At 72.7% G+C, this 461373-nt stretch carries 369 protein-coding genes, 3 tRNA genes and 3 pseudogenes (2 of these 375 cut by a window edge); 170 read left to right on the plus strand and 205 right to left on the minus strand.

Features of this window, described 5'->3' with window-relative positions; all coding sequences use genetic code 11:
- Positions 1-2864, plus strand: the 3' portion of a protein-coding gene (locus FRAAL_RS26055) for a multifunctional oxoglutarate decarboxylase/oxoglutarate dehydrogenase thiamine pyrophosphate-binding subunit/dihydrolipoyllysine-residue succinyltransferase subunit (RefSeq protein ID WP_041939794.1). The gene continues 943 nt to the left of window position 1, outside the view; only the last 2864 of its 3807 coding nucleotides appear in the window; its start codon lies beyond the left edge, outside the window; it ends in the stop codon at positions 2862-2864.
- A gap of 200 nt (positions 2865-3064) precedes the next feature.
- A complete protein-coding gene (locus FRAAL_RS26060; protein WP_009742177.1) occupies positions 3065-3244 on the plus strand; it encodes a DUF6104 family protein in 180 nt (59 codons plus the stop codon).
- Positions 3245-3292: 48 nt separating this feature from the next.
- On the opposite strand, the gene FRAAL_RS26065 is transcribed toward FRAAL_RS26060, so the two are convergent.
- Entirely contained in the window at positions 3293-4267 is a 975-nt protein-coding gene (locus FRAAL_RS26065; RefSeq protein ID WP_011607038.1) for a zinc-binding dehydrogenase, read from the minus strand.
- Between the two features lie 182 nt (positions 4268-4449).
- Between FRAAL_RS26065 and FRAAL_RS26070 the strand changes: the two genes are divergently transcribed.
- Entirely contained in the window at positions 4450-4692 is a 243-nt protein-coding gene (locus FRAAL_RS26070; RefSeq protein ID WP_231861356.1) for a hypothetical protein, read from the plus strand.
- Positions 4693-4783: 91 nt separating this feature from the next.
- Here FRAAL_RS26070 and FRAAL_RS26075 read toward each other — a convergent pair whose 3' ends face one another.
- Positions 4784-6013 (minus strand): NAD(P)-dependent malic enzyme, encoded by a 1230-nt coding sequence (locus tag FRAAL_RS26075; protein ID WP_011607040.1) that lies wholly within the window; start codon positions 6011-6013, stop codon positions 4784-4786.
- Between the two features lie 440 nt (positions 6014-6453).
- On the opposite strand from FRAAL_RS26075, the gene FRAAL_RS26080 reads away from it, so the two are divergent.
- From FRAAL_RS26080 to FRAAL_RS26110, 7 genes are all read left to right on the plus strand, one after another.
- Positions 6454-7317, plus strand: coding sequence for an ABC transporter substrate-binding protein (locus tag FRAAL_RS26080; RefSeq protein WP_063822665.1), 864 nt, complete (start codon positions 6454-6456; stop codon positions 7315-7317).
- Positions 7314-8315 (plus strand): amino acid ABC transporter permease, encoded by a 1002-nt coding sequence (locus FRAAL_RS26085; RefSeq protein ID WP_011607042.1) that lies wholly within the window; start codon positions 7314-7316, stop codon positions 8313-8315. Before FRAAL_RS26080 ends, FRAAL_RS26085 begins: the two co-directional genes overlap by 4 nt.
- An 11-nt stretch (positions 8316-8326) precedes the next feature.
- Positions 8327-9085 (plus strand): amino acid ABC transporter ATP-binding protein, encoded by a 759-nt coding sequence (locus FRAAL_RS26090; protein ID WP_011607043.1) that lies wholly within the window; start codon positions 8327-8329, stop codon positions 9083-9085.
- A 133-nt stretch (positions 9086-9218) separates the two neighbouring features.
- Positions 9219-9845, plus strand: coding sequence for a dTDP-4-dehydrorhamnose 3,5-epimerase family protein (locus FRAAL_RS26095; RefSeq protein ID WP_011607044.1), 627 nt, complete (start codon positions 9219-9221; stop codon positions 9843-9845).
- Positions 9842-10525, plus strand: coding sequence for a GNAT family N-acetyltransferase (locus FRAAL_RS26100; RefSeq protein ID WP_041939796.1), 684 nt, complete (start codon positions 9842-9844; stop codon positions 10523-10525). Before FRAAL_RS26095 ends, FRAAL_RS26100 begins: the two co-directional genes overlap by 4 nt.
- Before the next feature lie 362 nt (positions 10526-10887).
- Positions 10888-11424, plus strand: a complete 537-nt coding sequence (locus tag FRAAL_RS26105; RefSeq protein ID WP_011607046.1) for an anti-sigma factor — start codon at positions 10888-10890, stop codon at positions 11422-11424.
- Positions 11421-12392, plus strand: a complete 972-nt coding sequence (locus tag FRAAL_RS26110; protein ID WP_083866925.1) for an RNA polymerase sigma factor SigF — start codon at positions 11421-11423, stop codon at positions 12390-12392. Before FRAAL_RS26105 ends, FRAAL_RS26110 begins: the two co-directional genes overlap by 4 nt.
- Positions 12393-12575: 183 nt before the next feature.
- Here the strand turns inward: FRAAL_RS26110 and FRAAL_RS26115 are convergent, their stop codons facing one another.
- The gene (locus tag FRAAL_RS26115) at positions 12576-13109 is read right to left on the minus strand and encodes a hypothetical protein (protein WP_041939797.1); all 534 of its coding nucleotides are present in this window, start codon (positions 13107-13109) and stop codon (positions 12576-12578) included.
- A 430-nt stretch (positions 13110-13539) separates the two neighbouring features.
- Here FRAAL_RS26115 and FRAAL_RS26120 point away from each other — a divergent pair, with 430 nt between their 5' ends.
- The gene (locus FRAAL_RS26120) at positions 13540-14652 is read left to right on the plus strand and encodes a diacylglycerol/lipid kinase family protein (protein ID WP_041939798.1); all 1113 of its coding nucleotides are present in this window, start codon (positions 13540-13542) and stop codon (positions 14650-14652) included.
- Positions 14653-14949: 297 nt separating this feature from the next.
- Here FRAAL_RS26120 and FRAAL_RS26125 read toward each other — a convergent pair whose 3' ends face one another.
- Positions 14950-15828 (minus strand): glycerophosphodiester phosphodiesterase, encoded by an 879-nt coding sequence (locus FRAAL_RS26125; protein WP_050997257.1) that lies wholly within the window; start codon positions 15826-15828, stop codon positions 14950-14952.
- A gap of 538 nt (positions 15829-16366) precedes the next feature.
- On the opposite strand from FRAAL_RS26125, the gene FRAAL_RS26130 reads away from it, so the two are divergent.
- Positions 16367-16615 carry a WhiB family transcriptional regulator gene (locus tag FRAAL_RS26130; RefSeq protein ID WP_009742166.1) on the plus strand — a complete coding sequence of 83 codons (249 nt, stop codon included), beginning with the start codon at positions 16367-16369 and terminating at the stop codon, positions 16613-16615.
- A 369-nt stretch (positions 16616-16984) separates the two neighbouring features.
- On the opposite strand, the gene FRAAL_RS26135 is transcribed toward FRAAL_RS26130, so the two are convergent.
- Positions 16985-18445: a sensor histidine kinase gene (locus tag FRAAL_RS26135; protein ID WP_011607053.1), complete on the minus strand. Its 1461-nt coding sequence runs from the start codon at positions 18443-18445 to the stop codon at positions 16985-16987.
- 100 nt (positions 18446-18545) lie between these two features.
- On the opposite strand from FRAAL_RS26135, the gene FRAAL_RS26140 reads away from it, so the two are divergent.
- From FRAAL_RS26140 to bioB, 3 genes are all read left to right on the plus strand, one after another.
- On the plus strand, positions 18546-19862 hold the full coding sequence (locus FRAAL_RS26140) for an 8-amino-7-oxononanoate synthase (protein ID WP_231861357.1): 1317 nt from the start codon (positions 18546-18548) through the stop codon (positions 19860-19862).
- Positions 19859-20575, plus strand: coding sequence for a dethiobiotin synthase (gene bioD / locus FRAAL_RS26145; protein WP_041939800.1), 717 nt, complete (start codon positions 19859-19861; stop codon positions 20573-20575). Before FRAAL_RS26140 ends, bioD begins: the two co-directional genes overlap by 4 nt.
- A gap of 538 nt (positions 20576-21113) precedes the next feature.
- Complete coding sequence (bioB, locus tag FRAAL_RS26150; RefSeq protein ID WP_083866927.1) at positions 21114-22181, plus strand: biotin synthase BioB; 1068 nt, start codon at positions 21114-21116, stop codon at positions 22179-22181.
- Between the two features lie 70 nt (positions 22182-22251).
- On the opposite strand, the gene bsaP is transcribed toward bioB, so the two are convergent.
- Together bsaP and FRAAL_RS26160 are read right to left on the minus strand one after the other, a co-directional pair.
- Positions 22252-22446, minus strand: a complete 195-nt coding sequence (bsaP, locus tag FRAAL_RS26155) for a biotin synthase auxiliary protein BsaP (protein ID WP_041939801.1) — start codon at positions 22444-22446, stop codon at positions 22252-22254.
- Between the two features lie 234 nt (positions 22447-22680).
- Positions 22681-22911: a biotin/lipoyl-binding carrier protein gene (locus FRAAL_RS26160; protein ID WP_011607058.1), complete on the minus strand. Its 231-nt coding sequence runs from the start codon at positions 22909-22911 to the stop codon at positions 22681-22683.
- A gap of 161 nt (positions 22912-23072) precedes the next feature.
- On the opposite strand from FRAAL_RS26160, the gene FRAAL_RS26165 reads away from it, so the two are divergent.
- Together FRAAL_RS26165 and FRAAL_RS36215 are read left to right on the plus strand one after the other, a co-directional pair.
- Positions 23073-24038, plus strand: coding sequence for a DUF5317 domain-containing protein (locus FRAAL_RS26165; RefSeq protein ID WP_231861358.1), 966 nt, complete (start codon positions 23073-23075; stop codon positions 24036-24038).
- Between the two features lie 32 nt (positions 24039-24070).
- The gene (locus tag FRAAL_RS36215) at positions 24071-24145 is read left to right on the plus strand and encodes a 50S ribosomal protein bL37 (protein WP_369299096.1); all 75 of its coding nucleotides are present in this window, start codon (positions 24071-24073) and stop codon (positions 24143-24145) included.
- 81 nt (positions 24146-24226) lie between these two features.
- Here FRAAL_RS36215 and FRAAL_RS26170 read toward each other — a convergent pair whose 3' ends face one another.
- The 4 genes from FRAAL_RS26170 to FRAAL_RS26185 form a co-directional block, all read right to left on the minus strand.
- Positions 24227-25180, minus strand: a complete 954-nt coding sequence (locus FRAAL_RS26170; protein WP_011607061.1) for an NAD-dependent epimerase/dehydratase family protein — start codon at positions 25178-25180, stop codon at positions 24227-24229.
- Positions 25181-25329: 149 nt separating this feature from the next.
- Positions 25330-25614 (minus strand): mycothiol system anti-sigma-R factor, encoded by a 285-nt coding sequence (rsrA, locus tag FRAAL_RS26175; RefSeq protein ID WP_041939802.1) that lies wholly within the window; start codon positions 25612-25614, stop codon positions 25330-25332.
- On the minus strand, positions 25611-26420 hold the full coding sequence (locus tag FRAAL_RS26180; protein WP_306281013.1) for a sigma-70 family RNA polymerase sigma factor: 810 nt from the start codon (positions 26418-26420) through the stop codon (positions 25611-25613). Before FRAAL_RS26180 ends, rsrA begins: the two co-directional genes overlap by 4 nt.
- Positions 26421-26461: 41 nt before the next feature.
- Positions 26462-27217: an alpha/beta hydrolase family protein gene (locus FRAAL_RS26185; RefSeq protein WP_011607064.1), complete on the minus strand. Its 756-nt coding sequence runs from the start codon at positions 27215-27217 to the stop codon at positions 26462-26464.
- 104 nt (positions 27218-27321) lie between these two features.
- Between FRAAL_RS26185 and FRAAL_RS26190 the strand changes: the two genes are divergently transcribed.
- Entirely contained in the window at positions 27322-28110 is a 789-nt protein-coding gene (locus tag FRAAL_RS26190) for a class I SAM-dependent methyltransferase (RefSeq protein WP_011607065.1), read from the plus strand.
- Here FRAAL_RS26190 and FRAAL_RS26195 read toward each other — a convergent pair.
- The gene (locus tag FRAAL_RS26195) at positions 28107-29546 is read right to left on the minus strand and encodes an amidase (protein ID WP_011607066.1); all 1440 of its coding nucleotides are present in this window, start codon (positions 29544-29546) and stop codon (positions 28107-28109) included. The genes FRAAL_RS26190 and FRAAL_RS26195 overlap by 4 nt on opposite strands.
- A 53-nt stretch (positions 29547-29599) precedes the next feature.
- Between FRAAL_RS26195 and aroA the strand changes: the two genes are divergently transcribed.
- The 4 genes from aroA to FRAAL_RS26215 all read left to right on the plus strand — a co-directional run bounded on the left by aroA (position 29600) and on the right by FRAAL_RS26215 (position 33717).
- On the plus strand, positions 29600-30922 hold the full coding sequence (gene aroA, locus FRAAL_RS26200; protein ID WP_041939804.1) for a 3-phosphoshikimate 1-carboxyvinyltransferase: 1323 nt from the start codon (positions 29600-29602) through the stop codon (positions 30920-30922).
- Positions 30923-30999: 77 nt separating this feature from the next.
- Positions 31000-31986 (plus strand): ribosome small subunit-dependent GTPase A, encoded by a 987-nt coding sequence (gene rsgA, locus FRAAL_RS26205; RefSeq protein ID WP_041939805.1) that lies wholly within the window; start codon positions 31000-31002, stop codon positions 31984-31986.
- Between the two features lie 98 nt (positions 31987-32084).
- The gene (gene hisN / locus FRAAL_RS26210; RefSeq protein ID WP_041939806.1) at positions 32085-32924 is read left to right on the plus strand and encodes a histidinol-phosphatase; all 840 of its coding nucleotides are present in this window, start codon (positions 32085-32087) and stop codon (positions 32922-32924) included.
- A gap of 55 nt (positions 32925-32979) precedes the next feature.
- Positions 32980-33717, plus strand: a complete 738-nt coding sequence (locus tag FRAAL_RS26215) for a glycerophosphodiester phosphodiesterase (RefSeq protein WP_011607071.1) — start codon at positions 32980-32982, stop codon at positions 33715-33717.
- 938 nt (positions 33718-34655) lie between these two features.
- Here the strand turns inward: FRAAL_RS26215 and FRAAL_RS26225 are convergent.
- Together FRAAL_RS26225 and FRAAL_RS26230 are read right to left on the minus strand one after the other, a co-directional pair.
- Positions 34656-36008, minus strand: coding sequence for an alpha/beta fold hydrolase (locus tag FRAAL_RS26225; protein WP_011607073.1), 1353 nt, complete (start codon positions 36006-36008; stop codon positions 34656-34658).
- A 12-nt stretch (positions 36009-36020) separates the two neighbouring features.
- Complete coding sequence (locus tag FRAAL_RS26230) at positions 36021-37451, minus strand: gamma-aminobutyraldehyde dehydrogenase (protein WP_011607074.1); 1431 nt, start codon at positions 37449-37451, stop codon at positions 36021-36023.
- 188 nt (positions 37452-37639) lie between these two features.
- On the opposite strand from FRAAL_RS26230, the gene FRAAL_RS26235 reads away from it, so the two are divergent.
- Positions 37640-39106 (plus strand): NAD(P)/FAD-dependent oxidoreductase, encoded by a 1467-nt coding sequence (locus tag FRAAL_RS26235; protein ID WP_011607075.1) that lies wholly within the window; start codon positions 37640-37642, stop codon positions 39104-39106.
- Positions 39107-39415: 309 nt separating this feature from the next.
- On the opposite strand, the gene FRAAL_RS26240 is transcribed toward FRAAL_RS26235, so the two are convergent.
- Complete coding sequence (locus FRAAL_RS26240) at positions 39416-40819, minus strand: aspartate aminotransferase family protein (protein WP_011607076.1); 1404 nt, start codon at positions 40817-40819, stop codon at positions 39416-39418.
- Between the two features lie 227 nt (positions 40820-41046).
- Between FRAAL_RS26240 and FRAAL_RS26245 the strand changes: the two genes are divergently transcribed.
- Together FRAAL_RS26245 and FRAAL_RS26250 are read left to right on the plus strand one after the other, a co-directional pair.
- Positions 41047-41535 carry an Lrp/AsnC family transcriptional regulator gene (locus FRAAL_RS26245; RefSeq protein WP_011607077.1) on the plus strand — a complete coding sequence of 163 codons (489 nt, stop codon included), beginning with the start codon at positions 41047-41049 and terminating at the stop codon, positions 41533-41535.
- Between the two features lie 293 nt (positions 41536-41828).
- Positions 41829-42089: a hypothetical protein gene (locus FRAAL_RS26250; protein ID WP_041941031.1), complete on the plus strand. Its 261-nt coding sequence runs from the start codon at positions 41829-41831 to the stop codon at positions 42087-42089.
- A 339-nt stretch (positions 42090-42428) separates the two neighbouring features.
- Here FRAAL_RS26250 and FRAAL_RS26255 read toward each other — a convergent pair.
- Both FRAAL_RS26255 and FRAAL_RS26260 read right to left on the minus strand, forming a co-directional pair.
- Positions 42429-42505: transfer RNA gene (locus tag FRAAL_RS26255), tRNA-Met, on the minus strand.
- 120 nt (positions 42506-42625) lie between these two features.
- Complete coding sequence (locus FRAAL_RS26260; RefSeq protein WP_011607079.1) at positions 42626-45706, minus strand: UPF0182 family membrane protein; 3081 nt, start codon at positions 45704-45706, stop codon at positions 42626-42628.
- 158 nt (positions 45707-45864) lie between these two features.
- Here FRAAL_RS26260 and FRAAL_RS26265 point away from each other — a divergent pair, with 158 nt between their 5' ends.
- The gene (locus FRAAL_RS26265) at positions 45865-46371 is read left to right on the plus strand and encodes a PPA1309 family protein (protein ID WP_041939808.1); all 507 of its coding nucleotides are present in this window, start codon (positions 45865-45867) and stop codon (positions 46369-46371) included.
- A gap of 179 nt (positions 46372-46550) precedes the next feature.
- Here the strand turns inward: FRAAL_RS26265 and FRAAL_RS26270 are convergent, their stop codons facing one another.
- From FRAAL_RS26270 to FRAAL_RS26280, 3 genes are all read right to left on the minus strand, one after another.
- On the minus strand, positions 46551-47591 hold the full coding sequence (locus FRAAL_RS26270) for a YlbL family protein (RefSeq protein ID WP_011607081.1): 1041 nt from the start codon (positions 47589-47591) through the stop codon (positions 46551-46553).
- A 90-nt stretch (positions 47592-47681) separates the two neighbouring features.
- Complete coding sequence (locus FRAAL_RS26275; protein WP_041939809.1) at positions 47682-48089, minus strand: hypothetical protein; 408 nt, start codon at positions 48087-48089, stop codon at positions 47682-47684.
- 59 nt (positions 48090-48148) lie between these two features.
- On the minus strand, positions 48149-48547 hold the full coding sequence (locus FRAAL_RS26280; RefSeq protein ID WP_231861751.1) for a molybdenum cofactor biosynthesis protein MoaE: 399 nt from the start codon (positions 48545-48547) through the stop codon (positions 48149-48151).
- A 304-nt stretch (positions 48548-48851) separates the two neighbouring features.
- Between FRAAL_RS26280 and FRAAL_RS26285 the strand changes: the two genes are divergently transcribed.
- From FRAAL_RS26285 to FRAAL_RS26295, 3 genes are all read left to right on the plus strand, one after another.
- Positions 48852-50282 (plus strand): zinc-dependent metalloprotease, encoded by a 1431-nt coding sequence (locus FRAAL_RS26285; protein ID WP_011607084.1) that lies wholly within the window; start codon positions 48852-48854, stop codon positions 50280-50282.
- A 271-nt stretch (positions 50283-50553) separates the two neighbouring features.
- Positions 50554-51792 (plus strand): ThiF family adenylyltransferase, encoded by a 1239-nt coding sequence (locus FRAAL_RS26290; protein WP_011607085.1) that lies wholly within the window; start codon positions 50554-50556, stop codon positions 51790-51792.
- Positions 51793-51913: 121 nt separating this feature from the next.
- On the plus strand, positions 51914-53842 hold the full coding sequence (locus FRAAL_RS26295; protein WP_041939810.1) for an AarF/UbiB family protein: 1929 nt from the start codon (positions 51914-51916) through the stop codon (positions 53840-53842).
- A gap of 112 nt (positions 53843-53954) precedes the next feature.
- Here FRAAL_RS26295 and FRAAL_RS26300 read toward each other — a convergent pair whose 3' ends face one another.
- The 4 genes from FRAAL_RS26300 to FRAAL_RS26315 form a co-directional block, all read right to left on the minus strand.
- Entirely contained in the window at positions 53955-55505 is a 1551-nt protein-coding gene (locus tag FRAAL_RS26300; RefSeq protein WP_157892227.1) for an alkaline phosphatase family protein, read from the minus strand.
- 127 nt (positions 55506-55632) lie between these two features.
- Positions 55633-55920 (minus strand): WhiB family transcriptional regulator, encoded by a 288-nt coding sequence (locus tag FRAAL_RS26305; protein WP_173402707.1) that lies wholly within the window; start codon positions 55918-55920, stop codon positions 55633-55635.
- 106 nt (positions 55921-56026) lie between these two features.
- The gene (locus tag FRAAL_RS26310) at positions 56027-56443 is read right to left on the minus strand and encodes a glycerate kinase (RefSeq protein ID WP_157892228.1); all 417 of its coding nucleotides are present in this window, start codon (positions 56441-56443) and stop codon (positions 56027-56029) included.
- A 135-nt stretch (positions 56444-56578) separates the two neighbouring features.
- Positions 56579-58825, minus strand: coding sequence for an ATP-dependent DNA helicase UvrD2 (locus tag FRAAL_RS26315; protein ID WP_041939811.1), 2247 nt, complete (start codon positions 58823-58825; stop codon positions 56579-56581).
- A 95-nt stretch (positions 58826-58920) separates the two neighbouring features.
- On the opposite strand from FRAAL_RS26315, the gene FRAAL_RS26320 reads away from it, so the two are divergent.
- Together FRAAL_RS26320 and FRAAL_RS35900 are read left to right on the plus strand one after the other, a co-directional pair.
- Positions 58921-59160, plus strand: coding sequence for a mycoredoxin (locus tag FRAAL_RS26320; protein ID WP_011607091.1), 240 nt, complete (start codon positions 58921-58923; stop codon positions 59158-59160).
- A gap of 242 nt (positions 59161-59402) precedes the next feature.
- Positions 59403-60983: a GAF and ANTAR domain-containing protein gene (locus FRAAL_RS35900; protein ID WP_308204196.1), complete on the plus strand. Its 1581-nt coding sequence runs from the start codon at positions 59403-59405 to the stop codon at positions 60981-60983.
- Between the two features lie 276 nt (positions 60984-61259).
- Here the strand turns inward: FRAAL_RS35900 and FRAAL_RS26330 are convergent, their stop codons facing one another.
- From FRAAL_RS26330 to FRAAL_RS26340, 3 genes are all read right to left on the minus strand, one after another.
- On the minus strand, positions 61260-62669 hold the full coding sequence (locus FRAAL_RS26330) for a M16 family metallopeptidase (protein WP_157892229.1): 1410 nt from the start codon (positions 62667-62669) through the stop codon (positions 61260-61262).
- Positions 62666-63967, minus strand: a complete 1302-nt coding sequence (locus FRAAL_RS26335; protein ID WP_041939813.1) for a M16 family metallopeptidase — start codon at positions 63965-63967, stop codon at positions 62666-62668. The genes FRAAL_RS26330 and FRAAL_RS26335 overlap by 4 nt, the downstream gene beginning before the upstream one ends.
- A 297-nt stretch (positions 63968-64264) precedes the next feature.
- Positions 64265-64636 carry a hypothetical protein gene (locus FRAAL_RS26340; RefSeq protein WP_011607095.1) on the minus strand — a complete coding sequence of 124 codons (372 nt, stop codon included), beginning with the start codon at positions 64634-64636 and terminating at the stop codon, positions 64265-64267.
- 100 nt (positions 64637-64736) lie between these two features.
- Here FRAAL_RS26340 and FRAAL_RS32160 point away from each other — a divergent pair, with 100 nt between their 5' ends.
- The 3 genes from FRAAL_RS32160 (at position 64737) to FRAAL_RS26355 (ending at position 68139) form a co-directional block, all read left to right on the plus strand.
- Positions 64737-66290, plus strand: a complete 1554-nt coding sequence (locus FRAAL_RS32160; RefSeq protein WP_050997455.1) for a helix-turn-helix domain-containing protein — start codon at positions 64737-64739, stop codon at positions 66288-66290.
- An 88-nt stretch (positions 66291-66378) separates the two neighbouring features.
- On the plus strand, positions 66379-67170 hold the full coding sequence (locus FRAAL_RS26350; protein WP_011607097.1) for an endonuclease/exonuclease/phosphatase family protein: 792 nt from the start codon (positions 66379-66381) through the stop codon (positions 67168-67170).
- 138 nt (positions 67171-67308) lie between these two features.
- Positions 67309-68139, plus strand: a complete 831-nt coding sequence (locus FRAAL_RS26355; protein ID WP_041941032.1) for a MerR family transcriptional regulator — start codon at positions 67309-67311, stop codon at positions 68137-68139.
- A 103-nt stretch (positions 68140-68242) separates the two neighbouring features.
- Here FRAAL_RS26355 and FRAAL_RS26360 read toward each other — a convergent pair whose 3' ends face one another.
- The gene (locus FRAAL_RS26360; RefSeq protein ID WP_011607099.1) at positions 68243-71869 is read right to left on the minus strand and encodes an ATP-dependent helicase; all 3627 of its coding nucleotides are present in this window, start codon (positions 71867-71869) and stop codon (positions 68243-68245) included.
- Entirely contained in the window at positions 71866-75378 is a 3513-nt protein-coding gene (locus FRAAL_RS26365) for an ATP-dependent helicase (RefSeq protein ID WP_011607100.1), read from the minus strand. The genes FRAAL_RS26360 and FRAAL_RS26365 overlap by 4 nt, the downstream gene beginning before the upstream one ends.
- Before the next feature lie 81 nt (positions 75379-75459).
- Here FRAAL_RS26365 and FRAAL_RS26370 point away from each other — a divergent pair, with 81 nt between their 5' ends.
- Positions 75460-76209, plus strand: coding sequence for an SDR family NAD(P)-dependent oxidoreductase (locus FRAAL_RS26370; RefSeq protein WP_173402708.1), 750 nt, complete (start codon positions 75460-75462; stop codon positions 76207-76209).
- On the opposite strand, the gene FRAAL_RS26375 is transcribed toward FRAAL_RS26370, so the two are convergent.
- Both FRAAL_RS26375 and moeZ read right to left on the minus strand, forming a co-directional pair.
- Positions 76176-76601, minus strand: a complete 426-nt coding sequence (locus FRAAL_RS26375; protein ID WP_041939816.1) for an MGMT family protein — start codon at positions 76599-76601, stop codon at positions 76176-76178. The two genes, FRAAL_RS26370 and FRAAL_RS26375, sit on opposite strands and share 34 nt — an antisense overlap.
- Positions 76602-76647: 46 nt before the next feature.
- Positions 76648-77820, minus strand: a complete 1173-nt coding sequence (gene moeZ, locus FRAAL_RS26380) for an adenylyltransferase/sulfurtransferase MoeZ (RefSeq protein ID WP_011607102.1) — start codon at positions 77818-77820, stop codon at positions 76648-76650.
- Positions 77821-78025: 205 nt separating this feature from the next.
- Between moeZ and FRAAL_RS26385 the strand changes: the two genes are divergently transcribed.
- Entirely contained in the window at positions 78026-78229 is a 204-nt protein-coding gene (locus tag FRAAL_RS26385; RefSeq protein ID WP_083866929.1) for a CsbD family protein, read from the plus strand.
- Positions 78230-78419: 190 nt separating this feature from the next.
- Here FRAAL_RS26385 and ku read toward each other — a convergent pair whose 3' ends face one another.
- On the minus strand, positions 78420-79532 hold the full coding sequence (gene ku / locus FRAAL_RS26390; protein WP_011607104.1) for a non-homologous end joining protein Ku: 1113 nt from the start codon (positions 79530-79532) through the stop codon (positions 78420-78422).
- A 240-nt stretch (positions 79533-79772) separates the two neighbouring features.
- On the opposite strand from ku, the gene ligD reads away from it, so the two are divergent.
- From ligD to FRAAL_RS26410, 4 genes are all read left to right on the plus strand, one after another.
- The gene (gene ligD, locus FRAAL_RS26395) at positions 79773-80708 is read left to right on the plus strand and encodes a non-homologous end-joining DNA ligase (protein WP_011607105.1); all 936 of its coding nucleotides are present in this window, start codon (positions 79773-79775) and stop codon (positions 80706-80708) included.
- Between the two features lie 110 nt (positions 80709-80818).
- Positions 80819-81019 carry an Rv3202a family protein gene (locus tag FRAAL_RS26400; RefSeq protein ID WP_011607106.1) on the plus strand — a complete coding sequence of 67 codons (201 nt, stop codon included), beginning with the start codon at positions 80819-80821 and terminating at the stop codon, positions 81017-81019.
- Positions 81020-81288: 269 nt separating this feature from the next.
- Positions 81289-81966: a TetR/AcrR family transcriptional regulator gene (locus FRAAL_RS26405; protein ID WP_011607107.1), complete on the plus strand. Its 678-nt coding sequence runs from the start codon at positions 81289-81291 to the stop codon at positions 81964-81966.
- A 135-nt stretch (positions 81967-82101) separates the two neighbouring features.
- Entirely contained in the window at positions 82102-82326 is a 225-nt protein-coding gene (locus FRAAL_RS26410; RefSeq protein ID WP_041939818.1) for a DUF3107 domain-containing protein, read from the plus strand.
- A 117-nt stretch (positions 82327-82443) separates the two neighbouring features.
- Here the strand turns inward: FRAAL_RS26410 and FRAAL_RS26415 are convergent, their stop codons facing one another.
- Complete coding sequence (locus FRAAL_RS26415) at positions 82444-83136, minus strand: ferritin-like fold-containing protein (protein ID WP_011607109.1); 693 nt, start codon at positions 83134-83136, stop codon at positions 82444-82446.
- Positions 83137-83549: 413 nt separating this feature from the next.
- Here FRAAL_RS26415 and FRAAL_RS26420 point away from each other — a divergent pair, with 413 nt between their 5' ends.
- Entirely contained in the window at positions 83550-85148 is a 1599-nt protein-coding gene (locus FRAAL_RS26420) for a DEAD/DEAH box helicase (RefSeq protein ID WP_011607111.1), read from the plus strand.
- A gap of 85 nt (positions 85149-85233) precedes the next feature.
- Here the strand turns inward: FRAAL_RS26420 and FRAAL_RS26425 are convergent, their stop codons facing one another.
- Together FRAAL_RS26425 and FRAAL_RS26430 are read right to left on the minus strand one after the other, a co-directional pair.
- Positions 85234-85491: a hypothetical protein gene (locus FRAAL_RS26425; RefSeq protein WP_011607112.1), complete on the minus strand. Its 258-nt coding sequence runs from the start codon at positions 85489-85491 to the stop codon at positions 85234-85236.
- A 125-nt stretch (positions 85492-85616) separates the two neighbouring features.
- Positions 85617-86576 carry a ParA family protein gene (locus tag FRAAL_RS26430; protein ID WP_011607113.1) on the minus strand — a complete coding sequence of 320 codons (960 nt, stop codon included), beginning with the start codon at positions 86574-86576 and terminating at the stop codon, positions 85617-85619.
- A 275-nt stretch (positions 86577-86851) separates the two neighbouring features.
- On the opposite strand from FRAAL_RS26430, the gene FRAAL_RS26435 reads away from it, so the two are divergent.
- Entirely contained in the window at positions 86852-88306 is a 1455-nt protein-coding gene (locus FRAAL_RS26435) for a hemolysin family protein (RefSeq protein ID WP_231861754.1), read from the plus strand.
- The gene (locus FRAAL_RS26440; protein WP_011607115.1) at positions 88303-89346 is read left to right on the plus strand and encodes a hemolysin family protein; all 1044 of its coding nucleotides are present in this window, start codon (positions 88303-88305) and stop codon (positions 89344-89346) included. The genes FRAAL_RS26435 and FRAAL_RS26440 overlap by 4 nt, the downstream gene beginning before the upstream one ends.
- 44 nt (positions 89347-89390) lie before the next feature.
- Here FRAAL_RS26440 and FRAAL_RS26445 read toward each other — a convergent pair whose 3' ends face one another.
- A complete protein-coding gene (locus FRAAL_RS26445) occupies positions 89391-89861 on the minus strand; it encodes an antibiotic biosynthesis monooxygenase family protein (protein ID WP_041939820.1) in 471 nt (156 codons plus the stop codon).
- Positions 89862-89913: 52 nt separating this feature from the next.
- On the opposite strand from FRAAL_RS26445, the gene FRAAL_RS26450 reads away from it, so the two are divergent.
- The gene (locus FRAAL_RS26450) at positions 89914-90654 is read left to right on the plus strand and encodes a hypothetical protein (RefSeq protein WP_011607117.1); all 741 of its coding nucleotides are present in this window, start codon (positions 89914-89916) and stop codon (positions 90652-90654) included.
- 99 nt (positions 90655-90753) lie between these two features.
- Here the strand turns inward: FRAAL_RS26450 and FRAAL_RS26455 are convergent, their stop codons facing one another.
- Together FRAAL_RS26455 and FRAAL_RS26460 are read right to left on the minus strand one after the other, a co-directional pair.
- Positions 90754-91962: a pyridoxal phosphate-dependent aminotransferase gene (locus FRAAL_RS26455; RefSeq protein ID WP_011607118.1), complete on the minus strand. Its 1209-nt coding sequence runs from the start codon at positions 91960-91962 to the stop codon at positions 90754-90756.
- Positions 91963-92054: 92 nt separating this feature from the next.
- Entirely contained in the window at positions 92055-92888 is an 834-nt protein-coding gene (locus tag FRAAL_RS26460) for a RecB family exonuclease (protein ID WP_041939821.1), read from the minus strand.
- A gap of 334 nt (positions 92889-93222) precedes the next feature.
- On the opposite strand from FRAAL_RS26460, the gene FRAAL_RS26465 reads away from it, so the two are divergent.
- Positions 93223-93579: a chorismate mutase gene (locus FRAAL_RS26465; protein ID WP_011607120.1), complete on the plus strand. Its 357-nt coding sequence runs from the start codon at positions 93223-93225 to the stop codon at positions 93577-93579.
- On the opposite strand, the gene FRAAL_RS35335 is transcribed toward FRAAL_RS26465, so the two are convergent.
- Positions 93576-94487, minus strand: a complete 912-nt coding sequence (locus tag FRAAL_RS35335; RefSeq protein ID WP_011607121.1) for a DUF1003 domain-containing protein — start codon at positions 94485-94487, stop codon at positions 93576-93578. The genes FRAAL_RS26465 and FRAAL_RS35335 overlap by 4 nt on opposite strands.
- Complete coding sequence (locus FRAAL_RS26475; RefSeq protein ID WP_041941035.1) at positions 94484-95827, minus strand: magnesium transporter MgtE N-terminal domain-containing protein; 1344 nt, start codon at positions 95825-95827, stop codon at positions 94484-94486. The genes FRAAL_RS35335 and FRAAL_RS26475 overlap by 4 nt, the downstream gene beginning before the upstream one ends.
- Positions 95828-96166: 339 nt before the next feature.
- Here FRAAL_RS26475 and FRAAL_RS26480 point away from each other — a divergent pair, with 339 nt between their 5' ends.
- The 3 genes from FRAAL_RS26480 (at position 96167) to FRAAL_RS26490 (ending at position 99479) form a co-directional block, all read left to right on the plus strand.
- On the plus strand, positions 96167-97126 hold the full coding sequence (locus FRAAL_RS26480) for an HpcH/HpaI aldolase/citrate lyase family protein (protein WP_011607123.1): 960 nt from the start codon (positions 96167-96169) through the stop codon (positions 97124-97126).
- 33 nt (positions 97127-97159) lie between these two features.
- Positions 97160-98401 (plus strand): acyl-CoA dehydrogenase family protein, encoded by a 1242-nt coding sequence (locus tag FRAAL_RS26485; RefSeq protein WP_011607124.1) that lies wholly within the window; start codon positions 97160-97162, stop codon positions 98399-98401.
- A 136-nt stretch (positions 98402-98537) separates the two neighbouring features.
- Positions 98538-99479, plus strand: a complete 942-nt coding sequence (locus FRAAL_RS26490; protein ID WP_011607125.1) for an NAD(P)-dependent oxidoreductase — start codon at positions 98538-98540, stop codon at positions 99477-99479.
- Positions 99480-99540: 61 nt separating this feature from the next.
- On the opposite strand, the gene FRAAL_RS26495 is transcribed toward FRAAL_RS26490, so the two are convergent.
- Positions 99541-101031, minus strand: a complete 1491-nt coding sequence (locus FRAAL_RS26495) for a TerD family protein (RefSeq protein ID WP_011607126.1) — start codon at positions 101029-101031, stop codon at positions 99541-99543.
- 133 nt (positions 101032-101164) lie between these two features.
- Between FRAAL_RS26495 and FRAAL_RS26500 the strand changes: the two genes are divergently transcribed.
- From FRAAL_RS26500 to ctaD, 4 genes and pseudogenes are all read left to right on the plus strand, one after another.
- Entirely contained in the window at positions 101165-101773 is a 609-nt protein-coding gene (locus FRAAL_RS26500) for a suppressor of fused domain protein (RefSeq protein WP_011607127.1), read from the plus strand.
- Between the two features lie 86 nt (positions 101774-101859).
- Positions 101860-102375: pseudogene (locus FRAAL_RS26505) on the plus strand (MaoC family dehydratase); the annotation flags it as partial.
- A gap of 64 nt (positions 102376-102439) precedes the next feature.
- Positions 102440-104173: an alkaline phosphatase D family protein gene (locus FRAAL_RS26510; protein WP_011607129.1), complete on the plus strand. Its 1734-nt coding sequence runs from the start codon at positions 102440-102442 to the stop codon at positions 104171-104173.
- A gap of 244 nt (positions 104174-104417) precedes the next feature.
- Entirely contained in the window at positions 104418-106160 is a 1743-nt protein-coding gene (ctaD, locus tag FRAAL_RS26515; RefSeq protein WP_011607130.1) for an aa3-type cytochrome oxidase subunit I, read from the plus strand.
- A gap of 132 nt (positions 106161-106292) precedes the next feature.
- Here the strand turns inward: ctaD and FRAAL_RS26520 are convergent, their stop codons facing one another.
- The 3 genes from FRAAL_RS26520 to gabT all read right to left on the minus strand — a co-directional run bounded on the left by FRAAL_RS26520 (position 106293) and on the right by gabT (position 109448).
- Positions 106293-107222, minus strand: a complete 930-nt coding sequence (locus FRAAL_RS26520; RefSeq protein ID WP_011607131.1) for a diacylglycerol/lipid kinase family protein — start codon at positions 107220-107222, stop codon at positions 106293-106295.
- Positions 107223-107284: 62 nt separating this feature from the next.
- Entirely contained in the window at positions 107285-107929 is a 645-nt protein-coding gene (locus FRAAL_RS26525; protein ID WP_041939822.1) for a DUF6758 family protein, read from the minus strand.
- A gap of 142 nt (positions 107930-108071) precedes the next feature.
- Positions 108072-109448, minus strand: coding sequence for a 4-aminobutyrate--2-oxoglutarate transaminase (gabT, locus tag FRAAL_RS26530; protein ID WP_050997458.1), 1377 nt, complete (start codon positions 109446-109448; stop codon positions 108072-108074).
- A 205-nt stretch (positions 109449-109653) separates the two neighbouring features.
- Between gabT and FRAAL_RS26535 the strand changes: the two genes are divergently transcribed.
- Both FRAAL_RS26535 and FRAAL_RS26540 read left to right on the plus strand, forming a co-directional pair.
- Positions 109654-111096, plus strand: coding sequence for an aldehyde dehydrogenase family protein (locus FRAAL_RS26535; RefSeq protein ID WP_011607134.1), 1443 nt, complete (start codon positions 109654-109656; stop codon positions 111094-111096).
- Between the two features lie 124 nt (positions 111097-111220).
- Entirely contained in the window at positions 111221-112087 is an 867-nt protein-coding gene (locus FRAAL_RS26540; RefSeq protein WP_041939823.1) for a PHP domain-containing protein, read from the plus strand.
- A gap of 15 nt (positions 112088-112102) precedes the next feature.
- On the opposite strand, the gene FRAAL_RS26545 is transcribed toward FRAAL_RS26540, so the two are convergent.
- Positions 112103-112624 (minus strand): MarR family winged helix-turn-helix transcriptional regulator, encoded by a 522-nt coding sequence (locus tag FRAAL_RS26545; RefSeq protein ID WP_011607136.1) that lies wholly within the window; start codon positions 112622-112624, stop codon positions 112103-112105.
- Positions 112625-112960: 336 nt separating this feature from the next.
- On the opposite strand from FRAAL_RS26545, the gene FRAAL_RS26550 reads away from it, so the two are divergent.
- Complete coding sequence (locus tag FRAAL_RS26550; protein ID WP_011607137.1) at positions 112961-114103, plus strand: Mrp/NBP35 family ATP-binding protein; 1143 nt, start codon at positions 112961-112963, stop codon at positions 114101-114103.
- Between the two features lie 1131 nt (positions 114104-115234).
- Here FRAAL_RS26550 and tatB read toward each other — a convergent pair.
- The 4 genes from tatB to sigE form a co-directional block, all read right to left on the minus strand.
- The gene (gene tatB, locus FRAAL_RS26555; RefSeq protein WP_011607140.1) at positions 115235-115753 is read right to left on the minus strand and encodes a Sec-independent protein translocase protein TatB; all 519 of its coding nucleotides are present in this window, start codon (positions 115751-115753) and stop codon (positions 115235-115237) included.
- Between the two features lie 66 nt (positions 115754-115819).
- On the minus strand, positions 115820-117139 hold the full coding sequence (locus FRAAL_RS26560; protein ID WP_231861359.1) for a S1C family serine protease: 1320 nt from the start codon (positions 117137-117139) through the stop codon (positions 115820-115822).
- 2250 nt (positions 117140-119389) lie between these two features.
- Positions 119390-120145 carry an anti-sigma factor family protein gene (locus FRAAL_RS26565; protein ID WP_011607142.1) on the minus strand — a complete coding sequence of 252 codons (756 nt, stop codon included), beginning with the start codon at positions 120143-120145 and terminating at the stop codon, positions 119390-119392.
- The gene (sigE, locus tag FRAAL_RS26570; RefSeq protein WP_011607143.1) at positions 120142-120951 is read right to left on the minus strand and encodes an RNA polymerase sigma factor SigE; all 810 of its coding nucleotides are present in this window, start codon (positions 120949-120951) and stop codon (positions 120142-120144) included. Before sigE ends, FRAAL_RS26565 begins: the two co-directional genes overlap by 4 nt.
- Before the next feature lie 165 nt (positions 120952-121116).
- Between sigE and FRAAL_RS26575 the strand changes: the two genes are divergently transcribed.
- The 3 genes from FRAAL_RS26575 (at position 121117) to FRAAL_RS26585 (ending at position 124115) form a co-directional block, all read left to right on the plus strand.
- Positions 121117-121779 carry an O-methyltransferase gene (locus FRAAL_RS26575; protein WP_009742078.1) on the plus strand — a complete coding sequence of 221 codons (663 nt, stop codon included), beginning with the start codon at positions 121117-121119 and terminating at the stop codon, positions 121777-121779.
- Between the two features lie 164 nt (positions 121780-121943).
- Positions 121944-123557, plus strand: a complete 1614-nt coding sequence (locus tag FRAAL_RS35340; protein ID WP_231861360.1) for a hypothetical protein — start codon at positions 121944-121946, stop codon at positions 123555-123557.
- Positions 123558-123746: 189 nt separating this feature from the next.
- Positions 123747-124115, plus strand: a complete 369-nt coding sequence (locus tag FRAAL_RS26585) for a hypothetical protein (RefSeq protein ID WP_011607145.1) — start codon at positions 123747-123749, stop codon at positions 124113-124115.
- Between the two features lie 102 nt (positions 124116-124217).
- Here the strand turns inward: FRAAL_RS26585 and FRAAL_RS26590 are convergent, their stop codons facing one another.
- The 3 genes from FRAAL_RS26590 to FRAAL_RS26595 all read right to left on the minus strand — a co-directional run bounded on the left by FRAAL_RS26590 (position 124218) and on the right by FRAAL_RS26595 (position 126906).
- Positions 124218-126062, minus strand: coding sequence for a leucyl aminopeptidase family protein (locus tag FRAAL_RS26590; protein ID WP_157892230.1), 1845 nt, complete (start codon positions 126060-126062; stop codon positions 124218-124220).
- A 92-nt stretch (positions 126063-126154) separates the two neighbouring features.
- Positions 126155-126322, minus strand: coding sequence for a DUF3117 domain-containing protein (locus FRAAL_RS32175; protein WP_011438211.1), 168 nt, complete (start codon positions 126320-126322; stop codon positions 126155-126157).
- A gap of 221 nt (positions 126323-126543) precedes the next feature.
- Positions 126544-126906 carry a DivIVA domain-containing protein gene (locus FRAAL_RS26595; RefSeq protein WP_041939824.1) on the minus strand — a complete coding sequence of 121 codons (363 nt, stop codon included), beginning with the start codon at positions 126904-126906 and terminating at the stop codon, positions 126544-126546.
- A gap of 62 nt (positions 126907-126968) precedes the next feature.
- Here FRAAL_RS26595 and folP point away from each other — a divergent pair, with 62 nt between their 5' ends.
- The gene (folP, locus tag FRAAL_RS26600; RefSeq protein WP_011607149.1) at positions 126969-127934 is read left to right on the plus strand and encodes a dihydropteroate synthase; all 966 of its coding nucleotides are present in this window, start codon (positions 126969-126971) and stop codon (positions 127932-127934) included.
- Positions 127935-128096: 162 nt separating this feature from the next.
- On the opposite strand, the gene FRAAL_RS26605 is transcribed toward folP, so the two are convergent.
- The 16 genes from FRAAL_RS26605 to FRAAL_RS26680 all read right to left on the minus strand — a co-directional run bounded on the left by FRAAL_RS26605 (position 128097) and on the right by FRAAL_RS26680 (position 153048).
- Entirely contained in the window at positions 128097-128732 is a 636-nt protein-coding gene (locus FRAAL_RS26605) for an LOG family protein (RefSeq protein ID WP_011607150.1), read from the minus strand.
- On the minus strand, positions 128729-129667 hold the full coding sequence (locus FRAAL_RS26610; RefSeq protein WP_231861756.1) for a TIGR00730 family Rossman fold protein: 939 nt from the start codon (positions 129665-129667) through the stop codon (positions 128729-128731). The genes FRAAL_RS26605 and FRAAL_RS26610 overlap by 4 nt, the downstream gene beginning before the upstream one ends.
- 100 nt (positions 129668-129767) lie before the next feature.
- Positions 129768-132404 carry a GDSL-type esterase/lipase family protein gene (locus FRAAL_RS30755; protein WP_011607152.1) on the minus strand — a complete coding sequence of 879 codons (2637 nt, stop codon included), beginning with the start codon at positions 132402-132404 and terminating at the stop codon, positions 129768-129770.
- Positions 132405-132416: 12 nt separating this feature from the next.
- Entirely contained in the window at positions 132417-133592 is a 1176-nt protein-coding gene (locus FRAAL_RS26620) for an acyltransferase family protein (RefSeq protein ID WP_011607153.1), read from the minus strand.
- Between the two features lie 137 nt (positions 133593-133729).
- Positions 133730-136252, minus strand: a complete 2523-nt coding sequence (locus FRAAL_RS30760; RefSeq protein ID WP_011607154.1) for a glycosyltransferase family 2 protein — start codon at positions 136250-136252, stop codon at positions 133730-133732.
- Positions 136253-137101: 849 nt separating this feature from the next.
- Positions 137102-138610 (minus strand): sugar transferase, encoded by a 1509-nt coding sequence (locus FRAAL_RS26630; RefSeq protein WP_050997460.1) that lies wholly within the window; start codon positions 138608-138610, stop codon positions 137102-137104.
- 747 nt (positions 138611-139357) lie between these two features.
- On the minus strand, positions 139358-140491 hold the full coding sequence (locus FRAAL_RS26635) for a Gfo/Idh/MocA family oxidoreductase (protein ID WP_083866934.1): 1134 nt from the start codon (positions 140489-140491) through the stop codon (positions 139358-139360).
- The gene (locus FRAAL_RS26640) at positions 140491-141357 is read right to left on the minus strand and encodes a phytanoyl-CoA dioxygenase family protein (RefSeq protein WP_011607160.1); all 867 of its coding nucleotides are present in this window, start codon (positions 141355-141357) and stop codon (positions 140491-140493) included. The genes FRAAL_RS26635 and FRAAL_RS26640 overlap by 1 nt, the downstream gene beginning before the upstream one ends.
- A gap of 134 nt (positions 141358-141491) precedes the next feature.
- Positions 141492-143156 (minus strand): FAD-dependent oxidoreductase, encoded by a 1665-nt coding sequence (locus tag FRAAL_RS26645; protein WP_011607161.1) that lies wholly within the window; start codon positions 143154-143156, stop codon positions 141492-141494.
- On the minus strand, positions 143149-143343 hold the full coding sequence (locus FRAAL_RS26650; RefSeq protein ID WP_041939826.1) for a hypothetical protein: 195 nt from the start codon (positions 143341-143343) through the stop codon (positions 143149-143151). The genes FRAAL_RS26645 and FRAAL_RS26650 overlap by 8 nt, the downstream gene beginning before the upstream one ends.
- A 10-nt stretch (positions 143344-143353) precedes the next feature.
- Complete coding sequence (locus tag FRAAL_RS26655; protein WP_041939827.1) at positions 143354-145390, minus strand: hypothetical protein; 2037 nt, start codon at positions 145388-145390, stop codon at positions 143354-143356.
- Positions 145391-145433: 43 nt separating this feature from the next.
- Positions 145434-145916 (minus strand): hypothetical protein, encoded by a 483-nt coding sequence (locus FRAAL_RS26660; protein ID WP_011607164.1) that lies wholly within the window; start codon positions 145914-145916, stop codon positions 145434-145436.
- On the minus strand, positions 145916-148405 hold the full coding sequence (locus tag FRAAL_RS26665) for a glycosyltransferase family protein (protein WP_041939829.1): 2490 nt from the start codon (positions 148403-148405) through the stop codon (positions 145916-145918). Before FRAAL_RS26665 ends, FRAAL_RS26660 begins: the two co-directional genes overlap by 1 nt.
- 118 nt (positions 148406-148523) lie before the next feature.
- Positions 148524-149579, minus strand: coding sequence for a polysaccharide pyruvyl transferase family protein (locus FRAAL_RS26670; protein WP_011607166.1), 1056 nt, complete (start codon positions 149577-149579; stop codon positions 148524-148526).
- Positions 149580-149581: 2 nt separating this feature from the next.
- Positions 149582-151498 (minus strand): lipopolysaccharide biosynthesis protein, encoded by a 1917-nt coding sequence (locus tag FRAAL_RS26675; protein ID WP_157892231.1) that lies wholly within the window; start codon positions 151496-151498, stop codon positions 149582-149584.
- Positions 151495-153048 carry a glycosyltransferase family 2 protein gene (locus tag FRAAL_RS26680; RefSeq protein ID WP_011607168.1) on the minus strand — a complete coding sequence of 518 codons (1554 nt, stop codon included), beginning with the start codon at positions 153046-153048 and terminating at the stop codon, positions 151495-151497. Before FRAAL_RS26680 ends, FRAAL_RS26675 begins: the two co-directional genes overlap by 4 nt.
- 943 nt (positions 153049-153991) lie before the next feature.
- On the opposite strand from FRAAL_RS26680, the gene FRAAL_RS26685 reads away from it, so the two are divergent.
- The gene (locus tag FRAAL_RS26685; protein WP_011607170.1) at positions 153992-154840 is read left to right on the plus strand and encodes a glycosyltransferase family 2 protein; all 849 of its coding nucleotides are present in this window, start codon (positions 153992-153994) and stop codon (positions 154838-154840) included.
- Positions 154837-155892 (plus strand): glycosyltransferase family 2 protein, encoded by a 1056-nt coding sequence (locus FRAAL_RS26690; protein ID WP_231861361.1) that lies wholly within the window; start codon positions 154837-154839, stop codon positions 155890-155892. The genes FRAAL_RS26685 and FRAAL_RS26690 overlap by 4 nt, the downstream gene beginning before the upstream one ends.
- A gap of 155 nt (positions 155893-156047) precedes the next feature.
- Here FRAAL_RS26690 and FRAAL_RS30765 read toward each other — a convergent pair whose 3' ends face one another.
- The 5 genes from FRAAL_RS30765 to fdxA form a co-directional block, all read right to left on the minus strand.
- The gene (locus tag FRAAL_RS30765; protein WP_231861757.1) at positions 156048-156959 is read right to left on the minus strand and encodes a glycoside hydrolase family 16 protein; all 912 of its coding nucleotides are present in this window, start codon (positions 156957-156959) and stop codon (positions 156048-156050) included.
- Between the two features lie 373 nt (positions 156960-157332).
- Positions 157333-158424: a succinyl-diaminopimelate desuccinylase gene (gene dapE, locus FRAAL_RS26700; protein WP_011607174.1), complete on the minus strand. Its 1092-nt coding sequence runs from the start codon at positions 158422-158424 to the stop codon at positions 157333-157335.
- 86 nt (positions 158425-158510) lie between these two features.
- Complete coding sequence (locus FRAAL_RS26705) at positions 158511-159353, minus strand: 2,3,4,5-tetrahydropyridine-2,6-dicarboxylate N-succinyltransferase (protein WP_011607175.1); 843 nt, start codon at positions 159351-159353, stop codon at positions 158511-158513.
- Positions 159354-159520: 167 nt separating this feature from the next.
- Positions 159521-161299 carry a succinyldiaminopimelate transaminase gene (gene dapC, locus FRAAL_RS35345; RefSeq protein ID WP_011607176.1) on the minus strand — a complete coding sequence of 593 codons (1779 nt, stop codon included), beginning with the start codon at positions 161297-161299 and terminating at the stop codon, positions 159521-159523.
- A 59-nt stretch (positions 161300-161358) separates the two neighbouring features.
- A complete protein-coding gene (fdxA, locus tag FRAAL_RS26715) occupies positions 161359-161682 on the minus strand; it encodes a ferredoxin (protein ID WP_009742053.1) in 324 nt (107 codons plus the stop codon).
- Between the two features lie 88 nt (positions 161683-161770).
- Here fdxA and FRAAL_RS36290 point away from each other — a divergent pair, with 88 nt between their 5' ends.
- On the plus strand, positions 161771-162241 hold the full coding sequence (locus FRAAL_RS36290; protein WP_443985217.1) for a putative acetyltransferase: 471 nt from the start codon (positions 161771-161773) through the stop codon (positions 162239-162241).
- A 10-nt stretch (positions 162242-162251) separates the two neighbouring features.
- On the plus strand, positions 162252-163208 hold the full coding sequence (locus tag FRAAL_RS26725; protein ID WP_011607178.1) for a transglutaminase family protein: 957 nt from the start codon (positions 162252-162254) through the stop codon (positions 163206-163208).
- Between the two features lie 48 nt (positions 163209-163256).
- Here FRAAL_RS26725 and FRAAL_RS26730 read toward each other — a convergent pair whose 3' ends face one another.
- The 6 genes from FRAAL_RS26730 to FRAAL_RS26755 form a co-directional block, all read right to left on the minus strand.
- Positions 163257-163847: a flavin reductase family protein gene (locus FRAAL_RS26730; RefSeq protein ID WP_011607179.1), complete on the minus strand. Its 591-nt coding sequence runs from the start codon at positions 163845-163847 to the stop codon at positions 163257-163259.
- 146 nt (positions 163848-163993) lie between these two features.
- Positions 163994-164458, minus strand: a complete 465-nt coding sequence (locus tag FRAAL_RS26735; protein ID WP_011607180.1) for a DUF6113 family protein — start codon at positions 164456-164458, stop codon at positions 163994-163996.
- A gap of 437 nt (positions 164459-164895) precedes the next feature.
- On the minus strand, positions 164896-165873 hold the full coding sequence (locus FRAAL_RS26740) for a S1C family serine protease (protein WP_083866936.1): 978 nt from the start codon (positions 165871-165873) through the stop codon (positions 164896-164898).
- A 187-nt stretch (positions 165874-166060) separates the two neighbouring features.
- Positions 166061-166942 (minus strand): N-acetyl-1-D-myo-inositol-2-amino-2-deoxy-alpha-D-glucopyranoside deacetylase, encoded by an 882-nt coding sequence (mshB, locus tag FRAAL_RS26745; RefSeq protein WP_011607182.1) that lies wholly within the window; start codon positions 166940-166942, stop codon positions 166061-166063.
- Positions 166943-167154: 212 nt separating this feature from the next.
- On the minus strand, positions 167155-168990 hold the full coding sequence (gene typA, locus FRAAL_RS26750; RefSeq protein ID WP_011607183.1) for a translational GTPase TypA: 1836 nt from the start codon (positions 168988-168990) through the stop codon (positions 167155-167157).
- Positions 168991-169470: 480 nt separating this feature from the next.
- Entirely contained in the window at positions 169471-170028 is a 558-nt protein-coding gene (locus FRAAL_RS26755; RefSeq protein ID WP_083867054.1) for a (deoxy)nucleoside triphosphate pyrophosphohydrolase, read from the minus strand.
- A 239-nt stretch (positions 170029-170267) separates the two neighbouring features.
- Between FRAAL_RS26755 and FRAAL_RS26760 the strand changes: the two genes are divergently transcribed.
- Together FRAAL_RS26760 and FRAAL_RS26765 are read left to right on the plus strand one after the other, a co-directional pair.
- Positions 170268-170567 (plus strand): 4a-hydroxytetrahydrobiopterin dehydratase, encoded by a 300-nt coding sequence (locus FRAAL_RS26760; protein WP_011607186.1) that lies wholly within the window; start codon positions 170268-170270, stop codon positions 170565-170567.
- A gap of 56 nt (positions 170568-170623) precedes the next feature.
- On the plus strand, positions 170624-171685 hold the full coding sequence (locus FRAAL_RS26765; RefSeq protein WP_011607187.1) for a DNA glycosylase family protein: 1062 nt from the start codon (positions 170624-170626) through the stop codon (positions 171683-171685).
- On the opposite strand, the gene FRAAL_RS26770 is transcribed toward FRAAL_RS26765, so the two are convergent.
- Together FRAAL_RS26770 and ychF are read right to left on the minus strand one after the other, a co-directional pair.
- Positions 171660-172043, minus strand: a complete 384-nt coding sequence (locus tag FRAAL_RS26770) for a DUF952 domain-containing protein (protein ID WP_041941050.1) — start codon at positions 172041-172043, stop codon at positions 171660-171662. The genes FRAAL_RS26765 and FRAAL_RS26770 overlap by 26 nt on opposite strands.
- 399 nt (positions 172044-172442) lie before the next feature.
- A complete protein-coding gene (gene ychF / locus FRAAL_RS26775; RefSeq protein WP_011607189.1) occupies positions 172443-173519 on the minus strand; it encodes a redox-regulated ATPase YchF in 1077 nt (358 codons plus the stop codon).
- Between the two features lie 269 nt (positions 173520-173788).
- On the opposite strand from ychF, the gene FRAAL_RS26780 reads away from it, so the two are divergent.
- From FRAAL_RS26780 to FRAAL_RS35350, 3 genes are all read left to right on the plus strand, one after another.
- A complete protein-coding gene (locus tag FRAAL_RS26780; protein ID WP_011607191.1) occupies positions 173789-175324 on the plus strand; it encodes a DNA recombination protein RmuC in 1536 nt (511 codons plus the stop codon).
- Positions 175324-175953, plus strand: coding sequence for a DUF6542 domain-containing protein (locus FRAAL_RS26785; RefSeq protein ID WP_173402709.1), 630 nt, complete (start codon positions 175324-175326; stop codon positions 175951-175953). The genes FRAAL_RS26780 and FRAAL_RS26785 overlap by 1 nt, the downstream gene beginning before the upstream one ends.
- A gap of 1161 nt (positions 175954-177114) precedes the next feature.
- Positions 177115-178392, plus strand: a complete 1278-nt coding sequence (locus FRAAL_RS35350; protein ID WP_011607193.1) for a polysaccharide deacetylase family protein — start codon at positions 177115-177117, stop codon at positions 178390-178392.
- Between the two features lie 88 nt (positions 178393-178480).
- Here FRAAL_RS35350 and FRAAL_RS26795 read toward each other — a convergent pair whose 3' ends face one another.
- Positions 178481-179179, minus strand: a complete 699-nt coding sequence (locus tag FRAAL_RS26795) for a sterol desaturase family protein (RefSeq protein WP_011607194.1) — start codon at positions 179177-179179, stop codon at positions 178481-178483.
- A gap of 23 nt (positions 179180-179202) precedes the next feature.
- Positions 179203-180258 (minus strand): class II fructose-bisphosphatase, encoded by a 1056-nt coding sequence (glpX, locus tag FRAAL_RS26800; RefSeq protein WP_173402710.1) that lies wholly within the window; start codon positions 180256-180258, stop codon positions 179203-179205.
- 381 nt (positions 180259-180639) lie between these two features.
- On the opposite strand from glpX, the gene FRAAL_RS26805 reads away from it, so the two are divergent.
- On the plus strand, positions 180640-181230 hold the full coding sequence (locus FRAAL_RS26805) for a DUF4245 domain-containing protein (RefSeq protein ID WP_083866937.1): 591 nt from the start codon (positions 180640-180642) through the stop codon (positions 181228-181230).
- Between the two features lie 1170 nt (positions 181231-182400).
- Entirely contained in the window at positions 182401-182808 is a 408-nt protein-coding gene (locus tag FRAAL_RS35905) for an exodeoxyribonuclease VII small subunit (RefSeq protein WP_231861363.1), read from the plus strand.
- 88 nt (positions 182809-182896) lie between these two features.
- Here the strand turns inward: FRAAL_RS35905 and xseA are convergent, their stop codons facing one another.
- Positions 182897-184111 carry an exodeoxyribonuclease VII large subunit gene (xseA, locus tag FRAAL_RS26815; protein ID WP_041939833.1) on the minus strand — a complete coding sequence of 405 codons (1215 nt, stop codon included), beginning with the start codon at positions 184109-184111 and terminating at the stop codon, positions 182897-182899.
- A gap of 142 nt (positions 184112-184253) precedes the next feature.
- Here xseA and FRAAL_RS26820 point away from each other — a divergent pair, with 142 nt between their 5' ends.
- From FRAAL_RS26820 to sthA, 3 genes are all read left to right on the plus strand, one after another.
- On the plus strand, positions 184254-185219 hold the full coding sequence (locus tag FRAAL_RS26820; RefSeq protein ID WP_041939834.1) for a 4-hydroxy-3-methylbut-2-enyl diphosphate reductase: 966 nt from the start codon (positions 184254-184256) through the stop codon (positions 185217-185219).
- Positions 185220-185700: 481 nt separating this feature from the next.
- The gene (locus tag FRAAL_RS26825) at positions 185701-187092 is read left to right on the plus strand and encodes a class II fumarate hydratase (protein ID WP_041939835.1); all 1392 of its coding nucleotides are present in this window, start codon (positions 185701-185703) and stop codon (positions 187090-187092) included.
- 619 nt (positions 187093-187711) lie between these two features.
- The gene (sthA, locus tag FRAAL_RS26830) at positions 187712-189121 is read left to right on the plus strand and encodes a Si-specific NAD(P)(+) transhydrogenase (protein WP_041941053.1); all 1410 of its coding nucleotides are present in this window, start codon (positions 187712-187714) and stop codon (positions 189119-189121) included.
- Between the two features lie 139 nt (positions 189122-189260).
- On the opposite strand, the gene FRAAL_RS26835 is transcribed toward sthA, so the two are convergent.
- A complete protein-coding gene (locus tag FRAAL_RS26835) occupies positions 189261-190319 on the minus strand; it encodes a serine hydrolase (protein WP_231861364.1) in 1059 nt (352 codons plus the stop codon).
- A gap of 328 nt (positions 190320-190647) precedes the next feature.
- Here FRAAL_RS26835 and FRAAL_RS26840 point away from each other — a divergent pair, with 328 nt between their 5' ends.
- Positions 190648-191751, plus strand: coding sequence for a PfkB family carbohydrate kinase (locus FRAAL_RS26840; protein ID WP_011607206.1), 1104 nt, complete (start codon positions 190648-190650; stop codon positions 191749-191751).
- Between the two features lie 75 nt (positions 191752-191826).
- Here the strand turns inward: FRAAL_RS26840 and FRAAL_RS26845 are convergent, their stop codons facing one another.
- The 15 genes from FRAAL_RS26845 to FRAAL_RS26915 form a co-directional block, all read right to left on the minus strand.
- A complete protein-coding gene (locus FRAAL_RS26845; protein WP_011607207.1) occupies positions 191827-192522 on the minus strand; it encodes a nucleoside/nucleotide kinase family protein in 696 nt (231 codons plus the stop codon).
- Between the two features lie 95 nt (positions 192523-192617).
- Entirely contained in the window at positions 192618-192857 is a 240-nt protein-coding gene (locus FRAAL_RS26850; protein ID WP_308203089.1) for an SDR family oxidoreductase, read from the minus strand.
- 7 nt (positions 192858-192864) lie between these two features.
- Complete coding sequence (locus tag FRAAL_RS26855; RefSeq protein WP_231861365.1) at positions 192865-195432, minus strand: xanthine dehydrogenase family protein molybdopterin-binding subunit; 2568 nt, start codon at positions 195430-195432, stop codon at positions 192865-192867.
- A complete protein-coding gene (locus tag FRAAL_RS26860; protein WP_011607210.1) occupies positions 195429-196043 on the minus strand; it encodes a (2Fe-2S)-binding protein in 615 nt (204 codons plus the stop codon). Before FRAAL_RS26860 ends, FRAAL_RS26855 begins: the two co-directional genes overlap by 4 nt.
- Positions 196040-198436 (minus strand): xanthine dehydrogenase family protein molybdopterin-binding subunit, encoded by a 2397-nt coding sequence (locus tag FRAAL_RS26865; protein WP_011607211.1) that lies wholly within the window; start codon positions 198434-198436, stop codon positions 196040-196042. Before FRAAL_RS26865 ends, FRAAL_RS26860 begins: the two co-directional genes overlap by 4 nt.
- Positions 198436-199458: an FAD binding domain-containing protein gene (locus FRAAL_RS26870; RefSeq protein ID WP_011607212.1), complete on the minus strand. Its 1023-nt coding sequence runs from the start codon at positions 199456-199458 to the stop codon at positions 198436-198438. Before FRAAL_RS26870 ends, FRAAL_RS26865 begins: the two co-directional genes overlap by 1 nt.
- Positions 199455-200255 (minus strand): class II aldolase/adducin family protein, encoded by an 801-nt coding sequence (locus tag FRAAL_RS26875; protein WP_011607213.1) that lies wholly within the window; start codon positions 200253-200255, stop codon positions 199455-199457. The genes FRAAL_RS26870 and FRAAL_RS26875 overlap by 4 nt, the downstream gene beginning before the upstream one ends.
- The gene (locus FRAAL_RS26880; protein WP_011607214.1) at positions 200252-200926 is read right to left on the minus strand and encodes an isochorismatase family protein; all 675 of its coding nucleotides are present in this window, start codon (positions 200924-200926) and stop codon (positions 200252-200254) included. The genes FRAAL_RS26875 and FRAAL_RS26880 overlap by 4 nt, the downstream gene beginning before the upstream one ends.
- The gene (locus FRAAL_RS26885) at positions 200919-201338 is read right to left on the minus strand and encodes a VOC family protein (protein ID WP_041939839.1); all 420 of its coding nucleotides are present in this window, start codon (positions 201336-201338) and stop codon (positions 200919-200921) included. The genes FRAAL_RS26880 and FRAAL_RS26885 overlap by 8 nt, the downstream gene beginning before the upstream one ends.
- A 96-nt stretch (positions 201339-201434) precedes the next feature.
- Positions 201435-202322 (minus strand): SDR family NAD(P)-dependent oxidoreductase, encoded by an 888-nt coding sequence (locus tag FRAAL_RS26890; RefSeq protein WP_011607216.1) that lies wholly within the window; start codon positions 202320-202322, stop codon positions 201435-201437.
- Complete coding sequence (locus tag FRAAL_RS26895) at positions 202319-203638, minus strand: Rieske 2Fe-2S domain-containing protein (protein WP_231861366.1); 1320 nt, start codon at positions 203636-203638, stop codon at positions 202319-202321. Before FRAAL_RS26895 ends, FRAAL_RS26890 begins: the two co-directional genes overlap by 4 nt.
- Before the next feature lie 183 nt (positions 203639-203821).
- The gene (locus tag FRAAL_RS26900; protein WP_011607218.1) at positions 203822-204232 is read right to left on the minus strand and encodes a VOC family protein; all 411 of its coding nucleotides are present in this window, start codon (positions 204230-204232) and stop codon (positions 203822-203824) included.
- Entirely contained in the window at positions 204229-205347 is a 1119-nt protein-coding gene (locus tag FRAAL_RS26905) for a 2,5-dihydroxypyridine 5,6-dioxygenase NicX family protein (protein ID WP_011607219.1), read from the minus strand. The genes FRAAL_RS26900 and FRAAL_RS26905 overlap by 4 nt, the downstream gene beginning before the upstream one ends.
- Positions 205348-205582: 235 nt before the next feature.
- The gene (locus FRAAL_RS26910) at positions 205583-206413 is read right to left on the minus strand and encodes a fumarylacetoacetate hydrolase family protein (protein WP_011607220.1); all 831 of its coding nucleotides are present in this window, start codon (positions 206411-206413) and stop codon (positions 205583-205585) included.
- 97 nt (positions 206414-206510) lie between these two features.
- Positions 206511-207581: an LLM class flavin-dependent oxidoreductase gene (locus FRAAL_RS26915; protein WP_041939840.1), complete on the minus strand. Its 1071-nt coding sequence runs from the start codon at positions 207579-207581 to the stop codon at positions 206511-206513.
- A gap of 185 nt (positions 207582-207766) precedes the next feature.
- Between FRAAL_RS26915 and FRAAL_RS26920 the strand changes: the two genes are divergently transcribed.
- Positions 207767-208447: a GntR family transcriptional regulator gene (locus FRAAL_RS26920; protein ID WP_050997463.1), complete on the plus strand. Its 681-nt coding sequence runs from the start codon at positions 207767-207769 to the stop codon at positions 208445-208447.
- 47 nt (positions 208448-208494) lie between these two features.
- On the opposite strand, the gene FRAAL_RS26925 is transcribed toward FRAAL_RS26920, so the two are convergent.
- Both FRAAL_RS26925 and FRAAL_RS26930 read right to left on the minus strand, forming a co-directional pair.
- Positions 208495-209865, minus strand: coding sequence for an amidase (locus tag FRAAL_RS26925; RefSeq protein WP_011607223.1), 1371 nt, complete (start codon positions 209863-209865; stop codon positions 208495-208497).
- A complete protein-coding gene (locus tag FRAAL_RS26930) occupies positions 209859-210311 on the minus strand; it encodes a VOC family protein (protein WP_011607224.1) in 453 nt (150 codons plus the stop codon). The genes FRAAL_RS26925 and FRAAL_RS26930 overlap by 7 nt, the downstream gene beginning before the upstream one ends.
- A gap of 391 nt (positions 210312-210702) precedes the next feature.
- Between FRAAL_RS26930 and FRAAL_RS26935 the strand changes: the two genes are divergently transcribed.
- Both FRAAL_RS26935 and FRAAL_RS26940 read left to right on the plus strand, forming a co-directional pair.
- Positions 210703-211593, plus strand: coding sequence for a GntR family transcriptional regulator (locus FRAAL_RS26935; RefSeq protein WP_011607226.1), 891 nt, complete (start codon positions 210703-210705; stop codon positions 211591-211593).
- Between the two features lie 137 nt (positions 211594-211730).
- On the plus strand, positions 211731-212900 hold the full coding sequence (locus FRAAL_RS26940; RefSeq protein WP_157892447.1) for a multidrug effflux MFS transporter: 1170 nt from the start codon (positions 211731-211733) through the stop codon (positions 212898-212900).
- Positions 212901-213389: 489 nt separating this feature from the next.
- Here the strand turns inward: FRAAL_RS26940 and FRAAL_RS26945 are convergent, their stop codons facing one another.
- Complete coding sequence (locus FRAAL_RS26945; protein ID WP_041939841.1) at positions 213390-213995, minus strand: TetR/AcrR family transcriptional regulator; 606 nt, start codon at positions 213993-213995, stop codon at positions 213390-213392.
- Between the two features lie 466 nt (positions 213996-214461).
- Here FRAAL_RS26945 and FRAAL_RS26950 point away from each other — a divergent pair, with 466 nt between their 5' ends.
- The 10 genes from FRAAL_RS26950 to FRAAL_RS30780 all read left to right on the plus strand — a co-directional run bounded on the left by FRAAL_RS26950 (position 214462) and on the right by FRAAL_RS30780 (position 226391).
- The gene (locus FRAAL_RS26950; protein WP_197537228.1) at positions 214462-215460 is read left to right on the plus strand and encodes an ABC transporter ATP-binding protein; all 999 of its coding nucleotides are present in this window, start codon (positions 214462-214464) and stop codon (positions 215458-215460) included.
- Positions 215460-216257 carry an ABC transporter ATP-binding protein gene (locus FRAAL_RS26955; protein WP_011607230.1) on the plus strand — a complete coding sequence of 266 codons (798 nt, stop codon included), beginning with the start codon at positions 215460-215462 and terminating at the stop codon, positions 216255-216257. The genes FRAAL_RS26950 and FRAAL_RS26955 overlap by 1 nt, the downstream gene beginning before the upstream one ends.
- A complete protein-coding gene (locus FRAAL_RS26960; RefSeq protein WP_011607231.1) occupies positions 216257-217300 on the plus strand; it encodes an ABC transporter permease in 1044 nt (347 codons plus the stop codon). Before FRAAL_RS26955 ends, FRAAL_RS26960 begins: the two co-directional genes overlap by 1 nt.
- Positions 217297-218244 (plus strand): ABC transporter permease, encoded by a 948-nt coding sequence (locus FRAAL_RS26965; RefSeq protein ID WP_011607232.1) that lies wholly within the window; start codon positions 217297-217299, stop codon positions 218242-218244. Before FRAAL_RS26960 ends, FRAAL_RS26965 begins: the two co-directional genes overlap by 4 nt.
- Before the next feature lie 122 nt (positions 218245-218366).
- The gene (locus FRAAL_RS26970) at positions 218367-220079 is read left to right on the plus strand and encodes an ABC transporter substrate-binding protein (protein WP_011607233.1); all 1713 of its coding nucleotides are present in this window, start codon (positions 218367-218369) and stop codon (positions 220077-220079) included.
- A 236-nt stretch (positions 220080-220315) separates the two neighbouring features.
- Complete coding sequence (locus FRAAL_RS26975; RefSeq protein ID WP_041939842.1) at positions 220316-221629, plus strand: NtaA/DmoA family FMN-dependent monooxygenase; 1314 nt, start codon at positions 220316-220318, stop codon at positions 221627-221629.
- 83 nt (positions 221630-221712) lie between these two features.
- Positions 221713-223002, plus strand: a complete 1290-nt coding sequence (locus FRAAL_RS26980) for an NtaA/DmoA family FMN-dependent monooxygenase (protein WP_011607235.1) — start codon at positions 221713-221715, stop codon at positions 223000-223002.
- A gap of 24 nt (positions 223003-223026) precedes the next feature.
- The gene (locus FRAAL_RS26985) at positions 223027-223533 is read left to right on the plus strand and encodes a flavin reductase family protein (protein ID WP_231861367.1); all 507 of its coding nucleotides are present in this window, start codon (positions 223027-223029) and stop codon (positions 223531-223533) included.
- Between the two features lie 87 nt (positions 223534-223620).
- Complete coding sequence (locus FRAAL_RS26990) at positions 223621-224466, plus strand: MBL fold metallo-hydrolase (protein WP_011607237.1); 846 nt, start codon at positions 223621-223623, stop codon at positions 224464-224466.
- 236 nt (positions 224467-224702) lie between these two features.
- The gene (locus tag FRAAL_RS30780) at positions 224703-226391 is read left to right on the plus strand and encodes a serine/threonine-protein kinase (RefSeq protein ID WP_157892235.1); all 1689 of its coding nucleotides are present in this window, start codon (positions 224703-224705) and stop codon (positions 226389-226391) included.
- On the opposite strand, the gene FRAAL_RS27000 is transcribed toward FRAAL_RS30780, so the two are convergent.
- Positions 226354-226890 carry an NUDIX hydrolase gene (locus tag FRAAL_RS27000; protein ID WP_011607239.1) on the minus strand — a complete coding sequence of 179 codons (537 nt, stop codon included), beginning with the start codon at positions 226888-226890 and terminating at the stop codon, positions 226354-226356. The two genes, FRAAL_RS30780 and FRAAL_RS27000, sit on opposite strands and share 38 nt — an antisense overlap.
- Positions 226891-227590: 700 nt before the next feature.
- Between FRAAL_RS27000 and FRAAL_RS27005 the strand changes: the two genes are divergently transcribed.
- The gene (locus FRAAL_RS27005) at positions 227591-228313 is read left to right on the plus strand and encodes a DUF3040 domain-containing protein (RefSeq protein WP_231861369.1); all 723 of its coding nucleotides are present in this window, start codon (positions 227591-227593) and stop codon (positions 228311-228313) included.
- 24 nt (positions 228314-228337) lie between these two features.
- Here the strand turns inward: FRAAL_RS27005 and FRAAL_RS27010 are convergent, their stop codons facing one another.
- A complete protein-coding gene (locus tag FRAAL_RS27010; protein ID WP_011607242.1) occupies positions 228338-228994 on the minus strand; it encodes an adenylate kinase family protein in 657 nt (218 codons plus the stop codon).
- A gap of 380 nt (positions 228995-229374) precedes the next feature.
- Entirely contained in the window at positions 229375-230343 is a 969-nt protein-coding gene (ppk2, locus tag FRAAL_RS27015; RefSeq protein ID WP_231861370.1) for a polyphosphate kinase 2, read from the minus strand.
- A 196-nt stretch (positions 230344-230539) separates the two neighbouring features.
- On the opposite strand from ppk2, the gene FRAAL_RS27020 reads away from it, so the two are divergent.
- Complete coding sequence (locus FRAAL_RS27020) at positions 230540-232030, plus strand: hypothetical protein (RefSeq protein ID WP_011607245.1); 1491 nt, start codon at positions 230540-230542, stop codon at positions 232028-232030.
- A gap of 193 nt (positions 232031-232223) precedes the next feature.
- Here the strand turns inward: FRAAL_RS27020 and FRAAL_RS27025 are convergent, their stop codons facing one another.
- Together FRAAL_RS27025 and FRAAL_RS27030 are read right to left on the minus strand one after the other, a co-directional pair.
- Complete coding sequence (locus tag FRAAL_RS27025) at positions 232224-232949, minus strand: maleylpyruvate isomerase family mycothiol-dependent enzyme (RefSeq protein ID WP_011607246.1); 726 nt, start codon at positions 232947-232949, stop codon at positions 232224-232226.
- Between the two features lie 113 nt (positions 232950-233062).
- A complete protein-coding gene (locus FRAAL_RS27030) occupies positions 233063-233623 on the minus strand; it encodes a hypothetical protein (RefSeq protein WP_011607247.1) in 561 nt (186 codons plus the stop codon).
- A 308-nt stretch (positions 233624-233931) separates the two neighbouring features.
- Between FRAAL_RS27030 and FRAAL_RS33345 the strand changes: the two genes are divergently transcribed.
- The 3 genes from FRAAL_RS33345 (at position 233932) to FRAAL_RS27040 (ending at position 235440) form a co-directional block, all read left to right on the plus strand.
- Positions 233932-234180 (plus strand): hypothetical protein, encoded by a 249-nt coding sequence (locus tag FRAAL_RS33345; RefSeq protein WP_011607248.1) that lies wholly within the window; start codon positions 233932-233934, stop codon positions 234178-234180.
- 62 nt (positions 234181-234242) lie between these two features.
- Positions 234243-234500 (plus strand): hypothetical protein, encoded by a 258-nt coding sequence (locus tag FRAAL_RS27035; RefSeq protein ID WP_157892236.1) that lies wholly within the window; start codon positions 234243-234245, stop codon positions 234498-234500.
- Between the two features lie 64 nt (positions 234501-234564).
- On the plus strand, positions 234565-235440 hold the full coding sequence (locus tag FRAAL_RS27040; RefSeq protein WP_041939844.1) for an HAD-IIA family hydrolase: 876 nt from the start codon (positions 234565-234567) through the stop codon (positions 235438-235440).
- 129 nt (positions 235441-235569) lie between these two features.
- On the opposite strand, the gene msrA is transcribed toward FRAAL_RS27040, so the two are convergent.
- The 3 genes from msrA to FRAAL_RS27055 all read right to left on the minus strand — a co-directional run bounded on the left by msrA (position 235570) and on the right by FRAAL_RS27055 (position 241404).
- Positions 235570-236262 (minus strand): peptide-methionine (S)-S-oxide reductase MsrA, encoded by a 693-nt coding sequence (gene msrA, locus FRAAL_RS27045; RefSeq protein ID WP_041939845.1) that lies wholly within the window; start codon positions 236260-236262, stop codon positions 235570-235572.
- 191 nt (positions 236263-236453) lie between these two features.
- The gene (phoH2, locus tag FRAAL_RS27050; protein WP_011607252.1) at positions 236454-237746 is read right to left on the minus strand and encodes an RNA 5'-3' helicase PhoH2; all 1293 of its coding nucleotides are present in this window, start codon (positions 237744-237746) and stop codon (positions 236454-236456) included.
- Positions 237747-239580: 1834 nt separating this feature from the next.
- Positions 239581-241404, minus strand: coding sequence for a phosphoenolpyruvate carboxykinase (GTP) (locus FRAAL_RS27055; protein WP_011607254.1), 1824 nt, complete (start codon positions 241402-241404; stop codon positions 239581-239583).
- 282 nt (positions 241405-241686) lie between these two features.
- Between FRAAL_RS27055 and trhA the strand changes: the two genes are divergently transcribed.
- Positions 241687-242382, plus strand: coding sequence for a PAQR family membrane homeostasis protein TrhA (gene trhA, locus FRAAL_RS27060; RefSeq protein WP_231861371.1), 696 nt, complete (start codon positions 241687-241689; stop codon positions 242380-242382).
- A gap of 132 nt (positions 242383-242514) precedes the next feature.
- Here trhA and abmR read toward each other — a convergent pair whose 3' ends face one another.
- Both abmR and FRAAL_RS27070 read right to left on the minus strand, forming a co-directional pair.
- Positions 242515-243123 carry an ATP-binding transcription factor AbmR gene (gene abmR / locus FRAAL_RS27065; protein WP_011607257.1) on the minus strand — a complete coding sequence of 203 codons (609 nt, stop codon included), beginning with the start codon at positions 243121-243123 and terminating at the stop codon, positions 242515-242517.
- 149 nt (positions 243124-243272) lie between these two features.
- A complete protein-coding gene (locus FRAAL_RS27070) occupies positions 243273-245303 on the minus strand; it encodes a thioredoxin domain-containing protein (protein ID WP_011607258.1) in 2031 nt (676 codons plus the stop codon).
- A gap of 893 nt (positions 245304-246196) precedes the next feature.
- On the opposite strand from FRAAL_RS27070, the gene FRAAL_RS27080 reads away from it, so the two are divergent.
- A complete protein-coding gene (locus FRAAL_RS27080; protein WP_050997261.1) occupies positions 246197-249361 on the plus strand; it encodes a leucine--tRNA ligase in 3165 nt (1054 codons plus the stop codon).
- Positions 249362-249457: 96 nt separating this feature from the next.
- Here the strand turns inward: FRAAL_RS27080 and FRAAL_RS27085 are convergent, their stop codons facing one another.
- Together FRAAL_RS27085 and mca are read right to left on the minus strand one after the other, a co-directional pair.
- Positions 249458-249817 carry a hypothetical protein gene (locus FRAAL_RS27085; protein ID WP_011607261.1) on the minus strand — a complete coding sequence of 120 codons (360 nt, stop codon included), beginning with the start codon at positions 249815-249817 and terminating at the stop codon, positions 249458-249460.
- A 201-nt stretch (positions 249818-250018) separates the two neighbouring features.
- Positions 250019-250912 carry a mycothiol conjugate amidase Mca gene (gene mca / locus FRAAL_RS27090; RefSeq protein WP_041939847.1) on the minus strand — a complete coding sequence of 298 codons (894 nt, stop codon included), beginning with the start codon at positions 250910-250912 and terminating at the stop codon, positions 250019-250021.
- 446 nt (positions 250913-251358) lie between these two features.
- On the opposite strand from mca, the gene greA reads away from it, so the two are divergent.
- From greA to FRAAL_RS27105, 3 genes are all read left to right on the plus strand, one after another.
- Positions 251359-251841 carry a transcription elongation factor GreA gene (greA, locus tag FRAAL_RS27095; RefSeq protein ID WP_041939848.1) on the plus strand — a complete coding sequence of 161 codons (483 nt, stop codon included), beginning with the start codon at positions 251359-251361 and terminating at the stop codon, positions 251839-251841.
- A gap of 251 nt (positions 251842-252092) precedes the next feature.
- Positions 252093-253544, plus strand: a complete 1452-nt coding sequence (locus FRAAL_RS27100) for a magnesium chelatase ATPase subunit I (protein ID WP_050997262.1) — start codon at positions 252093-252095, stop codon at positions 253542-253544.
- A gap of 58 nt (positions 253545-253602) precedes the next feature.
- The gene (locus FRAAL_RS27105) at positions 253603-255597 is read left to right on the plus strand and encodes a vWA domain-containing protein (RefSeq protein WP_011607265.1); all 1995 of its coding nucleotides are present in this window, start codon (positions 253603-253605) and stop codon (positions 255595-255597) included.
- Here FRAAL_RS27105 and FRAAL_RS27110 read toward each other — a convergent pair.
- On the minus strand, positions 255517-256224 hold the full coding sequence (locus FRAAL_RS27110; protein WP_011607266.1) for a PadR family transcriptional regulator: 708 nt from the start codon (positions 256222-256224) through the stop codon (positions 255517-255519). The two genes, FRAAL_RS27105 and FRAAL_RS27110, sit on opposite strands and share 81 nt — an antisense overlap.
- 94 nt (positions 256225-256318) lie before the next feature.
- Between FRAAL_RS27110 and FRAAL_RS27115 the strand changes: the two genes are divergently transcribed.
- The 3 genes from FRAAL_RS27115 to FRAAL_RS27125 all read left to right on the plus strand — a co-directional run bounded on the left by FRAAL_RS27115 (position 256319) and on the right by FRAAL_RS27125 (position 258695).
- On the plus strand, positions 256319-256795 hold the full coding sequence (locus tag FRAAL_RS27115) for an antibiotic biosynthesis monooxygenase (RefSeq protein WP_011607267.1): 477 nt from the start codon (positions 256319-256321) through the stop codon (positions 256793-256795).
- A gap of 129 nt (positions 256796-256924) precedes the next feature.
- Entirely contained in the window at positions 256925-258115 is a 1191-nt protein-coding gene (locus FRAAL_RS27120) for a trypsin-like serine peptidase (RefSeq protein ID WP_083866939.1), read from the plus strand.
- Positions 258116-258233: 118 nt separating this feature from the next.
- A complete protein-coding gene (locus FRAAL_RS27125; RefSeq protein ID WP_011607269.1) occupies positions 258234-258695 on the plus strand; it encodes a membrane protein in 462 nt (153 codons plus the stop codon).
- A gap of 66 nt (positions 258696-258761) precedes the next feature.
- Here the strand turns inward: FRAAL_RS27125 and FRAAL_RS27130 are convergent, their stop codons facing one another.
- Entirely contained in the window at positions 258762-259661 is a 900-nt protein-coding gene (locus tag FRAAL_RS27130) for an alpha/beta fold hydrolase (protein WP_011607270.1), read from the minus strand.
- Positions 259662-259910: 249 nt separating this feature from the next.
- Between FRAAL_RS27130 and FRAAL_RS27135 the strand changes: the two genes are divergently transcribed.
- Positions 259911-261497: an MBOAT family O-acyltransferase gene (locus FRAAL_RS27135; RefSeq protein ID WP_011607271.1), complete on the plus strand. Its 1587-nt coding sequence runs from the start codon at positions 259911-259913 to the stop codon at positions 261495-261497.
- A 515-nt stretch (positions 261498-262012) separates the two neighbouring features.
- The gene (locus FRAAL_RS27140; protein WP_011607272.1) at positions 262013-263089 is read left to right on the plus strand and encodes a DUF459 domain-containing protein; all 1077 of its coding nucleotides are present in this window, start codon (positions 262013-262015) and stop codon (positions 263087-263089) included.
- A gap of 46 nt (positions 263090-263135) precedes the next feature.
- Here the strand turns inward: FRAAL_RS27140 and FRAAL_RS27145 are convergent, their stop codons facing one another.
- Positions 263136-263516, minus strand: a complete 381-nt coding sequence (locus tag FRAAL_RS27145) for a hypothetical protein (protein ID WP_011607273.1) — start codon at positions 263514-263516, stop codon at positions 263136-263138.
- 109 nt (positions 263517-263625) lie between these two features.
- Between FRAAL_RS27145 and FRAAL_RS27150 the strand changes: the two genes are divergently transcribed.
- Together FRAAL_RS27150 and FRAAL_RS27155 are read left to right on the plus strand one after the other, a co-directional pair.
- On the plus strand, positions 263626-263853 hold the full coding sequence (locus FRAAL_RS27150; RefSeq protein WP_011607274.1) for a DUF4287 domain-containing protein: 228 nt from the start codon (positions 263626-263628) through the stop codon (positions 263851-263853).
- A gap of 157 nt (positions 263854-264010) precedes the next feature.
- Positions 264011-264421 carry a PPOX class F420-dependent oxidoreductase gene (locus tag FRAAL_RS27155; protein WP_011607275.1) on the plus strand — a complete coding sequence of 137 codons (411 nt, stop codon included), beginning with the start codon at positions 264011-264013 and terminating at the stop codon, positions 264419-264421.
- 47 nt (positions 264422-264468) lie between these two features.
- Here FRAAL_RS27155 and FRAAL_RS27160 read toward each other — a convergent pair whose 3' ends face one another.
- From FRAAL_RS27160 to mfd, 12 genes are all read right to left on the minus strand, one after another.
- Positions 264469-265227, minus strand: a complete 759-nt coding sequence (locus tag FRAAL_RS27160; RefSeq protein WP_041939850.1) for a Bax inhibitor-1/YccA family protein — start codon at positions 265225-265227, stop codon at positions 264469-264471.
- A 301-nt stretch (positions 265228-265528) separates the two neighbouring features.
- Positions 265529-265603 (minus strand) — tRNA-Leu (locus tag FRAAL_RS27165).
- Between the two features lie 368 nt (positions 265604-265971).
- The gene (locus FRAAL_RS27170; protein WP_011607277.1) at positions 265972-267501 is read right to left on the minus strand and encodes an NAD(P)/FAD-dependent oxidoreductase; all 1530 of its coding nucleotides are present in this window, start codon (positions 267499-267501) and stop codon (positions 265972-265974) included.
- A 166-nt stretch (positions 267502-267667) separates the two neighbouring features.
- Positions 267668-268492 carry a uracil-DNA glycosylase gene (locus tag FRAAL_RS27175; protein ID WP_011607279.1) on the minus strand — a complete coding sequence of 275 codons (825 nt, stop codon included), beginning with the start codon at positions 268490-268492 and terminating at the stop codon, positions 267668-267670.
- Complete coding sequence (locus tag FRAAL_RS27180) at positions 268489-269802, minus strand: Ppx/GppA phosphatase family protein (protein ID WP_011607280.1); 1314 nt, start codon at positions 269800-269802, stop codon at positions 268489-268491. Before FRAAL_RS27180 ends, FRAAL_RS27175 begins: the two co-directional genes overlap by 4 nt.
- Positions 269799-270401: a DUF501 domain-containing protein gene (locus FRAAL_RS27185; protein ID WP_050997464.1), complete on the minus strand. Its 603-nt coding sequence runs from the start codon at positions 270399-270401 to the stop codon at positions 269799-269801. The genes FRAAL_RS27180 and FRAAL_RS27185 overlap by 4 nt, the downstream gene beginning before the upstream one ends.
- Before the next feature lie 191 nt (positions 270402-270592).
- Positions 270593-270967, minus strand: coding sequence for an FtsB family cell division protein (locus FRAAL_RS27190; protein WP_011607282.1), 375 nt, complete (start codon positions 270965-270967; stop codon positions 270593-270595).
- A 5-nt stretch (positions 270968-270972) separates the two neighbouring features.
- The gene (eno, locus tag FRAAL_RS27195) at positions 270973-272256 is read right to left on the minus strand and encodes a phosphopyruvate hydratase (protein ID WP_041939851.1); all 1284 of its coding nucleotides are present in this window, start codon (positions 272254-272256) and stop codon (positions 270973-270975) included.
- Between the two features lie 918 nt (positions 272257-273174).
- Complete coding sequence (gene sppA / locus FRAAL_RS27200; protein ID WP_011607284.1) at positions 273175-275493, minus strand: signal peptide peptidase SppA; 2319 nt, start codon at positions 275491-275493, stop codon at positions 273175-273177.
- Between the two features lie 67 nt (positions 275494-275560).
- Positions 275561-276913 (minus strand): nucleoside triphosphate pyrophosphohydrolase, encoded by a 1353-nt coding sequence (locus tag FRAAL_RS27205; protein ID WP_041941065.1) that lies wholly within the window; start codon positions 276911-276913, stop codon positions 275561-275563.
- 59 nt (positions 276914-276972) lie between these two features.
- Positions 276973-277755 carry a SurA N-terminal domain-containing protein gene (locus tag FRAAL_RS27210; RefSeq protein ID WP_041939852.1) on the minus strand — a complete coding sequence of 261 codons (783 nt, stop codon included), beginning with the start codon at positions 277753-277755 and terminating at the stop codon, positions 276973-276975.
- A gap of 137 nt (positions 277756-277892) precedes the next feature.
- Complete coding sequence (gene mfd, locus FRAAL_RS27215) at positions 277893-281519, minus strand: transcription-repair coupling factor (protein ID WP_041939853.1); 3627 nt, start codon at positions 281517-281519, stop codon at positions 277893-277895.
- A 513-nt stretch (positions 281520-282032) separates the two neighbouring features.
- On the opposite strand from mfd, the gene FRAAL_RS27220 reads away from it, so the two are divergent.
- On the plus strand, positions 282033-282470 hold the full coding sequence (locus tag FRAAL_RS27220) for a MerR family transcriptional regulator (RefSeq protein ID WP_041941066.1): 438 nt from the start codon (positions 282033-282035) through the stop codon (positions 282468-282470).
- 64 nt (positions 282471-282534) lie between these two features.
- On the opposite strand, the gene FRAAL_RS35355 is transcribed toward FRAAL_RS27220, so the two are convergent.
- Entirely contained in the window at positions 282535-285423 is a 2889-nt protein-coding gene (locus tag FRAAL_RS35355; protein WP_231861372.1) for a glycosyl hydrolase, read from the minus strand.
- Between the two features lie 1128 nt (positions 285424-286551).
- Here FRAAL_RS35355 and FRAAL_RS27230 point away from each other — a divergent pair.
- From FRAAL_RS27230 to FRAAL_RS27250, 5 genes are read left to right on the plus strand one after another with little or no spacing between them, the layout of a single operon-like run.
- The gene (locus FRAAL_RS27230) at positions 286552-287382 is read left to right on the plus strand and encodes a sugar phosphate nucleotidyltransferase (RefSeq protein WP_011607290.1); all 831 of its coding nucleotides are present in this window, start codon (positions 286552-286554) and stop codon (positions 287380-287382) included.
- A 23-nt stretch (positions 287383-287405) separates the two neighbouring features.
- The gene (locus tag FRAAL_RS27235; protein ID WP_231861373.1) at positions 287406-288863 is read left to right on the plus strand and encodes a DUF4910 domain-containing protein; all 1458 of its coding nucleotides are present in this window, start codon (positions 287406-287408) and stop codon (positions 288861-288863) included.
- The gene (locus tag FRAAL_RS27240) at positions 288856-289710 is read left to right on the plus strand and encodes an IspD/TarI family cytidylyltransferase (RefSeq protein WP_011607292.1); all 855 of its coding nucleotides are present in this window, start codon (positions 288856-288858) and stop codon (positions 289708-289710) included. Before FRAAL_RS27235 ends, FRAAL_RS27240 begins: the two co-directional genes overlap by 8 nt.
- Entirely contained in the window at positions 289673-290599 is a 927-nt protein-coding gene (locus FRAAL_RS27245; RefSeq protein ID WP_011607293.1) for a phytanoyl-CoA dioxygenase family protein, read from the plus strand. The genes FRAAL_RS27240 and FRAAL_RS27245 overlap by 38 nt, the downstream gene beginning before the upstream one ends.
- The gene (locus FRAAL_RS27250; RefSeq protein WP_011607294.1) at positions 290596-291369 is read left to right on the plus strand and encodes an SDR family oxidoreductase; all 774 of its coding nucleotides are present in this window, start codon (positions 290596-290598) and stop codon (positions 291367-291369) included. The genes FRAAL_RS27245 and FRAAL_RS27250 overlap by 4 nt, the downstream gene beginning before the upstream one ends.
- 96 nt (positions 291370-291465) lie before the next feature.
- Here the strand turns inward: FRAAL_RS27250 and FRAAL_RS27255 are convergent, their stop codons facing one another.
- Positions 291466-292473 carry a glycoside hydrolase family 26 protein gene (locus FRAAL_RS27255; RefSeq protein ID WP_011607295.1) on the minus strand — a complete coding sequence of 336 codons (1008 nt, stop codon included), beginning with the start codon at positions 292471-292473 and terminating at the stop codon, positions 291466-291468.
- A gap of 877 nt (positions 292474-293350) precedes the next feature.
- Here FRAAL_RS27255 and FRAAL_RS27265 point away from each other — a divergent pair.
- Together FRAAL_RS27265 and FRAAL_RS27270 are read left to right on the plus strand one after the other, a co-directional pair.
- A complete protein-coding gene (locus FRAAL_RS27265; RefSeq protein WP_041939855.1) occupies positions 293351-294706 on the plus strand; it encodes a hypothetical protein in 1356 nt (451 codons plus the stop codon).
- Positions 294707-294773: 67 nt separating this feature from the next.
- On the plus strand, positions 294774-295457 hold the full coding sequence (locus FRAAL_RS27270; RefSeq protein WP_011607297.1) for an O-methyltransferase: 684 nt from the start codon (positions 294774-294776) through the stop codon (positions 295455-295457).
- A 270-nt stretch (positions 295458-295727) separates the two neighbouring features.
- Here FRAAL_RS27270 and FRAAL_RS27275 read toward each other — a convergent pair whose 3' ends face one another.
- The 8 genes from FRAAL_RS27275 to FRAAL_RS27315 form a co-directional block, all read right to left on the minus strand.
- Positions 295728-297299 (minus strand): Wzz/FepE/Etk N-terminal domain-containing protein, encoded by a 1572-nt coding sequence (locus tag FRAAL_RS27275; RefSeq protein WP_011607298.1) that lies wholly within the window; start codon positions 297297-297299, stop codon positions 295728-295730.
- A gap of 234 nt (positions 297300-297533) precedes the next feature.
- Positions 297534-299993 carry a hypothetical protein gene (locus tag FRAAL_RS27280; RefSeq protein WP_231861375.1) on the minus strand — a complete coding sequence of 820 codons (2460 nt, stop codon included), beginning with the start codon at positions 299991-299993 and terminating at the stop codon, positions 297534-297536.
- 1786 nt (positions 299994-301779) lie between these two features.
- The gene (locus FRAAL_RS27290; protein WP_011607303.1) at positions 301780-303099 is read right to left on the minus strand and encodes a class I SAM-dependent methyltransferase; all 1320 of its coding nucleotides are present in this window, start codon (positions 303097-303099) and stop codon (positions 301780-301782) included.
- A gap of 152 nt (positions 303100-303251) precedes the next feature.
- A complete protein-coding gene (locus tag FRAAL_RS27295) occupies positions 303252-303809 on the minus strand; it encodes a dTDP-4-dehydrorhamnose 3,5-epimerase family protein (RefSeq protein WP_041939856.1) in 558 nt (185 codons plus the stop codon).
- Positions 303806-304834, minus strand: a complete 1029-nt coding sequence (locus FRAAL_RS27300) for an NAD-dependent epimerase/dehydratase family protein (RefSeq protein WP_041939857.1) — start codon at positions 304832-304834, stop codon at positions 303806-303808. Before FRAAL_RS27300 ends, FRAAL_RS27295 begins: the two co-directional genes overlap by 4 nt.
- 598 nt (positions 304835-305432) lie before the next feature.
- Positions 305433-306101 (minus strand): serine O-acetyltransferase, encoded by a 669-nt coding sequence (locus FRAAL_RS27305; protein ID WP_157892238.1) that lies wholly within the window; start codon positions 306099-306101, stop codon positions 305433-305435.
- Positions 306091-306327 (minus strand): acyl carrier protein, encoded by a 237-nt coding sequence (locus FRAAL_RS27310; protein WP_041939858.1) that lies wholly within the window; start codon positions 306325-306327, stop codon positions 306091-306093. Before FRAAL_RS27310 ends, FRAAL_RS27305 begins: the two co-directional genes overlap by 11 nt.
- Positions 306327-308504 carry an HAD-IIIC family phosphatase gene (locus tag FRAAL_RS27315; RefSeq protein WP_011607309.1) on the minus strand — a complete coding sequence of 726 codons (2178 nt, stop codon included), beginning with the start codon at positions 308502-308504 and terminating at the stop codon, positions 306327-306329. Before FRAAL_RS27315 ends, FRAAL_RS27310 begins: the two co-directional genes overlap by 1 nt.
- Before the next feature lie 562 nt (positions 308505-309066).
- Here FRAAL_RS27315 and FRAAL_RS27320 point away from each other — a divergent pair.
- On the plus strand, positions 309067-310782 hold the full coding sequence (locus FRAAL_RS27320; RefSeq protein ID WP_231861376.1) for a S8 family serine peptidase: 1716 nt from the start codon (positions 309067-309069) through the stop codon (positions 310780-310782).
- A gap of 9 nt (positions 310783-310791) precedes the next feature.
- Entirely contained in the window at positions 310792-312081 is a 1290-nt protein-coding gene (tyrS, locus tag FRAAL_RS27325) for a tyrosine--tRNA ligase (protein WP_011607311.1), read from the plus strand.
- A gap of 58 nt (positions 312082-312139) precedes the next feature.
- On the opposite strand, the gene FRAAL_RS27330 is transcribed toward tyrS, so the two are convergent.
- Positions 312140-313051 (minus strand): glycosyltransferase, encoded by a 912-nt coding sequence (locus tag FRAAL_RS27330; protein WP_011607312.1) that lies wholly within the window; start codon positions 313049-313051, stop codon positions 312140-312142.
- Positions 313052-313136: 85 nt separating this feature from the next.
- Positions 313137-314384 (minus strand): glycosyltransferase family 2 protein, encoded by a 1248-nt coding sequence (locus FRAAL_RS27335; protein WP_011607313.1) that lies wholly within the window; start codon positions 314382-314384, stop codon positions 313137-313139.
- A 295-nt stretch (positions 314385-314679) separates the two neighbouring features.
- On the opposite strand from FRAAL_RS27335, the gene FRAAL_RS27340 reads away from it, so the two are divergent.
- A complete protein-coding gene (locus FRAAL_RS27340) occupies positions 314680-315894 on the plus strand; it encodes a glycosyltransferase (RefSeq protein ID WP_041939859.1) in 1215 nt (404 codons plus the stop codon).
- 45 nt (positions 315895-315939) lie between these two features.
- Here the strand turns inward: FRAAL_RS27340 and pth are convergent, their stop codons facing one another.
- The 9 genes from pth to FRAAL_RS27385 all read right to left on the minus strand — a co-directional run bounded on the left by pth (position 315940) and on the right by FRAAL_RS27385 (position 321261).
- Complete coding sequence (gene pth, locus FRAAL_RS27345; protein WP_011607316.1) at positions 315940-316533, minus strand: aminoacyl-tRNA hydrolase; 594 nt, start codon at positions 316531-316533, stop codon at positions 315940-315942.
- A 69-nt stretch (positions 316534-316602) separates the two neighbouring features.
- Positions 316603-317226: a 50S ribosomal protein L25/general stress protein Ctc gene (locus FRAAL_RS27350; protein ID WP_041939860.1), complete on the minus strand. Its 624-nt coding sequence runs from the start codon at positions 317224-317226 to the stop codon at positions 316603-316605.
- A 178-nt stretch (positions 317227-317404) separates the two neighbouring features.
- Positions 317405-317998 carry a hypothetical protein gene (locus FRAAL_RS27355; RefSeq protein WP_011607318.1) on the minus strand — a complete coding sequence of 198 codons (594 nt, stop codon included), beginning with the start codon at positions 317996-317998 and terminating at the stop codon, positions 317405-317407.
- Positions 317995-318738 carry a DUF6286 domain-containing protein gene (locus tag FRAAL_RS27360; RefSeq protein WP_011607319.1) on the minus strand — a complete coding sequence of 248 codons (744 nt, stop codon included), beginning with the start codon at positions 318736-318738 and terminating at the stop codon, positions 317995-317997. Before FRAAL_RS27360 ends, FRAAL_RS27355 begins: the two co-directional genes overlap by 4 nt.
- A 199-nt stretch (positions 318739-318937) precedes the next feature.
- Complete coding sequence (locus FRAAL_RS27365; RefSeq protein WP_011607320.1) at positions 318938-319369, minus strand: Asp23/Gls24 family envelope stress response protein; 432 nt, start codon at positions 319367-319369, stop codon at positions 318938-318940.
- Positions 319366-319554, minus strand: a complete 189-nt coding sequence (locus tag FRAAL_RS27370) for a DUF2273 domain-containing protein (protein ID WP_011607321.1) — start codon at positions 319552-319554, stop codon at positions 319366-319368. The genes FRAAL_RS27365 and FRAAL_RS27370 overlap by 4 nt, the downstream gene beginning before the upstream one ends.
- 137 nt (positions 319555-319691) lie before the next feature.
- Positions 319692-320111 (minus strand): hypothetical protein, encoded by a 420-nt coding sequence (locus FRAAL_RS33610; RefSeq protein WP_011607322.1) that lies wholly within the window; start codon positions 320109-320111, stop codon positions 319692-319694.
- The gene (locus FRAAL_RS27380) at positions 320093-320716 is read right to left on the minus strand and encodes a hypothetical protein (RefSeq protein ID WP_231861377.1); all 624 of its coding nucleotides are present in this window, start codon (positions 320714-320716) and stop codon (positions 320093-320095) included. Before FRAAL_RS27380 ends, FRAAL_RS33610 begins: the two co-directional genes overlap by 19 nt.
- 20 nt (positions 320717-320736) lie before the next feature.
- The gene (locus FRAAL_RS27385; RefSeq protein WP_050997263.1) at positions 320737-321261 is read right to left on the minus strand and encodes an Asp23/Gls24 family envelope stress response protein; all 525 of its coding nucleotides are present in this window, start codon (positions 321259-321261) and stop codon (positions 320737-320739) included.
- Between the two features lie 665 nt (positions 321262-321926).
- On the opposite strand from FRAAL_RS27385, the gene FRAAL_RS27390 reads away from it, so the two are divergent.
- Together FRAAL_RS27390 and FRAAL_RS27395 are read left to right on the plus strand one after the other, a co-directional pair.
- Entirely contained in the window at positions 321927-323003 is a 1077-nt protein-coding gene (locus FRAAL_RS27390) for a 4-(cytidine 5'-diphospho)-2-C-methyl-D-erythritol kinase (RefSeq protein WP_011607325.1), read from the plus strand.
- Positions 323000-324967: an ABC-F family ATP-binding cassette domain-containing protein gene (locus FRAAL_RS27395; protein WP_011607326.1), complete on the plus strand. Its 1968-nt coding sequence runs from the start codon at positions 323000-323002 to the stop codon at positions 324965-324967. The genes FRAAL_RS27390 and FRAAL_RS27395 overlap by 4 nt, the downstream gene beginning before the upstream one ends.
- Positions 324968-325018: 51 nt before the next feature.
- Here FRAAL_RS27395 and FRAAL_RS27400 read toward each other — a convergent pair whose 3' ends face one another.
- Positions 325019-326044, minus strand: a complete 1026-nt coding sequence (locus FRAAL_RS27400; RefSeq protein ID WP_041939861.1) for an acyl-CoA desaturase — start codon at positions 326042-326044, stop codon at positions 325019-325021.
- 858 nt (positions 326045-326902) lie between these two features.
- Here FRAAL_RS27400 and glmU point away from each other — a divergent pair.
- From glmU to FRAAL_RS27420, 3 genes are all read left to right on the plus strand, one after another.
- Positions 326903-328618, plus strand: a complete 1716-nt coding sequence (gene glmU / locus FRAAL_RS27410) for a bifunctional UDP-N-acetylglucosamine diphosphorylase/glucosamine-1-phosphate N-acetyltransferase GlmU (RefSeq protein WP_083866940.1) — start codon at positions 326903-326905, stop codon at positions 328616-328618.
- 156 nt (positions 328619-328774) lie between these two features.
- A complete protein-coding gene (locus tag FRAAL_RS27415; protein WP_011607331.1) occupies positions 328775-329749 on the plus strand; it encodes a ribose-phosphate diphosphokinase in 975 nt (324 codons plus the stop codon).
- Positions 329750-329878: 129 nt separating this feature from the next.
- Positions 329879-330904, plus strand: a complete 1026-nt coding sequence (locus tag FRAAL_RS27420; protein WP_011607332.1) for a tryptophan--tRNA ligase — start codon at positions 329879-329881, stop codon at positions 330902-330904.
- Between the two features lie 113 nt (positions 330905-331017).
- On the opposite strand, the gene rsmA is transcribed toward FRAAL_RS27420, so the two are convergent.
- Positions 331018-331842 carry a 16S rRNA (adenine(1518)-N(6)/adenine(1519)-N(6))-dimethyltransferase RsmA gene (gene rsmA, locus FRAAL_RS27425; protein WP_011607333.1) on the minus strand — a complete coding sequence of 275 codons (825 nt, stop codon included), beginning with the start codon at positions 331840-331842 and terminating at the stop codon, positions 331018-331020.
- A gap of 107 nt (positions 331843-331949) precedes the next feature.
- The gene (locus tag FRAAL_RS27430) at positions 331950-332774 is read right to left on the minus strand and encodes a TatD family hydrolase (protein ID WP_041939863.1); all 825 of its coding nucleotides are present in this window, start codon (positions 332772-332774) and stop codon (positions 331950-331952) included.
- 114 nt (positions 332775-332888) lie between these two features.
- On the opposite strand from FRAAL_RS27430, the gene FRAAL_RS27435 reads away from it, so the two are divergent.
- Positions 332889-334013: an ABC transporter substrate-binding protein gene (locus FRAAL_RS27435; RefSeq protein ID WP_041939864.1), complete on the plus strand. Its 1125-nt coding sequence runs from the start codon at positions 332889-332891 to the stop codon at positions 334011-334013.
- 168 nt (positions 334014-334181) lie between these two features.
- Entirely contained in the window at positions 334182-334736 is a 555-nt protein-coding gene (locus tag FRAAL_RS27440; RefSeq protein WP_011607336.1) for a YdcF family protein, read from the plus strand.
- 74 nt (positions 334737-334810) lie between these two features.
- Here the strand turns inward: FRAAL_RS27440 and rsmI are convergent, their stop codons facing one another.
- Positions 334811-335938 carry a 16S rRNA (cytidine(1402)-2'-O)-methyltransferase gene (gene rsmI / locus FRAAL_RS27445; RefSeq protein ID WP_011607337.1) on the minus strand — a complete coding sequence of 376 codons (1128 nt, stop codon included), beginning with the start codon at positions 335936-335938 and terminating at the stop codon, positions 334811-334813.
- A gap of 172 nt (positions 335939-336110) precedes the next feature.
- Between rsmI and FRAAL_RS27450 the strand changes: the two genes are divergently transcribed.
- Both FRAAL_RS27450 and FRAAL_RS27455 read left to right on the plus strand, forming a co-directional pair.
- Complete coding sequence (locus FRAAL_RS27450) at positions 336111-337781, plus strand: dolichyl-phosphate-mannose--protein mannosyltransferase (RefSeq protein WP_306282291.1); 1671 nt, start codon at positions 336111-336113, stop codon at positions 337779-337781.
- 379 nt (positions 337782-338160) lie between these two features.
- Positions 338161-338361 carry a hypothetical protein gene (locus FRAAL_RS27455; protein ID WP_009741926.1) on the plus strand — a complete coding sequence of 67 codons (201 nt, stop codon included), beginning with the start codon at positions 338161-338163 and terminating at the stop codon, positions 338359-338361.
- 18 nt (positions 338362-338379) lie between these two features.
- Here the strand turns inward: FRAAL_RS27455 and FRAAL_RS27460 are convergent, their stop codons facing one another.
- Positions 338380-338943, minus strand: coding sequence for a hypothetical protein (locus FRAAL_RS27460; protein ID WP_011607342.1), 564 nt, complete (start codon positions 338941-338943; stop codon positions 338380-338382).
- Positions 338944-339357: 414 nt separating this feature from the next.
- Between FRAAL_RS27460 and FRAAL_RS27465 the strand changes: the two genes are divergently transcribed.
- From FRAAL_RS27465 to FRAAL_RS27490, 6 genes are all read left to right on the plus strand, one after another.
- Entirely contained in the window at positions 339358-341142 is a 1785-nt protein-coding gene (locus tag FRAAL_RS27465; protein ID WP_011607343.1) for a glycoside hydrolase family 15 protein, read from the plus strand.
- 235 nt (positions 341143-341377) lie between these two features.
- Positions 341378-342916, plus strand: a complete 1539-nt coding sequence (locus FRAAL_RS27470) for an FHA domain-containing protein (RefSeq protein ID WP_041941070.1) — start codon at positions 341378-341380, stop codon at positions 342914-342916.
- Between the two features lie 93 nt (positions 342917-343009).
- Positions 343010-343909, plus strand: a complete 900-nt coding sequence (locus tag FRAAL_RS27475) for a DUF305 domain-containing protein (RefSeq protein ID WP_083866942.1) — start codon at positions 343010-343012, stop codon at positions 343907-343909.
- A gap of 362 nt (positions 343910-344271) precedes the next feature.
- On the plus strand, positions 344272-345885 hold the full coding sequence (locus FRAAL_RS27480; protein WP_011607346.1) for a SulP family inorganic anion transporter: 1614 nt from the start codon (positions 344272-344274) through the stop codon (positions 345883-345885).
- A 66-nt stretch (positions 345886-345951) separates the two neighbouring features.
- A complete protein-coding gene (locus FRAAL_RS27485; RefSeq protein ID WP_011607347.1) occupies positions 345952-347208 on the plus strand; it encodes a family 43 glycosylhydrolase in 1257 nt (418 codons plus the stop codon).
- A gap of 102 nt (positions 347209-347310) precedes the next feature.
- The gene (locus FRAAL_RS27490; protein WP_011607348.1) at positions 347311-348069 is read left to right on the plus strand and encodes a YceI family protein; all 759 of its coding nucleotides are present in this window, start codon (positions 347311-347313) and stop codon (positions 348067-348069) included.
- Between the two features lie 251 nt (positions 348070-348320).
- On the opposite strand, the gene FRAAL_RS27495 is transcribed toward FRAAL_RS27490, so the two are convergent.
- Together FRAAL_RS27495 and FRAAL_RS27500 are read right to left on the minus strand one after the other, a co-directional pair.
- A complete protein-coding gene (locus FRAAL_RS27495; protein WP_011607349.1) occupies positions 348321-350084 on the minus strand; it encodes a hypothetical protein in 1764 nt (587 codons plus the stop codon).
- 18 nt (positions 350085-350102) lie between these two features.
- Positions 350103-350861 (minus strand): cysteine hydrolase family protein, encoded by a 759-nt coding sequence (locus tag FRAAL_RS27500; protein WP_050997266.1) that lies wholly within the window; start codon positions 350859-350861, stop codon positions 350103-350105.
- Between the two features lie 589 nt (positions 350862-351450).
- Between FRAAL_RS27500 and FRAAL_RS27505 the strand changes: the two genes are divergently transcribed.
- The gene (locus FRAAL_RS27505) at positions 351451-352242 is read left to right on the plus strand and encodes an acyl-CoA thioesterase (protein WP_231861379.1); all 792 of its coding nucleotides are present in this window, start codon (positions 351451-351453) and stop codon (positions 352240-352242) included.
- 149 nt (positions 352243-352391) lie between these two features.
- Here FRAAL_RS27505 and FRAAL_RS27510 read toward each other — a convergent pair whose 3' ends face one another.
- Positions 352392-354065, minus strand: coding sequence for an MFS transporter (locus tag FRAAL_RS27510; RefSeq protein WP_011607352.1), 1674 nt, complete (start codon positions 354063-354065; stop codon positions 352392-352394).
- Between the two features lie 58 nt (positions 354066-354123).
- Between FRAAL_RS27510 and FRAAL_RS27515 the strand changes: the two genes are divergently transcribed.
- Both FRAAL_RS27515 and FRAAL_RS27520 read left to right on the plus strand, forming a co-directional pair.
- On the plus strand, positions 354124-355011 hold the full coding sequence (locus FRAAL_RS27515) for a TetR/AcrR family transcriptional regulator (protein WP_011607353.1): 888 nt from the start codon (positions 354124-354126) through the stop codon (positions 355009-355011).
- An 87-nt stretch (positions 355012-355098) separates the two neighbouring features.
- Positions 355099-357657, plus strand: a complete 2559-nt coding sequence (locus FRAAL_RS27520) for a hypothetical protein (protein ID WP_011607354.1) — start codon at positions 355099-355101, stop codon at positions 357655-357657.
- Positions 357658-357682: 25 nt separating this feature from the next.
- Here FRAAL_RS27520 and FRAAL_RS27525 read toward each other — a convergent pair whose 3' ends face one another.
- The 4 genes from FRAAL_RS27525 to FRAAL_RS27540 all read right to left on the minus strand — a co-directional run bounded on the left by FRAAL_RS27525 (position 357683) and on the right by FRAAL_RS27540 (position 361458).
- Positions 357683-358186, minus strand: coding sequence for a hypothetical protein (locus FRAAL_RS27525; protein WP_011607355.1), 504 nt, complete (start codon positions 358184-358186; stop codon positions 357683-357685).
- Between the two features lie 2 nt (positions 358187-358188).
- Positions 358189-359664: a winged helix-turn-helix domain-containing protein gene (locus FRAAL_RS27530; RefSeq protein WP_050997267.1), complete on the minus strand. Its 1476-nt coding sequence runs from the start codon at positions 359662-359664 to the stop codon at positions 358189-358191.
- 157 nt (positions 359665-359821) lie between these two features.
- Complete coding sequence (locus FRAAL_RS27535) at positions 359822-360802, minus strand: zinc-binding dehydrogenase (protein WP_011607357.1); 981 nt, start codon at positions 360800-360802, stop codon at positions 359822-359824.
- A 146-nt stretch (positions 360803-360948) separates the two neighbouring features.
- Entirely contained in the window at positions 360949-361458 is a 510-nt protein-coding gene (locus tag FRAAL_RS27540; protein ID WP_011607358.1) for an NUDIX hydrolase, read from the minus strand.
- 238 nt (positions 361459-361696) lie between these two features.
- Between FRAAL_RS27540 and FRAAL_RS27545 the strand changes: the two genes are divergently transcribed.
- From FRAAL_RS27545 to FRAAL_RS27555, 3 genes are all read left to right on the plus strand, one after another.
- Positions 361697-362104 (plus strand): TOBE domain-containing protein, encoded by a 408-nt coding sequence (locus tag FRAAL_RS27545; RefSeq protein WP_011607359.1) that lies wholly within the window; start codon positions 361697-361699, stop codon positions 362102-362104.
- Between the two features lie 72 nt (positions 362105-362176).
- Positions 362177-363130: an ABC transporter permease gene (locus FRAAL_RS27550; RefSeq protein ID WP_011607360.1), complete on the plus strand. Its 954-nt coding sequence runs from the start codon at positions 362177-362179 to the stop codon at positions 363128-363130.
- Positions 363127-363861 (plus strand): ABC transporter ATP-binding protein, encoded by a 735-nt coding sequence (locus tag FRAAL_RS27555; RefSeq protein WP_041939866.1) that lies wholly within the window; start codon positions 363127-363129, stop codon positions 363859-363861. The genes FRAAL_RS27550 and FRAAL_RS27555 overlap by 4 nt, the downstream gene beginning before the upstream one ends.
- 24 nt (positions 363862-363885) lie before the next feature.
- Here FRAAL_RS27555 and FRAAL_RS27560 read toward each other — a convergent pair whose 3' ends face one another.
- Entirely contained in the window at positions 363886-364872 is a 987-nt protein-coding gene (locus tag FRAAL_RS27560; protein WP_055749335.1) for a DUF1918 domain-containing protein, read from the minus strand.
- Between the two features lie 118 nt (positions 364873-364990).
- Positions 364991-366604 carry a phosphoribosyltransferase family protein gene (locus FRAAL_RS35360; RefSeq protein ID WP_041939867.1) on the minus strand — a complete coding sequence of 538 codons (1614 nt, stop codon included), beginning with the start codon at positions 366602-366604 and terminating at the stop codon, positions 364991-364993.
- A gap of 1181 nt (positions 366605-367785) precedes the next feature.
- Between FRAAL_RS35360 and FRAAL_RS27570 the strand changes: the two genes are divergently transcribed.
- From FRAAL_RS27570 to FRAAL_RS27580, 3 genes are all read left to right on the plus strand, one after another.
- Positions 367786-368532 carry a hypothetical protein gene (locus FRAAL_RS27570; RefSeq protein ID WP_041939868.1) on the plus strand — a complete coding sequence of 249 codons (747 nt, stop codon included), beginning with the start codon at positions 367786-367788 and terminating at the stop codon, positions 368530-368532.
- Between the two features lie 95 nt (positions 368533-368627).
- Positions 368628-368701: transfer RNA gene (locus FRAAL_RS27575), tRNA-Ala, on the plus strand.
- A 348-nt stretch (positions 368702-369049) separates the two neighbouring features.
- Positions 369050-371674, plus strand: coding sequence for a tetratricopeptide repeat protein (locus FRAAL_RS27580; protein ID WP_011607365.1), 2625 nt, complete (start codon positions 369050-369052; stop codon positions 371672-371674).
- 10 nt (positions 371675-371684) lie between these two features.
- On the opposite strand, the gene FRAAL_RS27585 is transcribed toward FRAAL_RS27580, so the two are convergent.
- Together FRAAL_RS27585 and FRAAL_RS27590 are read right to left on the minus strand one after the other, a co-directional pair.
- The gene (locus FRAAL_RS27585; protein WP_050997268.1) at positions 371685-372449 is read right to left on the minus strand and encodes an SDR family NAD(P)-dependent oxidoreductase; all 765 of its coding nucleotides are present in this window, start codon (positions 372447-372449) and stop codon (positions 371685-371687) included.
- Between the two features lie 64 nt (positions 372450-372513).
- Positions 372514-373737, minus strand: coding sequence for a helix-turn-helix domain-containing protein (locus tag FRAAL_RS27590; protein WP_231861381.1), 1224 nt, complete (start codon positions 373735-373737; stop codon positions 372514-372516).
- 177 nt (positions 373738-373914) lie between these two features.
- Here FRAAL_RS27590 and FRAAL_RS33615 point away from each other — a divergent pair, with 177 nt between their 5' ends.
- A complete protein-coding gene (locus tag FRAAL_RS33615) occupies positions 373915-374238 on the plus strand; it encodes a recombinase family protein (protein ID WP_011607369.1) in 324 nt (107 codons plus the stop codon).
- Positions 374235-374654, plus strand: coding sequence for a helix-turn-helix domain-containing protein (locus FRAAL_RS33620; RefSeq protein ID WP_011607370.1), 420 nt, complete (start codon positions 374235-374237; stop codon positions 374652-374654). The genes FRAAL_RS33615 and FRAAL_RS33620 overlap by 4 nt, the downstream gene beginning before the upstream one ends.
- A gap of 6 nt (positions 374655-374660) precedes the next feature.
- On the opposite strand, the pseudogene FRAAL_RS32195 reads toward FRAAL_RS33620, so the two are convergent.
- Positions 374661-375583, minus strand: a pseudogene (locus FRAAL_RS32195) (IS66 family transposase); the annotation flags it as partial.
- Positions 375584-375746: 163 nt separating this feature from the next.
- Between FRAAL_RS32195 and FRAAL_RS32200 the strand changes: the two are divergent.
- Positions 375747-377411, plus strand: coding sequence for a TIGR04141 family sporadically distributed protein (locus FRAAL_RS32200; RefSeq protein WP_157892241.1), 1665 nt, complete (start codon positions 375747-375749; stop codon positions 377409-377411).
- A gap of 23 nt (positions 377412-377434) precedes the next feature.
- Here FRAAL_RS32200 and FRAAL_RS33350 read toward each other — a convergent pair whose 3' ends face one another.
- The 7 genes from FRAAL_RS33350 to FRAAL_RS27640 all read right to left on the minus strand — a co-directional run bounded on the left by FRAAL_RS33350 (position 377435) and on the right by FRAAL_RS27640 (position 400273).
- Positions 377435-378700, minus strand: coding sequence for a hypothetical protein (locus tag FRAAL_RS33350; RefSeq protein WP_157892242.1), 1266 nt, complete (start codon positions 378698-378700; stop codon positions 377435-377437).
- A gap of 213 nt (positions 378701-378913) precedes the next feature.
- On the minus strand, positions 378914-381073 hold the full coding sequence (locus FRAAL_RS27615) for a UvrD-helicase domain-containing protein (RefSeq protein WP_011607377.1): 2160 nt from the start codon (positions 381071-381073) through the stop codon (positions 378914-378916).
- Complete coding sequence (locus tag FRAAL_RS27620) at positions 381070-387504, minus strand: DEAD/DEAH box helicase (protein ID WP_011607378.1); 6435 nt, start codon at positions 387502-387504, stop codon at positions 381070-381072. Before FRAAL_RS27620 ends, FRAAL_RS27615 begins: the two co-directional genes overlap by 4 nt.
- Complete coding sequence (locus FRAAL_RS27625) at positions 387501-392285, minus strand: Eco57I restriction-modification methylase domain-containing protein (protein WP_011607379.1); 4785 nt, start codon at positions 392283-392285, stop codon at positions 387501-387503. Before FRAAL_RS27625 ends, FRAAL_RS27620 begins: the two co-directional genes overlap by 4 nt.
- Before the next feature lie 4 nt (positions 392286-392289).
- A complete protein-coding gene (locus FRAAL_RS27630) occupies positions 392290-395115 on the minus strand; it encodes an SNF2-related protein (protein WP_041939873.1) in 2826 nt (941 codons plus the stop codon).
- Between the two features lie 370 nt (positions 395116-395485).
- Positions 395486-399829 carry a MobF family relaxase gene (gene mobF / locus FRAAL_RS27635; RefSeq protein WP_162137494.1) on the minus strand — a complete coding sequence of 1448 codons (4344 nt, stop codon included), beginning with the start codon at positions 399827-399829 and terminating at the stop codon, positions 395486-395488.
- 189 nt (positions 399830-400018) lie between these two features.
- Positions 400019-400273 carry a helix-turn-helix transcriptional regulator gene (locus FRAAL_RS27640; protein WP_050997270.1) on the minus strand — a complete coding sequence of 85 codons (255 nt, stop codon included), beginning with the start codon at positions 400271-400273 and terminating at the stop codon, positions 400019-400021.
- Positions 400274-401063: 790 nt separating this feature from the next.
- Between FRAAL_RS27640 and FRAAL_RS27645 the strand changes: the two genes are divergently transcribed.
- Positions 401064-401990, plus strand: coding sequence for a coiled-coil domain-containing protein (locus FRAAL_RS27645; RefSeq protein ID WP_041939874.1), 927 nt, complete (start codon positions 401064-401066; stop codon positions 401988-401990).
- 1184 nt (positions 401991-403174) lie between these two features.
- Positions 403175-406795, plus strand: coding sequence for an NACHT and WD repeat domain-containing protein (locus tag FRAAL_RS27655; protein ID WP_011607387.1), 3621 nt, complete (start codon positions 403175-403177; stop codon positions 406793-406795).
- 363 nt (positions 406796-407158) lie between these two features.
- On the opposite strand, the gene FRAAL_RS27660 is transcribed toward FRAAL_RS27655, so the two are convergent.
- The 11 genes from FRAAL_RS27660 to FRAAL_RS27710 form a co-directional block, all read right to left on the minus strand.
- Positions 407159-408433 (minus strand): hypothetical protein, encoded by a 1275-nt coding sequence (locus FRAAL_RS27660; RefSeq protein ID WP_011607388.1) that lies wholly within the window; start codon positions 408431-408433, stop codon positions 407159-407161.
- Between the two features lie 2 nt (positions 408434-408435).
- The gene (locus FRAAL_RS27665; RefSeq protein WP_011607389.1) at positions 408436-409404 is read right to left on the minus strand and encodes a thiopeptide-type bacteriocin biosynthesis protein; all 969 of its coding nucleotides are present in this window, start codon (positions 409402-409404) and stop codon (positions 408436-408438) included.
- Positions 409386-410570: a lanthionine synthetase C family protein gene (locus tag FRAAL_RS27670; RefSeq protein WP_197537229.1), complete on the minus strand. Its 1185-nt coding sequence runs from the start codon at positions 410568-410570 to the stop codon at positions 409386-409388. The genes FRAAL_RS27665 and FRAAL_RS27670 overlap by 19 nt, the downstream gene beginning before the upstream one ends.
- Positions 410567-413674 carry a lantibiotic dehydratase gene (locus FRAAL_RS27675; RefSeq protein WP_041939876.1) on the minus strand — a complete coding sequence of 1036 codons (3108 nt, stop codon included), beginning with the start codon at positions 413672-413674 and terminating at the stop codon, positions 410567-410569. The genes FRAAL_RS27670 and FRAAL_RS27675 overlap by 4 nt, the downstream gene beginning before the upstream one ends.
- Positions 413675-413752: 78 nt before the next feature.
- Entirely contained in the window at positions 413753-413944 is a 192-nt protein-coding gene (locus FRAAL_RS27680) for an FxLD family lanthipeptide (protein WP_011607392.1), read from the minus strand.
- 58 nt (positions 413945-414002) lie between these two features.
- Entirely contained in the window at positions 414003-415241 is a 1239-nt protein-coding gene (fxlM, locus tag FRAAL_RS27685; protein ID WP_231861382.1) for a methyltransferase, FxLD system, read from the minus strand.
- Positions 415242-415392: 151 nt separating this feature from the next.
- Positions 415393-416226: a helix-turn-helix domain-containing protein gene (locus FRAAL_RS27690; protein WP_011607394.1), complete on the minus strand. Its 834-nt coding sequence runs from the start codon at positions 416224-416226 to the stop codon at positions 415393-415395.
- Between the two features lie 29 nt (positions 416227-416255).
- Positions 416256-416819, minus strand: coding sequence for a DUF6879 family protein (locus FRAAL_RS27695; RefSeq protein WP_011607395.1), 564 nt, complete (start codon positions 416817-416819; stop codon positions 416256-416258).
- Entirely contained in the window at positions 416809-417015 is a 207-nt protein-coding gene (locus tag FRAAL_RS27700; protein ID WP_011607396.1) for a hypothetical protein, read from the minus strand. The genes FRAAL_RS27695 and FRAAL_RS27700 overlap by 11 nt, the downstream gene beginning before the upstream one ends.
- Positions 417016-417322: 307 nt before the next feature.
- On the minus strand, positions 417323-417517 hold the full coding sequence (locus FRAAL_RS27705; protein ID WP_011607398.1) for a DUF397 domain-containing protein: 195 nt from the start codon (positions 417515-417517) through the stop codon (positions 417323-417325).
- Positions 417518-417523: 6 nt separating this feature from the next.
- Positions 417524-418594 carry a helix-turn-helix domain-containing protein gene (locus FRAAL_RS27710; protein WP_231861383.1) on the minus strand — a complete coding sequence of 357 codons (1071 nt, stop codon included), beginning with the start codon at positions 418592-418594 and terminating at the stop codon, positions 417524-417526.
- A gap of 144 nt (positions 418595-418738) precedes the next feature.
- On the opposite strand from FRAAL_RS27710, the gene FRAAL_RS33355 reads away from it, so the two are divergent.
- From FRAAL_RS33355 to FRAAL_RS34030, 3 genes are all read left to right on the plus strand, one after another.
- Positions 418739-419485: an ATP-binding protein gene (locus tag FRAAL_RS33355; RefSeq protein ID WP_050997272.1), complete on the plus strand. Its 747-nt coding sequence runs from the start codon at positions 418739-418741 to the stop codon at positions 419483-419485.
- A gap of 23 nt (positions 419486-419508) precedes the next feature.
- Entirely contained in the window at positions 419509-419967 is a 459-nt protein-coding gene (locus FRAAL_RS27720; RefSeq protein WP_231861384.1) for an NUDIX hydrolase, read from the plus strand.
- Positions 419968-420046: 79 nt separating this feature from the next.
- Positions 420047-420421, plus strand: a complete 375-nt coding sequence (locus FRAAL_RS34030; RefSeq protein ID WP_011607402.1) for a hypothetical protein — start codon at positions 420047-420049, stop codon at positions 420419-420421.
- Between the two features lie 153 nt (positions 420422-420574).
- Here the strand turns inward: FRAAL_RS34030 and FRAAL_RS27730 are convergent, their stop codons facing one another.
- Positions 420575-421939, minus strand: coding sequence for a tyrosine-type recombinase/integrase (locus FRAAL_RS27730; RefSeq protein ID WP_197537230.1), 1365 nt, complete (start codon positions 421937-421939; stop codon positions 420575-420577).
- A gap of 355 nt (positions 421940-422294) precedes the next feature.
- Between FRAAL_RS27730 and FRAAL_RS35365 the strand changes: the two genes are divergently transcribed.
- A complete protein-coding gene (locus tag FRAAL_RS35365) occupies positions 422295-422468 on the plus strand; it encodes a hypothetical protein (RefSeq protein ID WP_011607404.1) in 174 nt (57 codons plus the stop codon).
- Positions 422469-422718: 250 nt separating this feature from the next.
- Here the strand turns inward: FRAAL_RS35365 and FRAAL_RS27740 are convergent, their stop codons facing one another.
- Positions 422719-423984 (minus strand): COG4705 family protein, encoded by a 1266-nt coding sequence (locus FRAAL_RS27740; RefSeq protein WP_231861385.1) that lies wholly within the window; start codon positions 423982-423984, stop codon positions 422719-422721.
- A gap of 690 nt (positions 423985-424674) precedes the next feature.
- On the opposite strand from FRAAL_RS27740, the gene FRAAL_RS27745 reads away from it, so the two are divergent.
- From FRAAL_RS27745 to FRAAL_RS27755, 3 genes are all read left to right on the plus strand, one after another.
- On the plus strand, positions 424675-425349 hold the full coding sequence (locus tag FRAAL_RS27745) for a response regulator transcription factor (protein WP_011607406.1): 675 nt from the start codon (positions 424675-424677) through the stop codon (positions 425347-425349).
- 7 nt (positions 425350-425356) lie between these two features.
- The gene (locus tag FRAAL_RS27750) at positions 425357-426739 is read left to right on the plus strand and encodes a sensor histidine kinase (RefSeq protein WP_231861386.1); all 1383 of its coding nucleotides are present in this window, start codon (positions 425357-425359) and stop codon (positions 426737-426739) included.
- Between the two features lie 998 nt (positions 426740-427737).
- On the plus strand, positions 427738-429162 hold the full coding sequence (locus FRAAL_RS27755; RefSeq protein WP_173402711.1) for an NAD-dependent succinate-semialdehyde dehydrogenase: 1425 nt from the start codon (positions 427738-427740) through the stop codon (positions 429160-429162).
- 66 nt (positions 429163-429228) lie between these two features.
- Here FRAAL_RS27755 and FRAAL_RS27760 read toward each other — a convergent pair whose 3' ends face one another.
- On the minus strand, positions 429229-430098 hold the full coding sequence (locus tag FRAAL_RS27760; protein WP_011607410.1) for an LLM class F420-dependent oxidoreductase: 870 nt from the start codon (positions 430096-430098) through the stop codon (positions 429229-429231).
- A gap of 427 nt (positions 430099-430525) precedes the next feature.
- Between FRAAL_RS27760 and FRAAL_RS33845 the strand changes: the two genes are divergently transcribed.
- The 3 genes from FRAAL_RS33845 to FRAAL_RS27775 all read left to right on the plus strand — a co-directional run bounded on the left by FRAAL_RS33845 (position 430526) and on the right by FRAAL_RS27775 (position 432476).
- Positions 430526-430699, plus strand: coding sequence for a hypothetical protein (locus tag FRAAL_RS33845; RefSeq protein WP_173402712.1), 174 nt, complete (start codon positions 430526-430528; stop codon positions 430697-430699).
- A gap of 240 nt (positions 430700-430939) precedes the next feature.
- Positions 430940-431824: a DUF2267 domain-containing protein gene (locus FRAAL_RS32220; RefSeq protein ID WP_011607412.1), complete on the plus strand. Its 885-nt coding sequence runs from the start codon at positions 430940-430942 to the stop codon at positions 431822-431824.
- A 70-nt stretch (positions 431825-431894) separates the two neighbouring features.
- Positions 431895-432476 (plus strand): hypothetical protein, encoded by a 582-nt coding sequence (locus FRAAL_RS27775; RefSeq protein WP_011607413.1) that lies wholly within the window; start codon positions 431895-431897, stop codon positions 432474-432476.
- A 21-nt stretch (positions 432477-432497) separates the two neighbouring features.
- Here the strand turns inward: FRAAL_RS27775 and FRAAL_RS27780 are convergent, their stop codons facing one another.
- The 3 genes from FRAAL_RS27780 to FRAAL_RS27790 all read right to left on the minus strand — a co-directional run bounded on the left by FRAAL_RS27780 (position 432498) and on the right by FRAAL_RS27790 (position 434921).
- A complete protein-coding gene (locus FRAAL_RS27780; RefSeq protein ID WP_011607414.1) occupies positions 432498-432791 on the minus strand; it encodes a putative quinol monooxygenase in 294 nt (97 codons plus the stop codon).
- 62 nt (positions 432792-432853) lie between these two features.
- Positions 432854-433423 carry a TetR/AcrR family transcriptional regulator gene (locus FRAAL_RS27785; protein ID WP_050997275.1) on the minus strand — a complete coding sequence of 190 codons (570 nt, stop codon included), beginning with the start codon at positions 433421-433423 and terminating at the stop codon, positions 432854-432856.
- Between the two features lie 283 nt (positions 433424-433706).
- Positions 433707-434921, minus strand: a complete 1215-nt coding sequence (locus FRAAL_RS27790) for a serine hydrolase domain-containing protein (protein ID WP_011607416.1) — start codon at positions 434919-434921, stop codon at positions 433707-433709.
- A gap of 298 nt (positions 434922-435219) precedes the next feature.
- On the opposite strand from FRAAL_RS27790, the gene panC reads away from it, so the two are divergent.
- The 9 genes from panC (at position 435220) to FRAAL_RS27835 (ending at position 445273) form a co-directional block, all read left to right on the plus strand.
- Positions 435220-436104 carry a pantoate--beta-alanine ligase gene (panC, locus tag FRAAL_RS27795; protein WP_011607417.1) on the plus strand — a complete coding sequence of 295 codons (885 nt, stop codon included), beginning with the start codon at positions 435220-435222 and terminating at the stop codon, positions 436102-436104.
- The gene (locus FRAAL_RS27800) at positions 436101-437510 is read left to right on the plus strand and encodes an aldehyde dehydrogenase family protein (protein ID WP_011607418.1); all 1410 of its coding nucleotides are present in this window, start codon (positions 436101-436103) and stop codon (positions 437508-437510) included. The genes panC and FRAAL_RS27800 overlap by 4 nt, the downstream gene beginning before the upstream one ends.
- Positions 437511-437642: 132 nt before the next feature.
- Complete coding sequence (locus FRAAL_RS27805; protein WP_157892243.1) at positions 437643-438416, plus strand: methyltransferase; 774 nt, start codon at positions 437643-437645, stop codon at positions 438414-438416.
- Positions 438413-439696 carry an MFS transporter gene (locus FRAAL_RS27810; protein WP_011607420.1) on the plus strand — a complete coding sequence of 428 codons (1284 nt, stop codon included), beginning with the start codon at positions 438413-438415 and terminating at the stop codon, positions 439694-439696. The genes FRAAL_RS27805 and FRAAL_RS27810 overlap by 4 nt, the downstream gene beginning before the upstream one ends.
- 50 nt (positions 439697-439746) lie before the next feature.
- Positions 439747-441087: a cupin domain-containing protein gene (locus FRAAL_RS27815; protein WP_231861387.1), complete on the plus strand. Its 1341-nt coding sequence runs from the start codon at positions 439747-439749 to the stop codon at positions 441085-441087.
- Positions 441087-442100 carry a C-terminal binding protein gene (locus FRAAL_RS27820; protein ID WP_083866947.1) on the plus strand — a complete coding sequence of 338 codons (1014 nt, stop codon included), beginning with the start codon at positions 441087-441089 and terminating at the stop codon, positions 442098-442100. Before FRAAL_RS27815 ends, FRAAL_RS27820 begins: the two co-directional genes overlap by 1 nt.
- Positions 442101-442197: 97 nt before the next feature.
- Positions 442198-443025: an isocitrate lyase/phosphoenolpyruvate mutase family protein gene (locus tag FRAAL_RS27825; protein WP_011607423.1), complete on the plus strand. Its 828-nt coding sequence runs from the start codon at positions 442198-442200 to the stop codon at positions 443023-443025.
- Entirely contained in the window at positions 443022-444179 is a 1158-nt protein-coding gene (gene aepY, locus FRAAL_RS27830) for a phosphonopyruvate decarboxylase (RefSeq protein ID WP_041939881.1), read from the plus strand. The genes FRAAL_RS27825 and aepY overlap by 4 nt, the downstream gene beginning before the upstream one ends.
- Positions 444161-445273, plus strand: a complete 1113-nt coding sequence (locus FRAAL_RS27835) for a phosphonoacetaldehyde reductase (RefSeq protein ID WP_050997278.1) — start codon at positions 444161-444163, stop codon at positions 445271-445273. The genes aepY and FRAAL_RS27835 overlap by 19 nt, the downstream gene beginning before the upstream one ends.
- A gap of 54 nt (positions 445274-445327) precedes the next feature.
- On the opposite strand, the gene FRAAL_RS27840 is transcribed toward FRAAL_RS27835, so the two are convergent.
- Positions 445328-446254, minus strand: coding sequence for a D-2-hydroxyacid dehydrogenase (locus tag FRAAL_RS27840; RefSeq protein ID WP_050997279.1), 927 nt, complete (start codon positions 446252-446254; stop codon positions 445328-445330).
- Between the two features lie 74 nt (positions 446255-446328).
- Positions 446329-447549: an aminotransferase class III-fold pyridoxal phosphate-dependent enzyme gene (locus FRAAL_RS27845; protein WP_011607427.1), complete on the minus strand. Its 1221-nt coding sequence runs from the start codon at positions 447547-447549 to the stop codon at positions 446329-446331.
- A 445-nt stretch (positions 447550-447994) separates the two neighbouring features.
- Here FRAAL_RS27845 and FRAAL_RS27850 point away from each other — a divergent pair, with 445 nt between their 5' ends.
- From FRAAL_RS27850 to FRAAL_RS27860, 3 genes are all read left to right on the plus strand, one after another.
- Complete coding sequence (locus FRAAL_RS27850; protein WP_157892244.1) at positions 447995-448318, plus strand: hypothetical protein; 324 nt, start codon at positions 447995-447997, stop codon at positions 448316-448318.
- 44 nt (positions 448319-448362) lie between these two features.
- The gene (locus tag FRAAL_RS27855; RefSeq protein WP_041939883.1) at positions 448363-449175 is read left to right on the plus strand and encodes a ferritin-like domain-containing protein; all 813 of its coding nucleotides are present in this window, start codon (positions 448363-448365) and stop codon (positions 449173-449175) included.
- A gap of 105 nt (positions 449176-449280) precedes the next feature.
- Positions 449281-449541, plus strand: a complete 261-nt coding sequence (locus tag FRAAL_RS27860; RefSeq protein WP_011607430.1) for an acyl carrier protein — start codon at positions 449281-449283, stop codon at positions 449539-449541.
- A 37-nt stretch (positions 449542-449578) separates the two neighbouring features.
- Here the strand turns inward: FRAAL_RS27860 and FRAAL_RS27865 are convergent, their stop codons facing one another.
- The 3 genes from FRAAL_RS27865 to macS form a co-directional block, all read right to left on the minus strand.
- Positions 449579-450127, minus strand: a complete 549-nt coding sequence (locus FRAAL_RS27865; protein WP_041939884.1) for a YbaK/EbsC family protein — start codon at positions 450125-450127, stop codon at positions 449579-449581.
- 123 nt (positions 450128-450250) lie between these two features.
- Positions 450251-450931, minus strand: a complete 681-nt coding sequence (locus FRAAL_RS27870) for a response regulator (RefSeq protein WP_041939885.1) — start codon at positions 450929-450931, stop codon at positions 450251-450253.
- The gene (macS, locus tag FRAAL_RS27875; protein WP_011607433.1) at positions 450918-452165 is read right to left on the minus strand and encodes a MacS family sensor histidine kinase; all 1248 of its coding nucleotides are present in this window, start codon (positions 452163-452165) and stop codon (positions 450918-450920) included. The genes FRAAL_RS27870 and macS overlap by 14 nt, the downstream gene beginning before the upstream one ends.
- Positions 452166-452252: 87 nt before the next feature.
- Here macS and FRAAL_RS27880 point away from each other — a divergent pair, with 87 nt between their 5' ends.
- Both FRAAL_RS27880 and FRAAL_RS27885 read left to right on the plus strand, forming a co-directional pair.
- On the plus strand, positions 452253-452549 hold the full coding sequence (locus tag FRAAL_RS27880; RefSeq protein ID WP_041939886.1) for a YiaA/YiaB family inner membrane protein: 297 nt from the start codon (positions 452253-452255) through the stop codon (positions 452547-452549).
- A 104-nt stretch (positions 452550-452653) separates the two neighbouring features.
- Positions 452654-453364, plus strand: coding sequence for a cyclase family protein (locus FRAAL_RS27885; protein WP_011607435.1), 711 nt, complete (start codon positions 452654-452656; stop codon positions 453362-453364).
- 84 nt (positions 453365-453448) lie between these two features.
- Here the strand turns inward: FRAAL_RS27885 and FRAAL_RS27890 are convergent, their stop codons facing one another.
- The 7 genes from FRAAL_RS27890 to galU form a co-directional block, all read right to left on the minus strand.
- Complete coding sequence (locus FRAAL_RS27890) at positions 453449-455050, minus strand: SepX/GlpR family protein (protein ID WP_011607436.1); 1602 nt, start codon at positions 455048-455050, stop codon at positions 453449-453451.
- On the minus strand, positions 455047-455187 hold the full coding sequence (locus FRAAL_RS33360) for a hypothetical protein (protein ID WP_157734409.1): 141 nt from the start codon (positions 455185-455187) through the stop codon (positions 455047-455049). The genes FRAAL_RS27890 and FRAAL_RS33360 overlap by 4 nt, the downstream gene beginning before the upstream one ends.
- 443 nt (positions 455188-455630) lie before the next feature.
- Complete coding sequence (locus tag FRAAL_RS27895) at positions 455631-456266, minus strand: GNAT family N-acetyltransferase (protein WP_011607438.1); 636 nt, start codon at positions 456264-456266, stop codon at positions 455631-455633.
- 6 nt (positions 456267-456272) lie between these two features.
- On the minus strand, positions 456273-456788 hold the full coding sequence (locus FRAAL_RS27900) for a MogA/MoaB family molybdenum cofactor biosynthesis protein (RefSeq protein ID WP_011607439.1): 516 nt from the start codon (positions 456786-456788) through the stop codon (positions 456273-456275).
- Positions 456789-456835: 47 nt separating this feature from the next.
- The gene (gene moaC / locus FRAAL_RS27905; protein ID WP_011607440.1) at positions 456836-457429 is read right to left on the minus strand and encodes a cyclic pyranopterin monophosphate synthase MoaC; all 594 of its coding nucleotides are present in this window, start codon (positions 457427-457429) and stop codon (positions 456836-456838) included.
- Entirely contained in the window at positions 457426-458772 is a 1347-nt protein-coding gene (glp, locus tag FRAAL_RS27910) for a molybdotransferase-like divisome protein Glp (RefSeq protein ID WP_011607441.1), read from the minus strand. The genes moaC and glp overlap by 4 nt, the downstream gene beginning before the upstream one ends.
- 277 nt (positions 458773-459049) lie before the next feature.
- Complete coding sequence (gene galU / locus FRAAL_RS27915; RefSeq protein ID WP_011607442.1) at positions 459050-459982, minus strand: UTP--glucose-1-phosphate uridylyltransferase GalU; 933 nt, start codon at positions 459980-459982, stop codon at positions 459050-459052.
- A 381-nt stretch (positions 459983-460363) separates the two neighbouring features.
- Here galU and FRAAL_RS27920 point away from each other — a divergent pair, with 381 nt between their 5' ends.
- Entirely contained in the window at positions 460364-461152 is a 789-nt protein-coding gene (locus FRAAL_RS27920) for a 5-formyltetrahydrofolate cyclo-ligase (RefSeq protein WP_011607443.1), read from the plus strand.
- Between the two features lie 44 nt (positions 461153-461196).
- Positions 461197-461337: pseudogene (locus FRAAL_RS35665) on the plus strand (FmdB family zinc ribbon protein); the annotation flags it as partial.
- Between the two features lie 14 nt (positions 461338-461351).
- Here the strand turns inward: FRAAL_RS35665 and FRAAL_RS35375 are convergent.
- Positions 461352-461373, minus strand: partial view of a hypothetical protein gene (locus FRAAL_RS35375; RefSeq protein ID WP_011607444.1) — the end only. Its footprint extends 209 nt past the window's final position; the window shows 22 of its 231 coding nt (coding positions 210-231); its start codon lies beyond the right edge, outside the window — the gene reads right to left on this strand; its stop codon occupies positions 461352-461354.

Below are 461373 nucleotides of genomic sequence, written 5' to 3' on the forward strand. Positions count from 1 at the left end.
GCCAGGGCACGATCATCGGCGTCGGCGCGATGGAGTACCCGGCCGAGTTCTCCGGCGCCGCGGCCAACACGCTGGCCCGGCTCGCGATCTCCAAGACGATCACGCTGACCAGCACGTACGACCACCGCATCATCCAGGGCGCCCAGTCCGGCGAGTACCTGCGCCGGATGCACCAGCTCCTGCTGGGCGAGGACGGCTTCTACGACGAGATCTTCCAGTCGCTGCGGGTGCCGTACGAGCCCATCCGCTGGGTCTCGGACATGCCCGTGGTGCACGAGGGCGACCTCGACCACAACGCCCGGGTGCTGGAACTGATCCACGCCTACCGGGTGCGCGGCCACCTGATGGCCGACACCAACCCGCTCGAGTTCGCCATCCGCAGCCACCCCGACCTGGACATCATCAGTCACGGGCTGACGCTGTGGGACCTCGACCGCGAGTACGCCGTCGGCGGGTTCGCGGGCCAGCGGACGATGTCGCTGCGCGACGTGCTCGGCGTCCTGCGCGACTCGTACTGCCGCCGGGTCGGCATCGAGTACATGCACATCCAGGAGCCCGACGAGCGGGCCTGGATCCAGGCTCGGGTCGAGCGCTCCGCGGAGCGCCCGGACCCGGCCGAGCAGCTGCACGTGCTGGAGCGCCTCGGCGCCGCGGAGGCGTTCGAGTCCTTCCTGCAGACGAAGTACGTCGGCCAGCGCCGGTTCTCCCTCGAGGGCGCCGAGTCGACCATCCCGACGCTCGACGAGGTGCTGGAGCGCTCCGCCGACGCCGGCATCGACGAGGTCGTCATCGGCATGGCCCACCGCGGCCGGCTGAACGTGCTCGCCAACATCGTCGGCAAGTCCTACCGGCAGATCTTCGCCGAGTTCGAGGGCCACCTCGACCCGCAGACGGCGCACGGCTCCGGCGACGTGAAGTACCACCTGGGCGCGGAGGGCGTGTACACCGGCCGCGAGGGGCGCAAGGTGCCCGTCTCGGTCGTGGCGAACCCGTCGCACCTGGAGGCCGTCGATCCGGTCACCGAGGGCGTCGTCCGCGCCAAGCAGGACATCCTGGACAAGGGCACGGCCGGCTTCACCGTCCTGCCGATCCTCGTCCACGGCGACGCCGCGTTCGCCGGGCAGGGGGTCGTCGCCGAGACGCTGAACCTCTCCCAGCTGCGCGGCTACCGCACCGGCGGCACCATCCACCTGGTCATCAACAACCAGGTCGGGTTCACCACCTCGCCGGAGTCGAGCCGGTCGTCGGTGTACGCCACCGACGTCGCCCGGATGGTCCAGGCCCCGATCTTCCACGTCAACGGGGACGACCCGGAGGCGTGCGTGCGGGTGGCGGCGCTGGCCTTCCAGTACCGCCAGGCGTTCAACAAGGACGTCGTCATCGACCTGCTCTGCTACCGCCGCCGCGGCCACAACGAGATGGACGAGCCGTCGTTCACCCAGCCGCTGATGTACGACACCATCGCCAGCAAGCGCTCGGTGCGCAAGCTCTACACCGAGGCGCTGATCGGCCGCGGGGACATCACCCGCGACGAGGCCGAGCAGGCGATGAAGTCCTACCGCGCGGAGCTGGAGAAGGCGTTCGCGCAGACCCGGGACACCACCCCGTCGGGCACCGCGCCGCAGCCGCGGATCGTCACCACCCCGGAGGAGGCGGCCGCCGCCGCCGCGGTCAGCACCGCGGTCTCCGCCGAGGCCGTGAAGAAGGTCGTCGAGACGCAGGTCAACCTGCCCGACGGCTTCACCGTCCACCCGCGGCTGCGCCCCCAGATCGAGCGGCGCGCCCAGATGGTCGAGACCGACGCGATCGACTGGGCGCTCGCCGAGACGCTGGCGTTCGGCACGCTCATGCTCGACGGCCGCTCGGTCCGCCTGACCGGGCAGGACAGCCGCCGCGGCACCTTCGGTCAGCGGCACGCCGTGCTGGTCGACCGGCACAGCGCCGAGGACCACACCCCGCTGCGGACGCTGCGCTACGGCGTCGACGGGACCGAGCACAACGACGGCGTCGGCACCTTCTACGTCTACGACTCGCTGCTCAGCGAGTTCGCGGCGATGGGGTTCGAGTACGGCTACGCCGTCGCCCGGCCGGACATGCTGGTCCTCTGGGAGGCGCAGTTCGGCGACTTCGCCAACGGCGCCCAGTCGATCATCGACGAGTTCATCAGCGCGGGCGAGGCGAAGTGGGGCCAGCGCTCGGCGCTGGCGCTGCTGCTCCCGCACGGCTACGAGGGCCAGGGGCCGGACCACTCCTCCGCCCGCATCGAGCGGTTCCTGTCGCTGTGCGCGGACAACAACATGACGGTCTCGGCGCCGTCGTCGCCCGCCAGCTACTTCCACCTGCTGCGCCGGCAGACCCTCTCGCCGGTGCGGCGCCCGCTGGTCGTCTTCACACCCAAGTCGATGCTGCGGCTGAAGGCCGCCACCTCGACGGTGGCGGAGCTGACCGAAGGTGGCTGGCAGCCGGTGATTCCCGACGACTTCGTCACCGACCCGTCGACGGTCCGCCGGGTGCTGCTCTCGGCCGGCAAGGTCTACTACGACCTGGCCGCCGCCCGGGGCCGGCACGACGACGCCGAGCGGTTCGCGCTGCTGCGGGTCGAACAGCTCTACCCGACTCCCGGGCCGGAGCTGGCGAAGGCGCTCGAGCGCTACCCGAACCTCACCGACGTCGTCTGGGTGCAGGAGGAGCCGGCGAACCAGGGCGCCTACCCGCACATGGCGCTCAACCTCGGCGAGTTCCTGCCCGGCGGGATCCGCCTGCGCCGGATCTCCCGGCGGGCGGCGGCGGCACCGGCGTCGGGTTCGTCGCGGGTGCACGAGCGCGAGCAGCAGGCCCTCGTCGAGGCCGCGTTCGAGGACTGAGCAGTCACCGCCTGAGCGACACCTGGCGGCTACGTTACGGACGGCCGCCAGGTACGGCATCGACGAGGAGGACGGACGGTACCGGCAGCACCGGTACCGTCCGTCCTCAATGCCGTCGGGCAGCAGGATGCCGTCGGGCAGCAGGGTGCGGCTGAACAGCGGGACGCGCGCGAGACGCCGCCGGGGACGACGGGAGCGGGATGTACTTCACCGACCGAGGCATCGAGGAGCTCGCCGACCGCCGCGGCGCGGAGACGGTGACCTACGAGGGGCTCGCCGACTCGCTGCGGGCGTTCGTCGACGTCCATCCGGAGTTCGAGGAGGCCGTCGAGCGCCTCGCCACCTGGCTCGCCCGCCCCGACGACGACGCCGACCTCTGAGCCCCGGCCGGGGCCGTCAGGGCGTCAGGGCGTCAGGGCGTCAGGGCGTCAGGGCGTCAGCACCAGCTTGCCGAAGACGTCCCCGCCGGCGAGCTGCTCGAACGCCGCGCGCGCCGCGGACAGCGGGCGCACCTGGTGCACGGGCGGGCGGACGCCGGTGCGCTCCAGGAAGGCGAGCAGATCGACGAGCTCGTCGCGGCTACCCATCGTGGAGCCCACGACGGACAGCTGCAGGAAGAAGATCCGGGTGAGCTCGGCCGGCGGGTTCGGGCCGCTGGTCGCGCCGGAGACGACGATGCGCCCGCCCGGCCGCAGGGACTTCACCGAATGGCTCCAGGTGGCGGCGCCGACGGTTTCGATGACGGCGTCGACCCGCTTCGGCAGCCGGGCGCCGGACTCGAACGCGCCGTCGGCGCCGAGAGCCGTGGCCCGCGCCCGCTTGCCCTCGTCCCGCGAGGTGACGAACACGGTGTGCCCCGCGGCCTTGCCGATCAGCAGGGCGGCGGTCGCCACCCCGCCGCCGGCGCCCTGGACGAGCAGAGTCCCGCCGCCGGCCGCCGGCAGGCCCGCTCGGGACACCACCATCCGGTAGGCCGTGAGCCAGGCGGTCGGCAGGCACGCAGCCTCCTCCCACGTCAGCCCGGCGGGCTTCGGCACGAGGTTGCGCCGGGGCACCGCGACCCGCTCGGCGAGGGTGCCCGGATGCAGTTCGGACAGTAGGGTTCGCCGCGGGTCCAGCGTCTCGTCGCCGGCCCCCGCAGCCGGATCACCGATCACCGCGTGCACGACGACCTCCTCCCCCTCGGCGGTCACCCCGGCGGCGTCACAGCCGAGGATCATCGGGAGGCGGTCGGCCGGCAGGCCCACTCCGCGCAGACTGAAGAGGTCGTGATGGTTCAGCGAGGCGGCCCGCACCGTGACGGTGGCCCACCCGTCCGGCGGCGCGGGCTCAGGCTGCTCGCCGAGGGACAGACCGTCGAGAGGGGCATCGGGATGCAGGGAAACCGCGGCGGCTGCGAGCACCCCACGAACCTACGACCGCCCGGTCGCGGGCGCGAGCGACGCGAGGCGGCCGCAAGGGGGATGCCGGGGTCAATTCCGACGAACAGGGATCATCCGCCCCGGTCCGCGCGTCCCCGGGTCCGTTGTGCTGAACTCATCGCCGTGGGTACGACAAGCGTGGACGGTGCGGTGAACAAACCGTGGTGACCCGGGATGACCCGTCGGAGACGCCCCCGCGGCGCGGCGCGCACCGGCGGCTGAGCTTCCGCCGCCGGCACGTCGTCCCGATCCCGGAGGCACCCGCCACGGTCATGGTCGACGGCACACCGGTCATCACCGTCATGTCGGCGGACTTCGTCTGCTGCTCCTACAAGGGCTGCGGGACGCTCCGCCCGCTCGACGACGCCGTCGAGCACCGGCCCTGCCAGGGGTGCGGCCGCGTCTGAGGACGCGCCCGCTCGGGCCCTGCTCCGCCGTGGACGACGGGGACCCCGCAGGCGGCTGCCCGCGGGGTCCCCGACCGTCCGGGATCTTCCGTCAGCGCCGGGCGACCCCGTCGGCCCGGGCGGCCGCGGCGACCGCCGCGGAGACGGCCGGAGCCACCCGGGGGTCGAACACGCTCGGGATGATGAGGTCGTCGGCCAGCTCGTCGGCGATCACATCGGCGAGCGCCGTGGCGGCGGCGAGCTTCATGCCCTCCGTCACCCGGCTGGCCCGCACGTCGAGCGCACCGCGGAACACCCCGGGGAACGCCAGCACGTTGTTGATCTGGTTGGGGTAGTCGCTGCGCCCGGTGGCGACGATGCGGGCGTACTTGTGGGCGATCGCGGGCTCCACCTCGGGGTCCGGGTTCGCCATCGCGAAGATGATCGCCTCGGGCGCCATGGTGGCGACCGCCTCCTCCGGCACCTGCCCGGAGGACAGACCGAGGAACACGTCCGCGCCGCGCAGCGCGTCGGTGATCGAACCGGTCAGGCCGGCGGAGTTGGTCTCGGCGGCGAGCGCGGCCTTCACCGAGGTGAGGGCCTCGCGGCCGGGGTAGATGATGCCGCGGCTGTCCCCCACCGCGATGTCGCCGATGCCGGCGGCCAGCAGGATGCGGGTCACCGCCACTCCGGCCGCCCCCGCGCCGGACACCACGGCACGCAGGTCGCCGAGGGTGCGACCGGTCAGCTTGGCGGCGTTCTCCAACGCGGCCAGGGCGACGATCGCGGTGCCGTGCTGGTCGTCGTGGAAGACCGGGATGTCGACGCGCTCCTGCAGGAGGCGCTCGATCGCGAAGCACCGCGGCGCCGAGATGTCCTCGAGGTTGATTCCACCGAAGCTCGGCGCGAGCCGGACGACGGTCTCGACGATCTCCTCGACGTCGGTGCAGGCGAGCGCGAGCGGGACGGCGTCGACGCCGCCGAAGTGCTTGAACAGGGCCGCCTTGCCCTCCATGACCGGCAGGGAACCCAGAGGGCCGATGTCACCGAGGCCGAGCACGGCGGTCCCGTCGGTGACGACTGCGACGGTGTTGGACCGCCAGGTGTAGTCGTCGGCAAGCGCCGGCGTCTCGGCGATCGCCGTGCACACCCGCGCGACCCCGGGAGTGTAGGCCAGCGAGAGGTCCTCGCGGTTCTCCAGGGGGACGGTGAGCGCGATGCCGATCTTACCGCCGCGGTGCAGGGCGAAGGCGGGATCGTCGTCGGACGGGCGCGGGCTGACCCCGGCCAGTTCCGACGCGGCGGTGGAGTCGAGGGTCGAGTGGTCAGTGGTTGCGGTCACGGAGATTGCTCCTCGGACATGCCGCCGGTGGCCCCGTGGGCGATCGTGGTACCACCTGGGCGGCGCTACAAGACGCCCGCCCTCCGTGCGTGCCGTGTCCGCAGGAGGGCGGGCCTGAGCGGCCCCACTCCACGATGTTTGGTGATCGTGCAGCGGGACGAGCGCCCGGGGGTTGCCCGGGGTTACATCCAATATCGCACGCCGACCCGCTCCAGCTCTCGCCGAAGGTTCGCCCACGGTGAACCTCGGACGAACCTCACCGCAACGCAAACGAAACATGTCGACACGGAGCGGGTGTGCGAGCGTAGCGAAGACGTCACATGATCAGGGTTTGGTGCACTCGGACACCGCCCACATCACGTAACGCTCCGCCCGAATCCTGGAGGTCATCAGTGCACAGCGGCGTTTTTCGTCATGGTGCGAGGATATCTGCCCTGGTCATGAGCCTCGCGTTGCTGACGATCGCGGCGGGCTGTGGCGATGATGACTCCGACTCCACGGTCACCCCGGCGACGGCCACCGCCGCTGACAGCGTCATCGCAGGTCAACTACCCCAAAGCAGTCGCGACAAGGGGACGCTCACGGTGGCCACCGACCCGTCCTACGCGCCGAACGAGTTCTTCGACACGGACGGAAAAACCATCATCGGAATGGATATCGACCTGGCCCGCGCACTCGGCGGTGTCCTGGGTCTCAAGGTCCAGCCCACGCAGGTGGTCTTCGACTCGATCCTGCCCGGTCTCGCCTCCGGCCGATATGACGTCGGCATGTCGTCGTTCACCGACACCAAAGAGCGGGAGAAGCAGGTCGACTTCGTGACCTACTACTCCGCGGGCACCTCCTTCATGACCCGCGGCGAGGACGGCGCGGAGATCGCCACGCTGGCCGACCTGTGCGGACACACGGTGGCGGTGGAGACCGGCACCACCCAGCAGACCGACGCCGGCGACCAGAGCGGCCGGTGCACGGCCGCGGGCAAGCCCAAGGTCACCGTCCAGAACTACGACGACCAGAACGGCGCCAACCTGGCCCTCACCTCGGGCCGCGCCGAGGTGTCGATGGCGGACTCCCCGGTCGCCGACTACCAGGCGAAGCTGTCCGGCGGAAAGATCCGGATCGTGGGGAAGCCCTACGGGACCGCGCCCTACGGCATCGCCGTGCCGAAGAACTCCGGCCTGGCCGCCCCGCTGCGCGCCGCCATGGCGAAGCTGATCGACGACGGCTCCTACGCGAAGATCCTCGACCGATGGGGGGTCCGTGACGGGGCCATCAGCGACCCGCGGCTCAACGGCGCGGCCGGATGACGGCCGCGGACGCCCCGCCGCCCGGCGCCCCGCCGCCCGGCGCCCCGCCGCCCCCGCCCGGCGCCGCGCCGACCGCCGAGCCCGCCCTCGCCGCCGAACCCGCCCTCGCCGCCGAAGCCGCGCCCGCCGCCGAAGCCGCGCCCCCCGTGGCCGGGGGGGACGTCGACGCCGTGCCGCTGCGCCATCCCGGCCGGTGGGCCGCGGGTGTGGTCATCCTGGTCCTCGCCGCGATGGGGGTGCACTCCCTCGTCACCAACCCGCATTTCCAGTGGGGCACCGTCGGCGACTACCTGTTCGCCGAGCCGGTGCTGCGCGGCCTGTGGGCCACCGTCTACCTGACGGTGATCGCGATGGCGATCGGGATCGTCGGCGGAATCGTGCTGGCCATCCTGCGGATGTCGCCGAACCCGGTCGTGGCCGGCGCCGCCTGGCTGTACATCTGGTTCTTCCGGGGCACCCCGCTGCTGGTACAGATCCTGTTCTGGAGCTTCGTCGGCGCGCTGTACCCCCGGCTTTCGCTCGGAATACCGTTCGGGCCGAGCTTCGTCTCCGGCGACGCCAACCACATCGTGCCGCTGTTCGCCGCGGCGGTGCTCGGGCTCGGCCTCAACGAGGCCGCCTACATGGCCGAGATCGTGCGCGCCGGCATCAACGGCGTCGACGCGGGCCAGACCGAGGCGGCGTCCGCGCTCGGCATGTCCCGGGCGCTGGCCCTGCGGCGCATCGTGCTGCCGCAGGCCATGCGGACGATCATCCCACCCACCGGCAACGAGACCATCTCGATGCTCAAGACGACCTCCCTGGTGAGCGTGATCTCCTACAACGAACTGCTCAACGCCACGCGCATCGTCTACGCCCGCACCTTCCAGACGATCCCGCTGTTGATCGTGGCGGCGCTGTGGTATCTCGCCCTGACCTCGGTGCTCACGCTCGGCCAGCACCAGCTCGAGCGCCGTTTCGCCCGCGGCACCCTGCCCGGCGCCGGGGACCGCCGGTGAGCGGCAGCGCGGTGCCGATGGTCCGCGCCGAGCGGGTGCGCAAGTCCTTCGGCCAGCACGCCGCCCTTCGGGAGGTCTCCCTGACCGTGGTCCCCGGCGAGGTGACCTGCCTGATCGGGCCATCCGGATCCGGGAAGACCACGTTCCTGCGCTGCATCAACCACCTGGAGCGGATCAGTGGCGGCCGGCTGGAGGTCGACGGGGAGCTCGTCGGTTACCGCGAGCACCGTGGGCGGATCCGGGAGCTGCGGCCCCGCGACATCGCCCGCAAGCGCCAGGAGATCGGGATGGTGTTCCAGCGGTTCAACCTCTTCCCGCACCTGACCGCCCTGGAGAACATCATCGAGGCCCCGGTCCGGGTGCGCGCCGAGCGGCGATCCGAGGCGGTCGACCGGGGCCGGGCGTTGCTGGCCCGGGTGGGCCTCGCCGATCGGGCCGGCGCCTATCCCGCGGAGCTCTCCGGCGGGCAGCAGCAGCGGGTCGCGATCGCCCGGGCGCTGGCGATGCGTCCCAAGCTGATGCTGTTCGACGAGCCGACCTCCGCGCTCGACCCCGAGCTGGTCGGCGAGGTGCTGGAGATCATGCGCCAGCTCGCCGCCGAGGGGATGACGATGATCGTGGTGACGCACGAGCTCGGGTTCGCCCGCCAGGCGGCCGACACCGTCGTCTTCATGGACGCCGGCACGGTCGTCGAGTCCGGGCCGCCGGCCACCCTGCTCACCGCGCCGGCGCACGAGCGCACCCGCGCCTTCCTGTCCAAGGTGCTCTAGCTTCACGACGGACTCCGGCCGCACCACCACCGGAGCCGGCGCTCCGCACGAGCCACACCTGAGCACCAACGCGCGCCGACCCGACGGTCCGGCCTGCTGGGAGGCAACCGGTCGAACCGGTACCTTCGCTGTCGTGGAGATCAGCGAACTATCGGTTCCGGACGCCTGGGTGTTCACCCCTCGTCAGCACTCCGACAGCCGCGGGACCTTCCTGGAGTGGTTCCGCTCCGACGCTCTTGCCGAGGTCGTGGGCCATCCGCTGACCCTGTCGCAGGCCAATCACAGCGTCAGCCGGGCCGGGACGCTTCGCGGCGTGCACTACGCTCAGGTGCCACCCAGTCAGGCGAAGTACGTGACCTGCGTACGCGGGCGGGTGCTCGACTGCGTCGTCGACATCCGCACCGGATCGCCAACGTTCGGCACCTTCGCCGCGGTCCTGCTCGACGACGTCGACCGGCGCGGCCTGTACGTCTCGGAAGGTCTGGGGCACGCCTTCATGGCGCTGACCGACGACGCGGCGATCTCCTACCTGTGCTCGACGCCCTACACCCCCGGCCGCGAACACGGCGTCGACCCGCTCGACCCCGATCTGGCCCTGCCCTGGCCCGACGACCTCACGCCGCTGCTGTCGGAGAAGGACGCCGCCGCCCCCTCCCTGAAGGAGGCCGAGTCGGCGGGCCTGCTGCCCACCTACCGCGACTGCCGGGCCTTCTACGACGAGCTACGCGCCGCCGGCGCCATGGCGGGCGGATCGCGATGATCCGGGTGGCCGGCCCCGGCGACGTCGAGGCCATCCTGGAACTCGTCCGGGCGCTGGCCGCCTACGAGCGCGAGGCGGACCAGGTCACCATGACCCCGGCCGAGCTGCAGGCCGCCCTGTTCGGCCCGATCCCGGCCGCCTACTGCCTCGTGGCCACGGCGGACCAGCCACCCGCGGGTGCTACCCCGACCGGGGGACCACCCCCGTCCGGGGGACCACCCGCAACCGATGGTGCGCCTCCGACCGGCGGCACGACGGCGACCGGCGGCACGACGGCGACCGGTGGTGCGCCTGCGACCGGCGGTGCGCCTGCGACGGGCGCGGACCGTCCGCCCCCGATCGTGGGCTTCGCGATCTGGCATCCCACCTTCTCCACCTGGACTGGCCAGTCCGGCATGTACCTGATCGACCTGTTCGTGCAACCGGGGCACCGCCGCAGCGGCCACGGCCGGGCGCTGCTCGCCGCGCTCGCCACGGTCTGCGCCACCCGCGGCTACCGGCGGCTCGAATGGGCCGTGCTCGACTGGAACACCCCGGCGCAGGCGTTCTACCGCTCGTTGGCGGCGCGGCCGCTGACCGGGTGGTCGACCTGGCGGGTGGACGGCGACGCCCTCACCGATCTCGCCGCTCTGGCCCGCCCGCGCCCGTGCACCGGGACCGGCACCGGCGATCCGTCCTGATCTCGCCGGGTTGGCCCGGATCGGGCCCGGCTCGGCGGTTCGTCTCCGTTCTCGGCCCCGCGCACCCGGCCGGGACCGGCACCGGCCAGGCACGGAAAGAGGCCGCCGGTGCGGGCTTACGATCACCCGACCTGCGGGACCCACCGGCGGCTGGGTACGGTGGAGGCGGTGGCCGTCGCCGGCCGCCGACGGAGCGGATCGCGAGCGGCCATGAGGGACGTCACGGCCGCCGCGCAGATGCATGATGCCGTCGGTGGACGGGAAGGCAGTCATTCACAACATCATCGTTCGGCCGGCTCCGGCCGGCGGACCACCCGCGAGGGTTCCTCCTCGCACTACGCAGGCTCTTTGGGGGTAGGAACGTGGATCCGACGCCTTCGACCGGCGGCGCGGAGAACTCCGACACCATCGACAGCCAAACCGCCCATTCCGGCGGACTGCGCGACGTCGTCGCGCTCACCCTGCCCGCGGCCAGTGCCTACCTGACCGTGCTGCGCACGGCCACGGCCTCCCTCGCGGCTCGGCTCGACTTCACCCTCGACGACATCGAGGACCTGCGGATCGCCGTGGACGAGGCGTGCGCGCTGCTGCTCGTCTCCGCGGTGCCCGGGTCGTCGCTCGACTGCACGTTCACGCTCTCGCCCGGAGTGATGCACGTGCTGGTGACGGTCGAGAGCCTCGACGGCGAGCCGCCGTCCGAGGACACCTTCGCCTGGACGGTCCTCAAGGCCCTCGCGGGCGATGTCGACACCTCCACCGGCCCGGGCAACAAGGTGAGCATCACGCTGCAGAAGCGCCGGGGCGTGCGGGCGGATCTCGGCGAGCCGCCGGCGGGGCACGTCCGCGGATCGGGTGCCGCCGACCAGACACCACTGGGTGACGCGGTAGGTACACCGTGACGTCAACCGGCAGAACCCCGACTCCGCCCCGCACGGCAGCCGGCCAGGACGCCCCCGCGGTGGACCCGGTGGCCGCCCTGAGCCAGCGGGGGGCGGCCCTGGACGAACATCCCGCCGAGCGAGGCCAGGAGGCGGACCTCGGTGCCGAGGTCGCGGCCCAGCCGGTGCCGACCGCCGAGCCCGAGCGCGAGAGCACCGAGCGCACCCACTCTCCCGACCGGGCGATGGCCCGGGCGCTGTTCGTGCGCCTGGCCGAGCTGCCCGAGGGTGACGCGGAGCGCGCCGCCATCCGTGACCAGCTGGTCCGGATGCATCTGCCGCTGGTGGAGTACCTCGCCCGTCGCTTTCGCAACCGTGGCGAGCCGCTCGACGACCTCGTCCAGGTCGCCACGATCGGCCTGATCAAGTCGGTGGACCGGTTCGACCCGGAGCGCGGGGTGGAGTTCTCCACCTACGCCACCCCGACGATCGTCGGCGAGATCAAGCGGCACTTCCGCGACAAGGGCTGGGCGATCCGGGTTCCCCGCCGTCTGCAGGAGCTCAAGCTCTCCCTGACGAAGGCGACGTCCGAGCTGTCCCAGACACTCGGCCGCTCCCCCACCGTCAGCGAGATCGCCCGGCACCTGCAGATGAGCGAGGAGGACGTCCTCGAGGGCCTCGAATCGGCCAACGCCTACTCGGCGGTCTCCCTCGACGCGCCGGACTCCGGTGACGACGAGGCTCCCGCCGTGGCGGACACCCTCGGCGTCCAGGACGAGTCCCTGGAGGGCGTCGAGTACCGCGAGTCGCTCAAGCCGCTGCTGGAGAAGCTCCCGCCGCGGGAAAAGCGCATCCTGCTCCTGCGCTTCTTCGGCAACATGACCCAGTCGCAGATCGCCACCGAGCTCGGAATATCCCAGATGCACGTGTCCCGGCTGCTGGCCCGAACCCTGGCCCAGCTACGCCGCGGCCTGCTCGAGGACGGCTGACCCTCCCGCCTCCGGCCACCTGGCCACCCCCGGCCGTCCGGCCGCCCCGCCGGGCCGTCCGGCCTTGCTCGGCGAACGTCCTGACCCGGCCACGCGCCGCCCCAGGACCGCCCTCATCACCCGAAGAACCCGCCACCCGCGCAAACCCGAACACCCGAACCCGAACACCCACCGGGCGCGGTCTCAGGGATGCCGCGGCCCGCGGGTGACCTGCCGGCCATCGCCGCGTCCGGCGTCCCCGCCCTCGTCCTGCCCCGCGTGGGTGGCGGGGCCGCGGGCGTCGGAGGCCGACGGACCGAACCCGACCGAGGCCAGCAGGGCCACGATGATCACGAGCGGGACGACGAACAGCGGAATGCCGTAGCCGTAGTCGCCGGCCTGCACCAGGCCCCAGGCGACCGGCAGGCAGAGGATCTGCACGACGAGCGTCGGCGACCGGTAGGACGCCCCTCGCCGCAGCACTCCGGCCGCGAGCACGGCCACGCCCACGGCGCCGAGGATCGCGAGCACCCCACCGGTCTCGGCGCGCCCCACGTCGTCGATGTCGGACCCGAACCCACGCAGCACCTGCAGGACGCCCAACGCCAGCAGGACGAGCGCCTCGGCGACGAGCAGGACGCTGGCCACCCAGGTCGTGACAGACGCGGTGCGCGCGGCCGCACGCAGTTCGTCGAACCGGCCGCCCGCCGGCTGCCCGGGACGGCTCGTGGATCCCATGCCTGCGACACTACGTCTCCAAGGCCTCAGACCGGTCCCCCAAGGGCCCCAGAACGTTCTCCCGGGGCCCCAGACCGTCCTCCCAGGGACCCTGCAGACCGATCCTCCGAGGGCCCCCGGCCCCCAGACCGGTCTCCCACGACCCCAGGCTGTTCTCCCCCGGGCCCCGCCGGACCAGACTCTCCCGGGGAGCCGGTCCAGTCCCGCGATCTCGAAGTGGCGCGCCCTCCGCCCAGCTGGGCGCGTATGGGGGTCGCCGTCACCGTCACACGACTCCCCCGGGCGCCCGTTGCGGGCGATTCCTACCGATTCGAGGCGGGCGCGAGATCCGCGGAGCGCGACGGCGCCGACACCCGGGCCCCCCGGTTTCACCGATGTGAGAGTTTTCCCAGCCGCCGCCCGGGATGGGCGGGCGGACTACGGTAGAGGCATGCGAGGGCTGCTGGTCGTCAACCCCGTCGCCACCACCACAACGGAGCGTGTTCGTGACGTCCTCGCCAGCGCGCTCGCGGCGGACGTCGCGATGGAGACCGTGCTGACCAAAGGCCGCGGTCACGGGGTCGAGCTGGGGGCGCGAGCGGTCGAGCTCGGGGTCGATGTGGTGATCGCCCTGGGCGGGGACGGCACCGTCAACGAGATCACCAACGGGCTTCTGCAGAACGGCCCGGGCGACGACGGGCCGGCGCTCGCGGTGGTGCCGGGTGGTAGCACCAACGTGTTCGCTCGAGCGCTGGGTTATTCGGCGTCGCCGGTGGAGGCGACCGGTGAGCTGCTGAACGCGTTGCGCGAGGGGCGCAGCCGCCGGATCAGCATCGGTCGGGCCGAGTACGGCGACGTGAGTCGCTGGTTCACGTTCTGCTTCGGCATCGGGCTGGACGCGCGGGTGGTCGCGCGGGCCGAGGAGAAGCGGCACAAGGGGCGCCGCAACAGCGCCGGCCTGTTCCTGCGGACGGCGGCGGGTCAGGTGACCCGCGGCGCGGACCGGGGCGCCCCACCCATCGCCCTGGAGACGACCGCCGCCCACAGCCTTCCTACCGGCGACGGGCCCCTCACCGACGCCGCTCTCCCCACCGGCGCCGCTCCGCCTGCCGACGCCGGCCCCTTGACCGACGCCGGCCCGCCGAGCGACGCCGGCCCGCCGACCGACGCCGGCCTGCCGACCGACGCCGGGCAGGCCGCGGATGCGGCGGCGGCCGGGAGCACCGAGGAGCGCATCGCCCTCGGCATCGTCTGCAACACCCGCCCGTGGACCTACCTGAACTCCCGTCCCGTGCTGGCCTGCCCCGAGGCGTCGTTCGACACCGGGCTGGATCTGCTGGCGCTGCGCCGGGTGCGGCTGTCCAGCGTGCTGCGCACTGCCTCGCAGATCCTGGGAGACGGGCGCGGTCCGCGCGGGCGCAACGTCGTGCGCCGCCACGACGCGGCTGTGATCCGGTTCCTCGCGGATCACCCGCTGCCGCTACAGATGGACGGCGAGTACCTCGGCGAGTACCTCGACGTCACGCTCACCCACCACCCGCGGGCCCTGCGCGTCATCGCCTGATCCGGCAGGTGCCGCGAGACCGGATGGTCGAGGCCAACCGGACGGGTACGGCCGAGGCCCGCACCTACGTCCGAGGCCCGCACCGCCGGACGGTCCGCTGCCCACGGCTCGGATTCCGGGCAGCCCGCGGCCGCCCGCCCGCCGCTGTGATCGATCGTGCACGGAATCGTGCCGAGGCTTCGGTACGGTCCGCGCCCGGAATGCCGTCCTTATCCCTCGGCGTGATGTGGCCGCATTCTGGCCTTGACTCCCGCCACGACGATCCAGGGTAGGGACGCGCGTCGTCGCCGTCTCGGCTCAGTGGTCCGGGGAGGCGCCCGAGGCCGGAGAGGCGCCCGAGGCCGGGGAGGCGCCCGAGGCCGGGGAGGCGCCCGAGGCCGGGGAGGCGCCCGAGGCCGGGGAGGCGCCGGGGGTGGGCGAGGTGTCCGGGGCAGGCGGGGCGGCCAGGGCTCGGCGGATCTCGACCGGGTCGTCGCAGATCGCCCCGTCGACCCCGGCGTCCCGCAACCGGCGCGCGGCGTCGACGGCGGTGACCGTCCACGTCACCAGGCGCACGCCGGCCTGCCGGGCGCGGGCGCCCGCGTCCGGCGAGCCGAGCACGGCGCTGATGTGGGCGTGCAGCTCGGCGTGGCCCGCGGACCGCGCGTAGGCGAGGCCGCCGCTGACGGACATCCGCGGCATCGTCAGGAACGCCGTCGTGACCGCCAGTTCCGCATCGCGCAGGGCCTCGATGGCGAACCAGTCGAACGACGACACCGTGATGCCGCCGGCTCCTGCGTCGAGGTCGGCCACGGTGGGCCGTGGCCCCGTCCAGCCCCGGGCGCGCAGCCGCTCGGCGAGGGCCCGCGCCGTGCGCTCCCGGGGGGCGTCGAAGTCCGGCTGGCCGGGCTGGTTCTTGATCTCACAGATCAGCCGGCCGCGGCCGGCCCAGACGTCGAGGATCTCGTCGAGCAGCGGGATCCCCCGGGCGCGCAGCGCCTCGGTGGGCTGCCGGACGATCGCCCGCCCGGCCGGCCTGGACAGCCGGGCGTCGTGCACGCACACCAGGTCCCCGTCGGCGCTGCGGCGGACGTCGATCTCGACGCCGTCCGCGCCTGCTCGCAGCGCCGCATCCACCGCCTCGACCGTGTTCTCCGGGCCGGGGACCCTGCTACCGCGATGACCGAGAACCTCCATGGGCCAACCCTGCCATCTCCGGCGGGCCGCGCGTGTCACGGCAGGCGGGGAGGACGCCGCCCAGCCGCGGCCGGAGTAACCCGGATGCGCGCAGACGAACATCGATGCCCAGATGGCATGACGCCGGCCACTTGATCGGGAAGAACCCGCCCTGCGCCGCGCGCACCGGCCCGTCGGCAGCCGGGTCGTGCCACCGCATCCCCTGTCAACCAGGACTTCTGTGGCGCTTCAGCAACCGTCGGAGACGGTCGCACCCCGTGGCCCATCTGTGTCCCTGCCGGACAAGTGCAGGCCAGGCAGGGTGTGAAGACGGTTGCAGGTTCTTGCGCCCCTGCCCGTTCCGGTGGGAGGGTGGCGAATGTCCGAGGTGGATGCACGTGCACCCGGGCTCACCGACAGCCAGGAACCCGCTCCACGGCCCGCCGACGGGGCCGAGCAGACAACCTGCTCATTTAATTTTCATCCGCGGCACAACCGTAGCGGCTCGCAAAGCGTCTCATGTGCAGTGTGGCCCGAGACGAGAGAGGGAGTTGGACGCATGGACTGGCGCCACAGAGCGCTCTGCCGTGACGAGGATCCCGAGCTCTTCTTCCCGATCGGTACTACCGGTCCGGCGGAACGCCAGGTCGAAGAGGCAAAGGCCGTTTGCGCGCGGTGCGCAGTCACCAGTGACTGCCTCAACTGGGCACTGGACACCGGGCAGGACTCCGGTGTCTGGGGCGGGTTGAGCGAGGACGAACGCCGGGCGCTCAAGCGCCAGGTCCGTCTGCGGGTGCGAACCGCCTGAGTGCACGACCCCCGGTGGCCCAGCGCCGAGGACCGGGGTGCTCCAAGGACGTGCCACGTCCGCATCACCACAACCACCCGCGGTAGATCCTGCCCGCCGTACCTCGCACCATCGGCGGACCACAGCGGTCCCCGCACGACGCCACGCCATGACCCGTGCTCAGGCACGGGGGTGGCTGGCAGCAGCATCGGCCGTTCTGTCCGCGCGTCCGCCGCAGCGATGCGGCGCGACGCGGACGGGGCGGCCGTAATGTTTTCGACCCCCGCCGCGGCCCCCGCGCGCCCCGCCTGCGGGCGCGGAACATCGCCGCACCGGCCGCGAGCGAGGGACACATGATGGGGGATACCCCCGCGCGCGCACCCTAAACACTCAACTTTCAGAAAGTGGGATGGACAGGAGCGCCTCGGTGCCCCGCTCCGGGCCGGCCTGCAGCCGGATGGTGCCGTGCATCTCGCCGAGCACGAGCTGACGGACGATCTGCAGCCCCAGCCGGGGCGAGTGCTCGAGCTGGAAGTCCTCCGGCAGGCCGGCCCCGTCGTCGGCGACCACGACGTCCAGCCGGTCCACCGCACGCTGCACGCGGATCTCGATCGAGCCCGCCGAACCATCGAACGCATGTTCTACAGCATTCTGCAGAAGCTCCGAAAGCACAAGGGCCAGCGGGGTGGCGAGTTCGCCGGGCAGCCGCCCGAAGGAACCCGACCTGCGGGTGTTCGCCCGCGCGCCGGTGGACGCCAGGTCGACGGTCACCGACGTGATCTGGTCGGCGATCTCGTCGAACGGCACGCTCTCGCCCAGGCTCTGCGAGAGCGTCTCGTGCACAACCGCGATCGAGGTCACCCGCCGCACCGACTCCCGCAGGGCCGATCGCGCCTCGTCGACCTTGGTCCGACGCATCTGCAGCCGCAGCAGGGCGGCCACCGTCTGAAGATTGTTCTTCACCCTGTGATGGATCTCACGGATGGTGGCGTCCTTGCTCAGCAGCAGCGCCTCGCGCCGGCGCAGATCCGAGACGTCCCGGACGAGGACGAGCACCTCCCGGGTGGCCCCGGGAAACAGCGGGATCGCCCGCAGCATCACCACCGTGCTGCCGACCCCGGCCTCGACCTCCACCGGCCGGCGCCGACCGATCGCGTGCCAGACGGCGGGCGTGGTCGCGGGCAGGTTCAGCGCCCGGTGCACCGTGCGCAGGTCCTCGCCGGTGACGTTGCCGGTGTAGCCGAGGCGGCGGTACGCCGACAGCGCGTTCGGGCTGGCGAAGATGACCTTGCCGGCGCCGTCGAGCCGCATCATCCCGTCGCCGACCCGAGGTGACTCCGGCAGCTCGGCCGAGCTCCCGCGGAACGGGAAGGCGCCCTCGGCGATCATCAGGGCCAGGTTGTTGGCGCCCTGCAGGTAGGAGGACTCCAGATCGCTGGGGGTGCGGGGGTTGACGAGGTTGGTGTCGCGGGCGAGCACGGCGATCACCTCGTCCCCGTGGCGGACGGGGATCGCCTCCGTCCGCACCGGCACCCCGCCGTCCCACTCCGGCTCGCCCTCCCGGGCGATGCGGTGCTCCCGCCAGGCGTTCTGGACCACCCACCGGTTGATGACGACGCTGCCGACCTCGTCGTTGTGGTACGCGGTCGGGCCCGTCGTGGGTCGGACCTGGGCCACGACGAGGAACTCGGTCCCGCTGGTATGGCCGCGGCCCGACCCCGAACCGGAACGGACGGGTACGAGGAGCAGCAGATCAGCGAAGGACAGGTCGGCGAGCAGAGCCCAGTCCGCGACGAGCGCGTGCAGGTGGTCGATGTCGTCGTCGCTGAGATCCGTGCTCGCGCGCAGCATGTCGGCGAGGGTTCCCACGGGTCGCAGACTGCCAGACGGACCGGGGCTGCGAGCTGGCGGGCACCCCCGCGGGACCGTCCGGGCCCGTACGCTCGCCGTCGTGACCGTCGACAACGCCACCGCGGCCGTGGTCCCCGCCACGCGCACGAAGCCGCAAACCGCCACGAGCGTAGCGAATACCGCCACGGAGCCCACCGGCGGCCCGCCCACGGCCGATCCGCTGGCCTGGCTCGCAGATCATGCCCGCGGCCGGGAGGCGGCCGGCCTGCGCCGCCGGCTGCACCCGCGCCCGCGGACGCCCGCCGCGGACGGTTCCCGGGTGCGCGTCGACCTCGCCGGCAACGACTACCTCGGCCTCGGCCGCCATCCCGCGGTCGTCGAGGGGGCGGCGCGCGCCCTGCGGGAGTGGGGCACCGGATCCACCGGCAGCCGGCTGGTGACCGGGACGACCGCCCTGCACGGCGAGCTGGAGGCGGCACTCGCCGACCACGTCGGCTTCGCCGGGGCGCTCGTGTTCTCCTCCGGCTACACGGCGAACCTGGGCTGCCTGACCGGGCTCGCCGGCCCCGGGGATCTGATCGTCTCCGACGCGCTCAACCACGCCTCGATCGTCGACGCCTGTCGGTTGTCCCGGGCTCGGGTGGCCATCACCCCGCACGGCGACGTCGCCGCCGTGACCGCCGCCCTCGCCGCCGGCGGCTGGCGCCGCGCGCTCGTGGTGACCGAGTCGGTGTTCTCCGCCGACGGCGACGCCGCCCCCCTCGCCGAGCTGCACGCCACGGCCCGCGCGCACGGGGCGGTCCTCGTCGTCGACGAGGCGCACGGGCTCGGCGTGGTCGGCCCGGCCGGACGCGGCGCGCTGGCCGCCGCCGGGCTCGCCGGCGAGCCGGACGTGGTGGCCACGGTCACCCTGTCGAAGGCGCTCGGCGGCCAGGGCGGCGCGGTCCTGGGCACGGCGGCCGTGCGCGACCACCTCATCGACACGGCCCGCGCCTTCATCTTCGACACCGGCCTCGCCCCGGCAAGCGCCGGTGGGGCGCTGGCGGCGCTGACGCACCTGCGGGCCCATCCGGAGCTGCCCGCGGCGGTCCGGCGCCGCGCCGACGAGCTCGCCGCGCTCACCGGGGCGCCGCGCCCGGCCGGCGCGGTCGTCTCGGTCCTCCTCGGCGAGCCGGAACCGGCGGTGGCCGCGGCGGCGACCTGCCTGGCACACGGGGTGGCGGTCGGCTGCTTCCGGCCGCCGACGGTGCCCGCGGGCACGAGCCGGCTGCGCCTTGCCGCCCGCGCCGACCTCACCGACGCCGACCTGGCGCTCGCGACCGAGGCGTTCGCCGCCGCCGGCGTCCTCGCTTCCGAGGTTCTCACTTCCGAGGTTCTCGCCGCCGGGGTGCCCGTCACCGAGGCGGTCACCCGGTGACGCTGCTGGTGGTCACCGGGACCGGCACCGAGGTCGGCAAGACGGTGGTGACCGCGGCGCTGGCCGCGCTCGCCCACGACCGCGGCCACGCCGTCGCGGTGGTCAAGCCGGCACAGACCGGGGTCCGGCCCGACGAGTTGGGCGACGTCGACCTGGTCGCCGGCCTCGCGGGCATCCGCGACGTCCACGAGCTGGCCCGTTATCCCGACCCGCTCGCACCGGCGGCCGCCGCCCGCCGAGCCGGACGACCCGCCGTCGACCTCGGCGACGTGGCGACCCGGATCGGCAAGCTCGCCACCGACCACGATCTCGTCCTCGTCGAGGGGGCCGGCGGGCTGCTGGTGCGCTACGACGACAACGGCGCCACCCTGGCCGATCTCGCCCGGCTGCTCGCAGCGCCGGTGCTCGTCGTGACGACGGCGGGTCTCGGTGCGTTGAACGCCACCGCGCTGACCCTGGAGGCGCTCGCCCACCGCGGCCTCGACCTCGCCGGCGTCGTGATCGGATCCTGGCCGCGCGAGCCGGATCTGGCCTGCCGCAGCAACCTGGCCGACCTGGCCGACCTGGCCGGCCGGCCGCTGGCCGGCGCTCTGCCTGCGGGCGCCGCCCTGTTGAGCCGGCCCGAGTTCCTGGCGGCCGCCCGGCAGTCGCTCGAACCCGCCCTCGGCGGTACCTTCCGTGCACAGCAGTTCCGTGCACGCCACCCCCTATAGGGCGATTCCCTTGTCTTTCCGCGGCTCCGCCCGTCCGCGTTGTCCCGGTAGAAAGGCAAGGGAGCGCGGGAGCGCGGGAGGGCGGGTGGCCGGCGACGGAGGCGGAGGCGGAACGCCGGCGGAGGCAGTGGGCCGGCGGCGGAGACAGTGGGCCGCGGCCAAGGCGGGTGGCCGGCGGGCGCGGTGACAGCGAAGGCGAGTGGCCGGCGGGCGCGGTGACGGTACACGCGGGTGGCCGACCGTCGGCCTGTGCTCCTGCGCCGGAGGCGGGCGGGTGACGAACGTGCCCGATGTCGCGTGGGAAAACCGGGCGGCCGGGCGGGCCCGGGTTCGACAATGGAGGGCGCACTCCGACCGATCTGACGACAAGTCAACCCGAGAAACCCGACAAAGTCTGCTTAACCGCATGAAACCGGACAAGCAGGATCGGGAAACCGATTCGATCAGACCATCCGACGACGACCCCAGACCATCCGACGACGACCCGACCCGACCACCGAGCGCATCTCCTCTGCCGACGTCCCGCCTGGAGGCCCCCGTGACCGCACCCGTGACCGCGCACATCGCCCCGGCGACGGTGCCACCGTCGGCGCCGGCCGCCGCCGGGCAGGACCCGGCCGCCCTGCTCGCCCACGCCCGGCGCGAGGTGCTCGAGGCCGGGCGGGGGCTCGACGAGGCCGGCGTGCTCGCCGTCCTGCGGCTGCCCGACGAGTACCTGGGCGACGCCCTCGCGCTCGCCCACGAGGTCCGAATGCGCTGGTGCGGGCCGGAGGTCGAGGTCGAGGGCATCATCAGCCTGAAGACGGGCGGCTGCCCGGAGGACTGCCACTTCTGCTCGCAGTCGGGCAAGTTCGACTCGCCGGTGCGCTCGGCGTGGCTCGACGTGCCCTCGCTGGTCGAGGCGGCCCGCCAGACCGCGGCCACCGGCGCCACCGAGTTCTGCATCGTCGCGGCCGTTCGCGGACCCGACGCCCGGCTCATGTCCCAGGTCCGCGAGGGGGTCGCGGCCATCCGCGCGGCCGTCGACATCAACGTCGCCTGCTCGCTGGGCATGCTGACCCAGGACCAGGTCGACGAGCTCACCGCGATCGGCGTGCACCGTTACAACCACAACCTCGAGACGTCCCGCTCGCACTTCCCCAAGGTCGTCACCACCCACAGCTGGGAGGAGCGCTGGGAGACCTGCGAGATGGTGCGCGCGGCCGGAATGGAACTGTGCTGCGGCGCGATCCTGGGAGTCGGGGAGTCGCTGGAGCAGCGGGCCGAACTCGCCGCCCAGCTCGCCGTGCTGGAGCCCGACGAGGTGCCGCTGAACTTCCTCAACCCGCGGCCGGGTACGCCCTTCGGCGACTACCCCCCGGTGCAGCCGCGCGACGCGCTGCGCGCCATCGCCGCGTTCCGGCTGGCACTGCCCCGGACGATCCTGCGCTACTCGGGCGGCCGGGAGATCACCCTGGGCGACCTGGAGGCGCAGGGGATGCTCGGCGGTATCAACGCCGTGATCGTGGGCAACTACCTGACGACGCTGGGCCGGCCGGCCGAGTCCGATCTGAAGATGCTCGCCGACCTGAGCATGCCGATCAAGTCGCTGCAGGCCACGCTGTAGCACCGCGCCCGTCTCCGGCCGGCTGGCTCGCGCGCGGCGCGGGCCCCGGCCGGAGGTGCGGCGGGCGGAATCAGGCGTTGGTGGCCGTCTTGAGGCCGTGCTCGGTGCAGCGCGCCGACCAGCCCGCGGGGGTCACCTGCACCACCAGCCGCCGCCGGCAGACCCGGCAGTAACGCGGGGGTTCGAGCTCACGGGCCCGCGCGCACGCCTCATGACTGCCCACACTGGCCAACTGACCGCAACGGTCGCAGAACGAAGCGTCCACGAACGTCAGCTTAGGGCATGACGCGACCCAGCCCACGGCCGACGGCGGGGACGGCCTGCAGGCGGCCCGCCGCGGATCCGAGCGGGCCCGACAGTCACGCCGGGCGCCGAGCGGAACGCCACCCGCGGAACGCGACCGGCGGAACGGACCGGAACGAGCCGCGCCCGGTGGACCGGCCCGGCTGTTGCCATCCCGGGTGGACCGGGCGGAGGCCCGGGTGGGGCCGGGTGGGGCTCAGCCCGCGGCGACCGGCTCGACCACGGCGATCAGGTCGCCGTCCTGGACGACGTCGCCCTCCTGGACCGCGATCCGGGCGACAGTGCCGCCGTCCTCGCTGATCACCGGGATCTCCATCTTCATGGAGTCGAGGATGACGAGGGCGTCGCCGGCGGCCACCGGATCACCCACACCGACGACGACCTTCCAGACGTTGGCCACCATCTCCGCGCGGACTTCCTCGGCCATCGGGCTCCCTTTCAGCGGCGGATCGAACCTGGCAAGAGCCTAGTGCCACCGGTCACCCGGACCAACTGCCCTCCGCCCACAGGTGTGTTCGCACCGCAGCACAGAGGCGACTCGACCGCCCGGTGTTGGGACTGTCCGCCATAACCACGCAGACTACGGATGTGCTCGTACTTCTCGTGCTGACCCTGGTGTGCGGGCTGGGCGTCGGCCTGGCCCGTGGCGGAACCCTCGGCGCCCTTGCCCGCGTCCACGTCCTGCGTCCGTGGTTGTTCGCCGCGGTGGTCCTGGTACTGGCGGTGGGCGGGCTCGTCCCGGCGCTGCACAGCCCCGCCTGGATCGTGGCGGCGGTGCTTGCCGCGTTGTTCGCCGGCATGAACAACCGGCTGCCCGGGCTCGGCCTGCTGGTGACCGGCATCATCGCCAACGCCGCCGTCATCACGGCGAACGGCGGGCAGATGCCGGTGTCGTTGTGGGGCGCGGACCGGGCCGGCGTCCCGATCGACGACATCCTCACCTCGGCCTTTCACACTCCCGCCGGGGACGGCACGAGCCTGCGCCTGCTCAGCGACATCATTCCGCTGCCCTTCCCGGGGGCGCCGGCGGTGGTGAGCATCGGCGACGTGGCGATGGCCGCGGCGCTCGGGCTGTTCGGCGCCGTGACTCCGGTGCGGGCCTGGCGCACACTGCGAGCCCGGCGTCAGGCGGCGCTGGCCGGCGCGACGCTGGCGGGGTACGGCGACGCGGCCGAGCTGATCGGCTCCGACGACCGCTTCGGTCCGGACGGCCGCTTCGGCCGCGACGAGCGCCTCGCCGACGACGACCAGCCAGGTCCCGATCGTCACAGCGACGAGCCCAGTCACCAGGGCGAGCCAGGTCGCCGTGGCCGACCCGGTGACGACGACCGCGCCGACTGGGAGGAGCCCGACGCTCGTCCCTACGCGGACGACGTGCTCGCCGACGACTCACCCAGCGGCGCCGCGGTGGTCTCCGGGGACGGTGCCGTCGGGAACGTCCGCCTGGTCGGGCAGGCCGGCGGCGGGCGTGGTACGGAGGGCGACGCGGGCGGCGAGAGTGAGGGCCCCGCGGGCAGGTCGGTCACCACCCGCCGGCCCGGGCTGGCACGATGACTCCACATCCGATTGACGGAGGGGAGGACGCCATGGCGAAGAAGAAGCGCAAGCGGCGCGCGCGGGCCAAGAGCAAGGCCAACCACGGCAAGCGCCCGAACACCTGAGCCGCCCAGAACTGCTGGGAAGCCCAGAACAGCTGAGCAGCCCGGCGGGCCGTGCGCGCACGGCCCGCCGCCAGGCTCCGCTCAGGCCGCGGCGACGGTCTGCCGGCGCAGCCAGGCGACGGTCCGCGCCAGACCCTCGTCGAGGTCGACCCTGGGTCGCCAGCCCACCAGCCGCTCGGCCAGGTGCACGGCCAGGGCGATGCGGGCCAGCTCGCCGGGACGCGCCGGAGCCCGCAGGGGGGTGTCGGGCACGCCGACGATCGCGGCGATCCGGCTGTGCAGGTCCCGGACGCTGGTCTCGACGCCGGTGCCGATGTTGAGCCGGGCGCCGGCGGCGGCGTCCACCGGCAGCACCCGGACGAACGCCTCGGCCACGTCGCCGACGAACACGTAGTCCCGGCTCGCGGTGCCGTCGCCGAAGATCTTCGCCTGCCGCCCGGCCAGCATGGCCGTCCCGAAGATGGCGACGACGCCCGCCTCTCCGTGCGGGTCCTGCCGCGGCCCGTAGACGTTGGCCAGCGCCAGGGCCGTCGAGGCCAGGCCGTGGGTGGCCCGGTAGACGTTCAGGTACAGCTCGCCGGCGGCCTTGCCGGCCGCGTACGGGGACTCGGGCGCCACCGGCGCGGTCTCGTCCACCGGCAGCCGCGCGGGCGAACCGTAGATCGACCCGCCGGACGAGGTGTGGATGACCTTGGACGCGCCGGCGAGCCGGCCGGCCTCGAGAACGTTGATCGTGCCGAGCACGTTCTGCCTGGCGTCGCGCAGCGGGTCGGCGACGCTGACCCGGACGTCGATCTGGGCCGCCAGGTGGGCGACCACGTCGGGCCGCACCCGGTCGGCGAGGGCGTGCAGCTCGGGCGAGGTGACGTCGAGCTGCTCGAAGGAAAAGCGCGGGTCGGCCGCCGCCGCGGTGAGGTTGGCCAGGCGGCCGGCGGACAGGTCGTCGACGCCGACGACGCTGTGACCGTCGGCCAGCAGCCGGTCGGTGACGGTGGAACCGATGAAGCCGGCCGCGCCGGTGACGAGGATGCGCACAACGCAGGACGGTAGCCCGCGATCCTGTGCAAGCCCTGTACGCCGCGTGGCCGTCAACGCCGTGACGGACAGGCGTTCGTCACGGTCGGTCTCGCAGGCGGCGGACGAGGTCAGGCGCAGGGCAGCCCGCGGTCGGGGCTGCCGGCGCCCTACTCGGCCCGGAACTCGGTGGCGTCCGCCTCCACCCGGGCCGACCGCAGCCGGGCCAGGACGCTGGTCCGCAGCGAGTCCGGCGCCCGTTCCCCGCCGCACTTGCGGGCGACGAGCATCTTCACCTCGTGTTCCACGCCGAACTCGCGCAGGCACGGGGAGCACTCGTCGAGATGGGACCGGATCAGGTTCTGCTGCCCGCCGTCGCACTCGCCGTCGAGATACAGGAAGACCGCGTCCAGCACCTTCCGGCAGTCGATCTCGTGCTCACCACCGCAGCTCACGACGCACCACCCTCGCCGTCCGCGGACCCCGCGCCCACCAGCCCACGACCCGCCGCGTACTGCTCCAGGGACTTGCGCAGACCGCGTCGGCCACGGTGCAGCCGGGACATCACGGTCCCGATCGGCGTTCCCATGATCTCCGCGATCTCCTTGTAGGCGAAGCCCTCGACGTCGGCGAGGTACACCGCCATCCGGAAGTCCTCCGGCAACGCCTGCAACGCGTCCTTGATGTCGCTGTCGGGCAGGTGCTCCAGCGCCTCGGTCTCGGCGCTCTTCAGGCCGCTGGACGTGTGCGACTCGGCCTCGGCGAGCTGCCAGTCCTCGACCTGCTCGGTCGGGCTCTGCAACGGCTGCCGCTGCCGCTTGCGGTAGGTGTTGATGAAGGTGTTGGTGAGGATCCGGTAGAGCCACGCCTTGAGGTTCGTGCCCTCCTGGAACTGGTGGAAGGCCGCAAACGCCTTGACGAAGGTCTCCTGGACGAGGTCCTCCGCGTCGGCCGGGTTGCGGGTCATCCGCAGGGCGGCGGCATACAGCTGGTCGAGGTACGGGAGGGCGTCGCGCTCGAACCGCGCGCCCCGCTCCTCGGTGGTCTCGTCGACCAGGATCACTCCCTCACCGCTACGCTGTGCAACGGCCCGCTCCATGTTTCGGGTTTCGGACCGGACGGAACCGGACCGTCTCTCCGGAGCGGACGATACCCCGACCACGGCTCCGGCGCGCATCGGCACGATGGCCACAGGGGGCCATTGTGGGACATGTCGCGGCTGCGCCGGCGGCTGCCGGTGGGTGGCGTTCGCAGGAGTCATGGGACCTCCGTGACCTCGTGAGACAACGACGTCAACGCCGATCACCCCACAGCTGATTCCCGCGCCGCAGCCAACGGGCCCAACCGGTCGAGCAGGAATGCGGCGCCGACCCGGGCGGCCTCCGCGACGGCGTCGCCGGCCGGCCGGCCGTCCCGCACCCGCGTCCGGAAGGAGTGGTCGCCGCCCGCGACGAGGTGCACCCGCCGGTCAAGCGCCGGATCCGGCTCCGGTCGGCCGAAGGCGTCCCGGTCACCCTGGACGACGAGGACGGGCACGCCGGCGCCGTCGAGCTCCCCCTGCCGCGACGGCTTCGGACCGCCCGCCGCGGTGGTGCCCGGCGGCCGCAGCGGGAAGCCGAGGGCGAGCACCCCGCGCGCGCCGGATCCGACGGCGACCCGCATGGCCACCCGCGAGCCCATCGACACCCCCGCCAGGACCAGCGGGCGCGGCGTCCCGAGCGCCTCGATCGCGGCGGTGGCCACCGCGTCGAGGCGGGCCGGCCGGTCCGGCGCACGGCGCCCGGCCACCCGGTAGGGCATCTCCAGCCGGGCGACCCGCACCCCGGCGGCGCCCAAACGGACGGCCAGCGCCTCGAACAGCGGCGTGTCGACGCCGCTGCCGGCCCCGTGCAGGAACACGACGGTCGACGCGCCGATCCCGGGAACCACCGACAGTCGCCCACCGTCCACAGCTAGGAAGGCACCGTCGGCCACGCCGACACCGTCGGCCTTGTCGACGCCGTCGGCCTTGTCGACGCCGTCGGGGGGTGGCGGAACCGGCGTGCATCGATCCGACACAGCAGGGAAGGACTCAGCGTGGTCGAGCGTGGAATCTGTCAGACTTCCACCTTGAGTGTGTGACTTGCCTCGCATCATCGCCTCCCGAAGGGTAGGAAAGCTTCATGCTGCCTGGCCCCGACGCCGATCCGGGCCCGCCTCGTGGACGAGCAAACACCCTGGTCTGCGAGGCTCCGGCCGACAGTGACGATCCGTACTGGGCCTTCTATGAGGAGGTCGCGTCGGCGCAGCTGCGGGAGTGGCTGCCGGCGCAGCCGGCGCGGGTACTTGACGTCTCCGGCCCACGGGCCCGCTTCGCCCGCCAGATGGTGACCGCGGGTCACCAGGTCGTGCGGGTCGTGGCCCAGGCCGAGTCGGCCGACCCGGCCGTCGGCCCGGGCGCGCTGCTGCCGGTGGTGGGCGACGCCCGCTCGCTGGACTGGTTCTCCCCCGCCTCGTTCGACGCGGTGCTCGCCGAGGCACGGGCACTGTCGTTCTGCCTGGCCACGGAGACGACCCTCGACGAGATCCACAGCATGCTGCGCCCGGGCGGGAGGCTGCTGCTCTGCGTCGACTCACTGCTGCTCGGCCTCGCCCGCCTCGCCGAGCAGCATCGCTGGGCGGAGCTGTCCGACGTCCCCCGCGCCGACGTCGTGCTCGTTCCCGCCGAGGACGGCACCATCACCCGCTGCTTCTGGCCGGAGGAGCTGCGGGCACTGCTGACCAGCGCCGGCTTCGTCGTCGACTGGATCCGGCCGCGCACGGTGCTGTCCGCCGAGGCGGTCAAGCGGGCCGTGGCCGAGGATGTCTCCTGCTTCCCCACCCTCGTGCGCACGGAGGTGGAGCTCTCCGCCGAGCGCGAGGGCGAGTCCATCGGCATCCACCTGATCGCCTCCGCTCGCCGACCCGCCTAACCCGCCTCACCGGTCCACCGGTCCGGCTCCGGCGACGGCCAAGGGGCGAGGCGTTCGAGGGCGGCGACGAGGCGTAGCAGTCGGTCCTCCTCGCCGTGACGGCCGACGATCTGCAACCCGACCGGGAAGCCGTCGGCGGTGAAACCCGCGGGCACACTCACCGCCGGCTGCCCACTGAGGTTGAAGGTCCAGGTCAGGCTCACGCTGCGGACCTCGCCCGGGCCCGCGTGCGGATGCGGCCGGTTGGGCGTGGTCGGCGTGAGCAGCACGTCCGCCTGAGCGAACACGCCGGCGAGGCAACGGTCGTTGTGCGCGCGCACCGCCGCGACGTTCGATGCGGCAGCGGTTCCAGCGGATGTCCACCCAGCGGACGCCGGCCCAGCGGACGCCGGCCCAGCGGACGTCGGCGCCGGGGCCGCCGGCGCCGCTCTCAGCGCGGTCCAGGCCGCCTCCGGGTCAAGCAGCTCGACGGGCATGTCCGTCCAGGTCAGCACACCCGCGGCGGCAAGCCGGTCGGCGGCGGCCCGGCTCACGGCGACCACCTCGGGCTCCGGGTCGGCAAAGCCGAGCGTCGCCGACCAGACTCCGGTCCCCAGCGAGCGGTCCGCGGGCGGGTCTGGCGGACTGCGGTGCGGTTCGTACGGATTCGGAGCGCCGACCGCACCCGATGCACCGCAATCCTCACCCGGCAGGCCGAGCGGCGCGTACAGGCCGGGAGTCGGCTCCCCGCCGACCGAGTGCCCGCGGGCCGGCGCATCGCGTTCGGGCGACAGCGTCGGCGGCTCGCGGGCTCCGGCGACGACCGCCCACCAGGCGGCCGCGTCGGCGGCGTGGCGGACGATCGGGCCGGGCACGGTCAGGCCGGCGGGGTCGGAGCCGGGGAATCGGCCGTTGGTCGGCTTGAGCCCGACCACGCCGCACCAGGCCGCCGGGATGCGGGTGGAGCCGGCGCCGTCGGCGGCGGTCGCGAGGGGGACGACCCCGCTGGCCACGGCGACCGCCGAACCCGCCGACGAGCCGCCGGGCACCCGATCGGGCCGCCACGGGTTCACCGTCGGGCCGCGGCTGGTGTGCCCCCAGGTCTGCCAGGGATGCGCGGCCCGGATCGGCACCGCCGTCGCCCCGATCACGATGGCCCCCGCGGCGATCAGCCGGCGAGTCGTGGGCGCCGTCACGCCGCCGCCCGCCTTGACCGCGATCGGCACACCGGCCAGCGGCAGCTCGGCGCCGCGGGCGAGCGCCCGGCCGACCAGGCCGGCCCGATGCGTGGCCAGGTCCGGCCAGCAGGCGGTGAAGGCCCGCAGCGCGCCGTCGGTCTCCCGCAGCCGGGCCAGGGCCGCCTCGACCGGGGCCTGTGGGGAGATCAGCCCGGTGCGGACCAGCGCGGCCAGCTCGATGGCGCCGAGCGCCGGGTAGTCACGGCGCACACGATTCACCGACTCGTACGGTACGGACGCGTCGGGGGCGGCCGACCATCCGGCATGCTGTCATGGTGAGCATCCTGACCGGCATCGAGGCCACGGGCACGCAGTCCGACCCGTGGCCGGCCCCGACCGCGCAGCGTCCCGTGACGGCCGTCGTCCCGGTGCCGGGGGCGAAGTCCGGCACGAACCGGGCGCTTGTTCTGGCCACCCTGGCGAACGGGACGTCCCGGCTGCGTGGGGCCCTGCGCTCGCGCGACACCCTGCTGATGGCGGGAGTGCTGCGCGCGCTGGGTGCCGAGATCAGCACCGACGGGCCGGACTGGATCGTGCGACCCGCGCCGACCACCCGCCTCGCCGCCGGGGCACGGGCCGAGTGCGGCAACGCAGGCACCGTCGCCCGGTTCACCCCGGCCCTGGCCACCCTGCGCGAGGGCGACGTCGCGTTCGACGGCGACGCCCGCATGCGTGACCGGCCGCTCACCCCGCTGCTCGGCGCGCTGCGCCGGCTCGGCGCCGACATCGACGGCGACCGGATGCCCTTCACCGTGCGCGGCCGCGGCCGGCTGCCCGGCGGCGAGGTCACCGTGGACGCCTCCGACTCCAGCCAGCTCGTCTCCGGCCTGCTGCTCGCCGCCCCCCGCTACGACGCCGGGGTCACGGTCGTGCACCGCGGGACGCGCCTGCCGTCGGGCCCCTATCTCGACATGACGGTCGCCGATCTGCGGGCGGCGGGCGCGGTGGTCGACGTCGCGCCGCCCGGCGCCGACGGCAGCCGGCGCTGGCGGGTCGAGCCGGGCGAGCTCACCGCCGCCGACCGGGCCATCGAGCCGGACATGAACAGCGCCGCGGCCTTCCTCGCGGCCGCGCTCGCCACCGGGGGGCGGGTGGTGGTGCCGGACTGGCCCGAGGCGACCGAGCAGCCCGGCCGGATGCTCCCCACACTGCTGGCGGCGATGGGCGCCACGACCGAGCGCACCGCGGCGGGCCTGGCGGTCAGCGGCGGCGGCGGGATCCACGGGATCGACGTCGACCTCGGCGACTTCGGGGAGGCCGCGCCCGTCCTGACCGCGCTCGCCGTCCTCGCCGACTCGCCGTCCCGGCTGCGCGGCATCGGGCACCTGCGCCTGCAGGAGACCGACCGGCTCGTCGCCCTCGCCCAGGAGCTCGGCAGTCTCGGCGCGCGGATCACGGTGACCGACGACGGGCTGGCCATCGAGCCGGCGCCCCTGCGCGGCGCGCGCCTCGACCCGCGGGCCGACCACCGGCTGGCGATGGCGTACGCGGTGGTCGGCCTGGTCGTGCCGGGGATCGTCATCGACGACATCGCGACGACCGGCAAGACGGTGCCCGACTTCCCCCGCATGTGGACGGCGATGCTGGCCGGATGAGCGCTGGCCGGATGAGCACCGAGCTGATCACCACCGAGCGGATGAGCGGCGCGGCGAACCGGGCCGTGGGCTAGCCGATGGCGCGCGAGCTGGACGAGGACGATGTCCGGGTGCGACCGGGGCGCAGCTCGCGTCCCCGAACCCGGGAGCGGCCCGACCACGCCGAGGCGGTGCCGGCGGTGGTGGTCGGGGTCGACCGCGGCCGCTACACCTGCCGGCCGGGCCCGACGCCGCAGCGGCTGGTCGCCGCGGTGCGCGGCGGCTCGATGCGCCGCACGTCGGTGGTCGTCGGGGACCGGGTCGCGCTCGTCGGCGACGTCTCGGGGACGTCCGGGGCGCTGGCCCGGCTGGTGCGCCGCGAGGAGCGCACGAGTGTCCTGCGGCGCACGCCCGACGACACCGACCCGGCGGAGCGGCCGATCGTCGCGAACGCCGACATCCTGGTCATCGTCTGCTCGGTGACGGATCCCGCGCCGCGGCCGGGCCTGATCGACCGCTGCCTGGTCGCCGCCTACGACGGCGGGCTGTCCCCGGTGCTGTGCCTGACCAAGACCGACCTGGCCGACCCCGCGCCGCTGATCGAGCTGTACCGGCCGCTGGGATTCCCGGTGCTGACGACCCGGCCGGACTGCGACCTCGACCCGCTGCTGGCGCTGCTGACCGACCGGGTCAGCGTGTTCTTCGGCCACAGCGGGGTCGGGAAGTCCAGCCTGGTCAACCGGCTGGTGCCGGCCGCGGACCGGGCGATCGGCGAGGTCAACGCCGTGACGGGCCGCGGGCGGCACACGTCGTCGGCGGCCGTGGCGCTGCTGCTCCCGGCGGGTGGCACAGTGATCGACACGCCTGGGGTGCGGTCGTTCGGCCTCGGTGCGGTGGCGCCGAACCGGGTGCTGCGGGCCTTCTCCGACCTCGCCGCCGCGGCCGAGCACTGCCAGCCCGGCTGCGAGCATCTCGCCCCGTCGCCCGACTGCGCGCTGGACTCGGCGGTCCGGGACGGGGCGGCCGACGCCGCGCGGCTCGCGAGCCTTCGCCGCCTGCTGGCGGCCCGCGGAACGCCCCTGTGAGAGTGCGGTCGCGAGATTCGTCACACTCTTCCCGCCACGCGGGGCCCGCCGTCCGCGTGACCGACGCGTGAGTGGGCTCGACTCGTAGTCTCGCAGGCGTGACCCCGCCTAACCCCACCTCCGTGGGCACCGCATCGACCGAGGACAGCGACGCCGTCGCCGTCGCCGACGATCTCGCGCTCGCGCTGAGTCTCGCGGACGCCGCCGATCGGATAACTCTCTCCCGCTTCCAAGCCGTTGATCTGCACGTCGAATCCAAGCCGGACAACACGCCGGTCTCCGATGCCGACACCGCCGTCGAATCCATGATCCGCGAGCGGCTCGCCGTCGCCCGGCCGGGGGACGCCGTCCTCGGTGAGGAGGAGGGGCTCGTCGGCGCGGGCGCCCGGCGACGCTGGATCCTCGACCCGGTCGACGGCACGAAGAACTTCGTGCGCGGCGTGCCGGTCTGGGGCACTCTGCTCGGCCTGGAGGTGGACGGCCAGATGGTCGTCGGCGTGGCGAGCGCACCCGCGATGAGCCGGCGCTGGTGGGGGGCCCGGGGCACCGGCGCGTTCACCCGGGACGCCACCGGCGACACCCGGGCGCTCAAGGTCTCCTCGGTCAGCCGGCTGGGGGATGCGTTCCTGTCCTTCGCCTCGGTGGAGGGCTGGCGGACCGCGGACCGCCTCGACCAGTTCCTGCACCTGGCCGACCAGGTCTGGCGGACCCGCGGCTACGGCGACTTCTGGTCGCACATGATGGTCGCCGAGGGCGCGGTGGACCTCGCCTGCGAGCCCGAGGTGTCCCTGTGGGACATGGCGGCGCTGCAGGTCATCGTCGAGGAGGCCGGCGGCCGGTTCACCGACCTGGCCGGTCGTCGCGGCCCGGGCCACGGCACCGTGCTGACGACCAACGGCTACCTGCACGACGTCGCGCTGCGTTCCTTCAACGACTGAGCCCCCAGCAGAACCACGGGCCCACACGCAACCCCCAGGAGATGAGTGGCGGCCGGTGATCGGCTTCGCGCACCGCGGGGCACCGGCCCCGCACCAACGGGAGAACACCCTGCCCGCGTTCCGGCGGGCGCTGGCCGGCGGGGCCAGCGGGCTGGAGTCGGACGCCTGGCTGACCGCCGACGGGGTGCCGGTGCTCCACCACGACGGGGTGCTCGGGCCGCCCGGCCGGCGGCGGCGGATCAGTGATCTGACCGCCGACCGGCTGCCCGCCTGGGTGCCGTCGCTGACCGCGTTCTACGCCGAACTCGGCACGTCGTTCGAGTTCAGCCTCGATCTGAAGGGTCCGCCCGATGGCTGGGCGCCCGCGGCGGACGCCGTGGTCGCCGTGGCCCGAAGCGCGGGCGGAAGCTCGGCGGTCCGGCGGCTGTGGCTGTGCGGGACCCTCCCGGAACTCGCCGCCTTCCGGGATCGTGACCCGGACGTGCGTCTGGTGAACTCCACCTCGATGCGCACCGTGATGGATGGTGGGGGGGTCGGCGCCTACGGCGGGCGACTGCGCGCCGCCGGTGTGGCCGCGCTGAACCTACGGACACGGGAATGGACACCACCACGGGCCGGGATCGTCGGCGTTCTGCGCGACCTCGGTATCGCCGCGTTCGGCTGGGATGCGCAGAGCACAGGCACCCTGACACGCCTGGCCGGATACGGGCTGGAGGCGGTCTACAGCGACCATCTCGCGCGGCTGGTGCGCGTCACCGGTTCCGCGCGGCATAGCGCCGGACCAGCGGCATAGGGCCGGGTCAGCGGCATAGCACCGGGCCAGCGGCATAGCACCGGGCCAGCGGATGAGTCGGAAGCGCGGGCGGCACACTGGACGAATTGGTTGACGAAGCCGACGAAGCCGCCCATTGCGTTGTGCGCAGCGTGACCCGGCTCCGGCGCACTGTCATATCGTCGACTGTTAGGTTAGCTTGAGGTAGCTATAGGGACCACCGACGGAGAGTGGCCACGAAAGATCCGCCGACCGGCCCGATGGATTGGCCCGCAGAAGCGATTACCGCGCGGCCGACGACGGTGGGCGACCATGGCTCACCGTGGCACTTTCCTGACACCGGGATGACGGGCGACTCCGCTCAGTCCTCCTCGGCGACTTTCAGCATCTGCTCCGGAAACCCGGTGCGTTCCGCCACATGCTCGACGGAGTAACCCTGTCGCACCAGGTCACGGGCCTGCTCCAGCGTCCAGCCCCGCCCGGGGTCAACCCGGCTGACAACCACTTCACTCGCCTGGTGCCGTTCCTGCGGCCAGCTGAGTCGTGCACGGCGTGCCAAGGGTGGACCTCCGAGATTTGAGGACTTTGGTGTTACGCCACCAAGGATAGGCCATATTGACGCCGGCCTGCCCGTTGAACTCCACGATAGCGGGTGGCGACCTGTTAATGCAGACCCGCGCCGAAGACTGTGCATCATCCGAACGCCGGGTGGCCCGAACAGGTGGGCCATGCACAAGGTACGAGTGGGCAGGATCTCCGTCGACCCCGGGAACTTCCCGGTCGCGAAGAGCGTCGAGGAGAGCGGTTCAAGCCGAGAAGGCATGACCGCATCTGTCCGGGGCCTTCCGGCCCACCCATCGCTTAGCCGTCCATCCGCGGCCGCGAGGGCATAGACCCGACCGCGGCGGGGGAGGCCGGCCAGGCCGAACCCGTTTCGGCCCGATACCGGCCCGCGGGCCTCAGCCGACGGCTGCGCCCGGATCGCGCGGCCCGCCCCGGCCGTTCCCCCCCGCCTGCCGCCTCCCCGATCCCGACCGCCCCACCCGCGCCTTCCCCGCCCCCGACATCCCCGAACGGGGGGACTCGGCGGTGGTGGCGTTCTCGACGCCGGTGCTCGTCTCGACGCCGGTGCTCCGCTCGCCGGCGGCTCCCGACCCGCCGGCGCCCGACCCGCCGGCGCCCGACCCGGCGGCTCCCGACCCGCCGGCGCCCGACCCGCCGGCGCCCGACCCGGCGGCGCCCGACCCGGCGGCGCCCGACCCGGCGGCGCCCGACCCGGCGGCGGCTCCCACCCCGGCGGCGGTGTGCTCGGCGACAGCCCTGGCAGCCGCCGCAGGTGGGGGCGCGGCGCCGAGGTCGCCCGCCGGCCGGGTGGTGCGCGGCTCCCGTCCGTGTTCGCGCAGCATCGTCCGCCACTGGCGCGGCGAGTGGCTCGCCGGCCTGGTCGTGGCCAGGAAATCCTCAAGAACCCGCCGGAAGCGCGCGGGATCGCTGTGATGCGGGAAATGCCCGGCACCGGGGAAGATCTCCAGTCGGCTTCCGGGCATGGCCGCATGCGCGATCCGAGCGTGCTCGACCGGGATCACCGCGTCCCGGTCCCCCCAGACGATCAGCGACGGCATCCCGGCGGCGAGATAGCAGCGGTCGAGCATCGTGATGGCCTGCCCGTGGGCGTCGACGACGCTTCGCAGTGTCCGCAGGAAGGCCGCCCGCGCCGTCGGCACCCCGAGCGAGTCGCAGACGTGCAGGATGTCCTCGGCATCGCGGCCCAGGGCGGTGTGCAGCAGCCGCAGCGCCCGCAGCCCGGCCCAGCCGACGAGCCGCACCGGCGGGACGCCCATCAGCGATATCACCGCGCCGGCGCCCGGCAGCGCCGCGGCCCGAAGAGCCGGGTGCAGATCGGGCCCGACCCCGCCGGTGGCCACCAGGACGAGCCGCTCGCAGCGCTCCGGGAACTGGTAGGCGAACTGCATCGCGACCCCGCCGCCCAGCGAATGCCCGACGACCGTCGCCCGCTCGATGCCGAGCACGGTGAGCAGGTCACGCATACCGCAGGCATAGCCGGCCACCGAGTAGTCGCCGCGCGGCTTGTCCGACTCCCCGTGCCCGAGCAGGTCGGGGGCTATCACCGTGTGGCGCCGCGCGAGCTCGCCGATGATCGGCGCCCAGGTGCGGGCGTTGTCCCCGATGCCGTGGATCAGCAGCAGCACCGGCCCGCGGCCGGCGCGCAGGTAGCAGCGCCGATACCCGTGGACCGTGACGAATCGCGAGGTCAGCTCCCCAGGCCCCACACTCGGCGCACCGACGGTCATGGCCACCCCAGATCAGAACTCGATGTTGCTCATCACGTGCTTGATCCTGGTGTAGTCCTCCAGGCCGTACACGGACAGATCCTTGCCGTAGCCGCTCTTCTTGAATCCGCCGTGCGGCATCTCCGCGACGATCGGGATGTGAGTGTTGATCCATACGCAGCCGAAGTCCAGGCGGCGCGCGACCCGCATGGCCCGGCCGTGATCGCGCGTCCAGACGCTGGAGGCCAGGCCGTACTCCACGCCGTTGGCCCACTCCACCGCCGTGTCCTCCGAGTCGAACCGCTGCACGGTGATGACCGGGCCGAAGACCTCCGACTGGATGAGTTCGTCGTCCTGGCGCAGGCCGGCGACGACCGTCGCGGGATAGAAGTAGCCGGGCCGGTCGAGGGCCGCACCGCCGGCGAGCACCGCGGCGTGTCCCGGCGCCCGCCGGACGAACCCGCCGACCCGGTCGAGTTGACCGGCGCTGTTCAGCGGGCCGTAGTCGACGTCGGTCTCGTCCGGTGAGCCCGTCGCGGTGCCCCGGGCCGCCTCGGCCAGCGCCGCGGCGAGATCGTCGTGGATCCCCGGCGCGGCCAGCACCCGGGTCGCCGCGGTGCAGTCCTGGCCGGCGTTGAAGTAGGCGGCGCCGGCGATCTCCGCGGCGACGGCGGCCGGGTCCACGTCGTCGAAGACGATGACCGGCGCCTTGCCGCCGAGCTCGAGATGAACCCGCTTGAGCGAGTCCGCCGCCGCCCGTGCCACCTCCATGCCGGCGCGCACGCTGCCGGTCACCGACACCATCGCCGGCCCCGGGTGCGCGACCAGCGCCCGCCCGGTGTCCCGGTCTCCGCAGACGACGTTGAGCACGCCCGGCGGAAGGAACTCGGCGGCGATCTCGGCGAGCAGCAGGCTGGACGCCGGGGTCGTGTCCGACGGCTTGAGGATGACCGTGTTGCCGGCCGCGATTGCCGGGGCGATCTTCCACACCGCCATCATCAACGGGTAGTTCCACGGCGTGACCTGCGCGCAGACCCCGACGGGCTCCCGGCGGACGTAGCTGGTGTGCCCGGCGAGGTACTCCCCGGCGGCCCGGCCCTCCAGCAGGCGCGCGGCCCCGGCGAAGAAGCGAATCTGGTCGGCGGACGGCCCGACCTCCTCGTCGACGGTGAGCTGCAGCGGCTTGCCGGTGTTGGCGCTCTCCACGGCGGCGACCTCGTCGGCACGCTCCTCCAGCGCGTCCGCGAGGCGCAGCAGCGCCCGGGCACGTTCGGACGGGGTGGTGTCGCGCCAGGTCTCGAACGCCGTGGACGCGGCGCGGACGGCGGCGTCGACGTCGGGGGGACCGGACCGCGGGGCCTCGGCGAACAGCTCGCCGGTCGACGGGTTCAGAATCGACATCGTCTCGCCGTCGGCGCTCTGACGGGAGACGCCGCCGACGAAGTTGGCGAGGATCGCGTCCATACGTTGCTCCTAACGCTGATGGTCCCCCGACCGTCCGGCCGCCCGACATGTCGACACAACGATTACGATGGTTACACGAACCTCGTGCCACGGATAGCGTGAACAAAGGACCGTGACGCCACGGAAACACGCTACCCGGGCCCGGTCCAGCGCAGGGCGCACGGCCCCGAGAAAGGCAGGTCGAAACGATGCCGGGCCGCCGACGTCCCGCCGCAACCCCAGCCGCCACAACCCCAGCCGCCACAACCTCAGCCGCCGCAGCCGCCGTCCCGTCCCTGTGGCACGACACCGCCGGCCCCGCCCCGGCACCCCGGCCGCGCCTGGTGGGCCGGCTCACCGCCGACGTCGCCATCGTGGGCGCCGGCTTCACCGGCCTGTGGACCGCCTACCACCTGCGCCGCGACGACCCGACGCTGCGGGTGGCCGTCGTCGAGCGGGAGACCGCCGGCTTCGGCGCGTCCGGGCGCAACGGCGGCTGGTGCTCGGCGCTGTTCCCCGTCCAGTCGATGGCGCCGGCGATGCGCGGCCCGCTCGCGGCCACCATCGACGACATCGACGCCGTCTGTCGCGCCGAGGGCATCGACTGCGACCTCGTCAAGGACGGCTTCCTCGAACTCGCCACCACCCCCGCCCAGCTCACCCGCCTGCGCGCGAGCCTGCTCGCAGCCTTGCCCGCCGTCGCGTCCTCCCCGCCCTCCCCGTCATTGCCGTCATCCCCGCCATCGCCGACCTCCCCGTCATTGCCGTCATCGCCGACCTGGCTGGACGCCGACCAGGCCGCGCGCCTCGTCCGGGTACCCGGCGCGCTCGGCGGGATCCTCGACCCACAGTGCGCCGCGCTGCATCCGCTCAAGCTGGTCCGGGGCCTCGCGGCGGCGGCGCAGCGCCACGGCGTCGAGCTGTTCGAACACTCCCCCGCCGAGAGCATCGACCCTGGCCGGGTCGTACTGGCCGACGGCGAGATCCAGGCGGGCGTCGTCGTGCGGGCCACCGAGGGCTACACCCCCGCCCTGCCCGGCCTACGCCGCGAGCTCGCCCCCGTCTACTCGCTCGTCATCGCCACCGAGCCACTACCGGAGTCGGTCTGGGCGGAGATCGGCTGGTACCGCCGGGTCACCCTGTCCGACGGGCGCCGGCTGCTCATCTACGCCCAGCGCAGCGCGGACGGCCGGATCGTCCTCGGCGGCCGCGGCGCGCCGTACCACTTCGGCTCGCGCACCAGCCCGGCCTTCGACTCCTCCCCCGCCGTCTTCGAGCATCTCCGCCGCGCCCTGGCCACCCTGTTCCCCGCCGCCGCGAACGCCCGGATCACCCACCGCTGGGGCGGCCCCCTCGGCGTCCCGCGCGACTGGACCCCCGGCGTCTGCTTCGATCCCGACACCGGCCTGGCGTGGGCCGGTGGCTACGTCGGCGACGGCGTCGCGGCGGCGGCCCTGGCCGGCCGCACCCTCGCCGACCTCATCCGCGGCCGGCACTCCCCCCGCACGAAGCTCCCCTGGGTCGTCGACCACCGCCGCCCCTGGGAACCCGAACCGGCCCGCTGGCTCGGCATCAACGCCGGCCGCCTGCTCGCCGCCGCCGCCGACACCCGCGAGAACCGCACCGGCCGCCCCTCCCGCCTCGGCCCCGCCCTCGACCACCTCACCGGTCACTGACCCCCCGCTCCGGCCCGCCGGTTCTCCTCCGCCCCGCTGGCTCTCCTCCGCCCCGCTGGCGCGGCCGGCTGTCCCGGGCCAGCCAAGCGATCAGGCAGCGGCGGAGCGCTCGCCTTACAAGCGAGTGGTCGCACGATCGCAATCTCGCGGACGATCATCGACTGCGCAGGAAAGCCCTGCTCACCTGGAGAGCAGACTCACCCTTCTTGCCAGGCGCGCCGGTGCGCGGCGTCCGGAGCAGGCGAAGGCTCGATCGGCGGAACGGCTGCGGGACTGACCTGGCAGGCCGGAAGTCCGGGCGGGCTCTCGTCAGGCGGTGAGGTCTCGGGCGAGGTAGTCGAGGCTGTCGAGGTAGCGGTCGACGTCGGCGTCGGTGTGCTGGACCGAGAGGGTCCACTCCTCCTCGCGGCCGGGGGCCATCAGGACGCCGCGATTGGCGTTGTAGAGCCAGGCCAGCTCGGGCAGGGCGGCGTTCTGGTGGGCCATGAAGGACGTGTAGTCGCGGATGGGGGCGTCGGTGAAGTGGACGCAGCCCTTGGAGCTGATCCCGACCGTGTAGCCGGGGATGCCGTGGCGGGCCAGGATCTCGTCGCAGCCGGCGATCAGGCGGTCGTTGAGGTGGTCGAGGTGGGCGTAGGCCTCGGGGGTGAGCACCTCCAGCAGGCTCGCGCGGGCGGCGGCCATGGTCAGCGGGTTGCCGTTGAACGTGCCGACCTGCTTGACCCGGTCCGAGGCGACGACCTCCATGATCTCCGCGGTCGCGCCGATGGCGCCCGACGGCAGGCCGCCGCCGAGGGCCTTGGCCAGGGTGATCATGTCGGGTCGCACGCCGAAGCGCTCGGTGGCGCCGCCGGCAGCCACGCACAGGCCGGTCTTGACCTCATCGAAGATCAGGATGATGCCGTGCCGGGCGGTGATCTCCCGGACCGCCTCGAGGTAGCCGGGCTCGGGCAGGACGACGCCCAGGTTCATCATCGCCGCCTCCATGATGACGCAGGCGGGCAGGCGGCCCTCGGCGGCGAGGGCCTCGATGCGGTGTTCCATCGCGGGGGCGTCGTTGAACGGGACGGGCACGGTGAGGTCGATGACGGCCTGCGGGATGCCCGCGCCGTAGCCGAGGGAGTTCATGTTGTCGGCCGGGCCGATGTCGTCGTAGGGCGCGCCGATCGACACCATCACGTAGTCGTGGTGGCCATGGTACGAGCCGAAGATCTTGATGATCGTGTCGCGGCCGGTGACGCCGCGGGCGATGCGGATGGCGTCCATGGTCGCCTCGGAGCCCGAGTTGACGTAGCGCCACTGCGGCAGGCCGAACCGGCGGGCGAGCTCCTCGCTGACGACGACCGAGTCCTCGGTCGGCATGGCGAAGTGGGTGCCGAGGGCGACCCGCTCGGTCACCGCCCGCACGATCGCGGGGTGGGCGTGGCCCTGGATCATCGAGCCGAAGCCGTTGTGGAAGTCGGCGTACTCGTTGCCGTCGACGTCCCAGACGAGCGAACCGCGCCCGTGGGTCAGGTAGATCGGCCACGGGTCACGGATCTGGTAGGACGAGGGCACCCCCGACGTCATCGACCGCGCCGCCCGCGCGTGCAGCTGTTCGGAACCACGGGTCCGGCTCTGCAGGCGGGCCTCCTCCCGATCGGTGAGTTCCGCCGCCCGGGCGTGAAGTGCGGCCTGGGTCACACTTGCCTCGGTAACGATCAGATTCGACACCGTCCACGCATCCCTTCAGCCGAGCGCCTACCGAAAGCGTAGCTCGACTGGCCACTCGGCGAGTGAATCCGCAGACAAAAGTGGATTCGGGTATCGCTTCCCCGTTCGTTCGCTCGTAGCCATACGATGACAGCGGGACGCCCTCCGAGCGGCCGGGCCGGTGCGGCCCGACGCCTCGGCCGGCGATCGGACCGGCGCAGCGCCGGGCGAGACGAGGAGGATGCCGGGTGCAGTCTCGACGGACGCCCGGCCAGCGCTCCGCCTCAGACGGGCTGCTGGACGACATCAACAAGGCCATCATCGAGCAGCTCCAGCAGGACGGCCGGCGCTCGTACGCGGCGATGGCGGCCGCGGTGGGGCTGTCCGAGGCCGCGGTGCGCCAGCGGGTCCAACGGCTGCTCGACGCCGGCGTCATGCAGATCGTCGCCGTCACCGATCCGCTGCGCGTCGGCTTCCATCGGGAGGCGATGATCGGCGTCCGAGTCACCGGCGACACCCGGGTGGTCGCCGCCACCATCGCCGATCTTCCCGAGGTCGACTACGTCGTGCTTACGGCCGGCTCGTTCGACCTCATCGTCGAGATCGTGGCGGAGGATGACGAGCACCTGCTGGAACTGATCAACGACCGGATCCGCGCCCTTCCCCAGGTTCTCGCGACGGAGACCTTCGTCTACCTGCGTCTGGTGAAGCAGACCTACGCCTGGGGAGCGCGCTGACGCACCACCGCGACGGGGACGGGCGGGCAGGGATGACGCGGGCTTCAGGGGCACGAACGGGACGGCGGCCGGTGGCGGCAAAGCGCGACGACGACGGCAAAAAGCCGTGGTCACGGGCGCACCCGAGCCGGAGTCGGCGGATGGGCGCCCGTCGCCGCGGGTGAGGCGCCTCGCGTGGGGAACGGACGCGGAGTCACGCCGCCGACACCGTTCCCCGAACAACCAAGCAGCACCAACAAGAGTCCAACACATGCAATGACACAACAACTCGGCCCAGACACGATGGGGTGAGCATGGCGCTTGTCCACCATGACCCGCAGGACGGCATACTCGTTACTCGCATTGGCCAGGCCGAGATCACCGTACGGCCCGAGCCGCCGGCGAGCGCCGGCAAGGCTCCGGTGATCCTTCTCCGCCTGGACGCGCCCATGCTGGATACGCTCGCCGCCGCCTATCTCGACCCCGACGAGGCCCGCAGCCTCGCCCAGTCCCTGCTCCGCGCCGCCGAGGCAGCGCGCCCCAGCAGCCCCTGGCGCACGCCCCGCCCCCGCTGACCCGCCCCAGGCAGGATCGAGGCCGGCAGGCGGTCCCGGCCTCCGGGCGGGCCGGGCCGGGGCGTCAGGGCGCCCATCTGCTCGCTCCGTGTCACCGGTCGGCTGCGGAGCCGAGCCGAGGTCCGGGTACGATTTTCCGGTCTGAAACCGTACCCAGACCTCGGCATGATGTGGTGGCGATCTGGCTGGGACGACGAGTGCTTGCCCGCCGGCGGAGGTGCTGAGCCGCAGCGCCCGGCGGTCTCGGTCTCGGTCTCGGTCGGCGAGGAAGGCTGCGGCCGGCGACGGCGCGACAGAATGCGAAAAGGCTCCCGGAGAATCTCCGGGAGCCTTTTCGTTTGGTAGCGGGGACAGGATTTGAACCTGTGACCTCTGGGTTATGAGCCCAGCGAGCTACCGAGCTGCTCCACCCCGCGTCGGTGTGCCTTTACTATACAGGGCCGCCACCGGCAGATGTCAAACCGATGGCGGCCCCAATTTTGGGCGCTTCCCGGCGAAGATCGCAAAGGGTGCGGATCGTCGCGATTCGCCCGGTGTCAGCCGGGCGGGGGTGCCGCCCGTGGCTGCTGCGGCGGACCGGCGGTGGCGCCCGCCGGGCTCGGGGGACCCGAGGGGCCCGCGGGAGCAGCGACGGCGGGCGTGGTTCCCGGCGGCGCCGAGCCGGCGGCGGTGCCGCGGGTCGTGGGCGCGGCCGAGCGGCTCGGCGTGGGACTCGCCGCAGGTGGGGTCGTCGGTGGGCTGGCGAGAGTCCGCAGCCGGCTCAGCGCGTCGGCCAGGTCGGTCTGCGCCTGACCGTAGGCGTTGAAGTCCGGCGGATTCTTACGCAGGGCGTCCTGGCCGGCCTTGTAGGCGCTGTCGGCGTCGTTGACGGCGTCCTGCAGCCCGGAGGTCCCGCCCGGTGGCGCGGCCCCGGTGCCACCGCCCTGTGTCGTGGCCTGACCGCCACCGCCGGTGGTCGTGGTTGCGCCGGTGCCGGCTCCGGCCGCCGCGGCCCCGGCTCCGGAACCGAAGACCTTGTCGAGCGCCTCCCCCAGGGAGGTGCCGAAGCCGATGCGCTCCCCGAAGGCGGTGGCGATGCCCTGCAGCGTGGGATAGCCCGAGCCGCCGCGGGCCTGGACGTAGTAGGGCTCGACGTAGAGCAGCCCACCCGCGACCGGCAGCGTCAGCAGGTTGCCCTCGATGGTCTGGGAGCCGGCGCCGCGCCACAGCGTCAGCTTGTTCGCGACGTCACCGTTGGACTCGATCGCGTTCTGCACCTGCACGGGGCCGTTGATCGTGCCCCCTGGCGGGAGTTTGAGCAGGGTGAACTGCCCGTAGTTCGACGGGTCGCTCGAGACCGCCATGTAGGCCGCGAGCTTCGACGACCGGGCCGAGATCAGCGGAGACGTCAGGTTGTACGACGGACCGGACCGGTCGGGCAGCTTGCTGTACACGTAGAACGGCGGCTGTGGCTGCCCGCTGCCGTCGGGCGACTCCGACACCTGCCAGAAGTCCTCCTGCGAGTAGAAGTCCCGCGGGTCGGACACGTGGTACTGGCCGATCAGGTCGCGCTGGACCTTGAACAGGTCCTCGGGGTAGCGCAGGTGCGCCATGAGCGACGGGGAGATGTCCTTCTTCGGCTTCACCGTGTCCGGGAAGGCCTTCATCCAGGTCCGCAGCACCGGGTCGGACTCGTCCCAGGCGTAGAGGGTCACCGTTCCGTCGTAGGCGTCGACGGTCGCCTTCACCGAGTTTCGGATGTAGTTGACCTGGTTCGCGGCCTGCCGGGCCCGGTTGCCGCTCTGCGCGGTGACCGAGTCGGCGGTGACGTCGCCCAGGGTCCGCCGGGCGGAGTAGGGGTAGCCGTCGGACGTGGTGTAGCCGTCGAGGATCCAGGTGATGCGGCCGTTCACGACCGCGGGGTACGGGTCGCCGTCGAGGGTGAGCCAGGGCGCGGCCTTGCTGACCCGGTCCCGCGGGTTGCGTTCGTAGAGGATCCGCGAGTTCTTGGTGATGTCGCCGGACAGCAGCAGGTTCTTCTCGCCGAAGCGCAGCGCGAACAGGGCCTGCCGGAAGGTGGAGCCGATCGAGACGCCGCCGTCGCCGGTGTAGGTGGTCGTGACCTGCGTGTCGGCACCGGGGCCGGGGCCGTCGATCTCCACCTGGCGGGTGCCGACGACGGAGTAGTTCGGCGACATCTCACCGAAGTAGACCCGGTTCTCCCTGACGTCGAAGTCACCCTTCTGCGGCAGGTTCTGCTCGCCCTCGTCGAACGCGGGCTGGCCCTCGTCGACGGTGTTCGACGGGGCGGCGACGAAACCCTTGCCGTGGGTGTAGGTGAGGTGCTCGTTGATCCAGTTGCGCTGGTCGGCGCCGAGCCCGGCCTGGTTGAGCTCCCGCACGGACACGACGTAGTCGCGGGTGGTCTGCTTCTTGTCGGCGCCCGTGACGGTGTACCGGTCGACGTCGAGGGTCTTCGGGAACGTGTAGTAGCCGCGGATCTGCTGGAGCTGCTGGAACGTGCGCGACAGCTTGCTCGGGTCGAGCAGGCGGGTGTTGGGCACCGTGCCGGTGTCCGCGGCGACCTGCGCGGCGGTGACGTCGGTGCGCGCGGCGTACGACTGCGGCTTGACGTTCTGGATGCCGTAGGCCGCACGGGTCGCCGCGATGTTGCGTTCGATGTACGGCTGCTCGCGGGTCGCCTCGTTCGGCCGCACCTGGAACTGCTGGATGAACGCCGGGTAGATGCCGCCGATGACCACCGACGACAACACCAGGATCCCGGCGCCGAGCAGCGGCAGCGTCCAGCCACGCTGGAAGATGTTGTAGATGAACAACACCGCACAGGCCAGCGAGATGAACAGCAGGATCAGCTTCGCGGGCAGCACGGCGTGAACGTCGGTGTAGGACGCGCCGGTGGCGACGCCGCGCGAGGAGAACACCGAGCCGAACCGGTCGAGGTAGTAGGCCCAGGCCTTCAGCAGCGCGAGCAGTCCGAGCAGCACGGAGATGTGCGCCTTCGCGGCGGGTGTCACCCGCTCCCCCGGCGTCTGCAGCCGGATGCCGCCGAACAGGTAGTGGGTCAGCACGGTGACCAGCAGGGACAGCAGCACGGCGGTCAGCAGGAAGCCGAGCAGGAAGCGCTGGAACGGGTACGTGAAGGCGTAGTAGCTGATGTCCCGGTGGAACTGGGGGTCCTTGGTCCCGAACGACTCGCCGTTCACCCACAGCAGCCAGGTCCGCCACCGGCCGGACGCCGACAGCCCCGCCGCCAGGCCGAACACCGCCGCGACGGCGACGAGGACCAGCTTCATGTACGGCTCGATGGCCGACCGGTAGCGTTCGAGGTTCTGCTGCTCGGTGGACAGCGGCCGCAACTGCGGGCGAAACCGGTAACCAAGTACGATGTTGGTCCCGATGACGACGGCCATCACCGCGCCGAAGATGAGGAACAACAGGATCCGGGTGTAGATGACGGTCGTGAAGACCTTGCTGAAATCGACCGAGCGGTAGAACAGCAGGTCCGTGTAGAGCCGCGTGAAGATGGCGACGAACGCGATCACGAGGGCGACGGCCAGCAGCACCGGGACGATCACCTTGGCGCGGGTCAGCACCGGGCGGCGACTGGTCGTTGCCACAGTTCCTCCGTGCGGTCAGGACGGTCGGGTGTTCATCGGAAGGGTGGATCCGGGGTTTCCGGATCCATCAGCCGGGTGGTGCCGACGCGAGGGGCGCGTACCGCCCCAGTACGGCAACCTACGCCAGGCACTCAGGGGAGATCGGAGAGGATGGGTCGGTGAGCAGCCCGAACATCACGGAGTTGACCTCCGTCGTACTCGAGGTCGAGCGGCACGTCGCGGACTCCGGCTGGGATCAGCCCAGCCAGGTCTACGCCCTCGCCGACACCGCCGACCTGCTGGCGCGGGAACCCGCGTTGGCCCCCCACATCGGGGATTCGCCGCCCGGTTCGCTGACCCCGGTCGAGCAGGAGCCGCTGCCGGTGGGCCGGCTCGACGAAGTGCTCGCCGGGATCGGGTGGCCCCCTGAGGTGCTGGGCTGCGTGCTGGTGACCGAGCTCGTCGTCCTCCCGCCGAGCGCGGAGGAGGAGGCGCCGTACTCCGACCACGAGATCGAGTACTGGGCCGCGAACCACCCGGAGCGCCAGGACGTCCGGCTCGCCGTCGGGGTCACCCGCAGCGGCCTGCACGCGTCCTGCCTGCGGGTCCGCGGGGACGACGAGCTCGTCGTCGATCCCGACCTGGCCGACAACCTCGTCGACGGGCTGCTCGCGACGTTCCAGTGACCTGGGCCGCCGGGTGGGGCGGCCGGCAACCCGCGTGGCCCGGGGGCCGTCCGCACGCCCCACCCGGCCGGCCCGGACCACCCGGCCGGCCCAGGCGACTCGGCCGGCCCGGGTCACTCGGCCGGCCCGGATCACTCGGCCGGCCCGGGCCAGCCGGCCGGCCCGGACGGCCGGAGCGCTCAGCAGGACGGCACGCTCGCCGCCGGATTCGTCCGCAGCGCGTCGACCGCCTTCAGGGCGTCGGTAAGGGTGTCGACCTTCACCAGGCGGGGGGCGCGGCCGGAGTCCACCGACGTGGCGTCGGCGCAGTTCGCCGCCGGCACGAGGAAGATCGACGCCCCGGACGCCTTCGCGCCGAGGATCTTCTGCTGGATGCCGCCGATCGGCCCGACCTCGCCGGCCGCCGTGATCGTCCCGGTACCGGCGATGGTCTTCCCCCCGGTGAGTGCCCCGGGCGTCAGCAGATCCACGATGCCCATCGCGAACATCAGGCCGGCGCTCGGCCCGCCGACGTCCGACAGCCGGATGCGGACGGTGAACGGGTAGGTCCGCTTCTCGGTCGTGGTGACGCCGATCATGGCCCGGGTCGGGTCGTCGGTTGCCGGGCGGGTGGTGATGGTGACGGTGGCCGGCTTGCCACCCCGCTTGTAGGCGATGGTGACAGCCGCGCCGGGGCGGACCTTGCCGACCTGGGCGCGTAGCTGGTCCTGGGTCGCCACGGCGACCCCGCCGACCTGGGTGATGACGTCGCCGGCCGCGAGTCTGCCCGCGGCGGGCGAGCCGTCCGGAATGGTGTAGACAGCGACCGATCGGCCCGTCGCCTTGATGCCGAGCTGGGCGAGCGCGGCCGCCGTGGCCTGGTCCTGCGAGTCCAGCATGGCCTGGGCGTTCTCCTGCTGGACCTGCTCCTGACTGGAGCCGCGGGGCCGGATGAGCTCGGTGGGGACGACCGCCCGGTCATCGTCGATCCAGTCCTGCAGGGCGCTGACCAGGTTGAGCTTCGGGGTCTCCTCGACCGTGGTCAGCTCGAGCCGACCGGAGGTCGGGTAGGTGCGGTGCCCCTCGATCGTGATCAGCCGGGTGCCGTCGACGGCGCCGAGCGTGTCGGTGACCGGCCCGGGGGCCAGAGTGACGAACGGTACCGGCATCCACAGGCCCACGACCAGGAGCACCAACGCCAGTACCGACGCCACCACGAGAGACTGGGTGCGCCGGGCCATGAACGCAGTCTATGTACCGGCCCTCACCCGGTCGGGCCGGCGTCCGGGGCAGTCGACCTCAGCCCCGGACGCCGGATGTCCGACGCACGGTCAGGGTGTCTCGGGCGGACGACCCCTGGCCTGGCGCCGCAGCGACGACACGTCGATGGGCACCGTGTCGGCGTAGGGCGACACCTGGGCACCGGTGGCGACGCCGAGGTCGTCCAACTCGCCCAGACCGACCATGTTGGCTAGGTCGTCCAGGTCGTTCGTGGAGAGCGGGCCGTTCGGGGAGAGCGGGTCATCGTCCGGTGGCGGTTCGGGGTAGCCGGATTCGTCGAGGTCGGCGCCGGTCCGCGTGGCGGACTGGGCGGGGATCGGGCGGGCCAGCGCGGCCATGCTGCGCCGGTAGCCCGCGATGGTGATCATGGCTTCGGAGGTGCGGTCCGGCCGGCCGCGCAGGGCGACCCACACGGCCGTCAGGAGCAGGGCGACAGGGGGGATCAACAGGAACCACATGGGAGCCTCGACGTCGAGACGAGTAAGAAGATGACTTATTTCTATCGTAGGTGCCCCGCTCAGCAGGCGCCTACCCATTCAGCCGCGCCGTCCTCAAAAACCTGGTGTTTCCAAATCGGAACCTGTGCCTTGATGTCATCGATCAGACGACGACAGGCGGCAAATGCCTCCGCACGGTGGGCCGCTCCCACGGCCACCACGACCGCGGTCTCACCCACCCGTAGGTGCCCCGTGCGGTGGGCCACCGCGATCGCCCGCACCGGCGCACCGGCCGCCACCTCGGCGGCGACGCGCTCGATCTCGGCGGCGGCCCGCGGATGCGCCTCGTAAGCGAGGTCCGTCACCGCCCGACCGCCGTCATGGTCGCGAACGGTGCCCACGAACAGCGCAATCCCGCCCACGTCCGGGAGCAGGACGGCGGCCATGCACTCGTCCACCGACAACGGGGTGTCACGAATGTCCGCGAGAACGACGCGGGCCGGAGCCGCGGTCCCGAGCTCGGCGCCGGCGCCGGAGCCGGGACCGGAGCCGGCGGCCGCGGCCGGCTCCCCCGACGCCGGGGACGGCCCACCCGCCCCGACGGTCGCGCGCGCCGGGGCATCGGCCGGTGGGACGGGTGCGGGAGAACGCGTCGAGTCCACGTCCACGACCGTAACCGGCCGTGGCGGCCTCCGTTTCGCCCGGCGGGCAGAAAACGCATTACCGTGGGTTCATGCCCCAACCGCGCGTGCGACGTCCCGCTCCCCGATCAGGCCACGTCCGATGAGTGGCGACTTCCCGTTCGGCTTCGCGTCCTCCGGAGGCGGCGGCGAGGAGCCCAGGTCCCCCTTCGGCGGCGGGGGTCCCTTCGGCGGCGGCGCCCCGTTCTTCGCCGAGCTGGAGCGGCTGCTGTCCTGGCAGGGCGGTCCGGTCAACTGGGAGCTGGCCCGGCAGGTGGCGGTGCGCTCCCTGGGCGACGGCGAGTCGAGCGTCCCCATGGGGCAGCAGCACATGGTCGCCGAGGCACTGCGGATCGCCGACGTCTGGCTCGACCCGCTGACGACCCTGCCCGCCGGCGCGACGACCGCCGGCGCCTGGTCGCGGGTCGAGTGGATCGAGAGGACGCTGCCGGTCTGGAAGACGCTGTGCGACCCGATCGCGGCCAAGGTCGTCGAGGCGATGCGCACGGGGATCTCCAGCGGGCTGAGCCAGCTCGGCGGGGGTGGCATCGAGCTGCCCAGCGAGCTGCGCGACGCCCTGCCGGCCGGAGTCGATCTCGGTGCCCTGATGGGCGCCGGTGGACCGATCATGCAGATGATGAACCAGGTCGGCGGCATGCTCTTCGGCGCCCAGGTGGGCCAGGCGATCGGCACCCTGGCCGCGGAGGTCGTCTCGTCGACCGAGGTCGGCCTGCCCCTGGGTCCGGCCGGGACGGCCGCGCTGGTCCCGGCAGGGGTCGCCGCGTTCGGGTCCGGTCTGGAGATCCCCGAGGACGAGGTGCGCATCTACCTCGCGCTGCGGGAGGCCGCCTCCACCCGGCTGTTCGCGCACGTGCCCTGGCTGCGCGCCCACGTGCTCGGCGCGGTCGAGGAGTACGCCCGGGGCATCGCGGTGGACACCGAGGCCGTCGGCCGGGTGATGCGGATGGTCGACCCGACCGCCCTGATGAACCCGGAGCGGCTGGCCGAGGCGCTCGGCGAGGACGTGTTCAACGACGCGACCACCCCCGAGCAGAAGGCGGCACTGGCCCGCCTCGAGCTGATCCTCGCCCTCATCGAGGGCTGGGTGGACCACGTGACCGACGCCGCGGCCACCGGTCATCTGCCCGCCGCCGGCCGGCTGCGCGAGATGGTCCGGCGCCGCCGTGCCGAGGGCGGGCCCGGTGAGCAGACCTTCGCCACGCTGGTCGGGCTCTCCCTGCGCCCGCGCAAGCTGCGCGAGGCCGCCGCGCTGTGGGCCGCGCTCGCCGAGGCCCGCGGGCGGGAGGGGCGCGACGCGGTCTGGGCTCATCCCGACCTGCTGCCCACGGCGGCCGACCTGGCCACCCCGGACGGCTTCGTCACCGGTGCGTCGGCCAGCGTCCTGGACGACCCGATCGGCGAGATCGAGAAGCTGCGCGACACGCCGCCCGCCGAGGGCGGCGGGAAGTCCCCCGGCGGCCCCACGGACAAGCCGGACACCCCCGGCGACTCGGACCCCGGCACCACGAGCTGACCGATCAGTACGCTCCGTCGCGGTACTGACGCACGCCGGTCCCGGCCGGGCCCCGCCGGCCTTGGCCAGGCACGCCCGGACCCGGCAGATCGGACCCGGCAGATCGGACCCGGCACGATCCACAGGGTGGTCCACAGCCTCTCCACAGCGGCCGGCGCGGTCTCGCGTTCTGTCGGACCCGCGTGACACGGTGGGGATCAACCGGCCGGCCGGCCGGTCGTCCTGATCCGCGTCCGGTGGCTTCGGCCGCCGGCGGACCTGCGGGGGATCCATGCGCCCGATCCTCAAGCCCGGCCTTCGTCGGCTCTGGCACAACAGCTCCACCCTGCAACTCGGCATCGACCCGGCTCGTGCCGTCCTCGTCACCGACCTCGGCCCGCCGCACGCGGCCCTGCTGGAGGCCCTCGACGGCCGGCGCACGCTGCAACAGCTCCGTCACGACGGCGGCGCGGCCGCCCGCGATCTGCTCGACCTGCTCGGTCGCGCCGGTCTACTCGACGACGCGGCACCGCCCCCGGGTGCGGCGCCGCTGCCTCCGGCCGAGCGCGACCGCCTGCTGCCCGACCTCGCGGCACTGTCGGTCCGCTCCGTCGATCCGGCCCGCCCCCGCCGGGTGCTCGCCGCGCGCCGCGCCGCCCGGGTGCTCGTGCGGGGCGCCGGGCGGGTCGGCGCACAGATCTCGACCCTGCTCGCCGCGGCCGGGATCGGCCGGGTCGTGGTCGACGACGCCGCGGTGACGACCGCCGCCGACGTCTCTCCCGGCGGGCTGCGCCTGGAGGACATCGGCCGGCCCCGGGCCCTCGCCGCGGGGACGGCGATGACCCGGGTGCGCCGGCAGGCCGATCGCCGCCCCGGTCTCGGCCCGGCCGGCTCGACGCCTCTGCCGCCCTCGGGGCACGCGGAGGGACCGGGGGTCGACGGCTTCGAGGCGGATCTGATCGTGCTGGCCCCGGTGGGCCCGCCGACCGTCGCGCCCGGCGCCTGCCTCGATCTCGAACGCCGCGGGACCGCTCATCTGCTGGCCGGGGTGCGCGAGACGACGGGGATCGTCGGTCCGCTCGTGGTGCCGGCCGCGACGGCCTGCCTGCACTGTCAGCACCTGCATCGGCACGCCCGCGACCCGGTGTGGCCGATGCTGGCGATGCAGCTTGTCCGTCCGCGCACGGCCGGCCACGACCCGTGCGAGATCACCCTCGCCAGTCTTGTCGCCGCCATCGCCGCGATGCAGGCGCTGGCCTTCCTGGACCTCGCCGTCCCACCGTCGCCCGACCCGGGCCCGAGGGTTCACCAGTCCGACAACCCGGACTTGCTCCACGCAATCGCAAGCACCAAAGATGAGATGTTCGACACACCGGACTCCTCTCTGAAGATCTTTCCGGTAACCGCGGACGGGGCGCTGGAGCTCGCCCTGCCGGACTGGCGCATCCGCCGGCGAAGCTGGCCGGTGCACCCCAACTGTCCCTGCCGCACCGCCCGATCCATGGTGGGGCGGGCCGACGGGGATGCCTGAGATCCGAGGGTCGCAGGCTCGCGCGCCGGCCGTGGCGCCCGGGCTCGGCGGCGGCAACATCGCCGCGACCGTTACCCACAGTCCGCGCCCCCCACGCCTCGGAACAGGGCACGATGGAGCGGTGTCCGACATCCCACGGCGGGCCGTCGTCCGCACTGCCAAACTGGCCACCCTCCCGATCGGAATCGCCGGCCGAGCCACGCTCGGTGTCGGCAAGCGGATCGGCGGCCGTCCCGCGGAAGTCGTCGCCTCCGAACTCCAGCAGCGCACCGCCGCCCAGATCTTCCGCGTCCTCGGGGAGCTCAAGGGCGGCGCGATGAAACTCGGCCAGGCCCTGTCCGTGTTCGAGGCGGCCCTGCCCGACGAGGTCGCCGCGCCCTACCGGGCCGCGCTGACCAAGCTCCAGGAGGCGGCGCCCCCGCTGCCGGCCTCCGTGGTCCACCGCGTCCTGGCCGAGGAGCTCGGGGCGGACTGGCGGTCGTTGTTCGTCGAGTTCGACGACGCGCCGGCCGCGGCGGCGAGCATCGGCCAGGTCCACCGGGCGGTCTGGTCGGACGGCCGGCCCGTCGCGGTCAAGGTCCAGTACCCGGGGGCCGGGCCAGCCCTGGTCGCCGACCTCACCCAACTCGGGCGGGCGGCCCGGCTGTTCAGCGCGGTGACCCCGGGGCTGGATATCAAGCCGTTGGTCGAGGAGCTCAAGGCCAGGATCACCGAGGAGCTCGACTACCGGCTGGAGGCGGCGTGGCAGTCGGCCTTCGCGCAGGCCTACGCCGACGACCCGGACATCGTCGTCCCGCGCCCGCTCGCCGGTTCGGACCGGGTGCTCGTCAGCGAGTGGATCGACGGGGTTCCCCTGTCCGCCATCATCGCCGACGGCTCCACCGAGCAGCGCGACGCCGCCGGCCTGCTGCTCGTGCGGTTCCTCTACTCGTGTCCCGGACGGGCCGGCCTGCTGCATGCCGATCCGCATCCGGGGAACTTCCGCCTGCTGCCCGACGGCCGGCTCGGCGTGTTGGACTTCGGTGCCGTGAACCGGCTGCCCGGCGGGCTGCCCGCGCCGATCGGCCGGCTGGCCCGCCAGACCCTGGCCGGCGACGCGCAGGCCGTCGCCGCCGGCCTGCGCGACGAGGGGTTCATCCCGCCGTCCGCCGAGATCGACGCCGACGACCTGCTCGACTACCTCGCGCCGATGCTCGAGCCGATCGCCGAGGAGGAGTTCACCTTCTCCCGCGCCTGGCTGCGCAAGGAGGCGGCGCGCCTGAGCGACTGGCGCTCCGCCGCGGCGCAGCTCGGCCGCCAGCTCAACCTCCCGCCGTCGTACCTGCTCATCCATCGGGTCACCCTCGGCGCGATCGGGATCCTCTGCCAGCTCGGCAGCACCGGCCACTTCCGCGCCGAGATGGAGCGCTGGCAGCCGGGATTCGCCGAGCCCGGTTCCGCGGCCGCCCTGGCCGCCGAGGAGGCCAACCGCCCGGATCGTCCGCTGCCCGTCCTGGCGGTCAGGGACGAGGCCGGGGTCATCCGGCCGATGCCCGGCCCGGTCGTGCTGCCCGGAGCCCCGACCGCCGGCCGTACCCGCCGGACCACCAAGGCCACCAGGACCTCGAAGCCGGCGCGAGCCGCCAAGCCCGCGCGGACGACCACGCCGGAGCCGAGCGCACAGCCGGAGCCGAGCGCACAGCCGGAGCGAGCCACAGGGGCACCGGCCGATCAACGACCTGACCGGTCGACCGGCGAGACGGCGACGAACCGCAGCGCGCCGCGACGCGCTCCGGCGGCCACGCGCGCCAGGAAGCCTGCCGGTGATCCGGCGCCCCAGCCCGCTCCCGCCACAGACGCGGTACCCACGCAGGCCGAACCCGCCGAGACGAGCCGGCCCGCGCGGTCATCACGGCGCACCGCCAGGACCGCCGTCACCCCCACGACCGACCCCCCAGCCGCACCCGCGGCCCCCGGCCCCCGACGCGCCGCGGGCCGGGCACGGGCGGCTCCCCCGCGCCAGACTTCCCGGGAGGACACGCCCTCCGACCCGATCACCGCCGAGGACTGACCGCGACTGCGACTCCTCCGACGCAGCCCTCGGCCACTACCACGGTCACCAGATCCCAGCCCGGTACCCGCCCGGAGGGGCCCAGGCATCGCGGTCCTGCGCGCGGGTCCCGTCAGGAGGAGGCGACCCCGACGGCCGAGTCGTCCAGGCTGAGACCGTCGAGGACGGACTCGCCGAGGTAGAGAAAGCCGTAGCCCTCGTCGCGGAACCGAACCCCGGCGGCGCGCAGGGCGTCACCCCAGTCGCCGCGGCAGGCCGGGTCCGCCGCCTCCGAGCCGTGGTCGGCGGTCAACAGGATCGCGGTCTCGGCCAGCAGGCCGCGCTCGGCGAGCAGATCGAGGAAGCTGCCGAGGCGGGCGTCCGCGTCCCGCAGCGCGGCGCGGGACTGGTCCGAGTAGGGGCCGCCGCCGTGATGGCCCGTGTCGGTGACCGTGGTGTTCCACCACATGACGTCGGGTGGGGTCGTGCCCGGCGCCCAGAGCTGGACGACCTGGGCGAGGCCCAGTGCGTCCACCCGGGTGGACCAGGCGTAGTCGGCGCTCTGCTGGACCCAGCGCGCGCTGGCGTGCGGGTCGCCCTCGGCCGCCGGCAGGTAGTCGCCCATGTCACCGGCGCCACCGGCGTTGCCGGCCGCCCGGACCAGGCCGAACGTCGAGTAGTGCGCGCCCCGGTCGACGGGCTCGTTCACGCAGGCACTGACCGCGCCGGGGCGCTGGCGGGCGACGGCCTCGAAGAGCGTCTCGACGCCGTCGCGGAGCTGCTCGCAGGCGGCGTGCCAGGTCTTCACGTCGTTGACGATCACCTGGCGGCCGGTGGCCCGGTCGAAGTAGACGTTGTGCAGGATCCCGTGGCGACCGGGCCCGACCCCGGTCAGCGCGGAGGTGTGGTTGGTCAGCGTCACGCTGGGAAACTCGGCGATCGCTCCGCCGGTCAGCGCGGTCCCCTCGGCCAGCAGGCGGGCGACGTTCGGCAGGGCACCGGTCTGGGCGAGGTGCAGCAGGTCGTTGCAGTTCGCGCCGTCCCACAGCAGGCCGACGACGTGGCGCGCGCCCGGACCGGCGAGCTCGGTCAGCGCCGTCCCCTCGGCGCCCGGCAGGGTGACGCCGGCCAGCGCGGCGAGGGTGGGCGCGACGTCGATGATCCGCGCCGCACCGGGCCGCAGCCCCCGGCCGCGCACGCCGGGGCCGGACAGCACCAGCGGGGCACGGGACTGGCCGGCGTTGAGCGAACCGTGCTCGCCGAGGTGCCCGCCGCGTTCGGGCCAGTAGTGCCGCGGGGTGTGCACGACGATCAGGTCGGGCGAGCGGGTGGCGTCCCCGAACGCGGACAGCAGCCGGCGGCCGGCGAAGGGGTAGGCGTCGCGTTCGTTCGGCGGTGACGGATCCGCCAGCGCCGCGGCCAGGGGCACCCCGTGCATCGGGTCCTGGCTGGCCAGCGGATGCCGCCCGAAGCGGACCTCCCAGGGGCCGTCCGGATCGCTCACCGGCAGCCGGGCCGAGCCGCCGGCGTTGGCCACGTAGAGCCAGCCGGCGTCCACCCAGGCGGTGAGATCCACGATCTCGGCCAGTGCGGGGCTGGTGAGGGCGGCGACGGCGAGGGACAGGTCGTCGGACCCGACCGGTTGCGGCGCCACGCCCGGCGCCGTTCCCGTTCCGGTCGACATCGGATAGACACGCTCGCTGCTGGGCACGCCGGAACAGTACCGGTGCCGACCGGAGCGCCGAAAGAAATCCACGGCCAACGGCGGCGGGCGGGACGCCGACGAACCGGTGTCCCGCCCGCCGCGGCCGTCAGGCCGCGACCTCCTCCGGGCGGACCTTGCGCGGCCGACCGCGGGGCCGCTTGCGGGGCACGACGGTGCCGGTCACGACCAGCTCGCCACCCCACACCCCCCACGGCTCGGCCCGGTCGAGGGCCGCGGCCAGGCACGCCACCCGGACCGGGCAGGTACGGCAGACCGCCTTGGCGGTCTCCACATCCGCCGGGGACTCAGCGAAGAACATCTCAGGATCGACGTCCCAGCAGGGCAGGACGAGCCGATCCCGCTCGATCCGGGAGACGATCGAGTGATCGAACACCGGTGTCACCTCCGACACGGGTAGGTCTTCGAGCGGATAGAAGGAGCGAAACGACAAAGGCCGCGATCCCCATGGGGATCGCGGCCTCGGCGTCGGCTCCGCGGAGCTAGTCCGGGAGCGGATCGCGAGCGGATCCCGAGATGAGGTGACGGTCTGCGTGCTGGGCCGCCTGGGCCACGGCGGAGCGCGGGTTCCCGGACACGGCGAACCGACGCGTCGGCTCGCCGGCCGGACCCTCGACGATCGCGGTGGACGTGACCAGGCCGAGCACCGTGCCCGAGACTCCGGCGGCGGGCGCACCCGTCCCCTGGGCCTCGGTGCGACGGCAAGCCGCCAGCACACGGACATCCGCCATCAAGGAAGCGCCAAGGGCAGGGCTGCCGAGGGCGGCTTTGCCGAGAACGACGGACGCCTCGACGGCGGCCGCCACGAGGACGACCGCACCCATGGCCGACGGGCCGGGCCGATATCCCCGGGGACGGGCGATCTCGGTGCCAGCTTGGTCCATCACAATGTTCAGCACGGCGAGATCACCTCCTTCTCGGGAAGCCCTGGGGCGCAGCCGATTCCGGGCCTGCGTCGGGCGTCGTGGGTAACGGTAGAAGGTCGGCCCGCGATCCTCAACGTATTTTCTGTGTCGCGTGTCGGACACCCGCAGTCACGAAGGCTCGCGGGCGGACGGCGCCGGCGGGGTGCGCCCGGCGACGAGGCCGAGCACCGCCTGGCCGTAGCGGTCGAGCTTGGCCTGGCCGATCCCGGGGATCCGGACAAGCTCCGCGACCGAGCTCGGCCGGCATTCGGCGATCGCCTGCAGAGTCGCGTCGGTAAGGACCACGAAGACGGGCATGTGCAGCTCGCGCGCGGTGGCCGCCCGCCAAGCCCGCAGCCGCTCGTACAGCCCGGCGTCGACGTCGCCGGGGCAGCCGTCGCAGCGCCCGATCCTGGCCTGGGCGCCGGTCAGGGCCCGCCCGCAGACCCGGCAGCGCACCGCCGATCGCCCCCGGCCCGACCCCCCGCCGTCGGCGCCGCTCTCCTCCCCCGCCCGCCGACGCCCCGCCGCACCGCCAGACCCCCCGGTGCCGCCAGACCCCGCTCCACCGCCGGGGCCGCCCCGCCCGCCCGCGGCCGGGCCGAGGCCGCGGCGCACCGGGCGCAGATCGTCGAGGAAGCGGGACGGCCGCCGCGAGCGCCGTCCGTCCGCGCGGGCCAACGCCCAGGACAGGACGAGGTGGGTCCGGGCCCGCGTCACGCCCACGTAGAGCAGGCGGCGTTCCTCGGCGATCTGCTCGGCGGTCTTCGCGTGAACGAGCGGCAGCGTGCCGTCGGTCAGCCCCACGAGGAACACCGCGTCCCATTCCAGGCCCTTCGCGGCGTGCAGCGTGGACAGCGTCACCCCCTCCACGGTGGGCTGGTGTTCGTGGGTGACGCGATCGCCGAGCTCGGCGACGAACTCGGCGAGGCCGGCCTGCGGGGCTCGGGCGGCGAGGTCGGCGGCGAGGCGGTGCAGGGCGGCGAGGTTCTCCCACTGCTCCCGCTCCGCGCCGGAGCCGGCCGACGGCCGGTCCGCCCGCCAGTGCAGTGCGCCGAGCACGTCCGCGACGGTGTCGGCGAGCCCGGCGGGCCGGTCGGTGTCGGCCGAGCGCAGGGCGGCCCGCAGCAGCCGCAGCGCCGCGACCACCTCGGTCCGGGCGAAGAACTTCTCGCCGCCGCGGACGAGGTAGGCGATGCCCGCCGCGCCGATCGCGGCCTCGTAGGCCTCGGACTGGGCGTTGATCCGGTACAGCACGGCGATGCGGCTGGCCGGCGTCCCGCGGGCGATCAGCGTGCGGATGCGACTGGCGACGGCGGCGGCCTCGTCCGCCTCGCTGTCGCACTCCAGCCAGACCGGCGGCGGGCCGTCGGGCGCCGCGGCGACGAGCCTCGTGCCGGGCGCGGCCTGGACGAGCCGGTTCGCCAGCCCGACGACCTGCGGGGTCGACCGGTAGTCGCGCACGAGTCGGACGACCGCCGCGTCCGGATGGCGGCGCGGGAAGTCGAGCAGGTAGCGGGGCGAGGCGCCGGCGAACGAGTAGATGGTCTGGTGCGGGTCACCGACGACGCAGAGGCTGTCGCGATCGCCGAGCCAGGCCTCGAGCACGCGCTGCTGCAACGCGTTGACGTCCTGGTACTCGTCGACGACGAGGTGGCGGTAGCGGGACCGGACCTCGGTGGCGACCCAGTCGTGTTCCTCGATCATGGCCGCGGTGAGCAGCAGCAGATCCTCCATGTCGACGACGCCGGCCTCCCGCTTGACCTCCTCGTACGCGGCGTAGAGCCGGGCGACGGTCGGCGCCGGGGTGGCGGTCTCCCGGCCGCCGGCCGCCGCCATCCGGGCGTAGTCGGCGGGCGCGACGAGGCTGGCCTTGGCCCACTCGACCTCGGCGGTCAGGTCCCGCAGCTCGGCGCGGTCCGGGCTCAGCCGCAGGCGCCCCGCGGCGCGCGCCATGTTGGGGATCTTGCTGGACTCGGGCCGGGGCAGCGGTCCGCCGGCCACGGCCGGCCAGAAGTGCTGCAACTGCCGCAGCGCCGCCGAATGGAACGTACGCGCCTGCACGCCGGGGACACCCATGGCCCGCAGCCGGCCGCGCAACTCCCCCGCCGCCCTGGTCGTGAAGCTCACGGCGAGGATCTGACCGGAGCCAACCCCCCGGTCCACGACCATGTGGGCGATTCTGTGCGTGATGGTGCGTGTCTTGCCCGTACCGGCACCGGCGAGGATGCAGACCGGTCCCAGGGGGGCGTCGGCCGCGGCCCGCTGCTCGGGATCGAGCCCGGCGAGCAGGTCCGCGGCGGCCGGGGCGGCCGGTGACGCCGGGGAGGCCCCGGTGGAGGCGGCCCGCGCGGCGGGGGCAGGCGATCCGGACATCCCCCGACACGGTAGTCCCCACCCGTGCCGGGAAGCGTCGCAGGCACGACGCTGTTGAACCAACCGTTGCGTCCCAGTGGCTTGGAGGCCCTTTCGTGCTCACGATCTACACGACTTCCTGGTGCGGCTACTGCGTTCGGCTGAAGAGCCAACTCGACCGCGCCGGGCTGGAGTACAAGACCGTTGATATCGAGAACGACCCGACAGCAGAGCAACTTGTCCGCGATGCGAACAACGGGAACGCGACCGTACCGACCGTGCTCTTTCCCGATGGCACTGTGATGACGAACCCGAGCGTCCGCCAGGTCACCGAGAAGGTCACTTCTGCCGCATAACGGATACGTAGAGCAACGACATCCCGGGAGTTCTTACCTTCCCACCGCACACGCGGCCGGCTCGTGGGACGGTGTCCGTCACTGCCCGTGAAGTTTGTGGGAGAGTTCGGCCTGTGTCGTCAGCACCTTCAGAACAGGCGTGGAGCACCGTCGATGCCGCGCTGCGGGCCGTTCGCGCCCTGGACCGGATGGAGACAGCCTGTTTCGTCGTGGTATCTGCGACGACTGCGAGCTATCTCCGTGTGACCGGAACCTTCGCCGATCTCGGCGAGGGAACCCACTATCCCCGGGCGGACAGCGTCATCGCCCGCATGATCGACGGTGCGCCCGCGGCGGCGGCCGGAGTCGGTCCGGGGCATCCCGCGGCCGACACGGCCGAGCATCGCCAACTGGGGGTGCACAGCTATCTCGCGATGCCGGTGATCCCCACGGACGGCCGACTACTCGGCTTCCTCGTCGGCCTGGACCACGGTGAGGTGAGCGTGTCCGCGGACACGCTGGCCCTGGTCCGGGCCATCGCGGACGCCCTCGCGGCCACGGGCGACATCCCCGCGCCGCCCCCGCCGGCCGTCTCGCCCAACGGCCCGCGGCCCGGCGATCGTTCACGGGAGGCCGGCGGCTCTGCCGGTCAGGCCTCGGTGGGCGGGGGTGGCGCGGTCGGCGAGGGTGGCGCGGTCGGCGCAACGGACGAGGAGCGCCCGGCCCCGGCGGCACGTGCGGCACGTGAGCAGACCGCGACTCGGGAGGAGACGCCGGCCCAGCCCGGCCCGACGCCGGGCGGCGAGCAGCGATCGACTCCCGCGGCCCTGTCGCCGGGCGCCGCCCCCATCCCGGGCGGGGGTGACTCACGGCACGGTGACGCGTCACCCGACTCTGACACCTCCCCGAGCACGGACACGCCACGCAGCAGCGACGAAGGGTCGCGAGGCGGCGAGGCGTCACCAGGCAACGGGGGACCGACCCGCGATGAGCGGCCGGCGGGCGGCGAGAGGCCGGCGAGCGGGCCGGTGGCACACGGTGCTGCCGCGGAGTCCCCGCCGCCGGCCGGCCCGTCCCGGCCGCCCAGGAGCGCCACGCCGGGCATCGGGGAAAGGGCGGAGCCGGCTGCGGCCCCCCCGACTCCCCCGCGGCCACCGGGCCGGGTGCCGACGCCCCAGGCCCTCGCGCGGGCGGTTCGCCCCGGACCACCCGGCCGGGCCGGGCCGCCGCGACCGACACCGCCGCCCGCGACCGGCACCGGCCCGGCGGGGACCGGCGCCCAGGTGACCGGCGCAGCCAGGCCGGCTCCGGCCGTCTCGCGACGTTCCACCGCGGACATGCGGCTGCGGCGGACGCCCGCCGGCTGGGTCGTGGAAGGTCCGGGAGCGGAGATCCGCCCGGTCGGTGACCTTCTCTCCGCGATGGTTCTCGCCGACCTGCTGGCCGAGGACCTCGCACCGCCCGGCCGCCCGCGCCGGGCAGAACGTGACCTTGGCGAGATCGAGCAGCTGCGGCTGTCCGTCGTCCAGCTCGAGCACGCCCTGGCGTCCCGGGTGATCGTCGAACAGGCCATCGGTGTGCTGGCGGAACGCCATCAGATCCGGCCGCGGGAGGCGTTCGAGCGGTTGCGCCGCACGGCGCGAGGGATGGGCCGTCGCGTCCATGACCTGGCCCGACAGGTCGTGGATTCGGTCGGGGACCCCCGAGCGGTTCTCCCGGGGGAGCTCGGTGGCCGGGGCGGCCCGGCCGGCGGCGGTCCCTCCGGCGCGACGCCGGGGCCCGGCCCGGGACCGGGTGGCGCGCCCCGCCCGGCACCACCGCGGTCCACCTCCGGCCGGCACTGACCCGCTGGCCTTAACCCGCTGGCCCCGACCCGCTGGTCCTGACCGGCCTGCACTGACCAGGCGGCACCGCTCGGCCGGGGCTGGAGCGCATGCAGGAGGTTGTCGGCGGTTTCCGACACCGAAGGCGCGGACGACCTCCTGCGCTCGGCCCGCCGAGCCCGAACGGTGCCAGCGGGGCGAGGCGACCTGGTCCTGGCGGGCGAAGGGGGTCGTTCCGGGCCGCGGGTTCCTCCGTGGATCTCGGCCGGAGCCCGGGTCACACCCCGGCGGGTGGCGTCAGGACTCGATCAGTCCGAGGGCCCCCACCGCCCGGACGATCTTGGATTTGTCGCCGACGAGGACCGTGATCAGCCCGGTGGGCGCCAGCAGGTCGGCCGCGACGGCCTGGACGTCGGCGGTCGTCACCTCGGCCAGCGCGCGCGGGTGGTCGCGCAGGTACTCCACGCCGACGCCGACGCCGGCCAGCGCGGACAGCGTCGAGGCGAGCCCCGCGGCGGTGGCGCTGCCGATGGCGAGCGTGCCGACGGCGTACTGGCGGGCCGCGTCGAGCTCGTCCTGGGTCGGCGGGAGTACCGCCAGTCGCCCGAGCTCGTAGAGGATCTCCAGCAGGGCCGGGCCGGTCACGTCGGTGGCGACGTCCGCGGCCACGGTGAAGCGCGAGCCGACCTGGTAGTGGTCGATCGAGCTGCGCGGCGAGTACGTGTAGCCCTTGTCCTCGCGGATGTTGTTGACCAGCCGGGAGCTGAAGTACCCGCCGAAGATCGTACTGGCCAGCCGCTGCGCCGGGTAGCCGGGAGCGGACCGGTCCAGGGCCGCCCCGCCGAGGCGGATGTTCGTCTGCACGGCGCCGGGGCGGTCCACGATGACGATCGGGCCCGTACGCAGCGCGGGCAGGGGCGGCGCGCTCGCCGCGGGCTGCCCCGACCAGTCCCCGAGCGCCGTGGAGACCGCCGCCAGCGCCCGTTCGGGCGACACGTCGCCGACGAGGGTGAGGATGGCCCCGGCCGGCGAGACGCGCTCAGCGTGCAGGCCGCGCACCTCCGCCGGGCCGACCTGCCCGACCACGTCCGGGTCGGGGATGGCGGTGGCGTAGGGGTGGTCGCCGAACAGCCGCTCGAGCAGGGCCTCGCGGGCGATCACGGCGGGCTGGCTACGGGCGACCGCGGTGTCCTCGACGATCCGCTCGCGCTCGCCGGCGACCTCGTCGTCGGGATAGGTGGCGCCGAGCAGCACGTCGGCCAGGATCTCCAGCAATGGTTCGAGGTTCGCCGCGAGCGCGGAGCCGCCGATGGAGAGCCGGTCGCTGTCGACTCCCGTCGACAGCGAGCCACCGAGGCGCTGCACCTCCGTGGCGAGCCCCACCCGGTCGAGCCGCCGGGATCCGGTGAACAGGGTCTCCGCCAGCACCTCGGCGCGGGCCTGGTACACGGGCCCGAGCCCGGCGAAGGGGATGCGCAGCCGCACCTCGACGATCGGCACGCTGCCCCGCTGCACCACCAGCACCCGCAGGCCGTTGGGGAGGGTGCGGTCGGTGACGGCTGGCAGCGCCGCCGGCTCGGTCGGCCGGACGGCGGGGATCACGCCCGCCGGGGCAGCCGCGGTGGCGGTGGCCGGGGTGGCGGTGGCCGCCGGCGGAGTCGAGCGCGCGGAGTTCGTCGAGGTCGAGGTCACAGCACTCCCGATCATGAGGCGGCGCCGGCATGCAGCTCCAGCACCGAACGGCCCTGGTCGAGCAGGGAACCGGCGGCGGCGGCGACCGCCTCGCCGGTGACGGCCGACAGCTCCGCCGGCAGTTCGTTCACCAGCTCGGGTCGGCCGCGGTGCAGCTCGTGCACGGCCATGGCCAGCCCGCGGCCGAGGGCGTCGTCGGCCTCCCGCAGCAGCGAGGAGGCCACCCGGGCCTGCACCCGCTCCAGCTCACCGGCGTCCAGGCCGTCCCCCGCGAGCCGGGCGAGCTCCTCGTCGACGGCCGCGAGGACCGCGTCGGCGCTGGACTCCTCGGACTGGCGGGCCTCCAGGGTGAGCAGCAGCGGGTCGCGCTGGTCGAACGGGTTGCCGAACGCGCCCAGGTAGGTGCTGACCCCGATGACCGAGCGGTCCTTCTGGACCAGGCGGCGCTCCAGGCGGCTGGCGTCGCCGTCGCTGAGCACCTCGGTCAGCAGGTAGTAGGCGAGGTAGGCGGGCAGGTCGGCGATCGGGTCGGGGACGCGGTAGCCGACCGCGAGCGCCGCGCGGGGGGCGAGCGGATCGGTGAGGACCGCCCGGCGCTCCGCCGCGGGCACCGGCTCCGCGAAACTCGCCCGCGGCGGCACCGCGCGGGCGGGGATGTCGCCGAAGTACCGGTGGACGAAGGTCAGCGCCTCGTCGGAGTCGAAGTCGCCGACGATGGTGAGCACGGCGTTACCGGGCGCGTAGTACTTGTCGAAGAAGTCCTCCGCGTCGTCGAGGCCGGCCGCCGCCAACTCCGAGAAATCCCCGTAGCCGTTGTGCGCGTTGGGAAAGGTGTCGAACGCCACCGGCGGCAGTTTGATCCAGGGAAATCCGCCGTACGGCCGGTTGAGGACGTTGACCCGGATCTCCTCCTGCACCACGGCGATCTGGTTGTCGAGGTTCTGCCGGGTGATCTTGGGCGCCCGCATCCGGTCCGCCTCGAGGAACAGGGCCAGTTCGAGCGCGCCGGCCGGCAGCAGCTCGAAATAGTCCGTGTAGTCGGGGTGCGTGGAGCCGTTGAAGATTCCACCGGCGGCCTGGACGTGCTTGGGATGTTCCGCCTTCCCCACGTTCGCGCTGCCCTGGAACATCAGGTGCTCGAACAGGTGGGCGAAACCGGTGCGGCCTTCGGGCTCGGACCGGAAGCCCACGTCGTAGTGCACGGAGACGGCCACCACCGGAGCCGTGCGGTCGGGAGCGAGCAGGACCCGCAGGCCGTTGTCGAGCCGGGTCCGCTCGATCGGATAGGAGGATGCCGGCAGGGCCGACCTCACCGCGGCGGTGCCGACCGGACCGGGTTCTCTAGGCGAGGACACAGTCGCCAACGCTACTGCCCGTCGGCCCGGCCCGGTGGCGAAGAAGGCCGCCGGCCGGTCCTGCGCCGTCCGACGCGGCGTTGCGGGGCGCCTGCTGCGGTGTGACGCAGTCGTCCGAGCCCTCGCCGGCCCGGGGTACGCCGCGGGTGCCGGGCGGTCCCACCCATGGACGCCCGCATCCGGGCACCCGGCCCGCGGCCCGGAATCACCACACAGCCGCGCCGGGCGCCGACCGGTACGCCCGCGACCCTGCGCTCACCATCCTCGCGCCGCACCCCGACGATCGCGCGCGCGGCGCCGACCGCCCGAGCGCGCGGCCCCCCGCTCGCGGCCCGGGGCGCCGCGGCGCCGCACTGCGGAGCCCGTCGCCCGGCCGGGCGCGCCAGCCGCGGAGACCAGAAAGACCAGCGTGGCGGCGATCGCGACCTGCAGAAGTAGGGTCACGGGGGCGCCTGCGTCGATCGCCGCGGCGACCACCAGCCCGAGGGCCGCGCCGAGCAGACCCAGCAGGATGGTCATCACGCAGCCGATGGGGGCTCGCCGGGACCGGGGAACGAGGGCCCGTCCCAGCAACCCTATGATCACGCCAGTAATCAGAGCGCTGATGATGCCGGTCAGAGCGTTCACGGGCCGATTCTGCCGGCTGGGGACGATCGACGACCACGAGCGACCCGGCTCGGGTGACGAGGTGCGGGAAATGGCGACCACCAATCGGCAAACTGTCCCCATGGGACAGTTTCCGGCCGGTCTACCCGAGAGCCTCGCCGTGGAAGTTGACTCGCTGGGCGAGGAGATCATCGCGGCGATCGCCCGCGAGGTGCCCGCCTACGCCCGCCCGTTGGAGGGCCGGTTCGGCCGCGGGGTGCGCCGCGGGGTCGCCGAGGCCCTGCACCGCTTCCTCACCGTGGTCGAGGCCGGCCCCCACTGCGCACCGGATCTTGCCGCCAGCCGTGAGGTGTACGTCCGGCTCGGCCGCGGCGAGGTCCACTCCGGCCGGTCGCTGGACAACCTTCTCAGCGCCTACCGGGTCGGCGCCCGCGTGTCCTGGCGGCGCTTCGGGGAGGCCGCGGTGCGCCACGGCGGCGTCGACGCCGCGGGCCTGGTCTCCCTGGCCGAGATGATGTTCGCCTACATCGACGGGATCTCCGCGGCCTCCGCCGAGGGCTACGCCGCCGAGCAGTTCGCGGCGGGCGGCGAGCGGGAGCGCCTGCTCGACCGCATCGGCGAGATGCTGCTCACCGGCGCCCCCGCGGACGCCGTCGCCCAGGTCGCCGACGCGGCCAGCGTGCGGCTGCCCCGCCGGCTGGCCGCGGTCCTCATCCCGGCCCGGCCCGATCCGCAGCCGGCGGCCGGACGCGAATCGGCCGCGTCCGTCCCCGCGGGGCTCCTCCTGACGGGTCCCGTCCCGGCGGAGTTCGTCCCGGCCGGATCCGCCCCGAGCGGACTCGTCGCGGGCGGATCCGTTCCGGGCGCGCCCGTCCCTGGCGGATCCGTGCCGGGCGGGCTCGTCCCCGGCGGATCCGTTCCTGGTGGATCTGGCCCGGGTGGCGTCGGCCCGGGTGGGTTCGGCCTCGCCGAGTCCGCGCCGGCAGCGCCCGGCCGCTTCGAGCCGTTCATGCTGCCAGCGGACTGCCCGCGGGCCGTGCAGGGCCAGGACACCTGGCTGTTCGTGGGCTCGGCGGAACGCGGCCCGGCGCGGGCGGCGCTGGCGAAGCGGCTGGCGGGCCTCGCCGCGGTGGTGGGACCGGCGGTGCCCTGGGGCCAGGCCAAGGCGAGCGCCGCCCGGGCCCGGTTCGCCCGCGACGCGCGCAGCGCCGGCCGGCTCGCCGCCGCGGGCGCCGCCGACCCGCTGTTCACCGACGAGCACCTCAGCGCGCTGGTGCTCGCCCGCGACCCGGGTCTCGTGACGGATCTGGCGACCCGGCTGCTCGCTCCCCTCGACGGCCTGCCGAGTCGCACCCGCGAACGGCTGGCCGAGACCCTGCTGCACTGGCTGTCGCTGCGGGGGCAGCGCGGCCTGATCGCCGAACGGCTGCACATCCACCCGCAGACCGTCCGGTACCGGGTCAACCAGCTCCGCGAGCTGTTCGGGCCGTGCCTGGAGGATCCCGACGTCCGCTTCGACCTCGAGCTGGTGCTGCGCGCCGGCGCCACCGCTCCCCGCGCCGAACCGGCGCTCGGCCCGAGTGGCGCGCTCGGTGCGGGCGGTGTGGCCAGTTCGGGCGGTGTGGCCGCGGCCAGCGGGTCTGACCCGACGGCGGGCGCCGCGACCAGGCGCTGACACCCGGGCAACGCGCAGCCGGCAGCGAGGCCCGGCGCCCCTGCGTCGCCGAGGAGTCCGGGACCGTCCGATCCGGTACGGTCCAGGCGTGCGGCTGGGCTCCTTCAACGTGATGCACGGCCTGTCCCTCGCCGACGGGCGGGTCGAGCCGCATCGTTTCGCCGCCGCCGTCGCCGGGCTGGGCGCGGATGTGCTCGGCCTGCAGGAGGTCGATCTCGACCAGCCACGATCCGGCGGAGTCGATCTGGCTGCCGAGTCCGCGGCGGCGCTCGGGGCCGCCGACGGGAACTGGCGGTTCGTCCCGACCGTGTTCGGCACGCCGGGGGCCGGCTGGCGGCCCGCCGAGGGCGCCCGCAGGCCCGGTGAGCCGGCGTACGGCATCGCGCTGATCAGCCTGCTGCCGGTCCGCGAGTGGCGGGTGATCGACCTCGGCCGGGCCCCGGTCCGCTCCCCCATCGCGATTCCGGGTGGTCCGAACGGACCGGGACGCCTGATCCTGCTGGACGACGAGCCGCGGGTCGCGGTCGCCGCCCGGATCGACACGCCCGGCGGGCCGCTCACCGTCGTCACGACGCACCTGTCGTTCGTCCCCGGGTGGAACGCGCTGCAGTTGCTGCGGCTGTCCCGTCGCCTCGCCGACGTCGACGGTCCGCTGATCGTGCTCGGGGACCTCAACCTGCCGGGCCGCCTGCCGGCGGCACTGACCCGCTGGCGACGGCTGGCGGTCACCCCGACCTATCCCGCGCACGCTCCCCGCGTCCAGCTGGATCACGTGCTGGCCCGCGGGCCGGTGGGCGACGTCACCGCCGTCCTGTGCCAGCGGTCCGAGATCTCCGACCACCGGGCCCTGCTCGTCGATCTGGCCAACCAGCCGATCTGACCGGGCCGACCCGCCCGAGCGCGCCGGCGGTTGACCTTGCCCCATGGGCAGGCCGAAGCATGGCCGCAGCCGGGCGCCGTGCCTGGCACGAGGAAGGCCCTGGGCCGAAGAAGGCCCCGGGCCGAGGAGGCGGTGGCGATGGCGATGGCGCTGCTGACGATCGGGGAGTTCGCCCGGTTGAGCCGGCTGTCCCCGAAGGCGCTTCGGCTCTACGACGAGCTCGGGTTGCTCCGTCCGCGGCAGGTCGACCCGCTGACGGGCTACCGCCGCTACGCGCCGGAGCAGCTCGAAGAGGCCCGGCTGGTGGCCTGGCTGCGCCGGCTGGGGATGCCGCTCGCGCGCATCCGGCGGATCCGCGAACTCGACGGGCCCGCCACGGCCCGCGAGGTAGCCGCGTTCCTCGCCGACGCGGTCGCGCGGGCGAACCGGGCCGTCCGGGACCTTGTCGACCTCGATCCCGATCCCGATCCCGGCGCCAACGCCGGCGCCGAGGTCGACCCTGCCGGCGCATCGCGGGCGGTCGGCACGACGCTGACCGCCCTGCTGTGGACCGGCTCCGCCCTGGCGCTCGTCCACATCGGCGATTCGCGGGCCTACCTGCTGCGCGGCGGCGAGCTGCGGCAGATCACCCACGACCACACGTTCGTCCGATCGATGGTCGAGGACGGGCGCCTTCGCCCGGAGGAGGCGGCGACCCACCCGCAGCGGCTGCTCCTGCTGCGCGCGCTGGACGGCGGCGCGGCGACCTTTCCCGACATCGGGCTGCGCGAGGTGCGCCGGGGCGACCGCTACCTGCTGTGCTCCGACGGGCTGTCCGGCGCGGTGCCGGCGGCGGAGCTGCACCGGGTACTGGTGACGACGACCGAACCGGAACAGGCGGTCCGCGCGCTCGTCGCCCTCGCGAACGGCTCCGGTGGCGCGGACAACGTCACGTGCGTGGTGGCCGACGTCGTCCCGGCCGTGACCTGACGGCGGGCGGCGGCGGGCGACTGCGGTGCGTTCTGCCCGGTCTGCCTGTCAGAACCGTGCAGAACGCGCACCGCAACAGGCCGAGCTTCGGGGCGCGGCGGTGTCAGTCTGCGGCGCGGGCAGCTGGCGGGGGCTGTGCGCGTGTTTCCGGGGCTGGCGGGTGGTCGGGGGCGGCGAGCAGCGCGGCGAGTTCGTCCTCGGTCACCAGGGGCGGGCGGACGACGGCCCCGGTGCGGACGTAGAGGAAGGCGGCGTCGACGGCGCTCGGGTCGACGCCGCGCAACCGGGCCCAGGCCAGCCGGTAGACGGCGAGCTGGAGCTCGTCCGCGGACGACTGGCCGGTCTTCCAGTCGATCACCTCCCACCGGCCGCCACCGAGGTCGTAGACGGCGTCGATGCGGCCGCGCACGATCCGCCCGGCGAGGGGGAGCTCGAAGGCCTCCTCGATCGCGGCGGGCCGGCGCGATCCGTACGGGGTCCGCAGGAACGCCTCCTGCAACGAACGCAGGTCGTCGTCGGTGAGCTCGGCGTCCTGGGCGCCGGGCAGGTCCTCGGCGTCGATCAGCGCCCGATGGTCGAACAGTTCCTCCACCCAGGCGTGGAAGCGGCTGCCGCGGCGGGCCGCCGCGACCGGCTGACGCGGCAGCGGGCGGACGAGCTCGCGGGCGAACGCCGCCGGATCGGCCTGCAGCCGGACGATCTCGGACGCGGTCAGGTTCGCCGGCATCGGCACGTCGAGCTGCGGGACGCGGGCGGCCCGCTCCTCGACGACAAGCAGCTCCGCCTCGCGGTCGAGCTCGGCCAGCAGCGCCCGCTCGGCCACGGTCAGCCCCGACGGGTCACCGCCGCCCAGAACCGCCGACGCACCCTCGCGAGAGGGCGTCGGCGTGGCGTGTGGCGTCGGCGATGTCGACGTTGTCGGTGGCGTCGGCGTGCCCGGTGGCGTCGGCGTGCCCGGTGGCGATGTCGATGTCGAGGTCGGTGGCGTCGGCGTGCCCGATGTCGATGGCGATGGCGTCGGGGGCGGTGGAGCGGTGGGGGACGGCGGGACGTCGGCGCCGAGCGGGGGCGGGGTGAGCGCCGCTTCGAGTCGGGCGAGGACGTCGCGGGCCGCCTCGACCCGGCGGGCGTACGGCTCGGGTTCGTAGGGGATCGGCCAGGCGAAACGGCGGGGGGTGGCCAGCGCCGGATTCGACTTCTCCGCGGGCCGCGGGGCCCAGAGGTCGACCCGTCCGCCGCCGCCGCGGGCGTGCTCGGCGAGTTCCGTCAGGAAGACCGACGCGCCTCGCGGGCGCTTCTGCGCCGGCCCCCACCAGTGCCCGCTGGCGAACAGCAGCGACTTCGCCCGGGTCACCGCGACGTAGGCGAGCCGGCGCTCCTCCCGCTCGGCGTAGGCGCGGACCTCGGCCGCGAACGCGTCGAGGTCCGCCTTCTGGTCGGAGACCTCGAAGGCGGGCAGGTCCGCGGCGTCGCCGCGCAGCGGCACCGGCAGCACGCCGGGCGAGGTCGTCCACTGGTCCCGGACGGTGACGTCGGGGAAGACCCGCTCGCTGAGGTTCGGCACGGCCACGACCTCCCATTCCAGCCCCTTGGAGCGGTGCATCGTCATCAGGGCGATCGCGTCCGCCCCGGAGGGGCCGCTGACGTCGAGGCCCCGCTCGTGCTCCCGGGCGGCGCGCAGGAAGCCGAGGAAAGCGTGCAGGGAGGTCGTCCCGTCCGGGTCGGTGAAGTCGGCGGCGACGTCGAGGAAGGCCGCGACGTTCTCCTGGCGGCGGGCGCGCACGGCCGCCTCGGTGGCGGTGAGCTCGACGTCCAGCCCGATCGTGGCGACGACGCGGTGCAGCAGGTCGAGCAGGCCCTCGCCGATATGGGCGCGCAGCTCGGCGATCTCGGCGGCGAGCCGTCGCACCCGCAGTCGGCCCTCGGCGGACATCTCGGGGCCGGGGTCGTCGAGGACGTCGGAGAGGGCGACGACGTCCGCCGGGTCGACGTCGGCCACCGCCGCGGCAAGCGGATCCGCACGCCCCGGCAGGTCGGGCTCCGCGTCGGCGACGGGCGGGGGGCTGCGGACGACCTCGCGGGCGTGGCGGCCCAGCGCGGCGAGGTCGCGGGCGCCCAGGCGCACCCGCGGGCCGGTGAGCAGGCGGACGAGCGCGGCGTTCGCCGTCGGCGCGTCGAGGACCTCCAACACCGCGACGATCTCGGCGACCTCCGGCACGGTGAGCAGGCCGGTCAGCCCGACGACCTCGACCGGCAGCCCGACCGCCTGCAACGCGGTCAGCAGCGGCGGGATGTCCCCGCGGGCCCGGACGAGGACGGCGATGTCGCCGGGGTCGGTGCCCGCGTCGACCACCGCGCGCAGCCGGTCGGCGATCCAGGCCACCTCGTCGGCCCAGCTCGCGTGCAGGGCCACGACCGTCTCGCCGCGGTCGGCGACGTCGGCCCGTGGGCGCAGCTCGACGACCCGGTGGCGCGCGCGCAGCTGGGCCGCCACGGCGTTGGCGAGATCGAGCAGCCGGCCACCGCTGCGCTGGTTCACCGACAGCTCGTAGACGTCGGCCGGGCGACCGTCGGCGCGCGCGAAGTGGGTCGGGAAGTGGTCGAGGTTCGCCACCGACGCCCCACGCCAGCCGTAGATCGCCTGACACGGGTCGCCGACGGCGGTGACCGGGTGGCCGCCGCCGAACAGGCCGGTGAGCATGCGGCGCTGGGCGACCGAGGTGTCCTGGTACTCGTCGAGCAGGACGACGGCGGCCCGGGCCCGCTCGGCGCGGCCGACCTCCGGCATCGTCTCGGCGAGACGGGCCGCGTAGGTGACCTGGTCGCCGAAGTCGAGCACGTCCCGCTCGCGGCGGGCGGCGCGGTAGTCGGCGACGAGCGCGGCGAGCTCCGAGCGCCCTCGGGCGGCGGCCGCGAACCGGCGCAGCCGCTCCTGCACACCCTTCGTGCCCCGCCGATCTCCGGCGGCGGCCAGGGCAGCCAGTACCTCCTCGCCGAAGGCGGTGTCGAAGGCGACGAGCGTCGCCGGGTCGACGAGGTGCTCGCTCATCTCCGCGTCGAGCGCGACCAGCTCGCCGACGACGGCCCCCAGCGAGCGGGTCAGCGCCTGCACCGGGCCGTCGTAGGCGCGGGCGACCCGCGCGGCGAGCTGGTAGCGCGCCGCCCCGGACAGCAGCTGGACGTCCGGTTCCAGGCCGAGGCGCAGCGCGTTGTCGACGACGAGCCGCCCGGCGAAGGCGTGGTAGGTGGCGACGGTGGGTTCGCCGTCCACCTCGGCATCCGCGGCCGATCCGGGCGCGCCCGGCCAGCCGCCGGCGTCGGCGGCGCCCGCCTTGCGCAGCGCGAGGCGCACCCGGCCGGCCAGCTCCCCGGCCGCCTTCGTGGTGAAGGTCAGCCCGAGCACCTGCTCCGCGCGCACCTGACGGGTCGCGACGAGCCAGACCACCCGGGCCGCCATCACCGAGGTCTTCCCGGAGCCGGCGCCGGCGACGATCACCCCCGGTTCCAACGGGGCGGTCGCGGCGGCGATCTGCTCGTCGGTGTAGGGGACCTCGAGCAGGTCGCGCAGGTCCTCCGGGTCGAGCCGCGGACCGGCGGGCGCGCCGTCGGCGTCGTCGCTCGGATCGCCGCCGAACCCGGGCAGGAACGGCTGGCGGGACGCCGACCCGCCGGCGCCCAGGTGGCCCCGGCCAGCCGGCGGACGAGGATGACCGGATCCGGCCGCGTTCACTCGATCACCTGCCGTCCCTCGGGGCGGGTGGGGCAGCTCGTCTGGAACGTGCACATCGTGCAGTGCTCGCCCGGCGTCGGCCGGAACGCCTCCGCATCGATGGTGCGCACCGCCTCGCCGAGGACATCGTCCATCCAGGTGGGTCCCTCGGCGGGCAGGGCCTCCTGCGCCTGGACCTCGGGCGGGCCGGGTGCCTCGCCGGGCAGGCGGGGCCCGGCGCCGGTGCCACCGGCATCGCGGCGAAGCTGGACGAGCTCGGCGCCGCCGGGCACCGCGGAAGTCGCCACGGCGGGACCGCCAGCAGCCGGGTCGCCAGCAGCCGGATCCACAGCGGCCGGGTCGACAGCGGCGGGGCGACCGGCGGCGGGAGTGGCCGCGGCGATCGCCGCGTCGAGGGCGCCGGTCCGCACGGCGAGCTGGTAGCTGCCGAGCTGGGGGTGGGTGGCGAGCTCGGCGCGGCCGGGCGCGCTGCGGCCGGTCTTGAAGTCGATGACATGCACCCGGCCGGCGTCGTCGAGCTCCAGCCGGTCGATGAACCCGCGCAGCATCACCTCCCGGCCCGCGACGTGGAGCCGGCAGGTGAACCGGACCTCCGCGTCGACGACCCGGCGCCCGCGCTCGCCGGCGTGCCAGGCCAGGAAGCGGGCCAGCGCCTCCCGGGCGGCGGCCCGCTCCTGGTCGCTGCGCCAGCGGGCCTCGTAGTCGAGATGCCGCCAGACGGTGTCGAGCCGGGCGTCGAGAGCGGCCAGATCCGCCGGGGTGCGCCCGGTGGTCACCTCGTCGGCGAGGGCGTGCACCACCTTGCCGAAACCCTGCGCGGTCGAGGCGACGGTGACCGCGTGCGCCTCGTGCTCCAGGAACCACCGCAGTGAGCAGGTGCCGATGCTCGACAACGACGAGCCGGACAGCCGCAGCGGCGCGCCCGGCGCGACGACCGGCACGTCGGAGTCGGTCACGTCGAGCAGCCCCCACCAGGTGGTCGGGTGCGCGGCGGGGACGAGCGGGCGGTGGGCGTCGTCGCGGGCGGCGGCGAGGGCGGCGAGGCGGCGGCGGGCGGCGGCGCGCAGGGCCGGACTCGACGTCGGCTCGGTCGCCAGCCGGCGCAGCGTCGCGACGAGGCCGACGAGGGTCAGCGGCCGGGCCGGGCGACCGGAGATGTTCTCGACGGCGACGCCGAGCTCGTCGAGCAGCCGGCTGGGCAGGCTGCCGTCGTCGTCCGGGCTGTTGACGGCGGTGACCAGCAGACGCCGCCGGGCCCGGGTGAGCGCGACGTAGAACAGCCGGCGCTCGTCGGCGAGCAGGTCCTGGCGGGTCAGCGGCGGGCGCAGGCCGCCGCGGGCGGGTGCGTCGAGCTGCTCGGCGCCGAGCAGCGAATGCCGCTCCCGCAGGTCCGGCCAGATCCCGTCCTGCACCCCGCAGACGGCGACGACGTCCCATTCCAGGCCCTTGGCGCGGTGCGCGGTCAGCAGCCGCACGCCGCGGCGGCGGGCGTCCTCCCCCACCGGCGCGATGGCGTCGGCGGCGATCTGCTGACGGCCCAGCTCGTCGACCAGCGACGCGGCGCCGGTGCCGGGCCCGCGCCGCTGGGCGAGGCGGGCGACGGCGTCGAACAGCGCCACCACCGCGTCGAGGTCGCGGTCGGCTGCGCGCCCCGCCGCCCCGCCGGCCGCCGACGCCGCCACCAGCGCCTGCTGCCATCCGCTGGCCGACCACAGCGCCCACAGCGCCTGCTCGGGCGAGCCGGCCGGCTCCCGCAGCGCCCGGCGGGCCACGACGAGCAGGTCGCCGACCCGGCGGGCGGGCCGGGCGACCGGATCGGCGACGCGCACCAGCCAGCGGTCCGGATCGGCGACAGCCTGGCGGACCAGCTCGGCCGACGCGGCGGGCTGCCGGGCACCGGCGTCACGATCGCCGCCACCCGCGTCACGATCGCCGGCACCCGCGTCGCGATCGCCGGCACCCGCGTCGCGATCGAAGGCACGCAGCGCGCGGCCCAACTCGCGCAGGCCCGCCGGGTCCGCCCCGCCGAGCGGGGAGGTGAGCAGGGTGCGGGCGGCATCGGCGGTGAGCGCGCCGGCGGGGTTGTCCGCGCAACGCAACGCCAGCAGCAGCAGCGCCGCGGCGGGTTCCTGCGCGACGGGCAGGTCGTCGCCGTCGACGCTGACCGGCACGCCCGCGGCGGTCAGCACCCGGCGCAGCCGGGCGATGCGGTCCGCGGTGCGGACGAGGACCGCCATCGCGGGCCAGGGGGTGGCGTTCTCCAGGTGCTCGCGGCGCAGCAGGTCGGCGACGGCCTCCGCCTCCGCCCCGGCACTCGGGTAGGTCCGGACCTGGACCCGGCCCGCGCCGAGGTCGGTGCGCCCGATCAGGTCGCGGTGCGCCCGGATCTCGGCCACCGGGAGCCCGGCCGCCGGGATTCGCCTGGCCACGTGCCGGCTCGCCAGCAGCGGGGCGGGCGCCATCCGTCGGCCGGTGCGCAGCGCGACGATCGGCGCCCCGCCACCGCGCCCCGGCGTGCCGAACCGCTGCGGGAAGTCGAGCAGGCCGGCGACCTCCGCCCCGCGGAAGGCGTAGATGGACTGGTCGGGATCGCCGAAGACGACCAGGTCGCGCCCGCCGCCGGCGACCGCGCGCAGCAGCCGCTCCTGAGCGGGGTCGGTGTCCTGGTACTCGTCGACGAAGACGTGGCGATAGCGGGCGCGCAGCGCCTCGCCCGCCTCGGCGCCCTCGGCGACGACGACGGCCCGGTGCACCAGGTCGGCGTAGTCGAGCGCGCCCTCAAAGCCGAACACGTCGAGGTACATCTCGTAGAACTCGGCGAGGGCGGCCCAGTCCGGCCGGTCGGTGCGCCGGGCCAGCTGGGCCAGGCCCACGGGCTCCAGGCCGACCTCGCGGGCCCGCGCCAGCAGCGCCCGCACCTCCTCGGTGAAGCCGCGGGTACCCAGGGCGCGGGCGAGCTGCGGGGGCCAGACGGGACGGCCGTCCTCGCGCGAGCCCTCGATGAGCTCCCGCAGCCGGCTGTCCCGCTCCGGGCCCGACAGCAGCCGGAACCCGCCGTGGGGCGCCGGCCGATCGTGCGCCCGCAGCAGCGCCAGGCACCAGGCGTGAAAGGTCCACGCCCCCGGCCCGCCCCCGCTACCGGGGCCGCCCCTGGAGGCGGAGCCGCCGGGACCCAACCGGGCGGTGATCCGCTCCCGCAGTTCGCCCGCGGCCCGGCGGCTGAAGGTGAGGACCAAGATCGACCGTGGGTCCGCTCCGGCCTCGATCCGGGCGGCGACCGCCTCGACCAGGGTCGCCGTCTTACCCGTGCCCGGGCCGGCGAGCACCAGCAGCGGGCCCCCCGGGTGCTCGATGACCCGGCGCTGCGCCGGGTCGGCGACGAACCGGCGCGGCGGCGTGAGCGGCGTCGGGACGAGCCGGTGGCCGGCGGGCGCGGCGGGGGCAGGTGCGGCAACCACCCCGACAGCACACCACGCGGGTCCGACAGCCTCGCGACGGCTCCCGACCATGCCGCGCCACGCGGGGATGCGCCGGGGTCGGGGTCGGGGTCGCGTGCACGCGCCGGCCGCGACATGGCACTGTCATGGCCCATGACCGAATGCAGCGGCAAAGTTGCGCTGGTGACCGGGGCGGGATCGGGCATAGGCGCCGCCTGCGCCCACCGCCTGGCGAGCGCTGGCGCCCAGGTTGTCGTCACGGATCGCCATCCGGACGGCGTCAAGGAGGTGGCGGCGCAGATCGAGCGGGACGGCGGGGCCGCGATCGCGCTGGAGGCCGACGTCACCGATCCCGACGCGCTCGAACGGGCGGTGCAGGCCGCGGTCGGCACCTTCGGGCGGCTCGATCTGGCGGTGAACAACGCCGGCGTCACGGCCGGGCGTGAGCCGGTCGGGACCACTCCCGCCGAGGACTGGCAGCGGGTGCTCGACGTGAACCTGTCCGGGGTCTTCTACAGCATGCGGGCCGAGATCACGGCGATGCTGCACGGCGGCGGCGGCGGCTCGATCGTCAACATGGCCTCGGTGTTCGGCACGGTCGGCTTCGCCGGGTCCGCGCCGTACGTCGCCGCCAAGCACGGCGTGATCGGGCTGACCAGGACCGCGGCCCTGGAGTACGCGACGCGGCGGATCCGGGTCAACGCGGTCGCGCCCGGCTTCGTCGACACCCCGCTGCTGCACGTCGACGGCCGCCGCCAGCGCGGCGCAGCGCTGCTGGCACCGATCCAGCGGCTCGGCACCGCCGAGGAGGTCGCCGAGGTGGCCGTGTTCCTGCTCTCCGACCGGGCGTCGCTGGTCACCGGCAGCGTCTACCTCGCCGACGGCGGCCTGTCCGCCCGTTGATCAGCAGCCGGGCGGCCGTCCCAGCGGGCGGCGGCGAGGTCTACTCGTTCGCCGTTCGCCGACAGCGGGGTGCGGTCGACGGCGAGCCGGCGCAGTGCCTCGGCCGGCGCGGCCGGGTTCGGCTCGCCGCTCGCCCGGATGACCCGGTGCCACGGCAGGTCGTCGTCCGCGTAGCGGGACAGCGCCGCACCGACGGTCCGGCCGGTGCCCGCGCCGACGTACTCGGCGACGTCGCCGTAGGTCATCACCTTGCCCGCCGGGATCCGGGCCACCGCGTCGAGCACCTCGGCCGCGTGCGGGCTCGGCTCGGCCCCGCCGAGGCGGATCCGGGTGCCGAGCCCGGCGGACACGCTCGCCGGCGGCGCGTCGCGCCGGCCGCGTGGCCGGCTCACCGCGACCCCGCGGACCGGCGCACGCCGGTGACGGACCCGCCCACGCTCAGTAGACCGGCAGGGACTTGTCGACCTGGGTGGCCCAGGCCGTCACGCCGCCCTGGACGTGCACGGCCGAGGAGAACCCCGCGCCCTTGAGCGTCGCGAGCGCCTCGGCGGAGCGCACCCCGGACTTGCAGTAGACGACCACCCGCCGGTCCTGGGGCAGCTCGGCCAGGTGGGCCGGCAGGTCGCCCTTCGGGATCAGCCGGGCGCCGGGGATCCGGACGATCTCCCACTCCGCCGGCTCGCGCACGTCGACCAGCTCGATCGGCTCGCCGGCGTCCAGCCAGCCCTTGAGCTCGCTCGCGGTGATCGTCGAACCGGCGGCCGCGAGCTGGGCCTCCTCGGAGACGACGCCGCAGAACGCCTCGTAGTCGATCAGCTCGGTGATCGTCGGGTTCTTCCCGCAGAGCGGGCACTCCGGGTCCTTGCGGACCTTGATCGCCCGGTAGGTCATCTCGAGGGCGTCGTAGACCATCAGCCGGCCGACCAGCGGGTCGCCGATCCCGGTCAGCAGCTTGATCGCCTCGGTGGTCTGGATGGACGCGATCGACGCGCACAGCACGCCGAGCACGCCGCCCTCGGCGCAGGACGGGACCATCCCGGGGGGCGGGGGCTCCGGGTAGAGGCAGCGGTAGCACGGACCGTGGTCCGCCCAGAAGACGCTGGCCTGGCCGTCGAACCGGTAGATCGAGCCCCAGACGTACGGCTTGCCGAGCAGGACGGCCGCGTCGTTGACCAGGTACCGGGTGGCGAAGTTGTCGGTCCCGTCGACGATGAGGTCGTACTGGCTGAAGATCTCCATCACGTTGGAGGTATCCAGCCGGGTCTCGTGCAGGACCACGTTGACGTACGGGTTGATGTTGAGGACCGAGTCCCGCGCCGATTCGGCCTTCGACCGGCCGACGTCGGACTGGCCATGGATGATCTGGCGCTGCAGGTTCGACTCGTCGACGGTGTCGAACTCGACGATGCCGAGCGTTCCGACGCCCGCGGCCGCCAGGTACATCAGGGTCGGTGAGCCGAGCCCGCCGGCGCCGACCGCCAGCACCCTGGCGTTCTTCAGCCGCTTCTGGCCGTCCATGGCGACATCCGGGATGATCAGATGCCTGGAGTACCGGCGAACCTCGTCGACGGTCAGGCCCTCGGCGGGGTCGACCAGGGGCGGAAGGGACACGCTTGCTCCTCGCGTTCGGTGTCGTTCTTCGACGATGCCACACCCGCGCGCGGCCTCGTCGGGAATGAGCCATCCCGCGCCCGATCCGCGTGCGTCCGCTGCCGCTTCGGCTCGCGGACCTCGCCCGGAACGACTCCCGTCGGTGCAGCGCCTGGCACCCCCGGCGTGTTCCCCGGACCCCGCTGGGTACACCGACGATGACCTGATGACCACACCCCGTGGGGAGTTGAGTGCGGTGTCCTTCGTTGACAAGGTCAGGAACAAGGTGGACGAGCTGCGAGGACGGGGCAAGGAGACGGCCGGGAAGGCCACCGGCAACCGGGACCTGCGGGCCGAGGGCCGGGGCGAACGCGGCGTCGCCGACCTGCGCGACGCCGGCGAGAAGGCCAAGGACGCCTTCCGCCGCTAGCTCCCTCCCGCGGCGGCCGGCCCCGGCCGGCCCCGCGGTCGCCCCCCGGCAGCCCCGGTTCTGGCCTGCGGGAAGCCGGTTGCGGTGCGGTGCGCACGGCCTGCGAACCAGGACCAGGCAAAACGTACCGCAACCGGCGTCGGGGGCAGGGCCGGCAACCTCGGCTGACAGCGCTACCGCTCCGGTGAGATCAGGCTGAGCGTCGGGTGGGCGCAGCGGTGTGTGCAGGCGCGGCCTTCGATTTCGCGGCTCCCCGGGCGGTCTCGCCTTTGGCGGCCGCGTCCTTGGCTGCAGTGCCCCTGGCGCCGGTGCCCTTGGCCGCCGTGGTTCTGGCAGGCGCGGACTTGGCCGCCGTCGTTCTGGCGGCCTTGGCCGCCGTCGTTCTGGCAGGCGCGGCCTTGGCAGGCGCGGCCTTGGCTGGGGCGGTCTTCGACGCCGTGCCTCTCACTTCTGGTGGGCTGGCCTTCTCGTCGGCGGGCTCGGCGGCAGCGACGGGTTCGGCGGGCTCGGCGGCGCCGGCACCGTCGGGGTGGTCCCGCCGGGCGGCGGCGATGCTCGCGCGCAGCGCGGCCATCAGGTCCCCGACCGGCTCCTGCTCCGGGCTGGCCGGCGGGCTGACCACCTCACGGCCGGCGATCTTGGCGTCGATGACCGACTGCAGAGCCTCCCGGTACTCGTCGGTGAACCGGGTGGGGTCGAAGTCGGCGGCGAGGGTGTCGATCAGCGAGGCGGCCATCGCCAGCTCCTGCGGACGCACCTCGACGTCCTCGTCCAGGAACGGGAAGTCCGGCTCGCGCACCTCGTCCGGCCAGATCATCGTCTCCAGGACGAAGACGCCGTCGCGCACCCGGAGCGTCGCGAGCTGCTCGCGCTGCCGCAGAGCTATCTTCACCAGCGCGACGCGGCCCGATTCGGCGAGCGCGTCGCGCAACAGGACGTAGGGCTTCGCGCCGGTGCGGTCCGGTTCGATGTAGTAGCTCTTGGCGAAGTAGATCGGGTCGACCTGCTCCAGCGGGACGAACTCGAGCACATCGATCGCCCGGGAGGTGGACAACGGCAGGTTCGCGAAGTCCTCGTCGGTGAGCACGACGGTCTGGCCGTCCGGCAGCTCGTAACCCTTGGCGATGTCGGCGTAGTTGACCTCGTCCCCGTCGGCCTCCGCCACTCGGCGATACCGCACGCGGGACCCATCCGAGCGCCTGACCTGGTGAAATGCGACATCCCGTTCCTGCGTCGCGGAGTAGAGCCGGACCGGGATCGACACCAGGCCGAAGGAGATCACACCCTTCCAGATCGAACGCATGTTCGCCCCTCACGTCGATTACCCACCATGGTGACCCACCGGACGCCCACGAGTAAGCCAGATGAGGGAAACGCCCAAAGTTATCAGCAGACGCGACCCTGGGCAGGGCGGTTCGCGAGCGGGACACCGCTCGGATGACGCCGGGTTGCCACCGTCGGCACCGGCCGGAAGGGGTGAGGACGTGCCCGGCACATCGGCGGGAGCGGCGGGCACGGCGGGCACGGCGGGAACGGGGCCGGGATGAGCGACGCGGCGCACCAGACGACGGTCGAGGTCGATGGCCGCCAGCTCCGGCTGTCCAACCTGGACAAGGTCCTCTATCCGGCCACCGGCTTCACGAAGGCCCAGGTCATCGACTACTACCACCGGATCAGCGAGGTCGCCGTGCCGCACCTGGCGGACCGGCCGCTGACCGTCGTCCGCTTCCCGAACGGCGTCGCGGAGTCGAGCTTCTTCACCAAGAACGCGCCCTCGCACCGGCCCGACTGGACCACCACCGCACGGCTGCCCTCGCCCGGGTCCACGAAGGACCGCTCGACGATCGACTACCTCGTCGCCACCGACCGCGCCACCCTGGTGTGGCTGGCCAACCTCGCGGCGCTCGAACTGCACACCCCGATGTGGCGGATCTCGACCGGGCTGCCCGACCTCGTCGTCGCCGATCTGGACCCGGGCGCGCCGGCCACGGTGGTCGACTGCGCCCGGGTGGCCCTGCTGCTGCGCGAGGTGCTGCCCGAGCCCCTGTGCGTGAAGACCAGCGGGTCCAAGGGCCTGCAGGTCTACGGACGGGTGTCCGACGGGCGAACCGCCATGCAGGTCCGGGCGGACATGCGCGCGGTGGCCACCCGGCTGGAACGTGACCATCCCGACCTCGTCGTCGCGAACATGCGCAAGGATCTGCGTGGCGGTCGGGTGCTGCTCGACTGGTCGCAGAACAACCCGGCCAAGACGACGGTGAGCGTCTACTCGCTGCGCGGGCGGGAACGCCCCACCGTCTCCACGCCGGTGACCTGGGCGGAGGTGCGCGGCTGCCGGCGCCCCGAGGATCTGGTCTTCACCGCGGACGAGGTGCTGCGGCGGGTCGACGACCACGGGGACCTGTTCGCCCCCCTGCGCACGGACCCGTCCACCGGCGGGCGATCGGCCCGACCGGGTGGGTCGGATGGTTCCGCGTGAGACGGCCCGATTCCGGGCACACCGCGATCCGGACCCGGCCCGGGCCCCGGACCGCATCCGGCACCCGCCGCGGCGGGCCGCCACCCCGACGAGCGCAGGAGGACGTCCCCATGGGAGTTCCCACCGATCTGCCAGTCTCCGGCCTTCCTCTGGAGACGCCGGACGCCGACGCGGCCGAGCAGGCCCGGGAGGTGCGCCCACCGGCGGGCGCCCCGCCGGTGCCCCCCGCGCGGCCGAGTGAGGCCGACGAGTTCGACGTCGTCGAGCAGAGCATCGTCGTCGAGACCGACGAGGACGACTACGACCGCTGACCCACCACCGCCGACGCCGCCCCACCGCCGACGCCGCCCCACCTTCGCCCTACCGCGGACGCCGCCCCGACCTTCGGCCCACCGCTGACGCCGCCCCGACCTTCGGCCTACGGATGATGCCGCCGCCCGACGTTCGCCACCCCCGGACGTCCGGCCGGCCCGCTGTGCGACAGTGAGCCGGCCGGCGGGGTCCGGTGATCGCGATCCGGTGCCCGCGCCCTGTCGGAGTCCGCGGGTAGTGTTGACCACATCGACCAGGAGGTGCGCCGGTGACCGCCGAGCCAGCCTCGCCCGGCACGCGCCCGGGGCGGACTCCCCGGCTCCCTCGCACCGCCCGCCGCTTTCAGCTCCTCGGAGCCGCGCGCGAGGTGTTCGTCGCCCAGGGCTACCACGCCGCCGCGATGGACGAGATCGCCGAGCGGGCGGGCGTCAGCAAGCCGGTCCTCTACCAGCACTTCCCGGGCAAGCTGGAGCTGTACCTCGCGCTGCTCGACGAGCACGCCACCCAGCTCGTCACGAGCGTGCAGGAGGCGCTCGCGTCGACCACCGACAACCACGCGCGCATCGCGCGCTCGGTGCGCGCCTACTTCGACTTCGTCAACGACCCGTCGGGCGCCCACCAGCTCGTGCTGGAGTCGGACCTGCGCAGCGTGCCCGCGGTGCGCCAGCGCATCGAGACCGCGTTCGCCCAGTGCGTGCGTTCCATCGCGGCGACCATCGTCGCCGACACCGGGCTGACCCAGGACGAGGCCGACCTGCTCGCCGTCGGGCTGGTGGGGCTCGCCGAGACGGCCTCCCGGTGGTGGCTGGTCCGCGGTGGCACCGTGGCGAAGGAGCGGGCCATCGAGTCGATGGTGGAGCTGGCCTGGCGCGGCATCGGCGGGTACCCCCGCACCGAAGCACCCGATCCCAGGCCCGCGCACGAGGAGCGCCGGTCCGACCGGTGAGCGCCGGGTGTGCCGGGAGCGAACACGCCGTTCCCGTCCCGGTGGAGAAGTCCCGGAAGCCATAGTGTGGGCGGTGATCCAACCTCGGCGGCGGGTGTCCGCCGGCGGTAGGTGCGACGAAGGCGGAGGTCATCGGTGGAGGTCAAGATCGGCGTGCGGCAGGTCAGCCGGGAGCTGGTGCTGGAGAGCGACCAGTCGGCGGAGGCCCTCGCCGCGTTGGTGGGAGAGGCGGTCAAGACCGACAACGGCGTGCTGAGCCTCACCGACGACAAGGGTCGGCAGGTGGTGGTTCCGGTCGCGTCCCTGGCCTACGTGGAGATCGCCGCCGGCGGGCCGCGGCGCGTCGGTTTCGGCGGCTGATCGAGGACTGATCGCGAGCTCGGCGTGCCGTGCGGCCTGTCCGCCCGGCACGCCCGGCGGGCGATCAGGCAGACAGACGGACAGGCGGACAGGCCCGATGCGGCGGCGGCGCGGCGATCAGGCGGACAGACCCAGCGCCGCCATCCGGCGGCCGTGCGCGGCCATGATGCGGTTGAAGATCGCCGCCAGCGCGTCCAGGTCGCCGACCCCGACCAGCAGGCCGGTCAGCGCGTCCCGGTCGACGCCCACCCGCTGCGCCTGGGTGAGCGCCTCGCCGACCAGTCGGCGGGCCCACAGCGCGAGGCGCCCGGCGACCGTCGGGTTGGCCTCGATCGCCGCCCGCACCCGGTCGACCGCGAATGCGGCGTGGCCGGTGTCGTCGAGGACCTTCAACACGAGTTCTCGCGACGGCGAGGGCAGGCGCGCGGCGATCTCGCGGTAGAAGTCGGCCGCGATGTTGTCGCCCACGTACGCCTTGACAAGGCTCTCCAACCAGTCGGCCGGGGCGGTCGAGTTGTGGAACGCGGTCAGCGGCCCGATGAACGGCGCCATCGCGTGCTCCCGGTCGACGCCGAGCCGATCCAGTTCCCCGCAGATGGCCTGAAAGTGGGAGAACTCGGCGGCGGCCATGGCCGCAAGGGCAATCTTGTCACCGAGGGTGGGGGACATCCGCGCGTCGGTGGCCATCCGCTCGAAGGCGGTCAGCTCGCCGTAGGCCAGCAGGCCCAGCAGGTCGACGGTCGCCTGGTCCGGCTGGCCGGCCAGGTCCGGTCCGGGCGCGTCGGTCGGCGGGAAGGATGTCTGTGTCACAGCCGCGATTCTGGCACCTGCCGCCGTCGCTGTCGGCAAACCTCGGCCGAGGAGCCCCCACTCGGCGCGCACACCAGCTATGCTAGGTCTTAGCCAGAGGTCATTATGTCACCTCGGCTGTCGCGTAGCAGGCGTCGCCTCGTCACCTGTGCACCCAGAGTAGCCATCTATGGCGCCGGGGCACACGGACTTCGGGTCGCGGGCGCCGCGCGGCTCACCGCGAGCGGGTTCAGCGTAGACACCGCTCAGAGAAGACCAGGAGCGTCCCGCTGTCCGTCACAGCCGCAGCACCCTCGGATGATCTACCCACTCCCCAACCCCTGACCGACACGCCCGCAACGCCGGCCGCGCCCACGTTCGCCGACCTCGGGGTTCGCTCCGAGACGGTCGAGGCGCTGACCGAAGCGGGCATTGTGCACGCTTTCCCCATCCAGGAGCTGACGCTTCCGCTCGCCCTGGCCCGCAACGACATCATCGGCCAGGCCCGCACCGGCACCGGCAAGACCCTCGCCTTCGGCATCCCCATCGTCCAGACGGTGCTGGCGGCGAGCGAGGGCGCCGACGGCCGGCCGCAGGCCCTCGTCGTCGTGCCGACCCGCGAACTGTGCGTTCAGGTGACGTCCGACGTCACCCGCGCCGGCGCGGGCCGCGGCCTGCGGGTGCTGTCCGTCTACGGCGGACGCGCCTACGAACCGCAGCTCACCGCGCTGCGCGCCGGGGTCGACATCGTCGTCGGCACGCCGGGGCGGCTGCTCGACCTCGCCCGGCAGCGGGTGCTCGACCTCGCCGCCGTGCGCACGCTGGTGCTCGACGAGGCCGACGAGATGCTCGACCTGGGCTTCCTGCCCGACGTCGAGCGCATCATGGCGCAGCTGCCGACCAGCAGGCAGACCATGCTGTTCTCCGCGACCATGCCCGGCCCGGTCATCTCGCTGGCCCGCCGCTTCATGCAGCGGCCGGTGCACGTCCGCGCCGAGCAGCCGGACGAGACGCGCACGGTGCCGACCACGCACCAGCACGTCTTCCGCGCCCACGCGCTGGACAAGATGGAGGTGCTCGCCCGCGTCCTGCAGGCGGGTGGCCGCGGGCTCGCGATGGTGTTCGTGCGCACCCGCCGCACCGCCGACAAGGTCGCCGAGGACCTGGACAAGCGCGGCTTCGCCGCCGCCGCCGTGCACGGCGACCTCGGGCAGGGCCAGCGCGAGCAGGCGCTGCGCGCGTTCCGGGCCGGCAAGGTCGACGTCCTCGTCGCGACCGACGTGGCCGCCCGCGGCATCGACATCAGCGGCGTGACCCATGTCGTGAACTACCAGTGCCCCGAGGACGAGAACGTCTACCTGCACCGGATCGGCCGCACCGGCCGCGCCGGCGAGAGCGGCGTCGCCGTCACGTTCGTCGACTGGGACGACCTGCCCCGGTGGACGCTGGTGAACAAGGCGCTCGCGCTGCCGTTCGACGGCCCGCTCGAGACCTACTCCACCTCGCCGCACCTGTACGAGGCGCTCGGCATCCCGCCGGAGGCCAAGGGCACCCTCCCGCACGCCGCGCGCACCCGCGCCGGGCTCGATGCGGAGGACCTCGAGGACCTCGGCGAGTCCCGTCGTGGTGGGCGCCGCGGGGCGCGTTCCGGGCGCGAGGCGCCCCAGGCGGACAACCCGCCGGTGCCGGCCCGCACCCGCACCCGTCGCCGCACCCGCGGTGGTGGCGCCGCGGCCGCCGCGACCGGCCTGACCATCGCCGCCGACGGCAGCGAGCAGGACGACCCGGCGCCGGATCTGGATCTGGACCTGGACCTGGACGTCGTCGCCTCCGACGGCACCGCCGACACCGCGCACGTCGTCTCGACGCTGTCCCCGGCCGGGGGCGGCGAGCCGGTCCGTCGCCGCCGTCGCCGCCGCGGCAACCGTGGGCGCGGCTCCGGTACGGCCGGCGACCTGACGGAGGCCGACGGCGACGCGATCAGCTCGATCGGCGCGCTCGACGACGAGTCTCCGCGGGCCGAGTCCGCCTGACCAGGCGGACCGCCCCCGCTCATCCCGTCCAACGCCGGCCCGCGTGGCCCCCTGGCCCGGCGTTGGTACCCAGCGCGGCAGCCGTTCAGCCCGCCGGGCGCAGGTGCAGTCCGAGCCGCACCCAGCTCATCCGGCGGCAGGTCGGGCAACGCAGCAGCGAGGGGTGCCGCGGGCGCACCAGCGGTAGGTGGACGCTGGGGGTGAGAACCCGCAGCGCCTGCCACGCGCTGAGCAGGCTGGTCTGCCCGCAGCGGGAGCACTCGACGCGCAGGCTCGTGTTCGGCGGGGTCGTCGGCCTCAGCCCGCTGTACAGCGCACGCTTGCCGTGCGCGTCCCGTCCCACCGATGGACCCGACGGGGTCGGCGTCGCCACCGGTGGTCGGGAACCGCGCGGGCGCAGCCGGTCGAACCCGGCGGACGCGCGCTGTTGGGCGCGCGGCGACCGTGACGGGTCACTCGGCCCCCCACTCACCCCCGGGCTCCATTGACCCCGACCGGCACCTGTCCGCCCCGAACCGCTTCGAGGGGCGCTGCTTCGAGGGGCACCGGCTCCAGGGGCTCGGCGCCGACCGGCTCGGCGTTGCGGGGCTCTGTGCTGCGCGGGTCGACGTTGTGGGGCTCGACGTCGTGGGGGTCGGCATAGTGGGGCTCGGCGTCGTGCGGCCCTGCTCCGACCGCCTCGGCGATGGCCCGGGCATGCGCCCGATAGGCCTCGGCGCCCTTCGATCGCCGCGCCGTCGACAGAATCGACCGGCCCGTGCCCGGCGCCTCGGCGAACCGCACGGAGCGGGCGATCGGCGGCGTGAGCACGGCGATGTCGTACCGCGCGGACACATCGGCGAGCACGGCCCGGCAGTGCGCCGTCCGCCCGTCGAACAGGGTCGGCAGGACGCCGCGGACCCCGAGGCCCGGATTCGTCAGTCGCTGCACGTCGTGCACCGTGTCGAGGAGCTGGCCGACACCGCGGTGCGACAGCGTCTCGCACTGCAGCGGCACGATCACCTCGGCGGCGGCGGTGAGCCCGTTGATGGTCAGCACGCCCAGCGACGGTGGGCAGTCGACGAGCACGAAGTCGTAGGCGTCGATCACCTCGGCGAGGGCGAGCCGCAGCGCGTGCTCGCGACCGGTTCGCGACAGCAGCACCGCCTCGCATCCGGCCAGCTCGATCGTCGCGGGCAGCAGGTCCATGCCGTCGGAGGTCCTGGTGATCACGATGCCCGCGGAGAGCCGTCCAAGGAGCACGTCGTGCACGGACAGCTCGAGGGTGTCGGGATCCAGGCCGAGGGAGAAGGTCAGGCACGCCTGGGGATCGAGATCCACCAGCAGGACGCGGCGCCCCAGCTCGCTCAGCGCGGCGCCGAGGCTGGCCACGGAGGTCGTCTTGGCGACGCCGCCCTTCTGGTTCGCAACCGCAAGTACGTGTGCCACACCGATCAGTGTGGATGCGTAATCGTGTGGTCACAACACTTGGCGTCCCGAAACCTCGACGCGCCTCGCCGCTCGCGTGCCAACCGCCACAGACCGGACACCCGCCCGCCGGGCGCCGCCCGGGCGAGACGCGGACGTACCGTGGCCCTGCCCCGGTGTGCGGGCCCGGGCCGCCGGGTAGCGCAGCACCAGCGGCCCCTGCCCGCGATTCCCTCTCTGGATGACGGACGTGATGCGACGGTGACCATGCCCGCCGGGATCGGCGGCGCCGGGTGATGCAGGCGATCGTCTACCTCGCGATCGTCGTGGTGCTGATCGCCGCCAACGCGGTGTTCGTGGCGGCGGAGTTCGCCCTCGTCGCGGTCGAGCCGCACCAGGCGGAGCAGGCCGCCCGCGCCGGCGATCGGCGATCCCAGGCCCTGTCGGCCGCCGTGCGCTCGCTGTCGTTCCAGCTCTCCGGCGCGCAGCTCGGCATCACGGTGACCTCGCTGGCCGTCGGCTACCTCGCCGAACCGGCGCTGGCCGCGCTGCTGCATCCGGCGTTGCACGCCGTCGGCCTGCCGGACACGCCGAGCTCGGTGCTCGCGCTGGTCCTCGCCCTGTTCGCCGCGACGGTGAGCCAGATGGTCTTCGGCGAGCTGGTGCCGAAGAACTGGGCGATCAGCGAGCCGCTGCGGGTGGGCCGGGCCGTCTCCTGGCCTCAGGTCGGGTTCTCCCGGGTGTGCGGTCCGCTCATCAGGCTGCTCAACGGGGTCGCGGGCGCGATCCTGCGCGCTCTGGGGGTGCAGCCGCAGGACGAGCTGCACGCCGGACGCTCCCCCGCCGAGCTCGGCTCGATCGTGCGGGCCTCCGCCCGCCAGGGCACCCTGCCGACCACGACGGCGACGCTGCTGCGGCGATCGCTGCGCTTCGGTGACCGCCACGCCGCCGACGTGATGACCCCGCGGGTCCGGACCACCTGGGCCGACGCCGACATGCACGTCGCCGACCTGCTCCAGGTGGCGCAGCAGTCCGGTCATTCCCGGTTCCCGGTCCGGGGACGGGCCGAGTCGGAGCGCGCCGGCGGGGATGGGGCCGCCGACGTCGACGGCGTGGTCGGGGTCGTGCACGTCAAGGACGTCTTCCGGATCCCGGCCGCGCGGCGCGCCGCGGTGAGCGTGCGCGAAATCATGGTCCCGCCGCTGCTGGTGCCCGCCTCGCTGGGCTGCGACGCGCTGCTGTCCCGGCTGCGCCGGCACGGGCTGCAGCTCGCCGCCGTCATCGACGAGTACGGCGGGACCGCCGGGATCGTCACCCTGGAGGACCTCGTCGAGGAGCTGGTCGGCGAGGTGTCGGACGAGCACGACCTGCCGAGCATCCCCGGCGTGGTACCCGACGGGCCGCGATCCTGGCTGCTGTCCGGGCTGCTGCGACCCGACGAGGCGGTCGAGGCCACCGGCGTCCGGCTGCCCGAGGGGCCGTATGAGACGGTCGCCGGGCTGGTCCTCGCCCGCCTGGGTCATCTCGGCGCGGTCGGGGAACACGTGGAGGTCGACGGCGTCACCCTGACGGTCGTGGCGGTCGATCGGCACCGCATCGACCGGGTGCGGCTGACCGACCCGCCGGCGCGGCCACCCGAGGCCCGTCAGACCGGGCACGGGCCGGCGCGGCAGACCGGGCACGGGCAGACCGGGCACGCGCAGACCGGGCACGGGCGGGCGCCGAAGGCCCGGACGGAGAGCGGACCGTGACCCTGCTCGCGATGCTCGCCGGGCTCGCGCTGACAGCCGGCAACGCGTTCTTCGTCGGCGCCGAGTTCGCCTTCGTCTCCGCGCGCCGCGACCGGCTGGAACCCATGGTCGAGGCGGGCGACAAGCGGGCCCGCTCGGTCATCGGCGCCCTGGAGCACCTCTCCCCGCTGCTCGCCGCGACCCAACTTGGCATCACGCTGTGCTCGCTGGCCCTCGGCGCCGTCGCCGAGCCGGCCGTCGCACGGCTGCTGACGGATCTGCTCCACGCGCTCGCCGTCCCCGGGGCGGCACGGCACGCGATCGCCTTCGCCGTCGCGCTGATCGTCGTGTCCGCGCTGCACATGGTGCTCGGCGAGATCGTGCCGAAGAACCTGTCGATCGCCGGCCCCGAACGGGCCCTGGTCTGGTTCGGGCCGCCCCTGATCGCCTTCGCCCGGGCCACCTCGCCGTTCGTGCTCCTGTTGAACGCCTTCGCCAACCGGGTGCTGCGGTTGCTGCGGGTCGAACCCCGCGACGAGCTCTCCTCCGCCTACACCCCGCAGGAACTCGCCGCCATCATCGCCGAGTCGAAGCAGGAGGGGCTGCTCGAACAGGCCGAGCACGAGCGACTCACCAGCGCCCTGGAGCTGTCCGACCGGGACGCGGGCGCCGTGATGATCCCGCTGTCGCAGGCCGTGACGATCGCCTGGACGACCACCGCCCGCGAGCTGGAGGACGTCGTCGCCCGCACCGGCTACTCCCGTTTCCCGGTGCGGGTACCCGACGCCGGGACCGAGATCGCGGGGTTCCTGCACGCCAAGGACGTCCTGGGAATCGCGCCCGAGGACCTCGACACCCCGCTGGCCCCAGCAAGGCTGCACCAGATGGTGGAGCTGGCCACGGACACGCCCCTGGACCAGGTGCTGCGCCGGATGCAGCGCGCCGGCAGCCACCTGGGCCGGGTCGTCGACGCCGCGGCAACGACCGTGGGCGTCATCGCGATGGAGGACGTGGTCGAGCAGTTCGTCGGCGAGGTCACCGACGCCAGCCACCACGACTGAGCAGCGCCGGCCTCAGACCGAGCCGGCCTCAGGCAGCGCCAGCCTCAGGCGGAGCCGGGCGACGCCGACTGCACCACCTCGAACGACCACAGCGTGGCCCCGGTCGCCGCGGGGGCGCCGGCACCGCCGTGACCGCCCGGCCCGCCATGACCGCCGGCACCGCCATGACCGGCGGCACCGCCATGACCGCCGGCACCGCCATGACCGGCGGCACTGCCGTGACCCGCGGGCGCGCCCTGCCCGGCCGGCGCGCCCGAGGCGGCCGCGGCCTCGGCGGCCGCCCGACGGTGGCCCTCCTCGAACGCCTGGGAGGACTGCCACTTCTGGAAGTCCTCCTCGCTACGCCAGCGGGTGTAGACGAGGTAGGTGTCGGTTCCCTCGATCGGGCGCAGCAGTTCGAACCACTCGAACCCGTCGGCCTGCTCGACCATCCCGGCCCGGCCGGCGAACCGCGATTCCAGGGCGGCCCGCATCTCGGCGGGCACGGTCAGCGCATTGATCTTGACGACACTCATGTCTTCACCGTAGTGCGAAGGCCCCGGCGCGGCGCCACTAGAGTGCCCGAGCGTGACAGGTCTTCCCCGGGTCGCCGTCCTCGGCGTGGACGCGGCCACCGCCGCCGCGACGATCTCCCTTGTCGACGGGGGGCTCGCGGTCGCCGCCTTCTCCGCCGGCCCCGTGCCGCCGGCCGCCCACGACCGCCTCGCCGCCTACGGCTGCGCGGACCAGGTCGTCGCGGTGTCGCCCGACACCCTGCGCCTGCTGACGGCCGGCCCGGCGGCACCACCCTTCGAGGTCCATGGCGTGCGGGCCGATCCCCGGCTCCCGGCGTCGCCCCCGTCCCCGAGCGCCAAGGAAGCCGGCGCGGGAAGCGGCGCGGGAGGCGGCGCGGGAGGCGGCTACGGAGCCGAGGCGGGAGGCGACCTGCTCGGCGTCTTCGACGCGGTCGTGCTGGGCGTCGACACGGCCAGGCTGGGGCCGGGCGGGCCGCACTCGCCCCGCTTCGGCGGCGTGTTCGACCTGGCCGCCGCCTGGGTCTTCCACGTCGACGGAGCCCCGGAGCTGGCCGGCGCGCGGGGCCGGTGGATCGGGGAGTACCTGCGCGGCCGCTACGCCCCGCCCGAGCCCGCGGCGATGAGCGCCCGCCCGGCCCTGCTCGGCCGGTCGACGCGCGGCGGCGTGCGCGCCGAACTCGCCGAGCTGGACCGCGAGCTGCGCGCCGGCCACGCCCGCGCCGCCCGCCTCGGCTACCGGCTACCCACCCCGCCGCCCCCGCTCGCCCCCGCCGATCCCGCCCCGACAGCCTGACCCACGCCGGACAAGGCCGGTTGCGGTGCGTTCTGCACGGTCTGAGCCTGCGGACCGTGCACATCGCACCGCACCGCGTCTCCCGCACACAGCGACGGATCAGCCGTCGGCGGCCGGGCGGCCCAGCCGGGCCAGGCGGTCCGCCGCGGCCTGCAGTGTGGAGAGCTTCTTGGGGAAGCCGAACCGGATGATGTGGCGGCCGTCGGCGGGATCGGCGAAGAACGACGAGCCGGGCACGGTCGCCACCCCGATCTCGGTGACCAGCCGCCGGGCCAGCGCCACATCGTCGCCGCCCGGGTCGATCGCGCGGGTGTCGCACATCACGTAGTAGGCGCCGTCCGGCTGGCGGAACGTGAACCCGGTATCGGTCAGCGCGGCGCACAGCAGGTCGCGGCGGGCACGGTACTGCTCGGCGAGCCCGTCGTAGTAGGCGGGCGGCAGGCCCATCGCCGCCACACCGCCGGCCTGCAACGGTGCGGCCGCGCCGACAGTCAGGAAGTCGTGGACCTTGCGGATCGCCGAGGTGTAGGCGGGTGGCGCGATCGTCCACCCGACCCGCCAGCCCGTGACCGCGTAGGTCTTCGACAGGGCGTTGATGGTGACGGTCCGATCCTCGAGGCCGGGGACCGTCGCCGGCGGGATGTGACCGCCGGGTCCGAGATAGTGGATGTGCTCGTAGATCTCGTCGGTGAACACCAGCGCGTCGTGGCGCTGGCAGAGCTCGGCGACCAGCTCCAGCTCGTCGCGGCGCAGCACCTTGCCCGTGGGGTTGTGCGGGGTGTTCAGGACGATGGCGCGGGTCCGGTCGCTGAAGGCCGCGCGCAGCTCGGCCGGGTCGATCGACCAGTCGGGGGCATGCAGGCGGACCAGCCGCGGGCGGGCGCCGGACAGGATCGTGTCGGGCCCGTAGTTCTCGTAGAACGGCTCGAACATAATCACTTCGTCGCCGGGGTCGACCAGCGCCAGCATGGTGGCGATCATCGCCTCGGTCGAACCGCAGGTCACGCAGATCTCGGTGTCCGGATCGACCGACCAGCCCGGGTAGGTCCGCCCCACCTTCGCGGCGACCGCGGCGCGGAACTCCGCCGCCCCCCAGGTGATCGCGTACTGGTTCACGTCCGCGTCGATGGCGGCCTTGGCCGCCTCCTTGAGCTCGGGCGGGCAGGCGAAGTCGGGGAACCCCTGGGCCAGGTTCACCGCGCCGTGCGCGAGCGCAAGCCGGGTCATGTCCCGGATGACGGACTCGGTGAAGGTCATCGCCTTCGCGGAGACCCGCGGCTGGGCGGGGGCGGTGGTCTGCTCGGACACAGTCCCATGGTGACATCCGGCGGGTCCCGCGGTGGCATCCGGCGGGCCCTGCCGGCAGCTCGCAGGGCCACGGCGTCGTCCAGGGGGCGGGCTCAGTCCTCGCCGAGAGCGGCCCAGGGCTGGCGCTCGGGACCGGCGGCCTGGCCCTCCGCGCACAGCCGCCGGAAGTCGCACCACGAGCACAGCGAGCCGGGGCGCGGCGGGAAGGCCCGGTCGGGTTCGCCGCCGCCGCGCAGCGCCTCGGTCGCCTCGACGGCATCGGCGGCGACCGACTCGGCCCGGCGGACGTGGCGGGCGATGCTGTCCTCGGTGTGCTCGGCGACGGCGACCCGGCCGCTGGGCACGTGGTGCAGCTCGACCCGCCGGCAGGGCTGGCGCAGCATCCGGCCCGCGGCCAGTGCGTAGAGCGCCAGGGCCCGCGAGGTCCGGGCGTCGTCGTCGGTGACGGGTCGCCGGCCGGTCTTGTAGTCGACGACGACGAGCTCCCCGTCCCGGTCGTCGAGGCGGTCGATCCGGCCGGAGAAGGCCAGCGCCTCGGTGCGGGCGGCGACCGAGCGCTCGACCCCGCGCGGCTCGGCCGCCGGGTCCAGGCCCTCGACATAGCCACGGACCATCCCGACGGCCCGTTCCCGCCAGTGCTGCGACTGCTCGGGATCGCGGAACCCCTCGTCGATCCAGCCCAGGCGCAGCAGCTCGGCGGCGCGCAGCGGGGTGCGCCGCTGATGCGGCTCCTCCCACCACCGGCGCAGCGCGTTGTGCACGCTGACGCCGAAGGAGGTGTGCGCCCACGGCGGGCCCTTCGGCGGGCGCGGCCGGTCCAGATAGATCATCCGGTAACGACGGGGGCAGTCCTCGAACGCGGCCAGTCGCGACGGCGTGCAGGCGAACAGCCTGCGGGGCATGCCGCCGAGCTCCATCTGTGCCATCGACCGATCATCGCACCCCGCACCAACCCCGTCGGTCAGGCACCGATCGCCCGCCGGCGGCGGGCCAGCGATCGGGCAGACCATCCGGGACGAGGAGGGCGGTTTCGGCGCGGCGTCGGTTCCTGGACGGATTCGCGCCGGGCTGGCATGCTTGCTGTATGGAGAGCAGCCGAACCTCGCGCCCCGGCGCGCTGCTGCCTCCGTTTTATGGGGACCGGGCACGGTCCCCGCTCCACCGCTGACCTCACGCGGTACGAGCGTCAGACCCAGGCCCGGTCCGCCCCGGGTCGTCTCGGCCTGGGCTGCGCCGGGCCTCCGATCGAAAGGCCCATTCGTGGACAACCTCGTCGACCGTCCCGACGCCGCGATCCCCGCGCCCACGGCGCCGGGCGCCACCCTTACCGGCGCGGGGCGCGCGCCGCTCGCGGGCGAGCCGCTGACGATCAGCAACATCCCCGCGGGGCGCCAGCAGATCGACGACATCGACGCGCAGCTCCGCGAGCTGCTCGCCACCCGCCGCGACCTGTCCCGGCAGATTCAGGCGCTGCGCTCGGCCGAGGGCGGCCCACGGATCGAGCACGCCCGCGAGAACGAGATCATCGCCGTCTGGGCGGACGAGCTGGGTCCCCGCGGCGTCGAGATCGCGATGGCGGTGCTCACCCTCTGCCGCGGCGCGGCCGGCCAGCCCTAGAGCCCCTGCCGCGGCCGCCCGACCAGCCGACCGGCCGGCCTGCCACACCCGACCCGACGCCGCCGACGTCCAGCACCTCCTGACCACCCACCTGGCCAGCAGGTGGCGCGGGCGATCGTGCTGCCCGGCTGGCGGCCCGCGCCCCGGCGGCAGCGGCGGTCAGCGCTCTTCCGGCCCGCCAGGCGGCCCTCCAGCGGGCCGGGCGCCGTCCTGGTCCGAGTCGCGCCCCCGCTCTCCGGCCGCGGCCCGCTCAGCGGCAGGGCCGCGTGTTTCGGCAGGCGCGCGCTCCCCCACAGGGGCCCGCTCGGCGGCGCGGGGCGCGCTTCTCGGGCGGGGAGACGCCCGGTCGTAACAGCCCGGTCGGGGCGGTCGCGGCGGTCGCCCTCGCGGCGCCGGCGCCGGTCGCGGCGGTCCCGGTCGCGGTCGCGGTCGGCCGCGTCCAGCTCGGCGAGCAGGGCGCGCAGCTCCGAGCGCAGGAAGTCGCGGGTGGCCAGCTCGCCGATGGTGATGCGCACGGCGGCCAGCTCCCGGGCCAGGTACTCGGTGTCGTCGCGGGTGCGGACCGACTGCTCCCGGTCCTGGGCGAGGTTCGCCCGGTCCCGGTCGTCCTGGCGGTTCTGCGCCAGCAGGATGAGCGGCGCTGCATACGCGGCCTGCAGCGACAGCACCAGCGTCAGGAAGATGAACGGGAACTCGTCGAACCGCGCGGAGCCGGGGACGAAGACGTTGTACGCGACCCACACCACGATGACGATGCTCTGGGCGACGAGGTAGCGCGCCGTCCCGATGAACCGGGCCACGCGTTCGGCGATCCGGCCGAACGCGTCCGGCTCGTAGGCGGGCCGCAGCGACGCGCGCCGCGACGGCCGCGGCTGGTCCAGGCGCGCGCCGCGCTGCCGCCCTCTCACGAAACCGCCGGCGGGCTGGCGCCCACCCCACCCAGGGAGCCGGGTTCCCCACCGCCCGGGGGCGGGGCGAACAGACCCGGCGTCGTGTGGGTGTCGACGTCGGACTCGAGCTGGCGCTCGCGCCAGTCGGCCGGCAGCAGGTGGTCGAGGACGTCGTCGACGGTGACCACGCCGACGAGCCGTCCGCCGCGGTCGAGCACCGGCGCGGCGACCAGGTTGTACGACGCCAGCAGCCGGGTGACCTCGGCGAGCGGCGTCTCCGGCCGCAGCGACGCCATGTCCACGTCGATCACGCCGCCGACCAGGGTGGACGGCGGCTCCCGCAGCAGCCGCTGGAAGTGCGCGAGGCCCAGGTAGCGGCCGGTGGGGGTCTCATACGGCGGGCGGACCACGTAGACCTGCGCGGCCAGTGCCGGGGACAGCTCCGGCTCGCGGATGCGGGCGAGCGCCTCGGCCACCGTCGCGTTCGGGGCGAGCACGACCGGCTCACTGGTCATGATCCCGCCGGCGGTGTCGTCGGCGTAGCGCAGCAGGCGGCGCACGTCGGCGGCCTCGTCCGGCTCCATCAGCCGCAGCAGCCGCTCGGCGTCCTCGGCGGGCAGCTCACCGAGCAGGTCCGCCGCGTCGTCGGGGCCCATCGCCTCCAGCACGTCCGCGGCGCGTTCCTCGGCGAGCCCGCCGAGGAGCTCCACCTGCTCGTCCTCGGGCAGTTCCTCCAGGACGTCGGCGAGCCGTTCGTCGTCGAGGGCCGCGGCGACCTCGGCACGCCGCTTGTCGGACAGGTCGTGCAGCAGCGTCGCGAGGTCGGCGGGGCGCAGCTTCTCGAACGCGGCCAGCAGGTTCGCCGCGCCCTGGCCCCCCTCGGCCAGCGACAGGCCGGTCACCTCGTCCCAGGCCACGGTGCGCACCTCGCCGCGCCGCCCCCGCCCGGTGCGGACCGCCACCTGGTCGAGCACCCAGTCCCCGCCGCGGATCGGCTCGATCGCGGCGTCGACGACGGTGACCTCGGTGCCCGACGACAGCAGCGTGGCGCGGCGGTCGAGCAGCTCGCCGAGGACCCGGGTCTCGTTCGGCCGTTGTTGGAAGCGCCGCCAGCTCAGCCGGGCCGAGGAGAGCACGACCGCGCCGGACTCGACGCCGGTGACCCGCCCGATCGGCACGAAGATCGGGCGGCGCTGGACCTCGACGGCGAGGCCCAGCACGCGCGGCGGCTCGTGGCCGAGGCGCAGCGTGACGATGATGTCGTGGACCCGGCCGACCTGGTCGCCGTTGGGGTCGAGGACCAGCAGGCCGGCCAGGCGGCGGCAGTACACCCGGGACTGGGTGGGGCGCGTGGGCATCGTGGTCACTGACCGTTCCCGGCATGGGCGGACATACCGCCGCGGGCCGGCGCCGCAGTCCTGTTCACGGCCGGAGGCTACCCGCGCGGGCACGTCCCGCAACCCCGACCCCGGCATACCCGCCCGCCTGGGCATTCTCGGGGCCGGTGCGGCCGTCCGGGCGCGGCCGCGGGCACCGGCCGCGTCGCGGACGTCGCCGTTGGTCGTCGATGATCGAAGGAGACGCAGGCGGCCACAGGTCGGCACAGGTCGGCCGGGAGTTGCTCACCGAACGGATCGATCCGGGGATCCGGAACCGAGAGCGAGCACGATGGGTAACGAGTCGATAGCATAGAGATCATGCCGCAGCGTTCCCGCCGATCGTGTCTGGCCGTCCCCGGATCCTCGACGAAGATGCTCGGCAAGGCTCAGGGCCTGCCCGCCGACCAGGTGTTCTGCGATCTGGAGGACTCGGTCGCGCCCGGCGCGAAGGAGGCCGCCCGGGCGAACGTGGTCGCCGCGCTCAACGAGGGCGACTGGGCGGGCCGGACCCGGGTCGTCCGGGTCAACGATCTGACGACCCGCTGGACGTACCGCGACGTCATCGAGGTCGTCGAGGGCGCCGGGGCGAACCTGGACTGCGTCATGCTGCCGAAGGTGCAGTCGGCCGCCCAGGTGGCCTGGCTGGACCTGCTGCTCACCCAGATCGAGAAGGTGCTGGGGTTCGAGGTCGGCCGGATCGGGATCGAGGCGCAGATCGAGACGGCGCTCGGCCTGTCGAACGTGCGCGAGATCGCCTTTGCCAGCCCCCGGATCGAGACCGTCATCTTCGGCCCGGCCGACTTCATGGCCTCGATCAACATGCCGTCGCTCACCGTCGGCGCGCTCAGCCCGAACTATCCGGGCGACCCCTTCCATTATGTGCTGTTCAAGATTCTCGAGACGGCCCGCGCCCGCGGGGTGCAGGCGATCGACGGCCCCTTCCTCCAGATCCGCGACACCGCGGGATTCCGGGCGACCGCCGCCCGCTCGGCCGCGCTCGGCTTCGACGGGAAATGGGTGCTGCATCCCGGCCAGATCGAGGCGGCCAACGAGATCTACGCGCCGCGCCAGGACGACTACGACCACGCCGAGCTGATCCTCGACGCCTATGCCTGGCACACCTCCGCCGAGGGCGGACTGACCGGCGCGGTGATGCTCGGCGACGAGATGATCGACGAGGCCAGCCGCAAGATGGCCGAGGTCGTCGCCGGCAAGGGCCGCGCTGCGGGGCTCGCCCGCACGCGGAAGTTCGAGCCGCCGGTCGGCGTCGGGCGCTAGCCGGCCGCGCCGGCCGCAGGAGGGGGACGACCGATGAGCAGGATCGCGCAGACCGACGACCTGACCGACGTGCAGCGCGACATCCTCGCGGCGGTGCGCACGTTCGTCGACAAGGAGATCCTTCCGTTCGCCACGCAGCTCGAACACGCCGATGAATACCCGGAATCCATCGTCGAGTCGATGAAGGAGATGGGGCTGTTCGGGATCACCATTCCCGAGCAGTACGGCGGGCTGGGCGAGTCGCTGCTCACCTACGCGCTGGTCGTGGAGGAGATCGCCCGGGGCTGGATGAGCGTCGCCGGGGTCGTCAACACCCATTTCATCGTCGCCTACCTGATCGGCCGGCATGGCAGCGCCGAGCAGCGCAGCCGGCTGCTGCCGCGGATGGCCACCGGCGAACTGCGCGGCGCGTTCTCGATGAGCGAACCCGGCTGCGGTTCGGACGTCGCGGCGATCACCAGCCGGGCCGACCGGAAGGCCGGTGGCGGCCGGAACGGCGAGGGCGAGGGCGATGGCGATGGCGACGTCTACGTGCTCAACGGGCAGAAGATGTGGCTGACCAACGGCGCGCGAGCCGGAATCGTCGCCACCCTGGTGAAGACCGACGAGGGCGCCGAATCGGTCTACCGGAACATGACGACCTTCCTGCTGGAGAAGGAACCGGGCTTCGGCACCCACGGCGGGATCACCATTCCCGGCAGCATCGACAAGCTCGGCTACAAGGGCATCGAGACGACCGAGATGATCCTCACCGACCACCGGGTGCCGGCCGCGTCGATCCTCGGCGGCGACGACGGCCGCGGCCAGGGCTTTTACCAGATGATGGACGGTGTCGAGGTGGGCCGGGTCAACGTCGCCGCCCGGGCCTGCGGCATCATGATCCGCGCCTTCGAGCTCGCCATCGCCTACGCGCAGACCCGGCGGGCCTTCGGCCGGCCGATCGCCGAACACCAGGCCATCGCCTTCAAGCTCGCCGAGATGGCGACCAAGGTCGAGGCCGGTCACCTGATGATGGTCAGCGCCGCCCGCAAGAAGGACTCGGGGCAGCGCAACGACGTCGAGGCCGGAATGGCCAAGTACCTCGCCAGCGAGTACTGCCACGAGGTGACGACGGAGGCGTTCCGCATCCACGGCGGCTACGGCTACTCGAAGGAGTACGAGATCGAGCGCCTCTACCGTGAGGCGCCGTTCATGCTCATCGGCGAGGGCACCTCCGAGATCCAGAAAAGGATCATCAGCCGGGCCCTGCTGCGGGAGTACGAAACGGCCCGCTGACCCGCCAGGGCCGGACGCGAACGCGGGCGCCGACCGCGCCGGCCGCGCGGTCCGACATGCGTAGTCTGCTCCTGACCGACCATCCGGGACATCCGGCCAGCCGGGACGACCGGCCAGCCGGGACAGGAGCACGCTGATGCAGGTTGGGTTCGTCGGCCTCGGCACCATGGGCTTCCCCATGGCCGGCCATCTCGCCCGCGCCGGTTTCGACACCGTCGTGTACAACCGCACGGAGACGACCGCGGCGCGCTGGTCGGCCGTGCAACGGGGCCGGGTCGCGGCGACGCCGGCGCAGGCCGCCGCCGGATCCGATGTGGTCTGCGTCTGCGTCGGGGCCGACGACGACGTCCGCTCGGTGCTGCTGGGGCCGGACGGCGCGCTCGGCGCGCTGGCGCCGGGGGCGACGATCGTCGACCACACGACGACGTCGGCGGAGCTGGCCGTCGAGATCGCCGCGCGGGCGGCGGAGGTGGGAGTCGGCTTCGTCGACGCGCCGGTGTCCGGCGGGCAGGCCGGTGCCGAGGCGGGGCGCCTGAGCGTCATGTGCGGCGGCGAGGTGGACACGGTGGAACGGGTCCGGCCGGTGCTGGCCGCCTACGGCGCGACGATCACCCGCATCGGCCCGGTCGGCACCGGCCAGCTCACGAAGATGGTCAACCAGATCCTGGTGGCCGGGGCGATCGAGGGCGCGGCCGAGGCACTCAACTTCGCGGCCGCCGCCGGTCTGGACCTGGACCAGGTGCTTCCCGCCGTGTCGGGCGGCGCCGCGAGCTCCTGGTACCTGACCAACCGCGCCGCCACCATGATCCGCGACGAGTTCGACTTCGGCTTCGCCGTCGACTGGATGCGCAAGGATCTGCGGATCTGCCTGGCGGAGGCGGCCCGCCGGGGCGTGCCGGTGCCGCTGACCGAGCTCGCCGAGGGCGATCTCGCCGCCTCCCAGGCGCGCGGCGACGGTCAGCTCGACGCCACCGCCGTCATCCGCCTGCGCCGCCTCGCCACCGCCCAGCCCGCCACCACCGCCCAGCCCTCCGCCACCGCCCAGCCCGCCGACGACACCCGGCCCGCCGATGCCTGACCCGCCAGCCGCCTGACCCGCCGACACCCGGACCGCGGGCGCCGGTCGGTGCCGACAGCCGTCAGAGGTACTGCTTCGACGGGTTGACCATCGCGCGGACGGTCTTGCCGTCGTGGAACTCGCCGATCGCGGTCATCGCCCAGCTCTGGCCGCCGGCCTCACGCTGTACCCGGCACATCACCAGTCCGGTGGACGGCTTGGACTCGGACAGGTCGAAGCGGACGAGCTCCTGGCCGGTGACGTCGTCGTAGAGCCGGCAGTAGGCATTGCGCACGTCGGTGAACGGCTGCCCCTGGAAGCTGTTCACCGTGAAGATCAGCGTGGTGACGTTCGGGGGCAGGGCGGCAAGATCCACCTGGATCGTCTCGTCGTCGCCGTCGCCACGGCCGGTGAGGTTGTCGCCCGAGTGGCGCACCGCGCCGCGCGCGCCCTTCTTGGACATGAACCACACCTTGTCGACGTCCTTGCCGCGCTCGTCGAACAGGATGCAGGACGCGTCGAGGTCGATCGACCGGCCGCGCTGCGCCGGATCCCAGCCCAGGCCCATCCGCACCCGGGTGAGCGGGGGCGCGCCGGTCTTCACCAGCGACACGCTCTGGCCCTTGGTCAGCGACACCCGGCCCTTGTCCAGGTTGACCCGGCCGCCGGGCTGACCGGGAGCCGGTGGCGGCGGCCCCCACTGCTGGCCGGCGGGCGGCGGGGGCGGACCCCACGGCTGACCGGTGGGCGCGGGCGGCGCGCCGGGCGGACCCCACTGCTGGCCGGGCGGCGGCGGGGCGCCCCACTGCGGCGCCGCGGGCGGCGGACCCCACTGCTGACCGGGCGGCGGCTGCTGACCGGGCGGCGGCTGTGGGGCGCCCCACTGCGGCGCCCCACCGGCCGGAGCCGGCGCGGGCGGGACGGGCGCAGGGCCCCACTGCTGGCCGCCGGGCGGCGGTGCGGGCGGGCCCCACTGCTGCCCGCCGGGCGTGGCCGGCTGCGGGCGGGGTGGGGCGGCCGGCGGCCGGGCCGCGGCCGGCGCCGCAGCGGCGGCCGGCGCGGGACCGGAGGTGCCGGGATCGTCGACGGCGATGCCGAAGTCGGTGGCGATGCCGGCGAGCCCGGAGGCGTAGCCCTGCCCGACCGCGCGGGCCTTCCACGCGCCGGCCCGGCGGTAGAGCTCGACCAGGATCAGCGCGGTCTCGGCACCGAGCCCGGCGGGATCGAACCGGACCAGCTCGGCGCCGCCGCGGGAGTCGCGCACCGAGATACCCAGCCCCCGCACGCCCGCGAAGGTCACCGGGCCGGAGCCGTCCAGGCTGCCCGTGACGACCACCTTGTCGATGTCCGGCGGCACCGCTGCCAGGGTGAACTCCAGCGCCGCCGGTGGCAGCAGCCGCACCCCCGGGCCGGTCGGCTGGTTGAAGAACACGAAGTCGCCGTCGGTGCGCACCTTGCCGGCGGCCGTGACCAGAATCGCGGCGATGTCCAGCGAGATCGACGAGGCGATCTCCACCCGGACGTCGGTGGTGGGCAGCGGCGCGTTGCCGCCCTTCGTCAGCACCTGTCCCATAGCCGCAGCTCCTCCAAGGTCGCACCACGTTGAACGCCCCTGCCCGGTGCGGAGGTTCCCGCAGGCCGACCGGCGGCACGGGCGCTCCCGCCGACCCTACGATCGAACGCATGCGAACTGCGGCACGGGTCCCGTGAGCGACAGCGCCCTGAGTCGATCGGTCGAGGGGCACGTCACGGCGCTGTTCGGCCGGGACACCGGCCGCGCGTCGGTGACCTTCCTCGGTACGGAGCAGCTGGACGTGCTGCGGTTCGGTCCCGACCGCGGCGGCGTCGTCCGGTACCTCACCCTCGGCATGTCCCGGGAGCCGATGACGGCGTCCGACTCCGCCGTGCGCGACCCCGCCGGACCGCGGGCCGAGCTCGTGCTGTCGCTGCGCGGCCACCGCGACAGCGTGCTGCGCCGGCTCGCCGTGCTGGCGGCCGTCCCCGCCGTCGAGGGCCGGCCCGTCGCCCCCGGCGCCGGCCTGGACCTCGGCGAGCCGCTGTGGGACGGCGCGCCGTTCACCGCGGTGCTCGTCGGCGAGCCCGGTGGCCTGATCCCCGACCTGCCGATCGCCGACGCTCTGGACGACCCCGCGTTCGCCGCCGCCGCGCCCGTGCGGTTCCTGCCCGTCCTGCCGATGACCACGAACGAGGCGGCCTTCAAGCGGGTACACGGCCCCGAGGCGCTGCACCAGCGCTGGCTGGCCGCGGGCACCGACCTGCGCGACCCGAACCGCCGCGAGGTCGGCCTCGGCTGAGGCGGACACCCGAGGCGGCGACGCAGCGTTGCAGTTGGCTACCCTCTGCATTCAAGGGTGCGTGTGGCGCGCGCTGCGTCCGGAGGGGGTCTGTCATGCGGTTCGGCCGCTGGTTCGAGGAGTTCGAGGTCGGGGACGTCTACCGGCACTGGCCGGGCAAGACGGTCACCGAGTCCGACGACCACCTGTTCTGCCTGCTGACGATGAACCACCATCCGCTGCACCTGGACAGCCACTACGCCGAGCGGACCACCCAGTTCAAGCGGAACGTGGTGGTCGGCAACTACGTGTACTCCCTGCTGCTGGGCATGTCGGTCCCGGACGTCTCCGGCAGGGCCATCGCGAACCTGGAGGTCGAGTCGCTGCGGCACGTCGCGCCGGTGTTCCACGGCGACACGATCTACGGCGAGTCCACCGTGCTCGACAAGGTCCCCTCCCGCAGCCGCGACGACCGGGGCGTCGTCACCGTGGAGACCCGGGGCAACAACCAGGACGGCACGCTGGTCTGCGTCTACCGGCGCAAGGTGCTGGTGGCGACGCGGGCCTACGGCGAGGCGCACGGCGGCGAGCAGCCCGGCCGCCCCGAGCCCGCCCGCACCTGACCCGCGGGCCGGGTGCGGATCCGGCCCTTCTCCGCTGGTCCCGACGCACTACTCTCATGACGTTGTGACCGGTGATGCCACGGCGGGCCCCTCTCGTCCCCTTCGATCTCTGTTCGCCGGCGCCGCGTCCACCCCCCAGGGTCGCCCGCACCGGCGGGCGGTCCTGCTCGGTGGGCTGGGGCTCGGGGGCGCGGCGGCGGCCGCGGTGGGGCTGGCGGCGTGCGGCGGCTCGGGCGGCCCGACGCCGATCCCGGGGCCGACGCTGCGCGCGCCGACCCCCGTCCCAGGGGTGACCGACGGGGTGTTCGCCCTGGGGGTGGCCAGCGGCGACCCGCTGCCCGACGGCGTCATCCTGTGGACCCGGCTGGCGCCGCGCCCGAGCGAGGGCGGCGGGATGCCCTCACGCGACGTCCCGGTCGACTGGCAGATCGCCGCCGACGAGAACTTCCGTTCGGTGGTACGCGCCGGCACGCAGACCGCGCAGGCGGCGTTCGCCCACTCGGTGCACGTCGACGTCCGCGGTCTGGAGCCGGGACGCGAGTACTTCTACCGTTTCCGGGCCGGCACCGTGCTCAGCCCCGTCGGCCGCACCAGGACCGCCGCCGCCCCGCAGGCCGACGCGGCCGCGGCCGGGGGCGCGCTGACCCTGGCGCTGGCCTCCTGCCAGGACTTCCAGAACGGTTACTGGCCGGCCTTCGACGCCATCGCCGCGGACGCGCCGGACCTCGTCGTGCACGTCGGCGACTACATCTACGAGTACGACCCGGACAGCCGGTTCCCGGACCGCGTGCACACCACCCCCCAGCAGCCCGGACTCGACCAGCTCCAGACGCTGGCGGACTATCGCAACCGCTACGGCCAGTACAAGGCGGACCCGGCCCTGCAGGCGGCCCACCACGCCGCGCCCTGGGTCGTCACCTGGGACGACCACGAGGTCGAGAACAACTACGCGGGGCTCGTCGACGAGGCCGGCGACTCCGGCGACCGCCATCAGGACCCGGCCGTCTTCGCCCGCCAGCGGGCCGCCGCCTACCAGGCGTACTACGAGCACATGCCGATCCGGGTCGAACTCAACCCGGGCTCCCCCGACCTGCGCATCTACCGCCGCCTCGCCTTCGGCGGCCTGCTGACGCTCAACGTCATGGACACCCGCCAGTACCGGACCCCGGTGCCGGGCAACTCGCCGGAGGCCGTCGGCCCGGCCGCGCTCGGCGCCGGCAACATCGGCGGCACGATGGCCGGGGCCGCCCAGGAACGCTGGCTGCGCGCGGGGCTCGACGCCTCCCGGACCCGCTGGAACGTGATCGCGCAGCAGACGATGATGGCCCAGCTCGACGGCCAGCTTCCCGTCGGGTCCGGGAGCATGCTGACCAACCTCGACCAGAACGACGGTTACCGCCCCTACCGCCGACGGCTGCTGTCCGGGGTGCGCGACAGCCGGGCGCGCAATCCGGTGGTGCTCTCCGGGGACCTCCACTGCGCCTGGGTGAACGACCTGCGCGTCGACTTCGACCGACCGGAGACCCCCGCGGTCGCGACCGAGTTCGTCTGCACCTCGATCAGCTCGGCCTTCTTCCTCATCAACGACGACTTCGTCCGGGAGAACAACGCCCGCCTCAACCCGCACGTCCGCTACTTCCGCGGTGATCGCCGGGGGTACACCCGGATCCGGGTGACGCCGACGGAATGGCGCGCGGACATGCGGGTCGTCGCCGACCTCTCCCGGCGGGACTCGCCGGTCACCACCGACGCCACCTGGGTCGTCGAGGACGGCGTCCCCGGCGCCCGACCCGCCTGAGCGCAACCCGTCAAACTCCGCGAATCCCCCAATCGCCCGGCGGGGCATCGCGAAACATATCGAAGAAAACTCGACCAGCGTCCAACCGGAATCCCTCCCGGCACGTTAGGCTGCCGCCGGCCGACCACCGCCGGCCGCGGTCGCCTGCGGCGTCGGTGCGGATCGTCGGCCGCCGCCCGCCCACCGCGGGCCACTCGCGGGCCACCCGCGGGCCGCGCGGACGACGAGGAACCGGGAGTCGAGCGTGACGATTCTGGAGGAACCGCGGGAACCAGCGGCACCCGCTCGGCCCGACCCGCAGGACGTCGTCGCGGCGCACTCCAGACCACGCACGAACGTGCTCGGCTACCTGCGGACGACGTCCCACAAGGACATCGCCGTGATGTACTTCGTCACCGCGTTCGGTTTCTTCCTGTTCGCCGGGATCCTGGCCGTCATGATGCGGGCGGAGCTCGCCCGGCCGGGCCTGCAGTACTTCTCCAACGAGCAGTACAACCAGTTGTTCACGATCCACGGAACAATCATGCTGCTGCTGTTCGCGACGCCGTTGGCGTTCGCGTTCGCCAACCTCCTGGTGCCGTTGCAGATCGGCTCCCCCGACGTGGCGTTCCCCCGGTTGAACTCGCTGTCGTACTGGTTCTTCCTGTTCGGCGGGCTGACCGTCATCGCCGGGTTCCTCACCCCCGACGGCGCCGCCGACTTCGGCTGGTTCGCCTACTCCCCGCTCAACAGCAGGGCCTACTCGCCCACCACCGGCGGCGACCTGTGGGTCATGGGCCTGGTGGTGTCCGGGCTCGGCACCATCCTGGGCGCGGTCAACATGATCACCACGATCCTGACGCTGCGCGCACCCGGGATGACGATGTTCCGGCTGCCCATCTTCTGCTGGACGTTCCTGGTGACGTCGATCCTGGTGATCGTCGCCTTCCCGGTGCTGGCCGCGCAGTTGTTGTCGCTGGAGGCGGACCGCCGGTTCGGCGCGCACGTGTTCGACGCGGCGAACGGCGGCGCGATCCTGTGGCAGCACCTTTTCTGGTACTTCGGCCATCCCGAGGTCTACATCATCGCCCTGCCGTTCTTCGGCATCATCAGTGAGATTCTGCCGGTCTTCTCCCGAAAGCCCCTGTTCGGCTACAAGGGGCTGGTCTTCGCCACGATCGGGATCGGTGTGCTGTCGCTCACGGTGTGGGCTCACCACATGTTCGTCACCGGCGCGGTACTGCTGCCGTTCTTCGCGCTGCTGTCGTTTCTCATCGCGGTGCCGACCGGCATCAAGTTCTTCAACTGGATCGGCACGATGTGGCGTGGGCAGCTCACCTTCGAGACGCCGATGCTGTTCGCGCTCGGCTTCCTGGTGACGTTCCTGTTCGGCGGACTGACCGGGGTGATGCTGGCCAGCCCGCCGATCGACTTCCATGTCAGCGACAGCTACTTCGTCGTCGCCCACTTCCACTACGTCGTGTTCGGCACCGTCGTCTTCGCCGCGTTCGGCGGCACCTACTTCTGGTTCCCGAAGGTCAGCGGCCGGATGATGAACGACCGGCTGGGCAAGGTCCATTTCTGGACCATGTTCTTCGGCTTCCACACCACGTTCCTGGTGCAGCACTGGCTCGGCGTGCGCGGCATGCCGCGGCGCTACGCCGACTACGGTCCGACCGACGGTTTCACCACCCTGAACACGGTTTCGACGGCCGGCGCGTTCCTGCTGGCCATGTCCACGCTGCCGCTCATCTACAACCTGTGGCACTCCTACCGGCACGGCGCCCTCGCCACCGTCGACGACCCCTGGGGGTACGGCAACTCGCTGGAATGGGCGACGTCCTGCCCGCCGCCGCGGCACAACTTCCGGAGGCTGCCCCGGATCCGCTCCGAGCGGCCCGCCTTCGACCTGCACTACCCGCAGGTCAGCGGCCTCGTCGACTACCACTCGACGCCGGAGATCGCCGACGCCGACGCCGACACCCAGCCCGCCCGGCGGGCGGACTGACCGCGCCCTGATCTCTGCCTCTGCAGCTGCCGCTGCCGCTGCCGCCCGGAACGGTCACGGCGCGAGGACCACACTGCGGTGCGGTGCGCACGGTCTGCGGCTTCAGACCGTGCAGAACGCACCGCAGGCGGATCATGATCGACGGGGCGGGACGAGCAGGCGCAGCGCGTCCGGGCGGACGACGATCTCGGCCGGCAGGTCGGCCAGCGGGTCGCCGTCGGCGTACACCGCGAACGGCCGGTCGGCGCCGATGTGCAGCCGCTTCCCCCGCAGCACCCGCACGTGGCGGGTGTGGACGTGCCGGCCGGTGAAGACCCGCGGGAACAGCGCCAGGAACGTCAGCCGGGACGTCCGCGAGATCAGCACGATGTCGAGCAGCCCGTCGGCGAGGTCGGCGTCGGGGGCGAAGCGCATCCCGCCGCCGTAGTAGGCCGCGTTGGCCGCGGCCACCGTCCAGCCGTGCAGCACCTCGGGCGGACCGTCGTCGATCGCCACCGTGAACCGCGCCGGCCGCCAGGCCGCCACCGCCCGCAGCGCCGCGTAGGTGTAGACGTGCCGCCCGCGCAGCAGGCGCGTCCGATTGGCGATGACCTGCACGTCGGAGTCGAATCCGACGCTGGCGATCCCCAGGTACGGCCGGCCGCCGACCTCGGGCAGGTCCACCCGCCGCTCCTGGAACCCGGCGAGCTCGGCGGCGACGCGGCGGGGGTCGGCGGACAGGCCCAGCCCGCGGGCGAAGTCGTTGCCGCGGCCGCCGGGCAGCACGGCGAGCAGCCCACCCGCCCGCGCCACCGCCCCGGCGACCGCCCCGGCGAGGCCGTCCCCCCCGAGCGCCGCCACCACCCGTCCCTGCGCGGTGGCCTCGGCGGCGAGCCGACCGGCGTGCGCGAGGTCGCGGGTGGGGGCGACGCGCACGTCAGCAGCCCACCGGTCGAGCTCGGTGCGGACGCCGTCGAGCAGGCGCAGCGCCCGCCCGCGCCCCGCGCTCGGATTGACGATCACGGTGACCAGCCGCCGGTCGACCGCCGCGGCGGTCGGCGCCGGGAACGACGGTTGCGTCATGCTGCCCGAGTCCCTTCGCCGGCCGATCCGATCGGATCAGCCTACGGCCGCGGGAACCTCACTCACCGGACCGAGGACGGCGCGACGGTGAGATGCTCGCTGACAGCGCCGAAGAACGACCGTTCACCGATTTCGGGGGCGTCCCGCACATCGCGAAGCACCAGGTGCTCCAGCAGGATCAGCGCCGCGTCCGCCGGCCAGAGCACCAGCCACAGCCACACCCCGCGGGCCTCCCCGACGAAGGCGGCCCGGTCCGGCGGGACGGCCAGCGGCCACATCGCGGTGGGATGCCCCGCGGCCTCGACCTTGGCCTCGGGCACGCCCGGCAGCGCCTGCGGGTCGAGGCCGGTGATGCCGGCCAGCCGGGCGCCGAGGCCCACCCCGGGTGCCTCGGCGACGAGGATCATCTCCGCCGGGCCGCCCAGCGGGCAGGGGCCGGCGAGGGCGAGCGCGCTGGCCCGCGGTCCGGTGCGCTCGTCGCCGGCCCAGCCGACTCCGCTGACGTACCAGTGCACCGGCATGGGCTCGGGCAGCCACACGGGCACGGTGGAGGACGTGGCCAGGGCGTGCAACGCCTGCTCGCGGGAGAAGACGGCCGTCCGGTACGGGCTCACCTCCCCGTGCTCGTCGCAGCGGTACTGGCTGCTCCACAGGTCGGGTGGGCGGAGCGGGCCGAGACAACGAGGGCAGGCGGCAGCAATGCTCACCGGGCGCCTCCTGGCGTAGGTGGAGGGGGCCGCCGGACCTCGGCGGTTCCGATACCGCTGTTCCCGTCCTGTACCACGAGCAACCGCCCCACCAGCACAGATGTGCCGAACCGCCGGGCAGGTACGCCGAACCGCCGGGCAGTCAGCGGGCGGCGGTGACCTCGGCGAAGGCCTCGTCGAGGACGTCGAGACCGGCGAGCAACAGCGCAGGGTCCATGACCAGCGGCGGCAGCAGCCGCAGGACGTTGCCCCAGGTGCCGGCGGTGAGCACGATCAGGCCGCGGCGGTGGCAGGCCGCCGCGACGGCGCCGGTCAGCTCCCTGTCCGGGCGGGTGTCGCCCCCGCCGCGGACGAGTTCCAGGGCGAGCATCGCACCTCGCCCGCGGACGTCCCCGATCACGTCGTACCGCGCCGCCAGGGCGCGCAGCCGGGGCAGCGCGAGCTCGCCGATGCGCCGCGCGCGGGCGGCGAGGTCCGCGGACTCGATGAACCCGATGGCCGCGAGTGCCGCCGCGCAGGCCGCCGGGTTGCCGCCGTACGTGCCGCCGAGCCCGCCGACCTGCGGGGCGTCCATGATCTCGGCCCGTCCGGTGACGGCCGCCAGCGGCATCCCGCCGGCGATGCCCTTCGCGGTGGTGATGAGGTCCGGCACGACGCCCTCGTCCTCGCAGGCGAACATCGTGCCGGTGCGGGCGAAGCCGGTCTGGATCTCGTCGGCGACGAACAGGATGCCGGCGTCCGCGCAGAACTCGGCGAGGCGGGGCAGGAAGCCGCGGCCGGGGACGATGAACCCGCCCTCGCCCTGGATCGGCTCGATGACCAGCGCGGCCACCTCGCCCGCGCCGATCTCGTCCCGGACGAGTTCGATCACCCGCGCCGCCGCCTGCTCGCCGCAGTGCTCCCGACCGGTCGGCCAGCGGTAGGGGTAGGCCAGCGGCACCCGGTACACCTCGGGGGCGAAGGGCCCGAAACCGGCCTTGTAGGGCGCCGACTTCGCCGTCATCGCCAGCGTCAGGTTCGTCCGCCCGTGGTAGGCGTGCTCGAAGACGACGATCGCGGCGCGCCCGGTCGCCGAGCGGGCGATCTTGACGGCGTTCTCGACGGCCTCCGCCCCGGAGTTGAACAGCGCCGAGCGCTTGTCGTGGTCGCCCGGGGTCAGCCGGTTCAGGGCCTCGCAGACCGCGACGTACCCCTCGTAGGGGGTGATCATGAAGCAGGTGTGGGTGAACCGGCCGACCTGCTCGCGCACCGCGGCGACCACGCCGTCCGCGGCGTTGCCGACGCTGACCACGGCGATCCCCGAGCCGAAGTCGATCAGCGAGTTGCCGTCGACGTCGACGACGACCCCGCCGCCGGCCGCGTGCACGTACACGGGCAGGGTCTCGCCGACTCCGCGGGCCACCGCGCCGGCCCGGCGGGCGGCCAGCGCGCGCGAGCGGGGCCCGGGGATCTCGGTGACGAGGCGGCGGATCTGGGGCAGCCCCGGCCCGCCGCGGGCCGGCACGTTCGGAGGGTTCATCTCATCGGCTCCCGCCTGCTCGCCGGCCGCTGTCCACCAGGGCATCGTCCCCCGCCCACGGGCTCGGGGCCGGCCTGTCCGCCCAGCTCAGCGCCGCTTCATGGGGTGGCATGCGCCGATGGCCCGGTGGGGCGCGTTGGAACCGCCGGGGCGCCGACGATGCGCCTAGGATGGCGGCTGATGGCGACGACATGGGCGGAGCGCAATGGCTGACGTCACCTCGTTCTGGCTGGCGGGCAACCGCGCCGAGGGGGCCACGACCATCGACGTTCGCCACCCCTTCGACGACGGCCTCGTGGCCACCGTGGCGCAGCCCGACGCCGACCAGGTCGAGCGCGCCGTCGCGGCCGCCGCCGAGGTGTCCCCGCGGTTCTCGGCGCTGCCGGCGCACGTGCGCGCCTCGGCGCTGGCGCACGTGTCCAGGGAGATCGCGCGGCGCGGCGACGAGCTCGCCCGCCTCATCACCGCGGAGAGCGGCAAGCCGCTGACCTGGGCTCGGGCCGAGGTGGCCCGGGCGAGCTCGACGTTTCGCTGGGGCGCGGAGGAGGCCCGTCGCTTCACCGGCGAGCTGACCCGGCTGGACACGGACCCGACCGGGGAGGGGCGCCTGGCGCTGAGCCGGCGCTTCCCGCGCGGGCCCGTGCTGGGGATCACCCCGTTCAACTTCCCGCTGAACCTGGTGGCGCACAAGGTCGCACCGGCGCTGGCGGTCGGCGCCCCGATCATCGTCAAGCCCGCCCCCCGCACACCGCTGTCCGCACTGTTCCTCGGCGATCTGCTCGCCGAGACCGACCTGCCCGAGGGGTCCTGGTCGGTCCTGCCCGTCCCGAACAGCGAGGTCACCGGGCTCGTCACGGACCCGCGCCTGCCGGTGGTGTCCTTCACCGGCTCCGGCCCGGTCGGCTGGTCGATCCGCGACGCGGTGCCCCGCAAGCACGTGGTGCTCGAACTCGGCGGCAACGGCGCCGTGCTGGTCGCGGCCGACTACGCGGCGCCCGGCGACCTCGCCCGGGCGGCCGGGCGCATCGCCCTGTTCGCCAACTACCAGGCCGGCCAGTCCTGCATCGCCGTGCAGCGCGTCTATGCCGACCGGTCCGTCCACGACGAGCTGCTGCGCGAGATCGTGACCGCGGTGCGAGCGCTGCGCGGCGGCGACCCGACCGATCCGGCCACCGACGTGGGCCCGCTCATCGACGAGGCCGCGGCGCGCCGGGTCGAACAGTGGATCGCCGAGGCCGTCGCCGCCGGCGGGACGCTCGTCTGCGGCGGATCGCGCACCGGTGCGTCCATCGCGCCGACGGTGCTCACCGACGTCCCCGCCGATGCCCGGGTCGTGCGCGAGGAGGTCTTCGGACCGGTCGTCGTCGTGGCCGCGGTGGACGGCCTGGACGAGGGCCTCGCCCGGGTCAACGACAGCGAGTTCGGTCTGCAGACCGGCGTGTTCACCCACGACCTGGCCACCGCGTTCCGCGCCCACCGCGAGCTCGCCGTCGGCGGGGTCGTCATCGGTGACGTCCCCTCCTACCGCGCCGACCAGATGCCCTACGGCGGCACGAAGGGGTCCGGCATCGGCCGGGAGGGCGTCCGCGCGGCCATGACCGACCTCACCGAGGAGCGCGTCCTGGTCCTCACCGGCCTCGATCTCTAGCCTCCCGAACCGCCGAACCGCCGAGTCGCCGAGTCGAACCGCCGAGCGACCGCGATGCTCGGCCGGCCCGCGACGCGGTCCCGACTCGGTGCGGCCGGCGGGGACGAGCTGCCAGCATGGGCGAATGACCATCGACCTGCACACCCACTCCACCGCGTCGGACGGCCTGGTCTCACCGGAGGATCTCGTCCGGCTCGCCGCCGAGTCGGGTCTGTCGGTCATCGCGCTGACCGACCACGACACCACCGCCGGCCTCGGGCGCGCCGCCGCGGCGCTGCCCGGCGGCCTCACCCTGGTACCGGGCGCCGAGATCTCCTGCTCCGTCGACGTGCCCGGCGGGTCGATCTCCCTGCACGTGTTGGCCTACCTGTTCGACGCGGCCGAACCCGCCTTCGCCGCGGTCCGCGCCCGGGTCCGCGAGCATCGGGCCGTCCGCGCCCGCCGGATGGCCGACCGGTTGGCCGCCGACGGGCACCCGATCCGCTGGGAGCGGGTGGCGGAACTCGCCGCCGGGACGGTTGGCCGCCCGCACGTCGCCGCGGCGATGGTCGAGGCCGGGCTGGTGCCGACGGTGGCGGCGGCCTTCACCCGCGACTGGATCGGCACCGGCGGGCCGTACTGGGTCGGCAAGGAGCAGCCGGACGTCTGGCAGACCCTGCGGCTGATCCGCGACGCGGGCGGGGTCAGCGTGTTCGCGCACCCGTTCGCCAGCCGACGCGGGGTGACGGTCGGGCCCGACGTGATCGAGCAGATGGCCCGGGCGGGGCTCGGCGGGGTCGAGGTCGACCATCCCGACCATGACGCCGACGAACGGCGCCGGCTGCGCGGACTCGCCGCCGACCTCGACCTGATCGTGACGGGATCGAGCGACTTCCACGGCAGCAGCAAGCCGCAGGGCCTCGCCGCCGAGACGACCAGCCGCGCGTCGTACGAGCGACTGCTCGCCGCCGCCACCGGCGCCGCACCGCTCCAGGGCCCGGCCTCGACCTGACCACCGGGGCCGAGCTCACACCCCCTTGCCGCACCCCCGGCCACCGGTGTCGGAGCCGCGGCCCGGGCTGAGCCGCCCGAGCAGCTCGGCGAGCTGCTCCTGTTCCGCCCGGCTGAAGTGGGACAGCACGTGCCGTCCCACCCCCTTCAGGTGGGTGCCGGAGGCGGCCCGAAGCCGGTCGAGACCCTGCGGCGTCAGGGTGGCGAGCGTGCCCCGGGCGTCGGAGGGACAGGATCGCCGGGTGACCAGCCCCTCGCGCTCCAGCCGGTCGACGAGCCGGGTCAGCCCACTGCGGGACAGCAGCACCGCCTGCGCCAGCTCGCTCATCCGCAGCTCGCGGTTCGGCGCCTCGGCGAGCTGGACGAGCACGTCGTAGGAGGCCAACGGCAGGTGATGGATGGCTTCCAGCTCCGCCTCGAGCACCCTGGTGACATGCGCGTGCGCCTGCAGCAGCCCCCGCCAGGCTCGCATGCCGCGCTCGTCGACCCAGTCCGCGTCGGTCTCGGAGCTGGCGCCGATCACCTCTTCGACTGCCATCGCGTCCTCCCGCTGCCGCCTCGATCAGCCTATGCCGTGACGTGCCCCCGTCGGCTCTCCCGCCACGGCACCGGCCGGAGCCGGGGCGCCGCCGCGCGCCCGACATCCAGGTCACGGCCATCGGCCCGGGGTGGAGTCAGATTCCCGACAGGCCCCGGGAACCAGCAGGCCGCACCGATCGACAACCACCGGTACCGCCGGATTCATCCAGGTCCTGGCACCCGTGGCGCACACCTGGCCGGCGGGCCAACGCCGACGGGCTTCCCGCGGGCTATCGTGGAGCGAACGGCGGCTCCGAGGGCCGCATCTGATGCCAATCAGTGACTGAGGTTTCCCTTGTCCCCATCCCGGCCTTCCTCCGACGCGATCCAGTCGGCTCTGGCGACGGTGCACGATCCCGAGATCGGCCGCCCCATCACGGAGCTGGACATGGTCTCTTCGGTCCACGTGCTCGACGACGGCTCGGTTGACATCACGGTGCTGCTCACCGTGTCCGGCTGCCCGATGCGCGATGAGATCATCAACCGTGTCAGCCGAGCCGTCAGCGCGGTCGAGGGGGTGCGCGAGGTCCGTGTCGACCTGCAGGTCATGTCGGACGAGCAGCGCACCGCCCTGCACACGAAGCTGCGCGGCGGCGTCGCCCCGAAGGTGATCCCGTTCGCCCAACCGGGCTCGATGACCAGGGTGTATGGCGTCGCCAGCGGCAAGGGCGGCGTCGGCAAGTCCTCGATCACCGTGAACCTCGCGGCGGCGATGGCCCGATCGGGCCTGTCCGTGGGCGTGCTCGACGCCGACATCTACGGCCACTCCGTGCCCCGGATGCTCGGCATCGAGCGCCCGCCCACACAGGTCGAGAAGATGATCATGCCTCCCCAGGCGCACGGCGTCCGGGTCATCTCCACCGGCATGTTCACCCGCGGAAACCAGCCGGTGACCTGGCGCGGACCGATGCTGCACCGCGCCCTGGAGCAGTTCCTGTCCGACGTCTTCTGGGGCGACCTCGACGTCCTCCTGCTGGACCTGCCGCCCGGCACCGGTGACATCGCCATCTCCCTGGCCCAGCTCGTCCCCTCCTCCGAGCTGCTGGTGGTCACCACCCCGCAGCTCGCCGCCACCGAGGTCGCCGAGCGCGCGGGCACCATCGCCGTGCAGACCCGGCAGAACGTCGTCGGCGTGGTCGAGAACATGGCCTGGCTGCCCTGCCCGCACTGCGGGGAGCGCGTGGACGTCTTCGGCTCCGGCGGCGGCGCCGCCGTGGCCGAGCGCCTCACCCGCGTCCTCGGCCACGACGTCCCCCTGCTCGCGCAGGTCCCCGTGGACGTCCGCCTGCGCGAGGGCGGCGACAACGGCCTGCCCCTCGTCGTCGCCGAGCCGGACGCCGAGGCCAGCAAGGCCCTGCGCGCCGTCGCCGAGCGCCTCACCTACCGCTCCCGCGGCCTCGCCGGCCGCAGCCTCAACCTGACCCCCGCCGGTCGCTGAGGCGCAACCCCGAAGCACGGCAACCCCGAAGCACGGCCCACGCCCGCGGGCGCCCGGCCTCCGGTGACACCACCGGCCCCGGCCGCCCGCGGGCGTCCTGCTGCCGCCTAGCTCCTGCCTGGAAGGATCGAGCCCCAGTCCACGACTCCCGACGTAGTCCGTCGACGCGGCCCAGATGATCAAGGGTGGGCCCCACCGCGGCCGCGTTGCGGTGCGCCGTGTACGGTCTGGGCCCGCAGAACGCACATTCCGTACCGCAATGCGCCGCCTCCCGTCATGCAACCTGGATGATCGTCGCGCCCGCGGAACTGTGCCCCGCGGCATGACCTGTCACCGCGAAGGCTTGGCACGGTCCGGTCGGTTCCGCGGAACCGCGTCGGCGCCGTCGGAGGCCAGCCCGACGTCAGGACAACCCCGACGCCCACCGCACGTTCCCCCACGACCATGCCTCGATGGTCGGGGGTCAGGTGGCACCACCACGCCTCCTGATCACAACCACACACGCGACCTAGAGATGATCAGCGACCCCGCCGAGGCCTGGCCCGCTGTTGCCGCAGCCATGTTGCGATCCCTCTAGGGATGATCAGCGACGCGCCCTCGGCGTCGCCGGGATGGCCGTCCAGGAGCTGTTGCGATCCCTCTAAGGATGATCAGCGACATGAGTTGGCTGACGCCGGCCATCCGGGACATGCAGGGGTTGCTATCCCTCTAGGGATGATCAGCGACCTCATCCGCGGCATCCCCGCCGGCTACCCCTGGCTGTTGCTATCCCTCTAGGGATGATCAGCGACGCCTCCCCCGCGGTCCCCGTGGGGCATCCCCGAGTTGCGATCCCTCTAGGGATGATCAGCGACCCCATAGTAAAGGTGCAGGTCAGGGCGGCGGTTGAGGGGGCGGTTTCTGGGGATCTTGCAGCGGTTCGGCGGTGGTGCAACTTCGCAGGTCAGGGCTTTGATCCATCCGGGGCGGCGATGGGCTGACGCCCGCCATCGGAGGGCGCGTGGCGCAGCAGGTTTCGCCGGCCGCGCCGACGACAGGGCAGAAGCTGTCTCTTGCACCACGCGTCCGGCTGCGGTGACCGCCAGCCCGGGGCAACGCCCAGGGGCCTGGTCGGCCGCGGGGAGAGAGGGCTCAGGTGGCGTCGGGATCGAAGGGGGCGGCGTCCGGCTGGACGGTGGGCTGGGGCGGGACGGCGCGGGAGGCAGTCGCCTTGGAGGGCGACGACTTCGACAGCAGCGCGGGCGTTGCCGGGGCCGACGGCGCGGGGGCGTCGACGGGGCGGCCGGGCTCGCGGGAGACGTCCTTCGGCAGGGCAGACTTCGTCAGCGACGGGGTCGCGGGCGTGTCGTCGCCAAGGAGCAGCGCGTCCAGCGCGGTCCGCTTCGTCAGGTACGGCGGGAGCGGGGGCTCGTCCTCGAACAGGTGCTTGCGGACGAAGGTCTTCGGATGCAGATCCCGGATGTCGAGATCGGCGAATTCCGGGCCAAGCTCGGACCGGAGATCGTTGCGCATGCCGTTGGCCATCTGCCGGAGCTGGCGGAGCATGCGCCCCGCATCCCGGGCCGCCTTGGGCAGCCTGTCCGGGCCGAAGACGAACAGGCCGATCAGCAGCAGGACGACGACTTCACCCCACCCGACACCGTTGAACACCGGCTGAGCGTACCTCTCCCCATGTTGCTGCGCGGAACTCCTGGGCAACGAAAAGATGTCCAATGCTCAGTTCTGTTGTTCCTGGAGTGTCATTTGGGTGGTTGCGGTGGCACCGCCGCGCACGTAGGTGACCCTGACCTTGTCGCCCACCCGGTGCAGTCGGGCCGCCACAAGCAGATCGTTCGTCCCGCGAATCGTATTCGTGTCGATCCGGGTGATGACGTCGCCGACCCGCAGGCCCGCCCGGGCCACCGGGCCGTCGGGAACGAGGCTCACCAGCCGAGCACCGGGCACCCCGCCGGTCGCCGTCGCCTCCCCCGCGGTGACGGTGGCGGCCGAGGCGCCGACGTAGGGATGGGTGGCCCGACCGGTTGCGATGAGCTCCTGCGCGACGGAACGCGCGAAGTCCACCGGAATGGCGAAGCCCACGCCGATGCTGCCGCTCTGGGTCTGCTCCTCGTGGCCGGGGACCGCCGCGATCGCCGCGTTGATCCCGACGACCTGTCCGAGCGCGTCGAGCAGGGGGCCACCGGAGTTCCCGGGGTTGATCGCCGCGTCGATCTGGATCGCGCCGATGAGGACCGTGGGAGCGCTGCCGTTCTCGGCCGGCACGGTCGGATTACGGTCCAGGGCGCTGACGACGCCGGTCGTCACCGTCCCGGACAGACCCAGCGGCGCCCCGATGGCGACGACCGGCGCCCCGACCACGAGGGAACCGGACTGGCCCAGCGTGGCGGCGGGCAACGGCGTCGGGGCGGGAATGCGCAGCACGGCGAGGTCGGTCTGCGGGTCACGCCCGACGAGCTGGGCCTGGATCTGGCCGAACTCCTGGTAGCGGCGCACCGAGATCGGGCTGCCGCTGGCGACCGCGGACGCGATGACGTGGTTGTTCGTGAGGATGAAACCGTCCGAACTGATGATCACTCCGGAGCCGGTGCCACCGCTGCCGTCGTCGCCCACCCCGCCGACGTCGACCGTCACCACCGTGGGCAGCGCGGCCGCGGCGATCGCGGCGACCGTGCGGCGGTCGGTGACGGGAGCCGGGCTGCCGACAGCAAGCGTCTTCACCGGCTGGACGGTGGTGTCGCCCGTGGTGATGGCGACGGCAAGGCCGCTGATCGCACCGCCCACCAGCCCCGCGACCAGCACACACGCCAACAGCACCCGCCGGCTGAGGACGACCGGGGCACTCCCCGGCCCCGCGCCGCCGCCCGGCGCCGACCGTCGCGCCGGGAACGCGGGATGCGCGGCGCCGGCGTCACGATCGTCATCACGGGCTCCATCGGCCCCACCAGCTCCACCGGCTCGCGGATCCGGCTTCGCCTCCCCACCGGGGCCGGCGACCCCGACGCGCCGCGCGGGCCGCGCGGCACGCAGTGCCGTCACCGATCCGGTTCCCCCACGGGACTCCCGCGCCGGCGCGACGCCCACCCCCGCCCCGGTGCCTCCGTTCGAAGCCGGCCTGGATTCCGTGACCCGGCCAGCACCCTGCCCGCGGGCGCCGGTCACCGCCGACCCGCCGCGGTCACCCGCTACCGGCCGCGACCCGGCAACCCCAGTGAAGATCCCCGCGGCCTGAGCCGTGGGCTGTCGGCCACCCGCCGTCGCCGACGTCGCCACCGCCGGCCGCTCCACCCTGCTCGCGGCCGTCGGGGCACCGACGGACTCACCGCGAAGGTCGGCGGCCCCGTCGCGGGCGGCTCCACCGCGTTCCGCACCGGCCCGTTCGACTCCGGCCCGTTCGGCTCCGGTGCGCAGGCTCCAGGTCCGGCCGCCGGCCCGGGTGGCGCGGTCCGCACCGTCCGGGGTGGCCGCCGTGGCACCAGGGCCGCCGGTACCGCGGCCGGAGTGCCGCCCGTGCCGGGCTCCGGTAGACGGGCGCTGCCCGCCCTCGCCGGGCGGCGGCACCGGAGGCCGGCGGGCCGCGGGACGCGCTACCGGAGCCGGAGCCGACCGATCCTGGCGGGCCGTTTCCGACCCTGCCGACTCCGCACGAGAGCCCACTGCGCCGCTGGTGTGCACGCCGTCGAGCACCTCCAGCCCGTCCGGCGCGCCGGCGGCGCTCGCCCTCGATCCGGCGTCGTCCCGGGTGGGCAGCGCGCCGTCGGCCGGCGGCAGCGCGGGGCCCTCGGCCGACGCAGCGCCGGTGAACGTACCGGCCGCACGTGCGCGCTCGGCTCGTGGTGCCGGCTCACGATCTCCCGCCGGCCCCGCTCGACGCGTCGGCGCAGCTCCTGACGCCGGTGCGGTCCCCGGCGTCGGTGCGGTCCCGTGCGCCCGTGCGGCCCCCGACGTCGGCGTGGAGCCATGCGTCGGCAGGACGCTCGAGGTCGGCGTGGGGCCGTGGGGCGGGGTGGGGCCCTGGGGCGTGGGGCCCTGGGCCGCAAGCGCGTCCTGAGTCGGCGTCCTGTCCTGGGCCGGAAGGGTGCCCCGGGCCGGGCCGGCCGCCGCCGGCGGTGCGGACCTCCGGGCTCCCGAGATCGGCGGAGACACCGCCGGCGGAGGTACCGAGGACGGAGGCGCGCAGGGCCGGACGGTCGGGGCTTCCTCGGCCGAGAAGGCACTGGGCCGAGGGGCGGGCCGGGCGGCTGGAGCCGCTCCGTTGAGGCTTCGGGGCGGCGGGCTCGCGGGCATCCCCGCCGACGTCGACGGGATGGTCGTCTCGTCACGGACGCCGGGGCCGGCCGACCGCCGGTCGGTGTTCCGCTCGGCCGGAGCCGAACCACCGGCCCGGAAGGCAGGCCCAGCAGCACCAGCAGCACCGGCAGGACCGCCGGAGGCGCGGGGATCGCCGGAGGCGCGGGGACCGCCCGAGGTGGCAGGACCCCCCGAGGTGGCAGGACCGCCGGACGTGGCAGGACCCCCCGAGGTGGCTGGATCTCCGAGGGCGGCTGGAGCGGCGGGGCCGGTCGGAGTGGCAGAAGCTGCCGGGCCGGCGGGGACGGGGGCATCGGTATCACCGGCGACAGGCAGGCCGGCGGCCCGACCGGCCAGTCCCGACGGTGCGGTGGTCGCACGGTCGGGCGCGGGGCCGGCGGGCGCGGGGCCGGCGGGCGCGGGATCGGTACGGGCCGAACGGCCGGACGGCTCGCCGGCGTCGGTGTACCGCCCGGCGGGCTGAGTTCCCCCGGCCGGTTCGGTCCCGCCGCACCCGGGCATGGCGGACGGGTCGATGACCACGGACGACCGTTCGAGGCGCCGCGGCCTGACCGGCGTGTCGACCGGTTCCATGCTGGCGATCGCCGCCTTGTCGTCGTTGCCGTCCACCACGACCTCCCGACTCGCTCGTCGCGCGACACGGCGGAACACCGGCAACCGGTTCCGTCCTGGGAGGCCCCGCGCAACGACTCCGAGCGGGTAACACGGTAAAGCCTCACATCAGAGCAGAGGAGACCTCTCCCGCTGAACAGTCGAAAAAAGACTTTTCAGGTATCGCGCGGGAGCATCCGCCCGCCACCCTGACGGGGGTGAAAGCGCCGGCGGTCGCCGCTGCTGGGCGGGATGACCGCCACGTGCGGGCACCCCCGGAAGGGAACACGGGGGCAGCACGGATGCGACCGGCGCAGGCCCGGCGGGTGAGCAAATGTTTCCGCGACGTTCAGTACTCGTCAACGGCGGACGTCCGGGAACACCGCGTCAACGGCGCAACGAAACCTTCATCGGCGCGAACATGGGGATCAGGCGCAGTGAGCCACCGGCCGGGGAGCCTGGAGCGACCACCGAGGAAACGGTCGGTACGGCGATGGGACCGGCCGGCCGGGCGTTGCCCCGACCGTCCGAGATGGCGGCGCCGGTGACGGCGATCATCAGTAGAGCGGCGGAACCGAGCAGGGTCCGACGCATGCTCGAGCGGCCCTGGCCGGGCCGCGGGGGTGACGACGGCCGACGAAGCCGATCATGCGACCCACCCGGTCGAGCGCCCTGCCGGCGCCCGGCGCCCCGCGGTGCGGTCCGGGACCCGTGCCTCGTCCGGCCGGACGCCTCGGCGGATCCGCGGCGCGATCTGCGCCGGGACGCCACCCGATCGATCGGCTGCGCCGCGGGCCGGCCGTGGCCGGTGGCATCGGGCCGGCTGGGCGGCGGCGAGGGCGAGAGGCGGGGATCGCCCACCGCGCTGCGGCTCGGCCACGGCTCCCCCACGCCGGGTACGCCAGGATCGGGGCGGGCCGGGCCGGGCATCCCGGCGCCGATACGCAGCAGCCGCGCGGCGACGTCGTCCGGCAGCGCGGGATCGTCGAGTGCGACCAACCGGGCCTTCACCTGGCGGAGCGCCACCACCTCACGCTGGCAGTCCACACAGACGGCGAGATGCGCGAGGGCACGGTCCCGCGCATCGTGATCAAGCTGGTGATCGATGAGGGGCGAGACCCGGTCGCCGAGATGCTCGGTCACGCGGGCCGCTCCGCGGGAGCACCACCCTTGCCTCCGGCGGGGACGGCTCCACGCCGCCGCCCGCCCCTGCCACGCCCGTCGTCGCGGTTGCGGCGCGACCCGGGCGACGCGTTCGTCTGATCATGCTCGACACCGGCGATGCCGGGCGCATCGGCTCGGCCGGCGGAAACCGCGGGACCGGCGTAGAGGTCCTCCGCGTCCTCGGCGGCGGCCAGCACGGCGCCATCAGCCGTGCGGGGCGCCCGGTCCGCCAGCGCCGCCCGCAGCATCGCCCGCCCGCGCGAGATCCGGCTGCGGACCGTGCCGAGCTTCACGCCGAGCGTCTGGGCGATCTCCTCGTAGGAGAGCTGTTCGATATCGCACAGCACCACGGCGGCCCGAAAGTCGGGGGGCAGAGCCGCGAGCGCCGCCTCGACGTCGGCGTCGAGATGGGCCTCGGCGTAGACCGCCTCGGGACTCGCCTCGCGCCCGGCCAGCCGCTCGGTGTCCTCGGGCAGCGCATCGAACCGGATCTTCTGTTGCCGGCGCATGCGGTCGAGGAAAAGATTGGTCGTGATCCGGTGGAGCCAGCCCTCGAAGGTGCCGGGTGTGTAGTCCGCCAGGGACCGGAACACGCGCACGAAGACGTCCTGCGTGAGGTCCTCGGCGTCGTGGGCGTTGCCGGTGAGACGGTAGGCGAGCCGATAGACCCGGTTGCCGTGCTCGCGGACCACGTCCTCCCAGGACGGGGGCACCCAACCGGAAGCATCTGAAGTGGCGGCGGCGCCGGCGGCGTCGGAACCCGCCCCGGAGTCCTGTGCAGCCACGGCCGCCTCTCGGTCGGTTCGCGTCGAACGTACCCGACGAGCCGGCCAGGGAGCGGCGAATCCCGCTGCGGACACCGATGTTTCTCCCCTCGAACCTCGACACGATGCGCGTTGACCAGATGAACGCGCCTCTGTGCTCTCCCGTTCCCGTAGGCTGCGGGTGTCATGCCGGACACCGACATCGGCGAGCTTGACTCCGCCGCCGCCTACGCCGAGGGCTTCCTCCTGGAAGACCCGATTCTTCGTGCTGCCCGCGCCCGCGCCGAGGAGGTCGGGATCGTCCCGGTCAGCCCGGGCGCCGGTGCGGTCCTGCGTTTCCTCGCCGCTGCCGTGAGCGCCCGCGCGGTCGTCGAGATCGGCACCGGGACCGGGGTCTCCGGTACCTGGCTGCTGCGCGGGATGCGGCCCGACGGAACCCTAACCACCATCGACGTCGAAGCCGAGCACCTCCGGCTGGCGCGCCGCACCTACGCCGACGCAGGAATGGCGCCGGGTCGCAGCCGGCTCATCACGGGCCGCGCCCTCGACGTCCTCCCCCGCCTCACCGACGGCGCCTACGACCTGGTGTTCTGCGACGCCGACCGCCGAGAGGGCACCGAGTACCTCACGCAGGCGCTGCGGCTGCTCCGCCCGGGCGGCGTGGTCGTGTTCGCGGGCGTGCTGGCCGAGGGCCAGGCGGCCGACCCGGGCGCCCGCGGCCCGGATGCGGTCGCCGTCCGCGAGCTCGCGACGGCCGTACGTGACGATGTGCGGCTCACCCAGATGCTCCTCACCACCGGCGGCGGTCTACTGGTTGCCGTGGTCGCCAAGTCCTCGCCGGTCGGTTAGGGCAGTCGGGGTAGCCCGTACGGGTCATCGTCCGGCCGATCGGCCGCCCGGCAGCCGCTCGCCCGGACGCGCCACCCAGGCCCGGTGGCGGACTCGACCGGACCCGCCCGCCGCCCCGGCACGTCGAGGGTCCGACCCGCGCGGCGCGTAAGGTGCCCTCAAGCGTGACATTTCGACGCCTTGGGGAGTGGATGGCACCGGCGGCCCGGGACTACCGGCGCTACGACGATTTCGGCGGGTACGAGGGCGACGGTCGCGGTCGCCACGCCGATCGCGATGCTCACGCCACCCGCGCCGACCGGGCCCGTCCGGCCGCCCATCCCGACCATGCTCCCGGAGATCGCCGGGACTACGGCGGCCGCGGCGGGCACCAGAATCACGGCGGATACCAGAACCACGGCACCCACGACGACGACGGCTACGACCGCGGCGGGGGGTACGCCGATCCCCCGGCCTCCTTCGCCGACCGCCGCTACGACGACAGCGGGGACCACGGCAACCGCGCCGGTCACGCCCCCTACCCGCGCGACCCCTACGACGGGCGTGACGCCTATGGCAGCCGCGGTCGCCCCGACGGCCGCCACGGCCGCGGAGACCAGGCCGGCCGCGACGGCCAGGATGGCCCCGGTCGGTACGACCGTCCCGATGAAGACGTCGGCCGCGGGGGCTACGGCGATCGCGGCACCCAGAACGGTCGAGACACCCAGAACGGTCGAGACACCCAGTTCGGTCGGGGCACCCAGAACGGTCGCGCCGCCCAGGACGATTTTGGCGCCCGGGGCGATCTCGACACCCGGGGCGATCTCGGCACCCACGGTGGTCGCGGTGGCCGCCCTGTCCACGATGACCACACCGACCCCGGTCTCCAGGCGAACCGCCGTGAGATCGTCGACCGCGGGGCCCCTGTCGGCCAGGGCGGTGCTGGCCGCGAGGGCACCATCGGCCGCGGGAGCTACGGCGGCGGCCGCTCCGGCGGCGACGGGAGCTACCGCGGCGGGGCGGGTCTCGGCGGCGGGAGTTATGGCGGCGGCGCGGATCTCGGCGGCGGCCCGGACTACCGCCCGCGGGCAGGGGCCGGTCCTCGCGGCGGGGCCGACGAGCGGGACGCCGGGCCGCCTGGCGCCCCCGCGCGGGAGGGTCTGCTGCCCTACGTCGCGTTCGTGTTGCTGGTGGCCGTCCTGGCCGGCGCCGGCGGCTACGCGCTGAACCGGATGGTGGGCCCGGCGCACCGGGCCCGCAGCGCGCCGATCGCGAGTCCGGGCCCGGCGAGCCCACCCGCGGCGAGCCCGGGGGCGGCCGGTGCTCCCGGACTGCCCACGGGCACGACCGGCACGACCGGCACGACCGGCCCAGTCCAGGGCGGTGCCGGCGGTCTGCCGACGAACCTCACCGCCGAGCAGGTCGCGATCAGGCTGGCCGAGGCCGGCCTGCCGTTGCACACGACCGTCGTCTACACCGCCGCCACCGACCCCGACCGGCTCCTGGGCACGGCGGGCGGCTACTCCAGCCGGATCGCGTTCAGCGACTCCCGGGTGGGCTCGAACGAGGTGGCGGGGGCGCCCCGGGGGGCGATCGAGCGCGGCGGCGCCGTCGAGTCGTTCCACGATGCGGCGGCCGCTGCCCGGCGGGCCGCCCGGCTCCTCACCGTCACCGAGGACAATCCTCTGGTCACCGAGTACGTCTTCGTGCGGGGCGGCGTGGTTCTCCGCGTCTCCCTGGTGCTGACCGAGGCGCAGGCCAAGGGTTACGAGGCGGCGCTCCAGCGACTCGCCTCCTAGGATGCGATCATGCCCTCGCCTCGACGGCCGGATCATGGAACGACAGCGCGCGAAAGCAGTGGGGCGCCCGGCCACTGCGCGCAGGGTCGGCAGGGCTGACGGGGCGGGGCCGGCCAGGGCGGCGTGGGAGCGGCCACCGACCGGCGTCCGGCCGTTTACGCGGGTCCGTCCCGCGGGGATGGATGCCCCATGAACATCCGGGAGTTCTACGGCGAGCAGCCGCGGCGGCAGGCCTCCACCGAGGTCCCCTTCGGGGACGGGTGGACAGACCACCATGACATGCACAGCACCTACCGGCTGAGCTGGGTCGAGGCCACCCGGGAGATCTACTCCGTCCGCGAGCCGCACCCCGGCGGGATCCTCGCCCGTTACCTCGACCAGCTCCGCGTCGATCAGGCGGACATCGACGAGCTACGGGTCGAGGTCCTCGCGGTGGCGGACCGCGAGGCGGTCGAGGCGGCGCTGGCGGGCTGGCCCGCGGTGATGGACGAGCACGACAGCCTGCGCTGGGCCCGCCGCCAGCTCACCAGCCTCAGCGCGGCCGGGGCCGCCTCCTGACCGGCGCTGGCGACCAGGGCAGGCCGGAAGGCACCGCGGGAACCGTCCCCCTGCAACCCGGTGGCTTCGGCCGCCACGAGATCCCCGTGCTGCCGCCGGTCGCTACCCGACCCGAGCGGACGCGTCCGCCACGGCGGTAGCGGCGGCGGGGTCCGCGGCCAGCCAGCGCAGCAGGGTGCGGACTCCCCAGCCCGTGCCGCCGCGGCTGATCTCGCCGTCGTCGGAGTCGGACCGGGCCGTGCCGGCGATGTCGAGATGGGCCCATGGCAGTTTCCCGGCGAACTCGCGCAGGAACAGCGCGGCGGTGATGGACCCGCCGCCGACGTCCAGCGCCCGGCCGATGTTGGCCAGGTCGGCTACCGGCGAGTCGATCGCCGGCCGGTAGTCCTCGGTGAGCGGCAGGCGCCACACCCGCTCGCCGGCGGACTCGGCCGCGGTGGCCAGCTCCGCGGCGAGATCGTCGTCGGAGCTGAACAGGCCCGCGGTGCGCCGGCCGAGCGCGACGGCGATCGCCCCGGTGAGGGTGGCCAGGTCGACGACGACGTCGGCACCAAGCTCGCCCGCCGCGTAGGCGAGGCCGTCGGCGAGGACCAGGCGCCCCTCGGCGTCGGTGTTGAGCACTTCGACGGTCGTGCCGCCCCAGCAGGTGATGACGTCGCCGGGGCGCATGGCGCTGCCGCCGATCATGTTCTCCGCGAGGCAGAGCAGGCCGGTCACCTGGCCGGGCACGCCGAGCGCCGGCAGCGCGGTCATCGTGCCCAGCACCGCCGCGGCGCCGGACATGTCGGTCTTCATCCCGATCATCGACACGGCCGGCTTGAGCGAGAGGCCGCCCGAGTCGAACGTGATGCCCTTGCCGACGAGGACCCGATGGCGGGCCCCACCGCCACCAGCCCCAGCACCAGCACCAGCACCAGCACCAGCACCAGCACCAGCACCGTCGTACTCGATCCGGACCAGCCGCGGCGGGCGGGGTGAACCCTGGCCCACGGCCCGCAGCCCGCCGAAGCCCTGCTCGGCCAGCTCCCGCGGACCGAGCACCGTCGCGGTGAGGCCGGCCTCGGTCGCGATGCGCACGGCCCGGTCGGCGAGCCATTCCGGCGACTTCACCAGGCTCGGCGTGTTCACCAGATCACGGGCGATGTAGACCCCGAGTGCCACCGCGCGGGCCGCCCGCAGCGCCGCGAGCGCCGCGGGATCCGCCGCGAGGTCACCGACGACGACCACCTCGCGCAGCGGCCCGCCGACGGCCTCGGCGACGGACGCCGACGCCCCACCGCCCGCGTCCACGGCCGGGCCGGCGGCGTCGATGGCGGGGCCGGCGGCGTCGACGCCGTCGAGGCCGGCATCGTCCACCGTGATCTCGTTGACGTTCAGCGCGTCGCGACCGGGCGCCTCGGCTGCGGCGCCGGGCACGACCACGGGCCGGGTCCGGGCGTCCGCTCCGTCGCCCGCGGGACGGCCGGGCTGCCCGGCCCGCTCCAACAGCCCGGAGACGCGGTAGGCACCGAGGGCGGCCCCCTCGGCGAACGCCCGCAGGCCGACCGGCGCGGGCTGCGCGATCACCGCGACCCGCGCCGCCGCACCGGCCCGGCGCGCCACGGCGGCGCCGGCGGCCCGCCAGTCCCCCGGCTGGCCGGCGCCGACTCCCACCACGAGCAGCCGGGTGATCGAGCGTTGCGCGCCGGTGACCGGGACGACCAGCACGGAGCCGGCGTCACCGCGCAGGGACTCGGTCTCGACGAGTCGGTCGAGATCCACCCCGAGATCGGCGCCGGCCCGCCGGGCGGCCGCCGCGAGGACCGGCCCGTCCTCCCCCGCCGCCAGCACGACGGCGACGACGGAGGCCGCCGCGTCGGTGGCGCTCCCGGACCGGAGCGTGATCTCCGGCGGCGACCCGATGAGAGCATCGAGCACCGGACTCGACGCGGTTCCGTCCATGGTCATCTGACCCTCCCTCATCGCCGCCGCCCCAGGCCGCCGGGCCGGCCGGCCCCACCCGTCACGGGTCGGCAGCCGGCGCCGGTACGCATCGACAGCTAGCTGACCGCGGTCTTGAGGGCGTCCCCCAGCGCACTCGCCTCGTCGGCGGTGAGTTCCACAACGAGCCGACCGCCCCCCTCCAGCGGGACACGCATGACGATGCCGCGCCCCTCCTTGGTCACCTCGAGCGGACCGTCACCCGTCCGCGGCTTCATGGCCGCCATCGGTGCACCTCTTCCTGCCGTCGGACCTGCGTCTGGCGACGATTATCCCGTAGACCGGACCGCAAACCGAAACACGTCTCCCCGCGGCATCACAACGGTCGGCGGCGACGGCATCGGACGGTGGGCGTCCGGTGTCGACGGGCGCGCCCGCGGTCGGTCTCGCGTGATCCAGATCGACCGTCCGTCAACGGGATGCCGAGACCCGCGGGACGCGGGGCCGGTCAGTCCTGCGGCTTGTCCAGCGGCACGACGGGATGCTCCGGCACCGACGGCGCGGGGCCGATGCGTGCGAAGGTCGCCAACCGGACGAGTTCGTCGTCGCGCCGGGCCAACTCCTCGTCGCGCCAGGCCACCTCCTCGGCCAGGCGGAGCAGGACGGCGTCGACCTCGGCCATGCGGTAGCCGCGCGGCGCCATCGCGAAGCGCAGCCGGGAGATGTCGCCGGCCGTCACCGTGGCGGCGGGCAGGCCGACGGAGGCGCCGTCGGGCGGCGCGGGGGCAAGCCGGTCGAAGCGGCCGACGGCCAGCGCGGCCACGGCGAACACGACTGCGGCCACGATCACGATCTCGACGACGAGCACCACGGGTCGATCGTGCCATGCCTCGAGGACCCTGGTCACCCCGCCCGATCTGGCAGGCTGACCGGGTGGACGCCGACCCTCCCGAGACGACCGCCCTGACGCCCCGCACCCCGACCGCCCCGACCGCCCCGTCGCCGACCGACCTGCCGCCCCTCGCCCCGCGACAGGGGCCGCTGCGGCTGGGGCGACGGGTGTTCGGACCGTCGGAACTGGTGGTCATGGCCATCGTCAATCGCACCCCGGACTCGTTCTTCGACCGGGGCGCGACGTACGGGGAGGCCGCGGCGCTCGACGCCGTCGACCGTGCCGTCGAGGACGGGGCGGAGATCATCGACATCGGCGGGGTCAAGGCGGCCCCCGGCGGCGAGGTGAGCCCGGCCGAGGAGCTTCGCCGGGTGGGCGGCTTCGTCGCCGCGGTCCGCGCACGCCATCCCGACCTGGTGATCAGCGTCGACACCTGGCGGGCGGCGGTCGGCCGCGTGGTCGCCGGGGAGGGCGCCGACCTGCTCAACGACGCCTGGGGCGGGGTGGACCCGCAGCTCGCCGAGGTCGCCGCCGAGTTCGGCACGGGCCTGGTCTGCACCCACGCCGGGCATCTGCCACCCCGGACCCGGCCGCACCGGATGACCTACGACGACGTCGTCGCCGACATCGTCACCACGACGACCGGCCTCGCCGAGCGCGCCGCGTCGCTGGGGGTGCGCGCCGACGCGGTGCTCATCGACCCGGGCCACGACTTCGGCAAGAACAGCCGGCACTCGCTGGAGGCCACCCGGCGGTTGCCGGAACTGGCGGCCACCGGGTGGCCGGTGCTCGTCGCCATGTCGAACAAGGACTTCGTCGGGGAGACGCTGGACACCGGGGTCGACGAACGCCTGGAGGGAACCCTCGCCGCGACGGCGATCAGCGCCTGGCTCGGCGCCCGGGTCTTCCGCGCCCACCAGGTGGCCGCGACGCTGCGGACGCTGCGGATGGTCGCGGCGATCCGCGGCGACGCCGACCTTGCCGTCGCCCGCCGCGGCGTCGTCTGACCCGCCCCCGCCCGCCGGCCGACCCGACCGGCGCAGTGGGCGCGTCCCGACCGCCCGACTGCTTGTCCAGAGGGATAAATCGGGCGCGGAACCCTCCGGACAAGCAGGGAGCGCGGCGCGGCGCCCCCGCCCGGCCGGGCAGGATGCCGGCCGCCGCGACCGTCAGTCGCCCTCGATGATCTCTCGGTCGGTCGGCTGGGGCGGGGCGGTGCCGGCAGCGGCACCGGCACCGGCACCGGCGGGCACGGTGCTCGGCGGCGCGGCGGCGGCCTCCAGGTGGTCGAGGGCCTCGTCCACGCTGTCGGCCCAGATCAGCGTGTCGCGTGCGACCGGCCGGACGAACCCGCTCTCGACGAGCCCGTCGACGAGCAGCCGCAGGTGGCCGAAGACCCCGCCGGGGTCGAGGACGACCACGGGCTTCGTGTGCAGGCTCAGCACCCGGGCCACCCAGATCTCCAGCAGCTCCTCCAGCGTGCCCAGCCCGCCGGGCAGGGCGAGGAAGCCGTCGGCGCGGGCGTCCATCAGTGCCTTACGCTCCCGCATCGTGTCCGTGACGATCAGTTCGTCCGCGTCGGTGTCGCTGACCTCCAGCGCCAGCAGCGCGCGCGGGATCACCCCGATGGTGTGGGCGCCGCCGGCCCGCGCCGCCCGGGCCACCGCCCCCATGCACGACACCGAGCCACCGCCGGACACCAGGGTGTGGCCGCGCCGGGCGAGCTCCGCCCCGGTTCGGGCGGCCAGCTCCACATGGGCGGCGTCGATCGCGGACGAGGACGCGCAGTAGACGCAGATGTTCACGGTTCGGGCACCTCCGGGCGGGGCGGCTCGGCGTGCCCGGCCGTCCCCCGCACGATGATGCGCACCGCCTCGTCGACATCGTCGGTTATCGCCAGGATGTGCAGGTCCGACTCCTTGATCAGGCCGGCCGGCAGGACGGTGGAACGCAGCCACCCCACCAGGCCCGACCAGTACTCCGACCCGATGAGGACCACCGGGAACCGGGTGACCTTGCCGGTCTGGACGAGGGTGAGCGCCTCGAACAGCTCGTCGAGCGTGCCGACCCCGCCGGGCAGGATCACGAACGCCTCGGCGTACTTCACGAACATCGTCTTGCGCACGAAGAAGTACCGGAAGCTGACCCCGAGGTCGACCCAGTCGTTGAGCCGCTGCTCGAACGGCAGCTCGATGCCGAGGCCGACCGACAGCCCGCCCGCCTCCTGGGCGCCGCGGTTGACCGCCTCCATCGCCCCCGGCCCCCCGCCGGTGATGACGGCGAAGCCGGCCTCGGCAAGCGCGGCGCCGAGGCGGCGCCCCTGGGCGTAGATCGGGTCGTCCGCGGTGATGCGCGCCGAGCCGAAGACCGTCACGGCCCGCGGCAGTTCCGCGAGCAGCCCGAAGCCCTCGACGAACTCGCTCTGGATGCGCATCACCCGCCACGGGTCGCCATGGACGAAACCCGACGGGCTGCGGGTGTCGAGCAGCCGCTGGTCGGTGGTGGAGCGCTCGATCTGCCCGCGGCGGGCGACGACCGCGCCGCGGACCTGCTCCGGCGGCGGGTAGCGGCGCTCCCGACCCGACGGGACGGCCGGACTGGCGCCGACCCGCGGGCCCGCGGGCGGGGCGTCGGTCCGCGGGGCCGCGGGCGGGGCGTCGGTCCGCGGTGTGGTGCCGGTCGCATCCTCCTCCGGCGAGGGCGGGGGCGCGGCCGGCTGATCCGGATCTGAGGGCGGCATCACCACGGAACCATAGGACACGGCTGGAACATCGCCAGATGACGTGGCCCACGTCCGCGGATCCCCGCCGGCACGCCAGCCCCGGGCGGGTGCGCGGGGGTCAGGGCGCGGTGTGGACGGTGAGATCGGCCACCGACCACCAGTGGTCGCTCACGGCGACGGTGAGCTGCACCCGGACGTAGCGGGCGGTGACCGGCGGGAAGGAGACGGCGGCCCGGGGACCGTCGTCGCCGCGGGTCGCGACCGTCCGCCAGGTGGTCCCGTCGACGGAGACGCGCACCACGTACCCCCGCGGTTGGTCACCGACGCTGGGGCCGGCGTCGAGGTCGACGCCGCTGACCGGCGTCGGGGCGCGCAGGTCGGCCTGCAGCCACATCCCCGGTTCCTGAGGGTAGCCGCTGGTCCAGCGGGTGCCGGGCAGGCCGTCGGCGGCGAGGGCGGGCGCGGTGTCGGTGCAGCAGGCGCTCACCGCGACCGTCGAGGCCGACATGCGCGGTCCGGACGCGGCGGCGGCGGCGTCGCGCAGGCGGTGCACGACCGGCCGGACGGCGGCGTACCAGGCGTCGCCGAGCGCGTTGTAGCCGGCCTGGTCGGGGTGCAGCCCGTCGACGTAGTGCTCGGGGCCGACCATCGAGGACAGGTCCACGACCGAGACGTCCGCGCCGGCGGCCCGGCGTGCGGCGACGACGCCGGGGATCGCCGCGTTGAAGGCCGCCCAGGTGGCGTCGTGGCCGTTGTGCATCGGGACGAGGGTGGACACCAGCACGGCGACGCCGGGGCGGGCGGCGAGGATCGTGCCCAGCAGCGCGTCGAGCCGGGCGGCGGCCTGCTGGGCGCTGGCTCCCTCGTTGATGTCGTTCGTGCCGGCCATGAGCAGGACGACGTCGGGCCGCGCCGAGCCGACCCAGGCAGCCGCCTGACGTTGCAGCGCGTCCAGTCGCCAGCCGGGATGGCCCTCCTCCCGCTGGTCGCCCAGGTCGGGTGGGCCGCCGCGCTGGGAGCCCACGAACACGACCGGCTCACCGTCGTTCTGCACCAGCCGGTGCCACAGCTGGGTGCGCCAGCCGCCGCTGGTCACGAACCCGTCGACGAGCGAGTCCCCCAGCGGCATCACCCGGACGCGGTTCTGCGCCCCGGCGAGCGCACCGCCGGGACCGGGATGCCCGGGGACGGGACGCGGGGCGGTGGGGACGCCGGAGGCGGCGGAGGCGGCGGCGAGCCGGCGGCCCGGCCAGGAGAACGAGGCCATGGCACCGGGCGGGACCCGCGCGGCGAACGACACCCTGCCGTCGTCGACGGTGACCGCCGCCGGCACCGTCCCCGGGTTGTAGGCGACCAGCGCGCGCGATCCGTCCGGGTTCACGAAGGCGACGTTCTGCAGCCCGCCGGGTCCGGGCGAGGCCGTGTCCACCCGGACGGCACCCGGCTCGGTGACCTTGGCGAGTTGGCCGAGCGCGTAGTACTCGGGGCTGTACGTCACCTTTCCGCTGCGCCGGTCGATCGTGACCAGGCCGCGGCAGCTCGGGCAGCCGCCGAGCTTGGGCCCGCCGGTCTCGTCGAGCGCCACGTTCCAGTAGGCGACCGTGGCGGCGCCGTTGCGGGTCGCGCCGATCACCATGTTCTGCGCGCTCCAGCGCAGGCTGTCGCCGAAGCCCTTCGACCAGGACCCGCTGGAGCACTCGGTGACGTACTGGGCGAGCGTCGGCGCCTGGCCGCGCAGCACCGCCTGGGCGGACGGGTCCCCGCCGTAGCAGTGCGAGGCGATCCCGGCGATCCACGGCGCCGCCGCGGGGTCGCTGAGCACCTGCAGGGCGTAGGAGCCGAAGTCCCAGTTCTGATCGGAGACGGCTATGCGGGTGCTCAGCCCGGCCGCGCGCAGCGCCGGACCGAGCGCGGCGATCACCGCCGCCTCCTGCTGGGCCGTCATCGGCATGGCGGGATGGTTCCCGGGCGGCGCCAGCGGTTCGTTCAGCGGCGAGATCAGGTCGACCGGCACGCCGCCGTCCGCGTAGGCACGGGCGTAGGCGGCCAGGTAGGCGGCGAAGGCGGCGGTGTCCTCGGGCCGCAGGGGACCGCCGGAGGAGCCGGACAGCGTGTCGCCGGTGCGCATCCAGGCCGGGGCGGTCCAGGGCGTCGCCATCACCCGCAGTTCCGGGTTGAGTGCGCGGGCCTGGCGCAGCAGCGGCAGCACGTGCTCCTCGTCGCGGGCGACGCTGAACCGCCGCAGCCGCGGGTCGCGCTGGCCCGCGGGAACGTCGTCGTAGGTCACCGCGGCCCGGGAGAAGTCGCTGGCCCCGATCGGCTGGCGCAGGAAACTCAGCCCGGCGCCGGCGTCTCGGTCGAACAGCGAGCGCATCAGCCGGCGGCGCTCGGGCGGCGACAGCCTCGTGTCGATCAGATACGTGGAGGAGTCGGTCAGGGCGGCCCCGACTCCCTCCATGACCTGGAAACGCCGGTCCGGCTCGACCCGTAGGACACCCTGCCCGGTGGCCGGCCCGGTCGACGGAAGCAGTCGCACGTCCGGCTGGCGGTCCAGGCGGTGCGCACCGTCCGCGCTGGTCAGCCATACCGAGGCGGACGGGTCCGGGTCGGGTCCCACCACGCCGAGCACGATCGACACGGCGACGACGACGGACAGCAGCCCGATCACGGCGTACGCGAAGGGGCGTGACCGCGGCCGGGACGCGGCTACGATCACGTCGGGCCGCGGGGCTCGTTGCATGGTCGGCTCGGGCATGGTGCTGATCCGTCAGCCCTCGTGCCGGGGACCGTAGTACGAGCGCAGCCGACCGTCCGGTTGGAACAGGGCCTTCAGTTCGCCCGCGGGCCGTTCGAGGATGACGTAGCTGACCCAGCCGAACGGCACGGAGACGACCACCAGCAGCAGCGCCACCCAGGGGAACGCCGTCGCCTGGTGGCTCAGCAGGTGATGCGTGTCGAGGTAGAGCAGGATCGGCTCGTGCCACAGGTACACGCTGTAGCTGACGGTGCCGACGAACATCAGGGGGCGGGCCGCGAGGGCCCGTCGCCACCAGGCCCGCGGAGGCGCGAACAGCGAGCTGCCGAGCAGCAGGGTGAACGCGACCATCGCCAGCAGGTTGAACTCGGTCGACGTCCGGGCGTCCTCGGCCCGGATGGCGCAGCCCCAGGCGAGGATGGCCAGCGCCACGAGCCGGACGGGAACGAGCCACCGCGCGCGCACGGCCCGGTCGCCCCACCGGGCGTGGGCGACGGCGAGGAACATCCCCATGGCGAACATCTCCGCCTTGGCCAGCGGGTTGAACCAGATCGCCCAGCGGTCGGACGGCTGGTGGGCGAGCTCGAGCGCCCACCAGTGGTAGGCAAGCGAGCCGACCAGCATCACGGTGGGCGGCGTCGCGATCGCCAGCGCCCGCACGGCCGGACGTGACCGGGCGGGCAGCCAACCCCGCAGGGCCAGCAGGATGAGCGCGACGGCGACGTAGAAGAAGATCTCCACCGAGAGCGACCAGGCCGGGCCGATCGTGTAGAAGATGCGACGGCTGTCGAAGACCTGGGTGAAGGTGAGGTGTTCCACCAGGTCGCGCCAGTCTCCCGGCAGGTCGGGGTTGCGGTAGGTCCAGACGAGCAGGGTCGCGAACCAGTACAGCGGCAGGATGCGCACGGCGCGGCGCAGCAGGAAGACCCGGGGGCTGCCCACCCGCCGCCCGGCGAGGACCTGGCGGGCTGCCGGGGCGTAAAGCAGGAAGCCCGACAGCAGCAGGAACAGACTGACGAGGCCGTCGAGGTTGAGCAGCAGCCGGCCCAGCGGCGTCCCGGCGTAGGCGTAGCCGTCGGGTGACGAGCCGGCCGAGTCCCCACCGGCGCCCTCCCGGCAGAACTGGTAGGCGTGGAAGACCACGACCCCCAGGGCGGCGACTCCCCGGTATCCCTCGAGGTCGTCCATGCGCGCCAGCCGCCCCGGCGCAGGCGTGGACGGTGCCGATGGCGGCGACGTGGACGGCGACGGCGACGTGGACGGCGACGGCGACGTGGACGTGGACGGCGACGTGGACGTGGACGGTGTGAGCAGGCCGGTCATGGTCAGGCCGACTCCCGCCGGTAGGCCGGGCTGGGCACGGGCACCTGGCGCGGGGTGACCCGCCACTGGCGCTCTCCCCCGATCTCCTTGATCTGGGCCACCCGGGCCAGGCCGTTCTTGTACTCGGTGTAGAAGAAGCCGGCGAACAGGGCGTAGACGAGGAACCACCGCCGACGCCGGCGCACGTCCGGGTGGGCGAGCAGATAGGCGAAGAGGCTTTGCGCCACGCCGACTCCCATCGTGACGAGCGTGAGGAACAGGAAGAACGGCATGGCCCAGTGCACGCCCTGGCCGGGCTCCGGATGCAGCAGCAGATACCCCAGCAACGGGAAGATCTGGATGGAGATCCACGGGTAGAGCTCGCGCCAACCGAACAGGAACGCGGCGCCGGCCTTCTGCCGGCGGTTGAGCACGGGGGAGGCCAGGGCCATCCCGAAGTACTTCCGCGAGACCTGGAACCAGCCCTGGGCCCAGCGCAGCCGCTGGCGGGTCAGTGCCCGCAGCGTGGTCGGCGCCAGTTCGAAGGACAACAGCGCCGGATCGGAGGCGATGCGAACACCGGCGAGCAGGGATCGGACCGAGGAGTCGATGTCCTCGGTCAGCATGCGGGGGCGCATCCGGACGCGGCGCAGAATGTCGGTCCGCCAGTACCCGTTGGATCCGCCGAAGATGCCGAAGCCGTGCAGCTTCGCCCGCCCCGGATGGCCCACCGCGTACATCGACTCGAACTCCACCGCGACCATCCGCGACAACCAGCTCGCACCGCCGTTACGGATGACGCAGTGCCCCTGCACGATGTCGTAGGAATCGGCCAGCCATCGCCATGCCCGCGTCACCGAGTCCGGCGCCGGATGGTGGTCGGCATCGAAGACGCCGGTGAAATGACCGGTGGCGATTTCGAGGGCGGCATTGACGTTCTGCGCCTTCGAGGTGCTGCCCGGCACCCTGAGCACCACCAGCCGAGGATGTTCGTGTGCCATCGCCTGGAGCACGGACTCGACCGGCAGTGCATGCGGGGTGTTGTAGGCGAGGATCACCTGCAGGGATCCGGCGTAGCGCAGGCGCAGGAACGCCTCGAGCGTGTCGATGATCGTCGCCGACTCGTTCGGCAGGTACGCGGCGATGATGACCGTCGCCGGCGGCGGGTCTCCCGGCGGGAGCGCCGGCGGCCGGACCGGGTCGAGCGCGAGCAGACCCTCGACGTAGATCGACCCGGCGGTCGCCACCAGCGCGAGCACGATGAACGCGTAGGCGGGGCCGAGCACGTCGACGCCGAACTGGGCCGTGAGCGTGTAGTACAGGTAGGGCAGGCCGACGGCGAGGACGACGCTGAGCAGGGCCTGCGCGGCGGTGGACCCGATCCACCGCCTGGCCGTCCGCCAGGCCGCCGCCGCCGCACCGGCACCGGCACCGGCACCGGTGGAGAACCCGCGGAGGCCGGCGGCCACCTCCCCGGAAGGCGCTCCGAACGGCCCGTCGAACCCGGACGGGGCTCCGGACGGCGACCCGGCCACGAACGGCGCGCCGAGCAGCGCCCCGGCCCCGGCCGGCATCTCGGCCGGCATCTCGGCCGGTTCTCCGGACGGCTCCCAGGTGCAGGGCTCCAGATCGAGGCGGCTGGCGGCGGTCGCGGCGGCGGCCCTGGCCCGGCTGATCAGCACGGCCGGATCCGTCCTGCCCACGCCGACCAGGCCGATGGCGGGCGTGATGCGCAGATGCTCCTCGGCGTCGCCGGCGGTCACCGTGACCGACCGGCTCGCCAGCGCGGCGCCCAGCTGCTCAAGCTGCTTGCGGGCGCGGGCCGCCGGTGCCGCCGGCAGGACCCACAGCAGCTCCCCGTTGCTGCGCGGCGCCGGCGGCCTGGCCAGGCCCAGTTCCGTGACGGTGACGTCGCGGATCCGGCCGACCAGCTCCCAGGTCGCCTGCGCCCCGAGGCGCTCCCGGACCCGCCCCAGCTCGCTGACCCGCAGGCAGACCAGCACACCCTCCCGCCCGACCAGGCGCAGCCGCCGTCCGGCGCTCTGCTGGACGGCGACGTCGTCGAAGATGTCCTCGTCCTCGAGGGCGAGTTGCGCCAGCCCCCGCCGGTTGCGTTCGACCCTGCGCTGGATGGTGGCGACGAGGCGCCGGGCGACGGCGTCGAGGTCGTGCATGGTCAACCGCCCCGGCTGCGGCACCTGCTCCTCGCCGGGCCCGCCGACAGGGGGCGCCGCCGGCCGATCGGTCGGCACGATCAGAGGCGTGTCGCCCCGGCGCGCCGCCGGGATGAGCCCGGCGACCAGTTCCTGACTGACGACGATCTCGTTGGCCGCGGGCTGCTCATCGCCGCCTCGCTCGTCCTCGTCCGGCAGCGCGACGCGCACCGCCAGCCCGTGATCCTGGAGCAGGTCGGCGAGGTACTCCGACTCGTTGCGGTCCCGTAAGGAGACGCGAATCCGCAGGCCGGCCGGTGCCGCGCCGACGGCGGCCGGCCGAGGGGCCGCACGCACGCGGTGCCGGCCCGCGGCGCCGCGCTCAGCGCCCACGACGAATCCTCGCTCGCAGCGCCGACGGCCGACGCCGGCTCGCCGATGTCACCGACATCGCCGTCCTCGAACAAAAGAAAAAGATAGGCATATCTTCCCCCGATATGGCCTCTGCACGGTTCCCCCGGAACCTGGGATCAGGCCGCTGACATTCCGGCCTCCACGGCAGCCCGGCCGCACCGAAACAGAACTCGGTCAGCAGCGGGATCAATACCGTGGCGCCGGCGCCCACCTTACGGCCGAGACACCGCCGCATACGACCATCAATGCTTCCGACGCCCATCTGTGACCCATATCACGCCATGGCGTAGATTCCTGTAAATGAGATTCGCGACCGCGCCGACGATACCTCAATCGGGGCATTGACAATATCCGCGGATCAACGTTCGAATACGGCCACGCGCCGACATTCAACACCCGTCGCACAGCGGATTTATTTCAGGAGACAGAGATAGGTCGTGTATCCGATTGCAATCCGAGGGCGTGCAGCGTCACGTGAACCGGACCTGTCACGACGCTGTGGGGGCGACGGCCCGCAGGTCGGAGCGGGTGCGTGGGAGAGCCGCCGCCACCGTAACTCTTCTAGACGGTTTGGCGTCCGATTCATCGATACCAAACAACGACGTGGCTTCGTTCCCACGCACAGCTCCCGCGCGGCGGTGCCGGCGCAGCGCCGGGCGGCGAGGCGAGCGCCGTCCGCCAACGCACACCGTCGCCAAACAGCGGAAAGGAGAACGTGTGAGCGGCTGAACCAGCTGGTGCCAGAAGCCGGCTACCGGCTCCGCCGCAGCGGCCAGCGGTAGCGGCCAGCGGTAGCGGCCAGCGGTAGCGGCCCAGCGGCCCAGCGGATCAGTACGCTCCCTCGCGGCGCAGCACCGCGAACATCGTCCGCCAGAGGATGTAGAAGTCCATCGCCAGCGACCAGTTCTGCACGTAGCGCAGGTCCAGTCGCACCGACTCGTCCCATTCCAGATCGGACCGACCGCTGATCTGCCACAGGCCGGTCAGACCGGGCTTCACCATCAGCCGGCGGTGCACGTCGTCCTCGTAGCGGGCGACCTCCGCCGGCAGCGGCGGCCGCGGGCCGACCAGCGACATGCTGCCCCCCACGACGTTGAAGAGCTGCGGCAGCTCGTCCAGGGACCACTTGCGCAGGAACTTCCCGACCCGGGTGATCCGGGGGTCCTCGCGCATCTTGAACAGCAGGCCCTCGGCCCGCTCGTTGCGCGACTCCAACGCCGCCTTGCGCTGCTCGGCGTCGACGTACATCGAGCGGAACTTGTACATCGTGAAGTGCTCACCGCCCCGGCCCACCCGCACCTGCCGGAAGATCGCCGGGCCGCGGCTGGTGAGCCGGACGGCCAACGCGAGGGCGGCCAGCAGCGGCAGGCACAGCAGCAGGATCCCCGCGGCCACGCTCCGGTCGAACAGGCCCTTCATGGCGCGCCGGGTACCGCTGAGTTCCGGCTCCTCGACGTGCAGCAGCGGCAGTCCGGCGACCGGGCGGATCGAGATGCGCGGCCCGGTCACGTCGGTCAGCGCCGAGGAGACCAGGACATCGACCTCGCTACCCTCCAACATCCACAGCAACCGCCGCAGCCGCTCGCCGTCCATCTGCGGGCTGATCGCGACGGTCGTCGCCGCCGTCTGCGCGATGGCGGTGTGCAGGCTCTCCGAGGTCCCGACGATCGGCACCCCCAGCAGGTCGAACCCGACGCGCTCCGGCGAGTCGTGGCTGTGCCGCCCCGGCGACCGGTCGAGGACGACCCCGACCACCGACCAGCCGGCGGTGGGCTCACGCTGCGCTATCCGGATCATGGATGCCGCGGACTCCCCAGCGCCGACGACCAGCACGCGGTGCAGGCAGCGCCCCGCCCGGCGCAGCCGGTGCAGCCCGGCTCGCGCGCCGACCCGCAGCGCCACCGTCAGTACCAGTGCGGCGGGGAACGCGATCAGTACGTAGGCGCGGGCGAGCTCGGCCTTCGTCGCGTAGGACAGGACGGCCACCACCGCGGTGAGCTGCGCGGCGGCGTTGAGCACGCGGCGGAACTCCTCGGATCCCCCGCCGAGGAAGCGGCTCTCGTAGGCCCGCCCGAAGAACATCGACAGAACCCACGCGAGCGGCAGCAGCACCGACATCAGGATGTAGGGCCGCGCCGACACCGGCTTGAGGTCGAACTCGACCAGGCCGCCGAACCGGACCAGATAGGCAACCCCCACCGCCACCACGCAGGCGAGGGCGTCGGTGACGATGAGCAGCCGGGTGTAGGGACGCTCCCACGGAACCGTGGCCCGGTAGCCGCCGTCGGCCCGCGCGTCCAGGTCGGGCCGATCGGACGGATCGGGTAAATCGGACAGGCCGGGAGGATGGGACAGGTCGCCGGCGGTGGAGCCGGGTCCGTCCGCCGGCCTGGGTGCGGTGGCGATCCCCGCCGCGTCCGGCTGGACCGCGCCGGGGCCCCGGCGGCCGGCACGATCGGCCGCCGGCGGCGGGGGAACATCTCCGATCACCACCGCCAACTGGGCACGCTGGTTCGGAATCCGCCGCCCGGGCCGGCTCGGCGCGACGGACGACGCGCCGAGCGTCGCCGCCCCGGCCGGGACCCCCGCCCGGTCGTCGGGCCGGTAGCCACCGTCACGTCGGGTCACTGAACGGCCCCTCGCCGATCCTGATCATCGCTGAAGACGGTGTCGGTCACTCGGAAAACCCCCCGCGGTCACGACTTCTTCGGACGGGCCACAGCCCGACGGGAGGACGACCAACCGGGCTGTGTGCCATGTCAGCGCATGACAACGACACCCGCTGTGCCGATCGACGAACCCCCCACTGGTGCACGTCGCACCACCGGCTTGTCGGACCCCCATCCAGCCGGCCCCGTGCGTGCAAACCAACTCTAACGTCCGGCGAGGGAGCGAACCATCGGACCTCGGTGGAATGCGTCATGCGCGTGACAAAAATTGCGGTAGGCCCGAATCGCTTGAGCCGGTACACCCCGCCCACCCCCGGGCCCCGGTCCGGCCCGGCTACGACCATTCCCGGCGGGGGATAAGCCGGAAAGATAACGACATATCATAATAATCCGGGCTGGGTTGCCTGGCACACTCTCACGCCGGCCCTCCCGTCGGCGTCCCCTTCCCACGTGTCCCCGCCCTGGTGAGGGCGCCCCGCGCCCGGGCCAGCCCGGTGAACACGCCGTCGAGGCCGCCGACGATGTTGCCGCCCGCCCCCGCCACGGGGTCGACGACCAGCGGGCTCGTGCGCAGGACCGCCGTCGTCAGGTGGTCGTAGAGCGCCTCCCGGTAGGTGTACCGGGAGTGGAAGGCCTCGCCCGTCACCGCCGCGAGCACCTCCAGCAGGCCGCAGGTCTTCAGGGCGTTGAACAGGCTGCGGTCGGGCACCTCGGCGTCGAGCAGCGCGGGCAGCGCCGGCAGGTCGAGCTCCAGGCCGCCGAGAAGATCCGGGCCGTCGAGAAGGTAGCCGTCGGGCCGGGCGTCCCCGCGGGGCCGCAGCACGTGCACCGGGCCGTGCCCGGCGCCCGCCCCCACGGCCCCCACGCGCGCGGAGTCCGTGATCACGCCCTTCTCGCCTGTGATCGTCGTGGTCCCCCGGGCCTGGTCGTATGGCTCGGTGATGCGACCGCGCAGCCCGCGCCGCAGCCGGAAGTCGAAGCGCACGTCGGCGCCGGCCCGCCGTCGGGTGGCCACGGTGACGTGGTCGAAGTCGGCCAGCGACCGGATGAGGGCGAGCCCGTGGTAGCGGTAGCCGGAGTGCGCGAGCTCCACCGAGCGCACCTCGCCGATCAGACCGTCGGCGACCGCGCGGCGGGCGAGGGTCCACTGCGGGTAGTTCATGTAGTCCTCGGCCACGACCACCCGGGCGAACGACCGCAGGGTCGCCATCGCCGGCAGGTGGGCGGCCTGCCCGAACACCGGGGTGTCCAGGACGACCGAGAGCTGCGGCGCCCGTTCGGCGAGGTCGCGCAGCACCGCGCGCACCGCGGTGGTGGAGACCGAGACGACGACCGTGTCGACCGCGTCGAGGACCTCGGCCGGGGAGCCCACCACCGGCACCCCCCACGGCGCCGCCGCGCGTTCGGCGTGCTCCCGGGTGCGCGACCACAGCCCGACGAGCTCGAACTGGTCGCGGCGCTGCGCGAACGCCGGCAGGAAGTTGTTCCGGATCCGTCGCCCGGACCCGATGATCAGGACCCGGCGCCGGCCCACCCCCGCGGCTGCCATCAGCCGACCGGCAGCCGGTACTTGACCGCGCTGACGCGGTGCCACAGGGCGTCCGCGCGGCCGACCTCGACCACCGAGTTCGGCACCAGATCAGCCGCGGGCGGGGGCGGGGTCGCCGGATCCGCCGGCTGCGGAAGCTGGCGCGGCGCCGCCGGCCCGCCCCGCCCGACGCCGAGCAGGAAGCCGAGGTACTCGTCCGCCGGGTTGACGGCCGTGCGGGCCCGGGCGAACTCGGGCAGCTCGATCCGGTCGTTCGGCAGCGACGTGGCCTGGATCGAGAGCTTGAGCACGCGCCGGCGGACGGGGCTGAGGTTCGGCGTCGCGCGGTGGTAGAAGGAGCGGTTCCACACGAAGGCGGTGCCGGCCTGGCCCTGCACCACGACCGAGCGGTTGCCGGCCGCGATGGCCTGCGCCGGCGGCAGCGTCCTGAGTTCGAAGCCACCGGAGCCGCTCGCGACGTCGCTCAGGTAGACGAAGATGCTGATGTACTGGGGCGCCGCCGCCGGCTCGTACAGCCGGATGGTCTCGGTGTCCCGGTGCCAGCCGCCCAGGCGTCCCGCGTGGATGTGCGAGCGCTCCTGGTTCGCCGCGGTCTCGTAGACGTGGCAGTGGTAGAGCACCGCGTCGGGGATCAGCGCACGGATCGCCCGGCGCAGCGGCGTGGAGAACACCTCCTCGGCGATCCCGAGCGCCACGAGCCGGTCCGCGCCGACGTAGGCCCGCGCCTGATCCGCCTTCTCGGCGAACTCGCGGTCGAGGATCTCGTTCCACCGCGCCACGGTCTGCGGCGGGTAGAGATCGGGGACCGAGAAAATGCCCGCGGTCCGCAGTCGGGCGCGGTAGTCCGCAGCCTGCCCCGTATTCACACCATCCTCCTTCTACGTCGTTCCCGGGTCGTCATCGAGTCATGGGGACATGGAACAAACATGGGACATGGAACAAACATGGAACATGGGACATGGGACGTGGGGAATCGTCGGTACATTCCGGGAAACGGCTGTCATGCCGCGGCCGCCGGCAGCGGCAGGCGCAGCCGCTGCAGGGCCGCCCGGATCTCGGGGTAGGCGACGTCCTGGACGGCCACCCCGCGGCGGATTCCCGTACCCGCGGCGATGGCCGCCACCTGGCCGAGCATCATGAGCACCGGCTCCATCCGCAGCGAGGACCAGGCCACGTGGGAGGAGGAGACGCAGACCGGCACGACCAGGTTCACGCACTCCTGGCGCCGCGGCAGGATCGAGCGCAGCGACACCGTCCACGGGCCGGGCACGGGGACGTCCACGCCGCCCTCGTTGACGAGGCAGTTGTTCGCCACGACCCGCTGCACGGCGTGCGAGTCGACCTTGAACGACGCGTAGGCGATCGGGTCGGGGCAGCGGCGGGTGCCCGACGCGTCGGCCTCCGTCGCGACGTAGTCGCTGACCATCCGCCTGGCCTCGCGCACGTAGAGCTGGCGCGGCCAGTTGTCGCTGTCCACGAACTCGTCGGCGGCGAGGCCGAGGGAACGGGCCTGGGTGCGCTGCCAGGCCGGCACGGCGGGATCGTTCGCGAGGAACCAGAGCAGGCCCTGCTGGTAGGCGAGGTGATCCTGGTAGATCTGCTCGCGGCGCGCGTAGTCCGCGGTCGCCCAGTTCGCCGAGCCGCCCACCAGGTTGGTGGAGACCGGGCCGCTGTTGTTGAGGTCGTACTTCCGCCCGGGCAGCTCGACCAGGAAGGACATCACGTTGCGGTTCCCGGCAGCCAGGTAGCGCCGGTGCAGCTCGTACCGCTCGGGGTCGTAGGCCGCCGGCTTCGGGAACGGCCGCGCGTTCGACCCGGCGTGGGCCAGGCAGAGCCGGAAACAGAAGTCCATCCCGAGCGGACTCTGCTGCCCCGTCGTCCCCAGCCCGTTCGCCGAGACGTCGGGCAGCAGGCCGCTGGTCGGATCGCCGTCGCGGCGGTAGGGGCTGACGCAGGACAGGAAGGTCGAGCCGGCCGGGCGGTTCTGCACGCCGTTGAGGGTCTCGCCGTACTCGCCGTTGGACTCCCGCCCGGTCACGAAGGCGACGCGCGCCGCGGCCAGCAGGTCACCCTCGTAGCTGGCGTCCACGAAGGCGTTCGCCCGGTGGGTGCCGCCGCCGTCGGTGTTGATCCAGCGGATCCTGTTTCCGCTGAGCACGACCTCGGCGAGCCGCTGACGGGTCAGGACCCGCACGCCCGCCTTCTTCAGGACCGCGACGAAGACGTCGCGGGCGACGTGCGGCTCGAAGTTGTACACCGGCCCGGTCGAACGGTAGTGCTCGCCGATCGCGGCGAAGATCTCCCGGGCGAATCCGCCGATGGTCGACGTGTAGCCGGTGTCCGTGGCGGACAGGCCGCCCGACATCATCCCGCCGATCTCGTCGTCGAAGGCCAGCAGCGTGGTGCGCAGGCCCATCCGCCGGGCCTGCACGGCCGCGGCGATCCCCGCCGGCGTCGCACCGTAGACGCACAGGTCGGCGTCCGTGCGGGGCGCCTGACCGTTGTCGACCGGGCCGAGGTAGTGCGCCGGGGAGTCCGCGTGGTCATCGCCGCATCCCGCCAGCGCCAGGGCCCCGGCCGCGCCCAGTCCCAGCAGGAGGATCTCCCGCCGGCTGCGGCCACGCCCACTCGTCGTCGACCCCCCCGGCCGCCGGGTCTCACCCATGTGACACCCGCACCCAGCAGGCGGCGAAGGCCGCCACGGCGACCACCGGGAGACCGACGTTCATCAGCCGGCCGACCCCCCGGGCACGGGAGGACCGCGCCTCGCGCAGCAGATCCACACCGATCGCGAGACCCGCCGCCAGGCAGACGAGCACCAGCCCGATCCGAATCACGTTGTGCTGGTCCATCGACCCTCCCTCATCCTTCCTGGTCCACCGAGAGCACCGGGCGGGTCGACGCGTCCACACGCGATGTCCGAAGTTCGCCGTCCACCTCGCGCGCAAGAATGATCGCGTCCGGACTGTTCCGGATGCGGTGGTATCCGGCGGACCGTTCCAGAGAGGCCGCGTCGGCCGCCGCCCACTTCTCGGGGCGGGATTCCGACTCCCGGCCGTACGCGTCCTGCGCCCGCGTGATCAGAATGTAGTCGGGCTTCAACTGCAGAGCGCACTGATACGGATCGACGACCGGTTTGCACTTGCTCTCCAGATTTATCAACGACACCCGGCCGAGATCGTCGTTCTGTCCCGGGAAGAAGCCGTTGAGAACGCCGATGGTACTGCCCGTGGGAGCCAGGTCGTAGAGCTCCTGGGTGGCCGCGACCTCCTCGTGGGAGAACCAGACGAACTCCTCGTTGCCGCCCCGGCAGACGAGCTGGACCGCGACCGCCCCGGTGCACACGACCAGCAGGAGCGCCGACAGGCGCCGGGAGAGCTCCGGCCGCGGCGGGCGAGCCCGCCGGATGCGCAGCTGAACGGTCTCCTCGCCGGAACCGGCCGTCCGGGCGCGCGGGCGCCGGCGGGCCAGACCGCCGCGGCGCCGCCCGCGGCGGACGAGCGCGCCGAAGTCGGGGTCGGGAGCGGGCAGGAAGGCCGCGGCGCACAGGGCGCACAGGAACGGCAGCGCGAACAGGTAGGCCCGCAGCAGCGCCTCGCCGCCGTAGGACTGCAACGCCAGCAGTCCGAACGGCGCAATGGCCGCGGCCTGCGCCACCGCGCCGAGCCGCCAGCGCCGCCGTCGCAGCGAGCCGATCGCGGCGCCGGCGAAGAGCACCCCGACCACCACGATGCGCAGGAACGCGATCCGCAGGTGGGTCGGCGAGCCCTGCACCCGGTTCGACAGGGTCTGGTTGACCGTCCCACCGACCCCGCCCACGTCGCCGGTGACGACCGACAGGTGGCCGCTCCAGAAGTCGACCGCACCGAACGTGAAGTAGCCGACGAACAGGATCGGCACCAGCAGGACGAGCCCCCGCCCGCGCAGCCGGCCGGTGAGCAGCAGGCTCACGAGCAGCAGCGTCAGCAGCGGCGGGGAGAGCTGATGGCTGGCCACGACGGCGAAGGCGAGGACGGCCGCGCACCCCAGCAACGCCATCTGCTGGCGCGGCCCGAGGGCTGGCGGGGGCGGGTCGAGCAGCGCGCGCAGCCGATCGCGCCGCCCGCGCACGCCGCCGCCCGTGGACCCGCCGACCACGGGCGCGCGCCGTCCGCTCGTGCGCAACGCGATCACGAGTACCACCAGGGACAGCAGGTACGCCGCCCCCTGCGGGGAGAGGTATTCCTGGTCCGCCCAGTCGGCGCAGAGGAACAGCCACAGCGCGAGCCAGGTCGCCCGGCGGCTCAGCCCGAGCTCGCGGAAGATCATCGCGAGGCAGGGCAGGTAGGCGAGCATGAACACCACGGAGGCGTAGAGCAGCAGGTGGCTGGCGTCGCCGACGCCGGCGGTGTTCATCAGCACGGCGACGCCGGCGAAGAACCCCGGCCAGGAGAACCGTGCGTCGTAGTGGTGGAGCACGGTGCCGTTGTCGTGGATGTAGTTGATGAAGCCCGCGTGCCGCCACGAGGTGGGCAGCCGGGAGGTCTGCTCGACGACGGGGGACACCCCGTAGATCGCCACCACCAGCGCGCAGGTCGCGGACGCCAGCAGCCAGGTCCGCGGGCGCGCGGCGCCGAGCTCCCAGACGAAGGCGGCGGCGAGCGCCACGATGCCGGCCGCGTACCGCCAGTCGAGGGCGTCGACGATGCCGAGCGCGCCGATCCGGTGCGGATCCGCGGCGGCCATCGCCCAGCCGATGAGCACGGCGGCCACGGCGAGCAGCGCCACCGGCGCGGGACCGCGCGTCTGCCCGGGGGCCGCCGACGCGGTCCGGCCCGCCGCGGCGTCGCGGTCGGTGCCGACGGCTTCCGCCCGCTCCCCCGCTTCCTTCCCCGGCCGCGTGTACGCATCCGTCGTCACGAGGGACCCACCCCGCCACCGCGGGCATCGGGACACGCCGCGATCACGCTCCGCTCCCCCGCAGGCCGTCCCGCACCGCGCCGTCCCGCACCGAGCCGGCCCGCCGCGAGCCCGACCGCCGCGCGCTCGCCCGCTCCGAGTCCGACCGATCCCGGCCCGACCGCTGCGAGCCCGGCCGCGCCGCCGACCGACGTCCCCGCCAGAGGTCGACGGCCAGCGCCGCCAGCGAGACGAGCGCGAGGACGACGACCAACGCGAGGGGATGCCACGCGTCGGACCACAGCATGAGCTGGGCGCCGGCGATGGTCAGCGCGATGGACAGCGCGCCGCCCGCGCAGCCGATCAGGACCGGGCTGTCCAGCCGGGCGAGCAGGAGCAGCGGGACGCCGGGAATCGTCACGTGGAAGGCGAGCGCCAGCACGACCCGCATCGCTCCCCCGGTGTCCGCCGCCTCCAGCAGGGGGACGATCACGCTGAGCAGCCCCAGGGCGCTCACCCGGAGCGTCACCGCACGCCAGGGGGTCATCAGGGCCGCCCCAGCGACGCGGTGGCCGCGGCCGGCCCGCTCGTGACGACGGCGTCCGTCGCACGAGAGGGAGCCGGCGTCAACCGGACGTTCTTCGCCACACCGACCGCGTCCGACCCGACCGCGTCCGGCACACCGACCGCGCCGACCGCGCCGGCGTCGGCCAGGGCGTAGATGCGCGTGTCGGCGTTGTGGTACCAGAGCCGGAACGAGGGCGACCGGGCCACGGCCGCCTCCAGCCGCCCGAGCGCGCCGGCCGGTGCGAGCTGGAACGTCCGGACGTAGGCATCCCCGCTGTCGGCAAAGGCGAGGTATCCGCGACTGGAGTACTTCCTGATCTCCGACACCACGGTGCTCACGTCCGCCGGACCCAGATCACGCCCCCGCAGGTCCGGATTAAGCAGCATATTCGGTTCGTCACCGTTCTTCATGTGGATGAACTCGTCATAGTTGGGCCCGTAGCTACGGGGAAAGTTGGGGGCGGCGCACATGAGCACGGAGCCCGACAGCGCGTGCCCGTAGAAGTAGTCGCTCGCCGCCACGGTGCCGGCCGGCATGTAGTTGAGTTCCTCCTGGCCGAAGAAGGCGGGCAGAAAGGCTCCCGTGCAGGCCAGGGCCACCACCCCGACCCGCCGTGCCCGCACCACCGGCAGGACCGGCTGGACCGGCGTGACCGGCATCACCGACACCGCCGAATCCGCCCGCCTCGCCCGCCTCGCCGCCGGTCTCGCCGGCACCGGCCGCGGCTCGCTCCGGACCATGCCGCTGGCGATGGCCACCGCCGCCCAGGGCAGCGAGAACAGGTAGACCCGGAAGATCGCCTCGCCCCCGTAGTCCTGCCCGAGGACCAGGATCGCGGGCGAGACGAACAGCAGGCCGAGCACGCCGGCCCCCGGCCGCCGGCGCAGCCGGCCGCGCACGACCGCCGCGGCGGCCAGCAGCCAGACAAGCATCGACAGCGCGGTACCGGCCCGTGCGTGCAGTACCTTCCCCGGTAGCGGCGTCGCGCCGTACGGGTCGACCCGCCGCAGGTTCTGCAGGGGATCGGGCGAGGAGGCGACCCCGAAGTGGCTGGTGATGTAGTGCAGGTTCGGGATCAGGAAGGCGACGGCTAGCGCCGCCATCAGGACGACGAGCAGCCACGGCCGCACCAGGCCGGAGGCGACGAGCACCACCACGCTGACCACGATCAGGTACGGGGTGAGCTGGTGGGAGACCACCACGGCGGCCTGCAGCAGCACCGCGACGGCGATCGCCCAGCGGCGCAGCGTGGTCGCGTCGGCGACGGCCGTCGCCCCTCGCCCCGGGGGCCGGCAGAACTCGACGAGTAGACAGTAGATCGCCAGGGCGAGGGTGAGCGCGAGGCCCTGGGGTGCGAAGTAGCTCTGCCCGACCCAGTTGCCCGCGACGAACACGAGCGCGGCCACCCAGCCGAGACTCACCGAACGCAGGTACGACCGGCCCAGGCACGACACCAGCAGCGCGGAGACGGAGACGAAGAAGACCTCCGCCCACTGCGCGAACACCAGCGGATCCGTCGTCCGGGTCAGCCCCGAGAGGAAGGCGGCCACGGCGAAGAAACCGGGCCACCGCTGGTAGATGTCGACGTTTCCGTCGAGGGAGTGGTGCGCCAGGATGTAGCGCGTCACGCCGACGTAGTTGTACACCCAGGAGTAATGCGGCACGGAATACACCAGCGGAGCCGTGCCGAAGAGCACGAACACGATCCCGAAGAGGTATCCGGCCGCCGCCGCCCGGTTGACCACGGGCCGGGTCAGCACGGCGACCGCGCCCGCCAGCAGCAGCGCGAGCGCCAGATACCAGGTCGCCGGGAGCACGGTCAGCATGCCGTACTGCCCCATCCGCCCCGGATCCACCCGCCCGACGCTGACCGCGAACAGGACCGCGGCGAGGACGCCGGGAGCCACGAGCAGCCCCACGGCGGCGACCCGCGGCCGCGGCGATCCCGCGCGCCCCTCGGCCTCGACGCCACCGGTGCGGCGCGCGATGGGTGCGGTGTGCACCCCGGCGTCGCCCCGTGCGAGGGGTGCGGTGGGGGCACCGACGCCGCCGCGCGGGATGTACGCGGTTGGGGCGGCATCGGTCGGGACGGCATCGGTGAGAGCACCCGCGACGGGCTGGCGCGCCTCGCCGCTCGCGGGTGCGGACCGGGATCGTCGCGCGTTGACCACGATGATCGCCACCGACAGCACGACCAGCACGGCGGCCACCGCGTCCGGATGCCAGATCCGCAGCCACAGCAGCACGCACAGCACGACGGCCTCGACGGCGAGGCTGACGCACACCGCCAGGCCGGCCCAGAGCGCCTTATCCCTGATCGCCACGAAGCTGAGAACGGCCGCACCCGGCAGGAGCAGGACCGCCGGGAGGATCACGACGGCCCGCAGGCCGCCGGGAGCATCCAGCGGCAGCACCACGAGACAGATCAGTCCCAGGCCGACCGCCAGGCGGGCGCGAACTCCGCTCATCTGCACGTGAACCTGTCTCCGCTGGGTGGATGCCGGGGGAAGCCGGGGGGATGCCGGGTGGACGTCACTGGCGGGATGGACACGCCGACGCCGGTGAGGGTCGGGGCGCGCCCGGCGCCTACCCGGCGGCGTGGTCGAGGCCGAGCTGATCGCCGATGCGCGTCAGCGCCGCGCGCAGGGCCGCGCGGCGCGCGTCGACGGCGATCTGCAGCCGCATCACGTGGTCCGTGCGGTCCGCGTCGACCTTCTCCACCAGATCGACGAGCGACTCGGCGTCGACCTCGTCCGTGCGCAGGAGGAACCGCTCCTGACCGAGGGAGGCCATGAAGTCGTCGCACTTGGGCTGATAGCCGATCGCGATGGTCGGCACGGCGGCGCAGCAGGCCAGGATCGCCGCGTGCAGCCGCTGGGCCACGAGCACCGAGCAGCCGCGTACCGAGTGCAGGTAGGTGTCCGGATCCACGGTGACGTACACCTCGGTCCGGTCGGTCACCCCGGCGTCGGCCAGCAGCCGCTCGGTGTAGGCGCGGTCGCTGTCGTTGGCGAGGAAGGCCCGGAACCGCCAGCCGCGCCGGGCGAGCTGGCGCAGCGCGCCGGCGAGCTCCCGGCCGACCCGTTCGGGATCGTGCCCCCACATGTCGTCGCCCCAGCCGACGTTGAGGCCGAGTACGCCCGCGTCCACCGCCCGCGGCAGCGGGCCGGGTTCGAGCAGCAGGGCCGGATCCCCCACGACCTCGCTGACCACGCCGATGGTCCCCAGCAGCTGCGCGGAGCGCGGTCCGCGCACGGTCACCCGGTCGAACTGCTCCAGCAGCGGTCGCCACCGGCGTAGCTCCCCGTTCGCGGAGAACGAGTTACGGCCCTGGAACACCGGGTCCTCGACGCCGGCGCCGAGCATGTGGAACGGGCGGCGCCCCGCGAGCCGGCCGCCGGTCAGCAGGTGGACCCGCCAGTTCTTGCGACCGATCACCGTCCCGCCGCCGAGCACCAGGGAGGCGTCCCTGAAGCTCAGGTGCCGACGCTCCCGCAGGTGGCCGGGGAGGTCGCCGGGATACAGCGGCAGGGCGGCGATCCGCGCCTGCGGGAACGCCCGCCTGTAGACGAGCTCGATCGCGTCGTCGCCGAGGTTCCCGCGACCGGCGTAACCGAGATAGGCGAGTGCGACTTTCTGCATCTCTACAAGACCGTCCTCATGTGGTGATCCGAATGCGGTGACGCCAGCCGGCGATCCCGGCGGCCGGTCTGACCGCTCGGTTCCGGCGACGACCGCGGGGGGTCGAGCTCGCCGCCGGCGCCCGCCGGATCAGCGACGTACTCCCGCGCCGGGTACTCCCGCGCCGGGTACTCGCGCGCCGGGTAGTCGCGCGCCGGGTAGTCCCGCGCGGACGGCATCGCCGGGCCGGCACCGCGCGCGGGCGATCCTGGTGGGCGCGCACCGGGCTGGCGGGGGTCGGTCTGGTGTGGGCCGGAATGGTCGGCCTGGCGGGGGTCGGGCAACGACGGCCGGCGCTCGATGAGCCAGGTCGTCTCGGAGTCGGGCAGGTACGAGTCGGGGTCCGGCAGGTACGGGTCGGGGTCCGGCAGGTAGGGATCGGACTGTTCGGGTGCCGCCAGACTCAGTTCCCGGACGTCCGCGTAGGGCAGGGGCAGCACCGGCCGGCCGCGGGTCGGTGCGGGCTCGCGCAGCCCGGCGCGGGCGGCGTCGGGTGCCGGCGACGGCCGGCGCAGCGCCTTGACGTAGATCGGCACCACGGCCAGTGCGATCACCACGTGGCAGGCGAGGTAGGCCAGCCCGATGGCGGTCAGCCCGTGGGATCCGACGATCAGGGCGGTCGTCAGCAGGCAGACGCTGACGGACCCCTGGATGGCCAGCAGCAGCCGTGCCTTGCGCTGCACCCGGCTGATCGTCACCGCCAGCAGGATCGTGGCCCGGAAGATGGCGCCCAGGGCGAGGCAGGCCAGCAGGTTCGTCCCCTCGTGGGAGTACTCGCTGCCGAAGACGCCGAGCAGGGTGCCCGAGAAGATCGCCGTGAGCAGCGCGACCGGGACGATGAACGCCAGCAGGAACTTGACCATGCTGAGGATGTGCGCGCTGACCCGGGAGGACTCCCGGGTGCCCTCGACGGTCAGGGACGCGGTGGCTCCGCCCATGAGCTGGTCGAAGACCGAGACCAGGTTCCACGACGTGTAGAAGTACGCCGTGGCCTCGTAGCCCAGCCGGGCGGAGACGATGACGGGCAGCAGGGTGGTGGCCGCGAGCTGGACCAGCCCGCCGGCCATGTCGCTGATGATGTACCAGTCGGCCCGCCGCCGCGGTGCGGCCGCCGCCGCGACCGCCACGGGCAGCGGCCCGGTCCGCGCGTCGGGAACGCCCTTCTTGGGCAGCACCCGGCGCCAGACGAGTGTGTTGATGACGAGGACGAGCAGGAAGACCGGCGCCGTCCAGGCGAAGAACAGCCCGGCGGAGATCCCGAGGGTGGCGAACACGAACAGCAGGACGAGCTTCGACAGCGCGAAGAACGCGTTCTCGATCGGCACCCAGGGCGCCTTGCGCAGCCCGGCGAGCACCGAGTCCTGCAGCGTGAACACGCACCAGAAGGCGACCGCGGCCACGAAGAACACCGAGAACCACGGGCTGAAGTCGCCGAGGAACGTGCTGTGGCCGAACAGCGCCACGAAGCCCAGGGCGAGCACCGTCGCCAGCAGGCCGGACAGGACGTAGGCGTCCCGAATGATCTTTCGGCGGGGCTTCATCGCCGCGGGGATGGTCGCCGGCAGGATGTTCTGCTGGTTGAGCTGAGCCAGCCCGGACAGCAGCAGCATCGTGGAGACGGCGGTGGAGGCACGCCCGACGTTCTCGGGCGAGTACTTCCAGGCGGCGATCGCCCAGAAGGCGATGCCGAGAACTCCGGTGATAGCCGTGGACGCCATCAGCAGGATCGCGTTGCGCAGCAACGGCGAACGCAGGATCCCCGTGGCCGACGAGACCGCCCGCAGGGGGGCGAACCGCGGACGGGGTCTGGTCCGGGCATGGCGCGGACGGGACTGCTCCCGCCCGCGCGCGCCGGGGCGCCCAGGGCTACTCTGCTTCACCTCGCGTGGTCCTCCGCTTCACCTGACCTGCTCCGATCCCCGCCACCGAGCTGGGCGCGTCGCGCCCGCGCGAACGCGAACGGTCCCGAGGCGATGCCGAGCACCTCGGTCAGCACCAGCTCCGCGGGGAAACGCGGCCCGCGGCTGACGTTCTTCGACGACCGCGGGAGCAGGAGGAACAACAGTCCGGCGGGTACCCGGCGCATGATCTCCAGCAGCTCCCGGGGGCTGGCCGTCGCCTGGGCCAGCAGCATCGCGGACAGCCCGGTGCCGTAGTTGCGGAGCTGGTCGAGCAGCTCGCCGTACTGCTGCCGGTGCGTGTGGTAAACGATCGCCGACGGCTCGTAGACGATGCGGTGACCGGAGCGGATGGTCCGGGTGAACAGTTCGAGGTCTTCCCCGGCGTGCGTCGGCGTGCCGGGCCCGAGGATCTCGTTGAAGCCACCGAGCGCGCGGACGGTGTCCGCGTCGAAGGCGACGTTGTTGCCGGAGCCGAACGCGCCGGCGGCGTACGGGTAGAGGGCGCTGCCCCGGGTCCAGCGGTCGTAGACCCGCCGCTCGAACCCCTTGCCGAAGCCGCCGTACTGCTCGAACCAGATCTGCGCCGAGGTCGTCAGCTCGTCGGGCAGCACCAGACCGGTCACGCAGCCGACGTTGTCCGCGGCGTCGAACCCGCTGAGGATCGCCGGCAGCCAGTGCTGGTCGACCTGGGTGTCGTCGTCGAGGAAGGCGATGGCCCGCCCCCCCGCCGCCGCGAGCCCGGTGTTGCGCGCGCGGGCGGCGCCCCGGCGTGGCTCGCACAGGTAACGGAACCGCCCGTCCGCCCGGCCGACCGCCTCGACGAGGTCACGGGTCGCGGCGGTGGCGGGGGCGTTGTCGACGATCAGGAACTCGATGTCGGTGGCGGCCACCGCACGCAGGGAGGTGATCAGTCGGTCGAGGCTCGCCGGCCGGTCGCGGGTCGGGATGACCACGCTGGCCGGGCTGCGCCGTTCCTGCACGGAGACGGGCCAGGTGTGGGAGCACTCGTGCTGGTCCAGGCCCTGCTTCTTGACCATCAGCGGGATCTCGACGGCGTTGGCGTCGCCGCTGTCGGGAATCTCGAGCTGCCCGACCGGGATGCCGTGGCAGCGGACCAGCACCCGGACCTCGCCGAAGGTGGCCTGCGGGCGACCGAGAGCCGCCCGGGCCGTCAGCAGCGCGGTGGTCAGCTCATACTCCGCGATCCGGACGGGCTGGCCGGCGTCCGGCTCCTGACCGACGACGCGATGACGCCCCTGCACCCGTGAGCACAGGACCGCGAGCCGATACCAGGCCGCGAGGGTGGTGAGCAGCCGTCGCGCCGGTGCCGGTCGAGGTCCGGGTTGCGCAGCGGTTCCGGACAGGATCGCGGGCGTCCCCGCTGCTGAACTGGACGCATTGATGACAAGGGCATCCGCCGACGGGGACGGGATGACCGCAGGGGACGGGATGGAGGCGTCGTCGACGCGCGCGGGAGTCGCGAGACTATCGGCCTTGATGGCCGCGGGAATGTGCTCTTGACCACACATCTGAGGTTCGTCCGTTGGATTCGGCGCCGCGCAGGCGCTTATGGCCTGCCTGGGAGAACAGCAAGGTGCAACCAGAGCGGCCGGACTTTCCGACGCCGTGCGAGATGTCAGACCGGAACGCTCCGCGCCGCCTTGCCGATCAAATTCGAGCATGCTGAAGCCAGCCCCCCAACTGACCAACGACAGAGATCCGCCATGGACGATTCGGACAATCTTGCCCAATGGCGGTAATAACAAGCTACGCGCGAAGTGTCCGACTCCCGAACCAGCCCCCCAGCCTTCGGAAGGTGGCGCGCCAGGCTTGCATGCCTTTTTGCGTATACGCCACCCGTTCCGGTCATGCTAGCACGTCGGTGGGCCCCCTCCCGGGGCCGGACGCTGCGGGCCGGACACACCCGAGGACACCGTAACCGCTGGTGAGCGGGCTTCACGCGCTTGTTACGCAGCAGACCCGAGCCGTTCTCGTCCAGGCCCCAGCATCAGCCTCGTCCGCACTCGAACCGGCACCCCAGCACCGGGCCAGACCCGGCGACCACCCTCGAGAGATTCTAGTTACACATCGATCGTTCACCTTGCCGACCGTTCGATCTGATGGTTGGCGAGCGGCGCAAAGCCGCCGTCCACCCGCCCTTTGCCCCGGCGAAAGAAACACGATCCGGGCCGCATCACAAGGCGTGATCGAGCCATTGCGGCCATGGAACCTTCGAGAGGATCGGCGGGCTGGTAGCCGCCGAGCGCCGGGTCCTGCTATCCTTCAGCGGGGGTATGTGGTGCGCGCCAAGAATCGGCGACGACCAACGGGGGCACGGGGGCACGGGGAGAAATTCAGCCTCCATCCACGGGCATTCCTCCGCGGCGACTCCGCCTGTCGAGGGTCCCGCAGGGCATAGCGCCCAGGGCCCTTCGCACGGGGGGCACCAAGTTTCATGGGGGGGAAATACTCATGTCGTCAACGCAGCATCGACCTACCGTGAGCGTCATCATTCCGACGCTGAATGAGGCCCGCAATCTGGCGCATGTCTTCGCGCGGCTGCCCGCCGACGTGGAGATCGTGGTCGTCGACGGACGATCGACGGACGGAACGGTGGAGGTCGCCCGCCGCCTGCGCCCGGACGTGGTCATCGTGAACCAGACCAGGCGCGGGAAGGGTAACGCGCTGGCCTCCGGGTTCGCGGCCGCCACCGGTTCGATCATCGTGATGCTGGACGCCGACGGCTCGGCCGACCCGGGCGAGATCGACGCGTACGTGTCCGCGCTCGTCCTCGGCGCGGACTTCGCCAAGGGGTCGCGCTTCTGCGCCGGCGGCGGAAGCAGCGACATCACCAGGCTGCGCGCGCTGGGCAACCGGGTTCTCAACGGCCTGGTGAACCTGCTCATCGGCAGCCGCTACACCGACCTGTGCTACGGGTACAACGCGTTCTGGCGCCGGTGCCTGCCCGTCCTCGAAATGGACCCGGGCCCGGCGGACTCGGTGAAGCGCTGGGGCGACGGATTCGAGATCGAGACCCTCATCAACATGCGGGTCGCCCTCGCCGGCCTGCGGGTGGTCGAGGTGCCGAGCTACGAGCACCACCGGATCCACGGCGCCAGCAACCTCAACGCCGTCTCCGACGGTATCCGGGTGCTGCGCACGATCATCGTCGAGCGGCGTGGCAAGGGCCGTCTGCGGCCGCACGCCACCGTCCTTCCGCACCCGCTGCTCGAAATCCCCGAGCAGCCGCAGCCGCGAGGCGCTGCCGGCGGTCCCGCCGCGCCGGTCGCCAACCCCGCGACGCAGTTGGAGAGCGCGTGACCCAGGATCTGACCGACGGCCTCCCGGGCCTTGGCGTCAAGGACGTCGGGGGCCTCGGAGGCATCGAGGGCGTCAGGGGCAGCGGAGGCGTCGGAACCGTCGACGCGCCCGCGGCCGAACGCCGTTCCGCCGGCGAGCGGCCGAGCGCCTCGGTGGTCGTCTGCTGCTACACCGAGGCACGCTGGGACGATCTGCGCGGAGCCGTCGACAGCGCGCGTGCGCAGCTCGCGGCCGGGGACGAACTCGTCCTCGTCGTCGACAACAACGACACGCTCCTGCGGCGCGCCAGCGCGGCCATGCCGGAGGTGACGGTCGTGGCGAGCACCGGCCCGCGCGGCCTGTCCGGCGCCCGCAACACCGGGGTCGCCGTCACGACGGGCGAGGTCGTCGTGTTCCTCGACGACGACGCCCGGGCGGAGCCCGGCTGGCTCGACCGTATGCTCGCGCCCTACGCGGATCCCCAGGTCATGGGAGTCGGTGGAGCGGCTCTGGCGGCCTGGCCGACCGACCGGCCCGGCTGGTTCCCGCCCGAGTTCGACTGGGTGGTCGGGTGCAGCTACACGGGGTTGCCCACCTCCCGTGCCCCCGTCCGCAATCCGATCGGCGCCTCGATGTCGTTCCGGCGCTCGGCCTTCGAAGCCGTCGGCGACTTCACCGAGGGCATCGGCCGCACGGGGACCGACCCGATGGGCTGCGAGGAGACCGAGTTCGGGATCCGCCTGCGCCAGTCCAACCCGGACGCCGTCGTCCTGTACGAACCCGGATCGGTGGTCGCTCACCGCGTGACCAGCGACCGGGCGACGTTCACCTACTTCCGGCGACGCTGCTACGCGGAGGGGCTGTCGAAGGCCCGGGTCGCCGGCCTCGTCGGGCAGGAATCGGCCCTGGAGGCCGAGCGCACCTACGTGAGCCGGACCCTCCCGCGAGCCGTCTGGCGCGACCTGACCGGGGGTGGTCATCGCGCCCGCGCGGCGGCCGTCGTCTTCGGGGTGGCCGCGACCTCCTTCGGCTATGTGCGGGGCAGGGTGGGCCAGCGCCGCGTCGCGAGCTGAGAACACGCACTCGCGAGCGGAGAACAAGCGCCTCAGAACAAGCACCGGGAAGGGGTGCCGGGAGCCGTCCGATGCGGCTCCCGGCACCCCTTCGCCCGTCGCCCGGCCGGCAGCCACCCCGCCTTCGCGGGCTGTCCCCGGCGGGGGAGGCTACCTCAGAGCAGGGTTGACGGGGCGCGGTAAATCTTGATCCAGTCGACGTACATCGACACGGTTGGCGGCGTCTGCGCGTTACGACAGGGAATGAGCTGGAAACAGCCGCGGTCGTGTTGCAGCGTCATGTGCATCGGCTTGGTCGGAATCATGTTGCGCTCGTGTGAACTCGTCGGTCGGGTGACGGTCCAGACGGCCTTGCCGTCGAGGTAGTAGGTGATCCGGTTCGGAAGCCACTCCACCCCGACCGTGTGCCACTGAGTGAAATCCGCGTAAAGCTTGTTCTCGATCTGCCGGTTGTCGCTGCCGAGATGCAGGAAGTTGCCGCCGACCTGCCGCTCGGGGTCCGGCACCTCGAGGATGTCGATCTCACCGTCCGTCGGCCAGTGCTCCGACTGCGGCCACAGCAGGACCACCGCCGAGTATCCCGAACCGCGTTCGGCCCGGACCCTCGCCTCCCAGCGGCCGTACTGGAGGTTGATGCGGCTGGCCACGCCGCCCGAGACGTCCCGCCCGGCGGAGTCGATCCAGCCGGTGAGGCGCAGCGCGCCATCCGAGACCGCGACGTTCTCCGGCGACCGGGGCATCAACTTGACCTGGGGCGAGTCATAGATCGCCCAGCGCTTGGTATCGAGCGCGGTTCCGTTGAAGGAATCGACCAGAACCGGGGTTCCCCAGATCGGATTCGGCGGATCCGTCGCCGCCGTGTCCGCCGTACCGCCGGTGACCGCGGGCGTGGACGCCGACGACGGTGACGCGGAACCCGACGACGTTGGTTTTTGGTTGTGCGATTCCGGTGCGACCATTGCTGGTGCGGACGGTGCGGACGACGCCGGTGCACCGGGGCTGGCCGAGCCGCCGCCGGTCCCCCCGGGACCGCCGCTGTCGATGGACACCGGGCCACACGCGGCCACCAGCAGCAACAGAACCAGGGAGAGGCGGCGGCCGGGCGGGCGAACTGACCTTCTGATGACAACCCCCCGTTGTGGACTTTGCACGGTGCCTCTCAGCTTTCGCCGACGCCACGACGGCCCAGTGGATCATGAACTGCTCGTCGCCTGGCGATGTCCCGCCATCACAGAATGCGAGCCTGAAAATCCGACCCAGCCCACCGAGATAAGCCGAGATCGCTCATTTTACCGTGCGCCAGATCGACGCCGGCAGCCAGTGGTCCGGGGTGATTGCGGACTCTTCGGTGACCGCCCGAATATCACCGTTGCGGGTCAGTCGCTCCGGCACTCAGGCGGTCAGGAGGTCAGGCACTCAGGCGGTCAGGCACTCAGGCGGTCAGGAGGTCAGGTAGCGGCGCAGCAGCCGTTCGCCCTCGTCGATCGCGGCGAGTTCGACGTACTCGTCGCGGGTGTGGGCGAGGTTCGGGTCACCCGGGCCGTAGTTCAGCGCCGGGATGCCGAGCTCGGCGAAGCGCGCGACGTCCGTCCAGCCGTACTTCGCCACCGGGACGCGACCGGTGGCGGCCACGAAGGCGGCCGCGGCCGGTGCGGCAAGCCCGGGGGGCGCGCCGCCCGCCCGGTCGGTCAGCTCCAGGTCGTAGCCGTCGAAGACCTCCCGGACATGGGCGAAGGCGTTCTCGACCGTGCGATCCGGCGCGAAACGGAAGTTCACCGTCACCCGGCACAGGTCGGGGATCACGTTGCCGGCCACGCCGCCGTCGATGCGGACCGCGGACAACCCCTCACGGTAGGTGCATCCGTCGAGCGTCACCGTCCGGGCCCGGTACTCGCCGAGCCGACGCAGGACCTCGGCGGCCTTGTGGACGGCGTTGTCACCGAGCCAGGAACGGGCGGAGTGCGCCCGGGTGCCGGGCAACGTGACGACGGCGCGCAGCGTGCCCTGGCAGCCGGCCTCCACCTCGCCGGAGGTGGGCTCCATGAGGATGGCGAGGTCCGCGTCCAGCCAGTCCCGGTGCCGGGCGGCGAGGCGGCGCAGCCCGTTGCGGTCCGCCGTGACCTCCTCGTTGTCGTAGCAGATCCAGGTGACGTCATGCCGCAGCGCGCCGACACCGGCGGGGGCGGAGGCATCGGTGAGCGGCAGGGTGGCCGCGAGCCGCAGCGCGATCGCCACGCCCGCCTTCATGTCGGAGGTGCCGCAGCCGTAGAGGCGCCCGCCCACCACCCGCGCGGGGAGGTTGTCCGCCAGCGGGACCGTGTCCAGATGCCCCGCGAGCAGGATCCGCGACGGCCGGCCGAGGAAGGTCCGGGCCACCACGGCGTCACCGTCGCGGGCGACCCGCAGCCCGTCGACCGCCGCCAGCGCCTTCTCCACCGCGTCCGCCAGCGCGGCCTCCTCGCCGCTGACGGACGGCACGTCGACCAGCCGCCGAGTGAGCTCGCCCACCGGGGCGGTGAGATCCAGATCCATGCGGACGACCCTATGGCCCCCGCGGATGCCGAGCCGCGGCGCCGAGCCGCCCGGCGGCGTGGCTCGACCCCGCGGAGACGGAGGTCTCAGCCGGCGACGCCGTGCTCGCGCAGGACGTCGTTCAGCGCCAGCTTGTCATGGATCTCGCCCTCGGCGAGGGTGCGCAGCACCAGGATGCACGGCATCGCGAACTCCCCGCCGGGAAACGACTTCAGCCGGCTGGAGCCGACGGCGACCGCCCGCTCCGGAATCTCGCCGCGCGGGTACTCCTCGCCGGTGTTCGCGTCGAAGACGTGGGTGGACGCGGTCAGGATCGCCCCGGCGCCGAGCTTGGCGCCGCGGCGGACCCTCGCCCCGTCGACGACCATGCACCGGCTACCGACGAAGGCGTCGTCCTCGATGACGACGGGGACCGCGTTCGGCGGTTCGAGCACGCCGCCGAGCCCGACCCCGCCCGAGAGGTGCACGTTGCTGCCGACCTGGGCGCAGGACCCGACCGTCGCCCAGGTGTCGACGAGGGTGCCTGCGCCGACATAGCCGCCGATGTTGGTGTAGCTGGGCATGAGGATCGCGCCGGGCTGGACGTGCGCACCCCAGCGGACGATGGCCCCCGGTACCACCCGAACGCCGTCGAACCGGGTCTTCAGCGGCATCCGGTCGTGGTATTGGAAGTCCCCGGCGGCCGACTCGGCCATCGGTAGGACCTTGAAGGACAGCAGGATTGCCCGCTTGGCCCGCTCGTCGACGACGACCGAGCCGTCTGCGGCGACGGTTGCGACGCGGGCGATCCCGGCGTCGATGGCGTCGACGGCCGCGACGATCGTCTTGCGCGCGTCGGCGTCGTCGGGGGTCAGGTCGGCCCGGCGATCCCACAGCTCGTCGATGATGGGATCGATCGGGGAGTCGATGCTCGTCTTGGGTGCGCTCACAGGCCCGACCTTACGAGGTCGGCGGCGTTACCGGCCACGCCGTGGTTCCCACCGCCACGGGGCTGCCCGTCGCGGAGCCGTCCGACCCGAGGCCGCGCTGCGCGGGTCGTGGGCGCGCGAGTTCCTCGCGGCGCCGGCTGCGGCCGACCCTGGGGCCGGCCGCAGGGTCAGCGGATGTCCGGCTCGCTGTTCCACGGGCCGCCGGCGGCGTGGCGGCCGGCTCCCGAGGGCTGACCGTGGCCGGTCGGCGGGTCGTCAGGCCCGGGCGGCCGGTCGTAGCCCGCGGGACTGTCGTAGTCGCCCGCGTGGTCGTATCCGGCCTGGCCGTCGCGCCGGGCCGGATCGTCGTGATCGCCCGGCCGGGCGCCGTAGCCGGACGGCCGCGCGTGGCGCGGGGCGCGCTCGTAGCCGGGCTGGCCCTCATAACCGCGCTGGCCCTCGAAGCCGCGCCGGCCCTCGTAGCCGGGCTGACCCTCGTAGCCGGCCCGGCCCTGGTAGTTGGGCTGTCCCTGATAGTCAGGCTGACCCTGGTAGGTGGGCTGACCCTGGTAGTCAGGCTGACCCAGGTAGTCAGGCTGACCCTGGTAGGTGGGCTGGCCCTCGTAGCGGGGCTGGCCCTCGTAGCCTCGCGCACCCTCGTAGCCGGGCTGGCCGTCATAGCCGGGCTGACCCTCTCCCGGTCGCGGCTCGTACCCGGGCCGGGTCTCGTACCCCGCCGCGGACTCGTAGGGCACCCGCGCGGGCCCGGCCGGGTAGCCCGGGGCCGCCGCGGCGTAGCCGCCCTGCTGGGCGGCGTACCCCCCCGGCGGCCCGGGCTGCGGGTAGCCGCCGCCGGCCGGTCCCGTCGGGTGCGATCCCGCGCCGCCCGCCACCACGGCCGGCGCCAGCATGGTCATCCGCTCGGGGACGGTCGCCACCTGGGAGTCCGGCGCGGTGAGGGCGACCCGGACATGGTGGCGACCGCCCTCGCCGTAGAACGTCCCCGGTGCGACGAGCACGCCGACCCCGGCGAGGGCGTCGACCGTGGCCCACGCGTCCTCGCCGCGGGTGGCCCACAGATACAGACCGGCCTCGCTGTGGTCGATGGTGAACCCGGCGACCGCGAGCGCCGCGGCGAGCACCGCCCGCCGGTTGGCGTAGCGGGCCCGCTGGTCGGCGACGTGGATGTCGTCGGCGTAGGCGGCGGCCATCGCCGCCGCCACCGGGGTCGGCATCATGAACCCGGCGTGCTTGCGGACCCCGGTCAGCCCCTCGACGAGCTGCGGGTCACCGGTGACGAAGCCGGCCCGGTAGCCCGCGAGGTTGGACCGCTTCGACAGGGAGTGCACCGCAAGCAGGCCCTCGTGGGAACCGCCGCAGACGTCCGGGTGCAGCACGGAGACGGGCCGGGCCTCCCAGCCCAGCTCGATGTAGCACTCGTCGCTGGCGACGATGACGCCCCGCTCGCGGGCCCAGGTGACGACCGCGCGCATCTCGTCCACGGTCAGCACCCGCCCCGTCGGGTTGGCGGGCGAGTTCAGCCAGACGAGCGTCACCCCGTCCGCGGGACCGACGACCGGCTCGCAGCGCGCGAGCAGGGCGCCGACCTCGTAGGTCGGGTACGCCGGCGTCGGCACCCAGACCCGGTCCCCTGGTTCGAGACCGAGCTGCCCCGGGAGCTGGGCGACCAGCTCCTTGGTACCGAGCACCGGCAGGACGGCACCCGGATCCACGAGGACGCCCAGCCGGCGGGCCAACCAGCCCGCCGCCGCCTCCCGAAGATCCGGGGTGCCGACCGTCAGCGGATAGCCCGGAGCATCCGCGGCACCGGCCAGCGCCTGCTGCACGACGGCCGGTGTGGAGTCGACCGGAGTCCCGACCGAGAGGTCGACGAGCCCGTAGGGGTGCGTGCGGGCCTTCTCCTTGTAGGAGACGAGCTGGTCCCAGGGGAAGTCGGGCAGCCGCACGCGGGAACGGGCTGGTGACCGCAGGACTCCGGAGGTGTTGCCCGACCTCCCAGAGCCGCTCAGGACTCGCCCTGGGGGGCCAGGGCGGCGACCGCCGGCGGGTCGAAGTCCAGCGCGCCCACCTTCGAGGCACCGCCCGGCGAACCGAGCTCCTCGAAGAAGTTGGCGTTGGTGTCTGTGTACCCCTTCCACTGATCGGGGACGTCGTCCTCGTAGTAGATGGCCTCCACGGGGCAGACCGGCTCACATGCTCCGCAGTCGACGCACTCGTCGGGCTGGATGTAGAGCATCCGTCCGCCCTCGTAGATGCAGTCGACCGGGCACTCCTCGATACAGGCCCTGTCCTTGACATCGACGCAGGGCTCCGCGATGACGTAGGTCACCGGTTGTTCCTCCTCGGGCTCGCGGGCGACTGAGTCCTTAGTATCGACATGGACAGTTCCGTGTCGACAACAAGGGCGTGCGCTGGTGGTGTATGTCGTCCGCATCACTCAGGCCGACATCGGCGCGCGAGTCATGATCCGCAGGCGCATCCCGGGTCCGATACCTCTCAGTGACGTCCTCGGGACACTGCAGTCATGGTCATCGCGCGTGCTGACGGTCGAAACGGCGGAGGGCACGCGTATCCAGATTACCGAGGAAGACGTGGTCGCGGCACGCGTCATACCCCCTCGACCCCCCGCGCGGCGATCACCCACCGATCCCGCCGCGCAGGTCACGCCGGCGGCAGGTCGTCTCGGCACCGATACGGACATACCGGCTCCGGGCACCATCGTCCGAACCCGGCCGGTCGCGCAAGCGACAATCCCAGACATGACGGATCCCCAGCACATGACGGATCCCCCGCACATGACGGATCCCCCGCACATGATGGGTCCCCAGCACATGACGGATCCCCCGCACATGATGGGTCCCCAGCACATGACGGATCCCCAGCCATGACGGAGCGCGGATGAGCGCCCGCAGCCGTAGCCGGTTCGCCGAGGTCGTCCGGCGCGAGCCCGTCGACCTGGCCGTCGCCTGCCACCTGCTCGCCGCCGAGGCGGACGCGACCGTTGACGCCACCGACCCCGCGGCCACCCTCGGCGCCCTGGATGCGCTCGCCGTGCGCGCCCGCCCGCTGCTCGCCGCCCGAGCCACCGCCGCCCGGGGCTTCCCGAGGGTGGAGCGCGGAACGCCGCCGCCGGCCGGTGGCGCCGGCGGGGGCCAGCCGGGGGCCGGCGCCGACCCGGTCGGTCGCCTCGGGGAGCTGCGCCGCTTCGGCGCCCTCGATCCGCGGGCCGCCGCGGAGGCCCTGCACGAGGCGCTCGGTCTCGACGCCGGTTTCGCCGGTTCCGCGGACGACTACGACGATGTGCGCTCCTCGCTCCTGCCCGACGTCCTGCGGCGGCGCCGGGGACTGCCGATCCTGCTCTCCGTCGTCTGGCTGGAGGTGGCCCAGCGGCTCGGGGTCGCCGCCTACCCGGTCGGCCTGCCGGGCCATGTCGTCGTCGCCGTCGGCTCGCCCGAGGACTACGTGCTCGTCGACCCGTTCGCGGCCGGCCGGCTGCTGACCATCCACGACGCGGCGGCGAAGGTCCGCGCGGCCGGGGTCGCGTTCAGCCGGGCACACCTGGCCCCGATGAGTCCCGGGGACGTGCTGAGCCGCATCCTCGGCAACATCCGCATTCTCGCCGCCCGTTCGGACACGCCGCGGACCCGGCTGTGGGCCGTCGAGCTCTCGCTGCTGCTCCCCCACCACCCGGCGAACCTGCGTCGCGAGCGCGGGGAGCTGCGCGTGCGGCTGGGCGACTTCCTCGGCGGCGCGACCGACCTGACGACCTTCGCCGACACGGTCGCCGAGGTGGAGCCTGCCGCGGCCGCCGCCGCCCGCCAGGCCGCCGCCGCGGCCCGCGCCCGGCTCAACTGACCCGCCCCGCCTCAACTGACCCGCCCCACCACGGCTGGCCCGCCCGCCTCAACCGACGGGCTTTGCGCCACCGTCCTGGGCGGGGACCGGCTCGCCGGACGGCGCCAGGTCGAGGTACTGCCCCTCGAAGAAGACGAGTGGGTCGGCGTCGTCGCGAGGCTGTGCGAGCGACACCACCTCGCCGACGACCAGGGTGTGATCCCCACCGGCGTGCGTCGACACCGTCCGGCACTCGAAGACCGACAGGGCGCCGTCGAGCAGGACGACGCCGGTCTGCGCTCCGATCGTGTGCGGCCACTGGGCGAACATGTCGCCGGGCTGCTCATACGCCCGCCGCGCGAAGAAGCGAGAGGCCTCGGTCATGTCGGCGGCAAGCACCGAGACGCCCCAGACCCCGGCGGCCAGCAACGGGCCGTGGAACCGGGCGTCGCGGCGAATGCTGGTCAGCACCAGCAACGGGTCGAGCGACACCGAGACGAACGAGTTCGCCGTCATGCCGAGATGGCGCCCCTCGACGACGGTGGTGAGAACCGTCACACCTGTGGCGAACCTGCCGACTGCCCGGCGGAAGTCACCCACATCCGGGGGTACCCGGACGGCGGGTGGATCGCTGCGGATCTCCTGCGGCGGGCTGCCCACCCGGCTCACGCTACCGTCGCGGTCCCCTGCTGTGGTCCCGGATGCCGGAGCCGGTGACAACTTGCACAGTGCCCTTCCCGCTGCCGGCGAGGCATCATCCCTCGTCGCGGGAGCGCACCGTCGCGCTCGGGAGCGGCCGGCGACGGTCAGCGCAGGGGCGGCAGCACGGTGAACCCGCGGCGCGCCCCGCCGAGGACCGCCACGACGATCGGGCTCAGGCCGCCGAGCAGCAGGAAGGCGTACGCGGTGGCGCTGGCCTGCAGCAGCAGGTCACCCTCGGGGCGGGAGGCGGCGAGCAGCAGCACCACCGGCATCCAGCCGATCAGCACCGTCGCCGGGCCCAGCCGGGTGCCGGTCAGCCAGCGCACCAGCAGCGCCGCCGCCGCGTTGCCCACCAGGGCCAGCAGCAGTCCGACCGACAGCAGCGTCCCGCCCGGGCGGGGGCCGTCGGGAACGAGGAAGACGCCGTAGAGGCCCAGCCCGGCGCCGAGGACGACGCCCAGCGCATACGAGAAACCGAGGAAGACCCGACCCGGCTCCCGTTCGGCCGTGGACGCGGCAACCCCGGCCGGCCCGGATGGTCCCGATCTCCCGCCCGGAGCCGACGACACAGGCGCAGTCGGCCTTCCACCCGGAGACGACTTCCCGTCCGGAGCCGGAGCCGACGACGCGGACGCAGCCGACTTCCCACCCGAGGCCGCCTTCCCACCCGAGGCCGACCTTCCGCCCGGAGCCGACTTCTCGCCCGAGGCCGACTTTCCGCGCGAGGCCGACGACGCGGACGGCCGGGACGAAGGCGGCGTCCGACGGGGACCGGTACCGGGGCGGGGCATGGTCCGACAGTAGGACATGATGCGCGGGAACCGCCCGGCCAGTCCGCCCCGCATCCCCCCGCCGGGCGCCCCGGAGTGCCCAGCGCGACGATCATGGTGTTCCCTGGCCGCGCCGCAGTCCCCGAGCCCGCGCGGCTGTTCGCCGGAGCTCGGGCCGAGCCCCGGCCACACCGCCCGCCCGGGGCCCGCTCCAGGGGCGGCACCAGGGCATCGGCCTAGGTGGTCACGAGCTCCCGGGGGACGACGATGACGTCCACCATGGCGCCGCGCCGCCAGACCGTCAGCTCCACGGCGCGGCCGATCGTGGCCTCCGTCAGCAGCCGCTGAAGGTCGCTGGGGGTGACGATGGGAGCCCGGTCCATCGACAGCACGAGATCCCCGGTGAACAGGCCCGCACCGCCCGCCGGGCTGTCGACGACCACCTCGGCGAGGCGGACTCCGTGGCTCTGGCCGGTACGCTCCGCCACCGCCGGCGGCAGCGGGACCCGGACCCCGGCCACGCCGAGGTAGGCCCGGCGCACCCGCCCGTAGCGCATGAGCGCGGCGAGGATCTTCCGGGTCGCCGCGTTGACGGGGATGGCGAGCCCCAGCCCCACTCCGGCGACGGCGGTGTTGATCCCGACCACCCGGGCGTCGGCCGTGCCGAGTGCGCCGCCGGAGTTGCCCGGGTTCAGCGCCGCGTCGGTCTGGATGACCTCGTCCACCACCCGCACCGCGGAGCCGGCGCGGGTCGGCAGCGACCGGCCGAGCGCGCTGACGACGCCGGCCGTCACGCTGCCGGTCAGCCCGAGCGGGTTGCCGACGGCGACGACGAGCTGGCCGACCCGGAGCCCGGCGGCGTCGCCGAGGACGGCGGCCCGCGGCGTGGCTCCGCGGGCCCGCAGCACGGCGAGATCGGACAGCGGGTCGGCGCCGACCACGTCGAACTCGCGTTCGGTACCGTCCGCGAACTGGGCGAGCCCGACCGCGGCGCCGCCCCCGCCGAGCAGCCCCTCGACCACGTGGGCCGAGGTGAGCAGGAAGCCGTCGTCGGTGAACACCACGGCCGATCCCGCCCCGGCCCCGCGCCGGGTCCGCACCCGCAGGCTGGCCACCGACGGGGTCAGTGCGGCGGCGACCTGGGTGACGATCGTCGAGTAGGCGTCCAACGGTTCATCCGGACGGTGGGGATATTCCTCGTCGCTGGCGTGCATCCGAACCCTCCCGGACCGCATCCGTGCGTGCACTGATTACAGCGTTACACCGCTGCACATGTGCACCAACGGCGGGCAGTCCGGCCGGATTCCCGCGCTGGCCAGAAGGTGAGGGTCGAAAGGTGACGGTCGGATGGTGACGGGTCGGATGGTGAGGGTTCAGAAGGCGAGGGCCAGAAGACGAGGGTCAGAAGGCGACCCCGGCGAGCAGGTCCCGCTCACGGCCGTCGGGCCCGTCGCCGGGGCCACGCGTGCCCGCGGCGAGCACGAAGTGCTCCACGCCCCACGCCCGCTGGCCGATGCCGTCGGCGAGCGCGAAGAAGAAGCCGTCGACGGCCATCTGGGTCCGGTGCGCCCGCATCGCGGCGATCTTGGCGTCGAAGAACTCCGGCGCGGAGATCTCGGCGGTGATGTCGGCGTCGTCGACGAGCGTCATCGCCAGGTCGTCGACGGACTTCAGGCCGGCGAAGGGGTTGTTCCTGTCGGCGGAGTCGTGGAAGAGCTCGAAGCCCGCCACGGCACGCGAGCGGGGCATCGCCGTCTCGTACCGCTTGGCGACCTGCCAGGGCTCGCCGGTGCCCGGGGCGAACGCCGGGTCGGCGGCGTCGGTGAAGGCCCGCGCGGTGACCTGGTGGGCCCGGATGTGGTCGGGATGCCCGTAGCCGCCGTTGGAGTCGTAGCTGACCAGCACGTGCGGTCGGACGTCGCGGACGATCCGGACCAGCTCGGCCGTCGCCTCGGCCAGGTCGGCCCGCCACAGGCTGCGGGGATGGTCGTTCGCCGGGGTGCCGATCATGCCGCTGTCCCGCCAGCGGCCCGGACCGCCGAGGAAGCGCTGGTCGGTGATGCCGAGCGCGGCGCAGGACCCGGCGAGCTCGCCGATCCGGTAGCCGCCGAGCTGATCGCCGCGGTCCGCCCGCAGATTGATCAGCTCGGGCACCAGCACCTCGCCCTCCTCCCCCAACGTGCAGGTCACGAGGGTCACAGAGGTGTCCGGGGCGGCGGCGTAGGAGGCGAGCGCGATCCCCGTGGAGATCACCTCGTCGTCGGGATGGGCGTGGACGAACATCAGCCGGCGAGCGGCCGGTGGGGTGGACGAGACCGACGGCGTGGTAGCAGACGTCACCATCCCGACCCTACGGCCCGTTACGGCCGCAGGTCCGGGCCGTGCGAGGCGACCGCGCCCACTCGCCGTGGACGCGGTCACCTCGGCGCCCGCGCGGCGGCCTCGCCCGGCCACGCGAGCCCCGCGGGCCGCGCGAGCCGCTCGCGGGGGTCAGGTCAGCGGCGACGGGCGCGCAGCTTCTCCCGCTCCCCGGCGGTGAGCGCCACCTTGCGGAGCCGGACGAAGCCCGGCGTCACCTCGACGCACTCGTCCTCGCGGCAGAACTCCAGCGCCTGCTCCAGGGTGAGCACCCGGTGCGGGGTCAGCCGGACCAGCTCGTCGCCGGTGGACGAGCGCATGTTCGTGAGCTTCTTCTCCTTGGTCGGGTTGACGTCCATGTCGTCCGCCCGGGAGTTCTCACCGACGATCATGCCCTCGTAGACCTCCGTCGTCGGCCCGATGAACATCGTGCCGCGCTCCTGGAGGTTGAACAGCGCGTAGGCGGTGGCCGGGCCGCTGCGGTCGGCGACCATCGAGCCGGTGGCCCGGGTCCGCAGCTCGCCGAACCAGGGCTCGTACCGGTCGAACACGTGGTGCAGCAGGCCGGTGCCGCGGGTCTCGGTGAGGAACTCGGTCCGGAACCCGATCAGCCCGCGGGCGGGAACCAGGTACTCCAGCCGGATCCAGCCGGTGCCGTGGTTGACCATCTGCTCGACCCGGCCCTTGCGCAGCGCGAGGAGCTGGGTGAGCGTGCCGAGGAACTCCTCGGGCGCGTCGATGGTGAGGCGCTCCACCGGCTCGTGCACCTTGCCGTCGACGATCCTGGTGACCACCTGCGGCTTGCCGACGGTGAGCTCGAACTCCTCGCGGCGCATCAGCTCGACGAGGACGGCGAGCTGCAGCTCGCCGCGGCCCTGCACCTCCCACGTGTCGGGCCGCTCGGTCGGCAGCACGCGGATGGACACGTTGCCGACGAGCTCGGCGTCGAGCCGGTTCTTCACCAGCCGGGCGGTGAGCTTCTTGCCGGACCTGCCCGCCAGCGGCGAGGTGTTGATGCCGATCGTCATGCTGATCGACGGCTCGTCGACGGTGATCACCGGCAGCGGACGGGGATCGTCGAGGTCGGCGAGGGTCTCGCCGATGGTGATGTCGGGGATGCCGGCGATGGCGATGATGTCGCCCGGCCCGGCCTCCTCCGCCGGCACCCGCTCCAGCGCCTGGGTCATCAGCATCTCGCTGATCTTGACGCGCGTCTGGGTGCCGTCCGCGCGGCACAGGGTGGCCTGCTGGCCGCGCTTGATCGTGCCGTTGTGCACGCGGCACAGCGCGAGACGGCCGAGGTAAGGGGAGGCGTCGAGGTTGGTGACCAGCGCCTGCAGCGGCGCGTCCGGATCGAACGACGGCGCCGGGACGGTCTCCAGCAGCAGGTCGAACAGCGGCTTGAGGTCGGGCGAGTCCGGGCTCGCGCCGTCGGCCGGGCGGGTCGTGGAGGCGCGGCCGGCCTTGGCGTTGCAGTAGATGATCGGGAAGTCGATCTGCTCCTCGTCCGCGTCGAGGTCGAGGAAGAGCTCGTAGGTCTCGTCGACGACCTCGGCGATCCGGGCGTCGGACCGGTCCACCTTGTTGATGACGAGCACCACGGGCAGCCGGGCCGCGAGCGCCTTGCGCAGCACGAAGCGGGTCTGCGGCAGCGGGCCCTCGCTCGCGTCGACCAGCAGCAGCACGCCGTCGACCATGGACAGGCCGCGCTCGACCTCGCCGCCGAAGTCGGCGTGGCCCGGGGTGTCGATGATGTTGATCGTCATGTCGCCGTGGCGGACCGCGGTGTTCTTCGCGAGGATCGTGATGCCCTTCTCGCGCTCGAGATCCATCGAGTCCATCACGCGGTCGGTCAGCTCAGCGTGCTCGCCGAAGGCGCCGGACTGGCGCAGCATGGCATCGACGAGCGTGGTCTTGCCGTGGTCGACGTGGGCGATGATGGCCACGTTACGAAGATCGGCACGAAGGGACACGGTGAGGCGCTCCGGGGCGGACGTGGGGCTCTCGACCCCGCAACAACGACAACGGCACCGTGCGAACGACGGTGCCGGCTGGAACCGGTGACGCGAACGCCGTGGCGGAAATCCGCCACGCCGATCCGCGCCGAGGCACGCCGACGCGCCCGCCAGACGGGCACCGGCGTCGTTCGTGCCACCACCCATGGTACGGACACCTCGCCCCGGCGTGTCCGCCCCGCCGCGGCCACCCTCCCCCGCACCCCCCACGCCGCCTCCCCGCGGCCTCCCCGCCGGCCCGCCGTCACCTCCCCGACCGTCCGCCGTCACCCTCCTCGCCTGCCCGCCTCACTTCCCCGTCCGTCTGTGGTCACCTTCCCGCCGGCGAAGTCTCGCCGGGGCCCGCCAGGGCCCGGCCTTGCCCCATCGCCTTGCTTATCCAGAGGGACGAATCGGACACGGGACCCTCTGGACAAGCAAGGAACACCGCCGGAACGATCAGGCTCCGGAGCGTCCGGGCCGATGGGGCCAGCGGATCGGGTCCGGGCCGGTCAGCGCGTCACGAAGCTTCTCGACGAGCGGGCCGTCCGCCGGCATCCAGCGGACGTCGTCGAGCTCACCGGCGGCCAGCCAGCGCAGCTCGTCGTGATCGAGCAGGCGGGGGCTGCGCCCGGTCACCCGCCCAAACCAGACCCGCAGGATCCACCCCGGGCTCGCCAGGCCCACCTCGCCCAGCGGCGGCCCGATCTCGATCTCGACGTCGAGCTCCTCCCGACACTCCCGCACGAGCGCGGCAAGCTCGTCCTCGCCCGGCTCGACCTTGCCACCGGGGAACTCCCACATCCCGGCGTAGGCCGGCGGCTCCCGGCGCCGGGCGGCCAGCACCCGGCGCTCGTCGTCCAGGAGCGCGACCGCGACAACCAACCGGCCCCGCACCGCAGGCGGCCCCGCAGTCCCGGCCGCCGGCACATCGGCGTCGACGTGCTCCCGGGAGACTGCGTCCCGTCCTGGCGGGGTAGGAGCGCCGGCACGCGGGCCGCCCGCATCCGCATTCATGGTGCCGGACTCTCCCAGACTCCGACCGTTGAAGGACCGGATGGCAGCGGTTCGGGTCGGATGGCCCGACCGGGCCACCGGAGGGCAGGCGACCTGGGGCGGGAGCTGCGATGGCGAAGGATCGGATTCCGGTCCGGCGCGCCGCCGCGCCGACCAGCCCGGGAACAGCTAGGCACACAGCCAGTGAACCCCGGCCTGCGGTCGCCGGACCGCCGGGCCCGAAGACGGAGGGCAGCAACATGCCAACCAAACTGGACAGCGCCGAGGTCGCGGACGCACTGGCGTCGCTTCCCGGCTGGCTCGGCGACGCCGACCGCATCCAACTGCAGATCATGGTCGACGGCGACGAGGCCGACGCGATCGCCGCCGAGGTGGCCCACGCCGCCGACGAGATGGATCATCACCCGGTGATCGACCGCGGCCCGGGAACCACGACGTTCACGGTCTGGACGCACTCCGTCGGCGGCGTCACCGAGCTCGACGTCGCCCTGGCCCGCAGGATCTCCCAGATCCTCTACTCCGCGGGCGTGTCGTACTGACCGATCCGTTCTGCGGCATGATCACCTCAGGCGGACGACGGAGGTGATCGCGGGCTGTGGGCGCGCAGGCGGCGGCAGAGATCCGCGCCGGCGGCCGGTTCGGCCGGCTCCCGGCCGGCACGGACCTCCCCCGCACCGGGACGCTGCGCCTCGGCCCGCTGCCGCCCGGTTTCCGGCTGTCCGCGGTGGCACTCGGTCATGCGGCGAGCGGGCTCGGACCGTCCTGCTACGACGTCGACCGCGGCGCCTGGCACCGCGTCCTGACCACCCCCCAGGCCGGCCCGCTGACCGTGACCGTCCACGAGGCTCCCGCCGCCGCCGTCGTCCCGGACCTGACCGTCCCGGACCCGGCCGCCCCGGACCTGACCGCCCCCGACTTCGGCCCGCATCTCGTCGTCAGGTGGGGCCGGACGGCCGGCGGGGACGCCGACCGGGAGGCGATCCGCCGCCAGGTGTGGCACGCGCTCGCCCTCGACGACGATCTTTCCGACCTGTACGCCTCCCTGGCCGGGGAGCCGGACCTCGCCTGGGTGGCGGCCGGCGGCCACGGCCGGCTGCTGCGGAGCCCGAGCGTCTGGGAGGACCTGGTCCGCGCGCTCGCCGCGACCAACGCCGCGCTGAGCCGCACCCGGTCGATGCTCGACGCCCTGGTCGAGCTGTTCGGCGCCCGCGGCCCGGCCGGGGAACGGGCGTTCCCGGACGCGGCGGCGATCGCGCGCGGCGTCGCCGTGGACGGCCCCGAGATCCTGCGCGATGAGGCGGGCTGGGGCTACCGTGCCGGATCGCTGGCCCTGCTCGCCCAGCGGATCGACGCCGGCACCCTCGACGTCGAACGCTGGTGGGACCGCAGCCCACGCGGGCCGAGTGACGACGAGGTGGGCGCCGAGATCCGCGCTCTGCCCGGCTTCGGTCCGGTCAGCGCCGACGGGCTGCTGGGCCTGCTCGGCCGCCCCTGCGGGCTCGCCCTCGACGCCTGGGCCAGGGCCCGCGTCGGCGAGCTCGCCGGCCTGCCCGGCCCGGCCGGCGAGCGGGAGGTCCGCGCCCGCTACGCCCGCTTCGGCCGCTGGGCCGGGACGGTGTGCCGACTGGAGATCACCAGAGGGTGGACGGAACGCTGAACGTGCCGTCCGACCCCGGTGGGAACGGAACCACCGCCGCGACCGCCCCGGCGTCGATCGGCCCGTACAGATGCGGGAACAGCTCCCCGCCCGCCGGTTCGCCCGCGCCGGTACTCGCAGTCGGCGCGGCCGGTACGGCGGGAGGTGCGGGAGGCTCCCAGCGCAGGGGCGCGCTGAGCCGCTCCGGATCGACCACGACCAGGAGCAGGTCGTCGCGGCCGGCGTAGAACCGGTTGGCGGTGGCGACGACCTGCGCCGGGGTGGAGAAATGGATGAACCCCTCGGCGCCGAGGCTCGCCGGCCGATACCCGGCCGCCCCGACCGACCACGCGGTCCGCCCGACCAGATGGCAGATCACCCGGTCGTCCCGCGCCTGCCCGTCGTCGTGCCCCTGCACGCCCTCCCGCGTCTGCACGCCGTCCCGCGTCTGCACGTCGTCCGCCACGTCGACCTGCCCTCTCCGCCGCCGCACCCGGCTTGGAACCCGATTACCAGTCCCTCCGCAGGGTGTACCCCGCGCACCCGACGGCCTCGCCCGACTTCGACCTCGGACCGCCAGCATCTACCGGGACAGATCATCCAACCGGCGGGCTACCGGGCCATCCAGCGACGCCATGCCGCAGGACGGAGATTCCTCGGCCGGTATGTCCGTCACGACTGACCCCTGGCCGTCACGCTGCACGCCCTTCGGCTTCCGCCAGGAGGGATCTCTCCGTTGCCACCCGCGTCGCAGCGCACCGACGCCTTGTCCGCCCGGTCAGACGTTGAAGCGGAACTCGACGACGTCGCCGTCGGCCATGACGTAGTCCTTGCCCTCCATGCGGACCTTGCCGGCGGCGCGGGCGGCGACCATGGTGCCGGCGGCGATGAGCTCGTCGAACGAGACGATCTCGGCCTTGATGAAGCCGCGCTGGAAGTCGGTGTGGATGGCGCCGGCGGCCTCGGGGGCGGTCGCGCCGGCCCTGATCGTCCAGGCGCGCGACTCCTTCGGGCCGGCGGTGAGGAAGGTCTGCAGGCCGAGGGTGTGGAAGCCGATCCGGGCGAGCTGGGTCAGGCCGCTGACCTCCTGGCCGAGGGAGGCGAGCAGCTCGGCGGCGTCGGCGTCGTCCAGCTCGGCGAGCTCGGCCTCGACCTTGGCGCACAGCACGATCGCGTCGGCCGGCGCGACCGACTCGACGAGCTCCTTGTGCTGGCCGGGGTCGGCGAGGACGTCCTCGTCGACGTTGAACACGTACAGGAACGGCTTCGCGGTGAGCAGGAACAGCTCGCGCAGCGCGTCTCGGTCGATCTTCGGCTCGGAGGAGATCGTGCGGCCGGCGTCCAGGACCTCGCGGGCGGCCTTCACGGCGGCGAGCAGCGGCTGCTTCGCCTTGTCCGCGCGGGCCTCCTTCTCCAGCTTGGGCAGCCGGGCGTCGATGGTCTGCAGGTCCGCGAGGATGAGCTCGGTGTTGATCGTCTCGATGTCGTCGGCCGGGTCGACCTTGCCCTCGACGTGCACGACGTCGGGGTCGGAGAACACCCGGACGACCTGGCAGACCGCGTCGGACTCGCGGATGTTCGCGAGGAAGCGGTTGCCCAGGCCCTGGCCCTCGGACGCGCCGCGGACGAGCCCGGCGATGTCGACGAAGCTGACCGTCGCCGGCACCACGCGGGCGCTGTCGTACAGCTTCGCCAGCTCGTCGAGCCGGGGGTCGGGGACGCCCACGACCCCGACGTTCGGCTCGATCGTCGCGAACGGGTAGTTCGCGGCGAGCACATCATTGCGCGTCAGGGCGTTGAACAACGTGGACTTGCCGACGTTGGGCAGCCCGACGATACCGATCGACAAGCCCATGGCGGATCAGTCTACGGGCCGGCGGGCAGCGCGCCGGCGGGGTCCGGGCGGGCGGGAGGCGGGCGGCCTCACGCCGGCCCGCGCCGCCGGGAACGCCCCGGCCGGGAACAACGCGCCAGCCGGGAACGCCCCGGCCGGGAACAACGCGCCAGCCGGGAACAACGCGCCAGCCGGGAACACGGTCGACCCGGCGCCGGCGCCGGCGCCGGCGCCACGCCGCCGACCGGCCTGCCGCGAAACTGTCGGAGGGGCGTGATTGCCTTCCCCTCGTGAACACCACCAGCGCGTTGCTGACCCTCATCGGGCTGGCTGTCGGGGCCGTGGGCGGCCTGGTCGCCGCCCGCCGGCTGGCCGACCCGCGCTACGCGGCGCTCGCCGCCGCGCATGCGACGGCCCAGCGGGAGCTTGACTCCGCCCGTAAGGCCGCCGCGGCGAGCGCGGAGCGCGCCCAGCTCGCCGAGTCGGACGTCGCCGGCCTGCGCACGGCGCTGGAGTACGAGCGGCGTGCCGCCGCCGAGCGGGTCGCCCTGGTCGAGCAGAGCCAGGAGCGGCTCGCCGAGAGCTTCCAGGCCCTGTCCGCGCAGGCGCTGGAGGGAGCGAGTCGCCAGCTCGTGGAGCTGGCCACCGCCCGGCTGGACGAGGCCGGCGCCCGCGCCCGCGGCGATCTCGACGCCCGCCGCGCGGCGGTGGAGGGCATGGTCACCCCGCTGCGCGACGCCCTGGGGCGGATGGAGAGCCGGCTGCACGAGCTGGAGACGGCCCGCACGGAGGCGTACGCGGCGCTCGTGGAGCAGGTGCGCTTCGCCCGCGAGGCGTCGGAGAGCCTGCGCTCCGAGACGGCGGCGCTGGTCACCGTCCTGCGCCGCCCGCAGGCCCGCGGCGCGTGGGGGGAGATGCAGCTGCGCCGGGTCGCCGAGGTGGCCGGCATGGTCAACCGCTGTGACTTCACCGAGCAGATGACCGTCCAGGGTGACGACGGCCCGTTGCGGCCCGACATGGTCGTTCACCTCGCCGGCGGGCGCAACGTCGTCGTCGACGCGAAGGTCCCGCTGGCCGCCTTCCTCGACGCCGCCGAGAGCACCGACGAGGCCTACCGCGCCGGGCGGATGGCCGCCCATGCCCGGCATCTGCGCGCCCACGTCGACGGGCTGGCCGCCAAGTCGTACTGGCGGCGGCTGCCGTCCTCGCCCGAGTTCGTGGTGCTGTTCGTGCCCGCCGAGGCGTTCCTCGCCCCGGCCCTCGACCACGATCCGGGCCTGCTGGAACACGCCGCCGCCAGGAAGGTCATCATCGCCACCCCGACCACGCTGATCGCGATGCTGCGGACCATCGCGCACGCCTGGACCCAGGAGGCGTTGACGACACGGACCCGGGAGATCTTCGAGCTCGGCCGTGATCTCTACACCCGCCTGGGCACGCTCGGCGAACACGTCGACCGGCTCGGCCGCTCGCTGGGCCGGGCGGTCGGGGACTTCAACGCGACCGTCGGTTCGCTGGAGAGCCGGGTGCTCACCCCCGCGCGCCGGCTCGCCGCCATGGACGTGGTCGAGGCGGCGCTGCCGAGCCCCGGGCCCGTGGAGTCCGGCGTGCGGGCGTTGTCCGCGGCCGAACTGCTGCCCGACCCCGGCCCGGCCGAGCAGGCGGCGCCGAGCGCCGGCGGAACCGGGGATGTCGCATATCGGACCTGGGCCGAAGAGGCGGGGAGGACATCGCGGTCAAACAACCAGAAAGACAATGACTGGACGACGCAAAGCAGTGGTTCGACCACCGAAGGTTCCGACACGGGGGCCGATGCCGCGGTCTGATGCATCGTCCTGACGCATTCGAAATCCCCGGGCGGTACCTTGCGTTCGTGAGTGTGCCGCCGCATCGGCAGTCAGCCGGGCCGCCGGGGAGATCCGTGCGCGCCGACAGGTTCGACGATCCGTATGTCCGCGGCTCGCGTGGCCGCGCGAGCGCGCCGCCGCCCACGCTGTTCACCGGCAGCAGGCGAGGGCTCACCGCACTCGGCACCGGGATCATCGTGCTCGTTGTCGGCGGCGTCGGCGCCCTCATCGACTCGGTCGCCTTCGGCTCGTTGAAGTACGCGTTCGGCACGCTGTTCATCGGCGCCTGCGTGCTCGTCGCGGTGCGGGTCCACACCGACGATCTGATCGGTGTCGTGATCATGCCGCCGCTGGTGTACGCGCTCATCACGATCGGCGTCGGCTATCTTGATCCCTCCACCGGTGACGGCAGTTCCGGACTGCGGAACAAGGCGATCGACATCGGCTCCGAGATGATCCTGCACGCGCCGATCCTGCTCGCGGCCTTCCTCCTGGTCGCTCTCATCGCGGTCTTTCGCGGCCGGCGCGCGCAGATCGCCCGCCGCGAGCGGCAACGCGCCCTCGCCGCCCAGTCAGGCGCCGAGCGCCGCCGACGACCCGGCCACTAGCCGGCCACAAGCAGATCCGAGCCTGGGTCGGGCGGATTGCGGCACGTTCTGCACGGTCCGAACCCGCAGACCGCGCACAACGCACCGCACCTGACCTCCCGTGGCGCCATCGGTGGAGGTTCACGGCACGGGACCTGTGCGTCCAGGCTCCCGCCTGGCCGCACCGAGCCAGTCGGCGCGCCACCGGGCCCCCGCCCCGTCGGGCTCGAGTCGGGGAGCTCCAGCAGCCATACCTTTCCTCTCCGGAGGAGTTCCCGTTCTCCCCGGAGGAGTTCCCGCCTGCGCCAACACCCGCCAGCCGCAGCAGCGGCGTGTGACGGCCGGCGGAGGAGCCGCGACAACGCCGTGGGCCGCCCGCCGTGGGCCGCCCGCCGTGGCGGCGCGACCACCACGGCGACAGCACCTGATCGCGCTCGAGTAGTGTCACTGAGCGGTAGCGCCGACAAAGGGAGGCGCCATGGGAGCGATCTCTTCGTGGTGGGATCGGTGCCGCTGCGGCCACAGCCGCGATCTGCACCGGCACTACCGCAAGGGCAACGACTGCGCGCGCTGCGACTGCCGGGCCTTCACCCGGATTCGGCCTCGCCGCTCCGGCGGCGACCCCACACCCTGATCCTCCCCGCTCCATGGCCGGCGCGGCCCACCTCGCCGGAGCGCACGACCGGACGCGGCGGTCGGAGCCCGACCTGGGGCTGGCCGCGCCGGCCCGCCGACGACCCGCCGACGGCCGATGACGATCCGCGGACGGTCGCTGACAACTCGCCGACAGCCGTTGACGGCCCGCACCAGGCCTGGCGCGGGCCGCGCCGGGCGGTCACCGGACGCCCCAGTCGCAACTCCCGCACCACATCCGCGCCCCCGGCGACCCACTGATTGCGCGACGACACCTGGCAGAAAAGTTCTGTTTTCTTAATCAGCACAATGATGACGGGCGCCGACGGACGGCCGGCAAGGCACTCGCCTTCCCGGTTCACCGGCTATTGGGGCCACTCGTGCTACATTCCATGCCGCATCACGGACTCACTCCTCGGACGCACACTTCGGCGCAATTCCCCGATGCCGCGTCCATGCCCGCGGCGTTCGCAGGGAGGCCCGCTTGACGTTCACTCCGTCTGAACCGCTCGCCGGGCGGGACGCGCGCGGCGCCGTGCTCGGACCGCGATGACGCTCGGTCTACGGACGGCTCGGCGCGGACAGATGATCCCGGTCCTGCGCTACCGCTCGCTCGACCCACACACCAGCCGGGGCGCACCGCGCCGGCCCATGCTGTTGTCGACCTTCGCCCGGCACTGCAACCTGATCGCCGCGTCCGGCCGTCAGCCGATGACGGTGTCCGGGTACGTCGCCTCCCTCGGCGCCGCCGCCGCCCCGAAGAATCCGGTCGTCATCACCTTTGACGACGGGGGCGCGGAAACAATGAACGCGCTGCGCCGCCTGGCCGAGAGAGGACTGACGGCGACCGTCTTCGTGACCAGTTCGCGGGTCGGTGATCCGGGCTATTTCCATCGGGCCGACCTGCACCGCATCCGCGGGCTGGGAATCGAGATAGGCGGGTCCGGACACACCGGTCGACCGCTCAACGAGCTGGCCCGCACGGATGTGATCGCGGAGCTGACCCTTTCCCGGCGCCGTCTCGCCGTGGCGACGGGGGACGAGCCACGCACGTTCGCCTATCCCGGCGGCGGCTACGATCTGTCCGTCCGCCAGTTGGTGATCTCCGCCGGGTACAGCTCGGCCTGCGCGGTGCGCGACGTGCTGTCCCATCCCGCCGACGACCGCTTCGCGCTGGCCCGTCTGACGGTCGACGCGACGACGACGGACAGCCGGCTGTCGGCGTGGCTGGAGGGAGTCGGCCGGACGGGGCCGCATCCGGTGCTACCGCCGGACCGGGCCTTCCGGTTTCCACGCGTGGCCCGATCGTCCGGCCCGTTCCGCCCCCGCCTCGGGCGCTCCGAGCCCCCGTCGCCCGGTCTCCCCACGCCCATCCGCGCCGCCGGTGCCACCGCCGCTCCAGCCCCCGGCTCCGCGCCCAGCCGGCCGGAAGCAGCAGGCACCCCCGAAGCAGCCAACCCCGCCGAGTCGACCGGCATCCCCGAGGCGCCTGGCACCACCGGGACACCGGGCACCGCCGAGACACCGGGCACCACCGAAGCAGCCGATCCCGCCGAGGCGCCTGGCACCACCGAGGCGGCCAGCCACACCGAGGTAGCCGGTCCCGCCACGGGGACGAGCCCCGGCGGGCCGGGCGGAAGGAGTACCGCTGACGCGACCGGCACCGAGCCGCAGGCCGCCGCAAGCGCCCCGGTGCGGGAGTGCGAGCTGTGCCGACCGACCTCGCCCGGCGCCGCGCGCGCGACGCCGAGCCCACCGTCCACCAGGGCGCTCGCGGCCGGGTCGGTCCTGCAGCAGCCCGGACAACGGGTACGGCGGTCCCGCTGAACGAGCGGGTCGGCCGCCGACGACCGGCGACCGGGTTGCGCGTCCACCAGCCACCGCGCCGGCCGTCAGGGGTTCGCCGTGGAACCGATCAGGAATGCGCTGCGGAATCGAGGCCGCGGGCGGTCGGGGAGAGCTCCACGGCGTCACGCGGCGGGTTCGTGCGCAGGGCCAGATCCCCGAGGGGGCTGGTCACGCCGAGCCAGTAACGCTCGTTGCGGTAGTGGTGCAGCCGGTGGCCGCGCCAGAGCCGCCGGTAGTACGCCGTGCGCGGCGGGACCCGGGTGTGGATGAGGAAGTGCGTCCAGTCGTAGGCGAGGACGCCGACGCCCGCGCACAGCGCCCCCGTCGCGGCAGAGGGCGGTCCGAACAGCGCCGGCAGGGCCGCCGCGGCCGTGCCGGTGATGACCTCGCGGGGGCGCAGGAACATGGTGTCGAGATCGGCCGGGTCGCGGTGGTGCTGCTCGTGGCCGTAGCCGGCAAGCTGGTAGCCGACGGCACCCAGCCGGCTGGCCGGGCGGGCATGCAACAACAGCCGGTGCACGCCCCACTCCACGAACGGCTGTGCGAGGGCGGCGGCCATGGCGACGCGGGTGTCACGCGCCCGCCACGGTCCACGGCCCGCGCGCACGGCGGCCAGCGTCCCCACGCAGCCGAGCAGGACAGGCGGCCTGGGGTGGGCGAGGAACCGGCGGGCGGCGCCGGCCAGCGTGCGGACCTCCGCCGCGCTGCCGTGCGGCCCCGGCCGGTCGAGCCGGACGAACAGCTCCGCGGGAGACAGCCGCGCCACGCGATCGCCTCCCCGGGGTGAGATCAGAACGGAACGGTGGAGTAGGCCTGCAGCTTGGTGAGCTGATGCTGGCTGTCGACCCGGCGAATCGTGCCCGAGCGGGAGCGCATCACCAGCGACGACGTGTTCGCCCCACCCGGGCGGTACCGTACCCCGGCCAGCAGCTCACCATCTGTGATCCCCGTCGCGACGAAGAAGACGTTGTCGCTGGCCACCAGGTCCCGCGTGGACAACACCCGCTCCGGGTCGTGCCCGAGGGCGACGACCTTGCTGCGCTCGGCCTCGTCCTTGGGCCACAACCGACCCTGGATCACCCCGCCGAGACACGTCACGGCGCAGGCCGTGATGATCCCCTCCGGCGTGCCGCCGATGCCGAGAAGCAGGTCGACGCCGGTGTCGGCGGAGGCGGCCATCACGGCGCCGGCGACGTCGCCGTCGGAGATGAGCTTCACCCGGGCGCCGGCGGCGCGGATCTGCTCGACGAGCTCGGCGTGCCGCGGGCGGTCCAGGACGACCACGGTGACGTCGCGGGGGTGGATCGCCTTCGCCTTGGCCACGGCCCGGATGTTGTCCTCGACGGGAGCGGTGATGTCGACGACGTCCGCCGCCTCCGGCCCGGTGACCAGCTTCTCCATGTAGAAGCAGGCACTAGCGTCGTACATCGAGCCGCGCTCGCTGACCGCCATGACGGACACCGCGTTGTTCATGCCCTTGGACGTGAGCGTGGTGCCGTCCACGGGGTCGACGGCCACGTCGCACTCCGGACCCTCGCCCGAGCCGACCTGCTCCCCGTTGAACAGCATCGGGGCCTCGTCCTTCTCCCCCTCGCCGATGACGACGACGCCGCGCATCGACACGGTGCCGACGAGCCGGCGCATCGCGTCGACGGCGGCCCCGTCGGCGCCGTTCTTGTCGCCACGGCCGACCCAGCGCGCCGCGGCGAGCGCCGCGGCCTCGGTCACACGGACAAGCTCGAGGGCGAGGTTGCGGTCGGGGGCCTGCCCCTGCACGGCCAGCGTGTCGGGCACAGCCGAGGAGTCGGAGGACCTGGCGGCGAAGGCATCGGGAGCGGAAGGCACGGCCGTGAGCCTAGTTCGGCGACCCCGCAGGCGCCCGAGATACGCAGCCGCAGGACGATCTACACCCCGATCACCGTATCCCGGAGCGTCGTGGCCCGTCAGGCGAACCGGGGCACCCGGACTGTCCGGCGTGGGACAGGCCAGAAGTCGAAAACTTGCGCGCAACCTTCCGGTGCATACAGGCGTCAAACGCTTCGATCGGGCGGCCGTCACGCGGAGGGGGCGTGACGGCCGCCCGTCGGCGTTCCGCCCCGTCCGCGGCTGTCCGCGGCCGTCCGCGGACGACACTCCGACGAGATTCCGACCACACCGGCGCCGCAAGGGGCCGCCCAGACCGGTCCCGGGCCACCACCGGCCCGCCGAGACCTGGAAGATGGGGGCGTGGCACAACGACAGCGACGCGGCCAGGAAACGATCAGGGACATGGTCCTCTCCCTCGCCGCGGTCATGGCGGGCGTTCTGGTCTTCGTCATCTTCGTGATGCCGCGCGGCAGCGACGAGTCGGCGGTCAAGGTCGTCGAGACGTCCGAGCCGATGGCGGCCTTCGCCCGGCAGACGCCCTACACCCCGCTTGCTCCCGCCGGGCTGCCCGGGTACTGGAAGGCGACCTCGTTGCGGCTGACCGGCCCCACCGGCAGCTCCGACGGCGGCAACGTCGCCGAGGCGACGGTCGGATACGTCGTCGACCGGTCCGGCCACCGGACGTACGCCCGGCTGCGGGAGAGCAACGCGCCGAACGCGGTGCAGAAGCTGCTCGGCAACCGCCCGGCACGCGGGACCGTGGACGTCGACGGCTCCCCCTGGGAACAGCGCCCGGACGACGACGGTCATCTCGCCCTCAGCCGGACCGACGGGGGCCTCACGGTGGTCGTCGACGACGGCGACGGGAAGGGCGGCGCGTCCCAGGGGGACCTGGTCGCCCTCGCCGAGTCGCTCCAGCCGGTCCAGGCGATCCAGCCCAGCGGAACCTGACCCGCCGCGGTCCCGGACCACGCGGCCCTGACCTGCGCGGCCCTGAACCTGCGCGGCCCTGACTGCGCGATCCCGGCGACGCGGTCTGCGCCCCCGCGGAAGCGTCCCGCGCAGGCCCGCGAGGCCGCCGAACCGCCGCGGCCGCACCTTCCTATCCCGCTGTAGCCAGCCGCGCACGGAGTCGTGCCGAGGGGTGGATACGGTTTTTCGCGGCGAAACCGAACCTGGACCTCGGCACGATCTGGCCGCTGTCTGGCCGGAATTCGGCACGCCGTCCTACGGTAAAGGTGACGATCACTAGTTCGTGGGCATTTGGACCGAATTAGTAAAGGTGATGAAAGGCCGACTCCGGGCTTTTCTTTGTCGAACTGGGTGGAGACGGCGCCGGCGCGAGGGCTCCGCGGGCTGGATACCCGGACCTGCGGGCCCGGGTATCCAGCATCACCGGATGATCGCTGCGGGTCGAGGACGGCCCGCTACTACCTCAGCGGCGGCTGACCCCGGCGGCGACGGGAGGCCGCCCGGACGGCGCGGGACTCCCGTGGGAGTGTGAGCCGTCCCAGGCGGTGGCCGCCGGGATGAGGACCGCCAGCCCGAGGATGAGACCGGCCGCGCGCCGCAGCAGCGGCCCGCCGGCCGGGGGGTGCCGGTTGGACCGGCCACCCCGGCCGCCCTGATCGATGGAACTGGCGTCGCGAGACGCCGTGCCGGCGAGGTCGTGCCGCAGCAGGACCGGACCTCCCGGAGTAGCAGAGGGAACCTGCCCCCGGGAGCGACCACCGACAGCCTGACGTCGGAGCGACGGACGTGCGCCGGGCATGTCGTGTACCTCCGGACCGCCCGAAGCGGACGGGCGGTCTGCCGAGTGGGACCCGCAGTTGCGCGGGCCGCCACCAATCTGAAACGTCCTGCAGTGACCTTGTACTATGGATCTCCGCCGAGCCAACCCGCTACGACCATGATTGTCGCCTGATTGATACCACGTTGCTCCCACGGAGTGCGGGATTTCCGGGTCCGGGTGGCACCCGGCGTGGCGCCGGAGCGGGTCGGCAATACTTGTGACACGCCACGTCGAATTGCGCCCGAGCCGCACGGAGGCTCAAGGCGTCACGATCGGGCCATGACAGGCCATTGGCCGGGAATTGGGTATGCGAGGGCGCGGAGGTGGCGATGTCCGATAGTCCTGGATCCACGACGTTCGGCGACTCTCCCCACGGCGGGCGAGCCGCCGAACCGAGCTCGAACCCACCGAGCTCGAACCCACCGAGTTCACACGCGCCGCAGGCGCCCGGTCTCCTCGCCGCGCCGGCCGTGGGCAGCCCGGCGACCGCCGGCGGCACGCAGGCGGAGCGCGGCGCCCAGGCGGAGCGCGGCGCCCAGGCGGCGCCGACGATCAGTTACGAGACCGCCCGTGCCGAGTTGGAGGACGTCGTCCGCCAGCTGGAGGCCGGCGGGGTGACGCTGGAGCAGTCGCTGGCGCTGTGGGAGCGCGGCGAGGAGCTGGCCAGGACCTGCCAGGCCCTGCTCGACGGCGCCCGCGCCCGGCTCGCCGCCGCCGACCCCACCCGCCCCGCCTGACACCCGCCCACCCCGCCTGAGCCCGATCCGCCCCGCCGGACGCCCCGATCCGCCCCGCCTGACGCCGAACGGCTTCGACGCGGCCGGTTCACTCGTCGGTGACCGCAGCCGGGAACGCGCCGCCCGCCACCCGGATGGTCAGCCGCTCGCCCGGCCCGACCTCCGCCGGGTCGCGCACGACCGCACCGTCGGCCGCGCGCTGCGCGACGGCGTACCCGCGATCGAGGGTCGCCGCCGGGGACAGCGCCCGCACCCGGGCACGGGTGGCAACCAGATCGCGTCCCGTGACGTCCAGGGCGTGGTGCACGCAGCGGCGGGAACGGGCCAGCAGGGCGGCGACGTCGTCCGAGCGCCGAGCGAGATCGCGGGCGGGCGCCGCGAGGACCGGGCGGCCGCGCATGTCCGCGAGCCGGCGTTCCTCCCGGTCGAGGCGGTGCTCGACGACCCGCCGCGCGCGGCCCCGCAGCTGGGCGACCGCGGCGGTCTGCTCGCCGACGTCGGGCACGACCCGCTTGGCGGCGTCCGTCGGGGTCGAGGCGCGCACGTCGGCGACGAAGTCGAGCAGCGGCGCGTCCTGCTCGTGTCCGATCGCCGACACGACCGGCGTGCGCGCAGCCACCACGGCACGCAGCAGCGCCTCGTCGGAGAAGGGCAGCAGATCCTCCAGTGACCCGCCGCCGCGGGCGATCACGATCACCTCGACCTCGGGCCGGCCGTCGAGCTCGCGCAGCGCGTCGATGACCTGGGACACCGCCAGTGGGCCCTGGACGGCGACCTCCCGCAGCACGATGCGCACCGCCGGCCAGCGTCGCCGCGCGTTCTCGACGACGTCACGCTCCGCGGCGCTGGCCCGCCCGGTGATCAGCCCGACGGCCGCCGGCAGGAACGGCGGACGCCGCTTGCGGGACGCCGCGAACAGGCCCTCGGCGGCCAGCGTGGCCTTGAGCTGCTCCAGCCGGGCCAGCAGGGCGCCGGCGCCGAGGGGGCGGATCTCCACCACCGCGAGGGCGAGGGTGCCGCGCCCGGGGTGGAAGGACGGCTTGCCCCACACCACGACCCGCGCGCCGTCCACGAGCGCGGGTCCGACGGCGTCACAGACCGCCCGCGGACACGTGACCCGCAGTGACACGTCCGCGACGGGGTCCCTGAGGGTGAGGAAAACAGTGCCCATTCCGGGCCGACGAACGAGCTGCGTGACCTGTCCCTCAACCCACACCCGGCCGAGCCGGTGGACCCAGTCGCCGACGGCCCGCGAGACCGTGCGGACCGGCAAGGGCTGTTCGGGAGTCGAGGTCAGGGCCATTCGGGCACCGTAGCCGGTGCGTCCGACAGGTCGAGAACGGTGCGCGTGACCGTGGTCCGAGGCGGACCGGACGATGTCGCCATCCGGGCATGCATCGCCCGCGGCTCTTCCCGCCCGCCCCCCACCGCGTAGACTGCCCAGCATGGGCCGGGTCCTTCTTGCCAAGCCGCGCGGCTACTGCGCCGGTGTCGATCGAGCTGTCGTGACCGTGGAGAAGGCGCTGGAGCTCTACGGTTCGCCGGTCTACGTACGCAAGCAGATCGTGCACAACCTCCACGTCGTCAGGACGCTGGAGGCCAAGGGCGCGATCTTCGTGGACGAGACCGACGAGGTACCACCGGGCGCCACTGTGGTCTTCTCAGCGCACGGCGTAGCGCCGACCGTGCACGAGGAGGCGTCCGCGCGTCAACTGCGCACCATTGACGCAACCTGTCCGCTCGTCAGCAAGGTGCATTCCGAGGCACGTCGGTTTGCCCGCGAGGATTATGACATCCTGCTCATCGGCCATGAAGGCCATGAGGAGGTCGTCGGTACCACTGGTCAGGCGCCTGACCGCATCCACCTGGTGGACGGTCCCGAAGATGCCGCCAAGGTGAAGGTGCGCGACCCCGAGCACGTCGCCTTCCTTTCCCAGACCACCCTCTCCGTCGACGAGACGCAGACGACGGTCAAGGCCCTGCGCGAGCGCTTCCCGCACCTGCAGGGCCCGCCGAGCGACGACATCTGCTACGCGACGCAGAACCGCCAGGTCGCCGTCAAGGAGATCTCCAGCGCGGTCGACCTGGTCATCGTCGTCGGCTCGCCGAACTCCTCCAACTCGGTGCGCCTCGTCGAGGTCGCGCTCGACGCCGGCGCCCCCGCCGCCTACCTCGTCGACGACTCCACCGAGGTCGACGCGAGCTGGCTCGACGGCGTCGAGACCGTCGGGGTGACCAGTGGCGCCTCGGTTCCCGAGGAGCTCGTCACCGGCGTCATGGCCTGGCTGGCCGAGCGTGGGTTCAACGACGTCGAGGAGGTCACCTCCGCCGACGAGCACCTCCTGTTCGCCCTTCCGCCCGAGCTGCGCCGCGACATCCGCGCCCGCGAGCGGGAGACCGCCGCCTCCTGACCCGCGGCCCCACACACTCACGACGCCCACTGCCCCGCCCCGTGGCACCGACGCCACGCGGCAGGGTAGTGGGCGTCCAACGTTGGTGCCCCCTTTCCCTTTCTGCCACCTCACCCACCCGGCCTGCCACACCCCGGGGTCCCCACAAAGTGCCTTCCACACCACGCTGACCACGCACCTCGGCCGGCTGCGTTGCGCCGAGCCCGCCGAGCTGCGGCACGCGAGGCGCATTGCGGCGCGTTTCGCGCGGGCTGGGCCCGGTCTCCGGAGGCCTCGTACGTGGGCCGGCGGCGGCACCTGCGAGGCCGAGGTGTGAGAGCTCCCATGGCCCCGAGCGGCGCGGGCACCACCCGCCTGACATGTCCTAGGGTCGGGCGATGGGGCCGGTATCCAGCCGACTTCTCCGCCGGGCGGTGGGCACCGGCGTGCGGTGCTGTCAGATACAAGGTCAACGGCGACGGAACATCGGGAGAACGGGCGCATGAGCGAGCAGGAATACCGCATCGAGCACGACAGCATGGGCGACGTCCGGGTGCCGGCATCGGCCCGGTGGCGAGCCCAGACGCAGCGGGCGGTGGAGAACTTTCCCGTCTCCGGCCAGCGGATCTCCCGCGCGCACATCCAGGCACTCGCGCGGATCAAGGCGGCGGCGGCGACGGTGAACGCCAAGCTCGGGGTGCTCGACGCCGACATCGCCGAGGCGATCGCGGACGCGGCGGCCGAGGTCGCGCGCGGCGACTGGGACGACCAGTTCCCGCTGGACGTGTTCCAGACCGGCAGCGGCACGTCGTCGAACATGAACACCAACGAGGTGCTGGCGTCGCTGGCGTCCGAGCGGCTCGGCCGGGCGGTGCATCCGAACGACCACGTGAACGCGTCGCAGTCGTCGAACGACGTCTTCCCGTCGTCGATCCACGTGGCCGCGACCCAGGGGATCGTGCAGGAGCTGATCCCGGCGCTGGAGCACCTCGCCGCCTCGCTCGGCCGCAAGGAGACCGAGTTCGCGGACGTGGTGAAGTCCGGGCGGACGCACCTCATGGACGCCACGCCGGTGACGCTGGGTCAGGAGTTCGGCGGTTACGCCGCGGCGGTCCGCCTCGGCGTCGAGCGGCTGAACGTGGCCCTGCCGCGGGTCGGCGAGCTGCCGCTGGGTGGCACGGCCGTCGGCACCGGCATCAACACCCCGCCCGGCTTCTCCGCCGCGGTGATCGAGGAACTGGCCGCCAGCACGAGCCTGCCGCTGACCGAGGCGCGCAACCACTTCGAGGCGCAGGCGTCGCGGGACGGCCTGGTCGAGGCGTCCGGGGTGCTGCGGGTCGTCGCGATCTCGCTGTACAAGATTGCCAATGACCTGCGCTGGGCCTCGTCGGGGCCGCGCGCCGGCCTCGGGGAGATCCACCTGCCGGACCTGCAGCCCGGCTCGTCGATCATGCCCGGCAAGGTGAACCCGGTCATCCCGGAGGCGGTCTGCCAGGTCGTCGCGCAGGTCGTCGGGAACGACGCGGCGGTCGCCTTCGGCGGCTCGGCCGGGAACTTCGAGCTCAACGTGATGCTGCCGGTGATCGCTCGCAACCTGCTGGAGTCGATCCACATCCTGTCCACGATCAGCCGGCTGCTCGCGGACCGCTGCGTCGACGGGATCGTCGCCAATGTTGAGCGCTGCCGCCGCTACGCCGAGTCGTCGCCGTCCATCGTGACGCCCCTGAACAAGTACATCGGCTACGAGGAGGCGGCCAAGGTCGCGAAGCTGTCCCTCGCCGAGGAGAAGACGATCCGCGAGGTGGTGATCGAGCGCGGCTACATCGAGGCCGGCAAGCTCACCGAGGCGCAGCTCGACGCCGCTCTCGACGTTCTCTCGATGACCCACCCGTAGGCGTTCGACCTGTGGACGGCCGGCCCGTGGGCAGCCCACCCGTAGCGGTCCGACCGTAGCGGTCCGACCGTAGCGGTCCGACCGTCGACCTACGGCCCGGCCGGCCGGCTCCGGAGGGTAACTCCGGAGCCGGCGTCCGGCGCCGTTCCCCCCGCCCGTCACCGCTCCCAGCGCACCTCCCGGCAGCGGGTGGGCGTCCGTCCCGACAGCGGCGACGCGGCGGCGGCGCGGCGGGAGTCGTGGAAGACCCCCCAGACAGCCTCCACGACCCCCGCCCCCGGTCTAACGAGACGGCGGCCCGTTCGTTACGGGTGGCGGCGGCGCGAATTTCGAGCGGTCCCGCAGTGATCATCCGATGCCGTCGGGCGGTCGACCCGCCCCGGCTACGTACGGCCGGCGGACCGGCTCGGCTCGGGTGGGCCACCCGCCGCCGGCACGTCTCGGTCATCACGGAAGGATTACAGCCGCCCACAGCCCGTGATATCGCGTGGCTGAAACCCCCAGGGGAAAGCGCGGAGAAGAAATAAACGTAACAAGACCGTGCAACATGCCGACCCGCCCGCTCCGGCCAGATAGCCTCTGCTTCACCGGGAGCCGGAAAGAATGCGGGGAGGTGACGGTGTTCGACTATGACGTCCTCGTCATCGGGTCCGGACCCGGCGGGCAGAAGGCTGCGATCGCGGCAGCCAAGCTCGGCCGGCGGGTCGCGATCGTGGACAAGCGGGAGATGATCGGCGGTGTCAGCATCAACACTGGCACGATCCCGTCCAAGACGCTTCGGGAGGCCGTTCTCTATCTGACCGGCATGTCGCAGCGCGAACTGTACGGGTCGAGCTACCGGGTCAAGGACGACATCACCGTGGGTGACCTGTCCGCCCGGACCAGGCATGTGATCAGCCGCGAAATCGATGTCATCCGCAACCAGCTCAGCCGCAACCACGTCACGCTGCTGACGGGCCTGGCGAGCTTCATCGACCCGCACACGGTGAGCGTGCGGGCGGCCGGGGACATCGAGGACCGGCGGGTCCAGGCCGAACGGATCATCATCGCCACCGGTACCCGGCCCGCGCGGCCGGACACGGTCGACTTCGACGGCCGGACGGTGGTGGACAGCGACCAGATCCTGGCCCTCGAACGGCTGCCGCGGTCGATGGTCGTCGTCGGCGCCGGGGTGATCGGCATCGAGTACGCCTCGATGTTCGCCGCCCTCGGCACCAAGGTGACGGTCGTCGAGCGGCGGGACCGCATGCTGGACTTCTGTGACGTCGAGATCGTCGAGGCCCTGAAGTACCAGTTGCGGGACCTGGCGGTGACGTTCCGCTTCCGCGAGTCGGTGGTGTCCGTCGAGCGGCACAACGGCGGGACGCTCACCCTGCTGGAGAGCGGCAAGAAGCTGCCCGCGGACACGGTGATGTACTCGGCGGGACGGCAGGGACTCACCGACATCCTCAACCTGCCGGCGGCGGGCCTGTCCGCGGACAACCGCGGCCGGATCAAGGTCGGCTCCGACTTCCGCACCGAGGTCGAGCACATCTACGCCGTCGGCGACGTCATCGGCTTCCCGGCGCTCGCCGCGACCTCGATGGAGCAGGGCCGGTTGGCCGCCTACGCCGCGTGCGGCGAGAACGTCAACGCGATGCGGGCGGAGCTCATGCCGATCGGGATCTACACGATCCCGGAGATCTCCTACGTCGGACGGACCGAGGACGAGCTCACCGAGCTCGCGATCCCGTTCGAGGTGGGCATCGCCCGGTACCGGGAGCTCGCCCGCGGCGCGATCCTGGGCGACTCCTACGGGATGCTGAAGCTGCTGGTCAGCCCCGAGGACCGGAGCCTGCTGGGGGTGCACGTGTTCGGCACCGGCGCCACCGAGCTGATCCACATCGGGCAGACGGTGATGGGGTGCAACGGCACCATCGACTACCTGGTCGACAGCGTCTTCAACTACCCGACGCTGGCCGAGTCCTACAAGGTCGCGGCACTCGACGCGATGAACAAGATGCGCGCCGTCGCCCGCTTCAGCGGCTGATCCCGCCGCTGCGGCGACCCCGACATCAGCAGCACCCACGCACCCCCGTCGCGGGCCGAGGTACAGCTCCCGGTCCAGAGCACGCGACGGGGGACGACGGCCGCGACGGGGGACGCGCCGCGGCGCGGACCGGACGCCGCTACCCGGCGGCCGTCGAGCTTCTCGCCGCCTTCCAGGCCAGCGCGGACAGACCCTGCACCGTGGTGACGCCGGACTGCATACTCGGCCCGTTCTTCGTGTAGACGGCCATGATGTAGTCGCGTCCGGCGCCGTGGACATGCGCCAGGCTCGTGATCACCCAACCGCTGGTACGGGGCAGCCAGCCGTTCTTCAGCTCCACCATGACCCCCGTCGGCACGCCGCCGGTCAGGCCCCACCGCTGCGCCGGGATCACGGTCCTCAGCAGGCCGCTCACCGTGGCCCGCCCGGCGGCCGACAGGGTGCCCGGGTAGGCGATCGCGCGCAGCACCGCGAGCTGGTCGGCCCCGGTGGTCCGGGTCAGCCCCCACCTGCCGCCCGGGCCCGCCGTCGTCGCGTGCATGCCGAGACGGGCGAAGAAGGCGTTCATTGCGGGCGCGCCGCCGACGTCGGCCCACAGGGCACTCGCCGCCGCGTTGTCGCTGACCGAGATCATCCGCCGGGCGAGGGCCTGCTCGCGGGCCGTGAGCCGACCCGACGCGCCCGCCCGTCGCACGAGCGCCGTGAGGATGTCGAGCTTGACCGAACTCGCCGTCTCGTAACCGGCGACCGCGGGGTCGGTGTAAACGGCCGTGGTGCCGGCGACCGCGTCGTACATGGCGACGCTGACGTGCCCCGGCCGGCCCGCAAGGTAGCTCCGGAACCGCGCCGCCAGGCCGCTGGACGCGGCACCGCTCACCGCCGCGATCGGTTCGACCCCGGCGAGACCGCCGGCCCGCCCCGTCACGACCGCACCGTCCGCCGCCGCCGCCGACGCCGAGGGCACCGCCGAGGCGAGGGGCACCGCCGAGGCGAGGGGCACCGCCGAGGCAGCAGGCACCGTCCCCGCGACCTGCCCGCCGCGTCGCGCCTTCGCCGGGCGGATGATCTCGAGGGCCGGTGCCGGCCCGGCCGACGCCGGGGCCGAGACCGCGGCGGGCGCGCGAGCGGCCGTCGGACCGCCGAGCCCCGCCGACCCGGGCGCCTCGCCGGCCGGCCAGTACGTCACGCCCCCGGCCACACCGGTGACAGTCAGCAACACCACACATGCGCCCCAGCGGCGCGCCACTCGTCCAGACACGCCGCCTGTCTAACTAAGGCGGACCAATTTAAGAAGAGTACGGAGGAAAACGACATCAATCTTTTACCGCTACGACAAGGAGAACCCGAAAAGCGACAACGATGTTTCCCTCCCGATGAACGTTAAGCCGCTATAGACGTATATTAGCGGCGACTCGGCAGGGTGACCTCTTTGCGCCGAAACGCAGTTGAGCGAATACTCGGACGGAGGCACCGATTCCGGCCCGGCGTCATTCAGAACGGTTCCGGGCCGATGACGGGAGGGGCGCGTGGCGAAGCAGGCTGGCGGGGCGCAGGCCGCAGCGCTCGGGGCTCAGGCCCCACCGCTCGGGGCGATGGAGCGGCCGGCGGGGCTGTTCGTCGGACTCACCACCCTGGACACGATCTACCGGGTCCGACACCCACCCGGGCCCGACGAGAAGATCGTCGCCGACGATCTCGTGGTCGCCGCGGGCGGTCCGGCGACGGGCGCGGCCGTGGCCTTCGCCCACCTCGGCGGCCGGGCGACGCTCGTCAGCGCGGTCGGTTCCGGTCCGCTGGCCGCGGCGGCGCGGGCGGATCTCGCCTCGCTCGGCATCCGGCATCACGACCTGCGGCCGGGCGAGCCGGTCCTGCCGATCTCGGCGATCCTGGTCAACGCGGCCGGGGAACGGGCGGTGGTGTCGGCGCACGGCGCGCTGCCGGTCGCCGCGCCGGTCACCGCGGACGCCGCGCGGACTCTGCTCGCCGGAGCGGATGTCGTCCTCGTCGACGGCCACCAACCCGACGCCGCCGTCAGCATCCTGGCAGCCCGCCGACTGCTGCCGACGATGTCGACGGCCACGCCCGAACCGGCGGCCCCCAGGGCCTCGACGCGGCCGCCCGGGACGGCGCCCCCGGCCGAGACAGCAACCACGGCCGAGACAGCAACCCCGGCCGGGACGGCGACCTCGGCCGGATGGCCTCCCGTGGTGTTCGACGGCGGTTCCTGGAAGCCGGGGACCGAGCGGCTGCTCCCCCACGTCGACGTCGCGCTGTGCGGGTCGGCCTTCCGGCCGCCGGGCGTCGGCGCCGACGACCCGGACGGCGTGCTGGGTTACCTGCTGGCGCACGGATGCTCCTTCGCCGCGGTGACGCGCGGTCCCGGCCCGATCCGGTGGGCGCACGGACAGGTCCGCGGGGAGGTCCGGCCCCCGGCGGTCCAGGCGGTGGACACGCTCGGCGCCGGCGACGTGTTCCACGGGGCGTTCGCCTGGTCGATCGCGGGCCTGCCCCGGCTCACCACCGATGCGCTGGTGGAGGCACTGGCCGCGGCGTCGCGGGTCGCCGCCCGGTCGGTGACGAGCTTCGGCACGCGCTCCTGGCTGACCCGAGGCGCGGCACGGGCCGAATGAGTCCTCTGGTCCCATGGCCGTGATCTGGCCGGAGGGCGGACTGGCGGCCCGGCGGCGGGCGCCCTGCCTGTCGGCTCAGCGGGCGGGCGGCGGCGTGTCCGGGGGCAGCCGGACCAGGTAGTCGGCGCGCGGCGCCGTCGCGTCCACCAGGCGCAGATTGGCGAGATCGTTCTGCTCGACCCATTGTCGGGCGGCCGGTCCGCTGCGCCCGCCGGCAGTGTGCCGGGCGATCAGACGGGTCCGGGCGATCTCCTCGTCGACCTGGAGAAACCAGGTCTCGTCGCAGCATGCTCGCACCTGCGCCCATGCTCCGGCGCCCAGCAGCAGATAGTTCCCCTCGCAGATCACCAACCGCACGGTGGGCGGAATCCGGTGCGCTCCCGGGACCGGCGCGTCGTGAACACGGCTGAACGACGGCGCGTCCACCTCCCGCGGCCCGCCGGCACGCAGTCGGGCCAGCAGGGACGCGTAGCCCGCGGCGTCGAACGTCTCCGGGGCGCCCTTGCGATCGGCGAGACCGAGCCGGGCGAGCGTGGCGTTCGGCAGGTGGAAGCCGTCCATCGGCGCCTGCGCGACGAGCCTCGGGCTCGTGCCGTGGCGGGCGTCGAGCTGCGTGACGAGCCAGTCGGCGAGGGAACTCTTCCCCGCGCCCGGCGGCCCGGCGATCCCGAGCAGGACGCGCCCGCCCGCCGCCAGAAGCGCCTGCGCCCTCGCCAGCGCGCCCGCCCGGCCGATCAGCATGCCGGGCCGGCCCGGTGCACGAGGATCCATCCGCCGATGGTGTCACCGGCCCGCGGCGGGTGAGCGCGACGGCGAGGCGCCAGGAGGCAGGCCCGAAGGGGTGCGCAGGTCAGAAGGGGTGCGGGTCAGAAGGACAGGCCGCCGGTGGCTGCGATGGCCTGGCCGGTGACCCAGCGGGCGGCGTCGCTGGCCAGGAATGCGACCACGTCGGCGATGTCGTCGGGCCGGCCGTTGCGGCCCGCGGGGGTCATCGCGGCCACCTGGTCGAAACGCTGCCGGTCGTGGGCGGTGACGCCGTCGGTCTCGACGAGCCCGGGGAGTACGGCGTTCACCGTGATCCCGCGGTGGCCGAGCTCCTTGGCCACCGCCATTTCACCGCGCCGGTCCCGTCTCGCCGCCGGCGTGCGGCGGCGCGGCGTCCCTGACGGTCATCCACACCCGTTCGGGATGCAGGGGCAGCTCGTGGACGTGGCGGCCGAGCGCCTCGGCGACCGCGTTGCCGATCGCGGCGGGCACCGCCGGGGAGCCGGTCTCGCCGAGGCCGTGGATGCGCGCCCCCTCGGGGCCGGCCGGATCCTCGGTCATCCCGACGCTGAAGGTGTCCGGCAGGTCCCGGACCGACGGGATGCGGTAGTCGAGCAGGCTGTCGGTGAGCAGGGCACCGGTCTCGCCGCCCCAGCGCATCGCCTCGGACAGGGCCTGACCGACCCCGAACGCCACATTGCCCTCGCACTGCAGCTCGGCGAACGTCGGGTGGATGACCCGCCCGGCGTAGCTCTCCACGTGCAGGTCCACGACGCGCACGGCGCCGGTCTCCAGGTCGACCTCGACCTCGGCACCGGCCGCCGCGTGGAAGAAGTGCGGGGTGACGACGCCCTGGCCGGTGTCCGGGTCGAGCCCGCCGTCGCTGGCATGCACCTCGGAGACGGTCAGGCCGCCGACCTTCGCCCGGTCGAGCACCTCGCGGTAGTCGAGCCCGCCGGCCGGGACGACGCCGCCGGCCGCCGCAGCGACACCGGCGGGCACGGCGACACCGGCGGGCACGGCGTCCTCGGCGTCCTCGGCGGGCACGGCGGGCACGGCGTCCTCGGCGTCCTCGGCGGGCACGGCGGGCACGGCGTCCTCGGCGTCCTCGGCGGGCACGGCGGGCACGGCGGGCACGGCGTCCTCGGCGGGCACGGCTGCCGGGTTCGTCACCGCCCGTACCCGGCCGGCGCGCACCTCGACGGCGTCCTCGGTGACGCCCAGCAGCGGCGCGGCCAGTGCGGCGAGCCGGGCGCGCAGGGCGGCTCCGGCCCGCTCGACCGCGACGCCCATCATCAGCGTCGACCTCGACGAACTGGTCGTCTGGTCCCAGGCGGTCGTCGCCGAGTCCGGGTAGGTGACGTGCACCCGGTCCAGCGCGACGCCGGTGGCGTCCGCGGCGATCTGGGCCAGCACGGTGCGGGCACCCTGGCCGATCTCCACCGTCGAGCAGATCACCGTGAGGTTCGCCTGTTCGTCCAGCTTCAGGGCCACGGTGGACGTCGACGGGGTCACCGTCGTCTTGAGAATGGTCGCGACCCCGCGCCCGCGGACGATCCCGGGAGAGATCTCGCGACGGCGGGTGCCGGCGGGGCCGGCGTCCCAGCCGATCCGCCGGGTGACGGTGCCCAGCAGGTCGATGAGGTGGAAGTCCTCGATCGGCTGGCCGGTGGCGAACGCGTCGCCGGGAGTCAGCAGGGTGCGCCGGCGCAGCTCGACCGGGTCGAGGCCGAGATGCTCGGCGATCAGGTCGGTGTGGTTCTCGTACGCCCAGGCCACCTGAGGGATGGCGTAGCCGCGGAACCCGCCGGCCGGAGTGGTGTTCGTGTAGACGGCGTAGGAGTCGATCGACACGTTCGGGATGCGGTAGGGCCCGGCGGCGCTGTAGCCACCGTTCTTGATCGTGCGCGGGGAGATGTCGGCATAGGCGCCGGCGCCCCAGAGGATCTCCACCCGGCGGGCGAGCAGGGTGCCGTCGCCGGTGAACCCCGTGCGGATGCGGACCAGCGAGCTGTGCCGGGCGACGGTGGCGAACTCCTCCGCCCGGGTCAGCTCGACGCGCACCGGGCGGCCGTCGGCGACCCAGGCGAGCACCGCGACCAGCGGTTCCAGCCGCGGGTAGGTCTTCGCCCCGTACGCTCCGCCGACGTTGAGGATGCGCACCCGCACCCGGCTCTCCGGCAGCCGCAGCGTCTCGGCGACCTGCGAGCGCACCGTGAACGGCGACGCCGCCGACGTCCAGATGTCGGCCGCCCCGCCGCGCACCGTCGCGACCGTCACGTGCGGTTCGAGCGGCACGTGCTGCTGCTGCGGGGTGCGGAACTCGTGCGCGAGCACGTGGTCGGCGGCGGCGAGGGCGGCGTCGGCGTCGCCGCGGCGCAGCCGGAAGTGGTTGCAGACGTTGCCGCCGTCCTCGGTGTGCAGGACGAGGTCGGGGAAGGTCATGACGTCGCGGGTCGGCACGTGGTCGTGCAGCCGGGGCGCGCCGGGGGCCATCGCGGCGTCCGGGGTGAACACCGCGGGCAGCGGGTCGTAGTCGACCCGGATGGCGGCGGCGGCCTGGCGGGCCGTGTCCAGGTCGCGGGCGATCACGGCCGCCACCGGCTCGCCGGCGAAGCGGACCCGGCCGATCGCGAGCACCGGCCGGTCCGGCAGCACCGGCCCGAAGAACGGGTACGGCGCGTCCGCGGACATCGCCCACTTCTCCAGGTCGGCGCCGGTGACGACGGCGACGACGCCGCGCTGGCGACGGGCCGCGGCGACGTCGACGGCGCGCAGGGTGGCGTGCGCATGCGGGCTGCGCACCAGCGCCGCGTGCAGGCAGCCCGACGGGGTCAGGTCGATCGCGTACGGGAAGCGGCCGGTGACCCGGTCCGGGCCGTCGCTGGCCGGCACCCGCCGACCGGCTGCCCTCACCGCCAACCCTCGACCTCGGGCCGCCCCTGCACCACGGCCTCGGCCTCCGCCTGGGCCCTGGCCTGGGCCTGGGCCTTGTTCCGGGACTTGGTCTCAGACCCGGCCTGCGGCGGCGAGACGGCGGGCGGGTGGCCGTTCAGCCGGTCGCGGGCGTCCAGGACCGCCTCGAGGATCTTGACGTAGCTGCCGCACCGGCACAGATTGCCGGCGAGCACGGTGCGGATGCGTTCGCGGTCGGCGTCCGGCTCGGCGGCCAGCAGCGCCACCGCCGTCAGGATGAACCCGGGCGTGCAGTAGGAGCACTGGAACGCGGTGTGGTCGATGAACGCCTGCTGCACCGGGTGCAGCTGTCCGTCGCGGGCCAGATCCTCGATCGTGCGCACGGCCCGCGTGCCGACCTGCTCCACGGGCAGCAGGCAGGAGCTGACCGGCGCGCCGTCGAGCAGGACCGTGCACGACCCGCAGACCCCGGCCGTGCAGCCCGGCCGGGCGCCGTACAGATCCAGCTCCCGGCGCAGCACGTCAAGCAGGGTGTGATGGCCCCGCACGGACACCTCCACCACGTCCCCGTTGACCTCCAGGGGGAGCGTGTGCCGGTCGTCCGGGGTCATGGGGCCTCCTCAGTGCCGGGGATCCTGCGGACGGCGCGCCCCGCGGCCGCGACAGCGGTCCGGACCTGATCCCCGGCCCGGATCGGGTGGGCGGCGGGGGCCTGGTCCGCGGCGGGGGTGCGCAGCGCGGCGAGCACGCGCTCGGGGCGCAACGGCAGGTCGGTGACGACGACGCCGGTGGCGTCGGCGACCGCGGCGGCGACGGCCGGCGCCACCGGGGGAACCGCGGTCTCCCCCAGCCCGTAGATCGGGTCGGTGGGCCGGCCGAGCAGCTCCACGGTGATCCGCGGCGTGTCGGTGAGCGCGGGCAGGCGGTAGTCGAGCAGGTCCCGGGTCACCTGACGGCCGTCGGCGAGACGCAGTTCCTCACCGAGCACGGAGCCGAGGCCGAGCAGGACCGCGCCCTCGACCTGCATCTGGGCCTCCACCGGGTTGACGACCCGGCCCGCCCAGACCGCGGCGTGGTAGCTCAGCACCCGGACCTGGCCGGTGTCCAGGTCGACTTCGACCTCGGCGGTCCCCGTCGCCTGGTGCCAGCGGGACGACGCGACGCCCTGCCCGGTGTCGTGGTCGAGGCTGCCCACCGAGGCGTAGGACCCCTCGCACCGAAGCTGCCCGGCCCGCACGGCGGTGACCAGCTCGCCGTAGCCGAACCGGGCGGCGCCGGCCCGCACCTCGCCATCCCCCGCCCGGGCCGCCTGCCGGGGCACCCCGCAGTGCTCGGCGGCGAGGTCGGCGAGCCGGTCGAGCAGGGCCCGGCAGGCGTCCTGCACCGCGGCGCCCATCGCGATCGTCGAACGGCTGGAGCTGGTCTGCTGGTCATAGGGGGTGACGTCGGTGTCGGGCAGGCTGACCGACACGAGGGCGGCGTCGATCCCCAGCGCCTCGGCGGCGAGTCGCGCGAGGGCGAGATGCGCACCCTGGCCCATCTCGACGGTGCTCGTCAGCACGTGGACGCTGCCGTCCCGGTTGAGCGCCACCGCCGCCTGCGACACCGACGGCGTGTTCGTTCCCTTCACCGTGACCGCGACCCCCCGCCCGCGGGCCCTTCGCGCCCCGCTCCCGTCTGGCCCGCTCCCGTCTGGCCCGTTCCGCTCGGCCCCTCCCCCGTCCGGGCCGGGCCCGCGGATCGCGGCGTCGAGCAGCTCGTCGTAGTGGCAGTCCGTCATCAGTTCGCCGGTGACGTTGCGGGACCCGTCACGCAGCAGGTTGCGCCGGCGCAGGGCCACCGGGTCCAGCCCGAGCCGGCGGGCGATCAGCTCCATCTGGGCCTCGTAGGCGAACGCGGCCTGCGGCGAGGCGTAGCCGCGGAACGCCCCGGCGGGCGGGCGGTTCGTGTAGACCGCGTAGACGTCGACGGACATGTCGGCGACGTCGTAGGGGCCGCCGTAGCCGTAGGCCCCGTTCTTGATCACCCGAGGGCTGATGTCGGCGTACGCCCCCGCATCGAACCAGGCGGTCACCCGGCGGGCGGTGATCCGGCCGTCGCCGCGCACCCCCGTCACCAGCAGGCTCTCGGTCGCGTGCCGGGTCACCGTGGTGAACGCCTGCGTCCGGTCCAGGCAGACCCGCACCGGACGGTCGGTGATCCGGGCGAGGCAGGCCGCCAGCGGCTCGATCTTGGCGTAGCACTTCGAACCGAACGCCCCGCCCAGATGCAGCACCCGCACCTGGACCCGGTCGAGGGCGACACCGAGCATCTCCGCCAGCTGGACCCGCAGCTTGTAGGGCGTCTGGCTGGTGGCCCACACCACCATCCGCTCGGCACTGGGCACGGCGACGGCGACATGCGTCTCCAGCGCCGCATGGTGCATCGCGGGGGTGGTGAACCGGTCGACGAACACATGCTCCGCGCGGGCCATCGCCGCGTCGGCGTCGCCGGAGCGGATGACGAAGTGGTTGACCAGGTTGCTGCCGGGACGCCGGCGCAGGCGCAGGTCGGGGAAGGCCTCGGACGCCGCCGCGTCCCGCGGGTGCAGCACCGCGTCGGCGGTGGCCGCCATCGCCGTGCGCGCCTCGGTGACCACCGGCAGCGGCCGGTAGGTCGTCCGGACCCGGGTGAGCGCCGCGTCGGCGGCATCCGGGTCGGCGGCGAGCGCCACCGCGATCGGCTCGCCGGCGTAGCGGACCCGGTCCACGGCCAGCGGCGGCTGGTCCCGCAGGATCGGGCCGAACCGCGCGGGCCGGCCGAGGGCGGCCTCCAGCTCGACCCCGGAGAAGACCGCCGCGACGCCGGGCGTCTGGCGCGCCTGGGCGGTGTCGACCCGGATCAGGGCGTGCGGCTCGGTCGACGTCAGCAGCCGGGCGTGCAGCAGCCCCGGGCCGACGTCGGCGCCGGCGAGATCGCCGACCATCTGCAGCCGGCCGGTCACCTTCACCCTCGCGTCGAGCATCAGCCCGCCGTCCCGGCCGGGGTCGCGGCCGGGGTCGCGGCCGGGGTCGCGGCCGCCTCGGCGAGGGCGGCGGCGAGGGTCCGGCGAACCCAGACGCGGACCATCTCGGCGCGGTAGGCGGCGCTGGCCTTGAGATCGTCGACGCAGACGACGGCGTCGGCGTAGGCGTCCGCGACGGCGCGGATGCGCGCGGCGTCCGGGGCCCGGCCGACGAGTTCGGCATCGATGTCGCCGAACCCCACGGGCACCGGGGTCCCGCTGCCGATCGCGATCCGGGCGCCCGCGCAGACCCCGTCGACGACCCGCATCGTCACCGCGACCCCCAGGCAGGTGGTGTCCTCCACCGACCGGGTCCTGAACGGCTGGTATCGCCCGACCGTGCCGGTCGGGGGCGCGTCCACCTCGACCGCGGTGATCAGCTCACCGGGCCGCAGGACGGTCGTGCCGGGGGCCGGGTAGAACTCGTCGAGCGGGACGACCCGGACCGCCCCGCCCGGTCGGGCGATGCGGACTCTGGCGCCGAGCGCGAGTAGCACGGTCGGAGGATCCCAGGCGTAGCCCGCACCCGCCAGCACACCGCCCACGGTGGCCACCCCCCGCACCCGCACGTTGCCCACCCGGGCGAACGCCTCGGCGAGGACCGGCAGCGTGGCCCGGACGGCGGGGTGCGCGGCGACCTGCCCGTGGGTGGCCATCGCCCCGAGCACCAGACCCCCGCCGGCAGTCCCCCCGCCGGACCACTCGGCGGTGGTGCCGGCGGTCCCCCCGACCGGTCTCCCGGTGGTGCACTCGGACCACTCGGCGGCGGTGCCGGCGGTGCGCTCGGACCACTCGGCGGCGGTGCCGGCGGTGATCCCGGCGAGGTCGGGCAGGCCGCGCAGCGACACCAGGCGGGTCGGCCGGCGCCGGGGGTCGGCGAGGTCGAAGGCCAGCCGGGTGCACCCGGCCGCGGCCGCCGCACCGGGCTCGGCGAGGGCGGCCAGCGCCTCGGGGAGGCTGGTCGGGTGCGTCCAGGTCGTCACGATCGTGTCTCCGCCACGCCGTCGACCCGCCCGTACCGACCACGGCCGGCGGCGTCGTCCCCCGGCTGGACCGGACGCAACCCGCCCGGGCCGAGGGCGGCCGACCAGGGCAGATCCAGCGCGGCGACGGCATCCGCCCAGATCGCCGCCATCCGCCCGGCATGACCGGCCTCGAAGGCCGCCGACAGTCGCGCCACCGTGACCGGGTCGATCGGGCGGGGCCGGCCCACCGCCATCGCCGCCAGCCGAACGGCCAGCGCCCGGTGCAGCAACAGGGCGAGCGCGGTGGCCTCCACGACGTCGCGGCCCACCGTGACCAGCCCGTGCGCGCGCAGCAACGCCGCCCGATCGGGCCCCAGGCAGCGGGCGAAGGCCCGCCCGCGTCCGGCGTCGGCGACGAGGTCGGCGTCGTCGTACCAGGCGACCCCGGCGGCGAACGGGACCTCGTCCTGGCTGAGGATGCCGCCGCTCATCGGCGGGAAGAGCGTCGCCGTCTGCGCGGCCAGCGGGTGGGTGTGCACGACGGCGCCCACGTCGTCGCGGTGCGCGTAGACCGCCCGGTGCAGCGCGGTCTCCTCGTGCAGGCGCAGCCCGGGGGTGCGCGCCGTGCCGTCGGGGCCGACCTCGGCGACGTGCCCCGGCCCCACCCGGGCCAGGGACGGCCCCGCCGTCTTGACCAGGAGCCCGCCGTGCGGCATCCGGACGCTGACATGCCCGAAGCAGAAGTGGTCCTGACCATCCGCCGCGAGCACCCGGCAGGCGGTCGCCACGTCGAGGCAGCTCGGGTGGACGCTCACCGCGGCTCCCCCGCCAGCCGGGCGACGACGGTGGCGAGATCCTCCACGTCGGCGTACTTGGCGTCCAGGTCGAACAGGCTCACCTCGTGCACGAGCGGCGCCCGGTCGCCGACCGCCTCCCGCACGACGATCGGCCGGAACCCCAGCCCGCAGGCGTCCACCACGCTCGCCCGCACGCAGCCGCTGGTCGTCGCGCCGGCGACCAGCACCGTGTCCACGCCGAGCCGGCGCAGCCGGACGTCGAGGTCGGTGCCGAGAAAGGCCGACGCGTGCTTCTTCACGACCCGGTCGTCCTGCGGCCGGGCGTCGAGCCGCTCGTCGAGTTCCACCCAGGGACCGCCCTCGACGAGCAGGCGCTGCGCGGGGATCTTGGCCGGCCAGACCCCCGCGTCGCCCATGTCCGGGCGGTAGCGCACCATCGCCCAGAAGACCGGCACCCCCGCCGCGCGGGCGGCCACCAGCAGCGCACCCGTGGCCTCGACCACCTCGCCGAGCTCTCCCCCGAGCGGGCAGGCCGGATCGGTGAATCCCCGGATCAGGTCGACGACGACGACCGCCGGGCGCTCCCCCCAGCCGATGCGGCGCACCATCCCGGACCGGGCGAAGCGCGCCCGCAGCTCCGTCAGCTCGCCGAGGAAACCCCCTTCGGGCATCTCGAGGGTCTCAGGCATCGACGCCCGCGAACCAGCGCACCGGCTCGTCGCACAGTTCGACGATGTTCCCCTCGGGGTCCATGAGCTGGGCGACGCGCCACCTCGGGGCGTCGTCGCCGTCGATGACGACCGGGGCGACGTGCACCGGGGTGACCCCGCGCCCGGCGAGCTCGGCGAGGGTGGCGTCCATGTCGGTGACGCTGAAGGTGAACAGGACCTGGTTACGCTCCCACCCGCTGACCGGCGGGTTGCTCGCCGGTCCGTTGTCGTGACGGCCGATGAGCACGAGGATGCACGGCCCGGTGTCGAACACCGCGGACTGCACCGTCGACGTCATCAGCCGCAGCCCCAGCCCGTCGCGGTACCAGGCGGTCATCGGGCCGATGTCGTGCGCCCACACCAGGTTCCAACTGATCGATCCCAACGCCATCGGACTCTCCTGCCCGGTCGGTGCCCCGCTGACGGTGCAACGTTGGTGGCGGGAGCGCACGAGCCCGAGGCCGGCGGCGCGCCCCCGCCCGGCCGGTCACCCCACGGCGGCCACGCCGCCGTCCACGACCAGCGAGGTGCCGTGGACGAAGTCGGCGCTGTCGGAGGCGAGGTACACGGCGGCGGCCGCGACGTCGACGGGCAGGCCGTTGCGCCGCGCCGGGGTGCCCGCGGCCGAGGCCTCGGCGGCGCCCGGCGGGGAGAGCAGCTTGTTCGTCGGCATGTCGATGCTGCCGGGCACCACGCAGTTGACGTTGATGCCGTGCGGCGCGAGCTCGCCCGCGAGCACCTGGGTGAGGAAGCCGACGGCCGCCTTCGTCGCCCCGTACACCGACACCCCGGGGAACGCCCGCAGCCCGGCCACCGAGCCGACGGTGATGATCTTCCCGCGTCGGCCCTGGTCGACGAGGTGGCGCGCTGCCGCCTGGGCGCAGAAGTACGTGCCCTTGACGTTGAGGTCGAACTGGATGTCGTAGTCGGCCTCGGTCGCGTCCAGCAGCGGGGCGCCCTCGAAGACGCCCGCGACGGTGGCGAGGATGTCGAGCCCACCGAAGTGGTCGACGGTCGCGGAGACGATCCGGGCCGCCTCGGCGACGACGGTCACGTCGGCCTGGATGCCGATGATCTCGCCAAGCGGCGCCAGCGACTCGACGACCGCGTCCATCTTCGCCTTGTCCCGCCCGACGACGGCGACCCTCGCCCCGGCGGCGAGGAACGCCTCGGCCACGCCGAGCCCGATACCCTGCGTGCCGCCGGTGATCAGCGCGATCCGCCCGGCCAGCGGCGAACCCGGCAGCGGCGCCGGGCTCGACGCCGGGACCGGCGCGGACACCCCGGTCACCTCGGCGCCGCCGTCGGCGCCGGGCGGTTCGGCGCTCACCGCGTCCAGCGGCAGCGCCACCCCGGCCGCGGGCTCCTCGCTCATCGGGTCCGTCCCCGGGTGGGGTTGCGGCGGCTGCGCGGCGCGACGAGCTTGTCGGGCGTCTGGATCGCCCGCGCGTGCTCGCTGAAGAACTTCCGGAACATGGTGATCTCGAGGTCGGGGCGGTAGAGGCGCTCCCGGTCCCAGCCGTTCTCGGTCTCGTAGAAGGTCTGCATGCTCTCGCGCGCGGCGTTGTCGTCGACGAGGAACTTCTCGACGGCCGGCTCCCGCCACTCGACCCGGCCGACCTCGCCGCGCCAGTCGGCGGCCTCCTGCTCCGTCGCGCACACCCGCCCGCCGATCATGAAGCTGCGGGTGGTGTTCTCGTCGATCGGTACGAGCCAGTCGTAGGTGATCATGTCGCTCGGGAAGTTGACCGTCTCGTTGCAGGACGGCAGCCAGATGCCCACGTCGATCGGCGGCATCGCCATGAACGCGTCGACCAGTTCCTGGTGCGAGCGGCCGACCGCCGCCGGGGCGGTGTAGGTGGTGTCCGGCCGGCCGTCCTTGCCCGGGATGACGGCGGAGAAGATCAGCTCGGTCGTCCGCGTGCAGCGGGAGAAGCCCTTGGGCCCGGTGGTGTCGACGACGTACTTGACCTCGCCCGCCTCCTCGCCCGGCTTGGCGACGTAGCCGAACGTCATCGGAAAACCGGATTCGATCACGTACTGCGACCAGTTGTGGATGAAGTGGTGGCCGGGATCGAACGAGTTCTCCAGCGCCAGTCGCCAGTTCGCCCGGATGACGTTCGGCTCGGCGTAGTGCATGACGATGTCGTCGGCGAGGAAGCTCGCCGGGACGTCGGCCTCCAGCGGCGGCGGCTCGGCGTCGCCGACGTAGACGAAGATCAGGCCCTTGGCCTCGGTGATCGGGTAGGCGCGGACCCCGGTCCTGCCGGCCAGCGCCGTGCCCGGCTCGTTGAGGATGCAGCGCAGGTCGCCGTCCTCCAGATCGAACGTCCACGTGTGGTACCAGCACGTGATCGTGTCCTCGGAGAGCACCAGCGGCCGCTCGGAGAAGCGGGTGCCGCGGTGGGCGCAGCGGTCCTCGACGGCATACAGTTTGCCGTTCTTGCGGACGAGCAGCACCTCCTCGCCGAGCATCTTCACCTTGTGCGTGCCGCCCTCGGCGAGCTCGCCGGAGTGCGCCGCCGGGTACCAGTACTCCCGCAGGCCGAGGTCGGCCTCCAGGTAGCGCTGCCACGGTCGGGCCCGGCGCGGCGGAGCCTCGGCCTGGTCGACCTGGTCGCGCGTCTCGGCCACGAGCCGGTTCGCGACCTCCATCCCCGAGCTGGTGTGCTCGGGCACGCTGATGCTCACGTCATCATCACCTCGTTCACGGATCAGCCCACCCCTCCCCGCCCCGCCCCGCCGCTCGCCCTGCCGGCCGGCCCCCTGCATATCCAGAGGGATAAATCGGACGCGGGGGGCTCCGGACAAGCAGAAGGCGGGCGCGGCGCGGCGCGGTTGGCGGCGGGGAGTCGGGGCGGGGCCGGGTCGGTCTCAGTAGAAGACGGGCTCGTCGCAGAGCTCGAAGATGTTGCCCTCGGGGTCGGCGAACTGGGCGACCCGGCCGTCGGGCTCCTGGCCGTCCTCGTTCACCGTCGGCGCCGGGCCGTGCAGCAGCTTCGCGCCGCGGCGGCCCAGCTCGGCGATGACCTCGTCCATCTTCTCGACCTTGAACGACATCAGGACGCGGTTGCGGTCCCAGCCGCGGCGCAGGTTCTCCGCGTCGGGGCCGTTGTCCTTGCGCGCCATGAGCTCCAGCGTGCAGCCGCCGGTGTTGTACGCCGCGAAGTACTTCGTGGCGTGCCGCAGCGGCAGGCCGAGGACGTTCTCGTAGAACTCCCGCATGGCGGCCAGGTCGTCGACGTAGACGAGGTTCCAGGACAGCGGCCCGAGCAGCGGCTTCATGACGCACCCACCAGCGAGGCGCCGGCCGGGTCGAGCCGGGCGAAGCCGTCGTCGAAGGCGAGCTCGTCGACGACGAACCGGCCGTGGTCGAGGATCTGCCGACCGTCGAGCCACACGCTGCACCGGCGCACCGGCACGTCGGAGTGGGCGAGGGTGAACCGGCTGCCGCCCGCCTCGTTGTTCGGGCCGGTGGAGAACAGCACGTTGCCGGCGTAGCAGCGGCCGTCCATACCCTGGGTGGCGGAACGGTCGAGCAGGGCGAGCGCGTTCCAGCGGGCCCGGTCGTTGCAGCCCCAGCCGATGTGCGACATCGCGAAGCCCTCCGGGTCGCCCCAGGACTCCAGGTAGTCGCGGTACAGCTCGGCGTCCGCACCGGGCCCGGTGATGGCGACGATGAACCCGTCGACCACGTCCACGGTGATCGGCGACTGCACGTACGTCTTGAACGGGAAGATGATGTCCCCGGCGTCGATGACCCAGCGGCCGTTCGCGCCACCGTCGTTCGGGTAGATCGCGGCGAGGCCGGAACCCAGGTGGGCGTGGGTCCCGGGGCCCGAGGTGAAGCCCCAGCCGCCGCCCGCGCCGAACTGGCCGAGCTTCATCGTGATGTCGGTGCCGGCGTCGGAGCGGATGAGGATCTCGCTCGCCGCGCCGAGCAGTTTCGCGCTGGCCTGGACCCGCCGGCGCAGCTCGTCGGTCGGGAACATCCGTTCCAGGATCTCCGGCGGCTCGGTGATCATCAACATCCGCGTGCCGGCGGCCAGGATGGCCTCCTGCTCGGCGGAGTGCAGCAGGACGGACAGATCGACGACCATGTCGACCCCCTTGAGCGCCTCGACGAGCGGCCCGAGGTCGGTCAGACCGGTCAGCCCGTAGACCTCGCCGACGCCGGGCACGGTGCCGGCGGCGCGCTGGATGGACGGCAGGCCGACGGTGAAGACCTTCGCGCCGAGGGTCGCCGCCGCGGCGGCGGTGGCCTCGATGTACGCGGGGGGCGACTGGGCGTTGGACAGCACCGCGACGGTCTCGCCGGGCTGCACCTGGCACCCGGCGAGCGCCCGCCGGAACAGGGTGGTGAGGGTGCCGCCGTCGGCGGCCTGGTTCGGAATGAGCACGATGCACCTTCAAGTGGTTTTGGCGCGCCGGCCGGATTGATCTATATCAGTGTGCGGAGCAGGTGTTTCGGTTACCGTTCGACCCGATTTCGGTTCAGCAAAGTCTGCGTTTCCTGACCGACCTGCGAGATGGCCACCGAATGGTGTCACCATGCGCATCGGATCGCGCATCCTGCGTCATCGCACACCTATCGCCGATCAGCCGGACGGCGCCTGGGTGCGGCCAACCCGGGAATCAGGCGAATCGCACGGTGTTGCGCACGACGCCGAGTCCCTCGACATCCACGGTCACCACGTCGCCGTCGGCGAGATAAACCTTCGGATTCCGGCCGTGGCCGACGCCACCCGGCGTTCCGGTGGTGAGCACGTCGCCGGGCTCCAGGGTGATGAACTGGCTGACGTAACGCACGATCTCCACCGGCGGGAACAGCAGGTCGGAGGTCCGCGACTTCTGCATCACCTCGCCGTTGACGAGGGTACGCAGCGCCAGGTCGGCAGGATTGTCCAGCTCGTCCGGGGTGACCAGCGCGGGCCCGAGCGGAGTCGACCCCTCGAACGACTTCCCCTGCAGGAACTGCAGCGTCCGGAACTGCCAGTCGCGCATGGTGACGTCGTTCATGATGGTGTATCCGGCGATCGCCTCGCGGGCCGCCGCCTCGTCGGCGAAACGCACCGTCGTCCCGATGACGAAGGCGAGCTCCCCCTCCCAGTCGACGGCTTCGGTCACCGGCGGCACCAGAATGTCGTCGGTCGGCCCGATCAGCGCGCGGGTGTACTTCGCGAACAGCGTCGGATGCGTCGGCGGCGTCCGCCCCATCTCCTTCAGATGGGTCGCGTAGTTCAGACCCATGCAGATGATTTTCGGCGGGGCGGGGACGAGCGGCGCCAGATCGGCGCCGTCGAGCGGAAGCACCTCGCCGCCGCCGCCGGCCGCGGCCGTGCGCCAGTCGAGACCGGACGCGATGAGCGTGCCCACGCACGGATGGTCCAGCAGCACGATCGTGTCGCCTTCGATCCGGCCGGCGGCGGTGGTGCCGTCCGGGCGGCGGACGGTCGACAGACGCATGACGTCTCCCTTGCTCGGGGTGGAAGTGCTGGGGCTGGTGGGCGCCCGGGACACCCCCGGGCGGCGCGGGCGCCGGGGGCGGCGCGGGCGGCGCGGGCTACGCGGCGGAGGGCTCGGGGAAGGCCGGCATGACCTCGGCGGCGAACAGTTCCATCGTCCGGCGCGCGTCGGCGAAGGGCATCGCGGCAAAGTTGATCTGCATGGACGGTTCGACGGCGCCGAAGACCTCGAACGTCGCGGCGACCTGCTCGCGCACCTGTCCCGGCGTGCCCACGTACACCTGGGCGTTCTCCTCCAGGGTCGCCAGGGACTTCTTGCGCATGCCGGCGATCATGTCCGCGTAGCCGGCATACTGCTCCGGCCGGGCGGTCATGTACGCCTCCCAGGTGTGGACCATCTTCTCGACGTAGTCGGAGTAGTACTCCGCGGCCTCCCGGCGCGCCCGGTCCCCGTCGTCGTCGACGAAACAGTGGATGCCCATCTGGATCCGCTCCGAGCCCGGGGCGTATCCCGCCGCCAGCCGCGCGCCGCGATACAGCGCCAGCAGTTCGGCGACCTTCTCGTTCGTCGACGTGAACGGGATGAACATCAGGTTGAAACCCTGGCTGCCGGCCCAGACGAAACTCTCCGGCGTCGAGGTCGCGGCGATGAAGACCGGCGGCGTGGGCTGCTGGTAAACCCGCGGGAGCATGGTCACCGGGCCGAAACGGTGGAAGGTGCCGTCCCAGACGACCTCCTCCTCCTGCCACAGCCGCAGAATCGCGGCGATGCCCTCCTGATGGCGCGCTCGGCTGGAGTCCATGCTGATCTCGAACGCCTCGAACTCGCCGGGCAGGAACGCGCGGGCGAATCCGACGTCGAGCCGGCCGTGGCAGATGTTGTCGAGCATGGCGAGCTGCCCGGCCAGTTTGATCGGATGGTTGAAGGCGGGCACGTTCGCGCCGGTGACGAGGCGGACCCGCTCCGTCCGGGTCGCCACCGCGGCCAGGAAGGTCACCGGGTCCGGGCTGTATCCCCCGTACGGGTAGAAATAGTGTTCCACGATCTTCACGGAGTGGTATCCGAGTCGATCCGCCAGGACGCTCAGTTCCAGACACTCGTCGAAGAACTGGACGGCCGGCTTCTCCGCCGGAGAGACGGTGGGAAAGAAGTTGATTCCGGCGAGCACCGGTACCTCCAGGCATCCGTGGATGCATCGTATGATGTATACAAGTCGAGAGACACGGGCGCGGCGTCCGGGCATCCAGGGCGCGGCCTCCCAGCCCCGGCAACGCCGGGGCTGGGCCGGGATGCGAGCGGCACCCCGCCCCGTATACTGTCCACAAACTGAGAACTGCGGCGGTGGTCAACAGCATGAAGACGCTCGGAGCCGCCCACCGGCCCCTGCGCGAGCTCGTCGCCGACGAGCTCCGGCAGCGCATCCTCGACGGCCGCATCACCCAGGGCAGCCGGGTCATCGAGGACCGGCTCGCCGAGGAGCTCGGCGTGTCGCGCAACCCGGTCCGGGAGGCCATCCGGGCGCTGGAGTCGGAGGGCCTGGTCGAGGTGACCCCGCGCCGCGGCGTGGTCGTCACCGTCATCAGCGCCGAGGAGGCGCACGACCTCATCGAGGTCCGCGCGGCGCTGGAGGTCACGGCGGTGCGCCGGGCCGCCGCCCGCGGGGTGGACCCGGCGGTCCTCGCCGAGCTGGCGGAGATCGTCGCCACCGGTTCCGAGGCGGCCGCGGCGGGCGAGTTCGAGCGCCTGCCGATGCTCAACACCCGCTTCCACGACCTGCTCGCCCGGGGCAGTGGCAACGGCGCGCTGGTCGAGGTCCTGCGCGACCTGCAGAACCGCCTTCAGCTGCTGTTCTCCACCGGCGTGCAGCGCCGCTCCGGCGGCGCGTGGGACGAGCACCGGCGCATCCTCGACGCGATCCGCGCCGGCGACGCCGACTGGGCCGAGGCGGAGATGCGCTCGCACATCCGCGGCGCCGCCAGCCGGTACGAGGACACCCGCGCCGGCGTCGCGGCGGCCACCGGCGGCGCGGCCTAGCACCGTCTGATCCCGGCGGCCGGCGGCACCCGTCATCCCGGCGTCGCTCATCGCGGGGCTCCCGGGGCCACCAACGGCCAGGGGCGGACCCGCTCCACGGCGGCGGCGAGCTCGATGAGCAGCGCGTCCCGGTGGTGCGGCGCGAACACCTGCAGGCCGACGGGCAGCCCGGTCGGGCCGGACCCGGCCGGGATCGAGATCGCCGGGCAGCCGCTGACGTTCGCGATGGCCAGCGGGCCCGGCGGCCGCGGCGCGGAGTCGCCGGCGGGGAACGCCTCGGTGGCCACCGTCGGGCAGGCGACCAGGTCGACGGCCTCGAACAGCGCGGCGACCGCCTCGATCACGGCGATCCGGTAGTCGTCGAGGCCGGCCAGCACCGTGGGGTCGAGCAGCGTGACGGCCCGCATGGCCGAGGCGATGTCGTCGGTCAGCTCGTCGGCGCTCGCCGGCCAGTGCGGGGCCAGCCAGCGGTAGAGCCGCAACGCCGCGATGCCCGCGAAGCTCGCCGCGCCGGCCGGGAAGCTCACCTCGGGCGGCGCGACCTGGCACAGTCCGGCCGCGGCGACCAGCTCCGCGAACGTGTCCCCGACCGCGGCGAGCACGCCCGGTTCGGGCCGCGCGCCGCCGAGCCCCGGCATCCACGCGATGCGCAGCCCCCGGGTGGGCACCGCACCGAGCCCCGCGACGAACCGCCGCCCCCCGACGGGGCCGGGCGCGCTGTAGGGGTCGCGCGGGTCGAAGCCGACCGTGAGGTCGAGGACGCGGGCGAGGTCGCGCACCGAGCGGGTCAGCACCGTGGTCACGACGGTCAGCGGCTCGATCACCGGTTCCGGACCGCCGGGCGTGATCCGCCAGGTGGTCTTGAGCCCGGGAAGGCCGCAGAAGGCCGCGGGCTGGCGGGTCGAGCCGCCGCCGTCGGTGGCCGTCGCCAGGGTGACCAGGCCGCCCGCGACCGCCGCCGCGCTGCCGCCGGAGGAGCCGCCGGCCGAGGCGTCCGGGCGCCACGGGTTGCGGGTGACGCCGTGCAGGCGGCTCACCGTGTCGTCGCCGCGGGCCAGCTCGCTCGACGGAGTCTGGAACACCGGGATCGCGCCGGCCGCGACCAGCCGCTGGACCTGGGTGGAGGTACGCGCCGACCGGCGGTGCCGCAGCGGTACCGACGCGTCGGCCCGGGGCCAGCCCGCGACCTGCTCCAGCTCCTTGACGGCGAACGGCACCCCGGCGAGCGGAAGGTCGAGGTCGACGTCGCGGGCGGCGGCGCCCGCCGCCTCAACGTCGACGTGGCAGACGGCGCCCAGCCCGGACCGCTCGACCGCGCCGAGCACGGCGGCGAGCTCCTGCGCCGGGCTGCGCCGGCCGGCCCGGAACTCCTCGACCAGGCCGACGACGTCGCCGGGCCAGGGGTCGGCTGTCAGCACGGGCCGTCCAGCTGGGAGGGTCCGTAGTGGCGCAGCTCGACGACGTTGCCGTCGGGGTCGCGGATGTAGAGCAGATCGCTGTTGCCGTACGCGCCGTAGCGGTGGAACGGGCCGCCGACGACGTCGAAGGTGCCGGAGGCGGCGAGCTCGGCGAGATCGCACGGCTCGATCACCAGGCAGAAGTGGTTGACGTTGCGACCCGGCCCGGACCGCGGGGTGCGGGCGTCGAGATCGATGATCACGCCCGGCGCGACCTCCACCGACGGGAACGGCGCCCGGCCCTCGCGCCACTGCTCCAACCGGTGGGTCCTCATGCCGAACTTCTCCACCCACCACCGCACGGACCGCTCCGGATCCGCCACCGCGAGCACGATGTGATCAAAGGCGACCGTGACGATGGGTGGTCGGACCGTGGGCAGGAGGTTGGGTTCATCGACGAGGCTCACAGACGCTCCCTCTCCGTCGCTCGGCTACTGTATACCAAATACTAGGCAACCCAGGGTTGGGTGCAACTACCCGGCGTGAAAAGTGCATGTGACAGGCACGTTTCGAGTGGCCCAGCTCACCAGACGCGCCGCCCGCTCTCGGCACAGTCCGGAGCTTCGTATACAGTGGACAGTGCGTATCGCAGGGAAGGTCGCACGTCCGGCGGATCGGGCGGCGAGCTCCCGGGAGATGGATACGGAGTGTGCCTGCCCGCGCGGAGCGCGAGGCGCGCGGCATCACCCCCGGGGAAAGGGTGGACGCCGCGCACCGGACGGCCGGTGCGCCCCGCCCCATCGCCGGGAGCACAGGACCACCCGGGGATCTCCACCGCAGAGAGGGACGGTGCCAAGCATGGTTGCGCCCGACAGGTTCGCCGAGATCGAGAAGTGCCGGGTCGAGTTCGGCCGGGCCCGTCGCGAGCGTGCCGAGACCCGCCCGCTGCACGCCTCCCCGCGCCGGGCCTACGAGCTGATCCGTGCCAGCCTGCGCTCGGGCGAGCTGGAGCCGGACGCGCTGGCGGAGGGCCGCCTCATCGACGCGCTGGGCATCACCCGCAACTCGGTGCGCCGCGCGCTGTCGATGCTTGCCGACGAGGGGCTGCTCAGCCGGGCCCCCCGCCGCGGCACCAGCGTCAGCCACGGCATCTGGCAGATCCCCGCCGGCGAGGTGCTTCCCCGCGAGATCAGCGAGTCCCAGGAGTGGCAACGGCTCCAGATCGAGGAGCTGGCGCACTGCGCGGTGCCCGCCACCGACGGCCTGCGGGACCGGCTGGAGATCACCGATGCCGACATCCTCATGACCGAGCAGCTCTTCCGCCTCGACGGCCAGCCGCTGTGCGTGCGCACCGGCTACGTCCCCATGATCGTCGAGCCGGAGCGGTACTTCGCCGAAGTGGTGGCGATCGACCGGCGCCCGCCCCGCTACGAGGCCCTGTTCGAGCGGCTGTTCGGCGCGCCGCTGGGCACCGCCGAGGCGGTGGTCGAGGCGGTGCCGTGCGAGGAGCGCACGGCCCGCCTGCTCGGCGTCGACGCAGGCAGCCCCGTCCTGCTGCGGGAGGTGCTCGTCCGCGACGGCACCGGCCGTCCCCGCGAGGTCAGCTACACCCACTTTCGCGGCGACCGGGTCGCCCTGTCCTCGGTGACCGGACCCGGTCCCGCCGCGCCGGGACCGACGAACGCACCCCACGGACCGGCCCAGCCGGCGCAGCGACGGTCGGCCTCACCTCAGGCAGACGTGGCGTGACCCAGACGGTGCCCGTTACCTCGGCCGGCATCGTCGATCAGTCAGAGGTCGATCAGTCAGAGGTCGATCAGTCAGAGGTCGATCAACCGGACGCCGGTCAGTCGGACGCCGACCGGGGCCGGATCACGATCACGACGATGGTGCTGCTCGGGGCGATGACCGGTCTCGGCCCGTTCTCGATGAGCGTGCACCTGCCCGGCCTGCCGCGGATGGCCGACGACCTGGCCACGTCCCAGTCCTCGGTGCAGTTGACGATGACGGCGTGCGTCGTCGGAATCGCCGTCGGCCAGGTGGTGGCCGGCCCGCTGTCCGACGCCTACGGGCGGCGCCGCCCCCTGCTCGTGGCGATGGCGCTGTACTGCGCGACCTCGGCGGTGTGCGCGGCGGCCTGGACGGTGCCGATGCTCGCCGGCCTGCGCTTCGCCCAGGGGATGTTCGCCGCCTTCGGCATGACGATCGCCCGGGCGGTGATCCGGGATGTCGCCGACGGTCAGCGCCTGGTCCGCCTCTTCGCGAGGATGGCGCTGGTCAGTGGCCTGACTCCGATCATCGCCCCGAACCTCGGCAGCGCCCTGCTCGTGGTCACCGACTGGCGCGGCATCTTCGTGGTGCTCGCCGCACTCGGCGCGTTGTTCGCCGCACTGAGCGTGGGCTCGCTCCGGGAGACGCTGCCCCCGGCGCGCCGAACGCGCCTGCGCCCGGCCTCGACGGCCCGGACCTACGCCGCGCTCGCCACCGACGGCGCCTTCCTCGCCCCGTCGCTCGTCGTCGGGCTCGCCTACGGGGCGATGTTCTCGTACGTGTCGTCGTCGTCGTTCGTGCTCTCCGACGCCTACGGGGTCTCGCAGACGGTGTTCGGCGTCCTGTTCGCCGCGAACGCGGTCGGGTTCATGGCCGGCGGTCAGCTCGGCGCGGCGCTCGCCGGCCGGCGCGGAACGATCCGGGCCCTGCGGATCACCCTGCCGGCCGCGGCGACGGCGGCGGCGGGGATCACGCTGGCCGCGCTCGCCGGCAGCGGGCCCGCCGTCGTCGGCACGCTGTTCCTCACCGTGGCCTCGATCGGCGCCTGCATGCCGATCGCCTCGGCGGAGGCGATGCGCACCCGACCCGACAGCTCGGGCACGGCCTCGGGCCTGCTCGGCCTGACCCAGTTCGCCCTCGGCGGACTGATCGGACCGATCGTCGGCGCCTTCGGCTCCACCAGCGCGCTGCCCCTGGGCATCGGCATGTGCCTGTGCCTGCTCGCCGCCTTCGCCCTGTGCCTACGCCCCGCCGCCCCCCGCCCGACCCCCTCCCCCGCCGCTTGACCTGAACCTGGCCGCCCCGCCGCCGCACCTCGGACCACGAGCGGCCGCTGGCATCAGCCGATTGCGGTGCGCGGGAAGCGCATTGCGGTGCGATGCGTACGATCCGCAGGCTCAGACCGTGCACAACGCACCGCGACCCGGCCCGCCCCGGTTCGGACCGCGTCATCCAGTCGAGATCTGGGACCATGGTCAGGATCCGGCGGCAGCACGCGGTTCCGCGGAACACCATGATCCCCAGCTGTGGCGCCACGGCCGGGAACCAGGCACCGGGCACGTGACGCGGTTCCGCGGAACACCACGATCATCCGGATCGACTGCCGAAGCCCTGCCCGGCGCCTTCCGGATCAACACCCTGACCTGCACACTTGCATCACCGCCGGACCGCTGCAAGATCGCCCTCAATCACCCCATTTCCCCCCTCACGACCTGCACCTTTACCATGGGGTCACTGATCATCCCTGGAGGGGGCGCGGCGCGGGGCCGGGGTGGTCAGGTGGGGCGCAGGAGGCGGCGGAGGAGTTCGTCGACGGCGGCGCGGGCGTGGCGGATCGCGGCGCGCTGGTTGTCGGCGCGGGCGACGAGCAGGGCGATCTCGTTCATCGAGGCGAGCAGCACGTGGGCGAACAGGTCGGCCATCGAGGCGTCGAACACGCCGTCCCGGGCGAGTTCGGCGACCGTCTGCTTGATCTTGCCGAAGGCGTGCCGTTCGTCGAGTTCCCGCCACCGCGCCCAGCCGAGGACCCCCGGCGCGTCGATGAGCAGGATCCGCTGGACGACGGGGTCGCCCGCGATGCCGATCCAGGCCATGCAGCCCAGGCGCAGTGCCGTGGCGGGGTCACGGGAGCTGTCGGTGCCGACCGCGGCCACCAGCCGCCGGCCCACGTCCAGCTCGACCGCCTCCAGCACCGCGTCGAACAGCGCGTCCTTGCCCTTGAAGTGGTGGTAAAGCGAACCGCGGCTCACGCCGGTCTCGGTAAGTACGGCGTCGATCGAGGTGCCCTCGTAGCCCCGCTCGGCGAACAGCCGGGTGGCGACGCCGAGCAGGTGCTCCCGGGTCGCGGCACCCCGTTCGACGTTCCTGCTGGGTGGGTTCATGGGTTCCTCGTGACTCGGCGCCGACATCTCATTGTCGGCGCGCGGTCGCTTCAGCCACCCCCAGAAAGCGCCATCGAAACGACGTACCGGGTGAAGATGTAAGGAACGCGAAAGAAACCGGCCGGCGCCGGGCCGCGACCGGACCAGCCGACCGGGCCGCCCCCCAGGCCCGCAGGTCGACCGCCGGGCCTGCGCCGATCGATCAGCAAACCGATCGGCGGACCAACCAGCAGGTTGATCAGCGGACCGACCAGCGAACCGATCAGCGCGTCGCCGGCGGAAATCGTCGCAACGGCGTAACCAGACGTTTCTGCCTACGCCGCAGCGACTTCCCCATCACGATCATCGGCGCAATGCGCGGGTTACCCGCCTCGCGACGACGAGAAACACACAGCCGCGACTGTTGTCCCCACGGTGACCGGTGGCGCAAACCCGCCGTCACGCGGACGACCTGGGGCGGTGGGCATTGACCACTGGCATTGTGATCGACGAGGCGGAGCCTCGCAGCGCGGTCTCCGGCCTGACCGGCAGACCCATCCTCACCGTCGAGGGCATGACGGTCCGTTACGGTACGTCGCACGGCGACGTCACCGCCGTGGACGACGTCAGCTTCACCCTCGGCCACGGCGAACGGGTGGCGCTCGTCGGCGAGTCCGGGTCCGGGAAGACCACGTTGGGCCTCGCGCTCGCGGGCTTCCTCACCCAGGACAACGTGCGCATCGAGCACTCCCGGCTGGACTTCGACGGCGCCGCGCTGTCCCGGGTGGCCCGCTCGCGGCTGCCCGAACGGACTCCCGGCCTGTCGATGATCTTCCAGGACGCGATGACGACGCTGGACCCGGTGTGGCCGATCGGCGGCCAGCTGCGGGCGGTGATCCGAGCCGCGGCCCGGACCGGTGGCGGTGGCGGCGGTGGCGGTGGCGGTGGCGGTGGCGGGCGACCGAAGCGGGCCGAGGTGCGCGACCGGGCCCGCTACTGGCTGGACAAGGTGGGCCTGCGCGACACCGAGCGGGTCCTGCGGGCCCGGCCGTACGAGCTCTCCGGCGGCATGCGGCAGCGCGCGATGATCGCGATCGCGCTGTGCGGCGGCCCGAAGCTGCTCATCGCCGACGAGCCGACCAGCGCCCTGGACGCCTCCCTGGCCCGGGAGGCGATGGAGACCATGCTCGCGCTGACCCGGGAGAGCGGGACCAGCGTGCTCGTGATCAGCCACGACATCCTGCTCGCGCAGGAGTACACCGACCGCACGTTCGTCATGTACGGCGGGCGGATCGTCGAACAGCGCTCGTCGGCGCGCCTCGTCGACACGGCCACCCACCCGTACACGGTCGCGCTGCTGCGCTGCGTGCCCACGCTGGAGTCCGCCGAGCTCGACGAGCTGCCGACGCTCGCCTCCGTCGCCGCCGAGACCCGACCCGCGGCGCCCGCCGAGGTGCCCAGCGCACGGACGGAGGGCCAGGACTGATGGACCGGTTCGCCCAGATGACCGTGGACGGGGTGTCGAAGTCGTTCGGCCCGCAGCACCGCCGGCACGTGGCCGTCGACGCGGTGACCCTGGAGGTGACGCCGGGCTCGCGGATCGGCGTCGTCGGCGAGTCCGGTTCCGGCAAGTCCACGCTGGCCCGGATGATGGTCGGCCTGGACGCGCCGTCGGCGGGCTCGATCAGCTTCAACGGCGCGCCGCTGCGCAGCCTGCTCAAGCTGCGCGCCTCCCGGCTGGAGCTGCGCCGCGAGGTGCAGTTCGTCGCCCAGGACACCACGTCGTCGTTCGACCCGCTGCGCACCCTGCGGGACTCGATCCGCACTCCCGCGCAGCGCCTGGCCGGGCTCGACCGGCGGGCCGCCGACGCGCGGGTCGACGCCACGGTGTCGATGCTCGGGCTGTCCCCGGCGCTGGCGGACCGCCATCCCGGCGAGGTCTCCGGCGGGCAGCGCCAGCGCTTCGCGATCGCCCGCGCCCTGGTCGTCGAGCCGAACCTGCTCGTCTGCGACGAGGTCGTCTCCGCCCTCGACGTCTCCGTGCAGGGGTCGATCCTGAACTTCCTCAAGCGCTACTGCGTCGAACGCGACGCCGCCCTGGTGTTCGTCTCGCACGGCCTGCCGGCGACGGCGTTCGTCTGCGAGCGCCTGGTCGTGATGCGCGGCGGGCAGATCGTCGAGGACGGGCCGACGAGCACGGTCCTGAACTCCCCCCGCCACGACTACACCCGCAGCCTGCTGGCCGCCTTCCGCGGCCCGGCCGCACAGGAAGGGCCAGCCTGATGAGGGAGATACTGCGCCGACAGCGGTGGTGGCTGGGCAGGATCATCGCGCTGCCGTTCCAGCTGCTCGTCTTCGCGGCCGTGTCGTTCCTGCTCGTGCAGAGCATCCCCGGCGATCCGGTGGCGGTGCTGACCGGCGGCCAGGCCGACAGGGCAAACTACGCCGCGATCCAGAAACAGCTCGGCCTCGACGGCAGCCTGCTTCACCAGCTCCTGCGCTACCTGGGGCACACCGTCCAGCTCGACCTCGGCAACTCGATCATGACGGGTCGGCCGGTGGCCCACGAGTTCAGCGACCGGCTGCCGGCGACGATCGAGCTCGCGCTGATGAGCCTGTTCTTCTCGATCCTGCTGGCGGTCGGCCTGTCCTACCTGGCGGTCGTGCGGCCCCGCAACCCGCTGTCCTACGTGGTGCGGGGCTACGCCCGGGTCGCCGGCGGCCTGCCCGACTTCGCCATCGGCGTCGCCGCGGTGTTCGTGTTCTACGCGACCCTGCACTGGGCACCCGCGCCGCTGGGCCGGCTGGGCTCCGGCGTCGACGACGTCCCGAAGGTCACCGGGCTGCCGTTCCTCGACACTCTCCTGACCGGCCACCTCGACGCGACGTGGTCGATGGCGGGCCACCTGGTGCTCCCGGTCGGCACGCTGGTGATCAGCCAGGCCGGGGTTCTGGTGAAGATGCTGATCGCCGGGTTGGAGGAGGCCGTCGACGCCCCGCCGACGCGGTTCCGCATCGCCTCGGGCGCCTCCCGGGCGATGGTGCGGGCGAGCCTGTTCCGCCGCGCGCTGCCGCCGGCGGTCACGACCTCGGGGACGCTGTTCGGCTACGCGCTGGGCGGCGCCGTCATCGTCGAGTCGATCTTCGGGTTCACCGGGATCGGCGGCTACCTCGGCGACGCCGTGAGCAGCGGTGACATCCCGGCCATGCAGGGCTTCCTGGTGATCGTCGCCGCCGTGTCGCTGGTGGTCTTCCTCATCGTCGACCTCGTGAACATGAGCCTCGACCCGCGGCGGCGGCCCGGGGTCCGGACGGAGGGATCGTGACCACCACACCGACCGTGGGCGTCGCCCCGGCAGCGCTCGGCCCCCTACCCGCCGGCGCCCCCGGCGCCCCCGGCGCGCCGGCGACCGAGAGCACCCCGGCCGCCCCGAGCTCCACCGGCGGCGGCCTGCGGCGCTGGCTGCCTGTCGTACTGCGGCTGCTGCCGCTGGCCGTGCTGGTCATCATTGCGATCATCGGCCCGTGGGTGGCGCCGCACAACCCCGAGCGGGTCAGCGGCCCGACGTCGGCGCCGCCGAGCGGGGACCACCTGTTCGGCACGGACACCTCCGGTCTCGACGTGTTCTCCCAGACGCTGGCCGCAACCCGGACCAACGTCTGGGTGGCCACCGTCGTCGTGCTGCTGGCGACCGCGGCCGGCGCGCTGCTCGGCCTGCTGACCGGCATGAACGAGTCCTCCCGCGGCCCGCGCGGCGTGATCGCCCGGATCGTCGGGCGGGTCGTCGACTTCGTCCAGGCGGTACCCGGCATGCTGCTCGGCCTCGTCGCCGTCGCCTTCTACGGCGCCTCCGTCACCACGCTGGTCCTGACCCTGGCCGTCGTGCTCGCCCCGCTGCAGGCCCGCCTCGTGCGCACCGAGGTGCTGCGGGTCCGCTCGGACGCCTACGTCGACGCCGCCCGGATGGCCGGGCTCAGCGAGCTGCGGCTGACCCTGCGCCACGTCCTGCCGAACTCCTGCCGACCGGCGCTGGAGAACATGTCGGTCATCTTCGCGGTGAGCATCATCCTGACCGCCTCGCTGGGCTTCCTCGGCGCCGGCCTGCCCACGCCGAAGCCCGAGTGGGGCTCGATGATCTCCCGCGGGGCGACCGACGCGGCGGTGGGCAACTGGTGGCCGGCCACCTTCCCGACCCTCGCCCTGATCCTCACCGTGGCGATCATCGCCACCACCTCGTCGACCCTGCTCGGCGGCCGGCGCGGCCGGTAATCGCCGCCGCCCGCCCACCCGTCCCACCTCAACCCGCCGCCGGCATTCCCTGCGCCCGGAATCCCTCTGCCGGCGACCCCCCAGCACGGCGTCTCGCTTCGTTCTCTGACAGGAGTGCACTGATGCGTGTCCGTCTCGCCTCGCCACGAGGTGACCGTCCGGGAGCCGCGGTCGCCGACTCCGGCGGGCACCGCCGGCTCGCCCGCGCGGCCAGCGCGACCGTCGCCGGCGGGCTGGCCCTCACGCTGGCCGCCTGTGCCGGCAGTTCCAGCTCGTCGTCCTCCTCGTCCTCGGGTTCCTCCGGTAACACGGACTCCCTCACCGAGGCGGTGGCCGCGCTGCCGACGGCGTTCGCCTACGACGCGGGGGCGTTCACCTACGAGGGCTTCGAGTTCCAGATCAACACCCAGGCGCAGCTCGTGCGCAATCCGACGGTCACGGCCGACCGGCCGAACGGTTCGCCGATGCAGAACTTCTTCAAGTTCGAGGGCGAGCTGGCGAAGAGCTACGACGTCAGCCCCGACAAGCTGACCTACACCTTCCACCTGCGCGAGGGCGTCAAGAGCGTCGCCGGCCACGAGCTGACCGCCGACGACGTCCTGTACTCCTACGAGCGCAAGTGGAACTCGACGTCGGTCGCGCCGTTCATCTCCAAGCCGGCCATCTACGACCCGGCGAAGCAGTTCAAGAAGGTCGACGCGCACACGGTCAGCATCACCATCGACCGGCCCGGCGACGGCTTCACCCTGCTGTCCCTGCTCGCGAACGTCAGCGGCGACATCTTCGACAGCACGCTGCTGAAGGAGCACGCGACGAAGGACGACCCGTACGCGGTCAAGTGGTCGGCGAAGAACGGGAACTACGGCTTCGGCGCCTACACGCTGGACAAGTTCACCCCCGGTCAGAGCCTGGTGCTGAAAGCCAACCCGAACTACTGGGAGGGCGAGCCGGCGATCAAGACCATCACCCAGAAGGTCGTGACGAACCCCGGCACCCGCACCAACCTGCTCCAGAACGGCGATGCCGACATCGCCGTCCAGCTCCGCCCGTCCGACGTGGTGTCGATGGCCAAGGACTCGAAGCTCAAGACCTTCAACGTCGACTCCATCGAGTACCTCGACACGTTCATCAACACCACCAGGGCGCCGTTCACGAATCCGCTCGTCCGCCAGGCGCTGAGCTACGCGATCCCCTACCAGAAGATCATCGATGACGTCTTCATGGGCCGCGGCGACCCGATGAAGGGCTTCATCAACCCGCACTACCCGAACTACACCACGGACGGGCTGCGGCAGGGTGCGTACGACCCGGCCAAGGCCAAGGCGCTGCTCGCCCAGGCGGGGGTGAAGAGCGTCAACGCGAAGATCCTGGTCGAGAACAGCATCCCGGCCCTGGAGCAGGCCGCGGTCCAGATCCAGTCCGCGGCGGCCGACGCGGGATTCACCTTCACCGTCGACAAGCAGACGGCGACCGCCGTGTCGGACCAGAAGGAGAACAAGTCGTTCGACATCCAGCTCACGCTGAACAAGGCGATCAGCCAGTCGCCGCCGTACGAGCTGCTGCTGTCGCTGACGAAGGGCTCGCCGCTCAACACCTCCAACTGGTCGGACGACGCGTACTACGCGGCCGTCGAGAAGGGTAACCAGGCCGGCGACCCGCTGCTCCCCGAGGCCGGCAAGTACTGGAACCAGGCGCAGCAGATCTGGCAGAACGGCCAGCCTGAGATCCCCATCGCCTTCGACCAGCCGAACGTCGTCTTCCGCAGCAACGTCGACGGCTACGTCTACCGCTCCGAGGGAGCGATCGACTTCGCCCACCTGTCGAAGAGCCAGTAGCCACGACCAGCCGGATCGCCCGCGCGGCCCCCACCGGCCGCGCGGGCGATTTCGTCGCCGACCGGCCCGCGTTCGCGACGCCGCAGGCGAAAGACGAGCGGCGCGCCGGCCTGCCACCGGCGCAATATCCGCCGTACCGGCCGGCCGTCGTTCCGAAACACGGCTGAGATGTGCTTTCGGACAGCACGGGAGTTCCAGGCACAGGGTTCCAGGTTCGAAGTTCCAAGGGAGAATACATGTTCCACATGGGATGGTTCGTCGGACACGGCTTCAGCGTGCAGTCCTGGAAAGGCACCTGGTCCGGCGCCGGTGCCCGCGAGTGGATGATGCCGGACCTCTATGTGGACATGGCCCGGTCCCTCGAACGGGCCTGCTTCGACTACATGATCTTCGAGGACGGTCTGATGATTCCCGACGCCTTCGGCGGGAGCATGGACACCTACCTGAAGTACAACATGGAATGCCCGCGGCACGACCCGACCGCGCTCATCGGCATCCTCGGCCAGGCGACCTCGCGGATCGGCCTCATCCCGACGATGTCGACGTCGTTCTACCCGCCGTTCATGGCCGCCCGCATGCTGGTCACCCTCGACCACCTCACCCGCGGCCGGGTCGGCGGGAACCTCGTCACCTCCTCCAGCCACCGGGCGGCCCAGAACTTCGGCCACGCCGAGCACTTCGAGCACGACCTGCGCTACCGGATGGCCGACGAGTGGATGGACCTCGTCGGGAAGCTGTGGGGGTCCTGGGAGCCGGGCGCGGTCGTCTTCGACGAGGAGACGGGCACGTTCGCGGACGGCAGCAAGGTGCACACCATCGATTTCGAGGGCGAGTTCTTCCGCTGCCGCGGCCCGCTGAACGCCGTCCCCGGCCCGCAGGGCCGCCCGGTGATCTGCCAGGCCGGCGGCTCCCCGGCCGGGCGCGAGTTCGCCGCCCGCAACGCCGACACGGTCATCTGCGTCCCGCTCGGCGTCGCGGCGATGAAGGCCTACCGGGAGGACATGTCCGCCCGGCTCATCGCGGCCGGCCGCAAGCCCGCGGACTGCAAGGTGCTCTACCTCATCCGCCCGGTGCTCGCCGAGACCGACGCCGAGGCGCAGGAGAAGCGCAGGCGCCTGCGCGCCGCCCAGCGCGAGCAGGCGGCGATCGAGACGCAGCTCGCGGTGATGTCCTACTTCAGCGGCCTGGACTTCTCGACGTTCGACCTCGACAAGCCGCTGCCCGACCTCAGCGGGCAGGTCAACGGCCACCAGAGCTCGATGACGCGTTACGCCAAGGACAGCGAGGACGGCAAGACGCTGCGCGAGCTCGTCTCCACCCACGAGACGACCACGTCGCTGGAGCTCGTCGGCACCCCGGACACCGTCGCCGCGCTGATGGGCGAGGCCATGGAGGAGGTCGGCGGCGACGGCTTCCTCATCTCCAACGACGTCGACCGGCACTCCATCGCCCAGATCGCCGACGGCCTCGCGCCCGCGCTCAAGCGCCGCGGCCTGATCCGCGAGTCGTACACGCACGAGCACTTCCGGGACAACCTGCTCGAGTTCTGACCGCCCGACCCAGAACGCCCGACCCAGAACGCCCGATCCAGAACGCCCACTCCAGAACGCCCGATCGAGAACGGGGAGCGACGATGTTTCACCTGGGCCTGTTCACCGGCTGCGGCGTCCAGTCCTGGAACGGGATGTGGTCCGGCGAGGGCGCCACCGAGTGGCTGCACCCCCAGCTCTACATCGACACCGCGAAGGCGGTGGAACGAGCCGGCTTCGACTGCATCATCCTGGAGGACGCCCACTTCATCCCGGACGTCTTCCGCGGAAACATGGACTTCGCCCTGCACAACGGATTCCACGCGCCCAAGCAGGACCTGTTCGTGATGGCGCCGTTCATGCTCACCGCGACCGAGCACGTGGGCATTCTGCCGACCCTGACGACCACCTTCCACCCGCCGTACCTGGCGGCCCGGACGCTGGCCACCCTCGACCACATCTCGCACGGCCGCGGCGGAGCGAACCTCGTCATGTCGCACAACGACCGCACCGCGCAGAACTACGGCGCCGACGCCCAGGCCGACCACGACGCCCGCTACGACGCCGGCGACGAATGGGTCGCCCTGGTCGAGGCGCTGTGGAACTCCTGGGACCCCGACGCCCTCGTCATCGACCGGGAACGCGGCGTCTACGTCGACACGGCCAAGGTGCGCCCGATCGACTTCTCCGGACGGTTCTACCGCTCCCGCGGGCCGTTGAACTCGCTGCCGCCGCCGCAGGGTCGCCCGGTGTTCTCCCAGGCCGGCGGCTCCGGCCGGGGCCGGGACTTCGCCGCGAAGAACGTCGATCTGGTGATGACGAACGTCACCGGCATCGACACGATGAAGGCCTTCCGCGACGACGTCGTCGCGAAGGCGCTCGCCCACGGCCGCAAGCCCGACTCCTGCAAGGTGATGTTCAACATCGCCCCCGTCCTCGGGGAGACCCGGCGGGAGGCCGAGGAGAAGCGGCAACGGGCGCTGGCCGCCGCGGCCGCGAACGTCGAGATCAATCTGGGCTGGATGTCCTACTACAGCGGCATCGACTTCGGGAAGTTCGACCTGGACGCCCCGATGCCGGCGCTGCAGACCAACGCCAGCCGCAGCACCACCGAGAACCTGCGCGAGAAGAGCGGCGGGATGACGCTGCGGGAGTTCGCCTCCTACCCGGCGTCGGGCGCCGTCGAGCTCGTCGGCACGCCGGACGCGGTCGCCGCGCAGATGGGCGAGGTGATGGACGAGGTCGGCGGTGACGGCTTCCTCATCCAGCAGCCGATGTACCGCGAGGGCATCAGCATGATCACCGATGGGCTGGCGCCCGCCCTGCGGCGCCGGGGACTGATCCGCGACGGCTACGCGCACCGCCAGTTCCGGGACAACCTGCTCGACTTCTGATCTCCAAGGGAGAACGTGGGTGTGATGGGATCCCCGATGACCGTCGTCGACGCGGCGACCGACCCGAAGCTGCTGCGCTCGACGTTCGGCTGTTTCCCCAGCGGTGTGACGGCGGTCTGCGCGCTCGTCGACGGTGAGCCGGTCGGCATGGCGGTGAGCTCGTTCACCTCGGTGTCGCTCGACCCGCCGCTGGTGTCGGTGTGCGTGGCGAACACGTCGACGACCTGGCCGCGGCTGCGGGACCCGGCCCGGTTGGGAGTCAGCGTCCTCGGCGAGAGCCACGACGTCGCCTGCCGCCAGCTCTCCGCCCGCGACGGCGACCGGTTCGCCGGCATCTCCTGGCGGGCCAGCGACGTCGGCGCGCTGTTCGTCGCGGACTCGGCGGCGGCGCTGGAGTGCGAGCTCGTCCGGGAGGTCGCGGCCGGCGACCATCTCATCGCGCTGCTGCGCGTCCATGCGCTCAGTTCGGACACGAACGTGACACCGTTGGTGTTCCACCACAGCCGGTTCCGCCAGCTCGTGGCCCACTGACCAGGCCGCCACCCCGCCCACCACCCCACCACGAACCCCAGCCCACGAACCCCAGCCACGAACCCCAGCCGCCGACCCGTCCCGGGGGTGCCCGTGCCGCCGTTCCGCCTTCCCGACCTCGATCTCGACCTGCCGATCTGCCTGACCTGCGGGGTGCAGTACGGCGCCGAGCGGGTCGACTGCCCGGTCTGCGAGGACGAGCGGCAGTACGTCGGGTGGGAGGGGCAGCGCTGGACGTCGCTGGCCCGGCTGCGCGCCGAGGGCTACCACGGCGTGCTGCGCCCGGAGGGCGAGCGGGTGACCGGCGTCGGCGCCGAGCCGAAGATCTCCATCGGGCAGCGGGCGCTGCTCGTGCAGACGGACGCGGGCAACATCCTCTGGGACTGCGTGCCCTTCCTCGACGACGACCTCGGCGGCCGGGTCGCCGAACTCGGCGGGGTCACCGCCATCGCGGTCAGCCACCCGCACTTCTACGGAGCGATGGTCGACTGGAGCCGGGCGTTCGGCGGGGCCCCGATCTACGTCCACGCCGCGGACGCCGAGTGGCTCGGCCGACCGGACGGCGCCGTCGAGCTGTGGTCCGGCGACGCGCTGACGATCGGCGCCGGGCTGACCCTGATCAACGGCGGGGTGCACTTCGCCGGCGGCACGGTCCTGCACTGGGCGCAGGGCGAGGGCGGGCGGGGGGCGCTGTTCTCCGGCGACATCCTGCAGGTGGTCCTCGACCGCCGGTGGGTGAGCTTCATGTACAGCTACCCGAACTACATCCCGGAGCGGCCCAGCGTCGTCCGCCGGGCGCTGGACCTGCTCGAACCGTTCGACTTCGACGCCGTCTACGGCGCGTTCTGGCAGACCGTGGTCCGCGCCGACGGCCGGGCCGCCGTGCGCCGCTCCGCCGACCGCTACCTCCGCTTCGTCGCCGACACCCCGTAGCCGCCACTCTCCGCACCCGCCCTCCTGCCCGCCGCCCGCCCGCCCGCCTGCCCGCCCGCTGCCCGCCCGCCGCCCGCCCGCCTGCCCGCCCGCTGCCCGCCCGCTGCCCGCCCGCTTATCCAGAGGGATAAATCGGACACCCAAGCCTCTGGATAACTATGGGGTGGGCCGGTCGGACGCGGCCTGCGAGACTTCTGGGCCGATGGCTGGACCGGCGTGGCTCCCGGAGGTCTCCGATGGCGCAGCACGACCCTCTCCGCGACGACGACCCCCGCCGGGTCGGGCCCTACACGCTGCTGGAGCGCGTCGGTGCCGGCGGCATGGGCGTCGTCTACCTGGCGCGCGACTCCGTCGGTCGGCGGGTCGCGCTGAAGATCCCGGGCAGCCCCGGCCGTGCCAACCAGATCCCGCACTCGCACGAGCGCTTCGTCGCTGAGGTGGCGACCCACCGGACGCTGACGAGCGAGCGGGTGGTCCGCTTCCTCGACGCCGACGTGCACGGCCGCCCGCCCTGGGTCGCCCTCGAGTACGTCCAGGGCGCCAACCTGAGCCAGGTCGTGTCCGAGACCGGCGTCTTTTCCCACCGCTTCCTGCTGGCCCTCGCCGCCGAGCTCGCCGAGGCGGTGGCCGACATCCACGCGCACGGCATCGTCCACCGGGACCTGCACCCGGCGAACGTCATCTGCCTGCCGAACGGCATCAAGGTCATCGACTTCGGCCTGGCCCGCATCCAGGCCGACGACGAAAGCCTCATCACCAAGGGCCCGCCGATCGGCGTCCCGGCCTTCATGGCGCCGGAACGCTTCGCGGGCGTCGTCACCCGGGCCTGCGACGTCTTCGCCTGGGGATGCTGCGTGGCCTACGCCGCCGCCGGGACGCCGCCGTTTCCCAACGTGGCGCCGCGCGACGCCTACGCCGCCGTCGCGGGCTCCCCGCCGGTCCTGACGAACCTGCCCGGCGACCTCGCCGACCTGGTCGGCTGGGCGCTCGCGAAGAAGCCGGAAGACCGGCCGACCGCATCCCGGGTGGCCGCCGAGCTCCAGGGCCTGGGTGTCCCGGTGACTCGCCCGGCCGCCCGCCCCTGGCCCGCGCAGGCGCTCCCGCTGATCAGCCAGGCCGTCCCCGGTCCGGCCATCGCCGGTACAGACGGCTGGATCGACGGCCCGCACGCCGGGACCGCCCGCTCGGGAAGCGGCGACTCGGGAGTGGTTTACCGGGGCCCCGGCGGCTCGGGAGTGCATAACTCACGGATCGGCGACTCGGAACTCGGCGACTCGGAACTCGGGGACTCGGAACTCGGGGACTCGAGGATCGGGGACTCGGGCCTGATCACGACGCCGAGCCAGCCGAGCCGCCCAGAGCACCCGAACCACCGCGAGCCGGCGCCGATCGGTCCCCGCGGCGCCGGCGCGGTGGTGGCAGCGGTGGTCGCAGCGGCGTTCTGCCTGTTGGGCCTCGCGCTCACGGCAGGGGGGTACGCCGCGGGCGACGTCACCGGCCCGGTCTGCGCCGGACTGGTGGCCGCCGCGGCGGGAGTGCTGGCCCTCGTCCGGGCCGGTCGCCGTGCCGGCCCGGTCGCCCCGGTCGCCCCGGCGGGTGCGGCGGGTGCGGCGGGTGCGGCGGGTGCGGCGGGTGCGGCGGGTGCGGGGGCCCCGCGCCCGCCGGTCGGCGTACCCGCCTGGTTCGTGCCCGTAACCGTCGCCGTCGGCGGCGTCGCCGGCGGTGTGTTCGGACTGCTCCTCGCCCGCGGGCTGTGGGCCGGCAGCCCGCGGGCGGCCGCGGCGTCGGAGCTCGCCCTGGCCTGCTGCTTCGCGGCGGCGTTCGCGCTGTACCTGCGAGGTTCGGATCCAACCCGGTCGGCGGGGCACCCGACCCCGCGATCCGGAATCAGGTCACCAGGCGGGAGTGGCGGGACGCCTTCGTGAGCTTCGTGCCGAGCCGGCCCGCGACCTGACCGGGCTCGACCCAGCGGACGCGGGTGCTGACGGAGTCGGGCACGGCGAGGCTGCGGTCCTCGACGTGGAACAGGTAGGTCATGTCGTAGTGGACGTGTTCGGGTTCCCCGCGCGTCGGCGCGGCCTCGACGATCCTCGCCTCGACGTCGAAGGGGATGATTCCGCCGGGGATGACCATGTTCGTCTCCACTCCGGCGCGGCGGGCGGCGAGCCCGAGCGCCGCGCCGAGCAGGGAGGAGTCACCCGCGTCCACGTGGCCGCCCGGCAGATGCCAGGCGGACGTGGCCGAATCCATGATCTCGAGAACCCGCCAGTCGGGGGAAACGATCGCGGCGCGGCAGGTGACGTGAGCCGGCGTCGTGCTACGTGCCGTGATGGCAGGCCCGTGCAGGGCCAGCACGACCAAGGACCGTATGAGGTCCATCTCGTCCGGGTTCGCCTCGATGTAGCCCAGGGCTACACCGATCACCGCGTTGTTGGTGACCGCCACGCTCAGAGAACGTACAGGTGTCGGGTGCTCAACACGGAACACCGGGGCGGGACACTCCGAAGTTCGTACTGCACACATATCCTCACTTACCGCGTCGGAGAACCTGGCTATATCGGAAGAAATCGGAATGCCAGTTCGGCATGTTCCTGGACTTCCTCGTCCAGTCGCGCTGGCCCGCGAGACGATGCGCGCGACACTCGGCCACGCTCGGCACGACGCACCCTTCCTCGCGGGCAACCCACCAGACCGCCCCGACATCGCGACGGAGAGTGACAGTTGGTCGAGCTTTGCGGCACGCCGGCCGCAGCTCCTACGGCATCCCGCACGTCGATCCATCCTTCCCGAGATCGGGTGAAGCGGACAAACAGGGCAAGTACCCGCCTGCCGGGTACCCAGCCCCTACCATCGCCAAACCTCCTTCGTGCCGCAAATCAGAAATTTTGCTCCATCTTCAGTCGAGGGTCCCGCTCACCCCCAGGTCAGCCCGGATGCGGGCGGCCCGAGGCGGCGGGACGCGCGGACGTCGAACGCGGGGGCAATCGGCACCTGTAGGCACCACGTTCGGGTGGCCCCGCACCCGGTGGCGGTACCCCCGGCACCGGGAGTCGTGACGGTCAGCCGACACCTCGGGCAGCCGCCGTCCGGCCACGACTAGGGTCGGCGAGGACGCAACGGCACAATGCCGACTCCGGGCCGCCATCCATCGGCACCCTGGCGCGTCGCCACCACGTACGCCCTCACCGGCTACCTGAAGCGACGCGGCAGTGGGACCCGGGAACCGCGGGACGAACGGGAGGACCCCACCGTGGCCGACAGTCAGGCTCTCGACGCGCCGCGCCCGCAGGGCCGTCGGGCCCGTCGGGCCACGGTGCTCGTGGCGGGGCTCGCCCTGACCGGGCTCGTCGGCCTGACGGCCGGCTGCGGCTCGGACGGCATCGACCTGCCGGATCCGAGCGCCAGCGCGAGCCTGCCGACGGCGCTGCCCACAGCCCTGCCGACCGCGCTGCCGAGCGGCCTGCCCACGGCCCTGCCGACCGCCCTGCCCAGCTCGCTGTCGACCTCCATCCCCGGGGTGGGGAAGATCGACGCGGTGACCGGACCGGCCGCGCTGCGCGGCACCAACGTCCCCGCGGGCTTCCCCGTGCCGCCCGGCGCGACGGTGAAGGTCGGCACCACCACCGGGAAGAGCTCGACGGTGACGCTGTCGGGGGTGTCCAGCGACAAGGTGGCGGCGTTCTACCGCACGGCGCTGCCACCGGCCGGCTACCGGATCACCTCGGACGTCGGCATTCCCGGCGTCGCGCGCGCGCTGGCCTTCACCGGGCACGGCGTCACCGGGAGCCTCGGCGCCGCGGGCCTCGGCCAGTCCAACGCGATCGCCATCGTCTTCACCAAGAGCTGACGAGGCGGCCGGCGCCGACGGGGATCACACCGCCGCGGGGGCCAGGTCCGGCAGGTTGAAGTACCCGCGGATCTCCGTCTGGACGGCCCGCGGCTCGCGGCGGGCGTCGACGACGGCCACGAACTCCTTACGCTGGAAGATCTCCATCACCGGCTGGGTCTTCTCGTGATAGTCACGCAGTCGCACGGCCAGCGCCTGGGGATTGTCGTCGGCGCGCCTGCGCAGCCGTGCTCCGCAGACGTCGCAGGTGTCCGGCATGACCGGCCGGCTCGCTATCAGGTTGTAGTCCAGGCCGCAGCGGGAGCACAGCCGGCGGGCCAGCACCCGCCGGTAGACCTCGTCGTCCGGGAGGTCCAGGTAGATGACCCCGTCGATGTCGTAGCTCTCCAGAAAGAACTCCGCCTGCCGCGCGTTGCGGGGAAATCCGTCGATGATGAAGCCGTAGTTCCAGTCGTGGTCGGCCAGCCGGGTGCGCACCACCGATTCGACGAGGTCGTCGCCGACGAGGTGGCCGGCGGCGACCGTCCGCTTCACCTGGGCGCCCAGCTTCGTGTGATTCTGTACGTTCCAGCGGAAGACGTCGCCGACGCTTATGTGGACGAGGTCGAAATCCCGTGCCAGCATCGTCGCCTGGGTTCCCTTGCCGCTGCCCTGCACTCCCATGATGACGAACTTGCGCACGAAATCCCTCTCCCGCCCGAATCGCAGGTCGCACAGGTGGTCGGCCGCGGACCGTCGTCCGGTTCATTCCCTGCCGGGTACCGTATCCGCTGAACGAATGGATCGACCCGGAGGCCCGCCCGGTGAATGCGGCGTGGGCAACGACACATATCCCGGTCAACGGCGGGAGGGCCCGCGGGTGAGTGCCGAAGAACCGCGGGCAGCGGGAGGTTACGGCCACCGCCGGCGGGTCCGTCGACCCGGCCGCGCCGCCCCACGGACGGCCGGCGCGGCGCCGCGACCGGCACCGAAAGGGCGGTTGCGCGAGGGCCGACTCACCCTCGTCAGGTGGCACCTGCGCGCCACCCGCGGCGGGTCGCCTGGCCCGGCGGGCGGCTCGCTCAGCCCCGCACATAGCGGCGCGGCACCCAGGTCTGGCTGTCGATCGGGGGCCGCTGGTAGGCCTTCTCCTGCCGCGGGGGCAGGACGACACGGTCATGCGGCACGTCGCCGTACGGGACGACCGACAGCAGATGGCTGATCAGGTTGAGCCGGGCCGTGCGCTTGTCGTCGGCGTCCACCACGTGCCAGGGCGCCTCCCGGATGTCGGTGTAGGCGAACATCTCGTCCTTGGCCGCCGCGAAATCCACCCAGCGGGCCCGCGCCTGCAGGTCCATCGCCGACAGCTTCCACCGCTTTCCGGGATTGTCGATGCGCTCCTGGAAACGCCGTTCCTGCTCCTCGTCGCTCAGCGAGAGCCAGTATTTCACCAGGACGATCCCGGCGCGGACCAGCGCCCGCTCGAGCTGCGGGCAGGTGCGCAGGAAGTCGTCGTACTCGTCGTCGGTGCAGAATCCCATCACCCGTTCGACCCCAGCCCGGTTGTACCAGCTCCGGTCGAACAGCACGATCTCGCCGGCGGCGGGCAGGTGCGCCAGGTAACGCTGGAAGTACCACTGGGTGCGTTCCCGCTCGGTCGGCGTGCCCAGCGCGACGACCCGGCACTGGCGGGCGTTGAGCCGCTCGAGGATGCGTTTGATGGTGCCACCCTTGCCCGCGGTGTCCCGCCCCTCGAAGACCACCACCAGCCGGAAGCCGGTATGCCGGATCCATTCCTGCATCCGGACCAGCTCGGTCTGCAGGCGGGCGAGTTCCCGCTCATACTCCTTCCTGGAGACCCGGGACGGGGTGATGCCCGCCGCGAGCGCCGCCGCGGTCGAGGGATCGGCCGCCACCGTACCGGCGGTCCCGGCGGTCCCGGCGGGCCCGGCGGGCCCGGCGGCCTGCGGCGATCCGTCGTCGCCGGCCGCGACCCCGCCGCCCTCGTCGGCCCTGTCCCCCGTCGATCCGCCGTGCCGCCCCTGTGCCATGTCCCCACTCTCCCGCCATCAACGACGATCGCCGTGGACCCATCGTCGCCGCGACCGGGCGCGTGGCCGCCCACCCCGCGCCGGCCCTACCGGTGCAGGACGACAATTCACTACAGAGCAGGATGTGTACGGGAATCGGGGACGTGGGGAACGGCCGCGCGGGTGGCGACCTCCCCGGTTTCGGGGAGGAACGCGGGTGTCGAGGGGACTGCGGCGGGCGGTCGGTGCGGGTCTGGCCGCGGCCGCACTGACGGTCGGGCTCGGGGCGTGCGGCTCCGGCGACAAGGCGCCGGCACCGCCGGCGGAGGTCGTGCTGAACCGGGGGCAGGACGCCTCGCTGCCGTTCCGGACCGCCAATGAGGGCGAGGTCCTGCTCGACGTCACCACCGCCGCGCCCGGCGTGTCGTGGGGCTCGCCGGGCAGCGAGTCGGCCGTGGTGTCCCTGTTCGTCGACAACACCTACGCCACCGACGTCGTCATCCCCGCCTCGTTCCCGATCAAGCGGAGCCTGGCGCTGGGCCACCTCGCCGCCGGCGACCACACCCTGCGGGCGCAGTTCGCCACCGACCGCTCGCCGCAGGCGGCCGCGTCGGCCCGGCTGACCGGCTTCACCTTCCGGACGGTGACGCCGCAGGACAACGGCTACCAGGCGCTGGCCCACGCCCCGGTGGTGTATGGACGGACGACGCCGCTGCCCGCCGCCGGTTCCCCCGACGTCGGCGCGCCGTCGTCGGCGACCGCGGCGGACCCGCTGGCCGGCGGACCGTTCCAGAACGCCATCACGGACACGCCGCTGCTGGCCTTCCACTCCGAGGCGCCGACGGCGATCTCGGGGCACCGGCTGCTGACCTACTCGACCGTGTGGAGCAACGAGGACGGCGGCACGTCCACCCCGGCGCTGATGGCACAGTGGGGCCGCACCACCGACATCGAGTGGACCTACCAGGTGGAGATCGACGCCGCCGGCAACGCGATTCCCGGCAGCGCCGTGATCCAGGGCCCCGACCACACGACGCAGCCCTTCACCGGCCGCTCCGAGGGCGGCCACCCGCTGCTCGGGACCTGCACGCTGAACAACGCCATGTGCCAGAACCCGGACGGCCCGATGCGGTTCGCCCTGTCCGCCGCCGACACCCTCGACCCGAACGCCGACGCCCGCGAGCGGCAGATGGACCGCAACCCGTGGACCTACTGGGTGATGGCGCAGGAGGTCGCCCGCGAGGGCAAGGTCGACGAGAACAAGGCGCCGAACTCCACCACGAAGATCAGCGACCCGCGCAACTACCTCTATCTGATCATCCGTAAGAACACCGTGGGGGCGCCGAACACGGAGAACAGCTGGGTCGGCCTGTCGGTCGGCGTGCGGTTGTCCGGCAACGGCGAGACCTACCGGTCGAACAAGATCTACCCCCTCTGGGCCATCGAACGGGACACCCCCGCCGCGACGGCCGTCGAGCTACCCCCCGGCACGGTCGCCGAGGACATCTCGACGATCGAGGCCACCCGCGTCGTCGGGGCGGGCGTCGACCGCGGGGCCCGCATCACGGTCGACTCGATCGAGCGGGCGTTCCTGCTCGGGCCGGACGGCGTGCCCCAGCAGTCGTTCCTGTTCACCCCGGCGAAGGCGACCCTGACCCCGGCCGCGCCGACCGCGACTCTGTTCCGGCGCCCCCAGGGCGGTTCCTGACACCAGGGCGGTTCCCTGACACGCCCAGGGCGGTTCCGGACACCCCAGGGGCGGTTCCGGACACCTTCGAGCCGCACCTGAGTGCCGGCACCTCGGTGCCTCCCGGCCGCCCCCGCCGCCCTCGGCGTCGCCGTGCGGTGGCACACCCGGGAGGCACCACCGCGGTGCAACCCCGGCCCCGGCCGAGCCGGGGTCAGACGCCGGGATGCAGTGCCGGGAGCAGGGCGACGTCGCCGTAGGCGGCGAGATCGGGACTGTCGAACGGCAGCCGCCCCCACAGGGCGAGCAGGACCGCGGCGGCGGGGCCACGCAGGGCGGCGTCCCCCTTGGCGTGCTCCCGGGTCACCGTGACGTCATTGCCGGCCAGCGCGACCAGCCACTCTCCCTCGACGTCGGTGAGATGGACGTGCACGCCGCCGTGCGCCGCTGCGGCACTCGTCGCCCGGGCGCGCCCGCCGGGCAGCAGGATGGTCAGCAGCTCGTCCACGCCGTCCGCGGCCACCTCCGCCGCAGGTGGGCGGGCGGCGCCGACAGCGTTGTCGGCGTCCCAGCGATGCACGGTGAGCTCCTGGGCGAGGCGGCGGCGCCAGAACCCGGCGACTGGCGGCGCGACCCCGGTGTGGTTCCAGGCCGGCCGGGCGGGATCGGTCTCGCGCAGCACGTCCAGCAGGCCGTCGAGGGAACGCCGGTAGTAGTCGACCAGCCCCTCGTCGTCGGCGGGCGCGGGCGGATTCGGCGGCGGCGGCTCGGCCGTGCCCCGCGACACGACGACACTCACGCTGTGTAGCAGGCGACCGGCGTGCCGCAGCAGGCGGCGCGAGCTCCAGCCCGGGCAGGTGGGCACGGGAGTGTCGAGATGTCGGCTGGTCGTCGCCAGCAGCGCGACGCCCTCGGTCTCGATGAGCGCGAGATGGTCCACCTGCCCGAGTCTGGCAGGGCAGACGCCCACGGGCGACGGGCGAGGGCAGCCGTTCCCAGGTCCCGTTCCAGGTCCCGTTCCAGGTCCCGTGCCCGTGGTCGCCGGCGCGAGGCCTAGTTCGTCGAGACGATCTGCGCCGGCGCGCCGACCTGGGCGGCCAGCCTCGTCCAGTGGCCATCGGCGGTGTTCAGGGCATCGGTCGTGCGCTGGAGCAGGACCGGCGGGGGCAGTGCGGTGCCGTCGAAGAGGTTCCCGCAGGTGGTGACGGCCTGGGCGTAGGCGGTGGCGCCGTTGGTCCAGGTCTGGCTGGCGGCGGCGACGGGCGGCACGCCGAGCTCGCCGATCCGGTCCACGGCCTGACCGAGCTGGACGCACGCCGGCCGCAGTGCCGTGCCGTCGGCTGCCTGGATGTCCGTGCGCACTGCGTTGACGGAGGTCACGACCTCGTCGCGGACCCCGGCGGTGGTGGCGTACCAGGTGGCGAGCTGGGTCTTCACATCGATGGTCGGCGGGACCACCGCGCCGGCCTCGGCCTGCGTGCCGCCGCCACCGACGATCAGGTAGACGGCGGTCACCGCGCCGGCGCCGGCCACGCCGAGGATCGCGAGGCCCCGGCGGCGTTCCTGGCGGGACAGTTCCTCCCAGTTGCGGTAATCGTTACGGCGCCGGCGCACGGATCCCCCACATCGCGAGAAGTAACCGACAGAACAGACGCCCGAATCAACCCGGACGTTGCGCCCGGATCGCCGCCGGTCCGCCCCGGCCCCCTCCCGATCACTCCCCGGTCACCCCCGCGGCCTCCCGACCCGGTTCGCCCCTCGCCGGACCGGCCCGCGCCCCACCGGGCCCTCACCGGACCGGCCCGCACCCCACCGGGCCCGCGCCGGGCGCCACCCTCGCGCCACCCCGCGGCGGGTCGCCGGAGCACTCGACGACGTACGTCACATTTTCGATTCGGCCGTGCCCGGAGCGCCGCGAACGTATGCCGGATGAGAACGGCCGTGCACCAGCCAATGCAGACGCGCGTTCCGTGGGCTGCTCGCCGGACATCGCCGAGAAAAATTCGGCCGTTTCGGTGGACAAGGCGACGGGAAAGCGCACGATATCGGAGGGGGCCATCCACGGCGTCGGCGTGCATCGTGGCGCATCGCCGGGCCGACCGGAGGGACGAGACGACGATGATTTCGGCAACGGCATCCAGCGGCGCGAATTTGCGCGCCCGGAGCGATGACCTGCCGAACCATGTGTCGCCGCCCTGGGTGGCCGCTGAAAAACGTGCACAAGGGGGCGTGAATGGTCGAGGGTGGGCCGTACTGGTGGGAATCCACATCCTTGCCGGACGGGGCGGCGGATGACGACGCCGCGGCGTGGGCCGTGGTCGTGCTCGGTGGCCAGGGTGGGCGGGTCCGCGGGGTGGTCGGCCCGTTCCGCACCCCGGGCTACGCGCACACGTACGCACACGACGAGGGATTGCGGGAGTGGCTCGTCGTCCCCGCTCTGTGTCTGACGCTGCCGGCCAGCCAGCAGGCCGCCGGCGTCGCTGTGCTGTGAGACGCCGCTCCCAGTGACCACCCCTGCCCGCCGTCGGGCCGGGCGGCGGGCAGAATCAGTGGCCATGTCGGAACGGATCATCGAGAACTATCTCATCGACATGGACGGCGTTCTCGTCCACGAGGAACACCCGATTGCCGGGGCGGACGCGTTTATCGCCGGCGTCATCGCCGCGGGCCTCGGCTTTCTGGTGCTGACGAACAACTCGATCTACACGGCCCGCGATCTGTCGGCACGGCTGTCCCGCTCGGGCCTGGAGATCCCGCCCGAGCGAATCTGGACCTCCGCGCTCGCCACCGCGCTCTTCCTGCACACGCAGCGGCCGGGCGGCTCGGCGTATGTCGTCGGCGAGGCGGGGCTCACCACGGCGCTGCACGACATCGGATATGTGCTCAGCGACAGCTCCCCGGATTATGTGGTGCTCGGGGAAACCCGGACCTACAGCTTCGAAGCGATCACCCGAGCGGTCCGGCTGGTGCGCGACGGCGCCCGCTTCATCGCGACGAACCCCGACCCGACCGGTCCGTCGGTCGAGGGGCTCCTCCCGGCGACAGGTGCCGTCGCCGCCATGATCACCAAGGCGACCGGGGTCACCCCCTACTTCGTCGGCAAGCCGAACCCGCTGATGATGCGCAGCGCCCTGAACACCCTGTCCGCGCACAGCGAGACGACGGTGGTGATCGGCGACCGGATGGACACCGACGTGGTCGCCGGTCTGGAGGCCGGGATGGACACCGTGCTCGTGCTCTCCGGCATCACGACGCACGCCGACATCGAGCGATTCCCCTACCGGCCGAGCGCGGTCGTCGACAGCATCGCCCGGGTCCCGGTGGGGCGGGACGTCCACACGATCGACGGGGCACTCACCGGGGCGACCCGCCGCCCCGCGCCCACCGCCCCCGCCGACGACACGGCACCACGGCACACCACCCAGAGTTGACCTCGCGACCACACGCCGCCGCGAGCTGACCGCCCGGCGGCACCCAAACCCGGGAGGTCAGCCGATCGCCCGGCGCACGCAACGACCGGCCGGCGGCCCCACCGCCGGCCGGGAGACGCGGACTACGGGTCAGGCCACGCCCGCGGAACCCTCACGGTCCGCACCGACCCCGGCCACGCCGACCGGGCAGGACAGGCCCGTGCCGCCGAGGCCGCAGTAGCCGTAGGGGTTCTTGGCGTCCGACAGGTACTGCTGGTGGTACTCCTCGGCGAGGTAGAACGGACCCGCCGGGGCGATCTCGGTGGTGATCGGGCCGTAGCCCGCGCCCTGCAGCACCTTCTCGAACCCGTCCCGACTCGCGTCGGCCGCCGCCGCCTGCGCGTCGGACGTCGTGTAGATCGCCGAGCGGTACTGGGTGCCGACGTCGTTGCCCTGGCGCATGCCCTGGGTCGGGTCATGCCCCTCCCAGAACACCTTCAGCAGCTCCGCGTAGGAGACCTTCGCCGGGTCGAACACGACCAGGACCGCCTCGGTGTGCCCGGTCTGGCCGGAACACACCTCCTCGTACGTCGGATTGGGCGTGGATCCACCGGCGTAGCCGACCGCGGTCGTGTACACGCCGGGAACCTGCCAGAACGCGCGCTCGGCGCCCCAGAAGCAGCCGAGGCCGAACACGGCCGTGTCCAGCCCGGCCGGGAACGGGCCGGTGAACGAGGTACCGAGGACGGTGTGCCGGGAGTCGCCGACGAAAACCGGGCGGTCCCGGCCGGGGAGCGCCTCCTCGGGCGTGGGCAGCGTGGTCTTATGGCGACCGAAGAACATCTGTGCCACCTCCGATGAGTGTCTCCTCTGACAACCATCCAGAGTGGCCGGGCGTTCCCGCGACGCGCCGGGCGCCGGCCGGATTCGGGCGCCGCGAGCCGCGGAGCTGCACCGCGGACCGGGCCGCCACGCGGGCCCGGTCCGGGTGCAGCGCGGGTCAGAGGACGGCGCCCATCAGGGGACGGCCCCCATCAGAGGACCAGGTCCTCCAGCATCGTGGTCACGAGCGCCGCGATCGGCGAACGCTCCGAGCGGGTGAGCGTGACGTGCGCGAACAGTGGGTGACCCTTGAGCGTCTCGATGACCGACGCGACCCCGTCATGCCGACCGACCCGCAGGTTGTCGCGCTGCGCCACGTCGTGCGTGAGCACCACCCGGGAGCCCTGCCCCAGCCGGGACAGCACGGTGAGCAGCACCCCACGCTCCAGCGACTGCGCCTCGTCCACGATCACGAAGGCGTCGTGCAGGGACCGTCCGCGGATGTGGGTGAGCGGGAGCACCTCCAGCATCCCCCGGTCGACGACCTCCTCGATCACCTCCTGGGAGACCAGGGCGCCGAGGGTGTCGAACACGGCCTGTGCCCAGGGCGCCATCTTCTCGTTCTCGCTACCCGGGAGGTAACCGAGCTCCTGGCCGCCGACGGCGTAGAGCGGCCGGAAGACGACGACCCTCCGGTGGGCCCGGCGCTCCATCACCGCCTCCAGGCCCGCGCACAGGGCCAGCGCCGACTTGCCGGTGCCGGCCCGGCCGCCGAGCGAGACGATGCCGACGTCCGGGTCGAGCAGCAGGTCGAGCGCCACCCGCTGCTCCGCGGAACGCCCGTGCAGCCCGAACGCGTCCCGGTCGCCCCGCACCAGCCGGACCTGCTTGTCCGCCGTGACCCGGCCGAGCGCCGAGGCACTGCCGCCCGCCGTGGTGAGCACCAGGCCGGTGTGGCAGGGCAGGTCGGCGGCCTCCAGGATCTCCGTGTACTCGCGGGAGTAGAGCCGGTCGAGATCCTCCTGGGCGACGGTGAGCTCCGCCATGCCGGAGAAGCCGGTGTCCACCGGCGACAGCGCCTGGTACTCCTCCGCCGGCAGCCCCAGCACCGAGGCCTTGACCCGCAGCGGGAGGTCCTTCGTGACCAGCACGACGTCCGCGCCCTCGCGGGCGAGGTTCATCGCGACACACAGGATCCGCGAGTCGTTCGTGTCCACCCGGAACCCCGGTGGAAGCACAGCCGCGTCGGTGTGATTAAGTTCCACCCGAAGCGTTCCCCCACCCGCCAGCGGGATGGGCTGGTCGAGGCGACCGTGCCGGATGCGCAGGTCATCCAGCAGGCGCAGGGCCTCCCGGGCGAACCAGCCCAGCTCCGGGTGGTTCCTCTTGCCCTCCAGCTCCCCTATGACGACGAGGGGGAGCACGACATTGTGCTCCGCGAACCGCAGCAGCGCGCCAGGATCAGAAAGCAGCACGCTTGTGTCGACGACATGCGTTCGTGGCACACGCCCACCCGCTTACTCGGAGGTAGTCCGGGACCGACCCCTCCAGGAGCCGGGCACCGGCCTCCTGGTGTAGTCGCGCTTGCGGCACCGAGGGGCCTCCCGAGAGGTCCGGCACCACGCCGGACCACGGCTTGAGACGCTAGGGCTCTCACGGTAGCTGCCACCTCCCAGGATGGCGACCCACTTCGGGCAACACGTTGCGTTAAGAACGGGAAACGTTTTGCCTCCTCGGGTGCCCATCGTGTCCCTTTCGGTGACATGCCGACCCGATCATGACGCCCCGCAGCGACCCTCCTCCCCACGGCGCCAACCAGCACCCGCCGACCTCGCCGCGATCCCCACCACCGTCAGACCACAAGATCAATAGAGTCGCACGCGAGCAACAGCCCCGTCACGCAGCCGATCCCGTCGGCAGTGATCAGGCTCCCCGCGCGGGAGCACCGCGTCGACCGGTGCCCGGCGCGGTGGCGTCGGCAAGCGCAGATGGTTGACGGCGGTTCCACGTCCCGCATGGTCCACAACCTGCGCGTAGGTGGAGGCCGGTCGGGGCGATGTGGCGGGGTTCCGCGGAACCGCGCATACCGGGCTGGCTGGAGCAGGGGTCCGGGGGCAGGGCACGGTTCCGAAATGCACCATGATCGTCGAAGCTGGGGCTGGGGCTGGGCAGTGTGCCCGGTTTCGCCGAGCAGCGCGACCAGCACCGCGGGAGAGAACTGGGCCTCGGATGGGGATGGAGACCCGCACCGCAGGACCTCGGGAGCCTGGCGCGACCCGGCCGCGACCGGCGGCAGCACAGGCTGGCGGCAACCACGGCAACCACGGCAACCACGGGAGCCGGCGGGCGGTCGGGGAGCAGGGAGCGGTCCGCTCCGTCGGGAAGGGCAGAAAGGCGTCACGGAGAGGTGCGGAAATCGGAGAAAGGGAAGCGGAGGGCACCGGGCGCGCGTGAGCGGAGAACAGGCCGGCGCGACAGGGGTGGGCGGTGCGGTCGGCCTGCTCGGTTGACGATGCCATGGTCCCCAGAAGACCAGGAAAGGTAAGGAGTACCTAACCGAGTCGGATCCTCGGGCCATGTGCGGCCAGGCGGTGATCGGGAGCCCGTCGCGCGGCGGGATCAGGTCCGGACCCGGAGCAAGGAATCGGGCGGCTCCGGCTTGGGAGCCAGGTAACGCGAGTGCCCTTCCCGGCGCGGACGGGGTGGCCGGAAGCCTTTCGGAAACATGGCCAGGTGGCCCGGCAACATCAGGAAATCTGGATGGAACGACTCGGGCTGGATGGATCGGGCGGCACGGGGCCGGACGGACCGCGCTTTCCGGCGGGCGGGCGGCCGGCGGGGGTCCGATTCTCCTACGGATCAGCGCTCCCGCCCTCTTGACGGAAATCCACCGACCAGCCGCGGACGTTGCAGGAAATCCCAAAGACGACACGCACAGACACCCGTGGAACATGCGGGCTGGGGCGCACAGCGAGCGGCGAGCGGGTCCGTTTCCCGGTGAATGCGGGCCTGCTGATCACCTCGAAGCAGACACCCGAATACGTGCCACGTACACGGAATCTGTGACGGAGCGCAACCAGCCGACGTGAGCCGGTCGGGCCCGACGTCCGACGGGAACCGGCTGGCCCACGTCCGGCGGGAGACCAGATCGCGGACGTCCGACGGAGCCCGGCTGACCGACGTCACAGGCCAGCAGCTGGCCGACGTCACAGGCGAGCAGGTGGCGGGAACCTGGCTGGAGGCGGACAGGCGACGGCCCGCGCCGGGCGGGGGAACCGCCCGGCGCGGGCCGGGGTGTCGCGGGAGATGCTGTGTCGCGGGTGTCGCGGGTGATGCTGGTCAGCCGTCGAGGCGGCTGACCAGGGCCTCGTGCTCGGCCCAGAGAGCGGCGGGGAGCCGGTCGCCGAACGTCTGGTAGTGCTCGGGAATCAGCTCGGCCTCCTGCTTCCAGACGTCGATGTCGACCGTGAGCAGGGCGTCCAGGTCGGCTTCGTCGATCTGAAGGCCGTCGGTCGGCAGGGCGTCCCTGGTCGGCAGGACACCGAGCGGGGTCTCCACACCGTCGGCGTGGCCCTCGAGGCGGCCGACGATCCAGGCCAGGACACGGCTGTTCTCGCCGAAGCCGGGCCAGAGGAACTTGCCCTCCGGGCTCTTGCGGAACCAGTTCACGTAGTAGATCCGGGGCAGCTTCGCCTGATCGGCCTTCTGGCCGACCTCCAGCCAGTGGGCGAAGTAGTCGGCCATGTTGTAGCCACAGAACGGCAGCATGGCGAACGGGTCGCGGCGCAGCTTGCCGATCGCGCCGGCCTGAGCCGCGGTCGTCTCGGAGGCGACGATCGAGCCGAAGAAGACCCCGCGCCGCCAGTCGGGCGCCTCGGTGACCAGCGGAACCGCGGTCGCCCTGCGACCGCCGAACAGGATCGCCGAGATCGGCACGCCCTTCGGGTCCTGCCACTCGGAGGCGATGGTCGGGCACTGCCCGGCGGGGACGGTGAACCGCGCGTTGGGGTGCGCGGCGGGCTCGGTGGACTCGGGAGTCCAGTCGCGGCCCTTCCAGTCGGTGAGGTGCCCCGGGGCCTGCTTGGTCAGCCCCTCCCACCAGACGTCGCCGTCGTCGGTGCGGGCCACGTTCGTGAAGACCGTGTTACCCCACAGCGTCTTGATCGCGTTCGGGTTGGTCTGCTCGCCCGTGCCGGGGGCGACACCGAAGAAGCCGGCCTCGGGGTTGACGGCGTAGAGCCGGCCGTCCTCACCGAACCGCATCCACGCGATGTCGTCACCGACAGTCTCCGCCTTCCACCCGGGAAGGGTGGGGATGAGCATTGCGAGGTTGGTCTTTCCACAGGCCGACGGGAAGGCCGCGGCAATGTAGTGAACCTTACCCGCGGGCGACGTCAGCTTGAGGATGAGCATGTGCTCGGCAAGCCAGCCCTCATCGCGCGCCATAACGGACGCGATGCGCAGTGCGTAGCATTTCTTGCCGAGGAGCGCGTTACCACCGTAACCCGATCCATAGGACCAGATCTCGCGGGTCTCCGGGAAATGAGTGATGTACTTCGTCGTGTTGCACGGCCACGGAACGTCGGCCGCACCGGATTCCAGCGGAGCACCAAGCGAATGCACCGCCGGAACAAAGAAGCCATCTTCACCGAGCTGTTCCAGCGCGGGCGCGCCCATACGGGTCATCGTGCGCATGGAAATGACGACGTAGGGCGAGTCGGTGATTTCCACCCCGAGCGCCGAGATATGCGATCCAAGCGGACCCATGCAGAAGGGCACGACATACATCGTGCGACCGCGCATGGAGCCCTCGAACAGGCCCTGGAGCTTGACCCGCATCTCCGCCGGGTCCATCCAGTTGTTCGTGGGGCCGGCGTCCTCGGCCTTCTCGGAGCAGATGTAGGTGCGATCCTCGACCCGGGCCACGTCGCTGGGGTCCGAGGCGGCGTAAAAGCTGTTGGGACGCTTTTCGTCGTTCAGTCGGACCAGGGTCCCCTTCTCGATCAGGAGACTGGTCAGCCGGTCGAACTCGGCCTCCGATCCGTCGCACCACTCAACCCGTTCCGGCTGGGTGAGTTCGGCGATCTCACGCACCCAGGCGACCAGCCTGGCGTGCTTCGTGGGGGCCGCTTCCAGCCCCGGAATCTGTGCCGCGGTCGTCACAGCTCACACCTCCGGTCGAGTCGAACCCGCCGCGTTCTCGCCCCGTATGCAGGTGCCGACTTCAGTACTCGAACGTTCTCGTTCACGCGCTGACAAAACCCGCGGTACAGGGGCAGTTCGAGGTCGCGTTCAGGATCATTAGACTGTACCGCGCGTTCCCCCCGCAGTCGCGCGATAGCGAGTGGACAGAAGCGTCGGATCCATCACGCACCGGTACGGACGGACCGCCGCCGGGTGACTCCGTCTCGTGGCTGCCGGAAGCCTCGGGTTATCGTCCTGGACGTGGCTTCCCTCACGCAGCAGCCCGCCGGGCCTCCGCAGGCGGACGGCCCCTCCCACCCCCGTGACCTGGTGCGACCACGCATGCGGGGATGGCTACATGCCGGGGCATTCCCCGTAAGCCTTGCACTGGGTCTCCTCGCCGTGGCGCTGGCCACCACGCTCCGTGCCCGACTGGGGATCGCAATATACGCGCTGAGTATTGCGGCGCTGTTCGGAACGAGCGCGCTCTACCACCGCACGATGTGGTCGACGTCACGTGCCCGGTCGCGCATGAAACGCCTCGACCATTCAATGATCTTTGTTTTCATCGCCGGCACTTATACCCCTTTTGCCCTCCTTGGGATGCCGGAGCGCACGGCTCGCGTGGTCCTGGCCGTGGTGTGGGGCGGAGCGGCACTCGGCGTGACCATCCGGATGCTGTGGCTGCACTCGCCGCGGTACCTGACCGTGCCGCTGTACATCGCCCTCGGCTGGGTCGCCGTCTTCGTCATCCCGGAGCTGGCTCACCGGGCCGGGATCGCCTCGATGGTCCTGCTGCTGGTCGGCGGCGTCTGCTACAGCCTCGGTGCCATCGTCTACGCCGCGCGGCGACCGGACCCGGCCCCGGCGACCTTCGGCTACCACGAGGTGTTCCACGCCTTCACCCTCGTCGCCGCGGCCTGCCACTACATCGCCCTGATGTTCGCGATCCGCTGACCCCACCACCCACCCCATCCCACCCCAGCTCAGCCCAGGGCCAGTGGCGGTGCGCACTGCACGGTCTGCCCACGCGGACCGTACGCAACGCGCCGCAACCCGCCCGGCATGCCGCCGCGGACCGTGCGGGAGTCAGCGGCCGGGGCCCTCGGCACGGATCTTCTCGACCTGTTCGAGGGCCTCGCGAAGCTGGCGCAGCCAGGTGTCGGAGTTGTCCCCGACCAGCCGGACGCACCAGGCCAGCGCCTCGCTGCGGCTGCGCGCCACGCCGGACTCGACGAGGGTGTCCAGCACCTGACGCTCCGGCTGGCGCAGCCGCGTCATCACCGGCACGGACAGCACGGTGAACAGCTCGCTGGCCGCGCCCGCGGTCGCCCCCCACGCGACCTTGCGTCCATAGCGCCGCTCGGCCTCGGCGGCGATGGCGATCCGCTCGTCCCGGGTGCGCTCGCGGAACCCGCGGATCAGGGCGGCGGCCTCCAGGTCAGGCCCGTTCGACGGTGCCACCCCCCCGGGGTGAGAGGCAGCGGCCTGATCGGCGCGGGGTTTCTCGACAGGGGGTTGCTCGAAGGGGAGTTCCCCGACGACGGTGATCTCGTCCCGGTCGACGACCACGGCCGGCGGGCCGGTGAACCATCCGGCGGGGACGTGGGCCGCGAACCAGTCCGGCGCGTCCTGCGCCGGCACCGACTCCGCCCGATCCCCCGGCCTGCCGTAACCACGCCCACGCGGACCGGACATGACGAGTCTCCTCAGGTCCCCCGGCCGGACCCGCGGGCGGGCCCAACCTGCCGAACTGGTCCGGAGCCGTGGCCCCGCCAGGGTGCGCGCCGACACACCCCGCCGACGATTACACGCTTACCGGGTCACGAGTGAAAGTGCTTGGGGCCTCAGGTGGCGACCTTCACGCCGAGCTGCCTGCGAACCTCCTCGGCGGTGTGCACGGGCAGCTCGCAGACGAAGTCGCGGCAGACGTACACCCCCGGGGCTCCCCGCCCGGCGACCAACGGCCCGCTGGTCACCACGACGGCACCGGGCGCGGTGCCCAGCCGGGCGAGCCGTTCCAGGGCCGGACTGTCCACGACGGCGACCTCGGCCGGTCCGGCGAGCAGCGCCTCGGCGACCGCTCCGGCCCAGCCGGCGAACCGGGCGTCGCGGGACAGCAGCGGCGCGAACCGGGCCACGGTCGCCTCGGCGGTGCTCCGGTGCTCGGCCGAGCCGGTCAGGGCCGCGTAGGTCAGCAGGGCACCCGCCACCGCCGCCTGGCCCGACGGGGTCGCCGAGTCCGAGTCGTCGCGGGGGCGGCGCAGCAGCGCCTCCGCGTCGTCCGCGGTGTCGAAGAAGCCGCCGTCCGGCGCGGCGAACCGGGCCCGGACCACCTCGAGCAGCTCCCCGGCCAGGGTCAGCCACTCCGGATCACCGGTGACCTGGTGCAGGGTGAGCAGCCCCTCGGCGACGTCGCCGTAGTCCTCCAGCACGCCGGCGTTCGTCCCGACCCGGCCGTCCCGGCTGGTGCGCCGCAGCCGGCCCGCCACGAGGTGGACGTCGCGCAGCAGCACGGCCGCGTCCTCGGCGGCGCGGATCCAGGCCGGCTCGTCGAGCAGCGCCCCGGCCTCGGCGAGGGCGGCGATGGCCAGCCCGTTCCACGCGGCGACCACCTTGTCGTCCCGGGCGGGCTGCGGACGGCCGGCCCGGGCGGCGGCCAGGGCCGCGCGCACCGCCGCGAAGCGCGCCGCGTCGGGCGGGTCCGCCGGAAGCTGCAGCACCGACGTCCCGTGCTCGAACGTGCCCTCCGCGGTGACGCCGAAGATCTCCGCTGCCCAGGCACCGTCGTCCGCGCCGAGGGCGGCGCGCAGGCCGGCGGGTGTCCACGAGTAGCTCGCGCCCTCCTCGGGCTGCGCGTGGGCCGCCGGGACGCCCGCCGGCACCGCGTCCGCGTCGAGCGCCGAGGCGAACCCGCCCTGCGGGGTACGCAGGTCGGCGAGCAGGAACGCCGCGGTCTCCCGGACCACCCGCTGGGCCAGCGGCGAGCCGGTGGCCCGCCACAGGTGCAGGTACACCCGCAGCAGCTGGGCGTTGTCGTAGAGCATCTTCTCGAAGTGCGGGACGGTCCACGTCGCGTCGACGCTGTAGCGGGCGAAGCCGCCGGCGAGCTGGTCGTACATGCCGCCGCGGGCCATTCGCTCGCAGGTCAGCGCCACCATCTCCAGGCTGTGCCCGTCGCCGGTGCGGGCGGCGTGGCGCAACAGCATCTCCGCGACCATGGACGGCGGGAACTTCGGCGCCCCGCCGAAACCGCCGTGCCGCGCGTCGAACCGGGCGGACAGGCCCGCGACGGCCGTGTCCAGCAGCGGCGGGCTCAGCTCGTCGGCGACGCCGGAGGTGGGGCTCGCGGCGAGCCCGGCGACCGGGCCGCGCGCCGCCGCCTCCGCCAGCCGGCGGGCGATGTCGGCTCCCGACTCCTCGATCTCCGCCCGCCTGGTCTGCCAGGCGGCGACCACTGCCTCCAGCACCTGGCGGAACGACCCCATGCCCGGCCGGGGCCGGGGCGGGAAGTAGGTGCCCGCGAAGAACGGCTCGGCGGTCGGGGTGAGGAAGACCGTCATCGGCCAACCGCCGTGACCGGTCAGGGCGACGGTGACGTCCATGTAGACGGAGTCGACGTCCGGCCGCTCCTCCCGGTCCACCTTGATGTTGACGAAGTGGTCGTTCATGTAGGCGGCGGTGACCACGTCCTCGAACGACTCGTGCGCCATGACGTGGCACCAGTGGCAGGACGCGTAGCCCACCGAGAGCAGCACGGGCACCCCTCGGCGGGCCGCCTCGGCGAACGCCTCCGGGCACCACGGCCACCAGTCGACGGGGTTGTCCGCATGCTGGAGCAGGTACGGAGACGTCTGCTCCGCCAGCTTGTTCGGCACCGGGCAACTCCTCAGGGTCTGGCGTCGCCCGGGTCTGTGGAGCCCCGGGTCACTGGCTATGCAACCAAAGCGGCGAGCGGCTATGCCCCCACCCGTGCCCCGGCGCGCCGACTGTGGCCATCGGCACCCCCAACTCGCCAGCCACCCCTGCCGGGCGCCGGCGGGTCAGCCCCTCGGCGACGTGTCGTCGAGGGCACCGTCCGATGGGTCAGCCGCGGAAGATGTCGTGGGTACCGACCCGAAGCCAGATCACATGCGGGTCGGTACCGCGACCCGGCAGCGGATCCCCGTACGTCCACAGCGCCCGGCCGTCCGGCGCCCAGGTCATCTCGAACAGGCCCGGCTTCGACGTGAACGCCTTGACCCGCAGCGACGGGTGAAATCGCGGACGGAGAGACCCTGAACGAACAGCCGCCGGGCGGGCAGGAACGCGGCGCGCTGCTCCGGCCGAAGCCGGTGGTGCTCCGCCAGTCCCACCCGTGCCCCGCGGGATGCCTGAACATGCCAGCAGATGCCAGGGGCGGCGTCGGGTGAGACAGGGTGAGACCCGGCACGGCACCATGGCGGCGACCCTCGGGTGGAGGAAAACCGATTGCCGAGGTCGATCATCGTGGCGACCATGGAGGGGAAGATCACCCGGTGCCCGGGACTGCTCGGGCGGCACGGTCCGTTCGTGGTGGCGTGCGGTCGGAACCGGGTTGTGCGGCACCGGATACGCTCGGGGGAAGGCACGATCCCGGCTCCTCCGCTCGCCCACCCGTTCGCCGTCCACTCGCTCGACCGCCGTCCGCCAGGCCGCCGTTGCGCCGCGAGAGCGGTCGAGGAGTCGCCGCGGGCACGCGGCAGGGTTGTCGCAGGGTCGGCGTACCAACGAGTTGGGGTGGCACGAGCGAATGAGTGAGACGGCCGAGCACGGTACCGGCGCCGCGAACGCCACGGCATCCCCGTCCGGCGCTGTACCCCCCTCCGGTGCCACGGCCACGGCCGGGACCGGCGACGAGCCGGGGTTCCGCTACGACGCCCGGCTCGCCGCGGACATCGAGCGCCGCTGGCAGCGCCGGTGGGCCGACGAGGGCACGTTCAACTCGCCGAACCCGGTCGGGCCGCTCGCCGCGGGCTTCGACGAGGTCGCCGGGCGCGAGCCGTTCTACATCATGGACATGTTCCCGTACCCCAGCGGCACCGGCCTGCACGTCGGTCACCCGCTCGGGTACATCGGCACCGACGTGTTCGCCCGCTACCTGCGCATGTCCGGCCGCCACGTGCTGCACCCGTTCGGCTACGACGCCTTCGGCCTGCCCGCGGAGCAGTACGCCATCAACACCGGCCAGCACCCGCGCACGACCACCGACGCCAACATCGCCAACATGCGCCGGCAGCTGTCCCGGCTGGGGCTCGGCCACGACACCCGCCGCGAGATAGCCACGACCGACGTCGGGTACTACCGCTGGACGCAGTGGATCTTCGAGCAGATCTTCGACGCCTGGTACGACCCGCAGGCCGGCCGGGCGCGACCGATCGCCGAGCTGATCGCCGAGTTCGAGGCCGGGACCCGCTCGCCGGCGGCCGGCCCCGCCGCCGGCACCACCGCCGTGTCGGTCGACGCCGTGCGCGCCGCGAACCCGACGGGCCTGCCCTGGGCCGAGCTGGACCGGGTCACCCGCCGCCGGGTCGTCGACGCCCACCGGCTGGCCTACATCTCCGAGCAGCTCGTCAACTGGTGCCCCGGGCTCGGCACCGTGCTGGCGAACGAGGAGGTCACCGCCGAGGGCCGCAGTGACATCGGGAACTACCCGGTGTTCCGCCGGCCGCTGCGGCAGTGGGTGCTGCGGATCACCGCCTACGCCGAGCGGCTGGTCGACGACCTCGACCTGGTCGACTGGTCCGACTCGATCAAGCAGATGCAGCGCAACTGGATCGGCCCGAGCGACGGCGCCGGCGTCGAGTTCGCCGTCGTCCCCCCGTCCGGCTCGGCCGGGGCGGCGCCCGGCCAGCGCATCGAGGTGTACACCACCCGGCCCGACACCCTCGCCGGGGCGACCTTCCTGGTGCTCGCCCCCGAACATCCGCAGGTCGACGCGCTGGTCGCCGACGCGTGGCCGGCCGGCACCCCCGGCGCCTGGCGCTTCCCCGCCGGCCGCGGCCCGGCCGTCGGCGAGGCCGCCGAGGTGGCGGCCGAGGAGGTGGCGGCCGAGGAGGTGGGAGCCGCCGAGGTCGAGGCCGCCGCCGCGGACCCCGCCTGGACGCCGCGCGCCGCCGTCGAGGCGTACCGGGCCTTCGCCGCGCGGCGCAGCGACCGCCAGCGCGGCGAGGAGGTCGACCGCACGGGCGTGTTCACCGGTGCCTACGTGCGCAACCCGGTGGGCGGCGGGCTGCTCCCCGTCTTCCTCGCGGACTACGTGCTCGTCGGCTACGGCACCGGCGCGATCATGGCCGTGCCGGCGCACGACAGCCGGGACTTCAGCTTCGCCCGCGCGTTCGACCTGCCGATCCCGGCGGTGCTGGCGCCGGACGAGCAGTGGTACGCCGAGCACCGGGTGACCCCGGGCGCCCCGCCGTCCGCGTGGCCTGAGGCGTTCGGCGGCGAGGGTGCCTACCTGCCCGGGCCCGCGGGTACGCCGGTGCTCGCCGGCCTGACCAAGCCCGACGCGATCAAGACGACGGTGCGGTGGTTGGAGGACGGCGGCCACGGCCGGCTGGCCCGGTCCTACCGGCTGCGGGACTGGCTGTTCTCCCGGCAGCGCTACTGGGGCGAGCCGTTCCCGATCGTCTTCGACGACGACGGCCTGCCGTACGCCGTCCCGGACGAGCTGCTGCCCGTCGAACTGCCCGAGATGACCGACTTCCGGCCGACGGCGATGGCCGAGGACGACGAGAGCGATCCGGTGCCGCCGCTGGCCCGCGTGGCCGACTGGGCGAGCGTCACGCTCGACCTCGGTGACGGCCCGAAGCGCTACCGGCGCGAGACGAACACGATGCCGCAGTGGGCCGGGTCCTGCTGGTACCACCTGCGCTACCTGGACCCGACCAACACCGAGCGGTTCGTCGACGAGACCGTCGAGCGGTACTGGCTGGCCAAGCCGGGCGCGGCGGCCGGCGACGGCGGCGTCGACCTCTACGTCGGCGGCGTCGAGCACGCGGTGCTGCACCTGCTCTACGCCCGGTTCTGGCAGAAGGTGCTCTACGACCTGGGGCACGTGTCGTCCAAGGAGCCGTTCAAGCGGCTGTTCAACCAGGGCTACATCCAGGCCGACGCGTTCACCGACGCCCGCGGGATGTACGTCCCGGCGGCCGAGGTGAAGCAGACCGACGACGGCCGCTTCACCCACCACGGCGCGCCGGTCGACCGCCGCTCCGGCAAGATGGGCAAGAGCCTGAAGAACAGCGTCAGCCCGGACGAGATGTACGAGCGGTTCGGCGCCGACACGCTGCGCGTCTACGAGATGGCGATGGGTCCGCTCGACGCCGACCGGCCCTGGCACACCGACGACATCGTCGGCTCCCACCGGTTCCTGCAGCGCCTGTGGCGCGCGGTCGTCGACGAGGGCAGCGGCACGGTCGCCGTCTCCGACGAGCAGCTGGACGCCGAGGCCACCCGCGTCCTGCACCGGACGATCATCACGTTGGCGGCGGAGTACGCGGGCCTGCGGTTCAACACGGCCGTCGCCCGGCTCATCGAGCTGACGAACTACGTCTCGAAGCGGTACGGCCAGGCCGCGACGCCCCGGGCGCTGGCCGAGCCGCTCGTCCTGATGGTGGCGCCGCTGGCCCCGCACATCGCGGAGGAGCTCTGGACCCGGCTCGGGCACAGCGAGTCGGTGAGCCGCGCGGCCTTCCCCGTGGGCGACCCGGCGCTGGCCGCCGAGTCCGAGCGGACCATCCCGGTCCAGGTGAACGGGAAGGTGCGGTTCACCCTCCAGGTACCCGACGGTGCCGCAGAGCCCGTGATCCGCGAGCTGCTCACCGCGCACCCCGACTACGCGCGCCAGACCGAGGGCCGAACCATCAAGAAGACCATCATCGTGCCCGGCCGCATCGTCAACATCGCCCTGGGCTGACCGCTCCCGCCACCACCCTGCTTATCCGGAGGGATAAATCGGACACGAAACCCTCCGGATAAGCAGAAGATCCGGAAGCGGCCGAGGGGAGACTGCTTAGCGGCCGCCGGGACCCGGGGGGCCGGGCTGGGCGGGCAGGTCGAGATGCTCGCCCTCGCCATCCGTGGCCGCGGCGTCGTCGACGACCTCGCCGTCGATCACCGGGCCGCGCCGGCCGGCCAGCACCGAGCGGCGGCGGATCGCCTGGCGGGGGTCGACCGGGCCGGTGAGCCGGTCGGGATCGACCCCGAGGAAGTCACCGTTCGCCACGTTCGCGCGCATCCGGCGCAGGCTCTTCGAGAGCATGAAGAACAGCCCGGTGGAGACCACGATCAGCCCCACGACGATGAGCAGTCCGAGACCGCCCGCGCTGCTCTCCTGCTCGGCCAGCACGGAACCGGCGAAGATCTCGTTCACGGTGACGTCCTCACACCCGGATCCAAACTCTGCGGTCTACCCGCCGCTGCGCCGCGCGCGAGCGCGCGACCGGCTCCGCCCAGCGGGCGGTGCGCCGTGGGCTCCCGGCGGTGCCCACCCCGACATTACGCCGCGCCGGACCGCCGCCGGCGGGCGCCGATCAGCTCCCGCCGGCCGGCCGGCCACCCGCCGTGCGCACGGTCACACGCCGTTGAACAGGTCGTCCTCGGGCAGCGTGCCGACCTCGATCAGCGATCGGGCGAGTTGGTAGTCCTCGGTGGGCCAGACCTCCCGCTGCACGTCGAGCGGGACCCGGAACCACCATCCGGTGGGATCGACCTGGGTGGCGTGCGCGATCAGGGCGCGATCGCGGGTGGCGAACCAGTCCGCGCACGGCACCCGGGTGGTGAGCCGGCCGGCGTCCGCCGCCCGGTCGGCCCACTCGTCGAGGCGTTCCGTGTAGGGGGACTCCAGGCCGCGGGCCAGCAGCGCCTCGTGCAGCGCGAGGATGCGCTCCTTGTGGAAAGTGAGGTGGTAGTAGAGCTTGAGCGGCTGCCAGGGGGCGAGCCCGGCGTCCACCCCCACCTCGGGATAGCGCTCGGGGTCGCCGGCCGCCTCGAACGCCTCGATGCTGATGTTGTGCGTCATGACGTGGTCGGGGTGCGGATAACCGCCGGACTCGTCGTAGGTCGTGATGACCTGCGGCCGGAAGGTGCGAATCAGCCTGACCAGGGGCCGGGCCGCCGCGGTGAGGGGCGTGGTGGCGAAGCGCCCCGGCGGCACGGGCGGCAGCGGGTCGCCCTCGGGCAGGCCGGAGTCGACGAAGCCGAGCCACTCCTGGCGGACGCCAAGGATGCGCCGGGCGTTCTCCATCTCCTCGCGGCGGATCTCGGTGATGCGCTCGGCGACGCCGGGTTGGTCCATCGCCGGGTTGAGGACACTGCCCTCCTCTCCGCCGGTACATGTCACGACCAGCACGTCCACGCCCTCGCTCGCGTAACGCGCCATCGTGGCCGCGCCCTTACTGGACTCGTCATCGGGGTGGGCATGGATGGCCATGAGACGCAGGCCATGCCGCTCGTCGACCGAAGGCATGCCACCATTGTCGCTGACGGCCGGGCCGGACCACGGCCATCGACCTGGGTGGCCGTGGCGTGACCGCCGTGCTACACCACTGTGCGGAACCATGGAGCCCGCCTCCACGTTTGATCTGGAAAAGTCACCCAACGCCGTGGCACAATGCACCGTCCGCGCATGCGGTGACGGGTGCGACGTCGCCGGCCGGCGTACCGACATCGGTGTCGGTCCGGCCCCAGGGGGACCGATGGAGCCCGGCACCCGTTCGCCGTGCTCCCGCTCCGCCAGGCGTGCGGTCTTGGTCCACACCACGGACTGACGGATCACCCGGAAGGGTAGAACCGCTGGTCTGGGGTCTCCCGGCGGTGGACGGCCGGTGCTGGAGTCAGCGGGCTCGACCCTGGATTCCTTGATTCACCTTGATATCGTGACCCTTTTGATGTTCACCGAGGAGCGTGACCCGCGTGACGCAGCAGACTTGGCTCACTCAGGAGGCATACGACCGGCTCCGCTCCGAGCTCGACTACCTCACCGGCCCCTGGCGCACGGAGATCGCGACCAAGATCGAGGCGGCCCGCGAGGAGGGCGACCTCAAGGAGAACGGCGGTTACCACGCCGCCAAGGAGGAGCAGGGCAAGCAGGAGGCCCGGATCCGCCAGCTCTCCGACCTGCTACGGGACGCCCAGGTGGGCGAGTCGCCCGCCACGACCGGTGAGGCCGGTCCGGGCACGGTCGTCGAGGTGCGCTTCCCCGGCGAGCAGGAGACCGAGAAGTTCCTCATCGGCTCCCGCGAGGACCACAGCGCTCCCATCGACGTGTTCTCCCCCGCCTCCCCGCTCGGTGGCGCCGTGAACGGCCACAAGGCCGGCGAGACCGTCAGCTACACACTTCCCAACGGCCGCTCCGCGAAGGTCGAGATCGTCTCGGTCGCACCTTACGGCTCCTGACGGCGCCGGAGCCGGGATCGTCCATGCCACTTGGGCCGGGCCGGGGGTCACCCATCGTGGCTGGCGCGCCGGCACCTTCGCGCCAGTCCGCCCGGACGAGCCAGTCGGCGGGCGCGGGGCTCCTTCGGGCGGGGCGGCCGGCGTACCCCCGACTACGCCTGCAGCGGACGGCAGCCGACTTCGCTGCGCCGCGGGCGGTGTCGACGTACCGTCGACGCGTGGAGGATCTGCCGGCACCGCCCCGTCATTCCATGCCACCGACCGCGACATCCCCGGCCACCGCGCCGGCGGATGCCGCTCCGCCCTATGCCACGGTGGGTGAGCTTCGCCGCAGCGGGCACGTTCACCGGCCCGTCCGCACGGAGCTGCGCGACAACCTCGTCGCCCTGATGAAGGGCGACACGCCGCGTTTCCCGGGCATCGTCGGGTTCGACGAGACCGTCCTGCCGCAGGTCGAGCGCGCCATCCTCGCCGGCCACGACATCGTCTTCCTGGGCGAGCGCGGCCAGGGCAAGACGCGGCTCATCCGCACCCTGGTGAATCTGCTCGACGAGTGGTCGCCCGCCGTCGCCGGCTGCGAGATCAACGACCACCCGTACGTGCCCGTCTGCGGCCGTTGCCGGGCGCTGGCGGCCGAGCTCGGCGAGGATCTTCCGATCGCCTGGCGCCACCGCTCCGACCGGTTCGGCGAGAAGCTCGCCACGCCGGACACCAGCGTGGGCGACCTGATCGGCGACGTCGACCCGGTGAAGGTCGCCGAGGGCCGCACCCTCGGCGACCCGGAGACGGTGCACTACGGCCTGGTGCCGCGCACGAACCGCGGCATCTTCAGCGTCAACGAGCTGCCCGACCTCGCCGAGCGCATCCAGGTGTCGCTGCTCAACGTGCTGGAGGAGCGCGACATCCAGGTCCGCGGCTACCTGCTGCGCCTGCCGCTCGACCTGCTGCTGGTGGCCTCGGCGAACCCGGAGGACTACACCAACCGCGGCCGGATCATCACCCCGCTCAAGGACCGCTTCGGCGCCGAGGTGCGCACCCACTACCCCCTGCAGCTCGCCGACGAGCTCGCGCTGATCCGCCAGGAGGCCGTGATCTCCTGGGCGGGGTCGCCGCTGGGGACCCCCGAGCTCGCCGAGCACCTGGTGGAGATCGTGGCCCGGTTCACCCGGCTCGTCCGTGACGCCCCGCAGGTCGACCAGCGTTCGGGCGTGTCGGCCCGGCTGGCGGTGGCCGCGGCGGAGACGGTGGCCGCCTCCGCGGTCCGCCGCGCGGCACTGACCGGAGAGGAGACGCCCACCGCCCGGGTGGTCGACCTCGCCGCGATCGTGCCGGCGGTGCGCGGCAAGGTCGAGTTCGACCAGCTCGAGGAGGGGCGCGAGGACGAGGTGCTCGCGCTGCTGCTGCGCCGCGCGATCGCCGAGACGTTCCGGGCCCGCCTCGCCGGAGCCGACCTCACCGGGCTGCAGAACCGGTTCGACGCCGACGGCCCGGTCGAGACGGGCGACATGGTGCCCGCCGCCGAGCTACTGCGCCGGGTCGGTCCGGTGCCCGGTCTCGCGGCGATCCTGAACCGGCTCGGCGTGGACGGCGCGGAGTCGCCCGGCCTCGCCGCGGCGGCGCTGGAGCTGGCGATGGAGGGACTGCACCTCAACCGCCGGCTCGCCAAGGAGGAGCTGCCGGGCCGGACGGTCTACGGCTCCTGACATGACACCGGCTCCTGACATGCCCGGCTCCTGACATGACACTCGTGGGAGGACCCCGGTGAGCTCCGGCGCATTCCGTTACGGCCCCTGGGACGGCGGGCCCGACCCGCTGGCCTCCCCCTTCACCGCGGCCGGCGCGCTCGACGAGATGTCCCGCCAGATCCTGGAGGGGCGCACCCCCCGGGAGGCGCTGGAGGCGCTGCTGCGCCGCGGCATGCCGGGCCGGCGTGGCCTGGACGACATGCGCCGCGCCATCGAGCGGCGCCGGCGCGAGGCCCGGTCCCGCGGCCGGATGGACGGCACCCTGGAGGAGGTCCGCCGGCTGCTCGACACGGCCGTCGGTCAGGAACGGGCGGCACTGTTCCCCGACCCGTCGGACGAGGCCCGCCTGCGGGAGGCCGAGCTCGACGCGCTGCCCGCCGACCCGGCGCGCGCGGTGCGGTCGCTGGCCGAGTACGACTGGCGTTCCCCGCAGGCCCGCGAGACCTACGAGAAGATCTCCGAGCTGCTGCGCCGGGAGGTCCTCGACAGCCAGTTCAGGGGCATGAAGCAGGCCCTGGAGGGGGCGACGCCGGAGGATTTCGCCCGCATCCGGGACATGATCGGGGCGCTGAACACCCTGCTGGAGGCCGACGCCCGCGGCGAGGACACCGACGCGGCGTTCGCCGAGTTCATGTCCCAGTACGGCGACTTCTTCCCGGAGAACCCGCAGTCGCTCGAGGAGCTGGTCGACGCGCTGGCGCGCCGGTCGGCGGCGGCCGCCCGGCTGCTCGCCGGGCTCACCCCGCAGCAGCGCTCCGAGCTCGCCGACCTGATGTCCACCGCCATGGAGGATCTGGGCCTGGCGGCCGAGATGTCCCGGCTCGCCCAGGCGCTGCGCGCCTCCCGCCCGGACCTGAACTGGGGCGGCCGGGCCCGTGGCCGCGGCGGCCGGCTCGGCGAGGGCCTCACCGGGGACGAGCCGCTGGGCCTCGGCGACGCCACCTCGGCGCTGGAGGAGCTCGCGGAGCTCGACGAGCTCGCCTCCGCCCTCGGGCAGGACTACGCCGGCGCCTCCCTGGAGGACATCGACCCGGATGCGGTCGCCCGGGCGCTGGGCCGGTCCGCCGTCGACGACCTGCGCAGCCTCCAGCAGATCGAGCGGGAGTTGGAGCAGCAGGGGTTCATCACCCGCCGGGCCGGCAGCCTGGAGCTCACCCCCCGCGCGGTCCGCCGGATCGGGCAGGCGGCGCTGGCCCGGATCTTCCGCCAGGTCTCCGCCCGGGGCCGCGGCGACCACAACCTCACCGACGCCGGTTCGGCCGGCGACCTGCTCGGCACCTCGCGGGCCTGGCAGTTCGGCGACACCCAGCCGATCGACGTCGTCCGCACAGTGCGCAACGCCGTGCTGCGCGCCGGGCCGACCGGCAAGGGCCGGCCGGTGCGGCTGGAGGTCGGCGACTTCGAGGTCGCCGAGACCGAGCGGCGCACCACCGCCGCGGTCTGCCTGCTCGTCGACCTGTCCTACTCGATGGCCCTGCGTGGGACGTGGGGGATCGCGAAGTCGACGGCGCTGGCGCTGCACACCCTCGTCAGCACGTCGTTCCCGCAGGACAAGATCCACATCATCGGTTTCTCGGACTACGCCCGCGAGCTGCGGCCGGTGGAGCTCGCCGGCCTCGACTCCGAGATGGTTCAGGGCACCAACCTGCAGCACGCGCTGCTGATCGCCGGCCGGCTGCTCAGCCGGTACCCGCAGGCCGAACCGGTCGTCATGGTCGTCACCGACGGGGAGCCCACCGCGCACCTGCTGCGCGACGGCACCCCGTCGTTCTCCTGGCCGCCGATGCCCGAGACCCTCGAGCTGACCCTGGCCGAGGTGGACCGGCTGACCCGCCGCGGGGTGACCATCAACGTGTTCATGCTCGACGACGAGCCGCGGCTCGTGCAGTTCGTCGAGGAGATGGCCCGGCGCAACGGCGGGCGGGTGCTCTCACCCGACCCCACCGCCCTCGGCAGCTACGTCATCCGTGACTACCTGCGGTCCCGGGGACGCCACCGCGTCGCCCGCTGACCCGCCGGGGACGTCCCGCGCCGGTCGTGTGGGTGCGGCGGTCGGTGTCGATGTCGGCGGAGCCGGGGTCGGCGGCGGAGCCGGGGCGGTCGGGGTGAGGGCGGGGTCGGCGGCGAGCCGCTCCCAGAACTCCGCCACGAGCCGCTCGTAGGCGAGACCCAGGTCCAGCGTGCGCCGCAGCGTCCAGACCATGGCGTCCGGCGGCAGTGCGGCCAGCGTGCGGTAGACCTCCAGGTGCGCCCGGTGCGCGGCGGCCTGGGCGCGGGCGAGCCGGGCGACGTCGCCGGGGCGGCCGAGGTCGGCGAACGCGAGTTTGAGCAGGCCGAGGTCGCGTAGTTCGGTGCGCCCGGGATCGGGCGAGGAGAGCCAGTCCTGCAGGCTGCGCCGGCCGGCGTCGGTGATCCGGAAGGTGCGCCGGCGCCGACCCCCGGTCTCCCGCTCCTCGGCCAGCAGCCCGGCCTCGGCGAGGCGCGGCGGCTCCTTGTAGAGCTGCGCGTGCGGGAACGACCAGTAGTTCCCGACCGATTCGGCCACCGCCACCTTGAGGTCGTAGGGGGTGGCGCTGCCGCGCCGGGCCACCTCTCCGAGGACCAGGTACGACACCGGTGTCAGCGCGATCTCCGCCATGGTCTCCATAATACGGCTTGACTCATACCGTCTCATTGAGACTATTCTGATCTGGAGGACAGTCCGAGTCAGACGATTGTGGAGGTGGGTCACCATGCCGACGATTCCCTGGACCGCCCCGCGCGACGGCAAGGCCCGCGGCGCCGAACCCGAGGGCACCAGCGCCGCGGGACGCACCGGTGGTGCTGGTGGTGCTGGTGGTGCTGGCGACGCCATCGAGGACGGCGCCATCGAGGTCATGGCCTCGCACTTCGTCCTCACCTCGACCAGGCACACGATCGCGATGCTGCGCTCGGCACTCGCCGTGCGGCGGGCCGTGCTCGCGGCGCCCGGCGCCCTCGGCGTCTCGCTCGTCGCCCGGCCGCTGCGCCGCGAGTACTTCACCCTGTCCGCGTGGATGGACCGGGCCGCGCTGGACGCGTTCGTCGGCAACCCGCACCACCGGCAGGCGATGCGCCGCCTCGGACCCGCGATGGCCCAGGCCCGGCTCGTCCACTGGCACCCGCCGGCCAGCGCCGGCGCCCCCACCTGGGCGCAGGCCCACGAGCACCTCGCCGCGCCCGCCGACTGACCGCACCCCACTCTCACCCGCCGCGGGGCATCTGACCGGCACCTGGCGAGGGGCCGCCGCGCCCCGCCCCAGCAATCTCGAGTTCTGCTACTCTGCGCGATCGTGAAGTCACGGTGGGCAGGGGAAGGCGTGGCCGGCGCGAGGCATCGGGCGAGCCTGCGGCAGCGCGGGCCGCAGCCCCGGCCACCGGTCCGTTCGCGGCTGGTCGCCACCGTGCTGCTGACCGCGGGCATGGGACTCGCCCCCACGACCATGCCGGCCGATCCCGCTCAGGCCGCGCCGGGCGGCGCGGTCCTCGCGGACGGCCTGCGCGGCTCTGTCGGCCTGCCGGGCGCGGGGGCGCGGCCGGTGGTCGGCGGCCCGCCGATCGCGGGTCCCGACGCCGGACTGGTCCGGCCGGCCGACCTCGCCGCCGAGATCACCCGGGGGCAGCCGGCGCCGCTGTCTGCACCCGGCGCGGTGACCGACGCCGAGCAGCGCGCGGTCGAACGGTACTGGACGGCCGAGCGTCGCGACCGGGCCTTCGGCTCCCACACCACCGACCGGGCCGACGCCAAGTCCGGCACCGCGGCGGCGGTGGGCACGCCGTTCGCCGACGACCCGAGCCCCGGGCTGTCGAGCACGCCCCCGCCGCCCAGCGACGGCACGCCGTACACCCGGGGCGGTCTGGTCACGGTGACCACCGGCCGACTGTTCACCACCATCGGCGGCGCCGACTTCGCGTGTTCGGCGAGCGTGGTGACCAGCCCGGGCCATGACCTCGTCGTGACCGCGGGGCACTGTCTGCATGGCGGCGCGCGCGCGCAGTTCGCCCGGCGGGTCGCCTTCGTCCCCGGCTACACCGACGGGACCATGCCGTACGGCATCTGGACCGCCCGCCGGCTGACCGTGACACCGGGGTGGGCGGGCGGCTCGAACTTCGACGTCGACGCCGGCTTCGCGCTGTTCAACACCCACGGCGGCCAGCACATCGAGAACGTGGTCGGCGGCCAGGGCATCGCCTTCGGCCTGCCGAGCACCTCCGCGCAGTACAGCTTCGGCTACCCACGCCTGTCGCCGTACGACGGCAGCCAGCTCATCTACTGCGGCGGGCCCGGGTCGGTCGACCGGTACGGGGGCCCGTCGATCGGCGTGCACTGCCGGATGACGGCGGGCGCGAGCGGCGGTCCGTTCATCACCGGGTTCGGCCGGCTCGGCCCCGGCCACGGCTGGATCGACGGGGTGGTCAGCTACGCCTACGCCGGCTCCACCGACCGCCTGTACGGGACGTACTTCGGCGATGCGGTGAAACTGCTCTATTACCAGTCCTTCCCGCTCTGAGGGCGCCGAGCCCCGCGAGGCACGACCCCCCAGAGCACCGGACCTGCACAGGCGGCCCACAGCCGGTGCTCAGGCGGTCGGTGCACAAGGGTGAGGAGTCGGTCGGTACCGTCTGCGCATGCCGCATCCGGGCAGCTTCGGGCTCCTCCTCACCCTGCACGTCCTTCTCGCGATCTTCGTCATCGGACCGCTGACCCTGGTCTGCGCGGCCATTCCCCGGCTGCTGCGGGCCGGGCCGGGCGCCCTGCCGATGCTGCGGCTCGCCGCCCGGCTGGTGCGCGGGTTCGGGCTGGCCTCGCTGCTCATCGCGGTAACCGGCGCGGGGATGGTGCACCAGGGGTCCTTCGGCAGTGTGCGGTCGTTCAGCGACTCCTGGCTGCTGGGCTCGCTGGTGCTGTGGGTGGTGGCGTGCGGGATCTGCCTGGCGGTCATCGCACCCGGCCTGTCGCACGCCGTCGCCGAGATCGACGCGGGCGGGGACGCCCGGCGCCGGCTCGGCACCGTCACCGGCGGCGCGGTGCTGAGCTCCGCCTGCTGGGTCGTGGTCGTCGCCCTGATGGTGGTCAAACCCGGCGCGTAGGCCGGGGGCGGCGCCTCGACGGCCGCACGGCCGCTCAGCTCACGGCCGCTCAGCTCACGGCCGGGATCAGCTCGCGGCGGCGAGGTAGTGCCGACCGGCCTCTCCACGGTCGACGACGTCCTCCAGCTTGTCCAGCACCCGGTCCCACACCTGCCGGGGCAGGTCGTGGCCCATCCCGTCGATCTCCAGCAGCTCCGCGGCCGGGATCGCCGCGGCCGTGAGCCGGCCGCCGATCACGGGAACGAGTGGGTCGGCGCCGCCGTGGACGACGAGGGTGGGCGGGCGCAGCCCGGCGAGCTCCGCGGTGCGGTCCGGGGCGGAGAGCACCGCGGCGACCTGGCGCAGCAGACCGTCGGGGTTGGCCCGCCGGTCCCAGTAGATCTCGGCGCGCCGGCGCACCCACGCCTCGTCCGGCGCGAACTCCGGCGAGCCGAGCACCCGATACGCCTCGTGCGCGGCGAGGACGGACTGCTCCAGGTCGAGCGGCGCCGGGCGCAGGAACAACCCGATGGCCTCCCGCGTCGGCTGCACCCGGTGGTCGCCGGGGTGCGACATCACCGACGTGAGGCTGCGGACCTGCCCCGGGCTGCGCAACGCCGCGATCTGGGCGATCATGCCGCCCATCGACAGGCCCAGCAGGTGCGCCGACTCGACGCCGAGCGCGGTGAGCAGGCCCAGCGCGTCGGTGGCGAGGTCGGCGAGCCCGTAGGGGGCGAGGTCGAAGCGCCCGGCGATGATCGCCCCGAGGTCGGGCCGGCCGAGGTGATCGAGATGGGTGGACAGGCCCACGTCGCGGTTGTCGAAGACGATCGCCCGGTAGCCGCGCCGGGCGAGCGCGGCGAGCAGGTCGGGATGCCAGCCGACGAGCTGCTGGCCAAGGCCGCCGATCAGCAGCAGCGGCAGACCGTCGTCGTCGCCGTGGATCTCGTAGGCGAGGTCGATGCCGTTGACCGTGACGATGCCCATGGTCGGAAGGTAACCATCCCGTGGCTGGCGCGCACGTCTTCCAGGCCAAATCGAGCCAACCTCACCCAATCGGGCCGCTGCGCCCGCCGAGGAGGCGGAGCCCACCGGTCCTCCCGCCACGCGTGGGCACCCATCCTCGGCCAGTCGCTACTTTATGCATCCCGACAACTCCATAGAGTAGCGACGTGTAGCCCCTCCGTCAGGCGACCCGCCACCCGCCGCCCGCCCGATCTCCCTGGACGACAACACGTGATCTTTCCGACGATCGAGTTCGCGGCGTTCTTCGTCGTGGTGATGGCGCTGTCCTGGCTGCTGATGCCCCGACCGGCGCTGTGGAAGCCGTTCGTCCTCGCCGCGTCGTACTTCTTCTACGGCTTCGCCGACGCCCGGTTCGTCCTGCTCATCGTCGCCTCGACCCTGATCAACCAGGCCGCCGCGCGGGCGATCCACCGCTTCCGGGACCGGCGCATCCTCGCCGCCGCGATCGCCTGCGACCTCGGCCTGCTCGGCTGGTTCAAGTACTACGGCTTCTTCGCGCTGTCCGTCGATCGCGCCCTGGCCGACGTCGGGCTGCCCGCGCCGCTCCCCCTGCTCCAGGTGGCGCTGCCCATCGGGATCTCGTTCTTCACCTTCCAGGCGCTGAGCTACGTCATCGACGTCCACCGGGGGACCAGCGCGCCGGCGCCGCTGCTCGACTTCGCCGTCTACGAGGCGTTCTTCCCGCACCTCGTGGCCGGTCCGATTGTGCGGGCCAGCGAGTTCCTCCCGCAGCTCGCGACGCCGCGCGACCCGGCCCGGGTGCCGACCACCCGCGCGGCGTTCCTCATCCTCGGCGGGCTGGTCAAGAAGGTGGTGCTCGCCGACGTCCTCGCCGCCCGGCTGGTCGACCCGGTCTTCGACGCCCCGGGCCAGCACTCGTCCGCGGAGATCCTCGCCGCCGTCTACGGCTACGCCGTCCAGATCTACTGCGACTTCTCGGCCTACTCCGACATCGCCATCGGGATCGCGCTGCTGCTGGGCTTCCGCTTCCCGGACAACTTCGACCGGCCGTACGCGTCGCGCAGCCTGCAGGAGTTCTGGCGGCGCTGGCACATGACCCTGTCGCGCTGGCTGCGCGACTACGTGTACCTGCCGCTCGGGGGGAGCCGACGCGGACGTCGCCGGACCTACCTGAACCTCATGATCACCATGACTTTGGGCGGCCTGTGGCACGGCGCGTCGTGGACCTTCGTGCTGTGGGGGGCGCTGCACGGCGCGGCCCTGGTCACCGAGCGCCGGCTGCGGACCTGGCGGGCGAGACAGGCGCGGCGGGCGGACGCCGCCGGGCTCGCCCGCATACCGCTGCCGCGCGCCGCAGCTCCGGCCGCCCCCCAGAGCGCCGCCGGGGGTGCGGCTCGAAGCGCCGCCGGGCCGCCGAGTGCGGCTCGGAGCGCCGCCGGGTCGCCGAGTGCGGCTCGAAGCGCCGCCGGGCCACCGAGTGCGGGCCGGGTCGGCGGCGCCGTGCGCGGCTGGGCGGCCCGGCTGGCTGTCTTCCACTTCGTCTGCGCGACCTGGGTGCTCTTCCGCGCCCCGAATCTGGCCACGGCGGGCCGGCTGTTCGCGCGGCTGTTCACCGCGGGCGGCCCGGCGCCGCTGGTCACCCCCGCGGCGCTGGCCGCGATCGTGGTGGGCCTGGCCACGGCGGCCATCCCGCCCGGCTGGTGGGCCGCGACGCGGGCCCGGTTCGCCGAGGTGCGCCTCGGCCCCCAGATCGCCCTGCTGACCGCCTCGATGATGGTCATCTACGCGGTCGTCGGCCAACAGGACGTCGCCCCCTTCATCTACTTCCGCTTCTGAGCAGGGACGTGATCCTGGCCGCCGCGGCTCGGGCTGGCACGGCTCGGGCTGGCACGGCTCGACCTGACGGACCGAACAAACGCCGATCGGGTCGACGGCCGTCCACCCGCGCCGGCATCTGCCGGCGGCACGCGCACCGCTCGCCGAGGGCGGGCACTCCACCGCGGGCGAGGGGGACACGGCGCCGAGGGAGCGGGGTCAATCACCTGAGGCAGTCGGCGCGCAACGGAGGATGAGGTTCGGCTTCCCTCCTCCCCGAGCCGCCGACGGAGTCCCCGACCATGACCGAGCGCGACGATGCGGTGCCGACCTGGCCGCCGGCGTCCGCGCCACCGCCCGTCGGAGCACCACTGCCCGTCGGAGCACCACCGCCCGTCGGAGCACCACCGCGGACCCCCGGTGCGCCACGGAGCCGTCTCCTCGCGAAGGGCCGTCCACCTGACCAGACCCCACGCGGACCGCGGGGCGGTCACGTCAGCCAGGACTCTCGACCGCTCCAAGCCGCCGGGGCAGAGATGCCGGCCCCGTCGCCGGCACGCCATCGCGCCCGGCTCGCGCGGGTCGAGGCGGACGCCGTCCCGGCTCGGCGCGCCCTGCTGCTGGTCGTCGCCGTGCTGGGGCTGCTCGCCGTGCTGCGCGCCCCCGCCATGGTCCATGCCGGCGAGGGGATGCGGCCGGGGCTCACCCGCACGATCGTGCTGAGCGCGGCGCGGCCCCTCGAGCGGGCGACGCACACGGCGCGCCTCGACGCGCCGGACCGCTGGCTGACCCGAGCCTTCGGCCACCCATCCGCGCCGCGCGGCGGCGATTCGGAGCTGGCGACCGCGGCGAGCCGCTACGCGGAGGCGGGAACGGACGGAGGAACGACGGCGCCGGACCGCCCAGGCCACGCCGGGACACCCACCGCCCCGCCCGTACCCGCCCCGCTGCGCTCGCCCACCGCCGCCGACCCGCTGCGGGTGCTCGTCACCGGCGACTCCCTGACCGAGTCCCTCGGCCCCACCATCACGAACACGGCTCCGGGCACGATCCGGGCACGGACCGAGACCCGGTTCGGCACCGGTCTGGTCCGCCCCGACTTCTTCGACTGGGCCGCCCATGCCCGCGACCAGGTCGCCGGGCGCAACCCGGAGCTGGCCGGCACCCCGGAGCTGATCATCGTCGCCATGGGCGGTAACGACGGGCAGGGCATCACGTTCCCCGACGGGACGGTGCTGCCCGCCGGATCGGCCGGCTGGGAGGCGGAGTACCGGCGGCGGGCCAGCGTCGTCATGCGGATCTGGACCGGGAACGGCGCCAGGCGGCTGCTCTGGCTCGGCCTGCCACCGGCCCGCTCCCACCGGCTGAACGGTTACTTCCACCAGCTGAACGCGGCGACGGCGGCCGCGGCGGCGGGGGTGAGCGGCGCGAGCTACCTCGACCTGACCCCGTGGCTGTCGAAGGACGGCGCCTACAGCGACTACCTGACCGGCGCCGGCGGCCGGGACGTGCTCGCCCGGTCGCGCGACGGGGTGCACCTGACCCTCGACGGGGCGCGGATCGCCGCGGCGCACGCGCTCGACGCCGTCCGGAGCACCTGGCAGCTGCGGTGATGCCCGCTGCCACCACCAACCACCAACCGCCGACCACCGACCGCGATCAGCGGACGCGGAACCCGAAGCCGGCGCCGTCGAGATCCGCCCGCGCCCCGGTCACCGCCGCGCGGGCGTCGGCCAGCACCCCACGAGCGGAGGGAGAGGTGGCGCCGGCGGCGTCGAGCGCGGCCAGCAGGTCCTCGGCGAGCACGGCGAGCTGATCAGGCAGGGCGTGGGCGGCGAGCCTCGGCGGACGCATCCCGACGGGCGCCCCCGTGCCGATCCGTTCGCCGAGCGCGGCCAGTTCGTCGAGCAGCTGGACCGTGCGCTCCGCCCGAGTCAGCCCCGAACCCACCGCGACGTCCCAGGAAGAGCCGACCCATCCCCGGATGCGGCGGATGAGCAGGCCCACCTCCCGACTGAGATCACCGACCTCATCGGACATCCGGGCATGATACCCCACAGGGCCCGAACGGGGCCTTGCCCTTTGCTGTGGCATGGGGCACGCTGGCGACATGAGCCGTTGACGTCGGGTTTTACTTCTGGAGGCGCGCATGTCGCTCAACCGCTCCCCGCAGACCCACCAGAGCCTCATCGAGCGGATTCCGAAGGCAACGGGGCACGGGGTGAACCACTGGCTCAGCCGGCTGGACGACGGTCCAGGCCTGCTGCGCTTCACCGAACGGGTGAACTGGCTACGCGCCGAACACGACCTGCCACACAGCTTCGCGGCCGCCCTCGTCCACGAGGCGGACCTGCGGCGGCGGGCAAGCCGGGCGTAGGCCCCCGCGGCGCCGCGGCGGTCCTGCCTGGCCTCGACGGGCCTGCCTGGCCGCCACGGCGCCGGTCCCGCGCCACCGCCACCACGGTTTGCGTTCCACTGTTCGCGGCCCGCGGTTCACCTCGCGGGGTCCACGTCCCGTCGGACAGAATGTGTGGATGGATCTCGATGCCGCCACCGCGTTCGTCCGCGATCATCACAGGGCGGTGCTGAGCACCACCCGCCGGGACGGCAGTCCGCAGATGTCGCCGGTGACGGTCGGGGTGGACGCCGAGGGTCGCCTGCTGATCAGCACCAGGCTCACCGCGTACAAGGTCGGTCACGTCGAACGGGACACGACCGTGCGGCTGTGCGTGCTGCCGGACGACTTCTTCGGACCGTGGGTGCAGATCACCGGCACCGCTGAGATCGTCCGGCTGCCGGCGGCGATGGAACTCCTCGTCGGTTACTACCGCGACATCTCCGGCGAGCACCCCGACTGGGACGACTACCGGGCCGCGATGGTCCGCGACCAGCGCTGCATCCTGCGGATCACGCCGACCGCCGCCGGCCCGGACCACTCCGGCTGACCCCGGTCAGGAGCTGATCCGGTCCAGACGAGACGCGCGCCGGGCTGCTACTGGCGCAGCTTGGACAGCAGCCGCAGCATCTCCAGATAGACCCAGACGAAGCCGACCAGCAGGCCGAAGCCGGCTCGCCAGGCCTCGGAGCGCGGAGCGCCGGCGGCGATCGCCCGCTCGATGTAGTCGAAGTCGAGGATGAACTGGAGGCTCGCGACGCCGAGCACCAGCACGCTGAACAGAATGCCCAGCGGCGTCGCGTCATTGATCACCGGCAGGTGGCTCCCGCTGACCGCCCTGACGACGAGGTCGACCAGGCTGATCAGGATGACGCCGAACAGCACCCCGGTGACGATGCGGGCCATCCGCGGTGTGGCCCGCAGCCGGCGGCTGCGGTAGGCGAGGAGCATGACGACGAAGATCAGACCGGTGCCGAGCAGCGCCTGCGGGACGATGCCGGCGAAGTCGTCCTCGTAGAAGCGCGAGATCGCCCCCACCGCGACGCCCTCGATCAGCGCGAAGGCGATGACCAGCGACGGGCGCAGCCGATTGCGCATCGACACGACGAGGCTGATGACCAGAGCGACGAGTCCGGCGGCCAGCGCGATGCCCGGTGCGTCCCGCCCGACCACCCAGCCGACGGCACCGCCGACACCCAGCAGGGCGAACAGCCCCAGCGTGTGCACGACCACGTCGTCGACGGTGAGGGTGGTCGGCTGCCGGTAGTGGCTGGCGAGCTCCTCCGGGGTGGGCGTCGGCGGCGGCGCGAACCCGCCGCGGCGCAGCACGGGGTTCGAGGAACGAAGGTCGGCCATCGAGCCGGCTCCTCTCGGTCGCCGCCGGAGCGGCGCCACCGTCATCAGTTGGTGCACACGTCAACCACGCAACGAACCCCCCGCCCGGGACGTTCCCGCCGGTCGGTGGGCGCCGTGGGCGGGAGTCCTCGAACCGCGGGCACTGAAGCTGTAACGAATCAGAGACGGAAAGTAGCGGATTCGACGGCGCACCTAATCATTGCGTCCCCGCACCGCGACTCACCTCACCATGGCGACGAAGCCTTCCATGCCGACCACCCGCGGCGTTCACCAACGCGCGCGGGCGATCAGCAATGGATTGTGCCGGTGGTCGGAGTCGAACCGACACTCGAGCTGTTTTTAGGACAGCCTCCTCTACCAGTTGGGATACACCGGCTCGTCTACATCGCTGATGTTTCTACCACGCTACGTAGGGTCTGGGAATAACACATCGCGGAAAAAGTGGTCCGGAGATGGCGGCCCCGCCGAAAGCGTGACTCTTCGTGACTAGGGTGCTGCCGCATTGCCATCCCCGCCGATCAGTGGACGACCCAGATCACCGGAAAGCCGAGCTCGCGGCTCGTTAGCGGCGTCGGGCCAGTCCGGAGATGCCGGATTCCCGCCCCCACCTTGGTGTCGTTAAGCGGCGGCCGCCGGTGAAGCCGCAGCGGCCGGTGAAGCGGCAGCGGCCGGTGAACCCCACGGGAGGCGGGGATTCACCGGCCGCCGTGGGGTCGTGGCGGGGCCCGCGGGCGCGGGCGACGGTCAGCTCCGGTGCTGCGCGGCCTGCGAGTTCGCCTCTGCCGCCGGGATGGCGGGCGCGGGCGTCCCAGGGGGGGTGGGCACGGCGGCGGGCGTCTCGGGGGAGGTGGACGCGGCGGGCGCGGCCTTCTCGGTGGTGGCGTCGGCAGCATCGGCGGCGTCGGCGGCGTCGATCGCGGCCGGGGTGCCGGGGGCCGCGTGTATGCCCGCGGCCGGTGCGGACGCGGGGGCCGCCACCCGGCGGAACTCCGCCCGGGGGTCGGCGAACGAGCCCAGCGAGACGATCTCGCGACGGAAGAACAGCGCCAGGGTCCAGTCGGCCACCACGCGGGCCTTGCGGTTCAGCGTGGGCACCCGGCTGAGGTGGTACGACCGGTGCATCAGCCACGCGGGCCAGCCCCGCAGCCGGACCCCGTAGATCTCGGCCACGCCCTTGTGCAGCCCCAGGGACGCCACGCTGCCGGCGTAGCTGTGCTCGTAGGGCCTGATGGGCTCGTGCCGCAGCTCGGCGAGGAGGTTCTCCGCCAGCCGGCGGGCCTGGCGGACGGCGTGCTGGGCGGACGGCCCGGTCGTCGCCCCCTCGCCCTTGGTCAGGTCGGGCACGGCCGCGCAGTCGCCGGCGGTCCAGGCGTCCGCCACCCCGTCGACCTGGAGGAAGGCGGTGGCCCGCAGCCGGCCACGGTCGTCGAGCGGCAGGTCGGTCCGGGCGAGCACGGGGTTCGGCTTGACGCCGGCGGTCCACACCACGGTGCCGGCCTCGAACCGCTCACCGTCGTCGAGAACGGCATTGCCGTCGAGCAGACTTTCGACCCTGGTGTTCAGCTTCACCTGGATTCCGCGGTGTTCGAGCTGCTTGACCGTATACAGCCCCATTGCGGGCGAAACCTCGGGGAGAATACGACCGGTCGCCTCGACGAGCACCCAGCGCATGTCGGCAGGCGCCAGATCCGGGTAATAAGAACACGCATCACGTGCCATGTCCTCGAGTTCGGCGAGGGCCTCGATTCCGGCATATCCGCCGCCGATGAAGAGAAAGGTGAGCGCGCGTCGCCGGACGGCGGCATCGGTGGCCGACGCGGCCGCGTCGAGGCGACTGATGACCTGGTTTCGGAGATAGATGGCCTCGGCCGCACTCTTGAATCCGATTCCCTGCTCGGCCAGTCCCGGTATCGGGAGTGTGCGCGCCACCGAACCAGGACAGATCACCAGGATGTCGTACTTAAGGTCGAAAGGGTCTCCGAGAAGCGGCTGCACGGATGCGGTGCGTCGCTCGTGCGACACCGTCACAACATGGCCGCTGATGATCCGGCAGCCCTTCAGCACCTTGCGTAGCGGTACGACGACGTGACGTGGCTCGAGGTTGCCGGCGGCCGCCTCCGGGAGAAACGGCTGGTAGGTCATGTATGAGTTGGGTTCGACGACGGTGATGGTCGCCTCGTCCCCGTCCAGCTTCCGCTGAAGCCGCAGGGCCGTGTACATGCCGACGTATCCTCCGCCGACGATGAGGATGTGCGGTGCCTGCCCATAGCCCATGCAAAAACGGTACCCGCGGGGGCCGGCTTACACCCGGCAAGGAGCCGGCCGACCCCGCCTATTCCGTGACGCAGGACACCAATACGGACGACCCTTCGGCCCAACTCGTCACCGAAGGAGGAGTGCCGTGGCTCACGTGCTGTGTCCGTGACCACAAGGCGTGGCCTTAGTCGCGCCGCCCGATCACTTCCGCCTGTGCCGCCGCGGAAGCAAAAATCGTGTCCAGCATCACCTCGGTGACGCGTCCGGTGAAGGTGTTCTGCTGGCTCGGGTGATAGCAACCCACGACCCGGACCCCCGTCCCGGGAAGTTCGGCCCGGGCCCCGTGACCGAACCGCACCCTGGGCGCCGGGACGGAGTACCCGGCCCGCGCCAGGGCCGGCCAGAGCGCCGCCCACGCGAACCCGCCGAGAACGACGACGACCCGCAGCGTCGGTCGGACGAGCTCCAGGTCCCTGACCAGCCAGGGGCGACAGGCGTCCCGTTCCGCCGTCGTCGGCTTGTTCGCCGGCGGCGCGCAGCGCACGGCCGCGACGATCCGGGTGGCCCGCAGGCTCTGGCCGTCCCCGGCGGCCTGCGACGTCGCCAGGGCGGCGAGCCCGACCCGGTGCAGCGAGGCGAACAGCCAGTCGCCGCTGCGGTCGCCGGTGAAGATGCGCCCGGTGCGGTTGCCGCCGTGGGCGGCGGGGGCGAGGCCCACGATCAGGATCCGGGCGTCAGCCGGGCCGAACGACGACACCGGCCGCCCCCAGTACGGCTGGTCGGCGTACGCGGCCCGCCGCACCGCCGCGACCTCCTCCCGCCAGGTCACCAGGCGCGGGCAGGCCCGGCAGACCGACACCCGGGCGTCGAGTTCGCCCGTGTCGGCGGCGCCGGCCGCCAGCTCGCGCACCTGCGCGCAGCTCGCCGCGACCGGGGTGGTCGGGTCGGCGAGGTCACCCGGCCAGCCGGCGCCCGGCCGCGCCGGATCGCGCCGCGGGCCGGCCGTCATCCCGCGGCGGGACCGGCCCCCGTCGGCAGGGACGGCGCCGCCGGCGGAGGTGGCGCGGCAGACAGAGACGGCCCGGCGGACAGAGACGGCGCGGCGGACAGAGGCGGATCGGCAGGCGCTGGTGGCAGGGCCGGCGGGGAGGTGGCCAGGGCCAGCGCGATCCCGTCGAGGATGTCCCGTTCGCTGGCGACGACCGCCGCTGCGCCGGTGCGTTCGACCAGCGTGCGCAGGACGAGCGCGCCGGACGCGATGACGTCCACCCGCCCGGGGTGCATCACCGGCAGGGCCGCCCGCTCGTCGTGCGTCATGCCGAGCAGCAGCTCGGTGACGGCCGCCACCTGCTCGGCGCTCGTCACCGACAGGTGGATGCGGTCCGCATCGTACTCCGCCAGCCCGGCGGCGAGGGCGGCCACCGTGGTGACGGTCCCGGCGACGCCCACCAGGGTCGCGGCCTCGGTCAGCGGCACCGTCGCCGCGGCGAGGTCGAGCGCGGCGTGCACGTCGGCGACGATCGCCGCGGCCTGCGCCGCGGTCGGCGGGTCGTCGCGCAGGTGGCGCTCGGCCAGCCGGACGCAGCCGACGTTGACCGAGCGGGCCGCCCGCACACCGTGCGCGTCCCCGAGCACCAGCTCCGTCGAGCCCCCGCCGATGTCGGCGAGCAGAATCGGCGTGGCGACCGATGACAGGCCCCCCGTGCCGGACAGCCCGATCTTGCCGAGCTGGCCGGACGTTCCCAGCTGGCCGGACGTTCCCAGCTGGGTGGGCGTTCCCGCCGCGCCTGGCCTGCCGGGCTGGCGGTCGAGTCCTCCGCGCGCGTCCGAGGAGCCGGGATTGCCGGATGCTCCGGGCTGTCCGCGTGTTTCCGACCGGTCGGATGCTCCCGGCTGGCTCGGCGCCCCCACCCGATCCGGCGCTGCGAACTGTCCGGATCCGCCGACGAGGTCGCCGATGGCGCCACCGAACGACAGCGCCGCCTCCTCCTCCCCGCTGATCACTTCGGGGTCGACGCCGAGGATCGCGCGGACGCCGGTGACCAGCTCGTCGCGGTTACGCGCGTCGCGGGTCGCGCTCGTCGCCACCATCCGCACCCGGGTGGCGCCGAGGCGTTCGATCTCGGCGGCGTAGTCGCGCAGCGCGGCGAAGGTCCGCGCCAGCGCCTCGGGCGCCAGCTCACCGGTGCGGTCCACCCCGGCACCCAGCCGGACGATCTCCATCCGGCGGGTCAGCTCGTGCAACCCGGACCCGTCGTAGTCCGCCACCAGCAGGCGGATCGAGTTGGTCCCGCAGTCGATCGCGGCGACGCGGTTCACGTCGGCACCTCCTCCGTCGTCCCCACGGAACCCGCCGCGGCCCGGCCAGCTGCCCTGCTCGCGACGGCCCCGCCAGCTCCGTCAGCTCCGCTCGCCACGGCCACGCACGGACCCCGCCGGCCCCAGTCGTCGACGGCGGCGAGCGCCTCGTCCCCGAAGGGGTTCACTCCCGGGCCCGCCGCCAGACTGTGCGCGACCAGGACGTGCAGGCACTTGACCCGCTCCGGCATGCCACCGGCGCTCGGGGCGCCGGGCAGGACGTCGTGGGCGTCGCGACGGGCGAGGTAGTCCCGGTGCGCCGCGGCGTAGGCGGCGGCGAGATCGGGGTCGTGGGCGAGGCGCTCCGTCATCTCCCGCATGACCCCAGCCCCCTCCAGCCGCGACACCGCCGCCGCGGCGCGCGGGCAGGTGAGGTAGTAGAGCGTGGGGAAGGGCGACCCGTCCGGCAACCGGGGAGCGGTCTCGACCACGTCCGGCAGCCCGCAGGAACAACGGTGGGCGACGGCCAGGACTCCGCGCGGCGCACGGGACAACTGCCGCCCGACGATCTCGACCTCCTCGGCCGTCACCGCCGTCGACACCACGTTCTTCTCCCGCACCGCGACGCTCTCCTCCCCGGGACGGCGACCGCGCACCGGCACCGCCGCCTAGCATCGCAGATCCACGAGCACCCCAGATCCACGAGCACCCCGGACCGACGAGCCAGCCCGGACCGACGAGCAGCCCGGACCGACGAGCAGTCCGCATCCACGGTCGGCCCAGGGCTCGTGGCCACCCACCGGTGAGCCGCCTACGGCGTCGCGATCTCCGACCACAGCCGGCCGTACCAGGCCGACCCGCCGGACGATCCGCCGCGTTCACCCTCGTCACCGGGCGCGGGCGTGGGGGCGGCGGGCATCAGGTACGCCCGCTCGCCCGGCTTGATGTAATGCAGCCGCCGGCGCGCCTCGTCGGAGACCCAGGCCTGGTCGTCGTAGCGCCCGACCGTGGCGCGCAGCTCGTCGACCCGGGCCTGGGTCTGCGCGTTCGTCCGCGCGAGCTCCGAGAGCTTGCTCTGCTGCTTGAGGTACAACCGCAGCGGATAGGCGAGGGTCAGCACCAGCACACAGATCACGACGGCGAGCAGGGTCGCCCTCGTGGTCAGCGCGGCGCGCGGCGGCGGCATGCGGATCAGGCAGGCTGCCCGTGGCGCGGGAAGGCGGCTGCGCCGGCGAAGCGGGCGGCGTCGTCGAGCTCCTCCTCGATCCGCAGGAGCTGGTTGTACTTCGCGACCCGCTCGGAGCGGGCGGGGGCACCGGTCTTGATCTGGCCACAGTCGACGGCGACGGCGAGGTCGGCGATCGTGGTGTCCTCGGTCTCGCCGGAGCGGTGCGACATCATCGCCCGGTAGCCGTTGCGGTGGGCGAGGTTGACCGCGTCGAGGGTCTCGGTGAGGGTGCCGATCTGGTTGACCTTGACCAGCAGGGCGTTCGCGGCCTTGGAGGCGATCCCGCGGGCGAGCCGCTCCGGGTTGGTGACGAACAGGTCGTCCCCGACGAGCTGCACCTTGGTGCCGAGCCGCTCGGTCAGCGCCACCCAGCCGGACCAGTCGTCCTCGGCCAGCGGGTCCTCGATGGAGACGATCGGGTAGGCGCCGACCAGCTCCGCGTAGTAGTCGCTGAGCTCCTCGGCGGTGCGGGTGCTGCCCTCGAAGGTGTAAGAACCGTCCGCGTAGAACTCGGTCGAGGCGACGTCGAGGGCGAGCGCGACGTCCGAGCCGAGGCGCAGGCCGACCTTGTCGACGGCCTCGGCGATGAGGTCGAGCGCGTCCCGGTTGGTGGGCAGGCTCGGGGCGAAGCCACCCTCGTCGCCGACGCCGGTGCCGAGGCCACGCGCCTTGAGCACGCTCTTGAGCGCGTGGTAGACCTCGGCGCCCCAGCGCAGCGATTCGGAGAAGCTGCTCGCACCGATCGGAGCGATCATGAATTCCTGGATGTCGACGTTCGTGTCCGCGTGCGCGCCGCCGTTGAGGATGTTCAGCATCGGCACCGGCAGCAGGTGCGCGCTCGGCCCGCCGAGGTAGCGGAACAGCGGCAGCCCGCTGGCGGCCGCGGCCGCCTTGGCCACCGCGAGGCTCACGCCGAGCAGGGCGTTGGCGCCGAGGGCGGACTTGCCCGGAGTGCCGTCGAGGTCGATGAGCGTCTGGTCGAGCAGGCGCTGCTCGGTGGCCTCCAGCTCGATGATCGCCGGGCCGATCCGCTCGATCACCGCGGCCACGGCCTTACGGACGCCCTTGCCGCCGTAACGGTCCTCCCCGTCGCGCAGCTCCACGGCCTCGAAGGCGCCGGTGCTGGCCCCGCTGGGCACCGCCGCACGGCCCAGCGTCCCGTCCTCCAGGACGACTTCGACCTCGACGGTGGGATTGCCACGCGAGTCAAGGATCTCGCGGGCTCCGACAGCCTCGATGGACGGCACGGCTAGGACCTCCGAATGCGACGACTCGAACGCGACGACACGATGGCAGAACGGACCGCCGCGGACCGCGGCCCAGCGAGCACCCGCAGCCGGACCCCGCGGCACGCCCGACGGCGTGGCGGACCCATACCGCGGGACGAGCAGGGCCGTCCGGACGAACCGGTCGGTGCGAGACTACCGTCGCGCCCCTCTGGGACGGCGCTGATCCCGGCGCGTCGCGGAAGGTTCCGACCACCCCCGCCGGCCGCGACCGGCCCCGGCCGGCCAGCCCACCCCGGGACGGCCGGCGCGGTGTCACGCATCCCACAGCCCCGCGGACCGCGACCCGCCGCCGCCCGGGCACCCAGGTGGGGCCGCGCCCGCGCGGCCTACCGACTCCGACCCGCCACAGGCAGCCAGCCGCCCGCAGTCGCCCGCCCGCAGCCAGCCGCCACCGACCGGCCACGCGCCACCCACCGGCCACGCGCCACGCGCCACCCACCGGCCACGCGCCACGCGCCACGCGCCACCCACCGGCCACGCGCCACGCGCCACCCACCGGCCACGCGCCACGCGCCACGCGCCACCCACCGGCCACGCGCCACGCGCCACCCACCGGCCACGCGCCACGCGCCACCCACCGGCCACGCGCCACGCGCCACGCGCCCACCACGCGTCCCCGCGGGCAGCGGGCCAACAGGCACACCCGATTCCGGCCAGATTGGGGCCAGATCGTGCCGAGGCTTCGGCACGGTTTTGCGGCCGAAAACCGTGCCTACCCCTCGGCATGATTCTGTGCACAGGAGGTCACCGAGAGGCACGAATGAGGTGGCCTGGCGCGGCGCCGAACCCGCGGGCGACGACGACCACCCCGGACGCGTCGCCCGATCAGACCGCAGGGCCACCGGCCACCGGCCACCGGCTACCGGACCGAGTCGTCTAACCGATACGCCCGATCGGCGGCATCATCAGCGGGCCGCCGACGGGCAGGCCGAGCCGCGCGGCCAGCGGAGCCCAGGGTCCCCAGCCGGCGGCGAACCCACCCAAGCCGCCAGCACCACCAGACGCGCCAGCCCCACCGAACGCACCGGAGCCCCCGAGCCCGGCGACGCCGAGGAGCCCACCGGCAGCCAACGCCCCGGAACCGCCGGACAGGGCGGCGCCGAGGAGCCCACCGGCACCACCGAACGCTCCGGAACCGCCGAGCAGCGCGCCCAGCAGCCCCGGCCGGGCCGTCGCCGCGGCACCGCGGTCCTCGCTGGACTTCGGCGTCCGGACCCGCTCCAGCACCGACGGCCGGGGTGCCAGGCGCACGCGCGGCGTCTCCCCCTCGGGCAGTCCGGCCCGAGTCCAGGCCAGCCTGAGCGCGTCCGTCAACCCGCCGAGCTCGTCGACCAGGCCGTAGGCGTGGGCGTCGGCGCCCGTCCATACTCGGCCCCGGGCCAGCTCGTGCACCTGATCCCGGGTCAGCCGCCGGGCCGCGGCCACCTTGTCGACGAAGTCCGCGTAGACGCGGTCGAGGAACTCCTCCAACTTCTCCCGCTCACCCACGGTGAACGGACGCCGCGGCGACATCATCAGCGCGTGCTCGCCCTCGGCGACCGCCCCGAAACCCACCCCGACCTTGTCGAGCAGCTCCCGGACCACCTGCTTGCCGGCGAACACCCCGATGGACCCGGTCAGCGTGCCCGGATTCGCCACGATGAGGTCCGCGGCCAGGGAGACGAAGTAGCCGCCCGACGCGGCGACGTCGCCCATCGACACGACGAGCGGACGGCCGCTGGCCCGGAACCGCTCGGCCTCCCGGCGCACCAGGTCCGAGGCGACGTAGGAACCCCCGGGGCTGTTCACCCGGAACACCGCCGCCGCCACGTCCTCGTCGCGCGCGGCGGCCCGGAACGCCGCCGCGGCGGCCTCCGCGGCGAGCACCGGGCTACCGAACGGCCCCGGGTTGCCCGGCCCGAGGATGACCTGCCCGGTGCCGTGGATGAGCGCCACGACCGACCGGCGGGGGTCGCGATGCGGCGCGGTGACCGACGGCGCCAGCGGGACGCCCTGGGCGTCCGCCGTGGCGCCGTCGTCGGGCGCCCCGGCCCGGCCACTCGTCGAGCCGGTGACGCCGTCGGCGGACCGCTGCTGCGGCGCGGGCGAGGTCTCGCGCAGGAAGAAGGCACCCGGACCACGCGCGGTGAGGGTCGCGACCCGGCGCACCGGGGACTTCTCCCGCCGCTCGGCGAGGCGGCGGTAGGCGGTGGCGTACATCAGCACCGGCTCGGCGCCGGCGTCCCCGGCCTTGGTGGCAGCCGCGCCGCCGGACGGGCCGGCGGCGGCGGTGAGGTCGGTGTCGGCCGTGGGGGCGAGGTCGGCATCAGCCGGGCCGGCGACCGAGGACCCGCCGACAACCGGGGACCCGCCAACCACCGAGGACCCGCTTCCCGCCGGGGATCCGTTTCCCGCCGGGGATCCGCCGGTGTCCGAGGACCCCTCGCCCACCGACGAGCGCCGGACCCGGGCCCGCGCGGCCGCGTACACCTCGTCGCGGTAGCCGAGGCGGTCGACGAGCCCCACGTCGAGGGCGACGCTGCCGGCCAGCGGGCCGAGGTCGATCAGCCGGCGGACGCGGTCTGCCGGCATGCGGCGCCCCTGCGCGATGCCCGCCACCACCTGCTCCGAGCTGGACTCGATGATCCGGCTCACCGCCTCCAGGTGCGCCGGCGTGAAGTCCCGCTCGACGAGCGTGTTGACCGCGTTCTTGTACTCGTAGCGCTGGCCGATCTCGACCGCGACGCCGAGCCGGTCCAGCGCACCGCGCAGGAACGGCGTCTCCATCCCCAGGCCGGTCAGCCCGCAGTCCCCGGACGGGGCCAGCCAGATCTCGTCGAACGCGCAGGCGAGGTAGTACGGGCCGGTGCCGCCGCCGAACTCGCCGAAGGTGTCGGCGTAGGCGATGGCGGTGCCGCCGGCGGCCCGGAAGTCGCCGATCGCCGCGCGGATCTCCTGGATGCGGGCCAGCGGCGTCCCGGCGGCGCCGATGTGCGCAACCACCACCGACACCCGCGGGTCCTCGGTGGCGTAGCGCAGGGCCTCCACCAGATCGCGCAACGTGGTGCGCCGGTGAGCGAGGGCGAGGGTGACCGGGTCGCTGGGGACGCCTTCGAGCGGATCGACCGTCAGATCGAGTTCCAGGACGATCGGAGCCGTCCGCCGCGCCGCGATCTGGCGGACGTCGGCCAGCGCCTTACGTGGGGTGGCAGCCATGGTCAGAGGCTAGTACCACCGACCGTCCCCGTTCCTCGGTCGTGTCAACCTCACGGTCGTCCCGTCGTCACCGATCCGGCGTAAGGCGGTCACCCGAGCCGGCCGAGGCGACCCAGAGTTCCCGCCAACGCGCGCCGGGCAGCACCCCCGGGGCGGCGCCGTCCACCCGGGCCGCACGTTCGGCGGCGGCCAACCGGTCCCGGAAACGGCGCGCCGACGTGCGCAGGGCCCGCTCCGGGTCGACCCGGGCCGCCCGCGCAAGGGCGACGACGGCGACGAGCAGATCGCCGAGAACATCGTCGGCGGCCACGTCCGGCCGCCCGAGCGCCGCGACGGCGTCGGCCGCGATCGCCGCGACCCGCTCGCCGGCCTCGGCTACCCCGCCGGACCCCGTCAACCCGGCGGACCCCGTCGACCCGCCGGACCCCGTCAACCCGGCGGACCCCGTCGACCCAGCGGGCGCCGTCAACCCAGCGGACGCCCTCGACCCAGCGGACGCCGTCAGGCCGGCGGATGCCGTCACCTCGCCGGCCGCCTCGTCGGTGACTCCGGCGAGCGCGAGGTCCGCCGGCACGCCGATCCCGCCGGCCCGCTTGAGCAGCTTGGCGGCGAGCGTCAGCGCCGGCTGGGACAGCGCCACTCCCTCGGTCACCGAGGCGCGGCCCTTCTCCTCCGCCTTGATCGCCTCCCAGTTGACGGCGACGTTCGCCGACCCGTCGACGACCACATCGGCGAACACGTGCGGGTGCCGCCGGATCAGCTTCGCGACCAGCCCCGCCGCCACGTCGTCGACGTCCCAGCCATCGCCCGCGCGCTCGGCGGCGACCCGGGCGTGGAAGAGCACCTGCATGAGCACGTCGCCAAGCTCCTCGCGCAGCTCGGCCAGATCGCCATCCTCGATCGCCTGGTAGGCCTCGTAGGTCTCCTCGATCAGGTAGGGGGCGAGGGACTCGTGGGTCTGCTCGGCGTCCCACGGGCAGCCGCCCGGCGAGCGCAGCCGGTCCATCACGGCCACGGCGTCGAGCAGGATCGACCCGGGCAACTCCGCCGTGGCCGCGAGCGTGCCCACCTCGGTCTCCGACTCGGACTCGGACCCGGTCTCCGACTCGGCCAGACGGTGGAGCAGCCGGTCGAGCGGGGTCGGCGCCGCCGGATCCGGCAGCCAGGCGATCTCGGTCACGCCCGGATCGGTCAGGCTGGCGCGCAGCAGCCCCGGCAGGCCGGCCAGATCCCCGACGCCGGCCGGCGGGGGGTCGAGGACGACGACCGTGGCGCCGGCGGCCCGCAGTGCGGCGAGCTGTGGGTGGGCAGGGGCGGCGGTCAGCACGGGCACCCGGCGCAGGAGGTCCCACGCCGCCGCGGTGAGAATGCCCGGGGCGACCCGTGGGCTGGTGAGGACAACCGTGATCCGCAGCTTCATGACGGCGTCCACTCGCTTCGGCTGGTCGGGACCGGGCGGCTACCCGGTCCGCGGGCGGGTCAGGACTGGGTGCTCAGGGCCGGCTGGCCGAGTCCGTAGTCCGGGGGCTCGGGCCGGCTGGCGATCGAACCGCTCACGTCGACGACCGCGAACTGGCCGGAGTTCCAGGCACCAAACCGCGGGTTGATCGAGATCGGGTGTGTCCGCTCGGTCTGCGCGAGGGCCTGGCGAAGCTGCGCCGACCGCTCCTTGGTGACGACGATGCGGGCCAGGTACGGCTTCGCCTGCGCGTAGGTGAGCGGGATCCGGCCGAACTGGGCGACGACGCTGTCGTACCGCTCCCGGGTCTCGGCGTCCGTGGCCAGCAGGTGCGGGCTGATCCGGTCGCTGAGCGCGGACTGCAGCGCCCCGGCTCGCACGATCATCGACACGTCGCGTTGCGCGAAGCCCACGGAGGCCGCCTGACGCTCGAACGCCTGCACGCTGCCGTACTGCAGGATCGCGTACGCCCGGTAGTAGGAGGCGAGGTCCTGCGGGCGCACCGTGATGTTGCGCCGGCGGGCCTCGTCGGAGAGCACGTCGAGCTGCACCAGCGTGCTCAGCGCCCGCACGGCCAGCTTGGCCGGGTCGAGGGCAGGGGGTGCGGTCTGCCCGGGCTGCTGCTGGACGGGGACGGTCCGCGCGGCGGCGAGCCCGCGTTCGACGATGCCGCGCACCTGGGCGGTCTCGATGGACTGCGAGCCGACCCGGGCGGCGTCCCCGGCGGGCGTCGTGCAGGCCGTCCCCGCGGTCCCGACGAGCACGGCAAGCCCGACACCGGCGAGCAGACGGGAGAGCTTCACGGCTCCAGACGCTATCCGCTTGCGTGTGGCGAAGCACACCCCACCCGCCCGACACCGCCGAATTCCCCGCCCCTGCGCCGGGCGAGACCCGCCCCACCCGCCACTCGGCCCCGGCCCCCCTCAGCCCCAGCCCCTGCTCAGCCAGCGGCCGCCGCGGCGACCGAATCGCCGGCGACGGCGGTCAGGAGCTGACCGGCCCACGCGAGCAGCGCCCGATCGCGCAGCGGCCGCGAGCCGATGCGGCCGGTCTCCGTCGGCGCCGGCACCAGCACGATCCGCACCGCGGGCTTCACCACCGCGCCCTTGTACAGGCGGGTCAGCCGCAGGGTCTGGCTCTCCCGCAGCTCCAGCGGCGCGAAGCGGATCTGCCGGCCGGCGGCGGTGATCTCGGTGACGCCGAAACTGCGCGCGAGCACCCGCAGGCCGGCGACGGCGAGCAGGTTCTCCACCGGCTCCGGTACCGGGCCGAACCGGTCCACGAGCTCGCCGCGCACCTCGTCGATGTCGGCGTCGGTGCCGGCGCCGGCGAGGCGGCGGTAGGCGTCCAGGCGCAGCCGCTCGCTGGGCACGTAGTCGTGCGGCAGGCTCGCGTCGACGGGGAGCTCGACCTTGACCTCGGGTGGCTCCTCGACCTTGTCCTTGCGGTACTCGGCGACCGCCTCGCCGACCATCCGCACGTACATGTCGAAGCCGACCGAGGCGATGTGCCCGGACTGCTCGCCGCCGAGCAGGTTGCCGGCGCCGCGGATCTCCAGGTCCTTCATGGCCACGGCCATGCCGGCACCGAGGTCGTTGTGCTGGGCGATGGTGGCCAGGCGGTCGTGGGCGGTCTCGGTCAGCGGCTTGTCCGGCGGGTACAGGAAGTACGCGTACGCGCGGTCGCGGCCCCGGCCGACCCGGCCGCGCAGCTGGTGGAGCTGGGACAGGCCGAACACGTCGGCCCGTTCGACGACGAGGGTGTTGGCGTTGGAGATGTCCAGCCCCGACTCGACGATCGTCGTGCAGACCAGGACGTCGAACTTCTTCTCCCAGAAGGAGACCATCACCTGTTCGAGGGCGTCCTCGTTCATCTGGCCGTGCGCGGTGGCGATCCGCGCCTCGGGGACCAGCTCGCGCAGCCGGGCGGCGGCCCGGTCGATGGACTCCACCCGGTTGTGGATGAAGAAGACCTGGCCCTCCCGCAGCAGCTCGCGGCGGATCGCGGCGGCGACCTGCCGGGTGTCGTAGGGGGCCACGGAGGTCAGCACCGGGTGGCGTTCCTCCGGCGGGGTGTCGATGGTCGACAGCTCCCGGATGCCGGTGATCGACATCTCCAGGGTGCGCGGGATCGGGGTGGCGCTCATCGTGAGCACGTCCACCGCCGTGCGCATCTTCTTGAGCTGCTCCTTGTGCTCGACGCCGAAACGCTGCTCCTCGTCGACGATCACGAGCCCCAGGTCCTTGAACCGGTTCTCCCCCGACAGCAGCCGGTGGGTGCCGATGACGACGTCGACGGTCCCGTCGGCGAGGCCGTCGGCGACGGCCTTCTGCTCGCCGGCCGAGTTGAACCGGCTCATCGCCTTCACGATGACGGGGAACGCCGCGTACCGCTCGGAGAACGTCTGGAAGTGCTGCTGGACCAGCAACGTCGTCGGGACCAGCACGGCGACCTGCTTGCCGTCCTGGACGGCCTTGAACGCCGCCCGCACCGCGATCTCCGTCTTGCCGTAGCCGACGTCGCCACAGATCACCCGGTCCATCGGGACCGGCTTCTCCATGTCGGCCTTGACCTCGTCGATCGCGGCCAGCTGGTCGGGCGTCTCGCGGAAGGGGAAGGCGTCCTCCAGCTCGCGCTGCCACGGGTTGTCCGGGGCGAAGGCGTGCCCGGGGGCGGCCATCCGAGCGCTGTAGAGCCGGATCAGCTCCCCGGCGATCTCCTTGACCGCCTTGCGGGCGCGGCTCTTGCGCTTGGCCCAGTCGGCGCCGCCGATGCGGTCCAGGCTCGGCGCGTCGCCGCCGACGTAGCGGGTGATCTGTTCGAGCTGGTCGGTGGGGACGTAGAGCCGATCGCCCCGGGCGTACTCCAGCAGCAGGTACTCGCGCTTCGCGCCGGCGACGGTGCGGGTCACCATCTCGACGTAGCGGCCGACGCCGTGCGCGTCGTGGACGACCATGTCGCCGGGAACCAGGGCGAGCGGGTCGATGCCCTTGCGCCGCCGGCTGGGCATCCGCCGCATGTCCTTGGTGGTGACCCCGCGGGCGCCGGCGATGTCGCTCTCGGTGAGGACCGCGAGGCGCAGCATGTCGCTGGTGAAGCCGGTGACGAGCTGCCCGCGGGTCACCACGGCGACCCCGGCGGCGAGCTCGGCGTCCTCGGCGTAGCGGGCGCCCAGGTCGGCCTCGCGCAGCATCTCCACCAGGCGCTGGGCCGGGCCGTGTCCCTCGGTCACGAGCAGCACCCGCCACGACTCGGCCAGCCAGCCCTTGACGTCGGCGATCACGGCGGCGGTGTCGCCGTGATAAAGCGGCGCCGGCCGCAGGCTCGCGACCACCGTGTCGTCACCCTCTGCGACGAGACCGCCGGCCACGCCCGCCGCTGCGTCGGCCTGGCCGACCTGGTCGAGGCCCCCGGCCTCGGCGCCGGTGAGGGTGGAGGTGAAGGGGCTGACCGACCACCAGGGCAGTCCCAGCGCGCCGGCGCGCTCGCGGACCTCCGCGATGGAGCGGTAGGCCGCGGCGCCGAGGTCGATCGGCGCGCCGCCGCCGAGCGCCGCGACGCTCCAGGACGCCTCCAGGAACTCCTGGCTCGTGCGCACCAGCTCGCTCGCCCGTGAGCGGACCCGCTCCGGGTCGCAGACCAGGACGTGGGTGCCGGCGGGCAGGTCGTCGAGCAGCAGCGACATCCCGTCGACGAGGACCGGGGCCAGCGCCTCCATCCCCTCGACGGGAATGCCGCTCGCGATCGTGTCGAGCATGTCCACGAGCTGGGGGTAGCGGGTGGCCAGCTCGGCGGCCCGGCCGCGCACGTCCTCGGTGAGCAGCAGCTCGCGGCACGGAGGCGCGAACAGGCCGCGCCCGCCGGGGCCGGGCGGCCCGGAGTCGCCCTCGGGCAGCGCCCGCTGGTCGGCGACGGCGAACCGGCGGATGTCCTCCACCTCGTCGCCGAAGAACTCGACCCGCAGCGGGTGCTCCTCGGTCGGCGGGAAGACGTCGAGGATCCCGCCGCGCACGGCGATCTCGCCGCGCCGCTCCACCAGGTCCACCCGGTGGTAGGCCATGCCCACCAGCCGGGCGACCACCTCGTCGAGGTCGGCGGTGTCGCCCGCCGCGAGGCTGACCGGGGCGAGCTCGCCGAGCCCGGCGACCTGGGGCTGGAGCACGGAGCGGACCGGCGCGACGACGATGCGCAGCGGCGGCAGGCCGGTGCTCGCCGGGTGGGCCAGCCGGCGCAGCACGGCCAGGCGTTGACCCACCGTGTCCGCGCGGGGCGAGAGCCGCTCGTGCGGCAGCGTCTCCCAGCTCGGGAAGACGGCCACCACCTCGGGACCGAGCAGACCGGCCAGCGCGGCGGTCAGGTCCTCGGCCTCGCGGCCCGTGGCCACCACGGCGAGGACGGGACGCCCGGCTCCGTGGGCGGCGGCGAGGGCGGCGGCGGCGAAGGGCCGCAGGGCGGCGGGACCGGCGAGGTCGAGCGCGGGTTCGCCCGCCGCGCCGATCGCGCGCCCCAGGGCGGGATCGCCGCCCGGCCGGGCGATCAGTGCGTCGAGCAGCGGCGCGAGAGTCATGGTTGCGTCCGGTGTGCCTCTCGGAAGCGAGCGGGACGGAACAGGCGTGGAGCAGACGCCGCGGCACGAAAACCACCGCCGCGGAGCACGACGACCTGGCGCAACGGGGCCCACCACGGCCCGGACCCGCTCGACCGAGGGGCCGGCCCGCCGTCCGACCCGCCCCCGGGACGACCCGGGCGGTCGGCCGACACCGGCCCGACCCCGTCGGCACAGACGATATGACCAGCCTACGACACCGTTGCCAGCCCCACCGCCGTGCCGACCACGCACCGTCGCCATGATCCCACTCCTGCAGCCCGCCCGCCGCCGTCCGCGCACCCCCACCCGTCGCCGCCCCACCACCCGCACCGCTGCGGACCTGCGCCGACGTCCGTCACCGGCGGCCGGGTGGGCGTCGGACGGGCGGACAGGGCCGAGCACGCCCGGCGGCCGATCGACGTACAGTCGACTGCCTGGCGTCCAGTCCGGCCGCCCGATACCTACGCTGACGTTAGGGTCGAGTTGTCCAGCATGCGCCGCAACGTTTCGAGATCGGACGCGGCCCGCGGCGACGTCTACCAGATCGGGGACGTCGCCGAGCGGGTCGGGCTCTCCCTGCGAACAGTCCGCTACTACGAAGAAGCGGGCCTGCTCATGCCGGTGGGGCGGACCGTCGGCGGGTTCCGCCTCTACGACGTGGACGCGATCGAACGGTTGCTGCTCATCAGGAAGATGAAGCCGTTGGGCTTCACCCTGGAGGAGATGCGCTCCCTGCTGATCCTGCGCGACGAGCTGGCCACGCCCGGCCTGGCCCCGGATACCCGCGCCGCGTTGCAGGAGCGGCTTGGCACCTGGGTGCTACTCGCCGAGGAGAAACTGTCGACGCTGCGGGAGCAGGTGAGCGTGGCGGAGTCCTTCGTCGGCGGGCTACACGACGACGCGGAGCGCAACGGCGGCGACGGAGTGTGACCCCCGCCGCCGGTCGGCGCCCCGCGCGGCCACGAACGGACACGCGGGGCGCCATGGCCCGGTCTCAGCCCCAGAGCCGCTGGTAGACGGCTGCCGAGGCCGGATTGAGATCGGGATTCACCAACGAGGAACGGACGTTGCCCTCCTCCGCGTCGGGGAAGTACGCCTCGTAGGCGAGGATGTCGGCGTTGCGGGAGAACGTCTCGTACATCTTCTCCATGTAGGCGGGGTTGTCCCCCCCGGCGGCGCCGCTCCGCCCGGCCTTCGTGCCCTGCTGGCTGACCACTCCCCACTCGGGCACCGAGAACAGCTTGTGGTGGGTCCGCGCGAAGGTGATGACCTGGCAGAGCCCCGCGTCACCGTTGCACTGGTTGTCGAAGTCGGCGTAGGTGGGGCTGGGCGGGTACTGGTCGTAGCTGTCGATGCCGATGACGTCGACGTACTGGTCGCCGGGGTAGAGGTCGAACGCGCCGACCGGCGTGGTCGACCCGTGGGCGTTGAGATTCCAGTCGATGCGAACCTTCGGGCTGGTCGCCCTGATCGCCGACGAGGCGTTGCGGAAGCACTGGATCCACTGCTGCGGATCCGTCGCCGACCAGGCGAACCACAGGCCGTTGAACTCCCAGCCCAGCCGGACGAACGAATCGCCCCGGCCCATGTTCACCAGCCAGCGCCCGAACTGCCGCCACTTGGCGTCGTAGTTGCCCGCCGCGCAGTCGGCGAGGTTGCCCTTCTCCGGCCCCGAGTCGGGGAAGAGCGGCTGGGTGATCACCCAGGTGCCGGCGTACCCGGAGAAGGTCGACGCGCTGCGTCCCATCCACGGGTTCGTGACGTCGCTCCAGCTCGACCGGTCCGTGTACATCACGACGACGTCGTTGGGCCGGCCGCGGAACCTCGCCCAGGCATTCGCCTGTGTCAGGGTGTGCGCGGCGACGCCGGTCGGGAACAAGCCGGTGGTCGTGGCCCGCTCGACCTGCGGGACGACGGCCGCAGGCACCCCACTCTGGGTGGGCCGGGCCGCAGTGCCCGGCTGCCCGGTCGGCGCCGCGCCCTGCCCGGCGGTGGTGGCGATGGGGTCGGCTCCCCCGTCGCTGCCGGAGGGCACCAGCAGCAGCGCCGTCACCGCGATCAGGGTGAGCACCGCCGCGACCGAGACCGCGATGACGGGCAGGTGTGGCAGGCGGCTGGCGTTCCCGCCCCAGTGGGCGGTGATCCACGACGCTGCCCGGGCGCGCCGCCCGGAGGCCGGCGCCGCGCGGTCGTCGGACCGGTCGATATGACGGGCGCCGGCCCTGGTGGCCCTGGCGGCCCCGGCCGCACGCGCCGAGCCGACCTCGTCGGGCCAGACCTCGTCGTCGGCCCAGGCGGCCCGACCGCTCCGCCCCGATCCACGCTTCTCCGCCGCGCCACGACCCGATCCGACCTGCGCCGATCCGACCTGCGCCGATCCGACCGAACCCGACCGGCCTGAACGAATCCGTTCCGGCGCGATACGACCCAGCCCGACCTGATCCAAGGCAACCCGGTCGGGCACCACTCGGCCCGACCCGGCCCGATCGGACCCGGCCCGATCCGACGCGGCCCGATCCGACGCGGTCCGGTTCGAGGCGATCCGGTTCGACCCGCCTCGATCGCCTCCGGTCCGATCCGAGCCGGCTCGGGACGGGCCCCGCGGGGCCCAGCCCTCGACCGCCTGGCCCCCGGGGCCGCTTTCGGCCTGGTCCGGCTGAGGGCGCATGCCCTCCCCGTCATGGCCGCGGGCCGCCGCGGGACCGTCGACCGGGGCACCGAAGGCGGGACCGGACGCCGGGGACGGCGCCCACCGCCCGCCACTGCGTGGGTCGTCGGCCAGCCAGGCGTCGCGGGCAGCGGACCAGGCGCCGGTGCGCGGTGTCCCCTGGGCGCCCCGGTAGTCGTCCCGTCTCCCGGGGCGACGATCGTCGTGATCCGCGGCGTCGCGGCGACGACCGTCGCGGGGCGGGCCGGGCTCGGACCAGCGCAGGGCCCCCGTCTCGCCCGCCGGGCCCACGCCGGGCGGTGGCATTCGCACCGGCGGCGCCGGGGGCGCATGATCCGGCGCTGCGGACGCGGGCAGGTCTGCCCGATCGTCGCCCGGCCACCCGGGGTCATCGCCGCGCGCACCGGGCCGGCGGATCTGGAACAACGCCGTGCCCTCGTCCCGGTCGGGCGGGACGGCGGGGTTCACCACCCGCCCGGCCGCCGGCCGACCGTTCACCAGGATCGTCCGCTCGGACAGCGGACCGGTCGGCGCGTCGAGGGGCGGACCGGCCGGCCGCCGCCTCGACGGATCGCTCGGCGCGCCGATCGGCGCGTCGGCCGGGGCGCCGATCCCCGGGGCCACCGGCGGATCCACCGACAGCCCGCCACCGGACGACCCCGCGCGGGTCGACGGGTCGCTCGGACGGGAGTCGACGGACCACGGGTCGGCCGGGCGGGAGTCGACGGCCCACGGGTCGGCCGGGTGGGAGTCGACGGACCCGGGGTCGGGCGGGCGGGAGCTGGGCAGGCGGAGGTCCGGCGGTCGGGCTTCGGGCAACCGGGAGCCGGGTGGGCGGGTGCCGGGCAGCCGAGGCTCGGCGGGTCGACCCGCACCGCCCGCGGACCGGTCACCGTCACCGGCCGTCCTCGCGCCCTTCGCGGGAACGGTCATGGACGGAGGGAGGAGCACGACCGGCGGCGTCCGACGCCGGCGCCCGGAACGGCCGGCGCCCGGCCGATGCTCCGCCCGAGCGCCGCCGGCGTCCCCGTCGGGCGGCTGGGCCCCGACGGAGGAGTCGTCAGGGCCGGCGCGACGGGGGTCGGCGGCACGGAACCGGTCGACCCGGTGCCCGCGCTGCCCGCCGTCCTCGTCGAATTCGCCGGACGGTGGCGCGACCCGCTCCCAGTCGCCGGTCGGAGGCTCATCCGACCAGGAGCGCCCGCGCACCCGCATCACCCCAGATCGTGCTCTGTGCCCCATCGAAACATCTCGGCGTAGCCGGCGCGCAACTCTCACCCGCGGTGAGGATTTCTCCGCCCGGCCGACCTGGCAGGAGACTCGTCGGCACCGGCAACGCCACGAGCCGAGGCTCTTTCACCAATCCAGGAGTGACGGACGAACCGTAACAACAACGCGCGAAGAGCGATGTCGGCGGCCTCGGCCTATCACGGACAGCAACGATCATCCGCATCGACACCAAACCCCTTCCGCTCTGGGGGAAGCAGCCGGCAGCCGGCGATCGCCGGCAGGCCGGACGCCCGCGTCATCGCGGGATCCACCAGTCAGGACGCCCTACCGACCGGACGAGTTGCCGGTCCTGCCGAGATCTGGCACCATTTACCGTTCATTCGCCACGAAGGTGGGCCGTGGGGTGCCGTCTCCCCCGCCCGCGCCCGCCGGCTGTCGAGCCGGTCACAGGCCAGCCGGCAGCCCGGCGAGCGGCCCGGTGAAGATCGCCGGCGAGCGGTCTGACCAGCGCAGACGAGTCACGGTGGCGCTCCGGGGGCGACGACGTTCACGGGGGCAGCGCGCGGTGCGCCCGGCGGCGGCGTGGCGGGAATCTCGCGGGGGGCGGTGCCCCCGGTGTGGAGATCACGTGCAGGTCAGGGCGACGACGCGGCGCCAGGCGCGCTGCGAAGGCCACTCCCCGCCATGGCCCGACTGTCGGCCCCGCCGCAGCGGCGGGCTGGTCCGGCGGGCGGCGCGGTCGTGCGGGTCTGCACCAGCTTGGAGGGACTCCCCCGGCAGGCAGAGGGCGGTGCGGTACCGTTGCGACGGCAGTGCCGGGGGGCGCCGATGAAGGCGGTCCGTCGCCGGTATCCACCGAGAAGTGGCAGAGGGGGATCACGCGCCCGCGCGCGCCATGAGCGCGGGCGAGCGAGCGACGTCCTCACGCGCGGGAGCGTGCCCTCCCGCGCACCGGGAAAGACCGGCGGCTGTCCCCGTCGGCCCCGGCATCGGTCGGCGAGTGGCGGCGGGCCGTTACGGGTCACCCGGAATGCACCGCGGTCCAGCGAGGACCATGCCATCAACCCCGCCCCACCGAGCCCGACCGGGGCATGAGCACGGGAGACGCAAGCCTTGAGCACCGAAAGCGCCCGGACCACCGAGATCCCCGACGCTGCCGACATCCCGGTCGTCATCCTCTGCGGCGGGATGGGTACCCGGCTGCGTGAGGCCAGCGAGAAGCTGCCGAAGCCGCTGGTCGACATCGGCGGCAAGCCGGTGCTGTGGCACATCATGAAGACCTACGAGCACTACGGCTTTCGTAAGTTCGTGCTCTGCCTCGGCTACAAGAGCGACCTGATCAAGAACTACTTCCTGGCCTACCGGGCCCAGGTGGCGGACTTCACCCTCACGCTCTCCGACGACCACACGCCGCAGTTCCACAACGCGGTGGGCGACGAGAAGTGGGAGGTCACCTTCGCGGAGACCGGGCTGCTCACCGGCACCGGCGCCCGCCTGCGCCGGGTCGCCCAGTACCTGACCGGCCCGCGGTTCATGCTCACCTACGGCGACGGCGTCGGCGCGATCGACGTCGCCGCCGTGCTGTCCGACCACCTGGCGTCCGGGCGCCTCGGCACCGTCACCGGCGTGCGGCCGTCGAGCCGCTACGGCGAGCTGGAGACCGAGGGCAACGCGGTCACGCTGTTCGCCGAGAAGCCCCCGCAGACCGGCTGGGTGAGCGGCGGGTACTTCGTCTTCGAGCGCGAGTTCATCGACAAGTACCTCGACGACGACCCGGCGCTGCTGCTGGAGCGCCACCCGCTGCAGCAGCTCGCCCGCGACGGCGAGCTCACCCTGCACGACCACGACGGGTTCTGGATGGGCATGGACACCTTCCGGGACTGGACCGAGCTCAACCAGCTCTGGGACTCCGGGTCCGCGCCGTGGCGCGTCTGGGCCGACTGAGAACTCCGGACGGATCCGCGACGATGACCGAATCCGCGAGCGTGGCCGGCCACTCCGGCCACTCCGGCCACTCCGGCCACTCCGGCCACTCCGGCCACTCCGGCCACTCCGGCCACTCCAGAGACGTCGGCGACGCCGGCGACCGCGACGGCACCGCGCTCCCGGCCGACCCCGGCCGCTGGCTGCACGATCTGGTCGCCGACCTGCTGCCGCCCATGCGCAGCATCACCGGCGAGGGGGTGCGCACCACGCTGCGCACCGTCGCGCGGGCGCTCGGCCCCGACGTGCCGCTCACCGTGCACGAGGTGTCCAGCGGGGCCCCGGCGCTGGACTGGACCGTCCCCCGGGAGTGGAACGTCGACTCGGCCCGGCTGATCGGCCCCGACGGCAAGACCGTTGTCGACGCCGCCGACAATCCGCTGCACCTGCTGGGTTACAGCACGCCGGTGCGCGCCCGGATGACCCTCGACGAGCTGCGCCCGCACCTGTTCTCGATGCCCGACCGGCCGGACTGGGTGCCCTACCGGACGTCGTACTACAACGAGAACTGGGGCTTCTGCCTGACCGACCGGCAGCTCGGCGCACTGCCCGAGGGCGAGTACGAGGTCGAGATCGACACGACGCTCACGGACGGGTCGCTGACCTACGGCGAGATCGTCCTGCCGGGCGAGACGTCCGACGAGTTCCTGATCACCACGCACACCTGCCACCCGGCGATGGCCAACGACAACTGCTCGGGCATCGCCACCGCGACCCTGCTGGCGCGGGCGCTGGCCGCCGGTCCGCGCCGACACACGTTCCGGCTGCTGTTCATTCCGGGCACGATCGGCTCGCTCACCTGGCTCGCCCGCAACCGGGACACCGTCGGCCGCATCCGCCACGGGCTCGTCCTGACCGGTCTCGGTGACCGCAGCGACCCGACCTACAAGCGCAGTCGCCGGGGTGACGCCGCCGTCGACCGGGCCGCCGCGGTGGCGCTGGCCGAGACCGGGCGGCCGCACCGGGTCGTCGACTTCTCCCCCTACGGCTACGACGAGCGGCAGTTCTGCTCGCCCGGCTTCGACCTGCCCGTCGGCCGGTTCGGCCGGGGTCAGCACGGCGAGTACCCGCAGTATCACACCTCGGCCGACGACCTCGAGTTCGTCACGCCCGAGTCGCTCGCCGACTCGTTCGCGATCCTGCGGCGCACGATCGAGATCTGCGAGCGGGACCGGACCTGGCGCAACACCGCCCCCTACGGCGAGCCGCAGCTCGGCCGGCGCGGGCTGTACCGGGCGATCGGCGCGACGATGAACCGCCAGGCCATCGAGATGGGCCTGCTGTGGGTGCTCAACCTCGCCGACGGAACCCGCAGCCTGCTCGACATCGCCGAGCGCGCCGGGCTGCCGTTCGACACGGTCGCCGAGGCCGCGGACGCGCTGGCCGGCGTCGACCTGCTCGCCGACGCGGCCGCCGGCTCCGCCGGAACGACCGATGGCTGACCTCGCCCGCGCCCCGGGCGGACCGGGGGGGACCGAACTGCCGCCGCAGCGGCCCGGCGGCCGCGGACCGGTCTGGACCATCGTCCTCGCGGGTGGCGGCGGGACCCGCTTCGGCGGCCCGAAGCAGTTCTATGACCTCGGCGGCGAGCCGTTGCTCGCCCACCCGGTCGCGGCGGCCCGCGCCGCCAGCGACGGCATCGTGGTGGTCGTGCCCGCGGGAACGACCGGAGGCTGGTCGCCCCCACCCGGCGTCCGTCAGGTGACCGGCGGCACCACCAGGGCCGAGTCGGTCCGGGCCGGTCTGACCGCCGTGCCCGCGGAGGCCGGCGTCATCGTGATCACCGACGCCGCGCACCCGCTGGCCACCCCCGCGCTCTACCGGCGCGTGGTCGACGAGGTCCGGGCCGGGGCCGACGCCGCCGTGCCCGGCCTGCCGCTGACCGAGGTGGTCAAGGAGATCCGGGTGGTCAAGGAGATCCGGGTAGCCGACGAGGACGAGGTCGGGGTGGCCGACGAGATCCAGCCGCAAGCGGGTGGAATCGGTCCCTCCCCCAGGCTGGTCGCGGGGGCGTCGCTGCCGCGGGAGACCCATCGGCTGGTGCAGACGCCGCACGCGTTCCGGGCGGATCTGCTGCGCTCCGTGCACGCGGGGGCCCGCGAGGCGGTGGAGGACTCGGCGATGGTCGCCGAGGCCGGCGGCCTGGTCGTCGTCGTACCGGGCGAACCCGCCAACATCCATGTCACGACGCCGGACGAACTCGCCATGGCCCGGCTTCTTCTCACCCACGTCCGTTCCGAGAGGGAATCCGATGAGTTCGGTACTGGTCGAGTCCACGCTGTCCGATGACGAGCGTCGGACCAAGCTCTACCAGGGCGACCTGTTCGTCTATGCACCCAGGCCGGCGACCCGCGAGTTCGTCGAGTTCAGCCGCGCGCTGATCCGGGAGGCGTTCGGCAGCCTCGACCCGGAGACCGCGCAGTACCACATGCCCGTCGAGGAGTACGCCGCCCTGCTCGCGGAGCTCAAGCCGCGGTTCATCCACCATCCGACCTGCAAGGAGCTGCTGCCGGCGATCCTCGCCGAGCATGGCGCCGACCCGGCGAAGACCTACTTCGACGTGCCGCGGCTGCGGACCTCGACGTCGGACGACTACCTGACCTCCGGCATCGCCTACGCCTTCCACCCGCACCGCGACACCTGGTACTCCGCGCCGTTCTGCCAGCTCAACTGGTGGATGCCGATCTTCGACATCGTCCCGGAGAACGGCCTGGCCTTCCACCCGCGCTACTTCAGCCAGGGCGTGAAGAACGGCTCCCGCGACTACGACTACTACGAGTGGAACGCCAAGAGCCGGGCGGACGCCGCGAAGCACATCAAGTCCGACACCCGCAAGCAGCCCAAGCCGGAGGAGGAGGTGGAGATCTTCCCGCAGACCCGGGTGGTCGCGCCGTCCGGCGGGATGCTGATCTTCTCCGCGGCGCAGCTGCACTCCTCGGTGCCGAACGACTCCGGGCGCACCCGGTTCAGCATGGACTTCCGCACGGTGCACTTCGACGACGTCGTCAACCACGTCGGGGCGCCGAACGTCGACTCCGAGTGCACCGGCACCACGATGCGGGACTACCTGCGCGGCACCGACCTCGCCCGCATCCCCGAGGACATCTGCCTCAGCTACGACACCGCGCCCCCGCGGGAGGACGCCGTGCTCGTGTTCTCCCAGGCGTCGAGCGCGTGACGGCCGGATCCGCGGGCGGCCCGGCGGCGGACGCGGTTCCGCTCGCCGGGCACGTCGCCGTCGTGACGGGCGCCTCCAGCGGCATCGGCCGCGCCACCGCGTTGCGCCTGGCCGCCGACGGCGCCACGGTGTTCGCGCTCGGCCGCGACCAGGCCCGGCTCGACGGCCTCGGCAAGGAGGCGACCGGTCCGGGCACGCTGCTGCCGGTCCGGCTCGACCTGACCGACGACGCGGCCGTCACCGCCTTCGTCGCCGAGGTCACCGCCCGCCACGGCCGGGTCGACCACCTGGTGCACAGCGCCGGGGCCTACGCCAGCGCCCGGGTGGACGCGGCGACGCTGGCCGATCTGGACGCGCAGTACCTCGCGAACGTCCGGGCGCCCTACGCGCTGACCCAGCGACTGCTGCCCGCACTGCGGGTCGCGGGGACCGCCGGCGGCGCCGACATCGTCGTCATCAACTCCACGCAGGGCGTGCGTGCGGGCGCCGGCGCGAGTCAGTTCGCCGCGACCCAGCACGCCATGCGCGGCTTCGCCGACAGCCTGCGCCAGGAGATCAACGCCGACGGGATCCGGGTCGCCACGATCCACCTCGGCCGCACGGCCACCCCGCGCCAGGAGACGATCTACGCGCGGGAGGGCCGGGAGTACGCGCCGGCGCTGCTCATCCAGGCCGAAGACGTCGCCGACCTCGTCGACTACCTCGTCCGGCTCCCACCCACCGCCGAGATCACCGAACTGCACCTGCGCCCCGCCAAGAAGAGCTACTAGCCCCGGAGCGTCCCCAGAGCCCGCGGTCGGTCACGCGCGCCGCGAGCGGCCGTGACCGACGCGGGTGGGGAGGGACGCAGCGGACGAAGCGGCTGGTCAGCGGGGTGGTGTGGGCGTCCGGGGCGGTGGGGCGCCGAAGAGGGCTCGGTAGCGCTGGGCGGCGCGGGGATTGCTCGGCGGGTCGATCAGCGAGGACTGCACATTGCCCGCATCGGTCGCGGTGAAGTACGCCTCGTAGGCGAGGTTCGCCCGGTTCGCCTGGAACAGCTCGTACATCTTCTGGACGTAGAACGGGTTGTCCGCGCCACCGCCGGCCGAGCGGACGACGCCCCATTCCGGCACCGCGAACCTCTTGCCATGCTCGCGAGCGAACCGGGCGACCGTGCAGGCGCCCGAATCCAGGTTGCACTGGGCGTCGAAGGACGCGCGGGTGAAGGACGGCGGGTAGGAGTCGTAGGCGTCGATGCTGACGACGTCGACGAACGCGTCGCCGGGATAGGCGGCCCAGATGTTGTCGCCGTTGGGCATCGCGTCCCGGTGGGCCGAGACGTTCCAGTCGATGCGGACGCCGGGCGAGGTGGAGCGGATCGCGGTCACCACCCGCTGGTAGCAGGTCCGCCAGGTGGCGGTGTCGCGCGGGTACCACCAGAACCAGTCGCCGTTGAACTCCCAGCCGAGTCGGACGTAGGCGTCCCCGCGGCCGTTGCGTACCAGCGTCCGCCCGAACGTCGCCCAGTTGGCGTCGTAGTCGCCGCGGGCGCAGGCGGCCTCGTTGCCGTCCTGCGGAAACAGCGGCTGGGCGATGGACACCTTCCCGGGGTAGGCGTCCGGGCGAAGCCCCGACAGCGGCCAGTCGTCGGCGACGATCTTCCGCCAGCTGTCGCGGACGGTGAACACCACGGCGACGTCGGTCCGGCGGCCGAGCCAGCGTTCCCACCCGGCCAGATCGTGGGGCGGGTTGGCGTTGGCGCCCGAGGGCCAGGTGACGCCGCCCGCCGCCGCAGCGGTCGGGTTCGTTCGGCCGGCGCCGCGCTCAGCGCCGCCGCCACCACCGGCGCCGCCAGCACCCCCATCACCCCCGCCACGGAGCGTGACCAGCCCCACGGCACCGAGCACGACCACGAGGATCGCCGCGAGCGCGGTACCGGCCAGCGCCCGTCCGCGCCGTGACGGCGGCCTCCCAGGCCGAAACAGCCGCCACCGCGATCCGCCCGAGCCGCCGATTCCGCCAGACCCGCCAGACCCGCCAGACCCGCCCGATTCACCGGACAGGCCGGAGTCACCGGACGACCCGGGGCCCGTGGACGCGCCAGAGTCCACGGACCCCGAGGTCCGGATGCCCGGCAGCGGCATGGTGCCGGTGTCGGCACCGGGCTGGCCGGGCCCGCCACGCCCCCTGATCGAAACGGCGCGGGTCGGCGAGGTGTCGCCCCGCCGCGGACCGAACCGGTCGGACGGGGGCGGACGCCCTCCCGGCACGATGCCGGAATAGCGCACGTTACACCTCCACGCTGTGGACAGATGGTCGCCTGGCGCCGGAACGACCGGACGTCATCGCGACAGCAATGAACGACCGACCCCGCCGCACAGGTACGAGAACAGGCTTCGGCCGCGGACGATAACGCCACCCCGATACCAGGAACCCGGGTCTTCACCCGGGGAGTTCTCAGGTCGGAGAACCTCTCCGACCGCGGTCGTCCGGCCGACCTGCGTCATTATTCACCCGACCGCGCCAGGTTCCTGGAAGACACCACGAGGATGACTGCGCGCGGTGACGGTTGGGCGACCCTGCGCCCCGGGAAAGGGCCGAAGACCACGGTGGAGGGCGTCCGATCGGCGCCGGTTAGACTTGCCGACGGTGCCGTCCACGCACGGCGCACCGGGCCGCCGTGCGGGGCCACCCGGCTATCGTCCGCAGCGTTCACCGCCGCCCACCCGGCCGCGGTGCGCCCGCCGACCGAGAACGGGGGACGGGGAAGCAGTGGTAACCACCACCCTCACGACCAGGATTCCGCGGTCGTGGGTGATCCCGACCCAGGAGGCGGGCGGCAGCCGGACGGTCAACGACGCGACGCTGCGGCTGCTCACCATTCTGCTGTTCTTCGAGATCTTCTTCCAGCGGATCGCCATCCCCGTCGGCGGCTCACAGGTCCAGGTGATCCTGCCGATCACCTACGTCTGCGCGGCGATCATGGTCAGGCGTGGCGGCCTGAGCCGGAACTCGGGCCGCATGACCGGTTACCTGGTGGCGATGACGGCGTGCTCGCTGTCGGCTCTCGTCTCCTTCCTGCGACAGAAGGACAGCACGTCTCTGACGTCGCTGTTGCTGCTGCTGGCGACGTATGTCCCGTTCGTCTTCGGCCTGCGCCCCGCCGACGCCCGGGCACTGCTGCCCCGGCTGCTCGACCGCTTCCTCATCATGATCACAGTGCTGGCCGGGCTGGCCCTGTTCCAGTTCGCGATTCAGCTCGTCGGCGTTCCCTACACCGACGTGGTCAAGAACATCGTGCCGTCGAACTTCCTGATGCACGGCTTCAACACCTCCTACCCGGTCCAGTACGGATCGTCGCTGTACAAGTCGAACGCCTTCGTCTGCCTGGAAGCGTCGTTCTGCTCGCAGTTTCTGGGTTTCGGCATCGTGGTCTGTGTCCTGCGCAACGGCGGCTGGTGGCGGCTGCTCATGTTCGTGCTGGCGATTCTCAGCACCGTTTCCGGCACCGGTCTGCTGCTGCTGGCCTGCGCGGGTGTGCTGCTCGCCGTCCACAAGGGCGCCAAGTTCGCGTTCACCGCCCTGGTCGGCGTGGGCCTCATCGCCCTGGTCATCAGCTTCACCCCGGCGTCGAGCATCTTCGCGGCCCGGGCGACGGAGACGTCCTCGTCGACGTCCAGCGGCAGCCTGCGGTTCGTCCAGCCCTACCAGCGCACCTGGGAAGCGCTCGGCAGCGATCCGGCGACGGTCGCGTTCGGCTCCGGCTCGGGTTTCGCCGACCGCGACGCGGGCGAGTTCTTCCGTCGCACCGGTCTGCCGCTGAACTACGCGCTCGTGCCGAAGCTCGTCCTCGAGTACGGGGTCCTCGGCACGGTGACGTTCCTCAGCTTCATCGTGGCGATGTTCGTCCGTGGCTCGCAGTCGTTCGTGCTCTCCGGCTCGGTGTTGATCTTCTATACTGTGCTGTCCGGCGGCCTGCTGGCCCCGGTCGTCACCGGTCTCGGCCTGCTGCTCGTCGCCTGGTTCACGGTCGCGCCGGAGGAGTCGCTCCAGCTGGCGGAGGATCCCGGGCCACCGCCGCCGGCCTCCTCGGCCCCCGCGCAGCGCAGGTCCTTCGCCGGCATCTGAGACCGCCTCGCCGGCCCCGCCCGGTGAGCCCGGCGCCCCGAACTGGCGACCATGGAGGTGCCGACCGGTGGACGACGACCTGATACAGGGCTGGCGAGCCGTCGACGACTATCTCGTCGACACCCTCGTCGACGAGGACGACACGCTGCGGCAGGCGCGGGCCGCGAGCCACGCGGCCGGGCTGCCGCCGATCGAGGTCGCGGCGAACCAGGGTGCGTTCCTGGCCCTGCTCGTCCGCCTCGTCTCCGGCCGGCGGGTGCTGGAGGTGGGCACCCTCGGCGGGTACTCGACGATCTGGCTCGGGCGGGCCGTCGGGCCGACCGGCCGGGTGGTCACCCTGGAGGTCGATCCCCATCACGCCGAGGTGGCCCGGGCCAACCTGGAGCGTGCCGGCCTCGGCGCCGTCGCCCAGGTCGTGCTCGGCCCCGCCGTCGACTCGCTCGACGCGCTGATCGCGGCCCGGCCCGAGCCGTTCGACCTCGTGTTCATCGACGCGGACAAGCAGAACAACGCGCGGTACCTCGCCGCCGCGCTGCGCCTGACCCGACCCGGCAGCGCGATCGTGATCGACAACGTGGTGCGCCGCGGGGCTGTCGTCGACCCTGCCCACACGGACCCCGACGTTCTGGGGACCAGGGCCGTCCTGGGCCTCGTGCGGGCGGAGCCGCGGCTGACGGCGACCGCGCTGCAGACCGTGGGCAGCAAGGGCTGGGACGGTTTCGTCCTCGCGCTGGTCGGTCAGCCCCGCTGACCTGACAGGAACTCGCGGCCGGCCCCTCGGCCGCGCCGCACCTGCGCGGCTGCCGCGCCGCGAGGGGCGGGCCCCTGGTACGACCTGTACGGTCCAGGCCTCGAAACCGTACCGAAAGCACCGCACAACCGGCGCGGCCCCGCTCCTGGCGAGGAGCGGGGCCGTTGCTGTCGGTCTGCCAGCGCCGCCGGGCGAGCCGTCCTGCGGAGCTGGCCGCCGGGCGGGGCTGCGCGAGGCTGCCCGGGGCTGCTTAGTGCTGTGCGGGGCGGGTTACCGGGCGGGGCGGGCGTAGCGGTCGGTGACCTCGGGGTCCATGCCGCCGCGCTTGCTCGGCGGGCCTTCGCCGCCCACCGGCGAGTTCGACGTGATCGTGTCGACCGAGGAGCGACGCTCCGGGACGGCGCTGCCGGTCGCCCGGCGGATGCCGGTCCGGCCGTCGTGGACGACGCCCACGACGCGCTCGGCCAGCGCCGGCCAGTCCCGCGGCACCTGCTCGAGCTCCTTGAGGTGCGTCTCGGTGGACGTGATGACGACGACCGCGTCGGCCTGGATCGCCGACGCCGCGGTCATCGGCAGCTCGGCCAGCGCCGAGGTGACCAGGATGACCAGGTCGACGACGGGCGCGCGGTCGGCGAGGATCGGCGCGAGGCCGCCGGGGCGCGCGGCCCGGGCCGGCGAGACCCGGTTGTAGAGGATGTGACCGCGGCCGGTGCCGGACGAGCGCGCCAGGCAGGTGGGCTCGTGGGCCCAGCGCGGCAGCTCCCCGGAGGTCGCCCGGGGCAGGCCCTCCAGCGACGCCCGCACCTCCGACGACGGGGAGGTGTCGAGGATCAGCACGACGCCCTGGTCGTCCGACCAGGCGGCGGCGACGGAGGAGACGAGGTCGGCGGCGAGGTCTCCGCGCGACGCCGGGGTGAACGCGACCACCTTGCTGGTCGGCGACATCACCGCCGACATCGCCGAGACGAGCGTCTCGGCCGCGCTCGCGGTCGTGCGCCCCGGCTCCAGCGCCGCGATCAGCGGGACGCCCAGGGTGTCCGACGGGTTGTGCGGGTCGAGGATGGTCGGCCGCCGCTGGTACATGATCCAGATGGCGGCGATGGAGCCGAGCAGGCCCACGATCGCCGCGACGAGGACGTTGCGCAGCAGGTTGGGACCGCCCTGCCCGTCGGCGACCGGCGGCTCGGCCAGCTTCACCGCGGAGCTGCCCACCGCCGCGGCGGTGCGGGCGTCGGCGATCTTCTGGTTCAGCTGGGAGATCTGGTTACTACGCACGGTGACATCGTTTGCTGCTGCGGCATCCGCGCCCTGGTTGGCCGTGGTCCCCTCGTTGACCAGCTGATCACGAAGCTTGATCAGCGCGTTCACCGAAGCTTCGCTGTTGGCGCCGTAGCTCGTCAGCAGCGTGCTGTAGGCCGTCTCGGCGGACTTGACCAGGGAGTTCGCCGCCTCCTGCGACGGCCCCTTGCCCTTGATGACGAAGAAGTAGCCCGCGTCCGACGGGGAGGTGCTCAGCCGGCTCGACACGTCCGACTCGGACAGCTTGAGGTCCTTCGCGATCACCGCGACCGCCGCCGAGGACTGGGCGAACTGCGCCTGGGTCTGGACGAACCGGGTGGCGTCGACCGAGTTGGCGCCCAGCGTGTCCGAGGTGGTGGAGAGGAACACCCGCGCGCTGGACGAGTAGGTGGCCGACTGCGCCTTGGAGTAGATCGCCGCCAGCGCCGCGAAGATCACGACCACGATCGCGATGATCAGCAGGCGCGGCTGGATGATGCGGAACAACGAGGGAGCGGACGGGGCCCGGCTGGTCTCGCCACCCGCCTGTGCGTTGCGGCTCATGACGCGCCCGCCTCGGACTCAGGACGGGCGGACCGGGCCCGCACGCGGATCGGAGGGTCGGCGAGCTGACGCATCGACACCTCCAGCAGGACGTGAAGCGGACTCAAAGTGGCCCCCCACAGGAGCATCCGGCCCGATTGCCGGACCACGGTCTAGATCTGACGAACCGATTTGTGAGCATAGCCGATAGCGGATAGTAAACGGTCATAGCTATGACTGGCGCCGCGATGGCGTTCAGGTGTCGCCTCTGCCACGCCGCGGGCCGGTTCCGCGACGATGACCGTCGCGCTGACCTCCCCGGGCGAGACCCCTACCGTCCACATCATCCACCGACCCGATACCTCGCTCGGAATCACCCGACTTCCCCCGCGGGGATGGACGGTCACGATCCGTGCGGACCTGCCGCGGTCGCGGAGGCTCCCGCCGCAACTCTTCCGGGACGTCAGATTTCCGAACTTTTGTCGAGCTATTTCCGTCCCGTCGTTTTGTGCTGGACCTATCACGCCGCGCCGAACCTTCGGTCAACTGCCACCCGCCGGTCATTTCCGCCTCGTCGAACCCGCCGACGGGCGGGCGACTCGCGGCCTGTCGCCGTCCCCCGGAAGAACGATGATCCGACCGTGATCGTCCCCGTTCGGGCGACCAGCCGCCCGCGAGGCCGGCATCGGCGCCGCCACGCGGCGTCCCTGCCGGCACCGGCTCGGCCAACGCCCGCGCGGGCGGCCTCGCGCCACGGTCCGACCACCCTGCGCGGCCGTCACGCCCCTCGCCCGGACGGGGCCGTCGCGACGTGCGCCCACGGGCGCCACCACCGCCGGATTCACCGGTAAGCGGACGCGCCGGATCGACGGCGTCTCCCGACTCCCCCCGCGCCGCGCGCAGCGCCGCCTGCTCGGCGTCGTGTTCGCGACCGAGCCGACGGAGCAGAACGAACCACACCGGAGCGATGGCCCAGAAAGCAATGTTGAATCCGATCACCGCGCCGCGGGCCTCGCCGAGAACCGCCCCGAGGATGGGGAATCCGAGCAGCATCGGGGCGAAGGCCGCGTTCAGCCTGAAGGTGATCTTGGTCTTACCGAGCGCATAGACCATGCAGGCCGGTCCCACCGGGACCGCCGCCGCAAGATAGTGCAGGATCGACAGGCCCAGGATGTCCTTCGTCCCGTCCCAGGTGTCGCCCAGCAGGGCCTGGCCATAGCGCTCCGGCAGGAAGTAGAAGATCAGGCTCCAGGCGGCGCCGATCGCGAGGACCAGCCCGGACAGCGCGTACGCCGCCCGCTCCCGGGCGTGCACGTTCATCGAGGTCCGCTTGGAGAACTCGGGGAGCGCGAAGCTGACCACCCCGACCCCGACCACGGTGGTCGGGCCGAGCAGCGTCCGCGCCCCCTGCAGCGCACCGATCGTCGACAGCGACCCGACCGCCCCGATCGCCAGCATCGACGTCTGCAGGGCGCCCTGGACCGTGACGAACTCCGCCGCCAGATAGGTCGAGTCCGTCCTGTTCTCCGCCAGCCAGCTCCTGGTCGCCCCGGGCGACGGCCAGAAGCCGGCCTGGGCGATGCCGATGAGGGCGGCGACCAGGGCCGAGGCTCCCCAGGCCAGCACCAGCGGAGACGACTCGGTCACCCCGCGGTGGACGAGCAGCCAGATCCCGAGCATCTGGACGCCGGCCCACACGAGGTCGTTGAGGAACGCGCCGAACGGCCGGCCCATGGCGAAGAAGACGTACCGCCACGCATCCTGCAGGAGCAGGCCGGGCAGCACGAAGCCCATCGCCGTCAGCGACGATCCGACGGGCCCGCCGACGGCAAGACCGACGCCGACGAACCCGACGCCGATCCCGATACCGAAGACGAACGACGAGCCGGTCGTGGCCGAGGCGGCCGTCCTGAACGACGACGGCGTCGCGCCCGAGTAGTGCATGCTCAGCGGCATGCAGGTCGCGCCGCGACACAACCCGATCACAATGGCGAACAGCGTGTAGGCGATCCCGAACGCGCCATACTCGACATCGCTGACCTGGCGCGCGATGAGGAACGAGATCGCGGCGTTCGTCGCGCTGGAGATGGCCTGGTCAGCGAGGGTCCAGATCGCTTTGGAGCGGGTGCTGGGGCCGCCCTCGCCGGCGCCGGGCCCTCGCTCGACAGCGTCGAGCTCATCGAGATCATCGAGATCATCGAGATCGACGCGGTCGACGCGGTCGACGCGGCGGCCACGGTCGACGCGGCGGCGGCCACGGTCGTCGACCACTCCGCTGCCGTCGGCCCGGCGCCGCGCCGCGCCGCGCGCCCCCGCGCCACGCCGATCGATGAGTCCGGTGGCCGGATCGTCGGCGAGGCCCTCGTGGGCCGCGCCCGTGTCCGACGGATCGGACCGGACGCCGGGGCGCGGCCGGCCGGGCAACGACCCCCGGGCGACCACCTGGGTGGACTCCACGTCCGCCGGGGCGGCTCGGCGGCGGCGCCGGTGCGAACGGGGCGCGGGATCCTCGACCCGAGCGATGACCTCGGTCTGTTCGATGCGGAGGCGGTGCTGCAGGGCGCTCAGGTCGATCGTCGAGGTGATCGTGTGCGGCAGCGGGCTACCGCCCGGCAACCGGCGCAGCCCCGGCAGCGCCGAGGTCTCCGGCGCGCTCGGCCCCGCACCCGCACCGCCCCGGGCGTCTGCCGGCCCCGGCTGGGACCCCGTCCCCAAGCCTGCAGCCGCGGCTGGAGCCGGGACTGAGCCGGGAACCGGAGCCGAGCCGGGAACCGGAGCTGAACCCAGAGCCGGGGCCGGGCCTGGGCCTGCGGCTACGACGGGGCTTGGGTCTGGGGCCGGATAGGTGGGTCCGAACCCGGGCAGGCTGCCGCCCGCCTCGGGACCGCCGGCCTCGGCGGTCCGGCTGGAAGCTCGCGGCGCCGTGCTGACCGCGATCCAGCCCAGACCGGCGGATTCCGCGGGGGTTCGAGCTACCAGTGCAGGCCGCGCCCCAGGTCGAGGATCCGAATCCGACGACGGCCCGGCAGAACCCGACGACCCGGCAGAACCCGACGGCGCACGGCCTTCCCCTGACCCGCGCGGACCCGAAGGAGAGCCGGGCGCCGACGACCCGGCGGAGGCCGGCGGGACGGAGCGCACGCCGGGTTCCACGGTGATCGCGCAGGGCGCCCGCCCCGTGGGCGGACCATCGGGTGGCCCTGGGGGGCCTAGCGGATTCTGGCCTGGCCGATTCTGGTCCGGTCCGGTCTGGCCTGGCGGATTCTGGCCCGGTCCGGTCTGGCCCGGCCGGGTCTGGCCCGGCCGGGTCTGGCCCGGCCGGGGCTGGGCCGCACCCCAGCTCGGCGGAGTCTCGCGCGGCGGAAACTGGTCCCGCGTCGGGACCGGCGGAAACGGCCCAGGCCTGACGTGGCCCGATCTGGCCTGGCTTGCCGGGGCGTGACCCGAGGAGGTCTGCCCTCCTGGCGCCTGGCCCGGCGGGTAGCCGGCCGGCGGCGACGTCGGGACGCGGCCCGCCGTGGGGATCCGTCCCCGCCGAGCTCCGTCCGGCGGCGACGGCCGACCAGCGGAGGTGCCCGATCCCGCAGGGCCGCCGTTCGGCGACGCCGGTGGCCGGTGGTCCGTGGCAGGGGGCCCGGCCGCCGGGTGGCCGGCGGGCGGCGTCCGACGGGCGGCGGGCGGCGGCGTGGGAGCCCGGTCAGGGGGCCCGGCGCCGGACGTCGGGGCCGGCGGGGTCCGACGGGGGCCGGACGGGCCGCCGCGCAGTTGTCCCCCCGTGGGCTGCTGCCCCTGACCAGACGGTGGGGGCCACGTTCCGGACCCGGTGAACTGGCGTTGCGGCGACGCGAGCGGCTGGCCCGGCCAGGCCGGTGCGCCGGGCGCCGGCTCGGGCGTACCCGGGTGCCCCGGGGGCCGGTGGGGCTGACCCCACGGTCCTGCGCCGGGGCGGTCGGGTTGTCGCCCGCCCGGGGCCGGTCCCGTTCGGTCGTGGGGCGGGCCCGCGGGGCCCGCCCCGGAGCGCCCCTCCGGTCCGGTTCCCCGGCCGGGGCGGGAACCCCGGGAATCCGCACCCGCAGGGTGAGCGGGTAGCGCAGGGTGAGCCGGGGGGACAGGGTGAACCGGGGGGACAGGGTGAACCGAGGGGACAGGGTGAGCCGGCGGCGCCGGGGGCGGCGCGGGCGCGGCCCAGCTCTGCGGCGGGATCGCCGAGGACACCTCGAAGCCCACGAACGCCGGATCGTGCGCACGCGCGGGGCCGCGCTGGCCGCCGGCAGCCGGCGATCCGTCCGCCGCCGACGCGCCCGGCCGGGGGGCGTGCGGGGTCCGCTCGACGGAGTGCGGGTCCTCGGGCGGCGGATCGCCGGGCCAGCCCGAGGCCCGTACGTCCGGATCGATGTCCGTCATGCTCGCTCTCCCGACCGACGACGCCGGCCCGGCGCCCGCGACCCGGATGGCCGCGGGCGGAGATGACGACGACCCCATACCACGATGCAGGACTCGCCTACAGCACGACCGGCCGGGGTACCGGCACGATGAAGGAACCGCCGCGCTCGGCGTACTCCGCCTGCTGGGCGATGATCTCCTTCTTCACGTTCCAGGCCAGGAGCAGCAGGTAGTCGGGCTGGCGCTCCAGCAGGACGGCGGGGTCGAGGATCGGCAGCCGCGCCCCCGGGATGTACTTGCCCTGCTTGTGGACGTTGCGGTCGACCACGAAGTCGAGGAGGTCCGTGGTGATGCCACTGGAGTTCAGCAGCGTCGCGCCCTTGGCCGCGGCGCCGTAGGCGGCGACCGTCTTCCCCTCGGCCCGCAGCGACCGCAGCAGCGCGACCAGCTCCTCCTGCACCGTGCGCACGTCGTCGCCGAAGGTGGCGTACCGCGCGAACGTGTCGAGGCCCGCGGCCCGCTCGGCGCCGAGCACGGCGGCGACCGACTCCGTCGGCTCGGCGGCCGCGGCGTGCTGCATGCTCCAGCGCAGCGTCCCACCGTGCAGTTCGGGGAACTCCTGGACGCCGACGAGCGCGAGGCCGTGGCGGCGCATGAGGGCGTCCACCGCGATGGTGGAGAAGTAGCAGAAGTGCTCGTGGTAGACCGTGTCGAACTCGGTGTGCGCCAGCAGGGCGCCGACGCCGGGGTTCTCGACGTCGACGAGCCCGCCGTCGGCGAGCAGGATCGAGAAGCCCTCGACGAAGCTGTTGAGGTCGGGGACGTGGGCCATCACGTTGTTCGCGATGATCACATCGGCCCGCAGGCCCTCCGCGACGAGCTGGCGGGCCAGCTCCGCGCCGAAGAACTCCTCGCGGGTCGGCACGCCGGCCTCGCGGGCGGCGGCGGCCGGACCCGGCGTCGGCTCGATGCCGAGCACCGGGATGCCCCGCTCGACGAACGCCTTGAGCAGGTAGCCGTCATTGCTCGCGACCTCGACGACCAGGCTGTCCGGGCCGAGGTTGCGACTGGCGATCAGGTCGATGACGTGCTTCTCGGCGTGCCGGACGAGCATGTCCGAGAACGACGAGAAGTACGGGTAGTCCTCGTCGAAGATCTCCGACGCGGGCAGCTCGTGGGTGAGCTGGACCAGCGCGCAGGACTCGCAGAAGCCGACCTCGAGTGGGAACGACGGGTCGGTGGCGTCGAGGGCGTCGGCGCGCACCAGCCGGTTCGCGATGGGCGTCGACCCCAGGGAGAGGAACAGCCGCGGGGCGGCCCCGCCACAGGACCGGCACGCGGTGACCGGCGTGGCGATGCCGCCGGAGGCGGCCGGCGACTGGTTCGCGTCGGCCGCGACGGTTCCGCTACCGCCCTGGGCCGGGTTTCCGGATGACATGCGCTCCCCTTGGTGAGATGTCGGCATCGATCTGCCCGCGTCGGTGCTGGTGCACGACCCGACGGGCCGGACGCGGGGGTACCGGCCGGCCCAGCGGGCCGAGCGGCGTTGAGTTTCGCAGGCCCGGGGAGTGATCAGACAACGGGGGGCGGTTACGACGACAACGGAGTCAGACCGCCGACGCCGGTGAGCAGCGGCCAGGCCCGGTCCTTGTCGGAGATCACGGACACCGGCAGCGGCCAGGCGATGCCCAGGCGCGGGTCGTCGAAGCGGAGCCCGCGGTCGTGCCCCGGGGTGAAGGGGACGTTCATCTGGTACGTCGCCTCGGTGGCGTCGGCCAGCGTCTGGTAGCCGTGCGCGAGCCCCGCGTCGATGAACAACGCCCGGTGGTTGTCGGCGGACAGCTCGACCGCGACGTGGCTCAGGTACGTCGGCGAGTCGGGCCGGGGGTCGACGACGACGTCGAGCAGCGCGCCGCGGGTGCAGCGGACCAGCTTGGTCTCGCGCACCGGTTCGCCGGCCCAGTGCATCCCGCGGATCGTGCCGGCCGCGGCGTTGAAGGCCACGCTGCACTGGGCCACCTCGACGGCGAGCCCCGCCGCCGCGAACTCCTCGGCGCAGAACGTCCGGGCGAACAGGCCCCGGGCGTCGGTGAACGCCTCGACGTCGACGATCCACACCCCGGCGATCGACGTCGGGGTGACGATCACGGATGCGCCCAGAACAGGTCGGCGTCGAGCTGCCCGGTACCGATCAGGTACTGGAGCTGCTTGAGCCGGGTGTGCCCGCGGCCGGTGAAGGTCTCCGCGTCGAGCTGGATGCGGCTGAACACCTCGTGGAGCTGCTCGGCGCCGCGCAGGGCGTTCCAGTCGCAGGAGAACCCGGGCAGGGTGTTCGCGATCTTGTCGAAGGACACCCGGTAGCTGCGGTTGTCGCCGCCGTTGTCGCCGAAGCTCAGCTTGCATCCCGTGAAGACGCTGGCGACCGCGTCGGCGATCTCCTTGACCTGGTAGTTCTGCTCGCTGTCGCCCACGTTGAAGATCTGGTTGTGGACGACGTCGCGCGGCGCGGCCAGCGCGAGACGGATCGCCTTCGCGATGTCGAGGCCGTGGACCAGCGGGCGCCAGGGGGTGCCGTCCGAGGTCATCGCGATCTCACCGGTCGTCCAGGCGACGCCGGCGAGGTTGTTCAGCACGATGTCGAACCGCTGCCGCGGCGAGGCACCGTAGGCGGTGGCGTTGCGCAGAAAGGTCGGCGAGAAGGAGTCGTCGGCCAGCGGGGCGACGTCGCGCTCCACGTAGACCTTGCACTCGGCGTACGGGGTCTGCGGGTTGACCGGCGAGGTCTCCGTGACGTCCTCGCCGGTCGCCACGCCGTAGACACTGCACGAGGACATGTAGACGAACCGCTCGACGCCGGCCTGCTTGGCGAGGTTCGCCAGCCGCACCGAGCCGAGGTGGTTGACCTTGTACGTGACGTCCGGCGCGAGAGCGCCCAGCGGGTCGTTGGACAGTTCGGCCATGTGCACCACGGCGTCGACGCCGGCGAGGTCCTCGACGGTGAGGTGGCGCAGGTCCTTGTCGAGGGTCAGCGGGGTCCGGTCCGTCCCGCGGTACAGCCAGCCGTACTTGTAGTAACCGGTGTCCACGCCGATGACCTCGTGGCCATCGCGCATCAGCTCGGGCGCGAGCAGGCACCCCAGGTACCCCTCCGTGCCCGTCACGAGCACCTTCATCCGCGAGTCCTCTCCCATTCGGCCGCGGGGTGGCCCGATCGGGCCAGACGGTCCGGCCTCAAACCGTACCGACCCGGTGCGGGCTCGCGTCCCGCGACCCGACCGCCGACCTCCCGCGCCAGCCCTCGTCCCACGAGCCCGGCCCGCCCGGCCACCGACCGCGCAGGACCTCGTCATCCACCGTCACCGAGGACTGACGGGGGAAGGCCCCGACGGGTCGTCTGCGGTCAGGTCGACCGTCGCCCGCCCGCCCGCTCAGCCGAGGCGTGGCCGACCGCGGTGCGCTCTGCACGGTCTGGACTCGCAAACCGTGCGCTTCGCACCGCAACTCTCACAGCACGCGACTGGCCGTGAGCGGGCCTGCCGATCAGCCACGGGAGTACTCCGGCGTGATCGGGGCTATCCGGGGACTCGCCCCTCGGATCGCTCTGCGTAACCGGCCCGCGATCCGTCCGTCAACCCAGCCCCCGCGGTCCCGCTACCTGATCGTGATGTCCGCGGAACCGCACCACGCACGACCGCAACCACCGACCGGTGATCCAGATGTTCCGCGGAACCACGCCGTTGGGCCGAGCGGCATCTCACCGGGGTGCGGTGATCAGGGGGTGGGGGGCTTCATGACGCGGGCGGGGGCGGCGAAGACGGTGGAACCGGCAGGCACGTCGGTCATCACGATCGAGCCGGGGCCGATGCGGGCGTCGTCGCCGATGGTGATCGCGCCGAGGAGGTGGACGCCGGGGGCGAGCTCGACTCGGGCACCGATCCTGGGCACGTCCCGTGGCGACGCCGAGCCGCCGGCGTAGCCGATGGTCAGGTTGTGCCGCAGCGTGCAGTCGTCGCCGATCTCGCAGAACGGCGGGATCAGGATCGTCTGGTGATGGCCGATGTGGACCCGCCGGCCGAGCCGGGCCATCTCGGAGAGCTCGACCCCGTAGAGGTTGCGGATGACGAGGTTGTTGAGCACCTTGTAGACCACCGTGAGCGCGGCGCGCAGCGGCTGGCGCCGGGTGCGCCGCCACTGCCCGAGGCGGTAGACGGCGAGCACGTGCAGGCCCGGGTGGGCGAACGAACCGTAGTGCCGCCGGAGGTCCTCCCGCAGGATCTCCCGCAGGCCCAGCTCGGACGCCTCCCGGCGGTCGGTCTCGGCATCACCGCCCGGGGTTCCCGGGGCGGGGCCGTGGGCGGTGGAGCCGTTGGGCGTGGGCGGGGGGCTCCCGGGTTCGCGGGGGGCCGTTCCGTTGCGGGCCGCGCCGGCCTCAGTGGACACCGCTGAGCTCCTCGATGTGCTCGCGCATGTCACCGACGGTGGCGAAGCTGGCGAGCCGGTCGTCGGCGATCTGGATCGAGAACTCCCGCTCGACGGCGTAGATCAGGTTGATGTGCGCGAGCGAGTCCCAGCCGGGGACGTCGTCGGCGGTCATCGTGTCGGAAACGATGAGGTCGTCGTCGCTGAAGATCTCCCGGAAGATCTGCTGGAGTCGGTCCTGCACCATCACCTTTGCACCCTTTCCCTTTCCATCCTGCGGTCCTGCGGCCGCGTCTGGGCGAACACGTGGGGAGGCAGCGAGGCGGGCGGCACACCCGGGACGCCCGCACCCGGGACGCCCGCACCCGGGACGCCCGGTGCACCCGCCTGGTCGGCACCGTCCGGATCGACGCCGGTCGCCGCCACGACGACGCGCATCAGGGCGGGTGGCGCGTACGGCGCGTCCGCGGCCCGGGACCAGTGGGTCGCGCCCGGCGCGGACGGATCGCCCGCTCCGTCCGGCCCGTCCACCCGGGTGAAGCCGAGGCGTTCGTAGAGGCCGGCGACGAGGGCGTTCTTCGCCGACGGCCGGTGCTCGCCGACGACCCGGGCGAGCCCGCGCCGGCGCGCCTCGGCGAGGATCAGCCCGGCGACCTCGTCCTCGAGGGTCCGGCCGATCACCCGGCAGCTCATCAGCCAGGTGTCGACGGTCAACGCGTCCCCCGCCTCGACCGCGATGACCACGGCGACGAGGCCGTGGTCGGCGAACCGGTCGGCGAGGCGGACACAGAGCACGGCCGTGCCGGGGTCGGCGGCCAGCCGGGCGATCTCGTCGGCGCTGCGGCGGCGCCCGGTCAGGTTGAACTGGTTGGTCTTGCCGACGAGCTGGGCGACCCGAGGCAGGGTCAGCTCGTCGAGCCCGACGACGGTGGCCGTCATGTCCAGCCCGCGGTGGAACTCCGCCAGCGAGCCGGCGGCGGCCTCGGCGGCGGCGAGTTCGGCCCGGGCCCGGTAGGTCGCCGTCCGCGCGGTGTCCTCCGCCGTGAGCGCCGCCGTCTCGAAGAACGGGTAGTCGGCCAGCGCCCGGACGTAGCCGTGCGGGTCAGCGGGCAGCGCGAGGACGTCGACCTCGCCGACGAGCTGGCGCACCGCCTCGCGCTCGGCCGGGTTGTCGTCGACGAAGACGAGGGCGTCGAGGCCGAGGCCGAGAGTGGCGGCGATTCGGCGAAGCTGGGTCGGCTTGTCGTCCCAGCAGGCGCTGAACATCGCGATGTCGGCGAGGCGCAGCCGCATGCCGGGGTGGCGCTCGAACGCCTCCCGCGCGTCGGCGTCGTTGTTCTTGGAGCAGACGGCGAGCACGACGCCGCGGTCCTTCAGCTCGACGACGTAGTCCTGGAAGGCCGCGAAGGCCTCGCCGACAGGGCCGTCGCCCAGCGCGATGCCCGCGAGCCCCTCCTCTCCCAGCACGCCGCCCCACAGGGTGTTGTCGAGGTCGAGGACCAGGCACTTGCGGCTGACCCCGAGCTGCGCGCCGATCACCGCCGCGGTGTGCCGGGCGAGCAGCGGCACCTGCGCGAGCGACACCGCCTGCTTGGAGCGGTGCCAGTAGCGCGCGTCGAACCAGGCCCGCTTGCCCACATCGGCGGCGAGGCGCTCGCAGTCGACCAGGCCGATCCCGTCTCCGGCGGCCCGGCCGAGCTCGGCGTTGACCCGGGCGAGCAGGGTCGGGCGGGCGCCGCCGGTACGCAGCGCCAGGTGCCCGAGGGCGACCTCGCCGGGTATGGCGAAGGTGTGCTGGACGACCCGGGCGCCGCAGCGTGCGCGGATCGTCTCCCACAGCGCCGTCCAGCGGCGCACCTCGGTCGCGACCGCGGCGTCCGCCGGATCGACAGTCCCCGGCACATCGCCGGATGCCGGCATCTCCCCGAAGGTCGGCAGCGCCGCCTCGCCGGCGTGCACGGCGAGCACGACCACGTCCGGCGCGAAGCTGTACAGCCCGCTGGCGGGGTCGAGGATCTCCTGGCGGTACTGCCCGTAGCCGCACTCGTAGGTCTCGATGGCAACGCCCGCCCGCGCGGCCGCGAGCGGCAGCAGCGCCGCGAACTGGGACGTCGTGTAGCTGCCGAGGACGGCGACCCGGGCCGAGCGCGGCAGCGGCGCGACGGAGGGCAGGCAGCGGCGCAGCACGCCGGCCGCCGCCGACCAGGCGCCGAGGTCGGCGTCGGTGTCGGTGAGCGCCAGCGCCCAGCGCACCGCCCCGTCCGGGTCCCCGGCGCGCTCGTGCGCGACGGCGAGGTCGCGGCACAGCGCGGCGGTCGGGATCTCGCTTGCGGCGGCGAGCGCGGTCAGCTCGGCGATGCGTCCGTCGCGCGGCGCCGGCCGGTCCGGCCCGACCTCCGCGCCGGTGTCCCCTCTTTCGGTCATCCCTGTGGCCCCTCTCGTGGTGGCCCGTCACGGCCACCGCATCCGGCCACCCAAACTCTACCCTCACGTGAGAGTTGGTTCGAACGGAACGGTGGGGTCGGGCGGCGGTGATATCCGCCGGATATCCACGGCGGTCGCGGCCGCGGCGACAACCGGAACACCACGGATGTTCCACCCGAAATCCGGCATCCTCGGCGGCTTGGGGCGGTCCACCGGAGGCGGACGTAACCGCGCCGAGCCGCCGCGACGGGACGGCCGAGGCGGCCAATCCGAAATCGTAATCGCCACAACACAGATTGTGGTATCCGTTCCGCCGCAACGGCGCCGCCCCTCCGCGTCCGGCTCCCCGGCGCGCCTCGGGCCGATCCCGAGACGCGCCGACGTTTGCGCCGCACCAGGTCAACTGGGGTGTATCTGTTTACTTTCCGACAACGGCGCGGATAGGGCCGGCACTATGGAAAACTGCCTCACACGGCGATGCCGATCGCGCCTTTCCACCCCGGCCGCCCGTGATCCCCCTCAACGCGCCGAGTGGCACGTCCCGGGAGGCAGGACCCCCCTCATGCAGCACCGCGCCATGACCCGCGGTCCCGATGGGACGGAGCCCCGCGGTCCCGATGGGACGGAGCCCCGCGGTCCCGGCGGGACGGCCGCGCCGCGCCGCGCCCGCCGGGCGGTGCCGGTCGTCCCGGGCCTGCCCTGCGTACCGGGCCTGCCGGCCGTCCTGGCGCTACTGACCCTGGCCGTCCTTGGTGGGCCGCTGCTCGCCGCGCCCGCCGTCGCCGACCCGGCCGCCGCGGGCCCGGGTGTCGTCCTTCCCGCCCCCGTCGCCCCCGCACAGGGCTCGCAGTGGTACCACGCGGTGCTCGGGCTCGCCCAGGCGCAGCAGGTCAGCGAGGGCGCGGGGGCGGTGGTCGCGGTCATCGACGGCGGGGTGGATGCCGGCCACCCGAAGCTGCAGGGCCAGGTCCTGCCCGGCGCCGGCGTCGGGCCGGGGGCGGCTCCCGACGGGTGGCGTGACGACGACCCCGACGGCCACGGCACCGCCATGGCGGGCCTGATCGCGGGGCGCAACGACAACGGCCGGCCCGAGGTGCGCGGCATCGCCCCGGCCGCCCGGATCCTGCCCGTCTCGACCGGGGCCGAGGCGGACTCGGCGGAGGTCGCCCACGGCATCCACCGGGCCGTCGACCTGGGTGCGGACGTCATCAACCTCTCCCTCGGCTCGGCCGGGGCCGCGACCGGCGACGAGCGGGAGGCGGTGGCCTACGCCTTCGCCCACGACGTGGTCGTGGTCGCCTCCGCCGGCAACGTCGAGACCGGTGACAGTGAGATCAACTCGCCGGCGAACATCCCCGGCGTCGTCGCCGTGACCGGATCGACCGCGCGGGGCGACTTCTGGCGCGGCTCGTCGCGCGGAGCGCGGGCCGTCATCGCCGCCCCGGCCCCGGGCATCCGGGCGCCGGTGCCGACGAGGGTGTCCCCGGACGGCCTGGACACCGGCGCCGGCACCTCGAACTCGGCCGCGATCGTCTCGGGCGTGGTCGCGCTCATCCGATCGGCCTGGCCCGACCTGGACGCACCCAACGTCATCGAGCGGCTCATCTACACCGCGCGTGACGCCGGGCCGCCGGGCCGCGACGTCGAGTTCGGCTTCGGCATCGTCGACCCCGCCGCGGCGCTGACCCGACCGGTACCGGCCGTCGCCGCCAACCCCCTGCTGGCCACCCCGACCCGTTGGGGCACGGCCGGCCAGCCACCCGCCGGCGCGGACCCCGCCGGGGCCGGGTCGGGCTCCGGCAGCCCCGGCGGCACCACCGGAGACGGCGGTTCCGTCGGCTCCGGCGGGGCCGGCCGCGCGGACGGCTCCGGGGCCGGTTCGCACGGCGGCGGTGATCTCGGCTCGTCGGCCGCCGCGGTGCCGCCGACGGGGGCCGATGGGCGGGCGGAACCAGCGGACGGCGCCGCCACGCCGCCGGGCCTGACCGCCGGCGCCCCCACCGATCCCGCGGACGGCCGCGAGCGCGGGGCGGCCGCGGGTGGCGGGTCGGCCGCGGGTGGCGGGTCGGGCCAGGACCGAGCCGGCGGCTCGCTGGCAGCGGCCGGCGGATCCGGCGGGTCCGGCGGCCCGGGTGGCCGATCCGGCCTCCTCGCCGCGCTGGTGTGGGTCGGCGGGCTGGCCCTGGCCGTCTGGCTGGGCGGCCTGCTCGGTGTGAGTGCGCATCTGCTGTCCGCCCGGCGGGCCACGACGCACGGGGGCCCACGCGGCCACTCCTAACATGGCCACATGACACACGCGCTCCTGGACGAGCTGTCCTGGCGTGGACTCATCCACGACAGCACCGATCCCGCCGAACTACGGGACCACCTCGACAGCGGCGGGCGGCGTTGCTACATCGGTTTCGACCCGACCGCCCCGTCGCTGACCATCGGCAATCTGCTGCCGATCACGCTGCTGATCCGGGCCGCGCGGGCCGGGCTCGGCGCCGTCACCCTGTTCGGTGGCGGCACCGGGCTGATCGGCGACCCGTCCGGCAAGTCCGCCGAGCGCAGCCTGCTCACCGTCGAGGACGTGCGGGCCAACGTGGCCCGCCACCGCGAGATCATGGAGACGATCTTCGGGCGGGCGCTTGCCGCCGAGGAGATCCCCGCCTTCGTCGACAACGGCGACTGGCTGGGCGGGCTCGGCATGATCGAGTTCCTGCGGGACGTCGGCAAGCACTTCCCCGTCACCGAGATGATCCGGCGGGACTCGGTTCGCCGCCGCCTCGACGACCCCGACGTCGGCCTGACCTACACCGAGTTCAGCTACTCGCTGCTACAGGCGTACGACTTCCGCCGGCTGTGCGAGGACCACGGCGTCACGCTCCAGATGGGGGCGTCGGACCAGTGGGGCAACATCGTCGCCGGGATCGACTATGTGCGCCGGGTGCTGCGCACGCAGGTGCACGGGTTGACCTGCCCGCTGCTGCTGCGCGCGGACGGCACGAAGTTCGGCAAGTCGGAGAAGGGCGCGGTGTGGCTGACGGCCGACCGCACCTCGCCGTACACGCTGTACCAGTTCCTGATCAACCTGTCCGACGACGAGGCGCGGCGGTTCGCCCTGTTCTTCTCGCTCACCGACCGCGAGCCGCTGGAGCGGCTGTTCGCCGAGCACGCCGAGGCGCCCGGTCGCCGCGCGCTGCAGCGCCATCTCGCCCGGGAGATGACGGCCCTCATGCACGGCCAGCCCGCCGTCGACGCCGCGGAGGCCGCGTCCGCGGCGCTGTTCAGCGGCGACGTGAAGGCGATCGGGGCGGACCTGATCTCCGACGTCTTCGCCGACGTGCCGACGGTCACCGAGCCGCTGGCCCGGCTCGCGGCCGACGGCGGCTGGCCCGTCGTCGACCTCCTGCTCGCCACCGGCCTGGCCAGCAGCCGCCGCGACGCCCGCGAGCACCTCGGCAACCGCGCGGTGCTCGTCAACGGCGACCGAATCGACGCCGAGGCGACCGTGACCGAGAAGGACCTGCTGCACGGTTCCGTCATCCTCGTCCGCCGCGGCCGCCGCGAGTGGCGGGTCGCCCGCTTCACCTGAGCGCCCGCCCCGCCCGGCCCCAGCCACGCCGGGCGGGGCCCCAGGAGGCGGGCGGCCCTCAGGGGGCGGGTGGACCGACGAGCAGCCCCTTGATGTAGGCGGCGTGCTCGTCGGCCACCGCCTTCCTGCCACGGGCCCGGGAGAGCACCGTGCGCCCGGCGTACCCGGCCACGAGCATCGAGCGCATCACGTTCACCCGGGCCGGGGCGTTGTGTTTGCGCAGGTAGCGGACCATGGACGCGCCGCGCATCTGGAGCATCCAGGTCTTGCCCGCGCCGCTGCCGCCGGCGCCGTGGGGGACCAGCAGATCGGTGTGCAGCTTCTGGCGCAGGCCGGCCTCGCGGATCGCCCGGCCGAGCGCCATGTCCTCGTTGTAGACGAAGAACGTCTCGTCGAAGCCGCCCAGGTCGAGGAACGCGGCGCGGCGCACGGCCATGCAGGCGCCGGTCAGCCACTCGGGGTTCATCGGCCGACCGGGGGTCGGGCGCGCGAACAGCGCCGAGGTCGGTGCCACCTTGTGCGCGCCGAGGACATGCAGCAGCACCCGCCGCGGCGTCGGCTCCCACCCGCCGTTGCCCAGCTCGGGCCTGTCGTCGTGGCCCTTCATCGTCGCGGCGCTGGTGACCAGCTCCGGATCGGCGATGAGGTCGTCGACGAGCACGTCGATGACGTCGACGGTGGGCCGGCTGTCCGGGTTGCCGAGGACGATGTAGTCGTACCTGGACGAGCGGATGCCCATGTTCGCGGCCTTCGCGAAGCCCTTGCCGCCGCCGGAGTCGAGGTAGCGGCTGTTCGGCCGCTCCGCGAGCAGCTCGTCGACCCGGTCGGCACCCTTCGCGTTGTCGATGACCACCACCGGCATGTCCAGCGGCAGCGTCGCGAACAGCTCCTCGAGCTGCTCCCGGCTGTGGTAGCTGACCAGCACGAGCTCGTACTGCCACGTGGACCGCTTGGGTTGCTCGACCGACACGGCGGCACGCTCCTCACTGCGTGTGTTCACGCGAACTTCCGATGCACCGTACGGCGCGGCTGCCGAGGGTGCTGCCATCCTCGACTCAGCCGCCGGCCGAGGTCAGCGCGCTGGACGAGCTGGAAGGGCTGGACGAGCCGCCCGGGCTCGCCGGGTCGGCGCCGGACGGCACACCGGCACCGGCACCGGACGCCGCGGCGACCGGCTGGCGATCCGGCTTCGGCCACACGGCCGGACGGTCCCGGGCGGCGAAGCGGCGCACGCCGCCGAGCGCGACGGCCTGCAGGAAGAAGACCTGCGCGACCAGCCGGCTGGGCCCCGGCGGCGTCCGCCCGGTCATCAGGGCGCCCGCGCTCGCGGCGCCGGCGGCGTTGCCGGCCAGGAACACCCGGGCGGCCCAGCTGTGCCGGGCGGCCGGGACGGCCAGGCCGACGAGGACGACGTGGGCCATCGGCCCGAACGACGAGCGGACCAGGCGGTGCCCCCACAGCTGCGGGGTGACCGGCAGCGCTCCCGGCACCAGCGCCGCCCGGCGGCGCCAGAGCATGTCCAGGTTGCCGGCGACGATCCGGGTCCGCCGCTCCCACTCACCGCTGTAGTCGGGGGCCGCCGACTCGATCGAGTACGCCTCGGGCTCGTAGACGACCCGCAGTCCGCCCTCGAGGATGTCGAGGGCCAGCCAGGCGTCGTCGACCGCGGTGTCGGCGGGCAGCGGCCGGAACGCCTGGCGGCGGAAGGCCAGCATCTCGCCGACGACGCCGATCGTCGCCCCGGTCGCCGACTCGCAGCGCTTCAGCCACGACTCGAACTTCCAGTAGAAACCCTGGGCGCCGTCGGGGTCGTCGACCTGCTTCTCCCCCGCGACCGCGCCGACGGTCTCGTCGGTGAAGTGGCGGGCGGCGGCACGCAGCGCGCCGGGGGCGAGCACCGCGTTCGCGTCGGTGAGCACGACGATCTCGTGGGAGGCGGCGGCGACGCCGCGGTTGACCGCGCGGGCCTTGCCCAGCCGCTCCCCCGAGGACAGCACCCGCACGCCGGGCCGGCGCGAGGCCTCCGCGGTCTCCGGGTCGTCCGCGACGACGATGACCTCCATCGGCCCGGGATAGTCCGTGCCGGCAAGTTCATCAAGTTTCGTGCCGATAACCGCGGATTCCCGGTACGCGGAGACGACGACGCTCAGGCCCGGCCAGATCTCAGGTTCCGGCGGTGTCGTCGGTTCCAGGCCACGGCTGCGCAGTCCGATATAAACCGGATACAGAACGTGACCGTAAACAGTTACGGCTCCGAGCGCCGCGACGGCGGCTCCTCGACCGATGGTCCGGACACCTGTCATGACAGTAACCGTAGCGTTCCGCCGGAACGCCACGGCGAACGGCTCCTGGCCCGTCGGGTCACGCGATTGACCCCATGACGCTGCGCGGCCGTGATGCACGGCCCGACCTGCGCGGCAGTCCGGTGCGCCCCGCGGCCCCGCGGCCGCGCGAGGAGGGCCACGGGAAACCGTCCGGTCTATTCATCGCACTACCTGACGCCATCGTGACCACCCGGCCACGCGACGCATTCCTCGGCCGGGTGACCGGGCCGACCCTCCCCCATGCGGGTGAACCCGGGTCGTTACAGTGGGACCGGTGAGCGACTCCACGCGCTGGATCGTCGTTGTCGAGGAACCGTTTCTCCCGGCGGACGCCGGCGGCCGGGTGGAGACATTCAGCTTCCTCACCGCGGCCTCCGCGGCCGGTATTCGGATGCAGATCCTGGTCCCCTCGCGGGAGGATCTGGACATCGCCGCCTACGAGGAGGCGGTTCCCGGTTCGGCGGTCATCCGGCTGCCCCGGGACGACAGTCCGCGCGCCCACCTGACGCCGAGGCCCTTCATGCACGCCTCGCGGCCGGTCGGGCCGCTGCGCCGGGCGTTGGAGTCCACGCCCCCCCGCGCCGACGCCGTGATCAGCTACAGCTGCCGGTCCTCGCATCTCGGCGAGGAGATCGCCCGGATCTGGAAGCTGCCGCACCTGGTGCGCGCGCACAACGTCGACTCGGAGTTCTTCCGGGTGCTCGCACGCAGCAGCTCCGGCCCGCGGGCCGTGGCCTACGAGCTCGAGTACCACAAGCTGCGCCTGGCCGAACTCGCGATGCACCATTCCCCCCTGGTCACCTGCATCGCCGACATCTCGCTGGAAGACCACGAGTGGCGGCGCACCCGGGCGAGCGTGCCCACGTTCCACCTGCCGCCGTTCCTGCCTGTGGGGGCGCTGCGGGCGAGCGCGTCCTCGTCGGGCGAGCTGTCCGCGGCGGCCGGCGCGGTCGTGGCCGGCAACCAGCGGCTGATCTTCGTCGGTTCGCTGGACACCCCGACGAACATCGAGGCGCTGCGCTGGTTCCTCGGGGGATGCTGGCCGATGATCCGGGTTCACCACCCGAAGGCCACCTTCCAGGTGGTGGGGCGGCGCCCGGAGGACGGCCTGGCCGCGTGGCTCGCCGGCTTCGAGGGCGTCGAGCTGCACACCGACGTGCCGAGCGTCGCCGGCTACCTCACCGCGGCGACACTGTCGGTCAACCCGATGCGCTCCGGCTCCGGCGTGAACATCAAGGCCATTGAGGCGATGGCGACCGCCACCCCGGTGGTGAGCACCCCGACCGGCAGTCGTGGGTTGGACTGGGCCCCCGGCACCGACCTGCTGGTCGCCGAGGAGCCGGGCGCCTTCGCCGCCGCCGCGTGCGAGCTGCTGGACAACCCGGTGCGGGCGGCCGAGATCGGGCTCGCCGGCCGGGCGTTCGTCCGCCGGGAGCTCGACCACGCGGCGCTGATCGGTCGCATCCAGGAGCACCTGACGCCGTCCTGACCGCCGGGCCGGGGGCGGTCAGAGCGAGCAGAGCCGGGGGCGCGGTCAGAGCAGGGCGTGGTAGCGGTTCTGCGTGGGCTCCAGGCCGTCCGTGATGAGCATCTCGACCGAGTCGGCGGAGTGCTCCAGCAGCAGCGGCAGCTCGCGCCGCTCCGCGGCGGCGAAGTCCCGCAGGACGTAGTCGGCCGGGTCCATCCGGCCGGGCGGGCGACCGATGCCGACTCGGACCCGAAGGTAGTCGCGGGTGCCGAGGGCGGAGGAGATCGATCGCAGCCCGTTGTGGCCGTTGTCCCCGCCGCCGCGCTTGAGCCGGACGCTCCCGAACGGGATGTCCAGCTCGTCATGCACGACGATGACCCGGGCCGGATCGATCTTGTAGAAGGTGCGCACCGCCGAGACGGGCCCACCGGAGAGATTCATGAAGGACAGCGGGCGGGCCAGGATCGCCCGCGTGCCGGCGAGGCGAACCTCGGCGACATCCGCCCGGGACCGGTGCGACTTCAGCCGTGACCCGGCCCGCTCGGCGAGCAGGTCGACGACCATGAATCCGGCGTTGTGACGGTTGCCGGCGTAGCCCGGACCCGGATTGCCCAGTCCGACGACGAGCCACGGCCCGTCGTCGGTCGGCACGTTCGTCATCGACAGCTCATCCGCAGGTCATCCGGCAGGTGCCGGGAGTCGAGGGGGTCGACGGGGAGAGCCGTCCGCCTAGGCGGACGCGCTCGCCGCGCCGGCCTCCTCGGTCGCCTCGGTGGTCTCGCCGAGCTCGGCGTCCTGCTGGGCGACGGTTCGCTTGGCCAGGCACTGCACGACGGCCAGGTCGGGATCGGCGTCGAGTTCGGCGCCCTCGGGCAGCGCCAGCTGGCGGGCCAGCACCGCGGTTCCCGGCTCCAGGCCGGTGATGTCCACTTCGATCGCGTTCGGCAGACGCGAGGCGTCGGCCCTCAACGCGATCGAGGTGACCTGCTGGTCGACCAGCGTGTCGGGGTGGGGCTCGCCGACGACCTGCACCGGGATGTCAGCGACGACCTTCTCGCCCCGGTTCACGAGAACCAGGTCGATGTGCTCGAAGCTGCCCTTGATCGGGTGCCGCTGGACGTCCTTCGCGAGCGCGAGCTCGGTGCCGTCGGCAAGCTCGAGCGTCAACAGGACGTTCGTGCCGGCGTCGGTCTTGAAGGCGTGCAGCAGGTCGTGCGCGGGCAGGGCGATGTGGCGCGGCGGCTTGCCGTGACCGTAGAGAACAGCGGGTACCTTGCCGGCGCGGCGGGTGCGACGAGCACCGCCCTTACCGAACTCGGTGCGCGGCTCCGCGGCGATGCGGACCTCGGACATGGCGGCGCTCATCCTTTCCAGAACATGGGATTCCATCGCCGGAGGGCGGGAGGACCACCGCGGCGCGGTCCTTCACAGTACCGGACGCTTCGCGAGAGGTGGACGGCCACCCCGATCTGTCAAGACCCAGCGCAGATGCGGACCGCCGCGGGGCACCGGTCCCGACCGGACCGGCGCATCAGCGGACGCGGGGCCGGCGCCGGGCCACACCGACGGGCCGGATGTTCACCTGAGCGGGCAGGTCGGGGCGGCCGAGGGCGCGCCGGGCCCGTCCCAGCACCGGGCCGCAGACCTCCCCGACCACGCCGGGCACGTCGGTGCCCCGGGTCACTCTGACCGCGATGTCCAGCGACGGTTCACGCCTGCCCCGCAGCTCGGCCCGCGCGCCCTCGACGCCCGCGATCGCGGCCACGTCGTCCGCGACGGCGTCGGTCAGCGCGGCCGCCGGCAGGTGCACGTCGCCGAGGGCATCGTGGGTCACGTCCAGCCCCGGGGACCTGTCGGTACGCGCCTGCTGGGCCAACCAGGCCAGTGCCAGCAGGGCGACCAGCCCACTGGCGACACCGACAACCGGCCAGAACCAGCCGTGCCCCGCGGCGAAGCCACGGACGGTCGGGTCGAGAACGGGCTGGTCCGACCGGCTGTCACCGAAGACGCCGACCCCGACGAGAAGCGCCACCACGCCGGCCGCCGTGAGCAGCACCCCCAGAGCGGCAAGGATGACCCGGTTGCGCCGGTCGGTCGGCGGCACGCGCGGCCCAGGCCTGGTCACGGCGCCTCGCCTCCCCGCCGCGCCGCGGCACCCACCCGGCGGGTGCCGTCCGGTCCGGTCCCGACCGCCCGCCGTGACCCGTCCGCACCACCCGACTCGTCCGCACCACCCGAGGCGGGCCGACCGTCACCTCCGGAGGGTCCGGCGTGCCCACCCGGACCGCCCCACCCGGCCGGGCCGTCATGCCTAGCCGGCCCGTCGACGGCGGCCGGTTCGTGCCGGCGCCCGGTGGAGGTCGCCCGGATCGTCAGATCGGGCGACTCGACCAACGCGAAGGCGTCGAGCTCCTCACTCAGCACGGCGGCTACCCGCCGCGGGGTGTCGCCGGCGACGCGGGGGCGCAGGCGCAGCCGGACGTCCGCGACGCGCCGGTGCACCCGGACCCGGGCCCGGTCCACTCCGTCGACGGCGAGCGCCGTGGCCCGCAGGTCCCGTGCCAGCCCGCGCCGGTCCACGAACACTCCGGCCCGCGGGCATCCCCAGCGAGTTCGCAGCCGGGCCGGCGTGCCGCTCCGAAGCGCGATCCCGATCAGCAGCAGCCCCACCAGCGCGACGAACCCGGCGGCCAGCAACGCCGGCCCCCGGGACCAGGCGGTGTCGCTCAGGCCGTTCGCCCAGCTCCGCCAGTTGATCAGGACCTGGCCTTCACCCACCGCCGCCGCGATGATCTCGACGACGGCGATCACACCGGCAACCGCGATCAGTGTGGCGAGCAGCCCCGCGACGACCCGGCGTCCCATCCGCACGATGTCCACCCCCCACCGAGTCCGCCCCCGTCTACTACTCGTGCCCACGCGCGTACGAACAGACACCGTCTCTGGTCGGTCTCGCCGCCGGAGCGAGTTGCGGTGCGTTCTGCACGGTCTGAGTCCGCAGACCGTGCGCATCGCACCGCACACGCCTCACGTGCACCGCGGAGCGGACGAGACCTGGTCGGCTCTAGAACGGTTCGCCGCCGCCCGGGCTCAGGGAGGGCACCTCGATGTCGAGATGGGCGACGCGCACACCGGCCAGCGCCGCGACCCGCTCCTGCACCTCACCCCGCACCCGCTCGGCGGTCTCGCCGACGGGGTTCGGGTAACGCACGGAGAACGTCATGGTCAGCCGCGCCGTGCTGCCCTCGAGCCGGGCATCCACCCGGGGCCGGCGGGCATGCCCGCGCCACCGAGCCCCGCCCCGGCGGGCGCCGCCGCGGCGCGAGAGCCGCCGCGGCGGCCCGGTGACCCCGGGCACCTCCGCGGCGGCCATCGCGGCGATCTTCTCCACGACCCGGTCGGCGACGCGCAGCGATCCCGCTCCCCCGCCGGCACGCCTGGTGCCGGCCGGCTCGCCCGCATCGGCGGAGGCGCCGGGCCGGGACGGCGTGGTCACCGTCGGCTCCGGCGCCGGTCCCCGCCCACGTAGCGGGTGATGTCGAGGTCACCGTCGACGACCTTGCCGACGACGAGCCCGATCGCCCCGAACACGAGGACGATCAGGAACTCGCTGAACCCGCCGAAGGCGAGCGCGAGCCCGGCGATCAGGCCGGTGATCAGACCAAGTGCTGCTGCTCGCATGGTGACGTCCCTTCCGGTCCGACCCGTCCAGTCGGGTGATACGTCCGGTGTGCCCCTCGGACGGGCCGGGAAGGGGCAAGGGGGGTGATCGTCACATGGGGTGAGGCGCCGCCACGCTCCACGCGGGCGGTGTCGGGTCACCGGACTCGAGGGCCACGCTGTGCTCTCTGGGCCTGTCGTCGGTGTACCCATCGGACACCGAGCCGACGGCCCCATCGCGCTGTGACGACCTGCCGCCGCGCCGCTCCGCGCCATCCTCGGCCGCGCTCCGCCACCCAACCGGCGAGGTGCTCGGCCACGGTGCGCCGGCGGTAGGCGGTGGGACCGGAGTCGGCCTCGGCCCACCGGCCGGTGGTCGAGCGGCCGGTGGTCGGCTGTCCCGCGCGCAGCGCCCGCAGGCCCTCGGCGAAGGCGTCGGGATCTCCACCGCGGTCCGGGTGGTGCGTCCGGACGAACGCGCGTATCTCCGCCCGGCGCCGGGCCGCGTCGGCGTCAGCCCGGGAGTCCGGACGGGCCGCGTCACCCGCCTCCTGCGGGGTCACGGTGACCAGACCCACGGCTGGTCACCATCCCCCACCTGCGCCGGACCAACCGAGCGCCGTTGATCGACCGGGGCAGGCCGGTCGACCGGGGCAGGCCGGTCGACCGAGACCAACCCGTCCGGTGGATCCAGATCGCGGATGATCACATCCACCCGGGGGCAGTCGGGTGCGGCGCGCAGCACCGCGGCCCGGACTCGGTCGGCGAGATCGGCCAGCCGCGGGCCGTAGCGGCAGTCGACCTGCACGAGGATCCGGTCGGCGCGCACTCGCACCCCCGCGACCCGGCGCCCGGGCAGATACGTCGCCACCTCCGCCACCTCGAGGCGGTCCCGCGCCGCGTCGTCCATCCCGCGATCCTCGGTCACGGCCCCCCCGCCGTAATCGGCCGCCTCCACCCCACGGTGGTCCTCGTCCGCGCCCGCCCCGCCGGAACCGATCGCGACCGCCCTGCCGGAACCGGCGGCGACCGCCGCGTCAGGCCCGTCGGGCAACGGCCCGCCCGGGCGCTCCGGGATGCGCAGGGGCGAGGGCGTCGGGGCGGCGACCAGTCGGGTCACCTCTGGACAGGCGGCCACCGCGGCCGCCACCCGGTCGGGATCCCAGCGGAACCAGGTGGTCACGTCACCCGTCCCGACCAGGTTCACTCGACCCGCCGGGTGTCTTCCTGGCCGTCGTCGCCGATGAAGACGTCGTCGATGGCGACGTTGACCTCGGTGACCTCCAGCCCGGTCATCCCCTCGACGGAGCTGACCACGTTGCGCCGGATCGACTGCGACAGGTCGACGATGGAGACGCCGTAGTCGCAGACCACGTCCAGGTCGATGGCGGCCTGCCGCTGGCCGACCTCGACCGCGACGCCCTGGGCGACGCTCGCCGACGCGCCGGGGATGCGGGCCCTCACCGAACCGACCGCCCGGGCGCCGCCGGTGCCCAGCTTGTGCACGCCGGCGACCTCGCGGGCCGCCACCCCGGCGATCTTGCGGACCACGGCATCCGCGATCGACGTGCGGCCTCGCTCGGTGGTGAGCTCCGTGGAGTGCTTCCGGTCCGGCACGGTGGTCCGGTTGGCGCCACCGGCGCCGGTCGCCGACGAATCGGCCTGGCCGGTGCTGGTCGAGGTTCCGGCACCGGTGGTCGCGGTTCCGGAGCTGGTGGTCGTGGTCATGGTGGTCCCCTTCGTGGTTTTCGGCGCCCCCCGAGTGGGCCGTGGTCGCGGGGCACCCGCCGTCAGGCCGCGGCCCGCTGGGGTCGGGTCCGACCGGGTCACCGCGGGTCAGCTGGGACGCGGCGGCGACGCACGTGCAGGCCGGACGTCAAGGAAGCCTGGGGAAGGTGTGAAGGGCCAGGTCCAACCGGGCGAGGGGGCATCACGAAGCACGTGCGGGCCCTCTCCGACGGGGTCACCCACGCCGCGAGTCGCCCGATTTCACCAGCCAGGCATCCCGACCTCTCATGTACCCCGCGGGTGGACGGTCATACGCTCCGGACCCGCGGATAGGTTGGGTTCGGCCGGTTGCCCCCGCCCGGACGGGCGGTGCCGCTCAGCACGCGTAGCAACGCTGAGCGTGTGGAACCGCCGCACGAGGACGACCAGCACGAACACGACCGCTATACGAGCCCGACCGCCACGTGAGCACGACCGTCACACGAGGACAACCGCCCGCACGAGGACAACCGCCCGCACGAGTACGACTGCCCGCACGAGTAGAGGCCGCCCGCCCGAGTAGAGCCGCCCGCACAGACCAGCCTGAGTGAGTCCGAGCGAAGGAGCATCCGCTGCCTCGATCCCACCCGGGCCCGCGCCAAGGCGCGGGAGCCGGCATCGCCGCCGTGACCGTCCGGGCCCCGGCCAAGGTCAACCTGCATCTCGGCGTCGGGCCGCTGCGGCCGGACGGCTACCACGACGTGATCACCGTGCTCCAGGCCGTCTCGTTGTTCGACGACCTGACCGCCACGACGCTCGACCCCACGACGGCCGACCCCACGGCGGCCGACCCCACGGCGGCCGACCCCACGGCGGCCGACCCCACGACGATCGACGGGGTGCCCTCCGGCGACCAGGACGGGGTCGTGGTCACCGTCGAGGTCTCCGGCGAGGGGGCCGACCCGACCGCGCGGGGCCCGGCCACGACCACCCCCGACGTGTCCATCGTCCCCACCGGCCGCGACAACATCGCCGTCCGGGCGGCGCACCTCGTCGCCGAGGCCGCGGGCATCACCTCGGAGCGGGTGCACCTGACCCTGACCAAGGGCATCCCGGTCGCCGCGGGCATGGCGGGCGGCAGCGCGGACGCGGCGGCGGCGCTGGTCGCCTTCGACGCGCTGTGGCAGGCCGGCCTCGACCGGGTCGCCCTCGCCGGCCTCGCCGCCCGGCTCGGCAGCGACGTCCCGTTCCCGCTGACCGGCGGGACCGCGCTGGGCACCGGCCGGGGCGAGCAGCTCACCGACGTCCTGGCCACCGGCGAGTACCACTGGGTGTTCGCCCTCGCCGACGGCGGCCTGTCCACTCCGGCCGTCTACGCCGAGTTCGACAAGCTGTCCGAGGGCCGGCTGCGCACGGGGCCCACCCCCGCCGACGACGTGCTGGCGGCGCTGCGCACCGGCGACCCCGCCCAGCTCGGGGCGGCCCTCGTCAACGACCTGCAGCCGGCGGCACTGCGGCTGCGGCCGGCGCTGCGCCGGGTCCTGGAGACCGGCCGCGAGCTCGGCGCCGTCGGGGCCATCGTGAGCGGTTCCGGGCCGACCTGCGCCTTCCTCGCCGCCGGGGCGACCGAGAGCGTCGAGCTGGCCGCGAGCCTGGCCGGCATGGGCGTCGCCCGGGCCGTGCGCCGGGCGTCCGGGCCGGCGGCCGGTGCCCGGGTGCTGGAGGGGCCGGACGGCGCGGACGGGTCGGGCGGCGGACCGTGAGCCCCGTCCTGGTCAGCCTGGAGAACATCGACGCCGCCTTCGGCACCCGCACGCTGCTGGACCAGGTGAGTCTCGGCGTCGGCACCGGCGAGCGGATCGGCGTGGTCGGGCGCAACGGCGCCGGCAAGTCCACCCTGCTGCGGATCATCGCGGGCGAGGCGGAGCCGGACGCCGGCCGGGTCGTCCACGCGGGTTCGACCCGGGTGGGCTCGCTGGCGCAGGCGGACGTGCTGCCCGCCGACCGCACGGTCCGCGAGGTCGTGGTCGGCACCGGCGCGGAACACGAATGGGCGGCGGACCCGCGCCGCCGCGGTGTGCTCGCCGGCCTCGGCCTGCTGGACCGCCTCGACGACGTGCTCGGCCCGATGTCGGGTGGCGAGCGGCGGCGGGTGGCGCTGGCGCGACTGCTGGTCCAGGACCTCGACCTGCTGATTCTCGACGAACCGACGAACCATCTCGACGTCGAGGGCGTCGCCTGGCTCGCCGGCCACCTCGCCGGCTGGCGCGGCGGCCTGCTCGTCGCCACCCACGACCGCTGGTTCCTCGACGAGGTGTGCGGCCGGGTGTGGGAGGTCGTCGACGGACGGGTCGACGCCTACGAGGGGGGCTACTCCGCCTACGTCCTCGCCCGGGCCGAACGGACCAGACGGGCGGATGCGACGGAGGCCCGCCGGCAGAACCTGCTGCGCAAGGAGCTCGCCTGGCTACGCCGCGGGCCCCCCGCCCGGACCAGCAAGCCGCGGTTCCGCATCGACGCCGCCAACGCCCTGATCGCCGACGAGCCGCCGCCCCGCGACACGATGGCGCTGCGCAGCTTCGCGGCGTCCCGGCTCGGCAAGGACGTCTACGACGCCGAGAACATCACCGTCCGGATCGGGGACCGCACCCTGTTCGACGGCATCACCTGGCTGCTGGGGCCGGGGGACCGGATCGGGCTGGTCGGCGTCAACGGCGCCGGCAAGACGACGCTGCTGCGCACCCTGCTCGGCGAGGTCGTCCCGGACGGAGGGCGGGTGAAGGTGGGGGCCAGCGTCCGACCGGCGCTGCTGTCCCAGGAGGTCGCCGAGCTACCGGCGTCGCTGCGCGCGCTGGAGGCCGTCGAGCAGGTCGGCCGGGTGCTGGAGGTCGAGCGGGGTCGGGAGCGCAGCGCCGGGCAGCTGCTGGAGCAGTTCGGCCTGCCGTCGTCGCGGCAGTGGACCCGGGTCGGCGACCTCTCCGGTGGCGAGCGGCGCCGGCTGCAGCTGCTGCGCCTGCTCATGGCCCGGCCGAACGTCCTGCTCCTGGACGAGCCGACGAACGATCTCGACACGGACACGCTGACCGCGCTGGAGGACCTGCTGGACTCCTGGCCCGGCACCCTGGTCGTGGTCAGCCACGACCGGTATTTCCTCGAGCGGACCTGTGACGTGACGCTGGCTCTGCTCGGCGACGGCCACCTGAGGATGCTGCCCGGCGGCATCGAGGAGTACCTGGCCCGCCGAGCCGCCGCCGGCTCGGAGGCCGCCACCTCGGCTCCGCCGGCCCGAGCAGCCACCGCGGGCGGAACGAATGGCGCAGGTAGACGAAGTGGCACGGATGGCCGAAGTGGCACGGGTAGCCGAAGTGGCACGGGTAGCCGGAGTGCAGCGGGTGGCGCGGACGGGACCGCGCCAGGTGTCCCCGCCGCCGCCACGGCAGCGGCCGGCACGGCCGGATCCGGCACGGCAGCGGCCGCCATCGGCGCGACGACCGGACCGTCCCGATCCGGCAGCGAGCTGCGGGCCGCCCGCAAGGAGCTGACCCGCCTCGAACGTGCCCTCGATCGGCTGACCCGCCGCGAGCAGGAGCTCCACGTGGCCCTCGCCGAGGCGGCGACCGACCATGAGCGCCTGCTGGCGCTGGACGCCGAGCTGCGCGCCGTCGTCGCCGACAAGGACGCCACCGAGGAGGCCTGGCTGACCCTCGCCGCCGACCTCGAAGGCTGAGCCGACCGAGGCGGCTCAGCCTGCCGAGGCGGACCAGTCAGCCGAGGCGGCTCAGGCCGTAGCGTCGGCGGTGACGCGTTTGGTGGCGAGGCGGGCCGGGTCGGGCCAGCGCACGTCCCAGACCAGGTGGAGCGTCTCCATCAGCTTGATGATGTAGAAGCTCGTGTCGATCTGCCAGGGGCGCACGCCGTGGCGGGCCGAGGTCGGCTCGGCGTGATGCAGGTTGTGCCAGGACTCCCCCATCGACAGCAGCGCCAGCGGCCACACGTTGGCGGAGCGGTCCCGCGAGCGGTACGGCCGGGAGCCGAGCACGTGGCAGATGCTGTTCACCGACCAGGTGACGTGGTGGAGCGTGGCGACCCGGACGAGGCCCGCCCAGAAGAACGCCTGCACGGCCGCCTCGAACGAGCCGCCCCAGAGGCCGCCGATGATCGCTGGCGCGGCGAGGCTGACGAAGGCGCAGCCGGCGAACGAGCGGCTGACCTTCACGATGTCCGGGTCGTCGAGCAGGTCGGGGGCGAAGCGGCGCTGGTCGGTCTGCTCGACGTCGAACAGCCAGCCGACGTGGGCGTGGTAGAGGCCCTTCATCATCGACCATGTGCCGGGGCCGTAGCGCCACGGCGAGTGTGGGTCGCCCTCGGCGTCGCTGAAGGCGTGGTGGCGCCGGTGGTCGGCCACCCAGCGGATCACCGGGCCCTCGATCGCCATGTTTCCGGCGACGGCGAGCGCGATGCGCACCGGCCGGGACGTCTTGAATCCACGGTGGGTGAAGTAACGGTGGAATCCGACCGTCACCCCGTGCCCGCTGATGGCATAGAAGATCAGGGCAAGGACGACGTCATGCCAGGAGATCCACCGGCCCCACAGGGCGGGTATCGCGGCGACCACCGCGACAAGCGGAATGATGATCGTCGTCACCATGATGATCTGTTCGGCCCGAGCCTTCGCCATCGACCTGGGCCTGGTGGCGTTGCCCCGGTTGTTGGCGGGATCGGCGCGGCCGAGCCCCGCAGTCGTTTCCCGGTCGTCATCCGGCGCCCGATTGTTGCTCGGTGTCACCGTGTCGGTAGCGGTCATCGCCTCGTCCCGTCCATCGCGGCAGGTCCACTGCGCCGGCACTCCACCGGCCACGGTAGCCCGCCGATGTGACAACAGTCCCCATTGCCGGCGTCCACCACGCAAACGGGCCACTCGGCAGGGCGGCCCAGCCTGCCGGCCTGCCGGCATCGCTGTACATCGCTGTATGCCCACCGGCCGGCACCCGCCCGAATGGTCTACGTCTCGTGGGGGTACCCGCCCCACCGAGGTCACCACCCGGGCCACCCCGACGGGCATCCCGCAGAACGTGCTCGGACCTCGCCCGGCGACCACCACGGCACCCGACACCGCTCACCTCGGGCGGCACGCCCCGTAATGGCGCCGCGGTGGTGTGGTGCGCCCCGATCGCCGCGGGCGCCCGATGCATCGGGCTGTGCGGGGTCGGCGGGGACCGCGGCGCGGCCCGACCCGCGGGACAGTGGTCCGCGACCCTGCTTTTACCATCCGCGCCACCCCACGATGGTAGAGTTGGCATGTTTTCCCCGCGGTCCGCCGTAGTGTAATCGGCAGCACAGGAGATTTTGGTTCTCTTAGTCCACGTTCGAGTCGTGGCGGCGGAGCACTACTGGAGTACCACCAGTAATACCATCACAAAGAATCGCCGGGAAGTACCGCCGCGCCGGCCGGACCGCCATCGCGATCCTTTCTCCGCGAGCGGCCGAACGCTTCGGCGGGGACCGGTCGGGTCGTTCCCCGCCGGCCGGTCGAGGCCCTCCTCCGGTGACGGCGCCCGGCGTGTTACCGGCCGCCGTCACCTCCCCGGGCCCGGTCAGCAGGTCGCGGTAGTGTGGTGCCCGTCGCCCCATCGTCGTGCAGGCCGAAGATCCGGGAGATCGCGTGACTTCACCACGTCCGGCCGCCGTCATCATCCTGGCTGCGGGCGAGGGTCGACGGATGCGCTCGACGACACCGAAGGTGCTGCACAGTATCGCTGGGCGAACCCTGCTCGGGCACGTGCTGCACGCCGCCGGCACCCTGGCCGCGCCCCGCACCGCCGTCGTCGTGGGCCACGGCCGGGAGCAGGTCGCGGCGATGCTGGCCGAGCAGGCCCCGACGGTCGTCCCCGTCGTGCAGGACCGTCAGCACGGTACGGGCCACGCTGTTCGGGTCGCCCTGGCGGCGCTCGACGGGCTCGCCCCCGACGACTCGGTGGTCGTGCTCCCCGGCGACACCCCGCTGCTCACCGGGGAGACGCTGGCCGCCCTCACCGGCCATCACCAGGCCCAGCGCGCCGCGGCGACGGTGCTGACCGCCGTCCTCGACGACGCCACCGGTTACGGCCGGGTCGTGCGCGATGCCGCAGGTGGGGTCCAGGCGATCATCGAGCATCGCGACGCCGACGCGGCCACCGCCGCCATCCGGGAGATCAACACCGGGGTCTACGCCTTCCGTGCCGGCCCGCTCCAGGCGGCGCTGGCCCGGCTGACCAGGGAGAACGCCCAGGGCGAGGAGTACCTGACCGACGTCGTCGGGCTCCTGGTCGGCGACGGCAGCCCGGTGGCGGCGCGGGTCGTCGCCGACCCGGCCGAGGCCGCCGGGGTCAACGACCGGGTCCAGCTCGCCGCCGCCGGCCGGGCGCTGCGCGACCGGATCGTCGTCGCGGCCATGAAGGCCGGGACCACCGTCGTGGATCCGCCCACCACCTGGATCGACGCGGACGTCACCCTGGAGCCGGACACGACGATCGCCCCCCACACCTTCCTGCACGGACGCACCCACCTGGCGAGGGGCGCCACCGTCGGCCCCGAGTGCACCCTCACGGACACGATCGTCGGCGCGGAGGCGAGCGTCGTGCGGACCACGGCCGACCGCGCCGAGATCGGCGCCGGCGCCACCGTCGGCCCCTACAGCCACCTGCGCCCCGGCACCCGGCTCGGCCGAGAGGGCAAGATCGGATCCTTCGTCGAGACGAAGTCCGCCGAGTTCGGCGACCACACGAAGGTCCCCCACCTCGCCTACGTCGGCGACGCCGTCGTCGGCGAGCGGAGCAACATCGGCTGCACGACCGTCTTCGTGAACTACGACGGCGTCGCGAAGCACCGCACCGTCATCGGCTCCGACGTTCGCATCGGCAGCGACACGATGCTCGTCGCCCCGGTCACCGTCGGAGACGGTGCCTACACGGGTGCCGGGTCCGTCATCCGGGAGGACGTGCCGCCGGGCGCGCTGGCCATCCGCGAGGGGCGCCAGCGGATCATCGAGGGCTGGACGCAGCGGCGCCGGCCCGGCAGCCCCGCCGCGGCGGCCGCCGCGGCCGCCGCGGCCGCCGCCGGTGCCTCGCCGGGGCCCGCCGTCGCCGACGCGGCGACGCCGACCGACCTCCTCCCGGCCGAGTCCCGCCCAGGCGACCCCATCCCGGCCGACCCCATCCCCGCCGACTCCATCCCGGCCGACTCCATCCCCGCCGGCCCCATCCCGGCCGACTCCCTCGCAGCACAGGCGCACGGGGTCGGCACGCCCGATGCCGGCCCGCATGGTCGGGGTGACTTGACGCACACCGGCAGCGGCGAGGCCGGGATCGCTGGCGTTCCCGGAGCGGGAAGCAGAACGTAGAGGGGTCGGTCCCAACCTTCTGACCAGCGGGGGGATGCACACCGCCCCATCGGTCCGGCCGCGCCGGCAGGCCGCGCGGGGCAGCACCTCTGCGCGCGCAGGCACGCCGCCGACGGCACCCCAGCCTGATCATCCGTCCCGTCCAAGGAGAACGCGGTGGCCTACCAGACCGAGAACCGGCGCAACCTGATGCTCTTTGCGGGACGCTCGCACCCCGGCCTCGCGGCGGAGGTGGCGGCCGCACTCGACGTCGAACCCGTGCCGACGAACGCCTACGAGTTCGCCAGCGGCGAGATCTTCGTTCGCTTCTCCGAATCGGTCCGCGGCTGCGACGCCTTCGTCCTGCAGTGCCACTCGGCGCCGGTGAACACCTGGCTGATGGAACAACTGATCATGGTGGACGCCCTGAAGCGGGCGAGCGCCAAAAGGATCACGGTGGTCGCGCCGTTCTACCCGTACGCCCGCCAGGACAAGAAGCACCGCGGCCGCGAGCCGATCTCCGCCCGGCTCGTCGCCGACCTGTTCAAGACCGCCGGCGCGCACCGGCTCATGTCGGTCGACCTGCACACCGCACAGATCCAGGGCTTCTTCGACGGCCCGGTGGACCACCTGTTCGCGCTGCCGCTGCTCGCCGACTACATCGAGAACAAGCTGGACACCTCGGAGGTCACCGTCGTGGCCCCCGACTCGGGCCGGGTCCGGGTGGCGGAACGCTGGACCGACCGGCTGGGCTGCCCCCTGGCCATCATCCACAAGCGCCGCGACCCGGACGTGCCCAACCAGGTGAAGATGTTCGACGTGGTCGGCGAGGTCCGCGGCCGCACCTGCGTCATCGTCGACGACATGATCGACACTGCCGGCACCATCACGAAGGCCGCGGAGTCGCTCAAGGAGCACGGCGCGACCGACGTGATCGCGGCGGCGACGCACGGTGTGCTGTCCGGGCCGGCGGCCGACCGGCTGAAGAACTCCGAGATCAGCGAGGTCGTCCTCACCAACACGCTGCCGCTGCCCAGCGAGGCACGGATCGACAAGATCACCGAACTGTCGATCGCCCCGCTGCTCGCCGCCGCGATCAAGGCGGTCTTCGAGGACGGCTCCGTGACCGGCCTGTTCGGCGGGGACGCCTAGACAGCCCCGCCGCGACGCGCGTCCCGGTCGCGTCCCGGGCACGTCCCGGGACGCCTGGGTCCGCGCGACGCGGGTCGGCACGGCGCCGGCGGTCCGCCGCTGCGGGTCGCCTCCGTAGACTGCGCAGGCATGGCAGCGCAACAGCCGAAGGTCTCGCTGACCGGCATCAAGCCGACGGGCGAGCCGCATCTCGGGAACTACATCGGAGCGATCCGGCCCTCGCTGGAGCTCACGTCGACCTACGAGTCGATCTACTTCATCGCCGACTACCACGCCCTGACGTCGATTCGCGACCGCAGGGAGCTGGCGAGCTACACCCGGTCGGTGGCGGCCACCTGGATCACGCTCGGCCTCGACCCGGCGCGCACGGTCTTCTACCGCCAGTCCGACGTCCCCGAGATCTTCGAGCTGTCCTGGGTGCTGTCCTGCGTGACCGGCAAGGGCCTGATGAACCGGGCACACGCCTACAAGGCCGCCCGCGACCGCAACGCCGAGTCCGGCGTGGCGGATCTGGACGCCGGGATCAACATGGGCCTGTTCAACTACCCGATTCTCATGGCCGTCGACATTCTCATCATGAACACCGACGTGGTGCCCGTCGGGCAGGACCAGTCGCAGCACGTCGAATACGCCGCCGACATCGCCGGCTCGTTCAACCATCTCTTCGGCGACGTGTTCAGCCTGAGGATTCCGGAGGGAATTTACCCCGCCGGCAGCTCGGCCCGGACCCTACCCGGCACCGACGGCCGCAAGATGAGCAAGTCCTACAAGAACACGATCCCGCTGTTCGCCCCCGAGAAGCAGCTACGGAAGCTCATCCGCGGCATCGTGAGCGACAGCACACCGGTGGAGCAGCCGAAGGACCCGGACGCCTCGGCGGCGTTCGCACTGTTCGAGAACTTCGCCACCCCCGAGGCGGTCAAGGACATGCGGGCCCGTCTGGAGCAGGGCGGCACCGGCTGGGGCGAGCTGAAGAACGCCCTGTTCGAGACCGTCAACGCCTGGTTGTCGCCGCTGCGCGAGCAGTACGAGGCCCTCGTCGCCCCCGGCAGCGAGCTCGACGCGATCCTCGACGCCGGCGCCGAGCAGGCCCGCGACCGCGCCCGCCCCGTCCTCCAGGGCGTCCGCCGCGCCGTCGGCATCTCCCCCCTCTGACCGACTCCGCTGCCGCTGCCGGGGCGTCCGCATGCTTATCCAGAGGGATAAATCGGGCACGGAACCCTCTGGACAAGCAGGGAACCCGGCGCGGTCCCGACGGCGCGTCCTCGTCAGTCGGGCGGACCGGGCTCGGCGGCAGGGGCCCCGGCAAGCTGAGTAGCCGCGGCGGGCTCGGCGACGGCGGCGCGGCGGGCGGCGGCGAGGCGGCAGAAGGCCTCGACGTCGAGGGTCTCGCCGCGGGCGCCGGGATCCACCCCGGCCGCCTCCGCCAGGGCCGTCGCGGCGTCGCGCGAGCCGGCCCAGGGGACCAGGGCCGTGCGCAGCGTCTTGCGGCGTTGGGCGAAGGCGGCGTCGACGGCGGCGAAGACCTCGGCGCGCAGCTCCGCCGGCGCCGGCGGGGTCCGGCGGGTGAAGGCGACCAGCCCGGAGTCGACGTTCGGCTGCGGCCAGAAGACCGGGCGGGGCACGCCACCGGCCGGGCGGCTGCGCGCGTACCAGGCCAGTTTCACGCTGGGCGCGCCGTACACCCGGCTGCCGGGCGGCGCCGTGAGCCGGTCGGCGACCTCCGCCTGCACCATCACCAGGCCGCGGCGCAGCGACGGCAGCCGTTCGAGCACGCCCAGCAGCAGCGGCACCGCGATGTTGTAGGGCAGGTTCGCGGCGAGCACGTCCGGGGCGGGCACGCCCGCGGGCAGGTCCGCCGGTCCCAGCCGCAGCCCGTCGGCGAGCACCACGTGCAGCCGCGCCGCGGCCTCGGCGGGCAGCCGGGCGGCGACGGTCACCGGCAGGGCGGCGGCCAGCGGCGGGTCCACCTCGACGGCCACGACGGCGCCGGCGGTGCCGAGCAGCCCCAGGGTCATCGAGCCGAGACCCGGACCGATCTCCAGCACTGTGTCGTCCGGGCCGACCTCGGCCAGCCGGACCAGCCGGCGCACGGTGTTCGCGTCGACGAGGAAGTTCTGCCCGCGACGCTTCGTCGGCCGTAGGTCCAGCGCGTGCGCCAGCGCCCGCAGCTCGGCCGGCGCGAGCAGCGCATCGGTGCCTACCAGGGCCCGAACACCCGCTCGGCGTTGGCCGCGATCGACGCGCCGAGCTCGGCGACGCCCACGCCCCGGGTCTCGGCGAGCGCCCGCAGCGTCAGCGGGATCAGGTAGGGGCCGCCGGGCCGACCCCGCCAGGGCACCGGGGTGAGGAACGGCGCGTCGGTCTCGACCAGCAGCAGCTCGGCCGGCGCCACGGCGGCCGCCTCGCGCAGGTTCGCCGCGTTCTTGAAGGTCACGTTGCCGGCGAAGGACATCACGTAGCCGGCGTCGGCGCAGACCTTCGCCATCTCGGCGTCGCCCGAGAAGGCGTGGAAGACGACCGTGTCCGGAGCGCCCTCCTCGGCGAGGATGCGCAGCGTGTCCTCGTGCGCGTCCCGGTCGTGGATCATCAGCGCGCGGCCGGTCTCCTTGGCGATCGCGATGTGCCGGCGGAAACTCTCCTGCTGGGCGGCGTGCGCCTCCGGCGGGGTGCGGAAGTAGTCCAGCCCCGTCTCGCCGACGGCCCGGACCTTGTCCCGGCGGGCCAACTCGGTGACGGCGGCGAACGTCTCCTCGCTCACCCCGTGGGCGGCCTCGTTGGGATGGATGGCCACGGCGGCGTAGAGCTCCGGGTGGGCATCGGCGACGTCGGCCTGCCAGCGGCTGGTCGGCAGGTCCACGCCGACGGTGACGGCCCGGGTGACACCCACGGCGACCGCGGCCGCGATCGCGGCATCCACCTCGGTGTCCATGAGGTCGAGGTGGCAGTGGCTGTCGACGACGGCCACCGGCAGGGGATCGGGCGGCGGCGGTGGATCGCCCGCCCGGTCAGAGTTTCGCGCCACCTCACCCATCCTTCCGCGTCCGGTGAAGTCTACGGCCGACGCCGGGCGCGCCGAGGAATGCGCCCATCAAGCATGGGACGCTTATCTCGTGAGCGACTGCGAGGATTCCTGCCGATGACGACGCCGTTGACCGTTGCCCTCGTCACCCCGCTGACCGGGCCGGACGCCGCCCAGGGCCTCGCCGGTCTGCGCGGCGTCACCCTGTGGGCGCGCGACGAGCGCCTCCCCGCGCCCTGGGACGAGGTGAGCCTCACCGCGTACGACGCCTACCCCGACCCCGCGGCCGCGATGCGCGCCGCCGTCGCCGCCCGCCCGGACGCCCTGCTCGGGCCCTACGGCCACCGGGCGGCCCTGGCGGCCTGCGCGGCGACCGACCGGGTGGTGTTCAACACGGGGGCGCCGTCGACCAGGTTCGTCCGGCAGGCCTTCCCCAACATCGTCAACATCGCCGCCGCCACCTCGACCTGGCCGCGCGGGGTCCTGGCGGCGGTGCGGGCGGCCGACCGGCGGGCCCGCAAGGTCGTCCTGCTCGCCTCGGGCGACACCGCGGTCGAGATCACCTCGGTGGCCAGGGCTGCCGCCATCTCCCAGGCGTTCGAGGTCGCCTCGCACGTCTTCGCGCCGGGGAAGGCCACGCTCGCCGCGACCCGGCTGCCCCCGGGCGACGTCCTCATCGTGCATGCGAGCCCCGACGACGAGCTGGCCGCGGCGAACATCCTGCTGCGCCGGCCGTGGCGGGCGGCGGCGTTCTCCACCGCCGTCAGCGCGCAGGCCACCGCCAGCCTCGGCGACCTGCGCGAGCAGCTGCTCGCCCCGGGAAGCTGGATGCCGGAGAGCACGCAGCCGACCGCCACCGGGCCGACGGCACGCGAGTTCACCGCCGACTACACCGCCCTGCACGGCGTTGCGCCGACGGAGACGGCCGCCTGGGCCTACGTCACCGGTCTGATCCTGGGGCGGGCGATCCGGTTCTGCGGAGGCGTGCAGGACGCCTCGGTGCTCGCCGCCGCCCGCGGCATCGACACGACGACGCTGCTCGGCCGGTTCCGGCTGGACGAGGCGACCGGGCTGCAGGTCGGCCACCAGATCCCGATCGTGCAGTGGCAGGACGGCGCGTCGCGCACCGTGTGGCCACGGGAGGCCGCCCGGGCCACCTTCGCCCACCCCCGCCGGATCACCAGCCGGCCGGCCTCGGCGCCCCCGACCGCCCGGCCGACCTCCACCACCCCGTCGACGTAGGCCGACGCCGAGGTAGGACGGCGTCGGCGTAGGACGGCGTCGGCGTAGCGGCGGGTTGCGGCGGGTGCGCCCGCCCGGAGCGGGTGAGCCGTGGTTGGCTCGGGTCACGCGGTGGAACGAGGCTCCACGACGGCCACGGCGGCGTCGTGCCGCCGCGAAGGGAGGTCCATGGCGGCGGGTCCGCTCGAGCGCGCGCCGGCCGGTACATCGCGCCGCCGGGCCGTCACCATCGCCCTGGTCGGCGTCCTGGCGGTCGCGTTCACGGCGGCCACCGCACGGCTGTTCGTCTTCCCCCATCGCGACCGGCCGGCGCCGGTCGACGCGATCGTCATGTTCGCCGGCAGTCCTGGCCGGCTCGAACGGGCGGTCGCCCTGGCCCGTGCCGGTTACGCCCCGGTCCTCGCCGTCTCGACCCCGACCGCCGACGATCCCTGTCCCGGCACCATCCCCGGCGTGGAGGTGATCTGCTTCGCGCCCAGCCCCCTGACGACTCAGGGGGAGTCCCGCTGGGTGGGTGCCGCGGCGGCCCGGCGCGGCTGGCACTCCCTGATCGTGATCACCTCCACGTCGCAGAGCACCCGGGCCCGGCTACGGCTCGGCCGCTGCTATCCCGGCGAGGTCCGGATGATCGGGGTGCCGCCACCCCGCCGCATGTGGCCCTACATGATCACCTACGAGTGGGCGGCGATGGGCAAGGCCCTGCTGCTCCAGCGAGGCTGCTGACCCACGCCGCGACCCCCAGCCCCAGCCCCAGCGATCTTGGGGTTCCGCGGAACCGCGCCCCTACGACGGTCGACCTAGCGGGGGCGGTCGGTCGGGGCGGGGCGGGGCTCGCGGGCGGCGAGTTCGGCGGCGTAGACATCGTTGCGGGATACGCCGTAGTCGGCCGCGACCGCCCGACGGGCCTCCTTGCGCGGCATGCCGGCGGCGGTGCGCCGGACCACGTCGGCAGCCAGGACCCGCGCGTCCACTGTGTCGACGGATCCCACCTCGAAGGCCCCGCTCTCGGCCGCGGGGTCAGTGCCGGCAGCGGAGCCGGAACCGGGCGCAGACCCGGAAGCGACCGCGGGGTCGGCGGCAGAGCCGCCCTCGGCCGCAGAGCCGGAATGGAGGTCGGCGGCGTAGTCGGGGTCGGCGGCGTAGTCGGGGTCGGCCGCGGACCCGGAATCGAGGTTGGCCGCGGGGGCGGGGTCGGCCGCCGCCTGCGCGGGGGCGAAGTCGACGGTCACCGGGCGGCGCCCGGCGCCGCCGGCGATCACCAGGGTGAACTCCCCGCGGATCACGCGGCCGTCGGTGGCCCAGGCGAGCAGGGCCGCGAGATCGCCGCGGACGATCTCCTCGAAGGTCTTGGTCAGCTCTCGGCAGAGCACCGCGGCGCGGCCGGCACCGAAGGCGGCGATCAGGTCAGTCAGGCCCGCGGGGAGCCGGTGCGGGGACTCCAGGAACACCATCGTGCGGGTCTCGCCGCCGAGCTCGCGCAGCCGGGCACGCCGGTCGGCGCCCTTGCGCGGCAGGAAGCCCTCGAAGGTCCACCGGTCGGTGGGCAGGCCGCTGACGGCCAGGGCGGCGGTCACCGCGGACGGACCGGGCACGACGGTGACGGCCATGCCGGCGGCGGCCGCCGCGGCGACCACGCGGAAGCCGGGATCGGACACCGCCGGCATCCCGGCATCGGTGATCAGGGCGACCGTGGCCCCCTCGCGCAGGTAGTCGGTCAGGAGGGCGGCGCGGGCGCCCTCCACCGCGTCGTAGCAGGACACGATCCGGCCGGAGATGGTGACGCCGAGGGCGTGCGCCAGCCGGAGCACCCGCCGGGTGTCCTCGGCCGCGATCACATCCGCAGTGGCGAGGATCTCACCGAGACGCGGACTCGCGTCCCGGACATCACCGATCGGAGCGCCGCACAGCACCAGGGTCCCGGACACCCGCCCAGTGTGTCAGGAGCCAGGACCTACCCTGATCGGTGTGACGGCGACGACGGCCCACGTGCCCTGGAGTGCGAGCGGAGGAGGCGACACGCCGCCGGTGACCGGTCCGGACCCCCTCGGTCCACAGCGGACGCGGGCCGAGGCGTTGCGCGAGCGGCTGTGCCCGCCGATGCCGGGCTCGCCGCTGGCCGGCTGGCTGGCGACCCTGTCGGTCGCGGTCCTGGCCGGGGTGCTGCGGTTCTGGAACATCACCCAGCCGCGCGGGGTGTACTTCGACGAGGTCTACTACACCAAGGACGCCTGGGGCCTGCTCACCGCCGGTTACGAAATCAACTCGAACGACTGTTCCGGGCCGGCGTACGTCGTCCATCCGCCGTTCGGCAAGTGGCTGATGGCCGCCTCCGAGGGTCTGTTCGGGTACACGAACTGTTCGGGAGTTCCGCACGGCGACCCGGAGCTCGGCTGGCGGTTCTCCTCGGCGTTGTTCGGCACGCTGGCCGTGCTCGTCCTCGCCCGCGCCGCCCGGCGGATGTTCCGCTCGACCCTGCTGGGCTGCTTCGCCGGCCTGCTGCTCGCCATGGACGGCCTGGAGTTCGTGCAGAGCCGGATCGGGATCCTCGACATCTTCCTGATGACCGGGGTCGTCGTGGCGCTGGCCTGCCTGCTGCTCGACCGTGACGACGGCCGGGCCCGGCTTGCCGACCGCCTGAACGCGGCCCTGGCCCGCGGCTCGGGTTCACCGCCCCCGACGGCCGACGGCTCGCCGGGGGCGGCCTCGGCGCAGTCCGTCACGACGGCAGGCGCGGCGGTCACCGCAAGCACCGCGGTCACCGCAAGCACGGCGGCCGCAAGCGGGGCGGTCTCTCCGGCCACGGCGGCCACGGCGGGCTCCGAGGCCTCGACGGCCACGGCCGGCCGGCAGGATCGGCTGCGCGAACTCTACGGGCCCCGGCTGGGCTTTCGCCGGTGGCGCCTGGCCTGCGGGGTGGCGCTCGGCCTGTCGATGGGCGTGAAGTGGAGCGCGCTCTACACGATCATCGGCCTCGCGGCGCTCGCGATCGCCTGGGACATCGGTGCGCGGCGCACCGGCGGCGCGCAGCGGCCCGTGCTGGGGGCGCTGCGGCGGGACCTGCCCGCGTGGGCGGCGACGTTCGTCGTCGTCCCGATCGGGGTGTTCCTGGCCACCTGGACGGGCTGGTTCGTCACCGACGGCGGCTACTACCGGCACTTCTACGGCAACGGGTTCGGCGCGGCGTGGCACGGCTGGTGGAAGTACCAGATGGCGGTGCTGAAGTTCCACGAGGGCCTCGACCAGGGGCACGCCTTCGCCTCGCACCCGATGAGCTGGCTGGTGATGGCCCGGCCGGTGGCGTACTACTACTCGTCGCCCGCCTACGGGACGTCCGGTTGCCATGCTCCGGCCGGCTGTTCCCGGGAGGTGCTGGCGCTGGGCAACCCCGCGGTGTGGTGGGTGGGCACCGCCGGGTTGCTCGGGATGCTCGCCTGGTGGGTGACTCGGCGGGACTGGCGGGCCGCCCTGGTGCTGGTCGGGTTCGGCTCGGCGTTCCTGCCGTGGCTGCTGTTCCCGAACCGCACGATGTTCTTCTTCTACGCGCTGCCGTGCCTGCCGTTCCTCGTGCTCGGGATCACGGCGCTGGCGGGGCTCGCGCTCGGCCCGCGGGAGGCCTCTGACGCCCGCCGGCTGACCGGCGCGCTGACGGTCGGGATCTACACGATCGTCGTGGTCCTGCTGTTCGCGTACTTCTACCCGATCCTGGCCGCGCAGGTGATCCCCTACTCCTCGTGGCGGGCCAGGATGTGGTTCCCCGGCTGGATCTGAGCCGGGAGCCCCCGTGCGGGCGCACTGACCGAGCAAAGTGGGCTCGATGTGATCTCTCTCACGAGAGCCGGCCCAACTTCCCCCGCAGCCACCCAGAGCGATGCCATCCTCACAAAGGGGCGTTCCCGCCCGGATCGGCACGCAGGCACGGGGGCAAACGAAGTTGACTGATAACCCAGAGTCGGAACAGCACACCGCTAGCAGCCTCACCGGTGGAGGCGACAGGGGGGGTCACGTACGGCGCGAGATCCCGATCGGGGATGGTGGGGCGGTCACCATGCCCCGAGGCCGCACGGCAGGCAGCGCCCGTGCGGGTCTCCCTCCGACCTCCAACCACCGGAGCCGGGTGTCGGGCGGACCGAGACTGGGAGGAACCACCATGGCCGATGTGTCGGTGCGCTTCGCAATGACCGATGACAGCGAGATCGTGCTGAACCTGTCCCTCACGCAGGCGATCCGGCTCACCGAGGCGATCGCGTCGAAGGTGAGCCAGGCGATGACCGAGCAGCCGCGGGCCGGGATGAACGGCAACGCCTACGGCCCGGGCGGAGTCCGCCCCGGTCCGTACTCGACGTCCTGACCCGCCCGGCGGCGCCCGTCAGCGAGGCTCGGGCGCACCCCCGGTGAGCTGCGCGATCAGGGCCCGCAGCAGGTCGAGGTCCCGCCGACGCAGCTCGGCCGCGGAGGCGGGGTCGGGCCGCGCCGGGGTCAGCGCCGCCCTGACCCGGCGCAACTTGTCGCGCAGCGAGTCCACGACCGCGGGCGAGACCAGGCCGTCGCGCAGCACCAGCACGACGTGCCCGCCGTGCTGCACCACATCCACCGGCTCGGCCATCGGCAGGGTGACGACCCGCACGCCGACGGGGGCCTCCTGGTCGTAGACGAGGCAGAGCTGATCCTCGGCCAGCACCTCGGCGCTGCCGTCGTCCCAGAGCACCGTCGCCCGGGCGGTGACCGGCGCCGCGCTGCGGGTCGACTCGACGCGCACCGGCCCGGCCTGTTCGGCCGGCTCACGGCGCCCGGCCGCGTGCACGGCCAGCACGGTGCCGCGCCGCGACCAGATCCCGCCGCCGAGGTCGTCGACCGGGAAGACCCGGTCGCCCCGAGCGAACATCACCAGCGCGGCACGACCGTCCTCGGCGGTCGGAGGGTGGGCGGCCATGGCGTGATCGTAGGTGGCGGCCTCGGACGCCCGCGCGGCGAGACCCCCACCGGGGTGCGAACGCCGGTCCCGCCGCCGCCCGCGGCCACCGCGGACCGCCGGTGGCGACGGGGGTTCCACCCCTCCCGTGCCCTCCGTCGAGGCAGTGTGGACCCAGCGCCGACGCCTCGCCGACATCGCGAGTTCACACGGCGGGTCGGGCCCTAAATTCGGCTATCGGCGGTGATGGGCGTGGACCGCCCCGGCGGGTTACCTTCGCCTGGTTGCCATCGCTCGGGTGGCGACCGGCGGCGGCCGGGAGGACGCGAGCGGCTCGGCGTCGGGTTGTGCTCGCGCGGTGGCGTCCTCCCTGGTCCGTCCCCCGCAGAATCCCTGGTCGGACCCTCGGCCAGCCACGCCTCGCGGAGCCTACGAATGCCCGACACCGACTACCCGCCCATCGAGGAGCACGCGGTCATCGGCGACCTGCGTACCGTGGCCCTGGTCGCCACGGATGGCACGATCGACTGGTACTGCCCACAACGCTTCGATGCGCCGTCGGTCTTCGCGAGCCTGCTCGACGCCGACCGCGGCGGGTCGTTCCGCATCCACTGTCCGGACTCGCGGGCGAAGCAGCTGTACCTGCCCGACTCGAACATCCTGATGACCCGGTTCCTCACCCCGCGGGCGGTCGGCGAGGTCGTCGACTTCATGGTCCCGGTGGACAGCGACGTCGCGGAGACGCCGCACGTCGTCGTCCGCCAGGCCCGCGCCGTGCGCGGGACGGCGACGTTCCGGCTGCGCTGCGACCCGCGGTTCGACTACGGGCGGGCCGCGCACACGGTGACGCTGATCCCCGGCTCGGGGGCGGTGTTCGAATCGGTCAAGGGCACCCTCGTGCTGCGCACCTCGCTGCCGCTGCGGGTCGACGGCACCGCCGTGTTCGCGGAGTTCGACCTGCCCATGGGCGAGACCGCCGACATCGTGCTCGAATGGAACTCGACGATCCGGCCGCTGATCATCGGCGAGGCGGACACGCTGTTCACCCGGACGTTGAACTACTGGCAGGCGTGGCTGCGGCAAAGCCGTTACCACGGCCGCTGGCGGGAGATGGTCCTACGCAGCGCGCTGGTGCTGAAGCTGCTGGTCTACCGGCCCACCGGCGCACTGGTGGCGGCGCCGACCACCTCGCTGCCGGAGGAACTCGGCGGGGTGCGCAACTGGGACTACCGCTACACCTGGATCCGGGACGCGGCGTTCACCACCTACGCGCTGATGGCCCTGGGCTTCACCGACGAGGCCGCGGCGTTCATGGACTGGCTGGAGCAGCGCTGCCACGAGGCGCCGAAGGACTCCGGGCTGTACGTGCTGTACAGCGTCGACGGCAACGCCCACCTGGACGAGATCGTCCTGGAGCACCTCTCCGGCTACCGCGGCTCGAAGCCGGTGCGCATCGGCAACGCCGCCGCCGAGCAGCTCCAGCTCGACATCTACGGCGAGCTGATGGACTCGGTCTACCTGTACAACAAGAAGGTCCCGATCTCCTTCCAGCTCTGGGAGGCCCTCGGCCGCCAGCTCGACTGGCTGGCCAAGCACTGGGACACCCCGGACGAGGGGATCTGGGAGACCCGCGGCGGGCGCCAGCGCTTCACCTACTCGGCGCTGATGACCTGGGTGGCCTTCGAGCGGGCCTGCCGCATCTCGCGCCAGCGGGGCCTGCCCGGCCCGACGAACGACTGGAAGGACCTCGCCGGTCAGGCGTACCGGTTCGTCCAGAACGAGGCGTGGAACCCGACCCGCGGGGCCTACATGGAGTTCCCCGGCTCACCGCGGCTGGACGCGTCCCTGCTGTGCATGCCGCTGGTGAAGTTCTCCGGGCCCACCGATCCGCGGTTCCTCTCGACCCTGGACCGGTTCGGCGAGGACCTCGTCAGCGACAGCCTGGTGCGCCGCTACGCCGCCGACGGCAGCGACGGGCTGACCGGTGACGAGGGCACGTTCAACCTGTGCTCGTTCTGGTACGTGGAGGCACTGACCCGGGCCGGCCGGGTGAGCGAGGCCCGGATGGTCTTCGAGAAGATGCTCACCTACGCCAACCACGTGGGCCTCTACGCCGAGGAGATCGGCTCCTCCGGCGAGGCGCTCGGCAACTTCCCGCAGGCGTTCACCCACCTCGCGCTGATCAGCGCGGCGATCAACCTGGACCGCGCGCTGGCCTGACCGCCGCCCCGCCCTCGACCACCCGGCGGGCGGGTGGCGCGCCCGCGGCGCGCGCTCGCCTGTCGGGACCCGGACAACGCCGGCCACGGTAGCGGTAAGGCGGTACCAGCCGGCCCGCGGGCACGGCAGGATAGGACCGTACCGGACGGGCCGCACCGAGCGGCGAGGATGTGCCACGAGGCCGCCGGCGGTGATGACCGGCGCGGCGCGGGGTGTGGGGACGAGGGGCGAGGTCATGGCGGGACTGGACCATTTCCGGGTGGTCGTGGAGTCCGGGCACCCGGATCGGACCGGGGTGGTCGTCCGGCTGCCCGGCGCGCTCATCGTCGCCCGTGCCGGCCGGCCCGAGACCGCCGAGATCACCAACAGGCTGCTCGGGCTGTGCGCCGAGGTGGCCGCGGAGGTGGGCACGACCGCGTCGACCATGGGTCGCCGGCTCGTGCGCCGGGTCGCCGGGCTCCTCGCCGACGCCGACCCCGACCGGGTGCCCGACTTCAGCCTGCTGACCACCGTCAACGACCGCGTCGCGGCGCTCGTCCACGGGGCGATGGACGTCGTGGCGTCCGGCACCTCCGGGGTGACGCTGTCCGGCGTGGACTCGGCCACCTGGGTCGACCGCCTGCTGCCGACGGAGATCGCCCGGATCGACGTCGGGCCGACCGGCATCGTCGGCCCGACCGGCTTCCCCGGCGGCCTCGGCGACCTCGGCTTCCCTCTCGACCTGCGGATCGGCGCGGTGCCCGGGATCGGCGCGAGCCTGTCGCTCAGCGACGCGCCCGCGCTGCCCGCCCCCAAGGCGTCGGCCGACCAGCTGCTCGCCGGCTTCGATCCGCTGCGCGACCCGATGACCGGCGCCGCGCCGATCCCCACGCCCGGTTCGCGTGCCCCCGACCCGATGTCGACCACCCCGCCGGCGCTGGCCCCGCTGCTCAGCGAGGAGGAGGAGGCCAGGCGTCGCCGGGCGGCGGCGGAGCCCACCCAGGCCGCCGACCTCGACGAACTCGACGAACTCAACGAGGACCCGCCGACCGAGCTCGCCGGGCGCGAGGCGCTCGGCCACGCCGCGGTCGACTCCGGGCCGAACGGCCATCTCCGCCAGGGGCTCGGCCCGCTCGGCGGGCACGCCGAGCCCCTGACGGACAGCCTCGGCGGCGGCCTTGGTGGCGGCCTTGGTGACGGGCTCGGCGACGACCTCACCGACGACGAGCACGACGCCATGACCCAGCTTCCCGGGCAGACCTTCACCGTCTCCGACCTCATCGAGGACGACGAGGCCCCGACGATGCTGCCCAGCGGATCCGAGCCCCAGGTCGAGGGGGTGCTGTGCGCGAACGGGCACTTCAACCACCCGCAGGCGCCCTACTGCGCCGAGTGCGGCCTGTCCCTGGCCCAGCAGAGCTCCCGCACGGTCTGGGGCCCGCGTCCGACGGTCGGGGTGCTCGTGTTCGACGACGGGCAGACGATGAACGTCGACATGGACCTGGTCATCGGCCGTCAGCCCGACCGGGACGACGCCGTCCGGGCCGGCAAGGCGCGGGCGCTGCCGGTCGAGGACGGCGAGAGCGCCGTCTCCCGGGTGCACGCCGTGATCACCCTGACCGGCTGGGACGCCGTGATCACCGACCAGGGTTCGGCCAACGGCACCTACATCGCCCCGCCCGAGGCGACCGTGTGGACTCCCCTCAACCCGCACCAGCCCGCCCCGTTGGTGCCCGGCACCCGCGTCCAGGTCGGCAAGAGGACCTTCGTCTTCAACTCCCACCTGCACGTCTGAGGCCGGCCGCCCGGCCCGGTGATCTGCGCGACGCGAGAAGTCCGGCGGGGGTGGCGCGCGAAACGTCGGCACCTACGTCAGACTTGACGGACGATGAGCGATTCAGAGCTGCGCGCCGGGGGTGGCCTGCCCGCCTCCCCCAGCGCGCCCGCAGAGGCCCCAGCCGAGCCGCGCAGGCAGGACGATCGGCCCGCACGCGACGAACCCGGCCCCGCCAGAGCCCGACCGGGCGTGGCCGCACCGGATGCGCCTTCGCCGGGCGAGGCCGACGCCCCGCGTCGGCGTCGCCGGGGCCGGGCGGCCCTGTGGTGGACCCCGGTCGTCGTGGTGCTGGTGGCCGGGCTGCTGGCCGCCGGCGCGGCGCTGGGCGACCTGCGCGACCGCCCGCCCGGCGAGAGCTCCGTCGACGTCGGCTTCGCCCGCGACATGTCCGAGCACCACGCGCAGGCCGTGCAGATGGCGATGATCGAGTTCGACCGCGGCGGGGACACGTCGACCCGCAGCGTCGCCCAGGACATCGCGTTGACCCAGCAGCGGGAGATCGGCGTCATGTCGGCGTGGCTGTCGGGCTGGGGGCGGGCCCAGAGCGCCGCCGGCGCGCCGATGCGCTGGATGGGCGGCACGGGCGCGGCGGCGGGGGGCGGCCACGACGCGCACGGCGACACCGGCTCGGCGGCCATGGCCGACATGGCGGGCATGAACGGCACCGTCGGCGGCGCCGCCTCGGCCGGCGACACCGCCCGGATGCCGGGCATGGCGACCCCGAACGAGCTGCGACGGCTCGCGACGATCCACGGCCGCGACCTCGACGTCCTGTTCCTCACCCTGATGGTGCACCACCATCGTGGGGGGCTGGCGATGGCCCAGTACGCGGCGCAGCACGCCGGGTCCGACCGCACACGCAGTCTGGCCAAGGCGATGGTGCTCAACCAGTCGATCGAGATCGACCAGATGCAGGAGGCCCTGGCCCGGCTCGGGGCGCCCCGGGCATGACCGGCCGAACCCGGCCAATGCTTCACCGAACCCGGCCATCGCTTTACCGAACCCGGCCATCGCTTTACCGAAACTGACTTTGTATCGTCAGATCCGATTAACCGGACCGTACCGCCGGTCGTGCACCCGAGGCGTGGGGAACGCCGCCCCACCGTCGTTCCCAGGGCGATGATGCCGCCACGCCGCGTTTCCCCGGGGATCCGTCGTGTCTGTCACAGGTGCGCCGTCTCCCGCTTCACGCGTCGCCGTCTGATCGATGCATCGCGGGGTGGCGACAGGCGGCGGGCGAGTAGGGGTCCGGTCCCGCCACGGCGGCTTCGGCGCTGAGCCGACGCCGCCGTCGATCCTCGAGGTCCGCTTCCATGACAGGTGTTTCCCCCCGCGAGGCCGCCGGCGTGGTGGCCGGGAGCGGTCGTGCGGTCGTCGGGGGACTGCGCCTGCCCGCGCTGGCCCGACGCTGGCCGGGCGCGCGCTACGTCCGGGTGGAGCTGCTCGCGGGCCTGGTGACGGCGCTCGCGCTGATCCCGGAGACGATCTCGTTCTCGGTGGTCGCCGGGGTCGACCCGAAGGTCGGCCTGTTCGCGTCGTTCACCATTTCGGTGATCATCGCGTTCACCGGTGGCCGACCAGCGATGATCTCCGCCGCCGCGGGCTCGATGGCCCTCGTGGCCGCGCCGCTGGTCCGCGAGCACGGGCTGAACTACCTGCTCGCGACCACAATCGGCGTCGGGTTGCTGATGGGTGTCCTCGGCGTGCTCGGGGTCGCGCGGCTGATGCGCTTCGTGCCGCGCACCGTGATGATCGGCTTCGTCAACGCGCTGGCCATCCTGATCTTCACCGCCCAGATGCCGCACGTCATCGGCGAGTCGTGGAAGGTCTACGTCCTCGTCGCGGGCGGACTGGCGATCCTGCTGACGATCCCCCGGGTCACGAAGGCGATCCCGGCGCCGCTCGTGGCGGTGGCGGTCCTCACGCTGGTCACGTGTGGTTTCCACGTCTCGGTGCCGACGGTCGGGGACGAGGGCCGGCTGCCCAGCTCGCTGCCGGTGCCCGGCCTCCCCGACGTCCCGTTGACCTGGGAGACCCTGCGGATCATCGCCCCCTACGTGGTCGCGCTGACCGCGGTGGGACTGCTGGAGACGCTGCTGACCGCCCAGATCGTCGACCGGATGACCGACACCACCCACGACCCGAACCGCGAGTCCTGGGGCCTGGGCATCGCCAACGTCGTCAACGGCTTCTTCGGGGGAATGGGCGGCTGCGCGATGATCGGCCAGACCATCGTCAACGTCAACTCCGGCGGTCGCGGCCGGCTGTCGACCTTCGCCGCGGGCGGCTTCCTGCTGATGCTGGTCGTGCCGCTGCGCGATCTCGTCCGGCACATCCCGATGTCCGCGCTGGTCGCGGTGATGGTCCTGGTCGCGGTGATGACCTTCGAGTGGCGCAGCGTCGCGCCGTCCACCCTGCGCCGGATGCCCCGCGGCGAGACCGCCGTCATGGTCGCGACGGTCGCCGTCGTGGTGCCCACCCACAACCTGGCGTACGGCGTGCTCGTCGGCGTCGTCCTGTCCGCCCTGCTGTTCACCCGCCAGGTCGCCCACCTGGCCCTGGTGACCAGCGTGCTCGACCCGGAGGGCGGTGAACGGATCTACGCCGTCCGGGGCACGCTGTTCTTCGCCTCGACGGGCGACCTGGTCAACGCCTTCGCCTACGGCCGCGACCCGGCTCGCGTCGTCATCGACCTGTCCAAGGCCGACGTCCTCGACTCCGCTGCGGTCGCCGCCCTCGACGACGTCCGCACGAAGTACCGCGAACGTGGCACGGAGGTGACCATCGTCGGGTTGAACCCGCGCAGCGCCGACCTGCTGCGGGAGCTGTCCGCCGAGCCGCCACCCGAGACGACGGCCGAGACGACGGCCGAGACGACTACCGAAGCGACCTCCAGGGCGACAGGGAGTGTCCGCAGAGTCGATTGACGCCCACCTTCACCCCTCCGTGAATACACTCCGCCATCAGATACTCACAATGAGGATGGTGGCGGCATGGGCGAGAAGGGCCTTACCGGTGGTCTGGTCGACTTCGCCCGACGCCAGCCAGCCGTGGTCGTCATCGTCGTCGTCCTCGTCGGGCTGTACCTGTCCAAGGCCAGTTCGGGCGCCGCGACCCGGGCCGTGCTCGTCCCCGGCGTCGACTTCTCGGCGCCGTCCCTGCTGACCCGCAACCGGACGACCTACGCCGTCGGCGTGGACCCACGCACCCCCGACGCGATCAGCCTGCTCTCCAGCCGGGACCGCCGGAGTTGGACCACCCTGCCCGACGCCCTGAAGACGCCGCCGGGCTGGGCCGACCCGGGCGGCGGCCTGGGACCGGCGGCGATCGGCACGTTCGACGGCTCGTACGTCCTCTACTACACGACGACCGTGCGCGGGCTCGGCATCCGCTGCATCTCGGCGGCGACCTCGGCGCACCTGGACGAACCGTTCGTGGACACGTCGCTGGCCCCGTTCGTCTGCCAGACCGACGAGGGGGGCAGCACCGACCCGAGCCCCTTCGTCGACGACGCCGGGCGCGCCTACCTGACCTGGAGCAGCCCGGGACGGTCCGGCGGCGCGGGCCCGACGCTGTGGGCCCAGCGGCTGCGCTCGGACGGACTGGTGCTCACCGGCGAGCCGGCGGTGCTGCTGCGCCCCAGCCTGCCCTGGCAGCAGAAGCGGGTGGCGAGCCCCTCGATGATCGTCGATCAGGGGAACGACCACCTGGTGTACTCGGCCGCCCCGGAGCTCAACGGACGCCAGGTGGTGGCCAGCGCCTCGTGCACCGGTCCCCTCGGGCCCTGCCACCCGGCGCCGAAGCCGATGCTGACCGGGGGCAAGGTCGGCTTCGGCCCCGGGGGCGCCCACGCCTTCACCGACTCCCGTCATCGCTGGTGGCTGGGCCTGCACAGCTGGGACGCGCCGCCAGCGGGCGCCTACCTGCCCACCGGACGATTCGTCGTGGTCCCCCTGCGGGTGCGCGACGACGAGCTGTCCGTGCAGGTCAAGTCGCTCACCCAGGGCCGGGTCCGCCCGCCCGAGCAGCACGACTCCCACCTCGGCGACCACGAGACCCGCGACGACCACGAGACCCGCGACGAAGAGACCCGTCACGAAGAGACCCGTCACCACGAGACCCGGCACCACGGGACCCGCGACCACGAGACCCGTCACCACGAGACCCGCGACCACGGCGACCACGCCCGCGAGCAGAACGCCACCGACAGCGGCGGTCACGCCGGCCCTGGGATGACCGCCGGCGGCTGACAGGCACAATGGCCCTCTCGACATCGTTGTCTGGACAACCATCAGCAACGAGTCTCAGCGACACCCGTCGCCGAGGCCGACCGCGAGGGGGACGACCTTCCGATGACCGAACCCGAGGCCCCGGCCGCGCGGTCCCGACGACGGCGGCCGCGGCTGCTCGTCGTCCTGATCGGCGCCGTCGTGGTGCTGGCGATCCTGGTCGTGGGCGGCACCGCCCTCTACATCAATGTGATCAAGAAGGACGCACCGGAGGAGTTCTCCCTGGCCCAGCCGGGCGGCGACGAGACGGTGGCGCCGACCGGCTCGCTGGCCGGCACCTGGACGATCGCGCCGGGCTCGGAGGTCGGCTACCGCGTCAAGGAGATCCTCTTCGGCCAGAACACGACGGCGGCGGGGCGGACGAAGCAGGTGTCGGGCTCGCTCACCATCGACGGCTCGCGGGCCTCGCAGGCATCCTTCAGCGTGCAGATGGCCACGGTGGCCAGCGACGAGGCCCGCCGGGACAACCAGTTCCGCGGCCGGATCATGGACACCGACACCTTCCCGACCGCCACCTTCACCCTCGCCGAACCGGTCGACATCGGCGCCGTCCCCACCGACTCGAAGACCACCCGGGCCGTCGCCGCGAAGGGCGATCTGACCCTGCGGGGCAAGACCAGGCGGGTCACGATGACGCTGCAGTCCCGCTGGGACGGCACCTCCATCCGCACCGTCGGCCAGCTCCCGGTCGTCTTCGCCGACTACGACATCCCGAACCCGAGCTTCCCCGGCATCTCCACCGAGGATCACGGGATCATGGAAGTCTCCCTGGTCTTCACCCGCTCCGCCGCGGCCCCCGCAACCACCGCCGCCAGGCCCTGATCCACACCACTGCCCACCGTCCCACCCCCCTCCCCCGCATCCCCCGCTTATCCAGAGGGATGAATCGGGCACGGAACCCTCTGGATAAACGGGGCGCACGGCGGACGGACGACCGCACCGCCGGTCGGAGTGGCTGACCGGCGGTGCGGCGGGGTGCCGAGGCGCCCGCAGGCGGCGGTTCCGGCCGCTCAGGCAGCCCAGGCGGCCCAGGCGGCCCAGGCGGCCCAGGCGGTTCAGGCGGCTCAGGCGGCTCAGGCGCCCGCGGGTGCCGAGGTCGCCGGCTTGGGGCCGGTCGCCGAGGTGCTGGGCGCGGGCGCGGTGTCCGGGGTCGGGTCCACGGCGGGCGGCTTCGTGGCGTCGGCGGCCGGCGCGACCTCCTCGGGAGCGCTGCGCCGCGTCTGCGACGGGATGCCGTGCTCCCGCTCCAGCGCGATCTCCTCGGCGTCCGGCACCCGCGGCGCGGGCCTGGTCAGCGCCCAGGCCACGCAGACCACGGTGAGGAACAGGTAGCCGAGAGCAACCTGTCCGCCACCCGCATCCCACTCGACCTTCTCCGCGTGGATCAGCCCCACGAAGGACAACACCGCGCCCAGGGCCGATGCGATCGCCGCCGAGACGAACCGCTTGTCGATGATGAACGCGACGATGGAGCCGAGCACCAGGCCGGCCAGCACCGCTCCGTCCCCGAGCAGGTGCAGGCCGTGCAGCAGCACGCTGTTGCCCTCGAGGTCGGCCTCGGTGACGTTCAGGTTGACCGCCGGGTTCATCTTCGACGCCACGCCCACGGCTGTCGTCACCGTGTTGTCGATCTGCCCGGCCGCCCAGGAGGCGATGTTCGGGATGATCGCGGCGATGACGGCGGCGCCGTGCGCCTTCGGCGAGGCCTGGAACGCCTGGGCGCCGATGAGCAGCCCGATGTAGAGCAGGATCGGCACGATCGCCGGCAGCGGTAGCACGGCATTGAGCAGGCCGAACAGGCCGAGAAAGCACAACACCGCAATGACGACGCCGGTGGCCAGGGAGTAGCCGGTGCGACCGCCGGCGGCCTTCCAGCCCGGGTGACCGATGTAGACGGCGGGCGGGAACGGCGAGCCGAGCGCCGAGCCGATGATGGCGCCGAAGCCGTCGGCGAGCAGGATCGGCCGCAGGTTGTAGTTGTCCCCGGCGGACGCGGCGCTCTCCACGTTGGACATGCCCTCGGTGAAGTTGTAGACGCCGAGCGGGATCGCCGTGGCCAGCAGCGGCGAGATGTCGGACAGGCCGTGGAACAACTTGTCGAAGTGGAAGGTCGGCAGCGACACCGCGATGTCCTTGGCCGCCTCCGACACCGCCGGGGTGTCCATGAACCCACCGATCCAGCCGATGGCGGTGCCCAGCGCCAGCGCGACCGCGCCGATCGGCAGGTTCCACGGCAGCTTCAGGTCGGTGAGCAGGCCGACGAGCAGCAGGCCGAAGACGGGCAGCGCGATCCAGGCGGCGTCCCACATCTGCGCGGCGGGCCGCATCGAGATGAACGCGATCGAGATGCCGGCCAGCGTGCCGAGCATGGCCGCCCGCGGCGCGTACTTGCGGATCATCGGCCCGACGAACGCGCCGATCACGACGATGATGCCGATGATGAACGCCCAGGCGAGGCCGGCCTGCCACGCCTCGACCGGGTTCTTCGTCTTCAGGTAGATCGGCAGCATGATGACGAACACGACGATGAACATGTGCGGGACGCTCGGCCCGTACGGCATCGCCGTGACGTCGTCCCGGCCCTCCTTCGCCGCCAGCCGGCGACCCAGGTAGGCGTAGAACAGGTTGCCGAGCAGCATCGCGATCCCGAGCGCGGGCAGGATCGCACCGAAGACGTCGTCCTTGGGAATGTTGACGACGAACAGGCACAGCGAGCTCAGGACGATGACGTTGACCAGCACGTTGACGCCCAGGCCGAAGAAGGCGTTGGTGTCGCCCTTCGTCCAGTAGGGCAGGGCCGGCGCGGACGACGCCGGTCGATTCCCGATCTTGACCATGGTGGGACCCGTCCTCTTTCAGGAGGCCGTGACGGCGGGTGCGGGCAGGGTGGAGTCGGCCGCGGGGGTCGAGGCGGCGAGCGCGGCGAGGAAGTCGGCGGAGGGGGCGACCCAGCCGAAGATCCCGCCCTGGGCGGCGACCATCTCCAGCGCCACCCGCTGGAACTCGGGAAAGTAGGAGCCCACGCAGTCGCTGAGCACCAGGCACTCGAAGCCGCGGTCGTTGGCCTCGCGCACGGTCGTGTGCACGCAGACCTCGGTCGTCACCCCGGCGACGACGAGGCTGGTGATCCCCTTCTCGGCGAGGACGTCACCGAAGGCGGTGGCGTAGAAGGCGCCCTTGCCGGGCTTGTCGATGACGTACTCGCCGTCGACCGGCGCGAGCTCGTCGATGATGTCCTGCCCGTACTCGCCCCGGATGAGGATGCGGCCCTTGGGACCGAGGTCGCCGATGCGCAGCGCGGCGTCGCCGCGGTGCAGCTTCGCCGGCGGAAGGTCGGACAGGTCGGGCAGGTGGCCCTCGCGGGTGTGGATGACGGTCAGTCCCGCGGCCCGCACGGCCGCCAGCACGGCCTGCAGCGGTTCGATCGTGCTCCGCAGCTGGCTGACGTCGTTGCCGAGACTCTCCCCGAAGCCACCCGGTTCGAGGAAGTCGCGCTGCATGTCGATGACGACGAGCGCGGTGGTTGCGGGGTCGAAGGTGAAGTCGTACGGTCGGGCGCTCACGGTCAGGGGCGCGGTCGGGGTCGGGGTCGGGGTCGTTGCGGTTTCGCTCATGCCAGCTCTCGCCATCGGAGTCCACAGGTTTTGGATCCGCGCAGGGTCGGATCCGCGCGTCTGGAGTGCGTCGAGGGAGCTCGCCACGCCCGGCCCGATCGTCCGGTGCCTCCCCCGCCTTGTCTGGAGACGAGGGTCAGGGCACGTCGTTTCAGATCACCGCCCGGTACGTAACACGGCGATGAACTCTGTATCCCAGCTCGTATCCGGGCCCGTATACAGATCATGAGAGTGATCGACGCGGAGAATTGCGGCATTTGTGCTGGTCGGCGACTCTGGGGGACGTGGCATACGCCACTGCAAGGCGCCCACAGCGCCGAACGGGTCGATATTGGCCCGCGGGGCTCCGCGCCGGGCGGAGTCGTGATCCACGCGCGACGGACCGCCGGCAGGCGCGGCGACCGGTCACCTGCCCGCGCCGAGCCGCGGCGCGGAGCGATCGCGTCCCTCGCGGCCCTGCCCACCGGCCGTCGCAGAAGAGGGGTGCGATGTGGGTGGACGGTCCGTGGAGACCATCGATCCCCAGCGGGACGGTTCGCCGTCCGCACGGCCCGATCCGCTGGTACCGGTCAACGCCCAGGCGCCTGGCGTGTTTACGCTGAGCGATCTGCTGGCGGTGCTGGACCTGGACGGGGACGTCCCGCCGGTGCCGGCCCGATGTCTGGTGAGCGCACACGGCGGGATCCTGGGCGCGCAGCTGCTCGGTCAGCAGATCGTCCTCGCGGAGCGCCTGGCGCCGGGCAAGACGGTGCACTCGCTGCACACGATCTTCTCTCGCCCCGGGGACTGCCGGCAGCCGCTCTGGGTCGACGTCGAACGTCTCGCGCACGGCGGTTCGATCGACGCGCTGGCGCTGTCCTTCCGGCAGGGCTCGCTGCACATCTGCCGGGCGGACGTGATGCTGCGGGCCGCGGAGGCCGACTTCCTCAGCGTGCAGGCGAGCCGGGTGGACCTGCCGGGGCCGGAGGCGGGGGTGCCACGCCCGGACCGACCGATGATGCCGTGGGAGGTCAGGGTGCTGCCGCGGGCGGAGCCGCACCGGCTCGACCAGTGGCAGCGGATCCCCGATGCCGGCGCGGATCCGACAGTCTGGCGGGCCCTGCTGGCCCATTCCTGCGAGTTGCTACCGCTGGCCGATCTGCTCGCGGCCGCGGGGATCCCGCCCCTGCCCGGCGAACGACCGCAGGTCGCCGCGGCGGTGCTGTCCCAGACCGTCACGTTCCTCGATGACCTGGACGTCCGGGACTGGCACCTGTTCCAGGTCCGCACGGTGCACGCCGGCCACGGCCGCGCGGTCGGCCGCATCGAGGTCTTCGGCCCGGACGGGGTGCAGCGGGCCGCTGCCGAGGTCGTCGGGCTGCTGCGCCCGGCCCGCCCCTGACCTCACCTCCGGCCGGCCACCCATCCCGCCGACCTCGTTTCCCCGATCTCATCCCGCCGGCCCCGAGGCCGCCGTGGGACGTTCCTTGTCTTTCCAGAGGGCGGTGAGTGGCTTTTTGTCCCTCTGGAAAGACAAGGCCGGCGCCGAGGTCAGACCTCGGCGGTGCGGGCGACTGCCTGCTCGTCGTCGCTGTCGGCGGTAACGGTGTCGGCGGTAACGGTGTCGGCGGTGGCGGTGGCGCTCTCAGCGGTGAGCTGCGCCGACGGCGACGACCCAGCGGCGGCCGGCTCGGGCCGGCGCAGCCGTGGCAGGAGGAACGCCACCGGGACCCCCACGGCGAAGACGCAGCCGCCGATGAACAGGCCTAGCGCGTACCCGGAGGTCAGGGCCTCGGGCTGCCCGATCCCATGGCGAAGCCGACCCTCGGTGTGGTGCGTGGCGATCGTCGTCACGGCGGCGAGGCCGACGGCCGCCCCGATCTGCCGCCCGGTGTTGATGAGCCCGGAGGCGAGGCCGGCGAGCCGGATCGGCACCCCGGCGGTGGCCGCGGAGACCATCGAGACCATCGTGGTTCCCATGCCGAAGCCCATCACCGCGAGCGGGCCGAACACGTGCGTCCAGTACGAGCCGCCCGGCGTGATCGCCGACAGCCACAGCAGGCCCGACGAGCCCACGGCGGCGCCGAACATGACGATCGGTCGCGCGCCGAGCCGACCGATCGTCCGCGTGACGAGCTGCGACGCCACGATGATCATCAGTGGCATCGGCAGCATCGACAGCCCCGCCCGCAGCGGGCTGTAGTTCTCCACCCGTTGCAGGAACAGGGTGAGGAAGAAGAACACCGCGAACATCGCCGCACCGAGAAGCGCCGCGACCACGTTGGCGACCGCAATTCCCGGATAGCGGAAGATGTTCAGCGGCACCAGCGGATTGGCCGTGGTGGCCTCGATCGCGACGAAGGCGCCGAGGAGCACGACCGCAGCGGCCAGCAACCCGATCGTCAGCGGCGAGCTCCAGGACGAGGTCTCCGTGCGGACGATGGCGTAGACCAGCAGGACCAGGCCGCCCGTCACGGTCAGCGTGCCCGGCAGGTCGAGGTCGCGCACGCGGCTGACCTGCCCCCGCGACTCCACGAGCACCACGCGCGCCGCGACGACGAGCGCCACCCCGATCGGCACGTTGACGAACAGCACCCACCGCCAGTCGGCGACGTCGGTGAGAATGCCGCCGACGACCGTTCCGAAGGCGCCGCCGCTGGCCGCCGTGGCGCCCCAGGCGCCGAGCGCCCTGGTCCGCTCCCGGCCCTCCGCGAACGAGGTCATCAGCAGGCTCAGCGTCGCCGGGGCCAGCACGGCGCCGCCGAGGCCCTGCACCGCCCGGGCGATGATGAGCTGCGTCTCGGACTGGGCGAGGCCGCCGGCGAGGCTTGCCAGCGTGAACAGCACCAGCCCGAACACGAAGACCCGGCGCCGACCGAACAGGTCCGCCGCCCGGCCACCGAACAGCAGCAGCCCGGCGAAGGCCAGGGTGTAGGCGTTCACCACCCACTGCAGACCACTGGCCGACATCCCGAGATCGGTCTGCATCGCCGGCAACGCGACGTTCACGATCGAGATGTCGAGCACCACCATGAACTGGGCCAGGCAGCACACTGCCAGCACGGCCCACTTCGCCCGGGGGGCAGACGGCGCCGTGCCGACCGCGCCCCGCCCACCCTCGACGGAGGCCTCGACGGACACGGTGCCCCCGGACACCCCCGCCGCCTGATCGGGACCGCCGACGCCGCCTGCGCCCGTTCCCTCCGAATGTGCCATTCCCAACATCCCCTCCTAGCAGCCGTCGTACACCGTACGAGGACTAGGGGCCACCCTACGCCGTACGATGTACCAACGGCAAAAACTGCTGTTCGGCAGCGTGTTCGGAGGTGACGAGGTCATGGCCGCGCCGACGGAACCGGCCGTCGGGCCGGGCGGGAGGCGCCGGGCGGGGCAGGCTCCCCCACCCGGGTGCCGAACCAGCCTGAGCCCCGAGCGGCTCGCGCTGGCGGCCATCGCACTCGCCGACGCCGAGGGGTTGGCGGCGGTGTCGATGCGCCGCCTCGCCGCGAGCCTGGGCGTCGGGACGATGACGCTCTACTACCACGTGCGCGACAAGGACGAGCTGCTCGATCTGATGTGGAACGAGTTCCTCGGCGGGCACCTGCTCGACGACATCCCCGCTGACTGGCGCACGGCGCTGACCGAGATCGCCCGGCGGATCCGGCAGTCCTTCCAGCGTCATCCGTGGGCGCTGGGCGTCGCGGTCCGCCCCGCCCTCGGCCCCAACAAGCTGCGCTACCTCGAGCAGTACCTCACCGTCGCATCGCGCATCACCGACGATCCGGACGAACAGCTGCGCATCATCCACTCCGTGAGTGACCTGGTCGTCGGCTGCACGCTGCGCGAACTCGGCGGCCAGGCCTACCGCGACCCGGACGAGCCCGCGGGCGAGCATGCCGATGGTCCTGCGCCGCTGCTGGAACCGCAACCGGGTTTCGACGCGATCGTCGCCGCCGAGGAGCTGCCGCGGCTGCGGTCGCTGCAGACCGCCGGGTGCCGGCTGCTGACGCCCCGCTTCGAGCAGGCCCTGGGCTGGCTGCTCGACGGGATCGAGGCCGCCCATCCGGGGGCCCGGCAGGCCAGCCCGCGTTCCGTCGAGGCGGCCACACCGGCCCCGGACCTCGTGGGCACGGCGGCCACGACCCGGATGCTTCCGAAGAAGGGGGCGTAGCAGCCTTCACGGACACGACCTGAGTAGCTACCGTCGGAGAGGTCGCACGCCGCCGGCCATCCGCGAGTCGCATTCGGGGCACCCACCATGACCGCTCGACTACCTCGCCACGTCGCACCGCTCGCCGCCGGCGAATCCTCGGCGCTCGGGCCCTACCCGCTGCTCGGCCGTCTCGACGCGGGCATCACGGGCATCGTCTACCTGGGCCGCGCGCCGGGCGGCGCACAGGTGGCGATCCGTGCGCTGCACCCGGGCGACGCCCTGCGTGCCGACATGCGGGCCCGCTTCGCGGCGGCTGTCGACCGGGCCGGCGTGCTGTCCGGCCCGCATACCTGCGGTGTGCTCGACGCCGCGCCCGACACGGACCGCCCGTACGTGGTCACCGAGTTCGTCGGCGGGCCGACTCTGGCACGCGAGCTCACCGAGCGGGGGCCGCTGTCCGCCGACGAGATCGACCGGCTCGCCCGCACCCTGCTCGAAACCATCGACGCGGCCCACCACACGGTCGGCGCGCTGGGCGACCTGACGGCCACGGACGTGGTTCTGTCGGTCGTCGGCCCCCGCCTGGTCGACCTGGGGATCGCCGCCGCCCTGCGCCCGCTGCTGCTGTCCACGGCCGCCGCCGGGCACGGGGCCTCGGCCGGACCCGCGGCCGGCGGCGGCTACGTGCCCGGGTACGGCTACGGGCCGGCGGCGGGCGGCTGGGACGGCCCGGCCGCGGACATCGTGGCCTGGGCCGGCATCGTCGACCTGGCCGCCACGGGCAAGGCGTCCGGCTCGGTGGAGCCGGCGGGCCGCGGCGGCTGGCGGCGCGGACAACGGCCCGAGCAAAACGACCCGACCAGCCCCGGGGTGGCTCGCGCGCTGGCCCGGGTGCGGCAGGCCGACGGCGCCTCCTTGCCCGACGTCTCCGAACTGCTGGCCCTGCTTGCCGGCACACGCCCGCGCTCGGGCCGCGCCGGGCGCGATCGCTCCCGCGCGCTCCCCCGCCAGCAGCCCGTCGCACCCGAGCCCCGACGGGGGGTGCGTGGGGACAGGCTCGTGGGTGGGGTCGCCGGGGGCCCGGCGACGGCCCCGTCCCGATCCGGCGGTGGGAGCGGGGAGGCCAGGCCGGCCGGTGGTCGCCACAGCGTGGCCCGCGCGACCAGCCTAGAGGGCGCGCCGGACCGGCGCGGCCCGCAGATCCGGGGTGGTCGGCGAGGCGACACCAGACCCCGCGGCGATGTCGGACCACGCGGCGATGTCGGACCACGAGGGGAGGCTGCCAGGGGCGGCCTACCGGACCTGCCCGGACTTTCCGAGGCCAGCCTCGCGCTGCCCCCGTTGCCGACTCTGCCGCCGCCGCCGGTGCTCCCCCCGTCCCCGTCCCCGTCTCCGGTGCCGGTGCCGTCACCGGCGCAGCGGCCGGCGGGGCGTGGTCCCCGCCGGTTCGCCGCGGCCGACGGCTCGGAGCCGAGTACCGGCCGCAGGCACCCGACGCTGACTCTCCCGCCCGTCCCGGACGCCGCGGCGGGCGGCGACCCCACCCCGTCCGCACGTCCGGCGGCCACGGCGGGAGTGCGGCGGTTGCCACCGAACTCGCCGGGCCCGCAGGAGCAGCGCCGACGCCGTCCGCGGGTCCGCCCGGTCGCCGCGCTCGCGGTGGCGGCGGCGGCCGCGGTCGCGGCGGCGGCGACCGCGGCCGGGCTGGGCGCTTCCAGCGACGACGTGACCACCGGCGCGCAGGCGCCCCTGCACGAGAATCGCTCCGGGGATGGCTCGGCCGGGAGTCGGTCCGCCGACCGGGTCCCGCCCGCGCACCCGCCCGCCGCGCCCGCTCCGGCGGACCCCGCCGACTCCACCGACCCCGTCGCCCCTGCCGATCCCGCAGGCGCTGCCGATCCCGATGGCGCCACCGACCGCGGTGCCCCCGTCGATCCCGCCGGGACGGGCACCGGCGCTGCGACCGGACCCGACGGCGCGGCGGTGCTCGCCCCGACCGAGTACGAGCAGCAGGAGGATCTCGCCGCCGAGGACTTCGCGCTGCACACGTTGCGGCTCGCCGCGGCCGGCCGCGCCGGGGCCGCCGACGTGCCCGGGGCTCCGTCGGCCTCGGCCGGTCGCCAACCCGCGCAGGGCGCCGGGCAGGCCCCGGGCAGCGCCCCGGGCCCTTCCGTCCAGCTGCCCGAGGGGCTCCTCGTCACTCCCCTCACGCCGACCGGACGGCCTGCCGCTCAGCCTCCGGCGTCTCGGGAGACCGCACCGACGGGGCAGCCCGGCGCGACCACGCCGGGCACGGCCGGCACGGACCGCGTCCCGGCGGTCCCGGTGGCCGCCGCGGCGGCACTGCCGGTAGCCGCGGCGGCCCTGCCGGCCGCGAGCGGCGGCGCGGCCCCGGCCGCCCAGCCGCAAGCCCGGAAGCCGGCCCGGCCGCAGGGTCAGAGCCAGGCCCAGACCCGGGCACAGGGCCAGCCCCAGGCACAGACCCAGACCCAGACCCAGACCCAGACGCCGACCCAGACTCAGGCGCAGACTCAGGCGCAGACCCCAGCGCAGCCCCAGACGCAGCCACCGGGCCAGCCGCCCGCCGCCGGTACCTCCTCGGCTGCGCCCAGGAGCGGTCTCACCCCGGTCCAGGTGGGCATCGTCCCGCTCACCCCCCGCTGACGGTGCCGCCGGCCGGGCGGCGAGATCAGTCCTCGGCGCCGGGCTTCGGCGTACGACGCACGGCACCGGCCGGCCAGATGATCTCTACGGCTCGGCGCCGCCGCCGGGCGTAGTCGACGACGTCGGCCGTGCCCCCGTAGCCGCGGGCCGGCCGACCGTCCCAGACCGCGATGAGCCGGTCTGAGGCGTCGACGAGCATCCGGCTCGCCGCCATCAGGCTGGCCAGGTCCGGGGTCGGGCGGTCCTGTCGACGGATCTCGGCGGAGCAGCGCAGCAGCCGGTCGAAGTCCCGGCGGTGCGCGGCGGGTTGGAAGTCGCGGTACCCGTCCGCCGGGATCACGGAGATCAGCCGGCCGCCGAGGGCCAGGATCACGTCGGCGACGATGGTGTCCGCTCCCTCGGCGAGGCAGGTGATCCCGGCGAAGCCCGCGTCGGCGAGAGGCGTGAGCAGCCTGCGCGCCTGCGCGGCCACGTAGCGGGCCTGATCCCCGGTGAGCCCCCGGTGGCCCGTCACGCCGACGACGACCACGCTCAGCCGGCCGCGCCCAGGGCAGCGACCGCCCGGGTCAGTGCGGGGGCCAACGTCCCGTTCGCGACGACCTCGATGCGGTCGAGGCCCAGCCAGCCGGCGAGCGCGGCGAGTTCGGCGGCGAGTTCGGCGGCGACCGCCGCCGGACTGCTCGGATCGGGACCGTCCGACGCGGAGCCGCCAGGATCCGCACCCTCCAGCTCCGCACCCTCCAGCTCCGCACCGCCCAGCTCCCGATCGGCCAACTCCCGATCGGCCAGATCGACACCCTCCGGATCCGCACCGGCGAGCACTCGATCGGCCGCGACGTCCGACGGCCGACCTGCCCGACCTGCCCGACCGGGCCGCCCCGGACGGCGCGGGGCCGGGATGTCCGAGCCGGGATCGGGTTCGTGCCAGGCGGCCGCGACCCGCAGGACCCTCGCCGCCCGGTCCGCCTTGAGGTCGACCCGGGCCGCGAGCCGATCCCCGAGCAGGAAGGGCAGCACGTAGTAGCCGTAGCGCCGCTTCGGCGCGGGCGTGTAAAGCTCCAGGACGACATCCATCCCGAACAGGCGACGGGTGCGGGCACGCTCCCAGACCAGCGGGTCGAAGGGGGACAGCAGGGCACGACCGGCGGCCCGACGGGCGACGGTGAGCCCCGGGCGGGCGTACGCCCGCGCGGACCAGCCGACCACCCCCACCTCCACCAGCTCCCCGTTCTCCACCAGCTCGGCGAGGCGGGGCCTGGCCACCGCGGCGGGCAGCCGGAAGTAGTCGGCGAGGTCACCCGCGGTTGCCACCCCGAGGCGGTCGGCGGCGTGGCCGAGCAGGATCCGGACGGCGTCGTGCGGGTCGGGGGTCGGCAGGCCGAGAACGGCCGGTGGGATCACCCGCTCCGGCAGGTCGTAGAGGCGCTCGAAGGAGGGGCGGCGGCCGGCGACGCAGAGCTGCCCCGTCCACATGAGGTACTCCATGGCCCGCTTGCCGTCCGCCCATCCCCACCAGCCACCACCACCGCGGCCGGGTTCGGCCAGGTCGGCGGCGGCGAGCGGCCCGCGGTCACGGACCTGGGCCAGCGCGTCGGCCACGTAGTCGGCGCGCTCCCGACCGAACGCGGCGATCCCCCGCCACATGCCGTCGCCGGCCAGCGCCGCCGCCGCCCGCCAGCGCAACAGCGGTTCCCAGGCGACCGGGACGAGGGAGGCCTCGTGCGCCCAGTACTCGTAGGCGTACCGCTCGACCCGAACGAGCCGATCGAACATCTCCCGGGAGTACGGTCCCAGCCGCGACCAGCCGGGCAGGTAGTGCGCCCGGGCCAGAACGTTCACCGAGTCGATCTGCACGACCCCGACCTGGGCGAACAGGGCTCGCAGGTGCCGACGATCGAGCCGGCCGGTCGGCCGCGGACGGGCCAGCCCCTGGGCCGCGAGGGCCGCTCGGCGCGCCTGGGATCCGGTCAGCAGCGCCAGCGCGTCGCCCTTCCTCCGCACCGCCATCCACGCCACCCTACGACCCCCGCCCCCCCTGCCGAGGCCCCTGCGGAGATCACCGCGTGGTCCGGGAAGCGGGCCCGATCCCCCGGCGCAGACCAGGAGGCACGATCCGCGGACGCGGGCCGGGAGGCACGGGCCGGGACGCACGGTGCGGCGGGTTTCAGGGGAGCAGGACGACCTTGCCCGTCGTCGCGCGGCCTTCCAGGGCCGCATGTGCCGCGGCGGCCTCGGCCAGCGGGAAGGTCTGCACGGCTGGTACCAGGGTGCCGGCGGCCGCCGCGGCGAGCGCGGCCTCCTCCAGCGCCGCCAGCCCGCCTGGCCGGCGGAACATCCGTGGGCCGAGGACGGAGGCGACGAGCAGTCCACGCTCCGTCACGTCCTCGGTGGTGATGGTGGTGGGCGACCCGGCCGCCCAGCCGAACGTGTAGTAGCGGCCGGCCGGTCCGATCAGTTCCAGGGCGGCGCGGCCGGCGGGGCCGCCCACCCCGTCCAGGGTGACGGTCACGGTGCGGCCGTCGAGGGCGGCCCGGACGGCGTCCGGCCAGTCGGCGAGGGTGTAGTCGACGGCGAGGTCGGCGCCGAGGCGGCGCGCCGCGGCGACCTTCACGGCTCCCCCGGCGATGGCGACGACGGTCGCTCCGACGCCGCGGGCCGCCTGGACGAGCAGGCTGCCGATGCCGCCGGCCGCGGCGGTGATCAGGACGACGTCCTCGGCGGTCAGTTCGGCGACGTCGAGGATGCCGATCGCGGTGCGACCGGTACCGATCATCGCCACGGCGGCGGGGGCGTCGAGGGTGGGCGGGATGGGATGGACGTTGTCCACCTCGCGGACGGCGAGCTGGGCGTACCCCTGGCCGGCCTGGCCGAGATGGGCGACGACCCGCCGGCCGAGCCACCCGTCGTCGACACCCGGCCCGACGGCGTCGACCGTGCCGGCGACCTCCCGCCCCGGGATGGTCGGCAGCTCGGGGCGCTGGAACGGGCCGCCGGCCCAGCCCTGCCGCAGAGTGGTGTCGACCAGGTGCACGCCGGCCGCGGCCACCGCGATGCGCACCTGGCCGGCCGCCGGCACCGGATCGTCGACCTGCTCGTGGCGGAGATTGCTCGCCGGGCCGAACTCGTGCAGCCGGACTGCGTACATGTTCCGTCCTCCAGGTCGCGGTCGGGGCGAGGTGCCCACGGGCTGCCGCCGATGCACCCACGAGGCGGCGCCGGCCCGTCACCGAACGCTAGAACCTGAACTCGGATTGAGGTCAATGACGCTTCCCCGCCAATCCCGCCCGGCGGTCAGCGCTCGCTCGCCCCGTACCAGGCCGGTCGGGCGTGCAGCAGCCACTCGGGGATGAGTTGACGCAGGGTGGCCGGGCGCAGGTCCAGGTCGGGGAGGCTCACGAGGGACGCCGAGACGATGTCGAGGTCGTCGAGCCTGGTGCCGAACTCGCCGGCCCAGGACCGGTCGGCCGCGAAGACGACGTCGAGCACCCCGACCCGCTCGCCGTGCTCGATCGTGGTGCCCTCGAGACAGCCGGCGAACGTGACGTGGTCCAGCTCGATGCCGGCCTGTTCGTCGAGCAGGCGGCGCAAGGCCCCCTGCACCGTCTCCCCGGCCTCGACCCGACCACCGAGCAGGTGGAACCACGTCTGACCGCGTTCGTTGGCGAGCAGGATCCGGTCACCCTCGACGAGCAGCGCGCGGACGTTGATCCGCACCGGCGCCGCGACCGGATCCGTGGGGTCGACGGCCGGACCACCGGCGGTGCTGGTGGCGGTGGCGAACGGGCGAGCGGACGGTGTCACGGGCGCTCCAGGTACGGTGATCGGCGGACGGGGCGACCTTCGCATGGTGCCCCGTCGGGGCGGATGCTTGGGCGCCAACCGGTCATCCCGCCGGGGACGGGTCGGCCGAGGCCACGAACGGGCCGACCCCGCCGCACCGCAGGAGCTCCGCGTAAACGGAAGAAACGCCGCCGAAATCACCGCAAATTCGGGTTGTGCACGTCGAACTCGCCGAAGCTACCGGGCTACCATCACAAGCATGCCGAGATTCCGGATCAGTGAGGCGGCAGCGCTGCTCGGTGTCAGCGACGACACCATCCGCCGATGGGCGGACAGCGGCAGACTGCCAACCGTCCTGGACGACGCCGGTCGCCGAGCGATCGAGGGCGCCAACCTGGCCGAGTTCGCCAAGGATATGGCAGGAGACCAGGGCAGTACAGCGACGCCCGTCGTCGCCGAGTCCGCCCGCAACCGATTTCCCGGGATCATCACCCGGGTCACCCGGGACACGGTGATGGCCCAGGTCGAGATCCAGGCCGGGCCGCACCGGCTGGTCTCCCTGATGAGCCGGGAGGCCGCCGACGAACTCGGGCTCGAACCCGGCGTCCTCGCGGTCGGCGCGGTGAAGTCGACCAACGTCGTCATCGAGATGCCCGACCGCCGCTGACCGCCCGGCGGGCCCGGTCACCCGCTTCGCCACCGTCACCGATGTCACCAGCGAGAGGGGGCCGCGCCGGCGATGACGAGTCCAGGTGACACCTCGGCCCCATGGGCCGTCCCGGACCACGCTCCGGACCGGCGACCCCGCCTGTGGACGCCGGGCCGCACCGCCCGCCGGGAGACCCGCCGCCGGGCGCCGTGGGCGCTGTGGGTGCCCGGGGCGATCGCCGCGTTGTTCCTGCTCCTGCCGCTCGTCGGCCTGCTCGTCCGGGCCCCCTGGTCCGGCCTGCCCGATCTGATCACCAAGCACAGCGTCCGCGAGGCGCTGCTGCTGTCGTTGGAGACCGCCACCGCGGCGACGGCGCTGTCGCTGGTGTTCGGCATTCCGCTTGCCTGGCTGCTGGCCCGGACCAGGTTCCCGGGCCGTTCCCTGCTACGGGCGCTGGTCACGCTGCCGCTGGTGCTGCCGCCCGTCGTCGGCGGGGTGGCGCTGCTGCTGGCGCTCGGCCGGCGCGGCATCGTCGGCCAGCGCCTGGACGACTGGTTCGGGATCACTCTGCCCTTCACCACCGCCGGCGTGGTGGTCGCGCAGACCTTCGTGGCCATGCCCTTCCTCATCGTCTCGGTCGAGGGCGCGCTGAACAGCGCCGATCGCCGCTTCGAGGACGCCGCCGCCACTCTCGGCGCGGACCCCTGGACGACGTTCCGCCGGGTGACCGTCCCGCTGGTCGCGCCCGCCGTCGCCGCCGGAGCCGCGCTGTGCTGGGCCCGCGCCCTCGGCGAGTTCGGCGCGACGATCACCTTCGCCGGCAATTTCCCCGGGACCACCACGACGATGCCGCTGGCCGTCTACCTGGCACTGGAGACGGACACCGACGCCGCCATCGCACTGTCCCTCGTCCTGCTCGCCGTCTGCGTCGCGGTGCTGGTGGCGCTGCGCGCGCGGTGGTTCCCGGGCGCCCGGCGGCTGCTGCGGGGCCGGGCGTCCCGCCCGACACCGGTGACCGTCGGCCCCGAGGGCGGCCTCGGGTGACCGCCGGCACACCGAGGACCGCGGACCTGGGGCCGTCCGAGGGTGGGCCCGAGCCGGCGTCGAAGGCGGGCGGCCTCGATGCCCGGGTGACGGTGCGCCGCGGCCAGTTCGTCCTCGCCGTCGACGTCCAGGTCGCCCGGGGGGAGACGGTCGCCGTCCTCGGCCGCAGCGGAGCCGGCAAGAGCACTCTGCTGCGCACGCTGGCCGGGCTGCTCCCGCTCGACGAGGGCCGAATCACGCTGGCCGGGCAGGTCCTCGATGACCCCGCGCAGCACCGCTTCGTCCCGTCCGAGCGCCGCCCGGTGGGTGTCGTGTTCCAGGACTACCTGCTGTTCCCGCACCTGCGCGCCCGCGACAACGTGGCGTTCGGTCTGCGGGCCCGTCTCGGCCAGAGCCGCCGGCACGCCCGCGACCGGGCGGACTCCTGGCTGGAACGGTTCGGGATCGGCGAACTCGGCGACCGCCGCCCCGGCGCGCTGTCCGGCGGCCAGAGCCAGCGGGTGGCGCTGGCCCGCGCGCTGGCCACGGAGCCCCGCCTGCTGCTGCTCGACGAGCCGCTGGCCGCGCTGGACAGCACCACGCGGGGGGAGGTTCGCACCTTCCTGCGCACGGTCCTGCCGACGTTGTCCGCACCCGTGCTGATCGTCACGCACGACCCGACCGACGCCGAGGTCCTCGCCGACCGCACGATCGCCTTCGAGGCCGGCCACGTGGTGGCGGCCGGAGCCTGACCCCGGCGGTTCGGACACACTCGTCTAGCGGACGCGATCCGCGACCGGCTTCGCACCGCTGCGGCGGACCTCGGCGTCCGGGCCCGGGTACACGAAGCTGACGTGCCCCGTGTCGGACCAACGCACGGCGAACGGCGGGTCGCCCGCGTCCGTCCGCGCCTCGCAGATCTCCCCGAGCCGGTCCGGCGCCCGCGGAATGTGGCTGTGGACCACCAGGGTGTCGCCGGGGTGGGCGTGCAGCGGGGTACGCCGGTGGGCGGGCGCGGCGAAGCCATCCATGCGGACGGCGACCGTCGTGCCCCCGCTTCCGGTGGCCCCGCCCGTCATGGCCGTCGCCGCCGCCATGCCCGTCGCGGTCATGACTGTTGTCGCCGTCATGGCTGCTGTCGCCGTCATGGCGCTCGTCTGCTCCGTCACGACCGGCGCCGCCGCCTCGCGGTGCGGGGCGAACGTCTCCTCGCACAGCGGATGCACCAGATCGGCGATCTCCCGCTCGCTGCGGATCAGCAGATCGTCGACGGAGACCAGACCGACGATGCGCCGGCCGTCCAGCACTGGTAGCCGGCGAATCGCATGATCCCGGAAGATCTCGTAGGCCCGTTCGACGCCCATCCCGGCGGGCACGGTGATGACCTCCGTGGTCATCAGCGCGTCGATCCGGCCGTCCGGCCCGATCCCCCGTGCGACCCCGCGCAGGACGATGTCCCGGTCGGTCACGATGCCGACCAACCGATCCCCGGGGGTCTGCCGATCATCGGCCCGCCGATCCCCGGCCTGTCGATCATCGGCCTGCGGCTCCCCGACCAGCCGGTCCCCGACTTGCCGATCCCCGACTTGCCGATCACTGGCCTGCCGGTCCCTGAGCTGCTGTTCGTCGGTCTGCCGATCATCGTCGACGACGAGCAGGGCGCCGACGCCCGTTCGCCCCATCTTCCGGGCCGCCTCGCTGATCGTCGTGGCTCTCGCCACGGTCACCGGCGGCCCGCTGACCACCGAACCTATGTAGGCCATGCCTGCCCCTCTCGCCCGGCGCCCCGCCCGGGTGGGCCATGCGCTCCCCCTGACGTCGTTCCCCCATTTCGAGGAGCACGCACCCGATTACGCACAGATGCTTGACGAACGAGACAGGTCAGGCCCGGTGTGCATGCCCCAGCAGGGTGAGGTGGTCGACGAACCAGTCCCGGGCGAGCGCGGCCACCCGCTCCAGCGCACCCGGCTCGCCGAAGAGATGCGTCGCGCCCGGCACGATCTCCAGGCGACTCACGCAGCCGGTGAGCCGCTCCCGCGCCCGCCGGTTCAGTTCGAGGACCTGCCCGTCGAGCCCGCCGACGACGAGCAGGGTCGGCGCCCGCACGGCCGGCAGCGCATCCCAGGCCAGGTCCGGCCGCCCGCCCCGGGAGACGACGGCGGCGATGTCGAGGGCCGGGTGCCCGGCGGCCTTGGCCAGGGCCGCGGCCGACAGAGCCGCCGCGGCGCCGGTGCTCGCGCCGAAGTAGCCCAGCGGGAGGGCGGCGGTCGCGGGCACCTCCCGCAGCCACGCGGTCGCGGCAAGCAGGCGCCGGGCGAGCAGGACGATGTCGAACACGTTCCCGACGTCGTGCTCCTCGTCCGGGGTCAGCAGATCGAACAGCAGCGTGGCCAGCCCCGCGGACGCCAGGGTGTCGGCGACGAAGCGGTTGCGCGGGCTGCTGCGGCTGCTGCCGCTGCCGTGCGCGAAGACGACCACCCCGCCCGGCCGGGGGGGCACGCTCAGCCGGCCGGCGAGCCGCACCAGATCGGCGGGAATCGACACCTCCACGACCCGGCCCGCCCCGGGGCCCCCACCGTCGCTGGCACCCTCCGAACGGGCAGCCGCCGAACGGGCAGCCACCGAACGGGCAGCCACCGAACCGTCAGCCTCAGCACGGGCAGCCACCGGGCCTCCCGCCACCGAACCGACACCCTCCGAACGGGCGGCCACCGAACCGGCGCCCTCCGCCTGGACACCCGCCGAGCGGGCACCCTCCTCGCGGGCGGGCTCCTCGCGGACACCCTCCGTGCAGGCTGGCTCCTCGCGGACGGGCTCCGCCGACTCGGTGGCGCGAGGCCCGGCCGCACCCTCCAACCTGCGGGTGGCGGCCCGGCGCAGCAGATCGGTGACCTCCTCGTCCGGTGTCTGATCGAAGTCGGCGTAGAACTCGCCGATCCCGAAGAAGCTCGCCGGCTCCTGGACGCAGATCACCTCGTCGGCCTGCCGGCGCAGCCAGTCGACGCGGTCACGGGCGGCGACAGGGGTGGCGAGCACGACCCGCTGCGCCCCCTGGGCCCGGACGACCTGGCAGGCGGCCAGCGCCGTCGAACCGGTCGCGATCCCGTCGTCGACGATGACCACGGTGCGACCGGCGAGGGGTATCCGCGGCCGACCGTCCCGGAAGCGCCGGGCGCGCCGCTCCAGCTCGGCGGCCTCCCGCGCCTCGACCTCGGCGAACGCTTCCGGACCGACGTCGGCCAGCCGCCGGGTTTCCTCGTTGACGACCCGCACCCCGCCCTCGGCGATCGCGCCCATGGCGAGCTCGGGCTGGAACGGAACACCGATCTTGCGGACGAGGACCACGTCCAGTGGCGCGGCCAGGGCCCGCGCCACCTCATACCCGACGGGGACCCCGCCGCGGGGCAGCCCCACGACGACGACGTCCTGGCCACGCAGGTGGGCCAGCCGGTCGCCGAGCTGCCGGCCCGCGTCCACACGAGTGTTGAAGATCACGGCGCTCTCACCGTCCCCCGATCGGACTGGACGTCTGTGTCGTCGTGATTCCCGGGAAGGCCAGGTTCGATCCGTCCCTGGGCCACATCCGCACCACCCGATCGGGCCCCACCGAGTCCGACGCCCGCGGGGCGGCGCCACCAACCCGGTATCCCCCGGTCGGACCCCCAGCGCCGATCGGCGCTCCTCCCACCGAGCGAGGTGATCCCCGACCCGGTGCCAAACGCCAGCCGCCTTGCCAGGCTGGCATGGGGGTCCCCGCCCGCGAGACGGCCGCACGATCGGCCGTACCTGCTCCAACACGGTCGGCGACGAGGCCCGGTCCGCCCTGGCCCCCTGCCGCAGCCGGCCCGCCGGGCGCCGACCGCTGACCGCCCGCCGGCGGGCAGTCGACCGAGCGTCGGCCGGCGGGGGCCACGGCACCCGCCGGAACTGCGCGGACGGGCACGGCCGCGGAGTCCTCGCCGCCGGGTCCGGAAACCGCCGGGCCGACGGGATGCCCCACCGGAACCGTTACGGGAGGACCGCCGGGAGACGCCCGGCACGGCCGCCCGAGCACCCCGCCCGGCCTCGTCCCGGTCAGCCCCGAACCGCCCACCGGGTGTCCGCGAGCCGGCGCCCGAATCGGCCCCCATGCATAATGGAGAGGTGACGCTCCGTTTGCAGCACAGCGCCGCCCCTCACTGGGCGTGGCGAGTGGTCTGTCGTCCCGGGAGCTGTCCGTGTTGTCCCAGCCCTCGCGCCCACTAAGGCTCGCCGCCAGCGTGACGAGCCGGTCGGCCCGCTAGTTTCAGGGCCGGCCCGGGTGCGAGGGGCCTCGGAGTTCGGTGCATCGAACCTGGGCGCAGGACCATTCTGACCGGCGGGCCGATTCCCGCTGATCGTCCGCCGTCCCGGTCACCGGCCCCGCAACGAGCCGGCCGCGCCCCTGACCGCCACCTCCGGTCGAGATGGCGAGAGGCACCGCTCCGCCATCTCCCACCGAACGCGGGCATCCGGCGTTCGCCGAGGTCCCCAAGGATCCGCGACGCACTGCAGGCGACGTCGACCGATCAGTCTTCGGATCGGCTCAACGGTGGCCTGCCGCGCGCGATGTCCCGGCCCAGGTCCGGCCGGCAGCTCGCCGATCCTCCGGTGGGAGTCCCCCGACGTGCGTATCGATCAGGAAGGCAGCATCCGCCGTGTCCTTCGAGGCGTGGATGGCCCGTCTGCGGGACGAGGGATACCTCGTCTGCCCGGGCAGCTCCGCGGTACCGGTCGAGATACGAGGCGTCCACCCGGACGGAGTCGGCCTGCACTTCCGTTGCCGGGGCACGTCCGTCCGGCTCGCCGTGTACCGGCCCGGTCGGGCGGCGTGGCAGGTAGCCGTCCGCGATGAGGGATGGTGCCCCGAGGAGGCCCTGCAACTGTGGGCCCACCGTCCCCTCGACGGTTCACCGCCGCCCGCCGACGCGCGGCTGGCCTTCCCCGGCGGCGCCGGGCCGGACCAGGAACTCGTCGTCGACGGCGCCCGCGCCTGGGGCTGGTCCCGCCACGAGGCGGGCCTGCTGCGACCGACCGCCGCCGCTTACCTGTTCGACCACCTCCTCGCGACCCTCCTCGGCTCCGGGGCACAGCAGGCCCCCGGCATTCGCGACCATCGCGGCTGGGCCAGCCCCGATCGTCCCGTCGGCCCCGGCGCGACGCCCGCCCGCACAGGCTCCCCGGCGCGGCGTCCAGGCGCCCCGCTCCGGGCCGGCACCACTGTCCCGGCGGGCGCGGCTGTCCCGGCAGCCGCGGCTGTCCCGATTGGCGCCGCGGAGCACCCCGGCCGCCGAGCGGACTTCACCGAGGTGGCCCTCCCCGCCGCCCGCTCCAAGGCGCGCTCCGAGTCCGGCAGCGAGGCCCGTTCCGAGGCCCACAGCGACCGCACGGTCCCGATCGGCTGACCCGCGCTCCGGACCGGCAGATGGACGGCGAGGCACTCCGACCGGGGGTGGTCGTCACATGGTCCTCGCCGTCCTGTAAGCTTCAGTTACTTCCAGGGGGTGTAGCTCAGCCTGGTAGAGCGCCTCCCTCGCACGGAGGAGGCCAGGGGTTCGAGTCCCCTCACCTCCACAGATACTCGCAGGTCAGGGCCTTGATCGGGACAATCCGATCAGGGCTTTTGATCATTTGTCCGCCATTCGTCCGTGGGACTGGACGTCACCCGGCGGCAGCCAACGGCACGGAACAACTGTGATCTACCACACAGAAGATGCCAGTCGCTGCGGTCTGCCCGCCGCAGGCTCGGGCGTGCCGCCAGTCAGCCGGTCACGGGCTACCGGGTTGACGAAGCGGCGAGGCGCCTCGACATCCAGCCCCACCTGGCACTTCCCGGAAACAGAGGCGGTCACCGGTGCGGGCCGGTAAGACTGATCCCGACGCGAACCGCGGGGGTTGGCAACCGGGTGAGGGGGCGGCCAGATGGGTATCGGTGAAGAGATTCGGGCACGTCGCCTCGGCGGCGCCCGCATCTCCGCGCAGCGGATATTCACCGACCGGCTTTCCGAGGCGGAGGCGTTCGCCGGCAAGGTCGACCAGTTGCGGCAACTGCGGGCAGAGCATCCGGACGTGACCCTGGATTTCGGCGCTGCCCGTCGCAACGTCCTCGCCTTCTACGGCGACGGGGGGATAGGGAAGACGAGCCTGAGCCGTGAGCTGGAGCGTCGATTCCTCGCCGCCGACCGGAAGAACCGCCAGGCCGTCCGCATCGACTTTTCCGAGCCGGCCGCCCGCGATCCCGAACTCTACATTCTGCACCTGCGGGCCGGCCTCGCTCCACTCAAGGACTTCCCGGCGTTCGACACCGGCCTGGCCCTGTACTGGGCGCGCCAGAATCCTGGGGTCGCGCTCGCCGACTTTATCGCGCACCAGTCGTCGCTGGGGACGGCCGCCCAGCGGCAGCGTTTCGCCCGCGAGCTGTCGGAATTCACACAGAGCGTCCTCGACAACGCGGGCCTGGTCGTCGGGGGCGCCAGCCGGGCGGCACGGTTCGCCTGGCGGCAGATCCAGAACTCACGGGTTGTGCGGGATCTGCGGAAGAACTGCCCGTTCTTCGAGGCCTGCGCGACCGAGCAGGACACCGAACAGCTGCGCCTACACCTCCCGCTGCTGCTGGCCTGGGACCTCATGCGCATCCAAGCCAAGCACAGCACCGGCATAGCGATCTTCCTCGACACGTTCGAGCATGTGTCGGGCCAGCGGCGTTCGGCTCGGCTCGGTGATCTCGAAGACAGCGTGGTCCGCAGCGCCTTCTTCCTGCCGACGTCGATGTTCGTCATCACCTCCCGTCGCCGGCTGGACTGGGCCGCCGACATCCGCTCACCGTCGTTGGAGTTCTGCGGGCCGACGGTGTGGCCCGGACTGACCGACGGTCCCGCATCCGACCAGCATCGCGTCGGGATGCTCAGCGCCGAGGACAGCGCGGACTACCTCGAGCACTGCCTGGCCGACGACGCCGGGGAGCCGGTCATTCCCGCCGCGCTACGACGCGAGGTCGCCCGGCTGTCCGAAGGCATGCCGCTCTATCTCGACGTCGCCTGCAACCACTACCTGGCGCTGCTCGGCCGCGGGCACACACCGGCCGTCAGCGACTTCGCCGGCGGGCTGCCCCAGATCGTGATGCGCCTGATGGAGGACCTCGACGATCCGCAGTCCGATCTGCTGCGCGCCGCCGCGTTGCTGCGCGTCTTCGACCGGCGCACGCTGCGCGTCGCGCTACCCGAGCTCCGCTCCTCCGCGGTCGAACACTTCCTCGACCGCAGCTTCGTCCTGCACCGCGAGGACGACATCTTCTCCATCCACGAACTGCTGCAGGCCTCCGTCCGACTGCAGGACTCCTTCACCGCCAACCCGTGGTCCGCCGAGGAATGGGCCGCTGTCGCCGGCCGCCTGGTCGCCTACTGGTCCGCGCTGTTCGACGATCCCGACTCCGCGCTCTGGCAGGACCGCCGGACGCAGGCCCTGGCCTTCTGGCAGCTCGTCGGGCTGTACAGCACGCTCGGGACCAGCATCCCCGAGCTGGCGTACATCATCATGCAGGTCCAGCTCCGCGGAGTCTGGGCCACTATCGACGCCGGCCGCGACCAACCCGAGGCTCTGCTCACCGAGCCCGGCCGGAGCCTGCTCACCCTGCTCGACGGGATGATGGAACGCCAGATCGGCGACCTCCAGCGCACCATCGACCTTCTCGCACCGTTCAGCACCGACTCGCCGCAGCCGATCGAGAACAACCTGCGGCGCCTGGCCCTGTACTACCTCGGCGAGACCTACGACCTGCGTGGCGGTGGTGATGCCGCCGCCACTTTCCAGACCCTCGCCACCGGGCACGACGACCGCCTCGCCCACGAAGCCCTCATCGCCCTGGCCCACTCCCGATCACGCGACGGCGACAACGTGGCCGCGCTCGCCCTCGCGCAGCGCTTCGACCCGGACCTCCGCGACGGGGAACTGCGCTACCGCCTCCACGAACTCCTCGGCCACATCTGGTGGTGCGCCGGCGCGTTCGACCGCGCGGCCCACCACTTCGCCCTCACCCGGCAGACGGCCGAGGAGCAGGACTCACCGTTGCTGCTCGCGCTCGCCCGGCGCCACCTGGCCCTCGCCCAGTGCTGGAGCAATCCCATGCTCGTCCTCGCCGAGATCGACGAAACCGAGCAGCTCAACCGCGACCTCGGCCTGCCTCCCGGCATCGCGCAGTGCCAGATGTCCCGCGCCACGGCCCTCATCGGCCAGGCTCCGCTCGCGACCGTTGACGAGCTCCTTGGCGCCGCCACCGACACCTTCACCGCCGGGGGCTACCTGGACGACGCCATCGGCCCGGTTGCCATCGGAGTGTTCGCCGCCGCCGCCCACGGCGATCTCGAGCTCGCCAATGCCCGCAAGGCCGTGCTGTTCGAGCGGGCCGAAGGCCGCCGCGTCCGCCACTGGCTCGCCGCCGCCGACATCTGGACCCTCGGCGCGGACCCCCACGGCCGAGTCACCTGGCCCGAGGGGACAGAAGTCAGTGTCGCCGCCTGGACGGCGCCACTGCTCGCCCGGCGACGGTGAGACGCCACCGCTACCGGGTGCGGTCCCGTTCGGCTGCCGCGCTGCCATACAGGTGGTGCAGCCAGTTGTAGTGGAACAACCCGCCATCGACCCGAACATCCGTCCCGGTCACATAACCGGCCTGCTCTGAACACAACCAGGCGATGACCTTCGCGACGTCCTCCGGCTCACCCACCCGCCCCAGCGCCACCAGCGCCGCGCTGCGCTCCCGGTGGGCCTGCGCCTCCTCAGTCGGAACCTGGCCCGTGTCGATCGCCCCCGGCGACACCGCATTCACCCGGATCCCGGCCGGACCGAGCTCCACCGCCAGCTCCTGCATCAACATCGCCAGCGCCGCCTTGCTCATCGAATAGTCCGGACACATCCGCACCCGCGACGCATGCAGCGACAAATTGAACACGATCGACCCGCGCACGCTCCGGGCCAGCATGTGATCCACCACCGCGCGGGTCACCGCCCACGACCCGACGATGTTCGTCTGCAGCACCCGAGCGGCATCGGCCACCGGCAGTTCCAGAAACGACCGGCCGTCCATGACCCCGACGTTGTTCACCAACACCCCGACACGAACATCTTCGGGGAGCGTCGCGAGGACGTCGGAGTTCACGGCGGCGAGGTCGTGCTCCACAAGCAGCGAGCCCGCAGGCAGATCCGCCGCTTCCAACGCGCCGCGGTCCCGGTCGACCGCCACGATCTTGTAGCCGTCGGCGGCGAGCGCCTGCGCCGTCGCCAGGCCGATCCCATGACCCGCGCCGGTCACCACCGCGGCAGACACTGAAGCATCATCGATGGACACAGGTGCCGATCCTAGAAGTACCACTCGGTGCGAGACGGTAGCCCTACGGCTCCACCCCGACAAACCTCGCCAGCTCCGCCAGCCCCGATTGCTTCGCCCGCCGCACACTTGTCGCGTCCAGCAGGTCCGTGAGGATGTGGTGGGCCAGCTTCTGGTGCTTCAGCCACTCCGGCGTCAGCTGGCGGATGTCCTGTACCGCCCGGATCGCCCCCGGGTAGTCCCGGGTCGCCGTCCGGGCTTCCGCCACTGCCAGCACGTGCCGGGTCCAGGTTGCCAGCGGCAGGTTCTCGTCCCGCGCTACCCCCTGGGCCAGTCGCAGCGCCTGGGGTGCGTCGCCTGCCGTCATAGCGTTCTCCACCGCCATCGCGTCCACGCTCACCGGGCTGAAAGCCGCCCAGTACCGCGCGAAGTCCAGGCGCTCATCCGCCACCCGGACCGCCGAGGCCCGGGCAATCGACAGCAGCTCCTTGGCCCGGGCCGGGCGGTTGTTGCGCGCCGCCGCTGCTGATGCCCCCTTCAGCAGCCGCCCCCAGACCGCCAGGTGCGTGGGCGACGCCGAGGCAATCGACGGCTCAATCGCTTCCGCCGCCCGCACACAGATGTCTTCCGCATCCCCGAACCGGCCCTGACGGATGAACGCCCAGCGGTAGCGATCTACCGCGCTCGCCGCCAGCACCGGGTCGCCCGCGGCCTCCGCCGCCTGGGTCGCCTGCCGCACCGCCTCGCAGGCCAAGTCCTCGTGCCGCAGCTGCATCAACACCGAGGCCGTCATCATCAAAGCCTGGGCCAGATACTGCCGGGCCGTCGCCTGCTCCTCGTTCGCGTACATGCCGGCCGCCGCAGTGAGGTCCGAGACCAGCTCCGGCAGCGCCTGCACCGCCTCCAGGTACCGCGCCTGGTGGTAGGCCCGCGTCACCGCCAGCACCCGCCCCCGTAGCGACGCAAGCAGCAGACTCGGCCCCTCCGCCCGGCTCGCCGCCGGACCCGGCACCAACATCCGCCGCAGCGGCAGCACCGCCAGGTCTCCCGCGTCCATGACCGGACCCTCCCGCGCCTCCAGGAACGTGGCCGTCGGCACCGCCAAGGCCCGAGCCAAAGCGTGCAGCGAACTCAGCCGTACCCCATCTTTGGAGCCTGCCTCCAGTTTGCAGACTAAATCCACCGATACGCCAGCCGCTTCCGCCAGCTCCGCCTGCGTCAGCGACCGGCGCCGCCGGACCTGCGCCACCCGCGATCCCAGCGCCCAGCTCTCCATTCCCGTGGCCACCGCCAAATCCTGGACGTTCCGTCATGGTAGCTACGCACAGTAACCCCATCATATGGCGCCACGTCCGTTCCGGGGCCATTCGACCCGTCCCAAGCTTTCCCCATGCGCGGAACAGAGGCCATGCCGTGGCATCGGCCCCAAAACGCCACAAACCACCGCGCGGGATGGGGTAACCAGATGACAACTGCCCGGTCAGCCGCCTTCGGCTACATCGCCGTCCAACACGCCGATGAAGCCGAGATCGAGCAGTTCCATGACGAGCTCATGGCCTACGCCAAAGACCACACCCTCGCCATCGTCGAAATCTACGTCGACCGCCGCATCATTCCCGGCAGCCTCCTGCGCCCCGGCCTCGACATCCTCATTAGCAGCCTGAAGGAATACGACAGCGCCCGCGTGCTCGTCCCCACCGCCGACCATCTCTCGCCCGCCGATAGCGTCCGCACCGCCATCCTCGCCCACCTCACCGCCCTCAGAGCCGTCGTGGTGGTGACGGCGTGACCATCTCCGGCCCGTCTCACCCGTCTACTCCCGACCCGAACCGCCACCCCCTGGCCCAGATCCGGGCCGCCCGCGGCTGGAGCTACCAGCAGCTCGCCCGCCTCATCGCCGCCCGCGCCCGTACCCAAGGCATCGGCATGGCCGCCGAACGACAGAAAGTCTGGCGCTGGGAACACCGGGGCGTCACCCCCGACCGCGCCACCCAACGCATCCTCGCCGAAATCCTCGGAGTGCCGCCCGAGCAGCGCGCCGCCCGCCCCTGGCCCGCCTGGCTCCCCACCGTCCAACCCGCCCCCTGCGCCTGCGACAACGCCGAGCTGCGGCGGGAGCTGGCGGAGGCCCGCGTCCGCCTTGCCGAGCTCACCTGCCAGGCCCAGCAGCGGCCGGCGTGCCGCACGTTGCAGCGGCAGAGGTAGCAGAGGAGACCGGATGATGTGCTGGCAGCAGAGCTGGACCCCGGCGAGCTGGTCATCGTACTGGTGCCAGCCGGCGTAGTCATCGCGCGTCAGGTAGCCGTGCCAGCCGGCGAGTACTCCGGTGGCCTCGATCGCCTCCGACGAGTGTGAGCTGATCGCCGCGTACCACATCAGCCCGGGTGTCGGGGTGCGGACCACCAGCAGGTGCGGGCTGCCCGACGGGACCGTGCCGGTGGCCTCGTCGAGGATCCGGCGTAGCACGTTGACCGGCGACTCGTCGCCGCACAGCACCGCCTCGGCGCGCAGCGCTGCCTTCATCGCCTCGTCGAACCCGGCGGCCGCGAGGTCCCGGGCGAGCCGCTCGTCCGCGCGGGCGACGAACCCGGCCGAGACCGGCACCCCGAGCAGCGCACAGACCACCATCGCGGCCCGCTCGCCGGGCATGTTGCGTCGGACGCGAGCAGCACCGCCGCCGCGTGCAACCGCGGCCCGTAGGACACCGTGCCCACCGCCGCGTTCCGGACCCCCGGTACCGACCCGGCCCTGACCTCCCGACAGCAGCCACAGCGCCGCCGCGGCAGCGCCCACTCGACCTTTTTCAGCACCGGGTCGAGCAGGTACCAGACCTGCGCCCACCTGTCCGCGAGCACCTCGGCGCCAGCCAGGTCCGCCCGGCACGACGAGCACTCGGCCGGCGGGTCCGTCGGTAACGACCGGTCCGGCTTCGCCTCTCGGCGCAGCCCCGACCCCTTGCGCCCCCGCTACCCGCCCGGCTTCTTCTCCTTCGAACGGACCCGCTCCGAAGCCTGCCGCCGCCCGGCCTTCCGCTTCTCCTTCGCGCCGATCGGCTCCTTTGACGGAGGCGTCGAGGAGTTCGCACTGTCCATCGACACCCGCCGTCGCAGCTCGGCGACCTCCAGCTCAAGATCGCCGATCAAGTAACTACCGCGACGTGTCCCCTCAACACAAACCCCAAGGTCAGCGACCTACGGCCGCTCACCCCTCAATGGACACTTGACTATGTGTCGACTGAAATAAATATTCGACTCTAATAGAGACCACTTCACAGCCGCCCTTGAGAGAGAGTTGAGCGTGGCACATAAGCCGTGGCTTCGTAGCAATATCTATCTCCTTCGGCGCGAATCAGGGCAGTCACTCACAGATCTTGTCGAGCTTGACGAAAACCCTGATAAGCGGATCGACAGGTACAATCTACGCATTGATGATCAACCGGCACTCCTGGTTCACGCCTCCGTCTCTCGAAGCCAGGCTCGCTGGTCAAAGTCCCTAACCGCATTGACTGGGGCAGAAATAGCAACGGGCAGCAGCAACCCCTCCGCCGTACTCCTGATAGATCTCGACGGACCCGTGTTCGCGCTCTGCTATGGCACGACCGGCATACATATGCTCAGCCAGCACGCAATTGAACAGGGGTTCGGGCTTCGAATCGCAATACGCGTACTCGAAGCAGAGAAGATTCGCCAGCTTACGCGTCTCTCGCTCGATAGCCGGGCACGCGTTGACCGCAGTTCAGTAGCTGGTGGGCAGGAGGTAGGTGGATTCGGCGTCGAGACATTCGCCGAGATTGTCAACCGCATCGCGGGCAGGACAAGTTCCCTGAATATCAGCTATGCGCGGGAGCGAGCCGTTTCGTTCTCCCTTGAAGGAGCGGACGGCCTTCGCCTCTATCTTCCCACCGATCCGCTTGCACTGATCGATGACCTCCGTGGGCTGCTCGATGTTCTTCGGCAGCCACCAGCCGAGGGACTCGAATTTATCGAGAAGGTGGAGCGGCTCCGTCGCAAGGACCGCCGTATTCCCGGGCTGGATCGCCGCCTCGCCGAGGCTCTCGACGCTCCGGGCCAGCGTGCTGTCGGCCTCAGTGTGCCCGGTCCGTATCTCGATGAGCAGGAGGAGATACAATCATACGAGCTCAAATTAGGGCGTAATCGCCGAGTAAGTGAGGAAGTAGAGCTTGAACAAATTCTGGGGTTAGTCGCTAAGATCAATCCGGAAGGGCGCCGAGCAGCTCTTCGCCGAGGTCGCATTGTGGGCTGCACCGACCGCGATGGCATGGAGCCCTGCGGACAGCCCACCGCAGCCGAGTTATGGGTTACGGCAGAGCTCCCTGGAGAGACGCCCGAGGACCCGCATCGCTACGTATTTCAGCAAGGTCACTGGTACGAAGTCCACGGGCAGGAGTACCTGGACTTCCTTCGACGCGAAGTGGAAAATATCCTCGATGCTCGCCTCCCTTGGAGCCTCCCGCCTTGGCCTATGGACCGCAAGACGGGGCGTCGGATTCACGAAGGTTGCTACAATCGCAAAGTCGCCGAAGCCGATGAGAGATTTGTCCTTCTCGACAAAAATTTGATTCGCTCGCCGACGCATCCAACCGGATTTGAAACATGCGATCTTCTTGGCCCGGACGGCGAACTCATACATGTCAAGAAGGCTGACTCGTCAGCCCCTCTCAGTCATCTTTTCAGCCAAGGATTGATCTCCGCCGACACACTCTGCATCGATCGTGTCGCAGTCGACCAATTAAAGGCAAAGATCTCTGCTGTAAGCCCGAATCACGCGCACCTCGTGGAGCGCCCTCGCGCCGTTGTCTATGCGATTCATCTAGCGGGCGGGATGCTGACACCCGAGTCACTCTTCACCTTCGCCACTATAGCACTCGTTCGAGCCTACCGCCACATTTACAGCAGGCTTGGGATTCCTACCTATGCGATCGGAATTCCATCGACTCCCTGAGTCTGATACTGTCCCCGATGCTTTCATCCAGGAGTTACTCGCTTCGCAACAATGGTAGATCTCCCGCTACGCAATGACTCCTCTATCGCATCGGCAACGATTTGAGTTCCGGTCCCGCGTGAGCCGATCCATCCGTCCGCCATAAGCTGCGTGAAGATGGTATTATTCAAGTATCGTGGAATGTTCTTCAGGGCCAATCTTCGACCTCCGCGTGGACCCTTCATTGAATCGTCGTCGAGGAGCTCCTTAAAATCTTTTTGCGGCAGATAGAACCCTGGAGAAAGATCTCCCGACCTGGGGCTGAACGGCGTTGGCGTACAGAGTTTAATAAGACACGGAGTGGCGAGAAGACGTGGATCGGCAGCGACGTCCTCCGAGCATTTTTTGTCGACCTCGGCCATCCGATCGAGCTGTTTTTCAATGTGATTATCGGGGCGATATATCCATTGCCCACCATCCTCACCGCCTTCCATTCTCTTGTATTGCACAAGAACAAAACAGCGATGGTTCTCGTGGTAGTAAATAAAATCGACGCCGAGAGTTTCCTCTACAGGAGTTCTATTGGCAGAGTACACGTATAGCCGATGATCTCCTTCGGGGCCCGGCCTCCGTAGCATGCCCCACCCATAATGGAGTGTCGGCTCTTGGATTGAATCAGCGAAATTCATCAGGTCGTGCTGGATCAGCTGATCCTCGATCAGCCAGCCCGACATTCCGCTTAAAAATGGAACTGAAACCTGCGGATCGACGGGCGGTCGCCATGAAGAAAGCAATTCGCGTCGCTTAAAACCTGCAATGTCTAGAGCTATGCCAAAGGCATCTCGCTCCATCTCAAGAATCTCTCCAGCGTTACCCGGAGGGCCCTTTTCGGCGAGAAGATTAAACAGCTCTGCGATCACAGTAATGAGACCGGGACGTTCCTCTACAACGGCTTCTTGAAGACGCTCGGATTGATTTTCTGTAAGGGGGCCGTCGTCGTCGAGAAAGGCATGCGGTCCGCGCAAGGACTCGCGGATATCCTCGATGCGAAGCGGGGGATTTATTTGTCTAAACTCATCAACCTCAATTTTGCGTTCATAATCCGTCACCCGACGCCCCGGGTCGACAAGACCAATGCCCAACAGCTCGCCGGGTTGGGTAGAGCCCGAGACAAAGAATGCAACGCACCAACGTCGTGGGCTCCACTCTCGGTGCGGATACGCGAAGGTACGGCTGGCCGCAGGTAGACTCGCGCCGGTGAGCACCGAACGGATGATGTCATTGCAGCGCACCAGCGCAGTCACAGCCACAAGAGACATATTATTGGACTTAGCGAGCTGCGGCCACTACTTGAAGATCGCTGATGCGAGAGCAACCTCCACCGCAAATGAATTGGCTGAGTGTCGGGCTTCCCAGCGAGCCGCGGAACCACCCAAAGCATCAGTGGCTTATATCCATCCCCGTTGCCGAGCCAGGTTGAGGACCCGGCCGTCGCCGACGGCGAGCCCACCACATGTTCTCCGTCACGCATTGTCCGGAGCCGATGGCAGGAAGGGCGATTGGCGGCCGGTCCAGGTGATCCGGAGGTGTTCGCGGGCGCGGGAGCCGGCTACGTAGGCGAGGCATCGTTCCTGGGCCAGGCGCCGTTCGAGTTCCTCGGCGTCGTCGACGTCGCTGACGGGGAACGGCAGGATGTCCTCCTCGAAGCCGATCAGGGCTACCGCGCGGAATTCCAGGCCCTTGACCCGGTGCATGGTCACCAGCCGCACGCCCGGCCGCACGGCGTCGTCCGGTGAGTCGGAGGCGAGCACGAGCACGTCGAGCCCGGCGCCCCGCAGTGCCTTCTCCGCTTCCTCGACCAGTTGCCGCGTCCGCGCGACCACACCGATCTCGTTCGGCGAGATCCCACCGTCGATCCACTCCTGGACCGCCGACGCCAGAGCGGACAGTTCGTCCTCGCGCCGAACAAAGCCGCGGGTTCTCGGCGGCGGTCCCGTGAACTCCGAACGCGCACCGGCCAGAGTGTCCGCCGTGTCCTCCAGGTCGTCGACGGTCATGCCCGCGATCACGCCCATGCACCAGCGGAGGATCTCCCGGGAGGTGCGGTAGTTGACCGTCAACCGGCGGGAACGTCCCCGCGTCTCGATGCCGAGCGCCGACAAGGTGACCTTGTAGGCGTAGATCCGCTGGTGCGCGTCGCCGACCAGGAAGATGTCGTCCGGTCCACTCGGCACCACGTGGCGAAGCAGCCGCCAGTGGGCCGGATGCAGGTCCTGCGCCTCGTCGACGACGGCGTGCCGGTACACGACCCCGCTGGTCGGCACCTGCGCGGCCCGGCTCGCGATCTGGGTGAAGGTCGTCCGCTCGTGCGCGTCCAGGAGCAGGGCGAACCGCTCGAAGATCTGCCACAGGGCGGCCCGGTCGATCCGGCTGAGGCGCCGGCCCCGGCCGGCCCGGGTGGCCTTGAGGTAGGTGGCTCGGTCGGTGATGCCCTGGGCGAGGACGACGGTCGACCATTCCGCGATGAGGAAATCGACGGACCAGGCGGTCGAGGCGGCGTTCCCGGCGCTGGCGGTGCTCGCGGCGGCCTGTTCCCACAGGTCGCGGATCTTCTGATCGGTGTCACCGAGGACGGTGACCTTGCGGATCTTCTCGCGGTCCGTGTCGGTCGCCGCGAGCACCCGGCGGGCCAGGCCGTCGACGGTCAGCACGTCGACGGTCTGCAGGATCGCCGGCCCGGCCAGCTTGACCAGGTTCTCCTTGATCGACTGGGCGAGCGTCCGGGTGAAGGTCGTGAACAGGATCTTGTCATTCGGGTAGGCGCCCGCCAGGTGCACCGCCCGGTGCAGAGCGGTGACCGTCTTCCCGGTGCCGGCCCCGCCGGTGACGCGGAACGGGCCGCCGTAGCCGTGCCGGTAGGCGATCCGGCGCTGCAGCGGATGCAGCCACACCCGCCACTTCTCGAACGAACCTTCCAGGACCGCCCGCAGATCCGCCTCGCTGGCAGGGTTGGAGAAACTCAGCCGCGACAACGGCCGTTCCAGCGCGACCAGCACGTCGTCGGTGGCGGTGGCTGGTTCGCCGGCTTCGTCACCGACGAGGTCTGCCCAGACCTCGTCGACGCTGCGACCGGCCGCGAGGTCGAGCACGGCGTCCGCCTGGGCGCGGGGCAGCTTGCTGGCGACGTCGAGCAGGCGGTCCTCGTCGGCGATGCGCAGCAGGTCGCCGGCGACCGTGCTGTCGATTCCGAGCCGGACCAGGTCGCGTTCGCGCAGCGACCCGAGGATCGGCGGCTTGCCGGCCGGGACGGGATGCGCCACGGCCGTCGCGGTCGCCTCGCTCAGGGCCAGGGTGTCGGTCAGTTCGAGCGCGCCGGTGACCTCGTTGATGCCGAACCGGACGTGGCTGGCGAAGGTGTAGGCGTCATCGTGCGGTTTGACCGCGGCGAGGACGAACCCGGCCGACTTGGGCAGCTCAAGCAGCACGGCCCGGAAGTTGTCGTTGACCCGCGCTGTGCGCACCCGCCGGTCGATGGCGCCCTTCGGCTGTTTGAGGTCGAGCCCGGGTGTGTCGGGGGCGCGCTGGAGCTTCATCAGGAAGTCCATGACACGGGTCTTGATGCTGCCGTCCAGAGCGTCGTACGACGCCTGGAACAGGTCCGACAGGATGACGCTGACGGTCACCGGGCCTCCGCCTCCAGGTCGTTGCCTTCATTGGGCCGGCCACCCAGCCGGTCGATGATCTGGGCCGCTGCCGGTCCCGGATCGGTTCCTTCCTGCCATGTCACGATCAGCCAGCCGCCGGCGTCCAGCCACGCGTCCCGGGCCGGCTCGGCGTCCAGGACCACGGCCACCCGGTCGTCGGGCCAGGCGAGTTCGAGCTGCCAGGCCGCGTTGTCCGGTCCGACCTCCCAACCAGGCTCGGGCACGGAAAGATCCGGCCGACCGCGAACGAGGACGAGCGCGAGCGGCCGCAGCGTCGGGTCGACCAGGTCCAGCACCGGTTCCCAACCGGCGGGCAGCACCGCCAGACCGGGCTCGCTGCGGGGAGCCACCGCCAGCGGATGCAGCGACGGATCGTAGGTGTCGGCTTCCCGGACGGTGACGAAGTCCGCGAACTGCCGCGAGGCCACACTGTCCGAGCGGGGGCGGGGCAGGAACTGGGCGAGGTTGGCCCACCGCAGCCAGTCGATCCACGCGGCGCGATGTTCGGTGCCACCGACGACCTCGTCCCGATCGTCGAGAACGCCCACCAGCCCGACCGTACCGGCCACGTCGCCGCGCTCGGCCATCACGTACAACGGGCAGCCCCGGCGCGAGGTCCGAGCCGCCCACACCATCGATCCGGTGCCAGCCGCGCCAGGGGCGCCAGGGGCGCCGACCCCCGGCGTGCTGCCAGCACCGGCAGCCGGCGGCGAGGGGTCACCGCGCCCCGCGGCGGCCAGGTGGCTCACCAGGCCGGCCCGGGTCAGCACCGAGGGCAACGTGGTGCTCGACGCGACGAGGGCCAGGGCTGCCGCCACCGCCGCCTCCGCCCACAGCGCGGCCTCCGGATCGGTCAGGTAGGTGACCAGCATCGTCATCGGGTTCCCCCAGACGACCGGCAGCCGCGGGTCAGCCACCCGCTCCCGGATCCGGTTCTGCGTCACGACGTCGACCAGGTTGTCGTCGACGTCCGCGCCCGCGCCGAGGTCGTCGAGCATCCGTGCGAAGCCTTCGACGTCGTCCCACGTCAGCGACCAGACCCGGTAGCCGGCGGCCCGCAGGGAGCGCCGTTGCCGGGCGTCGCGGTCGGTGAGGTTGTGCTCGACGGAGGCGTGGTAGCGCCGGCCGTCGAGGTAGACGGCGATCGGCAGGCTCTGCGCGTCCTGCCGGGTGAACAGGAAGTCGGGGATGGTGCGCCCGGCGGGCAGGTCGACCGGCACCTGGGCCTGCATCCGCCACCGGATGGCGCCGCCGTCGAGCAGCCGCAGCCGCAGGTCGAGCTCGGGGCGCCCGGCCGGCCCGGCCAGCGCCGTCGCGGAGCTGTCGGCGCCGGCCTGCTCGGCTACCCAGCGGCGGACGAGCTCGGCGAAGCGCAGCTCGATCTCGGTCAGTTCGACCTGGTCGATGTTGATGTCGGCGACGCTGGTGATCTCGTCGATGTCCCAGTGGTCGAGCACCTGGCCGAGCAGGTCGAGCGCGACGGCCCGGTCGGCGTACTCGACGTCGCGGGATTCGACGACGCCGAGCAGGCAGCGGTGGCAGGCCGCCCGGCCCTCGAGCCGGCACGGGCAGTCGGTGAGATGGGTGCGCGCCGCGGTCAGCAGGGCGCGCAGCCGCTCCGGATCGCCGACGCGGTCCAGGTAGCCGGTGCCGCCGGGCACCATGTCGTGCAGGACCAGGTAGCGCCGGGTGCCGCCCTGCCGGTCGGGCATGCTGACCGCGACCACCCGCAGGTGCTGCGGGTCACCGCCGAAGTCGTGGCGGAGCCCGAGCAGCAGCGCGCCGGTGAACGACACCAGCCGTTCGGACACCCGCAGGGTGGAGACCGGCAGCAGCAACCGGACCGCCTGGGTGGCGAGATCGTGGTGCAGCAGCAGGTCCTCCCACCGCTCGGCGGTGCCCCCGCGGGTCGCGCACCAGCCGCGGTGCCGGGTGGTGCCGCGCGGATTGTCGGTCTGGCTGCCGTTGACGACCCCGCAGTAGACGCAGGTCGGGAACCGCGGTACCTGCACCTCCTCGCCGGCGATGGACAGCCGCTGCCCGAACCGGCCCCGCGGCCCGACGTTGATCCGGCGGACCACCGCGCGGCGCACATACTCCGCGCCGAAGGCGACACCGCTCAGCCGCCAGGCCCGCGTGACGTGCTCCGGGTCGACGTCGACGCTGGACACCAGGGTGAACGGCACCCGCTCCCGGTCGTCCGCGTCATCGTCGATGACGGAGTCGTCCCGGCTGTGCAGCGCGGACACCCGGCGCAGCGGCAGCATCCGGTGCACCGCGCCGGTGTCGGCGACGCCGCTGCCGCCGCAGCGGGGGCAGGTGGAGACGGCCGCGTCGGCGTCCGAGGTGCCCCACCCGCAGTTCGGGCACAGCCGCCACGCCTGCCACAGCGGCTCGTCGAGCGGTCCGATGTCGACGGCGTCGATGCGGATCCGCTGGCCACGGGCGTAGAAGGCTGCGCCGGGCGCGAGCTCCCCGACGGCGGTCATGCTGCCGCGCTCGTACTGGTATTCGGCGGTCTGGTACTCCTTCTCGCCGTCGTCGGTGGTCCACCACAGCGAGACGTCGAGGACGGTCCGGTCGTCGATCAGGGTGTAGTTGGGCAGCAGGCCCATCTGTTCCAGGCCGGTGAGCAGCGGGGTGTCGCGCATCCGGTCGAGCATGAACCGGACGGCCTTGCGCTCCCCGATCCAGCGGCGGCGGTCGGCCTTCTGCTCGTCGTCGAGGTGACCCAGCCGCTCCAGATCGTTGATCGCCTGCTGCAGGGTGACCAGACGGTCACCGAGTTCGCGTTCGCGCCGGAGCCAGTCGCCGAACGCCCGGGAGACCATCCCTTCCACCCCGCCGGCGGCGAACTGGTGGACGCTGTCCCGGCTGGCGGCATCCAGGTGCGGGCCGAACAGGTCGAGGAAGCCGTCCGCCAGGTCCGCGGCCGAGGCGGCGATCGCGTCGAGCAGCCGGCGCATCCATCCGCCGGGGTCGAGGCCGTGCCGGACGAGCTGGCCGGTCAGGTTCGGCGGCGGGCTCGGCAGCACCAGGTCGCCGGCGGCGACGCGGTCCAGGCAGTAGGCGAAGAACTGCCGGTAGAGCAGCTCGGTGGCGTTCAGGTAGGCGCCGGGCGGGGTCACCTCACCGTCGAGCAGATGCGACGGCTCGGCGAAATAGTAGAGATCCCGGGGCCCGCTGGGCACCCCGGCGAGGACGAGCGCGTTGCCGGTCGCCCGCCCGGCCCGGCCGACCCGCTGCAGGTAGCTCGCGGTCGTCCGCGGCAGCGACGCCAGCGTGACCGCGCCCAGGTCGCCGATGTCGATACCGAGTTCCAGCGTCGGCGTGCAGGCGAGGATGTTCGGGTCGATGGGTGAGCTGTTCGCCTTGAACCGCCGCTCGACGTCCTCCCGCAGGGCCCGGTCGAGCAGGCCGGTGTGCTCGTGGGTGACGATGCGCCGCACCCGGCCCGAGCGGTACATGCCGCGGTAGAAGTTGGCCGGCTCGCCGGCCTCGGCCGCCAGCACCCCCGGGCAGCGGAACCGCGGGCAGGGCGCGCCGTCCACCACCGCCCGGCGATGCGGCGCGATGGGCTGGACGTAGCGGCACACGCCGCAGCGCATCCGCGCCCGCCCGCCGGCCAGCGCGTCGTCCTCGACGGGCAGCAGCAGGATCCGCTCCGGATCCCAGCCGTACACGACGGCTCCGCTGCCCGTCGTCCGCCGTGCCCAGACGCCGACCTCGTCGCCGGCCAGCATCGCGGCGACCCGCAGCAGCAGGGCCTTTCCCTCCCGGGCCGGCACGCCGAGGCAGCGCACGGTCCAGTCGGTGAGCCAGGTCGCGGTGTCCCCGGACGGGTTGAGGGCGGCGAACTGCCGCCACCGTCCGCCCGAGCCGGAGGTGAAGAACGTCGGCGCCGCCATGCCCCGGGGGAACTTCGGCATCCCCTTGCGGCTGCCGCCCCAGATCGGATAACGGTCACCGTCGCGGTTGACGTAGGTGACGAGCGAGTCGTGCATGATCCCGCCGCCCGTCCGCAGCCGGTCGAGGAGGCCCCACAGCCACGGCACGTAACCGGCGGGCTCGGGCAGCAGGCCGTCCAGGCCCCGCTCCGGCAGCTGCTCGTGGACGGCCCGGGTGAGCAGGGCCAGCCTGTCGAGGTCGACGTCGTAGTCGACGGCGACCGCGCCGGTCAGCTCCAGGGTGCGGCCCAACCGGCTGCGCAGTCCGAACTCGAGTTGGGCCTGGAAGGCCAGCCGGCTGTTCAGGATGCGGCGCAGGGTGGCGGTCGGCCGGTGCAACCACTCCCCCTCCAGGCCGAGCCGGCGGGGGAAGTCCGGCGGGGTGACCGCGTACAGGTCGGCGGCGGGGGCCCCGGCCAGCCCGCGGGCGACCGCGTGCAGGCTCGTCGGTCCTTCCCCGATCGCCCCCAGCAGCACCGACCGCAGGTTGAACTGGAACGCCCGGCCCTCGATGAAGGCGGCCCGGTGCGCGGCGTCCTGCACCGAGTCGGTGAAGACCAGCGTCTTCTTCTCGGCGTTGGCAGCCAGATCCGAGCCGAAGAGCTGGGTCAACGCGACGCTGACGAGGGTGGCGACGCTGGAGCCGAGGAACCGGACGGCGTCGTCGGCCCCGCAGGCCGGGCAGCGCTGATCGGCGGCGGCCTCCGCGTCCGGGGTCGCGAGCACCGGGATCGTGCCCTCGTCCGGGGTGTCCAGCAGCTCCAGCGTGCTCGTCACCAGGTGGCGGACGTCGGCCTCGCCGTCGCGGGCGAGCAGCAGGGTTCGCACCCGGGCCCGGTCGCGCACGCTGGCCTGCCACACCTCCAGCGGCGAGCGGCGCAGCACGTTGCCGACCTCGGGCGCCACCGCCTGCCAGCCCGACCGGCCGCAGTGCCGGCAGTAGGCGGCCGGCAGCCAGGTCCGCTCGATCTCCAGTGCGCCGTCGTGCCACCAGGTGAACTCGGGGCGGGTGTCGACGGCCCGCAGCATCCGCCGGATCTCCCGGATCCACAGCTGCACCTCGACCTGCAGCAACGGCCGCGGGTTGCCGGCGCTGTCGCGCACCCGGGCGTAGGAGAGCAACGCGAGGAAACGCAGCAGCGCGCTCGCGACCTCGTCCGGCCGCTCGGCCTTGCGCACCCCCCAGGACAGCACGCCCGCCTCGGCGACCCGGTCGACGGCGTCCCGCAGGGTCAGCGGGGTGGCGGACAGCGCCTGCAGGGCGGCCCGGGTGATGAAGTGGGTCCGGAGCCGCTCGCCGAGCACCACCGGGTCGGTGAGGTCGAGTCCGCCCCCGTCGGCAGGGCCGGAGGGGCCGGGGGCGCCGGGGGCGCCGGGGGCACCGGGGGCACCGGCGCCGCTGTCCTCGTGGCCGGCGAACACCGCGGCCAGCTCCGCCCAGCTCGCCGGCTCGTCGGCGGCCGGTTCGGTGACGGCGACGACCTCGTCGGGCTTCGGCACCGGCAGGGTGAAGTCGATGCGGTCGACGACCTCGGCGGGGTCGAGGCGATCCTCGCCGATCAGCGCGTCGGCGTCGAACGGGGTGCCGAACACCCGCTCGGCGAAGACACGCATGTCATCGCGCCGGGTGCCGCTGCCGAGCGTCGCCGACGTCGCCACCGGGATGACCCGACCCAGCGGCCGCCCGGGCTCCGCGACCCGCAGCGTCGCGCCGAGCCGGCGGAACAGCATCGCCACATCGGTACCCTGGGCGCCGTCGTAGGTGTGGAACTCGTCGAGGACGACGAACCGCAGCGACGCCGCCGACCGCTGCCACAGCGTCGCGTCCTCGCGGCGCAGCAGGAGGAAGTCGAGCATCTTGTAGTTCGTGAGCAGGATGTCCGGCGGGTGTTCCCGCAGCACGTCCCGCCGGTCGACGAGATGCTCCGGTGAGCTGGCGGCGTGCGTTCCCGTGCCGCCGATGTAAACGCCGGCGGTCACCCGGGTGAGTGCCGGCTCGTCGTGCAGTAGGCGGGCGATGCGGCGGGCCTGGTCGGTGACCAGGGCGTTCATCGGGTACAGCAGGATCGCCTTGATGCCGTCCTCGCCGCGTTCCCGGGCCCGGCGGCAGTGGTCGAGGATCGGGATCAGGAACGACTCCGTCTTCCCCGAGCCGGTCCCGGTGGTGACGATCGTCGGCTGGGCGTTGTGACCGTCGGTGGACAGCCGCTCGAACGCCCGGGCCTGGTGGATGTGCGGCCGGAAGTCCCGCGGCAGCCAACCCAGCGGTGAGCGCCAGTTCTCATCCACCGACCGGAACGGCGTGCGCAGCCGCAGGTACGGGCCGCGGAAGATGCCGTGCTCGCGGTCCTCCAGGAACTGCCGCAGCGCCGCCCTGGCCTCGTCATCCGCGAGCGCGAACGTCGTCGTCAGGTATTCGAGGACCCCGGCCCGCGTCTCCCCCGCCAGCAACGACGGAATCACGCGCCGGCCCGCTCGACCGCCCCGCTCGGCGTCCCCGCCAACTTCACCCCACCCGGTGGTTCCGCCAGCTCCGCCCCGGTCTCCGGGTCGAGCCCGAGCCGCCGCGCGAACTCGGCGTAGGCGGCCCGCATCTCCGCCTCCCGATCCGGCTTCCGGAACGGCCCCCGATACCGATCCGCCAACTCCGGCGGCGCATCACAGTCCAACCCACGATCCGCAACCCAGGCATGCAGGATCTTGTAGTCGTCCTTCTGCTGCTTGACCCCCATCGCGTGGTGATCCTTCGCGATCTTGCGACCCTGGGCGTCGAAGTACATCGCGTACTCGTACTTGCGCAGCACCGCGAACTGCGCCCGGTACATGAGGCACAACTGCTCCGCGGTCAGCCCGAGCATCAGCGCCGCCAACGCGTCGATCTCCACCAGCGCCGCCCGCCGATCAAAGTCGAACCGCAACGGCGTCGCCATCGTCCACTCTCGCTCGGCCACCCCAAGCGCCGGCCGGTCCGTAAACGGCGGCGTCCACCCGTCCTCGGCAAAACCCGTCTCATAAAGTTCTTCCCACAACGGCGCGTAGTCTGCCGTCAGGCAATTCAATCGCAGAGCCCGCGAGGCAAGCCATGGCCTCGCGGGGTGGCCGATCGGTAGCGGAAAGCGATCAACCGTCTCTTTGGCGACTTTGCTCATACCGCTCACCTTGACGAGATAGTCATACGGCAATGAAGACCATAGACCTGCATTGATCACCGTATTGTGTTTGCTTTCAAGGGCCAGAGAGTGGACAGCGTGAACATGAGTCGGCCCTGGCGGAATGATTGCCGCATGAAGCGACCGCTCATTGTCGGCGCTGACCATATTCCGCCAGGCTAGACGCCAAACATCGGTGAAGGGTCGGCCATCCCAAAGACTTATCGCTTGACGGAAGGTTGCAATGTCACATGCGCGCCGATAGTTCGTGCGGGGTAGAACTTCCCGATCCAGGGCCTCAAAATCAAATGGAGAATAGTCTTTGTTGCTTCTACAATTCAAGTTGGGTTGCCGTGCGAGTGGCGTCGCGGAAGTGAAGTGAGGCCCTTGTAGTATTACGCCATCCCACGATCCCGGTAGATGGGTGTCCCAAACTATATAGCCATCCTTCTTTGCTTGACCTTCATCCCAGCAAAGAGACCAGTTAAATCCGATGTCCGCAAGCCGCACTCGTTGTCGTGAGATAGCCTCCAATATTTCCTGATGCTCGGCCACGAGAGGCCGCATGAGTCGGGCCTCGGTCCAAGGTGACCCTGGTGGGTCAAAAAGTCTTCCCCAGATCTGCAGAGTCTTCTCGTCGACACGAACGATACGCGAAGAGTGAGGTCGAAGGTCCCAGCCGCCTTGCGGAAACTGTATTCCCGGTATTTCCCCAAAGCCGTCGTGAACTAGAGATTCGTCAAGGATTTCGGGCCGGACAATTCGCGCAATATTTCGGAACTCGACAACTCTTGGTTGACCATAGATATTTACTCCAAATGATTCCTTATTGTCCACTTCCGCAAAAAGAAGAAGATTGTTGCCGAATTGCGCGTGGAGGCGGAGGCGCCGATACGCCTCCATGCGCAATGTGCCCGCTCGAGGATCCGAGTAATGCCCTTCAGGATGCAATAGACCAGAGATGCCAATCGCACTACTGGAGCGCCAAACTCGCTCAACGAAATTCGTATAAAGATTTATCTTAAGACCGGCGAGGACTGGATGGTCAACCGTCGAGCCGACATGCTCCGTTAGGCCCACCCAAGATGTCACATCGTTCAGATAGCGGGCCGTGCGGCGCTGCGAGGCTAGCGCTACCTTTCGATGGTCCCGGAAGACGGCGTCCGGAATCCTATCCTCAAGTTTGAAGAAGGGGTCGAACTCGGCTAGAGCCGTATCGTCTTCCCAGGTGGGGCGGACCCAGGGGGGGTTGCCTACCTGGAGGTCGAAGCCGCCTTGCTTGAAGATGTGGGCGTAGTCGAGTTCCCAGTGGAAGAAGCCTTCGCGGTCGGCGATCTCGCGGACGATTCCGAGCCAGGGGCGGGCGAGCATCGTCTGGAGCACCGGCTTCATCTGGTGCATGATTCGCTCGTTGTCGTCCGCGTCCTGAAGGTCGGCGAAGGACTCGATCTCGCCGAACAGGCCGAGGCGGTCGCCCTGGGCCTTCCGGGCCGCCTTCGGCTCGGTGCCGAGCAGGTCCTCGAGGGTTGCGATCCATTCGTCGAGGCTCGGCGGCGGTGCGTCCGAGTTCAGCGGCCAGAACCACAGGGCGCACCAGGCGTCCATTACCAGGCGCAGCCGCCGATAGGGCCGTTCCGGATCGTTGAGGGCGCTCTCGACCTCCTGGCGGGAGACGGCACCGGCGGTCTCGGGCAGCCGCTCCGCCTGCCAGACGTCGATGTGCCGGGCGACCTCGCGTTCGCTGATCTCGAGCCGGCGGATCGTCAGCTCCCACAGCCGCTCGACCCGGCGGGCCAGGGCTCGCAGCCGGCCGAGCTGACCGATGGCCGGCTTCTTCTTGATTTCCTTCGACCACAGCTTCAGGGCGTCGGCGGCGTCCTTGGCGAGTTCCTTGGCCTGCTTGGTCTCGGCGACCGCCCCCCAGCCGTGCGCCGGCAGCAGGAAATGGTGGATCTCGCCGAACTCGATGTCGCCCTCGGCGAGATGCCGCTCCGTCGGCGGCGTCTTCAACCAGCTCTGCTTCGCCTTGTTCAGAGCGGTGAAGTCGTAGGTGGCGCGCCGCGCGCCGACGAGGGAGTTGCCGCGCCGCAGGTGCAGGCCGAACCACGGGCCCTGCAGACCCGGATGCATCACGTTCAGCCACAGCGAGACCTCGGCGAGCTCGACCGCGGTGCGGTTCAGGTCGACGCCGTAGCAGCGGTGCAGCGCGAGGTGGGCCTTGACCTTCTGCAGCTCGTCGGCGTACTGGTCCGGCGGGATGGAGGTCTTCAGCTCCTCCTGACGCCGCTCCAGGTACTTACGGGCGAGCTGGTTGATCGCCTCGTTGAGGAAGGCACCGCTGCCCAGTGCCGGTTCGCAGATGGTCAGGTCGAGGATTCGCTGCGCCTTCCATTCCTCGTCGTCGGGCAGCAGCTCGGCCAGGGAGTGCTTCACGACGCAGCGGGTCAGCACCTCGGGGGTGTAGTAGGAGGCGCTGCGCTGGCGGTCGCGGCCGGAGAGCCGGAAGACGAAGCTGCCCTTTCGGTGCGTGATCTTCCGTCGGTGGCCGGTCACCGGGTCGACCCGCATCACGAGATGCTTCTCGTCGTACTCGCCGGCGCGTTCCGCCGGGACGAACCAGGAGCCCTTGTCCGGCTCCCCGTCCTTGGCCAGCTCGATCATGTCCCGCTCAGCGAAGAAACCGCTGTAGGACATCAGGCCCTCGTAGACGGCGCCGAGCTGGTTGATCCCGAGCTGCGCGTAGGAGACGAAGCCGCGGTCGCGGCCCTTGCGTTCCTTGGACAGCAGCAGCAGGGCGAGGATCTGCTGCAACGCCTCGTTGCGCAGCGGCAGCGTGTCGACGAGGGGTGCGTGCCCGGGGTCGAACAGGTCGGACTTCAGCGGCTCGAAGCGCAGCCCGTCGTCGGCCCGGTCGTCACCGGCGCCGTTGCGGTAGCGGTGGCCGTTGTTCACCAGGCCGAACAGGAGTTTCAGCGACTCGTGCAGGTGGCGGCCGTCGCGCATGGCCGGGGAGGTCAGCTTGACCTGGAGGAGGTCCCGCAGCCGGTCCAGGCCGTAGCCGGCGCCGTACTCCGGCGCGCCGACCGGCAGCACCCCCAGCTCGGGCCGGGCCTCGGCATACAGCAGGAACAGGATCCGGTAGAGGAAGCGCAGGCTCTGGGCGACCAGTTCCCGCGGCAGCTCCGGGAGGTCCTCCACCGGCAGGCCCTGGGCGCGCCGCTGGGCGACGACCTCGTTCGCCAGGATCTCGACGGACTCGCGCAGGCCCTCCCGCAGGTCCTTGCTGACGCCGACCGCGTGCTTCACCGACTCGTCGAGGTAGCCGTCGAGGCGGGAGGCCGGCTCGTCCCCGGCGGGGAGCAGGACGTCCGCCGACCACAGCCCGGCGTGCCAGGCCAGCTCGCCACTGGCCGTGTCCTGCCGGCGGGCCAGCGCCGTGTCGGCGTCGAAGACCAGGTAGCGGCCCTCACTCCAGCGTGCGGCATCGGTCAGCAGGAGCCACCCGCCGGCGACGACCATCGCGTACCGCGGCGGGCTCGCCGACAGGAACAGCGTGGAGAGCGCCTCGGTGACCGCGGCGATCTCCTGGACGTTCTCCGCGCTGCGGATCACCCGTAGGGGCCGCAGCAGCCGTCCAGCGCCGTCGCGGTCGAACAGGTCGTCCTCGCCGGCCGCCGGAAGGGCCTCCAGGATGTGCAGCGCCTCGCCGCTGTGGCTCTGGGCGCGGACGGTGAGGGGGACGGCCAGTTCCAGGCCGCCGTGCTCGGTCGTCAGCTCCTGGCGCTTCACATCGAAGCCGGCCGCCGTCAGCAGCAGGTCGTGCAGCGCCCCGGCCGCCTCGACCAGCTCGGCCGCGCCCGCCACCGCCCGCGCCCGCGAGACGCGGGCCTCGGCGTCCTGGCGCGGTTCGGGGAGCCGACCCTTCGCCTTGGCGAACGGGCCGGACGCGGCAACCAGCCCCCGCAGCGGGCTGGGCTTGCCGTGCGCGTCCCGCTCGGACCATTCCTTCGTGAGGGTGCGCAGCTGTCCCGGGAAGACCGAAGCCAGCCAGTGGTCCGACAGGAACTCGCCGACGTTGTGGATCGAGTCGAACACGGCTTCAGCGCTCCAGGGGGACGATCACGGCGACGACGCGAACCAACGGGTCGCCGCTCGGGGTCAGGGAATCGATCAGGCGCTCGGCCTCGGAACGCTCACCTGCGATGCGCTCGCGGGCGAGCCGCTGGCGTCCGGTGGAGGTCAGCTCCAACGTGAGCTGCTCGGCCTGGTCCGCCCACTGGCCGAGACGTGCCTTCTGCTGCGCGATCCGGTCCGCGATCCGCCCGTCCCGCTCGGCCCGCAGCGCCTCGAGATGCCTCCGTCCGGCGTCCAAAGCGGCGGGTACCAGGGGTTGCAGCTGGGCTATCCAGGCTCTCGCCCGACCGGAGTTGGTCGTGCCCGCCCGGATGCCGGCGGCCTCCAGCACGCCGGTCGCGTCGCCCACGACGGGGGCGTCCGGCAGCCCGGAGACCGCACCCCAGTGCACGATCACCGGCTGGCCGCGCTCGTTGCACCAGACGCCCTGGGTCAGGAACACCGGGGTCTCGACAGTGCCGGCGAGCACCGGCGTCTCGTTGCGGCCGAGCTGCGCCAGCGCCCGGTCGGTGACCCATTCCAGCACCGGATGCTGCGGGGCGAGGTACTGCACCTCGGGCCATTCGATCCGGTCGTCGTCCCGGGCGGCGGCGAGGCTGGCATCGGCGAAGCGGCGGCTGGTCGTCACCTTCAGCCGGGTGGTCACCGCCCGGTCCGCCAGGTAGTCCGCGGGCAGATCGTCGAGTCGACGCTTGAGGTCCTCCGGTGGCGCGAACGCCAGCAGGCCGGTGTCCGCCTCGTGGCGCAGGTCGTAGACCTGTTCGGGCGGTCCGTCGGACACCTCGGCGAGCGCCTCGGTGAGGTAAGCAGCGTCCGAGTCGAACAGCGTCCGCTCGGTGACAAGCGGCGGCGGCGCCTCGGCCGCGTGCGTCCCGCCGAAGGCGAGAAGCTGCTCGAACGGGTCGAGCGCCGCCGGCTCGGGATCCGGGACCACCGTGTCGATGTCCGCCCGGCTGCGCAGCACGTCCCGGACCCGGTCCTCCTCGATGTCCTCGTCGTGCACCCCGAGCAGGGAGCCGGCATCGCCGAGCACCGTGTACGCGGCGTGTTCCTTCGCCAGCAGCTTGGTCAGCACCCGGATGTCGCTGAGCACGTCGGGGTTGTCCGAGGCCATCGCCAGCGCTGCGATCCGCGGGGTGCTCAGCTGCATGTACCGGTCGATGCGACCGTTGCGCTGCTGGATCCTGATCAGACTCCAGGGAAGATCAAAATGGATCAGGTCGTGACACTGGCGGTGCAGGTTGATGCCCTCCGAGGCCAGGTCGCCGGCGAGCAGCAGCCGCGTCGTGCCGCCGGCCAGGGCGAAGTCCTCGATGGCGTCCTGCAGGAGGTTGTCCGGCACCTTGCTGTGCATGATCGCGACCGCGCTCGGCGGGATCCCCAGCCGGCCCGGCACCTCGTCCCGCAGCCACTCGAGGGTGTCCACCCGCTCGGAGAACACCACCGCGCGGGTCGGTGAACCGGCCCCGACCCCGATCTTGCGCAGGTGGGCGACCAGGGCCGCGAGCTTCGACGAGCCGTCCTCCTCCGCCTTCGCGGCCAGCTCGTCGAGCCGGTCGAGGGCGTCTCGCTCGCGACTCACCGCCGGGTCGGTCGCGGTGGCGCTGCGCAGCGTGCGCCGGCGGGCGTCGATGCTCGCCCGCAGTGCCGGGGTCGAAGAGAGAAACGCCTTGAACAGGTTCCAGGGCACCAGCGACCGGCCCGCGCCCGACACGGGCGACCGTCCGCCCTCGGGCCGCAGCCACACCGCGGCCAACTCGTCGAGCACCGCCTCCTCGGCGGCCGTCGGCGGCACCGCCTGCACGTCTGTCGGCTCGCGCTTCTTCCAGTTGTGCGCGACCTCCAGGCGGACGTCGTCCGAGCCGCGGTGGCGGTGGACGTAGAGATGCGCGATGTCCTGCTCGGTGTAGGCCGTCGGATCGGCTACGGCTGTCGGGTCCAGCAGGTTGATCAGCTCGGCGAATGACTCCGGCTTGCCGTTGTGCGGGGTGGCGCTGGCGAGGATCAGCGCGTCGGCCTGCTTCGCGAGCAGGCGGGCGACCTCGTTGTTCTGGGTACCCCGGTTGATCAGATTGTGGCACTCGTCGATGACGACCACGTCCCAGCGCTGACCGGCCAGGTGATGCTTGTAGCGGTCCGGGTTCTTCAATGTGTCGATCGAGATGATCGCCCGACGGTAGTAGCTGAACGGGTTGCGCGACGCCGGCAGCTTCTGCCGAACCTGCTGGATACCCGGGGTGTCGAGCCGGACCAGCGGGATCGAGAAGCGGGTCCACAGCTCCCGCTGGAACTGCTCCAGGATGGCCCGCGGCGTGACGACCAGGATGCGTTCACCCCGGCCGCGCTTGATCAGCTCGGCGAGGATGATGCCGATCTCCAGCGTCTTGCCGAGCCCGACCGCGTCCGCGACCAGGATGCGTGGACGCAGGTTCGACAGGGCCCGCTCGGCGGGACGCCGCTGGTAGCTCAGGTCGTCCAGCAGGGCCCGGTGCCCGACCGCGATCCGCGCGTCGTCCAGCGGAAGCGGCGTCCGCCGCAGCAGCGCCTCCAGCCACAGCCGCGAGCGACGGAAGCCCGGACTGTCGTCCGCGACCAGCTCGGTCTGCGCGGGATCCAGCGGGACGACGTCGTCGATCCCGGTGAAGAAGACCGCCTCGGTCTCCCGCACGAACTCCGAGACGCCGATCGCCTCGATTCGCTGGCCGTCCGCGGAGGTATCCACGACCGCCTTGACCAGCCATTCCTCGTCACGAACGACGACCTGCGTGCCCGGCGTGATCAACGACGGCATCTGCTGCCCCCCGGCTGAGCGACTATCCGCGAGCAACGACCATATTCGCCTGCCTAATCCCTTCTGTACGCGGATCGCTCCATCCGGTCCGCGCACGAGCCCGAACCCGCGATCCGCGAGACGCCAGGGGTTCCCGCCGCCGCGCGACCCCTCCGGCGGGCATGGCGGCGCCCGCTTGGGGCCAGCACGCCCGAAAAGATGGCCTGAACTGCGCATTTTTCAAATAGCGGGTGTCAGTAGAGAATTCAGAATCGTTCAAGGCGGGAACGTTTGTTCGACCTCGAAATCACGATGCGTCGTGTGGCGCGGCAACGGGCGCTACCCTGTCCAACTTCGACTAAGCCCAGCTCAAGGCGGGTGAATCGGTGAGTCAGAGCTCGAAGTGCGTAGCTGCGCCCGCGTGGCCGGACGGGTCGGTGGGCGGTCCGAGCTCGGCGTGGAGGGTCGCGGCGTCAGCTTGCAGGCCGAGGGCGGCGCCGAGGAGCCGTGCTCGTCTGCCCTGAGCCCAGTCCGGCTCTGTGGACGCGGGTAGTCCGCCCGCCGCCCGGAGCGTGCGTAGCTCGAAGGCCAGCTCAGCGTTCGGTCGGCTGGCCAGGTGGTGGATCTCGGCGCGGTCGAGGAGGTGCACGGTGCGCTGCCAGTCGTGGCGGGCTCCGGGCGACGGCGGATCGGCGTAGGCAGCCGGGTCAACGTCGGCGGTCTCGCAGAGCCGGGCGAGCCGATGGTCGACGATGGCGAGACCGTCGCGGATGGCACCATGGTCGATCGCCGCCAGGGCCCGGCTGAGGGCGGCGGGGGTCGATCCGGCGTCGAGGAAGGCGTGGATTGCTGCGGTTGCGCGTTCGGCCGCCGGACCACGGATGTCCGGCCGGCCGGTGGGGTGCAGCGCCGATGCCCATGCCTCGACGAGAGCGGCGGCGAGGTCGTGCTGTTCCTCCCAGCGGTGGCGAACGTCGCCGTCGTGGTCGTCGGGCGGTGGCGGTCCGGGATCTCCCGGTTCGAGGTGAGCAGCGTGGCGCACCTGGTAGATCGCGAGACTCGCCACGGCGTCGTCCCAGGCCCGGCGGACCGGTCCACCCGCGGGACGAGGTCCGATGCGTTCGAGCAGGATGGCCGGTGGATCGGCGAGCGACGCGGCGGCCACGGCGGCCTCCGCGGACCGCTCCGCCCGCGCGAGCACCACCGGATCGATCTCTTTGCCGTCCCCGTCAAGCGCCCTCGAGGGCCAGTCACCCGCGCTGTTCGCGCCGGGTCTCGCGCCGTTCGCGCCACGATCCACCTCCACCGCGCCGCGCCCTGCACTGACCGCGCCGATGATCGGATCGCCATCCGCGCCGAGGAGACCGCTGTTGTGCGCGCCGGGGCGCGACCTGAACGACGGGGTCCTGCTGGATTGCCCACCGCCGGTGGCAGGGCGGAGTTGGCGGCGCAGGGCGGTCAGCTCGGCCAGGGTGTACTCACGGCGCAGCTGGGCGACGGCCGCCGCGGCCGGGTCGAGGGCCTGGACGAGCCGGTCGGTCCGGGAGGCGGCCAGGCGGCCGGCGAGCCGGTCGAGCGGGTCACCGCGGGTGGGTACGACGGGCAGCAGATCCTCGGTGTCGCCCGGCGCAGCAAGCTCGTCACTGTCGATGAGGTAGGCGGCCAGGTCGGTGCGGGCGCGCGAAAGCATGACGTACAGGCCGGGTCGGCTCGTGCGGTCAGTGACGACCGGTCGGGCGGTGGCCATCGTGCTGCCCTGCGCCTTGTGCGCCGTGATCGCGTAGGCGTGCGTCAGCCCGCCGTCGCGACCGTCGGGGAAGACGTGGGTGAGGTAGTCCCAGCCGATGCTCACGACGCCCTTGCCGGGGAAGTCGACAGTCAGCGTCCGGCCCTCCGGCCGGTCGTCCGTAGCCGGCCCGGAGTCGATGGCGAGGACCGTCCCGATCGTGCCGGTGCGGATGTAGGCCGACGCCGGTCTGCCGGCGGGGATGAGCGTGTGGCCGGCCTGGGTGAGGGTGATGACCTCGTCGCCGACGTGGAACCGGCGGCCGGCGACCTCCAGGAACAGGTCCGGGTCGAGCTCACCGGCCTGCATCCGGCGAAGCTGCGCGGCCCGGTTGAGCCACTCGACCGTCCCGTGATCGCCCGCCATCATCCGCGGCAGATCGACGTGCCGCGAGTGGTCAGCGCCGCGCCGGCTCCTCCCCGGCGCGTGGTCCGCGCCGGATGCCGCGCCGACTCTGGCGCGGTTCGCGTCGACTCTGGCGCGGTTCGCGCCGGTGGCCGCGCTGCGGACGGTGCTTCGTTCGTCGTGCCAGTCCTCGACGATGGCGGCGAGCAGGCTCGGCCGGTCGTGGAAGCGGTGGAGCCGGCCGTCGGCGGCCAGCCGCGCCATGGCGCGGCGCACCTGGTCGGGTGCTCCAGCGCGCAGGCCGGCCAGGGCGGCGCGCACCCCGTTCATGCCCGCTCCGGCCTGGCGATGCACGGTGGTCAGGGTCGCGACGTCGGGCAGGGTGGCGGCGAGATGGGCGAACCAGCCGCCCGGGCCGATCGCGCCGAGCTGGGCGGGGTCGCCCAGGGCGAGGATGACCGTGCCGGTGTCGGTCGCGTAGCGCAGGAGGCGCGCGGCATTGCGGGTGGTGACGTGGGTGGCCTCGTCGAGGATGAGCATCGTGCCGGGCGGCCAGATGTCTGCCGGCCGGTCGGCGTGGTCGAGGAGGGTGAGCCAGCCGGCGACCACCCGACCGTCGATGCCAAGCCGGCCGGTGAGTTCCTCGGTCTGCCGGCCGCCGTGCGCCGCTCCCAGCACGGTCCGCCCAGCGTCCCGTAGTACGGCGACCAGGAGCCGCATCGCCTCGGTCTTGCCCGAGCCCGCCGGTCCGACGAGCACCCGAACCAGATCGGTGGAGGTCAGCAGCGCCCGGACCGCGTCCACCTGCTCAACAGCCAGCACCGCCGGCTCGACGTGCCCCGCGCCGTACTCGCGGCGCGGGTCGAGGTGCCCCGCCAGGGCGGCTTCCAGCTCGTCCGGTCCGATGAGCCGATGCTCCCGGCCGGCGTAGGCGGTGCGCCCGGCCTCGCAGAGGGCGAGCACGTTGTCCTCGGCGTCGAGGAGATCGAGCGTGGTGTAGATGGGTTCGGGATCGCGGCGCCGACGGGGGGTGTCCTCGTCGACCATGGCCAGCCGGGCATCGGCGAGGATGTGGGCGGTGAGCCGGTCGATGTCGGTGGCGTCGAGCCGGTCCACGCCCCAGGCGGCCACAGCCTGGGCAACATCACGGGCGGTGAAGGTCGCGGACCGCGCGGTGAGTCCGTCCGGTCCGGTGAGCAGCTCGGCGAGTTCGGCCAGATCGTCGGGGCCGATGGCCGTCGGCCGGTAGTCGGTCCGCGCGCCGGCTGCCAGGACGTCCGCCGCCGTCCATCCCGCGGCTTCGAGCCGGGCGTGCTGGGCGGTGCGGATCTCCGCGTCGGCCTGCGCCCGTTTCGGCGCCCGGGTCCCCCTCTGGACCGCCTCGCGTAGAGCCGGGCCGTCGGTTGCGCCGCTGGCGACCAGCTCGGCGAGTTCCGCGTCGATCTGCGCCCGCCGCGAGGAGAACACCGCCAGCAGGTCCGCCGGCAGCCCGGCCAGTTCGGCGACTCCGTTCCGGACCGGTCCCCACTGCAGCCCCCGACGGGCCGACAGTTCGTGGCGCAGCACCGCCGCCGCCACATAGCCGGCGGTCTTCACGTGTGCGTGCAGCAGCTCGCTGTCGACCGTCCGCCACACCATCCGAGGTCGTCCGGCGCCATCTCGCAGCGGCTCGCCGTCCTCGTCGAGGAGCGGGATGGGAACCGCGTTCGCCAGCACGGTGTGGATGTGCAGATGGGGTTCCTCGGCCCGGGAAATGTCGTGCAGGAAAGACACCCCGGCCAGGCCCACCCCAGGCCGGTTATGGCCGTCGACCAGCCCGACTCCGGCCTGCCGCTCCAGATAGCCGATCGCCGCATCCACCGCGACATTCATCGCCTCGGCGAGGTCACGCCGCAGGTCATCGTCACCGAATGCCCAGAGCAGGCTCACTGATTTCGGCGCCGAGGCGGTCACGTCGAATCCAAGCACCACCGTGGGCGGCTCGCGTTCCTCGAGGAAGCGGGCGAGTTCGTCGCGGTGCACCCGCCACCGGCCGGCGGAGTCCTTCGCCGCCGCCAGCCGATCCCGGTCCGACCCAGCGTCGGTCCCGTCGTCGTCGGCCGCCGGACGGCCCGCCGTGTCCGATGCTCCGGCGTCGACGGTCCCAGCGTCATCGCGGCTGGTCCGCGCCGCGAGCCGCCGCAGGTAACGTGCGCTGACACCGGCGATCCGGGCAGCCTCCGCCAGCGACAACCACTCGCCGGATCCCCGGCCGCCGTCAAGGCGCCTGCTGTGAGCGGCGCGGCCGGCCGATCCGGTCGCCGGCACGAGCGGTCTCCCGCTCGTGGCGTGCTGACCAGCGAGCAACCGGGCGAGGCGCTCGCGCGGCACAGCGGCTCCCGGCCGCAGGCCGACCAGCGCAGCCGCCGAACCCCGCGCGACCCCGCCCGTGTAGTAGCGCGCCAGGCCGGAACTCTTGGCCGACTGCGTACCGCCCACCGCGGCGAACCGGGCGGCCTCACCGGGCGTGCCGCCGTGCAGGTAGTCGACGATTCGCCACACCGCGCCCGCCACCGTCGTCCCGGCGGCGGCGCGCAAACCCAGCACCTTCACCGTGACAATCACCGGACGCGGCCTCCAACCCAAACCCGGGATGCACCCGACTCCGTTTATCCGCTCAACCAAGAAGGAAAGCAACGGGCTACTTCCAGGCCACCGGGTATCATTTCCGGCCGGCCCGTCCGTCTCGGTGATTGGAAATTCCGCTGAATGTCGTCGGCTGCTTTTCCGTCCGGCTCACCAAAGACATGAAGCTCACGCACCCTGCGTCGGCTCGACCCCGCCGTCGACAGCCGCCGATCCGTGCGGCCGGGTAGCGGAACCCAGACCGAGCAAGGCGTGCACGCCGGCGGTGGGCACCACGTACCGCCGGCCCACGCGCAGCACTGGGCAGGGAAACTCGCCCCGCCGAGCGAGCTCGTAGCCCAGAGTCCGACCCAGGCCCAGCGCACGGCAGGCAGTCGGCACATCGATCGTCGCCGGCAGCGCCAGCACCTCATCCCGCGACATGCTTGATCCCATGGGGCAACCCCTCCGGAGAGCCGGACGTGCCGTCACCTCGCTGGAGTGCCGCGGAGCACGCCAGCGGAAGCGGACACCACCGCTGACCTGGCGGGATCCGTCACGCTCCAACCCGTCGCCTCGTCGAGACCGCCTTTTCGGTCCCGGATAGCCCCGGCCGGCGGCGCGTCCCGCACATCTGACAGGTCATCGTCGAGGCCATCGCGGACGCCATCCGCCCTGCGCAGAGTCTCTCGGTAGCGGGTCCGATCCGTCGTTCCACTCCAAGAAGGCGGCGGCTCGGGATGTCACCGGCGATCAGCGGCTGACCAGCCATGGGGAACCTTGTCGGGAAGAACTCCGGGAAGGTCGACCGGAGAGCCGGGAAACGTTCCCCGCACCGCCACGTCGCCGAAAACGGCGTCGGCCGTGCCCACCGGACAGGTGAGAACGCGGGACGCGCCGCCGGCTCAACCCGCCGTCCGGCACTGCGGCCCAGCCGGTCGGCTTCGGCCGATCCCCGCCGCGGGGGTCACGACGAGCGTCCTCGATACGCGGCAGAAATTTGGCACGAGCACGTCGCCTGGTTCCGGCGTCCATGAGCTGCCATTCGGCTACGCAGCGAGCCCAACCTCATCGCTACATAGACGTAGAATCTACGTAGACATAGACTACGTAAGCGATGCACTGTGGGACGGAGGTTGTGGTGGAGAAGCAGTCAGAGGACCCGTGTGTCTGTGGGTGCGGCCAGCCAGCCGGTCAGGGGAGTCGTTACGCCGGGGCCGGGGAGACGGAGCGCATGCGGCATCGGGCCCGCGCCCAATACTCCCGCCGCCGGGCGAACGCCGACGGCGAACGCGAGGACGGCGCCGCCGAGGACCTGCTTGCGCGCCTCGGGCTGGCCGACGCCCCGGTCATCGGACTCGCGGAACGGCTTGCCGTCCTGGCCGGGGACGTTGGGGGGCTGGCGGCCCTCGTCGGGCGCCGCGCTGCCGCGCTCGACGAGGACACCGTTCTCCGGCGGATCGAGGCAGTGACCGCCGAGGCCACCGGTCGCGCCGAAGCCGCCGAGAACCAGGCCCGCCAGGCTCGCGAAACCTTGCGGCACACCGAGGACGAGCTGCGCGCCGCGCTGCGTGCCCGCGATGAAGCCGACACCGACGCGGCCTCCGCCGCCGAGGCTGCGGAAGCCGCGGAGCACCGCGCCGTCGAGGCGACCAACCGCGCCGACGATGCCGACCGCGCGGCCACCGAAGCGCAGGCCGACCGCGACCGTGTCCAGGCCGAGACATCGGGTCGGGTCAGTTCCCTCGAACGCGACCACGCACACGCCTTGGCCGAGTTGCGCGCCGAGCACGCCGCGCAACTGCACGACCTGTACCGCGACCACGCGCAGGCCCTCGCTGACCTCCGAGTCGATCACGCAGCCGTGCTGGCAACGGAACGCCAGGCAGCCGCCGAGGCGCGGGCGGATGCTCGTGGCCGCGCCGAACGGGCCGAAGCCCACGCCGACTCGTTGGCGGCCGACAACACCCGCCTGCATACCGAGGTTGATCGGCTCCGGGCCCAGCTCGATACGCTGCGGGCCGAGCAGGCGCGGCCCCAGGATGGCAGCCTCTCCGGCGACGACAATGGCGCTCCCGGTGCCCCCAGCAGCGACTCCGTGCCCGATTCCTCAGCTGATGCGCATGCGGCCATCTCTTCACCAGCGCCCCGGGAGGGCTGACGTCCAGCACGCGACGGAACGGCATCGTGATCACTCCGACCCGTCGAGCGCCACCGATCGTGTAGATGATTCGTGTAGGCACATGGGAAGGTTCCCGCCGCTGACGCGGCCGAGAACCTTCAGGGAAGATCGGAAACGCGGGGGCCACGTGGCCCCCGCGTCTGAGCTGGGCCAGCCTCACCGCCCCCGCCTGCTGCTGTGGCTACTCGACCGGGAGGACTGGGGCGGCGCCAAAGCAAGACTGTGATGGATGTCGGACAGATGAATCACTGTCGGACGACACCGGCTTCCCGGGCGCGACCTCGCGCCTGTCCGGCTGGGAGAGTCCGTCAGTGAACCTCTTCGGCGGCGCCGGTCACCCACCCCGTTGATCGCTGTCAACGGCCACGCGAGCCCCGCCGGTTACCCTGACAGGAGCGCCGCGAGCGTTCCCGCGGCTTTTGGGCCGAGACTCTCCGGCCGAGGTAGCTGCCCGACCGGCGCCGGGCGATAGAACTTGAACCCTAACTTGGCGATCCTCCGATCAGCTGATATGGAGAACGTCCAGGTCAGAGAGTTAGTTTTAGTGTTTCCCCGTGGACTCTTGGCGAGCTACACCGGCCTGTGTTGCCGCCGATATAGCAATCCGATCATGACCCAGACGATCTCTACCGCATCTCGAGACGGCGGCGTTTTTCGAGGCGAACAGTACCACTCGGCGATCACCGGACCGCAGGAGACTCTTCAACGGCCAGTGAGGCCTGGTGTTGTTGGCTTCCGCAAGCGTGCGGGAGATCGGTGGGTTCGTGTGAGGGGTTACGATCGTAGCCGTCAGCGTGTGTGCCTGATAGTTATACGGGGGCGGGAATGTCACGTCGGCAGGTCGCGGCGGTCGGTGGTGGCATCACATTCGCGATGGCGGGCGCGGCGGGGGCCGCGGGCGGCCAGCTCGGCGGCCATGCACTGTGGGCGTGGGTGTGCCTGCTAGTCGCCGTGCTCGTCGGTGGCGTGGTCACAGGGTGGGTGGCGTGGCGGACGACGGATCCGGATCCTGTCCCGCCGCCGGACGATCCTCCGTCTCCGCCGCCGTCAGGTAGCCCGCGCGTCGGGGACGTCCGGATCGGTGGCGTGTCGGCGTCAGATGGCGGTCAGGTTGCGGGAGTGAACTTCGGGCAAATGATCCAACATCGAGATGGTGCTGGCTCGTGACGCAGACGCCGCAGCATTTCTCGACGGCTTCGGGCGATGACCGGGCGTCGCAGTACGATGCTCAGATCAAGGTAGGTGACCTGTCGGCACCAGGTGGCGGGCAGGCTGTCGGCATCAACTACGGCACGGCGGTTCAGCAATATTTCCAGGGGCCATTCCGGTTGTTACGACAGGCCGTGATCGACCTTGATCCGCTACCAGGTGATCTACGGCTCGTCGATCCCGAGGAGCCGACTAACCCAGTAGGCTTGTTCCGGGGTCGGGAAAAGCTGATCGGGAAGATCGACGCCTTCCTGGCCTTGTGTGTACAGCGGCGGCGGGGTGGATTCCTATTAGTCGAGGCCGAGGCGGGGATGGGGAAGTCAGCCCTGGCGGCCTATCTGGCATTCACTCGAGCGTGGCCGGCGCATTTCACCCGGCTGGCAGAGGGGCGAGATTCGGCGACGGCGCGGCGGAACCTGGCCGCACAGCTCATCGCGCGGTGGAAGCTGACAGATGCGGCGCCGGGCGGGGTTCTTCCCGAGGGCGCGGGGACTACGGGGTGGTTGCACGGCCGGTTGTGCGACTCGGCCACAGCGCGGGACCGAGACGATCCCGGCGTACCGGTGGTACTGCTTATCGACGGCTTGGACGAGGCACCGGTCTCGGTGGGTGGTGAGCTCCCGTTGGGGTTGCCGCCGAACTTGCCGGCGGGCACGGTGATCGTGGCGACGACCCGACCGAAGTCGATACGGATACCGGCCGGATCCCGGGTGGTGGAACGCATCGATGTGGAAAGTGAGGCGAACCGGACGGATCTACTAGACTATCTGACTGTGGTGACCGCACGGGATCCGCTGCTCTCCGAGCCACTGAATCGTGCCCAGATGGATTCTCACCGGTTCTGCCGGACCTTGGTGGAGAGGTCCGGCGGAGTGTGGATCTACGCTCTATCGATCCTCGATCAGATCCGGGACCACGGCCGGTCGCCTAAGGGAGTGGACCGGCTGCCAGCGAGCCTAGCGGGGTATTATGCAGAAAACGTGCGACGCTGGCAAGATGAACTTGGTGACCATCTGTGGGAAACTGCCGGATTACCGGTACTGACAACGGTCACGGCAATCCGAGAGCCTATGTCCGTGGCGCGGATCGCCGCATGGGCCGATGTTCCTCCGGCAATGACGCGCACGATCCTTCGAGGAATGTTGAAACCTTTTCTAGCGGTCCGTCGCGGCGGTGACCCAGACCTGTACGTACCGCGGCATCAAAGCCTCCGAGACTTCTGCGACGGCACGTCCCTGCTCGACAGCGACGACGATGGATTGCGGGAGCTGGCCTACGATCTGGCTGCAGCGACTCGTGCGGCCCATCGTCGTATCGCCGTGGCGGTGGAACCGTCGGGTCCGGTGGGGCGACGGGACTGGGCTGTCGCGGGCCGGTACGCCCGGACGTATCTCGCCGAACATGCCGCGCTCGGCGGCCAACTCGACGAGCTCATCACCGACCCGCAGTTCGGACTTTTTGTTGGTGTGGCATGCCTGCTGCGTCAGCGCCGGCACCTGACCACAGCCGAGGCCAAGAAGGCACTTGCCGCACTGGAACTGGCAGCCGGCCATAACAACGATGACGCATTGTGGCTGCGATGGATAGAGGTGTCTGCCCGCAAGATGCGCGCCGACACGTTTGCTGACCGCGCCGCGTCCCTCGTCGACGAGACCTGGCATCCAATCCGGGCCATGTGGACAGGTAACAGCCACCGCACCCTCATCGGCCACACCAAAACGGTGCGCGCGGTGACGGCAGTGCCGCTGCGTGACGGCAGGACGCTACTCGCCTCCGCTGGCGACGACGGATCCATACGGTTGTGGGATCCGATCGAGGGCACCCCCGCGGGCACCCTCACCGGCCACACCGCCAGGGTGTTCGCGCTGGCCGTGGTACCGCTGCGTGACGGCAGGACGCTGCTCGCCTCCGCTGGCGACGACGGATCCATACGGTTGTGGGATCCGATCGAGGGCACCCCCGCCGGCACCCTCACCGGCCACACCGTCGGAGGATTCTCGCTGGCCGTGGTACCGCTGACTGACGGCAGAACACTGCTCGCCTCCGCCGGGGCCGACAAGGCGGTGCGGCTGTGGGATCCGGTCGCCGGCACCCTTGCCGGCACTCTTACCGGCCACACCGACTGGGTGCGCGCGGTGACAGCAGTGCCGCTACCCGACGGCGGGACGCTGCTCGCTACCGCCGGGGACGACAGAGCGGTGCGGTTGTGGGATCCGATTGAGGGCACCCCCGCCGGCACCCTCACCGGCCACACCGACTGGGTGAACGCCCTGACGGCCGTGCCGCTGCCCGACGGCGGGACGCTGCTCGCCTCCGCCGGGTCCGACGGGTCGGTTCGGCTGTGGGATCCGATCACCGCCACCCTCACCGGCCATACCGGCCGGGTGAACGCCCTGGCGGTGGTGCCGCTGCCCGACGACGGGGCGCTGCTCGCCTCCGCAGGTAACGATGGCTCGGTGCGGTTGTGGGATCCGATCGCCGCCACCGCTGTCGGTACCCTCACCGGCCACACCGCCGGTGTCCGCGCGGTGACAGCAGTGCCGCTACCCGACGGCGGGACGCTGCTCGCTACCGCCGGGGACGACAGAGCGGTGCGGTTGTGGGATCCGATTGAGGGCACCCCCGCCGGCACCCTCACCGGCCACACCGACTGGGTGAACGCCCTGACGGCCGTGCCGCTGCCCGACGGCGGGACGCTGCTCGCCTCCGCCGGGTCCGACGGGTCGGTTCGGCTGTGGGATCCGATCACCGCCACCCTCACCGGTACTCTGAGCAGCCACACCGACTGGGTGCGCACGCTGGCCGCGGTGCCGCTACCTGGCGGCGGGATACTGCTCGCCTCCGCTGGAGCCGAGGGGTCTCTGCGGTTGTGGGATCCGACCGAGGGCACTCCTGCCGGTATTCTCACCGGCCACACCGGTTGGGTACGCACGCTGGCCGCGGTGCCGCTACCTGGCGGCGGGACGCTGCTCGCCTCCGCAGGTAACGATGGCTCGGTGCGGTTGTGGGATCCGATCGCCGCCACCGCTGTCGGTGCCCTCACTGGCCACACGGCCGGGGTGAATGCGTTGACCGCAGTACCGCTGCCTGACAGCCGGATACTCCTCGCCTCCGCCGGGGACGACGGATCAGTGCGCTTGTGGAACCCAGTCACCGCCGTCGCAGTCGGTGCCCTCACCGGCCACACCGAGCCAGTCAACGCGGTGGCAACGCTGGCGCTGCCCGACGGCCGGGTACTGCTCGCTTCCGCCGGATACGACGGGTCGGTGCGGTTGTGGGATCCGATCGCCGGCACCCTGGCCGGTATCCTCACTGGCCACACGGCCGGGGTGAATGCGTTGACCGCAGTACCGCTGCCTGACAGCCGGATACTCCTCGCCTCCGCCGGGGACGACGGATCAGTGCGCTTGTGGAACCCAGTCACCGCCGTCGCAGTCGGTGCCCTCACCGGCCACACCGAGCCAGTCAACGCGGTGGCAACGCTGGCGCTGCCCGACGGCCGGGTACTGCTCGCTTCCGCCGGGGATGATCGAGCGATCATCCTCTGGCAGGCGTTGGCCGGCACTGTCCTATGACGGTGACTCGCCCTCGATTCACCTTCGGCGACCTTCACCGAGGGGATCGGAGAGGGGCTCGTGAGGGTATCGACCGCTTGCTGGATCGATCCAAGGTCAGTCGGCAGCAACATCCATATCGGGGCTCGTAGAACGTTGACACATCGGTTGATCATGGATTTCTTTTGGCGCTGTGGCGGGTGCCGAGGAGCTGACAGGAGCGTACGTGCGTGTAGACGCAGGGCCGTGCAGAGCTCAGGGATGCGCTTGGCCTTCTCGATCGTCTGCTATTTGTCGGTGCCTGTGGTCTTGCTGAGAAGGTCGAGATCGCCGCGCGCGACATGGGGGTAATCAGGTTTCCGCCGCTGACGCGGCCAGGAACCTTCAGGGAAGATCGGCAAGTCGATGGCCACGTGATCCTCGAGGCCGGACTGGGTCAGTCTCGCCGCCCTCGACTCCTGGCTGCTCGGCGGGGAGGCCTGGAGCACAGTTCCGCGCGTTGAGGTGGACACCCGGCCTGGGACTGGCCTCCACGGCGACGAGATGGTCGCGCAGCGGTATCGACGAGTTCAAAGCCTCGGCCGCAGTTCGGGCGGAGCTGAGCAGGGAACGCAGCAGGGGCTCCGGCAACCTTCCTGCCTCCAGGCCCGAGGAGGTCAGCACGTCGACAAGTGCACTGCCCTGCTCACTGGTCAAGTCCGCCGCCCGCGTGTCTGGATGTCGGAGCACGTCGCGGGCGGCGTAGCCGTCTCCGGCTTTGATCACTTCGTCGGCCACCTGAGCGAGGACGCCGTTGGCTGCCGCCCGGTCGGTCGTCCTGGCGAGCGTGGCGACGGTGAGTCCGAGCTGGGCACGGAAGACCACATAGCCGGGCATCGGTTCCTGTCCGACGAAGTGCTCGATCATCTCGTCGATGTTCCGGCTGGCCGGAGTCCCGTCGGTGCACATCACGTTCAGGCAGGAGGCGACCTGGAGCTCCCATGGTTGTTCCGGGGTGCTGCCGGCCAGTGCCGTAATCGCCGCCGCTGGGCGTCCGTTCAGGCAGTGAGCCAGGATCTTCGCCTGCCGACCTTCCATGAGGTGTAGGCCGATCCCTCGGTGAGCGCGCGCATGGGCGACGGCGTCGTCCCACCGTCCGGCGAGAGCCAGTGCGCGGATTCCGTCCCCGACGAGATGCAGCCACACCCATTCGCGCAGCTTGTGATGGTCGTGTCGCGTGCCGGTGAGACCGGTCGACGGCAGGGCGTGGCCGTCGACGACCAGGTCGGTGTGAGACGTGACGGCCCGGTACATCGACGTCAGCAGCCGCAGCGCCCGGTCGTCGGCGCCGGCGCGGAAGTGGAGCCGGGCGAGGTTGAGGACGGGTTCGAGCATGTACCTGGTCTGGAGCACGGTGAGCGGACGGTCGGCGGAGCGGTAGATGTTGATGTGCTGCCAGCACAGGTCGCGGGCCAGAGTCGGCATGCCGCAGTCGCTCGCCACCAGCGCGGCTTTGTTCAGGGCGTGCGCCCCTTCGGCCAGCCCGTCCGCGCCTTCCTGCACCGCGCCCTGTGCGATGTCCGCGATCTCGTTGACGCGATCGGGGAGAGCGGGGCAGGCGGGCCGGGGACGGCCGACGAGGGGGAAGCGGCGGGAGGCGGCCAGCGTCGCGGGATTCATGGTCAGCTCCGGGGCAGGAGGGCTGTGGTCGCGGCGCGGGCGAGGATGCCCTGGCTGGCGGCGGACAGGCCGAACCGGTTCCAGTGAAAGATCAGCACATGGGTCATGATCGCCCGGACCCCACGGTCCAGGCCACCTCGCGCGGCGGCGTCGTCGAGCCGGCGGCCGGCGGTCTGGAACGCGGCAAGCCAGGGCGCGGCGTGCTCGACCGGCCCACCGGAGGTGAACAGTTCACTGGTGGACAGGTCAGGGATCGACAGGAGAGCGCGCACGTTCTGCGCCAGGCGTTCGATCCGGGCGGCGTCGGCCTCGGCTGGTGTAGGTCGCAGCCGGGCAACCCGGTCGAAGACGTCGCCGCACTCGAACACGTCGAGTCCTGCGGCGCGGAGGAGGCCGCCGAGCAGCAGGATCGACAGTTCGCGACGGCCGAGGCCGGGAGCATCATGGCGCACGTAGTCGAGCACGCCGCGGGAATCGGCGCAGAACAGGTCGTGGGCGACGTCCATCCCGGCCGTCCCGCCGAAAGCGGCGGTCTCAGGCTCGTACACCGTCGGCCACCAGCGTGCGACGACCCCGGTGTCGGTCAGCTCGTCGAGCACCCGATCGACGGCGCCGCGGTCCGCACCGGGCAGGCGCAGTCGCCAACAGGGATACTTGCGCAGGAACCACCATCCCTCGATCTCGCCGCCGGCCTGGAGTCGGTCCAGCCGCGGCCCGAGCCCGGTAGCACCGACCGCCTCGGCAGCCGACCAGTCGGGAAACTGGACACACACCTGGTAGCAGGCGTGCTCGGCGGATCGTTCCAGCGCTGCGAGCCCGGCGGCCTGGAAGACCTCGACGGCTTCGTCAAGGTCAATCGGGTCCAGAGCGCTGTTGGCCGCGGTGACCTCCAGATCGGCGCCCGCGAGCACCGCGAGGACACCGGCGGCGAGGCCGTACGGGGACGTGACGATCAGGTGATCAGCAGGCATGCGTCCCATCCCGTACGTGGCGGCCCGGTGTGCCGGGCGGTTTCCAGCGCCAGGGCCACCCCTGCGCTTCCGGTCAGCAACCCGCCCTTGTCGTCCTGATCCCCGAACGGACCTGCGTGCTGGGCCAGCCGGGCGGCCAGCGCGGGAAGCCGGCGGCCGAGGGCGGGGGTCTGCGCGTCGCGGGCGGCCCGGTAGGCGGTCTGGTAGATCCCGGCCATGCCGTGGCACAGGCCCGGCTCGGTGATCCGATCGAGCTGGATGTCGGTCAGGCTCGCGGCCAGGGCATCCTCTGCCGCTTCGACGCGTCGGGGGTCGCCAGTGGCGATCGCGGCGAGCTGCTGGGCGCGGGCGATGCCGGCCGTCCCGTAACACCACGACCCTCGGTCGGGACGAGGCTGGGCGGGACGGCCGGTCCCCAGCTCCTCCCGGGTGATCCACTGCGGCCACCACGGCCCGTCCGCGCCGTCTTGGCGCCATCGGTCGAACCAGCCGGTCAGAACGGCGATCGCCTCGGGTTGGCCGTCGACCAGGCAGCCGCGGGCGGCGGCGAGAGCGAGGAAGGCGAGCAGCCCGGCCGCGCCGTGCGCCATACCGAAGTTCGCGTGGCCGCCGGGAGTCGGCAGGATCTCATCCGGGTCGTGCGCGACCCACCATCCCGGCAGCTCGATGCTGTCCTGGCGGTGTGGCCTGGTCAGGCTGATCACGTACCGCAGGATCTCGGCGAGGACGTCGCTACCGGGACTACACCGCAACAGCAGCGCACCGATCCCCGTCAGCCCATAGAAGACGTCGAACTCGGCGAACGTGGCAGCCTCACCGCGCTCGATCCTGCCGGCCGCGGTCGCCAGACGCCGACGGGCCAGGGATAGCACGTGCTCGATCAGCGCCTCGGAGGCCGCGCGGTATCGCGGATGTTGATCGGAGACGGTGTGCAGCAGGAAGGCGAGGGCGGGCGCCCCGTAATACAGGCCGGTGTGCTCGGCGGCATCGACCGGCCCGGCCACCGCCCGCCGGATCGTCGTCCGAGCCGTCTCCCAGTCCCCGGAGCCGGCCAGGGCCCGCTCGACCTGCAGCAGCGCTGTCCCCACCGCGCCCCGGGCCAGGGATTGCCTGGTCGCCTCGGCAGCGGTGAGCGTCACCAGGCCGGTGCCCTCGGCGGGGTTCACCGGGCACCAGCCCGAGCAAGGCGGCGCAGCGCGGCGGCGCGGGCGAGTCGGCCGGTCTCCCGCTCGTGCGTCGGATCGACGCCGATGGCGCGTACGTGGTGCTCGTGCAGCAGGGTGCGAAGCACGGCTGCCGGATCGCGCTGCTCGGCGAGGGCGCGATGGTAGGCGGTCAGCGCGGTGTCCCTGGCGGCCCAGGCCGCCGCGACCGCATCCCCGCCCGGCAGGGTGCGAATGGCTCGATATCGTCCGTCGGCCTCGGCCAGGCCAAGCGCGTGGTCGCGCAGCGTCCGGTCCAGCGGCCCGTGTTCCTGACGCAGGCAGGCGACGAGCGCCCGACATCCGGATTCCGGTTCGGGGGCGAAGGCAGCGGCCAGGTGCGCCATCGACGCCGCGGCCAGCGCCTGCGCGGGAACCCCGGAGGCCTGCGCCGTCGCGATCTGCGCGATGGCGGCTGCGGTGTCGGTGGCGAACACGCGCTCGGCCGCAGCGAGCGCCGGGCCGTCGCCGTAACGGGCGGGATGCTGCGGGTGGGAGGCGAGGGTGAGCTGGCAGGGGAGCCCGCGCGCTTCCAGCTCGGACGCGAAGGCGGCCACCTTCGCGGCGGCCGGTCCGTACTGTTCGGGGCTGCCCAGGTGCAGGAACACGGCGAGATGCTGATCGGACTCGGGAAGGATCAGGTTGCGGTGCCGACGCACCCACCAGAACCGGACCAGACCATCGAGGTCGTCGAGGAACCTGGGCAGGTGAGCGGTGAGGATCTCGTCGAACCGCGCGGGGTTGCCCACCACCTGCGCGTGCAGCACCGCGGAGTCACCTGGTCGAAGGACGGCGCCTGGCGCTGCGGTCGCTGGTAGCGGCCGGGCGGGCGAGGTGATCGCGGTCAGTGGGATCAGCAGCTCTGCCGGGCGCCCGATCCATCCCTCGCAGCCGGCCGGACCGGCTTCCTGTAGCTCGACTCGCCCGGCTCGCTCCGCCTGAGCCCGTAACAGGGCCCGGTCCAGCTCCTGATCGAGGTCGAGGGGCAGGCGCAGCTCACCGTGGCACAGCACGATCCGGGCCGGCACCCGCCACCGTTGTCGCCAGGAACCCAGAGCATCCTGCGCGCCGCCGCCGGCCGGAGGGCCGGGCAGGTCCGCGGCGGTGAGAATCCAGCGGGCGGCGGCCAGCACCGTACGCCGGTACCGGATACGCGGCACGTAGGGCAGGACGCGGGCCGCGCCAAGGTCGAACCCTCCGAACCGCGCGCTGCGCGCATCGGCGACCTCGGCGAGGAACCGGGCCAGCGGTGGGCTCTGCACAACCGTGTCCAGAGCATGGGGAACCCGCGGGATCACCCGCCGACCGGTGGAGCGCTGAACCAGGTACATCTGGTCGGCATCGGCCGTTACAGCCAGGTCGTCGACCTCGATCACCCTGACATCAGGGTGGGTGGATTCAGGATGCTCCGACAGCGAGACGACGTCCGGGAGCAGCGGCGCGACGCGCACCACGTTCTCGTTGTGCGGCCGACGTGGCGGGAAGGACATCTGCACCGCCACCGCCCCGTCCGGCGCTCCCGCCTCGGGTTCCGCGGTGAACGTGGCGGCCAGCCGGGCGCGGTCGGCGTCGTCGAGCAGGTGGGCGAACCGTCCGGCCATGCTGGTGGGGGCGCGCGGCGCGGCGGTGACGCGCAGCTGGAAATCGCCGCGGTCGATCGCCTCGGTCGAGACGGCGTGCACCTCGACCCCGAGTTCGATCCGCTGTGGCGGGACGATGTCGGCGTGCTCCCCGATGGTCAACGCCTCGATGTCTGCGTCGGTCAGCTCGATCTCCTCGGCCCCGTCCACGGTGGCCTGCTGGATCAACGCCAACAGGGCGGCGTCGCGCTCGGTCAGCATCCGCCAGGCGGGCCTGGCCCGGGGCGCACCGAGATAGCCGGTGGGATATCCGAGCCCGGAGTCGGCGACCATCTCCCGGACCGGCACCAGCGCGCCGGGACCGTAACGGGCGCGGAACCGGGCGTGGTAGTCCAGCCAGGCCGCCGAGCCGAACGGCTGCGTCGTCACCCGCAGCAGCACGCTGGCCGCGAGCGCAGCCTCGGTCAACACCCGCTCGGGGACAGCGATCCGCGCGTCGAGCCGCACGTCGGCGGCCAGCGCGTGCCCGGCGACGGGGACGAGCGCGGTCATCTGCCCGATGACCGCGTTCCGGATCTTCGCCGCCTGCTCCAGGTTGGAGGTGCTGTTGTGGCAAGCCAGCTGCGCGCTGATGTCGTCGAGTTCGTGCAGCAGCGCGCCGAGGTCGGCCAGGTCCTCTCCCCCGGCCGAACGTAACGCGCAGATCAGATAGGCCAAGGCGTCGACGGCCGTCATCGGTGGCCACAGGCTCGTGATCAGGAAGCCCCCGTCGACCAGACCGTCCAGCACCATGCGGATCTTGCCTGGGGAGGCGGACGGGAACCTGGTGGTCATCCGGGCGGCGAGGGCGTCGAGCCGGATCGGCGAGCCGGCCGCAGCCAGCGCGACCTGGACGGGCCGGGTGAGCCGTACCGACGACTCCCGCAGCGGCCCCGGAGATGATGCGCCCACCTCGGCCCGGCTGTGCACGATGACCCGGCCATCCCGCACGGTCCGGGTGTTGTCGGCCACCACCGTCAGCCGGGGGCGCAGCTCCGGGCGTCGTTCGAGCTGGTCGATCAGCGTCGTGACCCATTCCGCGTCCGCCCGCACCACCGCCCGGTGCCCCGCCCCCACCTCGGCCATCGCGGGGCCGAGGGCGGCGGCGCCGACCCCGGCGAACAGGCCGAACGGGGTCGCGCGCCGCTGCCACCGCAGCAGATAGGACGCCACCGAGACGATGGCGCGACGCATCTCCTTCGCCGTGTGGGGCCTGGCGCCCTCGTCGAGGAGCTGGTCGATACGCGCGGCGAGAGCCGTGCTGGCCAGCTGTAGCGCCTCGCGTACCTCCGGGCGCACCCAGATCTTCGCCAACCATGCCCGGCCTTCCTGCTCGACCGCGGCAGGGTCGGACAGGTTCAGCCAGGTCGGCAGCTCGAGGTCGCCGGGGTCCGTGGTCGCACGAACCAGGACGGCGCCGGTGTGCTGGAAGCGCAGGGACACGGTCATGGCGATCCCATCTCGTCGCACCGGACCGCAGCCGCCGCCGGCGCCGGCGCCCAGCGACTCAGGCGGCGGCGCGCCGCGTCAGGACGGGTCGTTGGACGCGGTGCTGCAGGCGCTGGTGCTGCAGCTGCTGCCGCAGCCATCGCTCGTGTCACACATCATGATCACGAGTCGCGTGGTGGACTCCACCACGCGCATGTCGAGCTCGAACTCCGCGTCGTCGATCGCGGAGTCCGTGGACTCGGGGCGATCGACCGCAAGCACTGGCGACATTGAGGCGACTCCTCACGTTGCTGGGGTTGGGGTGGTGCTTCCTGGCCTGCGGTGATGGTCAGCGGGCGGTCGGCCAGGAGATCGTGACCAGGCCGTGGGTCTTCTCCAACGCCGCCGTGCCCTCGCCGATCGGGGTGCGGTCGGCGCCGGTCGGCCAGTAGGCGAAGGTGGGGGCCGGGCCGCTTCGGGCCCAGCGGTCCCAGGCCTGGATCTGTTCGACCATGGCGGTGGCGGCGGTCTCGCCGCGTGCCCCATAGGCGCGCGCGCCGAACTCGACTCCGGCGCCTTCCAGGGCCGGGCGCACCGCCAGGTAGGCGAAGGAGTCATCGCGCACGACCCCGAAGGGGAACCAGCTCCGGCGTTCCGCGGCCAGATCAGTTCCCTCATCCACCGCCAGCTTGCAGAATCCGCGCAGGAAGCTGGCGAACCACAGGTGCAGGTCGGCGAACGAGACGCCATGCCTGATCGTGACCCCGGACCACCTCTCGTCGCGCTCGGTCGCCAGGACTCCGTCCAGCAGACTCATGTCCTGCGGCACGTCGCCGTCGAATCGCAGCTTGACGTTGCGGCCCTGCGCGTCGGGAAGCAGGAAGACCCGCTCGTCATGTGCGCCCGATCCCTGCATCGGGACGAACCCGCACACCTGCGCCGAGGTGCTCACCAGATGGTCACCCTCGCGGCGGAAGCCGATCGAGCGAGTGATTCCGTTCATCCGCAGCGGAACGACGATCCTGCCGTCCTCGGACAACTGCGCAAGCCAGGTCGGCGCGATGTCCCACGCTCCGACCGTCACAAGAATTGCGTCGACCCTCTCGTCGAGGTCGGGCACGCCGTCCTCGGCGTCGGCCCGCACAACCGTGACCCGGCCGCCGTACCCGGTCGCCTCCAGCAGAGCGCTGGCCCGGTCGGTCACCTCCGAGTCGATGTCCACGCTGACCACGCGGCCACTCGGACCGACGACCTCGGCCAGGAGAGCGGCATTGAAGCCACCGCCGCCGATCTCCAGCACGCTCATGCCGGGCCCGAGCCCGGCCTGCTCGATCATCTGGGCCTGGATGAACGGAGCGCTGACCGAGGAGATGATCACGCCGTCCTGGTCGCGTTTGACCGCCACCGAGTCGTCGGCGTTGTAGGAGACCTCCAGCGGCGTGCCCTCGGGGACGAACAGGTGCCGCGGCACCGTGCGGAAGGCCCGCTCGACGACGGGCGAGGTAATCACGCCGTCCGCGCGAAGCTTGTCCGTCAGGGCATTACGGATCTCCGTCGCCCGGTCGCGACCGGTGGACGTGTCAACCATCTGAGTCATCCAGCTGCTCTCTGCCAGTCGGTGGTGAGGATCGGCCAGTCGTGGTGCGGATCGCCTGCCTCCGTCGCCAGGGACAGCGACTATTCAATATTGGAGTGAATATCAGGCAGCATGCCACAGCCTGGCAGCCCGGGGAAGGAGGTTACGGCTGAAAGTCGCGGGCGATGGTGCCCAGCCGGGCCCGCGCCGACTCGCCGAACTCGGCGGCGTTCGCCATCACCTCGAACAGCTGCAGGTAGGTGGCGATGTCGCGGGGGTCGGTGACCGCGACGGTGGCGTGCTCCAGGCCGATGGTGACCAGGCGTTCGTCGAAGATCTCGTACCCGTGCAGCGGGATGTCGCCGGGACGGGCGGTCAGCGGGATCACGCCGATCCGGACGTTGCTCAGGGTCGACAGCGAGGCGATGTGAGCGGCCTGGGCGGCCATGACGTCGTCCGGGCAGAACCGCCAGCGCAGAGCCGCCTCGGTCAGGATGAAGGTGAACTGCTTGCCCGGCGCGTGCAGCGCCTGCTGACGCTGCTGGCGGGCGGCGACCGTCCGAGCCAGTTCCGCGCCGGTCAGCGCAAGCGTGAACACCCGCCGCATGTACTCGGCGGTCTGCAGCAGGCCGGAGATCCCGCCCGGGGTGAAGTACCGCAGGACGGTCGCGTCCGCCTCGACCTCGCCGATCTCGGCCTGCTTGCGGGCGGCGCCGCGATGCAGAATCGTCCGGTTGCTTTCCAGCGTGGCATGCAGGCGGGCGGCCAGGGCGAGCAGCGCGGAGCGTTCCTGCCCGTTGGCCCGGTAGAGGTCGAGCAGGATCTCGACATCGTGTTCGGACGGCAGCAGCCGGCCGTTCTCCAACTTCGAGATCTTGGGCTGGGACATGCCGGTGCTCGCCGCCGCCTGCACGCCCGTCAGCCCGGTCGCCCGACGGAGCTCACGCAGGCGGGCAGCGAGGGTCTCGCGGTCGGCGACGTAGCGTTCCGGGTCCATTCAGCCGCGGTTCCTCGGATCTGTGACCGTCACGCAGGCCAATCCTGCCAGTTCCGCCGCCAGTACTGCGGATGCCCGGCCCAGTAGGCGGGGAAGGGGACCGCCGCCGCCAAGGCCGCGTCCCGGAACGAGACGTGTGCGGCTGCGGCGATCGGATCGTCGAGGAGCTCACCGCCGACGAAGTTGCCCGCCGCGTCGTAGTGCATCCGCAGGACGAGCCGCTCGTCGAACATCCACCAGTCGTAGTCGGGCAGGGCCGGCGGGTCGGGAGTCTCCGCCAGGTCGAGCACGAAGGTGCGCTGCCCGGCCCGCTCGGTCGCCGGGTAGGACCACTCGCATTCCCAGCGCTCGTAGGCGCTCAGCGGACCCTGCAGCACCCGCACCTTGCGGAACCTCAGCCCGCCGGCGACCCGGTCATGGATCTCCGCCAGCCACGCCGTCGGCTCGCTGGCCTGGTCGTAAGGCTCACCAGCCAGGTAGGCGTGTAGCCGTGGCTGCTCGACCGTCGTGCTGTACGTGTGGTGGCCCTCCAGCCGGAACCACTCCGACCGCGCGTCGTTGAACAGCGGGTCGAGCTCGGACTCACTCAACACGCCCGAGCACCTCGGCTACCAGCTCGGCCGGGATCTCCACCACCGACTCGCCCGAGGGAAGCGCGCCGAGCTGCCCCAGCGCTTCCTCGTCGGTGACGTTCCAGCCCTGGACGATCACGGTGCCGCGATCGGTCCGGTACAGGGTGGGGCAGGTCTTGACGTCGTTGCAGGTGCCGCGGACACGGTCGATCTTCACAGGATCTCCTTCGGGAGCCGGGCCGACTCCAGAATCATGCACGACCAAAGTGAATATGCCAAGCGGCCCAGGTATAGACTGCGCCAGGCCGGGGTGGCTCTCGGTCGATCGGTCTACCTCGGCGAGGGGCCGGACCGCCCAGCCGACCGGGACCCGGGACTGGAGCAGAGCAACGTCGCCGCGCCGAGCACGGATACCGCAAAGAGCCGAAGGGATGGATACCGACGGCGAAGGAGGTCGCCTTTCGTTCTCACCACGGTGGCGCGGTCCCGCCGCCGCGGTCAGCCCGCTACAGGTTGAACTCCCGCTACAGGTTGAACTCGCCGTCGCGGGCACCAGCCAGGAAGGCGGCCCACTCGCTCGGGGTGAAGACGAGTACCGGGCCGTCGGGGTCCTTCGAGTCACGGACGGCCACGACGTCCGCGACACGGGCGATCTCCACGCAGTTGGTCTGGGTGGCACTGTGGCTCGACTTGCGCCACTCGGCTCCGGAGAGGTCCACCGCGGCTCACCTCCGTTCGTAGCCGTCGGCCGCGGACGTCAGGAACTCCGCGGACCTGATGGGGTCGAGTGCTTGTCCTGCCAGCGTATCGGCGGCTTGTAGGAAGGGCCGGACGTCGGCGGGTTCGTCGACGAAGAGGCTGGATCGCAGGTGCTCGAGGTGGACGATGCTCGGCGCCTTGTCGAAGTCGAAGGCGACATAGGAGCCGTGCACGCCGAGGTGCGCGCCGACCCCGAACGGGATGACCTGCACGGTGATCGAGGGGCGACGACCGGCGGCGATGAGTTGGCGGAGTTGGCTGGCCATGACGTCCGCGCTGCTCACGGGCCTGCGGATCACCGCCTCGTCGAGGAGCACGTGCAGTTCGGGTGGGTCGGATCGGCTGAGCACGGTCTGTCGGCCGAGGCGGGTGACCACGCGGGCTTCGACCTCGTGCGCAGCGACCCCGCCGTCGACCATGACCGCACGGGCGTAGTCGGCCGTCTGAAGCAGGCCCGGAACCAGCAGCATCGAGACATCCACGATCCGCCTGGCCTGCGACTCGAATCCGATCAAAGCGGGGAGCTGGCTCGGTAGTCCGGGCAGGCCGGTCTCCCACCAGCCGGGGCGGTCAACTTCGCGGGCGAGGGACAGCAGCCGCTCGCGCTCTGGGCCCGTGACCTTGTAGACGACGAGAAGCGCGGCCACATCCTCGGCGCTGATGCCCCGCAGGCCGTTCTCCAGTCGGCTCAGGGTGCTCGGGGACCAGCCAAGCTGCGCGGCGACGGAGCGGCTGGTGAGTCCATGACCTGCCCGCAGGTCCCGCAACTCGGCGCCGAGGCCACGAGCACGCGCGGACGGTGGTCGCCGGGGCATCACCACTCCCCTTTCGATCATGATCTCGGTCAGATCGGACGCTACACGGGCCAGGCCCGCGGGACCTTTTCGACCCTTGCGCGCCGTTGCAGCAACGTTCATAGTTGCTGCAACATCCGCATCGTAGCGAGTCGATCGCCTCATGGGGTCGCGCGCGGCACCGGAGGCATCCGGTCGGGAAGGGACGGGGTGAAGATCCTTGGAGACGAACTCATCCACCACCTGGAGAGCCGGCGAGGTCAGCCAGTCCCCGCCACCAGATCCTGCGGCCGCCGGGTTGCCGCGTGTTCACCAGCGTTGCGTGTACGTCCGAGTGCTGTGGGACGACCAGCAGGGTTCCGCTGCGGACCTCGGCCGGGCTGCCGCATGACGCCGACCGGGTCCGCGCACATCCGCCTCTTCCATTTTCCGGTGTCCGACACGGCCGCTCGGGCCGCCCGCAGCCGTGCCCGAGAGACGATTGAGAGCTGGCACATCGACCCCGAGACCACGGACAATGCGGTCCTGCTCGTCTCCGAGTTGATCACCAATGCGGTCAGAGCGTCGACGACCGTCGCCGCGTCGCTCGACCCGTCAGAGGTGCCGAGGCAGGAGAGGGCCATGGCGTCCGTCTCGCTGCGGATCAGCAGGATGGGCTCACGGCTCCTCCTCGAGGTCTGGGACCGCGACGTCCGCCCTCCGGCGTTGCAGGATCAGACGCCTACCGCCGAAAGCGGCCGTGGGCTGTTTCTGGTCGACGCGTTGAGCGCACAGTGGTCCTGGTACCGGCCCGTGACCGGTGGAAAGGTCGTCTGGGTCGAGCTGCGGACCGCGCCTTCCCCAACACCCCACGAACAGTTCGTGCAGGCGGACCCCGGGCCGCCGGAATCACTGGCGAGGCGCACGCGGACCGCTGTGCCGGACGCGCCGTTTCCAGTGACCTTCATCGACGATCCGATGCTGCTGAGACGGGCCGTCGAGGGACTACGCAAACTCGATGATCGGCAACGTGTCCATGTCGGCGGTCTGCCGATCAGACCGAACCGTCGTGACGATCCCGGATGCGATCATGAAGGGCTCGGTGTCTCGGTGATCTCCTCGTCAGGTTCGAGGCGGGCGGTGCCACTCGGATGAGCACGCCACGACCGCGGCTGCGAATGACCGCGCATGCCTTACTGATCGACTCGTCGGGGCGGGTGCTGCTCATCCGCACCGAGACGGGGACGTGGGCGTTGCCGTCGACTGTCCTGACATTCGAGGTGCAGCCCTATCGGCAAACCGTCGCGTTTGTTCGCCAGGTCCTCGGGATCGAGGTGGCCGAGCGCGACCTTCTCCTCGCCCACATCAGCGCCCACCGGTCCGTCACTGGTCTGGCCGGTCTCGGCCTCGTCATCAGCGTCGGACACTGGATCGGCCAGCCTGTGCCCACCCGCGCCAGCGTCACTGACACACCGACCCGGCAGCCGACCAGGCAATGGTGCTCGCCGGGACAGCCACCGGCGCCGCTGGCCGCCTGGGACGCGGCCGTCCTCCCCGCGCTGCTGACCAACACCCCCTATGCCGAGATCGGTTGGAACCCCTGTCCGACTCCGGACTCTGCCCGAGCCCCCTCATGAAGCCGATGAACGCCCTCACGGACCGAGTCGGTCCTGCAGGTGCCTGGCCAGCGGAACCCTGGACGACAGGAGCACGGGTATGACGGCCGACGACCAGTCACTGGGCCGCCCCGGCCTCATCGCACCGACGACGCCGGCCCGGATCGTGGTCGGGCAGGACCTCGCGGGAATGTTGGAGGCGTTCGTCTCCCGGCTGGCACCCCGCCTCTTCGCCCTCGTCGAGATCACCCCCGAGCGACGTAAAGATCCGGTCGTCGCCTGGGGACTCCAGTTCGACGACCAGGTCCACGTCGTTTCCTGCGACGGGCAACTCCGCGGGTCGTTCTCCTCCCCTGACCGCGCCCTGTGGCTGTTCTCCTACCGGGGAACGGAAGTTCGCCTGGTGTGGTGCACCCCGGCCGACCGCCGTCATCACCACCCGCCACGGCGACGCACCATCCGACGTTCCCGCTGACCGTGTCCGGGATGGCCCCCGAGCTGTTGACCAGCACAAGGAACATTCTGGGGACCATCGCCCGGACGAGACGACCGGAACCGCCTCGCCAGCCTCGACCTGCTCGGCAACCACCGGGACCGGCCCCGGCCGGACACCCGGACGTGGGTCGCGCTACGCGGTACTCCGGCCGCGGATGCGATCAAGCGCGTTGAGGGCCGTCTCGTCGGCGGTCGGCAGGGTGTGCAGGTAGCGCTGGGTGGTGGCGATCGAGCCGTGGCCGAGGCGCTCCTTCACGACTTGGAGGTCCGCTCCGCCGGCGAGGAGCCAGGAAGCGTGCGCGTGCCGGAGATCGTGAACGCGGACGCGTCGGCCGATCCCGGCCGCCTCGACCGCCGGATGCCAGACCTGCTTGCGGAACCAGTCGCCGGGGATGTGACCGTCGGTGTCGCGGCGGCGCCGCTTGCGTGGGTTGTCCTTGCCTGCTGCCCGTCGCTTCGCTCGATAGGCCGCGTATGCACCCTTGCAGGGCTGGCATCGGCAGGGGGCCATCGAATACGCGGTGATCGTGCCGTGCCGGTACTGCCTGCCCTTCGCGTTCGGCTCGGTCAGGGCAGGCTCGTCCGGCTCCGTCGGCAGCCCGATCTGGACCGCGGGCAGGTCCTGGTCCGGCATGGGGAACAGCAGGTCGTCTGTTCCGAGTCCCGTCGACTGGATGTACGTCTGGAGCTTGTCGACCACCTGCCGGCTGATCTTGAAGCGGCGGTACTTCTTGTTCTTCGGGTACTCCTGCACGAGGAACCGGCCGCCGGTCGGGTGATCCTTCGGGCTCAGCTCCACCACGGCCCGGCTAACGGTGACGATTCCGGTGGTGAGGTTGAGGTCCCGGGGACGCAGCTCCGTCAGCTCGCCCCAGCGCATCCCACTCTCGATGTCGACCTCGACGAGGAGTTGGAGGACCGCGTCGCTCAGCTTTCCGTAGATCAGGTCGAACTGCTCGGGAGTGATGATCTGTAGCGGCTTCTTCGGAACTTCGGGGATCTTCACGCCACGGCATGCGTGCAGGAACGTCATCTGATCGTTCAGCGCGGTGGTGAAGATCGCGCTGAGAATCGTCATGTTCTTGTCGATCACGTTCGGGCCAAGACCCCGGTTGCTCTGGTCGGTCACCCACTCGCGGACGTCCGCCGGCATAATCTCGGCCATCCGCATCCCGGTGAACCAGGGCAGGATGTGCGCGTCGAGGTTGTACCGGTAGGTCTCGCGGGTGCGCGGCTCCATCACATGGTTGGGAAACCAGGTCTCCTGGACGTACTCACCGAACGTCCGCCGGCCACGCCGCGGGTCGCCGACCCGGCCCTCGCGCTGCTTGACCTCCGCCTGCTGCCAGGCCCGGTCCGCGTCCCGCTTCCCGGTGAACGTCCCTGCCGACCGCACCCGGCCACGCAGATCCAGGTAGCACGCCGTGTACCGAGGCTTGCCGTCCTTACCAATCCGCTTCTTCGCGTAGCCCATCCCGACCACCGTCCCACTGATCATCCGTCCGTGATTTGTCCGTGGACGCGGACGAACCCGCCGGTAACATCCGACAGGAGGCGACACGAAAAGTACCGTCTGACCAGCAGTTTATGGCTTGCCCGAGATCGATTGAACAGGCGTACTTGGACGCAAATGCTCCCTCGCACGGAGGAGGCCAGGGGTTCGAGTCCCCTCACCTCCACCCCGCAGCGTGACGAACCGCCTGACCTGCAGAAACAGGTTGGTTCGCACGTTGTGGACGTGCTCGTGCCCGCCGAAACTGCAGGTCGGCGGGCCGGGCAGGTGGTTCGAGTCTCCTTTGGCTCTGGAGCAGTCGAGTCCTGTCGGTAGCCACCGCTGCTGGGACTGGGTCAGCATGCGGTCGTTCGCGGCCTTTGATCCGGGCTGGAGACCGCTGGAGCCGGACACACCACCCGCGCCCCGCGTCTCCCTCGTCCACGAAGGCCGGTACCAGCAGGCGCTGGCCGACTACGCCGCCAGGTCGACGAATGGCACCGGCGTGCCGGTGGCACGGCTTCCGATCCGGTGACCGTCGAGCGGGCCAGGCTCGTCACGTGCCCGAAGTGCGGCGCCCCCGCATCAAGCCCGTGCACGGACGCTGCGAAGCCCCGGAAGGCGAATCTATCCGTGCTCGCGTTGCAACGTTCGCAAGAACATCAAGCTTGTCCCTCGCCATGCGAACCAGCGGCCGTGGCCAAGCAGCACAACAAGCCGGCTGCCACGCCTCTGTCTGGACAGGGTGTGGCAGCCGGCTTGACGACCATCCACCGTGCGGCTCGTCAGCCGCCCAAGGACGTAGACAGCGTGGTCAACACCTGCTTCTCGGTCGCGGGGTCAGGGTGGGATGCCCGCAGTGCGCTCAGGACGTCGTCGATCCGACCGTCGAGGAACGTCCAGGCATTGCCGTCCATGGGCTTGAGCTTGGACTGATCGTCGTCCCAGGCCGTCTCGAGATCCTTGATCCGAGCCGTGGCACCGCTCTGGTCGCCCGAGTCCAACCTGGTGAGCGTGTCGTCGACGATCGTCTTGAAGCTGGCGACGTCGGCCTTTGGGAAGTTGGCGACTGCCTGAGCGGGCGTGAGCTGGATGTTGTTGGAGGCCGATCCGCCGCCCTCCTCCGCGGCGAGCGGAGACGTGTGCGGGATCTGCGAGGTGTGGTGGAGCAGGAGCCCGGCCGCGACCGCAGCCACGACGTAGAGGCCGAGGGCGAGTGGCTCTCGGCTGGGACCTGAGCCGTGGACGCGGGTGTCCGGGGCCTCCGACTCGGGGATGACGTCCGCCTTCGACCAGGTGAGGTAGAGGACGGTGGCCCCGATGGCGACAAGGAAGATCACACTGGTGAGAGCGGTGCCGAGGCCCAGTCCCTGCTCGGACTTCGGGGTCGCGAACCAGTCGCCGATGTTGGCGCCCAGCGGCCGGGTGAGGATATAGGCCAACCAGAAGGCGAGCACCGGCTGCCCGCCGAGCCGCCAGGCGACGACGACGGTGGCGATGAGGGCGGCCGGGAGCAGGACCGACTTGCCAGGGCCCCAGCCGCTGAGCTCGAGGGTCCAGTCGCCGGCCGCCGTACCGAGTGCGAAGGTCACCAGGACCGCGAGCCAGTAGAACGCCTCGCGGGGCGTCGAGGCGATGCTGTGGATCGACAGGGTGCGCTCGCGCGCGTACCAGATGCCGAAGACGATCGCCAGGAGGACAGCGAAGACCGTGGTGCTCACCTTCAGCGGAACGCCCCGGCTATCCGTGAGGATGTCGGTGTAGAGCGTGCCGGTGATACTCACGACCACGACGGTGAGCCAGTAGGCCAACGGCACGTATCGGCGGAGTCGCATCTGCACGTAGAGCACCGCGGCCAGGACGGCGGTGAAGATGAGCGCCGTGTTGGTGAGGCCGACGCCGAGCGTCGTGTTGATCCAGTCGGCGAAGCTCTCGCCGACGGTCGTACAAAGGATCTTGATTACCCAGAACCAGATCGTGATCTCGGGAACCTTGTTCAGCATCTCGCGCGCCCGGGAGGATGGTGGGCCCAGGGGCAGTTCGGTAGTCATGTCCGGCAGCATCGCGAAGGGATCCTGCAATCAACCTGTGCGAATGTCGGCCCGGGTTCGTGGGTCAGGGTGGCGATGACGGCACTCGCAGCCGCAGGCGTGGCCGCCAGGCTCGCCGATGAGTTCGAGGTGCCCGCGTTTTTCTCGGCCAGGCATCGGCTGATCGCAAGGCGCTGCTGCTGGACGGCCCGCGACGCTGGCGACGAGGCAAGAACCCTCCCACCTCATCGTGAGGGCCCGGCTCGGCCGCTGGCAGCGGCCGGGGAGGTCCCTCATGGGCGGACCTCCCGAGCTGGGTGAGCTAGTGTGCTGGGAGAAGTGGAAGGAACATCTCGGCGAGGACGTCCCGGACGTCGCCGCGGGCCTGCAACCATCCTGAACAAACCTCCGTCCGAGATGCGGCTCCCGCTGGCCGATGACCCCATCAGACGATCAGTGCGTGCGCTCCGGGGCTGCGGCTACTGGGCTCACGCCACGGACAGATCGTGAGCCCGACGTTCAGCTACGCAGGTCTCGCGTGTGGGGCTCTCTACCGGGCCGAGGCTCGCACCCTGTACCGACCTTCAGCCCGCCCGACGCCGCCGTAGCGCGGCACATCTCCGCCTGGCGCTCGCCGTCAAGGTTGCGTGCAGGTTCTGCTTGTCACCATGCGGGGACATGAAGGGTCGCGCAGTACTGACGGAGGAAGCGATGATCGCGATCGGGGTATGCGAGGACCAGGAATCCATCCGGACCATCCTTGTCCGGGGGCTGCGCCAGGCTGGCTACGAGGTGGTCGTCGCCCATGATGGCCGTGAGGCGCTCCGCCAGTTCAGTCCGGACAACAACATCAGCGTGATCATAATGGACATCGGCCTGCCGGACGCTGACGGCCGAGATGTCGTCCAGGCGCTTAAGTCAGCCGGGCAGCACGCTCCCGTCCTCTTCCTGACTGCGCTCGATGCGACGCACGACCATCTTGCTGGTTTCGCCGCTGGCGCGGACGACTACGTCACCAAGCCGTTCGACCTCAAGGTGCTTCTGGCACGCCTCGAGGTTCTGGCGCGCCGTGGACCTGCCGGCGGCATCAGCGCCGACGGGCTTGTTCTCGACCCAATCACGCACTCGGCCCGGACCGCGGCGGGACAAGTGCGCCTCAGCCCCACGGAGTTTCGCATGCTGGCGGCGATCATCGCTCGGCCGCACGAGGTGGTGCGCAGAAGGAGCGTCATCGCCGCGGCATGGCCCGACGGAGCGATCATCAGCGACAATACCGTCGACTCCTTCATCCACCGCCTGCGGACCAAACTCGAGTCGATCGACTCACCGACTGGAATCGAGACGGTTCGAGCAGTCGGATTCACGATGACGCGGATGGATGGCTAGGCGAACGGTGGCGAACTGGGCTTCACGGGTTGTGACCTGGTGGCGGGAGTGGCGCGACCGACTCAGTCTGCGGGCACAGCTCGTCACGATCACGGCCGTCCTCGCCAGCGCCATCGCCGCCGGTCTGGTGATCGTCGTCCAGATCTCCCTCGCAGGCGCCGCGAGCAGCACCACGGAGCGGATACTGAACGATCACGCCAGGGCCCTGGTGACCGGCATCAGTGCGGCATCGCCCGACGGCGTCCTGAACGTGCCGCGGTCCCAGCTCGACCCGGGCGTCGCGGTCTACGACAAGTCGGGGTCACAGGTCGCCGGAACCGTTCCGCCCTCGATGCAGGAGGAGTTCAAAGGACTGTCCGTAGCTACCAAAAAGCGCATTGTCGAAGGCGGTGACCGCTTCGCCATCATGGCCCTGCCATTCATGACCTCTCCAAAGCTACAGGGGGTGGTGATCATCACCGAGCCCTTAGCTCCATACGAGCGGAACGAACAGGTAGCGATGGTGGTCTCTATCATCGCTGGTGCGCTGCTCGTCCTCATGGCCGCCGGCTCGGCGGCGTGGATCAGCAAGCGGGTGCTGAGCCCGGTGGCGCAGATGGCGCGTACAGCCGACGAGTGGAGCGAGCACGACCTCGAGCGCCGGTTTGCACTCGGAGCCCCGACCAACGAGATCCGAGCTCTCGGCAACACCCTAGACGGGCTGCTGGACAAGGCGGTCACTGTCATCAGGGCCGAGCAGCGTCTCACTTCGGAGCTCGCCCACGAGCTTCGGACGCCGTTGACCACCATCCACGGAGCCGCGTACCTGCTTGCGCTGCGAACCGATCTGGACGACCAAGCGCGCGAGGACGTCGCGCTCATCAAGAACTCCAGCGCGTCGATGTCCAACACGATCAGTGTGCTGCTGGACCTTGCGCGCCGCCACAGCCAGGCGCTTCACAGCGACCGTACGCAGCTAGACGACCTGGCGGTCGAGCTCGAGGGCCTGCCTATGCCCGGCGGCCACCTGAACGTCGACCTGTCCCCGGCACTTTCGATCAACGTTCCCGCGGCACTCGCAATCCGCGCGGTCTCTCCGATCCTGAACAACGCACTCCAGGTCTCAGACCGCGCCTGGGTCAGTGCGCGGGCCGACGGCCGAAGCGTGGCTCTGCTCGTGGCCGACAGCGGCCCCGGGGTGCCAGACCAGTGGGTGGAGACGTTGTTCGAACCTGGCTGGAGCGGGAACGGGGGCTCTGGCCTCGGCCTCTCGCTTGCGAGGCGTGTGGCGCGCAGCGGCGGAGGCGACGTCTCGCTCGTCGAGCAGCGCAACCAGCATGGCGGCGCCACGTTCGCCGTCACGTTTCCGGGCGGCCGCGCCGCCCGAACAAGCCCAGCCCGAGGCGGGTGAATCGGTGAGTCAGAGCTCGAAGTGCGTAGCTCGCCGAGGAGGGCCGAGTCCGGCCCGGTAGGTGCTCTGGCAGTCCAACCGCAGCCCGGAGCGTGCGCAGCTCCAATGCCAGATCAGCGTTCGGTCGGCCGGCCAGGTGGTGGATATCGGCGCGGTCAAAGGAGGTGCCTGGTGCGCTGTCAGTCGTGGCGGGCTCCGGGCGGCGGATCGGGTAGGCGACCGGATCGACGCCAGCGGTCTCGCAGAGCCGAGTGAGCCAGTGGTCGACAATGGCGAGACCGTCGCGGATCGCACCACGGTCGATCGCAGCCAGGGTCGGGTTGAGGGCAGCGGGGAGCGATCCGGCGTCGAGGAAGGCGTGGATCGCCGCGGTCGCGCGGTCGGCCGGCCGGACCACGGATGTCCGGCCGGCCGTGCGCTCCGGGGCGCGACATGAACGATGGGGTCCTGCTGGATTGCCCAGCGCCGGTGGCAGGGCGGAGTTGGCGGCGCAGGGCGGTCAGCTCGGCCAGGGTTGTACTCACGGCGCAGCCGGACGACGGCCGCGTCCGGGGCGAGGGCCTGGACGAGCCGGTCAGTCCGGGAGGCGGCCAAGTGGCCGGCCAGCCGGTCGAGCGGGTCACCGCGGGATCATCTTGACAGGCAGGGCAGCGGGAAAGCCGGTCCCTGCCACTGTGCCGCTGCCGGACCTCGGCAGTTTGCGACATCCATCACCGCATCTCGGCAGCAATCCGAAACTCGGCCAGAGGGTACACATGGGCGGCGGTGGCGGGCACCCGTCGCGCGTCAGACCGAACGCATCAGACTCCAAGCCCAAAATACTGGCCGGGGTTACCCCCTTCATCGATCCCGTACACGTCGGATGGCTACGTCCTGTCGGACTACGACCAAGACCACCGGGTAAACCAGGCTAGGTCGTGCCGAGGATACACACCGAGCTGTGCCCGGTGTTCGCTGTAAGAACGCATGTGTCCGGAATGTCGAGAAGGGAACAGCCCATGCCTACGTCTACCGCCGTCCGGCATAGTCCAATCGCCAGCATCAACCCATATAACAACGAAATACTTCGCGAATTCCCTCCCATGGGCGAGCAGGACGTCGACCGCGCGATCCGAGAGGCACATCAGGCATTCCAGTCCTGGCGCGGTACCAGCGTTGACGATCGGGCCGCGCTGGTCGGTCGAGCCGCGCAGCTGGTGCGTGATCGCTCCGAGCACCTGGCCCGCCTGGTGACCCTTGAGATGGGCAAGCTCATCCGGCACAGCCGCGCCGAGATTGACCTTTCCGCGCGGATTCTGCAGTACTACGCCGACAAGGCCCCCGTGCTGCTCGCCGACGAGCCGCTGGATTTCAGAGACGGTTCGGCCACTGTCATCAATGATCCACTGGGGGTGATCCTTGGCGTCCAGCCCTGGAACTTCCCGGTTTACCAGACCGTCCGGTTCGCGGCGCCCAACCTGGTGTTGGGGAACACCATTCTACTCAAGCCCGCAAGCAATACGCCACAGTCGGCGCTGGCCGTGGAGCAGCTGTTCGCCGACGCGGGCGCACCGCGAGGCGTGTACACCAACCTCCTGATTCCCGGCCGCGAGGTCTACCGGGTGATTGAGTCTGATGTCGTTCGGGGCGCATCGCTGACCGGAAGCGACCGGGCCGGCGTCAGCGTCGGTGAGACCGCCGGCCGAAACGTGAAGAAGAGCGTCCTCGAGCTGGGCGGCAGCGACCCGTTCATCGTGCTCGACGACAACAACCTCGACCGCACCGTCGAAGCGGCCCTGATCGGCCGCCTGCACAACATGGGGCAAAGCTGTGTGAGCGCCAAGCGGGTGATCGTGATATCCGAGGTATTCGACCGGTTCGTGACCGCGCTGGCCGAACGGATGCTCGAACTGGTTCCGGGCGACCCCGTTGACGAGGCCACCACACTGGCACCGGTGTGCTCCGAGCCGGCCGCCCAGACGCTGGTGGACCAGGTCCGCGACGCGCTGGACAAGGGAGCGACCGCGGTCGTCGGCGGCGGGCACGTCGACCACCCCGGAGCGTTCGTGCAACCGACGGTCCTCGTCGGCGTGACGCCGAAGATGCGCGCCTATCACGAAGAGCTGTTCGGGCCGATCGCAGTCGTCTATCGGGTACAGGACGATGACCAGGCGGTCTCCTTGGCGAACGACTCGCCTTACGGTCTCGGCGGTGCGGTGTTCAGCAGCGACATCTCCCGGGCGCGTGCAGTCGCCAGCCGGATCGAGAGCGGGATGGTGTGGATTAACCATCCGACGTCATCCGAGCCGGAACTGCCCTTCGGCGGCATCAAGCGGTCCGGCTACGGCCGGGAGCTGTCCCACCTCGGCATCAAGGAGTTCGCCAACCGGAAGCTGATCGTGACGATGGGGACGGACGCGCCGATCACCGACGCTCTGGGCTGATGCCCGCTCGGGCGGTGTGCCCCTGCTCACTGCGGCGCCCATGTCCCTTGCGCCTGACGCGGGTTGTCAGGACAGCAGACCCAGGCCCTCCGCGAGGGCACGCCACTGTGCCGTAGGCAGCGGCGCGTCTGCCTGTGCGGTGAGTACCTGGATGGCGACGTGGTCGGCACCCGCGTTGTGATGCTGCTCGATCCGGCCGCGGATCGTAGCGACGCTCCCCCACGCAACCAGGCTGTCGACCAGGTGGTCGCTGCCCGAGCCGACGAAGTCGTCCTCGACAAATCCGAGCCTGAGCAGGTTTTCCGTGTAGTTCGGCAGTGCTAGGGAGACGGCGAGCGCGCGGCGGGCGATCGTCCGCGCCTGGGTCGCGTCGGTCGTGAGGACGACCTTCTGTTCCGGCGCGAGCAGCGGGCCGAGGCCGAGAATGTCGCGGGCCCGCCAGGTGTGCTCCGGGGTCACCAGGTACGGGTGCGCTCCGGCGGTGCGCTCGCCGGCGAGCCTGAGCATCCGCGGTCCCAGCGCGGCGAGCAGCCGCGCATCCCGCGGGACCCGCGACTGCGGGAGGTCCAACCGGTCGAGATAGCTTTCCACGGCCCGGAAGGGATGCCAGTAGCGCTCGCCGACGAAGGCCGCGTGGCCGGCGCCGACACCGATCAGCAACCGGTCAGGGTGGGACTTCGACACGCGGGCATAGCTGTCCGCCACCACCTTCGCCGGTTCGGTCCAGACGTTGAGGATGCCGGTTGCCGCGACCAGCCGGCGGCTGGCATCCAGCAGAGCCTCCGGAAGCTCGAGGCTCGCCGTCGCGCCGCCGAGCCAGATTGCGCCGTATCCGAGTTCGTCGAGTTCGGCGACAGCGTCCGCCCTTGCCTGCCGGTCGTCCGGCCATCGCGCGATGGAGGTCCAGACACCGAACTTGCCGACGTTTACCGGCACGATTTCCCCCTCGCCGAAAGAGCCGGCGGGATCACCGCCTGATCACCGCCTCCACCGTCAGGAGCGGTGGGCGTGATCCTCGCCGACCTCGACATCCTTCTGGCTTCTGGCCAAGATCGGCGGATCGCCACCCAGCGGACGGTTCGTGGGGTCAGGGTTGGTGGCAGGCCGAATCCTGCGGGGCATGGTTGGGGACGAACCGTCCCAGTAGCCAGGGTGAAACCGCCGCCCGGGTTGCGCAACAGGTGGATGTTCCTGAGCCAGGGCCGCGGCGGGAGTGTGGTTTCCCCCGCACCTCCGGCGGTGCCCTGCTGGACGGCCAGGGCCGCGGCCGAGCTGACTGTCCGGGCCGGCCTGTGTTCGCCGACGCCGGACGGGGCACACCCGCAGGGGAAGCATCCGACCACCCACTGTGAAGGGGAGAATCATGGCTGCCGCCACAAACACCCTCGAGGACGAACGTCAGTTGCTGGTCGGCTGCATCGAGGACGCCTTCGAGGCGATCCGGCTGCTACCGGGGCTGGACGCAAACGGCCCCGCTCTGGTCTGGCTCGCCGACCATCTCCTGGACGCCCGCCGCCAGACCGCCAAGGAAAGTTAGACGGTCAGCAGGCGGGCGCCGGGTAGTGATCCCTGATGGCACTCAGCGACAACCTCGCCGACTACCGAGCGCGGCGTGACGAGCGCCGCGGCCCCGAACCGTTCTCTCGCCAGGGCCAGGAAGAGCCAGCCCAGGCACATCGAGGTCACCTCCACCGGCGGAGGTGGACGCCGCTGACGTGCCGCAGGAGGCCCGATCCGCGCTTTCTCGGAAACCGGCCCGCGGCAGTCCGGGTCTGCCGTGTCCACCGGCGCGGGATTGGGCGGCGGTGCCGCGAAGCGCCGCGACACGCCGCGACGTCGTATCGGCCGCCCGGGGGAGGTCCTCACCGTGGAGATGCAGATGGATTACGACCAGTTCATTGCGAACCTGGAGCGAATAGCCGGCCTTGACCCGGACGCGGCCGTACAGGCGGCGCGCGCGACCTTGGAGACGCTCGCCGAGCGGCTGTCCAAGGAAGAGGCTCGCGATCTGGTGAATGACCTGCCGCCGGAACTGGGTCCGATGCTCTTCACGGACAGCCCGGCCGAGCGGTTCGATGTCGACGAGTTTCTCCGCCGGGTATCAGAGCGGGAACGGGTGGATATCGCGGCCGCCCGGCGGCACTCCGAAGCGGTGTTCACCATGCTGGCCCGGACGATCAGTGCCAAACGGTTGGCCCACCTGATGGCCCAGCTGCCCAAGGACTTCACCCCACTTCTCCCGGTCGGCCCGGATACCGAGGTTCTGTCGATGGAGACGTTCCTTGACCGGGTGAGCAGGCGCGCCGGCCTCGACTCGGCCGCATCCCGCCGGGCGACGGAGGCCGTGCTCGAGACGCTGGTCGAACGCGTCGCCGAGGGGTCCGTCGACCACATGAGCGTGCGGCTGCCCGCCGACCTGCGTCTCGTGCTTAAACGCGCGAAGGCGGCCAGCCCCGGTCCGGCGAGCCGCATGCCGGTGGACGAATTCCTCCGCCGGGTCGCGGAACGAGCAAAGATCCCGACGTACCTGGCGCCCGTCCAGGCCCGTGCGGTCTTCCACACCCTCCGCGAGGCCCTCGGCGACAAGGAGTTCTTCGACCTGGTGGTCCAACTGTCCGGTGACTATGAATGGCTGTGGATCCGGCGACGGTCCGCCGCCTAGTGTCCCGTGATCCAGATTCCTCTACTGGCTGACGCAACATTGGGCGGAACTGCCGGAGAGAAGAACGCCAATGAGTACTTTCCGACTGGATACGACGCTGGTCGACAGGTTGGTTGACGGCAGCCTGGACCCGCCGGGAGAGGCGGCCCTCGCGGAGCAGGTGGCAAACATCCTGCCATTCCACTGGGCGCTTCCCCACCCGATCGAGGCCGCGTTGTCGAGGATCATCGTTCACCTCGGTGGGCAACGCGCCCTGCTGGCATGGCTGGACCGTTACCCCGGTCGGCCACGGCTGGTAGCCCGGCTGAATGTGCTCATGGGGCTCCTCGAACGCCTCAGCGACGAACCGGCCATCGTGACCGCATTGCAGGAGCTGCGAACACAAACGCCCTACCCGCCGGGCCTGTCCGGCTACCTCCCGCCGAGCACCGACGAAGCGACGCTCGCCAGTCTCGCTGGCCAGATTGAATCGCTCCTGGCGGCTGACCGCGCGGACGAAGCGGTACGGCTTTCTCTCGCCGTCATAGCCATGCTTCAGCAGGCTGCCCCGCAGATCGGGACACTCGACCTGGGCGGACGCGACATCGCCGATCTTCTGGAGCAGGTTCGGCAGGATATCGTCGCGGTCGGCCCTGCCCGGCAGCCACGATGAACGACGACACCTACAACCAGACTACTTGTCGGCGAGCTCGCCCAGGAACCCGGTGGGCACTTGGCCGAGAAGCTCGGTGACGCGGGTAATCTTCGGATCCCGGAAGTAGGAGCCGAGTACGGCTTCGCCCTCGCTCCGGGTGTTCCAGCGAGTGACGATGACAACGTGGCCGGGGTCCGCCAGGTCGCGGATGACGTCGTACCCGGTGCAGCCCGTGGTTGCTGGCATGTCAGCCCCGATGGCAAGCGCGAGGTCCATGCCCTCCTCCGCAGACTCGGGCGAGAAGCGCATGTCGAACACCGATGAAATGGTCATGAACCGACTCCGGGGACTAGTACGACCATACTAGAAGACCATAACTAGGATGACCGTACTAGTCAAGGTTGTTCGGCGAGGGCTCGCAGCAGGGCCGACGCGCTCTGCTCGAAGACAGCGACCGTGCCGGCGGCGCGGGCCAGGACGAGGCTCCCCTCCAGGAACGTGACCATCAACTGCGCGGTCGCGCTGGCTTGCGATGAGGCGACTCCGACGTGGCAGAGTCGCGCTTCGAGGACGTCGATCCATGATCGGAACGCCGTATCCGCCGCAGCGCTCAGTGCGGGCTGGTCCGGTGACGCTTCTACCGTCACAGCAGCCACCGCGCAGCCCGTACCACCTGCCGCCTTCGCCACGACGGGGCCGATGAGCTCGATGAAGCTGCGCAACACGGCGTCCGGATCGTCCCCGCCGATGCTCTCGAACTCGGCCCGGACTCGGCGACCCGTCCATGCGACGGCTTGCTCGGCGAGGTCGTTCTTGCCTCCTGGGAAGTGGTGATAGATCGCCCCGCGAGCCGCGCCGCTCGCGGCGAGGACGTCGGTGAACGATGTCGCAGCCAGTCCCCGCTGGCGCAACGACAACGCCGCCGACTCCGTCATGCGTTGCTTGGTGTCGCGAGGCATCAGCACCTCCAACTCGTACGACCGTCCTAGAGTAGTCGGCCGCCTGGCCGCCAGCGACGGTGCCTCTCGGGTGCGTGCGGTGGTGGTCGAGGCGGACCGCGCGGCGGCGGTGAGCAGCGCCATGGTCACTGCGGTCCCGCTGCGGCTCGACGACCTGGCCGGGGTTGCGGAGGCAACGTGAACGGTCCGCGTCGGGGTGGCCCTCCGTCCCACCGTCCCCTCCCGCTCCGCCGTACTCAGCCGATCCGACTCGCAGGCACGCAGGATGGCGCGCGTCTTCCCCAGCCAGCTAGTCGATCACGGCCTGGTACACGAGGTTCTTGAAAACCCGTTGGTAGTGCCTGGCCCGCCAGTATTTCTGGGTCATGAACAGCCCGATCAGATCCTCGGCCGGGTCGACGAAGAAGCTGGTCGACCCGCGTCCGAGCCACCAGTAATCGCCCGCGGAGCCGAGGACTTCGGAGAGTCCCGACTGCTTGCGCACCGCCACGCCCAAGCCGAACGTGTACCCGTCGCGCGGCATGTAGTCGGGCCCGGTGCCATACAGCGAACCGAGGTGGTCGGAGGTCATCAGCTCGACCGACTTCCGGCTGAGCACCCGCTGGCCGTCCAGTTCACCCATTCCCAACAACATCCTGGTGAACCGGAGATAGTCCCGGACGGTCGAGAAAGAGCCGCTGCCGCCGGAGATGAAGGTTGGACGCGAGGTGAGGTCGCGCATCACCGTGTCCGCGGCGAAAGGCTCGGCCGGCTGCACCATCAGGTGAGCACGCTCCGGTGGGACGAAGAACCCGGTGTCGGCCATGCCGAGTGGGGTGAACACGCGATCCGCGAGCAGAGCGTCCAGCGGCTGGCCGCTGGCCACCTCCAGGAGGCGCCCCACGACATCGCCGGATCGACCATATTCCCAATGGGATCCCGGCTGCATGGCCAAGGGCAGCTTGCTGAACGAGGTGACGAGGTCCTGTGTGGACGTGGAATAAGCGACGTCGGTGTGATCGAACGCCCTGATACCGGCCTTCTCGTACAGCTTCAGGATCCAGGGGGTTCCGAAATACCCGCCAACGATGCCGGACGTGTGCCGCAGCAGATCGATAACAGTGATCTGCCGCTCCGCGTCCACGAGGCGGTGTCCACCGTCCGACGTGGATTCGCCGACCGGCAGGTCGGCCAGTTCGGGCAGAAACCGCCCGACGGGATCGCCGAGGTCGAGGAGCCCCTCCTCGTGCAGGGACATGGCGGCCACGCTCGTGAGCGGCTTGGTCATCGAGTAGATGCGGAAGATCGCGTCCAGCGGCATCGGGGCGCCGGTTGGCGGCGTCACGGTCCCGGCCTGCGCGGTGTACGCGACATGACCCCGGCGGTACACGAGCGCTACCGCGCCGGGCAGCCGGCCGTCGTCCACATGCGACGACAGCATCCGGTCGATCCTGGCGAGCCTGCCGGACGACAGACCGACCTCTTCCGGTATGGCGCGGGCACCGAGATCTGTTTCTGGTTCCACCGGTTTCCTCTTCGTTGGAGAGCAGATCCCGAGGGGCTGGCAAGCTCTCGCGACGGCCGATCGAATAGGTTCGATGCCGCGTTTCGTTGCTTGCAAGACTACGCCCGCGCGGCCGCCTTGCGCTGCCGATGTATGGGCGATCGAGGAGATCTCGATCGAGCGATAGGAGATGCGGGCGGCACCCGAGCCTACCCATTGACATGTCGCCACGATCCGGTTAGATCATCACCACACGGATTCTTGGTCACGCCGCAGGTGCGTGGCCGATCACGCGTGAATCGGCGGTGGAGGGGGCACGTTGCTAAGGGTCCTGCACACGATCGAGGATGTGCGTGAGCAAACGCGCGAGTGGCGCGCCGCCGGTTCCTCCATCGGCTGCGTCATGACCATGGGCGCTCTCCACGAAGGGCACCTGAGCCTTGTCGACGCCGCGAGGAGAGAATGCGACAAGGTGGTTCTGACCTTGTTCGTCAATCCGATTCAGTTCGGACCTTCCGAGGACTTCGACCGCTATCCCAGGACCGAGGAAGCGGATTTCCGTGCCTTGCGCGACCGGGAATGTGACGCGGTCTTCGCGCCGGCCACCGAGACAATCTTCCCTTTGGGTGAGCGGCGCATCGACCAGGTGCGCACCAAGGTCGTCGTGCGCGGGTTGACCGATGTGCTGTGCGGCCCGCGGCGCCCGGGGCACTTCGACGGGGTCACCACCGAGGTCCTCAAGATGTTGCACATTGTCGACTGCGATCGGACCTACTGGGGTGAGAAGGACTACCAGCAGTACGCCGTCATCCGGGCGATGGTGGAGGATCAGGGCCTCCCGGTGAAGGTCGTGCCCTGCCCGACTATGCGCGACGTCGACGGCCTGGCGTTGAGCAGCCGCAACACGTATCTGGACTCCGGCCAGCGGGCGATCGCCCCGCGGCTGTACGCGGCGTTGCGGCGCGGCGCGCGTCGGATCGCCGAGCAGGGCATCGACGTCATCGGCGAGACCACGAAACAGATCGCGGAGACCCTGCTGGCGCACGGGTTCGACCTGGTCGAGTACGTCGAGGTGTACACCGGTTCGCTCGGGCCGGCCGTCGCGGGCACACCAGTGGAGGAGCTGCGCGTCTTCGGGGCGGTGCGCCTGGGTGGCGCACGCCTGCTCGACAACGCCGCCGTCGCCGACGAGGTCGGCGGATGAGCGCGGAATGGGGTCTGTTCTCCGGTGGCCGGTGGTCGCCCGGCGTGGGCGTCGCGGAGGTGCGCAACCCGTACACCGACGAGGTGGTGGGGACGGTGGTGCGCGCGAGCCCGGAGCAGGCGCTCGAGGCGGCGCGCGGGCTTGCCGGAGTCAGGTCCGAGCTCACCGCCTACGACCGAAGCAACATCCTCACCGCGACAGCGGAACTTCTCCACCGGGAACGGGACGACTTCGCGAGCACGATCTCCCAGGAGTCCGGTCTCGCGATCATGGACGCCCGGCGCGAGGTGGACCGCGCCGCCACGCAGCTCCGGTACTGCGCGGAGGAGGGCAAGCGCATCACCGGCGAGGCGATCCGAACCGACGTCACCAGCGCTCGGCAGCGACGCCTCGCGATCACGACCCGGGAGCCGATCGGCGTCGTGTGCGCTGTCACGCCGTTCAACCGACCGCTCAACCAGGTCGTCACCAAGGTCGCCCCCGCGATAGCCGCCAACAACAGGGTGGTCGTCAAACCGTCGGAGAAGACCCCGCTGAGCGCGATCCGCCTCGTCGACGCGCTCCTGCGATCCGGCCTGCCACCCGACCTGATCGCGTTGGTGTGCGGCGAACCCGGCGAGCTCGTGGACGCGCTCATTCATTCCGGACACATCGACATGTTGACGTTCACCGGCAGCACCAGAGTGGGCCGGCTGCTCGCCGCGTCAGCCGGGATGATCAGGCAGACCTACGAGCTCGGGGACAGTGGCGCGCTGGTCATCATGGCGGATGCGGACATTCCCGCGGCCGTTGCGGCGGCCACCGCGGGCGCATTCGCCACCTCCGGGCAGTCGTGCCGCGGTGTCAAACGCATCATCGCGCACGAGGACGTCGCCGACGAGTTCGTCAGGGAACTCGCCGCCGCTGCGTCGGCCCTGGTGGTCGGCGATCCGGGGGACCCTGCGACCGACATCGGCACGCTGATAGACCGGCACGCCGCCAGCGAGGTGGAGGCCCGCGTGGCTCGTGCCGTGGCCGCGGGCGCGCGGGTGTTGTGCGGGGCCCGACGGGTGGGCGCCCAGTACTGGCCGACCGTCCTCGACCACGTGCCACGGGACGCGGATCTGGTGCGCCTCGAGACCTTCGGCCCGACGGCGCCGGTGATCAGGGTGAAGGACTTCCCCGAAGCGGTGGAGGTCGTCAACGACTCTCGGTACGGCCTCCAGGCAGGCATCTTCACCAACAACCTGGAGCACGCGCGCCGAGCCGCCGAGCTTTTCGACGTGGGCGCGGTCGTGGTGAACGGAGGACCGCAGTTCGAGTCGCCCAACATCCCGTTCGGCGGGGTGAAGGACAGCGGTATCGGTCGCGAGGGTGCGAGATACGCGATCGAGGAGATGACCAGGGTCAAGACCCTCGTCATCTAGTACTTCTACCTGATCGGAAAGCGTCGCGAACCCGAGAACACGGTGTGTTTTCGAACCGAGGAGGACAGGTGACCGTTCTCACCGCCGGCCGTGCCACCGCCGACCGGCGTGGCCGCCCACGGGAGGACCTCCGTGATCGCTGACCACGAGATCACCAACTCGAAGGCGGGCGCCTGGGACCGGCTGGGTAGCGCGTACTGGAACCGCAACTACGACGGCGGTCCGAACCCCGCAGCGTGTGCCCAGTACCTCGAAGGTCTCGCCGCTGGTGAGCGGGTGCTTCTGGTGGGCGCCAGCACCGTTGCACTCGCCCGTGCGGTGCTCGACGCCGGCGCGGAGCTGGTGGTCGCGGACTTCTCCGCGGTGATGCTTGCCGAGCTGGAGAACCTGATCCCGGGAAGGGCCGAGTTCGTTCGGGTCGACGTGACCCGCGCCGACTCACGGTTCGACGGTGCGTTCGATCTCGTGATAGCTGATCGACTTGTCAACCGGTTCGTCCGCGCCGAGCTCCGCAGCGCCCTGCGGACCCTGTCCGCCGCGGTGCGCCCCGGCGGGAAGATGCGGCTGAGCTACCGGTTGGGGCTGTACGAGCGGGACGAAGCGGTGCTCTCCGAAGCCGCTCGACGCGGCGTGCTGTCCACCGTTTTCGACGAGGCGGAGTTCGACGTCGACTACAGCGCCGCAGCGGAATGGCTCGGCACGGTGTTGCCACCGCACGGCGACATCCCGACGCACGCCCTGGTCGACTTCTACGTGGCCAGGGGACGAGAACACCGGATCAGAACAGGCGAACTCGACGAGCTCGCCGCCCAGGATGTGCCGCGCGGCCTCCGTTACGAGACCGCGCACCTGCCGGTGCCCGGCCAGGGCGACGACTTCCTCCTCCAACTCACCCGCCTGGCATGACCGCCGACACCGGGTCGCGCGACTTCCGCGTCCTGTGGCGCGGTGAGTCGATCAGCCTGGTCGGCGACCGGGTGGCCACGTTCGCCGTGCCGACCATCGCGATCCTGACCCTGCACGCGACGACGTTCGAGGTCGGGCTGTTGACGATGGCCACGTACATCGCATATCCGGTCTCCGGTATCGGTGCGGGGCTGCTCGTCGATCGTTTCACCCGCCGGCGGATGATGGTGGTGGCCGGTGCCGCGCGGCTCGTGCTGTTCATGAGTATTCCGGTCGCGCAACGGTTCGGTGTGCTCACGATCGAGCAGCTACTCCTGGTCGTCGCGGTGAGCGGCGGTTTCACCCTGCTGTACGACGTGGCGTTGCAGGGGTATCTGCCCATTCTGCTGCCTGGCCACGAGCTACTGCGAGGCAACGCCGCGGTCGAGACCTCGCGGAGCACCTCGCAGGTTATCGGACCCGCACTCGGCGGCGCGCTGTCGAGCGCATTCGGGGCGACCTATGCGGTGGCTCTGAACGCGACGTCCTTCCTCGGCTCCATTCTCAGCGTGATGTCCGTGCGGACGGACGAACCACCGCCCGAGCCGCGCTCACCGGGGGACACCGTGGTCGGCAGGCTCCGGGAGGGATTCGCGTTCGTGTTGACCCACGACCTGCTGCGACCTCTCACGCTCTGTGCCGCGGTGCGAAACCTGGGCATCACGGTGACCAAGACGGTGATCTTCCTGTACGCCTACCGGGCGCTCCACCTCTCCGTCCACACCACGGGAGTGATCCTGGCAACCGGAGCGGTCACGTCGGTGCTGGGCGCATCGGTCGCGGGACGCGCCGTGCGGAGATTCGGTTACGGCCGGACGCTGCTGTTCACGGTCTCCGAAGGGGTGATGTGGCTGATGGCGCCGCTGGCCCTGCTCGGTCACCCGGCCGCGGTCCTGGGGGTGATCGTCACGTTCGCCTCGCCCTGGTTGCCGATCTGGAACAGCCAGGTCGCCGTCGCGCGCCAGGTGCTGGCACCTGCCCGGCTACAAAGCCGCGTGCTCGCTTCGATACGGACGATCGGTTGGGGAACCCTGCCGCTGGGATCGCTGCTGGGCGGAGTGCTCGCCGTCGTCTTCGTCGGCGCGTTCGGTGAACGGGCCGGACTCGCCCTCACGATTGTTGTGGGTGGCCTTATCGCGACGAGTGCGGGCAGTTGGCTGCTCGCACCGGCCGTACGGAACTCGCGGCAGGTTCCTCGGGCGCATTGGCTCGCCAACCGGCCGGCCGTTGAAGTTTCTTGACGAGGGAGCGGCGAGAATTGCTGTTGGATACGTTCAGGATCGTTCACTGGATGAACGCCAGGAAGATCACCAGTCAGGAGCTTGCGGTTCGGCTGGAAATCGGCGAAGAGGAGTTCGGTCAGCTACTCGCCAAGGATGAGTTCGACGTGGCGGACGATTTCGCCGAGTTGCTGGTCAGGCAGCTCGGGATCGAACTTCCGCAAATATCCGTGGGTACCGGAAAGAACGTCGTGGTGCTCCGCACGGCGGCCGAGATGCGAGCGACCTGCCGGGCCGTGCGGCGTGACGGGATCCATTTCTACAACTACTACACGATGGCGGCGCCGGCCGGAAGGGTGGCACCGGTCATCCTCGACATACTGTGTCCCGCCGACCGGCTGCCCGCGTTGAACAACGGTCACCTCGAGCCGGCGATCACGGTGAACCTGGGCCCGGGTGACATCAACGGTCGCTGGGGAACCGAGCTCACGGCGGCGACGTGGCGACGGATGCGCGCGGGGACTTCAGCCGTGCCGTGGGTGGCCGGCGATTCCTATGTGGAGCCCTCCTTCTGCCCGCACACGTACTCCCTCGCGACGGACGTGCCCGCTCGGATCATCTCCTACACCGGAAGGTCCGGGCTCCAGGCGTTGGTGGAGGAGACGAACTCCTGGGCCGACCACGCCTTCGAGGCGATGGTCGAGTCGGTGTCCGACGGCTCGCCCGCCGCGATCCTGCGCAGCGTGCTGGCCCGTCGTGGTCACGACCTGACCAGCCTGGCCAGGCAGACCGGTATCCCGCAGGAGCGTCTCGCCGACACCGCGGACCTGACGCTCGACGAGGTGCGCGCGGTGGCCAGGGTGCTCGCGACGGACTACCGGATCCTGCTCCCCGCGATGCGCGAACACGACCAGGTCGGCAAGACGTTCCGGTCGGTGGAGAGCAGTGTCGCGAGCATCCGCCCGTTTCGCAGCTACGAGGTCGCCTCCCTCGCCGCCGCACCGCACCTGCCCGACCTGACCGGGCTGTACATGCACGTTGACAACGGCACGCCGAAGCCGGTGCTCGATCTCTGCGACTTCGCGGAGGCCCACTACCTCGTGCTGGACGGTGAGATCACGCTCTGGTGGCGGCAGGAAAGCGGGCGTCGGCAGGAAAGCGGGCGTCAGCAGGAAAGCGATGGGATCGGCTCCGCTCGGCTGACCGGGGACGGCAGCGCATGGGTGTCGCCGTTCGTCGCGCACGGCTGGTCCGGCTCCGGATCGGTGGTGAAGCTGGGCAGCGGAAAACATCTGTCCTATGTGGACTACCTCGAGCTGTCCAACACGTTTCAGGCGCAGCGGGTGCTGCGCCGAGGACGTCGCGATCGGCTCGGCTGGGGCTACGACGGCCAGAAGGGGGCACCGGGCTGATGCGGGTGGTGTACACCGATCCGGCGTGGGCCGTCAACGGGCTCGGTGAGCTCGATCCGTCGCTGGCGACGATCGAGCGCGAGACCTACGGGGAGGATGTCGAGCTCGGCCTCGGCGTCCGTCGGGACGGCCGGTTCCTCCTCGACGGTGCGGAGTTCGACAGCCACGTCGCTGGTGCGGACGCGCTGGTGGTCTACCGTGCCCTGGTTACCCCGCGACTGCTGGACGCGGTGGGTCCGTCCTGCCGGGTCGTCGCACGTCAGGGGGTGGGGCTGGACAACCTCAACGCCGAGTTGCTGCGTGCGCAGGGGCTGTGGGGCTTCCACGTCCCCGACTACTGCGGCGACGAGGTCAGCACACACACCCTGGCCCTGGCACTCGCCCTCGAACGCGGCGTCTGTGTGCAGGACGGGCTGGTGCGCAACCGCTCGTGGAACATCCACGCCGGCCGGATTCCCCGGCGTACCGCCGGGTTGACCGCGGGCATCGTGGGTTTCGGCAGGATCGGCCGTGCCACCAGCCGCAAGCTGCACCCCTTCTACGGGCGCGTCGTCGCCTACGACCCCTATGTTCCGGCGGACCTGATGGCCAGCCACGGCGTGTCACCCTGCACGTCACCGGTCGAGCTCTTCGCCGTGTCGGACGTCATCGTGCTCCACCCGGAGCTGACCGCCGAAACCGAACGTCTGGTCGACCGGACCGTGCTCCGGTCGTGCACGCCCGGTGCGTTGCTCGTGAACACCGCCCGCGGCGGTCTCGTCGACCTCCCCGCGGTGCTGGACGCCCTTCGCGACGGACGCCTCGGCGGGTTTGCCTCGGACGTCTTCTCGCCGGAGGACCCCAACGACGACGAGATCGGTCGCGAGTTGTTGCGCAGGCCCGACGTCATAGTCACCGCTCATCGGGCGTTCCTGTCCGCCGAGTCGGAGGTCAGCCTGCGGCAGCGGGTCGCCGCCGGAGTGCGGCACGTGCTGCGAGAGGGGCAACCTCCGCCCTCAGGCCGGGTCGCGTGAGCCTGCTGTGCCCGATGTGAGACGTGGCCCGATGTGAGACGTGGCCCGATGTGGAGGACATGAGATGCGGAGAATCACCAACAGGACCTTCCGGGAGGTGCTGGCGGAGGGTCAGGCCGTGCGCGCCGCGGGGGTTCACGACGCGCTGGGAGCGATGCTTGCCGAGCAGGCGGGCTTCGCCGCAGTCTGGGCGTCCAGTCTGGGAATCTCCGCGGCGCGTTGTCTACCCGACGCGAGCCTGCTCACCATGACCGACTACCTCCAGGCCGCGGTACAGATGCAGCGTCGGGTGGGAATCCCGGTCGTCGCCGACTGCGACACCGGTTTCGGCAACAACCTCAATATCGCCTATCTGGTGCACGAGTACGAAGCGGCGGGAATCAGCGCGGTCTGCATCGAGGACAAGCACTATCCGAAGATGAACAGCTTCGCCCCCGGCAATCACGACCTGCTCGAAACCACCGCCTTCGCGCGGAAGATCTCCATCGCGAAACGGGTCCAGAGCGGCGACGACTTCTTCGTCATCGCCCGCACCGAAGCCCTGATCAGTGGACTCAGCGTCGACGAAGCGCTGAACCGCAGCTACGCGTACGCCGAAGCCGGCGCGGACGCGCTGCTGGTCCACTCCAAGCACCGGACCAGCGCCGAGGTGCAGGCGTTCCTCGAGCAGTGGGACGGACGCAAGCCGGTCGTGCTGGTGCCGACCACGTACCCCGGGTGGCACTTCGACGACGCGGTCAAGGCGGGTGCATCCGTGATTATCTACGCCAACCAGGGACTTCGGGCGACGATCGACGCGCTGCGGGCCACCTTCCACGCGATCATCACGCACGGGAGTTCGGCCGACCTCGAGGCCGACCTGGCGTCATTGAACGACGTGTTCGAGCTTCAGCGGCTGCGGCAGTGGCAGGAGCTGGAGCGGTGATCGACGCCGACCGGTTCTGTTCACGGTTGATCGCGCATGGCTTCAGCTCCGCCACCGGTGTGCCGTGCTCGTATTTCGCCGGTCCGATCGAGTGGCTGTCGCGCGACAAACGGTACGTGCCCGCGGCGAACGAGGGCGCTGCTCTGGCCATCGCCGCGGGTGCGGCCCTCGCGGGCTCGCGCACCGCGGTCTTCGCACAGAACTCCGGGCTGGGCAACCTGATCAACCCACTCGCCTCGTTGCAGATGACCTATGACATTCCGGTGCTCGCGTTCGTGAGCCTGCGAGGCTGGCCCGACCCGTCGCAGGACGAACCACAGCACGCCGTCATGGGGCAGGCCACGGCACGGCTGCTCGACGCGCTGGGCGCGGCCAGGTGGTTGTTGACCGCCGCGGCGAGTGACCTCGACGGCATCCTCGACGAGGCGGAGCGTGAACTGGCCCGCGGACGTCCGGCGTTCGTCCTGGTCGAGAAGGGAGCCATCGCCGGGGTCGTCGAGGGCGGAGAAGGTGGAGAGGGTGGAGCGGGCGGAGCGGGCGACCTTCCCCCGCTGTGCACCCGGGCCCAGGTACTCCGTGCGATCCTGCCCGACCTGGGTGACCTGCCGATCATTTCCACGACCGGCTACACCTCGCGCGAGCTGTTCGCGCTTGGCGACGCGGACAACCATTTCTACATGCAGGGCTCCATGGGGCACGCGGCGGCGATCGGCCTGGGGCTCTCCCACACGTTGTCCGACGCGCAGCCGGTGGTCGTCCTGGACGGCGACGGGGCGGCGTTGATGCACCTGGGCACGATGTCGACCATCGGTTTCACCGCCCCCGCCAACATGGTGCACGTCCTGTTCGACAACGGCTCCTACGAGTCCACCGGCTCGCAGGCGACCACCTCGCCGATGACCGACTTCACCCAGATCGGGCTGGCCTGCGGGTACCGCCAGGCGCGCGAGTGCTCGGAGCTCGGGGAGGTGCAGTCCGCACTGCGCCTGATGCTGTCCACTCCTGGACCGCACCTGCTGGTGGTGCGCGTGGCGTCCGGTCGCGGGACCGCTCCTCCCCGGGCGACCTCCGCGATGAGCGCACCGGAGATGCACCGGCGCTTTCGTTCCTGGGTATCCAGCCATGCGGAGAAACCGTGCAGCCGCCGGACGTGATCAGCGCGGCCGGCTGCGTGTCGGTGCTACCGCGGTTGGTGGGTGCGGGCAGGCGCGTGCTGGTGGTGGCCAGCGCCCGCGCGTTTCGAGCGGCCGGGGTCGAGGAGTTGCTGGCGGTCAGCGAGGTTGCGTTGTTCTCCGGCTTCACCCCCAACCCCCGCCTGGGCGATGTGGTCGCTGGGTGTCGGTTGCGGGACCGCTGGCGGCCGGAGGTGATCGTCGGCGTCGGCGGCGGCAGCGCACTCGACGTGGCGAAGTTGGTCCGCCTGCTGCCCGCCGACGTCGAGCACGCTCGCGGGTCGCTGCACGCGACGCGGTACGAGCCACCCGCGCAGCGAAGGCCGCTCGTGCTCGTGCCGACGACCGCCGGCCCGGGCAGCGAGGTCACCCGATTCGCGACGGTCTTCGATGACGACACCAAGCTGTCGCTGGACCATCCGTCGGTGCTGGCCGACGTCGCCGTCATCGATCCCGACCTGGCGGCGTCCTGCCCACCGAGCCTCGTCGGAAGTTGTGGCTTCGACGCGCTGTGCCACGCCGTCGAGTCGTGGTGGAGCAAGCGGTCGACCCCGCATTCCCGCGAGTTCGCGAGCGAGGCGCTGACCGCCCTCGTCCCCTTGTTGCGGCGACCGGTGTCCGAGCCGGACGCCGCGCAGCGGAGCACGTTGGCGGCCGCGGCGCTCGCTGCGGGCCGAGCCATAGACATCACGAGGACGACGGCGGCGCACGCCTTCGCGTACCGGTTGACCACGCAGTACGACGTGCCGCATGGCGTGGCCTGCCTGCTGAACCTACGGTGGCTGCTGCGCCACCACCTGGCGATGGCCGAGCGGCCCGGCGTCGAGACGCGGGTCATCGAGCAGCTCGCGGCCATCGTCGAGGTGCTCGGCCTCGGGGACACGGAGCCGGCGGACTACTTCACCGACTACCTCACCGGATTCGGCTGGTCGCCGCGGCTGAGGGACTACGGGATCAGCCGCGAGGCGCTTCCGTCCATCGTGGACGCGGGGCTGGGGTCCCGGGCCAGGGTGGAGAACAACCCGATCGAGCTGGACCGCCATGAGGTGCTGCATGAGCTTTCTGCGATCTTCTGAGCGCGGATCCACGACCTGAGCACCCGCCGGACGGTTCTCGCATCGTCGTTTGGGTCAGCCGCCCGAGGCCCGGGTAGGCACATAACCCAGTCGCTTGTCCACGACGTTACGGAGGGGATTTCCGGACAGCCAGCACCGGTAATTGTCGACGAACAACTCGGCGAGCGCGGGCAAAGAGCCGACGAAGTCGCCCGACATGTGCGGCGACACCAGCACAGCGGGCATCGTCCACAGCGGTGAGGAGGTGGGAAGGGGTTCGGTGTCGAAGACGTCCAGCGCCGCGCCCGCGATGACACCGTCACGCAGGGCCGCAACCAGGTCCTCGGTAACCACGAGCGCCCCCCGACCGACGTTGATCAAACGGGCGGACGGCTTCATCGCGGCGAACGTCGAGGCGTTGAACATGCCCTCGGTCCGCTCGGTCAACGGACTCGCCGCGACCACGAAATCCGCGTGCGGCAGCCGCCGCGTCAACTGGTCGAAGCCGCGTACCACGCCGAAGTCCGGATCGTGGTCGCGACGGGTGCGCCCGATACCCTCGACGCGCATGCCCACCGAACGCAGTGTCCGTGCAACCGCGCGACCAATGGGCCCCGTGCCCGCGATCACCACGGCACTCCCGTCGATCCGCTCGGTCTCCCTGTGCTGCCATCGGCGTTCCCGCTGCGCCGCGAACGTGCCGGCGAAATCCTTGGCGAAGGTGAGCACGAGCCCGAGCACATACTCGGCGATGGGGCCTTCGAAGACACCCCGTGAATTCGTCAGCACCACGTCGCTGTCTCGCAACGCGGGGAAGAGCACGGCGTCCACGCCGGCGCCGGCGACGTGCACCCATTGCAGCGCGTCCGCGGCGAGCCAGGCCGCCTCGACCCCGGTACACCGGAAGTCCCACACGAAGAGCGCGTCCGCTCCGCGGAGGTCCTCGGGAAGTCTTTCGGCCGTGGTGTAACGGACCTCGGCGCCGGACTCGACCATCTCCATGCCGGGTGGGCGTCGGCCAGCACACAACACCGCGACCACCGGACACCCCGCCCGACCACGCCTCGTGGCAGTGTTCACGTTCCACCGGCGCGGCCACCGGCGGCCGACCAGACCAGCTCTATGCCCTCGACCAGTTGCGCGTCAGGAATGGTCAACGGGGGCGCCATGCGGATGCGTTCACCGTGCCGGCCCCCGCTGAACACGAGCGCGCCGCTGGCGAACGCTCGGCGTACCAGTTCCCGGCTGACGACCGCGGTCGGCTCGAAGGACAGCGCGGGGCCGGTCGCGTACACCGCGCGCGCCAGGCCGGCCGCCTGAAGCCGGTCGGCGAGTTCCTCCAGCCGGGCGCCGACGGCCGCGCCCATGCCCGCCACATCGTTGCCGTCGATGTAGCGGGTCACCTCATGCGCGGCCGCGGTGCCCAGGGTGCCGGTCTGGAAGGTGTGCGCCAGATACACCGGATCCGCTCCCGCCTCCAGAAAGCGCTTGTACACCACGGCCGACAGCGGGTACATGCCGTTGGTGAGCGACTTGCTGAACAGGACGATGTCCGGGTCCAGGCCCCACGCCGCGGACGGGCTGAAGACGCCGTGCCGGTAGAACCCGCACTGGATCTCGTCGGCCACGGTGACCACGCCCGCCGACGCTGCCGAGGCGGTCACCTCGTGCAGCCACTCGCGGTCGAGAGGCACGTACCCGTTGGCGCCCTGCACCGGCTCGTAGATCATGCACGAGACGCCGTCCCAGTCCCGTGGCACGGTGCCGGGAGTCAGGTGGATCACTTCGGGCGCGAGCAGGTCGACGAAGCCGGTGTCGTGCAACGAGAACCGCCGCTGCACGCTGGTGAGTGCTGCCGCGTCGACACCGAGGCCGTGGAACGCACCGTCGATCGACATCACCCGGCCCGGACGGGTGCGGCGGGCCAGGGCCAGCGCGGCCGCCACCGCGAAGCTGCCACCCACCTGGTACAGGACGCGCCGGCTGTGCGGTTCGGGCAGCCGGGCACACAACCACCGCGCCACCCCGTCCGCCTCCGGGCCGTAGAACAGACCCGTGAGGTCGGACGATCGGGCCAGTGCCCGCTCGATCGCCGGGTTGCGGTGGCCGAAGTTGACAGCGGCATAGGCCGACATGAAGTCGGTGCACCGGTGCGGTCTGCCTGCCTCGTCGATCAGGTCCAGGGTGGCGTTGTCGGCGTGGACCAGGATGTACCGCTGGTCGAGCACGCCCGCCTCGTCCAGCCGGCTCTGAAATAGCCGGTCCTCGGTACGCGGGGCCGAGTCGGCGATAGTCACCGCAGCTCCTTCAGAACAGCCGCATCCGATCGAAGACCGTACGAAGCCGATGCGGTGGCTGCGTAGAGGCGATCCACTTCGAGTGTCCGTGGCGCGATACCACAACCGGCATGCCAGCCACACCTGGCACGGCTCCTGGAGAGCGTCTCCATCGCAATGGCACGCTCCGGCGGCGGCCCAACCAGCTCCCTTCCGAGCTTCCCTCGCAGGCCTTTGTCGAGCTACTATGATTCGTCTGACCGGCCACCACAACCCTGACGTCGAACCACAATCGGTCCATGCCCGTAAATTATCGCGAAAGCGCGAAGCCCCACGAGGGCGTCTTTGATAGGTTTGTCGGAACAGTCCAGAGCAGAATCGAGGATCTGTTCGTCCCGGTCAAGGATGCGCTCACAGGCTGATCCACGGCGTCGACCAGGCCCCGTTCCGCGGCGGCGTGCTCCCCGTGATCCCGACCCCGTCGTGGCACCCGGCCTACCGGGCGGACGCCGAGGGACCGATCTTCTCCACCATCTTCTTCAGCACGGTCGGCAACTACCCACTCGTCGTGGGCGTGGAGTGGGACGCCGCCCGCAGGGTGTGGTCGGCGATCTTCCTGAAGAACACGGGCAAGGGCATGGCCGGACCGAACCGGGATGAGGAGTACCCCGGCCTGGCGTGGCCTGAGTACTCCTCCCCCACCGGTCGAACGAGTCCGGCGATAACCGGTCGCGATGGGCCGATTGAGATCCGAATAGCGGGTTGTCGCGGCCGGGTGAAGACCCAATAGTGGGACCGGAAGGTCTGGCCAGGAGAAGCTCGGAAGGAGCGCAAATGCCGACCGCCACCTCTGAGGACGCCCACAGTTTCGAAGTTTTTCAACATTACGAGCGCCTTCAGTGGAAGGTTTCCGAACTCGGTTTGGAAAACGTCCGCCGCGACCTGGTTGACCCCGCCTACATCTCGCTCGTCAAGGGTGTCGTCATGGGCGAGGCAACCTCGCTGCCCGGGCTGCACGGATTCCTCAGCGAGTTCGACGACGACTACGACTGCTCGGCCTTCGTGGCCGTCTGGGCCTACCAGGAGCTCCAGCACCACTACGCGTTCCGGGCCTGGCTGAAGGCGGTCGACGTACACATCGACCAGGCCAGGATCGAGGCGTTGCGCGAGCCGTACGAGCGTGGCATCACGCCGAGCGCCACCCTGGCCACGAACGTGATCTCCGAGATCATCGTCAACACCGCGTACCGGGCTCTGTCCGCCTGGGTGCGTGAGCCCGTCCTGTCCGACCTGTTCCTGCGGGCGAGCCGCGACGAGGCCGGCCACGCCCGCGAATTCCTGTACTACCTGAAGCGGCGGCTCGAGCAGCACCCCGAGGAACTCACCTCGGTCCTGGAACGCATCCATTTCTATGCGACGAGCTCGCGGCTCAACCACCCGGTCGGGGTCTACAAGCATCAGCTCGTCGAGGAGATGCGGGGCTACGAGACCGTCGACGACGTGATCGACGTCTTCCTGCGGTTCTCGCCGCCGGACGCGCAGGACCGGCTCCAGGCCAAGCTGCGCCGCGCGCTCGGCAGCGCGCTCGGCCGGGACCTGACCCGGAACTCCGACATCCGACAGGCCCTCGCCGACTCCATGGCGTGACACCCCGGGCTTCGCCGGCCCGCCGGCCCGCCGGCCGGCGGGGCCGGGGCACGCCCGTCGTCTCATCCGCATCGAACCGCCGATCGCACGATCCGAGGAGTCCCGATGTCGTCATCCCACGCCGAGATCGTCAACACGGTGACCGAGATCGTCGCCGGCGCGCTCCGCCTGCCCGCCGAGACCCTCGCCGCGGACCTCAACCTGCGGACGGTCGAGGGCACGGACTCGGTGAAGGTCCTGCTCGCGATCGCCCGGATCGAGCGCGAGTACAGCATCGAGATCGAGGACGAGGACGTCTTCACCCTGACCACGATCAACGACGTCGTCCGCATCGTGCAGGCGCAGCTCACCGAGACGACGGTCTGACGCCGAACCCGCCTCCCTGCCAGCCGGCCGCTTTCCCTCAGGTGCCGAGGGCGTCGAGGACCTCTGCGGCGGGGAGGGCGGCGAGCGCCGCCCCGGGCAGCCACAGTTTGGATCGGCGCAGGCCGGAGCCGACGACGACCCGGGGATGCTCCGCGACCGCGCGGTCGATCAGCAGCGGCCAGTCGGCGGGCAGCCCGACCGGGGTGATGCCGCCGTGCTCCATCCCGGTGCGGGAGACGGCCGTGTCCATCGGCGCGAACGACACCTTGCGGGCGGCCAGCCGGCGCCGGACCAGCCCGTTCACGTCCGCCCTTGTCGTCGCGAGGACGACGCACGCCGCGAGCGTGGTCTCGGCTCCGCGCCGGGCCGCGACGATCACACAGTTCGCCGAGTCGGCCGGCTCGACCCCGTAGCGCGCGCAGAACGCGGCCGTGTCGGCCACCTCTGGGTCGATCTGGGCCACCTCGACCCGCTCGACGGGCGGCGCGGACCCCGCGTCCGGCCAGGCCGCCAGCGCCGCCGCGGTCGCCGCCGCGAGCAGGTCCGGTCGGTGCAGGGCCGGCACCGGCTGGAGAACCTCGGTCATGCCAGCGAGCGTACGGCGCCGCCGCGGACCTCGATCCATCGACTCGTTAGCGCCGACGCGCCCCCGCGTGTGGTCCGCGGCGGCCGGTCGGAGGCGGTCCGGCGGAGGCCGCCGGGCGGCACGTCAGGACGCGTCGTCGTAGCCCTCGCGGAGGGCGAACCGGGTCAGCTCCACCCGGTTGCGGAGCTGGAGCTTCCCCAGCACGTTGTGCACATGGTTCTGCACGGTGCGATGCGAGACGCCGAGACGCGCCGCCGCGTCCCGGGCTGACAGGCCCTTCGCGATCAGGCGCAGCACCTCGATCTCCCGCGCCGTGAGCCGGGGGGTCGACGGCGTCGCGGTCACGTCGCGCGCCGCCCGCGACATCTCCCCCAGCACGAGCGCGGCGAGCCCCGCGCTGAAGACGGGGACACCGGCGGCCGTGCGACGCACGGCGTCGACGAGCTCCTCGGGCCGCGCCGACTTGACGACGTATCCCGACGCCCCGGCCTGCACCGCCGCGAGGACATCGCCCTGCTCGCCGGAGGCCGAGACGATCAGGACCGCGCCGCCGAACCCGCCGGCCGCCCCCGGACCGCGCAGGCCCCGGATCACCTCGACGCCCGAGCCGTCCGGGAGCATCAGATCGACAACGACGAGGTCGGGCCGGGTCGCGGCGACCACCCGCAGCGCCTGCGCCACCGAGCCGGCCGTGCCGACCACCGCGAACCCCGCCTGGTCCAGATCCCGACTCAACGCCTCCCGCCACAGGGGATGGTCGTCGACGACCACCACCCTCGCCGGTGGCCTGTCATCGTGGGACACGCAGCTCGACCTCCGTCCCCGCGCCGGGCCGGCTCGTCACGGTCACCGTGCCACCCAGCTCCCGCACGCGCCCCCGCACCGAGACCGCGAGCCCCAGCCGCCCCTCGGCGGCGGCCTGCTCCGGCCGCCCGGCCGCCATCCCCACCCCGTCGTCCCGGACGGTCACGACGACCCGGTCGCCGTCGTCCTCCACGAGCACCCAGGCCGACGCCCCGGGGCCGGCATGGCGGGCCACGTTGTCCACCGTGGCCTCGACCGCGGCGACGACCTCCCGCGCGCACTCCACGCCCAGGGGTACCGGCGCGCCCGGCGTCGCCACCGTCACCGCGCCCCGGCCCGGCGCCGCCGGTCGCGCCAGCCGGAGCAGCGGCTCCACCAGGTCCGCCGAGATCCCACTACCCGTCCGCGGCACCCTGCCACCCGACCTGCCGGTCGCCCTGCCCGCCGTTCTGCCCGCAGTTGTGCCGCCCGATCTGCCGCCCGACCTGCCACCAGCCGCGCCGGCCATGACCGGCGCGACGGCGGGCGTGCGCAGCAGCTCCCGCAGCGCCGCCTCCTGCTCGGCGGCCATCGCCGCCACCTCGGCCGCGGGCAGCCCCCGCGGCGCCTCCCGCGAGATCAGCGCGAGCGCCTGCAGAACGCCGTCGTGCACGCGGCGGGCCAGCCGCTCCCGCTCGGCGTCGCCGGCCCGCGCGGCCAGCAGGTCGGCGAGCGCCGTCTCCGCCACCAGCGCCGTGCGGCTCAGGTACCCGACGATCGTCCCGGACAGCAGGAACAGCACGGCCGTGCCGATCGAGGAGTCGTTGACCACGCCGCGTTCGACGAACGTCGCGATCGACAGCAGCAGGCCGGCGACCAGGCCGCCCGCCGTGCCGCCCAGCAGCGCCGCGCCGAGGACGCCGCCGGCCGACCACATCCCCGGCAGGACGTGGCCGGAGCGGGGACCCACCGGCAGGGTCAGGACGACCATCGCCGCGCAGAGCGTGACGTCCGCGGCGACGAGGACGGCCAGCAGCCGAGGGCACCGGCCGTCGATGGCGGGCGCGAGCACCGACATGACCAGCGACCAGGCCGTCATCACGCCGAAGAGGGTGACGCCGAGCGCGGGCCGGTCGGCCTGCCCGAGGGTCTGGCCGACCAGGGCGACGGCGTAGGCGAGCGACACCCAGCGGTAGACCGTCAGGGACCGCCACAGCGCGCCCCGCACGCCGGCCGGTCCCTGTGGGATCCCCACCCGGCAAGTGTGACAGAAGGTGCACTCAGGACGGAATGAGTATCCGTACTCATGTCAGGACGCCGCAGCGGCCCGAGACTGATCCATATGTCGCCCACACCACCGCAGGCCAGGACCACGACCGTCTTCTTCGTCCAGGCGGCGCTGTCGTTCGCCGTGTCCCTGTGCGCCGTCACGTACGCGATCGCCCGGCTGCCCGGCGACTCCTGGATGCGCGCCTTCCTCTGGCTCGGCCTGCTCTACACCGTGACCTCGGCGTTCACCCTGGCCAAGTGCGTGCGCGACCAACAGGAGGCGGCCAGCGTCGTCAACCGGGTGGACCAGGTCCGGCTGGAGCGGCTCCTGGCGGAGTACGACCCGCTGAAGACGCCGGTCAGTCGCTGAGTCGACGCCGACCACGCCGGCCGCGCCGGCCGGAACGCCGGACCGGCAGGCATGGTGGTGCCACGGCCCGCCGCCCGCGGGCGCCCCCACCGTCGGAGGTTCCCATGCCGAGCATTCCCGTCGACGACGGTGCGCGGGGCCGCGAACTGGTCGAACTGGTCGACCTGTCCGTGCCGATCGTCAGCGGGATGCCCGTGTACCCGGGGGATCCCGAGGTGGCCGTGGCGCCGGCGCTGCGCGCGGCCGAGGACGGCGTGAACGTGCAGCGCCTGCACCTGGGTTCGCAGTCGGGCACGCACGTCGACGCGCCCTGGCACATCGACGACGCCCTGCCCCGCCTCGACGAGCTGCCGCTGGACCGCTTCACCGGCCCGGCGGTGCTCATCGACGCGCGTGGACAGGCGGCGCAGGGGGCGATCGGGCCCGCCGCGCTCCCGGCGGGCCTGCGCCCCGGTGACGTCGTCCTGTTCGTGACCGGCTGGTCGGATCGCTGGGGGCACCCCGACTACCTGCGCCACCCCTACCTGGCGCCGGACACGGCCCGGGCGATCGCCGACGCCGGGGTGCGGACCGTCGGCATCGACGCCCTGAGCGTGGACCGCACCCCCGGGCCGGGCCAGGAGTTCAGCCTGGCGGCGCACCGGGTGCTGTGCGGCGCCGGCGCGGTGATCGCCGAGAACCTCACCGGCCTGGCGAGGCTGCTGCGGGCCCGGGCGCAGGGGCGGACGATCGAGATCTTCCTGTTTCCCCTGCCGCTCGCCGCGGCCGACGGCGCCCCGGCCCGCGCGGTGGCCCGGCTGGGCCCACTGCCCTGAGCGGGCTGGTTCGGCGCCGCTCGACGGGATGCTGCCGGCAGCTCAGTGGGATGCCGGGCCAGCGTGCCGCCCCAGCCCCTGTGCTCAGCTCCCGACGGCGTGGCGGCGCAGCAGCGGGTCGATGTCGCCGGGATTCTCGCCGGCCGGGTCGCCGGCCGCGGACCCGCCTGCCGGCGCCGCCTCCGGGGACGCGATCAGCCCGCCATGGGTGCCCGGCGGGTTGATCTGGACACGGCCGGGACGCGAGGTGGTCGGCCGGTTGGGGGGACGGACCGCCGGACGGGCGGTCATGCGTGCCGCCGCTGCCGCCCCGACGTCCCCGACGTCCCCGGCCTCCACCTCGACGTACTCGGCCCCGTGACCGGCAGCGTCGTGACCGGCACCCTCGTAACCGGCACCCTCGTAGTCGTAGCCGGCACCCTCGTAGTCGTAGCCGGCACCGTCGTGACCGACGTGCGCTTCGGGGCCGGCGGATGGTGCGTAGCCGTAGAGGACCTTCGCGTGGCCGCCACTCGCCGGGCCGCCCGGCTCCTGCTCCTGCACGCTGGCTACGGCCGGGCTCTCGGGATGGGCTCCCCCGCCCGTCCAGTGGGTCGGTCCGGGCTGCTCGTCCTGCCCGGCGTCGTCGCGGTAGGCGTGCTGGGCGGCGATCAGACCGCCGAGGTCGATCGTCTCCGCCCGGGCATGCGCGAGCTCCTCGGGGGTCAGCTCCTCCGCCGGCTGGGGACGGCCGTGGTGGGAGCCGGCGCCCGAGCCGGTGTCCTGGGCGCCGGCGTCTCGCTCGTGGTACGCGAAGGAGGAGCCGACCGGCCGGCGGCGGCTGCGGGCGACCCGCTCGGCCTCGATCCGGCGCTCGATCGAGACCCGAGTGATCGCCAGCCGGCGCTCGACCTGGGCGGCGCGGCGCAGGTGAACGAGGTAACCGGCGAGCCCGAGATCGACCAGGAGCTGCACGGCGATCCACATCCCGCCGAACACGACGGCCAGCACGACGGTCACCGGGAACACCGCCGCCATCAGGGTCAGCCGCTGGCGGCGCACCCGCATCAGGGCCGCCCGCTCTGCGGCCACCCGGTGCAGCGCGATGGTGCGGCGGGAGTCGACCCGCTCGCCGCCGCGGACCGGGCCGTCGCCGCCGGCCGTCACCGGGCCGCCCGAAGCCCCGGACCGCGCCGACGACCCCAGCCCACCCGCGGCCGTGGACCCGCCCGACGTACCGGGCCCTCCGGGAGTTCCCGGCCAGCCCAGGCTCGCCGGCCGGCCCGAAGCCGTAGGCCTGGCTGAAGCCGCCGGCCTGCCCGGAGCCGCCGGACCACTCGAAGCCGCCGGACCACTCGAAGCCGCCGACCTGTCGTCGGGGTCCCCAGGAGCGCCGGGGCGCGCGGACACCCGCGCCGCGTAGGAGTCCGGCGCGGCCTGCGCGCCGGTGATGGGATCGCGCGAACGGGGGGACTCCGCCTGCGACATACCCGTTCCTCTCACCCCGCCGAGACGTTCATGGTCACTGTCGAATCGATCGGGTTCGGCCTCGTCGTGGTCAGGTGGACGGCGGGAGAGCACCCGCATCGCCACCGTGAACCGCTCGGTGGAACGCTGCTCCGAGGCCGTGTCGTGGCGGCGCAGCCACATGGGGATCAGGACAAATCCCCACACCGCGACAATCGCCGCCCAGATCAGCGCGCTCACCGGAGCACCGCCGTCCGGCCGGAGTGGATCCCGCGATGCCGCGGCGCCGGAACCGGCACGATTCCCGCGCGGGAGGCCGAGCACGCACCGTCCGCGCCGGGCGCGGCGAGCGCGGCGAGCGCGGAGGTGCTGACCATGCGGGGCCTCTTCTCGACACCAGCGGATAGCGATTTCGCTGTTGACGCTAGTGAGCGAAATCCACGTGGTCACCGACCCGAACCCCGCGTGTCGCATCCGCAATCGGATGGGCGAGGGTCGTCCCACCGTCGTCTAACCGACCCCGAGCCCCCCGTGTGGGCTCGGCTTGGCATACGCAGGCACTCGCAGATAGCACCCGCCTCCAGCAGGTCGCTGCGAATGAGCTCGGGCGTGAGTGTCGGAACAACGCGCCGTGACGACGAGGGGCGGGCGTCCGCTTACCGACACCCGCCACCGAGCGGAGTGGAACTCGTCACCCCACCCACGGCATAACCCGGAAGCGGGCCCCCGATCCCGCTCCGGGCCACCGCGGATCGGGGCAGCTGGCGGCGGCTCACGCTCGCCGACGCCGGCGCGTCCGCGCGGGGCCGACCGCGAGCGGTCAGGGCCGGCTGTAGCGGCTCTCCCGCCAGCGGCGCACGAGCCCCTCGGGAACGTCCTCGGTCGTCAGCGCGAATCCGAGGTGGTCGCGGTAGTGCCCGTCGATGGAGAGATAGCGCCGGTGCAGGCCCTCCTCGCGGAAACCGAGCTTGGCCAGCACCCGCTGGCTGGCGGAGTTCTCGGGCCGCACATTGGCCTCGACGCGGTGCAGGCCGACCGGGCCGAAACAGTGGTCGACGACGAGCGCGAGGGCCGTCGGGGTGATGCCCCGCCCGGCGAAGCCGCTGTCCACCCAGTAGCCGACCTGCGCGCTGTTGAAGGCGCCGCGGACAATCGTCGACACCGTCACCTGGCCGACGAGCCGCCCGTGGAAAACGACCCCGAACGGCAACGCCATGCCGATCCGCGCCTGCTGACGCAGCCGGTGCAGCATCTGCCGGTACACCGAGATGGTCTGGCGCTGCGCCCAGGTCTCGCGGACCATGACGAGACCGGGCGGGGTCGCCTCCCACGGCGCCAGCCAGTCGGCGTTGCGCAGCCGCACCTCGACCCACGCGGAGGCGTCACGCAGCCGCAGCGGCCGCACCGTGACCGATCCCTCGGACAGCACCGCCGGCCAGCCCGGAGCCCGCACCATGGCGCCCTACTCCGCCGTCTCGGCGACGCCGGGCGCCCCCGTGTGGTCAGCGGCCGTCTGGTCAGCCGCCGTGTGGTCGCCGGCGCCGCGGAGCTGGGCCACGGCGTGTCCGACCACCCCGGCAAGCACGCCCAGCCCGTCGCGGACGCCGCCCGTCGAACCCGGCAGGTTCACCACCAGCGTCGCCGCCGCGGTCCCGGCAAGCCCGCGGGAGAGCACCGCCGCGGGGACGGCGTCACGGCCGGCGGCCCGCAGCGCCTCGGCGAGTCCGGGGATCGGCCGTTCGATCACGTCCCCGGTCGCCTCGGGGGTGACGTCCCGCGGCCCGAGACCGGTCCCGCCGGTGGTGACGACCAGGTCGATCCCGTCGGCGACGGCGGCCCGCAGGGCGGCCGTGATCCGCTCCCGCTCGTCGGGGACGACCTGCGCCGGGCCGACCGCGAAGCCGAGCGCGGCCAGCCCGGTGACGAGCAGCGGCCCAGAGCGGTCCGGGTAGACGCCCCCGTACGCCCGGTCGGACACGGTGACGACCCGAGCTCGCGCTCCCGGCGGAGGGCTCGACGAGCCACTCACCGGACCGCCCCCGCCGGTCCCGCCGCCTCCGCAGTCCCCGCCGCCTCCGCCGGTCCCGCCGCCTCCGCCGCCTCCGCCGGTCCCGTCGGCGTGGTCGGCACGACCTCCCGGGAGGGCCCGGCGCGCCAGTCGCCGTGGCGCCCGCCCGTCTTGGCCAGCACCCGCACACCGGTCAGTTCCGCGCCGGGATCGACCGCCTTGACCATGTCGTGCAGGGTCAGTCCGGCCACGGTGACGGCGGTCAGCGCCTCCATCTCGACGCCGGTCCGGTCGGCCGTCCGCACGGTGGCGGTGATCTCCACCCCGTCGTCGCGGACGGTGAGGTCGACGGTGACCCCGGAGATCGCGATGGGATGGCACAGCGGGACGAGGTCCGGCGTGCGCTTCGCGCCCATGATCCCGGCGATCCGGGCGGTCCCGAGCGCGTCCCCCTTGGGCACCCCGGTGCCGCGCAGCAGCCCGACCACCTCCGGGGTGACCCGCAGCAGGCCGGTGGCGCTCGCCGTGCGGGCGGTGACGTCCTTGGCCGTGACGTCGACCATTCGGGCCGCGCCGTGCTCGTCGACGTGGGTGAGCCGGGCCGCGGTCATCGGGCGTTCGGCCCCGACGGTTCCGACGGCCCCACGCCCACGCCTGCGCCTGCGCCCGTGCCCGTGTCCGACCTGTCGGTCTCCGCCCAGCCCATGCCGGAGAGGATGGCGCCTGCGTCCCCGCCAAGCAACAGTGCCGGCAGCCGGGCGCCGGCCGGCACCTCCGTCATGTCCTCGGCGATGACCAGCAACGCCTGCGCGCCGGCCAGGGAGGTGAGCTGGTGGGAGCCCTGGCCGCCGGCCGGGCGGGCGACGGTGTCCGGGCCGGGCCGGCCGTCGACGTCGAGATGGTCGAGGACGACCCGCACGAACGTGCGCCGGCCGGGCTGGGAACGCAGCGCCGTGCCGACCGTCACGACGATCCGCGGCAGACCCGTGGCCGCCAGCCCGCGCATCCGGCGCAGGGCCGGGCGCACGAACAGCTCGAAGGAGACCAGCGCGCTGACCGGGTTGCCGGGCAACGTGAAGATCGGCACCCCGTCGACCAGGCCGAAGCCCTGCGGTTTGCCCGGCTGCATCGCCACCTGATCGAACCGCACGCTGCCGGTCCCGGTGAGGACCTCCTTGACGACGTCGTAGGCGCCGACGCTGACCCCGCCGGTGGTCACCACCGCGTCGACCTCGCCCAGCACGCCGTGCAGGGCCTTGGCGAAGGCGTCGGGCTCGTCGGGCACGCCGGTCAGCCGGCGGACGATTGCGCCGGCCTCGCGGGCGGCGGCGGCGATGCCGTGACTGTTGGAGTCGACGATCTGCCCCGCGCCGAGCCGCGAGCCGACCTCGACGAGCTCGGTGCCCGTGGACAGCACCGCCACCCGGGGCCGCGGGTGCACCGGCGGGCGCGCCACGTTGACGGCGGCGAGCAGACCGATCTGGGCCGAGCCGATGACCGTCCCCGCCGGCAGCACCAGCGCGCCGGGGGTGACATCCTCGCCGGCACGGCGGATGTGCAGCCCGCGGGCGGCGGGTCGGCGGACCGCGACCGATGCGCGCCCGCCGTCGGTCCACTCGAGTTGGACCACCGCGTCCGCTCCGCGGGGCAGCGGAGCGCCGGTCATGATCCGCACCGCCGTGCCGGGATCCAGCGGCGCCGGCGTGCCGGGCCCGGCCGGGATGTCGCCGACGACAGGCAGCGTGGTGGGGGCGTCGGCGGTGGCCGCGGCGACGTCGGCAGCCCGCACGGCGTAGCCGTCCATGGCCGAGTTGTCGAAGCTGGGCAGGGCCACCGTCGCCCGGACGTCGGCGGCGAGCACGCAGCCGTGGGCCTGTTCCAGCCCGGCGCGCCGGGGGCGGGTCGGCGCCACCTCCGCGAGAATCCGCTCCAGGTGTTCATCCACCGTCGTCATCGGCGCCCGTCCCCGTTCCTGTTGCCCTGTGATGCCGGCCCGGCGTGCCCGGCCGGCATCGTCCGGGCTACGGCCATCGGAGCCCGGACACCTTCACTGCATCGGCGGGCGGGCGGGTGCCACGCACCCGTCGACGTCCACCGATCCACGCCCGACCTGCGCGCCGATCGCGCCCGGGCCGATCCCGGGAGCGTTCCTGCCCACGCCGGAAGCGTCAAGGTTAGACGAATGCAACAAGGTCAATCAGAGGGAGGAAGGTCGGAGAAAGGCCCGTGAATTAGGACAAATTTCCCTTGGGTCCGCCGGCGGCGACGTACTCCTCGAGCCACGGATAGAGGTCGGGGCCCAGATCCGCCCGCTCGCAGGCGAGCCGGATGACCGCCTTGAGGTAGTCGATCCGGTCCCCGGTGTCGTAGCGCCGGCCCGTGAACACCACGCCGTGCACCGGCTGGGCGTCCGTGCCCCCGGCCACCGCGTTCAGCGCCAGCGTCCGCAGCGCGTCGGTGATCTGGATCTCCCCGCCTCGCCCGGGCTCGGTGCGCCGCAGCACCTCGAAGATCTCCGGGGCCAGGACGTAGCGGCCGATGATCGCCAGGTTGCTCGGCGCCTCCGCGACCGGCGGCTTCTCCACCAGGTCCAGGATGCGCACGATCCCGTACCGGTCGTCCGGCCCGGTGGGGACGGACTCCACGGTGGCGACGCCGTACATCGAGACCTGCTCCCGCGGGACCTCCATCAGCGCGATGACGCTGCCGCCGAAGCGGGCCTGCACCGCGAGCATCTCCGCCAGCAGCGGGTCGCGCTCGTCGATGAGATCGTCACCGAGCAGGACGGCGAAGGGCTCGTCGCCCACGTGCGCGGCCGCGCACAGGATGGCGTGACCGAGCCCCCGCGGCGAGGGCTGGCGGACCGAGTGCACCTCGGCCAGCTCCGCCGACGCGCGGACTCGGCGAAGGCGGGTCTCGTCGCCCTTGCGTTCGAGCGCGGCCTCGATGTCCGCCTCTCGATCAAAATGGTCCTCGATCGCCTTCTTGGTACGACTGGTGACAAGGAGGACGTCGCGCAGGCCGACCCGGGAGGCCTCCTCGACGACGTATTCGATAGCCGGCCTGTCGACGACCGGCAGCATCTCCTTGGGCACCGCCTTGGTGGCCGGCAGGAAGCGAGTGCCCAGACCCGCGGCCGGAATAACCGCCTTCGTCACTGGCATGGGGAAACCTTAGCCGGGTCGAAGTGCACGGGCACCGCGGCGGGCGCCTTCCACGGACGATGCACAGGTCGGGCGGTGTCCGTCCGGGTGCCGGGCGCCACCGGCCCGGCCACGACACCGCCGGCCCCGCGCGCCAAGCACCCACCCCGCCCACCCGCCGCCCACGGCTCCCACGATCCGGACGACCCGCCCGCTGCGGCTCGCGCGCCCCGTCCGTGGGCCGTGGAGCCCCGCCGGCGCCCCCGCGACCGCGGCCGCCGGTGTGACCCGTCGTGGCCGCGCGGGCCGGTGGCCTGCTCCGCCGCGCATCCCACGACATCATCCGAGGCCGAGGACCCCGGCAACCGCCCCTGCGGCGCCGACCTGCGGGAGGCTGAGCACGTGCAGGGAAAACACCCACCACCCGATCACCCGCGGGAGACGCCCGCCACCGAGCCGCCGACCCGGCCGCCCGCCCTGCCACCCTCCCTGCCGCCGACCCGGCCGCCGGCCCTGCACCCCGGCCTGCCGGTGGCCGGCGCGGTGCTCGGATCGGACGGTGACGCCGCGGCGGGCGGCTCCGCCAAGCAACGGCTGCGCGCCCGGCTGCTCGCCCAGCGGCGAGCCTCCCTGGCCCTGCGCCACGAGCCCTGGTCGTCGGCGGACACGGCGGTGCTGGCGACACGGATCCTGCAGATCCCCGAGATCACCGACGCCCGGTGCGTCGCGGCCTATGTGGGGCTGCCCGGCGAGCCCGATCTCGCCGACCTGCTGGCCCGGCTGCTCGCCCGCGGCACCCGGGTGCTGCTGCCGGTGGTGCGCGCCGATCTCGACCTCGACTTCCGCGAGTACGCCGGCACCCTGATCCCGGGCGCCCTGGGCACCCGGGAGCCACCCGCGGCGGCACCCTCGGGAGACCTTTCCGCGGCCGACGCCGTGATCATCCCGGCGCTCGCCGTCGATCGGGCGGGACGGCGACTCGGTCGGGGCGGCGGCTCCTACGACCGCGCGCTGCGCCGGGTCGCGCCCGACGTGCCCGTGATCGCCGTGCTCTACGACCAGGAGCTGCTCGATCTCGTCCCCACGGAGGAGCACGATCGCAGCGTGAAGATCATCGTCACGCCAAGTCGTACGCTACGGTGCGAACCGACCGACGGCACCCGGGAACATCCGAGGCCGTCCACGAGCTAAAGTTGGCAGTCGCCACTTCTGAGTGCCAGCTCCGGGAGGAGTACGTGCCTACCTACCAGTACCGCTGCACCGACTGCGGACGTGACCTTGAAGTCGTGCAGAGCTTCAGCGATGCGTCACTGACGGAGTGCCCGACCTGCGCCGGACGACTTCGTAAAGTGTTCGGTTCGGTGGGCGTGGTGTTCAAGGGCAGCGGCTTCTACAAGAACGACAGCCGGTCG

It is taken from the genome of Frankia alni ACN14a (assembly GCF_000058485.1).
Taxonomy (GTDB): Bacteria; Actinomycetota; Actinomycetes; order Frankiales; family Frankiaceae; genus Frankia; species Frankia alni.

Bases quoted from the DNA above. Each gene is read 5' to 3' on its own strand.
- FRAAL_RS33355 (WP_050997272.1), top strand. From the start codon at position 418,739: ATGACGCCGACCGGGTCCGCGCACATCCGCCTCTTCCATTTTCCGGTG.
- FRAAL_RS26370 (WP_173402708.1), top strand. From the start codon at position 75,460: ATGACCGAATGCAGCGGCAAAGTTGCGCTGGTGACCGGGGCGGGATCG.
- FRAAL_RS26330 (WP_157892229.1), bottom strand. From the start codon at position 62,669: ATGATCGGGAGTGCTGTGACCTCGACCTCGACGAACTCCGCGCGCTCG.
- mfd (WP_041939853.1), bottom strand. From the start codon at position 281,519: ATGACTCTCGCGCCGCTGCTCGACGCACTGATCGCCCGGCCGGGCGGC.
- FRAAL_RS26300 (WP_157892227.1), bottom strand. From the start codon at position 55,505: ATGTCGACCGGAACGGGAACGGCGCCGGGCGTGGCGCCGCAACCGGTC.
- FRAAL_RS26825 (WP_041939835.1), top strand. From the start codon at position 185,701: ATGAGCGAGCAGGAATACCGCATCGAGCACGACAGCATGGGCGACGTC.
- ychF (WP_011607189.1), bottom strand. From the start codon at position 173,519: ATGGGCTTGTCGATCGGTATCGTCGGGCTGCCCAACGTCGGCAAGTCC.
- FRAAL_RS26225 (WP_011607073.1), bottom strand. From the start codon at position 36,008: ATGACCGTCGGTGCGCCGAGTGTGGGGCCTGGGGAGCTGACCTCGCGA.
- FRAAL_RS26100 (WP_041939796.1), top strand. From the start codon at position 9,842: ATGATCCGGGTGGCCGGCCCCGGCGACGTCGAGGCCATCCTGGAACTC.
- FRAAL_RS26935 (WP_011607226.1), top strand. From the start codon at position 210,703: ATGGTTGCGCCCGACAGGTTCGCCGAGATCGAGAAGTGCCGGGTCGAG.
- FRAAL_RS27335 (WP_011607313.1), bottom strand. From the start codon at position 314,384: ATGACAGGTGTCCGGACCATCGGTCGAGGAGCCGCCGTCGCGGCGCTC.
- FRAAL_RS30755 (WP_011607152.1), bottom strand. From the start codon at position 132,404: ATGCCCGAGCCGACCATGCAACGAGCCCCGCGGCCCGACGTGATCGTA.
- FRAAL_RS26085 (WP_011607042.1), top strand. From the start codon at position 7,314: ATGACGGCCGCGGACGCCCCGCCGCCCGGCGCCCCGCCGCCCGGCGCC.
- FRAAL_RS27385 (WP_050997263.1), bottom strand. From the start codon at position 321,261: ATGACCACGACCACCAGCTCCGGAACCGCGACCACCGGTGCCGGAACC.
- FRAAL_RS26080 (WP_063822665.1), top strand. From the start codon at position 6,454: ATGAGCCTCGCGTTGCTGACGATCGCGGCGGGCTGTGGCGATGATGAC.
- FRAAL_RS26160 (WP_011607058.1), bottom strand. From the start codon at position 22,911: ATGGCCGAGGAAGTCCGCGCGGAGATGGTGGCCAACGTCTGGAAGGTC.
- FRAAL_RS27040 (WP_041939844.1), top strand. From the start codon at position 234,565: ATGTCGGAACGGATCATCGAGAACTATCTCATCGACATGGACGGCGTT.
- FRAAL_RS27150 (WP_011607274.1), top strand. From the start codon at position 263,626: ATGTCGCTCAACCGCTCCCCGCAGACCCACCAGAGCCTCATCGAGCGG.
- FRAAL_RS26230 (WP_011607074.1), bottom strand. From the start codon at position 37,451: ATGGACGCGATCCTCGCCAACTTCGTCGGCGGCGTCTCCCGTCAGAGC.
- FRAAL_RS27080 (WP_050997261.1), top strand. From the start codon at position 246,197: ATGAGTGAGACGGCCGAGCACGGTACCGGCGCCGCGAACGCCACGGCA.
- FRAAL_RS27720 (WP_231861384.1), top strand. From the start codon at position 419,509: ATGACCGCGCATGCCTTACTGATCGACTCGTCGGGGCGGGTGCTGCTC.
- FRAAL_RS26130 (WP_009742166.1), top strand. From the start codon at position 16,367: ATGGACTGGCGCCACAGAGCGCTCTGCCGTGACGAGGATCCCGAGCTC.
- FRAAL_RS27290 (WP_011607303.1), bottom strand. From the start codon at position 303,099: ATGTCATCCGGAAACCCGGCCCAGGGCGGTAGCGGAACCGTCGCGGCC.
- FRAAL_RS26585 (WP_011607145.1), top strand. From the start codon at position 123,747: ATGAACATCCGGGAGTTCTACGGCGAGCAGCCGCGGCGGCAGGCCTCC.
- glp (WP_011607441.1), bottom strand. From the start codon at position 458,772: ATGACGACGGTGGATGAACACCTGGAGCGGATTCTCGCGGAGGTGGCG.
- FRAAL_RS27350 (WP_041939860.1), bottom strand. From the start codon at position 317,226: ATGTCCGAGGTCCGCATCGCCGCGGAGCCGCGCACCGAGTTCGGTAAG.
- FRAAL_RS26495 (WP_011607126.1), bottom strand. From the start codon at position 101,031: ATGGGACAGGTGCTGACGAAGGGCGGCAACGCGCCGCTGCCCACCACC.
- FRAAL_RS27320 (WP_231861376.1), top strand. From the start codon at position 309,067: ATGCAGCACCGCGCCATGACCCGCGGTCCCGATGGGACGGAGCCCCGC.
- sppA (WP_011607284.1), bottom strand. From the start codon at position 275,493: ATGGCTGCCACCCCACGTAAGGCGCTGGCCGACGTCCGCCAGATCGCG.
- FRAAL_RS35355 (WP_231861372.1), bottom strand. From the start codon at position 285,423: ATGCGGGTGCGCGGGCGCTCCTGGTCGGATGAGCCTCCGACCGGCGAC.
- FRAAL_RS27220 (WP_041941066.1), top strand. From the start codon at position 282,033: ATGCGCCGCAACGTTTCGAGATCGGACGCGGCCCGCGGCGACGTCTAC.
- FRAAL_RS26635 (WP_083866934.1), bottom strand. From the start codon at position 140,491: ATGGCAGCCGCGGGGGTGGGCCGGCGCCGGGTCCTGATCATCGGGTCC.
- FRAAL_RS26545 (WP_011607136.1), bottom strand. From the start codon at position 112,624: ATGGCAGTCGAAGAGGTGATCGGCGCCAGCTCCGAGACCGACGCGGAC.
- FRAAL_RS27400 (WP_041939861.1), bottom strand. From the start codon at position 326,044: ATGACCGCTACCGACACGGTGACACCGAGCAACAATCGGGCGCCGGAT.
- FRAAL_RS26620 (WP_011607153.1), bottom strand. From the start codon at position 133,592: ATGGACGACCTCGAGGGATACCGGGGAGTCGCCGCCCTGGGGGTCGTG.
- FRAAL_RS35350 (WP_011607193.1), top strand. From the start codon at position 177,115: ATGACGCTCGGTCTACGGACGGCTCGGCGCGGACAGATGATCCCGGTC.
- FRAAL_RS27275 (WP_011607298.1), bottom strand. From the start codon at position 297,299: ATGAGCCGCAACGCACAGGCGGGTGGCGAGACCAGCCGGGCCCCGTCC.
- FRAAL_RS27780 (WP_011607414.1), bottom strand. From the start codon at position 432,791: ATGACCATTTCATCGGTGTTCGACATGCGCTTCTCGCCCGAGTCTGCG.
- FRAAL_RS27485 (WP_011607347.1), top strand. From the start codon at position 345,952: ATGGGCGAGAAGGGCCTTACCGGTGGTCTGGTCGACTTCGCCCGACGC.
- FRAAL_RS26520 (WP_011607131.1), bottom strand. From the start codon at position 107,222: ATGACGCAACCGTCGTTCCCGGCGCCGACCGCCGCGGCGGTCGACCGG.
- FRAAL_RS26880 (WP_011607214.1), bottom strand. From the start codon at position 200,926: ATGCCTGAGACCCTCGAGATGCCCGAAGGGGGTTTCCTCGGCGAGCTG.
- abmR (WP_011607257.1), bottom strand. From the start codon at position 243,123: ATGTCCGGTCCGCGTGGGCGTGGTTACGGCAGGCCGGGGGATCGGGCG.
- FRAAL_RS33845 (WP_173402712.1), top strand. From the start codon at position 430,526: ATGGCTGCCGCCACAAACACCCTCGAGGACGAACGTCAGTTGCTGGTC.
- FRAAL_RS26660 (WP_011607164.1), bottom strand. From the start codon at position 145,916: ATGACCCCCTGGCGTGCGGTGACGCTCCGGGTGAGCGCCCTGGGGCTG.
- FRAAL_RS27510 (WP_011607352.1), bottom strand. From the start codon at position 354,065: ATGTTGGGAATGGCACATTCGGAGGGAACGGGCGCAGGCGGCGTCGGC.
- FRAAL_RS27545 (WP_011607359.1), top strand. From the start codon at position 361,697: ATGCCGAGATTCCGGATCAGTGAGGCGGCAGCGCTGCTCGGTGTCAGC.
- FRAAL_RS27520 (WP_011607354.1), top strand. From the start codon at position 355,099: ATGACCGCTCGACTACCTCGCCACGTCGCACCGCTCGCCGCCGGCGAA.
- FRAAL_RS27470 (WP_041941070.1), top strand. From the start codon at position 341,378: ATGGCGGGACTGGACCATTTCCGGGTGGTCGTGGAGTCCGGGCACCCG.
- FRAAL_RS35905 (WP_231861363.1), top strand. From the start codon at position 182,401: ATGTCCGATAGTCCTGGATCCACGACGTTCGGCGACTCTCCCCACGGC.
- FRAAL_RS26575 (WP_009742078.1), top strand. From the start codon at position 121,117: ATGCCGGACACCGACATCGGCGAGCTTGACTCCGCCGCCGCCTACGCC.
- ku (WP_011607104.1), bottom strand. From the start codon at position 79,532: ATGCGTTCGATCTGGAAGGGTGTGATCTCCTTCGGCCTGGTGTCGATC.
- FRAAL_RS27315 (WP_011607309.1), bottom strand. From the start codon at position 308,504: ATGACCGAAAGAGGGGACACCGGCGCGGAGGTCGGGCCGGACCGGCCG.
- FRAAL_RS27690 (WP_011607394.1), bottom strand. From the start codon at position 416,226: ATGGACCCGGAACGCTACGTCGCCGACCGCGAGACCCTCGCTGCCCGC.
- FRAAL_RS33345 (WP_011607248.1), top strand. From the start codon at position 233,932: ATGCCGGATGAGAACGGCCGTGCACCAGCCAATGCAGACGCGCGTTCC.
- FRAAL_RS26650 (WP_041939826.1), bottom strand. From the start codon at position 143,343: ATGGACCAGCACAACGTGATTCGGATCGGGCTGGTGCTCGTCTGCCTG.
- FRAAL_RS33360 (WP_157734409.1), bottom strand. From the start codon at position 455,187: ATGGTCAGCACCTCCGCGCTCGCCGCGCTCGCCGCGCCCGGCGCGGAC.
- FRAAL_RS26270 (WP_011607081.1), bottom strand. From the start codon at position 47,591: ATGGCCCGGCGCACCCAGTCTCTCGTGGTGGCGTCGGTACTGGCGTTG.
- FRAAL_RS26945 (WP_041939841.1), bottom strand. From the start codon at position 213,995: ATGAACCCACCCAGCAGGAACGTCGAACGGGGTGCCGCGACCCGGGAG.
- FRAAL_RS26460 (WP_041939821.1), bottom strand. From the start codon at position 92,888: ATGGCACAGATGGAGCTCGGCGGCATGCCCCGCAGGCTGTTCGCCTGC.
- FRAAL_RS26940 (WP_157892447.1), top strand. From the start codon at position 211,731: ATGGTGCTGCTCGGGGCGATGACCGGTCTCGGCCCGTTCTCGATGAGC.
- FRAAL_RS27190 (WP_011607282.1), bottom strand. From the start codon at position 270,967: ATGCCGCCGCCGCGCGCCGCGCTGACCACGAGGGCGACCCTGCTCGCC.
- FRAAL_RS27810 (WP_011607420.1), top strand. From the start codon at position 438,413: ATGACCGCCGACACCGGGTCGCGCGACTTCCGCGTCCTGTGGCGCGGT.
- FRAAL_RS27885 (WP_011607435.1), top strand. From the start codon at position 452,654: ATGCCGAGCATTCCCGTCGACGACGGTGCGCGGGGCCGCGAACTGGTC.
- FRAAL_RS27535 (WP_011607357.1), bottom strand. From the start codon at position 360,802: ATGTACGCAGTCCGGCTGCACGAGTTCGGCCCGGCGAGCAATCTCCGC.
- FRAAL_RS27160 (WP_041939850.1), bottom strand. From the start codon at position 265,227: ATGGCCGACCTTCGTTCCTCGAACCCCGTGCTGCGCCGCGGCGGGTTC.
- FRAAL_RS26920 (WP_050997463.1), top strand. From the start codon at position 207,767: ATGAAGACGCTCGGAGCCGCCCACCGGCCCCTGCGCGAGCTCGTCGCC.
- FRAAL_RS26250 (WP_041941031.1), top strand. From the start codon at position 41,829: ATGGCGCTTGTCCACCATGACCCGCAGGACGGCATACTCGTTACTCGC.
- FRAAL_RS33615 (WP_011607369.1), top strand. From the start codon at position 373,915: ATGACAACTGCCCGGTCAGCCGCCTTCGGCTACATCGCCGTCCAACAC.
- FRAAL_RS26135 (WP_011607053.1), bottom strand. From the start codon at position 18,445: ATGCTGCGCGCGAGCACGGATCTCAGCGACGACGACATCGACCACCTG.
- FRAAL_RS27815 (WP_231861387.1), top strand. From the start codon at position 439,747: ATGAACGCCAGGAAGATCACCAGTCAGGAGCTTGCGGTTCGGCTGGAA.
- FRAAL_RS27240 (WP_011607292.1), top strand. From the start codon at position 288,856: ATGGCTGACCTCGCCCGCGCCCCGGGCGGACCGGGGGGGACCGAACTG.
- FRAAL_RS26590 (WP_157892230.1), bottom strand. From the start codon at position 126,062: ATGACCATGGACGGAACCGCGTCGAGTCCGGTGCTCGATGCTCTCATC.
- FRAAL_RS27440 (WP_011607336.1), top strand. From the start codon at position 334,182: ATGGCGGCGGGTCCGCTCGAGCGCGCGCCGGCCGGTACATCGCGCCGC.
- FRAAL_RS26960 (WP_011607231.1), top strand. From the start codon at position 216,257: ATGAGGGAGATACTGCGCCGACAGCGGTGGTGGCTGGGCAGGATCATC.
- FRAAL_RS27115 (WP_011607267.1), top strand. From the start codon at position 256,319: ATGCCGACGATTCCCTGGACCGCCCCGCGCGACGGCAAGGCCCGCGGC.
- FRAAL_RS27370 (WP_011607321.1), bottom strand. From the start codon at position 319,554: ATGCGAGCAGCAGCACTTGGTCTGATCACCGGCCTGATCGCCGGGCTC.
- FRAAL_RS27175 (WP_011607279.1), bottom strand. From the start codon at position 268,492: ATGACGGCCGGCCCGCGGCGCGATCCGGCGCGGCCGGGCGCCGGCTGG.
- FRAAL_RS27645 (WP_041939874.1), top strand. From the start codon at position 401,064: ATGCGGCATCGGGCCCGCGCCCAATACTCCCGCCGCCGGGCGAACGCC.
- ligD (WP_011607105.1), top strand. From the start codon at position 79,773: ATGAGCGACGCGGCGCACCAGACGACGGTCGAGGTCGATGGCCGCCAG.
- rsgA (WP_041939805.1), top strand. From the start codon at position 31,000: ATGGCGCGCGAGCTGGACGAGGACGATGTCCGGGTGCGACCGGGGCGC.
- FRAAL_RS26860 (WP_011607210.1), bottom strand. From the start codon at position 196,043: ATGACCCCGGACGACCGGCACACGCTCCCCCTGGAGGTCAACGGGGAC.
- pth (WP_011607316.1), bottom strand. From the start codon at position 316,533: ATGACGAACGTGCCGACCGACGACGGGCCGTGGCTCGTCGTCGGACTG.
- FRAAL_RS26115 (WP_041939797.1), bottom strand. From the start codon at position 13,109: ATGGGATCCACGAGCCGTCCCGGGCAGCCGGCGGGCGGCCGGTTCGAC.
- FRAAL_RS26725 (WP_011607178.1), top strand. From the start codon at position 162,252: ATGAGCGCCCGCAGCCGTAGCCGGTTCGCCGAGGTCGTCCGGCGCGAG.
- FRAAL_RS26885 (WP_041939839.1), bottom strand. From the start codon at position 201,338: ATGGCGTTGGGATCGATCAGTTGGAACCTGGTGTGGGCGCACGACATC.
- ppk2 (WP_231861370.1), bottom strand. From the start codon at position 230,343: ATGGCACAGGGGCGGCACGGCGGATCGACGGGGGACAGGGCCGACGAG.
- FRAAL_RS26975 (WP_041939842.1), top strand. From the start codon at position 220,316: ATGTTCCACATGGGATGGTTCGTCGGACACGGCTTCAGCGTGCAGTCC.
- FRAAL_RS26670 (WP_011607166.1), bottom strand. From the start codon at position 149,579: ATGCAGAAAGTCGCACTCGCCTATCTCGGTTACGCCGGTCGCGGGAAC.
- FRAAL_RS27235 (WP_231861373.1), top strand. From the start codon at position 287,406: ATGACCGAATCCGCGAGCGTGGCCGGCCACTCCGGCCACTCCGGCCAC.
- FRAAL_RS30780 (WP_157892235.1), top strand. From the start codon at position 224,703: ATGGCGCAGCACGACCCTCTCCGCGACGACGACCCCCGCCGGGTCGGG.
- FRAAL_RS27450 (WP_306282291.1), top strand. From the start codon at position 336,111: ATGCCGGGCTCGCCGCTGGCCGGCTGGCTGGCGACCCTGTCGGTCGCG.
- mca (WP_041939847.1), bottom strand. From the start codon at position 250,912: ATGCCTTCGGTCGACGAGCGGCATGGCCTGCGTCTCATGGCCATCCAT.
- FRAAL_RS26900 (WP_011607218.1), bottom strand. From the start codon at position 204,232: ATGAAGCCGCTGCTCGGGCCGCTGTCCTGGAACCTCGTCTACGTCGAC.
- FRAAL_RS26785 (WP_173402709.1), top strand. From the start codon at position 175,324: ATGCATCGTCCTGACGCATTCGAAATCCCCGGGCGGTACCTTGCGTTC.
- FRAAL_RS27880 (WP_041939886.1), top strand. From the start codon at position 452,253: ATGTCGCCCACACCACCGCAGGCCAGGACCACGACCGTCTTCTTCGTC.
- FRAAL_RS26235 (WP_011607075.1), top strand. From the start codon at position 37,640: ATGCCGGGCCGCCGACGTCCCGCCGCAACCCCAGCCGCCACAACCCCA.
- FRAAL_RS26865 (WP_011607211.1), bottom strand. From the start codon at position 198,436: ATGCTCGACGCGAGGGTGAAGGTGACCGGCCGGCTGCAGATGGTCGGC.
- FRAAL_RS26540 (WP_041939823.1), top strand. From the start codon at position 111,221: ATGACCATCGACCTGCACACCCACTCCACCGCGTCGGACGGCCTGGTC.
- FRAAL_RS27490 (WP_011607348.1), top strand. From the start codon at position 347,311: ATGACCGAACCCGAGGCCCCGGCCGCGCGGTCCCGACGACGGCGGCCG.
- FRAAL_RS26285 (WP_011607084.1), top strand. From the start codon at position 48,852: ATGAGTGGCGACTTCCCGTTCGGCTTCGCGTCCTCCGGAGGCGGCGGC.
- FRAAL_RS26685 (WP_011607170.1), top strand. From the start codon at position 153,992: ATGTCGTCAACGCAGCATCGACCTACCGTGAGCGTCATCATTCCGACG.
- xseA (WP_041939833.1), bottom strand. From the start codon at position 184,111: ATGGCCCTGACCTCGACTCCCGAACAGCCCTTGCCGGTCCGCACGGTC.
- FRAAL_RS27530 (WP_050997267.1), bottom strand. From the start codon at position 359,664: ATGGCGGTGCGGAGGAAGGGCGACGCGCTGGCGCTGCTGACCGGATCC.
- FRAAL_RS27300 (WP_041939857.1), bottom strand. From the start codon at position 304,834: ATGAAGGTGCTCGTGACGGGCACGGAGGGGTACCTGGGGTGCCTGCTC.
- FRAAL_RS32175 (WP_011438211.1), bottom strand. From the start codon at position 126,322: ATGGCGGCCATGAAGCCGCGGACGGGTGACGGTCCGCTCGAGGTGACC.
- FRAAL_RS26755 (WP_083867054.1), bottom strand. From the start codon at position 170,028: ATGAATGCGGATGCGGGCGGCCCGCGTGCCGGCGCTCCTACCCCGCCA.
- FRAAL_RS27550 (WP_011607360.1), top strand. From the start codon at position 362,177: ATGACGAGTCCAGGTGACACCTCGGCCCCATGGGCCGTCCCGGACCAC.
- FRAAL_RS27775 (WP_011607413.1), top strand. From the start codon at position 431,895: ATGAGTACTTTCCGACTGGATACGACGCTGGTCGACAGGTTGGTTGAC.
- FRAAL_RS26980 (WP_011607235.1), top strand. From the start codon at position 221,713: ATGTTTCACCTGGGCCTGTTCACCGGCTGCGGCGTCCAGTCCTGGAAC.
- FRAAL_RS26060 (WP_009742177.1), top strand. From the start codon at position 3,065: ATGTACTTCACCGACCGAGGCATCGAGGAGCTCGCCGACCGCCGCGGC.
- FRAAL_RS27740 (WP_231861385.1), bottom strand. From the start codon at position 423,984: ATGACTACCGAACTGCCCCTGGGCCCACCATCCTCCCGGGCGCGCGAG.
- FRAAL_RS27420 (WP_011607332.1), top strand. From the start codon at position 329,879: ATGGCAGCGCAACAGCCGAAGGTCTCGCTGACCGGCATCAAGCCGACG.
- FRAAL_RS27155 (WP_011607275.1), top strand. From the start codon at position 264,011: ATGGATCTCGATGCCGCCACCGCGTTCGTCCGCGATCATCACAGGGCG.
- FRAAL_RS26190 (WP_011607065.1), top strand. From the start codon at position 27,322: ATGCTGCCTGGCCCCGACGCCGATCCGGGCCCGCCTCGTGGACGAGCA.
- gabT (WP_050997458.1), bottom strand. From the start codon at position 109,448: ATGAACCCTCCGAACGTGCCGGCCCGCGGCGGGCCGGGGCTGCCCCAG.
- FRAAL_RS27580 (WP_011607365.1), top strand. From the start codon at position 369,050: ATGGGTATCGGTGAAGAGATTCGGGCACGTCGCCTCGGCGGCGCCCGC.
- FRAAL_RS27640 (WP_050997270.1), bottom strand. From the start codon at position 400,273: ATGTCGCGGGATGAGGTGCTGGCGCTGCCGGCGACGATCGATGTGCCG.
- FRAAL_RS26665 (WP_041939829.1), bottom strand. From the start codon at position 148,405: ATGAGCGGAGTTCGCGCCCGCCTGGCGGTCGGCCTGGGACTGATCTGT.
- FRAAL_RS26985 (WP_231861367.1), top strand. From the start codon at position 223,027: ATGGGATCCCCGATGACCGTCGTCGACGCGGCGACCGACCCGAAGCTG.
- FRAAL_RS27110 (WP_011607266.1), bottom strand. From the start codon at position 256,224: ATGGCGGAGATCGCGCTGACACCGGTGTCGTACCTGGTCCTCGGAGAG.
- FRAAL_RS34030 (WP_011607402.1), top strand. From the start codon at position 420,047: ATGACGGCCGACGACCAGTCACTGGGCCGCCCCGGCCTCATCGCACCG.
- FRAAL_RS27145 (WP_011607273.1), bottom strand. From the start codon at position 263,516: ATGTCCGATGAGGTCGGTGATCTCAGTCGGGAGGTGGGCCTGCTCATC.
- FRAAL_RS26740 (WP_083866936.1), bottom strand. From the start codon at position 165,873: ATGCACGCCAGCGACGAGGAATATCCCCACCGTCCGGATGAACCGTTG.
- FRAAL_RS26385 (WP_083866929.1), top strand. From the start codon at position 78,026: ATGACCACACCCCGTGGGGAGTTGAGTGCGGTGTCCTTCGTTGACAAG.
- FRAAL_RS27895 (WP_011607438.1), bottom strand. From the start codon at position 456,266: ATGGTGCGGGCTCCGGGCTGGCCGGCGGTGCTGTCCGAGGGATCGGTC.
- FRAAL_RS26180 (WP_306281013.1), bottom strand. From the start codon at position 26,420: ATGACTCCTGCGAACGCCACCCACCGGCAGCCGCCGGCGCAGCCGCGA.
- FRAAL_RS26820 (WP_041939834.1), top strand. From the start codon at position 184,254: ATGGGCCGGGTCCTTCTTGCCAAGCCGCGCGGCTACTGCGCCGGTGTC.
- FRAAL_RS35365 (WP_011607404.1), top strand. From the start codon at position 422,295: ATGCGGTCGTTCGCGGCCTTTGATCCGGGCTGGAGACCGCTGGAGCCG.
- FRAAL_RS27865 (WP_041939884.1), bottom strand. From the start codon at position 450,127: ATGACCGAGGTTCTCCAGCCGGTGCCGGCCCTGCACCGACCGGACCTG.
- msrA (WP_041939845.1), bottom strand. From the start codon at position 236,262: ATGTTCTTCGGTCGCCATAAGACCACGCTGCCCACGCCCGAGGAGGCG.
- FRAAL_RS26315 (WP_041939811.1), bottom strand. From the start codon at position 58,825: ATGTCCGGATCGCCTGCCCCCGCCGCGCGGGCCGCCTCCACCGGGGCC.
- FRAAL_RS27140 (WP_011607272.1), top strand. From the start codon at position 262,013: ATGCCGGCCCCGTCGCCGGCACGCCATCGCGCCCGGCTCGCGCGGGTC.
- FRAAL_RS27480 (WP_011607346.1), top strand. From the start codon at position 344,272: ATGACAGGTGTTTCCCCCCGCGAGGCCGCCGGCGTGGTGGCCGGGAGC.
- FRAAL_RS26125 (WP_050997257.1), bottom strand. From the start codon at position 15,828: ATGGAGGTTCTCGGTCATCGCGGTAGCAGGGTCCCCGGCCCGGAGAAC.
- FRAAL_RS27730 (WP_197537230.1), bottom strand. From the start codon at position 421,939: ATGATCAGTGGGACGGTGGTCGGGATGGGCTACGCGAAGAAGCGGATT.
- FRAAL_RS27800 (WP_011607418.1), top strand. From the start codon at position 436,101: ATGAGCGCGGAATGGGGTCTGTTCTCCGGTGGCCGGTGGTCGCCCGGC.
- FRAAL_RS27100 (WP_050997262.1), top strand. From the start codon at position 252,093: ATGCCACCGACCGCGACATCCCCGGCCACCGCGCCGGCGGATGCCGCT.
- FRAAL_RS26760 (WP_011607186.1), top strand. From the start codon at position 170,268: ATGCCAACCAAACTGGACAGCGCCGAGGTCGCGGACGCACTGGCGTCG.
- FRAAL_RS27680 (WP_011607392.1), bottom strand. From the start codon at position 413,944: ATGTCGCCAGTGCTTGCGGTCGATCGCCCCGAGTCCACGGACTCCGCG.
- FRAAL_RS26680 (WP_011607168.1), bottom strand. From the start codon at position 153,048: ATGTGTGGTCAAGAGCACATTCCCGCGGCCATCAAGGCCGATAGTCTC.
- FRAAL_RS27475 (WP_083866942.1), top strand. From the start codon at position 343,010: ATGAGCGATTCAGAGCTGCGCGCCGGGGGTGGCCTGCCCGCCTCCCCC.
- FRAAL_RS27465 (WP_011607343.1), top strand. From the start codon at position 339,358: ATGCCCGACACCGACTACCCGCCCATCGAGGAGCACGCGGTCATCGGC.
- FRAAL_RS32160 (WP_050997455.1), top strand. From the start codon at position 64,737: ATGGGACAGTTTCCGGCCGGTCTACCCGAGAGCCTCGCCGTGGAAGTT.
- mshB (WP_011607182.1), bottom strand. From the start codon at position 166,942: ATGTTCGTCCACGCCCATCCCGACGACGAGGTGATCTCCACGGGGATC.
- FRAAL_RS26910 (WP_011607220.1), bottom strand. From the start codon at position 206,413: ATGCGTCTGTCGACCGTCCGCCGCCCGGACGGCACCACCGCCGCCGGC.
- FRAAL_RS27630 (WP_041939873.1), bottom strand. From the start codon at position 395,115: ATGCCGTCGTTGATCACGCCGGGCACGCAGGTCGTCGTTCGTGACGAG.
- FRAAL_RS27205 (WP_041941065.1), bottom strand. From the start codon at position 276,913: ATGAAGCTGCGGATCACGGTTGTCCTCACCAGCCCACGGGTCGCCCCG.
- FRAAL_RS27130 (WP_011607270.1), bottom strand. From the start codon at position 259,661: ATGGGCATCGTCACGGTCAACGGCATCGACCTCGCCTACGAGATCCAC.
- FRAAL_RS26120 (WP_041939798.1), top strand. From the start codon at position 13,540: ATGCGAGGGCTGCTGGTCGTCAACCCCGTCGCCACCACCACAACGGAG.
- FRAAL_RS26845 (WP_011607207.1), bottom strand. From the start codon at position 192,522: ATGGATCCTCGTGCACCGGGCCGGCCCGGCATGCTGATCGGCCGGGCG.
- FRAAL_RS27665 (WP_011607389.1), bottom strand. From the start codon at position 409,404: ATGCCTGCTGATCACCTGATCGTCACGTCCCCGTACGGCCTCGCCGCC.
- FRAAL_RS27860 (WP_011607430.1), top strand. From the start codon at position 449,281: ATGTCGTCATCCCACGCCGAGATCGTCAACACGGTGACCGAGATCGTC.
- tyrS (WP_011607311.1), top strand. From the start codon at position 310,792: ATGACACACGCGCTCCTGGACGAGCTGTCCTGGCGTGGACTCATCCAC.
- FRAAL_RS26475 (WP_041941035.1), bottom strand. From the start codon at position 95,827: ATGCCCACGCGCCCCACCCAGTCCCGGGTGTACTGCCGCCGCCTGGCC.
- FRAAL_RS27435 (WP_041939864.1), top strand. From the start codon at position 332,889: ATGACGACGCCGTTGACCGTTGCCCTCGTCACCCCGCTGACCGGGCCG.
- FRAAL_RS27515 (WP_011607353.1), top strand. From the start codon at position 354,124: ATGTACCAACGGCAAAAACTGCTGTTCGGCAGCGTGTTCGGAGGTGAC.
- fxlM (WP_231861382.1), bottom strand. From the start codon at position 415,241: ATGGTTGACACGTCCACCGGTCGCGACCGGGCGACGGAGATCCGTAAT.
- FRAAL_RS26355 (WP_041941032.1), top strand. From the start codon at position 67,309: ATGGCGATGGCGCTGCTGACGATCGGGGAGTTCGCCCGGTTGAGCCGG.
- FRAAL_RS26480 (WP_011607123.1), top strand. From the start codon at position 96,167: ATGCCGCAGCGTTCCCGCCGATCGTGTCTGGCCGTCCCCGGATCCTCG.
- FRAAL_RS26275 (WP_041939809.1), bottom strand. From the start codon at position 48,089: ATGTGGTTCCTGTTGATCCCCCCTGTCGCCCTGCTCCTGACGGCCGTG.
- moaC (WP_011607440.1), bottom strand. From the start codon at position 457,429: ATGACCGCGGCCCGGCTCACCCACGTCGACGAGCACGGCGCGGCCCGA.
- FRAAL_RS27855 (WP_041939883.1), top strand. From the start codon at position 448,363: ATGCCGACCGCCACCTCTGAGGACGCCCACAGTTTCGAAGTTTTTCAA.
- FRAAL_RS27495 (WP_011607349.1), bottom strand. From the start codon at position 350,084: ATGGTCAAGATCGGGAATCGACCGGCGTCGTCCGCGCCGGCCCTGCCC.
- FRAAL_RS27840 (WP_050997279.1), bottom strand. From the start codon at position 446,254: ATGGAGATGGTCGAGTCCGGCGCCGAGGTCCGTTACACCACGGCCGAA.
- FRAAL_RS26535 (WP_011607134.1), top strand. From the start codon at position 109,654: ATGGCTGACGTCACCTCGTTCTGGCTGGCGGGCAACCGCGCCGAGGGG.
- FRAAL_RS27035 (WP_157892236.1), top strand. From the start codon at position 234,243: ATGGTCGAGGGTGGGCCGTACTGGTGGGAATCCACATCCTTGCCGGAC.
- FRAAL_RS27675 (WP_041939876.1), bottom strand. From the start codon at position 413,674: ATGACCGTGTCCCTGCGCTTCCAGCACACCGGCGCCGTCCTGGTTCGT.
- FRAAL_RS26645 (WP_011607161.1), bottom strand. From the start codon at position 143,156: ATGGGTGAGACCCGGCGGCCGGGGGGGTCGACGACGAGTGGGCGTGGC.
- FRAAL_RS26400 (WP_011607106.1), top strand. From the start codon at position 80,819: ATGGGAGTTCCCACCGATCTGCCAGTCTCCGGCCTTCCTCTGGAGACG.
- FRAAL_RS26890 (WP_011607216.1), bottom strand. From the start codon at position 202,322: ATGAGCGAGGAGCCCGCGGCCGGGGTGGCGCTGCCGCTGGACGCGGTG.
- FRAAL_RS26365 (WP_011607100.1), bottom strand. From the start codon at position 75,378: ATGGTCGGGAGCCGTCGCGAGGCTGTCGGACCCGCGTGGTGTGCTGTC.
- FRAAL_RS27245 (WP_011607293.1), top strand. From the start codon at position 289,673: ATGAGTTCGGTACTGGTCGAGTCCACGCTGTCCGATGACGAGCGTCGG.
- FRAAL_RS26445 (WP_041939820.1), bottom strand. From the start codon at position 89,861: ATGAGTGTCGTCAAGATCAATGCGCTGACCGTGCCCGCCGAGATGCGG.
- galU (WP_011607442.1), bottom strand. From the start codon at position 459,982: ATGCCAGTGACGAAGGCGGTTATTCCGGCCGCGGGTCTGGGCACTCGC.
- FRAAL_RS27820 (WP_083866947.1), top strand. From the start codon at position 441,087: ATGCGGGTGGTGTACACCGATCCGGCGTGGGCCGTCAACGGGCTCGGT.
- FRAAL_RS27745 (WP_011607406.1), top strand. From the start codon at position 424,675: ATGATCGCGATCGGGGTATGCGAGGACCAGGAATCCATCCGGACCATC.
- FRAAL_RS27170 (WP_011607277.1), bottom strand. From the start codon at position 267,501: ATGGGCTATGGGCAGGCACCGCACATCCTCATCGTCGGCGGAGGATAC.
- FRAAL_RS26970 (WP_011607233.1), top strand. From the start codon at position 218,367: ATGCGTGTCCGTCTCGCCTCGCCACGAGGTGACCGTCCGGGAGCCGCG.
- FRAAL_RS27660 (WP_011607388.1), bottom strand. From the start codon at position 408,433: ATGAATCCCGCGACGCTGGCCGCCTCCCGCCGCTTCCCCCTCGTCGGC.
- FRAAL_RS26610 (WP_231861756.1), bottom strand. From the start codon at position 129,667: ATGCCGCCCTCAGATCCGGATCAGCCGGCCGCGCCCCCGCCCTCGCCG.
- FRAAL_RS27500 (WP_050997266.1), bottom strand. From the start codon at position 350,861: ATGAGCGAAACCGCAACGACCCCGACCCCGACCCCGACCGCGCCCCTG.
- FRAAL_RS27455 (WP_009741926.1), top strand. From the start codon at position 338,161: ATGGCCGATGTGTCGGTGCGCTTCGCAATGACCGATGACAGCGAGATC.
- FRAAL_RS27360 (WP_011607319.1), bottom strand. From the start codon at position 318,738: ATGGGACGCCGGGTCGTCGCGGGGCTGCTCGCCACACTGATCGCGGTT.
- dapE (WP_011607174.1), bottom strand. From the start codon at position 158,424: ATGGATCTGGATCTCACCGCCCCGGTGGGCGAGCTCACTCGGCGGCTG.
- FRAAL_RS26485 (WP_011607124.1), top strand. From the start codon at position 97,160: ATGAGCAGGATCGCGCAGACCGACGACCTGACCGACGTGCAGCGCGAC.
- FRAAL_RS27005 (WP_231861369.1), top strand. From the start codon at position 227,591: ATGCCGACTCCGGGCCGCCATCCATCGGCACCCTGGCGCGTCGCCACC.
- FRAAL_RS27560 (WP_055749335.1), bottom strand. From the start codon at position 364,872: ATGGCCTACATAGGTTCGGTGGTCAGCGGGCCGCCGGTGACCGTGGCG.
- aroA (WP_041939804.1), top strand. From the start codon at position 29,600: ATGGTGAGCATCCTGACCGGCATCGAGGCCACGGGCACGCAGTCCGAC.
- FRAAL_RS26435 (WP_231861754.1), top strand. From the start codon at position 86,852: ATGCAGGCGATCGTCTACCTCGCGATCGTCGTGGTGCTGATCGCCGCC.
- FRAAL_RS26490 (WP_011607125.1), top strand. From the start codon at position 98,538: ATGCAGGTTGGGTTCGTCGGCCTCGGCACCATGGGCTTCCCCATGGCC.
- FRAAL_RS27125 (WP_011607269.1), top strand. From the start codon at position 258,234: ATGCCGCATCCGGGCAGCTTCGGGCTCCTCCTCACCCTGCACGTCCTT.
- FRAAL_RS26955 (WP_011607230.1), top strand. From the start codon at position 215,460: ATGGACCGGTTCGCCCAGATGACCGTGGACGGGGTGTCGAAGTCGTTC.
- FRAAL_RS27460 (WP_011607342.1), bottom strand. From the start codon at position 338,943: ATGGCCGCCCACCCTCCGACCGCCGAGGACGGTCGTGCCGCGCTGGTG.
- FRAAL_RS27755 (WP_173402711.1), top strand. From the start codon at position 427,738: ATGCCTACGTCTACCGCCGTCCGGCATAGTCCAATCGCCAGCATCAAC.
- FRAAL_RS26290 (WP_011607085.1), top strand. From the start codon at position 50,554: ATGCGCCCGATCCTCAAGCCCGGCCTTCGTCGGCTCTGGCACAACAGC.
- FRAAL_RS27310 (WP_041939858.1), bottom strand. From the start codon at position 306,327: ATGGTGCAGGACCGACTCCAGCAGATCTTCCGGGAGATCTTCAGCGAC.